We start from the raw sequence: 455490 nt of genomic DNA, 5'->3' as shown, positions 1-455490 counted from the left end.
TAGTCAAACTCGTCGCCGATGACTCTTTAGAGGGCTAGCGTGGGCGACCTTGATTTGACGCAATAAAAAAAGGGACATTGCTGTTAGTTTCCTCCGCGCGATGAACAAACATCCTGCATGGAGGAATCAATGGACGTCAGCCGCAGAAAGTTTTTTAAAATCTGCGCAGGCGGTATGGCCGGAACAACAGCTGCCGCACTGGGCTTCGCCCCGAAAATGGCGCTGGCTCAGGCACGCAATTTCAAATTGCTGCGCGCAAAAGAGATCCGCAACACCTGCACTTACTGCTCCGTGGGCTGCGGGCTATTAATGTATAGCCTGGGCGACGGCGCGAAAAACGCCAAAGAAGCGATTTATCATATCGAAGGGGATCCGGATCATCCGGTAAGCCGCGGCGCGCTGTGCCCGAAAGGCGCCGGTCTGCTGGACTACGTCCACAGTGAAAATCGCCTGCGGTATCCGCAATACCGCGCTCCGGGTTCGGATAAATGGCAGCGCATCTCCTGGGATGAAGCTTTTAACCGCATCGCCAAATTGATGAAAGCCGACCGCGATGCCAACTTTATTGAAAAGAACGAGCAGGGCGTGACGGTTAACCGCTGGCTTTCCACCGGGATGCTGTGCGCCTCGGCGGCGAGTAATGAGACCGGCATGCTGACGCAAAAATTTGTGCGCTCGCTCGGCATGCTGGCGGTAGACAACCAGGCGCGCGTCTGACACGGACCAACGGTAGCAAGTCTTGCTCCAACATTTGGTCGCGGTGCGATGACCAACCACTGGGTTGATATCAAAAACGCAAACGTCGTAATGGTGATGGGCGGCAACGCCGCGGAAGCGCATCCGGTGGGATTCCGCTGGGCGATGGAAGCGAAGAACAATAACGATGCTACGCTTATCGTCGTCGACCCACGCTTTACGCGTACCGCGTCGGTGGCCGATATCTATGCGCCAATTCGTTCCGGTACCGACATTACGTTCCTGTCGGGCGTGCTGTTGTACCTTATCGAAAATAATAAGATTAATGCCGAGTACGTAAAGCATTACACCAATGCCAGCCTGCTGGTACGGGATGATTTTACCTTCGAAGATGGCCTGTTCAGCGGCTACGATGCGGAAAAGCGCCAGTATGATAAATCGTCCTGGAACTACCAGTTCGATGAAAATGGCTACGCGAAACGCGATGAAACGCTCAGCCATCCGCGCTGCGTGTGGAATCTGCTCAAGCAGCACGTTTCCCGCTACACGCCGGAAGTGGTTGAAAACATCTGCGGTACGCCGAAAGAAGACTTCCTCAAAGTGTGCGAGGTGCTGGCTTCAACCAGCGTCGCGGATCGCACCACCACCTTCCTGTATGCTCTGGGCTGGACGCAGCACACCGTCGGCGCGCAGAACATACGCACCATGGCGATGATCCAACTGCTGCTCGGCAACATGGGCATGGCTGGCGGCGGCGTCAACGCGCTGCGCGGACACTCCAATATTCAGGGGCTGACCGATTTGGGTCTGTTGTCGACCAGTCTGCCGGGTTATTTGACGCTGCCGTCCGATAAACAGAGCGATCTGCAAAGTTATCTTAGCGCCAACACGCCGAAAGCGACGCTGGCCGACCAGGTGAACTACTGGAGCAACTACCCGAAATTCTTCGTCAGCCTGATGAAATCGTTCTACGGCGATGCGGCGCAGAAAGAGAATGACTGGGGCTTCAACTGGTTGCCGAAATGGGATCAGGCCTACGACGTCATCAAGTACTTCAATATGATGGATAACGGCAACGTCACCGGCTATATCTGCCAGGGCTTCAACCCGGTTGCGTCCTTCCCGGACAAAAACAAAGTGGTGCGTAGCCTCAGTAAGCTGAAATATATGGTGGTTATCGATCCGTTGGTGACCGAGACCTCGACTTTCTGGCAGAACCACGGCGAGTCTAATGATGTCGACCCGGCTACGATTCAGACCGAAGTCTTCCGTCTGCCATCGACCTGCTTTGCCGAAGAAGACGGTTCGATCGCCAACTCCGGTCGCTGGCTGCAGTGGCACTGGAAAGGCCAGGACGCGCCGGGCGAAGCACGCAACGATGGCGAAATTCTTGCCGGGATCTATCACCGTTTGCGTGAGCTGTACCGTCGCGAAGGCGGTAAGGGCGCGGAACCGCTGCTGAAAATGAGCTGGAGTTATAAGCAGCCAGATCATCCGGAATCGGAGGAGGTTGCAAAAGAGAACAACGGCTACGCGCTGGCGGATCTCTACGATGGCAATGGGGCGCTGCTGGCGAAAAAAGGACAGTTGCTGAATAGCTTCGCACTGTTGCGCGATGACGGCAGCACCGCGTCATCTTGCTGGATCTACACCGGCTGCTGGACCGAGCAGGGTAACCAGATGGCGAATCGCGATAACGCCGATCCTTCTGGGCTTGGCAATACGCTGGGCTGGGCCTGGGCCTGGCCGCTCAACCGCCGCGTGCTGTATAACCGCGCATCGGCCGATATTAACGGTAAACCTTGGGATGCGAAGCGAATGCTGATCCAGTGGAACGGCAGTAAGTGGGTCGGTAATGATATTCCGGACTTCAATACCGCGCCGCCGGGGAGCAACACCGGGCCGTTTATTATGCAGCAAGAGGGGCTTGGGCGCCTGTTTGCGCTCGATAAACTGGCGGAAGGGCCGTTCCCTGAACACTACGAGCCGATGGAAACGCCGCTTGGCACCAACCCGCTGCACCCGAATGTGGTCTCCAGCCCGGTAGTGCGTTTATACGAAGATGACGCTATTCGCTTAGGTAAGAAGGATAAGTTCCCGTATGTCGGTACTACCTATCGCCTGACCGAACACTTCCATACCTGGACCAAGCATGCGCTGCTTAATGCGATTGCGCAGCCGGAACAGTTTGTCGAAATCAGCGAAGGGCTGGCGAAAAGCAAAGGTATCGTCAACGGCGACTGGGTGAAAGTCAGCAGCAAGCGCGGCTTTATTCGCGCGGTTGCCGTGGTGACCCGCCGACTGCGCACGCTGAACGTCAACGGCCAGCAGGTAGAAACCGTCGGTATCCCGCTGCACTGGGGTTTTGAAGGCGTGGCCCGTAAAGGTTACATCGCCAACACCCTGACGCCTAACGTCGGCGATTCCAACTCGCAAACGCCGGAGTATAAGGCGTTTTTGGTCAACATCGAGAAAGCGTAAGGAGCGATTAAATGGCGATGGAAACACAAGACATTATTAAACGCTCCGCGACTAACCAGATGACTCCCGCGCCACGCGCGCGGGACTATAAGGCAGAAGTCGCCAAGCTTATCGATGTCTCCTCCTGCGTAGGCTGTAAAGCCTGCCAGGTGGCCTGTTCCGAGTGGAATGACATTCGCGATGAAGTGGGGCACTGCGTCGGCGTGTACGACAACCCGGCGGATCTCAGCGCTAAATCCTGGACGGTAATGCGTTTTAGCGAGACCGAACAGAACGGCAAGCTGGAGTGGCTTATCCGCAAAGATGGCTGTATGCACTGCGAAGAGCCGGGTTGCCTGAAAGCCTGCCCGTCCGCCGGGGCGATCATTCAGTATGCCAACGGCATCGTCGATTTCCAGCAGGAAAACTGCATCGGCTGCGGCTACTGCATTGCCGGGTGTCCGTTTAATATCCCGCGCCTCAATAAAGAGGATAACCGGGTCTATAAATGCACCCTGTGTGTGGATAGGGTCAGCGTTGGTCAGGAACCGGCATGCGTGAAAACCTGTCCTACCGGCGCTATCCACTTCGGCACGAAAAAAGAGATGCTGGAAGTGGCGCAGGAGCGGGTGGCTAAGCTTAAAAAACGCGGTTATGCCAACGCCGGGATCTACAACCCGCAGGGCGTAGGCGGCACCCACGTGATGTACGTGCTGCATCATGCCGACCAGCCGGAGTTGTATCACAAGCTGCCGAAAGCGCCGCAGATCGATACCAGTATCAATCTGTGGAAGGGGGCGCTGAAACCGCTGTCGGCGGCGGGCTTTATTGCCACCTTTGCCGGGCTGATTTACCACTACATCGGTATCGGGCCGAACAAGGAAGTTGATGACGATGAGGAGGAACATGATGAATAAATCGAAAATGATAGTGCGCACCAAATTTATCGACCGCGCCTGTCACTGGACGGTGGTTATCTGTTTCTTCCTGGTGGCGCTGTCGGGGATTTCGTTTTTCTTCCCGACGCTACAGTGGTTGACGGAAACCTTCGGCACCCCGCAGATGGGGCGTATCCTGCACCCGTTTTTCGGGGTGCTGATTTTTGTCGCGCTGATGTTTATGTTTGTGCGTTTTGTCCACCACAATATCCCTGATAAACAGGATATCCCCTGGCTGAAAGGCATTGTGGAGGTTCTGAAAGGCAATGAACATAAGGTCGCGAGCGTCGGTAAATATAACGCCGGGCAGAAGATGATGTTCTGGACCATTATGAGCATGATTTTTGTGCTGCTGGTGACCGGGGTGATTATCTGGCGCCCGTATTTTGCGGACTATTTCCCGATTCCGGTTATCCGTTACAGCCTGCTGATACACGCTACTTCGGCGATTATCCTGATCCACGCGATCCTCATTCATATGTATATGGCATTCTGGGTGAAAGGGTCGATTAAAGGCATGATTGAGGGTAAGGTCAGCCGCCGTTGGGCGAAGAAACATCACCCGCGCTGGTATCGCGATGTCGAACGCCTGGAAGCGCAAAAAGAGAGCCGTGAGGGAATGAAGTAAGCCTTTATGGGGTAAACCCGCCCCGGTGATATCGGGGCGGGTTTACGTATTTGTTATAAGCGCATCGATGGCGGAAATAACAGCCGTTCTTTCTTTATGTAAATTACAGACGAAATATTTATTATTCAGGCGCTGCTTTGCTACGCTGGTTATTCCCGGGGTGTTGAGGAATAGCTTTTGAAAGCCAATATTTACTAGTGGAGCTGCAGGGTGATAATGACTCGCCATATGTATATGATAACTCAGTGGCAAAACTAACCTTGATGATAAATCATCATAATAATCATGTTTAATCACCATAAGATAAGGTTGGAGTTCATTTGTCCTCGGTGATGGATTACGATAAACATCAAATTGCATGATAACTAAATCCCTTCGAAGAATGGGTCTTCCGACAGTAAACCGGCGCGCGCGGTAAATTCATTCATGGCATTTATGAATTCCTGGTGTTGCTGTAGTCTTTCCGCATCACTAATGGTTTGCCGATCGAAGGTCTGTTTAATCGCCGCATCAGACTCGTTTCGCTGTTTTTTATTCATCGCATTGCTATTCATTTTCTGCTCCCTGTGATTAACAGTCTGATTATCTCTGCATTAAACCGGAAAATAAATGTCGTTAACAACGCTTTTTTATATTTTGCGAGCCGGGTTCCAGAGCAACGCAACAGATGAAATATTAACGTTTATTGTAATAATCCTCTGCGCAGGGGGAATACTGCGCAAAGGTGATAAAGCTATTCCTTCAAAACTTCTCAGGAATAAACCGGAAAGGAAAATGGGTCGGTTTCACTTTGCCAATTTTACGTTTCGGTAAGGTAATGTGTTCCGTTGGTAAAGCCTCGTAGGGGATCTGCGAAAGCAGATGGGTAATAATATTCAGGCGTACGCGTTTTTTATCTTCCGAGCGGGCGACAAACCACGGCGCCCAGGCGGTATCGGTGGCGGCAAACATCGCATCACGCGCTACGGTGTAGTCATCCCAGCGGTTGAAGGATTTAATATCCATCGGCGATAGCTTCCAGATTTTGCGTCCGTCATCAATACGGTCGCGCAGGCGCCGTTCTTGCTCCTGCGGCGTTACCTCCAGCCAGTATTTCAGTAAAATAATGCCGGAATCGACCATCCCTCGCTCTACCATCGGCGCGCCGTCGAGGAATTTTTGCACCTCCTCCTCGGTACAAAATCCCATCACCCGCTCAACGCCGGCCCGGTTGTACCAGCTGCGATCGAAAATCACTATCTCGCCGGCGGCGGGCAGATGTTTGATATAACGCTGAAAATAGAGCTGGCTGCGTTCGCGCTCGGTTGGCGCGGGCAGGGCGACGACGCGGAAAACCCGGGGGCTGACGCGTTCGGTTATCGCTTTGATGGTGCCGCCTTTGCCAGCGCCATCGCGACCCTCGAAGACGATGCATACCTTAAGCCCTTTATGCACTACCCACCGCTGTAGCCTGACCAACTCGACGTGCAGTTTACGCAACGCCTGCTGATACTCTTTCTCGCTTAACGGCTCCGTTTTGGCGGGTATGACGGGCGCAACAGTGTTCTTTTTGTTTCCCATGGCTGTCCTCATGCGTGGTGGCCTGAAAGGCAGGTCGCTGTTTAAAGTGTAATCAGACCCAGGCAAAGCGGCGAAAAACTTCTCATTCAGCGGAGAGAGAAAGATAGCCATTAAGCGCATCATCTCACTGCTGATTAATCAGGAATCGGGTAGGATAGTCTCGTCAATTAGCTAAAATCATTCAGGGAGAGAGTATGTCGAAAAAACTTTTGCAGGTGCACTTTGCTTTTAGCGGCCCGTTTGGCGATGAAATGTCGGCGCAATTAGCCGAGCTCGCGCAATCTATTAACCATGAGCCCGGTTTTATCTGGAAGATCTGGACGGAGAATAGCGCCACGCAGGAAGCCGGCGGCATATATCTGTTCGAAGATGAACAGAGCGCGCAGGCTTATGCGAAAAAACACGCCGCACGCCTGCGGCAATTTGGCGTGCAGGAGATGTTCTACAAGATTTTCGACGTCAATTTACCACTCAGCCAGATTAACCACGGGCCGCTCAATTAAGGTTACATATAGCGCTCAAACTGCCATGCCGCCACGGCTTCGAGGATAAACAGCCCGGATACAACGAGACCCGCCACGCGATGGCGGGAATAAAATAGTATTCCCGCGACCACGGCTAACACCGGTAACGTAATGGGCCAGCAGGCGACGATAGTAATCCAGGCGATGATCAGATAATCCTTCATCATGGCGAATACTCCATGGTCAATGTTTACCGGCGCGCACGATGCGTCGGTAAAAATCAGAATTCGACGACGCCGCCTTGTTCAATACGGTCAATATCATTGGTAACGGGATTCACCTTTTCGTTGTAATAGGTGTAGGCATTAACGTCGGGCGACATCGTTAATTTTGGTTGTTCCGTTTTCGATTCAGGCGATTCTGCTGGTGGATTAACGGCAAGGTCTGCCGGCTCCGGCGGCGTATAATGTAACTGGTCGGCGAGATTACCCGCTGCGAAGGCGCAGGCGTTAATAGAAAGCGCGCTGATGGCGATAATAATTAATTTTTTTAAAGTCATGATTTTCATCCATGAGGCGAAACCCGCCACGGCGGCAGGTAAAAGAGCAAGGCTTAAGATAATACGTAAAAGAAGTTAATGTTTCAAAGCGTAAACGCCGTCTGGCAGCATAAAGTTGCTATTCATCGGCAATTCTTTATGGTGGCGACCTGTATTGCCGAGCATTCCCCATGCTCTCGTTATTAATTTCACATTAATGCAGCAAAATTTTCACTAGTTTTGATCATCACCGCACTTTTGCACCAGCCCGGTGCGCAAGGTTGCTAAAGTCGTTCTATGTTTAGCTCACTGTCGGTATGGACACCAGCGTTCCCGGCAGGCCACGTGACGGCAACAGACCTCCTGACCTGTAAAGACTGGCGCATTGCCGGGGTGGTACCGATTGCGGTCACGCTACGCGACTATTAGTAATCGATCTGGCGATACCTCTCTTCCTGGCGGGTTTTTTGCTTTATCTACCGAAGCCGCTACGGCTTATTCCAGCATTGGCACGTTACGCTGTAAGTGGTTTTTACTGCGCCAGTTTGTGGCGTCTGTTCGATATCGCTGAGGACTATCCGAATGTCTTTAAAACTTAAAAAGTTGACTCTGCATTTTGCAATAGCAGGTTGTTTGAGCGCGGCATTTTATGCACAGGCGGATGTGAAGATTGGCGTGGCCGGCCCATTTACCGGGCCGAATGCGACCTATGGCGCCCAATACTGGAAAGGGGCATCGCAGGCGGCGGCTGATATTAATGCCGCCGGGGGGATTAAAGGCGAAAAAATTGTGCTGGTGCAGGGCGATGATGCCTGTGAACCCAAGCAGGCGGTGGCAGTGGCTAACCGCCTGGTCGACGACTCCGGCGTCTCGGCGGTGGTGGGTCATTTCTGCTCTTCCTCGACGATGCCCGCCTCCGAGGTCTATGACGAAGCCGGCATCCTGACCATCACGCCGGGTTCCACCAATCCGCAAATCACCGAACGCGGAATGAAAGATATGTTCCGCATGTGCGGGCGCGATGACCAGCAAGGGGTGATTGCCGCCAACTACATGCTGGATGTGCTGAAGGCGAAGAAGATCGCCGTCATTCACGATAAAGATACCTACGGTCAGGGATTAGCCGATGCGACGCGCGCGGCGCTGGCTAAACGCGGGACGAAAGAAGTGTTGTATGAAGGCTTATCCCGCGGGGAAAAAGACTTTAATGCCCTGGTAACCAAAATCGGCGCCCTGAAACCGGATGTGGTTTATTTCGGCGGTTGCCACCCGGAAGCCGGCCCGCTGGTGCGCCAGATGCGCGAGCAGGGCGTCCAGGCTAAGTTCTTCTCCGGCGACTGCGTGGTGACCGAAGAGTTAGTTACCGCCGCGGGCGGGCCGCAGTTTACCAATGGCGTGTTAATGACCTTCGGTAAGGATCCGCGCACCATTCCTGAAGGTAAAGCGGTGATCGACAAATTCCGCGCCAGCGGTTTTGAACCGGAGGGCTATACCCTTTACGCCTATGCTTCGATTCAGGCTATCGCCGCCGCCTATAACGCCGCCGGTACCGATAATGCCAAAGCCAGCGAATGGTTAAAAAACCATAGCGTCGATACCGTGATGGGTAAAAAAGCCTGGGATGGCAAAGGTGACCTGAAAGTATCGGATTACGTGGTTTATCAATGGGATGATAAAGGCAAATATCATCAGCTGTAACCCGGGATTGTAGTGCGCATAACGTCCTCATCAGAGGGGCGTCGTACCACCATAAGCAGCAGACGTTAAGGCCTCTGCGTCTGCTGCATCTTGACTGGCAGGATGGTTCATATGGCGGCATTCTTTCTGCAACAACTGATCAATGGCTTAACGCTTGGCGCGGTATATGGGCTTATCGCCATTGGCTACACCATGGTTTATGGCATCATCGGTATGATTAACTTCGCCCACGGCGAGGTATATATGGTCTCAGCCTATCTGTGTGCTATCGGGCTGGCGCTGTTGGCCTACTTTGGTATTCACTCCTTCCCGCTGCTTATTTTCGGCACGCTGGTGTTTACGATTATCGTCACCGGGGTGTACGGCTGGGCCATCGAACGCATTGCTTATCGGCCGCTACGTAACTCAACGCGTCTGGCGCCGCTGATCTCGGCAATCGGTATGTCGCTGATTTTACAAAACTACGTGCAACTGAGTCAGGGCCCCAATCAACAGGGGATCCCGACGTTGATGCACGGCGTATTGCGGATTACGGTAGGTGATGGCGTGGTGCAAATCACCTGGACCAAAATCTTCATCCTGCTCGCCGCCTTCGTCGGCATGGTGGTACTGAGCTGGATAATCAACCACACGCAGTTAGGTCGGGTTTGCCGCGCGACCCAGCAGGATCGGCGGATGGCGGCCATTCTCGGCATTAACACCGATCGGGTGATCTCGCTGGTGTTTATGATTGGCGCCGCCATGGCGGGCCTCGCCGGGGTGCTGGTGACCATGAATTACGGCACGTTTGATTTTTATATCGGCTTCATTATCGGCATTAAGGCCTTCACCGCGGCGGTACTGGGCGGGATCGGTTCGCTACCGGGGGCGATGCTTGGCGGCCTGCTGCTGGGCGTCGCCGAGGCGCAGTTCGCCGGGTTAGTGAACTCGGATTATAAGGATGTCTTCTCGTTCGCATTGCTGGTGGCGATTCTGATTTTTCGTCCGCAGGGGCTTCTGGGCCGTCCTGTGGTGGCCAAGGTCTAAGGGGGACATATGACCGATATTTCCCGTTTAGACGGCATCGACGTCAAACGCAGCGTTATTGATAGCGTGCTGGCCGGTTTATGCGCGCTGATAGTCTTTGGCCCTATCGTCGGCATCGTGCTGAAGGGGTACAGCTTTACGCTTTCTCCACAGCGCGTCATCGTGCTGGTGGCGGTGGTGATGGTGGGGCGGCTGTTGCTCAGTCTGCTTTTGCAAACCCGCGGGGGGAAGCGGTTTGTCGGACGTTTTGAAGGCAACGACCAGGGGGTATTTGTCCGTGCCCCCGGCTATCGTAGTCGGCTGCGTTTTGTCCTGCCGCTGCTGGCGATCGTGGCTATCGTTTTCCCGTTAATGGCCAGCAAGTATCTGCTTACCGTGGCGATCCTCGGGCTTATCTACGTCCTGCTGGGGCTGGGATTAAACATCGTGGTGGGTCTCGCGGGGTTACTTGATTTGGGGTACGTCGCCTTCTACGCCATTGGCGCCTATGGCCTGGCGCTTGGCTATCAATACCTTGGCTTAGGTTTCTGGGCAATGCTGCCGCTGGGGGCGGTGATGGCAGCGCTGGCAGGAGCATTATTGGGTTTTCCGGTATTACGAATGCATGGCGACTACCTGGCTATTGTGACGCTGGGATTCGGCGAAATCATCCGCCTGGTGCTCAACAACTGGGTGAGCTTTACCGGCGGCCCCAACGGCGTTTCGGTGCCATCGCCAACGCTCTTCGGCCTCGAGTTTGCCCGGCGAGCCAAAGAGGGCGGCACTCCGATTCATGAATTTCTGCATATTGCCTACAGCCCCAACCTTAAATTTATCTTTATTTATGCCGTGTTGTTTATCGTGGTGTTAATGGTGTTGCTGATAAAACACCGCCTGACCCGGATGCCGATTGGCCGGGCCTGGGAGGCGCTGCGGGAAGATGAAATCGCCTGCCGGGCGATGGGGCTGAATCACGTGCTGGTTAAGCTGTCCGCGTTTATGCTTGGCGCGTCGACGGCCGGCATCGCCGGCGTCTTTTTCGCGACTTATCAGGGGTTCGTCAACCCGACGTCGTTCACCTTTTTCGAATCGGCGCTGATCCTCGCCATCGTGGTATTAGGCGGCATGGGCTCGACATTGGGAGTGGTGCTGGCGGCTTTCGTCCTGACGGTCACGCCGGAGCTGCTGCGCGGCTTTGACGAATACCGGGTTCTGCTCTTTGGCGTGCTGATGGTCCTGATGATGATCTGGCGCCCGCGCGGGCTGGTGCGCACCGGGCGTACCGGGGTGGAAATCCGCAAAGGAGTCGCGCCATGAGCGATGCAATATTGCAGGTCGAGCATCTGATGATGCATTTTGGCGGAATTAAAGCGCTGAATGATGTCAACCTTGAGGTTGAACGCGGATCGATTACCGCCCTGATTGGCCCGAACGGCGCGGGGAAGACCACGGTGTTTAATTGCCTGACCGGATTCTACCGCGCCAGCGGCGGCGCCATTCGTCTTAATGCCCGGCAACGAATGACCGACGTGATTCAGGTTCTCGGGCAGAAACTGCATGCCGATGATTTTTTCCATCCTGCGCGCCTGGGACGGCGGATGTACTACAAAATGTTCGGCGGCGCGCATCTGGTCAACCGCGCCGGGCTGGCGCGTACCTTCCAGAACATCCGCCTGTTTCGCGAAATGACGGTGATTGAAAATCTGATGGTGGCCCAGCATATGCAGGTCAACCGCCACTTGATCGCCGGGATCCTGAACACCCGCGGCTATCGGCAGGCGGAGAACCGCGCATTAGAGCGGGCCTTTTACTGGCTGGAAGTGGTGGAAATGGTTGACTGCGCCAATCGGCTGGCGGGAACGCTCTCTTATGGCCAGCAGCGGCGACTGGAGATCGCCCGCGCGATGTGTACCGGGCCGGAAATACTGTGTCTTGACGAACCCGCAGCCGGACTCAATCCGGCGGAAACGCGTGCCCTGAGCCGGATTATTCGTTTTCTGCGAGAACATCATGGCGTCACCATACTGCTGATCGAACATGATATGAGCCTGGTGATGGAAATCTCCGATCGCGTGATTGTGCTCGACCACGGCGATGTAATTGCTCATGGCACCCCGGCTGAGATCCAGGCCAACCTGAGCGTGATCGCCGCATACCTTGGTACCGATGAACAGGAGATTGCCTGATGAGCCAACCGTTGCTGGAATTTCGCGAGGTTAATGTTTTTTACGGGCAAATCCAGGCGCTGAAGTCGGTATCGCTAACGGTCAATGAAGGCGAAACGGTGGCGTTAATCGGCGCTAACGGCGCCGGAAAATCCACGCTGCTGATGTCCATTTTCGGCCAGCCGCGTATTTCCGCTGGCAGTATTATCTATCGCGGACATGATATTAGCCGCCAGTCGACGCACTATATCGCCACCAACGGTATTGCCCAGGCGCCGGAAGGACGACGTATTTTTGCCGACATGACGGTGGAAGAGAATCTGCTGATGGGCACTATTCCCATTGGTAATCGTTATCAGAATGAAGATAAAGCGCGGATGTATCAGCTGTTTCCACGGCTGGAAGAGCGTCGCGCGCAGCGGGCGATGACGCTCTCCGGCGGCGAGCAGCAAATGCTGGCGATCGCCCGCGCGCTGATGAGTCGGCCAAAGCTATTGCTATTAGATGAACCGAGCCTGGGTCTGGCGCCGCTGGTGGTGAAGCAGATTTTCAGCATCTTGCGCGAGTTGACCGCTCAGGGTATGACGCTGCTGCTGGTGGAGCAAAATGCGTACCACGCGCTAAAACTGGCTAACCGCGCGTATGTACTGGTCAACGGCGAAATACGTCTGAGCGGTAGCGGCGCAGAGTTGCTGGATAACCCGGAAGTCAGAAATGCTTATCTGGGGATGGGTTAAGTTTTCGTCGGTCGTAAGGGGAGAAAACAGGGTGTGAAATCGGTTACACTAGCGTCGTGAATGCACATTAAAGTGACCGACTAGATGAAGAAAACGATTTTTTCCTTAGCGCTGGGAACCTTTGGCCTCGGAATGGCGGAGTTTGGCATCATGGGGGTATTGCCTGAAATCGCCCATGATGTCGGCATTACCATCCCCGCGGCCGGCAACATGATCTCGTGGTACGCCTTTGGCGTGGTGTTTGGCGCGCCTGTCATGGCGTTGTTTTCCAGCCGTTTTTCGCTGAAATCGGTGATGCTGTTCCTGGTGGCGCTATGTGTGGCAGGCAACGCGTTATTTACCTTCTCCTCAAGTTATCCCATGCTGGCGCTCGGTCGCTTTATTTCAGGTTTTCCTCACGGTGCTTATTTTGGCGTCGGGGCGATTATCTTGTCGAAAATCGCCTCGCCGGGCAGGGTTACCGCGGCGGTCGCCGGGATGATCGCGGGTATGACGGTGGCGAACCTGCTTGGCGTACCGGCTGGCACCTGGCTTGGCCATCAGTTCAGCTGGCGTTATACCTTCACGGCCATCGCGCTATTTGATGTGCTGGTGCTATTGGCGATACTGCGCTGGGTGCCGACGCTATATGACAAATCCGCCTCCCGGCTCAGCGAACAATTCCATTTCCTTAAAACCCCGGCGCCGTGGTTTATTTTCGCCGCCACGATGTTCGGCAATGCCGGCGTTTTTGCCTGGTTTAGCTATATCAAGCCCTTCATGATGAATGTCTCCGGCTTTAGCGAGTCGGCGATGATGTTAATTATGATGCTGGTCGGATTGGGGATGGTTTTAGGCAATCTCTTTAGCGGCAGGATCTCTGGACGCTACAGTCCGCTGCGTATTGCGGCGATGACTAACGGCGTCATTGTCGCGGCGTTACTGCTCATCTTTGCCTTCGGCATACAGCCGCTGGCTTCGCTGGCGCTGGCGTTTATCTGCTGCGCCGGGCTCTTCGCACTCGCCGCGCCGCTGCAAATATTACTGCTACAAAATGCCAGAGGCGGAGAAATGCTCGGGGCGGCGGGCGGGCAAATAGCGTTTAACCTCGGCAGCGCGATAGGCGCCTACTGCGGCGGAATGATGATTACCTTTGGCGCAGGTTGGCGTTCGGTGGCGCTGCCGGCGGCAGCGCTGTCGTTCCTGGCGATGAGCTCGTTGCTGCTGTATGCGCGATATCAGCGGCGGGTAACGCGTCATCGCGTTACCCAGGCAGAGCAGGTCTGATTAATCCCGCCACGGTTCGCCAAGGGTTAGCATCAGGCGGTTAGCCCAGGCGAAGAATGCCGCCGATTGCAGCAGATCCAACTGTTCGACGATATCCAGACCCTGCTGCTCCAGCGCGCTGAGATGCGCTGAGGTTATCGCAGGCGGGGTAACGGAAAGCGCGGCGGCGGCGTCAATCTCCGCCTGCCAGCGCGGCCCTTGACCATCGCTGAGATTCTCCCCAGGCGTCACCGCCAGCAGGGTCTCCACCGCTCGCTCATCTTTTGCCAACTGCGCCGCCTTGCGCGCGTGTACCGACGCGCAGTAGATGCAGCCGTTGATTTTACTGGCCACCGTTGCCGCCAGTTCACGTTCGGCGCGCGGCAGGCCGCCCGGCGTATAGAAAATACCTTTATCGGTTAGCGTGCGCTGTTCAAGTACCGGTTGGTTGCGCGCCAGCAGGCGGAAGTAGGGGGAGTCACTGTGGCCGAACTGCGCCAGCAGCGCCTGCTCGGCGGGATTAAATTCAGCCAGCGGCTTATCGGCAATCCACGGTTCCCAGTGTAATTCATCGCGCGTAAAGGCCACCGGCGCAGGTTTACCGCTGGCAGTCCTGGGATGTGTGTGCCAGTAGCCGGCGACCACCGGGGTCTCGGCCGCAGAGATTGGTTTGTCATTTAACAAACGCAAGCCGCTCAGCAACCGGCTTTGAAAACTGACAAACGCAATAAGCTGCGCCAGCGTTACGATACCGCGCAGGCTCCAGCCCGCGTCGCTAAGCGTTTGTAACGCCGCGGGCGTCGCTTCCACCGGAGTAAAGGTCAGCAGGCGAGCAAACCCCAGCGCGGCGGCAAGCCGTGGGGTTGTCGGGTCGGCAATGCCGAAACCGGCGTAATGCGCCGCCAGCGCGTCTGCCTGATGAAGTCTGGCCACTTTTGCGGCGATGGCGAACCGTTCCTCGAGCGGAAAATCCTCATCCTGTTGACTAAATAGCACCTCGTAACTTCCCTGGGCGTGGCGGGTCGCAGCGTCGCGTAACGCGCGGGCCTTGCCCAGCGGTGAATCGGCGGCGATCTCCGCCAGTTCAGCCAAAATATCCTGACTTAAGCTCATAGCGACTCCTTATCTGAATTGCGGGGCAATGTGTTTAGCGATGAGTTCGATAGAACGCAGCGTGTCCTGATGCGATGGCTCCACCGAATGAACCTGAAACGAAATGTCAGTCACCCGGGCTAGCACGCTGTCATTAGCCAGCGATGCAAGCACATGCGGCGCATCGCCAATGTGGGCATCAAGCTGGCGAGCGTAATCCGTGACGGTGTCACCAATAATCTCGTGGCCGGCGGCGCGATGGGCTGCCGCCTGTTTACTTAAACCCGGCTCTGCGGCCTGTAGCGCATACCCCTGGCTGTCGGCAATAAACGCGGTACGGGAGGCCAGAATTCGCGGCGCCACGCCGGATGGCAGCGCGGCGAGGTAGGCGTCGATAATCGGGTTCTGAATCGCATCCAGCGGCAGCTCGCTTTGACCTGGCGGGCGCGGCTGTGTGCGCGATAGCATCAACCCGTGGCCGGATTTCGCGGCCCGAATAGCGCCTTCAATCGAAAAGGTGGCGATCCAAATCCGTTTTGCCAGCTGCGGCGCAGGCGGATAAAGATGATTGTCCGGATGAGCCAACGTATCGCCGCGCCAGGCGCTTTCAATCAAATGCAGATGATCGGCGAAGACCGCGCCGCGTTGTTCGCAGGCCAGGCCAAAAGGGAGAAAAGAGGTCGGCGTCCCGCCGGAACCAAAGCCCACTTCCAGGCGACCCTCAGCGAGTAAATCCAGCACTGCCGCATCTTCCGCGACGCGCAGCGGGTTTTCCATCGGCAGCGTAATGATGGCGGTACCGAGACGGATCCGTTGCGTATGGGCCGCCGCATGGGCAAGAAACACCAACGGCGACGGTAATCCGCCTTCATTTTCATGAAAATGGTGTTGCGCCACCCAGGCGCTATCAAAGCCCAGCCGTTCCGCGTGGCGGATCTGCTCCGTCGCCAGGCGATAGCGCTCTTGCGGCGCGGCGCGATCAAGTAGCCGGGTGAAAAATCCGAGACGTTTAGGCATCATGCAATCTCCATGCTGGGTGCGTGATAATGAGGAATGGCGGCGAGCAGCTCGCGGGTATAGTCGTGCTGCGGCGCGGCGAACAACTGCTTTACCTCGCCCTGTTCGATGACTTGCCCGGCGCGCAGCACCGTCACGCTATGGGCGATGCGACGCACCGTCGCCAGATCGTGGGTGATAAACAGATAACTCAACCCAAGCTGTTGCTGTAATTGCAGCAACAGGGCGAGAATTTGCGCCTGCACAGTGACATCCAGCGCTGAGGTGGCCTCATCGAGCACCAGAATCGTGGGCTCGAGGATCAGAGCCCTGGCGATAGCGACCCGCTGACGCTGGCCGCCGGATAGCTCGCGAGCGGTTCGGTTGAGTAGCTCCGGCGCCAGCGCGACGCGGGCGGCGGCGGACTCGACCCGCTGGCGTCGCGCATCTTTGGTCAGGCGCTGAAAATTCTTCAGCGGCTCTTCGATAATGTCGAACAAGGTCTGGCGAGGATCGAGTGAGGCGAAAGGGTTTTGATAAACAAACTGAATTTTGCGCCGCAGCTGGCGCTGGGCCTCGCGGCTCAATTGTCCGCTGGCAATACCGTCAATGGACACCTGTCCGCTATCGGCCTGCTCAAAACCCAGTAAGATACGGGCGAGGGTGGTTTTTCCTGAGCCCGATTCGCCGACCAGCGAATGGGTACTGCCACGCGGTAAAATAAAGCTTACGTTATTCAGCGCCTGCAGATGGCCGCCCCCTAACGCAAAGCGTTTGCTCACGCCTTCAACCCGTATTGCCGGCGTAACAAACGGGTGAATGGCGGTGGTTAAGTGCAGGTTTTGTCCCTGTAGATCGCACAGCAACTGGCGGGTATAGCCGTGCTGTGGGGTGCGGATAACATCACCCGTGTTGCCCTGTTCCTGAATTTCACCGTGACGAAAAACCACCAACCGGTCGGCACGCTGCGCCGCCAGCGCGAGGTCATGGGTGACAAATAGCACCGCGGTGCCGGATTCACGACGCAAATGATCGAGCAGATCGAGGATTCTTTTTTGTACCGTCACGTCGAGCGCGCTGGTCGGCTCATCGGCAATAATCAAATCCGGCTTCAGGGCGATGGCAATCGCGATCAGCACCCGCTGCTTCATACCGCCGGAGAGCTGGTGCGGATACTGCTCGAAACGCTGCTCTGGATGGCTTAAGCCGACTTTTTCCAGCAGGGCGATAACCTGCTGTCGACGCTCGGTTTTACTGCTTTTTTGATGCAGTCGGAGTATTTCGCCGACCTGCGCGCCGATGGTCTGCACCGGATTCAGCGAGTTGCCGGGATCCTGCGGCACCAGGCTGATTCTGGCCCCGCGCAGGCTATCCAGCCGCTTGCCAGACCAGCGGCTAATCTCTTCACCGTTGAGGCGAACCGCCCCGGCATCGAGGCGGGCGTTTTCCGCCAGCAGGCCGATAATCGCCTGAGCGGTTGTGGTTTTACCCGAACCGGATTCGCCGACGAACGCCAGCATCTCGCCGCGTTTAACCGTAAAACTCACCCGATGAACCACTTCGCGCCACTGCCCGCCCGAGCGGTAGCTGATGGTCAGATTTTCTACGTTAAGCACGTTCATCGGCGATCCCTATTGAGTTGTTGGCTGATACGATTGGCTGCCAGTACCACGGCAATGACCGCGATTCCGGGGAAGGTGGTGAGCCACCAGGCGGTGGAAAGATAGTTACGCCCCTCGGCGATAAGTAATCCCCATTCCGGCACCGGCGGCGGAGTGCCATAGCCGAGAAAACTCAGGGTTGAGAGGGCGAGAATAGCCTGGCCGAATTGTAGGGTGGCGAAAGCCAGCACCGGCGAAAGCGAGTTAGGCAGAATATGCCGCCAGAATACGGACAAAAAAGTGCCTCCGCTTCCGTAGGCTGCTTCGACATAGTCGCTGTGACGAATGCGCACGACTTCGGCGCGCGACAGTCGGGCGAAACTGGCGATAGCGGCAACGCCAACCGCCATGGCGGCGTTCAGGGTGCCAAAACCGAGCAGTATGATTACCGTTAGTGATAGCAGGAGCGAGGGAATAGCCAGCAGAATATCGACAATCCGCATGACGACCGCTTCGACCCGCCCGCCCAGCGCGCCGGCAACGGTGCCCAACGCCGTGCCGACAACCAGTCCCATAGCGACGGCGGCCAGGGCCGCGGACAGCGAATGCCCTGCGCCGTAGACGATTCGGCTCCACACATCGCGACCGAGCTGGTCGGTACCCAGCCAGTGTCCCGCCTGCGGCGCCAGACGCTGGGCGCCAGCGATGCCGTCGAGCGGATTAAACGCGGTAAACCATTGCGGCGCGAAAGCCATTAGTACCGCAACCGTCATCACCGACCATGCCAGCCACAGTCCAGGCTGGAAGGAAAAACGGCGCCAGTTCACCGGACGGCGTCGTGCCGCCGAGGCATAATCGACCAGACTCATAGCGCACCTCCGCGCAGGGGTTTTAAGCGCGGGTCGAGCATCGGCATCAGCAGATCGACCAGCAGATTGATCGCGACAAAGCCCAGCGCTGAAATCATCACCACGGCCTGAAGAATGGCAATGTCCTGATTATTCACCGCCTGCTGCGTCAGTTGGCCGAGCCCGCTGCGGCCAAAAACGGTTTCGGTAATTAAGGCCCCGGCGATCAGTTCTCCCAGCAGCAGGCCGGCAATGTTTAATGTCGGCAACAGAGCATTGCCGGTGACATGCCGCCATAACACCCACGTTTCGCTCATTCCCTTGGCGCGAGCAACGGCAACGAAGGGTTGTGCGGCGATGTGATCCATGGTGCGTAACAGAATTTGCGCCAGCGGCGCGGAAATCGGTATCGCCACCGCGATAACGGGTAGCACCAGGCCTTGCAGAGGTCCGGGATTGATAACCGGGACCCAGTGCAATTGGAATGAAAAGATCTGGATTAAGGCGATGCCGAGCCAAAAGGTCGGCAGTGAAATAAACAGCACCGGCAACGACTGTAGCAGATTGCTGATACCGCGTAGCCCCGGCAAACGCGAAGCGATAGCGATCGCAAAGGCCAGCAGAACCGCCAGCGCGAAGGCCGGCAACGCCAGCGACAGCGTGTCGGGTAAATTGCTGGCAATCAGGGAACTGACAGGCAGTCCCGCCTGGAGTGAATAGCCGAAATCCCCCTGCAGCATGGCCAGCAAGGTATGCAAATATTGCCGCCACAGCGGGCTGTCTGCACCATAGGCCACACGCATTTCAGCGATCTGTTGCGGGCTCAGCCCCAGATCGGGGTTCTGAAACTTAATCAAAATCGCGTCGCCGGGAAGTACCTGCAGCAGAAAAAAGGTCAGGGTGAAGGCCGCCCACAGCACCAGCACGCCTTGTCCCAACCGTCGCCAAAGATAGTGGCTCATGGCGCCCCCTTAGTGTTTATCCAGCCATACGCCGTAAAACGACGGACGGCCTACGGCTTCAAAACGTACGCCTTTTACCCATGACGCGCCGGCAAAGACCTGCGGTTCTTCAAAGATAGGAATGACGTAGGCGTTATCCAGCAGGTAACGCTGTGCATCGCCAGTTAGCTGCAGACGCTTTTGCCCATCCACTTCGGCAGAGATTGCGGTTAACAGGGCGTTGAGCTTATCGTCACGGAAGGATTTTACTTTGTCGCTCGAACCGCCCTGTTGCAGCAAGGCATCGCGATTAGCCGGGAAGAACATACTCTTCACCACGTCCGGGTCGGCGCGACCAACTTCAGAAACGGTTAATGGCGTTTTCAGCGGGTCGAGATTATCCAGTACCCGGCTGCCGGCGTCGCCGGCTTTCACGCTTAAGGCCACGCCAACCTGACGCCACTGCTGCGCGACCAGCTGTAGCACCTCTTTGTTCTGCGGCTGCGGCAGGGATTCATAGACGGTGAGCGCCAGCCGTTGCCCCGCTTTTTGTCGGATACCATCCGCGCCCGGGATCCAGCCCGCCTCATCCAGCAGCTGTTTGGCTTTCTGCTGATCGAAGGCCAGTTTGTCGCTTAAGTCGACGTATCCCGCGGCGGTGCGGGCGATGACGGAACTTGCCTGCGGATAGTTAGGTGAGAAAAGGGTTTCGACAACCTGTTTGGCGTTGGTCGCATGCAGTAGCGCCTGGCGTACCCGCTGGTCGGCAACCAGCGGATTATCAGGGCGGAAGCTCAGGCTATCGTTAACGCCGCGCGTCGGCGCGGCATAAATATTAAAGCCCTGGTCGGTCGCCTGTTTTTCATCATAGGCCTGCACCTGGCGAATAAACCCGGCCTGTCCCGCCAGCAGTGCGCCAATACGTACGCTATCTTCCGGCGTGACGATATAGGTAATACCGTCGAGGTTCGCCGGGCCTTGCTGAGCAAGATTTTTCGGCCCCCACTGATAATCTTTCCGCGCCACCAGGGTTAGTTCGCGTCCGGGTTTTTCATCTTTTACCGTAAAGGGGCCGGAACCAATGATATGGCGGGCATCGCCCAGCGCCTCAAAACTTCGCGCCAGGGTGCTGAGGGAAACCAGCCCGGAGCCAATCGTCGCGGTACCTTGCAGGAATCCCGGTGAGGGTTTTTTGAAGTAGAATTTGACGGTCAATGGATCGATGACTTCGCTACGATCGTAATTGTTGATCACTTCGGAAACCGGCAGACGTAGGGCTTTATTGCCCAAACCGTAAGTATCAAAATTCTTTGCGACCGCGTTGGCATCGAGCGGGGTGCCGTCAGAGAAGGTGACGCCAGGTCGCAGCTTAAAGGTATATTCGGTCTTATCGTCGTTGCTAGTCCAGCTTTCGGCGATCCACGGCTCGATAGCTAGCGTTTCCGGGTTTTGCCAGGTCAGCTTGTCGGTTATCTGATTGAGGATCCCGCCGTTAGGGTAAAAACCGCCGGCCGGCGGATAGAGATTGGTGTGCGGCTGTTGTTCCAGATAAATTAAGGTGCCGCCTTTGATCGGCGTTTGCGCGGCCGAAACTGAAAATGCGCCTGCGATAAAAAGGGCGGCAAGCGTAGGCAGGCGAAAACGATTTTGCATGGTGAATTCCTTTGTTATCTATTGTCTTGCCATCATCGGGCGCGACGGAATACAAAGGAACCAACGATTTGCGCTAAGCATTTGCGAATTCTGACTATTCCCAACATGCGGGAATAGTCAGTAGGTTAGACTTTTTCGTCTGGCAGAGTCAGACAGAATTAACGGCGGAAATCGATAACCATGCGGCCGCGGATTTGGCCCTGTTCCATCTCCTTAAAGATGGCGTTGATATCGCCAAGCGGGCGCAGAGTGACTTTCGGCACCACTTTGCCTTCGGCGGCAAACTGGAAGGCTTCAATCAGATCCTGACGGGTACCGACCAGCGAACCCACTACTTCAATACCGTCCAGCACCAGGCGAGGGATATCCAGGCTCATCGCTTCCGGCGGTAGGCCAACGGCGACGACGCGGCCGCCGGCGCGAACCGCATCTACGGCGGAGTTAAATGCCGCTTTAGCAACGGCGGTAACCACGGCCGCGTGGGCGCCGCCGGTTTTCTCCTGAATGATTTTGGCGGCGTCTTCGTTGCGGGAATTAACCGTCAGGTCGGCGCCCATCGAGGCGGCAAGCTCCAGCTGTCCGTCGTTGACGTCAACGGCGATCACTTTGGCATTAAAGACGTTTTTGGCATATTGCAGCGCCAGGTTACCCAGGCCGCCGAGGCCATAAATGGCAATCCACTGGCCGGGTTTGATGTGTGAGACCTTCACCGCTTTATAGGTGGTGACGCCGGCGCAGGTGATGCTGCTGGCGGCGGCCGAATCCAGTCCATCCGGCACTTTGACCGCGTAATCAGCGGTGACGATACACTCTTCGGCCATCCCGCCATCGACGGTATAGCCGGCATTTTTCACCGAGCGGCACAGGGTTTCGTTGCCGCTATTACAGTATTCGCAGTGGCCGCAGCCTTCGAAGAACCAGGCCACGCTCGCGCGATCGCCCGGCTTCAGCGACGTCACGCCAGGGCCGACTTTTTCCACGATGCCGATGCCCTCATGGCCAAGAATGACGCCGGTTTTATCGCCGAAATCGCCGTTTTTCACGTGCAGGTCAGTGTGGCAGACCCCGCAGCATTCCATTTTCAGCAGCGCTTCGCCATGCTCCAGCGGGCGTAACTTTTTGTCGGTTACATCAATCTGGTGGTCGTGGGTGACTACAGCAGCTTTCATGCGTTTCTCCTTGTTAATGATACGAAGGTGCTAACAGCGAAAATAATACTCATTAAGGATTAGATCTTATGTCGCTAATTACAAGCGGTATGGTTGGGAATGGGGGGATTTGCCGCATATTTGGCACAATATTCATCCGTTTATACTAATTTTAGGGGGCTTAATCGGCATTGCGCTACGTGCGTCAGGGTGATTGACAGGGTGAGCGAATGGTGGTTGTATGATGCAACTATCTTGATTCATGGATGTCACCATGTCTGACACTTTACTTATCGATCAAATTCGTTGCGCATCACGATTGATGGTGCGCGAGCTCGGCTTTATGAACAGCACGCTGGCGGCCACCGACTATTCACCTTCAGCGGTGCATGCGCTGCTGGAGATTTCTAATCATGGCGCGATGACCGCCGCGCAACTGGTGCAGGTATTGGGGCTGGATAAATCGAGCGTCAGCCGCATGCTATCGCGCCTGCAGACCGCTAACGAGATAGAGGAAAATGGTTGTGTTGATGACGGGCGTTTTAAACAACTCTCATTGACAACCAAAGGGCAGGCGACGGTCGCCCGCATTCATGAGTACGGCGCCATGCGGGTGATTGAGGCGCTGGCGCATTTGGATAGCGCACAGCAGCAGATCGTTGCCGAGGGGTTGACGGCCTATTCGTGGGCGCTTGAGCGCTGTCGTCAGCAGCCGGTCACGAGCAGACCAAACGACATCACGATAGTCACCGGCTATCAGCCGGGAATGATTGGCCGCATTGCGCAAATGCACGGTGAGTATTACGCCCGGCATTACGGCTTTGGCCATTTTTTTGAAGGTAAAGTCGCCAGCGGTCTGGCTGAATTTTCTGGCAGGCTGAACAATCAACGTAACCAGATTTGGCTGGCGGTCAAAAATGGCGTCGTCGTCGGCTCTGTCGCCATTGATGGCGAAGACCTCGGTAATAATGAAGCGCATCTGCGCTGGTTTATTCTCGGCGATGGCTGTCGTGGCAGCGGCGTGGGGCGGCGCTTGCTGACTGAAGCCATCAACTTTTGTGATAATCAGCGCTTCGATGCGGTTCAGCTATGGACATTTAGCGGCTTGCAGGCGGCGCGTAAATTATATGAATCCTTTGGGTTTACGCTGAGTAAAGAGTGGCGGGGCGATCAATGGGGGAAGACCATGCTTGAGCAACAGTTTACCCGCCGCTAAAGCCGTCATGCCACCGGGGCGCTAAAGCTCCGGTGGCATAAGCGTGTTAACTCAACTGTATATTAATTTCCTCAATCTCCTGACGCCACTGCGCCTGTAGCTGCGGTTTCTGATGCTTCGGCTTACGCTGCAGATCGTCCGCCAATAACTGCTCCAGCATCACCAGACGTTCCAGCAGATCCTCTTGCAGGTCGTCGACGGTCGTCGCCTGCGGCGGCGTTTGGGTCGCCGGGCTCTGAAGGCGCTCGTTGCCGCGCAGACGGGTGTACACCTCGTCGACGTCGTGCCACTCGCTTAACCCGTCTTCATCAATTAACCAGAAGCGGTTACAGCTCTGGCTGATGAGCTGTCGATCGTGGCTAACCAGCAGCAGGCCGCCGGGATATTCCCGCAACGTCGCCGCCAGCGCCTCTTTACCCTCCATATCCAGATGGTTGGTGGGTTCATCGAGCAGCAGAAGGCTATAGCTTGCCAGCGACAGGCCGACAAACAGCAGTCGCGAACGTTCGCCGCCGCTGAGGGTGCTGACCTTCTGCCCGTGTCGCGCCCAGCCGAAGCCGGCGGAAATCAGCGCCCGCTTGCGCGTTTCCGGTGAAGGCTCAAAGGGCTCCAGCGCCTCCAGCAGGCTGGCCTCATCCGCCAGTTGATGCAGGGTTTGATCGTAATAACCCGCATGGAGCCGCGGATGTAAACGCAGGCCGGCTTCGCTAGCCGGTTGCTGCATTTGCCGCCATAACAGGCGCAGCAGCGACGATTTCCCGCCGCCGTTGCGACCCATTATCGCTACCCGGTCGCCGCTTTGCAGCCGCGCCACACCGGTGGTGAACAGGGCGGGAAGACCCGGCGCCGGCGGAACGGGGAGATTTTCCATCTCCAGCAGGCGATCGGCGCGAACGGCGTCGCCATGCACCTCAAGACGCCACGGCGTGCCGGCGGTGAGTTCCGTCTGGCTATCCTTCAGGCGTGAAACCTGCCTTTCCATCTGCTTGGCTTTACGCGCCAGATCTTCGTTATCGTAAACCCGGCCCCAGATGGCCAGCCGTTTGGCGCTGGCAGCGACGCGGTCGATCTCTTTTTGTTCCGCTTTGTGGCGCAGAGCATCGCTTGCATCTTGCTCTTCCAGCGCCCGACGGGCGGCGCTGCAGGGGAGTGAGAAAGCGTGCAGCGTTTTATCGCGTAAAATCCAACTGGTATTAGTTACAGCATCCAGTAAGAGGTTATCGTGCGACACCACCACGAAGCTCCCCTGCCAGGTTTGTAAAAAGCTTTCCAGCCACAGCAGGGTCGGCAGATCGAGATGGTTGCCTGGCTCATCCAGCAACAGCAAATCGGGTTGTTGGATCAAGGCGCGGGCAAGCAACAGACGGGTATGCTGTCCGCCGCTCAGGGTGGCGGCTTGCTGTTGGGTCTGTTGAACGGTAAAACCCATTTCAGCGAGCAGCCGCTCCGCTTGCCAGCGCAGCGAATCCCGTTCGCCAGGCGCCAGTTTTTCCAGTACCACCTGTAATAACGGTTGGCTGAGTAGGGCATCAGGAAGATGTTGTTCTACTCGCGCCAGCAGGCAGTGATTAGCCCGCGATACGCTGCCAGAATTCGGCGTGAGAGTGCCGTCGAGCACCTGCAATAGCGTGCTTTTGCCGCAACCGTTATAGCCAATCAGGCCAATGCGATCGCCTTTTTTCAGGGTAAAGGAGAGGTCGTTGAAAAGTGGGCCAAAGGCCGTATCAACGTGGAGAGATTGTGCGCTTAAAAGTGTGCTCATTGTGAACTTACTCAAGAGTTACAGGCATGAGAATGCCTCGTCAAACATCGCTGACGATAACCCGGTAAGCCCGAGGAAGGGATTTAGTCGTTGGCTTCTTCGCTCAAGCTAAAGTTATCGCAGCACGATACCGATAACGCTTGAGCTGGCGCGATCGCCAAATGTATGTGAAACATTAAACAGTTCACAGTACAGCATAGGGGTCCTCCTTATTTTTTCAGTAGGTTGATGGATGCAGGGAGTGTAGTGCCTAAATTGTCTTTTGACCAGATACCAGCATTGAGGATCGCGCCGCCGGACTTATCGGCGGCGGGTACGACGATTAGGCCGGGGCCACGGTGAGAAGTAGGTTGGCAAAACGACGCTGTTCGCCGGAAGCAATGACCAGTTGGGTCAACGGCAGCCGGGACTTAGCGTAGAACGCCTGGCGTTCGACAAATTCAAGCGGGCAGTTTGTCGGTAGAAGCTCCCGATATTCACTGGCGATGGTGTTAGTGAATTCCGGGGGCGATGCCATCAGCGTCGCGTGTTCGACATTAACGCAGGTAAGCAGTTTTTCGACGATATAAGTTGCCGGTACCATGCCTGGCGCGAGGTTGAGATGAATCAACGTGGCATCGGCATTGGCATTAACGCGACAGGCATAATTGCTATCCGCGATGAGAATTTGTGATTTATGGCCGCAGCTCGCCAGAGCAGCCAGCAGTTGTGGATGGATAATTTCGAATTTGATCATCAGGAACTCCCTGGCGGGCGGCAATCTCTGGCCGCCCGGTTTGCATTACATGCGATAAATTCCGCCGTTAATATCGATAGTGGCGCCGGAGATAAATCCGTCATACTCGCCGGCAAGGAAAGCAATGGCGCGGGCGACGTCATCTGGCGTTCCCGCGCGCTTTAGCGGAATTTGTCGGATGGTTTCATCAGCCGATGCCTGTGTGGTGTGGCGGTTATGAAAACGGGTGCCGAGAATAAGCCCCGGCGCAACCGCATTGACGCGTACGCCATGCTCGCCCAGTTCAGCCGCCAGAGAGCGTGTCCAGGTCAGGATGGCCCCTTTTGTGGTTGAATAGGCAAGAGATCCGGCATGCCCGCCGGAGCGCCCAGCCAGCGAGGCGAGGTTAATGATGCTGGCGCCATCCGTTGCCGATTTGAGCCAGGGAAGCGCCGCCTGGGTGACGTTAAGCATGGTGGTCATATTGACGTCTAACACCGTTTGCCAGAACTGACGGTCAATTTCGCCAAGCCACTTACGCCCGACGATGCCGCCGACGTTATTCACCAGGATGTCAATGCCGCCGAGGAATTCCGCGGCGGCCTGCACGCAGGCGGTCGCGTCCTCAGTGTCAATCAAGTCCGCATAGCGCCAGGCCGCTTTTTGCCCTCGCGCGCTGGCGATAGCCGCCAGCGCTTGCGGGCCTTCTTCACCGCTGTGATAGTGTAAAAAGACATCGCATCCCGCCAGAATCAGTTTTTCCGCCGTAGCCCAGCCGATACCTTGTTCAGAGCCGGTGATAAATGCTTTTTTACCAATAAGAGTTCCCATGATGTTTCCTTAAATTTTCAGTATTGAATGACGCCTTCGCGCTGTCTGGCGCAGTAGAAAATGCAAATCAGGCCGGTGATTAGCAGGCACATGGCGAGGAATATCAGACCCGGCGTGCTGCTGTGGCTGAAGTCGTTAAGGAGGCCGACCACGTAGGGGGCGACGAAGCCGCCCAGGTTGCCGATACAGCTCACTACGGCGAGCCCCGCGGCCGTCGCCGCGCCCGCCGAGACGTTGGCAGGCATCGATAAGAAACACGGTACCGCGGTATAGATACCAATGGCGGCAATGGTCAGGAATGAGAGTGAAACCGCGACGTTGTACTTGAAGAACACCACCGCGCCGGCGAGTCCTAATGCGGCGACGACCATGCTGATACCGGCAAAAACGGCGATTTTTCGCGTTTTACTCGCCAGCATGCTCCATGGATAAACCAGTAGCGCCGCCAGGCCGTAGGGGATGAGGGCAATCATACTAACGCGCAGAATGTCATCGCCGGAAATGGCGGTAATAATCGACGGTAGCCACATTCCGAAGCCGTAAATCCCGCAAACCATCCCGAAGTTCAGCAGTGCATAAAGCAAATATTTGGGATTTTTAATACCGCTGGCGAACTCAGCCAGCGAGACTTTACTACCTGATTTTGAACGGTTCGTACTACTCATTAACCACGCTTTTTCTTCAGCGTTGAGATAGCCGACTTCCTGTGGTGAATTCTTGATAATAAAAGGGATGAACAGGCCAATAACGATCGGCGGAATACCTTCGAGGATAAATAACCACTGCCAGGATTCAAGGCCAAACCAGCCGTTATCGATATGCAGAATTAAACCTGAAATCGGTGAACCGACGGCGTTGGATAGCGGCTGAACAATAATGAACATGCCGAGAATTTTGGTCCGCCAGGCGGGCGGAAAAAAGATCGTGAAGTAGTACACCACCGAAGGAAAGAAACCGGCTTCGCACACGCCGAGCATAAAACGACAGATATAGAGTTCGGTCGGCGTTCTGACGAAGCCCATCAAGGTGGCAAATATTCCCCAGGTTATCAGAATACGCGCGAACCACAGCCGCGGACCGAACTTAATCGTGCCGGCGTTGCTGGGGATTTCAAACATAAAATAACCGATGAAAAATATTCCCGAAGCAAAGCCAAAGGCGGTGGCCGTCAGACCAAGGCTATCCTCTAACGCCATTGCGGCGTAGGCCATATTATTACGATCAAGAAAAGCCAGAAAATAAAGCAATATCATTAATGGAACAATGTGCCATGTCAATTTCTTAATGGCGCTCTTTTCTATATTTTGCGCAGATTGTAGGTTCATCATTATTTCCGGTTATACTCGTTAAAGTACAAAAGAATGGGATGGGAATCCCGACATTAATATGCGTATTGAGTCTAAAAGGGTGTAAGCCTCCCTGCTGATAATAAATATTATCTGCATCGTGTTATTTATTTATAAAACAACTATGGTTGCTTTATTCTTACCGACTGGCGCTGAATCACTTCCGGAGCGAAGATAAATTCGTCGGTTTGTAATCCCGGCTCAGCAATTCTCTGGACGAGCCGCTCTACCATCATCGACGCCATTGTCGAAAGCGGGGCCATTACCGAGGTAAGGCCGGGCGATGAGAGCGCTGAGAGGGCGATGTTATCGATGCCAATGACCGAAATATCTTCCGCAATTCTCAGGCCCTGCGCGCGGAGCCCAACCATCATGCCGATGGCTAACGCATCGTTAATCGCCACCACGCCATCCACTCGCGGCGTGCGGGCACTAATTTTTTGCGCCAGACTTACGCCCAGTTCGAACATCTCGGCGTCGCCGAATTCCCGATTGCCTCTGCCTTCTATCACCACGCCTCTTGCCGCTGTTCCGCTTTGGGCAAGCGCGGACTGAAAGCCGAGGATTTTATGGCTGCGCCCTAGCGTTAACCCGCTTTCGGTGGCAAAGACGATATTGCGGCAACCGTTGTCCAGCAGATGTTGCGCCGCCAGACGTCCCGCTTCAACGTTGTCCATTGAGACACTATCGAAGTAGCGCGCCCGAGGCGGGACGCTTTCGGCCAGCCGATTGTCATAGCTAATAATGGTCATGCCTTGTTCGGCTGCACGTACAAAGTGGGTTTTGCGTACGTCGCTGGCGGCGACGATCAATCCGCGTACGCCATGCAAAAACATATCCGCGATAAATGCCGACTCCTCGGCGGCATCGCGGAAGCAAATGCCTAATAAAAGGCGATGGCGAAAAGCGCGCGCGGCAGTATCCAGTTCATGTGCCAGCGCTGAAAAGCTCGGATTGACGATAGACGGTACCATCAGGCCGAGCATTTTGGTTGCTGAATCGGCGACCGGCGGGGCGCAACGCGGCGGGCGGTAATTTAACTCAGCCATCGTTTTGACTATCCGCTGTCGGGTCTCTTCGCGCATCTGCTGTGTGCGATTATTAAGTACGTTGGACACGCTACTAATTGACACCCCGGCCCGACGGGCGACATCACGAATATTCGCCATACCTAAACCTTCTGTTTTTGCTGCGCGCTTATTTCAGCACCGCGTTATCTGATTGCTAATTTATCGGCGACCGGGTAAGCGGGCAAGACCTTTACTCGCGGATGAGCGAGTTAATAAAGCATATGTGAAGCCACTCGTAAGGATGGACGGGTGTTTAGTAAACACGGCGATAAATATTGCAATAAAGTGGAGCAGACAGGTACGGGTTTATTGCCGATGACGGCAGTTTGAGATGTCGCACGGAACAAAGGGGCTTGCTGAGGCTGCAACCAGGGCAGGAGTGACCTGTTTGCACTCCTGCCAGCTGACTTAACGGGTGGTTGGCTATTAACTCGTCTGTGATAGTGAAGTCTCGTTTACCAGTAATAGTGGCATTCCGCGCCAGCCAGACATGTTTATGTCGGTTTTCGTCGTATTTTACTCATCGTTCTTTTTTTGCGACGCTGACGGGGGATTTTGAGTGGCAATCCGCTGGGCACTGTAGAGTGTTTCTTTAGAGAGTCCTTCAATATCCGTAATTTGTCTACAGTTCGCGGCCATTACCTGCGGATCATCGTCCGGGTACCAGCTTTCATAGAAGCCCAGAGTTGAAAAACTTGAATATTGTTCGACTTTGCAGCGCCAGGCGCTTTTAATATTATATTTGCTAAAATCCCAACTGGAGTCTTTAGTCTCGACAAATGTTTCGTATTTAATTGTGTTATTAAGATAAATACGGGTTATTCTTTCTCGCCAGAATATAGAAGTATGATAACTATTGTGGCGACTGTACTGAATGCTCAAGTCTTCGCCCGGTGTCACTTCTGGATGCAGAAAAACAAAGATGCCTGCGCAGAGAAACAAAATTGCAGGGATGATAGGGTGGTGCAGAAGGTGAAAGTTGATTTTTCGAACAAGCAAAAGCCATATTAGAGGGGCGATAAAAATATATAGCAACGCAAAAAAGAATTTACTGGGTGAATATATAATAAGACCAACGAGAGTACCGGTTGCGGTTTTTTCCGGGTCGGCATCGGGTATGATTCGCCACATATCGCCACTAAAGAGAGAGAGACCCGCGAAGATAGCAGTAAGACCTATCAGGATTAATACGACGCGGATCATTGTCTGTGTGTTTTTGTTTTCTTTGAAAGTCACATTTTCCACTTTGCATTCCTTTGTTTGATGTGGGGGTGGAAAATGTTGCATGGGTAAGGAAAAGTAGCAAGTGTTTTTATTTATATATTGGTGTAAGAAATATCAGAACGAAAAATATAAATAAGCGGCAGGCGAATTAGACAAAAAAACCGGGCCGATATTTGGCCCGGTTAGAGATTACGTATTAAATTGAGGTTCGGCGATAGTTGCGATATTCCGGCTGCCAGAAATTATCGCTAATGGCCTGCAGCAGCGCCTCGGCCGATGTTTTCACCGCCACGCCCTGTTCCTGAGCCACTTTACCGACAGCGAACGCAATAGCGCGCGACACGGCCTGAATATCTTTCAGTTCCGGCAGTACAGGACCTTCGCCGTTATTCACCAGCGGCGAGTGGTTGGCTAAGGTTTCGCTTGCCGCCATCAGCATCTCGTCGGTGACGCGCGATGCCCCCGCGGCGATAACGCCAAGGCCGATACCCGGGAAGATATAGGAGTTATTACACTGCGCGATGGCGTACTGCTTGCCTTTAACCGTCACCGGGGTGAACGGACTGCCGGTGGCCACCAGCGCTTCGCCGTCGGTCCAGGTCAGGATGTTCTGCGGTGTGGCTTCAACGCGGGAGGTCGGGTTCGACAGCGGCATGACGATCGGGCGCGGACAATGCTTGTGCATTTCACGAATAATTTCTTCCGTGAACAGCCCCGGCTGGCCGGAAACGCCGATCAGAATATTCGGCTTCACGTTACGCACCACGTCAAGCAGCGAGAGCGCTTCGTTGGTCGTATCCCAACCTTGCAGGTTTTCGCGCTTCTGCACCAGCTTGCTCTGGAACGACAGCAGATTCGGCATGCCGTCGGTCAACAGGCCAAAGCGGTCCACCATAAATACGCGCTGGCGGGCTTCCTCTTCGCTCAACCCTTCGCGCATGATTTGCGCGATGATCTGTTCAGCAATACCGCAACCGGCGGAGCCCGCGCCGAGGAAGACAATTTTTTGCTCGCTGAGCTGGCTGCCCGCGCCACGGCTAGCGGCGATCAATGTGCCGACGGTGACCGCCGCGGTGCCCTGAATATCATCGTTAAACGAGCAAATCTCGTTACGATAGCGGTTAAGCAGCGGCATGGCGTTTTTCTGCGCGAAATCTTCAAACTGCAGCAGCACGTCCGGCCAACGGTTTTTGATGGCCTGGATAACGTCATCAACGAATTGATAATACTCGTCGTCGGTCACGCGCGGATGACGCCAGCCCATATACAGCGGGTCGTCGAGCAGTTGTTGGTTGTTGGTGCCGACATCCAGCACGATAGGCAGGGTGTAGGCCGGGCTGATACCGCCGCAAGTGGTATAGAGCGACAGCTTACCGATAGGGATGCCCATCCCGCCGATACCCTGGTCGCCGAGACCGAGAATACGCTCGCCGTCGGTCACCACGATCACTTTGACGTTATGGTTCGGTACGTTTTGCAGGATATCGTCGAGGTTGTGGCGATTCTGATAAGAGATGAACACGCCGCGCGCGCGACGGTAGATTTCCGAGAAACGCTCACAGGCGGCGCCGACGGTGGGGGTATAGATAACCGGCATCATCTCATCGAGATGATTACCAATCAGGCGATAAAACAGGGTTTCGTTGGTGTCCTGGATGTTGCGCAGATAAATGTGCTTATCGATCTCGGTTTTAAATCCCTGATACTGGATCCACGCGCGTTCAGCTTGTTCTTCGATGGTTTCGACCACTTCCGGCAGCAGGCCCAGCAGGTTGAAGCTGCTACGCTCTTCCATGCTGAAGGCGCTTCCTTTGTTGAGTAACGGAAACTCAAGCAGAACCGGGCCAGCGTAGGGGATATAAAGAGAACGGTTTTTTTTATAGATGAATTGCATCGCACTAACTCCTTGATGTTCACTTCAGACCCGGGCGCGGCGATAAGCGATCGGGCTGGCAGGAAATGCAGCGGGCAGAGTATAGAGCAGATGGTAACAAAAGAAGGATGCGAAGCGTGGGATTGTCTTAAAAAAACACCATCCTGTTTAGCGGATGGTGTTTTTATCATCACTCAGCTGGAAAATTAACCACCGCGGCGTTTGCGGCCCGTAGCATGGATATGGTTAACGGTAGTTTCTTCGTCGCCTTCCAGCACCACTTTTTTCTGGCGGGAAAGCTTGTAGTTCAGACCGAGAAGATGACGTGCCTGATGGTTCGATTTCATTCTTACTCCTTAATCCTGTTCTGGTTTCAAGGACAAGCCCGACGCAAGCCGGACGAAACGTAACCCTAAGTACGCCGCGCTTTTTAACGCGACGGGATTATCGTGGTCCATTTTTTTGCGAATAGCAACCTTGCGTCGGCAGATTAAGAGCGTTCTCGATTCAGGCGCGGGCGATTACCACTTCATTTCGCCGGTGTTCACTTTCGCGCTCAACTCCAGCGAACTTTCTTCAGCGAGACCCGGATATTGCGCCTGCATGGCTTTGATGACGCTGGCGGAATCTTTATGCGCTTTCAGCGCCTGCTCGAATTTCTCCAGATAGTCGCGGGTAAAGACGATAGCCTTGTCGCCCGCCGGCGGCGTGCCGAGGTAGTGGCCCGGGATCACCTGTTGCGGATGCAGCGCGGCCATATCGTTAAGGGTCTGGCGCCACTGTTGACGGCTCGCCGCGCTTTGGGTATCGGCGGTCCAGACGTGCATGCCCCAGGCGACGCCGGTGCCGCCAAGAATCGCTTTATTCGCCGGGATCCAGACGAATGCGCCGTAGTTCTGCGGCTGACGAATTTCCACTTTCTCGCCGTCGATGGTGAAACTATCTGCGGCTAACACCTGTGGAACATAGACCTGCTTCGGCGCGCCGTCTTTCATCTGCGGGCCCCAGTAAGCCAGCTTCGCCGCTTTGGTCTCTTCAATATGCTTAACCACTTGAGGGGTCGCCACCACTTTGGCCTGCGGGAAGGCTTTCACCAGCGGCTCGAGGCCAAAATAGAAATCCGGATCGCCGGAGGTGATCACAATGTGCGTGAGCTTCTTACCGCTTTTGTTGATCATCTCAACCAGCTTTTCGCCATCCTTAACGCTGAACTGGGCGTCAAAAAGCACCGCCTCGTGCGGGCCGGAGGCCAGCGTGGAGTTCACCGCGAAGATCGCGTTCTCCTGCGGGTTGTAGGTTTGCAGGGTCAATGGCGCGGCAAAAGCGGTGGTGCTGAACAGGGCGGTGGCGATGGCCAGGGCAGATACTTTCATGTTGGTTTTCTCTCTTTCAGGTGAATAGGTTTATTTTACGTCATTCTTGATTTGCGAAAATTCCTGAAAAAAGAGATGCTGAGTTTCATAAAACGTGCAGATGGATACGGATATGGATCGAGTGATCGCCGCCCAGGTATATATGCGGATATGCGAGCTGGGCAGTTTGAGCGCGGCGGCCAGGGCGCTTGGTATGTCGCGGCCGATGGTGAGTCGCTATCTGGAGCAGATGGAGCACTGGGCCGGAACCCGGCTCATTCATCGTTCGACACGCAAACTGACCTTAACCAGCGCTGGCGAAAAGGTTTTGCAGAAAACGCGTAGCCTCACGCAATTGGCGGATGAGATAGCGGGGCAGACGGAACGCGCGGTGCCGAGCGGCACGCTGCGGGTCGCCTGCGCGCACTTTACCGCCATGCAGTTGCTCTCACCGCTGCTACCGGAGTTTTTGGCCCGCTACCCGCAACTGCGTCTCGAACTGGATATCAATAACCATCCGGTGAGTCTGATTGGCGAGCGTATCGATGTCGCCATCCGGATCACCGATAATCCGGAGCCTGGGGCGATAGCGCGGCGGCTCGGCATTTGCCGCTCGGTACTCTGCGCCTCGCCGAGGTGGCTACAGCAGCATGGCCAGATAAATTCGCCGGAGGACCTTAGTCAACATAACTGTCTGCACTATAGCCATTTCGCCACCCCGACATGGCAGTTTACCGATCCGCAGGGTGAACCCGTGTCGGTGGCCGTCTCCGGCAATCTGAGCGCCGGGATCTCCTCTCTGCTGATGGAAGCGGCGGTTGCCGGATGCGGCATCGCCATGCTGCCGGAACTGGAAGCCCGGCGCGCGCTAAACAGCGGCGCGCTAAAGCAGGTGCTGACTGGATATACGCCAAAATCCCTGGCCGTCTATGGCATCTATCTGTCACGGGATTATCAGCCCAGCGCGCTGCCGTTGTTTCTGGAGGCCATTCAGCAACAGTTGGCTCAGGTCAGCTAGAGCTGTCTATACTTACTCCTTTAACGTCAAAAAGGAGTGAAACGATGGCAATTCATAAGAAAGGTCAGGCGCATTGGGAAGGGGATCTGAAAAGCGGTAAAGGCACCGTCTCGACGGAAAGCGGCGCGCTGAACCAACAACCTTATGGTTTTAATACCCGCTTTGAAGGTGTTAAAGGGACTAACCCGGAAGAGCTTATCGGCGCGGCCCACGCCGCCTGCTTCTCAATGGCGCTGTCATTAATGCTCAGCGAAGAGGGCTATACGGCGACCTCTATTGATACCGTTGCGGTGGTTACGCTGGATAAGAGCGGCGGCGGTTTCGCCATCACCAAGATTGCGCTGCAGAGCAATATTGTCCTGCCGGGTATCGACAAAGCGGCCTTTGATCCGATTATCCAGAAAGCCAAAGCCGGCTGCCCGGTTTCGCAGGTCCTGAAAGCCGACATCTCCCTCGATTATCAGCTCAACGCTTGATCCGTGGCGTGCCCGCGGGGACGCGGGCGCGTTGGCGTTTAAAGTCACCGTCGGCAAATGCCTGCCGCCGCGAATGGTGTTATGTTGGTGGCGTTACGGATAGCGACGGGCAACGCAATGACCAGCATACGCGGCATGATTGAATCACAGGTCCTGGGTTTAACCGGGATGGCGTTAAAAGAGATTGATTTTGAAAACCCGAAGGGCGAGCCAGGCTTATTTGGCCCGCAGTCGGCTATCTGGCAGGTACACGGCGACTTTACCTCAATGCTCTGCGGCGGCATTAGCGCGCTATTATTGCAGATGCTACATCCGCTGGCGCTGGCCGGTGTGTGGGATCATTCGCGTTTTCGCGAGGATATCTTTGGCCGTCTGCGCCGCACCAGTCAATTTATCTCAGCTACCACGTTTGGCGCTACCGCAGATGCCGAAAGATTAATCGCCAAAGTGCAGGGGATCCATCAGCGCATCAGCGGCGTTGCGCCGGACGGCACACCCTATCGCGCCAGCGATCCGGCGCTCTTAACCTGGGTTCATGTGGCCGAGTGCAGCAGCTTTATGGCCTCTCATCTGCGTTATAAGCGCACCATCGTTACTGCCGCGCGTCAGGAGCAATACTATCGCGAAGCGGCGGAGGTCGCCCGGCGGCTTGGCGCCGAAGACATCCCCGAAACGCCACGTCAGGTGGCGGAGTATTTGCAGGATATGCGCCCACAGTTACGTTGTGATGAGCGAACGCAAGAAGTGGCGCAGGTGCTGCTCAACACCCGTCTGCCGGGCCGTCTAAGCCAGCCGGTAGGGCGCTGGATGATGGTCGCCGGAATCGATCTGCTCCCCGATTGGGCGCAGCAGATGCTGGCGATCCCCATCAATCCGCTGCAGCGGCGAACCGCGAGAGTGGCGGTCAATGGCGTAGCGCGGGTGCTCCGCGCCTCGGTGCGAAATGGGGCTTATCATTGCGCTATGCGTCGAATGGCAACGTCATAAAATAAAAAAATAGCCGCTCAATGTCGGCTATTTTTAAAGCGCAATCATTCGCATTTATATATTATAACTCAGGCTATTTATTTTAAATTTATTATCAACAAGCCATTAATATTGAATATCGCTGATTCATATCAGGCTATCATCCATACTTTATTCGGGAGGGATGATGGAAAATAAAAATCAACAGAATGATAATAAATATCATCAGCGTTCACAGGCCGCGCGAAAAAGCACCCTGGTCAGCGTCGTGGTTAATCTGTTTTTATCGACCGGGCAAATTATCGCTGGCCTTTTTTCAGGATCGCAAGGGCTTATTGCCGATGGCATTCACTCTCTTTCCGATTTAGTTGCTGATTTTGTGGTTCTGATTGCCAATAAGAAAAGCCGTAAACCTTCCGACAGCGATCATCATTATGGCCACTGGCGCTACGAAAATGGCGCGTCGCTGATATTGGGCGCGATTTTAATGGTTGTCGGCGTCGGTATGTTGTGGTCGGTGGTGGATAAACTACTCCATCCGGAAACCATTCAATCCGTGCATATTACGGCACTTTGGGTGGCCCTGACGGCGCTGATCGCAAAAGAGACGCTGTTCCGTTACATGCTGGCGGTAGCAAAGCGCATTCAATCGTCATTATTAATTGCGAACGCCTGGCATGCGCGCTCGGATGCGGCATCGTCGGTAGTGGTGGCGGTGGGGATCGTGGGTAACCTCGCCGGTATTGCCTGGTTGGATCCCGTGGCGGCATTGTTAGTAGGGGTATTGATTACACGAATGGGTTACACTTTTGCCGGCGATGCTTTGCATGATTTAATGGATCGCTCGGTCGACGCGCAAACCCAGAATGCGATACGCGACACCATCGCCGCAACCGGCGGCGTAGTGGGTTTACATGATCTAAAAACCCGTAAGGCGGGCGACCTGATCCTCGTCGATGTCCATATTGAAGTTCCGGGCGAGCTGTCGGTTCGTGCAGGCCATGCTATCGCGCTGGCGGTGCGGGAAAATGTGCTCGCGCGCCATGAGGTGCTACAGGTGATGATTCACATTGATCCATACGAAGCGCCCGGCGGCGAACTGGCTCACGCGTAAACAACTTTCGACTCCTGCCTGCAGGAGCCAACGCTACCTTGCCGTTAATTGGCAATAACAGAGGATGATATGAAAATTAACGAACCTCAGGCGATTACTTTACCGCTGCCGCGAACGGCGATATTCATCGTCGCGACCGTAGCGCGCAGCGCTGAGAGCCTGAGCCGCGTGCGCGACTGGTGCGATGATTTTGCCGCGGTGGTGCGTTCCGTTGGTACCCGCATGCCGGAGGCGGGGATTTCCTGCATCTGCGGATTTGGCGCTGAGATCTGGCCGCAGTTGTTTGGTCAGCCCACCCCGCAGCAGCTGCATCCTTTCCGCCGCGTGGGCAGCGGAGAGCGCGTGGCGGTCTCTACGCCGGGCGATCTGCTGCTGCATATCCGTTCCGATGATATGGGGCTTAGCTTCGAGCTGGCGACGCAGTTGATGGATAAACTGGGTGACGCGGTGACGGTTGTCGATGAAGTTCACGGCTTCCGCTATTTCGACCGTCGGGCGATGATTGGCTTCGTTGACGGCAGTGAAAACCCGCAGGGGCGCGCGGCGGCGGATTTCACCATTATCGGCGAAGAAGACCCAGATTTCGCCGGGGGTAGCTACGTGATCGTGCAGAAATATCTGCACGATATGGCGGGCTGGAATGCGCTAACCGTCGAACAGCAGGAGCGTATTATCGGGCGTAAAAAAATGACCAACATCGAACTGGATGCCGACGTCAAACCAAGCTGTTCGCACAGTTCGCTGACCACGCTTGAAGAGAACGGCGAGGAGATTAAAATCCTGCGCGACAACATGCCGTTTGGCAAACCCGGGATGGGCGAGTTTGGTACCTATTTTATCGGTTATGCGCGCAGCCCGGCGCCCATCGAACAGATGCTGGAAAACATGTTCGTCGGTCGCCCGGCCGGTAATTACGATCGACTGCTCGATTACAGCCGCCCGGTTACCGGTAGTCTGTTCTTTGTACCTTCCGCGACGCTACTTGAAGAATTATCCAGCCGTCAGGCTGAATAACCCTGCATAATATCGGCCATTACGCCGCTACAGATGGTTTATTTCTCCGGCCTGCTTTGCAGGCCGTATATTGCGTGGAAAATAAAAACAGCCCATAATTAAAACACCATTAATTCATCGCTAATTAATGGCGGTTATCAACGCGATGTCGTGTTTGTGTACAATAAAATTAACCAATGGCTTAATAGATAATATCTATACCCTAAATAATTCGAGTTGCAGGAAGGCGGCGACGCAGGGAATCCCCAGGAGCTTACTCCAGTAAGTGACTGGGGTGAGCGAGGACAAATTCGTCAGGAACGAATTTGAACGCAGTTCACTGCGCCCGTAAGGGCGAGGCCCAGGGATGGGCCGAGTTATTGCCAACGCACATGCAACTTGAAGTATGACGGGTATATACCCATCATTTTTCATTAGGGTATGTACTGAGCATCATTGGGTCTTCAGGAAGTAATACAATGATCATCCGGCCAGAACAACACTGGTTTTTTCGTCTGTTTGACTGGCACGGTTCCGTGCTGTCAAAAATTGTTTTCCGCCTGCTATTGAACGTCCTGATGTCGGTCATCGCCATCATCAGCTATCAATGGTATGAACAACTTGGCATTCATTTAACCGTTGCGCCATTTAGCCTGTTGGGGATCGCGATTGCGATTTTTCTCGGCTTTCGTAATAGCGCGAGCTACAGCCGCTTCGTTGAGGCGCGTAATTTATGGGGAACCGTGCTGATTGCCGAACGAACGCTGGTGCGACAGCTGAAAAATATCCTTCCAGCCGAGGATGAAACGCATAAAACATTAGTCAGTTACCTGGTGGCGTTCAGCTGGAGCCTTAAGCACCAGTTGCGTAAAACCGACCCGGCGGTCGACCTCTATCGCCTGTTGCCGAAAGAAAAAGTGGCGGAAATTCTCGCCAGCTCAATGCCGACTAACCGAATATTATTATTGATTGGTAATGAGCTAGGTAAGCTGCGCGAGCAGGGTAAGCTCAGCGATATTACCTACGGCTTGATGGATAATAAACTCGATGAGTTAGCCCATGTCCTGGGGGGCTGCGAACGTCTGGCGAGTACGCCGGTGCCGTTTGCCTACACCTTGATTTTACAGCGCACGGTGTATCTTTTTTGTACGTTGCTGCCGTTCGCGCTGGTGGGGGATTTGCATTACATGACGCCGTTTGTTTCGGTGTTTATCTCCTACACCTTCCTGTCATGGGATTCCCTGGCGGAAGAGCTGGAAGATCCGTTTGGCACCTCGGCCAACGACCTGCCGCTGAATGCAATGTGCAATACCATTGAACGTAATTTGATGGATATGACCGGGCAACATCCGTTACCGGAAAAAATGCAGCCTGATCGTTTTTACAACCTCACATAAAAAAACGCCGGGCGGGTCAGCCCGTCCGGCATTTAGTATTAGTGAGTGCGCATTCCTGCCGCCGTCATCAATAGCTTAAAGAAGGTGGCGACCACGCCGAGCGCCAGCACGCTGGCCCCCCAGATAATCACCAGCCACATCAGTTTGTGCCAGAACGGACGATGATGCGTCGTTAACGTTTTATCAGATTGAGTCGCCATCAATGATACCACTCATCGGGTTTGATTTTGCCGCGGAACACGTAGTAGCTCCAGCAGGTGTACATCAAAATAACCGGAATGATCAGCAGCCCGCCGACCAGCATAAAGCCCTGGCTCTGCGGCGGCGAAGCGGCCTGCCAGATAGAGATAGCCGGTGGAATAATATTTGGCCAGATGCTGATCCCAAGGCCGCTGAACCCGAGGAACACCAGCGCCAGGGTGAGTAAAAACGGCCCATAGCTGGCCTGACGATTATAGGCGCTCCGGACAATCCCCCAGCAGCAAACCAGCACCAGCAACGGCACCGGCATAAACCAGATGATATTGGGGAAGGTAAACCAGCGGTGAGCGATTTCCGGGTGAGTCAGCGGCGTCCAGATGCTGATAATAGCGACCACTGCTAACAACGCCAGCGTCAGCGGGATCGCCAGCTCGGACATTTTGCGATGCAGAGCGCCTTCAGTTTTCATTATCAGCCAGGTGCAGCCCAGTAATGCGTAGGCAATCACCAGTCCGACGCCGCAAAACAGCGGGAAGGGCGCCAGCCAGTCGAGGGTTGAGCCGCTAAATTCGCGACCCGTGACGCTGAGGCCGTTGAGCAGGGTGCCTACGGCGATCCCCTGACTAAACGTCGCCAATAGCGAACCGCCGATAAACGCCTTATCCCACAACGGACGATGTTCCGGCGTCGCCTTAAAGCGAAACTCAAACGCTACGCCGCGGAAAATCAGCCCCAGTAACATGGCGGTTAACGGGATGCTGAGCGCATCGATAATCACCGCGTAGGCCAGTGGAAACGCGCCATACAGCGCCGCGCCGCCCAGCACCATCCAGGTTTCGTTACCGTCCCACACCGGCGCCACGCTGTTCATCATCATATCGCGGTCGGTTTCATTTTTATTAAACGGGAACAGAATGCCGATCCCGAGATCGAAACCGTCCATCACGATATACATCAGAGTGGCAAAAACGATGATCGTGAACCAGATAATTGACAGGTCGATACCCATATTATTTTCTCCCCGAAGTATTCATAGGTTCGCGTACCGCTGACAGCGGGCGGGCAGGGGTTTGGTTCTGAGTCGGGTCCTCCGGCGTGTGCGCACTTTCCGGCCCCTTTTTTATCAGGCGAATCAGATACACGTAGCCGACGCCAAACACCGAGGCGTAAACCACGATAAAGGCCAGCAGGCTGAGGGACATATGCAGATCGCCATGGGCGGAGACCGCATCCCGGGTTCGCTGAACACCATAGACTACCCACGGCTGGCGGCCAATTTCAGTGGTAAACCAGCCTGCCAGTAGCGCGACCAGCCCGGAAGGACCCATCAACAGGGCAAAACGCAGGAACGGTTTTGACGTGTAAAGCCGGCCACGCCAACGCAGCCAGGCGCTGACCACGCCGAGCAGTACCATTAACATACCGAGCCCGGCCATCACCCTGAACGACCAGAAGATAATGGTGGAATTTGGGCGATCTTCTTTCGGGAAACTTTTTAAGGCCGGAACCTGTTTATCTAGGCTATGGGTCAGGATGATGCTGCCAAGATAGGGAACCTCAATTTTATATTTGGTGCGCTCCTCATCCATATCCGGCAGACCAAACAGCACTAATGGCGTGGCCTCACCCGGTTTATTCTCCCAGTGTCCTTCAATCGCGGCGATTTTTGCCGGTTGATGTTCGAGCGTATTCAGGCCGTGCGCATCGCCAATCATCGCCTGAATGGGGGCGACGATCAGCGCCATCCACAGCGCCATCGAGAACATCTTGCGGATTGCCGGCGTGTCATTGCCTTTCAGCAGATGCCAGGCCGCCGAAGCGCCGACGAAAAAGGCGCTGGCAAGGAAGGCGGCGGTGGACATGTGCAGCAGGCGATACGGGAATGAAGGGTTAAAAACGACCTTCAGCCAGTCTACCGGCACCACGATGCCATTCTCGATAATGTAGCCCTGCGGCGTATGCATCCAGCTATTGGACGCGAGGATCCAGAAAGTGGAAAACAGCGTGCCCAGCGCCACCATACAGGTCGCGAAGAAGTGCAGTCCGCGGCCGACGCGATGCCAGCCGAACAGCATGACGCCAAGAAAGCCGGCTTCGAGGAAGAAGGCGGTCAGGACTTCATAGGTCAATAGCGGCCCGGTAATACTACCGGCGAACTGCGAGAACCCGCTCCAGTTAGTGCCGAACTGATAGGCCATCACCAGTCCGGAAACGACGCCCATACCAAAATTAACGGCAAATATTTTTGACCAGAAATGGTAGAGCTGGCGGTAGGTATCCTCTTTTGTTTTTAACCACAGCCCTTCCAGTACCGCAAGGTAGCTGGCGAGACCAATGGTAATAGCGGGGAAAATGATGTGGAAAGATACAGTAAATGCAAACTGTATCCTGGCTAAATAAAAGGCATCTAATCCGAACATGGCTCACCCCTGTACGACATTACTTCATTGTATTTATGGAATATTTTCTGCATAGCGGATACGGCTTTACCTGCGCAAAGCCTCCTGTTGATGACAATTAAATTACGGCGTTGACGGGCATTGAAATATGTTAATGCCCTTGATAATAAAGTTTAAAAATAATTCTTTAATTATCAAATAGGTTAAATTTAACACCCGATAGATAACATCTATTATACAACACGAAATGAGATGTTATTATTTAGTTAACGATTAAAGTCGCTCATTTCATTTTAACCAGACATTTAGTTAAAGATTAAAAACAACGAGTTAACCCTGTCATTTGCTATTCATTGCAAAATGAAATGCGGTATTTCCCGCTTAATTAATGTGGTTATTTAACATCACCGCAAAAAAACGTGACCAATGTTGTTAATAACATCCGCTAGCTGAAGAGAGTATTCAGGAGTTCATATGAATAAGAAAAAACGCGCTGTCCCCGGTGTTCATCCCTATGATGGCCCAGCGGGTGGATGGGGGGCGTTAAAAGCGACCGCCATCGCCGTGCGTACGCAAATGGACGCGCTTGACGCCCCGGTCACGCTGCTGCGTACCAACCAGCCTGACGGTTTTGACTGCCCCGGCTGCGCATGGCCGGATAAAGAACATAAATCAACCTTCCAGTTTTGTGAGAACGGCGCGAAGGCGGTCACCTGGGAAGCCACCAGCAAACGCGTGACGCCAGAGTTCCTCGCTGCCAATACCGTGACCTCGCTGCTGGCGAAAAGCGACTTTGAACTGGAAGGGTACGGACGTATTACCCATCCCTTGTCTTACGATCGCGAAAGCGACACGCTGCGCCCGGTCTCCTGGGAAAGCGCGTTTGCCCGCATTGGCGAAGTATTACAGGGCATGCAGCCCGATGAAGTTGAGTTCTATACCTCCGGGCGCGCCTCTAACGAAGCGGCATATCTGTTCCAGCTTTACGCCCGCGAGTTCGGCACCAATAACTTCCCGGACTGCTCTAATATGTGCCACGAGGCGACCAGCGTCGGTCTGCCGCAATCGATCGGCATCGGCAAAGGCACGGTGTCTTTGGATGACTTTGATAAAACCGAACTGGTTATTTCCATCGGTCACAACCCCGGAACCAACCATCCGCGCATGATGGGGACGTTGCATGAACTGTCCCGCCGCGGTGTGCCGATTATCGTCTTTAACCCGCTGCGTGAAAGGGCGCTGGAGCGTTTTGCCGACCCGCAGAACGTTATTGAAATGGCGACCTACAGCTCAACTAATATCGCCTCAACCTATTTTCAGGTGAGAGCGGGCGGCGATGCCGCGGCGCTGAAAGGGATCGCTAAGGCATTACTGGAGATCGAAGCGGACCAGGGCCAGGTGCTGGACCAGGCGTTTATTAACGAGCACACCCTCGGCTTCGATGCTTTTGCCGAAGATTTACGTCAGACTAGTTGGCCGGAAATTGAGCGTGAGTCCGGATTAACCCGCGACGATCTGCAGCGCGTTGCCGTTGCCTACGCCAAATCCAACGCCACTATCGTGACCTATGGCATGGGGATCACCCAGCATAACAAAGGCACCTCTAACGTCCGGTTGATTGCCGACCTTCTGCTGATGCGCGGTAATATCGGCAAACCGGGGGCCGGGATCTGCCCGCTGCGCGGTCACTCTAACGTGCAGGGCAACCGTACCGTCGGCATTACCGAAAAACCGAGTGCGGAGTTTCTGAATAATCTTGAAAGCGTGTTTGGCTTTGCCGCTCCACGTGGACATGGTCACGATGCGGTGAAAGCGCTGCAGGCAATGGTTGCCGGCGAAGCGAAAGCGCTTATCTGTCTTGGCGGTAATTTCGCGGTGGCGATGCCGGATCATGAGCAGGCGTTCCCGGCAATGCGCGGGCTCGATCTTAGCGTGCACATTGGCACCAAACTGAACCGTTCGCATCTGCTGGTGGCGAAAGAGACCTTTATTCTGCCTTGTCTGGGCCGCACCGAACTTGATATGCAGGAGAGCGGACGTCAGTCGATTACCGTGGAAGACTCGATGTCGATGGTCCACGCTTCATCTGGCAAACTGAAACCGGCCTCTGACCGACTGCGCTCGGAACCGGCTATCGTCGCCGGGATGGCGACGGCGACGCTGCCGAACAGTAAGATCGACTGGTTATCGTTGGTGGCGGATTACGACCGCATCCGCGATCTCATCGAGCACACTATCCCCGGATTCGAGGATTATAACGAACGTATTCGTCATCCGGGCGGTTTCCGAATGCCGCTGCCGCCAACCGAGCGGATCTGGCCGACGCCGACCGGCAAAGCGATGTTCTCGGTGTTCAAAGGCGTCCATGAGAACAGCCGGGTTGACGGCGACGACGTGATGCGGCTGGTTACGCTGCGCAGCCACGATCAGTACAACACCACGATTTACGCGATGGACGATCGCTATCGCGGAGTGTTTGGCCGCCGCGATGTGCTGTTTATGAACGAGCAGGATATGGCCGAGCAGGGGCTGGAGCATGGCGACCGCGTCGATATTTTCACCGCGCTGCCGAACAGCGATCTGCGCCTCGAGGATATCACCGTGGTTGCATACAGCATCGCGCCGGGCACCGTTGGCGCCTATTACCCGGAAGCCAACGTGCTGGTGCCGCTGGATTACATCGATGAAGAGAGCGGAACGCCGTCGTACAAATCAGTTCCTATCCGCCTGACGCTGCGTTCGAAAGAGGTGCGCGCCGTTCCCGGTCTGCGTTAATTTGCTGAATATTGCCAGTGGCCTGCGATCGGGCCGCTGGCAAATGGCATCTTGAAATCAGCCCCCACCGCAAGTAACATTTAAATAACATATGTTATCGCAGCTGTGTTCTGCATCGCGTCCACCACTGACCAGCGGACGTCACTATTCTGGAAGTTAAGATGGACATTAAACAGCTGAAATATCTGATCGCGCTCGATCAGACGCGCCATTTCGGTCAGGCCGCGGCGGCCTGCCATATCACCCAACCGACGCTTTCGATGCGTATTCGCAACCTGGAAGACGAACTTAATCTTACGCTGATTCAGCGCGGCCAACGCTTCGAAGGTTTTACCCCGGAGGGGGAGCGCATTCTGGCCTGGGCGCGAGCGCTGCTGGCGGCGCACGACGGCCTGGCGGCAGAAGCGGCGATTTGTCGCGGCCAGATGGTGGGCCAGTTACGCGTAGGCATGGTGCCGTTAGCCAGCCTGAACCCTATGCAGCTTATCAAACCGCTGGCGGAAAAATACCCTGAACTGCAGTTCAGTCTGCTGTCGATGACCTCTGAGCAAATTATCGACGGCGTCAGCCGTAATCAGCTCGATCTTGGCATCTGCTATTTGCACCACGTCGATAGCGAATTATTTAACGTCACCTGGCTGCCGAAAACGCGAATGGGCCTGCTGCACGACAGTCGCCATTTCCAGTTTGATGCCGGTATCCCCGAGTGGGAGACATTAGCGGGACTGCCGCTGGGTTTCCTTACCAAGGGGATGTATTATCGTGAATCGATTGAAATGAGCTTCAAAGCCAAAGGGTTAACGCCGAAATATGTTTTTGAAAGCGATTCGACATTTCAGATAATCCAGGCGGTCCAGGCCGGGATCTGTTGTGCCATCATGCCGCTCAATAACGGCCTGGAGGCGTTGAGCGACAACCTGGCGATTATTCCCATTGCAGAAACCGAGGTTGACTCCACGCTTGCGCTCATCATGCGTAACCAGGAGCCGGTGTCGTCGCTGGCGGAGAAGTGCTTCGCCGATGCGCAGGCGATTTTCGGCGAAACGTCAGAAACTTAATCGGCGGCAAAATGCTGTTGCATGAAATCGAGCCAGACGCGAGAACGAGCGGGTAAAAAGTGGCGTTCGCGATACAGCGCCACGAGATGTAGCGGTGCCGCCGGTAGTTCCAGTTCAATCACCTTTAACTGACCTGAGGCGATAAACGGGCGGCAAGCTTGTTCAGCAAGGATGGCGAAACCCACGCCGGCGACGGCGGCATGAAGAGCGATCTCTCCGCTATTCACCCGAAAATGGGCCTGTACGTTCACTTTTTTAAACGCGTTCTGTGCGGTGATGAATTGCCAGGCTTGCCCCTTCAGCGCGCTGACGGTGGTGATGCAGGGAAGCGAGGCAAGCTGCTCGCAACGTACTGGCTGTCCGCATTTTTCCAGCAGCGAAGGCGCAGCGACAACACAACAGGGAAACGTCGCCAACGGCCTGGCGATATAGCTGGCATCCTCCATTTTTCCACGGACGATGGCGACGGCAATATCAATATCATCTTTAAGCGCATCGGCACCGGCAAGGCTGACCACGCAGCTTACTTCGATTTTGGGATAACGCGTGGCGAACTGCGCCAGCAGGGGGCCAAAAAGCGTCGGTCCAATTTCGTTAGGCAGACATAAGCGCAACAGCCCCTCAGGATCGGCCTGCTGTTGAGTCAAGGCCGCTTCGGTTGCCGCGAGCTCATCGAGCAGGGGACGCATGCTGTTAAAAAAAGCCTGTCCGGCATCGGTGAGATGCATGTGTCTGGTGCTGCGCTGGATAAGCCGCAATTGCAGTTTTTCTTCCAGTTGAGAAATCTGGCGACTGACATTTGACGAAGGCATACGTAGCGCCCGCGCCGCCCCGCTGAAGCTGCCGTTTTCCACGACATTCACAAACACGCGTAGTGCATTCAAATCCAGTTTACTCACCGCCGATTATCCCATTTTTGATAATTAACCCGCCCATTTTTACCGCCTTATGCGCTTTTTTACTAGCCGATAAACTGATGCTCCCCCTGATGAGAGGACGTGTAATGACCATAAATCTACGACGAATGGGTGCGATTATCGCTTTTATCCAATTTACCAACGCGCTGGAATATATGATTTTCAATCCGCTATTTGTCTACATGGCGCCAACTTTCCAGGTGCCGGTGAGCTGGGCAGGTTATGTCAGCGGTATATACACGCTCGCATCGGTCATTTCCGGCATTGGCGCGTGGCGCTGGGTGGGGAGGCTTAATCCGCGAACGTTTCTGCTGGTTAATATGGCGTTACTGGGAGCGTTAACGCTGATGGTGCTGGCCACCCAGCATTTCATATTACTGTTGGTGCTGCGCTTTTTTGCCGGGATCCTTGGCGGAATGACGATGGGGGTGGCCAGCAGTTTATTGATCAACGCGGCGGACCAGCAACAACGCGCACGCTTGTTGGCAACGGTCATTTCAGCCTTTTCGCTGGTCAGTATTATCGGCATGCCCGCCATGTTGTTTCTCTGCGCACGTTTCGGCTGGCAGACGGCGCCGGCATTGATTGGTGTTCTTTGCCTGCTGGCGCTTATCATGATCTATGTTGGCCTGCCGAAGACTTGCGGCTGTGCAGGCTCTGGTACAAAGATACGCATCACGCCAACGATGCTGTTATTCGCCAGCGGCAATGCGTTAACCCAGTTTAGCCCGATGCTATTACTGCCGATCCTGGTGCCTTTGCTGATGGGCAATATGCGGGCAAGCAGCGAAGCGCTACCGTGGTTGTTCTTTCTCGGCGGTATAGCGGGATTTGCGGCGACAAAGTTGAGCGGCGGTCTGTGTCAGCGCTTTGGCGGCTACCGGCTGAGCCTGGCGGCAACCGTAGTTTTTATCATCAGTTTGCTGATGGTGCTTTGGCTGGACGGCGCGAGTTGGCTGTTCATGATTGCCTTCCTGGGAGCATCTTATAGCCGACTGGTTGCCTCCTCGGCGGTGGCGATTCGGTTCCCGGACGATACCTGGCGAGCGGGATTTACCACTTTGCAAGGAGGTTTCATGTCCTTCAGTACGGCGATTGCTTTTGTGCTCTGTTCAGTGTGGCTGGCCGACGGCGAGATGAGTCAGCAGGCGTCTACTGGGTTGATTGTATTTAGCGGAGCTAGCGCCTTGCTGCTGCCATTTTTATTGCGCTATCAAGAAAAAATACTCGTACGCAACGCCGCCGAACGGGTAACCGGCGGCGTTGGTGAGCATTAAATATTTTCCAGGCGAATTCCCCGGGTTCTTGGCCCAAATATGCCGACCGACAGCATGACCATCAGCATACTGGCGACGATAAAACTAATCACCCCTGGCGTTCCGGCATATTGCAGGATCACACCAATCATAATACTGGTGACCGCGGTAGACAGACGGCTAAAGGAGTAACAAAAACCTACCGCCCGGGCGCGAATATGGGTCGGGAAAACTTCGGCCTGGTAGGCATGATAGCTGATGGTGAGCCAGGCATTAGACCAGGTGATCATAAAGCCGCAGATAACCAGCAGTATCGGGTTATTTTGTAAAGCGAACAGTGTGCCGAAGATGACCGTCATTAGCGCTGACAGGACAATTTGCCATTTGTTTTCAAAACGATGGACGAAACGAGTGCAGAACAGGCAGCCAAGCGGGTAGGCCAGGGTGATAAAGAAGGCGTACAGCAGGCTATGGGTAATACTGGCGCCCTGGCCGGAAAGCAGCGCGGGCAGCCAGTTACCGAAACCAAAGAAGCCGATGGCCTGGAAGAAGTTCATCACCATTAACATGAGGGTGCGTTGCCGGTACTGCGGCGCCCAAATTTCTTTAAAATTACCGCGTTGCGGCGCCGATACCGCCGGGCTGGCATGGCGCCGGGAAGGCGATAAACCGCAGCGCTGCTCCATTTCACCCATGACCCGGTGCGCGTCATCGTGGCGGCCTTTGCTTTCCAGCCAGCGGGCGGATTCCGGCAGCTTTTTGCGGATGACCCAAATGACCAATGAGCACAGTGCGCCAAGAATAATCACCCAGCGCCAGCCGCTCAGGCCGAGGATGGTCATTGGCACCAGTAGCCAGGACATCAGCGCCACTGTCGGTACCGAGAGAAACTGAATGAAGAAAGCATACGCGAAGGCTTTATTGCGTAAATGCGTCGGCATCCACTCGCTGAGATAAGTATCAATAGTCACCAGTTCAATTCCCAGGCCGATCCCGACCAGGAAACGAAAGAAAATGACCCCTTCAGCGCTATTTTGCAGCGCCATAATCAGCGAAAAGATGCCATACCACGCCAGCGCGAACATAAAGGTCAGACGGCGTCCGAGCCTGTCCGCCAGCGGCGCGAGCAGGCTGGCGCCGATAAACAAGCCCATAAAGGTCGAAGAGGCGAAGGCCGCCTGATCCGCGATACCGAATACCCCGTCTTTCCCGGTATGGAAAAAATTCTCGGCGAGCAGACCGGTGCTGATATAACCGGTCTGGAACAGGTCGTAGAGTTCGAAAAAGCCGCCTAATGCCAGCAGTGTGATAAATGACCATAGACCGGGCGAGGAGGGCAGTGCGTCGATACGCGCGGTTAAGCTGTCGGGATGTTGTCCTGGCGGGCTAAAGGAGGCGTCGCCGAGAACCTGGGTGGTAGACATATTATTATTTTCCTCAGGAGAAATGTTTGCCTGCTAATGTTAATTGGTTGTTAATGGTTTTAAATTTTTAATTGTTAGCGGCATCACGATTTAACAGTCAGAAATCATGCTTAATGCGTTTATAGATGGCAAATATGCTGGTTTTTTGCCTGGTGTGGCGACGGAATTGAAGTAAACGACCGGTGATGGAAATCAGAATAAGTGAAATGGTATCGTTGGCGAATATCACCTACATTTGCAGCGTGTACTCTGTGCATTTAAAGGAAAAGATCATGTTAAAGCGTCAGGTAGTAAAAGCAGCGTTGGCTATGGTGCTGTCGCTAACAATGGCCGCGGCACCGGCGCTTGCTAATCCCGGAAACGGTAATGGCAACGGTAATGGCAACGGTGGTCATGGTAATAGCGGCAACCATGGCAATAGTGGTAATAACGGCAACCATGGAGACAAAGGCAACAATGGCCATAGCGCCGGCCAAAGCGATAACGGCGCTGGCAAGGGACAGCGTAAGAACTACGGCAAACCGGATCACGTCAACAGTGATATCAGCTATACCACCGCTCGCGCGCTAGCGGTGAACTATGGCTTAACCGGCTATCAGGCGCTGCCTCCGGGGATTGCGAAAAATCTCGCGCGTGGAAAACCATTACCTCCGGGGATTGCCAAAAAAGCGGTGCCTGCCTCGATGCTCAACCAATTACCTTATTATCCCGGCTATGAGTGGCGAGTCGTCGGTGACGATCTGGTTCTGATTGCGCTCAGTACCGCTGTGGTCACCGCGATTATTAATAGCGTATTTGATTAAACTGAAGCCCCCGGCGCTGCCGGGGGACAGGAGTGCCGTTATTCCTGATACAGCGCCAATGCCTTGTTAAACTTGGCAGAGGCGATATTACTGAGTTGCGCATGAAAACCGTCATTGATTGTTGAGTGTAAATTACCGGCAAGGGTGTCTGCCGATTGCACATTCCAGCCGGTACCCAGCAGGCTCAACGATTCGTGCTTGTTCTTATAATATTCACTATCAATATTAAGTGCGGTGCCTTTAATTCCAAGGCAAGCGCCTACAAGATGGTGATGAAAACGGGTACTAATAATCTCACCATCAGCCTGAACCGGGATACCTCCATGCCAGACATGCGAGAAAGGATAAAACTGAATATCAGGGATGGCCTTCTGCAGTTCGACAAATGCCGTGTTGTCGGCGCCTGGAATAGCTTCTATATAACCTATTTTCTTGCCGCATTGATGCTGTTGCTGAAGGTAATCGGCAACCAGGGAAACAAGCTTTTGAAATATATCGTCTTCAGAAAGTTCATTCTGAATACAGCATAAAATATCCGGCAGATCGGGGCTATTGTTTTTGGATACCACATCCAGGTCATAACCCAGGAACACATCGTCCTGAGTATTTTCAACCGCAAATCGACTGGCCGTTGCGGGATCGCGAACGGAAAAATAATCAAATGAGGTTATCGCATCGTTAAAAATTTCAGCGGCAAGGAACTCTTCGTGCGGGTAAATGCTGATGCCGGTGGCAATCGTTTTAGCTTGCGAGACCTGTTTTAGCGCCTGGCAAGCGAACAGGATGGCATAGTTTTCTTTCCAGTTGGCATTGATATAGCCGCCGCCTAGAATATGTACAATATCAGCAGAGCGTAAAATATCGATATTCAGGTCAATATCAGGAGAACCATAATCCTTAATAAGACTGGCAGTTTTATTATTTATATCAGTTAGAATATCTACGGAACGCCAGCAAATTTTCCACAAGGTATTAATGGCTTTGAAGTTGGGATGATACTTCATAAACAACGATTGCACGTTACCTGGTTCAGGGGTATCTAACCAGACTTCATACTGTGGATAATTTTTATAAAGGAAAGATAGCCAGGTGGCGGTGATTAATTCATCGCCATAATTTGGTCTTCCGGAACATGAAACCAAATAAACTCTCTTGCTCATACCGTTTCCTTTACGTGGTTGTGTAAGTTTGCTTAAATTATGATGGTATTTTGTACAGATAAATAAATAATGCGAATATTTAAGATGTTAATATAAATAACGTTTATCGTATAGGTATGTTGTCTGATTTGGTGATGGGGGTGGCACAATGTTCACGATAAGAGCTGTATGATGGCGGTCTGACGCATGGGCAGCCGACACGATTGTGCGCTGTGACTCCGCTGATGAGAGACGTTAAACGAGAGCAAATCTAAACCAAACCTCACTGACGGGCTTACGGAGCTTTACTCCCGGCAAGTCACGTCTATACTAAGCACAACTTCACACAGGAGAGATATGTTGGACAGTCACCCTTATTTAAACATCAAGGCAAACTGACGCTATCTATTCTGCGCTGTTTGCCAACCGGCAGGCAGCAATCCTTTCCCAAACCCGATTGCCTCCTGATAACTGGAATTCGCTTTTTTGCGAGGTAATTCATCATGCTATTGTTTTTTTACGCACTGTTCCCTCCGCCTTTGCCGCGGTAATACACGCTCATATTAGCCATTAAGGCTCTCTCACTGCGGTTTGGCAAACCTCGCAGGGATATTTAATACGCGCAATTATGAGTGTGAAAAAATAACATCTAACTATGCATAATTTATTTATGCAGGGACTACCACATCTAAATTTGGGGATGAATCATGACTGACATGAAATTAGAAAACCGGAATACCAACCGGTCTGCGTCAGAAAATGATAAGCAGCATAAAAAGAGCTTTGCGATTGAAACGGAGGCCTTTAATAGCCCGGATCACACGCTGTCGCGTTTAAATAGCAGTCGGCAGGGGCTAACGACCGCCGATGCGCTGGAGCGGCTGGAAGATTATGGCCGCAACGAAGTGGCACGAGAAACCGCGCCGCCGTTTTTTATTCAATTACTGCAGGCATTTAATAACCCGTTTATTTACGTGCTGATGGCGCTGGCGGCAGTCAGTTTTATTACCGATTACTGGCTACCGCTGCGTAATGGTGAAGAGACCGACCTCACCGGCGTTATTATTATCCTGACGATGGTGAGCCTGAGTGGTCTATTACGCTTCTGGCAGGAGTTCAGGACCAATAAAGCCGCGCAGGCGCTAAAATCCATGGTCCGTACCACCGCAACGGTACTGCGCCGCGGGCCGGGAAATATTGGCCCCAGTCAGGAGGAAATACCCATTGAAGAGCTGGTGCCGGGCGATATTATTTTTCTTGCCGCGGGCGATCTGGTGCCGGCAGATGTTCGTCTGCTGGAATCACGGGACCTCTTCGTCAGTCAGTCCATTCTAAGCGGTGAATCGCTGCCGGTGGAAAAATATGACCTCATGGCCAGCGTTTCAGGTAAATGCAGCGATCGTTTACCGACGCCGGATAAAAATAAAAGCCTGTTAGAGATGGGCAATATCTGTCTGATGGGGACGAACGTCACCAGCGGCAGGGCGCAGGCGGTAGTGGTGGCGACCGGCGACCGGACCTGGTTTGGCTCACTGGCAAAATCGATTGTCGGCACCCGCACGCAGACCGCCTTCGATCGTGGGGTGAATAGCGTCAGCTGGCTGTTAATCCGCTTCATGTTGATTATGGTACCGATCGTGTTGTTGATTAACGGTTTCAGCAAGGGCGATTGGGTTGAAGCCTCGCTATTCGCCCTAGCGGTGGCGGTCGGTTTAACGCCTGAGATGTTACCCATGATCGTCAGTTCGAACCTGGCGAAGGGCGCGATTGCCATGTCGCGACGCAAGGTGATCGTTAAACGTCTTAATGCCATCCAAAACTTTGGCGCAATGGATGTGCTGTGTACGGATAAAACCGGCACCCTGACCCAGGACAATATCATTCTTGAGCATCATCTCGACGTCGGCGGCGCGGAAAGTAATCGGGTATTAATGCTGGCGTGGCTGAATAGCAGCAGCCAAAGCGGAGCGCGTAATCTGATGGACAGGGCCGTGCTCCGTTATGGGGAAGGCCGGCTGGCGCCGACGGAAAAAGAGCGCTTCGTTAAGCTTGATGAATTGCCATTCGATTTTGTACGTCGCCGCGTATCGGTCTCGGTGGAAGACAGCCGCTATGGCGATAAAAGCCTGATTTGCAAAGGGGCGGTTGAAGAGATGCTCGAAGCCGCGACCCATATCCGTGAGGGCGACAAGATCGTTGAACTGGATGCGCTGCGCCGGGAACTGCTGCTGACGAAAACCGAAGATTATAACGCTCAGGGCTTCCGGGTATTGCTGGTCGCTACCCGCAAGCTGGACGACACCGCGCTAAACGTGCCGCTCACCGCCGCCGATGAACAGGGGCTCACCGTTGAGGGCATGTTGACCTTTCTCGATCCGCCGAAGGAAAGCGCGGGCAAAGCCATTACCGCGCTGCGTGATAACGGTGTCGCGGTTAAGGTGCTTACCGGTGATAACCCGGTGGTAACGGCGCGGATTTGTCTTGAAGTGGGGATTGATTCGCACGACATTCTCACCGGCCAACAGGTTGAGTCAATGACTGACCGCCAGCTTCAGCAGGAGGTCGAGAAACGCGCGGTGTTTGCCAAACTGACGCCGCTGCAGAAGTCGCGCATTCTGCAGATGCTACAGAAAAATGGTCATACCGTTGGTTTTCTGGGCGATGGCATTAACGACGCGCCGGCGCTGCGCGATGCCGATGTCGGTATTTCTGTCGATAGCGCGGCGGATATCGCGAAGGAGTCCTCGGATATTATTCTGCTGGAAAAAGACCTGATGGTGCTGGAAGAGGGCGTTATTAAAGGACGCGAGACCTTTGGCAACATTATCAAATACCTGAACATGACCGCCAGCTCCAACTTCGGCAACGTGTTTTCGGTGCTGGTCGCCAGCGCCTTTATCCCGTTCCTGCCGATGCTGGCTATTCATCTGTTGATCCAGAATCTGATGTACGACATCTCACAGCTGTCGCTGCCGTGGGACAAAATGGATAAGGAGTTTTTGCGTAAACCGCGCAAGTGGGATGCGAAGAACATTGGCCGCTTTATGCTGTGGATTGGCCCCACGTCGTCGATATTCGATATCACCACCTTTGCTCTGATGTGGTACGTCTTCGCCGCCAATCATGTGGAGGCGCAGGCGTTGTTCCAGTCCGGCTGGTTTATTGAAGGGCTGCTGTCGCAGACGCTGGTGGTGCATATGTTGAGAACGCAGAAAATACCGTTCATCCAGAGCCGCGCGACGCTGCCGGTACTGCTCACCACCGCCGCCATTATGGCCATCGGCATTTATATCCCATTCTCGCCGCTTGGCGCCATGGTGGGGCTTGAGCCGCTGCCGCTGAGTTATTTCCCGTGGTTGGTTGCCACGCTGCTGAGCTACTGCCTGGTGGCGCAGGGTATGAAACGTTTCTATATCAAGCGCTTTGGCCAGTGGTTCTGATGACAAAAAGGAGGGATGACGATGAATCGTTCACCGGAAGATCTCATCGCCTGGATGTTTTTACTGGCCGGTTTGCTGGTACTGGCGCTGGCGATACGACAAATCTTTGAATAGCGGGGGGACTATGCGCAAAACATCATTAGACCCAATCTTTATCCAGGCTGTGTTGATGATGGTGGTGATAGTCTTACTCACCGTCTGGATTAGGTAGTTTAAGGCCCGGGGCATTATTGCTCCGGGCCTGAGGTAAAGTCCTGCGGTATTCCTGCAACATGGCAATTGGCGCTTTCCACCACGGGGAACGCGTCGATTAGCTCAATAATGGCAGAGCTTCGAGCATATTCTTCAGGTTTAGGGCATCCCACGGCAAGTGTTCGGCGACGGTGAGTCCCACCGGTTTGGCCTGAGCGGCAGCTTGATTGATAAAATTAACCACTTCGGCAATCGTCAGTTTCCCTTCGGCGACATCGCCGAAGTCGTGTACGCCGCGCCCCGGACGAGCAAACAGCACCGCTCGAAACAGGGCCGGGTCGAGGACATCAAGATCGAGGTGGATGGCCAGGTACTCAACACTTTCGCGCGCTATCCACTCGTCGATCGCCTGCGGATTCTGACGCAGCTCTGAAGGGCTTAAGGTGGCGATACCGCGTTCAGTAATAAACTGTTTTTCGACATCGAGGGGGCTATGGATCCCAGCAATAAGCGCTTTGCCAGGCGATAATGGCTTTCTGACCACCTGGGTTAGTTCCACGTCGCCATTGCCCATCAACGCCCCAAGAACGTGGGCATGGGCATGTGGGAACTGCTCTGGCGTCATAATGTCCGGGTGAGAATCAATCCATAACACCCCCAATTTATCGCCATATTTTTCCGCAAGCCAGGCAAAGGGGGCCAGAGAGACCAGACAATCGCCCCCTAAGGTGACGATGGACTCTGGCTGAGTTCTGGTGATTTTGTCTTGCGCATCAAGCAGCTGTTCAACTACCGCACGGCGGCCGACAATACCATCTTCATTAACCAGCGGCGCCTTGGTCGGGGCGGGGACGCTGACCTCCTCAACGGCGCCCTGGGCCGGCGGCGCCAGCCACGCCAGCAGCTGCGAACCGAAAAAGTAGGGCGGATTGTTACCGCCTTGCCACTGCGGGAAAAGTAAACGCAGTGTGTGGTAAGTATTTTGAGCCATATCATCCTCGCCTCAGGCATGTGCAATTAAATGAACGAACGTTCATTCATTTATAATGAAACGCGCGATGCACGATGGCAAGCAAAAAACGGCAGAAGCAGGTAGAATTGCCCATCGCCGGAGGTAGTTGAAATGTTAAATAATTCAGAAACGTACCATAAGCTGATTGTCGCCGCGGCGGCGTGCTTTGCCGAAAAAGGATTTAATGGAACCAGCGTGCGCGAAATTGCACTGCGCGCAGGTATTAGCCTCGGCGCGATGTACACCTACTTCAAGGGCAAAGATGAACTCATTGAGGCGATTATCCTTGAAGAGCAAAAATCGGCATTAGCTAAGCATCAGGAGCGCTTTGAAGGTTCCCATTTTGCGCAGATTTGCGCCTTAGCCGTTTCCTGTATTGAAGAAGTGGGGTATCCCTCATCTCACCAGCTGTGGGTGGAAATTATTGCTGAGTCGGCAAGAAAGCCGGCGCTGCGGCAGATTTTCGTCAATAGCGACAGGATCATGCGCGACGGAATGGCACAGATTATTACTCGCGGAATTGCCGCGGGTGAGCTCAGCCCACACGTTAATGTCGAAGAAGCAACGCTTACCATCTTTGCGTTAATCGATGGTTTGATTGGCCGTAAAGCGATGAATCCCGCATTTAGCGTGGCTAAGGATCTGCCGCACTTTGACCATGTCATGGCGACCATTCTCGATAAAAATAGCGTTAGTGAATCCCATGCAACAGTACGCTGATTTCTGTTTTAGCGCCGTGATGGCCCAACGGGCGGCAAAAGAAAATCTCACCCTTGATGCCGACCAGCTCGCGTTAGTCGCCGATTTGCAAACGCTGAGTCAGCAGTTATTCCGGCAGCAAACGGCAATACAAGGCTTGTACGTCTGGGGGCGAACCGGGCGCGGGAAAAGCTTTATTCTCGATAGTTTCTTTGCCAGTTTGCCGCTGCGTGAAAAGCGGCGGGTACATTTTCATCACTTTTTCCGCGAGCTCCATCAGCGGCTGAACGCCCCTTCGGCGCCGCGATTGCCGCAGGTCGTCGCGCAAATGACCGACAACTGTCGTCTGCTCTGTTTTGATGAGTTTCACCTTCATGACCCGGCTGACGCGATGTTGATGAAGGTGCTACTGGAACATTTATTCGCGCGAAATATCGTCTTATTAGCGACCTCCAATTATCCGCCCGACCGTTTGCTGGCGAATCCGCTTTATCACGAACGTTTTTTGCCTTCCATTAACCTCATTAAACGGCATATGACGGTAACGGCGCTCAACGGCGAACAGGATTATCGCGAGCGACATACCTCGCTGGAGAATGATTTCTGCCAGGGAAAATTGTTGGTGCAGCCAACTCTCAGCAGCCGCGCAGCGCTCGGTTTGCCGGCTATTGCCCCGCAGGCGCAGGCTCTGCAGGTAGGTTATCGAACCCTGCACACGGCATCGCCGCAAGGGACCTTTCTGCATTTCACTTTCGAGCAGCTCTGCCTTGCGCCCACTTCGGTCATGGATTACCTGACGCTATGTGAGCAGCACCAGAACTGGCTCGTCGAGAATGTTCCGCCGTTGGCGCGAGTTAGCCCGGCGGCACAGCAGCGCTTTATCAACGTGGTGGATATTTTGTATGAAAAACAGTGCCGCTTAATATTAATTACCGATTGCGGGCTGGAAACACTGGTGGCGGATGTGGAGCTGGATGATATTCAGCGCACCTACAGCCGGTTACAGCAGCTCGCGCGGGAAGCATAAAAAAAGCGCCTCTCGATAATGAGCGGCGCTTTAACAGAGTAACCTGCCGCCGATTATTCACCGGCGGGCAGGGGAATTACAGATCGAAGCGGTCCAGATTCATCACTTTCGTCCATGCGGCAACGAAATCAGTAACGAATTTCTGTTGCGCATCGGCGCAGGCATAGACTTCGGCCAGCGCGCGCAGGACTGAGTTAGAACCGAACACCAGATCAACGCGCGTGGCGGTATATTTCTCTTCGCCGCTCTTACGGTCGCGACCGGTAAACAGCTCAGCCTGTTCATCGGCGGCTTTCCATACGGTGCCCATATCCAGCAGGTTGACGAAGAAGTCAGTGCTGAGGACGCCGACGCGATCGGTGAAGACGCCATGTTGGCTGCCGTCGAAGTTAGCGCCCAGCACGCGCAGGCCGCCGACCAGCGCCGTCATTTCCGGCGCCGTCAGGGTTAGCTGCTGCGCTTTATCGATAAGCAGAGTCTCCGTCGACACGCCGCCTTCGATGCGACGGTAATTACGGAAACCGTCGGCCAGCGGCTGCAGCAGATCCATTGCTTCAACGTCGGTCTGATCCTGGCGCGCATCAACGCGACCCGGCGCAAACGGCACGTTTACGCGAACGCCGGCAGCGGCGGCAGCCTGCTCAACGCCCACGACCCCAGCCAGAACGATGATATCCGCCAGAGAAGCTTTACCCGACGCTTTCTGGATGGCCTGTAGCGTTGGCAGCACTTTGCTGGCGATGGCGTTTACCGGCCACTCTCTTTGCGGCAGCAGGGCCAGACGCGCGCCGTTAGCGCCGCCGCGTTTATCACCGCCACGGAAGGTTGAGGCGGAAGCCCAGGCAACGGAGACCAGTTCGCTAACCGACAGGCCTGAATCCGCAATGGCCGTTTTCAGCGTGGCGATGTCGGAGGCGGTTGGGTTATGCGTCGGCGCCGGTAACGGATCTTGCCAAATCAGATCTTCTTTTGGCACTTCCGGCCCGAGATAACGGGATTTTGGCCCCATATCGCGGTGAATCAGCTTAAACCAGGCGCGTGCGAAGGCTTCGTTGAAGGCCTGCGGATCGTTCAGGAAACGGCGCGAGATTTTGCCGAATTCCGGGTCGAAGCGCAGCGTCAGGTCCGTTACCAGCATCGTCGGCTTGCGTTTTTTATTTGGATCAAACGGATCGGGAATAATCTCTGGCGCATCTTTCGCTTCAAACTGAATAGCGCCCGCCGGGCTGCGCGTTTGTACCCATTCGTATTTGAACAGGTTCTCGAAGAAGTAGTTGCTCCATTGGGTCGGTGTTTGCGTCCATACCACTTCCAGACCCGAGGTAATGGCGTCCGCGCCTACACCGCTGCCGTAAGTACTGCTCCAGCCAAGACCCTGAGATTCCAGCGGAGCGGCTTCTGGTTCCGGACCCACATGGCTTGCCGGCGCGGCGCCGTGCGTTTTACCCAGCGTATGGCCGCCGGCAATCAGCGCGACGATTTCTTCATCGTCCATCGCCATATTGCCGAAGGTCGCGCGAATGGCTGCCGCGGCGGAAAGCGGATCGCCGCTGGCGTTAGGGCCTTCCGGGTTGACATAGATCAGACCCATTTCGGTGGCGCCCAGCGCTTGTTTTTCCAGGCTTTCCGGGTGGCGGTGTTTCAGCCACTCTTTCTCATCGCCCCAGTCCACGTCGAGGTCCGGTTCCCACACGTCTTCACGCCCTGCGCCGAAACCGAAGGTCCGGAAGCCGGCGTTTTCTAATGCCACGTTACCCGCCAGCATATACAGGTCGGCCCAGGAGATTTTCTGACCGTACTTTTGTTTCACCGGCCACAGCAGGCGACGGGCTTTATCAAGGCTGACGTTATCAGGCCAGGAGTTAAGCGGGGCGAAACGCTGCTGACCGCGACCCGCGCCGCCGCGGCCATCAACGGTACGGTAGGTCCCCGCGCCGTGCCACGCCATGCGAATAAACAGGCCAATATAGCTGCCCCAATCGGCGGGCCACCACTCCTGGGAGTCGGTCAGCACCGCGCGAAGGTCGGCTTTCAATGCGGAGTAGTCGAGCTTTTTGAACTCTTCCCGATAGTTGAAGTTTTCGCCCAGCGGGTTAGAACGGTTGGAGTGCTGATTCAGCAGGTCAACACGAAGTTGGTTGGGCCACCAGTCACGGTTGGCGGTACCGCTACCGGCGCTTTGCTTCGGCGTCTCGGCGTGGAAAGGGCATTTCCCAGCGGATGGGTTGTTAGTGGGATCATTTGACGTGCTCATATCAGGCTCCGTTTGCTTTTGTGAATGCCATTACGATATACACTGCTACCAATAAGCGATATTTGAATGAGTCTACGGATTTAATAGCTTTTACCGTTCAACAAACATAATTAAAACCAGTGTTTTAGTGTGATTACTCGGCGAAATTCAAAACCACACCTTTAAACATAGTCGTAACGCAGCGGTAAAGGAAACGTTATGATGCGTTAACCGCTACGGATCGCTAATTGTTTGAGATATGACAATTTTACTGCGATGAATGGATTAGCGTTGCCAGTAAAGCGGCGTGCCGAAAACGTCGGTAAAATAATCAATCACGGTGCGTACATTGAGCGACGGATGACGAGCATGCGGATAAATCGCGGCAATGTAAGAGGGCAAATGGTTGATGCCAACGCTGTAGTCATTCATCAGCGAAACTAATGTTCCCTGCGCCAGCGCGTCGCCCACCATCCAGTCTGGAAACAGAACAATACCCATTCCGCCAATCGCTGAAGTGAGAAGGGCATCGGCGTTGTTTGAGATTAGCCGCGGTGTTTGCGGGTAATGGGTCCACTCTTCTTCCCCCTGGCGAAAAAACCAACGGTTAGCTCCCTGTGAACCGCGATACACCAGCGTGTGATGTTGATTGAGCTCAGAAGGCGATTGCGGCGCGCCGAAACGGGAAAGGTAACCCGGCGCTGCGGCGAGGTAATAGCGCTGGGCGCCAAAAACCTTTGCGTGATAGCTGGCGTCAGGCAGGGCGCTGATGCGAAAAATGATATCAGTCGCCTGGCGATGAGGATCGACAAAGTCATCGGTCAGAATTAATTCGAACTCCAACGCGGGATAACGATCGGCCAGTCCGGCTAACCATGGCGCGATATGCCGTTGGCCGAAGTAGACCGGGGCGTTGATGCGCACAAGTCCGCCAGGTTGTTGGGTGCGATCTTGTAATTCGCGTTGCGCGTGAGCGATTTGCTCGGTCATCCCGCGGGCATAGTCAGCAAACAGGTTTCCGGCCTCCGTTGGAACGACCGCACGCGTATTGCGATAGAACAGCTGCTGGCCTAGCGCATCCTCGAGTTGCTGGATGACCCGTGAGATAAGAGAAGGGGATACGCCTTCACGGCGCGCGACAACGGAAAAACTATGGCTGTCATACACGGCGATAAACAGCTGGAGGGCGCGGAGATTGATGTTACCTACGTCGGCCATTGATGCAAATCCTGCAAAGGTGTTTGCAAAACTATACTATTTTTTGCATTAGCGCGCCGTTCTATTCTCTTCCGCTCTTAACAACTGAAGAGTATTCAACATGCAGCGTGTGCTGATTTTTTTAGTGATTGCCGGCGGAATGGGGCTGTCCGTAGAAGCAGGTTTGTTGGGGCCGCTGGCGGGTCAGGTCGGTGATTTATGGGCAACAATGAGTATTTTCTCTATTGGCGCGGCATTAACATTTTTACTGATGCTTTTTTTTAGCCCGCGACAGAGTCCCTCTTTTTTTTCGCTCCCCGGCTGGCAATTAACCGGTGGTCTGTTGGGGCCCGGTTATGTGGTGATATTAACGATTGTGACTCCGGCGATCGGTATCGCAATGACAATTACCGGCGTTCTCGCCGGTCAGGTATGTAAAAGCCTGTTAATCGATCATTTTGGCTGGTTTGGTAGTCCGCGGCGAAAAATAGATCGCCGCCGGGTTATTGCACTGTTGTTCATTGTGGCGGCATTAATGCTGATTGCCGTTGATTGAGGTGCTGATATGAATATGTTGATGATTATTTTGTCGCTGATTGGCGGCGCATTGCTAAGCGTACAGGCTGCGGTGAATGGCCGTCTTGGCGCACATGTCGGAATATTGCGTAGCGCATTTTTGACCTTTTCCATTGGCGCGTTGGTGACCGGTTTATTGATCGTTTTCTTTGCTCCGCAGCAGTCGATGACGCTGCTGGATGTGCCAAAGTGGCAACTGCTTGGGGCGTTCTGCGGGGTACCCTATATTGTCATCATGGTGCTAGCAGTACAGCGAATCGGCACGGCAACGGCGACGGTGGCGGTAATATTTGGTCAGCTCGCGATGAGCTTGCTGATTGACAATTTTGGGTGGTTGGGGAATAGCGCTATTGCCTTTTCGCCACAACGCCTGGCGGCGGTTCTGTGTTTGGCGCTAGCGCTGTACTTTATATACGCGTCTGGCGTATCAGGGGCAGTTGAGCCGACAAAACGGTCGGGAAAGGCGAAATGGTTGTCGACCGAACGGGAATAAGCTAATACTTAGACACCATGTGACTGGCGCTAAAGACAGAATACTGTTGGGGAGCATGGTCAAGTACGCCGCGCGCCTGGGCATTACCCCTATCTGGAGATAAGTTATGCCTGAATTAGCTTCATTATCGGCTTTTGCCGCGGTGGCGTTGGGTTTGGTATTAACTCCTGGCCCCAACATGATGTACCTCACTTCACGGTCGATTTGCCAGGGAAAACGCGCCGGCTTTATTTCTCTTGCTGGCGTTGCGCTGGGATTTTTCTGTTATATGCTGTGCGCGGCTTTTGGCATAACCGCGCTGGTTTTCGCCGTACCCTATGCCTACGACGCGTTGCGAATTTGCGGAGTGGCTTATTTACTCTATTTAGCGTGGCAGGCGATTAAACCCGGTGGGCGGCCGATTTTCGCAGTTCGCGACTTACCGGCGGATAGCGGGCGTAAGCTGTTTCTGATGGGCCTTCTTACCAGCCTGGCGAATCCAAAAGTGGCTATCATGTATTTGTCTTTGCTGCCACAGTTCATCACCCCCGGGCTCGGCAGCGTGCTGAGTCAGTCGCTAATATTAGGCTGCACCCAGGCGCTAATAAACGTGGCGGTAAACGGACTTATTATTATGCTGGCCGGGCAGGTGGCGCTGTTTCTTGGGCGGCGGCCGGGCTGGCAACAATTTCAACGTTGGCTGATGGCGACGGTACTTGCCGGAATGGCCGTAAAAATTGCCTTTGAGGCCAGAAAATAACCGTTACTGGCGAACCCCGCATGCTGATGCCTTTCTCCGGTTGAGAAAGGCATCTCACGTTCTAACATACTGATACATTTCTGCCAGTTCATTAGCAACCTTTCTGTAGGGCTAATGCGTCAATAAAGCTATTCTTCCCCGCCTTTATTTTTTGTGCTTTCAAGTGACTCAGGTAAATTGCCGCCAATGCCCCTATTGAGAGATGAGATCCGCGACCACTCGGCAGAAGAGATGCTATTTATCCGCCGCGCCGTCATTGCTTTCCTGTTGGTGGTGGTCTGCTTTGGCGTGTTGATTTTCAATCTCTACCATCTCCAGGTAGAGCAGCACGATTTTTATCAGACCCGTTCCAACCAGAACGACATTAAAATGCTGCCGATCGCGCCAAGCCGGGGGCTGATTTTCGACCGCAACGGTATTCCGCTGGTGCAAAATATCACCCTGTATCGCCTGCAGGTGATCCCCAGCAAAATTGCCGATATGTCGGCGCTGCTCCAGGCGTTAAGCCCGATTGTCGACCTGACGGCGGATGATATCGCCAGTTTCCGCGACGATATGCACCACAATAGCCGCTATAAAGAAGTGACGCTGAAATCCGATCTTACCGATGTGGAAGTGGCGCGCTTCGCGGTCAACGAATTCCGTTTTCCCGGCGTCACCGTCGAGAGCTACCAGCAGCGAAGTTATCCCTATGGCGCGGAACTGGCGCACGTTGTCGGTTACGTTTCCAAAATTAACGATAACGATTTACAACGGCTGGCGAAAAACGGCGAAGCAGAAAACTACGCGGCCGATCGCAATATCGGCAAACAGGGAATTGAAGGCTATTACGAGAAAGAATTACACGGCACCACCGGTTATCAGGAAGTCGAAGTAGATAACCACGGCCGCGTCGTTCGCCTACTGAAAGAAGTCCCGCCGGTCGCCGGCAAAAATATCTATCTGACGCTCGACCTGCATTTGCAGCAGTATATTGAGTCGGTCCTGAAGGGCCAGCGCGCCGCGGTCGTGGCCGTCGATCCGCGCGACGGCGGCGTACTGGCGATGGTGTCGAGCCCCAGCTATGACCCGAATCCCTTCGTTAAGGGGATTGGCTACCAGGCTTACAAATCGCTGCTCGATAACCAGGATCGCCCGCTGATTAACCGCGTCACTCAGGGCTTGTATCCCCCGGCTTCCACGGTCAAGCCGTATATGGCGCTCTCAGCCCTTTCCGCCGGGGTGATTACGCCAAATACCACCTTCTTCGGCGCGCCAACCTGGACGCTACCTGGTACTCAGCGCCGCTATCGCGACTGGTTAAAAACCGGACACGGTATGTTGAATGTGACCAAAGCGATTGAAGAGTCGGCGGATACGTTCTTCTACCAGGTCGCTTTTGAAATGGGCATTGACCGTATTCATCAGTGGCTGAGCAAGTTTGGTTATGGACAGCCGACAGGGATTGACCTGAACGAGGAGTATTCTGGCGTGTTGCCGAGCCGAGAGTGGAAACAGCGGGTCCATAAAAAACCGTGGTACCAGGGTGATACTATTTCCGTCGGTATCGGCCAGGGCTACTGGATCGCCACTCCTATTCAAATGGTGAAAGCGCTGACCACCCTAATCAACAACGGCAAAGTACAAAACCCGCATCTTTTGTACTCAATGAAGCAGGGGAATAAGGTCGAACGCTACCAGCAGCCGGCCAATTTACCGCAGGTTGGCGACCCGAAATCGCCATACTGGGGGATTGTCCGCAACGGTATGTATGGCATGGCGAACCTGCCGAACGGGACGGGATATAAGTTGTTCCATACCGCGCCGTATCAGATTGCGGCGAAGTCCGGGACCTCGCAGGTGTTCAGCCTGAAGGAGAACCAGACCTACAATGCCAAAATGATCCCGGTACGTCTGCGCGACCACATTTTTTATACCCTGTTTGCGCCGTATCAGCATCCGAAGGTGGCGATGGCGCTCATTCTCGAAAATGGCGGCGGCGATGGCGTTGTCGCCGGCCCGACGGCGCGCGCGATTCTCGACCATATCTTCGACCCGGCGAATGCGCCAGCTGCGGATAGCGCGCAAAGCAACGTTCCGCAGGTCGAAAGCGCCGATGCGCAGTAACGACCTTAAGTGGTGGACGTCGTCGGCGCGCTATATAAGATTTGCCAACTGCGGCGACGGCGAGTTATCTCACGCCATAGCGCGATGATCTCGTCCAGCTGCAGCTCGTTAACGTCCTGCGGCGTGGCTACCGGTAGATGATAGCGCTGGCGCAGGGCGGCGAGCGCGGTTGCGCTGGCGTCCCGCACCTGACCGTTCTGCTCAGCCAACTGGTGTTGTAACTGGCTGAACTCAGCTTGCTCACACAGCGTTAACTGGCGAAGAAAGGTTTTACAGCAGCGTAGTAGATTACCGGCGGAACGGTCGGGCGATTGCAGCGCCAGCAGCAGGCCATCGCGATCGGCGATCCGCTGATAACGGCAGCTCACCACGTAGCCAATCTGCTGTTCGACCCGCAGACGCTGGAAGAATTGCGGCTCGCAAAGTAGCGCCAGCAGTTGCAGCGCGGCCAGCGAGGCCCCCTCAGGCAATGGAATAAAAACCAGAAGCGCGCTATCAGAGCTGGCGTGAGGAAGACGCTTAATACCGCGGCGACCGCCTGCCGAAGAGCGAAGCTCGGCGTTGACCGGGGCGTTGAGCAAGCTCAACAGACGGGCAACCTGCTGCGCCAGATTGCTGCTGCCGCCTACCATCGCCGCCAGCCAACCCTCCTGCGGCGGAGCGATAGTCAATTGTTCAGGTAATTGTTGCAGTAGCTGGCGAATGGCGATGGTTTCAGGTGTGACCACCGTCCCCGGCGCGGGTTGAGATAATCGGCGCATGAGCGCGGTGACGACGCGCTCCGCTACGCCGCCGGATTCAGGTAGCTGTAGAGTAAGCTGCCAGTTGCCGTCCACCGTTTGCCACTCGCCGCTGCCGCCAGCATGGCGAAGTTGCGCGAGCAAGGGACGGATCTGCTGGCTTATCGCCATACCCTGCGCCTGGCTGAGCACGCTATAGAAAGGCTTGCGAACGATCAGCGTAGGCGTTTGATTATCTGCAATGACATGCAGCATTGGGCTGGTCGTTAGCGGCAGTTCAGGTGCCTCAGCGGTCGCCGCCTGCGGATAAAAGCTAAATGCCAGCAGATCCGTCACTATCGTCCGTGGCTGCCAGCGGCTGAGCGGCAAGGTAAAGCCCTGGGTTGCCACGCCATCGCCAGCCGCTATTTTGCGGCAAACCAGCGAAGAGGCCGGCGCCGACAGCAAGCTGGCGCAGAAGCCAGCAAAATCGACGGGCGGGGAATCGGGCGCAAAACCCAATGCCCGCTGGCGGAGCTGTTCGAGCGGGGTCAGTGCGTCAAAACGCCGCTGCGCCAGCTTGTAATAGTGCATCTGCTGTTCAGGCGAGGTGTGCCGCAATGCCTGCAGCCATCGCTCGACATGCTGCTTGATGGCGTCGGGATGGTCGCTGCTGAATACCAGCGCCAGCCAGCCGACGCGTTCATCCTGGTAAAGCCAGTTCAGCGCGACATCGTCCGCGAGCCCGCATTCACGCAGCCCGCCCAGCAGGCTGCCAGGCGCTTCATCCAGTAAGAATTCGCGGAAAGTAGTGACGTTGTCACCTTTTTCGATGAGCGGACAACGCCATACCGCCGGTTTGTCTTCAACGGCCAGTTGAAGATCCACATTGTTGCTAAAATGCGCAGAAGGCGGGCTTTCCGGCGGCAGGCCGCCAGGGAACCCCGCGGCAAAAAAATGGGCCAATTCGGCTAATTCATCAAGCGACTGCGGCCCCTGAAGCCATAGCTGCAGATGGCTGGCGACATAATAGCGCTGGTGAAACTCGCCGAGCGCACTCTGCAACGCAGGCAAGTTTCCGCCCAGCGAATCCATGCTGCCGACCTGAAAACGGCGAAAAGCCGCGGGCGCCGCCATCGCGTGACGGGCCGCGGCTTCACGGCGGGAGGGATCGTGCTGCTGGATAAGCCGGTTTTCCGCATCGATGACCGCCAGTTCCTGACGGATATCTTCAGGCGACAGCAGCGGCGCCCGGAGCGTATCCCGTAGACGGGTGATGCCCTCGGCCAGACTGTTGGCGGCGACCTCGAAGAAATAGGCGCTGTGGCGGGCAAGGGTGGTGGCGTTGACGCTGCCGCCCTGGCGTTGGATCCACGCCATCAATCGCTCATCATCGTGATAACGCTGGCTGCCGCGAAACAGTAAATGTTCCAGCAAATGGGCCAGCCCCGGCAGGGCATCGGTTTCGTGATGGCTTCCGGCGCCCACCTTAACCAACGCCGCCGCACGCGTCGCCTGCGGATGATGAACCAGCGTTGCGCGCATACCGCCTGCCAGTTCCACGATGCGGGTGGCGGTGGTCATCACAATTCCCGGGTTTTATAAATCAGCTGTGAACGGGTGCGGTTGCGGAACTGCAGCTGGCTGATTTTTATGTCGCTGCAGGCCGCTTCGCGCCGCGCTTCGAGGATTTTATGGTGGTGCGGCGATTTGCTGCACACCGGGTCAGCGTTATCGGCATTGCCGGTCAGCATAAAGGCCTGGCAGCGGCAGCCGCCGAAATCTTTCTCTTTTTCATCACAGGAACGACAGGGCTCCGGCATCCAGTCAAAGCCGCGGTAGCGGTTGAAGCCAAATGAGTCATACCAGATCGATTCCAGGCTTTGCTCCAGCACCGACGGGAACTCGACCGGCAGCTGGCGCGCGCTGTGACACGGCAGCGCGGTGCCTTCCGGGGTCACGCTGAGGAATATCGAGCCCCAGCCGCCCATACAGCCTTTGGGACGCTCTTCGTAGTAGTCCGGGGTGACAAAAAGCAGATTGGTCAGATTACCGTTAGCCGCCATTTTGTGTCGGTAATCAGCAACGACCTGTTCAGCACGGGCGATCTGTTCGCGGGTCGGCAGTAATCCCTGACGATTGAGGAACGCCCAGCCGTAAAACTGGCAGGTGGCGAGCTCAACATCATCCGCTTCCAGCTCGATACACAGCTCGATGATTTTATCGATCTGGTCGATGTTGTGGCGATGCAGGACAAAGTTCAGCACCATCGGGTAGTCGCGCGCTTTTACCGCTTTCGCCATCGCCAGCTTCTGCTGGAACGCTTTTTTGTTGCCCGCCAGCGCCGCGTTAAGCACTTCATCGCTGGCCTGGAAGCTAATCTGAATATGATCCAGCCCGGCCTCGCTGAAGGCGTCGAGTTTGCTCTCGGTGAGCCCAATGCCCGACGTAATCAGGTTGGTATAAAAACCGAGATCGCGCGCGGCGCGAATCAGCTCCGGCAGATCTTTGCGCGTCAGCGGTTCGCCGCCTGAGAAACCCATCTGCACGCTACCCATGGCCCGCGCCTGGCGAAAGACCTCAATCCACTGTTCGGTAGTGAGTTCTTTCTCCTGCTGAGCAAAGTCCAGCGGGTTAGAGCAGTAGGGGCACTGCAGCGGACAGCGATAGGTCAGTTCCGCCAGTAGCCACAGCGGCGGATTAACGGCGGGTTTATTCTGGCTCACGGAAGATAATCCACTTCTGTTGGTAAGCTATCTGCAGGAATTCGATGACGTCGTCATCGACGCCGCCCGCTTCCGGGAAACGGGCGTTGAGTTCGGCGATTATTTTTGCCGCGTCGCGTTGACCATCGACCAGCTCGAGGATCGCGGCGGCGGTTTCATTCAGTTTCGCCATTCCTTCCGGATAGAGGATCACGTGGCTATCCTGAGCGGCTTCCCACTGCAGGCGGTAGCCGCGACGAAAGGCGATGATTGCGCTCTTTTGCATAGTTATACCAGTCGGGTCGTGTGCCAGGCCGCCTTGTCGGTGACCGTATGATAGGGCGGGCGCTGCAGTGCGTAGGCCATGGTCATGGCATCCAGCATCGACCACAGAATGTCGAGCTTAAACTGCAGGATCTCCAGCATCCGGTTCTGTTTATCCGCGCTATCGCAGTAGATCTTCGCCAGTTCCAGTCCATGTTCGACGTCGCGATTGGCCTGGCTTAAGCGGCTGCGGAAGTAGAAATAGCCTTCTTCTTTAATCCATGGATAGTGCTGCGGCCAACTGTCGAGGCGCGACTGATGGATTTGCGGGGCAAACAGTTCGGTTAGCGAACTGCACGCCGCCTCCTGCCAGTTGGCCCGGCGGGCAAAATTGACGTAGGCGTCGACGGCAAAACGCACGCCGGGCAGCACGTGGCGCTCGCTGAGTAACTCATCGCGGCTTAGCCCCACGGCTTCACCCAACTGCAGCCAGGCTTCAATACCGCCTTCCTGGCCGTGACTGCCATCGTGGTCGAGGATCCGCTGTACCCACTTGCGTCGGGTGTGCGGATCGGGGCAGTTCGCCATAATGGCGGCGTCTTTTAGCGGGATATTGGTCTGGTAGTAAAAACGGTTCGCCACCCAGCCCTGGATTTGCTCGCGGCTGGCCTCGCCGTTGTGCATCGCAATATGGTATGGATGATGGATATGGTAGTAGGCGCCTTTTTCCCGTAGCGCTTGTTCAAACGCCTGTGGCGATAGGGTTTCGCGAATCTGCATAGTTAGTCCTGAAGCGTGATAGGCATTCCGTCCCAGCTCACTTCAATTCCCTGTTGCGTCAGGGCGTTACGCTGCGGCGACTGCTCGTTAAGGATTGGATTAGTATTGTTGATATGAATCAGAATTTTGCGCTTCGCCGGGAGTGAGGCCAGCAGCGCCATCATGCCGTGTTCATCGCCAAGCGCCAGATGGCCCATATCACGACCGGTATTGCGCCCGACGCCGGCAGCCTGCAGTTCATTATCCTGCCATACGGTGCCGTCAATCAGCAGACAGTCCGCTTTTTTCAGCCACGGCAAGAGCGCTTCGTCCGGTTCGCCAAGCCCCGGCGCATAGAATAGCGTCTGGCCGTTGCGTCGGTTTTCGATAAACAGCGCCACGTTATGGCCCGGCAGCGGCCTATCGCGAAACGGCGAGTAGGGCGGCGCATTGCTGGCGATGGGGACGGCGGTAAACTGCAGGTCGGGACAGGCGTCAACGGTAAAACTATTCAGCGGAGTGACAGGATGGTGAATCAGGCCGCCGTTCCAGTGCCGTAACATGGTAAAAATGGGAAAACCCGTGCTGAGATCCTCATGTACCTCCGGCGTGCACCATACCTGATGGGGGCAGCCTTCGCGCAGGCTCAGCAGCCCGGTCGTATGGTCAATCTGGCTATCGGTAAGAATAATGCCGCCAATATGCGTGCCGCGCAGAACGCCTTGTTTATTTAACTCTGGCGTATGGGCAATTTGCTGGCTGATATCGGGAGAGGCGTTACACAGCACCCACTCTTTACCGTTATCGCTCACGATAATGGAAGACTGAGTACGAGCAGTGGCCTGAATCGTGCCATTGCGCAGACCCTGACAGTTGGCGCAGTTACAATTCCACTGCGGAAAGCCTCCGCCAGCGGCGGAACCGAGGACTTTTATAAACATGAAGACGGACCAGATAAAAAAACAAAATGCCCGCACGGACCGCGGGCGGAGCGATTAGCGGTTGGAAATGTACAGCGTCACTTCCAGACCCAGACGTAAATCAATAAAAGCAGGTTTCTTCCACATCGTTTTTTCCTCTATAAAAATGCGACATCAACAACGTCGGTTGTGTCGGTTTTGTGATGGCAATCAAATATTGCCCCTCAGGGGGATAAAGGTCAACCGGCAACATGTAAGTATTTAACCTTGCGTTTACAATATAACCTATTGTTGCCAAACATTTTTTAATACCTTTTGCCAGTTGCCCCACAGCAGTTTATCCAGCACCAATTGTTCATAACCACTATGGCGCAATGCGTTGATTAGCCGTGGTAAACCGCTCACATCGCCCAATTCGTCCGGTAGCGTGATGCCGTCAAAATCGGACCCCAGCGCCACGTGATCGTCGCCCATGATGTTAATAAGATAGTCGATATGGTGAACGATGGTACGCAATGGGGTATCGCTATCGCGTTTGCCGTCGGCGCGCAGGAAAGCGTTGCCGAAATTGACGCCGACCACGCCGCCGCTGTCGCGAATTGCCCGCAGTTGTTCATCGGTGAGATTACGCGGCTGCGGGCATAGCGCATGGGCATTGGAGTGGGTGGCTACCAGCGGCGACGTCGAGTGATGGGCGGTATCCCAGAATGCTTTTTCATTCATATGAGACACATCAATCTGCATCTTCAGGGCATTGGCCTGCTTAATAAGATGGATACCTGCCGCTGTCAGTCCAGGCCCAGTATCCGGGCTACCGGGAAACGAACCATTAACGCCGCTGCCGAAGCGGTTAGCAATATTCCAGAACGGTCCAATGCTGCGTACCCCGGCGGCATAGAAGGCCTGCAGGTCGTGGCCCTCGCCATCAAAACCCCCGGCGCCCTCAATATGCGCCACCATTGCCAGTACCTTATCCTGGCGGCAGCGTTCGATATCCGCCGCGCTCAGACACAATCTCAAGCGTCCAGCGGACTGCGCGACAAGTTGCTTCAGGATGGCCAGCTGCTGCCAGAGGATAGCGATCGGCTCCCATCGCTGGCTGGCGTATTGCGGCGCCATACGGGCAATATACTCCTGCGGCGGCACGAATAGCGCGAATAGCCCGCCGGCAAATCCGCCTTGCTGCATGCGCGGATAGTCGAGATGGCCGTTCTCAATCCCGGCAAAGAAAGCGGTTGCAGGATCTTCGCGATGGTGAAGCCATAAATTGAGCAGCAGGTCATTGTGACCATCAAAAATCGCCATAGCGCGCTCCCTCTGCTGGTTTTACTGGAAATGCCTGACACGGTAACTGATTTGTTCGCTGCGGCAAGTGGAAATTCACAACTTAGCAACAATCGCCAAATCTGGCGTTTGTATCACACTGTATCAATCGACAATCCTCATACATGGCGATGCAAAAACACGATAAATCCCACACATGCGGGATACACAGGCCTGATTAACTGTTCACGTACTCGCTTAACGCTTCCAGATAAAAGGTGAAATGAGGATGAACAGATTATCCGCAATCCGTCATGTCAGCGCGGCGGCGCTGTGTCTCTCCGCGCTGTGGTCCGCCAGCGTGTGCGCTGCTGAAGACGCAGGCGCTTTCGACAAGGTGCAACAAATCAACGCCGGGGACTTGAATATCGGTTATGTCGATATGGGGCCACGCGATGGCCAGGCGGTAATTTTGCTGCACGGCTGGCCGTATGATATTCAAAGCTACGCGCAGGTGGCCCCGGCGTTGGCGCAGAAGGGGTACCGGGTCATCGTGCCGTATCTGCGCGGCTACGGCTCCACCCGTTTCCTGTCGGCTAAAACGCCGCGTAACGGTCAGCCATCGGCGATGGCGGCTGATATTGTGCATCTGATGGATGCGCTAAATATTAAGCAAGCGGATTTCGCCGGCTTTGACTGGGGTGCGCGTACAGCGGATATCGTCGCGGCGCTCTGGCCGCAGCGGGTTAAGTCGCTGGTATCGGTGAGCGGGTATCTGATTAGCAGCCAGCAAATTGGCGAGAAGCCGTTACCGCCGCAAGCGGAACTGTCGTGGTGGTATCAATTCTACTTTGCCACCCCGCGCGGCGAAGCAGGCTACCGGCAAAATACCCATGACTTTGCCAAATTTATCTGGCATCAGGCTTCGCCGCGGTGGACATTCACGGAGGCCACGTTCGCCAATAGCGCGAAAGCGCTGGATAACCCGGATCACGTTGCCGTCACCATCAGCAACTACCGCTGGCGCCTGGGGTTGGAGCAGGGCGAAGCGAAATATGCGGCTTACGAACAGCGACTCGCGAAACTGCCGGCGATTAGCGTACCCACAATTACCATCGAGGGGGAAAACAATGGCGCGCCGCATCCGGCGCCGGATACCTATCGGGCGAAATTCACCGGTAAATATGAGCATCGGGATTTCAAAGGAGCAGTGGGACATAACCCGCCGCAGGAGGCGCCAGCGGAATTTGTTCAGGCGGTTATTGACGCCGATCGTTTATAAGCCTCACCGCGGCGCAAACGCAGAGTTGCGCTTGCGGAGAAGCCGCATATGCTTTTCATGAGCTTATTTTTCCGCAGGAGACGCCTTTGGAACGTATTGACCACATCCTGGTTGTCGATGACGATCGCGATATCCGCGAACTGATCGTGGGTTATCTGGAGAAATCGGGCTATCGCGCCAGCGGCGCAGCTAATGGCAAAGCGATGTGGTCCGTACTTAAAAACCATCAAATCGATTTGATTGTCCTCGATATCATGCTGCCCGGCGATGATGGTTTAACCCTTTGTCGCCAGTTGCGCAATGATGGCCAACAGGATATCCCGGTGCTGATGTTGACCGCGCGTAGCGAAGATAGCGACCGTATACTTGGTCTCGAGATGGGGGCCGACGATTATCTGGTGAAACCCTTCGTGGCGCGGGAGCTACTGGCGCGGATTAAAGCCATTTTACGCCGCGCCCGCGCGCTTCCCCCCAATTTACAAATCAGCGAAGCCGGCAGGCTTATCGCCTTTGGCGACTGGCAGCTCGATACCTCAGCGCGGCATCTACTGGACAAGAGTGGCATAATTGTGGCGCTAAGCGGGGCGGAATATCGCCTGCTGCGGGTGTTTCTTGATCATCCTCAACGGGTGCTCAACCGCGATCAGTTGTTGAATCTTACACAGGGGCGTGATGCCGAACTGTTTGAACGGTCTATCGATCTGTTAGTGAGTCGCCTGCGTCAGCGCCTGCGGGAGGACGCGCGTGAACCCGCCTATATCAAAACCGTGCGCAGCGAGGGTTATGTGCTGTCAGTGCCGGTGTCGATCCGCGAGGCGCGATAATGAAAGTGTGGCCGGCGTCACTGCAGTCGCGCTTAATGTTGATGATTTTTCTCGCTCTGCTGCTTGCGAATGCCCTGACGCTATCGCTTCTGCTCTACGAACGCATGAGCAGCGCCCGTAGCGTCATGCTGGGCAACCTTGAATACGATGTCGCCACCAGCGTGGCTATCCTTGATCGTCTTCCGCCGCAAGAACGCCCGCATTGGTTGCCGCGTCTGGCGCGCGGTAACTACCGCTATCAGCTGTCTGCTGGACAAACTGGCGACTATCCCACCAGCTGGCGTACCCGCGATGCGGTACGCTCGTTACAGGAAGCTCTGAGCGGTCGCTATCCTGTGAGTATTGTCGCCGTCCCTGGACCGCGCGAACATATTCAGGCCCACGTGACCCTGCGCGACGGCGCGCCGCTGTGCATTGACCTGTGGCCAAAGCTGCCGGCCATCGCGCGTTGGCTGCCGCTGGTGCTGGTCGCGCAGTTTCTGTTACTGCTATTTTGCGCCTGGTACGCCGTCCGCCAGGTGGTTGCGCCGATGGCCCGTTTTACCCGCGCCATTGATACGCTGCAACCGGCTACTCCGGCGGCAGGGCCGCTGGCCGAGAAGGGGCCGCAGGAGGTGCAGCGCGCGGCGCGCGCCTTCAACGCGATGCAAAAGCGAATACAGGACCATTTGCAGGAGCGCGCGCGGATCCTGGCGGCGATCTCCCACGATTTACAGACGCCGATTACCCGTATGAAGCTAAGGGTTGAGATGGCTGACCAACCGGCACTCCGCGATAAGCTGTTACAGGATCTCGATAGCATGACCCGACTGGTTCGTGAAGGCATCGCGCTGGCACGATCGGCCGAACCGCTGGCAGAAGCGCCGCAGCGGATGAGTCTCAATGCATTACTGGATAGCATCGCCTGTGATTATGCCGACATCGGTAAAGCGGTCAGTTTTCATGCCGCTAAAGGGGCGGACGTCATGGCGCTTCAGCCGCAGGCGCTGCGGCGAATCATGAGTAATTTAATCGATAATGGGCTGAAATACGCCGAAAAGGTAGAAATCAGCCTGAGTTATTCGCCGAATGGCGATGTTATCATTCACGTTGCTGATGATGGCCCCGGCATCCCGGAAGAAGAACTCACCGCCGTACTGCAGCCGTTCTATCGCCTCGAGCAGTCACGTAATCGCGATACCGGCGGAACCGGTTTGGGGCTGGCAATCGCCGCCCAGCTCGCCGGACAGATGCAGGGAAGTTTGACCCTGCATAATCTTCAACAGGGCGGTCTTGAGGCGCGGGTACGTCTCAATACCGCCGCTTTGTATCCTTCTGTATCCACGTCAACTGTAGATAAATCCCTATACTAAACCGCCGTTTCACGGACATATCCGCCATACAATCGCCTGTTGTAATGCTGACGTTGCCACTTCGGCAACGTTGCGAAGGAGAATGATCATGGCTGTTGTGATTGCATTTTTGGCCGGTATGTTGACGCTGCTCAGCCCCTGTACCTTACCGGTGATCCCGCTGGTGTTTGCCAGCGTTAGCGGGCGTAGGGGACAACTGATCTTGTTGTTGTTCGGTATGGGGTTGATGTTTACCGCTGTGTCGCTGCTGGCCACGGCGGCAACAGGGTGGTTAGTCAATCTGACTATCGTTGGGCGTTGGCTGGCGCTGGGCTTTTTGGTCGTTGTGGCCATCAGTTTGCTGTCATCACGCGTTGCAGGTTGGCTCGGATCGCCAGCGGTGGCGCTGGGCAATCAACTTAACCAACAGAGCTATCGTTATGGCAGTGGGCTCGCTTCAGTGCTCGCCGGACTGGCGATTGGACTACTTTGGGCGCCGTGCGCGGGACCGGTGCTGGGGGCGATATTTAGCCTGGCGTTGTTGCAAGGAAATTCAGTGACGACCGGCATCTTGCTGCTTTCCTATGCCAGCGGATGCGCGCTGATGTTGCTGCTATTGGGGTGGTTCGGCGCGCGGCTGATTTCCTGTCTGCGCGGTGGTCAGCTGATAAGTGGGCGGTTGCGCCAACTGGCTGGCGTGGCGATGCTGGCCGTGGTGGCGTTAATCGCCAGCGGCAGCGATCGTTATCTGCAGGGCGCCAGCGGTTTAACCCATCGTCTGGAGCAGCGGCTCAGCGCGTTTATGCCGCAGGATCCGCAACGGGTTCGGCTGGAGCCGATCGTCGCGCCGCGGCCAACCAGCGCTATGCCGGATTTGCACGGCGGCACCGCATGGATTAATAGCCCACCGCTTACCAAGGCGGCGTTAAAGGGCAAGGTGGTGCTGATTGATTTTTGGACCCGCGATTGCATCAACTGTCAGCATACGCTGCCTTATGTACGGGCGTGGGCCAATAAGTATCGCGATGCGGGGCTGGTGGTGATTGGCGTACATACGCCGGAATATCCGTGGGAACGATCGTTGCCGCAGCTTCGTGAAGCGGTCAGCCAGCGGCAGCTAAACTATCCGGTTGTCGCGGATAACAACTACGCCATCTGGAATGCGTTTGGTAATCAGTACTGGCCGGCGCATTATTTCTTCGACGCGCGGGGACAACTGCGCTATACCGCCTTTGGCGAAGGCGGTTATGCCCGTCAGGAGCAGGTGATCCAACAACTGCTGCGCGAAGCGCGGACGTGAGAGGGAAATAAAAAAGCCGATAACAGCAGTTATCGGCTTTGCAGGACACTCGCTAATCGGCAGCGTCTTATTTCGCCAGCAGTTCCTGGGCAGTGCGTTCAACGAGGCTCAGCAGGACCTTCACATCCTCCAGCGTTACCACCGGGTTGAGCAGCGTCAGCTTCAGGCAGGTTACGCCGTTATGCTCGGTCACGCCGACGTTGGCGCGGCCGGACTCCAGCAGGGCGTCGCCCACGCGCTGGTTAAGCAGGGCGATCGCGGCGGTATCGCTACCAGCCATTTGCGCCGGACGTGAGCGGAACAGCACGCTTGCCAGCTGCGGCTGCATGACCAGCTCCAGCGTTGGCTGAGTCTGAATGAACTCCGCGACGTTTTTCGCCATCGTCACGCCATGATCGATGATTGAAGCGTACTGTTTCTTGCCCAGTGCCTCAAGCCCCATCCACAGCTTCAGCGCGTCGAAGCGGCGGGTGGTCTGCAGCGATTTGGAGACCAGGTTCGGAACGCCGTGTTCTTCATCAAACTCGGAGTTCAGATAGGCCGCCTGATAGCGCATCAGCTCGTAATGACGCGCCTCTTTCAGCAGGAAGGCGCCGCAGCTGATGGTCTGGAAGAACTGCTTGTGGAAGTCCAGGGTTACTGAATCCACTAACTCCAGGCCGTCGAGGTAATCGCGATACTGCTCGGACAGCAGCAGCGCGCCGCCCCATGCGGCATCAACGTGCAGCCAGATCTGGTGCTCCGCCGCGATACCGGCGATATCACGCAGCGGGTCAATCGCGCCCGCGTCGGTGGTACCGGCGGTGGCGACGATGGCCATGATCTGCTCGCCGTTGGCCTGCGCTTGCGCAATCTTGGCCTTCAGGTCGGTGACGTCCATACGGGCGAATTCATCGGTTTTCACCAACGTGACCGAGCGGTAGCCAAGCCCCATCAGCGCCATGTTCTTCTGCACCGAGAAGTGGGCGTTTTCCGAGCACAGCACTTTGTACTGCCGAATGTCGCCCGGAATACCATCCTGCTGGATGGAATGCCCCTGACGAGCGAAGAAGGCGTCGCGCGCCAGCATCAGGCCCATCAGATTGCTCTGGGTGCCGCCGCTGGTGAAGACGCCGGCATCGCCAGCCGGATAACCGACCTGCGCGCGCAACCACTCGATCAGCTTCATCTCGATGATGGTCGCCGACGGACTCTGATCCCAGGAGTCCATGCTCTGGTTGGTGGCGTTGATCAGCACTTCCGCCGCCTGGCTGATAACCAGGCTCGGGCAGTGCAGGTGCGCCACGCACTGCGGATGATGCACCGACAGGCTGTCTTTCAGGAAGTACTCGATCGCACGTTCAATCGCCGCCTGGTTGCCCAGACCCTGTTCGTTAAAATCAAGGGTGATGCGCTCACGGAGTTCATCAACGCTTTTCCCCTGATACATTTCAGGTTGTTGCAGCCACTGCGCAACCGCCTGGCTGGTCTGGGAAATGACCTGCTGGTAAGCGTCAATGCTTGCCGTGGACCCAGCCAGAATCGGATTCAATTTGGACATTGCGGTCACTTACTCCACTCAGACCGGTTTTACGCCGGCGGCCAGCAGGGCCTGTTCAAACTTATCGAGGAATACTTCCAGCTCCGCATCGCTAATCAGCAGAGATGGCAGCAGACGCAGTACGCAACCGTGACGGCCGCCGCGTTCCAGGATCAGGCCCGCTTCGAAGCATTTCTTCTGCAGCAGCGCGGAGAGTTCGCCGTCAGCCGGGTAGCAACCCATATGATCCTGCGCCTCGTTCGGCTTCACGATTTCGATACCGATCATCAGACCGAGACCGCGAACGTGACCGATAACCGGATAGCGTTTCTGCATTTCCGCCAGTTTGCCTTTCAGCCACTCGCCCTGGGCGGCGACTTTGTCGGCAATCTTGTTATCACGCAGGTGGCGCAGGGTGGTCAGGCCGGTGGCCATCGCCAGCTGGTTGCCGCGGAAGGTGCCAGTATGGTGGCCAGGTTCCCAGGCATCGAACTCTTTCTTAATGCCCAGAACCGCCATTGGCAGACCACCGCCGACGGCTTTTGACATCACGATGATGTCCGGCTCGATGCCGGCGTGTTCGAAGGCGAAGAATTTACCGGTACGGGCGAAACCTGCCTGAACTTCATCGATGATCAGCAGAATGCCGTGCTCTTTGGTGACTTTGCGGATGCGCTGCAGCCACTCAACCGGCGCCGGGTTCACGCCGCCTTCGCCCTGTACGGCTTCAAGGATGACCGCAGCAGGTTTGCGAACGCCGCTTTCCACGTCGTTGATCAGGTTTTCGAAGTAGTAGGTCAGCGCTTTCACGCCCGCTTCGCCGCCGATACCAAGAGGGCAACGATACTGGTGCGGATAAGGCATAAACTGGACTTCCGGCATCATGCCGTTGACCGCCGCTTTTGGCGACAGATTGCCGGTCACGGACAGCGCGCCGTGGGTCATCCCGTGATAACCGCCGGAGAAGCTGATCACCGCCGTACGGCCGGTGTATTTTTTCGCCAGCTTCAGCGCGGCTTCAACGGCGTCAGCGCCGGAAGGACCGGTGAACTGCAGGCAGTACTCTTTCCCTTCGCCCGGCAGGCAGGAGAGCAGGTATTCAGAGAAGCGATCTTTTAACGGTGTTGTCAGATCGAGGGTATGTAACGGCAAGCCGCTGGTAATGACACTTTGGATGCTCTGCAGTACTTCAGGATGGTTATGGCCCAGAGCGAGGGTCCCGGCGCCGGCGAGGCAGTCCAGGTACTGTTTGTTATCCGCATCGGTCAGCCAAACGCCTTCGGCTTTGGTGATGGCGAGCGGCAACTTGCGAGGGTAACTCCTGACATTCGATTCGAATTCAGCCTGACGGGCCAAAAAGGTTTCGTTGTTCGCGTCCAATAAATCTGCACTTAAAGTATCAATACGGACTTTATCCGTCATCATATCACTCCCACAACCAGCGTTACGTTTGAACTCTGGTTGAATAAAAAGGTTTAGAAAATTGAATCGGCATTCATAAAGCGCGCACAATATATGGCTTTTTAAATCCGCATTCAATCTTTAATTTATGGCGCTATTTTGACGTCATTATTAGATACAGGGGTGTCAATATAATTAGCTGATTTAAAAGATAAATTTCGATTGTTTTTAAAACCATGGAAAGTGTAATTATTAGTGAGAAAGTCTATATATTTTTATTACCGCTTCGCTGAATGACTGACGGAAATACTTCCGTCAGTTTTATGGTTACTTAACGCAGTTCAACCGCATAATTTGCTAAAGGTGTTACTTTTTTCACCAACTTGTTGTTATATAAAAATTGTTCATACGCGTCATAGCGGGGCTTATCTAATGCTGCCGGATCGGTGGCGAACAGCGGCACGCTCTGCAACCACGCCTGCTGGTTCAGTTCGGTATTGAGTTCCGGATGCTCTTTGGCAAACCGCTGCCAGGTTTGCTGCGGATGGGCGCGCAAATAGCTCACGCCCTGCTGTAATGCGTCGAGAAACTTTTTGATTTTAGGGGCGTTGACCTCGGCCTTGTTTGCCACGATCACCAGTTCGTCGTAAGCGGGCACGCCATAGTCTTCCACGTTCATGACCACCGGTTTTTTGCCCTGCAGTTTGAGTTCCAGCGCTTCGATATTGCGATAACCGCCGATAACGGCATCAACCTGGCCGGCCAGCAGAGCGCTGGTGAGCTGGAAATTAACGTTGATCAATTTGATGCTGTCAGGGTCGATGTGAGCATGCTGCGCCATGGTGGCCAGGGTCGCCTGTTCAATACCGCTCACCGAATATCCCACTTTTTTACCTTGTAGATCGGCCGGAGATTTGATGCGCGGATCCAGCGCAATCACCGTGTTCAGCGGCGAGTGGATCAGCGTCCCGACGCGAACCAACGGCAGTCCTTCATCGGCGAAGAAGTGAACCTGCGGTTGATAGGTTATCGCTAAATCCGCCTGGCGAGCGGCAACCAGGCGCGGAGGGAGCGCCGGGTCGGAAGGGGGGATGATGTTGACATCCAGCCCGGCATCCCGAAAGGCGCCAATCTGTTCCGCCACCATAATGGGCGCATGATCCGGGTTGATGTACCAGTCCAGTACCAGGGTCAGCTTTTCATTTGCCGATGCCTGACCGCAAACCAGCAGAGTGAGGCCGGCCAACAGAGGTATACGCATATCTCTTCCTTATTATCTGTTGATAAGTTATTCCGGCGACCAGTCGATCAGCCGGTGCAAAAAGGCGTCGACCGCCAACCACAGCGCGATGGTCAGCAGCACTAAAATGAACAAGGCGGCGAAGCAGATATCGGTTTGCAGGCGGGCATTGGCATTCAGCATTACGTAGCCAAGCCCCTCGGCGGAGCCGACCCATTCGCCGATAATCGCGCCGATGGGGGCGACGGAGGCGGCCATCCGCAGGCCGGAACCTAGCGCGGGTAGCGCCGCCATGAGTCGGACATGGCGCAATTGAGCGCCAAAGGAGGCGCCCATGGTGCGGGCCAGATCGAGATAGTCGCGATTGACCCGTTGCAGACCATCAAAGAAAGCCGAGGTAACGGGGAAGAAAATAACCAGCACCGCCATCATGACCTTGGCGCTCATACCAAAACCAAACCACAGCACCAGTAGCGGCGCGAGGGCGAAGACCGGAATGGCCTGGCTGGTCAGTACCAGCGGCATTACCCACCGCTGTAATCGCGGCGACATGGTCATACAAAGCGCCAGCACCATACCGAGCGCGACGCCGAGCGCCATTCCGCTGAGAATTTCGCTCAGGGTGACCAGGGTGTGGCTGGCCAGATAACTACGGTTATTCCACAGCGCTTCAGCGACCGCCGCCGGAGAAGGCAACAAAAAGGCGGGCATGCCGCTGTAGCTCGCCAACTGCCAGAGCAACAGTAGGCCACAAAATACGCTGCACCCGCGCAGTAACTTGCCCCTCATCCGTACGCCCTCATCAATTGCTGCAGCAGCTGCGCCTGACTTGCCAACAGCGCGCCATCATCCGGATCGCGGGGCGGAACGCCACTTAAATGATGGCTATCATCAATTTCACCATCAGGCGAGAGCACCAGCAGCTGATGGCTGAGGCGGCAGGCTTCCATCGGGTCGTGGGTAATGAGCACTACGGTTCGTCCGGTCAGTAAGCGCGCGGCCAGGCTCTGAATGCGTGTGCGGGTGAGGGTATCGAGGGCGGAAAACGGTTCATCCATCAGCACAATGGGGCGATCTTCATAGAGGGTGCGCGCCAACGCCGCGCGCTGGCGCATCCCGCCGGACAGCGCGGCAGGGCGATCATCAGCGCAGGAGGCCAGTCCTACCTGCTCAAGAAGCTCGTTGACGCGGGTGTTGTCGACCTTCTCACCGCGCAGCCTGGCGCCGAGGGCGACATTTTCCCGCACGTTAAGCCACGGATAGAGCAGATCTTTTTGACCCATCCACGCCAGTCGCGTAGTGACGGGAAGGCCATCGCTGGCGACAACGGTTCCGCGGGTTGGCGCCGCCAGCCCGGCGATAATACGCAACAGGCTGGTTTTGCCCGCGCCGCTGGCGCCAAGGAGCGACACCCATTGCCCGGCGGCAATATCAAAGGCGAGATCGCGAAAGATAGTCCGTGTGCCAAAGCGCAGGCATAAATCGCGAACGTGAATGCCTGGCGCCATCACGCCTGGACCTGCCCGGCGGCATTCAGACCCATCTGCCAGAAATTGCCTTCCAGCCGGGTAGCGGTAGTAAATATGTCGCTCAGTCCGGCGAACCGTGATTCCGCGCCGCGCTGTTGCCAGAGGGTTTCCAGAAGGCCGATCGCCGCGTTGACGCCCTGAAGATAGATCTCGTCCCCGTAGTTGCGGATCCATGAAGCATAGGGATTATCGTGCAAGTTGGTTTGTGGGTTGTGCAGCAGACCGAGCCCGATTTCCGCGTAACCCGCAACGCAGGGCAGCAGCGCCGCCAGCAGATCCAACGCGTCGCCGGCGTGGCCGATATCCAGAACGTAGCGCGTGTAGTTGACGGTTTCCATCGCTTCGCTTTGCAGGGCCATAGCGTCTTCATTCAGCCCCCATTGCTCGCAATAGCCCACATGTAGCGGTAGCTCAGCAAGGATGGCATTCATCGAGGCGGCGGCGGCGCGCATCTCCGGCAACGTGCGAAGTTTGCTGACCAGCAGGGCGTAGCTGCGAGCGAAGTGGATCAGGAACAGATAATCCTGGGTTAAATAATGACGAAAGGCTACCTGCGGCAGCGTGCCCGCGGCTAATTGCTGGAGGAAGGGGTGCGATACGTAGCGTTGCCACTCGCCACCGGCCTGCTCACGCAGTCGACCGTAAAGACCTTGGGTAAAAGCGGGAATCATCATGGGACCTCCTGAAAATAAGGGGAGATCCGGGCGTGCAGAAGTGTGAACAGGTAAAAACTGAAAACTGGCGAACATGCCGACCCGTCCCTTCGCTGGCATGACCCAGATCAGGTTCAAAGGGTTCGGTTTTTACGCCATCTCAGCCCTCACGGGACACCCCTCGGTTGCGACATGTTATACGTCATTCACTTTTTGATTACAACGGTGACAAGGTAAAAAGCGTCGATAGTAGTGACACTGTCACATTTGAGTGGTTATGCGCCAGATCGATAAATAACATTTATCAATTTGTGTGATTAACCACGCTTTTTTATCCAAAAATAAGCAAAGTAAGGCGAGGGTAAGTTGGCGAAGAACAAGGGCTTACGATATATTTTTAGCACATTCCCTTAATATCCCCTTATGAATGCGTCAGTGCTGGAGACCGCATGAAGCTGGCAGGCCTTACTCTTTTACTGATGCTTGCCCTCGCGCCTGACGTGTCTCGAGCCGCCCAATTGTTCGATCCTGAAGATGGCATGCTTGATATGAGCCAGTATCTGCAGGATAACCCGTACGGTTTTTTGCCGGTGCCGGTAATGATCACCGAGCCGGCTATCGGCTACGGCGGCGGTCTGTTTGGTTTATTTCTGCATGGTAAAGGCTCCCGCGAGGGCGATCGTTTTATTCCACCAGCGCTAACCGGGTTCGGCGGCGGCGGGACGCAAAATGGCACCTGGTTCATCGGCGCCGCGCATCGCCATACGTGGAATCACGACCGGATTCGTTACCTGGTTGGCGCGGGCTACGCCAATGTGAATCTCGATATCTATTCGGGCGATATTGCCGGTTTTAACAAAAATGTGGCGGTGCAAACCCATACCAAAGGTTTTGGCGGTCTACAAAAGCTGTTATTCCGCGTGGGGGACTCGCCGGTTTTTCTTGGCGCCTCGCAATTCTATGCACATACCGATGTGACCGCGGACAATCAGGTGATTAACAAGGTGTGGCAGCGGGTGCTGGGGGAGAAAAGCACCTCTTCGGCGTTGGGCGTGGTGGCGGAATATGACACCACCGATAATTTTTTCTACCCTAAGAAAGGGTTATCGCTACAGGGCGAGTACCGTTTTTACCGCGCTCTGCTTGGCGGCGACTATCATTACAATCAGTTGTCGCTGGATGGTAAATACTTTATCCCGCTGGCGCCGACCTTAACCCTGGCGCTGGCGGCGAATTATCAGTCGCTAACTCATCATGACAAGCACTTGACGCCAATGGCCCGGCCTTACATCGAACTGCGTGGCATCTCGCGTTTTCGCTATCAGGGCGATTATGTCGCTGTCGCCCAGACACAACTGGCCTGGCAATTTGCGCCGCGCTGGATCCTGCAGGGTTTTGTCGGCGTCGGTAGCGCCGCTGACGAAGCCGGGGCGTTGTGGCAGCAAAACGAAGTGGCGTGGGGCACCGGTTTTCGTTATCTGGTCGCCCGTCAGTATGGATTATTTACCGGCGTCGATGTCGCCTTCAGCGAACACGAACAGGCGGTCTATTTTAATGTGGGTTCCGGACTGTAAAGGTACATATAAAAAATGAGATGGAAAACAACCGTCATTACGCTGCTATTAACCTCTGGCGCCGTGTGGAATGCCTGTGCGGCGGAAAGTGACGACAGTGATAGCTACTTTCCCATATGGGGCGACGAAGCCCGCGCCCGCGGTTATTCCATTCCGCTGCCGTTTGGCGTCAATCTCAGCTATATGAATATGCGCCAGGATATTATGGTCGACAGCATCACCTTTTCCGGACTGAAGCTGGGTAACCATCCAATCCCCAGCGATATGTTCGCCATTGACGCCGGACACACGCGGGAGAAGAGCAAAACTGAGAACCTGCGTCTCGATATGTGGGTATTTCCATTCCTTAATGTCTACGGAATTTTGGGCCACACCCGCGGTTCGTCGGTGTCGAATGTGTCGGTCGATGCTGACCCGACGCAATACCGCGGTCTGGATCGCATCATCGCCGGCGCGGTGCATAACCTCAACCAAAGCGGCGAGTTGCAAAACATCGATTTTGTCCTTGATTTCAAAGGTACTACCTGGGGGAGCGGGTTCACGCTGGCTGGCGGCTATGAGAACTGGTTTGCCCTCGTCGATACTAACTACACCCGCACCGATTTTGATATTCTCGACGGCAGCATCTCTGCCGTGACAGTGTCACCTCGCGTGGGTTATCGATTTGATCTACAGGGGATTTCTGGCCCTTCGCATCTCAGCGTGTGGGTTGGCAGTATGTATCAGGACGTGCAACAGGAGTTCAAAGGCAACCTTGCTGATTTGCATATGCCGCCACAGCTGCAACCATTGATTGCCGCGGTCAATAAAGACGGCGACGGCAAGTTTGATGTCAAACAGAAACTCACTTCACCGTGGAATATGCTGATCGGCGCCCAGTACGAAATCACGCGTAACTTCAATGTGCTAACCGAATTTGGCTTTAACGAGCGCAATAGTTTCTTTGTCGCTGGCGAATACCGTTTTTGACTTAACGGCGCGTAGTCATCGGCGAGTATGATGCGCGCTGTTTTTGTGTGGTGGAGAACGCTTTTGATGCGTAAGAGTTTGTGGTGGTTATGGGCAGCCGCTTTTTCGGTATTTGCCCAGGACCCGGTATTACCGACGATTCCCGTTAATCATGTCAGCCCGGTAGTGGGTGAACTGTCACCGCCGGAATCGCTGCGCCCATGCTGCGCCTTCGGGTTCGATCTGCGGGTGCGCGCCATTGGCGTGCCGATCCCGGTTTATCAGATTGGCAATGTGCTGACGCTCGATACCTTAGGTGAGCATCATTACAACGATAGCGCGCTCGGCGCGGTTAAAAATCTGATTGGCTTAAGCGATGAGCACAATGGCCTTATCTATACCCGCCGCGGCGGCTTTATTGATATTGCCCATGTGCGCGATACCGCTGATTACACCTTCTATTTATTCAGCCGAATTTATCCCACGCTCGGCCAGCCAGGACGTATCTTTTACAGCGAGGAGCTGGGCGTCCGCCGCGTCCAGTTAAATGCCTTTACGCCGCCGGCTTCAATGCCGCAGCGATATACGATAGCCGCGTGGCTTGCCGGCCATCTGGCCTTTGAAATTGCGCAATGGCATGAGATCGCCCAATGGTATGGCTTCCAATCGGTTCCGGGCTTTTCGGAAGAGATTTCCGCCTTTTCGCCGGAGGATCTCTACTCCAATCTGCTGGGCGCACGTCTGGCGATCAACGTCATATTGCAAGGGCAAGCCGGTTCGGTCGATGCCTACAACCGGGCGATGGAAGCGGCGTTAAAACAGGCGTTGGTCAAACTGCTGGTCGCGCCGCAAAGTGAGACGGAACGGATGTTTCGCGAGATTGACGGCGACTGGTGGAACAGTAAGCGCAGGGTACCGGACAAATTTTTGGTACTGAAGCGGAATTACGATCTCAGCGAAAATCGCCTGCCAACGCCGGTTCCTTTTGAACGCACGCCGCCGTATCGTCTGACGATGCCAAAGGAAGTTGCCGGGTTTACGCTCGCTGAACTAGGTCAACTGCAAATCCATCCAGGGCAGGATATGCAGTCGCTACCAGCACCGCAAAATTTTTATTCTCCGCAGCAGTTCCAGCAGCTTGCTGATAAAGCGCAGCAGGCGGATGCCATTCAACTGCAGCGTATTGAAAAATAACTAACGATTGGTCACTGCTGGCTATACTCAATCAAACTAATCCCCCCGTTGAGGTAGCATCAGACCATGGTATTTGTCGTTCCGCGCGCGTCCTGGCTACTGCTGGCGGTGCTATTCGTCAGCCAGGCAGGCTATGCCCTCGACGGCAGTCGGCTAAAGCAGCGTGCGGACGCGGTGCTCACCTTAATGAGTTATACCGTGGTGCCTGATGTAACCGCCAGCGACCTGAATATTGGTTCCGGCGCCAATGAGAAAAACGAACTCACCATCACCCAATTCGGCGGCGGCGCAACGCTGAGCAACAGTTTTCCTCTCTATCTGGAAGGCACCATGGGTTATAGCCGCTACGACCCACAATTTGTAATCAGCGATGGCGACCAAAGTCGTACCATCCCGACCAAATGGAACAGTCTGACCGCCACCGGCGGCGTCGGCTGGGACTTTCCGTTGTATCAGGACCGCTGGGGCGGAAAACTGGTACTACGGCCTATCTTCAATATGATGCTGGGCACCATGGCCAGTGATGCGCGTCTTGGTCGCTGGGCGCTCGAACGTAAAACCGATGCCGATATTCGCTTCCTCGATGGTGGACGACTGAACGCCTATGGGTTGGGCGGGTCGCTAATGCTCGATTATGAACTGTTTTCCAAAACGCAGGATATTGATATAGAGGCGCGCTATTCCGCGATGAATTTACAAACCTTCGGTAGCACATCTGAAGCGGTACAGGGGCAGGCCAGTGCCGAAAATCTGGGTATCTACCTTCGCCGACGCGCGCCGATTGCCGACTGGACGCTGCTGAAAAGCCCGGTGCGCTATGTGCTGGAAGGCGCCCATACCATGTATCTCGGCGACCAGCGCGGTGAACTCGGCTTTGATAGCCTGAGTTCGCTTGGTATTGGTCTGGAACTTGACAGTAGCCAGTATCCGGTATTTATCACCCGCACCCGACTGGTGGCCCGCTACATGTTCGGTAATAACACCGAAGGTTATGGTCTCGGTTTAGCAATGAGTTTCTGAGTGCTATTGCCCGTTTTCGTGATTGCGTTATTTTTTCATTTTTATTGGCAATATTTTCTTCGCTGATTCGTCTACCTCGATACATACATTTTAATGAGGTAATTGACGATGAGAGATTTTGAACGACACGGGCATCATCACCAGGGTTTTGGTCGCCATAGACTGGCGCGACCGCTGATCATCGGCGTGGCGATTGTTGTGGTACTGAGTCTGGTCGTGATGTCGCTATGGAACGCCTTGCTGCCGGCTATCTTCGGGGTGAAAAGCATCGGTTTCTGGCAGGCTTTGGGGTTGCTGGCGCTGTGCCGTATCTTGTTTGGCGGTTTAGGTTTTCATCGCGGTATGTTTGGTATGGCGCAGGCGCGTCGACGCATGCATGAACGCTGGATGACCATGACCCCGGAGCAGCGAGAGGAGTTTGCTCAACGTTTTGGTCGCCACGGACATCACGGCCGCTGCGGCTGGCATGAACGTCGCGGCGGGCAACCGACTGACGATAACACCTCGGCGAAGACGCCGGATGCCGAGTGAACGAGGTAAACAACACGATGGCGGGGGAATCACGGCTGTTGTCTGCGCTTGCCGCCTGTCGTGCGCGTTTAAGGGCGTTTATTCGCGGTAGAACCGCCGTACGTGACGATGCCGATGACATCCTGCAGGAAGTTACCCTGCAACTGATGAAAGTCGAGCAACCGGTGGAGAACGTGGCGGCATGGTTATTCCGGGCGGCGCGTAATGAAATGACCGATCGGTCGCGCAAGAAGCGCGAGTTGCCATTAACATTCGACAGCGATGAGGATGGCGATGGCGGCTCTGCCGAGGATGAGCTGGCGGAAACGCTGTTTGGCGTCGCGCAGACGCCGGAGGAAGCATACCTTAAAGAACTGCTGTGGGAGGCATTAACTGAAGCGCTGGCGGAGTTGCCGCCGCTGCAGCGAGAAGCCTTCGAGAAAACCGAACTGCAGGGCTATAGCTACAGGGAGTTAGCGGCAGAGAGCGGCGCCAGCGAGCAGGCGTGGCTGTCGCGTAAACACAAAGCGGTACTCTTTCTTCGCAGCCGATTGCGAACGCTTTACGATGAACTTACCTCGCCTTAACTCATGCCCGGCGGCATATCGCGCCGGGCTTTATTGTATCCTTATTTCTATAACAGCGTCGCCAGCCACTCGGCGAAGACGCGCACCTTGCGTGATACATGACGATGGGGATAGATAAGCGATAATTTTCTGGAGGGAACCGGATTATTCGGCAGGACCTCAACCAACTCCCCGCTCTTCAACCAGGGTTGCAGGAAAAGATCCAGACCCTGCATAATGCCGAGCCCAGCCAAACCGGCGGCAATGTATGTCTCTGAATTATCCACCACCAGTTTGCCGGCCAGCGCAAGAGTCTGCGGTCCGGCGTCAGTCTGAAACACCCAGCGCATGGTCTGATGATTACTGTTATTCAGCCAGTTGATCGCCTGATGATGCTGCAGGTCGTCAAGGATTGTGGGAACGCCGTGTTTCGCCAGGTAGGCCGGGCTGGCGCAGGTTTTCATACCGACGGTACCGAGATGACGTGCGATATAGTCACCGTCTTCAAGTTCGCCGATGCGCAGAACGCAATCGAGGCCCTCACGAAGCATATCCCGCCGCCGGTCGGAGCTGCTCAGCACAATTTCAAGCTCCGGATGCTGATGATAAAAGGCGGGGAGATTCGGTACGACCACTAACTTCGCCAGGGCGATAGGCATATCGACGCGCAGTTGACCCTGCAGCGGACGCTGCGGGGCGAAAGATTCCATCAGCTCGTCGGCCTGCGCCAGCAGAGGTTTACTACGACGATAAAACGCCTCGCCATCAGGGGTGAGGTGGATCTGTCGGGTGGTACGCTGCAGCAGCCGAACGCCGCAGTGCTGCTCCAGCTGCTGTAGCGCTTTCGTGACCGCCGGGCGGTGGATCTGCAGGTTCTCGGCGGCGCGCGTAAAGCTGCCAGACTCGATGATCTCGATAAAAATCTTAATAGATTCAAAAAGATTTAAGTTCATTTGTGCCGATGCGCTCCGATGACAACATGGTATTTCTTTTTGATTATTACTTATTTAATAACAGTGAAGGATAACTTTTACTATTTTTCCAAACAATAAAGCGGCCTACAGTGTCCTCATCCCAGCGCTAAGCGCCAGAAAACACACTAAGGAAGTCGCATCATGCAAAACCGTTCTGTTAGCCATATTCTCGGTATTGAAAAACCTGTCATTCAGGGGCCGCTATCCTGGCTGACCGACGCCCGATTGGTCGCCGCCGTCAGTAATGCCGGAGGGCTTGGCGTATTAGGGCCGAACGCAGGTTTAACCGCGCAAACCGCCGTCTCGACGCCGCAGGAAACGGCAGAAAAGATGCGTGAAGAGATCCGTAAAACGAAATTACTCACCGAGAAACCTTTTGCCGTCAATCTCATTCCGACGGTTGAAAACGATATCTGGACGCCGCCGATTGTAGAAGTAGTAAAAGAAGAGGGGGTTAAAGCGGTGGTTTATACCGGCTATGGTCAAGGGGCTATCATTCCCTCGCTGTTTGCTTCTCTTAAGCAGGCCGGGATCAACATTATCTATCGTGATATTAACCCGACGCCGGAAAACAGCCGCGAGGCCGAGGAGATGGGCGCTGATGTTATTGTCGCCACCGGCTTCGACGAAGGTGGAACGCTTCCGGGGACGGCATTGGGAACGTTTTCTATCGTGCCATTGATTGTCGATGCGGTGAAGCGCGTGCCGGTGCTGGCGGCTGGGGGGATTACCGACCGGCGCACCGCCAGGGCCGCCCACGCGCTGGGCGCGCAGGGGGTATTTGCCGGTTCCGTGTTTATCAGCACCACCGAGAGCCGCGTGCCGCAATCGGTGAAAGAGATGATCGTGCAAGCTAACGGCCTGGATTTGCTGCTATTTCGCACATTGCCGGATTACTATCGTTCGCTGCCGGGCAAATTAGCCGCCAGACTGGTGGCGTTAGATAAATCCGGCGCCAGTAATGAAATCATAGCCGCGGAAATGGGCGGGTTGCGCGGCCTACGGATTGGCATGCTGGAGGGCAACACTGATGAAGGTTACATTTCACTGGGAACCGGCATCGGCAGTATTCAGCAGGTCAAGAGCGTCGCGGAAGTAGTGGATGAACTGACGGTTTAATCTCAACCGCTGCGCTCTCAGGCGGAAAACAGAAACTCCCCGTTCGCACAACGGGGAGGGTGATTAGCACAAATTAGCTCCCCCAGCGCTGCTGCAGATACTGAACCGCCTGCTGGGTTTGCGGCTGGTTAAGGTTGTTCTCGCGAAACAGAATCGTCCCCTGAATACCTGGTGTGGTTTCATTGAGGTCGATCTGCTTTTTCAGCTCCGGCACGCCGCCGCCGACCATCCAGTCTGGTTCATTTTTTGACGGTTCACCGACTTTATACAGCGCCACGCCGATATAGAGCCGGGTGTGAGTGGGTTTCACAACATCGGCCCACCACTTAGCCAGCACATCATAGCGCGCGGCATCGCGGGCGAACGGCCAGTACAGCTGCGGCGCGATATAATCCAACAGCCCTTGTTGAACCCAACTGCGGGTATCGGCATAGGACTCATCATAGGCCGCCGCGCCGCGGGTGTCAGAACCGGCCGGATCGTGGGAACGATTGCGCCATACCCCCGCCGGGCTGACGCCAAACTCAACCTGCGGATTCAGTTTCTTGATGGTCTGCGAGACCTGCGCTATCAACTGTTGGGTGTTATGACGCCGCCAGTCGGCTTTCGAGGCATAACCCTGACCATATCGCTGATAGGTTTGATTATCGTTCAGCATCGATCCCGGCGTTTCAGTATAGAAATAGTCATCAAACTGCACGCCATCGATAGGATAGTTTTGCACCACTTCCGCCACGATACTGGTGATCCAGTCACGGACTTCCGGGATCCCCGGATCGAGAACAAAGCGATCGCTGGCGGTACGTATCCAGTTGCGGTGCAGGACAAATACGCTGGCGGGGACCTGAGTCAGGGTGTGGTTAAGTTCGGCGATGGTGGCGGGTTTGGTATTGACCGAAACCCGATACGGGTTGAACCACGCGTGAACTTTCATCCCGCGTTTATGCGCTTCATCGAGCATAAACTGCAGCGGATCGTAACCGGGATTTTCGCCAATTTTGCCGGTCAACATGTCTGACCACGGCAAGATGTGGGACTCCCACAGCGCGGTGCCATCCGGTTTAACCTGGAAGAAGACGGTATTGATGCCCAGGCGTTGTAGATTGTCGAGTTTGGCGATCAGTGCCAGCTTTTGCTGGCTGATACGGCTTTCCGGGCTACTGGCGATAATTGAACCCACCGGCGGCCAGTCGAGACGGGAAACCGTGGTGATCCAGACGCCGCGCACCGGCTGCTGATTTTTTGCCGATTTTTGCGCAACGGGCGGTTTGCTGGCGGTCACCAGCGATTTTGGCGCTTTACTGGTGCAAGTCACGAGCAGCAGTACGGCGGCGGCAACCGCGCCAAGCCGGGTCATGCTGGTGACGGAGAGGAGGCGACGAGAAGCGATAATCATTACTCCCGTAGGCATGTAGACGCTTGAAAAATCACATTGTCTAATGATTCCCCCACCAGGGCAAGCCGCGCTCCGATGTAAAGAAAAATAAAATGCCTTTTGTCTGGTATCCGTACGCATAACGTGCAGAGCTAACGACAACCTTTCACAGCATTTAGCTGAAAAAGCAGAATTAACCTGGATAATTAGCTGGTCAGTTGTGTTACAACATATTACGAGACGCACAGCTAAGGAGAATCCGATGCGAAAAATATTATTGCTGGCCGCCGTTTTGCTGGCATCCGCACCGATCGTCACCCAGGCCGAAGAGATTACGCTTTTACCGGCTATTAAACTGCAGATAGGCGACCGTGATTCCTACGGTCATTACTGGGACGGTGGCCGTTGGCGTGATAAAGACTACTGGCATCGTCATTATGAATATCGTGACAAGCACTGGCGAAAGCTAGAGAAAAAACAGCGTAAAGCCTACGAGAAGGGCTATCACGACGGTCGTAAAGACGCGAAGAAGCGTGAGAAAGAATACTATAAACACCACAAGAATCATCATCACTAAAACGACAACGGGGCCATCGGGCTCCGTTTTAGTTACTGCATTTCATCCCTCTAAGATTCAACTCATTATTCGCTGCTGTAGACGTTATACGTAATCTGCCTTTAGAGGCCTCCCGTAATATTGTCAAATATCACCGTGATTTTTTACAGCGTCAGTATTGCCTGATAAAAATAAAAGTAGCCTACCAAGATTGGTGGGCGAATTTACCGCTAAATCTTTTTTAAGACTATTCCATATTCACAGCGAATGAAAAATCCGATTTGCAAAATAATTAAATATATATTTTAAATCATATAGTTAAATTACACTTTATTTTGTATGGTCTTTGGTATTACACTTTTTTGGCGATTGTTCGTTTTTCTGCGCTAAAAGCTTTGGTGAGATTAATCCTAAAAATTTAAATACGCTAACCACCCATAACTACGAGCCGAAATTGCGTGTTGAATTGACTCGATCGATCTGTAAAATTGTGTGGTGATAGTTAATGAAATGTAATATAGGGATCCACTGCGGTGAAGATTCGTGCGGTAGCTATGCCCATATCACATCGGGAACCCTTTTACGCACAGTGATTAAGGATATTCAGACTTGTTATTCAAGCAGAGATAACCCTTAAGAAAATAATAGCATTGCAATGGAAAAGCATATGAAAACGCGAGTGTTTTTAGCCGCTATGATTGCGGTTTCACTGGCAGGGTGCGAAGCGCCGCCGAAGCCGCAAATTACCGATGACACCATTGAAACCACGCAGGTTAACGGCGTCAATTTGACCCATCGCCATATTGTTGTTCCGCCAACGGAATTTACCCCAATTAACGCAGAATATCGCGCGCTGTATTCTGCCGCGGTAATGAGCCAGGCCGGATATGGCGGCAAAGTGATTGTGCAATTGGTTCCTGGTGCTAATTATATCGCCCTGGGCCAGGCGCAGGACGGTTGGATAGCGTTAGCCAATGAAGGTCAGGAAAATTTAATTGGCTATGCTCCGGCCAATGCCGTCGTCAAAAGTGAACTGTATGATAAAACGGTCCGCGAACAGTCGAAGCGCCCGAAGGCGCGTAAGAAAGCGACCTGCGTGAGCGTCGACGGAAATACCAAAGCCTGCAAAAACGGCAATAACGGTACCTGGATTCTGGATTAATCCCGCCTTTACGAGCGACACCGTATGAATAATAACTCTCTTTTACGCCAGGTCATGCTGGCGTTTTATTTGCTTCTTTTTACGTTGGTTAGTGGATGTGGTTCGTCTTCACACAGCGACCCTGCCCGATACAATCTTCAGTTCCAGGCCCACCCGCAAATTAACAGTTCTGCGCCATTAAAGGTCAGAGTGTTAGTGCTGAAATCCGATGCGGAATTCATGTCCGCCGATTTCTACTCCTTACAAAATAACGCGCAAAAAGTTCTCGCCGGCAACTTGCTGAACAGCGATGAATTTTTCCTTATGCCGGGTCAACTGGCAAAAAAACTCAGCGGGCAGAGCTCGCCGGAGGCGCGTTATATCGGAGTGATGGCGGAATACCAATCTCTGGATGGTAAAAAGTGGCGCATTTCTCTTCCTCTGCCAACGTCTGGCGAAACTCCTTTTTGGCAGTTCTGGAAACTGTCGGCAGATCAGCTGCAAGCCAATTTATATCTTGACGTTAACGGGATCCGCGTCGTGCAGCAATAGCGCGAGCCCTAACAGGAAATTTGTATGAATAAAGCAGAAAAGGTGGTCTGGACCGAAGGTATGTTCTTGCGTCCGCATCACTTTCAGCGGGCAGAAAGCTACCTGCAAACGCAAATTCGCGAATGGGGCGGATTACAGCGCTCCTGGCTGTGGGGTTTCCTTGAGATTGAACTTGATGAGGCGATGCTGCGTCAGGGCTGCATTGCTCTGAGCTATGCCAGCGGCCTGCTGCCGGATGGGACGTTCTTCCAGTTTCGCGATGCTCGTCAGGGCCCGACGCCGTTGCAGCTTCCGGATAACGTCGCCGGCGAAAAAGTCGTACTGGCCTTGCCGGTACGCCGCGGCGGCCGGGAAGAAGTTATCTTCAGCGAGGAAAAAGACTCGCTGGCGCGCTTTACCGCGTTTGAGCAGGATGTAGCGGATGACAATGCGCTGTCGGTTGGCGATGCCACCGTGCAGTTTGCCCGCCCGCGGCTCACCCTGATGCTGGAAAAGGATTTGTCTGCCGAGTGGACGGCCATCGGCGTGGCGTTCATTGCCGAAAAGCGCAACGATAATGCCGTAAAACTCGATAATGGCTATATCCCGCCGATGCTCAACGGCATCAATCATCCTTTGATTTACGCGATGATCAACGACTTGCATGGTCTGCTGGCGCAACGCAGCCAGCAGATCGGCAGCCGGCTGCGACAGCCGGGGCGTTTTAATACTTCCGAATTAATTGAGTTCACTCTACTTGCGCTGGTCAATCGCCATCTCGGCCATCTATCACATCTCAAAACGCTGCCGTTAGTTCACCCTGAGTCATTGTGGAATAGCTGGCTGCCGTTCGCCGCCGAGCTGACGACCTGGATGGCGCAGCGCGGTCCGGATGCCGCCCTGCCAATTTACGACCATGACGATCTCGCTAGCTGCTTCGGCAAACTGATGTTGTTGCTGCGTCAGGGGTTATCACAAGTAATGGAAGACAACGCCATCCAACTCCCGCTGATAGAACGATCGCATGGGCTAAACATCGCGACCGTACCCGAGAGCAGCATGGTGCGTGATTTCGGATTCGTATTGGCGGTTAAAGCTAGCGTACCGGGTGATGTACTGCAAACGCACTTCCCGGCACAGATGAAAGTCGCGCCGGTGAGCAAAATTCGCGATCTAGTGCAACTACAGCTACCGGGTTTGATCCTGCGCGCTATGCCCGCCGCGCCGCCGCAAATTCCGTGGCATGCCGGTTACAACTACTTTGCAGTCGAAAAGGGCGGCGAGCTGTGGAACGACATGGAGAAATCCGGCGCCTTCGCACTGCATCTGGCAGGCGAGTTCCCCGGCCTGGATATGGAATTTTGGGCTATCCGTAGCCCGTCGGAATAAGAAAGCGAGCGTTGATGATGCAGGAACAACAGGCCGCTGCCAGCCATGGCGTAAGCGGCAATAATCCCCTGGTGACGGCCGCCAACCCATTGCTAAATGCGATCCCACAGATCCGTCATTCGGTATCTCACGATGACCAGGCCGGTTTGCGCCAGCGTTTGATTGATGAAATCCGCCGTTTTGAAGTGCGCGCTCAGCAGGCGGGGTTACCCTACGAAGTGATAGTCGGCGCTCGTTACTGTCTGTGTACCGCGCTGGACGAGGCTGCGGCCTTGACGCCATGGGGGAGTAGCGGCGTCTGGTCGGGCAGCGGTCTTTTAGTGACCTTTCACAATGAAACCTGGGGCGGGGAGAAGTTCTTCCAGTTGCTTGCGCGCCTGTCGCAGAATCCGCGCGAACACATCAATCTGTTGGAACTGATCAACTACTGTTTATTGCTCGGTTTTGAAGGACGCTATCGGGTAATGGATAACGGCCGTACGCAATTGGAAACCATCAAGCAGCGCCTGTGGCAAATGATTTGCGGCGTACGCGGCGGCTACGCGCCGCCGTTATCGGTTCACGGCGAGGATCGCCCGGTGCTGCGTAAACTGTGGCATCCGGTGGTGCCGCTATGGGCCTGCGTCGCGCTGGCGGGGTTCGCCGCCTGCCTGTTCTATATCATTCTTAACTGGCGGCTTGGCGATGCCACCAACCCGGTGTTGGCGAAAATTTACCAGACCCCGCTGCCGGAAGCGTCGATTGCTCAGCCGGCGGAAAAATTGCCGGCGGTACTTAACCTGCGAGGTTTTCTGCGCCCGGAAATTGCCGAAGGGCTGGTTGCGGTACGTGACGAAGCGGACCGCAGCGTGGTGATCCTCAAAGGCGACGGGCTATTTGCTTCGGCCTCGACGGTGGTGCGCGATCGCTACGACCCGGTAATTGACCGCATTGCGCAAGCGATGAACAACGTCAGCGGCCGCATTCTGGTGGTCGGCTATAGCGATAATGTGCCTATCCGCAGCGCGCGCTTTGCCTCGAACTACGAACTGTCGCTGGAACGTGCGCGATCGGTACAAAAGCAACTGCAAAATCATCTGACGCAGCCCGAACGCGTAAAAGCCGAAGGGCGAGGGGAAATGAATCCCATCGCGCCGAATACTACTCCTGAGAACCGTGCCCGTAACCGCCGTGTGGAAATTACTCTGCTGGTGTCGCCCGATAATACCCGGGCTGAGCTGAACGGATTGCCCCAAGGAAATTAAGGATGCTGACACTTCTGCTTTCCATACTGACCAACCGGCTGCTGTGGGGTTTTCTCGGCGCTACGGCGGTGGCGGCCGTCATCTGGATGATTGGCCCGCTATTGTCGATTGTCGATACCCGGCCGCTGGAATCGGAACAAAACCGCGTTATATCTATTGCGCTGGTGTACCTCATCTGGGCGCAAAGCCACATTCTGCCGCGTCTGTACAACGCCTGGCTCAACCGCAAGCTGATGGATAACCTGAAGGAAGACACGCCGAAGGGTAACGATCCGCAGCAGCGCCTCAATAGTGAAGACCAGATCCTCGCCGATCGCTTTGATGAAGCCGCGCAAATGTTGAAAAAAGCGCACTTCAGCAAAACCGGCAATGGCCAGTGGACCCAGCGGTTTAGCACCCACTATCTGTATCAGCTGCCATGGTATGTGATTATTGGCGCATCCGGTTCCGGTAAAACCACCGCCTTAGCGAACTCCGGGCTGCAGTTTCCGCTGGCCGACCGCTTCGGAAAAACGGCGTTACGCGGCATCGGCGGCACACGCAACTGTGACTGGTGGTTTACCAACGAGGCCGTGCTGCTGGACACCGCCGGGCGCTATACCACCCAGGAGAGCGAGCAGGCGCAGGACGCCAGCGAGTGGCTGAAGTTCATGGGGTTATTGCGTAAATACCGCCGCCGCCAGCCGATTAACGGCGTTATTGTCACGGTAAGTATCTCCGACCTGTTAACGCAATCGACGGAGGCCTCGCGGCAGCAGGCGGTTAATCTGCGCCAGCGTCTCTCTGAACTACATGAACAATTGGGTATTCGTTTCCCGGTGTACGTACTGGTGACGAAGGCCGACCTGCTTAAAGGCTTCCGCGCCTGGTTTGCCGATTACGACAAGGCGCAGCGCGATCAAATCTGGGGCTTCACTTTCCCGTGGGAGCAGGCAAGTCTTGCCGACTTCGACCTGATGGGCCGCTTTACCCAGGAGTTTGCGCTACTGCAACAGCGGCTTGAAGCCGGGCTGCCGGATACAATGCTGCAAGAGCATGATGCCAAAACCCGCGCCGAAGCCTGGCTGTTCCCGCAAGAGTTTGCGGCGTTGCGGCCACTGTTAGCCGATTACCTGAGTACCGTCTTTGCCCGTTCTAACTTTGAAACCGAGTTTTCACCGCGCGGCATTTATTTCGCCAGCGGTACCCAGGAAGGGCTACCGTTCGACCGCGTGATGGGCGAACTCAATCGCGCGCTGTCTTTGCCACAGGGAAATGAAAACGACAACTGGGACTCAGTGAGTAAAGAAGCGCCGATCCCCGGCGCCAAAGGCCAGAGTTATTTCATTAAAAACCTGCTGCAAAACGTGATTTTCCAGGAAGCCGGCATCGCCGGGCAGAACCGCTGGTGGGAACTGCGTAACCGCGCAGCGATCTGGTCAGGCTATGCGGCGCTCGCGGCGCTGTTAATCATTTCATGCGTACTGTGGCTGACCAGCTACGGCAAAAACAAGGCCTACCTGGAAGAAGTCTCGGTGAAGGTGCCGCAGGTTGAGCAGCAGAGCAAAGCGTTGCAAAACCCCGAGCAGCGCGATCTGTTCGCCATGCTGCCGCTACTCAACGGCCTGCTGGAATTGCCGAAGAGTGCCGATTTTGACGTCAACGACCCGCCGGTCAGCCGCCGGATGGGACTCTACCGCGGAAATGATGTCAGCGACGCCTCGCAGACGCTGTATCAAAAAGCGCTGCAGCAAATGCTGTTACCGGATGTCGCCATGCGTATCACTACCTGGTTGCGCAACGACAATGGCAGTGACGCCGAATATAGCTATGAGGCGTTGAAAGCCTATCAGATGCTCTATCAGCCCAAGCAGTATGACGGCAAGTTTCTACTCTCCTGGGTGATGCTTAACCTGCAGCGTAACCTGCCGCAAAACGTGACGCAGACGCAGCTACGACAGCTGGAAGGGCATCTTGTCCAGCTACTGGAACCGCAAATCCAGTCCTCGCCGTATGCCAGGGATGATGCGCTGATCGCCCGTGAGCGAGCGTTGATTAACCAGCAGCCGCTCTCCTCAAGAGTGTACGGTCGTCTGAAACGTCTACTTGAGCATAATGACAATCTGAAAGCGGTATCGCTGGCGACGCTCGGCGGGCCGCAGAGCGAACTGGTGTTCTCGCGTAAAAGCGGTACGCCGATCGCTGAGGGCGTTCCCGGCCTGTACACGCCAGATGGCTACTGGCAGGTGTTCAATAAACAGATCGATAACGTGACCAGCGCGCTGCATGAAGATGATATCTGGGTGCTGGGCGCCGCCAGCGCGTCGGAAGATAAACAGCAAACCGATAACGCCGTCCGCCAGCTCTATATGCGTGATTTTATCGCCAACTGGGATCGCTTCCTTGCCGATATTCAGCTCAACAATAGCGCCGATCTGTCATCGCGGATCAACACCGCGCGCCTGCTTTCCGCCAGTAACTCGCCGCTGCGTCGTCTGGTTATCAACCTGAGTCAGGTGCTGAACCTGGCGCGCGCCGAGCCGGATACGGTTAAAAGCGAAAACTCAGCCGAGCAGGGCAACCGCGCTACCCGAACGCTGGAAGCGCTTTTCCGCCATGATGAGGGCGGCACAACCCAGGGCGCGGCGCTTAGCCAGACGCCGGAACAGCTGGTAACGGAACACTACGCGCCGCTGATCGAACTGGCGCAGCCGTTGGAAAAGGGCGGCAAAACGATTGTGTTCGACGATTTCCTCAAACAGATCGATGAACTTTATCGCTACTTGACCGCGGTACAGGATGCCGCCAACAGCGGTATGCAACCGCCGGGCGGCGACGCGATTAGCCGTCTACAGGCCAGCGCCGGGCGTTTACCTGGCGGCCTGCAAACTATGTTCAGCAAAATGGCGGTCGGCGCCAGCAGTGATACCCAGCGCCGCGATCTCGATAACGTACGTAAACGGATTAACGTTGAAGTCGGCGGATTCTGCCGCCAGGCTATCGCCGGGCGCTATCCGCTGGTTCGCAGCGCCAGTAGTGAAGTCACGCCGGACGATCTGGCGCGTATGTTCGCGCCGGGCACCGGCATGATGGATACCTTCTTCCGTGACAACCTGACCAATAAAGTCGATACCACGCAGTCCAGCTGGCGTTTTATGCCCGGTATCGATGGCAAAACATTGCCGGGTAGTGAAGGGTTATTAAGGCCTTTCCAGCAGGCGCAATCGATCCGCGACGCGTTCTTTGCCAATGGCGCGACCACGCCGTCATTTAAAGTGACGGTGCGCACCATCAGCATGGACAACCGGATCCTCAACCTGACGCTGGATGTTGATGGCCAGCAGTTGCGCTATAGCCACGGTCCGCAGGCGGTGCAAATGATGAGCTGGCCGGGGCCGGGCGGCACCAACCAGGTGCGTATGCAACTCGGTCTGGCCGATGGTACCACCTCGACGCTGGTGACTAGCGGCTCATGGGCGCTGAACCGCTTTTTTGATAAGGCGCGCACCGCGCCCGGCAGTAGCAGTTTGAGCCGTCAGGCAACGTTTAATGTCGATGGTTACCAGGTCACGCTGGAGTTTGCGCCGAACAGTATCCGCAATCCGTTCCAGCTTCCCCGTTTCTCATGTCCATAACCGCAAGGAAAGCCGAATGACTCACGCCCCTGCGATGAGCTGGTACGGGAAACTCCCCAGTACCGGCGATTTTTTGCAACGTCGATTTCCGGACATGCTGGTTCGCCAGTGGTCGCAATGGTTTCAGGTTGGGCTGATGGCCTGGCAACAGGAGCAACAGCGCAGCGGCGAACGCCAGTTCAGCAACGCGCCGGTATGGAACTTTATCGTTCCGCCGATGTTGAGCGGGCAGATGGTGCAGATGGGGTGTCTGATCCCAGGGCGCGACCGGGTAGGTCGCCAGTATCCTATCTGCGCGCAAATGGCCTTCAACCCGCTGGAGTGGTCGCCTTCGATCCTCACTCAGGCCGGAGAGTGGTATCAGCAGGTGGGCAGAACGCTGCTGCATGCGGTACGTAATGGTTTTTCCGCTGAACAACTTGACCAGGCGCTACTCGCTATTCCAGCGCCAAAGCTGGTAGAGGCGGAAAAGCGTTCGGAAATACTCGACGTGATTGGTTATCAGCAAGATGGGCAAAGCTCCCTGGGCTGGCAGCAGGCGGCGGACTGTTTTGATCCGCAGCGTCAGACCAGTTTTTGGTGGACCAACCGCGCCGATGGTTATCCGCTCTATACCCACGTCCATAGCGGTAATTTGACCGGCCAGCTGTTCACGCTGCTGTTTGATCCCGCCGGGGGCGCGAGGCCGGGCCGTCACGGTCTGTATCCGCCGATGTTTGAATAAGCAGGTAGGCCATGAATATTGATGAATTCCTTGCTCCGGTTAGCGCGGAGCAGCCCTGCGGTGAAAACCTCGAATATGACGCCGATTTCCAGGCAATGGAACAAGCGATGCAGGGTAAAGCCGAGCAGCAGTTCGGCGACACCATTATCCCGGCGGAACCCGCTGACTGGACGACGGTAGAAAAGCTGGCGGCTGGGCTACTTAGCCGCACCAAAGATTTGCGCGTCATGCTGGCGCTGACTCAGGCGTGGACAAAACGCCGCGGCCTGAGTGGTTACGCGGATGGCCTGCTGCTGGTGCAACAGGCGCTGTCGCTTTACTGGCAGCCTATCTATCCGCTGCTGGAAGAGTATGGCGAAACTGATCCGTTTTACCGTATCAATGCGCTCGCGGGGCTAAGTGACAAATCAGCGCTGACCAGCGCGTTACGCAATGCCGTGTTGTTACGCAGTAATGGCGATGAACTGCTATTGCGCGATGCGCAGGCGCTGCTCGATGGCAGTAAAACCGAATGCGCGGATTATCCCGGCGGCCGTTCGCGATTGATTGATGAACTGGCCCGCGGCGGACAGCCGGGGATTGACGCCATCCTCGCCATTCACCAGCGCTTGCAGACCATCCGCGAAATATTAAGCGATTGTCTGGGTGAAAGCGGCGTGCCGGAAATGGAACAACTTCAGAAGACCGTCGGTATCGTCGCCGGCGCCTGCCAGATAACCGATATTTCGTCCTTTCACGCGTCCCGCGAGGAGAGTGCCGTGAGTGAACATCAAGCGATTCCCAACGCGCCGCCGCCGTCTGCCGTTGACTGGCGCAGCGCGCAAATCAGCAGCCGCGCCGAGGCGCAGCAGATGCTGGAAAAAGTAAAACAGTACTTCGCCCAGCACGAACCGAGTCACCCCGCGCCGCTGATGATTGAACGGGTACAGCGGCTGATTGAGCTGGATTTTATGGACATCATCCGCGATTTAGCGCCGGACGGCGTTCATCAACTGGAAAACATTTTTGGACGTCGCGACTGACGCGTCCGGACATTATGGCGACAGGCATAAGGTCTGGCGCTCAACCTTTACCGCGCATCTTCGATGGAGAACATCATGGCAATAAGTAAAAGTGGGCAGAAATTTATCGCACGCAACCGTGCGCCCCGCGTACAGATCGAGTACGACGTAGAGATTTATGGTGCGGAACGCAAAATCCAGCTTCCGTTTGTAATGGGGGTGATGGCGGATCTGGTGGGTAAACCGGTCGACAATCAACCGGCGGTCGATGAACGTAAGTTCCTCGACATCGATATTGATAACTTCGACGAACGTATGAAAGCGCTGAAACCGCGCGTCGCTTTCCAGGTCGACAATACGCTGACCAACGAAGGCAAACTGAACGTCGATTTAACCTTCGACAGCATGGACGACTTCCTGCCGGATGCCGTGGCCCGCAAAGTGGAGCCGCTGAACAAACTGCTGGAAGCCCGTACCCAGCTTTCGAATCTGCTCACCTATATGGACGGTAAAAACGGCGCGGAAGAGCTAATTGCTAAAATTTTGCAGGATCCGACGCTGCTCAAATCGTTGAGCCAGATGCCGAAACAAGACGACAGTGCGAAAGGTAGCGAGGAGTAATCGATGAGCAACCCGACTCAACAACATGAGCAGCAGTCCAGCCAGGCCTTTAGCCAGGATGAATTCAGCGCGCTGCTGAACAAAGAGTTTCGCCCGAAAACCGACCAGGCGCGTTCCGCCGTTGAAAACGCGGTAAAAACCCTCGCGCAGCAGGCGCTGGAAAACACCGTCACGTTTTCCAACGACACCTATCGCACCATCCAGAACCTGATTGCCGGTATCGATGAGCAGCTGTCGCGGCAGGTGAACCAGATCCTGCATCATGACGAGTTCCAGAAACTGGAAAGCGCATGGCGCGGCCTGAGCTACCTGGTCAACAACAGCGAAACCGACGAAATGCTGAAAATCCGCTTTATGAGCATCTCCAAGCAGGAGCTGGGGCGCACTCTGAAGCGTTACAAAGGGGTGGGCTGGGACCAGAGCCCGATCTTTAAGAAAATTTATGAACAGGAGTACGGCCAGTTTGGCGGCGAGCCATTCGGCTGCATCGTCGGCGATTACTATTTCGACCATAGTCCGCAGGATGTGGAATTACTGGGCGAAATGGCGCGTATCGGATCGGCTGCGCACTGTCCGTTTATTACCGGTACCGCACCGGAAGTGATGCAGATGGAGTCCTGGCAGGAGCTGGCGAACCCGCGCGACCTCACAAAAATCTTCCAGAATACCGAATATGCCGCCTGGCGTTCGCTGCGCGAGTCGGAAGACGCGCGTTATCTGGGGCTGGTGATGCCGCGCTTCCTGTCGCGCCTGCCGTACGGGATTCGAACCAACCCGGTGGACAGTTTTGATTTTGAAGAGCAGACCGACGGCGCGGATCACAACAATTACGCGTGGGCCAACTCGGCGTATGCGATGGCGGCGAACATTAACCGCTCGTTCAAAGAGTTTGGCTGGTGCACCTCCATTCGCGGCGTGGAATCCGGCGGCGCGGTGGAAAATCTGCCTTGCCACACCTTCCCGAGCGACGATGGCGGCGTGGACATGAAATGCCCGACCGAGATTGCCATCAGCGATCGCCGCGAGGCGGAGCTGGCGAAAAATGGCTTTATGCCGCTGATCCATCGCAAAAACTCCGACTTTGCCGCCTTTATCGGCGCGCAGTCGTTGCAGAAACCGGCGGAATATCATGATGCCGACGCCACGGCGAATGCCCGTCTGGCCGCTCGTCTGCCGTACTTGTTCGCCTGCTGCCGTTTTGCTCACTACCTGAAGTGCATTGTGCGCGACAAAATCGGCTCCTTCCGCGAGCGCGATGACATGGAACGCTGGCTGAACGACTGGGTGATGAACTATGTCGATGGCGATCCGGCTAACTCGTCGCAGGAGACCAAAGCGCGCAAACCGCTGGCGGCCGCTGAAGTGCAGGTAGCGGAGATCGAAGACAACCCGGGTTACTACACCGCGAAGTTCTTCCTGCGTCCGCACTACCAGCTGGAAGGGCTTACCGTGTCGCTGCGTCTGGTTTCCAAGCTGCCGTCGCTGAAGACCAAGGAAGCGTAATATGATGCCGCCGGGAGGGAACTCCCGGCAGCTACCACGCCATGGAAGAAGGTAAAGAAATGAGATTATTACCACTCTGCACGCTGGGACTGCTCACAGTACTGATGCCATTTACTGTCGTCCAGGCGGCTGATGATTCCGCCAATTTACTGCGCGATCCCAATCAACTATCACGTAATGATGTGCGGTTGAGCGGTGAAAAGTTTCTCCAGGCCTGGCTGGCGCAGGACAATACCCAGCAGCAGTTAAAGGCCAATATGTATCTGCTTGGCGTGATGGATGCAACAGAAGGTAAAGCCTGGTGCGGTTATCAGCAGGCATTGCCGGGATCGCTTCGAGAAAGCGTCTACAGCTATTTCAAAAAGCTGCCCGACGAGCGAATAAAACAGCCTGCGGCGATGCTGATTACCGAAGCGTTGGCGAAGGAGTTGCCTTGCAAACAGGGAGCGACGTCATGAGGCTTCCCTGGCGACAACATGATGAATTTTGGGAATTGAGGTAGCAACCAAAGCCAACTTTTGGGAGTTGCCATGAACAGAATCATTATCAGTCTGCTGCTTGCTAGCAGTGCGTCGGCTTATGCCGGGGACGACCCGGTATTTTTTGTTAAACAGCTACCTTATAAGCAGGTTGTTAAAGACGTGGTTTTATCCCGCTGTCTGGCGCAGGTAGCCGATGATAAAAGTCAGTTTTCTGAGGATGCTGCGCGCAGTAGCAATACGTTGCTGGAGTGGGTACCTTTCGATATTGAAAACGGTAATGACAAAATTAACGCCATTATTGCTAAATACAAAAGTGCCGCCAATGGCTTTCATTCCGAGAGACAACCCGCAACTCAGGGCGTTACCTTAAATTGTTTGCGCCTTTATCATAGTACGGAACTGGATAAATTAACTTCGCAGATAATCATCGGTGATCCTAATAAAACCTGGAGTCAGGATAACTAGCATTAATTTCAACTTTGCATTCCTGCTATTCAATGGACAATTATGTTGAGATATATAATTAACGACAGGGAGATTCGAATTTGGGAATGAGTACGCCGAAACAAATCGCCGATGGTATGTTGAAAATTTTTGACTCTGGCAAAAAAAGCAGTATTGAGATTTTTGCTAACAGCACGATTAGTGGCTTCATGTCTATTCCAGAAGATCTTTGGATGTTGTCTAAAGATTTTCTAGACTCTGATCATCGCTGGCGCAATGAAACAGATAAAATCAGGCTTATCAGCCTCATTAAAAAAGGTGTAACTTCAGAAGAAGTACGCAGATTAGTGAATGTGGTGATAAAACGTTATTTATGTGGTCTTTCTGAAGAACAATCGAGAGAACTTCTGATAAAAGTTGGGGGTTCGCAAGTTGGTGGCATTGCTTTCAAAATGGCATTTGTGAACGAGTTGGTTTCGTTGTTTATTTCTAAAATAATTCCTCGTTTTTTAGTGTCCGTAGGTGTGACTGGAGTATTAAGTGTGGGGGCGTCTATTTCGAGGTCCATTTATACATCATATGAGCTACGCAATTTAAACAAAGAGATTTATAATCAATTGCGAGGAATTGGTGATTTAGATTTATTATATTTTCTGGTTGAGGGTAATATTAAGCCATTTATCATTGCAATCAACTACCAACAAGCTCATGGCGCTATAGATAAAGAAATATTCAACCATTTCCTATCAGGGGTTGGTCGTGTTAAATAAAATCATTAAATACTTATGTGTTTATATTCTTTTGATTTTTTCATTCATTCTATTTTTTACAACTCTAGGTTATTATATTTTTGTATGTGACTGGGGTGGTGATATTGTAGCGCTGGCGAAAAATGTGTTTCTTTTGATGTTGCTTATTATCGCATCTCTCGCCATATACTATTTCGCAGAGAGGGTAAAATCAAAGTTGTGATGCGCGACACAATTTGATTAAAATACGAACCCCCATAAAAACAAGGGCGGTGAAAATTATTTTTCCGACAAGCAGTCCAATATTTATTGTATTGAATGATTCAAGCGAAATAATATACCATAATGATTGAAAAATATTGACAAGAGAAAATATGCCAATAATTGAAAGTATAATTATCAATGCTACCGATAGCGCTTTTTTCATTCATCAATCCTTTTTTGCTGTAGTTGGTTGGATTTATTCTAGATTAACCAGGTATTAGTTGTCTAGCACCTGTCCGAAATACTGAGCGACAGAAGGGAACTTAGAGTAGTTGCTGTCATAATGCGGCTATTCTGAAGTGGTCTGTACGGTTTAACTCGTCAGGCTTGAGGCAATAGTAAAATATGGATGGTTTTATTCAGCCCCATGCTTTCCTGTTTGCCATATAAGTGCTTTTTCGAAAGCAATAATTTTCATTAACGAAGAGTAGATATTATGGCTATTGATATGTTTCTGAAGGTCGAGGGTGTAACCGGTGAATCAAAAGATTCTAATCACACCGGTTGGACTGATATTACCTCTTTTTCCTGGGGCGCATCCCAGCCGGGTAATATGAGCGTGGGCGGCGGTGGCGGTGCGGGTAAAGTTAATTTCAACGACCTGCACGTAAATGCGCTGATCGACAAATCCACCACCGCGATTCTGAAGCACTGCTCCAGCGGCAAGCACCTGACCAAAGTTGAACTTTCGGTCTGCAAAGCCGGTGGTCAGCAGGTTGAATATGCGCGAATCACCCTCGAAGATGTACTGGTGACTTCCGTGCAGTACACCGGCGCCGATAACGGCGACACCGTTGGCGTAACCTATGCCTTCCAGGCGGCGAAAGTGAAACAGCAGTACTGGGAGCAGACTTCCGCTGGCGGTAAAGGGGCAGAAAGCAGCGCCGGCTGGAATATCAAAGAAAATAAAGAAGCATAATTGCCTACGTGCCGGGGATTTTCCCCGGCCATTCTCAATCAAGGAGGAAGGATACATGGCAAATTTGCAGGAAGGGGGTTATCGTTCTCTTACTATCGGCGAGATAGCATTGGCACGTTTGGTTTTTGGCGGCGCAATAAAATATTCTGAAGTTAAAGTACATAATAAAAGTTACTTACCATTTAACATGCAATCAAATAATTTTGCAATGACACCTAATGGTGAAATGTATTTCCGAGAGCCGCATTATCGTGATGATTTTTCAACAGAGCCTCCTCGATATAAGCACTGGTTCATACACGAGATGGTTCATGTTTTGCAGCATCAGATTGGAATGAATGTTCGAACCAGAGGGGTATTCAGTTGGGCAGTGAGTTATAATTACTCTTTACCTCCAAACAAGAAATTGTCGAACTTTGGTATGGAACAGCAGGCCTCTATAATTTCAGATTATTATTATCTAATTAATTACGGCTTGGGCGATTTTGTAAACATCACAGGTTTTGAGGGGATTATTGGGCCAAATCTAAGAGATAAATATTTACAGGCGTTATCTTTGTTTATTAAAAACCCTAAAGATCGGCGGACATGGTTATGAGTAAATTTTTTATTATATTGGCGTTCACAATCATGATAAACGCCTGTGTACCTCACCCGGCACAATATCAGACGTTTTCAGTAACACTAAAAAACAATGAACCTTGTTTTGCTCTCCCCGTTAACTCAGGGCTGGAAGCGCCTATCACTAGTTCTTCGCCCACCATTATGAAAAAAACGGCCAATGAATGGAAACCAATATCACCGCCAGCGACGTTCAGCCCTACCGCGATGTTAAATAGCCAGCAGTGTCACCAATGGAGTGGTATTACATGGCAAGCTGGAGAATATGATGTTGCACTAAAGGTGTCTGGTAAAAACGATTCCGTTCGTTATGGTGCTCGATTCTCCTTAGTAGAAAGTGCTTCAGGGCAATTTAAGCTTACACAGACTGAATAAAATGTGCCCCCGCAAACGCCGCCGTTCTTATTTCGAGAGCGGCAGCGTTTGTGCGCCAATCATATCAGCAGGAATAGGCTATGCGATTCACGATTATTTCGACCAAAGCCGGTCATCAGCCCCCGCAGGGGAGCTGTGACTTTTACGCGCCGGGCGGTACCATTGGGCGCGGCACGGACAATAACCTGGTGCTGCCGGATGACGACCGCGCCATTTCTCGCCTGCAGGCCATCGTCCACGTGGCGGCAGACGGCGAGTGCAAAATTACCAATCGCGGCAACGTGACGCGGGTGGTACTCAACGAGATCCCGCTGGAGCGGGGGCGTCAGGTTGAACTCCAGGATGGCGATATCCTCGCCATTGACGACTATCGCATCGAAGTCAGCGATCTGCTGCAGGATAGCCAACCGATCAGCCGAATGGCGGCGAGCGGTCAGCCGCCTGTCACTGCGAAACCGACAACGCCAAACTCAGCCGCAGCGCCCGCCGTGGCGGAAGCCGCGCCAACCGCGGTGCCGTCAGAAATCTGGGATAGCCTGATGCAGGAATTCTCGATTGCCGACAGCATCTCCAGCAGCCGGGCCAAGCCGCAGGCCGATAACGCGCCGAATCCCTTTGCCGAGCCGAAGCCTGCCGAACGTAATCCGGAAGATCCGCTGGCGATGTTCGCTGATAGCGAACCGCTGTTTGAGCGCCCGCCGGTGGCGACGGACGACCTGTTTGCCGATGACACCCCATTTGACCGCGACAGTATCTTTGCCGACGTTACGCCAACGACGCTGTTGCCGCCAGTTGAAAAACCGGCTCAGCCTGTCGCCGATGAGCCGCAGGTAGAATTGGATCCGCTGGCGCTCTTCGGCGGCGACGCTAGCGCCAAAACCGCGCGTCATGACGATCCGCTGGGGCTAATGGGCGGCGCGCCGCTGACATCGGTAGATGCCTTCAGCACCGAAGAGCCTGCTAAAACGGTTGCCGACGAGCCTGATGCCGCTTTTGATTCGCCATTATTAATGACCCAGCCGCCGCAGGAGCCGCCCGCGGCAGCGCGCGAAGAAGCGCCGGAAATAACCTTACCGACGCCGCAGGCCGTGGCGCGGCAAGCCGCCCAGACGCCAAAAGGGCGCTTGCGTATCGATCCCGTACGTCATGAACATCAGGCGACCAGCACGCCGCAGCCGGGTAACGGCGAAGTGCTGCAGGGAGAGCTACTGGAAGCCTTACTGGAAGGCATGGGGCTCGGCGATATGCAGCCGGTGCCGCAGTTCGACAAAGAGAATATGCGTCAGCTTGGTCAAATGCTGAGCATGTTCTCGCAGGGCACCGTCGCGCTGCTCTCTTCGCGTTCGATCCTCAAACGCGGCGTCAAAGCCGATATGACCATGGTACTGGACGACGCCAACAACCCGTTCAAGCTGTTGCCTTCCGGGAAAACCGTGCTGATGCAGATGTTCGGCGCGCGGATGCCGGGCTTTATGCCGCCGAAAAAATCGGTACGCGACGCATTGATCGACCTGCAGGCCCATCAGTTAGGGATGATCTCGGGGATCCGCGCCATTATCGCCGCGATGCTGCAGTCCTTTAACCCCGAGCAACTGGAAGAAGAGGCTAAACGCGATGGCCACACTTCGCGCCTGGCGCTTCCGGCCAGCCGGAAAGCGGCGTTATGGGACTATTTTGTCCGTACCTACGGCGAAACCGCCGGGGAAATTGAAGACGATTTCCACACCCTGTTTGGCGAAGCGTTCCTCTATGCCTATGACATGGAAGTGAATCAGTACAAAGACTCACAGAGCGGATCGGAAGAATAATGGACATTACCACGGCTTCTCTTTCCCGCCAGGGAACGCGCGCCAGCAATCAGGATCAGACCGGCGAATGCGTCGGTGAGCGCTCCGCCTGCTTTGTGGTCTGCGACGGCATTGCCGGGTTGCCCGGCGGCGAGGTGGCGGCGGAACTGGCGCGCAACGCGATTCTGGATCGGTTTGACGGCGATAATCATCTGAACGCCCAGACCATTCGCCAGTACGTGCAGCAGGCCAACGGCGCCATTCTCCAACAACAGCAGGCGACGCCGGATTATCGGCGAATGGGCACCACGCTGGTGAGCCTGTTTATCGATCGCGATTATAAGCTGGCCTACTGGGCCCACGCCGGCGATAGCCGGTTATACCTGTTTCGCCGCGGCTGGCTGTACCACGTCACCACTGACCACAGTTTGGTCCAACAGATGAAAGATGCCGGACATCAGACCGACGATATTAACAGTAATCTGCTGTACCGGGCGTTAGGCATGGCCAGCGACGGCGCGGAAGCCAGCTATAGCGATGTGGTGCCGGTGGAAGACGGCGATGCCTTTTTGCTCTGTACCGATGGTTTCTGGCACGGCGTTGGCGAAGAGCAGATGAAATCCTCCCTGCAGATGGTCAATACCCCGCAGGAGTGGTTAACCCTGATGAATCAGTATCTTCAGAGAAACAATGACGGCGACCAGGCCTCGCAGGACAACTACAGCGCCGTCGCGGTATGGATGGGCAGTCCGGAAGAGGCGACGCTGCTGCACTCGCTGGCCGACGCCGCGCAATTTTTCCCACTGCGGGATTGAGACAGGCTAAGAAGGATTTTTATGAAACATTGGATATTGGGTGCGGCAATATTTGCCGCCACCGGCGTCGCGCAGGCGGAAAACTACCGTATCGTGCAATCGCCTTCGCAAAAACTGGATGTCTGGATCGATAACATCAAGGGCAACACCGCGCAGAACTGGTGCGCTGATGAAGTGGCGCTACGCATCGTCGCCAACGGCAATAAGAACGTCAAAATACTGGATAACTTCCTGCCGCGCGTCGGTGCCTTAATGCAGCATCAGTGTTCGCGTTTACAGCAGCTGAACTGGACGCTGGTTGACGCGAATAATGGGCATATCGCCCAGGGTAGCGCGGCGAAAAACAAAAAATGGGCGGTAAAAGTCGCGCCCGCTGAGACCGTCGCGGCGGCGGAAAAGCCCGTCGCGCCAGCCTGGCTGCCGCCGGAAGAGAAGGCGGAAAAACTGTCTCCCGCCGCCGACCGCACGCCGTGGCAGGAGTTTACGCTGCAGGGCGGCTGCCGACTGCGCACCTTCTGGCAGGAAAGCGCCGCCGCCTTATTCATTCCCGCCGTTGAATCCGGTAGTTGCGAAAAGGGCGGCTGGCTGAGCGGACGCACCGTCATCACTCAATCAGTGAACGGCGAAGAAAAGCAGAGCACCGTCACGTTCGTGCATGGCTTCCCGGTAGTGGGTCTCAATGCCGCCGCTGACCCCAACAAACTTCTGATCACCGCGGTCAATAACCAACGCATGGTAGTCAGCAATGAAAACGCCCAACAAAGCTGGATGATCCTGCCCTATGTCGCCGGACAAAACGGTTGGCAGATGACCGGCACGCTGGCTATCGAAATGTCCCGCGAACTGGCCAACGATCCGTCGCGTCTACAGGCGCGGATAGAGGCGGCGCGGAGCGTCTGGTCGCCGTGGCTGGCGCCGGATATCAAACTCAACGTTGTGCTGATCGACGGCCTGCACCCGCTGCTGCGTAATCCGGCGGCCAGCGCATGGCGCGCGGCAAACTAAGGAGCGACGATGAACACGCTATATCAACAGCTGGCTGGCGAAAGCGTCGACGCGGCGCTGCAGCGCCTGGAAAGCGACATCAAAAGCCGTCCCGCCGATGCCGACTTGCGCGCGGCGTTCGTCCAGTTTCTATGCCTGAGCGGTAACTGGGCGCGCGCGTTGGCGCAGCTAAAAAGCTGGCTGGCGCTGAAGCCGCAGGCCCGGCCAACGGTCACCCTGCTGGAACAGAGCATTCAGGGCGAGCAGCAGCGCGATGCGGTATTTGCCGGTAGCGCACGCCCGCAGATGCCGGACAGCCAGTGGCCGTGGTTGTCTGCGCTGGCCTCCGCGCTTTGTGTTGATTCAGAAACCGCCCAGCGACAGCGGCTGGCCGCCTTTGAACAGGCGCCCCTTAATCCTGGCAATCTCAATCAGGCGGATACCCCCGCGGTCGCTTTTCACTGGTTGATGGACGGCGACGCGCGTCTGGGTCCGGTTTGCGAACTTATCGTCAATGGCCGGTATTGCTGGCTGCCGTTCGCCGCTATCGCCGAAATTCGTTTTCAGGCCCCGGCGAGCGTCACCGATCTGGTGTGGCGCCATGCGCTGGTGCGCCTGACCGATGGAAGCGAGCAGGTGTGTCAGATCCCCGCGCGTTACCCTGTCACGCCCCAGACGGAGGCGCGCTTCCAGCTGGGCCGCGCCACCGAGTGGCAGCCGCTGGACGACGAAGGATCGCTGTATCAGGGCCACGGGCAGAAAGTGTGGCTTAACGATAACCATGAATTCCCGATTCTCTCTCTTGACGTGGTGAGTTTTGCATGAACAAAACGGTACGCGACGGTGACGCGCTGCGCAGCGGCTGGCAGGCGCGTAGCAAGCAAGAGACCATTGGCGCCCGCGATAAGATGCAGCCGTCGCTGCTCGACCGCCTGACCGATAATCAGCCGCAGAAAAAATCGGAGCCGCTTAACAGCAACCTGATCACCCACAGTACGCTGCGCCGTCACGTGCTGCGCGATCTGCAGTGGCTGTTCAATACCATCAATCATGACGATCCGCAGGCGTTGGCCGCGCTGGCGCACGTGCGCCGTTCGGTGGTTAATTTTGGCGTCGCGCCGCTGGCCGGGAAACGGATGTCGGACATTGAATGGCAGGATATTCAGCGCAAACTTACCGAGGCGATTATCAGCTTCGAACCGCGCATTCTGCCGCAGGGGCTTCAGGTCCGCTGTATTTCTGATACCCAGTCACTGGATTTACATAACGTCCTGTCGATTGAAATTAAAGGGCGTCTGTGGTGCGTACCGTATCCATTAGAGTTTTTGTTCCGTACCGATGTGGATCTCGAAAATGGCCACTTTGAATTGAAAGACGCGGGGTAACGATGGAAGGCAAACTGCTTGAATATTACAACCGCGAGCTGGCCTATCTGCGTGAGATGGGCGCTGAATTCGCCGAACGCTATCCGAAGGTTGCCGGCAGGTTGGGCATGCGCGGTATTGAGGTCGCCGATCCTTACGTTGAGCGGATGATGGAGGGTTTCGCCTTTCTGACTTCGCGCGTGCAGCTAAAAATGGACGCCGAATTCCCGCGTTTTTCACAGCGCCTGCTGGAGATGATCGCGCCCAATTATCTGGCGCCTACGCCGTCGATGGCGATAGCCGAACTGCAGCCGGACATCAATAAAGGCGATCTGAGTAAAGGTTTCGTGGTGCCGCGCGGTACGATGATGGACAGCCAGGTATTGAAGAAAAACGGCGTCACCTGTAGCTACACCACCGCGCACGATGTCACGCTGTTGCCGCTGCGTATTGAGAAAGCCGAACTTGGCGGGATCCCCGCCGATGTCCCGCTGGCCGCGCTTGGACTCAGCCAGCGCGGCGCCGTCAGCGCTTTGCGCCTGCGTATCAGCTGTGAAGGGGCTCAACATCTTGGCCATTTGACCTTTGACCGGCTGGCGTTTTTCTTAAGCGGACCGGATATAGAGGCGCTGCGCCTGCTGGAACTGATTCTTGCCCACCAGGTCGGCGTGGTGTGCCAGACCACCGGGCGCGATCCGCTGCGTTTTTCGCTGAGCGAAGAGGCTATCCAACAAGAGGGATTCGCCGCCAATCAGGCGCTGCTACCGGAAGATCTTCGCAATTTTGACGGCTACCGGTTGCTGCACGAATACTTTGCCTTCCCGGCGCGCTTCCGCTTTATCAGTATTAACGGCCTGAGCAAGCTAATTGGGCAGTGCAAGGAAGAAAAATCATTCGATATCATCATTCTGCTGGATAAAACCGACGACCGCCTGGAACAAGTGGTGGAAGCTAACCACTTCGCGTTGCACTGCACGCCGGTGATTAACCTGTTTCCGAAAATCGCCGCCCGCCAGTCGCTAAGCGATAGCCAGCATGAATACCATCTGGTGGTCGATAACATCCGCCCGCTGGACTACGAAATCTATTCGGTGAGTAAAATTCACGGTAGCGCCGATGGCCACCGCGACGATCGCGAGTTCCGTCCATTCTGGAGTTCGTGGAGCAAGGATGCCGGAGATTACGGCGCTTATTTTTCACTGCGCCGCGAACAGCGGGTGCTTTCCGAACACGCGCTGCGTTATGGCACGCGTACCGGCTATACCGGTTCTGAGACCTTTGTCTCACTGGTCGATGAGCAGCATGCGCCGTGGCAGGAAGATCTGCGTTATATCACCGCCGAGGTGCTGTGCACCAGCCGCGACCTGCCGTTGATGCTACAACAGGAGCTGGGGCAATTTGTGCTGGCGGATTCGCTACCGGTAAAAACATTGAAAATGCGTAGCGGCCCGACGCCGCCGCGCCCGGCGCTGGCGGAAGGGCTCAGCACCTGGCGGCTGATAAGCCAGCTGCAAATGAACTATCTCAGCCTGATGGACGGTGAAAATGGCGAAGGCGCCGCGGCGCTACGCCAGTTGCTTGGGCTGTATGCCGGGCTGGCGGAGACCGCCGTGGCCCGCCAAATCGAAGGGGTACGCCACTGCGTACTGGAACCGGTTCATCGCCGGGTGCCGGAGCCGGGACCCATCGTCTTCGCCCGCGGTATCGGCATTACCTTAACCGTAGATGAGCGCGCTTTTTCCGGCGCCAGCCCGTGGCTGTTTGGCAGCGTACTGGAACGGGTCTTTGCCCGGCTGGTGTCGCTCAACAGCTTTACCGAGTTCACCTTATGCAGCCAGCAGCGCGGCGAAATCGGTTACTGGACGCCGCGAATGGGTAAAAGGGCGCTGATATGAGTGAGACGATGGCTACCATTCATCGCCTGACACCGCTGGCGGACGTTTTCTGGCGCGAGGTTACCGCCGCACCCTGGCGCTACGATCTTTTTCATCTGCTGCGCCGCATTGACGCGCAAGGAGGCGAACGTTACCCGCTTGGACGCGCGCCGCTGCCGAAATTTGAATCGCTGCGCATCGGGCAAACGCCCTCAATGGGATTTGCCCCCGCGACGCTGGCCAGCGCGCAAAAACGGGAAAATAGCGCGGTGCATGAGATATCGATTCTCAGCTTCGGTCTGTTCGGCCCCAATGGCCCGCTGCCGGTTCATATGACCGAATACGCCCGCGAGCGTATTCATCATCATCAGGACGACAGCCTGAGCGCTTTTGCCGATCTCTTTCACCACCGCCTGACGCTGCTGTTCTACCGCGCCTGGGCCGACGCGCAGCCAACGGTATCGTTAGACCGTGCGGACAACCGCCGCTTTGAGCGCTATCTCGCCTCACTCATCGGCATGGGCCAGCCGGGGCAACTGGAGAAGGGCGACCTGAGCCCGCATGCGCGTTTCACCCACGCAGGTCATCTCAGCCGCCACGGCAAGGATCCGGAAGGGCTGGAGAAGATCCTGCGAAATTTCTTCAAAGTCCCGATCAACATTATCAGCAACGTGCCGCAATGGATGCCGCTGACCTCGCGAGAACAAGCGCAACTCGGGGCGGGAAGGCGTCTGCCTCGCCTGGGCGTCTCGGCGTTTCTCGGCGTTGCGGTACGCGATGTTCAGCATAAATTCCGCCTTGAAATCGGCCCGCTTAGCGCCGCCGAATACGCCCGTTTTTTGCCGGGCGAAAACGCGGTGAACGAATTACGCGATTGGGTCCGCCAGTATCTCGGGATCGAATATGCATGGGACGTCAGGGTACTTATCCGCGGCGATGAAGTACCCGGTACGGTCCTCAGCGGCGACGGCAAACTCGGCTACAGCACCTGGCTTGGCCGCCAGCCAGCCCCCGCGCCGCGTGGCGATTTAGTGTTTAGCGTGGAGCAGAGCGACGCCTGATGTCGTCTGCTCTCTGACACCTTTATTAATGTTATCAATGGAACCGAACATGTCAGAAATCAGCCGTGCCGTACTCTTCGGCAAACTGGATACGCTGTTGTTTACCTCGCTGGAAAGCGCAACCGCCTTTTGTAAACTGCGCGGCAACCCTTACGTTGAGCTGGTGCACTGGCTGCATCAGCTGATGCAGCAGCAGGACGGCGACCTGCAACACATTATCCGCCATTTCGCCCTTGATGAGCAGGCGCTGACCCGCGATATCATCGCGGCCCTGGATGCGCTGCCGCGCGGCGCCAGCTCTGTCTCCGACCTTTCTGAGCATATCGATAGCGCCGTCGAACGCGCGTGGGTTTATGGCTCGCTGAAATATGGCGTCAACCGCATCCGCGGCGGCCATTTGTTAATAGGGCTGCTGAAAACCTGGAATCTGGCTAATGTTCTGAAAGGTATTTCGCCGCAGTTTAGCAAAATCAATGTCGATGCGTTGAGCGAGAGCTTTGAGACGCTGCTGGCCGCCAGTAAAGAGAGCCAGCAGGCGGCGGTGGAGACGGCCAATACTGGCGCGATGCCGACGCCGACGGCGCAGGGCACGCTGGCCCAGTACGGACAGAATCTGACGCAGCGGGCGCAGGAGGGCAAAATCGATCCGGTGGTCGGCCGTGATGAAGAGATCCGCCAGATGGTGGATATCCTGATGCGCCGCAGGCAGAACAACCCGCTGCTGACCGGGGAAGCCGGCGTCGGTAAAACCGCGGTGGTGGAAGGGCTGGCGCGGCGGATCGCCGCAGGCGATGTCCCGCAGCCGTTGCGTAATATTGAGTTGTGGCTGCTGGACATCGGCATGCTGCAGGCCGGTGCGGGCATGAAAGGCGAATTTGAAGCCCGTCTTCAGGCGTTAATTAACGAAGTGCAATCCAGCCCGACGCCGATCGTGCTGTTTATCGACGAGATCCACACTCTAATTGGCGCAGGCGGCCAGCAGGGCACCGGCGATGCGGCGAACCTGCTGAAACCGGCGCTGGCGCGCGGACAGTTACGCACCATCGGCGCGACCACCTGGGCTGAGTACAAAAAATATATTGAAAAAGATCCGGCGCTGACCCGCCGTTTCCAGACGGTGCAAATCCACGAGCCGGATGAAGAGAAAGCGTTGCTGATGCTGCGCAGTACCGTATCGCCGCTGGAGAAACACCATCGGGTGCTGCTGCTTGATGAAGCGGTCAACGCGGCGGTGAAGCTGTCGCATCGTTATATTCCCGCGCGGCAGTTGCCGGATAAAGCGGTAGCGCTGCTGGATACCGCCTGCGCCCGCGTCGCCGTCAGCCAAAGCGCGCCGCCGCCGCAGTTGGAAGATTGCCTGCAGCGCATTGCCGCCCTGGATGTGGAACTGGAGATTGCCCAACGCGAGAACCGGGTGGCGATTGGCGATGCCCAGCGCATTGAGCAACTCAAGCAGGCGCGTCAGCAGCAGGAAACTGAACGCGATACCTTGAGTCGTCGCTGGGAGCAGGAACGCGCGTTGGTTGATGAAGTCATCGCGTTGCGCGCGCAATTGCAGGAGGCCGATGACGACGCCCAGCCGGCGCTGCGCCAGACGCTTAATGAAAAACAGCTGGCGCTAAAAACCCTGCAGGGTGAGATGCCGCTGCTGTTCGCGGCGGTAGATGAGAACGTGGTGGCGGCGGTGGTCGCTGACTGGACCGGCATTCCGTTGGGGCGGATGGTCAAAAATGAGATTGACGCCGTACTGAGCCTGGCCGACACGCTCAACCAGCGAGTGATTGGCCAACGCCACGGGCTGGATCTGATCGCCAAACGTGTGCGCACGTCACGCGCGCGGCTCGACGACCCCAATAAGCCGGTCGGCGTCTTTATGCTATGCGGTCCATCCGGCGTAGGTAAAACCGAAACCGCGCTGGCGCTGGCGGAAGCGCTGTACGGCGGCGAACAGAACGTTATCACCATCAACATGAGTGAGTTCCAGGAGGCGCATACCGTCTCGACCCTGAAGGGCGCGCCGCCGGGTTATGTGGGTTACGGCGAAGGCGGGGTGCTGACTGAAGCGGTACGACGCCGCCCGTATAGCGTGGTGCTGCTGGATGAAATCGAGAAGGCGCATCCGGACGTGCACGAAATCTTCTTCCAGGTGTTTGATAAAGGCTGGATGGAAGACGGTGAAGGCCGCCATATCGATTTCCGCAACACAATCATTATCTTAACGTCCAACGTCGGTACCGAGCTGATTAGCGCCATGTGTGCCGACCCGGATCTGATGCCCGAGCCGGAAGCGCTGAGCGGCGCGCTGCGTCAGCCGCTGTTACAGGTCTTCCCGCCAGCGCTGCTCGGCCGCCTGCTGGTGGTGCCGTACTATCCGCTGAGCGATGCGATGCTGGGGCAAATCGTGCGCCTGCAGCTGGCGCGTATTCAGCGCCGTCTGCATGACAATCACAACATTGTCTGCGAGATTGACGACAGCGTCGTCGAGCAGGTGGTTCAGCGTTGTACCGAAATGGAATCCGGCGGGCGTATGGTCGATGCGATTCTGACCAACACGCTGCTGCCGCAGATGAGCCAAATTCTGTTAACCGCCAACCGTAACGATGAGCAGTTTACGCAACTGCGCATCAGCTATGCGCAAGGCGAGTTTCATTGTCAGTTTGCCGCGTAACACCATCAGAAAGTGAGTCTTAAGATGACGGATCACGAAAACAATCGGACTGTCCTGAACGCGCTGCCGGTCGGGTATCGTTTTAACGAATTTGAAATAAAGGAAGTGATTGGCGGCGGCGGTTTCGGCATTGTGTATCGCGCCTGGGACCATCAGTTGGAACGTACCATCGCGATTAAAGAGTTTATGCCTTCGTCGCTGGCGGTACGTAACGAAGATATGACCCTGGTACTGCGTAGCGAGCGCTTTAGCAAAGCGTTCTCCGCTGGATTAAACAGCTTTATCCAGGAGGCGCGGCTGCTGGCGCGCTTTAATCATCCCAACTTGCTGCACGTGCTGCGCTTTTGGGTTCAGAACGACACCGCCTATATGGGCACGCTGTTTTATAGCGGCACCACTTTGAGCCGCCTGCGCGAACAGCAGCCAAACCTCATCGATGAGGCATGGATCCGCCGGATGCTGCCGATGCTATTCGGCGCCATTAAAACCATTCACGACGCCGGCTATTTGCATCGTGATATCTCACCGGAAAATATCCAGATCCAGGATAACGGCCTGCCGGTGCTACTTGATTTCGGTTCGGCGCGCCGGACCATCGGTAATCTGTCCGACGAAACCGAAACCATGCTGCGCCCGGGGTATGCGCCTATCGAGCAGTATACCGACGATAATGACAGCGAACAGGGCGCCTGGACCGATATTTATGCCGTCGGCGCGGTGCTGCATACGCTGATCGTGGGTTCACCGCCGCCGGTGAGCGTGGTGCGGAGTATTCAGGACAACTATCAGCCGCTGGCGGAACTGAAGCCGGCAGGTTACTCGCTGCCGCTGCTACAGGCGGTGGATAAAGCTCTGGCGCTGCGGGTGGAGGATCGTCCCCAGTCAATTGACGCGTTTGCCGAGCTGATTGAAATGCCGGTGTCCAGTATCGATGACGTCTTGTCGGTCAAAAAAACCGGCACCATGCTGGCGCTGGTCGAAGAGGAAGAACAGGCGCCGGCCGCGACAGACTGGCGGCGCTATAAGGTTCCGGGGATGGTCGCCGCAGGCGTACTGGTCGGCATTTTTGCCGGCGGTATGCTGTTCAGCGGCGGCAGCAGCGAGGCGCAACCAGCACAGAGCGCCAGCACCCAGCCGCCAGCGGCGGTTACGCCGCCGGTAACAACGCAGACCGCTAACGCGCAGCCCGCTCCGCCCGTTGCCGTTAAAGAGAGTAAACCTGCCGCCGCTGCGGCGCCTGTTGCTCAGGTTTACGTGCGCATGCGGGAAGGGGAAAAGCTCAAACTCAATGGCGAACCTCATAATACGCAACCGGCCACGAACGGCTTCGCCTCGCTGAAGCTGGCGCCGGGGCATTATGAAATTACCCTGCAGGGTAATGGACAAACCCGCGAGCAGACGCTGGAGATCGCCAAACCGGGAACCTGGCTTATTAATCCATCGAGTTAGATGGCGCAATTGAGAGCGAAATCCCTCCGCCGGCAATGAACGGCGGGGGGGCTAATCATTTAGCAAGATATCACTGGTCAACAAGGAGTGTTTAATGACGCCAGGCTGGATTATCAACGCAGTATTGACGCTGGTTATTATTTTCATCAGCTTTTACCTTGCCAACCGCATAGTAAAAAACTCGCAACGGCGAGAGCAGCGGATTATCGAAAACGGGAACGATATCCAGATTACGATACTCGCAATGCGGCAAACCGGATTATTTATCAACAACAATCCTGTCATTGATATGGATCTGCGGGTACAGGATTTAAATAATGGAAAAACGTGGCTTGTGGAAAAGCACCAGGAAACGGTTTTGCTAATTACCCTCGATGCCTGGCAGGTCGGAGTGAATTATGAGGCAAAACTAGATCCAAAAGATAACGCCATTGTGTTTGTAAGAGATATAAACGATAAGCCAAAACTGACGAGTGAAAGATGAATATTTTTACTAACGTAATCGTTCTGGCCGTGGTCCTACTGTTTATTTATATTTTTGCGTCATTGCTGATTCGCGATGCGAAAAATAAAAAACTCAAAGCGGCTATTCACAATGATGGCGTTGCGGTATCTGGCACCATCACAAATGTGAGAAGCCGCTCGGGCGGTAATTCCGGGTTTATTAATATTAGCGTCGATTTTAATTACGTTAACGAAAAAGGTGAATTGCTGACCGGTCAGCGGGATATCGTTATTGATATTACGCGTATCCAAAACTTTCAACCGGGAAAGCCGATTCCGTTACGCTACTTGCGCCTTGACTCGCAACAGGTGCTGGTCGATCTGCCGAACCCACTGTTAACGCGCAGCTAGCGCTGCACAAACTGTATCTCCCTGAATGGAATAATATTATGTCTAACAGGATCACCGTTCAGCTCCCCGTTGAGGGGCTGCTTTTCTGGAAACTCAGCGGACATGAAGCCATGTCGGAAATGTTCGAGCTCAGCTTAACGCTGCTTGGCAGCGATGCGCGTCTGGATCGCAGCAAGCTGCTTGGCCAGCCGGTGACCGTGACTATTCCGACGCAAAACGCGCTGAGTTCGCGTTATTTCAACGGTAAAATTACCCGCGTGGCGGTGAACGCCGTTGAACTGAGCGGTATCCGCTACGCCGCTTACCAACTGACCGTTGAACCCGACTTATGGCCGATGAAACGCGACCGCAACCTGCGTATATTCCAGGGACAGACGGTACCGCAGATCATCAATACGTTGCTGAGCGAATATCAGGTCAACGTTGAGGATAAGCTGAACGGTAGTTACCGCGTCTGGGATTACTGCGTCCAGTATCAGGAAAGTAGTTTCGCTTTTATCAGCCGCCTGATGGAGCTGGAGGGGATTGCCTACCATTTCCGCCACGAGGCGGGTAAACATACGATGGTTCTGACCGATTCAGCCACCCAGCATCAACCGGTAAGCGGCTATGAAACCATTCCCTACCACCAGACGGCATCGGGCGGTATTACCACTGAAGAGGGGATCGGTCAGTGGGCGCTGGAAGATAGCGTGACGCCGGGGATCTACAGCCTCGATGACTATGATTTCCGTAAACCTAACGCCTGGCTGTTCCAGGCGCGGCAGAACCCTGCTTCGCCCTCGCCGGGCAGTATCGACGTGTACGACTGGCCGGGGCGGTTTGTCGATCACGGACACGGTGAATTCTACGCCCGTATCCGCCAGGAGCGCTGGCAGGTGGAACATCAGCAAATTCAGGCAACCGCCACCGCGGTGGGCATCGCTCCCGGCGCAACGTTTACCCTAACCAATGCGCCATTCTTTAGCGATAACGGCGAATATTTGACGACCGCCGCAGATTACTTGTTTGAAGAGAACAGCTACGCCAGCGGCGGTAATAGCGACATCTCGCACCAAATCCATTTTAGAGTGATCCCCTCTTCGGTAGTCTATCGCCCGGCGCAGGTAACCGACTGGCCGCGCACCTATGGCCCGCAGACGGCGAAAGTTGTCGGGCCTGAAGGGGAAAGCATCTGGACCGACAGGTATGGCCGCATCAAAGTGAAGTTTCACTGGGACCGCCATGCCAAAGGCGATGACACCAGCTCCTGCTGGGTTCGCGTGTCGAGCGCCTGGGCAGGCCAGGGCTTTGGCGGCGTGCAAATTCCCCGCGTCGGCGATGAAGTGGTCATTGATTTTATCAACGGCGATCCTGACCGCCCGATCGTCACCGGACGTGTGTATAATGAAGCCAGCATGCCGCCATGGGATCTCCCCGGCGACGCCACCCGGATGGGCTTTATGACGCGGAGTAAGGATGGGAATATTGATAACAGCAGTTTCTTGTTCTTCGAAGATAATCCGGGCAATGAATCTGTCGAGATGCATTCAGAGAAAGATATGAAGATCTCGGTAGAGAATGATAAACATGTCAATATTGATGGTTGCCGTACTACCACAATAGGTAAAGAGCAAAGCGATACTGTCGTTGGTGATTCATCCTTTCATTATCAGAAGAAAAGAACAACTACAGTTGATGACGTTGAACAAATAAACCTCAATAAAACAGAAATTATAAATATTAAAGAAGGCCGAGAACTGACCATCTCTGCTGGTGGGGAAGTTAATAATATTACCGGTACCCAGAAAACTAAAATAGACAAAGGTGATCAATCCACTACGATCGTTACGGGTAAGCAGGAGCTTTTTATAAATGCCGGGGGCAGGAACGCGGAAATAAAAAATGGCGATCGCTTGATAGTCAGTTCAGGAGGACAACATACAGAAATTACAGGTGACGTTAATACAACGATTAACGGCAAATGGACACAAACCGTCACCGGCGGTGAAGTTTTAATCACCTCGCCAAATAAAATCACCATACACAGCGACACCGAAGTTAACCTTGATACACCATACTGGGTCACCAATGCACATGGTCACCAGGAAAGTTATGTAGGTATATCGTTGGGATTAACAGGTACAGGTATTGATATGAAAGGCCTCAGCATATCGCTGACCCCATTAAGTTTCGGATTGACAGGGGTGAAATTAGAAAATAACCCTGTTACTATACATTTTGATAACGGTATAAAAACCCGCGTGGCTGGTGTGGAATTTGATTCGCTTGCTATGAGTCTGCATGCGGCTGCAGTGTTTATGTTTATTTAGAGGGATATATGAGAATTGTCACAAACCTAATCGTATTAGCTGTTGTAATTCTTTTTATTTATATTTTTGCGTCTCTTCTCATTCGCGATTTCAAAAATAAGAAATTGAAAGAAGGCATTCAGACGGATGGTGTAAGTGTTCTGGGAACTATTACTGGTGTTCGTAGCCGCTCAGGTGGTAACTCAGGGTTTATTAACATTACAGTTAAGTTCAATTATGTCATCGAGAATGGTACAACATTAGAGGGAGAGGCTGATACCGTTATTGATGCAATGAAAATAAATGATTTTCAGCCCGGGGAAAAGATACCGTTGAGTTATTCGAAAAAAGAACCTCATAAATACATCCTGACTATCCCTAAACCCAATCTAAGACGTAAGTAATGTATTTCAGAATTCAATACAACATATAAGGTTATTGGTGGGCACTTAGAGTCGGTTCTCTAAGTGTCAGTGATTACTAAGATGTATAACACAGTAAATCACTGTGAAGCACAACCTATTCAGTTCGTTATGTGGCCTCAAAGGACAAGGAGGAGACCTCACTGAATTAAAGAACTGGTTAAGCCGTGAGCGCTGGCCCGGTGAGATCAAAAACGTATCTCTGGTAAGTTGGCGTCGAACTAACGCGACCAATAATTTCGATTATTATTTTGCATTTACCTTTTATACGAACATTGAGGGTACGACAAAACAGTATAATGCTGCCGCCGTAGTACGTGCTTCAGAAATCCCAAAATTAAAACCGGGGCTTCAATTAACTATAAAGCATGAGGGCGTTCCGCCAAAACGAATGGCTGTTATAGATGTGAATTATGAATAAATAGTCGGCTGGACTTACTATGTCTGTGGTCATTCATATGGCCACTTAAAAATACTCACAATATGTCTAATTGGAGATGTGGAGTAAGCTATCGATGATGGTTTTTGTTAATAGCACGGATGCAACCCTATGAATGTTATCACGGAACCATCTTTTATCTTTGGCATTGTGATGACAATCATAGCATTAGGTATATCATTTGCTGCATTCAAACCAAATAAAGCTGAAGTCTCAGCAATTAAAAACTGGTTATCGAGAGATAAGTGGCCCGGTCAAACAATCCAGGTTCCGCTAGAATCATGGCGTCAGACAGAAACAAAGTACGGCAATGATTATATTTATGATTTCTATTTTAGTGCAAATATAAACGGCTCTGTGGAAAAATACATTGCGAAAGGCATTGTGAGACCTAATGACATTCATAAATTAAAGAAAGGAATGTTATTATCAGTAAAGTACAGTAATGACACGCCTGTAAAGATAGCGGTTATTGCTGTCAATTATTAAATTGTAAGCCATGAGCAAATAAGGCTTGTCACGATGGATATACTCTTTTTTATCCTCATGGGGTTGATTGTCCTGGTGTTTGGTGTCTATCCCATGGCCCGCTTTCTTTATCAGGATGTTTATCCGTATTTAAAGGATAGTTTCACCCACAGTGAGGTCCTGCAATCCGGGATTGCGGTCAACGCGGATATCATTGCCGCACACCAGACCAGCGCCTGGAGCGGAAGTAAACCGGTCTATCGTCTCACCTTTAAATTTAAGACCCGCGAGCAGGTGGAAGTCCAGGCTAGCCTGAATCACACCCTGAATTTCAGCGACATTGAGCGTTTTAAACCGGGTAATGGCACCACGATTAAATACGATCCGGCTAACCCGCAGAGAATTGCGCTATACGACAGGCCGCTTTTTTTGTAATCCCGCTATTTTCCCATGCACGAGTCTCATTTCACTGATTACACAGCAACGTACAAAGACCTCCTATGAAAATCATTAAACCCTTACGCCTGAGCGTACTGAACCGGCCATTCCGCTGGCAGGGCAAAAATTATCTTGGCGTTTCGGTGCTGGCGTTGGCGGATATGGGGCCAAACCCGCAGCTGCGCCCCGAGATGGAACTGTGGCAGCTTGCCGCCGACGAACTGCAAACCAGCGGCGGCGTGGTGGATATGGCCATCCCTAAAGTCCGCGCCGAATTTCTTGCCACCGGTTTTGCCTATACCCATCATCAGCAGGAAAAAAGCGCCTGCGTGGCGCGCATCGATATCGACAAACTGAGTAAGTCGTTGGTGGTGTTCGGCGATCGCGAGTGGACGGGGCAACGTATGACCCGACCGCAGCCGTTCAGCGAAATGCGCCTCGACTGGAGCCGCGCCTTTGGCGGCGGTGATTATGCCGACAACCCGCACGGTCTTGGTGTCGCGCCGGTAAAACAGCAGGGGCGCGAGCATCATCCTCTGCCGAATATTGAACCACTGGAGGGAAGAGTAAGCTCGCCGCAGCAGAAACCGCAGCCGGCAAGTTTTGGCCCGTTGGATATTCAGTGGCCGCGGCGCTTTAGCCGAATGGGCAAAAAATATGATGCCAGTTGGCTACAACAGGAGTTTCCCGGTTTTGCCCGCGATATTGACTGGAAAGTCTTTAACGCCGCCAGTTCGGATCAATGGTGGGAGGATCGGGATACCTTGCCGCCAGGGGCGAAATGGCGGATCTGGAATATGCATCCTGAGAAATCAATGCAGGAGGGCCAGTTGCCGCCGTGGCAGGCTCGCTGTTTTATTCATCGCCAGCGCGCGGATGAAACGCTATTCGAAGAAATTGCCTTACGCGCCACCACGGTATGGTTCTTTCCCCATCGGGAACAGATGATGCTTATCTGGCAGGGGCACATTCGTATCAATGAAGACGATGCCGCCGACGTCCTGCAGCTGATCCCGGCGCTGGAAAAAGAGGGCGCCGCCCGTTCGCTTAATCACTATCGCAAGGTACTGGCCCAGCGAATGGATAAAGAGAAGGGCGCGCTCTTCTCCTTTCGCGAAAAGGATCTCATACCGGAAGAGACCATCGGCCCGTGGATCGACAATGAAATTGAACAGTCGCCGAGTCCGCAGCAGGAGAATATGAAAAACCGCGCTCGTCTGCTGCGTGAACAGCACCGCGCCGCCATTGAAGCCAGCGGCGGTGATATCGATAGCCTGTTGGCGGATATCGACGAGCCCACGTTGCCTAAGCTTGAAGACCTGCCGGAGTTTATCGCCGACATGGAGCGTCAGGCGCAGGAAATGGAGAATGATGCGCAACAGCGCAAACGTGAGATGGAGGCGCAATATCCGCAGTTGAATAACGATGAAAACCAACCGCGCGGCCCCGAATCCATGCACCGGATGCAGGAGATGCTGCATCAGCACCAGCAGGAACTGAGCGAGAAGAAGCGTGCGCAAACGCGCGAGGCGCTACATCAGATGTACCTGGCCGCGGTGCAGCATCAGCCGCCGGCGGTCCGGCTGAAGGGCGATCTGGCGATGATCCTGCGCCAACGCGCCGAGCGTACCATGGCGCAGGGCGGCAATTTTAGCGGGATGGATCTGAGCGGCGTTGATTTTTCCGGCATGGATTTTCGCGGCGCCAATTTTGAAAAGGCGTTACTGGAATGCGCGGACCTTAGCCACTGTCAGCTGGATAACGCCTCTTTTCAGGGGGCCGTGCTGGCCAGAACGGAGCTACAGCATTCGTCGCTGCGTAACTGTGATTTTAGCGGCGCCAGCCTGGTACTGGCGGAGTGCCATCAAAGCGACTTCACCGGCGCCCGCTTTGAAGATAGTCAGCTACAGAACGCGCTGTTTGCGCAATGCATTTTCGATAACGCGACGCTAAAAACGCTGATCCTTCGGGAAATCAGCCTGATTGACTGCCGTTTTCAGCGCGCCGAGCTGGATGGCTGCGTCTTTATGGAACTGACGCTGGCACAACCTGATTTCAGCCACGCGCGGCTGCACAAATGCTCGTTTTTACAATCTGAACTGGAGCATGCCATTTTCCATCAGGCGACGCTGGAAAGCTGTTCGCTGGTGCAGACCATCGCGGAGCGCGCTGATTTTAGCGCTGCAACATGGCTAGCCAGCGCTGCGGTGTCGGAAAGCTCACTTATCGGCGCCGACTTCAGCCACGCTACGCTGCAGCAGAGCAATTTGCGCCAGACGCCATTACAGGGCGCGCGCTTTGCGCTGGCAAAAATCGAAAACAGCGATCTGAGTGAGGCTGATTGTCGCGATGCCAGCTTTGTACGGGCGAATCTGGTCGGCAGTCTGTTTGTTCGCACCGATTTTCGCGAGGCTGATTTTACCGACGCCAACCTGATGGGCGCGCTGCTGCAAAAAAGCCAGCTTGCCGGGGCCAATTTCGAAGGCGCCAATCTGTTCCGCGCCGATCTTTCACAATCCTTTACCAGTAAAACCACGCGGCTGGACGGCGCATGGACCAAACGCATTAAAACCCTGCCGAAGCGCGATGGAGAAGTGATATGACGATACTGAGCCCGGAGGAGATCGTTCAGCGCATCAAAAACGGCGAGCCACTCAATGAAATATCGCTGGATGGTATCAACCTGCAGGGCTGCGATCTCTCCGGCGGACTGTTTCAGGAGGTGTCGCTACGCGGCGCTAATCTGCAAAATGCCAATCTGCATGAAGCCCTGTTTACCGAGTGCCAGCTGCAGAACCTGCAGCTGCAAGGCGCCCAACTTAAGCAGACGACCTTCAATCAGTGTGAAATGGCCCATCTTCAGGCCGCTGAAACCACGCTTGATAGTTGCGTGTTTAATCAGTGCGACCTGCAAGAGAGCGATTTCTCGGCGACGACGCTGCAAAGCAGCCAGTTTATGCGTTGCCAGATGAGCAGGAGCCGTTTTAGCAGTTCAACGCTGGAACGCAGCGTGTTTTATGAGGCTGACCTGACTCACGCCAGCTTTGCACAAAGCCGCGGTCTGTTGACCACCTTTTACCATATTGATTTGCGGGACACCGCACTGGACGGAATGCAGTGCGACCGGCTGGTGTTTTTCCAGTGCGATCAGCGCGGCAAAGACTATTCAAGGCAGGGCTTTACCGGCTGCCAGTTCACCGATTGTCCGCTGGACGGCGCGAAGTTTAACGGCGCCCAGCTAACCCAGTGCAATTTCAAAGGCGCGTCATTGCGTGAAGCAGAGCTCAATCAGGTGAACGCCAGCCAGGCGCTGCTTATGGAGGCCGATCTGCGCGGCGCCCAGTGTCGCGGCAGCCGGTTCGACCAGGCGATATTTGTCGGCGCGATCCTGGAGCAGGCCGACTTTAGCCAGAGCAGGTTGTTCCAGAGCGTTTTACAGCGGGTTCAGGCCGCTGGGGCGCGATTCGCGCTCTGCGATCTGACGTGGAGTGATTTTTCCGCCGCCGACCTGCGCCAGGCGGATCTGCGCGGCGCGACCTTTTCCCGCACCCGGCTGCATCGCGCCCGCCAGGACGAAGCGCTGTTTACCGGCCGCCAGGGGATCCTGGAATACGATGAAGAGTTATTAGCCGCTGAGGCGTGGAGCGCCCAGCGCCACAGCCGTTGTTAAGGAGACAACAGATGACAACTATTAATCACAAACTGGCCCAGGCGGTGATGCCGCCGGCGCAGGCTTCCGGCACGGTGACCCATTGCTTTGCCGACGGTAGCGTGACCGTCGAGAGCGAAGGGCGCGGCTGGCACTGTCGGCGAGCGGTCAGCTGTCTGATCGCGCCGCAGGCTGGCGATCGCGTACTCATCAGCAGCGTGGACAACCAGATCTGGCTGTTAGCGGTGCTGGAGCGTGATGAAAGCCGCCAGGCGGAGCTCAGCGTACCGGGTGACCTGCATATTCAAAGTCAGGGGGAACTCAGCCTCAGCGGTCAGCGCCTGTGCGTCAATGCCGCGCAGGGGGACTGCCATATCAGCGAGATGAACTACAGCGGCGATAAGCTCTCGGCATGGGTGACACTGTCACGTATTGTCGGCAAGCGCGCCGAATCGGTCTGGCAAACGGTGACGCAAATTAGCCACAATCTGCTGCGCACCACCCGGCAGACCGAGCAGGTGCGCGCCGGGCAGTTGGATATGAAAGCGGAAGATTATGCCCGCCTGCATGCGCACAATACGGTCATCACCTCAAAAGCGATCACCAAAGTCGATTCAGAACAGATTCATATGGGCTAAGGAGCTAATCATGTTTGCCAACTGCCAGCTTTTCGGTGTCGATTTAGCCTTCCCCGACGTCTGTCTGACGCCGATGCCGGCGCCTACACCGATTCCCTATCCGGATATCGCGCTGGGGCCGACGGCGATCCCTAACGCGCTCAATATTCTGTTTATGGGCATGCCCGCGCACAATATGGCGACGGTGACGCCGCTCACCAACGGCGATAACCCCGGCGTGGCTACCGGGGTAGCGTCAGGTACGGTGATGGGGCCATCGCGTCATCTGACCGGCGCATTTACCGTGCTGCTGAAAGGCACGCCGGCGACGCGTCTAACCAGCGTTAGCCTGCAAAACTCGACAAACGCGGTCGGTATGCGCATCGTCCCCAGCCAGTTCAAGGTATTGATGCTGGCGCCGTAAGCTGTCGGCTATGCGAGAAAACGATTACAATCGCTCAACTGAATCACTTTTTGTGCAGAGTTATAAGGGTCAAAATGAATCCGAGCGTCATTCAGTGGAATGAAGACAATTTCTCGCAAGTTGAACGCTATAACGGCGTGGCTGTTGTGCGTTTTCATGCGCAGTGGTGCGGCCCTTGTCAAAGCAGCGAAAGTCTTTTTCTCCAGGCGGCCGACCGGCTACCGTCTGATGTTTTAGTCGGTACAGTAAATGTTGTTCAGGCTCCGGTGCTGGCGGCGAAATATAGCGTCTGGGGATTACCCAATACGCTTGTTTTCCGCGATGGTCAGGTGGTGGAGCGTCTCAGCGGCCCACAAACATTCAGCACTATTTTGGCAGCGATAATTCGCGCCCAGGCCCTCATCTGATGTCGATAGTTTCTCCGATAGTGGGGCCCGTCTTCTACGATCTCCTGCAGCATGGTCGGGAGATAGACCGCGCTATTGCGCGCCGGGACGCCAGCTTGCTGAATCACTCCACGCCAGGACTTGAACGCTACTTTTCGCGTCCACCAGGCGAACTTCCCCGGCAAAACCCATTTCCGGTCGCCGCGCTATTCCCACTGTTCTTAGTGGCTTTTGCATTCAACTTGCTACCATTTTTGCAGACGCTCCCGCCATTCTCGGCACCGATACGGGTAGCGATTTTTTTTGTACCGGCGCTGGTGATAATATTTTTTCTGTTAACCAGCGGCGTGTTGCTGGCTCGCGGTTATACCCTCGGGCTGAAGGGATTCCTGGCGCTATTTCTTATCCTCTCAGCGTCAACGGTGGTGCAAGCATTGCGAGCGATGGTTAGCGCAGGTGAAAGTCTCTGGCCGCTGGCGTTCGCCGCGCTGGCATTACTGTGTTGCCGGCTAATATTTAACCGCCAGGGATTCGTGCTGTTCGCGATTTATTGTCGTAGCCAGCGGTTGGCTCTTCTCGCGGGCACACTACGGCGGCAGCGTAAATAGAGAGCGGCGAAGACGGTGAGCAACCCCTGACTATCAACGGATAGCCAGGGGTTTTGTTTATTGCGGGTAGTTAAACGCGTCAGGATGGTTTTCAAGGCTGCCGCTCAGCGCGGCAAACAGCACGGTTTTGCCATCAATCGACAGCGCATCGCTGACGTTAAGCCAGGTCAGTTTTTCTTGCGATGTTTTCTCATCAACCACTGAGAAGACGCCCGCCATCTGTTTGGATTTTTCCGACCAGATCACGGCGATACGTTCGCTTCCACAATCGTGTGGTTTACAGGCGCTTAATACCTGCCAGGATTCAGATCCCAGTTTCACGGTTTGTGCCGGGGATCCGGTACCGCCGCTGTTAACCCAGGCCGGGAGTTTATGACCTTTAACCATCTGGCTGAACGACGCTTTGGTCGCATTATCTTTGGCAAGTGAAGTCAGCGTGACATCACTTTGCGCCATGACGCTGGCGGATGCAGTGAGTGCGATGACGGCGGCAAGTGTTTTGAACATGTTTCCTCCTGGAGTTGATATGTCCTCATTTCGGGCCCCTTAATAGTGGGCGCAGTGCATCATTAATGCAAATGAACATATTTATACAATGAATGTGATCCCCTGCGCAAAGCGTGGACTTATGCGGCTTTGACATGTCATGATGCACATTGGTTAAATTTTTGTATTAATAGCTGATAGTGAATGGCTAATACAAAAGGGCATATTAATTCAGGCGATAACGCATGGCGTATTTGAATCATCTGTTGACGTTTATTGAAAGTAATCCGGCTCTGGCGATCGGCTTTAACCTTATTCTGCTGGTCGTCTCCGGCATCTTTGCCCATCTTTTGTGCAAGTTTTTGCTGATTAAAGTGATACGCAAGGTGTTCTTCGCCAGCCATAAACAGGACGTGCCGCTGGAAAAAGACCGCCGTATCGCCGAGAAACTGTCAAACTTCATTCCGGTTATTATCGTCTACTACGTTCTGCAGTTTATGCCCAATATGCCGGCATCGCTGGTAACGGCGATTAATACCATCTGCGGAATTTTGTTTTTTATTTTTCTGTCGATCTTCTTCAACGAAATGCTGGATATCGTCAATAGCTCTTATCTGCGTAAGACCAAACGTAAAAACCACTCCATCAAAGGCTATATCCAGATAGGTAAAATCTTAGTTCACATTCTGGCCGCGATTATGATCCTCGCCGTGATGTCGAATAAATCACCGGTGATTATCATTTCCAGCCTCGGCGCCGTCGCGGCGGTGCTGATGTTAGTGTTTCAACATACCTTGCTGTCGCTGGTGGCCAACGTCCAGCTATCGTCCAACGATGTCCTGCAACTGGGCGACTGGATCGAAATGCCCGACAAGAACCTGAGCGGGGAAGTGACGGATATCGCGCTGCATACCATTACTATCCGTAACTGGGACAACACCATTTCGCGTATTCCGACCAAGAATTTCCTCACAGAAACGTATACCAACTGGCAGGCGATGTTCTCGTCCGGCGCACGGCGGATCATGCGTAGCATTAATATCGATCAGCACTCGGTAACCTTCCTGAATCAGGAGATGTTAACCCCGATGCTGGCAATCCGCGGGGTGAGTGAGCCGCTCAGTAAATTACTGGATGGTCGGGATCCGGGCGGCGTCGCGGATCGCTGGTTTATTGATAACGGGTTGACTAACCTGACGCTGTTTCGCCATTACCTGATGAGCTATCTCGCCGAACGGCCAGATATCATTAAAGATATGTACATCGTGGCGCGGACGTTAAAACCATCGCCGTCCGGGCTGCCGCTGGAAATCTACTGCTTTACCTCATCGACGCTATGGATGGATTACGAGAACACGCAATCCGCTATTTTTGAATACATTACCGCCGTGGCCGGGCAGTTTTCACTGCGTCTTTACCAGTATCCCGCCGGGCATGATTTCTGGCGCTTATCGCAGGAAAACAGTTTACGGACGACGACACCGCCGTCGACGGAAGGGCCATAATTGGCGCGTATATCCATCTCGACAACAGGATGTTCAGAGGATGCTGAAGTTCATGAAAGACAGTTTGCTGCTCAGTGCGGTCGTCAGGGACAGAATAAAAACCAACGATCCGCAGCAACTGGAGAAGCTTAAAGACAGATTAAAAGACCGGATGGGTATTCCGGTCGGCTGGCATATGTCAGGAATACCGCTGATAGGGGCAATGATTCTGAGCATGCTCGCTTTTGCCCTGGCTCAACCTTATCTCTGCCTGGCGATGTTCGATCTATTTGGGCTGCCGCAGTATGCCGTGATGGCGGCGATTGTGCCTGTATCGCTAATTTATAGTCTGGTAATGGTTCTGGCGATGTACTTCGTTGCCAGAGGCAATTTTCTGGCGCTTAAATTATCACTGGCTTTGATGGTTTTCAGTGGTCTGGTTGCGAGTGTTTATTTTCTTTCTGTTTGCCTCGGGGCATTATTCGGCGCCGGACTAAAACCAGGATTTCTCATCAGCGCCGTGCTGGGACTATTATTTATGTTCGGCTGTATCCGATGCATAAATAGCCAGACTTTTTACCGTGCAAACGCCCTTTATTTACATAACAGGGTCTGGCGAAAACAGCTTAATATTCAGCGCCAAATGCCGCGCCGCGCTTCACGTTAGAAAAGGGTTCGCCTGGCCTTATTTTATAAATCAATGAGCAGATTCGTGCTGCGGCTGCGGGAACAGCACAGCGCGACATGCTGCACGATGGCGCATTTTTCTGCTGCTGACTGCACCGTATCACGATGGTCCACCTCTCCCTCAACCACCCTGGTCAGACAGGCGCCGCAAATCCCCATCTCACAAGAGAGCGGCACTGCCACACCATTTTCCTGCAATACCTGCGCGATGGTTTGATTGGCGGCAACGGGCCAGCATTGGCCAGAAGAGGCGAGCGTCACCGTAAACGTCTCTTCTGGCCGGGCGTCGTTCGCGGGCATTGACGCCTGAAACGCCTCCTCATGGATCTGCTCAGCCTGCCAGCCTTGTATCGCCGCCGCCTGGCGCGCGGCGGCCATAAATCCCGCCGGACCGCATACGTAAAGCCGATCCTCACGGTGAGGAACGCTCAATCTGCCAGCCAGATTTTCTCGCGGGCTCCCGCCTTCAGCTGAGCTATAAATCCTCACGTTTTCTGGCGCCAGCTTGCGGGCAATCGCGGCTAGCAGGGCGCCGTTTTCAAGGCGTTTGAGGTAATACTGTAAGGTAAACGGATTTCCCTGCGCCGCTAACGCCCGCGCCATGCTATACAGCGGCGTAATGCCAATCCCGGCGGCTAGCAGGGTGACGTGTCGCGCCGTCTGCAGGGCAAACTGATTTCTCGGCGGTGATATCATCATCCTCTGACCCGGTCGCAGCGTCTCATGGATGTAGCGCGAACCGCCGCGCGATTCTGCCGCTCTCGCCACGCAAATCAGATAACGTTCCAGCCTGATGTGGCTGCCGGTGAGTGAATACTGACGGGTTACGCCGCTCGCCAGATGCAGATCGATATGGGCGCCGGGCTGCCATGCGGGTAATGGGCCGCCGTCAGTCGTCACCAACGTGACCGCCAGATTATGTTCGCCTTCGCGCCAGAGACCATCGACAACCACCTCAATCAGAGTACTCATCATATAACTCCTTGCTCAGACCAGGAAAAATGCACCGAAACCCAGCCGTTTCAAGCCGCGACGGTAGGCAATTGAGCTACGGTCGGCAGGAATATGTGCTTCCAGGGTAAGATCCAGAGGTAGCGTCTCCGGATGCTGGCTCTCTACCATCAGCCGGTCTTCTTCAAACACGCGAAGGTTGAAGGCGTAGACTTCCTCCACCGGCACATGCAGGTCGAAATTGCGGGCGATAGGGGCAAACATTCGCGTGACCCGTGATGAGACGGGCGAGGCGGCATTCATTATTACCAGCCGGGCTTCGCCGGGGAAATGAATCGTCAGGGTGGCGGTAAAGGGCAAATGCATCTCAAAGCGACGCAGCCATTGAAAACCCTCCGGAGCGCGGTAGCCGGCGCTTGCCGGATAATTGCCGACCGTACTCCAGTAGTCGACGACAAACCCATTTTCCGTTTCCTCAGGCAGGTAGTCAGGAACCTGTTGATTATCCGCATCGGCGAAGGTGTCGGTATGGATCCACGCAAAATGCGCCACATCAAGAAACCCTTCAACCTGACGGCCTGCGAAGCCATTGACCTCAAAAGCCGGGCAGGTCAGTTGCTGAAATCCGTCGTCTGCCCAGTGCGGCATGGTCGGTAACTGCGGGGGATTGTCAGCATCATAATCGAGACAGACCCACACCAGACCATAGCGCTCTTCCGCCGCGTAGCTGGTCAGATTTAATTTCGCCGGTATCGGCTGATTTGGACTGGAGGGGATTCGGTTACAGCGGCCATCTTCCCCAAAGCGCAGGCCGTGATAAGGGCAAATGATACCTTCTTCGTCATGAAAACCTAACGTCAATGGTACCCCGCGGTGGGGGCAAGCGTCGCGGGCGACCACTATGCTTTCGTGCAGGCGATAGATTACCAGCTTTTCATCCAGCAGGGTGGCCTTCACCGGTTGCCGGCCGATATCCGCGCTACGCGCCACCGGATGCCAGCATTTTGCCAGCCGCAGCCAGTCCTGGGGTTCAAAGGTGCAATGCGCGGGGGGCGTGAGCGGTTGTCTGTTCATCGTTTTGCTTCCTGATGGCTAAAGTGATTGTTTAATTGTTGTGAGTTAATTGTTGCCATAGTAGGGTGTTGACATCCATCAGCATTAATTCAGCTATCCGTTGCAAAAATCAGTACAGGTAACCAATGAGTCCTTTCTCACGCTTTGCTCGCTATTTTATGGAAGTGGCCCGCAGCGGCAGCCTGCGCCGGGCGGCGGAAAAACTGCATATTTCGGCTTCGGCGATTAACCGCCAGATACTGCAGGCTGAAGCGTCCTTCGGCACGCCGCTATTTGAACGGCTGCCGGAAGGTTTGCGGATGACCACCGCAGGCGAGTTGCTGTATGACAATCTGCTGCGCTGGCAAAAAGAGTTTCGCGTAACCCAACAGAAATTTGATGAACTGCAGGGGCTAAAACGCGGAACGGTGAATGTCGGTATGGTGCAGGCGCTGGCCGAAGGGAGTTTTGCCGCGGCGCTGGCAGAGATTATCAACCAGTGCGAGTGGCTGGAACTGATGTTGCAGGTCGCCGATAGCCAGAGCATCAGCGACAGAGTGCGTCAGGCCGATGTCGATTTTGGTCTGATCCTCGATCCTGAAGGTCAGGCGGGTCTCAACGTACTGGCGTTTATTGAAATGGAAGTCGGGGTGGTACTGCATCCGCACCATCCTTTTGCCGCTGCGCCCGCGATCTCGCTGGGGGAACTTAGCGATGAACGGCATATTATTCCCGGCGCGCCGTTAATAGTGCATGACCGGGTGACAATGCTCTATCGCCATTATGATTTTTCGCCGCCCAACACCGTTAGCTGCAATGATATTCGTCTGATTAAATCGCTGGTGCTTAAAGGCGGCGGGGTGGCGGTCCTGAGCCTGCTCGACGTGCAGGACGAGGTAAACAACGGTTCGCTGGCGTTTGTGCCGCTACGTAATAAGCTGCTGCGGCCTTTGACCCTGGCGCTATGCACCGCGCCATCGCGCCAGCTATCTCGTCCGGCGCAAATGGCGATTCAAAAACTAACGCTGGTGATGGAGGAGATGCGTAGCGCTGCTCACTCTCAGCCTAATGGCCCGCCCTGAATGGTTTCGCACAAGCCATTGATAATACGCTCGCCGGTTTCCGTTTTCAGTTCCTGATACCAGGCTTTGGTTAACGCCATATCTTTACCGTGGGTGATATCACAGCGTTTACGCGCTTTGAGCACCAGGTCACGCACCCGTTCACAGCGCAATGCTTCGTACTGGCGCAGCGCGGTGACAATATCGCTGTTTTCGCGTAGTACATTCCCCAGCACGACCGCGTCCTCCATCGCCGCGCAGCCGCCCTGGCCAATATCCGGCGTGGTGCTGTGTCCGGCATCGCCCAGTAGCGCCACCTTGCCACGCACCAGCTTATCAAAAGGTTCAATATCGTGAATTTCTATCCGGTTGGTGGTCTGCGGGTCGAGGGCGGCGATAAGCTTTTGCACCGGCGGCGCCCATCCGGTGAAGTAGCGGGTTAAATCGTCGCGCAGGGTGAGGCGATCTTCCGCTAATCCGGCCGGCAACGGCACATCGAAGAAGAAGTAGAAGCGTCCGCCCGCCACCGGCATCAGCGACACGCGTTTCCCTTCGCCAACAAACGTCGTCCACTGATCGGCGGGAGCAATGGACTCATCAATATCGACCAGACCATTCCAGTTAACGTAACCGGCATAGCGGCGTTCCGGCGTATAGCCGAGCACATATGGCCGCAGCGCCGAATGACTGCCATCGGCGGCGATAACCACATCGCCGTGCGCCTCGCTACCATCGGTAAACCAGACGGTTACGCCGTCGGTATGCTCTTCCACGCGGGTAACCCGCTTGCCGAACCGCACCTGCTCACGCCCCCAGAAATCGAGCATCTCGCGCTGCAGTTCCGTTCGCGACACAGGCGAAGGGCGGCCCTGCGTACGTTCAACCAGCGGCGCGAGGCTGAAGCGGGTGAGCGTTTCTCCGCGTTGATACTCCTTATACGCCAGATAATGCATCGGGCCGCCGTAAGCGTCGATGATCTTGCCCATCCCCAGGCGGTTCATACACTTGACGCCGTTGGGCCAGATAGAAATCGCGGCGCCAACCGGCTTAATCTCTTTTACCGCTTCGAACACTTCGCTTGCGATGCCTGCGTTACGGAGCGCCACCGCGGCGCTCAAGCCGCCGATACCCGCGCCAATCACGATTGCTTTCATTGTCTTCCCCTTAGGTGTGTTGTTTAAGGGGTTCAGCAATTTGCGTACCAGGTAGCAGAACCTACGAAATCAGCGGAAAACGGAAGGGTGATGGGCGGAGTGCGCACCAAAGAAGGGCAAAGTTGCGATAATGTTGCCTTTTTATGAATCAAAGATTTCTTTAAATGGATTCAGGAATCAAAAGTTTCATCGCCTTGCGCCAACGATCGTTACGGAACACCCACTCTTTAATGAAGCTATTTCACTGAAAAATAATAGATAAAACGATTTTTAGGTGAGTAAAGATAGAGGGAGTCAGCAATGTGGCCTGCTTTGTGCACTACATCGTCAACGCTTATCCACGACGAGACGGTGACCCCATGTCTGATGAAAAGAACAGCAACCTGCTTTATGGCCTCGAGCAGCGCATCCCGCCGCTGCCGGCCTTTTTTAGCGCCTTACAGCACGTGCTGGCGGGGCTGGTCGGCATTATTACGCCGCCGCTGATTATTGGCGCCGCGCTGGGGCTTGGCGAATGGCTGCCATATTTAATTAGTATGTCGCTAATAGCTTCCGGGATTGGCACCTTTCTGCAGGCTAACCGCGTCTGGGGGATCGGTGCGGGCATGATCTGTATGCAGGGCACCAGCTTCGCTTTTCTCGGCGTAGCGATTGCCGGCGGCATGTGGGTCAAAGCGCAGGGAGGCGGCCCGCAGGACATTATGGCCATGCTGTTCGGCGTCAACGTTGTTGCCGCGCTGGTACCGGTCATCGTCAGCCGCTTTATCGAACCGCTGAAAAAACTCTTTACCCCGATTATTACCGGCAGCGTCATTGCGCTAATCGGCATCAGCCTGATAAAGGTCAGTATTATTAACTGGAGCGGCGGCGAGCACGCGAAGGATTTCGCCAGCCCTGGCAATATCGCATTGGGCGGCGTGACCTTAGGGATTATCGTGTTATTAAGCTGCGCGAAAAACCGCTGGCTGCGTTTATCGTCGGTGGTCGTCGGCATGGCGGTGGGCTGTATCGCCGCCGCGTTGAGCGGGAAATTTCATCTGGCGCCGATCGGCGAGAGCTGGTTTCGTCTGCCGGCGCTCTTTCCTTTCGGCTTTCAGTTTAATAGCGCCATCTTTTTACCGGTCGCGCTGGTGTCGCTGGTCTGCATTCTTGAAGCCGTCGGCGATTTAACCGCCAACTGCCTGATCTCAAAACAGTCCATCGATGATGGCGCGTTTCGCTCACGCCTGAAAGGCGGGATCCTCGCGGATGGTATTAGCTGCCTGATCGCCGCGGCGATCTGCGCGTTTCCCAATACCACCTTCGCGCAGAATAACGGCGTTATCCAAATGACCGGCGTCGCCAGCCGCTATGTCGGGCGTTATATTGGCGTATTGCTGATTCTGCTTGGTCTATTCCCGCCATTTGGCGAAATCCTGCGCCAGATCCCCACGCCGGTGTTAGGCGGCGCGACGATGGTCATGTTTGGCTGTGTCGTGGCGGCCGGGATCCGCATTATCACCCAGACCCCGCTAACCCGCCGCGATATGCTGATTGTGGGCCTGGCATTTGGTTTTGGCCTCGGCATTGAGGCGGTTCCCGCTTTCCTTGCCCATTTCCCGCCCATCATCGGCAATCTGTTTGGATCTGCCGCTACCAGCGGCGGGCTGGTGGCGATTGTATTGAATCTGATTATTCCGCAAGAGAAAGCCGCCATGACGGCAGCGGCAAGGAGCAATGATGATAACACTCAACCACTTTAATCAGCTGCCGCAGGCGCAAGCCCTGCGACTGCTCGAACCCTGCGTGGCGCTCCCCGTCTGGCGCGAAGCGCTGGCGCTGGGGCGACCCTATGCCACACTGACGGCCTTAACGGATCGCGCACAACAGCTGATGCAGCACTGGGGAGAGGCAGATCTGGCGCGGGCGCTCTGCGCCCACCCGCGGATCGGAGAGAAGCCGACAGGCGGGGAAGCGCATGCCGCGCTGTCTCGCCAGGAGCAGGCGGAGGTTAATGCCGACGATGCCGCTATCGCCCGGGCGCTGAAAGAAGGGAATGCCCGTTACGAAGCCCGCTTTGACCGCGTGTTTCTGATCCGCGCCAAAGGGCGCAGCGCCGCCGAGATCCTGCAGGCGCTGACCCAACGGCTGACGCATAATGACGCGCAGGAAATTGAAGCGGCACTGGAACAATTACGTGAAATCACCTTACTCAGACTGGCGGGAGTTATTAGCGCATGATCACCCTGAGCACCCATATTCTTGATATTTCCACCGGCAAGCCTGCACAAGGCGTGGCGGTCACCCTGTTATGCGAAGGGCGCAGCCTGGCATCAGGCGTGACGGACAGCAATGGCCGTCTGGGCGAGCTGGCGACGGGACAGCTGCGTCCCGGAAACTATCAGCTGGTGGCCGAACTGCAATCGTGGTTTGCGCGCGATGGCCGCCAGACCCTGTACCGACAGGCGCAGATCGATTTTATGATTACCATTGATGACAAAGACCATTTTCATCTGCCGTTTTTAATTGCCCCCGGCGGCTGGTCGACCTATCGCGGAAGTTAAATTGAGTCCGCTGCCCGGTCAGAATACAGTGCCGGGCAGCGGTTCATCCTTCGTTACACCATACCTGTTCGCCATTGACCCAGGTCTCACTAATGTTCCGTTCATCGCCTAAGGTCATTAACACGAACAGCTGTTCATACACATCCTGACAGCGGGCGCTGCGCAGTCTTTGTAGCGGCGTCACCGCCGGGTCGATAACCACCAAATCGGCCTCTTTTCCCGACTGGAAATTACCTATTTTGTCATCCAGGCGTAACGCGTGCGCGCCGCCCAACGTCGCATGATAAAACGCTTCGCTGGCGCGCAGGCGATAGCTCTGTAGCTGCGCCACTTTATAGGCCTCGCCGAGAGTACGCAGCAGGCTGAAGGAGGTCCCGGCGCCAACATCGCTGCCGATGCCGATCCGGACCTGATGTTGCCAGCTGGCGGGCAGGCGAAATAGCCCGCTACCCAGAAACAGGTTTGACGTCGGACAGAAAGCAATTGCCGAACCGGTCTCATGCAGACACCGCCACTCTTTCTCCGCCAGATGGATCCCGTGGGCGAAGACGCTGCGCTCACCGGTCAATTGATAGTGATGATAAACATCAAGATAGTGCTCATGCTCCGGCCATAACTGCTTTACCCACGCTATTTCATTTAGGTTTTCACTCAGATGGGTATGTAGCCAGGTATCGGGAAACTCCTCCCGCAGACGCTGAACAGCTTGCAGCAGCTCCGGCGTGGAGGTGGGGGCGAAACGCGGCGTAATGGCGTAGCCCAGACGACCGCGCCGGTGCCAGCGCTGGATCAGTTCGCGGGTCTGGCGATAGCTTTGTTCGGCGGTTTCGGTTAAATACTCCGGCGTATGGCGATCCATCATCACCTTACCGGCCAGCAGGCGCATGTTCAGGCGCAACGCCTCGGTAAACAGGGCCTCCACGGACGCCGGATGAAGCGTACAAAATACCAGCGCGGTGGTGGTGCCATGGCTGAGCAACTGGTTGACAAAAAAACGGGCGATATCTGCCGCGTACCGTTCATCGGCAAACTGGCTTTCCACCGGGAAGGTATAGGTGGTCAGCCATTCCAGCAGCTGTTCGCCAAAGGCGCCGATCATTTCGGTTTGAGGATAATGAATATGGGCGTCGACAAACCCCGGCAGCAGCAGTTTGCCGCGCAGATCACGATAGCCTTTCTGTGGATCGAGTAATGCTTCGCCTTCCTGCCATGGCAGTAGCGCCTGAATCTTTCCGGCGTAAATAAACAGCACGCCATCATCAATATATCGCGCGTAGCGGGCGATATCGTCAGCGCTGGCGGCGGGTTGGCTAATATCAAAAAACGCACCGCGTAGCGCGGTGTGGTATTCCAGCATGTTGCCGCCTTATTTGAGTGTGGAGATATCTATTACGCAAATGTTTTGCAAATTTAATGCCAGAAGGCCGCGACAGATGCCGCGGCCGGGCGGGATTATTCTTTCTGCGCCAGCGCGCCGGGGGTAAAGCGGGCGGAGGAAGCGGCCTGCCGCTCATCGCGGGCAATCCAGCGATACAGGCTGCCGCTTAGCAGCACGCCGATGAACCAGCTAAAATTGGCCACTTCATGCAGAGCGGGAATAAAGCTGATAATCAGGCCAACCGCTACCGAGGGCAGCAGCGCGGCGATGGCCTTCGGGTTAAAGCCGTTGCGGTACCAGTATTTGCCTTTCGGAGTGTCATCGAACAGATCGTTGACCGATACCTGCCCGCGTTTAATCAAATAGAAATCAACCAGCAGAATGCCGAACAACGGCCCGATAAACGCTCCCAATACATCCAGGGTGTAGTGGATAAGCTCAGGGGAGTTGAACAGGTTCCACGGGGTGAGCAGTATCGAGCCGACGGCGGCAATCATCCCGCCGGTGCGGAAACTGATTTTTTGTGGCGCGCAGTTGGAAAAATCAAATGCCGGCGAGACGAAGTTGGCGACAATATTAATGCCGATAGTGGCGGTGATCATGGTCAGCAAGCCGATGGCCACCGCCAGATCGTTACCCACATGGCTCACCGTTTCAATCGGGTCGGTGATCATCCGGCCAAATAAAGATTGCGTCCCGGAGACGATCACTACAGTCACCACCGAGAACAGCAGGAAGTTAAACGGCAGCCCCCAGCGGTTACCGCGGCGAATTTCGCCCATGCTTCTGGCATAACGGGAGAAATCGCCAAAATTGAGCAGCGGACCGGAGAAGTAAGAGACCACCAGCGCGGTGGCGGTGATCATCTGCCAGCTTTGCTCGCCGGCGGTCAGCGTCTTACTGGCGAGGGTAAAGGAGATACCGTCGAGGCCTGTCTTGTATACAATCCAGCCCGCCAGCGCCAGCATCACCACATATACCGCCGGGCCGGCGATGTCGATGAAACGCTTAATCGCGCTCATGCCGTGCCAGAACACCATCGCCTGCAACAGCCACATGGTAGCGAAACAGAGCCAGCCAAGCGATGAAAGACCCAGCAATGAGGTTTGCGTCATTGCCGCCAGCGAGGGCCAGAACTTCAGCAGCACCAGCATCAAGGCGTTCGCAGCCAGATAGGTTTGGATCCCGTACCAGGCGAAAGCAATCAGTCCGCGTATCACCGCTGGAATATTGGCGCCGAAGACGCCAAACGCCTGACGACAAATGACCGCATAGGGCACGCCGGCAATCTGGCTGGGTTTGGCCATCAGATTAGCGCAAAGCTGGACGATAACAATTCCGGCCAACAGGCAGATAAGCACCTGCCAGCTCGCCAGCCCCAGCGTAAAGAAACTCGCCGCCACTACATAGCCGCCCATGCTATGCACGTCCGACATCCAGAAAGAAAAAATGTTGTACCAGTTCCAGTTTTGCTCGCGCGTCGGCGCCAGATCCTCGTTGCAAAGACGCGGGCTGTAGCCTGATGCCGGGTCACCGGCGTTGAGCTGATGCGTGTTTTGTGTATTTGGCATGGATCCTGCTCCTCTGAAGACAAACGTTGTGCCGTTGATAGCGGAAGGCGTTGCAGGATTCAGGCCAGAATGGTTAATCTTGTATACAAAATATTTATTTTATGTATACGATTTGATATCAAAATGGAAAGTGGAGTAGACCAATGGGCAATGAAAATCCGCTGCAGGCCGCAGCCGGACTGCATGACAAGGATGAGTCTATCTACGAAGCCTTGCTGACCGCGATTGTCGAGCAACAGCTGCTCCCGGGCAGCAAATTGCCGGAAGAGGCGCTGGCGGAGGTGTTCGGCGTCAGCCGCACGGGGGTACGCAAAGCGCTGCAACGACTCGCCGCTGTGCAAATGGTGACATTAACGCCCAAACGTGGTGCACAGGTCGCCAGTCCGACGGTCGACGAGGCACGGGAAATATTCCGCACCCGCGCGCTACTGGAAGTGGCGAATCTGCCGGATGTACTGCAACGCTGCCAGCCTCCGCATCTGGCGGCGCTGGAAGCCATTATTCAGCAGGAGCAACTGGCGCATGAGGCCTACGATGGCCCGGCGGCTATCCGCCACTCCGCTAATTTTCATATTCAGTTACAGGCCATTTCCGGCAACCAGGTGCTAACGGAGATGGTCACCCGACTCAGTCAACGCTCATCGCTGGTGATTGCCGCCTGGGGCGCGCCGTGGCGGCAAGGGTGCCGCTGCGATGATCACGAGCGCCTTGTCGGCCTGCTGCGCGAAAAAGCGTTAACCGCGCTGACCGAGGCGCTCAACCATCACTTTGAACACATCGTCGCCAGTTTATGTTTTTCCCGCACGGGGGAGTCGGTTCCCGATTTCGCCCGGCTATTCGCCGGCTATAAGGAGCGGTAATGTCCACCATCTGTATACAAGTTATCAATCCTAATACCGATCCCGGTATGACGCAAACCATCGCCAAGGCGGCCCGCGCCGCGGCGTCGCCAGGAACCGATATTGTCGCGGCCTGTCCACCAGACGGCGTGCCGTCGATTGAAGGGCATTTTGACGAAGCCATCGCCGCCGTCGGTGTGCTGGAGCAGATTAAAGCCGGGCGGCGGCAGGGCGTTTCCGGGCATGTTATCGCCTGTTTTGGCGATCCGGGATTACTGGCCGCTCGTGAACTGGCCCAGGGACCGGTTATTGGTATTGCCGAGGCGGCGATGCATATGGCGACGCTGGTCGCTACCCGCTTCTCGGTGGTCACTACCTTGCCGCGCACGCTGATTATCGCTCGCCACCTGCTACATCAGTATGGATTCCATGACCATTGCGCCGGTCTGCATGCGATCGATCTACCGGTGCTGGCGCTGGAAGATGGCAGCGGCGTGGCGCAGGAAAAAGTACGCGCCCGCTGTATTCAGGCGCTAAACGAGGACGGCTGCGGCGCTATCGTGCTGGGCTGCGGCGGCATGGCGACCCTGGCGCAGCAACTGACCCGAGAACTTCAGGTACCCGTTATTGATGGCGTCAGCGCGGCGGTGAAGATGGTTGAATCTCTGGTGTCGCTCGGGCTGACAACCAGCAAGCACGGTGATTTAGCCTATCCGGAACGTAAAACGCTTAGCGGTAAATTTGCCGTGTTTAATGATTAAATGAGGGGGTGGGAGATGATACCAGCAGCAGAATCGTATCCGCGCGATTTGCGCGGCTATGCGGGAAAGCCGCCGCACGCGCAGTGGCCAAATCAGGCGCGTATCGCGGTACAGTTTGTGCTTAATTACGAAGAGGGCGCCGAGAATCACGTCCTGCACGGCGATGCGGGTTCCGAACAGTTTCTCTCCGATATCATCGGCGCTGCCAGCTACCCCGACCGCCATATGTCAATGGACTCATTGTATGAATATGGCAGCCGCGCGGGCTTCTGGCGTATCCATCATGCCTTTCAGGAGCGGGGGGTGCCGTTGACGGTGTTTGGCGTGGCAATGGCGCTGGCGCGTCATCCGGATATCGTCGCGGCGATCAAAGCGGCCAACTACGATGTGGTCAGCCACGGGTGGCGTTGGATCCACTATCAGCATATGGCGATTGAACAGGAGCGTGACCATCTGCATAAAGCGGTGCAGGTGTTGACCGACCTGTTTGGCAAACCGCCCACCGGCTGGTATACCGGTCGCGATAGCCCTAACACCCGGCAACTGGTGGTGGAACATGGCGGATTTGATTACGACAGCGACTATTATGGCGATGATTTGCCGTTCTGGACGGAAGTGCCTTGCGCCGACGGGCAGCGTAAACCGCATCTCATCGTGCCTTACACGCTCGATGCCAACGACATGCGCTTTGCCACCGCTCAGGGGTTTAATACCGCTGAACAGTTTTATACCTATCTGAAAGACAGCTTTGATGTGCTGTACGCGGAAGGCGAAACGTCGCCGAAAATGATGTCTATCGGCATGCACTGCCGGTTGCTGGGGCGCCCCGGACGTTTCCGCGCCCTCCAGCGTTTTCTTGATTACGTGCAGCAGCATGAGCGCGTGTGGATTTGTACCCGCCAGCAGATTGCCGACCACTGGCGGCAGGTGCATCCGTACCAGCCATAGCGGCAGGCCCATTGCGCCGTTGTTTTGTCGGGTGGCGGCTAACGCCTTACCCGACCTACGGTCCGTGCGGCCTGCCGTTAATTTATACTGCCGGTGTTGGTAGCCTCAAAATCCCCGGTGGCGCTGCCGCTTACCGGGGCTACAGCGCTTTGCGATTTGGTAGCCCAGAGAAGGCGCAACGCGCCGCGTCCGGGAAAACCCCTTAAAAAAGTAGCAAACCGATAACAGTATCTATGGTCCGTACCGTTGTGAGCTTAAGATCTCTATCTTGTAAATGGCTACTGAAACTGCGGTGTTGGTGGCCTCAAAATCGCTGAGACGTTCCCGGCAGGCCGGGGCAGCCCGCATGGATGCGGGCTGAGGGCCGTGATTTGCAGGGATGCTGCCTCGGCCCGACCCGAAGCCTGCCGGGATAAGTCGAAGGAACCACGAAGTGGCGATTTTGGCGGCCAGAGCCCGGGAGTACAGAGGGCGGCGGCGACTGGCCGCCCTCTGTGCGCTCCCAGCGCCACGGAAAACATATTGCGGAAAAAATTAACCGGGAGCGCAATGTGCTCAGAATTAACACAAAGCACATGTTTTTCCCAGACCAAAACCGTTGCAAATCGATAACAGTATCTACGCCGGCATGTGATCTGTAGGCCCACGTAAGTGTAGCGCCGCCGGGCAATAACCGCGGGTAAAGAACCACTTTCGCGCCGGATGGGGCTGCGCCTTATCCGGCCTACGATCCGTGCCATTGTGAGTTGGTAGCCCTGCTAAGCGCAGCGCAAGCAGGGGGCGACAACGGCATCAATGCCCCATCAAACTGACCTGCGCGGCAACGATACGCCAGCCGCAGGAAAACCGCACCCAGGTTTGCTGCTGACGGCCAATACGATCGCTGCCTTCACGGGTGAACTCGGTACTGCATACCGCATAATCCTCTCCATAGGTGGTGATCACCGTATGGCGTAACTCCCGCGCAAGTCCTGCGGCGGGGCGCGCGGCGCGGAAGGCGCGGATCTCATCAATACCATACAGATTCTCTCCGGCACCGAGGCGAACCGTGCGCGTATCGTGCCAGAACAACGCATCCAGCACTGCAATATCGTTACTCACCAGCGCCTGTTCATAGCGATAAAAGGCCGCCGTAACTTCAGCGACCACCTGCGGAAGATTGATGTCTTGCGATGCGATCATGCGGCTACCCCCACCGGACGAGAATCGGTTACTCCCATCGCCTCCAGTGCATAGGCGGCGCGCAGACAGGCCTGTTCATTAAACGGCGCGGCAATTAACTGCACCCCGACAGGCAGCCCCGTCGCGGTACGTAGCGGGACGGTTACCACCGGCAGACCGATAAAGGAGATTGGTTGAGTAAGCATGCCCATACTGGCGCGTATCGGTAAAGACTCGCCGTTGATCTCCATCGTCTGCTCGCCAATAAGCGTCGCGCTGCATGGCGTTGCCGGAGCGATGAGCACATCGGCATGGGTGAACAGCGAGGCGACTTGCTGCTGAGCGTGGCGACGGAAGCGCTGCGCCTGCAGGTACCAGGCGGAAGGGATCATCGCGCCCGCCAGCAGACGTTCGCGCGAGTGCGGTTCAAAGCGTTCCGGCTCGCGCCGTAAGGCTGGAAGGTACTGGTTTCCGCCTTCAGAAGCGCTAATGATAAACGCAGAAGCGCGCGTCAGCTCCGCTTCGGGGAAGAGATACTCTTCAGAGGCTTCGAGATAACGGGCGACGCGAGCCACCGCCGCGCGGGCATCGTCATCGCACCAGCGGCTGAAATAGCCGCCTAAAACCGCACAGCGCAGCCCCTGGAGGCCATATCGTAGATGCGGCGTGGCAGGGGCGACGCCGCGTTCGGCCTGAAACCCATCGTTGACGTCTCGCCCCTGCAGAACATCGTAAACTGTGGCTAAATCCTCTACCGTGCGGGCAAACGGACCAATATGATCGAGGCTGGGAACAAAAGGGTGGCTGCCGGCGCGCGACAGGCGGCCGAAGGTTGGCTTGAGACCAAAAATCCCGCTCAGGGATGCCGGAACGCGAATCGAACCATTGGTGTCGCTACCGAGCGAGAAATTAACCAATCCGGCGGCGACCGCCGCCGCTGAGCCGCCGGAGGATCCGCCGGCAATGCGGTTAAGATCGTGCGGGTTGCGCGTCGCGCCATAGTGGCTATTTTCCGTGGTAAAACCGTAAGCATAGGCGTCCATATTCAGCATCCCGCTGAGCAGGCCGCCTGCGCTATGGATCTGACTTACTGCCCAGCTATCGACGCGGGCAGGCGGGTTATCGCTGAACAATTGCGCGCCGGCGAGGGTGGTTTCCCCCGCGACATCAAACAGATTTTTGACCGCGTAGGGAACCCCTGCCAGCGCAGGCAGCGGCTGATTCGTTCGCCGTAGGGCATCAATAGCGTCCGCTTCGTCGAGCATCCGTTTCCCGGTGACTGTCGTCCAGGCGTTGAGCCGCGGGTTACTTTGCGCAATATCATCAAGCGTCAGGCGAGCCAGCTCTCTGGCGCTAAATTCACCGCGACTCAGCGACTGCTGAATGTCGGCAATGGTCATCTGATGTAGCTTCATGCTTTATACACTCCGGCGATTTCCAGACGCTGATCGAGCGGATAGGCCATCAGCGGTTCAGCCATATCGGCAATGCGGCGAAATTGCGCCAGCAGCTCAGCGCGGCGCGATTCATCCAGTTCAAGGGCGAGGATCTGTTCCATCTGTAGAAGCCAGTCGCGCCACTCTTTTTCGGTTTGTTTCATGCTTCTCCTCCTAATAGCCAGCGGCGGTGCCGTTACTGCGCGGGTCAGACGCGCCTTCAAACAGGCCGTCAGGATGGCGGACAATGGCCCCGGCATGTCCCATGGCCTCGCTGAAGTCGGCCAGTACCTCAACTTCATGCCCCAGTTCCCTGAGTCGGGCGAGGGTTTGCGGCGCAAAGCGACCTTCCACTTTTAGTGAGTCCGAGGTCTGTCCCCAGGTGCGCCCAAGGAGCCAGCGCGGACGAGAAATACTCTCCTGAAGCGGGACGTTCTGCAGGATATAACGGGTGAACAGCGCCGCCTGGGTTTGCGGCTGGCCGTCGCCGCCCATTGAGCCATAAACCATCACCCGCCCATCGTTCAGGCGTGCGGCGGCGGGATTAAGGGTATGGAAGGGTTGCTTGTCGGGCGCCAGCGCCAGCAAATGCGCCGGGTCGAGGCTGAACGACGCGCCGCGGTTTTGCCAGACAATACCGCTGTCCGGAAGCACCACGCCGCTGCCAAACTCATGGTAGAGACTCTGGATAAAGGAGACCGCCAGCCCGCTACTGTCCATCACGCCCATCCAGACGGTATCGCCGGGGCCTTTGCCTGCGCCCCATGGCGCGGCGCGCTGGTCGTCGATCTTCTCCGCCAGCGGTTGTAACGCCTGCGGGGACAGCAGGCTTTGAATATCCACGTCCAGATGCAGCGGGTCGGTAATATGTTTATCTCGCAGGCTAAAGGCCTGTTTTGTCGCTTCCACGATACGGTGGATAGTCTGCGCATCGTCGGCCTGTTCCATCGCCAGCCGGTCAGTGATGCCGAGAATGGCCAGCGACACCAGCCCCTGCGTCGGCGGCGCCAGGTTCCATAACTCACCGTGTTGATGCTGTAGCCGCAGTGGTTGCGGGCGGCGCGCGCGATGCTGGCGCAGATCGTCAAGCGTGATAGGCAGGCCGTAACGGGCCATGCCGGCCGCCAGTTGTTCCGCCAGCGAGCCGCGATAGAAACTATCGAGCCCTTCCGCAACCAGCCGTTTTAGCGTGGAAGCCAGCGCAGGCTGACAAAAGCGGCTGCCGCTTTCAGGAGGGCGGCCATTGACCAGAAAGGTCTCAGCGAAGCCCGGCTGGCGCTGAAGTTCATCTAACTTTCCAGCGGTGGCGCTGGCTTGTGACGCGGTCACCGGAATACCGTTATCGGCATAGCCAATCGCGTCCTGTAACAGGCGCGAAAGCGGTAGTGATTTACCGGTCAGGGATTGTGAAACTTTCAGCGCCTCATCCCAGCCGCTGACGGTGCCGGCGACGGTCAGAGCGGATTGCGGGCCACGATGCGGGATGTGCGTTAGCCCGGCATAGGCTTCCGGCGTCGCCAGTGAACCGGCGGCGCCGCTGGCGTCAATGGCGATCGGATCGCCCTGCGGCGGCACGATCAGCCAGAACCCATCGCCGCCTAAACCATTCATATGCGGATAGACCACCGCGATGGTTGCGGCGGCGGCGACCATCGCTTCTATTGCGCTTCCGCCTTCGCGCAGCACGGACAGCGCGCTTTGGCTAGCCAGATGATGGGGGGCGACCGCCATCCCCTGGGTCGAGAAATGACTCTGCATAAATTATCCTCGTAACGAATCGTGCAGCCACTGCTGCAAACGCTGTCCGTGCAAAAGCTGTTCCACTTTGAAAAGAAAGTTTCAATGATGCGGCGGCCGTTTGTCTTTTCTCATTGTGGCATGCATTGTGAAGGGGGTTAGCGGTATAGTTCAGTGAAACAAAAGTTACAGAGGCGCTATGGAACAACTCGATGAACGGCTGAAGGCGCAATATGCGTCGTTGTCACCCCAGGAGCAGCGGGTGGCGGATTTCATTGTCGACCACTTTGATGACCTGATTAGCTACAACAGCGCCGAGCTGGCCCAGCTGAGCGGGGTATCTAAAGCGACGGTAAGCCGCCTGTTTAAACGGCTGGGGTATGAAAAGTATCGCGATATGCGCGATGAACTGCGCACGTTACGCCAGAGCGGGATGCCGTTGACCGATCATCGCGAGGCGGTGCAGGGTAATACCTTGCTGGCGCGGCATTATAAGCAGGAGATGGCAAACCTGACGCAGTGGGTAAACGCGCTGGATGCCCGGCAGTTTGCCGAAGCCATTAACGCACTGGTGAATGCCAGGCGCGTCGTCATTATTGGGATGCGTAACTCCTGGCCGCTGGCGTTGCATCTACGTCAGCAGTTACTGCAGGCGCGCGGGCAAGTGGTGGTGCTGCCGCAACCGGGGCAAAGCCTAAGTGAAGAACTGGTCGATTTAAGCGCGGAAGATATGGTGGTGGTGATGGCGTTTCGCCGTCGGCCGCGAATTATTCGCCCATTGATGCAGCAACTGCAACAGCGGGTAGTTCCGCAGCTGCTAATCTGTGAGCCGCAGGCGCATAGCCTGTTTCCTCTGGCGCGCTGGCGGCTCTGCGCCCCGCTGGACAGCGTGTCGGCTTTCGACAGCTACGCGTCGGCCAATAGTCTTATCAACCTGCTGGCCAACGCCTTGCTACATGAAATTCTCGATAGCGGTCGCCCGCGCATTCATGACATCGCTACGTTATACCAGCAACTGGATGAGCTTGAACAACGATAATGGGGAGTCATGCTGGTGCTTTGCACCTTTTTGGTGCCAAAATGCGGTAAGAAGAAATCCAATTCTTCTTACCGCTATGGTTAATATTCCCGTCATTTCCCGCTAAAAGCCGATTGGCCGGCGCAAATTTGTTTTGTCCGTATCTGGCACATTAGTTGCAGAAGTTTATTTAAAGAATCTTTTGTTTCATACTAACGTAACGGGGAATGATGATGAAAAAACTGCTGATCGCGCTGACCGGGGCCGCTTGTCTGTTAACACAAATCACCGCCGCACGCGCGGACCAACTCCAGGATATTGAAAAACGCGGGGTGATCCGCGTCGCCGTTCCCCAGGATTTCCCGCCGTTTGGTTCCGTCGGCACCGATCTCCAGCCACAGGGGTATGACATCGATATGGCCCGCTATCTGGCAAAGCAGATGAAGCTAAAACTGCAACTGGTTCCGGTGAGCAGCGCCAACCGGGTGCCGTATCTGCAGACCGATAAAGTGGATCTGGTGATTTCAAGCCTGGGTAAGAACGCCGAGCGGGAAAAGGTCATTGATTTCAGCCAACCCTACGCGCCGTTTTTCCTTGGCGTCTTCGGCCCGCAGGGCAGTACCTTGAAAGACGCGGCCGAACTGAGCGGTAAGAGTATCGGCGTGACCCGCGGCGCGGTGGAAGATATGGTGCTGACCAGCATTGCGCCGAAAGCGACGCAGATTAAGCGTTACGAAGATAACAACACCACGCTGTCGGCCTGGCTTTCTGGTCAGGTGCAATACGTAGCGACGGGTAACCTGGTGGTGGCGGCTATCTCGCGGCAAAACCCGGCGAAAGCCCCGGTCGCCAGCTTTATGCTTAAGGATTCACCGTGCGTGATTGGCCTGAAAAAGAATGAACCGGCGCTGAAGGAAAAGGTGAATGCCTTAATCGCGCAGGGCATTAAGGACGGCACCCTCAATACGTTGTCACAGCAGTGGCTGAAAGCGCCGTTGCCCAGCGACTTTGCCGCTTAAGGTACGGCGATGACGGAGCAATTACATTTTTCCGCGCTCTGGCCTTATTGGCCGGAGCTCGTGGCGGGACTCTGGGTCACTATCCAACTCACTGTACTCGCCACACTCGGCGGCCTGGCCATCGGGATCGTCGGCGCGGCTCTGCGTAGCGGGCGGGCAAGCTGGCTGAGTCGGATATGGGGGGCTTACGTTGAGGTTATCCGCAATACGCCGTTCGTGGTTCAACTGTTCTTTATTGTCTTCGGCCTGCCGAATCTGGGGTTGAAGATGACGGCGGGCGAAGCGGCGCTACTGGCGATGATCGTCAACCTGGGCGCCTACAGTACGGAGATTGTCCGCGCCGGGATCCAGGTGACGCCAAAAGGGCAGTGGGAGGCCGGCCGGGTACTGGGGCTCAGCCGGAGTCAGACCTTTATTCAGGTGGTGTTGCCGCCGGCGTTGCAGCGTATTTATCCGGCGCTGGTGAGCCAGTGCATTATCGTGATGATCGGATCGTCGGTGGTATCGCAGGTCTCTTATGAAGAGCTGACCTTTGCCGCCAACTTAATTCAATCGCGAACGTTTTTGAGCTTCGAGGTGTATCTGGTGACAACGTGTCTCTATTTAGCGTTATCGATAGCGATGCGCCAACTGCTAATGGCGGCTGGACGTAAATGGCTGAGGGTGCAGGCATGATGACAACCTTTACCGACTGGGACATCGTACGCAATCTGCTGCTGGCCGGACGCTGGACCGTGCTGCTGTCATTGACGGCTTTTATTGGCGGCGCGCTGGTGACATTACCGCTGTTGCTGCTGCGCCTGCGGGGTAAATTGTGGGTGCAGCGCCTCATTCGCGGCTATATCGAGCTATTTCAGGGGACGCCATTGCTGATGCAGCTGTTTCTCGCCTTTTTCGGCGTGGCGTTATTCGGGATCGATGTGTCGCCGTGGACCGCCGCCGCGCTGGCGCTGACCCTCTATACCAGCGCCTTTTTGCTGGATATCTGGTACGGCAGTATCCGGGCCTTGCCGAAAGGACAGTGGGAGGCATCGCGTTGCCTGGGATTAAATTTCACCCAGACGTTATGTCGCGTAGTGGCGCCACAGGCGGTGCGGATTGCCATCGCTCCCACCGTGGGTTTCGCCGTGCAGGTGATAAAAGGCACCGCGCTGGCGTCGATTATCGGTTTCGTCGAGCTCACCAAGGCTGGCACCATGCTCACCAATGTGACGTATCAGCCGTTTAAGGTTTTCGCGCTGGTCGCGCTGAGCTACTTCATCTTGTGTTATCCGCTGTCCCGTTACAGCCGCTATCTGGAGAATAAATTCAATGCCGCTCATCACCATTAATCAGGTGCAGAAATTCTACGGCGATAATCACGTGCTGAAGGGGGTCGATCTCGATATCAATATGGGCGAAGTGATTTCCATCATCGGCCGAAGCGGCTCGGGGAAAAGCACCTTATTGCGCTGCATTAACGGGCTGGAGGGGTACCAGGAAGGCAGCATTAAGCTCGGCGGCATGACCATTACCGATCGTGACTCGCAGGCGCGGGAGATTAGCCGCTCCGTTGGCATGGTATTCCAGAACTTCAATTTATTTCCGCATATGACGGCGCTGGAAAATGTGATGCTGGCGCCGCGGCGGGTATTGAAAAAAAAGCCTGCCGAGTGCCGCGAACTGGCGCAGCAAATGCTGGGAAAAGTCGGGCTTGGCGATCGGCTGGATTTCTATCCCTCCAGCCTCTCCGGCGGGCAACAGCAGCGGGTAGCTATCGCCCGCGCGCTGGCGATGTCGCCAAAAGTTTTACTCTGTGACGAAATCACCTCCGCGCTGGATCCGGAACTGGTGGGAGAGGTGCTTAAAGTGCTGGAACAGCTGGCCGCGGAAGGAATGACGCTGATTCTGGTTACCCATGAAATGAATTTTGCCCGTGAAGTCGGCGACCGGGTGGTGTTTATGCACCAGGGGCGAGTCTGGGAGCAGGGCGACAGCAAAACGCTGTTTAGCCAGCCACAAACCAATGAACTCAAACAATTTATCTCCTCCGTGCGCGGACTGAATTAATAAAGGAATCTACGATGGATATCGCTCAATTTTCACAAATCAATCCTCCGCATCGTCTGCTGATGGGGCCGGGGCCGATCAACGCCGACCCGCGCGTCCTGCGCGCGATGTCCAGCCAGCTTATCGGCCAATACGATCCGGCTATGACGCACTATATGAACGAAGTCATGGCGTTATACCGCGGGGTATTCCGCACCAGCAACCGCTGGACCATGCTGGTGGATGGCACGTCACGGGCGGGGATTGAAGCCATTTTGATCTCCGCGATCCGCCCCGGCGACAAAGTGCTGGTGCCGGTATTTGGCCGCTTTGGCCATCTGTTATGTGAAATTGCCCGCCGCTGCCGGGCGGAAGTGCATACCATTGAGGTGCCGTGGGGTGAAGTGTTCTCTCCCGAGCAGATTGAAGATGCGATCAAACGGGTGCGTCCACGTATGCTGCTGACGGTACAGGGAGATACCTCGACCACCATGTTGCAGCCGCTGGCGGAGCTGGGCGAGATCTGCCGTCGTTATGATGTGCTGTTTTATACCGACGCCACCGCCTCATTGGGCGGCAATGCGCTGGAGACCGATGCCTGGGGACTGGATGCGGTATCGGCGGGGATGCAAAAGTGTCTCGGCGGCCCCTCCGGCACCTCGCCCATTACCCTGAGCCCGCGGATGGAAGAGGCTATCCGTCGACGTAAATGCGTTGAGCAGGGGATCCGTACGGCCGAACACCTTGATGGCGTCGATGAGATGGTTTACTCCAACTATTTCGATCTCGGAATGGTGATGGATTATTGGGGGCCAGAACGCCTTAACCACCATACGGAAGCGACATCCGCGCTGTTCGCCGCCCGCGAATGCGCACGTCTGATTCTTGAGGAAGGGCTCGATAACGGCATTGCCCGCCACAAACTGCACGGCGACGCGCTGGTGAAAGGTATTCAGGCGATGGGTCTGGAAATCTTTGGCGACCTGCAACACAAAATGAATAACGTATTGGGCGTGATCATCCCGCAGGGCATTAGTGGCGACCAGGTACGCCAACTGATGCTGCAAGATTTCGCCATTGAGATTGGCACCTCATTCGGCCCGCTGCACGGCAAAGTGTGGCGTATAGGCACAATGGGTTACAACGCGCGTAAAGATTGCGTCATGACTACCCTCAGCGCGCTGGAATCAGTACTCAATTACCTGAAATTCCCCACCACGCAAGGGGCAGCCATGCAGGCGGCGTGGGATCATTATCGCAGCGAGAAGCCGCTATGAACCTGGCCGCAGCGCGAGTGATGGCGCGGGCTGAGAGATTGGCGGCGATAAGCGAAACGCCGGAAGGCCTGACGCGGGTTTACCTTTCGCCACAGCATCTTGAAGCTAATCAGCAGGTTGGCCACTGGATGCGCCAGGCAGGTATGCTCGTCTGGCAGGACAGCGTCGGTAATATTTGCGGGCGCTATGAAGGCCGTGAAGAAGGGGCACCGGCGATTTTGCTTGGATCGCATCTCGATACGGTACGCAACGCCGGGCGATATGATGGCATGTTGGGGGTGTTAGCCGCCATCGAAGTGGTACAAAGCCTGCATAATCAGGAACGCCGACTGGCGCAGGCCATCGAAATCGTCGGTTTCTGCGATGAAGAAGGGACGCGCTTTGGTATCACGCTATTGGGCAGCAAGGGTCTGACGGGAAGCTGGCCACATGCCTGGCTGGACCAGCATGATGCCGATGGCATTAGCCTGGCGCAGGCGATGGTCAACGCCGGATTGGATCCATCACGCGTCCATTCAGCCTCGCGCCCGGCGGAAGATTTTTCCGCCTATCTGGAGCTGCATATCGAGCAGGGTCCGCGACTGGAACAGGCCGGTTCGGCACTCGGTGTGGTCGAGGCGATCAACGGCGCGCGGCGCCTCAATTGCTGTTTTACCGGCGAGGCGGGTCATGCCGGCACGGTGCCGATGGACCAGCGCCGCGACGCGCTTGCCGCCGCCGCGGAGTGGATGCTGTGTATTGAGAGCACTACGCGCCAGCAGGGAGGCAATCTGGTCGCTACCGTCGGGACATTGCGCTGCTCGCCGGCGGCGGTCAACGTCATTCCCGGCGAAGTCGCGTTGACTCTTGATATCCGCGGTCCGCAGGATCAACCGCTGGATGCATTACTGGATTCATTGCTGGCGTCTGCCGCAGAGATTGCCGGGCGTCGCGGCCTGCAGTTTGCCGCTGAGGAGTTCTATCGCATTGCGGCAACCACCTGCGATCCGCGATTACAGGGGGTGATTGCCGAAGCGGTATGCGAGGTACAGGGCGCGGCGTTGACGCTGCCAAGCGGCGCCGGACATGATGCGATTGCTGTCGCGGAGCGCTGGCCGGTGGGGATGCTGTTTGTGCGCTGTAAAGGGGGAATTAGTCACCATCCGGCGGAATCGGTCAGCGAAGCCGATGTCGAACTGGCGATTGATGCCTTCAGCCGGGCGGTGATAAAACTTGCCGGGTAAAGCAATAACGGGCGCATCCTCTTGTCGGGGATGCGCCGCCGACTTATCCCGCTCCCGCAGGAAAAGCTATTTTCCGCAGTCGGCTGGCGCTAACGGCCACCGACAACGCCGAGGCCGCGGCGGCGATCCACAGCGCAATATGAACGGCGCTTTCGTCTTTTGCCAACAGTACGCCCATCACGGCGGCGCCCAGACACTGCCCGAACGTGCGCATGATGGATAATACGCCCGAGGCATAGCTCGCCTGTCCGCGACTCACGTTTGACAGCATTTCACGGTTATTCGGGCTCTGGAAGCAGCCAAAGCCAATACCGCATACCAGGCTCCGCAGGCAGATATCCCAAGCGGTGGGCGTAGCGGGCAGCATCGCCAGCAGGATTAAACCCGCGACAAAAATCATCAATCCCAGCGTCGAGATGAGCGGAGCAGAGATTGAGTCCGCCCAGCGGCCGGCGTGCGGCGCGATCAGCACTATCCCTAATGGCCACGGAGTAAACAGCAGCGCCGAGAGCATCGGACTATAGCCATACCCGTTCTGGAACAGGAACGGCAGCGCAATAAAAGTGATCCCCTGGCTTACGAAGGCGATCAGCGACGTAAAGGCCGAAAGGGTAAAACGTTCATTCTTAAACATCGCAGGCGGCAGCAGCGGGTTGTCCGTACGCCGGATACGCCAGATAAAGGCGGTACCGCTTATCGCCGCGAGCAATGTCCAGTACAGACTATCGATATGCTGCGAAGCGCTCTGCAAGCTATTCGCCGCCATGATCGTTGAACCCAATAGCAGCGCCGACAATATCGCTCCGGGCGTATCAAAAGCGGCTTGCCCGCCAACTGCCGGCCGCGGTAGCGCTCTGACCGCCAGCAGTAAGGCGACGGTGCCGGGGATCACGTTTATTGCAAACAGCCATTGCCAGCTCAAGGTATGCAGGATCGTGCCGCCCAGCACCGGCCCGATGACGGAGCTTGAAGCGATGAGCAGGGCGTGTATCCCGAGAATACGCCCCAGCAGTCGTCCGGGAAAAACGGAGCGCAATATGGCGGGCGCGATACTAAGCGTTGCCGCGCCGCCGATCCCTTGCAGCACCCGCATGCTGATGAGCAGCTCAGGCGTCGTCGCCAGCGCGCAACCTGCTGATGCCAGAATAAATGTCGTCAGTCCGGCCAGAAACACCGGGCGGTAGCCGAAACGCGCCGCCAGCGCGGCGAATATCGCCAGCGTCATCGCCGCCGCCAGCAGATACCCGTTGGCGAACCAGACGGCGGTACTGGATGATGCCTGCAGTTCCTGCGCCATCGACGGCAGGGCAATGTTTACCATGGTGCCATCAAAGACACCCATTAACGTGGTGGTCATTACCGCGGCCATGACCCGCGCTCGCGCCGGGCCTGGCAGCCCGTCATCGCCAGGTTGGCTGGAAAAAAGTGTCATCGTGTTGTCTCCTGCAGAGGATATCTGGATGACGAAACTATAAAGATGGCTTTTACCGGGCGGAAGGCGCACCATTTACACTCTATAGTTGCATGAAACGCCTTATCTGAATGTTCCAGGAGTGATGGTCATGTCAGACCCCGATTTTAATTTATTGATTGCACTCGACGTATTACTTAACGAAGCCAGCGTGGCGGGCGCGGCACGTCGTTTGAATCTCAGTACGTCAGCCATGAGCCGCACGCTAAGCCGGTTACGCGACGTCACCGGCGATCCGATACTGGTTCGCGCCGGGCGTAACATGGTGCTGACGCCGTGGGCGGAGGCGACCCGCGATCGCGCCCGTCGCGCGGTCTTCGAGGCGAAAGCGGTGCTGCAGCCAGCGGCCAAATCGCTCAACGTGCAAAATCTGGAGCGTCTTTTTACCATCAGGGCAAACGATGGGTTTGTGGTGGCGTTTGGCCCTTCGCTGATTGCGGCGGTAGCCGAAGCCGCGCCCAATGTCTGTCTACGCTTTGCGCCTAAGCCTGAAAAAACGTCACGCTATCTACGGGAAGGACTGGTTGATCTGGAGATTGGCGTCCAGAGCAATATGGGGCCTGAAATCCGTCTGCAACGGCTATTTGAAGATCGGTTTGTGGGGGTGGTGCGTAAGGGGCATCCGCTGGCCGCCCTGACAGAGATAACCGTGGCGGATTATGTTGCCTGGGGTCATGTGGTGGCCTCACCAGAAGGTACGCTGCACGGGTCCGTCGATGATGTACTGGCCGAACTCGGCATGAAACGCAAAATCGCCAGCGTCGTACCCGGATTTCCGACCGCGCTTTCCGTGGCGCTGCAATCGGATCTTATCGCTATGATCCCCGCCCTCTATTTAGTCAATCAGCAGGTAGTTGAGCAGGTGCATCTTTTTGAACTGCCTTTTAAAAGCCGGCGGATTACCGTCTCGCAGATGTGGCATCCGAGAATGGAACGCGATCCCGCTCACCGCTGGCTTAGAGAGAAAATAGTGGCGATATGCCGCATGGACAAGTCGTTACACCAGAAGCTGTAGAAGATTATTCGCATTGAGTTTCTTCAGCGCATTACATTTATAGGTCGAGACCTGTTTTTCACTCATCTTCGTCATATGCGCGACATATCTTACCGACTGCCCCTTAACCAGTCTGTCGAGGACGTTAAATTCCATCTCGGTCAGGCAGCAGCGCAGGGTGCGGATCCGCCTTGGCTCTTTCGATAACAGCCTGGCGGCATCTGCAACGGAAATTCGGTCATCAATGATATGCAACGTTAACGTTTCAAAGCGCTTGCGCAGATAGGTGGCCAGCCCCCAGCTTTTTTCATTACACACCAGGTAGCCCGTTCCCTGCCAGCAATGGGCCTCAAGGGTAAGCAAAATATCAACCAGCGACTGATGTGTACCACTGATGGAGAAACGGCAGCGAATAACAAGGGTGGTGCTCTCTAACAGTAAGGGCTGCCACTGCACCGTGCCGCTATGCACTTCCGTCTTAACGTTACGACGGAGGAGGGCGTAGCGCAGCCCCTCCGCATAAAAGCGATTATTATCAAGAACAACGTAGCTCACAGTAGCCTCTTTATAACGTACTGGGGGTATAGATAACGCGTAACGTACCGGTATAGTCACCCGCGTTTTTGCTGCTGGCGGCAAAGGCGGGAGTTTTCAGGGTAATGGGCGCCGGGATGCATAACACGCTTTCGCGGCCGCCCGGCAGGACAACCTGGCGCAAATAGCGGCGATTGTTGGTACCCTCCCAGGTCAATGTTTTACCGTTAGCAGCAACTTCAGTTGCGCCGGTGGTCGGGTTGGTCACCAGCACCTGATAATCAAGACGATCTCTTGGATCTGTCTGGCTGCCCCCCCGTCGCCGGATGGAGAACGCCCCTTCGGCACGCCCGGTCGCGTCAAGTCCATCGTCTTCAAAGCGTAGAAACGCCCGCGAGCTGGAACTGTTGTTGCCATCATAGAGGCACATATCCAGCGAGTTTTCGCCCTTAATCTCACTGCCGCCGGGTCTGCCCGGGAAATTGGTGAGGTTGAGGTTCACCACCGGCGTGGAGTGCGGAAATGCCGGTAAGTAAATCTGCTGATTGCCCGGGTCGACCACCTCAATACGCAGGTTTGCCTGCCAGTTAGCTAGAGTGAGGTAGCCTGGGCAGCCAACATTGACGTCATTAAAGTTGCCGTTGCAGTCGGCGGTGCCCCATTCACGCAAATTCTGTTTCAGCGTTGCCGTCCAGATACCGGCCTGATCGAGTTTGTTTAATTCGCTACGAACGATGTAAAAATCAAAATAGGGCGCACTGTTCCAGGCTGGCAAATCTACTGTACCGCCCGTTACGTAGCTGGCGAAAACAAAGGTTCTGTTATTGATAAACATACGGTGTTCGCCATAGACTTTTACGTCCACCGTTTTGTTGGTTATTGCGTGGGTAAAACGCAGGTTTATCGGATAGGGCGCGGCCGGGTTTGCCGAAAACCATACCGGCGCGGTCATGCAGGCGCCATAGGTTGTATCGGTACGCGACTGGCAGGTCAGGGTATTTCGTCCCCATTTTTGCGGATCGCTGGAATCATAACCGCCGGACTCGTGCAGCCAGATATCCAACCGGGCAGGAGGAGACTGGCGATCGAAGGCGAACGCCACGCTGGTATTTCTGCCGGCGGGACTACCGGCCTGAGCCTCGGCAAAACAGATGCAGGCAAGCAGTAAAATCAAAAGACGCGTTATCACATCATTTTCCTGTAGAGAGAGTTGAGTTATTCATCGCCGTTGGGCTGACCGCAGGCGTACGGCCAGCCAGCAGTAATTGCGCCTGCTGCTGCACGGTTTCCGGTAACGCGGAATAAGTCAGTTCTTCACAGGTCACCGTGCCGACATAACGCACGACGTCACGCATGGTCTTCACCTTCAGCGCGCACTGGTAAAACTGCTGTTGTTTCACCAGATAGAGCGACTGGATCAGGCTGTCGCTTTCCGCGCTAAAGCCGCCATTACCTAAATCGCTCCAGCCGCTGACGTTGAGCGGCATGCCGCCGATAAACGGCGTATGTTGTTCATCGGTCAACTGGCCAAGCCAGGTGTAACGCGTGGTGGTTTGCACCTCTCTGTGCAGCATTTTTCCTGGCACCATAAATACCGTTCTGCTTCCCGACCCCTGCGTAATTTCACTGTTGGCGCCGTGGGAAATGTCCGTCGACTCATTAATAGTGAGCGTGGTTTGCTGATAGCCGGGCAGGGCGAACAGCGCGCGGGCGTTTGCCGGGATATCGGCGCTACCGCTGTTATCAAGCGAAACGGCAATGCGGGAATCAGGAGATGCTTCCGGCGTGGCGACGTTGACCGCAATGGCTGACGCCGGGCGTCCGTCACCCCAGCGGCCAAACCACAGACCAGAACGAGATAACGCCAGCGTAGAACTGTAGTTACCGCTGCTGCTGAACCGGTGGCGATGATCCTGGCGATCCCACGAATCGCTGACGGTCAAACTTCCGTTACCAAAACGGCCGCCCTGACGGGTATAGGCCGAAGTATTTAGCGAGTCGCTATTAATACCGGAAGCGTTGAGACCATATTCGTTTTCACCGCGCGCATCGGTGTACCAGTTGTGCGCGATGTTATAGTTGAGCTGATTCTTTTCATGCTTCTGCTGTTGCCACGTGGCCCCCACGGAGGTGTAGCTGGAGGCATCGCCCTGACGGTTATGAGCCAGCGACAGGCTTACGCTCAGGAAGCCGCCTTTATCCTTGCCATCACCAGAATGATCGTTACGCATAAACAGGTTTATGCTGCTGTTGATATTCAGCCCGCGGGTGCTGAACGAATTGCTCAGTCCGGCCTGCCATGCCTGCGAGCGTGTGCGGGTCATATACACCGATTCCCAGGGCAAACCGTTGTCGCGCCGATCGTCACTATTCGGTAATTCACGCCGCGAAACATAGCGACCTTCATTGCGGTTATCGGAATAACCGAGGTTGGCATACCACGAGCCGACAGGTACGGAGAACATTACCGAGAGGCTTCGGTAGCAACCATTCACCGCGTCAAATCCGGTACTGCTGGAGTCACAGTTATCAGCCGATAAGGCATTACGATAGAAGCTTAGTGAAAAGCCATCGTTGTAGCTGATTTGCTGGATATTGCCGCGTTGGCCCTGGCTGCCATAAAGGTAGCTAAAGCGTGTGCTGAGGACGCCATCAATGGGGCCGGTATTGAATCCGCGACTCCAGTCGACGGCACTTTCCACAAAACGCTGGTTCTTTTTCACCGTTGCGCCGCTGGTGACCGCCAGCGTAGAAGTTACAGGCAGGCGAATACCCGCTTGCACCACGGCGCTGCGTTCGTCGCTCATATCGTCGTTGTCGGTTTCACCGGCCTGCATAAACCACTCGACGCGGTCGAATGGCGTGATGCCGGTGCGGGTAAACGGAACCTGCTCGGTGCGGGTCAGGCGGTTGTTTTCATAAATCGCCAGCGTCACGGTATAGCTCCCGTCCGGAAACGAACGGGTATCCAGGGTTTGCGCCCCGGCATTAAGATAAAAACTGGCCAGCAGCTGATTCCCCCTACGGGCGTCTATACGCGCGTCATGGGAAAGCAGCACGGTAATAGGCGTTCCGCTGGACTGCTGCACGGGGTTGATCCACGCCCGCGTTGAGCCGGCACGCAAACCGCGAATTTTTCCAAGCGGCAGCTGGCTGAGGTTGATATTGCCGCCGGCCGCGCTGAAGAGATCGCGCGTATCCATTTCACCTAACTGAACGTAATATTCGTGCCACAGATCCTGACGGAACCAGGCGTTATTCACCGTAATCTCCTGCTGCTGTTGATGGCGAGAGCGCTGCCCAAGCCAGGTCCAGTCGAGGTTAAAATACCCATTCTCAGTCATGGCCAGCGCGCCGTTTCCCTGCACGGTCATCGACTGATAGTTTTCATCGGCCACGAAATTGATATTTTGCTGGTGGATCAGCGCGTTTTCAGTATTACGCGTAGGCTGATACCACTGATTTTCCGCCGTTTGTTTAGGTAGATACCGTCTGTCGAAAAACAGGTTTATGCGCGCGTTATTCTCGTCATAAATCAGGGCCACGCTTTTGGTGTCGATAAAATCGCAACCCGGCGCGGAACCATTGCTGCTGCAGGCGAGATTGCCGTTACGCGCAAGCGGAGAGGAAAGGGCGCCGGTCACCGAGGCGATCAAGGCAGGATCATCGTTGAACTGACGTTTAATTGCCGCGACAAGCGTTTCCGGCGCCACGAAGGTGACCGTTTCAAGCGTAATATCGGCCTCAAACAGCCCAAGCGACGCGCCATACAGACTCACTTCTGTCCACAGGCGCTGCGTTTTCGCCAGATCCTCAAAGCCCGCAGGTACGACGATAGTGGCGCTGGCTAATTGAACGGAAGCGGGTAACAAAACGACAAAAAGAAGAGCATTTCTGTGAAAAGCCATGAACGAGCCTCGACGTCATCCTGACATCAGAGGGCAGGCGCCCTCTGATGTACTTCCTTATACGTATTGTGGGGTTACGCACCGCCTTCCGCGGTGGTCGCCTGAGTCAGCATCAGACTCACCACGCCGCTGTACTGACCGGTTTTCAGAATGCCTTTTGTGGTCTGAGAGATGGTCAGCGGCAGGACCGCAGAACCGTTTTCAACGCTGCCCGGGAACAGTTCGCTACCGGTGAATTCAGCATCGGTGGTATTCAGGGTTTTATCGCCCAGTTTTACGGTCATCGGTACCGTTTCGGCGCCATCTTCATTGGTCAGATTCGCTGCGCTAACCAGACGCACTTTGACGTTGCTGGTGGCTGAGTTCGACCAGATCTTGGTATTCAGACGGTAGCTTTCCAGCCCACGGCCCGGCAGATATTGCATATCGATGCTGGCTGGTAATGGCGTATTATCGGCCTGGGTCATATCCAACTGGGAATCTACGTTGGCATTAACCGTAATATCCTTCTGAATAGCCATTGCGCTGAACGCAGTCGACATCGCAGCAACGATCATCAGAGGTTTAATATACTTCTTCATTGATATCTCCATATTTATAAACGAGCTCCATTAGCTCTTTAAACAAACCACACGTGGTTTTGACAGTGATGTCGTGTTATTGCACGACGGGTAAGTCGGCTTCTTCAGCTGTTTTATTAATCCAGTTGAAATAGCGGAATTTATATTTTTGGCCACGAACCTGAGTGAGCACTTTTAATTTTCGCTCGGTGTCCGGATAAATAGTCGCATCTTCTTTAAACCACCTGCATTTATCATTAACATCGCAAGCGCCAATTTCTTTCAGCGGTACCCGCAAAGAGCCGTCATTTTTTAAAGTTCCAGCTGCGGGATTTATTCGCAGAGAAACCACCGGCTTTTCCGGCGCCAAATGAACCAATGCTCCCCAGATAACGTTAACGCCGAGTTTGGCCGAAGCCGGCGTTCCCGCGGATGCTGCGGGCAGAATACTATCCGGCTGTTTTACCCCTTCAAAATAAACGCGCCAGGTACTCTCTTTTTCTGGCGGCGTCAGAGATACCAGCCTCACGATACGTAAAGCGCCTGCCGCTAAGGCGAATTTTTCAGGGGTAACGACAACGCCACCGTCTTTCCAGGCTGCCATCTCAACTTCTTTTTCCTGTGGCGTACCCGGATTAAGAATTTTCTTTTGCCTCACCCGAATGAACTGAATATCATCGCTTTTAGAGGCCACTCTGATTTGGGCCGTCCCGGAACTGTCGACGTTAAGTTCCATCGGGTAAACGCTCATATTAGCCTGTGTCATTTCTGCGAAAAATGACATCGACAGGGCAGCGAGATAAAGCGCAGTGGACTTGTTTACTCTGTTTTTTACTTTCACATTCATTCTGCCTGCTCTGAGTTCATGTACGGCGTTTTTACACCACGACACCGTCTGCTTTCGTATCGCTTCAGGACAGGGAAACTTTAACCGGAACAGCAGGTTGTGAAAATTTGTATTAGTTAACTTAAAAAATACAGTTCTTTATCCTGCAATCCAGGCTTTAAAGTTGTATAGTTAAAAGAAAATGCCGCAACCCAGGATGGGGAGAAAATTCCTACTGATGAAAAAATAAGCTAATTCAGAAGGGGATTTCTTGCCTGCAGTTACAGGGATAAAAAGCAAGCGGCAACAGCCGAGAATGAAATATGTTTTTTATATGCAACAATTCGTTGTTATTTGATCCTGAAGCTCACACATTAAGTATTGTTGGACAGCCTGAGTCCGTATTAACGCTTTCGGCACCCGCCGTGCGTCTGTTACAGGAATTTATTCGACATAAAGGAAGCGAACTTAGCCGTGAGGAGTTGATTACCCGCGTGTGGCAGGAATTCGGTTTCACGCCTTCGGGAAATAATCTCAACAAAGCGATAAGTGAGTTACGCAAAAGCTTCCAGGCGTTGGGAGAACATCATGAATTGATTGTGACCATACCACGCTATGGTTTCCGGTTTGAGGCGGATGTTATTTTTCAACCAGCGCAAAACGCTTACGCAAGCGAACCTCAACCCCAGCGACAAAACGCTGAAAAGAGGAAGCAACCACGACGTCTGAAATGGTGGCTGGTATTCACGGCATTATTAGCGTCGGTATTCGGTATTGGTATAATTATTCGCCAACAACAGAATATAACGACGCCGATAAAGCTAAAGCCGGTTGAGCAAAAAATCGCTAAATGTAGCATCTGGCTTATTAACGATCATGGGCGACCGTTGGTATTATCGAAACTGGCCGCGTTGCTGGATAAAAACAACGTAGCGTGCCAGCGCGAGGAGTACAACGTCTATTATTTCAGCGCTCGTTTTTCCCTGGTCGCTGCGGATGAAGTGTTTATCGGCGCATGCCAGATCAATAAAGCCAGTTTGTGTAAAACCATTCGCTATAAAAGTGGAGCAGAAAAATGAAAATTAAAGTTTTCTGTGGCCTCGGTATTTTTCTGCTCGGTGGCGGAATGGCGCTTTATTACTGTTCTACCGGAGTTGGTAAACGTGATGTACTGGCCTGCAGTACAGAATTTAATTTTACGCGCAATGAAGGGAAGGCCAGTGAAGTGCGGGTTAATACTGTTGCTCAGTTCTATTTTCACCGCGACGGTACTGGCCTGACTGCCTATAAAGGCGCTGCCTGGGCAAATGGCCAGAGTATGATCGTTGACAGAGATGTCGATTTTATCTGGTCGCGGCGGGATGATGATAAAGTGGTGGTATTGAGTTACACCAAAACCTGGCGCAGGCACAATGACAACACGCCGGATGCGCAATGGGGAAGCTTTGCCAATCCAACCGCCCGCTACTATCTTACCATCTCCGAGGTTGCGCCTTCGGTGTGGCTGATCCAGGATCGGCATTATCCCACTTATATATGTCGGGGTGATTAACCACCTATAAAACAAGGAGAGTACCTCAGGTATTCTCCTTGTTTTTTCAGATAGTTGTGGCAAAGCATTACGGCTTGTACCCCCATGCTTTGAGAAACCCCTCAATTGCGCAGTCGGCAAGTTGCTCCAGCCTTTTTGGATCTATTGCTTTTTGTGCAATGAGCGCCCCAGGCAGCGGGTAACCCATAATTGCGCCGAGAAACGCTGTTGCCTGCAGTTCCGGGTCGTTGATGGTCAACAGTCCCTCGTCTCGTTTTTGCGCAAGGATCTCGCTGAGTGCCTGCAGTACGCGACCGGAGGGCCGTTGCTCAAGCGTGACATATAGCTCGGGTTTCTGCACGAGAACCTGGATCAGTAAGCGCTGAAAATGGATGTTCTCAGGGGCATAGAAGTGCTGCTGCACAACGTTTGCAAATCCGTGCAGCAGCGCGGGAAAATCCTGCTGACGTTCCTGTAAAAGCTGGCGTAGGGGGGGCTGCATTGTGTCATTCAGAAACGCAAAAGTCTCCAGCAGCAGCGCATCTTTACCACCGGGAAAATGGCTGTACAGCGTCGGACGCGTGGTGCCCGCTTCGGCGGCGATGGTATCCAAAGACACGTCCAGTCCGTGCTGGAGAAACAGCTCACGCGCGGTTTGCAAAATGCGAGGGCGAGCTTTCATCGGCCGCCCGCGTTGATTGACCATCAATTGAGTCCTTACTGTTTGCGACTTTTCAGTCGCATGATTCCTTGCTGCACTAGCAGGAAAAATAGTGGAACGAAAAGCAACGTCAGTAGCGTCCCTGAAAGCATGCCACCAATCACCGCCGTCCCAATTTCTTGTTGGCTGGCAGCGCCGGCACCTGCAGAGAGTACCAGAGGGATCACGCCGACAACAAATGCGAGTGAGGTCATAATAATCGGACGCAAGCGCAGCCGTGCGCCTTCCAGTGCTGCTTCCGTCAGGCTTTTTCCTTGCTGAAACTGCGATAGCCCGAATTCGACGATCAGGATCGCATTTTTGGCCGAAAGGCCCATTGTTGTTAACATCCCCACTTGGAAATAAATATCATTTTCATAACCGGCGAGCAACGAAGCGCTGATCGCGCCAATGATGCCCAACGGGATAGTCAACATCACGGCAATGGGGATCGACCAGCTTTCATATAAGGCAGCGAGGCACAGAAACATAAAGGCTAGCGATGCCAGATAGACCCACAGCGTTTGCACCGAAGATGAGCGCTCCTGCCATGACAAACCGCTCCAATGCAGGTCAAATCCGTTCAGCGAGCTGACCATTTCGGACATTTCAGCCATTGCCATGCCGGAGCTGACGCCAGACGCAGCACCTCCTTGAAACTGCACGGCCGACAGCCCATTGAAACGCTGAAGCATCTGCGGTCCGCTGGTCCAGCGAAGCGTCGAGAAGCTGTCAAAGGACGCCATGTTGTCGCTGTTGCCACGGACAAACCAGGCGGATAAATGTTCCGGTGTTGAACGCCAGGGCGCGTCTCCCTGGATATACACGCGTTTAACCCGCCCTCGATCGACAAAGTCGTTAACATATATGCCCCCCCAGGCCGCTGAAAGCGTATTGTTGATATCGGCCTGATCCAGCCCCTGAACCTGCGCTTTTTGTCGGTCGACATCGACCTGCAGCTGCGCCTTTTCCTCCAGACTATTAATCCTTACCGCGTTAAGAGCAGGATTCTCTCTGGCGGCATTGAGCAGGGTGGTTTGTGCCTGCATAAGTGCCGCACTGCCATTTTCGGCGCTGTCCTGCAGCCATAATTCAAAACCGCTGGATTGTCCGAGACCGCGAATGGTCGGGGGTGACATCACGCTTATGTTGGCCTGCCTGGCATTTTTATTAAAATACTGGTTCGCGCGTAGAATAATGGCCTGAGCGCTGTTTTCTTTCCCGGGACGCTGGTCCCAGTGTTTTAACTCAGCGAATGCCATACCGACGTTCTGCCCGCTACCGGCATTATTTCTTCCTGTGACCATAAAAATAACGTCGAGGTTATCTCTCTCCTCAGTCATAAAATAGTGGGTAATATCCGCGCCAACGGCCTCGGTCATCGACATCGGCGAACCAGACGGCAGCGAGTACTGAACCATAACCGCGCCCTGATCCTCCTCGGGCAAAAATCCGCTTGCGAGCTTTTGATATTGCCAGAGCATCAAAAAAGTTAGTAACAGGGCCAGACAAACAAAACGGAGTGGATGGGCGGTCATTCGACGAAGTGTGGCCAGGTAGCTGTTCTGACTTATCGTTACTCCGCGATTGAAGAGGGTAAAAAAACGACCTTTATTTATGTGTCCAGGCTTGAGCAGGTGGGCGCACAGCGTTGGCGTCAGCGTCAGAGCGACCAATGCAGACAGCGCCATTGCTGAAACAATGGTCACGGTGAACTGACGATAGATAATCCCCACAGAGCCACCAAAGAACGCCATCGGGATAAAAACGGTGGAGAGAACCAGAGCAATACCTATCAGCGCCCCGGTTATCTCATTCATCGAGCGCAGCGTGGCCTCCTGTGGAGTGAGGTTTTCCTCTGCCATCAAACGTTCAACATTTTCCACCACCACGATAGCGTCATCTACCAGCAGCCCGATTGCCAGCACCATGGCAAAAAGGGTCAGTGTATTGATGCTGTAGCCAAGCAGGCTGAGAATGCCGAAAGTGCCCAATAGAACCACCGGTACCGTCAGGGTCGGGATAAGCGTTGCACGCCAGCTTTGAAGAAAAAGATACATAACGGCCACGACAAAGAGTATCGCTTCAATCAGCGTATGCACCACGCTTTCGATCGATACCGTCACAAACGGAGTGCTGTCGCGTGGATAGGCGGCGATTACGCCTTGTGGAAAGCGGGGAGAAAGGCGTTCGACTTCAGTCCTAACTTTCTCCGCCGTTTCCAGCGCGTTGGCTCCCGAGGCCAACTGAATTGAGATCCCAGCGGAAGGGTAACCATTGAGCGTCGTTTGGTTTTGATAGTTTTCCGCGCCGATTTCCACGCGGGCCACGTCGCGCAAGTACACTACTGAGCCATCGCGATGAGTGCGTAGAATAATATTCTCAAACTGCTCCGGATGACCAAGGCGGGACTGCGTCGTCACCGTGGCGTTCAAATATTGTCCCTCAATCGTCGGCAGAGAACCAATTTCACCGCTGGTCACTTGCGAATTCTGCGCCTCGATCGCGGCCTGTATGTCCGAGGGCATCAATCCATAGCTGGTCAGTTTGAGCGGATTGAGCCAGATGCGCATGGCATACTGCGCGCCAAAAACAGTGGTTTCACCCACGCCTTCGACGCGGCTCAACGGTTCTTGTAAAGAGCTGATGAGGAAATCGCTAATATCAAGACTGGTTAATTGCCTGCTTGGGTCATACAAGGCTACCACCATCAAGCTGTCCCCCTGAGATTTGGTAACGGTAATTCCTTGCTGCTGCACCTCTTGTGGTAATCGTGTAATTGCTTGATTTACCGCGTTTTGTACCTGTACCTGCGCCATATCAGGGTTAACGTCCTGATCGAAACTAAGGCTAATGCGGGCCTGGCCAGCTGAACTGCTGCTTGAGGAAAAGTAGATCAACCCATCGATACCTTTGATCTGCTGCTCCAGCACCTGAGTAACGCTATCCTCGACGGTTTCTGCTGAAGCGCCAGTATAGTTAGCCGTGACATTAACAGCAGGCGGGGCGATATCCGGATACTGTTCCACCGGCAAAGTCATCATGGCGAGAGCGCCGGTTGCCATGATGCAGATGGCGATGACCGCGGCAAAAACCGGGCGAAAGACAAAAAAACGGGCCAGCATTGTTATTCACCTTTAGTCAGTTAAGGGATTTTTGCATAGCAAACGCGTCAGTTGGTTCGTTTAGCTCGTCGTCAGCCGGAAGAGGAGAAAAAGGCAAGGGCGGTATCTGTTTTGCCACGCCGTAGGAGTTGATTGTGAACAATTTGCGGGTTGCAACACATGGTGATGCGCGCAAGTATTCACTGCTGAAGTTTGGCAAACCAGCATCAGCACTGGAGCTAAAAAGCCATAAGCCAATGAAATAAAGAAGCTTTCCCCAATTTCTTTCGTTGAGCATCAGTGTGATCTCATGAATTTATTTACTTTACAGTAAAGTAAATAAATTATTTAAACAAGCAATCTTCTATACGAATGAAAAAAGGGAAAGCAAGAGCGTGAGTCAAAGGTCTTAGAACATGCCGTTGCCGCTGGCGGTTTTTTGCGGAACGTTTTGGGTAACATCCCAATGTTCAACGATTTTGTGCTGTTCGTTGAGGCGGAAGATATCCACGATAGCCCGCGTAACGCCTGGCTCACGACCGGTTACTTCAACATGCAAAATCACGTTATCTCCGTCGACGAATGCCTGCTTGATTTCGCTGTGCGAGTCGGGATATTTACTCTTCAGAAAAGCGATAAACTGCTCGAAGCCTTCCACGCCATCTTTTGCCATCGGATTGTGCTGTACATAGCGATCCCCGAGATAGGGCCTGGCGGCAGAGAAGTCTTTGTCGTTTAAGGCCTTATTATAAAAATCAATGACATTCTTTTTATTCAACAGCTCGCTTTCGCTATTGCCCGCAAAAACGGCGGGCGTCAGAGCGAAAAACAATGAAAGGGCGACTATCGATTTTTTAAGCATGCTTCCTCCAGCGATGGTTTGATGTCAGGTTTCAGGCCTGTCAGGTTAATGAACCGGCCACCCAGCGACATTTCAGACAGTAACGGTCTGCTGAGTTTGCGGCTGATTGAGCTGACTCCATGAACAAATGGAGTCTTGAATCTGCGGCATCGACTCGTTTAGATCAAGCTGCTTTTACTTAAGAAGAAAAAAGGGCAGTTTGGTCTGCTTTGCGGGAGGTCGCTAATCACCACAAATTACCAGGTTCATAATCCCATGTGGAGATCGTCAGGTATGCTTAATGTGATTTAACTATTCTGGGTTTGAGGAATATACATAATTTACGACAGCACCAGAAACAGTATAACAAACTGTTTTAAATGGATATTAATCAAATGGCGATTCAAGCTCACAGTTATGAACTCAGTTTTGGTTCATAACTGTGTTAAACGCTGTCCATAAATCACTCGATGTCACGTCTGTTGGTTCATGAACTGATCGTTCTAATTTTGTGATGTGCGTCAGGTTTTAGTGTTCAGTAATGTTACCTTTTACTCGATGATCGATTGTTTAGCACCTCTCCCACAACCGGAGCAGCGGTAAATGCGTTTGGCCAGCCAGCATAGAAGGCGGCCTGGGTAACGATCTCACCAGCTTCCTCAACAGAAAGTCCATTATCCATTGCTCTATTGAGGTGATAGCCAATCTGCGCGCTCTGTCCGGATGCGATTAAGGCGCTGACCGTAATCAGGCTTCTGTCGCGGGGTTTCAGCGCGGGTCTTTGCCAGAGATCCAGGAACAGTGGATCAGCAGTGAATTTAACCAGGCCTGGAGATATTGGGCCAACATTTTTTTCCACTGTCTCTGAACGCTGCTTTTCTGCTTCCTGATTGAGAGGAAGCAGGTCCGGAGAAGCTTCAGGAAGTGCATCTGCCGTGACGCCACGAGTTTCAAATACTGCTTTGGTCACGCTGACGGCTGACATTGCATTTGGCCAACCTGAGTAGAACGCCAGATGGGTAATGATTTCTGACAATTCCGCTGGTGTAACGCCATTATCAAGGGCAATGTCTATATAGTGCTTAAGGTCGCCAGGCTGGTTTCTGGCAATTAGCATGGCGACGGTCACCATACTACGATCCCTGGGCGAGAGGGCATCGCGTGTCCACAGATCTTCAGTAATAGCTTCTCGACCAAAGCGCGCAAGAGCCGGTGAGACAGAACGAATATCAGCTTCAGAAATCGCTGAAGGTTCAATTTTCATCATAGTTTTACCTCTTGTTTCCTCAGCATTAGCAAAATCAGAAATAACAAGCGACATGGCCGCTGCTGCAATTACGCTTTTCATGTCAATCCTCACTGGTCAACGGTGCGGATCCTGTTTGATTCCGCCTTTGTTACGAAGAAATACCGGTTTTACCGGGATAGCGTCCTTACTGGTGCTCATATGCGCCGTTTGCCTGAGATAGTCACGGAAGTGTGGCGTTTGTCGGTGCAGTTGATACGCTTCCTCACTGGCGTAAATCTCATAGAAATACCAGCGGTTCGGAGTCTGTGAGTCTGTAGCGGAATACATGGCTAACACGCCTTTCTCTACTTTGAGTGACTCAGCCATTTCAGGCATGACGATGTTTTTAAATTCGGTCTGTAATTCAGGCTTTACCTCGACGATCACCAGATTATTAATGGTTCGCTCATTCGGTATGATGTGTTTGTCCCCCAGAAACTGGGGCTCCAGAGTGATTTTATTTTTCCGATCGATAATGTCAGGTGCCCGGGCAGCGAATGCCTTGTATGGTTCGGCATTCAGATGTTTGCGGTAAGCACTCTCGTTTTCATAGAGTTCGACCATGAATGCCTTACGTGGATTGTCGCTGCGGTGCAGGGCGTACATCGCCAGCGTACCTGCTTCATGATCAACCGAAGCGGAAATCGTCTGTCTGGCTACGTCTGCAAAATCTTTGTCCCGATCGTGCCTGACGCCGAGCTCAAAGATATTCATCACTACCTTATCCGGCGCGTCCAGTTTTGTTGCAAAGACAGGGCAGCTTATGAGCATACAAATTAAAAGCATAAGGGGCTTTTTCACGATGATCCTTTTACTGAAATTACTGTTTGCTACCGCGTCCAGACCTGCTTAACGTCTTTCATTTGCGGCGTGTTTTGCCCCATGATCCCCGTCAGAACATGCGGCTGGTAGGTTTCTTCCAGAAACCGGATTTCCTCCGGATTCAGTTGTAGATTTACGGCGTTTACCGCGTCATCGACGTGATCTTTTTTTGTGGCCCCGACGACAGGTGACGTGACTTTTGTCAGCAACCAGGCGAGAGATATTTCCGTCATAGACACCTGATGCCGTTCGGCAAGTTCGGCGACGCGCTCGATAATGCTCCGATCCTGTTCAGCCGTGCTGTCATATTTTCCGCGCGCATAATCATCCTCCGTGGCTCGCCGCGTGTGGCCTTCTTTCCGGGAGAGACGACCGCTGGCCAGCGCGCTATAGGGGGTCATTGCGATATCATCTTCAGCGCACAGACCGAAGAGCTCTCGTTCATCTTCACGCATAATCAGGTTGTAGTGGCTTTGCACGGAGACAAAGGGCGTCAGCCCTTCGCGTTCTGCAAGGGCGTTCGCCTTCGCCAGCTGCCAGGCATAGCAATTGGAAATACCAATAGCGCGCACTTTGCCCGCAGTAACGGCGGCATGAAGCGCTTCAAGCACCTCAATAACTGGCGTGTTGTAATCCCAGATGTGGTAGATGTAGAGGTCGATGTAGTCCATCCCCAGATTCTGCAGGCTCTGGTCGAGCGATTGGGCTATTGCCTCTTTTCCGCCGATCCCCGCAGCAATTTGCGCGGCGGTTCGTGGCAGAAACTTGGTGGCCAGCACCACGTCCTCGCGTTTTGCCATCTCCCGCAGCGCCCGGCCAACGTATCGCTCGCTGGAGCCGTTCTGATAGGCGATGGCGGTATCGTAAAAATTGATACCCTTTTCGAGACCGTAGCGGATGATGTCCCGGCTTGCTGTTTCGTCCAGCGTCCAGCGATGCTGGCCCGTTAACGGGTCGCCAAACCCCATACATCCCATACAGATGCGGGAGACCAGTAAGTCACTTTTACCGAGCCGGGTATACTGCATCGTTATTCTCTCTCTGGATTATTCACGACGGAATTGAGCAGATCGACAAGCCTTGAAGCGTGTTCCCGGGCAAGCGTTTTTTGCTGCGCGATTTTGTCGGCATCCCGGTCGGCATAGCTGATACCGCAGGTATAAACCGGCGCCAGCAGCTCAAGATTGCACAGTTTTGCCGTGGTCTCGAACGGAATAAGATACTCTTCAATGGCATGGCCAAAGAAACCGTCAGCGGTATAGAGCGCCTGTGGCGCCCCTGTAGTGAAGGAGAGGAGCAGCTTTTTACCGCCCAGTTTCGCCGTTGAGCCATGCGCGAAGCCGTGGACAAAGACCTCGTCCAGCCATTGTTTCATTAACCCGGGCAGCCCATACCAGGAAAAAGGAAACTGCCAGACAATCACATCGGCCCTGAGCAGGCTTTCCTGCTCCGCAGCGATATTGAATTTGCCGTCCGGATAGAGCCAGTCCAGACGACGAATTTCAGCATCGGGAAGGGCGGTCGCCACTTCATCAAGGATCGTGGCATTGGCGACGGAATGGGTAAGCTCAGGATGACCTGAAACAATAAGGATATTTTTCATTTCAATGAGTTAAATATATTTGGTGAATGTTTAACCCAGTATAGAGTGACACCATTATTTTTTTTAGAGCAGTAAAGACTCATTCACTTTTAGACAAAAACTAATAATGGTCAACTGTTCTCATTGTACCGGTCATCACGAACCCGTGAACTACGCCGTGATGCCCAGTAAACGTTCTGCATTGCGAAATGCGATGGCCTCTTTTTCAGCCTTGTTGACAGGCAGACTGTCGATAAAGGTTTTTACACCGTCCAGGGTCTGATAGGGATAATCGACGGAGAACAGGATCCTTTCTGCCCCCATTAACTCGTAGATAAACTTGAAGTGCGGCAGTGTCAGCATACCTGACGGGGTAACGTAAACGTGTTCCTGGAAGGTTCTCGTTAGCGTGCGTGACAGACCCGTTGCAGCCAGTGGTAGGCTGTCATCAAGACGCTGCAGCCAGAAGGGTAACATCTCCCCCCAGTGGCCACTGATTACCTGCAGGTTGGGATATTTATCAAATGCGCCCGATAACATCAGCCGCAACAAATGGATCCCCGCTTCGTGATGCCAGCCCCAGCCAAACATAGAAAGCCTGGCGTTGACCTCTGCGCTGAAGCCCGTGAAGTAGGCCTGCTGTACGCTTTTAAGCGGTAATCCGGGATGAAGATAGAGTGGCACATTCAGTTTATTAAAGCGGGAAAGCAGGGAGTCATAGTCAGGATGATCGAGAAAGCATGAAGAGGGTCTGCCATTCAGCAGTGCTCCTTTAAATCCTAGTTTTTCAACTGCGCGGACAAGCTCATTTTCAGCCTCTTCCGGCTGTGCCCAGGGAAGTGTGGCAAATGCCGCGAAGCGATCCGGGTGATTTCTTACCGCCCCGGCAACGCGATCGTTTGCCGCCATATTTAATGTTACCGCTTCATCCTCGGGTGCCAACTGGGGGAATCCGCCCACAGAGAGTATCTGCAGGGTAATTCCAGCTTCATCCATATCCCTGAGGCGGCGGCTTCCCAAATCAGCGCCTTTCGCGTTTATCAGCGCATTCTTTTCTATCTGCGGCCGGCTTCGGTCAGGATTATGACCATCAGCGACGGTTTTCCCCCAGTCGCCAAGGGAAGGCGCCTGCTCAAGCGCAACAGGCATACACGCTCGGCCTAACTCGCAGTCGAGATAATGTTCTTCAAGGCAAATGATTTTCATATTCTCACCCTTCATACAAAGCAGTAAAAGTGATACAGATTAGGATCGCCCGGAACTGTCCATACGTGAATGTGATTCATGACAGTCTGTTCCGGACGGGCTTTACACCATCGGTTTTTCCCAGGCGCCTCGTGTATCCACTCTGGTCTCTGCGGCGAGTTGTTCCAGCAGGATGATTTCCTCATCGCGTAACTGGATGTCTGAAGCGCAGGCGGCGTCCAGAACGTGATGGACTTTAGTCGCACCAACGAGGGGAAGGGTACCTTTCGCAATAGTCCATGCGATGGCTATCTGTGCCACGCTGGCATTCCTTTCGGCTCCCATTTTTTTCATGGCGGCGGTTAGTCTTTCTATCTGCGGCAGTACTGCGTTATAACTTTCGGCCCGGCCACTCCCGGCAGGCATGGGATGATTTGAATCATAACGACCACTGAGCGCGCCTTGCTCCAGGACCATGTAAGCAAAGAACGTGATGTTATTTTGTCGGCAATAATCAAGGATCCCGGCCTCTTCAGAAGCGCGATAGAGCAGGCTGTAGTGATTTTGTACTGCACTGAGGGAATAACCGGAAGCGTTAAGGATTTCATTGGCGCGTCTGATTTGTGCCAGATTGTGGTTGGAAACACCTACGCGTTTTACCTTACCGCTTTGTAAAAGTGGGATCAGTCCTGGCGTCCATTTTTCGACGTCGAGGGGATTATGGATCCAGTAGATATCAATCGCGTCCACGCCCAGGCGTCCGAGGCTGGCCTCAAGCATATCGCTGACAGGCTGTGCAGACTGCTCGTTCGCAATCTGCGGCGTGAATTTGGTGGATAAAATCATATCCTCGCGGGGGAACTGACGGACTAATGTTCCCAGCGCTGCCTCGGAACTCCCCATGCCATATACTGCTGCGGTATCCCAGAGGTTGAGACCCTTACTCATGGCCGTGGTGAACACGTCTGCCATCTGAGTATCAGAAAGATGATTGCCGAAGACGGTGTCGCCACCGGCGAAGCCGGTGCCCCAGGACCATGTGCCGAGCGCGACTGGAGGAAGAGTTTTCATATTCAGCTCCTGAAAAAAGGCCGGAACGTTGCTGACGTAAACCGGCCAAAGAGGGTGAGTAACGATGAAAGACAGATGAATGAATTAAGTTGGCTCGCGGAGGGCATTTAACAGCGCCACACCGACACCGTGCGCTGAAGCGGGATTCTGCCCCGTGATAAGGCGTCCGTCGGTAACCACGTTTTCAGACCAGTTCGGGGCTTCATGATGAAGCGCGCCATGCTCGCGGAGTGCAGTCTCAAGCAGGTAGGGAACCACATCTGTAGTGTGAACTTCTTCCTCTTCCTTGTTGGTAAAGGCCGCCACGTTTTTGCCTTTCACCAGGTATTCGCCGCTGCTGAGCTTTGCGTCAACCAGTGCCGCAGGCCCGTGGCAGACGGCTGAGACAATCCCATCACTTTCATACACTTCGCGGATAATACGCTGGGCATCATGGCTGTCGCGGAAATCCCACATGGTTCCATGCCCGCCCGCAAAGAAAACGGCGCTGTAATCGGAACCGTTCAGCTCAGATAACGCAGGCGTTGTGGCCAGGCGCTGCTGAAAATCGGTTTCGTTCCAGAACCAGGCGTTGACAGAGTCACTGAGGTCAAATCCATCCACCGGCGGCTGTCCCCCGCGAATGCTGGCTATCATCGTTTTTAGTCCGGCATCTTCCAGTACTTTCAGCGGATGCGTCAGCTCAGCCAGGAAAAAACCGGTTGGTACACCGGATGCGCCTTTAATCGGATGACTGGAAACGACACACAGCACGGGTTTATCTGCAGGTTTCATATCGGGCCTCACTATTTATTTTTAAATTCAGCGGCAAAGAGATTTTCCCAGTTAATAAAGGAGCCAAGCGGAATGCACTCAAAGCTTAATAAGCCAGCTTTTGCCAGCGGGAATTCGCCCATTACGTTCATCGCTTCATCGACAGAGTCACATTCAAGAAAAATAGCGACGCCAGGTCTGTCCTGACGGAAGTAGATGTCGCGGATGAAGCCGGATTTATACAATCCCCAGGCGTGCAGCGCTTCAGCGTTAAGGTGTGGAGCATATTTTTCCAGCGATGCTCCAGGTGCGGGGATATCCAGACATAAAATTCGCATCATAGTCTCCTGAACTCAGGTCGTTGTAGAAAGAGATAAAAGTATAAGAGGCGAATTTCACGAAGATTAGAGGAGCATTGACTTAAGCATCTTTAGACTGTACTTAATAATCAGGCGGAGATTGCTTTAGGAAAACATTATGAATAACGCCCTGTATAACCAGATACGGATCTTTCAGAGCATTGCACGTGAGGGCAATATTTCGGCAGCCGCAAGAAAACTGGAAATTACGCCTCCCTCCGTCAGCAATGCGCTTAAGCTGCTGGAAGATCATATTGGCCATCCGCTTTTTGTGCGTACGACCCGCCGTATTGAGCTGACGGAAACTGGGCAGCTGTTGCTGGAACAGACCGCTGCGGCGGTGGAGTCGCTGGAAAATTCGCTTGAAAGCATTCGCGACCAGAATCAGGAGCCCTCTGGTATCGTGCGAATCACGCTCTCGCGTTTTGCCTATCTGTTAATTCTTAAGCCTGCAATGGCGAAATTCTGTCAGCAATATCCGGGTATACAGCTTGAAATTTCGGTTTACGACGGTACCGTGAATGTTATCGAAGAGCGTTTTGATCTTGGGATCCGTTTTGGCGATATCCTCGAAGGTGGGGTGGTGGCGCGGCCGTTAATGAAACCATTTCGTGAAGGGTTATATGCATCCTCAGCTTATATCAGCGAGCATGGAATGCCCGAGGTGCCGGCTGACCTCAGTCAACACAAGCTGATTGGCTACCGTTTTATTACTAACAACCGCATCCTTCCGTTGATTCTGAACGATCGCGGAGAGCAGTTGACGGTTGAGATGCCCGGACAGTTAATCAGCAACGATATTGACGTTATGGCAGACGGGATCCGTAACGGCCAGGGAATCGGACGTTTGTTTGAACCCATCTGGCAGTTACAGCCGGACAGGGAGCGCTTTATACCCGTGATGGAGAGCTACTGGAAAACCTACCCGCCAGTGTATCTCTATTACCCCAAAAACGCGGGTAAAACGAAAAGAGTGAAGGCCCTGATTGATTTTCTGATATCCGCTACGGGACGATAACGCCTCGTTTAGTATGGAGGCGTTATTTCACAACCCCAGCGGCCGGGCTTCCTGTATGAACTCAATCAGAAGGCGAAGCCCGGTCGGTAGTTGCCGGCGGCTTGAATAATAGATATAAAAACCTTCCTCCAGCGGGGACCATTCCGTAAGCACCAGGCGGAGCAGTCCATCCTTCACATAGGGTGCAACAAGAGGCTCCGGAAAATACATCAGGCCGGCCCCGCCTAATACGGCCACAAGACCCGTTTCAGCCTGGTTGACCGTCATTGAGCCAGGCACAGTGATTTGGTACGTTTCGCCGTCTCGCTCAAGTTCCCAGCGATAAATCCGATCGTCGCCGAGACGATTGCTTATACAGCGATGGTGTAACAAATCATCCGGATGTTCAGGCGTTCCGTAACGTTCCAGGTAGTCGGGGGATGCTGCGATAACCCAGCGAATATCGGCAGATAAACGCCGGGCAACCATGTCTTCCGGGACGGTGCCACCATAGCGGATACCCGCATCGAAGCCCGCATCAGTGACGTCAACCATACGGTTGCTGGCCACAATATCAATTTCAATATCGGGATAGCGATCCATAAACGCGGGCATAACTGGCGCAAGCATAAGATTGGCCGCTTCAACGGCAGCATTGATTCGGATACGTCCGGTAGGGGTATTACGATACCGGTTAAGCGATTCAAGCGCGCCTTCTATCGTGTCGAAAGGTTGAAGTACAGACTGAACCAGTTCTTCACCTGCAGCCGTAGGTGTAACGCTCTTGGTCGTGCGATTAAGGAGGCGAACCCCGAGCCGGGTTTCCAGTCCCTTCAGGGCATGGCTAAGCGCTGATGCACTGACACCTAATTCAATCGCCGCACGGCTGAAACTGCGATGACGTGCAATAGCCATGAAATAAATGAGATCGGCGACATCAGCTCTGCTTATTTGCATACAGAATCGTTTTCCTTGTGCGTTAAGGCCCGAATGTATTGATACGGAAATGATATACACCATAGACCGATTAGCGCTAATCCGTTGCTGAATTTATTTCACAAGTCCATCCACTCATCGCCTCTCACTGAACACGTTGTGCTTCGTTATTCTTGAAAATTATGCGCTCTGGCCGTCGGTCAGGGCGGAACATTCACCTAACGGAGCCGTGTATGAACTATACGCATCTTGGCCGCACCGGCCTGAAAGTCAGCCGCCTTTGTCTCGGAACCATGAATTTTGGTGACGTCACCGACGAGAAAACCAGCGCCCGCATTCTGGATGAAGCGCTTGAGGCAGGTATAAATTTCATTGATACAGCAGACGTGTATGGCACTGAGCAATCACCCGATATCCAGCAAGGCTCGGGGCTGTCCGAAGAGATTATTGGTCGCTGGCTCCAGCAGGGTGGCCGGCGAGACAGTATCGTTCTGGCGACGAAAGTCTATCAGCCTATGGGACCGGGTCCGAACGATCGCCGTCTTTCTGCTTACCATATTCGCAAGGCCTGCGAGGACAGTTTGCGACGGCTTAAGACCGACCATATTGACGTCTATCAGATGCATCACATCGATCGCTATACGCCATGGGAAGAGATCTGGCAGGCCATGGAACTCCTTGTTCAGCAGGGAAAAGTGCTTTATATCGGTAGCAGTAATTTCGCGGGCTGGGACATTGCGACTGCGCAGTCAGTTGCTACGGCCCGTCATTCCCTTGGCCTGGTTGCTGAGCAAAGTCTCTACAATCTGACTGCCCGAACTGTTGAGCTGGAGGTCATTCCCGCATGCCGCCATTTTGGCCTGGGACTGATTCCCTGGAGCCCACTTGCCGGAGGGTTGCTTGGCGGCGTACTGAAAAAGATGGCAAGCGGGCGCCGTGCAAGACCCGCGTTTTCCCGTCTAATCGAACAGTATCGTCCACAGCTGGAAGCCTACGAAGAATTATGTGAGGACCTCGACGAAACCCCTTCCGATGTGGCGCTTGCCTGGCTCCTGCAGAATCCTGTCGTTACTGCTCCACTTATCGGGCCTCGTACGGTCGAACAACTCCAGCAGGCGCTTCACGCAACGACAATCACGCTATCAGACGACACCATGAGCTGTCTCGACGAAATCTGGCCCGGCCCCGGGGGAGAAGCGCCACAGGCTTATGCCTGGTAAGGACCAAATTAATGAATCCTTTCTTCGCTATAGGGAGTTCCAGTTTATGAGCAAGATGATGCATGACCAGCATTCTGCTTCCGTACCCGCTTCCCAGGATCGTCGCAATTTTCTGATCGCCGGAGCCGGTCTGGCATTGGCCACAACCACCCTTGGCAGGAGCGGTGCAGTGATGGCGAAACCGGCTGGTCAGGACACGTCGAACGCCCCATCGGATGCTGTTCCCGTCCAGAAGGAGACCTTAACCACGCGTAAACTCGGCTCGCTGGAGGTTTCCAGCATGGGACTCGGGTGTCTGCCTATGGTGGGGTATTACGGCGGTGGTCCGCGCGATCGTAAAGCCATGGTTTCGCTCATCCGGGCCGCCTTCGAACAAGGCATTACGTTCTTTGATACTGCCGAGGTGTATGGCCCTCATCTCAGTGAAGAATTTGTCGGGGAAGCACTGGCCCCCGTTCGCGATCGTGTGGTGATTGCCACTAAGTTCGGTTTCGGCGTGGAGGAGGGGAAGCCAACCTCCCTCAACAGCCATCCTGAACATATCCGCCGCGCCGTAGAGGGTTCGCTAAAGCGTCTGAAAACGGACCACATCGATCTGCTTTATCAACATCGCCCCGATCCGAATGTGCCGATTGAGGATGTGGCGGAAACCGTGAAGGCGTTGATCCAGGAGGGTAAAGTGAAACACTGGGGATTGTCGGAAGCCAGTGGCAGGACAATCCGCCGCGCACATGCGGTACTCCCTGTGGCTGCAGTGCAGAGTGAGTATGCCATGTGGTGGCGTGAACCGGAGACACTGATATTTCCAACACTCGAAGAGCTGGGTATCGGTTTCGTACCTTACTGCCCGACCGCCCGCAGTTTCCTTGCCGGGGCAGTCAATCCAAGCCAGCGGTTCGACAGCACAGATCGGCGGCATAACCTGCCACGCTTCCAGCCCGATGCCCTGGCCAAAAACATGGTACTGCTTGAATTCGCGCAGTCGTGGGCCCGTCGCAAAAACACCACTCCGGTTCAGTTCGCGCTGGCCTGGGTGATGGCGCAGCGGCCCTGGATTGTCCCTATCCCGGGTACGACGCAATATCCGCACCTAATAGAAAACAGCGGTGCACCGCAAGTCCGGTTGACGGACAGCGAATTAAGCGAAATCGATGCAGCGCTTGCCAGGATCCCATTGCAGGGCGGTCGCGCAGATCCGTTTACCGAAAGTCAGTTTGATAAAAGTTAAACGGTGATGGCCACCTTTATACTTACTGTCACAGGGAGACTGTAGATAATGTCTCCCTCTGTGTTATTGTCAGGGATAAACCACATGAATGGACTAAATCATAACGCGCTCAGGGCATTAACAGTCCTGTATTGCTGAAGGCGGCGTGAGTGAAGGTGGCGTATCCGGAAGTGGGGGGATGATCCCGTCGACGGGGTGCGGCAGATAGTGTGCCTCGAGTTCCATGCTTTCGTCATCGCTAAGTGAAAAGTCCAGCGCGCTGATAGCCGTGGAAAGATGTTCTGGTTTCGTCGCGCCGATGATCGGTGCTGTGATGACCGTTTTTGATAGCAACCAGGCAATTGCAACATGGGCTCTTGGCACATGGTGCTTTTCAGCAATGCTGGCAACAACATCAATAACGGGCTTATCCAGAAGGGCTGCGTTCTCATACATTTTTAACGCAAAGGCATCGTTTTGCGTTCGTCGGGACGTGACACTCCAGTCGCGCGTGAGCCTGCCGCGTGCCATCGGACTCCAGGGGATCACACCAACTCCCTGGTCTTCACACAGGGGCAACATCTCGCGCTCTTCTTCCCGGTAAAGCAGATTGTATTGCGGTTGCATCGTAATAAATCGGGTCCAGCCGTTACGCTCTGCCATATGCTGCATTTTTGCAAAGCGCCAGGCTTCCATAGATGATGCGCCGATGTAACGTACTTTTCCTGATTTAACGAGGTCATGCAGAGCCTCCATGGTCTCTTCAACAGGCGTGGAGTGGTCAAAGCGGTGAATCTGAAAGAGATCCACATAATCCATACCTAAGCGCATCAGGCTATCGTCAATAGACTGAAAAATGGCTTTGCGGGAAAGAAACCCGGTATTGGGTGAGTTGCGCCACGGAAAGAAGGCCTTTGTCGCCACAACGATCTCATCGCGCCTGGCCATTTCTCTCAGTGCTTTTCCAGTGATCTCTTCAGAACTTCCGCCCGAGTAGATATTCGCGGTATCAAAAAAATTAATGCCCGCTTCAAGCGCCTGGCGAATGAGCGGACGTGACGCCTTTTCATCCAGGGACCAGGGTTGAGGAAGACGTTCAGGTTCACCATAGCTCATACAACCGAGGCAAAGACGGGAGACTTTCAAACCGCTACGACCCAGATTCACATACTTCATTCTGTGTTCCTTCTTTTATTGCCAGCAATTCTGTGTGTGACAGGGTATTGCACTGACATGAAGGGAACCAGCATGCGTCATCGAATGGTGTTGTGAGTTTTTTTCACAGATGGGCGTAATCGTCATTGGATTTTACATACCAGGACAGCGCCTACACCCCTGACATCATTAATTATTGTTGGGTGAGGTTTTCGGGCACGCTTGACCAACAGGAATAACAATTTTTTCACGGTGTTCCCCGCGTTCATAAACGCAGATTGTACCTTCATCTGTATTGATCTGTTCCTTCAGCGGGAGCCCTGGTTCCTGCGCAAAAATGCGAAAGGATGCGACCAAAATCAATGCCAGAGAACACAAAAGCTGGGCTGCATTCATATCTTCACTCCTGAAAAATAGTTAACTCATTTCCAGCACCGACTGGCGAGGCGTAAGCTTACCAATTATCGGTGGCAGTTCCGTTTCGCGAAGCGGACGACCCTCAACGATGCTTTTAATGCGCTGTACACACTGGTGCAGGAGGGGTTCCATTGGCCAGGAAATACAGGTCAGTTGCGGGTATAACTGCGTGGCCAACGGAGAATCCTCAAGACTGAGGAGGGATACTTCCTGAGGCACGGCAATATTAAATTCGCGGAACAGGCGCATGGCCTCTGCAGCGTAAGCATCACGCTTAACTACGATGGAAGAGAACTTGCTCAGACTATTAATAAGCGTCAACAGCGCGCGTTCGACACTCTCATTGGCAGTTAATACCAACTGGCGATTAAACGGAAATGAGTAGTTCTGCAACACGTTGCGATAACCTTCAACCATTCGCTTGCTTGCGTCATCCGTCTCGTTATCGATAACCAGCGCGATGTTGCGATGGCCTTTACCTATCATGTAGCGGCAGGCGCTCTCCGTAGCAAATGCGAAATCGTAGCCCTGAATTTTCGCATCCACCACGGGCCGGTCGAAAGAAATCACGTTATCGCCACTGCCTGGTACAACTGGTCCGAACACCACAACGGCGGCGCATTGCCGTTGTAAATCATCTACCGAAGCTGCATGTTCGAAGTCATTATCCACATACTGGACGATCAGCGTTTTGTTCAGCACTTTCATTGCGCGCGCAAGCGCGGGAAGAATACGCGCGCCACTGCTTTCATCACGTGAGGAAAGTACCACACCGATATGGCTTGATGACTGACTCGCCAGGTTTTGCGCGGCGAAGCTTGGGCGGTAGTTGAGTTCTTCAACGGCCCGCAATACCGCCTCACGGCTCTCTTCGCGAACACCTCGGGTTCCCGTCAGCACGCGGGAAACCGTTGCTCTGGAAACATTGGCTAATCGAGATACATCATCAATCGTTGGCATAGCGTTTTCTGCGTGGTGAGTTTTCATCATCTTAACATAACCCTCCCGAAGAATCGTCCCGTCGCCGGTCATGACGCTTATGTTTCGTGCGCGTTCAGCCGGGGAAGCCAGGCTGCGCCGCGTACGCCGCTGGCATCGCCAAAGCGCGCCGGAACAATGCGCGTATGGCAGGTTTCAGAAAAGAGATAAGGAATAATAGCGACAGGCAGATCATCATAGATTCTGCTGACATTCGACAATCCTCCTCCTAACACAATGACCTGGGGATCCAGAATATTGATGACTGACGCCAGGCTACGGGCAAATACATCAATAAAATGGCGCCAGTGTTCGCACGCCTTCGGATCTCCCTGTTCTGCGGCGTTGATAATTTCCTGAGAGGTCAGATTTCCCGGGAAGCGACGGGCAAACCCGGTACCGGAAATAAAGGTTTCAATACAGTTGTCTTTCCCGCAATAGCAGGGCTGAGCGGGACCGTCACTCGCTGCCGCGTAACCCGGAAGCGGGTTGTGTCCCCATTCACCGGCAATGGCGTTTGGACCTTGTAACAAATGCTGGCGCACGGCAACACCACCGCCACAACCCGTACCGATAATCACACCAAATACGGTGTCTGCCTTTGCACCAGCACCATCTACCGCTTCAGAGAGGGTAAAACAATCGGCGTCGTTGGCAATCCACACTGGCTGATGGATGCGTGTGGCAAGATCGGCTTTCAGATCGTGGCCATTAAGAACCAGGCAATTGCAATTTTTGATGAGCCCCGTTTGCGGGTCAATTGCGCCTGGCAGACCGATCCCTACAGTGAAGGGTTCCGGGCTAGCCGCGCGGGCATCATCAATAAGGCTCACCAGATGCAGCATAAATTCAGCGTAACTTTCTTTCTGAGTCGGCTGGCGCTTACGCCAGAGATAATCGCCTTGAGCTGAAAGCAATACAGCTTCCATTTTTGTGCCACCAATATCCAGTCCAAGATAATGCATACAATCCTCTGTCATAAGAGAGGCCGCGGCCTCTCTGCTGTCGTTATGCCTGTTGCTGGCGTGTACGGTAAATGTGAATAAGTTCGGTCACCAGCTCCTTGGCCAGAATGGAGGTCATCAGGTGGTCCTGCGCATGCACCATCACCAGCGTCATTTTGGTTTTCCCTTCGCCTTCATCGGCTTCAATGAGCTGGGTTTGAACAAGGTGCGCTTCACGGGCGAAATGAGTCGCCTCTTTCATTAGTTGATCTGCGGCTTCGAAATCACCTTGCTTTGCGCAGCCGAGGGCTTCATAACACAGGCTGCGCGACTGACCCGCGTTAATAATGATGCCCATAACTTGTTCTTCTAATTCCATGTTTTTTTCCCTCTATTTTCTACTTTCAGGCGGATTGGGCCGCATCTTCTGCATGTTCAACCGCGTTTTCATGCTCTTGTTCCAGAAGCTGTTTTTCGTAGGCCTTCAGGAAGGGGAAGTACATGACAGCAGATGTCACCATGCATATCAGGCACAGGATCACAGGGCTGAAGCTCCAGTTGGCTGCCCATGACGCGCCAATGGGTGCAGGTGTTGTCCATGGCGTCATCGACACCACACGGCTGACTAAATCGAGATCCAGTGCAAACCATGCGAAGGTGGCATTGACCATCGGGACCAGCACAAACGGCAGGAAAAACAGAGGATTCATAATGATGGGCGCACCAAACAGAATGGGTTCGTTAATGTTAAACACCCCTGGTACCACGCCCATTCGCCCAATAGTCCGCAAATGGATGGCTTTGCTGCGCAGCAAAAGGAAGGCCAGCGGCAGCGTCGAGCCAACACCACCGATTAGCAGGTAATGGTCCCAGAAACCCTGAACGTAAATATGTGGGATAGCTTCACCCGCGGCGATTGCCGCCTGGTTTACGGACAGGTTTGCCATCCAGAAAGGGTTCATAATACCGGTGACGATCAGCGCACCATGGATACCGGCAAACCAGAGCACCTGGCACACCAGCACCGAGAGTAGCACTGCTGGGAGTGTATCGGACGCGGCAACCAGCGGTTTCACCAGCGACATAATTGCTTCGGGAATAATCATCCCCAGTTGCGCTTCAATAAGCAGGTTCAGCGGATGCAGCGTGATGACGATTGCCAGTACCGGGATGAGGATCTCAAACGAGCGTGCTACGCCGGCTGGGACCTCCGGCGGCAGGCGGATGGTAATATTGTGTCGCTTCAGGAAGGCGTAAAGTTCCGTGGAATAAATAGCCACCAGAATGGCGGTAAAGATCCCCTGACCGGAGAAGTAGGCCGTTGAAATCTGCCCGTCCTTCAATGGCGCAGCGACAAGCAAAAAGGCCATTAAAGAGAGCATCCCGGCGGTAAGTGCATCGAGATCGTGGTGTTTGGCCAGGCTTGCGGCAATCCCGACGGAAATAAAGATCGTCATAATTCCCATGCTGAAGTTAAAGGGCAGCATGAGTGCATCACGATGATCAAGCGAGAATTGCAGCCATGCCCTGGCGAAGGCCCAGGACGTGTCGGGCGAGAAGGGGGGGAAGATAAATACCAGCATAAAAGAACCCACAATCATGAACGGCAGAGCGGTAATGAAGCCGTCACGAATGGAGGTGACATATTTTTGCTGGCCGACGGCGCCCGCCATCGGAGTAATTTTCTTTTCGATAACCTGAATTAGTTTTGCGTACAGAGAGCTCATAGGGTTTCCCTTCGTTATTTGTTATCTATCAGGGAGAGGGCGAAATCGAGAACGGCGCCCCCTTTTTGCATGCCGTAATCCATCATGTTGATTGGCTCAACGCGGATCCCGTATTTATCGGCTTGTTTCTGTAGATCGCTTTGCATGTACTTCACCTGTGGTCCAAGCAATACCACCTGGTAGTGACCAACCTGCTCGGCAAATTCGGCAACGCCATACGCCTTGATTTCCGCTTCCAGGCCACGCTTGTGCGCTTCATCGACCATTTTTTTTACCAGCAGGCTGGTAGACATCCCGGCAGAACAACACAACATGATTTTTTTCATAACGTCTCCTTTGAATTTATGGCTGGAATATAGTCACCACGGAACAAAACGGAAAGCGCTTTCCGTTTACGGATAAGGTAATTGTGACCACGATCACTTGAGAGCACCTTTCACTTTGTATGAATGTGCGCGATCATCCCTGCTATTCAAGAACTACTAAGGTCGACTTATGAACATTCATTTGATGAATGTTGCTGTGGATTTGATAGAGCAACGCCTCACGCCGGTGGCGAACATAATCACTAAGAATCAACACATTACAGCAATGCGAGACGGCTTTTCTCTTGCAATGCCTTTTGTCATCGTGGGAAGTCTGATGGTGCCAATGCTGTTTCCACCGTTCGCCATTTCAAGCACCTCACGATTCGGATCTTTTTATCTGCTGCTGCGTCCGATGCTGTTACCAACCTTTGAGCTGACGCTCGGCCTGGTGGCGTTGATTGTTGCATTTGGTGCAAGTGCCAGCCTTGCCAAGCAATATCAATTACCGGAACGGTTATGCGGGCTCACCGGATGTCTCGCCTTTCTGCTGTTTATCGGTTTTCGGGATAATGGCGCGACGAATGTTTTTCTGGGAGGGATGGGACTTTTTACTGCCCTCATTTCAAGCGCATATTCGATTGAAATCATAAGGTTTTTTTATAATAAAGGGTGGTGCATTCGTTTGCCGGATGAGGTGCCGGTGATGACACGGAATGGTTTCCAGCTGCTGATGCCGCTGCTGGTGATTATGCTTTCCATCAGCGTGATGAATGCCGTGATGCTGCAGACGACCGGACAGATTTTGCCGCAACTGATTGGGGAAGCATTACGTCCACTTATCGTGGCGTCGGATACTCTTACGGCGGTGCTTATCTCCTTGTTTCTGTGTAATCTTTTATGGTTTGTTGGTATACACGGTGCCCTGATCATAACGGGTATCATGAACCCGTTCTGGCTCACCTATCTGTTTGAAAATCAGCGAGCCCTGGCTGCTGGGGAGGCTGTGCTACCCCATATTTATCTCCAGGGGTTCTGGGATTTTTATCTGTTGATTGGCGGTATCGGCTCAACGTTGCCACTGGTGTTTATGGCAATGCGAAGCCGCTCAAGGCAGTTGAAGAGTGTGGGAAAGATTGGTCTTTTGCCTTCTCTGTTCAATATTAATGAGCCAATATTGTTTGGCTTCCCCGTCATCATGAACCCGGTTTTTTTACTGCCCTTTGTTTTTGTTCCGTTGATAAATGCCTGTATAGCCTGGTATTTGACGCAAATGGGTATCCTCGACAGGGCCGTTGCAATGCTGCCATGGTCAATGCCCTCACCGCTGGGTGCAGCATGGTCGGCCAACGGTAGCTGGAAGAATATGTGTATGTGCCTGTTTGCCTTTTTCAACGCATGGATGCTTTATCGTCCATTCTTTAAGGTTCACGAACGCCAGCTGATGCAGCTGGAAAAATAACGCTCCTCTTTCTGTTTCTGCCCATTTCTCGTGGGCAGAAGCTTAATTCGTGACCTTAATCACGAAAACATTCTCAAAGATCTCAAATTTGTGATTCAATCCGGCAAAGACGGAAAGCGCTTTCCGTTAATGGATGTACATTTCCATTTTTGATCCTTACATTTCCCCTGCACGTTTAACCGTGAAAATAAAAATTCAAAGGGAACCTATGCAAACGTTAATTAAATCAATACCTCTGTCCTTGATTACCCTCACTGTCATCAGCGGCTATGCCAGCGCCGATGAGAAATATGATTTTGCACTCCACGGCTATTTGCGCTCAGGGATCCTCGCCAACAGTGACGGTAACCGGGTGGATTCAGTGGGACTGATGCCCGACGGGAAATGGCGTCTGGGGAACGAAGAAGATACCAAGATTGAGCTTATCCCGACGGTCACGCTGAAATCAGACACAGGCGCAGTCGCCCGTGTTCAGGCCAACCTGACGCATCAAACAAAATGTACCGCAGACTGGAACTGTACCGACGATGACGGTAAAGAAACCCAGTTCCGTGAAGGTTTTGCTGAGTTATCAAATCTCGATTTTGCGCCGGATATGACTTTCTGGGCGGGTAAACGTTACAGCAGCTCCAATCTTTCCAGCCACCAGTTCGACTGGGAGTATATTCAGTACAACGGAACGGGGGGCGGGTTTGATAACCTGGATTTAGGCTTTGCGCGCTTTGACGCCGGCGTTTATGCGTTTTCAACAACGGATGAAGCCAAAGCCTATCCCGTGGCTCTGGGGGATCAGGGATACCCTGACGATTACTCGCTTAACCTCTGGTTTAAAAAAATCGGCGGCACCGGGCTGGATGTTGAGCTTATTGGCCACCATATGAACCGCAACGAAAACCATCCCACTTCTGCTGAAAAAGGTTATGGCGTGACGGCGCTGTATAACGTCGACAGTTTTTATGGGCTGACAGGTGGCTATTCCCGCATTGTTTTCCAGTACGGCAAAGGGCTCGCTGCCGCTGACTCGCTGGGTAAAAACGGCTGGGGTTGGGCAAACTTAGATGACACCCAGTCCTGGCGCGTGATTTTGGATGGTATGGCCAGCCTGGGCGAAGTAGAAGTTTCGACCTTTGCGTTTTATCAGAAAGACAAAAACTACCGTTGGTGGACCAGCGATGATGACGGCTGGGGACGCTCCATGTGGGTCGCGGGTATCCGGCCGTATCATCAGATAACGAAGAATTTCGCCATGCAATATGAAGTGGGTTACGAATATCTGGATGATAAAAACTACATGGGGGTAAACGGCAAAGGGAAGGGTGGCCTGACCAAAGTGACCATTGCGCCGACGCTCACCTTTGATTCCGGATTCTGGAGTCGTCCACAGCTGCGCTTCTTTGCCACGTACGCAAAATGGGATAAAGGCGTCTCGGATGCGATGGACAGAAATTACGACTGGAGCACCGGTACCCTTAGCCCGGGGGGATACTCTCGCAGCGGGGATACCGATACGCTGAATTTTGGTGTACAGGCTGAAGTCTGGTTCTGAGGAGATAAGAGATGGCTTTCCCGATTCGAAAACTTCTGATCGTCTCCTTACTGTCCGCGCTGGGAAGCGCGGGAGCGCTGGCGGCGGAACAATCCCATTTTGAACATTTTATTACTCGTGATGGTGCTGCGTTAAAAGACGGCGATCGGCTCTTTCGCTTTGCCGGGATCCACGCTCCGGAGCTGCATCGTATAGAGGATGACGCGAGAGGGACCTGCAAAGCGGATCCGCGTGGGTGGGGGCAATATTTCAAATGGCCTACTGCTGAAGAGCAAGAAAACTGGATTAAAGCCCTGGTACAAACGGGTGCTAAAGCACAGCGCGTGTATGTGCTATCCGTTCAGCAGGAAAACGACGCGGCCTGCGGACGTGAAACGCATATCCTGTCACCGGAAACGCCTGACGGCATGCCGCGGTTGAATGAAGCGGCAATGAAAGTTTATGACAACATGATTGCTGAAGCGGATAAGCAGGGGCTTCGCCTGATTCTACCGTTTATCGATCACTGGTGGTGGTGGGGTGGGAGAGAACAACTTGCCGCATTTTATCATGAAAAACCTGAGGATTTTTATCGGACGGACAGTAAAACCTTCCAGGCTTATCTGGACGTGATTCGTCAGGTAATAACCCGGACTAACACCATTACGGGACGCCACTACTACGATGAAAAGGCGATTATGGCGTGGGAAACGGGTAATGAACTGGAGGACACTAACGCCGATTTTCTTCATCAGACATCAGCCTGGATCCGTAAATGGGCACCCCATCAGCTTATCGTCGATGGGACTTATAAAAAGGTGAATGATTTTGCGCTCAGCGATCCGAACGTCGACATCATCAGCAATCACTATTACACCAATGCCAATAACAATCATCCCGAGCAGGTGCGTAAAGATCTTGCGGCGATAGGCGGCAAAAAAGTGTATCTGGTCGGCGAATTCGGTCTGCTCGATCAAAAAGACCTGAACGCTATCATACAGTCCATTGTCCATTCCGAGGTCAATGGTGCTCAGGCTGCAGGTGGCTTTATCTGGGGTTTTCGCGGTCATCGGCATGATGGCGGTTTTTACTGGCACAAAGAGTATACCGGGCACTATAGCTACCATCTGCCTGGCTTCCCGGATGAGGGGAAAGCGAACCAGGAGATGGAGGTTGTCAATCTGGTACGAACCGCCGCGGCACAAATGGCTGGTCTGAGCAAGGCGCCAGCTCTGCCGGTACCGGAAGCACCGAGGTTGCGCGAGGGCGATTCCCCCTTTGCCATTAACTGGATGGGGTCACCTGTTGGGCGTTATTACGACGTAGAAAGAGCGGCACAGCCACAGGGGCCATGGACACGCGTAGGAAAGGACATCTCCGACGGCAAAAATGAATGGAACCCGTCAAAAATGAGTCTTTTCCGCGATGACTATCGCAGCCTGACGCTCGGCCAGACTTACTACTATCGGATAATCGCTAAGAATGAAAGTGGTCAGTCAGCACCTTCAAACGTAATTCGCCTGAAGCATATGCAGAAAAACCTTCCACCGGTTATCACTCTGCAGAACATGCTTTCCACCACTGTCGATAAAGGCGTTCAACTCAATGCGGCCTGGCAGGATGACAATCTGCCTGACACGAAAGTCAGCGTAGCGTGGAGTCATAACGGTAAGAATAACGTGCACTTCTGTGACAGCAGCAAAGAGGAAACCCGAGTCTGGTTCTCTGCGCCGGGTGACTATGCATTGACCTTTACTGCTGATGACGGGTTGCTGGAAAGCAGCAAAACGATAAATGTCAGCGTGAAGCCCGCTGTGAGGCCTGTACCGGCAGATTATTGCCGCTTTGGCAGCGGGACTCTTGATGTTAGCAAGGGAACACTTACCTCAACTAAAAGTGAAAAAGAGACCTTAGCCATCGGAGAAGACGGTTTTCTCGGTCCTTTCGCTCGTGACGGAGACAGCGTGAGCTGGCAGGTTAACGCTCCCTGGGACGGTAAATTCGCCCTACATGTGAAATTTAACGGCAAATGGGGAAGCAAGAAAAACTCGGTCATCGTGAACGATGGGATGCCAGTCAGCATTGAGTTTCCGCAAACGGATGAGAAGGGCCAGACCATAGTCGTTCCTGTTTCGCTCAGAGAGGGGGCAAATACCATCAGTTTTGGAAAGTTCGCCGGCGACTGGGGATATATGTTCATCCAATCAATTGAAGTTACTGCAGAGTAGTTATTTGGCTGCCCTTCTGGGGCAGCTTTTTATCATTCAGGAGGCATTATGAATCGGTATCAATTTCCGGAAGATTTTTTTTGGGGCGCAGCGGCGTCGGGTCCTCAGACGGAAGGCATAGCGCATAAGCCGCACCGTTCTATCTGGGATAGCTGGTATGCAGAACAGCCCAACCGCTTTTTCCAGCAGATTGGTCCGCAGAAAGTATGTGAAACCTACAGCAAATATAAAGAGGACGTTGCGCTAATGAAGCAAACGGGATTTAACTCGTTTCGTACATCCATTCAGTGGTCACGGTTGATTGATGATTTTGAAACTGGCGCCCCAAACGCGGAAGCCGTCCGGTTTTACAACAACTACTTAGATGAGATGATCGCCAGCGGCATTGAGCCAATGATTAATCTTTATCATTTCGATATGCCGGAGATTTTGCAAAAGCAGTATGGCGGTTTTGAATCACCCCATGTGACGGATCTTTTCGCACGGTTTGCACGCACGGCATTTGAGCTATTTGGTCATAAGGTCAAATACTGGATCACCTTTAATGAGCCGATAGTACCTGTCGAAGGCGGCTATCTTTATGATTTCCATTATCCTTGTAAAAAAGATGGCAAGCTGGCGGCGCAGGTTGCATTTAACATTATGCTGGCGCATGCAAAAGCGGTGCAACTGTACCGGAAACTTGAGCTACCGGGCGAAATAGGCGTGGTGCTTAATCTGACTCCCTCGTATACCCGAAACAATAGCGACGAGGATAAAAAAGCAGCGTGGTATGCCGACCTGTTCTTTAATCGCAGTTTCCTTGATCCGCTGGTTAAGCATGAATTCCCGAAGGAGTTATGTGAAGTCCTCGCAACCCATGATTGCTTGCCAGAAATAAAAAAAGCGGATGTCGATCTGATAACGAGTTCGCGGGTAGATTTCCTGGGGGTTAACTACTATGTTCCACGTCGGGTTAAAGCGCGCGAATGTCCCTATGAACTTGATTACTTCACGCCAGAGTATTACTTCGAGAACTACAGCGATCCCGAAGGGCGCTTCAATCCGTATCGCGATAATAACGAGATTTTTCCGCAGGCGATTTACGATATAGCCTGCAACATCCGCGATAATTACGACAATATGAAGTGGTATCTGGCTGAAATCGGTATCGCCATGGATATCCAGTCAGAAGGTCCTGTTCTGGCTGATGGGGTTATTGATGACACTTTCCGTATCGAATTAATGGAAGAACACCTCGAACAGCTCCATCGCGCCATCAGCGAGGGGGCGAACTGCTTTGGCGTACACCAGTGGACATTTATTGATAACTGGTCGTGGATAAATAGCTTTAAACGCCGTTACGGTTTCTGGCGACTGGATCTGGAAAGCGGGGAGCGACAGATAAAGCGCAACGCTCTTTGGTTTGCACAGTTGGCTGCCTCTAATGGATTTACGCCCGGAGCGTTTATAAAGGGCAACAAGTAATGGTCTCGTTCTATCGCATGATGTTTAGGGGAACGGACGGTGTAGACATTCATGTTTAACGGCGTGATTTTATATTAGAAGAGGAAAATAGTCCGCACGGCATAGACTGAGCGGGCTATTAGGGAGTCATCCAACTTGTGAATCACCCATAACTAAAATCGAGTAGTTGGGAAACTGTCGCGGCAGCGAGTAATATTCGCGCTGCCGGCGCTGGATATTGTCATTGTTATTTCGTGAAAGAGGATCATAACGGACATCGTCAGGACAGGACCATAGTAAGTAAGTTAACAATCGACTGCATTTAACATAATATACATTATGCGCACTTGCATGGAGCGTGGCGGATAACGGCGTTTAACGTTGTGCATTAGTGCTTGTTCCGTTCTCGTAGCTATCCAATCAAACTGGTCATCTATCGTTGCTCTGTCTGCGACGAGCGCCATTCAGCCTTCATGATATCCGCAATCAGACATGTCGCTTTCTTTCTCCAACAATCATCTCCGGCTGTCAGATTACATCGCGGACAACAACATCATTATGTCGTTGTCCGCGTCTACAATATCATTCTCAACATGGCGTTTTCACGGCTCATCGTTCGCCATCGCTCCCGGACGGCTTCGTCCTCGCCATGTCATCCCGATCAGAACACCTTAAATCGATATTCCATGATGACTTCCGAAGACAACGTGTTGGTACGTGTATAATGGCCATCCGTAAGGACTGGCGTTTTTCCTTGCGTCTTGTATGACCATCCCGGCCCGAACATTGCCCAAAAGGTGAAGTTTTTAAACATGGACTGCGTTGGAACCCAACGGCTAAAGGCATTGATTTCCCCGGTGCGCACGTGATTCCCCTTATAGTTAAATTGCCCGATGTTTCCCGCCAGGCCCACGGCTAATTCAGGCGTTAACCGATATTCGGTGATGTTCGCCAGCACCAGTTCCCCATCACGCATGTAATCGTCGCCAGCGTAGGCCATAGAAATAAATGTTCCCCGGGAATTTTTGCTCATGTGGCGTGGATAAAACCCGACTTCATCTGCTTTTTTAGCATTGGTGTAGCCAATGCCCATTTTGCTATTCCAGCGTTCACCTTTCCAGGTCGCGTCCAACGCAAAATGCCAGGCATTATTGTCAAAATCCCGTTTACTCGCGGGCATTGCACGGTAACTTTCCATGGCGTGGGTGCCGTATACCTGAGTGCCTATCGTTAGCTGCGTATCAGGTCGAAACTGCGTAAACAGCAGGTGCCGCTGCAGATAGCCTTTGCTCTCACCATAAGCATACTGTGCATCAAAAATTTTTCCCCGCCAGAGAATTTCTCCGCTTGCCAGGTGGCTAATATATTCACCGGTATTGGTCTGAAATCGCTTTTTATCTGGTGAGTTTCTGTCCATGGAATTTTCAAGCCATGCCCCTCTTATGGTAAATGGACCGTAGCTTAAAGCACTGCTTACGCCGGAATACGTTGTCGGCGAAAGCCTGTTAGATGTTGAAATAACGCCATAATTTTTCAGCATCTGCCATCCCCAGCGCGCGTTTAGCTGAGCACCAGAAAGCGTGTAGTTAAGCTTCACGTTACGCTGACCAAACTTTGAATACCCTTCTGCATTGCTTTTTTTGTTACCAGTCCCATTGTTATAAAGCACGCCGCGGGAGTTGAAATAGTCGCTGGCGCCCAACTTTATCGCGCTATAATACGATACGTCGAAGCCGATAATATCGGCTAAATAACCAGACTGGTATTCTGCTGAAAATCCCTGTCCCCAGGCGTTGTGTACATGTTTAGGGTTGGCATTTTCCTCCTTAAGATATTTCCAATAATTCTTTGCAGAGACAGTGAGCTGTGAGTCAGTAAAAAAAGGATCATCAAAAATAGCGTCTGTAGCGGCCCATACAGGCGTAACCAGCCCGCACGCTATTAACGCGGCAGTTATGTTGTTAAACATTTTTATTTCCTGAGAAAAGATCCGCCATAGCATATTTATGGCGGAAAACTAAACTGTCAGATTATTTATGGTTTAGTGAAACCTTGCCTGCTTCAACGTATTTCATCGTGCCAATTTCTGGTACACTGTATTTACCATCGTGATAAGTGATTTTCACCACCGCAGCATTCGACAATGGCAGATTTTTGGCCGGGTCGTCCGTCAGATCGGAAATCATTATCTGAATCGCGGTACCTGAAGAAATGGCCAGAATATTTTTATCACCCTCTTTTTGGGCATTTTCTACAATAGTTGCCAGCGCAGCTTGTGTCCGTTCTTTTACCTGCTCATAGTTTTCCGCTAGTTGTTTAGGATCGGATTTGGCCAGCGCGTTCTGGCTTTCGCTTACCGAAAGTGTGCCAGCTTTCATCGCCTTAAAAAGCGCTTTACTGTCCGACATCCCTAGTGCGTGTGCGCCTGCATTGGCCATATCGACATTATAACCGCCTTCAAAACCGCCAAAAAACGCCTCTCGCAGGCCTGTCATTTCGGTTAAATGATAATCCGTTACGCCAGCCTGTTTAAGAATCACTGCCATGGTTTCGCGCTGCCGTCCCGCATCACTGGAATAAAAACGATCAAATTTTATCCCTTTGAGTCCCTCACCTAAATATTGAGCAACCTGCACCCCATCCTTCGTCAACGGGGAATCAATCCAACCTTGCACGCGGTCAAACGAATTAAGCAGCGTTTTCCCATGACGCGCAAAATAAATATTGATGACCTCCTGGTCATTTTTATCGTTACTTTTCGCCATCAGCAGTGGACTGGTAACGGCGGTAACAGCCATTAAGGCCCCCAGAAATAAATTTTTCATTTTATAAGAATCCTTTTCTATAGCCAAAAAAAAACCTACGTACTCTTCAGCGCCCTGGCATGCAGGTGGAGAAGAAAACGTAGGTTTTGCCTGTTGATACAGTAACAATCCAGCTATTACGGACCCTATCACTAATGCTTTTGAATTGCACTTAATCTATAACGATGATTTATGTAAATGTGATCCTCCTCATATCAACCGTATTTCCGTCTGGACGTAAATATCTGCAGTACGTATTTTAAATTCACTTGGGATTGTTACTCTTTCAGGCAAAACCTAAGGCCGTTTCTGTACTCGTTGCAGGAGCGGCCTTAGGTTTTTTTTGCATTGTATCTACCCTAGGATTAACAGGGGTTTCGATGAACAAGTCATGTATTGCCGCAGCGCTGATCTCTGCATTCACTTTCACCGTAAGCGCCGCCCCGCTTAAAATTTTGATTGTAAACGACGATGGTTGCGAATCTCCGGGCAGTATTTCGCTTCAGGAAAAACTCACGCAAAAAGGTTTTGAGGTATGGATGGTCGCTCCTGCCACCAATCAGAGCGGCATCGGTTCGGCCATTACCTTCAAAACGGGTAAAATCTTTGATGTAAAGAAAGCTGCTGATAAACGCTACTGCTTCCCGGGAACGCCCGCTGATGCGGTTGATTTCGGCTTACGGGGACTACTCATTAATAATCAGCCGGACCTGGTTATCTCTGGCGTCAACGATGGCCCGAATACCGGGATGGCCCAGGTCAATTCAGGGACGGTAAGTGCGGCAGCCAGGGCTGTACGTTATGGTTTCCCGGCGATTGCGGCCAGCATTGGGTATATCTTTACCGAAGATGAAATGAAGAATAAATGGCCAAGCACACATAAATATTGGCCTGATGCGGTGGATTATGTGGTTGAGGTTGTTGAGACCCTGAATCGTAATCATGTTCCTGGTTCACCTTTAGTGCCTAAAGGATCGGGCTTAAGCATTAACTATCCGCCGCTGCCAAAATCAAAAATTAAAGGTGTGCACTATATCGAAAATGAGATGTTCCCTACCCCACAGATTGGTTATGATATTTTACCTGATGGACGCGCCAAACAAATCATCAACCCGGCATCGTTAAAGAACGTTGAGAACGATACCGATTCCGGCTGGCTTAATAAAGGTTATATCACCTACACCCTCTTTGATGGGGCAACGAACGCGCCGCAATTTCAGGCGCAATATGAAGAACTGCTGAATAAATAATTCACCAGTTTATTTCATAACTTTGTACCATCCACTTCGTTCCTGCCGGCGATACACTAAATCGCTGGCAGGCGATGTTTTCAATTTTTCATCACCGCCTAATTATATTGCTCAAGCCCTCATCCGTACTGTACGACGCGTACCCTTCCAATATCAGGTAAATACTTGATTGAGTTCAAAAGTTAGTCTGTTTCGGACTATTCCTGGTTGTTTATGGTTTTTTTAACATCTAACCTCATTTTTCTATAATTCCACAATTCACGTAGCGAGCAGCTCATGACCTTCCCTGCACATTCTTCAAATCTGCCCGACTATGGGTTTGCTCGTAGCCTGGGACTAGCCTCTGGTAGTGATTTTGATTTTACCGCGCTGGCCGCACAACTGGACTGCTCCCGTGATTTCTCTCAAGCCGGGATAATCTATTCCGACGGAATGAATCGCTGGCTTGTGCGCCCTTCACGTAGAATCGCCACACCAAACCAAAGTAGCGTTAGCCATGTTATCGTGACAAAAATTGCATCCTCGACGCCGCACAATGCCGCAAAAGCCACGATCAAAACGCTACAAGCACCGTCACTGGCTAATGAAATTACCTCCACGGCTATAGCCTGCGGCGCTGCCGTGGTCACTGTCTTTTTAGCGCTTGGAGCTGGCGCGGCCATCCCCCTCACCGCCGGAGCCTCAGGCGTGGTGGCAGCAATGATCACTGCAGGTGGTGTGGCGACAGGTTTACAGTGTTTTATCGGTAGCGGACGTCTGTTAGCTATCGGTATCGGCCATGAGGAGGATATTGCCTGGCTTGACAGCCAGGACTGGTATACCGCAACCTCAACAGCCTTGGATATCGTTTCTTTAGCTGGCGCTGGTGCGGGTTTAAAAAGTACCATTGCAACATATAAATTAATGAAAGCCAGTTCCTCCTCCGGGGCGATAAACTGGCTCAAAAGTCTGAGCCGGGCCGAGCGTAAGCGTATTACAGAAGAAATCATCCGCGCCCAAAATCCAGGAATTTCTAACGGTGGAATTAAGGCGGCCATGCAGGCGCAGCTTTACCCTAAGCGTTTCCCGTCTGAGGCAATACAGCGTTCTTTGCAGCGCGAATTAACGAATGCGGTTATTAATACCTCAGCCTTCGCGGGGAGCGCGCTCACCGGAACAATACGCCACCCGCAAAATATGACGCAATCCGGTAAGTACGTCATCGGCGTTATACAGTCGTTCTCATTTTAGATAGTTAAAGCACTCGGCATAATGAAATATATTAATGACAGTCTCAAACTGGGCACCATCGTTGAGCAAAGGATAAAGGAGCAGGATCCTAAGCAGTTAGAGTCCGCGAAAATGTACTTGATGGAGCGTATGGGAACGCCTGTCGGGTTGCATACGGCTGGCGTGCCTTTTATTTTAAGCGCGCTGTTAAGCGTAATAAGTTTTGCTATGCCGCAGCTAACGCTTTGGGGAGCCATCTTTCAGTGGTTTTCCTGGCCCGCGCATGCTGTTTTTGCTGGTATCATCCCCACAGGTTTACTCTATTGTCTGCTGATCTTCCCGTCGATGACGCTGTTCTCTCGAGGTTTTCTGGCGGCGCTTAAGTTCTATCTAGGTCTGATTTTCCTGACCGCCGCGCTCGCCGCGGGAAATCTCATTTACGCATTCATTTCGGTATTCATATTTGGCGGGCATGCCGGTTTGCTTATAAGCGCTTTGGTTGGTGTATTGTTTAGCGCTGGGAGCATCAAACTCATTAACAGCGCTATGTTTGTAAAAACCTCAGCATTTTATTTACATAATCGAGTTTGGCGCTGGCAATTAAAACATCATGCACAAAATGCGATATGATAAAAAACCTCTGCTGGCTCATGCTGACGTTGTTAAGCTCGACGGGGCTTGGCGCCTGGTTTCTTCAACAGCAATATGACGCGCGCTCCGCCGACTTCCGCATCCTGTATCGAGAAATCACGGTAAAGGTGTCGCAGCACGATGCCATCATCCCCCTGCTTCCGGCCGGTCAAAATGCTGCCGAAGTCCAGCAGATCCTGCCGCAAATCGTGCAATGGCGCCGCTACGATTCCCTTGAACCGCGACGCCCCATCGTCGCGCAAAGCCCCGCACGCTACTGGCTGAATCTTCCGGGCATCTCCCTGCTGATTGATTTGAACACCCTACTTAACAGTCTCAATGAGAAAAAGACATTCAAACATCTTGCCATTCTCTGGGACCATACCACGTTGTTTGAGGAAGGTACCGCCTCTGCCAACACCTGGTGGCGCTGGGAGAAAACCGTCGCCAGCCCGACGCAGCCGCTGCGGATTAGCGCAGGCGATAACCCGCAGTGGCATCAACTGCCGTGGTGGCTGATACTTTCACCGGCACTGTTCTGGGCGGTGATTATCTATCTCGTTAATCAGTATCGAACCAATAAACGCCGACGGGATATCGCCGATCTACGCTCTCGCTATGGTGAACTTACTCGTCTTAATACCATGGGCGAACTGGCCGCCGGCATCGTACATGAGCTTAATCAACCGTTGACCGCCATCATGAGCTATAACCAGGCGGCTGTGCGCCTGATTAAAAAAAATGATCCCGTGCGGATCCCCGAACTACTTGAGGCCTCAGTGTTGCAGATAAAACGCATTGACGCCCTGCTCAGCCAGTTTCGTCTCAAGCTCACTAGTAAGCGCGCCGAATATCAGCCGGTGGACCTTCCGTCGCTGTGGCTACGCGTTTGCGAATTACTGGATAACGAGATCCGCGCCGGTAAAGTTCGCGTCTCCAGCCATTTTCCGTCGGACCTCCCCGCGCTTCCTGCGCCGCCGCTATGGGTGGAGCAAATTCTGCATAATATCGCCAGCAATGCCATTCAGGCGCAAGGCGCAAATGCTTCTGGTAGCGCATGGATTCATTTACAAGCTGAGCGAGTGAATGACGGTATTACCTTAACTATTACTGATGGCGGACCAGGGTTATCGACTGAAGCGCTGGAGCAGGTATTTATGCCGTTTTATACCACCCGTAGCGACGGCGTTGGGTTGGGCATGGCCCTCACCGATACTCTCGTCCAGCGCCTTAATGGCACGATAGAAGCGAGCAATATCACCCGACAAGGCGCCTGCTTCCGGCTATGGTTTCCGCTACGCACGGAGGAGAAGTAATGGAACAGTATATCTGGTTAATAGATGACGATGCGGCAATCTGCGATTCATTGAGTCTGCTGCTCTCAACCGTTGGCTGGCAGGCGCAGGCTTTTGATAGCGCACACGCTTTTCAACATCAGGCAGGGAATCTTGCTGACTTAACCGGCTGTATGCTGCTGGATATCCGCATGCCGGGGAAAACCGGGCTGACGCTGCTCGATGAGTGGCGCCAGCTAGGTTTAACCTTACCGGTTATTATTATGACCGGGCACGGTAATATTGATTTATGCCGTCGCGCCTTCAAAAATGGCGCCTTTGAATTTTTAACCAAACCCATTGATGCCGACCTGTTATTCGAAGTAGTCGGCGAAGCGATGGCGCAGCAAAAAGCGCATCTCGAACGACAACAAATATTACTGCCGCTGCAGGAAAAACTCGCCACACTTACCGCCCGTGAACATGAAATGCTCCAGCAACTGATCCAGGGCTACTCCAGTAAAGAAATTGCCCGTATCTGTTCACTCTCGCCGCGTACCGTCGAAGCGCATCGCGCCAATATTTTTAGCAAGCTTGAAGTTAACTCGCTGCCCAAACTGTTAAAGATTTACGCTGATGTCGCCAGTGGTTCTAAGTAAAAATACCTGGTACGTTCGGTATTCGCGGCAATAGTCGCCATGCTCCCTGCGCCCTAGTATTGACCTATCGCCACTCAACACGACGGAGCATCACTATGAAACGTATTCTTCTTAGCGCCATTCTGCTCGGTAGCCTGGTCACTACCGCCAGCGCCGCCACGGGCGTACTCAGCCAGCAAAATTTGTCACTTGAGCTCGCGGATAAAATCGCGCAAAGCACGCTTCAGGCCTGCGTCAAAGATGGCTATAACGTCGCCGTCACTCTGGTCGACCGTTCCGGTACGCCACTATTGATGAAGAGAATGGATAATGCCGGCCCGCACACCGTCGAAGCCAGCCGTATGAAAGCATTCACCGCGCTAACCACTAAAAACGCCACCAGCGCTGTCATGAAAGGTTCTCAGTCCAACGCCGGAGCCGCGAATCTGCGCGATATACCCGGTTTTCTGCTATTAGCTGGCGGAGTGCCGGTTAAGATGGGCAACCAGGTCATTGGCGCGGTTGGCGTCGGCGGCGCGCCGGGGGGAAATTTTGACGAAGCCTGCGCAATTGCCGGGTTGAAATCTATCGAAGGCGAACTTAACCAGGGCTAATCCAAAGCGCGGGTAGACTATTACTACCCGCATTGCCATAGCGGGTTACCGACTCACATGCTGCATGGCGTTTTGCTCAACCGCCCCGCTTATCTTCTTCGCTCGACTTTCTTGACCAAAGAAGGTCAGTATCGCGATAATGATCGCTACCGTACCGGCAACAATTGCCATCGCCAGTCCATAGTTCTGACCATGATGTTCCGCGATCGTGGCCTGCAAAGTCGCATTAACCGAAGCAATAAGATTACCCAGTTGATACACAAAGCCCGGCAGCACCGCCCGGGTATTCGCTGGAACCAGTTCATTCAGATAGGTCGGGACCACGCCCCAGGCGCCCTGAACCATGAACTGCATCAGGAATGCGCCGATTCCCAACATCAGTGAACCGCTAGCGAATGCCCACAGCGGGATAACCGGTAGCGCCAGCAGCGAGGCGGTTATAATGGCCTTTTTACGACCAATCTTCTCGGAAAGCGAACCGAACAGCACCCCGCCGATGATCGACGCAATATTGTAAGTGACCGCAATAATACTGATCGTTTTCGGATCAAAGCCGTGCTGCACTTTCAAAAATACCGGATACAGGTCCTGGGTGCCGTGGGAGAAGAAGTTGAACGCCGCCATCAGTACCACCAGATAACAGCACAATTTCCAGTGCGTTTTCAGTACCGGCAGTAGCGCCGTGCTCTCCTTTTTCGCCCGTGACGCCAGCCATACCGGGGACTCCTGCACGCAGAACCAGATAAACGGCAACAGCAAAATAGGCGCAGCGCCGATAACAAACATCCCGCGCCAGCCGAGTAAATCAAATAGCAGCCCATAAGCGACGGCGGCAATCAGATAGCCAAACGGATAACCGGCCTGGAAAATTCCTGACATCAGCCCCCGGGAACGATCCGGAATGGTTTCCATTGACAGCGACGACGCCACGCCCCAAATACCGCCCATCGCCACGCCATACAGCACTCTTAAAACCAGAAAAATCGTTAATGACGGCGCCGCGGCGGACAACAGCTCGAATATCGAAAAGAAGATGATATTCAACATCAGGATCGGCTTACGGCCATATTTCTCGGCGAGCCGACCAAAAATGAGCGCGCCGATAGGCCGTACGGCAAGCGTCAGTAATATCGCCAGCGTGACCTTTTCCAGCCCAACGTGAAACGTCTGGGCAATGTCACTCAGTAAGAAGACGAGGAGGAAAAAATCGAAGGCATCAAGTGTCCAGCTTAAGAAGCTGGCAATGGCGGCATTGCGCTGTAGTGAAGTCCAGCCTAACATCGTGTTATCCCTATCCTGGCACAGCGGCCTGGAGATGTAGCAGCTAGCCGAAAGAACATGCAGGGCCAACTGCATATGTAAATGTAAAGTTTCTTAAGTTACCCATATGTTAAATACACCCAACAATCGTATGGCTGCAAGTTAATTAGCATGCTAATTTGTTTCAAATTAAGTATATGTCCCCTGATACCCCGCGCAGGCAGAATGTATAGCATTTGATATACAGCTGTTCTACAATGAGCTGTATACCAATTGCTATACGGGAAAAGAAGATGAAATCAGATATCCAACTCAACATCCGGGCGAAGGAGTCCCAGCGGGCGCTGATTGATGCGGCCGCTGAAATTCTGCATAAATCGCGGACCGACTTTATTCTTGAGATGGCCTGCCAGGCGGCAGAAAACGTCATTCTCGACCGTCGGGTGTTTAACTTAAGCGATGAACAATACGCCGAATTTATCGACATGCTGGATGCGCCGGTTGAAGCTAACCCCGCTCTCGATAAATTGCTGGCGAGAAAACCGCAATGGGAAAAGTAAGCGCGCCGACGCCGCTATCTTCACACCACCAGATTGCGGAATTTTGTTGTGGAGAAACGGTTCTCGATCAATGGCTAAAACAGCGAGGATTGAAAAACCAGGCTCAGGGCGCCGCGAGAACCTTTGTGGTCTGCAAGGAAGATAGCCACCAGGTGGTGGGGTTTTATTCGTTAGCAACCGGCAGCGTTAATCACACGGAAGCCACTGGCGGCCTGCGGCGCAATATGCCCGATCCTATCCCGGTCATCATTCTCGCCCGCCTGGCGATCGACTGCGCTTTTCACGGACAGGGGCTGGGGGCCGATCTACTCCATGATGCGCTCTTACGCAGTTATCGCGTTGCCGAAAATGTTGGCGTACGTGCCCTGATGGTCCATGCTCTGACCGATAGCGCGAAACGATTCTATCTACACCACGGATTCAAAGCCTCAACCACCCAGGAACGCACACTTTTCCTCGCTTTGCCTAAATAACTCCACCTTTCGTCATTTTCTCTACCACACTTATCTTTCAGTTCGGGAACCGCACCAAAGGAAGGATAACGATGAAGAAAGTGGCGATTGTCGGCGTCGGGCCGACCGGGATATATACCTTTCATTCCCTGGTTGAACGGGGTGAGCCGCTGGAGATAGTGCTCTACGAGCAGGGTGAAGAGGCTGGCGTCGGCATGCCTTATAACGATGAGCATAATTCAGCGCAAATGCTGGCGAATATCGCCAGTATCGAAATCCCCCCCATCTATATTATCTATCTGACGTGGCTACAAAATCAGAGCGAAGACTGGCTCACCCGGTATGGCATTGAGCGTGAGGCCTTACATGAGCGGCAGTTTTTACCGCGTGTGATCCTCGGCGACTATTATCGCGATCGGTTTCTCGCGCTGTTAGAGAAAGCAAGGTTAGCGGGGTTCAAAGTTAGCGTGCGCGAGTCCTGCGAGGTGACCGATATCCAGGCAGAACAGGATGGCGTCAAACTGTGGGTTAACCACGCGCCCACAGCGGAACGCGCGGATTTTGCCGTTATCGCCACCGGACATCTTTGGCCGCAGGATGATGATTCCCCCCGCGAATATTATCCCAGTCCCTGGAGCGGCTTGATGCAGGCGCAGATAGCCCCGTGCCGGGTCGGTATCATGGGGACGTCACTCAGCGGCATTGATGCCGCCGTCGCCGTCGTCATTCAGCATGGCCACTTTACGACTGACGAGGATGAGAGCGTCCATTTTCGGCTTAATGACGCCAGCCACAAACTCCACATTACTCTGATGTCGCGAAACGGCATTCTGCCCGAGGCCGATTTCTACTGCCCCATCCCCTATGAACCGCTGGAGATAGTCACCCATCAGGCGCTGGAAGCGGCCATTGCCGAGGGGAGCGAGGGATTGCTGGATCGTGTATTCCAACTTATCGTCAAAGAGCTGGAACTCGCCGCGCCGCACTGGTGCAAGCAGATAGGGTTACGCCAGCTCACCGCGGATACATTCAGCGACGCCTGGTTTGTCGACAGAAAACGCCACGATCCCTTCGCCTGGGCGCAAGCCAATTTGCAGGAAGTGGAACGCAACAAACAGCAACAGCATACCGTGCCGTGGCGGTATACCATTCTGCGATTGCATGAAGTGATTGAGATGATTGCGCCGCATCTTAACGAACGCGATCGTGAACGCTTTAAAACAGGGCTCGCCCGGGTATTTATCGATAATTACGCGGCCATTCCGTCGGAATCGATTCGCCGCCTGCTGGCGTTACGGGAGGCAGGGCTTATTAGTATTCTGCCGCTGGGGTCCGATTATCAACTGGAAGTTCAACCACAACGAACGGTCATCCACCATCACAATCAACGCAGCGAATTTGACGTCTTTATTGACGCCAGAGGCCAAAAGGCGCTGAAGAGTAAAGACATCCCTTTCCCGACGCTGCGCCAGCAGCTTCTCGCCTGTGGTGATGAAATCCCGGATATTGGTGACGATTACACCCTGCAGGCGCCGGCGTGCGCTCGCGGACGCATTGCCTTCGGCGCGCTGCCGTGGTTGATGCATGACCGCCCTTTCGTTCAGGGCCTCGTCGCCAGCGCGGAAATCGGCGCCGCGATGGCGAGAGCGGTTTCACAACAGGCCAGCGGTCGCCGGCGCAAGCTGTGGTTCAGCGATGAGTGGTGATCCATCAGCATGCGAATAACGACGAACAGCGTCTTAAGCGCAACAACGGAAAAGAGGCCGCCATTCAGGCATGCTACAACTAAAGGTCATCAGGCAGCACAACGCTTACGAGGTACTTATGAGTCAACTATTTAGCCCTGCGCGAATTGGCAAACTGGAGCTGGAAAACCGTATTGTCATCGCCCCGATGTGCCAGTACTCCGCGGATAATGGCAAAGCAACCGCCTGGCACCGCATTCATCTCGGTCAACTGGCTTTTTCCGGCGCCGGTTTATTAATTATCGAAGCCAGCGCCGTCGAGCCTGCGGGCCGCATCTCCCCGGCGGACGTCGGCTTGTGGGACGATGAAACCGAAGCCGCCCTGTACCGGGTACTGGAAGATGTTCGCGCCTATTCAGCAACCCGCATCGGTATCCAGCTGGGACATGCCGGGCGCAAAGCTTCCGCCGCTGCACCCTGGCTTGGCGGCGGTCAGTTAGCGCTGGATAACGGCGGATGGCAAACCGTCGCCCCATCCGCGCTGGCATTCCATGACGGCGACCGGGCGCCGAAAGCGCTGAGCCATGACGATCTGGCGCGGCTTAAGCAAGCCTTTGTTGATAGCGCGCGGCGCGCCGAACGCCTGGGAATTGAACTGATAGAGCTGCATGCCGCGCACGGCTATCTGCTGCATCAGTTCCTCTCCCCGTTGAGCAACCAGCGTACAGATGAATACGGCGGTTCGCTGGAGAACCGCTTACGTTTCCCGCTGGAGGTGTTCCAGGCAATACGGGAGGCGGTCAGCGAAAATATCGCCGTCGGCGTGCGACTTTCGGCGACGGACTGGGTGGACGGCGGTTGGGATACCGCGCAATCCATCGTCTTTAGTCAGCAGCTTGAAGCGCTGGGTTGCGACTATATTCACGTTTCCAGCGGCGGATTGTCGCCACAGCAGGCGATTCAGGTCGGTCCTGGCTATCAATTACCGTTCGCCCATGAAATCCGCCAGCAGATCAACGTTCCGGTCATTGGCGTAGGGTTAATCACAGAACCGCAGCAGGCTGAAGATGCCCTGGTAAACGGCGACGCCGATCTGATTGCCATCGCCCGCGCTGCGCTCTACAACCCACACTGGCCGTGGCAGGCTGCGGCTGCTCTGGGGGCACAGGTTAGCGTGCCGCCGCAATATCTGCGCTCGGAGCCGCATGGTCTAAAAGGTACGTTAAAAGCTAATTGCTGAGACTATACGAAGCGAATGATAGCGGCGCATCAGCGCCGCTAGATTACGGCAGGGTTAATCGCGGGTTTGCACCCAGAACGCGTGGATGAGACCAGGAATGTAGCCCAGCAAGGTCAGAATTATATTCAGAATGAATGCCCAGCCGAAACCTTTACCCAGCAGTACGCCCAGCGGCGGCAGGATGATAGTAAATACGATTCTCCAGAAACCCATACACTCTCCATACAAACAAAATTAACGACTTAAAAAAGAGACCTCGTCTCTAAGCATAGTAATTCTACCTGATGCCGCCACGTTAGCCGCCCTTTTTACCCGATTTTACGCATCTTGTAATGACTATTGCGTCAGCGAGTGCAATTCATCCGATGTATGGTTTTGTGAGTTCGATCATGTCCTCCACTACGCATTGTCGTTATCCTTAATTCAACTTGTATGGTAGTAGACTATAAACAACGCGGTAAGGAAAAGTTTTCATGCAAATGACGATGCGCTGGTTTGGGCCAGACGAAGATAAAGTCACTCTTGAACAGATCCGTCAGGTTCCGGGGGTGGAAGGTGTGGTCGGCGCGCTGTACGACGTTCCGGTTGGCGAAGTCTGGCCGCGGGAGAAAATTAAGGCGTTAGTCGAGCAGGCCCACGCTAACGGTCTGACGATGGAAGTTATCGAAAGCGTGAATATTCACGACGCGATTAAAATCGGGCTACCGGAGCGCGATCGCTATATCGCCAACTATCAGCAAACTATCCGTAACCTCGCCGCCTTTGGCGTTAAGGTCATCTGCTACAACTTTATGCCGGTTTTTGACTGGATGAAAACCGACATGAACTACCGGCTGGCGGACGGGTCGCTGACGATGGCTTTTGAAAAAGCCGGCATCGATAAAACGCTGGAACAGGTCGTCTCGGAAGTGCTCAGCAACGCCAACGGCTATGCCCTGCCGGGCTGGGAGCCAGAACGTTTAGCGCAGGTACAGACGCTATTCGACAGCTATAAAGCGGTCGATGATGACAAACTGCGAGAAAATCTGCTCTATTTCCTGGAGAAAATTATCCCGGTCTGCGAAGAGGTCGGCGTGAAAATGGCCATTCATCCTGACGATCCGCCGTATTCTATTTTTGGTCTGCCGCGCATTATTAAAAACCGCGACGACCTCGACTGGTTGTGTCGCGCGGTGGATTCACCGGCAAACGGAATTACCTTATGTACCGGCTCTATTGCCGAGGAGCCGCAAAATAATGTTTATCAAATCCTCGCGGAATTCAGCCAGCGCGGGCGCATTCATTTCGCTCATGTGAGAAATATTAAAATCATAAAAGATAAAGATTTCTACGAATCGGCGCACCCTACCCGCTACGGCTCGCTCGATATGTATCGGGTGATGCAGGCGCTGCACGACAACGGCTTCGACGGCTATATTCGTCCCGATCATGGCCGTTTTATCTGGGGTGAAACCGGCCGCCCGGGATACGGCCTGTACGATCGCGCGCTCGGCGCCACTTACCTGCTGGGATTATGGGAAGCGCTGGAAAACCAGCACGCCTGATCCGCTCTTCACTCAGGTGCCGGAGTTCTCCGGCACTGAAAATATAATAAAATCTCTGTTGGGAGGATGCCATGTCTCCAGCCCTGGCTCTGCTATGGGTGGTGGTCGGTATTGCGCTACTGGTCATCATGAATCTGAAATACAAAGTCCACAATATTTTCGCCTTGTTAATTGCCGGCCTGTTTGTCGCCATTATGGAGGGCGTGCCCCTCGATAAAATCGTCTCGATGGTTCAGCAAGGACTGGGCGGAATAATGGGACACCTGGCGCTGATCATTATATTCGGCGCTATCATCGGCAAATTCATGACTGAATCCGGCGCCAGCCAGCAGATTGCCGATACGGTCATCAGGCGTTGCGGCACCCGTTATCTGGCGGTCGGCTTGATGTTTATCGGCGTCATCTTCGGCATCGCCATGTTTTATGAAGTGGCGTTTTTGATTGCCATGCCGCTGGTTCTCAACATCGCCAGCAAAGCCAATATCCCATGGATGAAACTGGTTATACCGACGGTCGTCGGCGCCACTATGGGCCATAGTTTATTTCCGCCACAGCCGGGGCCGGTTGCATTAGTCAGCGCCTTCCAGGCAGATATTGTCCAGGTTTATCTGTACGGCATTATCGTTATCATCCCGGCGCTGTTCTGTGCGGGGATTTTATTACCCGCCTGGCTTCCGGGCATCCGCGAGATGAAGCTGAATGCCATGATTAAACCACAGGAGGAGAAACCCGCGGAGGCGCTGCCGTCGTTTGCGGTCAGTATTGCTATTCCGCTGATCCCCGCGATATTAATGATTGCGTCTTCGCTGATTCAGTCGCTGTTTGGCGCGACTTCTTCTGCGGCAAAATTCTTTCAGTTTCTCGGCAGCGCGGAAATTAGCATGCTGCTGGCGACCGGCGCCGCAATCTGGCTGCTCGGCTGCCGCCGCGGTATGAATGCCGTTCAGGTTAACCACTGCGTAACGGATTCGGTCGCCAGAATTGCCAACGTCCTGTTCGTCATCAGCGCCGGCGGCATTCTCAAACAGGTTATTATCGATTCCGGCGTCGGCGACCATATCGTCACGATGATGAGCCACGTCCCGCTGTCGCCGTTTATTATCGCCTGGTTGATTACGGCGATTATTCGTATTCTTACCGGCCAGGGCGCCGTGGCGGCAATTACTTCAGCCGGCATTGTTTCGCCGATGGTGACCGCGTTTCACCTTAATCCGGCGCTGATGTGTCTGGCGGTGGCCTGCGGTAGCAATACCATTACTCTGATGTATGACGGCGGGTTTCTGCTATTTAAGGAAACGTTTGGTATCTCGATGCGCGATACCTTTAAGACCTGGGGCTTACTGGAGCTTATCAACTCGGTGGTGGGTCTGTTGATGGTGTTATTACTGAGTCTGTTTATTTCCTGATAAAATACACCGCGGCGAGAATGGTATCGCCGCGGTAGCAGTCCAGTATCTTACTGCTGGCCGGCCGGCGCCTGCTGAGCTGGCGCTTGCTCCGGCGCGATACTCTCTTTTATCTCTTTAGTTTTATTGGCGGCATCGGCGGAAAGCTGGTTGGCTTCAACGATGGCGTTATCTTTAATTTTTCCCGCCTCTTTCATGATCGCATCGCTTTTTTGCTGCGCATCCTGTTTTACCGCATCCGCTTTATTTTTCGCATCCTGGGCAATCGCGTCGGCTTTCTTGTCGGCTTCAGATTTAATACTGCTGGCCTGGTTTTTCAGGCTATCCGCTTCATTATTGGCCTGCGTTTTGATGTCGTCGATCTGCTTATCCGCTTCTTGCTTAATGGCCCGCGCTTTATCGGCGGCCGCATCTTTAATTTGTTCCGCGTTATCTTTGGCCTGATCCAGTTTATTGTCGACTTTCGATGAGTCATCGCAGCCAAACAACGCCAGGCACAATGCAGAGGTAATCAGCGTTTTATTCCACAGTTTCATCAGTATTCCCTTATCGGTCCAGGTGGTAATCCAGTGACGGTCATAGCCTTGCCGTATCGGCATAGTCAATTTATTTATAATCGCTATGCCTGGAGAGTCAAGCTATCGATAATTTTCAGTAATGCTTTGCCGGAAAACGCATAGACAGGTTAAAGACAGCGGCTAATTTGCTTAAAAACAAGGCAAAAAACCGCTATTCCAGCAATCGATACGCCCGGGCGGATAACCTGCTTTCCTTCTGGATGGCTAAAAAGCATCTTATATTCCATTTTGCGCTAAACGGCAGATTTATGTTCTTTAAAATGCCGTTTTTACAGTTCTACCATTCAGCTATCTCGATACGAATGGGTAAATGGTTATGTCACTCTTTCACTCTGTAAGCGACCTGATTGGTCATACCCCGCTGTTACAGCTGCATAAACTGGATACCGGCCCGTGCAGCCTGTTCCTGAAACTGGAAAACCAAAACCCCGGCGGTTCGATAAAGGATCGCGTGGCGTTGTCGATGATTAATGAAGCCGAGCGCCAGGGAAAACTGCGCCCCGGCGGCACCATCATTGAAGCCACCGCCGGTAATACCGGGCTGGGGCTGGCGCTGATTGCCGCCCAGAAAGGCTACAAACTGATCCTGGTGGTACCGGACAAAATGAGCCGCGAGAAAATTTTCCATCTGCGCGCGCTGGGCGCCACCGTGCAGTTAACCCGCTCGGACGTCAACAAAGGCCATCCCGCCTATTATCAGGACTACGCCCGCCGTCTGGCGGAGGAAACGCCGGGCGCGTTTTATATTGACCAGTTCAACAATGAAGCCAACCCGTTGGCTCATGCCACCACTACCGCGCCGGAGCTGTTTGAGCAGCTCGATGGCGATATTGACGCCGTGGTGGTCGGTGTCGGCTCAGGCGGTACCCTGGGCGGTTTGCAGGCGTGGTTTGCGGAGCATTCGCCGAAAACCGAATTTATTCTTGCCGATCCTGCGGGGTCGATTCTGGCGGATCAGGTAGAGACCGGGCAATACGGTGAAACCGGCTCCTGGCTGGTGGAGGGGATCGGCGAAGATTTTATTCCCCCGCTCGCCCATCTGGAGAAAGTACGCAAAGCATGGCGGGTGACCGATCGTGAAGCGTTCGCCACCGCCCGGCAACTGCTGCAGGTGGAAGGTATCCTCGCCGGATCGTCAACGGGCACCCTGCTGACAGCAGCCCTGCGTTACTGCCAGGCGCAGTCCACCGCTAAACGGGTGGTGACCTTCGCCTGCGATAGCGGTAACAAGTACCTGTCGAAAATGTTCAACGATGACTGGATGCGCCAGCAAGGTCTGCTAAGCCGTCCGACGCGCGGCGATCTTAGCGATTTTATTGCCCTGCGTCATGACGAAGGCGCAACCGTCACCGCTGCGCCCGACGATACGCTGGCTGCCGTCCTTGCTCGTATGCGCCTGTACGATTTTTCCCAGCTGCCGGTGCTGGAAAACGGTCACGTGGTAGGCATCGTCGACGAATGGGATCTGATAAGCCACGTCCAGGGCGACAGCCAGCGTTTCGCGCTGCCGGTCAGAGAGGCGATGACCCGCCATGTCGAAACCCTGGATAAGCACGCCCCGGAAAGTGCGCTTAAAGATATCTTCGACCGTGGACACGTCGTGGTCGTCACCGATAACGATCGGTTTATCGGCCTGATCACCCGTAGCGACGTCCTGACCACCTGGCGTAACCGACTGGAACAATAAGGAACGAACATGAAAAACCTACAGACGCTCAGCGTCCATAGCGGCATTTTTAACGACCAGCATGGCGCGGTGATGCCGCCGATTTATGCCACCTCCACCTTTGCCCAGCCCGCGCCGGGTCAGCATACCGGCTATGAATATTCACGTAGTGGTAATCCAACCCGCCACGCGCTGGAGACGGCCATCGCTGAGCTGGAAAGCGGTAGCCGGGGTTTTGCTTTCGCTTCAGGCCTCGCAGCTATTTCCACGGTACTGGAACTGCTGGATAAGGACAGTCATCTGGTAGCGGTAGATGATGTCTATGGCGGCACATACCGACTGATTGAAAATGTTCGCCGTCGTAGTGCCGGGTTACAGGTCACCTGGGTCAAACCTGACGATCTGCCAGGCATCGAAGCCGCAATCCGCCCTGATACACGGATGATTTGGGTAGAAACGCCGACCAATCCGTTATTAAAGCTGGCGGACCTTACCGCCATCGCCGCGATTGCCCGTCGACATAACATTATCAGCGTCACCGATAATACCTTCGCCTCACCGATCATTCATCGCCCTATCGAACTGGGCTTTGATATCGTGGTGCATTCGGCGACCAAATATCTCAACGGCCACTCGGACGTGGTTGCCGGTCTGGCGGTGGTTGGCGACAACCCCGCGCTGGCCGAGAAGCTGGGCTATCTGCAAAACGCCGTCGGCGGCGTACTTGACCCATTCAGCAGCTTCCTGACCCTGCGCGGCATTCGCACCCTGGCTCTACGGGTGGAACGTCATAGCAGCAACGCTCTGCTGCTGGCGGAATGGCTGGAGCAGCAGCCGCAGGTCGAGAAAGTGTGGTTCCCCTGGCTCGCCAGCCATCCTCATCACGATCTGGCTCGCCGACAGATGGCCCTGCCAGGCGGTATGATTTCCGTTGTGGTCAAAGGAGATGATGACTACGCCGGGCGCATCATCAAAAAACTACGGTTATTTACGCTGGCGGAAAGCCTGGGGGGCGTGGAAAGCCTGGTGAGCCAGCCATTCAGCATGACGCACGCCTCCATTCCGCTGGAACAGCGGCTGGCGAATGGCATAACGCCGCGGTTGATCCGACTCTCGGTAGGTATTGAAGATCCGCAAGACCTGATTGCTGACTGGCGAAACGCGTTACGTGAGTAAACGCTAACCCCGCGCACCGCGCGGGGTATCATGAGCTTCAGCAGAAACATACCGCTTTGGCGTTTTCCGTCGGATGATAGGGATCGCTTTTGTGATCGTCGCTATCATCCCGTTTACGTGGGATCTCACCGTGTTTACCCGGCTCTTCGCGCGCCGGGTGTTTACCGCGTTTATCCAGTTCATGGTGATGCGCTCTGCTCATCGTCTGGCTCTCCGGTTAATTGGGCGCCTGTTTGCGCAGCTTATCAACCCGCACCAGCGGCGGCGTCATTTTGCTATCCAGGCTTCCGTTAATGCTCACCAGTTTGTCCGGCTTGATTTCCTGACCATCAAAAACGGCTGCCGGAATAATGGCCGCAATGGTGCCGGTTTTATCACGGAACAGATAGCGGTCGTCGCCTTCATGCTTAATCACATTGCCGCGCAGGGAAATAGTCGCACCGTCGTGCATGGTTTTCGCCTGCTCAATGGTCATAATCCGGCCATCCTCCATACCGCGATAGCCGTCGTCCAGCTGGTGCGGTGGCGGCGGCGCGGCATCGTTTTTAAAACCGCCCTTTTCTTCAGCCCAGACGCCAGCGGTGAGTAACAAACAGAGTGTCGCGATTAGCTTTTTCCTCATTATTTCACCTTTCATGTCAGCAGACTGTTATTAAAGTCTGGCCGCTGATAGCGATTTTAACAACGTCAATAATTCTGATATCAGCTAAAATAACAACGTCGCTATCGCTGCGTTAAATATAAACATCATGCTGGAGCCCAAATAATGGACAATAATCAACAGGATCCGCCAGAGATAAACGAGAATCTACAGGCTCTACGCTTCGAGTATAAGTTCCGGCGCTACGGGGTGGTTTTTCTCGCCATTATTATCATTGCTGCATTATGCGGTTTATTTTCATCTGGCATCCTGAGTTCCGCCCATCATGAGAATTCCGCTTCATCGTTAACGGTAGACTATGACCGTTTTGCCAGACTAATGAGCGAAACCGAAGTCAATATTCAGGTGAAAAACAGTAGCCTCGCTCATACCTCAGTGGATTTTTCACCCACGTTATTAAGCCATTACCAAATTGGCGATATTCGACCGCAGCCCGATAAAATGTACAGCGCTAACGGTCATCTGATCCTGGTTTACAATGAAAATAGCCGTGGCGCGCCGCTTTCAGTGTGGTTATCCATCACGCCAAAAACTTTCGGCAACCTTTCCACGACACTGCAGGCGAATCAGCAACCCGCCGTCACCTTTAACCAATTTGTCTTTCCGTAGGAGCCACAACGATGGAAATGGTGCTCAGAGCCGTCGCAATCTATCTTATCTTATTGATTATTTTTAAAGTTGCTGGCAGAAGAACGCTTATGCAACTCACCAGTTTTGATCTGATTTTACTGCTGATTATCAGTGAGGCCACCCAGCAGGCCATGCTCAGTACCGACTATTCTGTCACCGGTTCAATGCTGACGATTGTCACGCTGGTCAGCGTAGATATTTTATTTGGCTATATTAAGAAACGCTTTTCGCAGGCTGAGAATTATCTTGATGGTTCGCCGACGATCGTCGTAGAAAATGGTGTTGTCGCTGACGATAAAATGAAAATGGTCAATATCTCTGTGGATGACATATTGCTCGCCGCGCGACAGCACCATGGTATATATCAACTTGAGAAGATTAAATTTGCGATCCTCGAACGTAACGGCCAGATTTCAATTATTCCGACCGAAACGTGAGACGTTACTTATCACGTTCCGGTTGTTTATCGCCCGACTCAGGTGCCCGTGTCTGGTCGTCTTCTTCTTATTCAGTAACATAATTAATATACATACCACCTCCAACCTTGCGGCATTGAATTATAAAGGTAGCGTTACCACGAAATTTATCCATTGCCATAATAAATAATGTCGCTTGTTAGCCATAATAAGTACTCTCAGATATTTCCGACCACCAGCCAGCAATGAATCAATAATACTCAATTACTCATGACCAATACACCATGGCGAAATGCCATGTTCAGACCAATCGAGGCGACTATGGCGGTAATGGTTATCACCGGCGGTAGTGCGGGCGCCGGTAAAGCGACGGCGCTACGCTTTGCGAAAGCCGGCTATGACGTGGCGATTATTGCGCGCGATGAAAGTGGGTTACAGGAGGCCGAACACGCATGCCGCCAGTTCGGCGTGCGGACGCAGGTTATCAGCGCTGATGTCGCTGACGCCCGCTCGCTGCGACAGGCCGCGGCAGAAATCGAAACCCAGCTCGGCGCCATTGAGGTGTGGGTCAATAATGCCATGGCCACGGTGTTAGCGCCCTTCCATCTGATGAGTGATGAGGAATTTCGCCGCGTGACGGAGGTGACCTATCTGGGTTATGTCAACGGCACACGCGCCGCGCTGGAGGTCATGAGCCCCAGAAACCGCGGGATAATAATCCAGGTGGGCTCCGCGCTTGCTTGGCGTTCCATCCCTTTGCAATCGGCGTATTGCGGCGCGAAGGCGGCGATTCGCGGATTTACCGATGCAGTGCGAACCGAACTGATGCATCAACGCAGCCGGATCCAATTAACCATGGTGCAACTGCCCGGAATGAATACGACACAGTTTGGTTGGGCAAGGAATAAAATGGATAAAGAGATGCAGCCCGTTCCCCCGGTTTATCAGCCGGAGGTGGCGGCAGAGGCGATTTTCAGCGTCGTTCAGCGCCCCGTTCGCGAATTGTGGGTAGGTAAAAGCACCATTCAATCCATCGTTGGCCAGTTTTTCTTCCCTTCACTACTTGACCGCCTGATGGTTAACAAAGCCTGGGAAGGTCAGCTGACAGCGCAAGCAAAACGTAGCGAAAAGCCAGACGATCTCTATTCTGCCGTGCGGGGCGAGCACAGCTCTCGCGGGACATTTAGCGCCGGCGCTCGCCAGCGTTCATTTAACGTCAGCGCCGATTTGCCTGGTAAAGTCGCATCTGGCGTAGGGATCGCATTTGGACTGATGATATTACGCGGACTACTACGCCGCCCGCGCAAGCGCCGTTAATCGTGCTGGCGGCTAAACCAGCGATAACCGTAATCCCTACGCGTAGCCAAAAACGCACAATATTGTCAATTTCGTCTACCACCGGAGGGTGCACCAGATTGAGATCCGGCTCGTGGCGATAGAACATGTGGCGATAATACTGTCCCGCCTGTTGATCCCAGCGCCAGACGCTCTTTTCGACACCGGGAAACATTGGCGGATCGTCCTGTTTGGGCGGCGAATCGGCCCAGAGATAATATGGCCGGAAAGGAGAATGCCTGTTTTTACGCCCCTCTTGAAACCAGGGATGTTGCGAAGAGTTATGCTGGATAACCAACTCGATGATTACGCGTATCCCCAATTCGCGCGCGTCATCAATCAGTCGAATAACGTCGCTAATTTGCCCAAAACGCGGATCGGGCTGCAGATGATCCTGCACGTCATAACCGTCATTGAGAAATGGGGTCAGATAAAAGGGGGTTAACCACAATACCGTCACCCCAAGGCTACGTAAGTAATAGAGTTTTTGCCTTATCCCGGCCAGATCGCCACAGCCATCACCATTGGCATCATAAAACAGCGAGGTATCAACCTGATAAATTACAGCGTTTTGAAACCACGGTTGGCGAGGCATTATTCCCCCTCGTATCAGTAGAACATCACGAGCGCCAGAAACATACCCGAGGTATAAGCTATTATTTTCTCTGCGCAGGCTTCGGGCGTGTGGCAAGTTTATCTACCATCATTCGCTGCCTCGGGGTCAATGACGGACACTGACAGTGCTCGCTGAAATTTATCTCTAACGTAATCTGCTTTTCCGCCCTCGTTAGAGCCAGCGAGATTTGGTTAATTCGTGACAAGATGGCAAGGAGGCAAGGAGGCGTATCATTTATAAACCTTTTGCCGCTAACGCTTGGCATCAAAACCCGGCGTTTCGGAGCGAATAATATATTGCTCCGTAATATCGGGTATATGATGCAGCAACCATTCGGCCATGCCTCTTTCTTCCGCCAGAATACTTTCTAAATCAGCAATCGAATCATGATCGTTGACCTTTTGCGCGGCGGTTAATAAGGAGGTATAACAGGCGACCTCAAATTGCTCGAAAACGTAGCCGCTGATCAACCCTTTCACCACTTCATCTTGTGGAAACATTCCACCAATAGATTGTCCCATCGCGGCGATTTTACTCATTGAGTCTTTAAGAACAGAGCGGGAAATATTATTGCGCGCAATAATATCATCCAGCACGGTAATTTGCCGACGGGTTTCAAAAAGATGCTGCTCAAGGCGGGTACATAATTCCGGGTAGCTGTCGGTTCGTTTTACCATTGATTCAAGCATTGATTCAGCTTGTTTTTCCATAGCGTGCGCGTCACGCAACCAATCGTGATAATTTTCAATATCAGTCATAACAACCTCTTTATACAAGATGATTACTCTTCAGCCTTATCTTTATTTTCTTCTTCTGCGGCCTGGTCGGCTCGCGCTGCGCTATACCCGGATAAGTGGCCGACAATATTTGCATAAATACTAATAATGATGACCCACAGGACACTGTCTTTCCACCATATTACCGACGGTATAGCCAGTACAAACCACATTATCGCCGCGACGAGATGACACCTTTTTATTACAACCGGACTAAGACTCATTTTTTTGCCTGATGCCTTAGATAGGATTAAGCGGACTGTTGGGCATCCTGATTGACGTGTCCAACGGCGATGTACGTTAATTTCATATCAGCGTCTTTTTCTTCTTCCAGCGTTTCCGCCAGCAGTTTCACCGCGGCTTTATAGCCGAGCTGCTCTGCCAGCGTACACAGCGTACACAGCGTACCGTAGGCCGCAATTTCATAGTGTTCAACTTTCTGCGCGGCGGCTATCAGCGCAGCATCGCGGATCTCGTTCTTTTCCGTCGCTTCGATCACTTCGTTGGCCTCTTCGATAAGCCCTTCCATCGCCACGCACTTCATCCGTTTCAGGCGAATTTGATCATTTTGTTCGAGGAGTTTATCGATACGTTCTATATGGCCCTGCGTTTCCTCGAGGTGAGCGCTGAATGCGGTTTGTAGCTCTTCACATGCGCTGGCGCGGGATAGTTTAGCCAGCGCGCGGGTTAACTGTTTTTCCGCGCTATAGGTATCCGATAATAAATGGGTAAAAATATCTTCAATGGTTTTAATTTTCATAAATCACACCTTTTCAAAACTGCGGGTCGGATGACCCGCAGGGTATTTTTAACAGCAGTTTCCAGATCAAATCATTTATATTCACAAACTAACTATCACCGGATTTACGGCCGCCGCCATGGCTGTTTTTACCGCCTTTTTTACCGGCTTCGGATGCACGTTCCGGGTCATTTTTAAAATTCCCGCCGCTGTGCTGACCGCCTTTACGTCCGGCCTCAGATGCTTTATCCCGGTCTTCTGCGAAATTACCTGAACCGCCTCTATGTTCTGCCATAATGGTTACCTTTTAGCTCGGTTAGTTAATGATGATTTATCGGTCTAAATCATCGCCGTCGAAAACTAAGCATGGCGTAACCACTAAAAAAAGCAATTCACTAATAATTAAATAAAAGCCACCACAAAATTAATTAAACAATAAATAGCGAAGCCGCAAAATAACAACTTAGCGGCATAAGGTGATATTTTATGAGAGAAATAAACGCAACCGCAGGATAAATAAAAAACTATCCCGTCGAGATAAAAAGTGTAATGTAAAAAATGTTAAAGATTATAATTCGAAACATTTCATCATTGAATAATCCTAAAAACCACAGCAAAGAAATCAGTTTGCAAAACCTCTTATATCAAACAGTTGCCTCGTAAAAACCGGGAATATATCTATTTAGACTCCAGCTGTATTTTTAAAAACTTCCGCATGTCTTCTATCATTACTCTTTTCTGTGAAGGAGATTGCTATGGATAATGACAAACTGCGTACCAACCATTGGCCACAACCCCCTTTCCCCGATCAACCGCAAACGCCTCCCGGCCTGGCCGCTGAAATGGAACCCACACCGGATCATGGTGAAGTCAGCTATAGCGGTTCAGGACGGCTACAGGGTAAGAAAGCGCTGATTACCGGCGGAGATTCCGGGATTGGTCGCGCCGTGGCCATCGCCTTTGCCCGCGAGGGCGCGGATGTTGCCATTAACTATCTGCCGGAAGAACAGAGCGATGCGGACGCCGTCATCGCGCTTATCAAAGCGGAAGGCCGTACCGCGGTGGCGATACCGGGCGATATTCGCGTGGAATCCTTCTGTGAAACGCTGGTGGAAAAAGCGGTAAGCGGTCTTGGCGGTTTGGATATTGTTGTGAATAATGCAGGACGTCAGCAATACTGTGAAAAAATTGAGCAACTCACCACCGCCGATTTCGATGCTACTTTCAAAACCAACGTCTATGCGCCGTTCTGGATAACCAAAGCCGCGCTACCGCACCTCAAAGCCCAAAGCGTGATTATCAACACCTCTTCGGTCCAGGCTTTTAAACCGAGCCCAATTCTGCTGGATTACGCCCAGACCAAAGCCTGCCTGGTGGCATTCACCAAATCGCTGGCCAAGCAGTTAGGGCCGCGTGGGATCCGGGTCAATGCAGTCGCTCCCGGCCCGTACTGGACGGTGCTGCAGTCAAGCGGCGGACAGCCGGCAGAAAAAGTGCAAAACTTCGGCGGCGATACGCCGCTGGGGCGGCCAGGGCAACCCGTTGAGATCGCCCCGCTGTATGTCACCCTCGCCTCTGATGCCTGCTCGTATGCCTCCGGCCAGGTCTGGTGTTCTGACGGCGGTGACGGCGTACTTTAATGATGGAATGCCGGCAGCACCAGTTCGCCAATCTCCTGCATCGTCTCGGCCAGCGGACGCTGGTTACGGCGGAAATGCAGGCCGATATGGTTCACGCCGGCATCGCGCATCGCATTCAATTCCTGAATGAGACCATGGCGGCCGCTGCTGATGCCAAAACGATGGCGCTGAATAGCCGAATTGGGGGCATCTTGCAGATCCAGATGGATGAAGCTGATATAGGGTTTCTCGCCCGCTACCCGGCGCCACAGCCTGACGCGGCTAACGTGCTCGTCAGGCTGACCTGGATAGGCGAGCCAGCCATCCATGTTACTGCCTACCCATTGCGCCGTTTGTTGCGCCAAACCAGCAACCAGCAGCGGCGGAGTCGGTTTGGCTGGCAATAACTGCAGGCCCGGCTCCAGTTGACGATCGGTCTCCCCCTTCAGCACGCTCACGCCGTGACGGAAACGCTCGCCACGGCTGGCGTAGTCTTCACCAAATAGCGGGTATTCGACCGGCCTGTCGCCGCTGGCGATGCCCAATAGCAGCCGGTCGCCGCTGAGCGCCTGCACCGTGGCGGCGGCTTTACGTACTAGCCATGGCTGACGTAGCGGCAACACAACCGCCGCCGTGCCCAGTAAAATATTTTGCGTCAGGCTCGATAAATAGCCGAGGTAGGTAAAGGCTTCAAAGACGTTAGCCGCATCGCCAAACTGCGGATCGTACAGCGGAACATCGCGGATCCAGGCGGCGCGAAAACCGAGCGTATCCGCCAGTTTAATGCGCTCCGCGTGCTCGCTCATATCCGGCACGCCAAACGGTCGCCCGTCGCGCTGCCGTTTTAGCTGTCCGCTTGTTGACCAGTCATTGTCCAGCGGCAGTTCAACGCCAATCGTTAGCGGCTGCTGGGTTAATTTTTCGATGCTCATAGGTCACTCCGTCAACCGCCGGGCGGTATCACGTTGAAAATATGAGCAAAGTGTTTCATGGAATGCTATTGCAATAAACAGCACTAATCGCAATAGATAATTGCTATTTATGGAATTATCTTGAGTTCTGATTTTGTTTAAATGGATAGCTCACCAACACCAGAGGAAGAAACAATGATAAAAACCGACGCCTGGCTGTGGAAAAAGCACGCCTCCCCGCTTCTGCTCGAACGCCATGAGAAAACGTTAGTCACACCCGCTGACGATCAGGTGCTGATCGAGAACCGCGCCATTGGCCTTAATCCGGTCGACTGGAAGCTGATGGCCGGTCTCTCCGACGCCTGGCAGGAGGATCAGATCCCCGGCGTCGACGGCATGGGGGTGATTACCGCCGTTGGCCGCAACGCCCGCCACCTTCGTCCCGGCACGCGTGTGATGTATCACACTGACCTGCGTTTTGACGGTAGCTTTGCCCGCCATACGTTAGTCAGCGCCCAGGCGGTGATTGCGGTTCCCGACCACATCAGCGACCTCACCGCTGCGGCGCTACCCTGCCCTGGTCTGACGGCGTGGCAGGCAGCGCAAAAGATCCCCCTTCCGGCTGGCGAGAATGTACTGGTCAGCGGCGGCGGCGGCGCTGCCGGCAGTCTGTTAAGCCAGTTACTGATTGAGAGCGGCGCTAACGTCTACGTCACGGCCAGCGCCACACATCACGCGAAACTGCTGGCTCGCGGGGTGATTCAGGCCTTTGATTATCACCATACCTCGTGGCCGCAGGAGTTAAAACGCGCGCTGGCGGGTAAATCGCTGTATGCCGCTTTCGATACCGTAAACCAGCAAAATGCCCTTTCGCTTGCCGGGTTGCTCGGCTACTACGGCCATCTGGTCTGTATACAGGACCGGCTCGAGCACGCGCCGCTACCCGCGTTTACTACCAGTATCTCACTACATGAGGTCGCGCTGGCGGCAATCCATCCTTACGGTACCCAGAGACAGTGGAGTCGATTACGTCAGGCCGGGGAAAGCATGCTGCAGCAGATCGGCCGCGGCGAACTGGTGATGCCGCCGATAGAAAGCGTCAGCTTCGACGAGATCCCGCAGGCGCTGGAAAGGCTAAAACAGAACAATAACGGTATTAAGTACGTAGCGGTGCTGTAATATCCATCAGCACGATGAAAAACCTCAATCCCAAAAACCGGGTAATCGATGCCAAATCCAACGGGCCCTTTCCGCTGGATGAGGCATCCATCGCTTCGCGTCCTTAGATTGGTCTGGTGCAGGATGGTCACAATGAACTGATATTCAGCAGAGTGAATAGCAAAAATATACCAGCTAGATCGCCGACTAATAGTCACACACATCGATTAAAAACTCAGATTGAAAGAATCAAAAAAAGGAGTAACGTTAAAAAAACATTAACAAAGAGGTGCAAAATGTTACGCGATTATTTAAAACTGGATTCTGAAGACCAATTAGTTGAACAACAAAGCGGTCATCAACCTAGCCAGCAGTATACCGAAGTGACTGAGTGGGTGATCCTCAATAAAGAGGGTAAGAAAAAAGGCCGCGTCTCCCTGTTTGATAAATTTAATACTCGTCGCTCGTGGAACGTTAATTTTCGTATTACCCAGTTTGATAACAGCGGTAAAGTTATCGTTGACCAACTGACAGACGCTATTTAACAGAATAATTAATAACATAGCGCCCAATCTGTGATGGAAGCCACCTGACAAAACGCTGAGGCCAGCAACCGCATTCATGCGGGAAAGCATACATAGTTTTCAACTCATCAATTAGCCGCTCGTTTTATAATAATAAAATGAGTACTCGCTGCGCCTGAAGAAAAATAAACGCGCCAGTTGGCGCGTTTAATCATTAATTGTTACTGACCGGCGGCGTCACCCTGACGCCAATAAAGACAATCAGCATGGCGCTTAATAATAACAGCCCGCTGCCGGTAAATACGCCGCTGGCGCCGCTGATATCAAATATTGCCCCACCGCCGGCAGCCCCGGCGCTAATGGCCAACTGGATCGCCGCGACTAATAATCCCCCTGCGCTTTCCGCTTCATCCGGTACCGTGGTGGCAAGCCAGGTTGACCAGGCCACCGGCACCAGGCCGAATGCAAATCCCCACAGGGCGACCAACAGACCATCGAGTAGCGCAATATGACCATACAGCACCATCATCAGCGCCAGCACGCTCATCGCCAGTGGAACCAGCGCCAGCGTCATCCGCAAACTGCGCGCCAGCAGATGCCCGGCAAGCGAGGTGCCAATAAAGTTGGCCACGCCGAACCCCAGCAATATCAACGATACCCCTTCTACGCTTGCCAGCGCCACGGTTTCGAGAAATGGCCGCAGATAGGTAAAGAAAGCGAAGTGGCCGCCAAAAATCAAAATTGAAGCCAGCAGACCGCCAACCATTCCCGGCCGCCGCAGTACCTTAAAGAGCGTACTAAAGCTGCCAGCGCTCTCCGGGCGCATCGACGGCAGTACCCATAGCTGCCACAGTAGCGCGACCAGGCTCGGTACGGCGCAGATGATAAAGACGTTACGCCAGCCAATGAGCGCGCCCAGGTAGCTACCCAGCGGCGCCGCCACTACGGTGGCAATCGACACCGCCGAGAAGATAATCGCCAGCGCTTTCGGCACCATCGCCGCCGGTACCAGCCGCATCGCCGTCGCCGTCGACATCGCCCAGAAGCCGCCGATAGCGATGCCAAGCAGCAGGCGTCCCAGCAGCAGGAACTCCAGTGAACCGGCAAAGGCCACGATCAGACTGGAGATGATTTGCAATACGGAAAAGAACATCAGCACCCAACGCCGGTCGATATTGCGGGTTGCACAGGTAATCAACAACCCCGTCACCAGAGCGATTAACGCCGTGGCGGTCACCGCCTGTCCGGCCATCCCTTCACTCACGCCAAGGCTGCTGGCCATTGGCGTCAGTAAACTGGCTGGTAGAAATTCAGCGACGATCAGGCCGAAGACCCCCAGCGCCAGCGCATACACGGCGCGCCACGCCGGACGGGCGTTAACTGCGCTCTCTTCAGCGACAATGCAAGAACTCATATACATCTCTCCAGAATCATTAACATTCGCCAAGCTTAGTGGCTTCCGTTAAGACGATATATGATACATACTCTGCAATTATTGATTATTCGTCCGAAAAAAAGATGAGCCTGCAAACGTTAGATCTGACCAGCGAGCTGTTACAGGGCATGCGGCTGTCGGGAGTGAAATACCGACGGATTGAAACCTCTCGTCCTTTTGGCGTGGAGTTTAATTCGGTTCCTGGCAAAGCGCAGTTTCATTTTGTCAGCCGCGGCCCGCTGCTGCTACAAATGAGCAACGGCAAACAGTTCTCGCTTGAGAGCGGCGATGCGGTGTTTATTCCCAATAGCGATGCGCATGCTCTGCTCTCAGATAGCAAAGCCACGCGGGTTAATGTGATGGAGCTCGACAGCAAACCGGTCTGCGGGACGGTTTCCTGCGTCAAAAACGCGGGCTGCGTTAATACTGAAGAAAATGCGGTTGTCTTCAGCGCCTGTATGGATTTTGAATTAGGCGGAATGCAGCCGCTGGTTCGGGCCATGCCGGAGGTGATGCTGGTGAGTAGCCTGTTAAACGCCCGCCCGGAAATCCAGCCGCTGCTGGCGGCAATGGAGCGTGAATCCCTGACGCGTCAGGTGGGCTATGCCGGCATTCTGGCACGTCTCGCCGACGTCGTCGCGGCGCTGATCGTCCGCGCCTGGGTGGAATGCGGCTGCGGTAACGCCACCGGCTGGGTACAGGTACTGCGCGACCCGAAGCTATCGCGCGCGATATACGCTATGCATCAGCAGCCCGGCGTCAACTGGAAGGTAGAAGACTTAGCCCGCGAATCCGGCCTGTCGCGTTCGGTATTCGCCGAACGTTTTCTCACCGCCACCGGTACCACGCCGGCCCGCTACCTGACGGAATTACGCATGCGCCTGGCGGTGCAGTACATCAGCCACGAAGGCGAAGCGCTGGAAAAAGTCGCCTTCCGCCTCGGCTACAACTCGCTCGCCGCGTTTAGCCGCGCTTTTAAACGCATTACCGGCAAAGCGCCGGGAGCGCTGCGCAATGGGGTCAATGAACATGCGGTAACCTGATAAGCGTTACTTCTTCTGCCAGTTGGCCCACGGGCCAGCGTCGGCAGAGGCGGTAGATTTGTCGATAAGCCCTTCCAGCGAATCGAGATAAAAGTTTTCGACTTCTTTACGCGCCCACGGCGTGCGGCGCAGAAATTTCAGGCTCGACTTAATGCTCGGATCGCTTTTGAAACAGTTGATTTTGATATGTCGGGCCAGTTCATCCCAGCCATATCTGGCCACAAGGTCAGTGAGTAACGCTTCGAGCGTCACGCCGTGAAGCGGATCTTTTGACGTGTGCATTGTCTTTCCTGCATGAAAAATTTCGCTCACCATACGGACCGCGGCGGCATCATGCAACATCCCGCTACTTTTTTACATCACGCCCTCGCGGTTTCCTCTCTCCTTATCCGTTTTTCGCAAAAGCACTGAACCCACCGCGGTCATAAATTAGAAAAGAACGTTATTGGTCGAAAAAATTGCGCTAAGGCAAGCTGAGCTCATCTACCCGACAGAGGAAATCATCATGCGCCGTTGTTGTTGCCGAACCCAGAATCACTCAATAGCCAATGACCCGTACCCCGTTTTCGGAGAACACAATGAACGCCACGACTTTGCCGATTCTCGATCTGGCCCGCTATAGCAATCCTGCTGAAAAGGCCGGTTTTCTTGCCGACCTCCGCCAGGCCGCTCGCGATATTGGTTTCTTTTATCTTATTAATCACGGCGTGGACGCCGGATTGCAAACTGAAGTTCAACGCCAGGCGCGACGCTTTTTTGCCCTTGATGATAGCGAAAAGCAGCAGGTGGCGATGATTCACTCCCCCCATTTTCGCGGCTATAACCGCGCAGCTTCCGAGCTCACTCGCGGCCAGCCGGACTGGCGCGAACAGTTTGATATCGGCGCTGAACGCCCGGCTTTAACTCTCGCCGAAAACGCGCCACGTTGGCAGCGCCTGCAGGGACCGAATTTATGGCCCGCCGCGCTACCGTCGCTGAAACCCACTCTGCTGGGCTGGCAGCAGGCGATGACCGGCGTCGGGATGACCTTGCTGCGCGCGTTTGCCGAAGCGCTACAGTTGCCTGCCGACGCCTTTGACGCGCTGTATGGCGATAAACCGAATGAACATATCAAACTGATTCGTTACCCCGGACAGCGTGAAACGAAAAGCGCCCAAGGCGTCGGCGCGCATAAAGATTCCGGATTCTTAAGCTTCCTGTTACAGGACGAGCAAAAAGGACTGCAGGTGGAAGTCGCGCCGGACCGCTGGATCGATGCCACGCCGCTGGCGGGCAGCTTTGTGGTAAATATCGGCGAGCTGCTTGAGCTGGCGACTAACGGTTATCTGCGCGCCACCGTTCATCGCGTGGTCTCGCCGCCGGCAGAACAGGAACGTCTCTCTATCGCCTTCTTTCTTGGCGCGCAGCTCGATGCCGTGGTGCCGGTGTACCGCCTGCCCGCCCATCTGGCGCAGGAAGCGCTCGGCCCGGATAGCGATCCGCAAAATCCGCTGCTGCGGGATGTTGGCTGGAATTACCTCAAAGGGCGGCTGCGTTCCCACCCGGACGTCGCCGAACGTTATTACCAGGATGTTTTTCGCGAACGTACTGAGCAACTGATCGTTTAATTTAATAAGGATAACAACATGAAATATGCCGCATTCAAACTGGCAGGGGTCGCTTTATCTCTTTCTCTGGCATGGACATCCGCCCAGGCCGCCGCGCTGCGCGTTGCCGCTGACCCGGTGCCGCACGCTGAGATCCTCAATTACATCAAAAAAATCGATCCCAGCCTCGATATCAAAGTGGTCGAACTCACCAGCGGCGTCAACGCCAACGAACTGCTGGCGAATGGCGATGTTGATGCCAACTACTTCCAGCACGTTCCCTATTTGAAGGACCAGGAAAAAGCGCTGGGTAAGACTTTTGCCGTCGCTGCCACAGTGCATATTGAACCGCTGGGTATTTATTCCCGTAAGCACAAAGACTTTAATTCCGTTCCGGAAAACGGGACCGTCGCGGTGCCGAACAACACCACCAATCTCAGTCGCGCCTTGTTCCTGCTGCAAAGCCAGGGATTAATCAAACTCGGCGCTAAATTCACCAACCCGGCGACCACGTTAGCCACCCCGAAAGACATCGTGGAAAACCCCAAGCATCTGAAGATCCTCGAAATTGAATCACCGCAGATCCCGCGTTCATTAGACGATGTCGATTTAGCGGTCATTAACGGCAACTACGCGCTGGAGGCGGGACTGGTACCGGCGAAAGATGCGTTAGGACTGGAGAGCGCGAACAACAACCCCTACGCCAATATCCTGGTGACGACGCCGCAGTTGGCTAATGACCCACGCATTAAAGCGCTGGCCAAAGATCTCACCTCACCGCAGGTTGCCGAGTTTATTCGCAAAAACTATAACGGCTCGGTTATCCCGGTAGCGCCGCAATCATGATTGAGGTCGTCGGGCTGAGTAAAACCTATGCCGGAACAGGCCGACCGGCGTTGAACGACGTGTCGCTGCAGATCCCGAAAGGCGCGATTTATGGCATTCTCGGGCGCAGCGGCGCAGGCAAAAGCACGCTGATCCGCTGTCTCAATTTACTCGAACGGCCCTCTACGGGCCGGATTGTGGTGAACGGACAGGATATCACTCAGTTAGACAAAGCCGGTTTACGTCAGCACCGTCTGCGCACCGGAATGATCTTCCAGCACTTCAACCTGCTGCATGCCCGCAACGTGGCTGACAACGTCGCGGTACCGCTGGAAATCGCCGGTGTCGACAAACGTGCGCGCCGCGAACGCGTGCTCGAGTTGCTGGAGTTGGTTGGACTGGCGGATAAAGCAACCGCCTTTCCATCCCAGCTTTCCGGCGGTCAAAAGCAGCGCGTCGGCATCGCCCGCGCGCTGGCGGCCGGCCCGGATGTGCTGCTATGCGATGAAGCAACCAGCGCCCTCGATCCGGAAACCACCGCCTCGGTGCTGGCGTTACTGGCCGATATCAATCAGCGGCTCAATCTGACTATCGTGCTTATTACCCATGAGCTGGAAGTCGTCAAAACGCTGTGCGATCACGCGGCGCTGCTGGAGCATGGCGAAGTCATCGAGAGCGGGAAAATCGCCGATCTGCTGGTGGCGCCGTGGTCCAGATTACGTCAGTCGTTACTGCATAATCCGCAGGCGGAGCAAGATTTCCTTGCCCGCCACGGCTTTCACGGGAGGCCTTTATGCGTAGTCGCATGAGCTGGGAAGATTTATGGCCCTTATTATGGGAAGGCAGCCTTGAAACCCTCTATATGGTGGGGCTGGCGGCGCTGTTTACCATCTTAATCGGCCTGCCGGTCGGCGTGTTACTGTTTGTCTCCCGGCGCAACGGCCTGGCGCCGATGCCGAAACTGAATGCGCTGCTGGGGGCGATTATCAATTTTGGCCGATCGCTGCCGTTTATTGTACTGCTCATTGCGCTGATCCCCTTCACCCGTTTGATTATCGGCACCACCTTGGGCAGCACCGCGGCCGTCGTGCCGATTACTATCGGCGCTTTTCCGTTTTTCGCGCGGCTGACCGAAAACGCGCTGGATGAAGTGGATTACGGGCGCATTGAAGCCATTCTGTCGATGGGCGGTAATCTGTGGCACGTTATCTTTAAATCGCTGCTGCCGGAGGCGCTACCGACCCTGCTTGCCGGGATCACCCTGACTATCGTGATGCTGATTGGCTTTTCATCGATGGCGGGCGTCATTGGCGGCGGCGGGCTTGGAGACCTGGCGATTCGCTACGGTTATCAGCGTTTTAACGATCAGGTGATGGTCGGTACGGTACTGATTCTGGTGGTGATGGTTCAGGGCGTACAAATGATCGGCGACAGGCTGGTACGACAGCTTGCCCATCGCCGCTAAGTTCTCATTCGCAGGCGGCTACTGCAGGCCGCCTTCTACCACCAGAACCCTGACCAGGTCTGCCGCCGGCATTTCGCGGATCATCGCCACCCCTTGTCCCGCCCAGTGCGCGCCGAAACCATGATCGCCCTGCGCCTTTGCTGCCGTCGCCAGCGCTTTTCCGGCGTCATAAGCGAGCGGATAGGCGGGAATGTCCCGTTCATTGAATGAAGCCACCATTTCACTCCAGCTATTTTTAACGCAGCGTGCTGGCCGACCAGAAATAGCCGCCGTCAAAAAGGTGACAACGTCACTATTTTGCGTGAGCGCCTGTCGATATCCACTATCTATACCCGCTTCCGGGCACAATAAAAATGCGGTTCCCAGCTGAACGCCCGACGCGCCGAGCTGCATCAGGCTGGCTATCGCCGCCCCATGCATAATGCCGCCGGCGGCGACAATGGGTAAATCGACAGCCTGCTTTAGAGCCTGAAGCAGAGTGAAGGTGCTCATTTGACGATCGTCGCCGTGTGGGTCAAAAATCCCCCGATGGCCACCGGCCTCATACCCTTGCGCAATAACGACATCAATACCCGCTTGCGCAATTAATCGCGCTTCCGCGACGCAGGTGGCGGACGCCATCGTCACCGTTCCCTGTTGCTGGAAGCGGCGAATAACCTCCGAAGACGGCACGCCAAAATGAAAACTCACCACCGCCGGCTTCTCTTCAAGCAACATATCGAGCATGGATTGATGTTGATGGAAGCTCTGATAAATCTCGTTAAGCTGTTTCGGCGGCGTGCCATGATAACGGGCAAACGCCGGAGCCAACCGCGCCAGCCACTGCGCTTCCTGAACGGCATCGCGGCGCGACGGCGTATGACAGAAAAGGTTGACGTTAAAGGGACGTTCGGTGAGCTTCCGGGTTTGTTCAATAAGCGCCTGCGCCAGCGTAACCGTCGACGCGCCGAGTCCCAGCGAACCCAATCCCCCGGCATTGCTTACCGCCGCAGCCAGGGCCGGCGTCGACACGCCCGCCATCGGCGCCTGAATAATCGGGTAACGAATATTAAGCAATTGCATTAAATGTTGATTCATTGACGATCCTGCGCAATTTGCGATGTGAGACATTAACCATCTCTTTTTAAGATGATAAGATCAAATGCATTGTCATATTGAGAAGAAAAATATGAACCACACCACATTACTGATCTTTAAACTGGTGGCCGAAACGCAAAGCGTCACTCAGGCGGCGAAACAACTTGGTCGCGCGCAATCCAATATCACCACGCGCATTCAGCAGCTTGAAGAGGAGCTGGAAGTAGAGCTTTTCGTGCGCGGAAACAAGAAGATGCTGCTTTCACCCGCCGGACAAAACTTTCTCAGCTACGCGCGGCGAATTTTAAGCCTTGCCGAAGAGGCCAAACTGGCGCTGCACCCGGCACGGCCCGCGGGGACGTTAAAACTCGGCGCGATGGAAGCCTGCGCCGCCAGCCGCCTGCCGGCCATATTGCCTTTGTTTCAGCAACGCTGTCCGGACGCAGACCTGACATTGCGTACCATGCCCACCCGTCAGCTGACTGAACTGGTCGAAAACGCAACGCTGGACTGCGCGCTGGTTTCACTGCCGGCCGGTCCTGACGGCAGCCTTCAATGCCCACAAACGCTTGAATATCTACCGCTTTTCATCGAACAGCTGGTCCTGATCGCCCCTGTTGATGGGCGCGACTACCGCTTTGCCGCCTTCCCGGCAGGATGTTCCTACCGCCAGCGCGGCATCGAATATCTGCAGCAGACGGGAACGCACGTGGACATCGTCGATGTCAGCTCCTATCACGCGATGATGGCCAACGTCGCCACCGGTCGCTACGCCTGTTTGCTCCCGGAAAGCGTCCTGGCCCTGCTCACGCTGCCCGCAGGCTGCCAGACGCAATACGTGACCCAGGCCTCCACCCAGCTTATCTGGCGCCGCGGGTATGTGTCGCCTATTCTCGACGCCCTGCGCCAGTTATTGCTGACGCCGGCCACAGGCAACCAGCCCGGCGGCTCCCAGCAACACGCCGCTGGCCGTCAATAGTGAAGGATTAAACGATCCCGTCAGGCTGTATAACCCATCGGCGACCAGCGGCCCGATTATCTGCCCGACGCCGTAAGTCGCCGTGAGCGCAGCAATCATATTAAATTTTACCGCCTGATTTAGCCGCTTGCCCTCTGACAAGGCAATGGTTACCGTCCCAAGGAAGGTCGCCCCAACCAGCAGCGCGCTCAACAGACAAAAGGTGAATGAGTGGCTCCATGCCGGTAAGGCCACGCCGAAGGCCTGAATAACGAGATTGCTACAAAATGCCCGCTGATAGCCAATTTTTAGTACAAGTTGGTGCCAGATAAAACAGGAAGGTACCGCCGCGAGACCAAATACCGCCCACAGGTGCACCGGGTCGATACCCGATAGCGCGCTGTGCAAAAACAGCGGCAAATAGGTCGCGGTGATGATGTAGCCGAAACCCGCGAGGCCATAAATCAGCAGCAATTTTACCGCATCGCCCGTGCGCCCATTGTCGCTCGGCATCGCTGTTGCGGGCCCGCGGTGTAACGCCAGCAGCGAATCCGCCGGGCTTAATAATCCGCGCAAGGCGCATAAAAACAGCACCGTCGCCGTGATGGCGCACAGTAGCCAGATTTGCTGACTGCTAAACGCCAGCGCTTTACCGGCGGCAATAAACTCCGCCGACAAAAAGATCCCCATCCCGACACCGGCAAACAGTACCGGCGCGCCGTTATGATGTTTCATATGCTGCAGTAGCCATAACGAGGCGGAGATAAGCGTTACCGCACTGAGTACCCCGGCCAACCCGCGCAGGATAATGATAGCCAGCGGCGAACGCAGCCAGGCCAGTAGCGCCAGACAAATTAGCGTCAGAATGACCGAGACAATATTCATTCTGGTCGCCTGCTCCGGCTTTGCCTTCGCCAGCAACAATGCTCCCAGCAGGTATCCGGCATAATTAGCGGAGGCGGCCAGATTACCCTGACGCAGCGTCAGGATCTGATCGCTTAACATCACCGGCAGGATCCCGGTGAAGGCGAAGCGGCCGTAACCCATACCAATCATTAATACCGTCGCCCCTGCCAGCGCTAATAAGAAAGCGTTTATCTGCGGCCTCATTTGTCGCATCTCCGTTACCCCTTGCACAATTAATCTCGAAAAGAGAATATTATTTAATTTTAATTCTCTTTTTATTATGAAATAGCATAATGCGACGAGCAAGTCGTCGCGCTAAGGCAAAGAGTAAAAGCACCAACCGCAAGATACTTCGATTAGAGACGAAGGATGGTTGTCAGGAGCAAATGGTCGTTAAACGCCGTACTCGATAATGGGCCGCATTATCTTCAGCGCGGCGCTCAGTTTATCGAGACTCGGTGACGCCAGCGCCAGACGTAAAGCATGCGGCACATCACGGCCGACGCTGTACGGTTCGGCGGTGGAAATAGCGATATTCATGGTTAGCAGCTGTTTCACGACGCGATCGGCGCGGATCTCCTCGCCCAACGGCAGCCAAAGGAACCAGGCATTTTCATTGCCAATCATTGGTAAGCCAGCCAACGCCTGACGGGCGATGACCTGCCGCCGCCGCGCATCTGCGCGCATTATAGTTTCGAGCCGGGCCAGCGTCCCATCCTGGATCCAGCCGCAGACCAGCGCCGTCGTTAAGGCCGGCGTATTCCAGCTGGTAGCGCGGATCGTCCGCTCTATCGCCGGCATTAACGCCTCGCGGCATACCACCATGCCAACCCGTAAACCGGTGGCGATGTTTTTTGAAAAACCGCACACATAGACCGTACGCTCAGGCGCCAGAGACATCAGCGAAGGCGGCGCGTTTTCAATCAACCATGCATAGGCGGCATCCTCAATGATGAACAAATCGAACTGGCGGGCAATATCAACCAGTTGACTACGCTGCGCCAGATTCATTACCCAGCCGAGAGGGTTATGCAGCGTCGGCATGGTGTAAATCGCTTTTACCCGCCGTTTTTCACACAGGCTGCGAAGCATATCGAGATCCGGCCCTTGTGTTGTGTGCGGGATAGCAACCAGTTCAAGTTGATAGAGCCTGGCGAGGGCGCGAAATCCCGGATAGGTCAATGCATCTGCCGCAACCACATCGCCGGGACGCAGCAGGCCGCCGAGCGTGACCGCCAGCCCATGCTGAGCGCCGTTAACGATAGCGACCTGCCCGGCGCTGGCCGCAATACCCTGTCTGTTAAGATGCTGGGCCACTATTTCCCGTTCGCTCATGCGTCCGGCGTGCGGTTGATAGCGTAACAACGCCTCCAGATCGCCCGCGCCAGACAGCTTTTTTAATGCCTCGCGCAGGAGAACGGTTTGTTCCGGCAATGCCGGAGAGTTGAAATTAAGATCGATCATATCCGGGGCAATGGCGTGCTGATCGACACCCAGCCCCGGCGGCAAGCTCAGTTCACGCACAAAAGTGCCGCGTCCCGTTTCACCGCTGACCAGCCCCATTAACGCCAGTTCACTGTAGACCCGCGTCGCGGTAGCCAGAGAAATTCCGTGTTCAACGACCAATTGCCGATGGGTCGGCAGTTGGCTGCCAGCCGCCAGCGCACCGCTGCGGATTGCTGCCGCATAGCGATCAACCAGAGATTTATAGCGGTTTTTCATCGTCATTGTATCCATGACAATTATTTGATTGTCATGAATTGTGCGACCTACTATCGACCCGGTCAACCACCTTAACTATCACTACAAAGAGGTCTCACGTGCACAACCGTCGCGCTTCCACTTCCATATCCGGTTGGATAAACGGCTTTATCGGCGTCGCTATTTTTAGCGGCTCGCTACCCGCCACCCGCATCGCCGTGCAGGAATTCGATCCTTTTTTCCTGACTTTCTGTCGTGGTGCGATTGCCGGGGTGCTTGCGCTGGGCCTGATCTGGCTTTTACGCCTGCCACGCCCGCAAGCGGGACGATGGCGTTCACTGGCGCTGGTTGCCGGCGGCGTGGTCATCGGCTTTCCGCTGCTGACGGCGCTGGCGCTACAGCGGGTGACATCCGCACACTCAATTGTTTTTATTGGGTTATTGCCGCTGGCGACGGCGATTTTCGCGGTGATCCGCGGTGGTGAGAGACCGCGCCCTGCCTTTTGGGGATTCTCGCTGCTGGGCAGCGTGCTGGTGGCCAGTTTCGCGCTGGCCGGTAATGTCGGGATCTCCGTCGCGGGCGATCTGCTAATGCTGGCGGCGGTAGTGGTCTGCGGATTGGGTTATGCCGAGGGGGGGCGCCTCACCCGAGAGCTTGGCGGGCTGGCGGTCATCTGTTGGGCGCTGCTCCTCTCCCTGCCCCTGATGTTGATAGCCTGCGGCTTAACGCTTCCCATCAGCCTCAGGGGTATCAGTGCGTCTGCATGGACGGCGCTGGCCTATGTCTCGTTATTCAGCATGCTGGTAGGCTTTATCTTCTGGTATCGGGGACTGGCAATCGGCGGTATTGCGGCGGTCGGTCAACTCCAGCTATTGCAGCCCTTTTTCGGCCTGGCGCTGGCGGCGCTGCTCCTTCATGAAGCAGTGAGCCCGTTGATGGTAGTCGTCACGCTTGGCATCATTTTCTGCGTGATCGGTTCGAAGCGCTTTGCCCGTTAAAATAGTCGGCAGCCTGATTTGAGGCGCGCTCCTCTCTCAGGCTGTCTTATATCAATTAAACTGTGGCGCAACCGAATGGCCGCAGGCGCTGTTAGCATCAATGGTGTCGTTCATGCAGGTTTGCGAATCAAGGCCCTGACCCGGCGCCATCCCCGAGGATGATGAGGAACCTCCTGAACAGGCGGATGCTGCAAAAACAATGAGCAATATAAGTAATTTTTTCATCGCGATGACCTCCGGGAAGCAAATAGATTGCCGTGCTCCATCCTAAGACTGGCCACTCATCCATTTCCCTTTCAAACTCAGGTATCACTCTAAAAAATAATATGGGCGTTATTTATCATCTGTATAGCTATATTATCGGTCATTTTGCCAATAAATGAACCGAGCGTTGGCATAAAATGCTCGCCCGCTCGCCGGAGTCGCCGCGCTTGCGCTATGCTTATCCTCCCTTTCGTTTTAAACACTTAGCGTTATGACCACTTCTGTTAGCACCACTCAGCTTAACCTGCGTATTATTTCCATCGTGGTTTTCACCTGTATCTGCTATCTCTCCATCGGCCTGCCGCTGGCGGTGCTTCCCGGCTACATCCACTATCAGCTCGGGTACAGTACGCTAATCGCCGGAGTCGTTATCAGCCTGCAGTACATTTCAACGCTCGTAAGTCGACCTCACGCTGGCCGCTATACCGATATCTGGGGGCCGAAAAAGGTCGTTAGCCTCGGCATCATCTGCTGCATGTTAAGCGGACTCTTCACCCTCGCGGCGGTGATGTTGCAAGCTATACCGCTTCTCGCCGTCAGCGCCCTGTTGATTGGCCGGATTTTCCTCGGCGTGGGAGAAAGCTTTACCGCCACCGGGGCGACGTTATGGGGCATTAAAACCGTTGGCGCGATTCACACCTCGCGGGTGATTTCATGGAATGGCGTCGCGACCTACGTGGCAATGGCCGTCGGCGCGCCGCTGGGGGTGATGCTCAATAGCTATTTTGGCATCAGCGGGTTTGCCGTAGTGGTAGTGCTGGTTGCGCTAATTGGCCTGCTCTTTGCCCGCACGCGACAGGATGTCAGCGTAACCGCCGGAGTGAGAGCGCCATTCCATGTGGTAGTGCGCAGGATCTGGCCCTACGGGCTGGGGCTGGCGCTGGGTACCGTCGGCTTTGGCGTCATCGCCACCTTTATCACCCTCTATTTTTCGGCTCACCACTGGCAAGGCGCTGCATTCACGCTCTCTCTCTTTAGCATCGGTTTTATTTGTATACGCCTGATCCTTGGCAACACCATTACCCGCTACGGCGGCGTGCCGGTGTCGCTTGTCTGCTTCGTAGTGGAGTGTCTTGGATTATTGATTATCTGGCAGGCGCCGTCGGCGTGGGTCGCCGGTATTGGCGCATTCCTCACCGGTTCTGGTTTCTCGCTGGTCTTCCCGGCGCTGGGAGTCGAGGCGGTGAAACAGGTAGAAGAACAAAACCAGGGCACGGCGCTGGGCACCTATTCAGCCTTTCTCGATTTGGCGCTGGGTTTGACCGGCCCGGTTGCCGGTTGGGTGGCGGGTTATTATGCGCTCGATACGCTGTATCTGCTGGCTGCGGTGGTCGTCGCCATGGCGTTTATCCTGCTGCTTCGGGTTCGTCTGCAACAGACCAGGTCGAACGTATGATGTATGCCGATTAATCATGATACTGGTAACAATTTAATCAATAATTGACGACGCTTTAATATCCGTGCCACCATTCCGCGAGCATCCAGTCCTGGATGCCGGGCGGTACGGGTGCAGTGATAGAGGTCGTCAACAAAACGATCCCCCCGTGACCTGGCTCCATTCGACTCGTCGTCTGATGCGGCGAGCGGCTTACCCTGGCGGGAAATACCGACATGCATCAAAGTTTCAACCAGCGCGTCCATTTTTACTACTGCATTCTGGTCGCGCTGAAAATCCACGTAAAAACGAAGAAATCGGGCGGAGCGAGAAGGAAAAATAATTTTCTTCTCAAATGGTTACGCAAGGCGCAGGACAACAACATTTTTCATCCGGATATCACCAGCGAAATCGAATGGCTGCGTGGCAAAATCATCCAGGCGGGACACGATACTGACCTTGAGCCGATGCTGGAATTTGTCTATGCCACCGCCCGGCGCGCCGAAATGCTCAAAGATGCCGACTAACCCTTATTAAGCTAGTTGCAAAATATCGCCGGTGGCCGGTGCCTGTGCGCCGGCGAGCCACAGTTTTCCCCAAGCGCCGGTACAGTGACAGGCCATAATTTTCTCCACCTGCAGCTGCTGTAAGTAACTCCTGACCTGCCAGACCCTGGCGACAGATGCGGCGCGCAGGTGTAGCCCACCGATCAACGCGTGGACCCGCTCAATGCCGGTGATATTCTGACAATGCCGCACGATGTTCTCTACTCCGCGATGTCCGCAGCCGCAGATGATGACCAGACCGTGGTCGGAGAGATAAATAAGGACGCCTTCATCGACGATATAATCAGGCGTCAACGGCGTACTGGCTAAAACGCCAAAGGATTGCGGACGGTTTACCACGATTTCGCCGGACCACAACAGACGTTCGCTGATGGCAAACGGCTGCCGGTAGCATTCCATGCGAAAGCGGGAATAGTCGAGCTCAAGCGAAAGTTTTTTGATTTTGCGTACGTGCCGGCCAAGGCTGATAGCGGCATAGCGCGGTTGGGCAAGACGTGGATGACAGATAATTCGACTCTCATCCGGCAGCCAGGGGACGCCGCCGCAATGATCGTAGTGGCCGTGTGATAATACCGTCGCGGTCAAATTCCCCAGTTTAATCCCCATCCGCTGCGCATTCTCAAGAAAACTGCCATCCGGGCCGGTATCAAACAGCACTTTACTGGTTTCATCTTCAATGAGCAGGCTGAGCCCGGCTTTGGCTATCAACGCCGGGTCGGCGTGCGCCGCAAGGCGATTTTCCAGTAATACCCTGATGGTTAAGGCCATTATATCATTCATCCCTGTTATATATGCACGACCAGTGTAACGAAGAAACCCTGCAATCTGTGTGATGAGCGCCGCACCCTTCACCCCCAAAAAAGTGACACCGTCACTAAAAAACAGCTTCACAACCGCGCTACGTCCTCTATGCTGATGAACGCGGAACATTAATCTGAGGTCGACTATGGCAGACTGGAATCCCTCGCTGTATCTGAAATTTGCTGATGAGCGTACCCGACCGGCGGCTGAGCTCACGGCGCGTATTGCGCAACAGCCGGTAAAGCTGGCAGTCGATCTGGGCTGCGGCCCCGGTAACAGCACTGCCTTGCTGTGTGCAACCTGGCCTGAAGCACGAATTATCGGCGTTGATAATTCCGTCGCCATGCTGGAACAGGCGACGCAAGCGCTTCCCGATTGCGAATTCGTTACGGCGAATATCGAAAACTGGTATTCCGCAGAGCGGGTTGACCTGATTTATGCCAATGCCTCTTTGCAATGGCTCACAGACCATCAAACGCTGTTACCTCGGCTGGCCGGTCAGTTAAGCGATGGCGGCGTTCTGGCGGTTCAGATGCCGGATAACTGGCAAGAGCCCTCTCATACTCTGATGCGTCAGGTTGCTGAAGAACTGGGATTTCCGGAAAGCGGCCGACAGCCGCTCCCCAGCGTTCAGCAGTATTACGACATGCTGACCCACAGCGGCTGCGAGGTAGACATCTGGCGCACTACCTATTATCACCCTCTGGAATCGCACCAGGCGATCGTTGACTGGCTGCAGGCGACCGGTCTGCGCCCGTATCTGCAAAATCTTGATGAAGCAGAAAAGAAGGTGTTTTTAGAGCGTTATCTGACGCTGTTACAGCAACACTATCCGTTACAGTGTAACGGAAAGGTGCTGTTATTGTTCCCGCGGCTGTTTATTGTCGCGCGACGCCTGGTTAACGCCTCGTCGCCAGTTCGACCTCAACGTTAAGCGCATTCAGTTGATTTACCACGCTGCTGCTCAGCCCGTCATCGCTGATGATGACATCAAGTTCGCTCAGCGGCAGGATCAGGTAATTCGCCATTTTTCCGTATTTTGATGAATCGCTTAGCAGGATGCATTTTTCACTCACCTTCGCGACGGTCTGTTTCACGATGGCTTTATTTTCGTTAGGCGTCGACAGACCGCGTAAATTCCACGATGACGCTGAAATAAACGCGACATCGATAAACAGATTCTCTAACATTTTCGCCGTCAGGTGGCCAACGGCTGACTGATTTTCACGACATAGACGCCCGCCGGTATGAATCAATTCACACTGCCCGCGTTCAATCATCAAATTGGCAATGGCAAAATCATTGGTGACGATCAGCAAATCCTTGCGCTCAACCAGGTTTTCAGCCAACGCCAGCGTCGTGGTCCCGGCATCCAGATAGACGGTGCTATTCGCCGGAATATGCTTAAGCGCCGCCAGGCCAATAGCTTCCTTTTCCTGTGGGAACATCAGAGTCTTATCGCGATGCGAAGGTTCATTCAGCAAGCGGGTTCGTTGCGGCAGGGCCACGCCCCCTGATACGCTGGCCAGCACGTTAAGCTGCTCCAGGCGCTGAATATCGCGCCGGATCGTCATATGCGACACGCCCAGCGCCTCGACCAGTTCGACGACGCTGACCACCCCTTTGTCTTTAATGATTTCCACTATCTTCTCTTGTCTTTCCAACGGCAGCATCGATTTCTCCTGATGGTGTCTCGTCATCTCATATTTTCACATTTTATCACATTCAGATGGGCTGTACATCGGATTGACAGCGCCACACAATGTGAAAAATAGATAATAAATGTTATTTAATGTGATCACCGTCGCTGTATTCATCATGTGAATCATTGATATTAACATTTAACAACAGATAGTACCGTAAATTAACACTCGCTGTATGAAGAGGACTTGATATGAGAGCAGGCATAATTGCCGATGATTTTACCGGCGCGACGGATATCGCCAGTTTTCTGGCCAATAACGGAATAGCGACCAGCCTGTTTAGCGGCGTCCCAGGAGAAGATTACCTGGGTGATGCTCGCGCATTAGTCGTGAGTCTGAAATCACGTTCTGTTCCAGCCAAAGAATCTGTGACACTGTCACTGAATGCGCTGCACTGGTTGCAACAACAGGGGTGCGATCGTTTTTATTTTAAGTACTGCTCCACCTTCGATAGCACGATCGCGGGGAATATCGGTCCGGTCACCGATGCCTTAATGGATGCGCTGGGCGTCGCAACCACGGTGATCTCTCCGGCTTTGCCCATTAACGGTCGTACGGTGTATCAGGGACATTTATTCGTTGAAGATCGCCTGCTCCAGGAATCCGGTATGCGCAATCATCCGGTCAATCCCATGGATGACAGCGATCTGCGACGTTTAATGGAACGTCAGTCACGCGGAACATGCGCCCTTATCAATGCTCAGATGCTGGAGTCCGGCGAGGCGGCCGTGCGCGACGGCATCCAAACCCTATCCGCCGCGGGCTATCGCTATATCGCACTGGACGCATTAAACGATAAACATCTGCAAATTCAGGGACAAGCGCTGCACGATATGAAGCTGGTTACCGGGGGATCCGGCTTAGCCGCCGGTCTCGCGCGCTGCTGGGCCAACGCCACGGCGCCTTCCCTTCCCTTTAGCGTCACCACGCCAGCGGCCAGCACGGTAGTATTATCCGGCTCCTGTTCTATGAGAACTCAGGCGCAGGTGGAAAAATACCGCCAACTGGCGCCATCGCTGGCCGTAGACGTGGCAGGTTTGCTGGATAAACGTTGGACGCTTGATGAGTACTGCGTCCAGATCGTTGAATGGCTGAAAAAGCAGTCCAACGCGGACATGGCGCCTATGATTTATGCCACCACTTCGGTCGCCGAACTGCACAACATCCAGCAACGCTATGGCGCCGAGCCAAGCCGGTTGATTGTTGAGGCGCTGTTTTCTCTGTTGGCAAAACAACTTGTGCAGCAAGGCGTCAGCCGGTTCATCGTCGCTGGTGGAGAAACCTCCGGCGCGGTAACGCAAGCGCTGGAGCTTCGCCATTTCGCTATTGGCGCCGCGGTCTCACCCGGCGTGCCGTGGATTAAGGCAGATTCCCGACCGCTTTTCTTGCTGCTCAAATCGGGTAATTTTGGCGATGACAATTTCTTTGCTCGCGCGCAGTCCGCGGAGGTTTGCGCATGAACGAGTCATCCTTACGCCAACAGATGGTGGCTATCGCACGCTCTTTCTTTCAACGCGGCTACGCAACCGGTTCGGCGGGCAATCTTTCCGTCCAGCTTGCTGACGGCACGATTCTGGCCACCCCGACAGGCTCCTGTCTTGGCGAGCTTAACGCCGAAGAATTGTCGCACGTGACCCTGAGCGGTGAATTGCTCTCGGGGTTAAAACCCTCAAAAGAGGTGAGTTTTCATCTCGCGCTGTACCGCAACAATCCTCAGTGTCGCGCCGTCGTCCATCTGCATTGCCACTACCTGACGGCTTTATCCTGCCTGCAGGATCTGGATCCGGCTAATACCCTGCCGGCCTGCACGCCGTATGTGGTCATGCGGGTAGGTGAAATACCGCTTGTCCCCTATTTCCGCCCAGGCGATCCGCAGATTGGCCAATGGCTCGGCGAACGCGCCGCGCAGCATAAGGCTTTTTTGCTGGCTAATCATGGTCCGGTGGTGGTGGGTAAATCGCTTCGCGATGCCGCCGACAATCTGGAAGAGATGGAAGCGTCCGCCCGCCTGTTCTTCACGTTGAAAAACAGCCCGGTGAACTATCTCGATCATCAACAAATGACTGTGCTTCGAGGAATGCAATAATGTTGAAACTTGCTGCCAATTTATCGATGTTATTCGGCGAAAATCCGCTTCTGGAGCGCTTCTCCCTGGCGGCTAGTGCCGGTTTTAACGCCGTGGAGATGTGGTTCCCCTATGAATATCCCGTAGCGACCGTCGCCCACGAATTAGAGAAACATCACCTCAAGCTTATCGGCATCAATACTCCGGCAGGCGATACCGCACGCGGCGAATGGGGGTTATCGGCTTTACCCGGCCGTGAACAGGAAGCCCGCAAAGCCATTGATTTAGCTATTCATTATGCTGCAGCTCTGCAGTGCCCGGCGATACACGTTATGGCGGGCGTCACCGAAGGGTTCGACCGGCAGCAATGTGCTAACACGTTTATTGACAACGTACGCTACGCGGCGGATCGAGCCAAACCGCATAACATCACCATTCTGCTTGAAGGTTTATCGCCCGCCACCCGTCCGGGATATTTATTTTCCAGCCAATATCAGGCGATGGAATATATTCACCAGGCGGACCGCGATAATATTCGACTGCAACTTGATATTTTCCACGCCCAGCAGGTCGATGGCAATCTAACTTATTTATTGAAAAACTTTAAAGAGTATATCGGCCATATCCAGATCGCATCTGTACCGGCGCGCCAGGAACCGATTGACGGCGAAGTGGATTATCAATGGATATTCGCCGTACTCGAGCAGGAAAAATATGAGGGTTACGTCGCCGCAGAATATAGTCCACGCGCCGGGACACAAGCCGGACTGCGCTGGGCGCAACCTTGGTTAAATAACTAAAAATCACATAATATCAATGCCTCAGTGAGCGCCGATGCGCGCTCATTTTCTGGAGATAGAACTATGTCAAACCACTCTGCGTTGAGCCTGGAGGCGGTTGCGCCTGCCGTAAATGAAGAGTTAGTGTGGAAGAAAGTCGTCCGCCGCACGCTGCCCTTATTAATGATTTGCTATATTCTGGCTTATCTTGATCGAATCAACGTCAGTATCGCTAAATTGCAAATGTCGAGCGATCTGGCCTTTTCCGATACTGTTTACGGTATCGGCGCGGGAATATTTTTTATCGGCTTTTTCTTTTTTGAAATTCCCAGCAATATGATCCTTCATCGCTTCGGCGCCAGACGTTTACTTGGCGGTTTACTTATTTCCTGGGCGCTCATCGCGCCGCTGACGGCATTCGTGCGCACGCCGCTGGAGTTTTATACCGTGCGCTTCTTTTTAGGCGTGGCGGAATCAGGCTTTTATCCCGGCGTAATTCTGTATCTTTCGTTCTGGTTCCCCAGCTATCGCCGCGGACGGATGTTTGCCCTCTTTGCTACCGCCGTGCCGCTTTCGGGGATCCTCGGCGCTCCGCTTTCTGGCTGGATTATGGGCCATTTTCATGAGTATGGCGGTCTCGCTGGCTGGAAGTGGTTGTACATTATTGAAGGCGCGCCATCACTACTGATTGGCGTACTGGTGATATTTCTGCTTACCGACCGCATTGCTCAGGCGAAATGGCTTTCAGATGACGAAAAAGCGTTGCTCGAGGCGCGACTGCACAGCGATGGCAGCCATAAAACCGAGCAGCATGGTTCAATGCTGGCCGTACTGAAGAATCCGAAGGTCTGGTTACTGACTTTTATCTATTTCTGCCTGATTGCCGGGTTCTATACCGTTAGTTTCTGGATGCCAACGCTGATTCACAACGCCGGTGAAGGCGATGTGCTGAAAGTCGGATTGTTAACCGCTATTCCTTATGCCGCAGCGATAGTCACCATGATTGCCGCTTCGCGTAGCGCCGATAAACACAGAGAACGTCGCTGGCATCTCGCCGCCATCGCCGTCATGAGCGGCCTGGGCATGATTATTGCGGCGTTGTTCAGCCACGATTTGGTGATTGCGATGATCGGCTTAACAATTGGCGCAGCGGGCGGATTGAGCACCCTACCACTCTTCTGGAGCCTGCCGACCGCCTTCCTTGGCGGCGCTTCCGCCGCGGTCGGTATCGCGGTAATCAACTCCTTTGGCAATCTCGCCGGCTTTGTCGCGCCGTGGATCATGGGCCTGCTCACCGATATGACCCATTCGACGCTAACCGGCACCTTAATCATCTCCGCGACGCTGTTTATCGGCGCCGCTGCGATATTCCGCATTCCTGCTCGTATGGTTAACCATTAATAATATTGAGAACATCACCATGAATAATACATTAACGATTGCCGTCACCGGCGCCGCCGGATTTCTTGGCTCCCAACTGGTCAAGGCCCTGCTTCAACGTGGTTCGCTAAGCGGCCCGCAGGGCGAAACGCAAGAAATCGGTAGACTGATCGCTATCGACCGCGTGGCGTTACAGGGGATCGACGATAGCCGTTTACAAGTATTAACCGGCGACATCAGCGATAGCGAATGGTTACGTAGCGCGATTCCCGCTCAGGTCGATAGCGTCTTTCATTTAGCCGCCATCGTTTCAAGCCAGGCGGAACAAGACTTCGAGCTGGGGATGAAAATCAACGTTGATGCCTTCCGCCAACTGCTGGAGCACCTGCGTCAGCTGCCGCAGAGCGTCAAACTGGTGACCACCAGTTCGGTGGCGGTGTTCGGCGGCGACTTGCCGGAAAAAGTGAGCGATTCACAGGTATGGTTGCCGCAGAGTTCTTACGGTACGCAAAAAGCGATTTGCGATCTGTTACTGGCGGATTACAGCCGACGCGGTTGGCTTAATGGCAGAAGTCTACGCATGCCCACCATCGTCGTGCGCCCGGGAAGGCCCAATCAGGCGGCATCGAGTTTTGCCAGCGGTATTATCCGCGAGCCTCTTAATGGAGAACCCGCCGTTTGCCCGGTCCCGGCGGATACTCGTTTATGGCTGTTGTCGCCCCGTAACGCAATTAAAGCTTTAATTCACGGGCATGAACTGGCTGAAGCACAGTTGACGGACGGTCGGGTGATTAATCTCTGCGGGCTGTCGGTCAGCGTCGAACAGATGATCGCGGCGTTACGCCAGGTTGCCGGCAGTGAGGTCGCGCAGCGCATTACCTTCACCCCCGATGCCGCCATTGAACGCATTGTCAATTCATGGCCCGGCGATTTCGACACGCGTTACGCTCAGCGTCTTGGGTTTAGCGCCAACCACAGCTTCAGCGAAATGATCGAAGAGTATATGGCGGATTACCTCAAATAGGTTCGGTACCAGCGGCGCCCGACGGCGCCGCGGCATGTTACCAGGGGAAGTCGTGAACCAGCGAAAGATCCCAGGCGGTGGCCAGTAACGACAGAAACATAATCAGATTAACGGTAGTTTCGATTCGTTTTTCCATGTTGCTTCTCCTGTGTCGCACAGCTAGAGCTTCATCAGATACCGAACATAATCGTCCGCAGGGGTGAATTCATCATACAGTCGGCGTGCAGGATTATCGTGACGGGTGTGCCAGTACAGCCGCGACCATCCCTGAATTTTACCTTCAGCCTGCAGGGTTTGAATCAGCGTTCTCGCGACTCCCCGTCCGCGGGCTTTTGGCGCAACAAACAGGTCTTCCAGATAACAAATTGGCGTCGTCACCCAGGTGCCTTCGTGCAGTACGCAGATAGCAAACCCCAGCACCTCGCCATCAACCACGGCCACCCGGCCGATTACCGGTGAATGCGAATCCCGCAAACGCCGCCAGGTATGTTCGGTAACGCTATCCGGCTGCGGGCTATTATAGAACTGCGTGTACCCCTCCCATAACGCTCGCCAGGCGCTGTAATCCCGGTCGGCAGGTTCACGAATGTCGATATTCATTGATGGGATCTCCGCACGCTAAACGTCATCGTTAAGTCATTATTTTGCTTTCTGAAAATGACTTCAAGCGCCGAGTGCACATTTCATCTTTTTCCTCCCTACTAAGCGATGCAGGTATGGCGTTACTGCAACGGTTTATTGCTAATAACAATCAGAATGTTGTAACTAATGATAAAAATTAACCCGGCAGCATGCCGGGTCATTACAGTGGAGCGTTTAGCACAGCGGTTTTACGGCACTGCGCATGCCATCACGTAAAATAGCCTCCAGATCGGCCGTCACCTGCGCCGTCAGCCCCGGCACCTTCGTCAGATCCTGCTGCCAGTGCGTTTCTACCGACAACACCGACGTTACCAGATCCCGCGTTGCAAGCTGGCCGTCGCGATGCTGCGCCCACAACGACTGGAAGCGTTCGATCCACTCCGCGTCGTCCTGAACCGGGTAGACTTCACCGTTACGTTCGCCGCGGTAGAAGGCGATCAGCGCCGCCAGCGCGAAGGTCAGGCGCGCTGGGAGATTACCGCTCTGCTTCTGCCCTGCCAGCAGCTGCGGCAGGATACGAGTGCGGAATTTAGTCATGCCATTAAGGGCGATAGATAACAGTTGGTGCTTGATATAGGGATTGCGGAAGCGTCCTGTTACCGCGCTGGCGAATGATTCCAGCTCATCGCGCGGCAGATCGAGAACCGGGATAATCTCCTGGTATATCGCTTTTTCGACAAATGCGCAGACTTCCACGTCGTTCATCGCTTCACCAACGGTGTCCAGACCTGCCTGCCAGGCCACCGGCACCAGTGCGGTATGCGCGCCGTTGAGAATCGCGACCTTTCGTTCTTTATACGGTTTGATATCGTCAACAATCAGCACGTTGAGCGGTAATTTATCGAGGCGCAGTTCGGCGGCCAGCGATTTCGGCCCCTGGATCACGAACAGGTAAAAGTGTTCGGCGGTATCAAGAAAGGCGTCGTTATAGCCAAGCTGCGTTTCAATCTGCTCCGCTTCATCGCGCGGATAGCCGGTCACGATGCGGTCCACCAGCGTCGAACAGAAGGTGTTCGCCTCTGCAAGCCAGGCGGCGAAAGCTGCCGGCAGCGCCCATTCACGTGCATAGCGCAGCACCAGTTCACGCAGCGCCTCGCCGTTATAATCAATGAGCTCACAAGGGATGATAACCCAGCCTTTATCAGCAGCGCCGGCAAAATGGCTGAAGCGCTCATATAGCAGCCGCGTCAGTTTCGCCGGATAACTTACCGCGGGCGCATCGTCGAAACGGTCGCCCGCATGGTAACTAATACCGGCCTCCGTGGTGTTGGAGAAGACAAAACGAATGTCCGGATTGTGCGCCAGGCGCAGAAATTCATCGTAATCGTGGTAGGCGCTAATTTCGCGGTTTACCGAACGAATAAGACGCGCATCGCTGACCGCCTCGCCCTTTTCATTCAATCCGCGAATAATCGTGGTATAGAGGCCATCCTGAGTGCTCAGCGACGGCGGGAAATCGCTGGCGATGGGTCGGACGATGACCACGCCAGCATTCAGGTCAGTATGCTCGTTAAGCAGGTCAATCTGCCAGTCAACAAACGCGCGCAGGAAGTTACCTTCGCCAAACTGGATGATACGTTCAGGGTACTGCGCGCCGGGGAAATCACGACGGTTTAAGGTTTTCACAATGGGTTCCCTCTTAGAGTAGTCACACAACCTGAGTAATTGGTCCAATAAGTTATCAGGTTTTATGATTGGCAAAACCCCGTTTTGATCAAACCTCTTCGCTTTATTCTGTCGCCGGGAGGATCTTATAGAACAGCGTGGTGCTCGTCATTTCCCCGTCAGGCATTAAGGCAAACTGCGGAATTTCCCCCGCTTTTTGCCAGCCGCACTGCTGATAGAAGCGTTCCGCTCCGCTGCCGGTAGCGGTATCCAGCACCAGTACCGTTTTCCCGTGCGCCAGTGCAATAGCCTCAAGCTCGCTCATCAGTAACCCGGCGATCCCCTGTCGGCGCGCATTTTGGTGAACCAAAAGCTTGGCGATATCGGCACGGTGCGGCTGGTTTTCCGGTTGGTCGATAATCAACTGGACGGTCCCCACTATCTGCCGTTGTTGGTTTTCTGCCGCCAGCACAATCCGCTCACCGGCGGCGACGCTTTGCGCCATCCGCTGCCAGAATCGCTCGCCGGTATCCGGCGAAAACGGCTGCATAAAACTGACCGAAGCCCCGCCGTTAACGCAGCTGGCGAGGATTTCATTTAATTGCGGAAGATGCTCAAGAATGGATTCACGCGTCAGCGTGCGAAGTGAAATAGGTGTGGCCATGGGTTGCTCCCTGATAATGACCACATCACTATGTTTTTAACTAATATTTAACTCAAGCTAAAAGACCATTGGATTTTCTTATCACACGCCGTCAGGCAGCGCTTGCACGCAAACACGATTGCGCCCGGCCTGCTTGGCGTTGACTAACAGGTCATCCGCTTCCATTAGCAGCTGATTAAACAGCTCGGCGATCCGTCCTTCACCCACTTCACGGCACTGCAGGCCAAGACTCACCGTCAGGCGAATGCGCTGCTGCCCCCAGGTGAAGGTTTCCGACTCGATTCCCTGGCGAATTTTTTCCGCCAGCAGATGGGATTGTTGAGCATTATCGAGCAGCGCCGCGACGGCAAACTCTTCCCCGCCGATACGCGCCACCATCCCCTCTTCGCCTGCCAGTTCACGTACGCGCTGGGCAAACTGGGCCAGCACGCAGTCACCGCATTCATGACCCCAGGTATCATTCACCCGTTTAAAACCGTCGATATCCAGCACCATCACCGAGAGCTGTTTATTCGCCTGCGGCGCCTGACGTTTCAGCGCCTCGCCCAAACCGGAGCGCGAGTAAACGCGGGTCTGAAAATCAAAGTCAGCGCGGAGCGCCAGCTGTTTGACCAGGTTATTGATAGCCTCGACGCTGGTCGCCACGATCACCGGACTAATCAGCATCGCCGCCATACCAAGACGGGTTGAAAACAGCTGCCACGGCTGAGGACGCGCATCCGGCGACAGATGAATAAGCGAGTTCGCCACCAGCAGAATTTCCGTGATACCGGTCATAAATGTCAGCAGGCAGGTCAGCGGCAAGGGATAGCGAATCGCGCACCAGATCAAGGCCGGCAACGGGAAGGTCAGGCTTCCGGCGCCGCCTACCGCCACGCCGAGCGCTATCGATAACACCAGCGCGATAACCGGCAACAGTTGGCTAAAACGAAAGCGCCCAAGTACCGAGGGCAGCGTCAGGGTCAGAATAAACGGCAAGATGAGTACCGCGGTCGAGAACTGCTCGCTAAACCAGTCCGCCAGTTGCGGAATAAAAGTCGCCCGTTCAACATCAACCGAGCCCAAGGCGCCTACCGCGGCGCACACCAGCGCCGCCAGCAGGCAATAACAAAAGAGATTCAGAGCGTTAATTGGCCCCGGCATCGAATCGGCGCGCCGCTTATCCCACAGCACCAGTTGCGCCAGAATAACGATAAAGACGATATTGGAGAAGTTAATCAGCAGCGACGCAAAACCCATGCCCCAGCGGGAAGTCAGGCCGTCATAAACCAGCATCGCGGCAAAACAAATAGCGTAAAAATAGCTGCGATTTAGCCAGACGTAGCGTGCGAAAATACCTGCCATGACGGCATTGAGCGGCCAAAAGAACGAAAGCTCCTGCACCAGACGCAGCATGGCGCCCATAAAGTGCAGCAGGATCGTCAGCGTGAATAACACCAGCGCATCGCGCACCGGTTGATCCTCGCGAAATAGCGTGAATGACCGAATCGACAGTGAAGACATTCAGTAATTATCCGTCTAATTGTTTCAGGCAATTATTATGTAAATAATTAGTTAGCGGATTATCATAGCATGAGAATATTTGTTAGGCATACTGCCCATGCCTTCGCGTTACAGGTTAACGGCGGGTAATCGCATTCATTTCCATGACCAGCCAATGGTGAATCACCTGGACGACGTAACGCTGCTCCTCGCCGCTCAGTTCCCGTCCGCGCGGGATCGCATGCCATTTTTCCAGACAGCCGCGGCAGCAGGTGGCCGTGGCGTGCTGAGCGATAAACACCGGGTGCCCGCGCATCGGCGTCTGCTTACCATCATTAGCGATCTGCGCCGGAGCCAGCCGTTTGGCGATAAAATCCGCCGCGTGGCTGTCGATAACCTCCGGCCCTTTATCATAACAATACTGCCGCTCTTTCGCCCCAAGGTGGAAGCGTGAACGGAACGTTGAACGCCCAAGCCGGGCGAACAGAGTTTCCATTGCAGACATCAGAACACCGATCTTCCTAAACGTTGGGTGAGTTTTTCCAGTAAAGCGATCCCCGCCAGCGAGTTACCGGCCTCATCAAGTTCCGGACTCCACACCGCAATCGCCATCTCCTGCGGCACAATCGCCACAATGCCGCCGCCGACGCCGGATTTTGCCGGCAGCCCGACGCGCCAGGCGAACTCGCCGGCGTTCTGGTACATACCGCTGGTCATCATCAGCGCGTTTACCTGCCGCGACTGTATCGGCGCGATAACCGGATCCGCCAGATGCGGGGCAATCCCCCGATCGGCGAGGAACAGGAAGGTCCGCGCCAGCTCGACGCAGCTCATCTCCAGCGAGCAGTAGTGGAAATAGTTTTGGAGCACCGTGGCGACATCGTTATGGAAATTGCCGAAAGATTTCATCAGCCAGGCGATGGCGGCATTACGTGCAGAGTGTTCGAACTCGGATCGCGCGACCACCGAATCATAGGCAATATCGTCCACCCCGCTCAGCCGACGCACGATCTCCAGCATTCTCTGACGCGGCGCGCTCAGACGGCTTTGCAGCATGTCGCAAACCACCAACGCTCCGGCGTTGATAAAGGGGTTACGCGGTTTGCCCTGTTCTATCTCCAGCTGCAGTAAGGAGTTAAAGGGCTGTCCGGAGGGATCTTTACCGACGCGTTGCCAGATCTCCTCTTCCTGATAATGGTTCATCGCCACCACCAGACTGAGCACCTTCGAGATAGACTGAATTGAGAAGCGTTCGTGGGCATCGCCGGCGCTATAGTGCTGACCGTCGACCGTACAGATAGCGACGCCAAGTTTATTGCCGCTAACGCGCGCCAGGGCTGGAATGTAGTCCGCTACCTTGCCGCGCCCAATCAGCGGCCTGATTTCTGCCAGAACGGCATCCAGCATTGCATTATTAATAACCGTCGCCACACTCGGCTCCTTGCCCACCATCGAAATTCGGGTGGCGAGTATAGCAGAGCGCGACGACGGACGTCAGGCGCTAACGTCGATTAGCGACGGTCTTTCCATACGGTTTGAATATTGCAGAACTCATGCAAGCCAAAATGCGACAGTTCCCGACCAAAGCCGCTTTTCTTCACACCGCCGAAAGCCACGCGGGCATCGCTGGCGCTATAGCCATTGATAAATACCCCGCCACACTCCAGACCACGAGAAAAACGTTCCGCTTCCGCGCTGCTTGACGTAAATACGGTTGCGGAAAGGCCAAACTCGCTATCGTTAGCCAGTTCAAGCGCATGCGCCGCGTCGCGGGCTTCGCTGATGGTAGCCACCGGTCCGAAAAGCTCCTGACGAAAACCGGTCATCTCGGGGGTAACGTTGGCCAGCACCGTTGGCGCGTAATAGTTACCGGCGCCGGCGATTTTCTCGCCGCCAAGCAGCAGCGTTGCCCCTTCTTTCAGCGTGGCTTCCACCTGTTGATGCAGTTCATCGCGCAGATCGAAACGCGCCATCGGACCGATATAATTTTGCTCGTCGCGCGGGTCGCCCATTTTCAACGCCGCCACCGCGGCCACAAATTTTTTGCTAAAAGCGTCGGCAATACCCGCTTCCACAATAAAGCGTTTCGACGCCGCGCAGACCTGTCCGCTATTCTGATAACGGCCGATGACGGCGGCTTTTACCGCTTCGTCCAGATCGGCATCGTTGAGCACGATAAAGGGATCGGAACCACCAAGCTCCAGCACGCATTTTTTCAACGCTGCGCCGGCCTGAGCGCCGATTGCCCGCCCGGCGCGTACGCTACCGGTCACCGTGACCGCCGCGATACGGTCGTCATTGATAATTTGCGAGACGCCCTCGTTCGTGGCGTTGATCCAGCCAAAAACGCCAGCCGGCAGTCCCGCTTCGGCAAACAGTTCGCCCAGCAGCTGCGCGCTGCCCATCACATTTGGCGCATGCTTCAGCAGATAACTATTCCCTGCCAGCAAAATCGGTACCGCGCCGCGCAGAACCTGCCAGACCGGGAAATTCCACGGCATCACCGCCAGAATCGGCCCCAGCGGACGATATTCAATCACCGCCTTATTATCTTCTACCTGGGTGGCTTCGGTCGCCAGCATCGCCGGGCCATGCTCGGCATACCAGTCGCAGAGATTGGCCGATTTACTCACTTCGCCGCGCGCCTGGGCGATAGGCTTACCCATTTCAAGGCTGATCATTTGCGCCAGCTCTTCGCCACGGGCGCGCATTGCGCTGCCGACTTTACGCAGCGCGGCGGCGCGGTCGGCGACCGCTACGTGGCGCCACTGGCGAAAAGCCTGTTGCGCCTGGGCAATGGCTGAATCCACTTGTTGTTCGGTCGACCATGGCAGAGACGACACGACTTCACCAGTGGTCGGGTTAACGGAAACCGCATGGGTGGCAGATAAATTCATGGTTATTCTCTCTGTAGGGATTGCGAAGTATGGATAGTGTGGCCTACCCTTCCTTTCATTGAAAATGAATAATATTAAGCAACGTATTCACAAAAGAAGAACAGTATGGACTTAACCCAGCTTGAAATGTTTAACGCCGTCGCCAGCACCGGCAGTATTACCCAGGCCGCGCAGAAGGTGCACCGCGTCCCGTCGAATCTGACCACCCGCATTCGCCAACTGGAGGCCGACCTCGGCGTCGAGCTATTTATTCGCGAGAACCAGCGGCTGCGTCTGTCGCCCGCCGGGCACAGTTTTTTACGCTACAGCCAGCAAATCCTGGCGTTAGTCGATGAAGCGCGGATGGTGGTGGCCGGCGATGAACCGCAGGGGCTGTTTTCCCTCGGATCATTGGAAAGCACCGCCGCGGTACGTATCCCCACGACGCTGGCTCATTTCAACCAACGCTATCCGAAGATCCACCTGGCATTATCCACCGGCCCGTCCGGCACCATGATTGACGGCGTGCTGGAAGGCGCGCTGAGCGCGGCGTTCGTTGACGGTCCGCTGGTTCACCCCGGTCTGGAGGGGCTGCCGGTGTTCCCGGAAGAGATGATGATCGTCGCCCCCTTTGGCCATGCGCCGGTGACGCGCGCCAGCGAGGTTAACGGCGCGAACGTTTACGCATTTCGCGCCAACTGCTCTTACCGCCGCCATTTTGAGAGCTGGTTTCACGCCGACCGCGCGACGCCCGGAAGGATCCATGAGATGGAGTCCTACCACGGTATGTTAGCCTGCGTGATTGCCGGCGCCGGGCTGGCGCTGATCCCGCGCAGTATGCTGGAGAGTATGCCCGGCCATCAGCAGGTTTCCGCCTGGCCGCTCGCCGAAGAGTGGCGCTGGCTGACGACCTGGCTTGTATGGCGGCGCGGCGCGAAAACGCGCCAGCTGGAGGCATTTATTGAATTGCTGAACGAGGACCGGCAGGCTGCAAGCGCGACATGATGGCGGACGTTAATCGGCGATAATCAGCCGCGGCGATAGCTCCAGGAGCGCCTCGCGGGTTTCCGTCGGCAAATGCGCGTCGGTGATAATGTCCGTGAGCGAGTCGAGGTGCGCGATATTGAACAGTGACCAGGCGCCGTATTTCGAACTGTCGGCCAGCAGGATCCGCCGCCTGGCGTTGGCAATCAGATCGCGTTTCAGCGCCGCCTTCTCTTCCGTCGGCGCGGTAATGCCCTTTTGCAAATCCCAACCGTTACAGCTGACGAACGCCAGATCCGGCCACACATTCTGCAGCAGGCGTCGCCCATGTTCGCCAATACACGACTGGCTGCTGTCATCAATGCGCCCGCCGATAATCGTCACTTCAATCTGTTTGAATTCGGCCAGAAACAGCGCGATATGCAGATCGCTGGTGATGACCCGCAGCGGCAGATGCGTAATCTGTCGCGCCAGTTCAATCATGGTGGTACCGGCGTCCAGCACAATGGCATCGCCGGCCTTGATAAGCGACGCCGCCGCTTTCGCGATGGCGTACTTCTCCTGCGGACTACGCTGCGCTTTTTCCAGCGTCGTCGGCTGTGTGGGAATAAATCGGTTGAGCGTCACGCCGCCGTGGGTACGGCTAATTACCCCTTCCTGATCGAGTTTAATCAGATCGCGACGAATGGTCGCCGGCGAGGCGTTGGTTACCGCAACCAGTTGGTCGACCGTTACCAGATTATGGCTTTTCAGGAAGTCCATAATCTGCTCTAACCGATTATATCCCTTCATGTTATTCCTGTGCGATTTGCATGGCGAGCTCAATGGAGGTTGCCATGCTCTCAGACTTCGCTTTACCTGTCCAGGCAATATCAAAAGCGGTGCCGTGGTCCGCGGAGGTGCGGATAAACGGCAGCCCGGCGGTGATATTCACCCCATCATAGAACCCGAGCAGCTTGAGCGGAATATGCCCCTGATCGTGATACATCGCCACCACCATATCGTACATGCCTTCATGGCACTGCATAAAAACGGTGTCCGGCGGGCACGGTCCGAAGACATGAACGCCCTGTGCCTTCATCGCCGCGACGGCCGGGGCGACGATACGAATTTCCTCATCGCCAAACAGACCGTTTTCACCGGCATGGGGATTCACCCCAGCGACCGCGATACGCGGCTGCTGGTAACCCACGCGGCGTAAAAAATCATCGGCGACGCGGATAACCGTCTCTACCCGTGACTGGCTTAGGGTATCGAGGAAACGTCGCAGCGCGATATGGGTGGTGACGTGGATCACCTTAAGCTTATCGGTGTACAGCACCATGGCATAATCTTTAGTCTGGGTCAGGTGGGCCAGCAGTTCGGTGTGTCCCGGAAAATGGTGCCCGGCCAGATGTAGCGCTTCTTTATTTAACGGCGCGGTGGCGATAGCTTTAACTTCGCCCGCCAGCGCCAGCGCGGTGGCGCGCTTGATGCAGCGATACGCCAAATCCCCGGCCTGGGCCTGAACTTCACCGGGCCGCAGGGCCTGAGGGTCGCTTAACGGTTCATCAATCACGTTAATCGTCGCGGGTGAAAACTGCGCTTCTCTCGGGTGTTCAATAATCCGCAACTCCGCGCGCGGGGTAATGTTCAGCGCCAGGATTCGCCGCAGCGTCTGCGCGCAGCCCACCACCACCACCGGCGCGCCGCTCAGTTCGCCTTCGCTCAGCGATTTAATAATAATTTCCGGACCAATGCCCGCCGGGTCGCCCATCGTTACCGCAATCATGTTAGACACTCAGTTTCTCCTCAATAAAATTCACGACATCCCGCAGCGTGGTCTCCGTACCGAATCCCCCTGCTTTGGTCATCACCGGACGCGGCCAGCGACTTCCGAGAAAATGGCCGTACGGCACGCATTGCGCCACCCGGCCGGTTATATGAAACCCCTGCGCGCCGAGCGCCTGAGCGACGGCGATCGCGACATCGCCACCGGACAGATAGAGCGCCCCGGGCGCATGGAACTCAACGGCGAGTTGAGTGACCTGCGCGAGATAAGCGCAGATCCGTTCTCCCAGCGCAGCGCGGCTCAAGCCGCGTTCATGGCACAGCGCCTCAATGCCGTGCCGGACAGCGCTGTCCGCGCAGGTGGTGACCACGCAATGATGATTTGCCGCCAGCGCCGCGGCGATTCGCCGGGCATCGGCCAGGGCGTCGCCGTTAAAGGCGCGGGCGGCATCAATCCCGATCCGCGCGACTCGCGGATGGCCGGCCAAAGCGGCGACCTGAGCCTGCGCTATTTCGCTCATGGAACCGACCACCGCCAGCAACGGTCCGGTCGTGGCCCGGCGCAGGTAGCGCGCCAGCGCCTCGCAGATCCCCGCAGATCCCACCAGCAGCGTTTGCCGCGCGCGGCTGGCTACCGCGGCGATAACCTCATCCAGCTGCGCGTCTTCTTCAGCATCAATAATCAACACACGCGGTTGGTCGCTCTCTTCCGCGAGGGCGGCTGCCAGTTGCTGCACATCCAGCGAACGGCACGGCAGGCGGCTCTGCATGGCGAGCAATTGCCCAATATCGGCGCTACTGACCGGCGTTTTGGGATCGCTGGCGAATTCGGTTTTATCGAGCACCACGCCGTGGACATAACATCGTCCGCCGCGGGTTATGCGCCCTGCCGCCGGAAAGGCCGGCGCGACAACTGCGACAGAACAGCTCCGCGCACGCATCATTGCCTCCAGTTCCGCGCCGGGATTGCCGCGCAGGGTGGAGTCGATTTTCTTCACCTGCCAGACGGCGGCGAAATTTTCCGCATCACGGAGTATCGCGTTTACTTTCTCTGCTGCCTGCGCCGCGGAAAGCGCCCGACTATCGCTATTGAGAACCAACGCCCGGGTGGTCGGCTGATGACCGGCGTTAAACGCCACCTCAACCGCTAAACCCGCTTCCGCCAGACTGACACCGGCATCATTGGCCCCGGTAAAGTCATCTGCCAGCACCAGAACAGGATTATCGCCGCAGCTCATTCTCTTTCCTTCATCGCTTATCCGAATCGTTAATGATTATATTCAATCATATTTGATTAAATGTGAGCAAGCTCAAGTTATTAAACCTCCGTATAAATTATAACTTTTGCTCATCGAAATGAGTTAACACTAAGTTGATTGATTGAATTTAATCATTACAAAAGAGGAGTAAGACGTGGCGACGATTAACAGCACGATTATCAGCGGCGCGGGCGCCATCTCAGCCCTGAAGCCAGTGCTGGCAGGTAAAAAAAGCATTTTGCTGGTCACCGATGCGAACGTCGGTAAGCTCGAAGCGACCAAACGGATCCAACATCTGCTGGGCGGGAATACCGTTGATGTGAGGATCGTGGATTCCGTCCCGGCAGAGCCCAGCCAACATGATGTGGCGCAGATTGTTGCCCAACTCGCGGGAGCGCAGCCGGAGATGGTCGTCGGTATCGGCGGCGGCAGCGTTCTCGACGTGGCTAAGCTGCTCTCGGTACTACTTCATCCCGCATCCCCTGCGCTGAACGCGCTGATCGACGGCGAGAAACCGCGCCTGCGTCTGGCATCGCTGCTGATACCCGCCACCGCCGGCACCGGCTCGGAAGCGACGCCAAACGCCATCCTGGCTATTCCCGAACGTAATACCAAAGTGGGGATTATCTCCCCGGTACTGCTGCCGGATTTCGTGGCCCTGTTGCCGGAACTGACCACCAGCATGCCTGCGGCCATTGCCGCCTCCACCGGCATCGATGCGCTGTGTCATCTTCTGGAGTGCTTTACTTCAACCGTCGCGAACCCGGTAAGCGATAACGCCGCCTTAATCGGCCTGTATAAGCTGGTACGGAATATTGAGCGTTCCGTGACCGACCCGCAGGATCTCACGGCGAAACTGGAGATGCTGTGGGCCTCGTACTATGGCGGCGTGGCTATCAATCATGCCGGCACGCATCTGGTGCACGCGCTCTCCTACCCGCTTGGCGGCACCTGGCATCTGCCGCACGGCGTCGCGAACGCCATTCTGCTGGCCCCCTGTATGCAGGTCGTGCGCCCGTACGCGGTGGATAAATTCGCTCAGGTCTGGGATCTGATCCCGGACGCCGATCTGACCTTGAATAACGAACAGAAATCTCATGCGCTGGTCCGCTGGCTGGCACAGCTGGTGAAACGGCTGGCGCTGCCGGACAACCTCGCCGCGCTGGGCGTACCACCAGAGAGTATTGAAACGCTAAGCGCCGCGGCACTGGAAGTAAAACGATTAATGAACAATGCCCCATGCAGCGTAAGCCAGGCTCAAGTCCAGGCGATTTACCAGACGCTGTTTCCACAGTCATGTCATCAGGGAGAAGAGAGATAAATGCATCATTCCATTCGCGGCGTGTTAACCGCCATTGTTACCCCCTTTACCGCTAGCGGTGAACTGAACCTGACGGCGCTACGCCAGCAGGTAGAGCGACAGCTGGCCGCCGGTAACGGCATTTTTTGCGGCGGAACCAACGGCGAGTTTTTCGTCCTTAATGAGGCGGAAAAAATTGCGGTTGCCGAAACCTGCGTCGAGGCGGTTGCCGGACGCGCGCCGGTGGTGGCCCATATTGGCGAAGTGTCGACGCGGGAAACCATTCGTCTTGGCCAGCAGATAGCAAGATCAGGCGTCGACGCGGTGTCCGTCATCACCCCGTGGTTCGTGCCGCTTAAACAAGATGAGCTGGTAAGCCACTACATGGCGATCGCCGATGCGCTCAGCGTACCGGTATTTCTCTATAACATCCCGGCGCGTACCGGGAACACCATTGAACCGCAAACCGCTCGTCGGCTGGCTGCGCATGGCAACATTATTGGCATAAAAGATAGCGCAGGTAGCTATGACAGCCTGAAGGGCTTTCTTGATGCGGTGCGCGACATCGACGGTTTTAATGTCCTGAACGGGCCGGATTCGCTGATTCATCAGGGTTTCGTGGATGGTTGTTCAGCGTGCATTTCCGGGCTGGCTAACGTGGCGCCACGGGAGATTAACGCGATTTGGTCAACCTTCCAGGCTGGCGATATTGCGGCCTCAAGGCTGGCGCAGGAAAACGTCACCGGCCTGCGTACCGATCTCTATAAAGTCGCCTTTTCCCCTGCCGCGGTGAAAAAAGCCTTGCAGCTGATGGGCCATGAAGTCGGCGATAGCCGCTACGCGGTGCAGTTTAGCGCATCTCAACTGCAGCAAATACGCGGGATCATCGCGCAGTATCTTAATTAAGCGCTGCGCTTCTTCAACAAAATAGACCGGGTACCTGTGTACCCAGGATTCGTACGCCCAAAGAGAGGCTAAGATGAATCATTTTACCACTGAAGATACCTTTATTATTGTCGGCATTGTCATCGCCTATATCTTATTTACCACCTGGCTGACGTTCCGTATCAGAAGTAAAAATTCCGGGGATTTTATGGAGGGCTCGCGCACGATGCCTGCCTTTATCGTCGGTATCCTGCTGATGTCGGAATATATCGGCGCCAAGTCGACTATCGGTACCGCACAGGCCGCATTTGAGAGCGGGATTGCCGCCTCGTGGTCGGTGCTGGGCGCCGCCATTGGCTTTCCGTTGTTTGGCCTGATACTGGTTAAGCGGATTTATAATACCGGCAAAATTACTATTTCCGGGGCGATTGCCGAGCGATACGGCACCAGTACCAAGAATATTATTTCCATCATTATGATTTACGCCCTGTTGCTGGTGAACGTCGGTAACTACGTCAGCGGCGCGGCGGCAATTTCCACGGTATTAAAGATCAATTTACCCCTCGCGGCGTTTATTACCGCCATTGTTAGTACTTTCTATTTTGCCTTCGGCGGTATGAAAGGCGTAGCCTGGGTCACCATGCTGCACAGCGCATTAAAATATGCCGGTCTACTCATTATTATGGGCTTCGCGCTGGCAAAAACCGGCGGTTTCACGCCGATGATTGAGAAGATGTCGGATTACTACTGGACCTGGGATGGTGATTTTGGCGCCGGCACCATCTGCGCCTGGCTTATTGGCACTATCGGCTCCATCTTCTGTACCCAGTTTGTCATTCAGGCGATCAGTTCGACCAAAAACGTAAAATCGGCGAAACGCTCTACCTGGATTGCTTTTTTCTTCTGCCTGCCTATTGCCTTCGCGATCGCCATTATCGGCGTGGCGGCGAAGTTTCTGCACCCGGAAATCAACAGCCTGTACGCTCTACCGGTGTTCCTGCAGGATATGAACCCGTGGCTTGCCGGATTAGTGACAACGTCACTTGTGGCTTCTATTTTCGTTAGCGTCAGCACCGTTGCCCTGGCGATTGCCTCTCTGGTGGTAAAAGATTTTTACGTGCCGTGGCGCAATCCAACGCCGGAGCAGGAGTTTAAGGCCACCCGCTGGGCCTCGCTGATCATCGGTTTTCTGCCGCTTATTTTTGTGCTGCTGGTACCGGAAGTGCTGAAGCTCTCCTTCTTTACCCGCGCCATCAGACTCTCTATCACCGTGGTCGCGGTCATCGCCTTCTATGCGCCGTTCTTTAAGAGCGCCCGCGGCGCGAACGCTGGCCTCATCGGCGCCTGCGTGGTGACTTCGGCGTGGTATTTGCTCGGCGATCCGTTCGGCATCAATAACATGTACATCGCGCTGATCACCCCGGCCCTGATTATGGCGATCGACCGCCTAATCCCCAATAAAGCGCAACAATCATCCCCGGCCCCCATTGAACAACGTGGAGTGTAAAAATGACCACCACCCCAACTTTTGACGGCGTGATTCGCCAACACCAGCAGGATCCTCAGCTCGCCTCGGCAATGCTGCCCTCCGGCTGCCCGCAAAACCATGCCGCCAATCTTCTGCCGCTGCCCGATGGCACGCTGATGTGCGTGTGGTTCGGCGGTTCGCAGGAAGGGAAAGCGGATATTTCAGTCTGGGGATCGCGTTTAGCGCCGGGCGCCACAACGTGGAGCGACGCGATTAAGTTATCCGACGACCCGGAACGTTCAGAACAAAATCCGGTGCTGTTCCAGGCTCCTGATGGCGTACTGTGGCTGTTATGGACCGCGCAGCACGCCGGCAATCAGGACACCGCTATTGTGCGTTATCGCCAGTCGCACGATGGAGGAAAGCACTGGGGAGCGATTGCCACCCTACTCGATGAACCCGGCACCTTTATCCGGCAACCCATAACCGCAATGCCCAACGGCAACTGGTTGCTGCCGGTTTTCTATTGTCGTATCCGTCCAGGGGAAAAATGGGTCGGTAACGACGATATCAGCGCGGTAAAAATCTCAGCCGATGGCGGCAAAAGCTGGCGCGACGTGGCGGTACCGCAAAGCCTCGGCTGCGTGCATATGAATATCATCCCGCTGGCCGATGGCTCGCTGGCCGCCTTCTTCCGCAGCCGCTGGGCCGATCATATCTGGTACAGCCAGTCGACAGATTATGGCGAAAGCTGGTCAGCGCCGATCCCCACCACGCTGCCAAACAATAACTCGTCCATTCAGGCGACCACGTTGAGTAACGGCGATCTGGCGCTGGTCTTCAATGACATGAGCGCAGCAGGCGCCAGCGAGCGTCGGGCATCGCTATACGATGAGATAGATGACGACGACGGCCGGAAAGAGCCTGAATGCACCGGGAAAACCGCCTTCTGGGGCGCGCCGCGCGCACCAATGACCGTGGCTATCTCCGCCGATGGCGGCAAAAGCTGGCCGTGGATGCGCAACCTTGATGAGGGCGACGGCTACTGTATGACCAACAATTCAGAGCAAAAACTAAACCGTGAATTCTCCTATCCCAGTATTAAACAGGGTGAAGACGGTAATTTACACATTGCCTATACCTGGTACCGGCAGGCCATTAAGTATGTCCGCGTCTCGCCGCAATGGGTTAAAGGAGAAGGCGTATGATCATCGGTAATCTGAATGCCCTGCCTCAGGCGGGGTTGCCGCTGGCGTTGCAGCAGATACTCAGTCGCACTGAATGTTCTCTTGCCGCCCTGACAGCCCGCGAAGATGGCCGCTTCCAACCTGCAGATGGCGGATGGCACTGCACCATCGGCATCGCGCAAACCCAGGCGGCAGAACTGCGACATACCGAATATCACCACCAATGGGCCGATATTCAGGTCATTTTAGCCGGCGAGGAGACGCTGCATGCCGGTATGGTGTACACAGGCCAACCTGATGATGAAGAACGCAAGCCGGACCTCTTTATCAGCAAGCAGACGCCGCAAAGCGTCACGCTGCATCTGTGCGCCGGGGACTTCGCGGTCTTTCTCCCCGGCGAACCGCACCAGGCACTGTGCGCCGTTACGTCACCCGCCCCGGTGAGGAAAGCGGTGTTTAAAGTACCGCGCAGCATGCTGGAGGCGCCATGAAGCAGGCACTGGTGACGGGCGCGAGCTCGGGGATCGGCGCCGCGATTGTCGGTCAACTGCTGGCGGAGGACTGGCAGGTGCTCGGTCTGAGCCGCTCCGCGCCGACGTTCATCCATGAAGGCTTCACCCATCTGGCGGTCGATGTGAGCGACCGCCGCGCGCTGGTTGATGCTCTGTCGTCGGTACCACCGCCGCAGGCGATTATCCATGCCGCCGGTTTGATGGCGGCGGCGCCGCTAGGAGAACTTGACGCGCAGCGTGGCGAGACGTTGTGGCGTCTACATGTAGATGCGGCGCAGACCTTAGCCAACCGCTTTGCGCCCGTTATGGGGAGCGGCGGTCGGATTATCCTTTTAGGTAGCCGGACCTCGCGCGGAGCGGCAGGCCGTTCTCAGTATACGGCAACCAAAGCGGCGCTGGTGGCGCTGGCAAGAAGCTGGGCGGCGGAACTTGCCGCTGTGGGCATTACCGTTAACGTTATCGCCCCCGGCGCCACCGATACGCCAATGCTGCGCCAGCCGGGACGCGAGAGTTCGCCGCCGAAGGCGCCGCCGCTCGGTAGATTGATTAAGACACAGGAGGTGGCGTCGCTGGTGAGCTGGCTACTTAGCGAAGGAGCCGCGGCCATGACCGGACAAGAGCTGGTGATGTGTGGCGGCGCCTCGCTTGGTTAGGAGTAGCCGGCTAAACGTCGCGCCAGCCGGGGGAAACTATCATTAACCTTCGCGCAAATAGACCGTGCCGCGCAGATAGGTGGTCGCCTGGCCGCTAATCAGTACGCGGTCATCGCGCCATTGGCAGCGCAGCTCGCCGCTGCGCGCCGACACCTGGCGCGCCAGCAGGTCGGTTTTATTGAGCTTCGCTCCCCAGTAGGGGATCAGCATACTGTGGGTTGACCCGGTTACCGGATCTTCCGGTATCGATTCACCGGGGCAGAAAAAGCGGCTGACAAAATCGTACTCTTCGTCGGCCGCGCTAATGCAAATCATCTTATCCAGCCTCTCCAGCAGCGCCATATTCGGGCGCACCGCTTCAACCTGCGCCCGGTCGCGCAGAACCACCAGATAATCACGCCCTTCCCGCACCTCCAGTGCGTCATCGATGCCCAATCCGGCGAACAGCGCCGGCGGTACGTCATGCACCGGCGTGGTTTGCCAGGCGGGGAAATCCAGCGTCAGCCAGTCGCCGCTGCGCGTTACCCGTAGTTCACCGACAAAACGGGTGCTAAATACGATAGTTGCCGAGGGGTGGTCGAGATATTCAAAAATCACGTGCGATGCCGCGAGCGTGGCGTGGCCGCAGAGGTTAATCTCATCAAGCGTCGTGAACCAGCGCAGCTCATAGCCAGCGTCGGTGCGGACAAAAAACGCCGTTTCGGATTGATTATGCTGCTGCGCCATTTTTAAGAGCGTTTCATCAGGCAGCCATTCGCTGAGCGGGCATACTGCCGCCGCGTTGCCGCCAAAATTGCGATCGCTGAAGGCATCGACCAGGTAAAAACTGATTTCTTTCATCGTGCTCCCCTTTTTTATCGGCTATCAACATGACACATAAACCATTCCCGCACACTATTAGCCGAAAAATTAAGTTGTTAGCTGCCACAGGCGTCAGCAAAAAATGAGATACAGATCACAAAGTGATTGTATTTTCGGCAGCATTCGTTTTAAGATCGGTCATCTCTCCTTTTCATTACTACCAGCCCGGAATTTATGCTTACAAATACGGTCTCACGCAAAGTCGCGTGGCTGCGGGTCGTCACGCTGGCAATTGCCGCCTTTATCTTTAATACCACTGAATTTGCCCCGGTCGGCCTGCTGTCTGATATTGCCGACAGCTTCGGTATGGAAACGGCCCAGGTCGGGATCATGTTGACCATTTATGCTTGGGTAGTGGCATTGATGTCGCTGCCGTTCATGCTGCTGACCAGCAAGATGGAGCGCCGTCGCCTGCTCATTGGCCTGTTCGTGTTATTTATCGCCAGCCACGTATTGTCATTTTTCGCGTGGAACTTCACGGTGCTGGTGGTGAGCCGCATTGGCATCGCCTTCGCCCACGCGGTGTTCTGGTCGATCACCTCCGCGCTGGCTATCCGTATGGCCCCTCCCGGCAAGCGCGCCCAGGCGCTTAGCCTTATCGCCACCGGTACCGCGCTGGCCATGGTGTTCGGCATTCCTATTGGCCGTATCGTCGGACAATATTTTGGCTGGCGCACAACCTTCCTGGCCATTGGTCTTGGCGCTTTAGCGACGCTGGTCTGCCTGGCGAAACTATTGCCGGCGCTGCCAAGCGAACATTCCGGTTCGCTCAAGAGCCTGCCGGTGCTGTTCCGCCGTCCGGCGCTGCTCGGTATTTATCTGCTGACGGTTATCGTGGTGACCGCCCACTACACGGCATACAGCTATATTGAACCCTTCGTGCAGAACGTCGCAGGGTTGAGCGCTAATTTCGCCACTCTGCTGCTGTTGGTGCTCGGCGGCGCGGGTATTATTGGTAGTATTGTCTTCGGCAAGCTGGGAAACCAGCATGCTTCCGCGCTAATTACCACCGCTATCGGCCTGCTGCTGGTATGCCTGCTGTTGCTGCTACCTGCCTCAAGGAACGCCAACCAGCTCATGCTGCTCAGCGTGTTCTGGGGGATCGCGATTATGGTCATCGGCCTCGGCATGCAGGTGAAAGTGTTGGCGCTGGCTTCGGATGCTACCGATGTGGCGATGTCGCTGTTTTCGGGTATTTTCAATATTGGTATTGGCGCCGGCGCGCTGGTCGGCAGCCAGGTGAGTACGCAACTGTCGATGTCGGCGATAGGCTACGTTGGCGCCGTACCGGCGCTGGTGGCGCTGGTGTGGTCGGTGATGATTTTTCGCCGCTGGCCTTCGCCGGGCGATGAGCAGCAGCCGCACCACTCCCATTAGCGAGCAGCGAAGCCCGGCCGCTTACTGCCGGGCGCGTGAATCGTATTGGCCCTTAGGCGTGGTAGTTGGTGATAATTTCCAGCACGCCGTTAATAATGAACTGCACGCCCATACAGACCAGCAGGAAACCCATCAGGCGCGAAATCGCCTCGATACCGCCTTTCCCCACCAGCCGCATGATCGCCCCTGAGCTACGCAGGCAGCCCCACAGAATGATCCCCACCAGCGCAAAAATAATCGGCGGCGCGGCCAGCACGACCCATTCCGGGAAATCGACGCCGTGTTTTACCGTCGAGGCGGAGCTGATAATCATCGCGATGGTGCCCGGCCCGGCGGTGCTGGGCATCGCCAACGGCACGAAGGCGATATTCGCCGTGGGTTCATCCTGCAGTTCTTCCGATTTGATCTTCGCTTCCATCGAATCGTGGGCTTTCTGCTGCGGAAACAGCATCCGAAAACCAATAAAAGCCACAATCAGACCGCCGGCGATACGCAGACCGGGAATGGAAATACCAAAGGTATTCATCACCACCTGACCGGCGTACCACGCCACCATCAGGATCGCAAAGACATACACCGATGCCATCAGCGACTGTCGATTACGCTCAGCGTTGTTCATATTGCCCGCCAGACCAAGGAACAATGCCACGGTGGTGAGCGGGTTCGCCAACGGTAAAATCACCGCCAGACCGATCCCTATTGCTTTAAACAGTTCCAGCATAGTGAGTCAACATCCCGTTAAGTATTATTTTTTCAGTACAGTTTCACCCCGTGAGTATATCGACAGCAGCGACTCAGATGCCACATCCACGAAAAAAATCACGTCGATAAAAAATAACAAGCGTTAGTAAAATGAGAAAAAGTGACAGCCGTCAAATTATCAATCTTTAGCAAATCGTGGCATCGGCGAATTCATAATGTTGACTTATGATTGCCGCGGCAATAATATCCATCGCAACTAAATAATTGCCTGGGCAACTATCATGGAAAACACTAACAATCTGTTCAACGAGATGATCCCTCTTGGCCGATTGATCCAGATGGTTAACCAGAAAAAAGATCGACTGCTCAACGACTATCTTTCACCCATGGATATCACCGCCACCCAGTTCCGGGTGCTCTGTTCCATTCGCTGTGAAGTATGTACAACACCCGTTGAGCTGAAGACCGTCCTGTCGGTCGATCCAGGCGCAATGACGCGCATGCTCGACAGGCTAGTCTGCAAAGGCTGGATAGAACGGTTGCCCAACCCAAATGACAAGCGCGGCGTTCTGGTGCAACTGACACCAGAAGGCGCAGCCCTTTGTGAGCACTGTCATCAGGTTGTGGGTCAAAAATTGCACCAGGAACTAACAAAAAATCTAACGGCAGACGAAGTGGTCATGCTTGAGCAACTGCTCAAGAAAGTCCTGCCGTAATAAGAAGAGGTAAGATGATGTCCAGACGCAATAACGACGCCATCACTATCCATAGTATTTTGTCGTGGATCGAAGAGAACCTGGAATCTCCATTATCGCTGGAGAAAGTTTCGGAGCGCTCAGGTTACTCCAAATGGCACCTGCAAAGAATGTTTAAGAAAGAGACCGGCCACTCGCTGGGCCAGTACATCCGCAGCCGCAAGCTGACGGAAATCGCGCAAAAACTCAAGCAGAGCAATGAGCCGATTTTGTATCTGGCCGAGCGCTACGGTTTTGAATCGCAGCAGACGCTGACGCGGACGTTTAAAAACTATTTCGATGTGCCGCCGCATAAATATCGCATCACCAACGTTCCGGGTGAATCCCGCTACCTGATGCCGCTAAATAATTATTGTTGTTAATCGCCTGCATAAAGACGTATTGAGGAAATCATGAAATTATTCGCTACCGCCGCCATCGTGCTAATGGCGCTGGCTGCAAGCCAGAGTTATGCGGAGCAAACCACCACTCCGGTTCGCCACAATAACCGGGACGCGATGATTATCCCTTCCGAACATAACGACTCGCCGTTTGATTTTAATCACATGGCTGCCGGCAATGATAAATCGGATGAGCTGGGCGTACCGTATTACAACTAACGCCCGCCCATTCCGCAATGACTCAAGCCCCGCTGAAGCGGGGCTTTTTTATCCCGGCTTCGTCGGGACGGTCATTACCGCGCTGCGCCGCGGCGCGCAAGCCGCAGACCGAACACGTTAATATAGAGCCCGCCCATAATCAGCGCCGCCCCCAACAGCTGTAGGCCATTGAGCCGTTCGCCAAGCAGCAGAGCCGCGCTCGCCATCCCGACTACCGGCACCAACAGCGACAGCGGCGCCACCCGCCAGGTTTCATAACGCCCAAGCAGCGCCCCCCAGATACCGTAACCAACGATGGTGGCGACAAACGCCAGATACATCAGCGATAGCACGGTCGTGGCGTCGATATTAACCAGGCTTGCCGCCATCGCCTGTGGGCCATCAATAATGCCAGACGCCAGCATGAACGGTAACACCGGAATCAACGCGCTCCACACCACCAGCGACATAATCGGCGGCTTGTGTTGCTGAGACATAATCTTCTTATTGAAAATGTTGCCGCAGGCCCAGCTGAACGCCGCCGCCAGAGTCAGCATAAAGCCGACCAGCGGCACGTGCTGGCCGCCGAGGCTGGCCTCAACCAGTACCAATACGCCAAAAATCGCCAGCGCGATACCGGCGACCTGCTTTCCCTGTAACCGCTCGCCAAAGACAAAAGCGCCCAGCACGATAGTGAAAAAGGCCTGAGCCTGCAGTACCAGAGATGCCAAACCGGCTGGCATACCGAGGTTAATCGCGCAGAATAAAAAGGCGAACTGGCCGAAACTGATGGTCAGGCCGTAGCCCAGCAGCAGGCGCAGCGGTATTTTGGGCCGCGCAACGAACAGTAGCGCCGGAAACGCCACCAGTAAAAAACGTAACCCCGCCAGCATCAGCGGCGGCATATTGTGCAACCCGAGCTTAATCACCACAAAATTGAGCCCCCACACCACCACTACCAGCATTGCCAGCAGTCCATCTCTGCGCGTCATACGATGCCTCTGTCATTCTGGTCAACGATGACCAAGGTCAAAGTAACCAAATTCCCGCCGCTCGAACAGATCATTATTTTTAGCAGGTGCTGAAGGCACTTTCCGACATAGAGCCCGCTATACAAGGCTCAGTTAGCATGCTATTTGTGATCGGGCACAACAAAAATAAAACACAACATCGGGCAAGGAAAAAATGACAACCACCATCAGGCGCTCAACGGTAGCGCTACTGGCGTCGTCGTTGCTGTTAACCATCGGCCGCGGCGCAACGCTTCCTTTTATGACGATTTATCTCACCCGCCGTTTTCAGCTGGAAGTCGACGTCATCGGCTATGCGCTCTCCGTCGCGCTGGTCGTCGGCGTTATCTTCAGCATGGGCTTCGGTATTCTTGCCGATAAGTTCGACAAAAAACGCTATATGCTGATCGCCATCGTGGCGTTTATCGCTGGCTTTATCGCCATCCCCGCGGTCAATAGCGTGGCGCTGGTGGTCTTCTTTTTCTCATTGATCAACTGCGCTTATTCGGTTTTTTCTACCGTGCTGAAAGCCTGGTTTGCCGATGTGCTGACGCCGGAGAAAAAGGCGCGCATCTTTTCGCTCAACTATACCTTCCTCAATATCGGCTGGACCGTTGGGCCGCCAATTGGCACCCTGCTGGTGATGCAGAGCATTAACCTGCCTTTCTGGCTGGCCGCGCTGTGTGCCGCCTTCCCGCTGGTGTTTATCCAGATCTTCGTCGAACGTACCTCTGCCGTTAGCGTGGAAGGTACCGCGCCGCAGTGGACGCCGTCGGTGCTTTTGCGCGATCGTGCCTTGCTGTGGTTTACTTTTTCCGGCTTACTGGCATCGTTTGTCGGCGGCTCATTTGCCTCCTGTATTTCGCAGTATGTACTCGCCGCAGGCACCAGCGACTTCGCGGAAAAAGTGGTCGCGGTAGTGCTGCCGGTCAACGCCGCGGTGGTGGTCGCGTTGCAATACGCCGTCGGGCGACGGCTTTCGGCGCGAAACATCCGCCCGCTGATGACCTTCGGCACCCTGTGCTATGTGTTGGGTCTCGGCGGTTTTATCCTCTCCGGTAATAATCTGGTGATGTGGGGCATTTCCGCCGCTATCTTTACCCTTGGCGAAGTTATTTATGCGCCGGGCGAATATATGTTGATCGATCAGATTGCCCCACCCGGTATGAAAGCCAGCTATTTTTCCGCCCAGTCGTTAGGCTGGTTAGGCGCGGCGTTCAACCCGATGCTGACCGGGATAATCCTCACCCATCTGCCGCACTGGTCGCTATTCTTCATCTTAATGCTGGCGATCGTCGCCGCCTGGCTGATGATTTTCCGCGGCATGAATGTGCGTCCCTGGCAAACCGTACAGGCGTAAACCCAGGCGTCATGCGGCTGTCGGGTTGCTGTCGCCTCTCTGTCGGGTGCCCGTCGTGGCGCCCGGCAGGTTAAAAAATCACACTGGTCTCAGGTTCCCATCCGGAGATTAACACCATGAACAGCAGTACCCGAGTAAAGCAATTACGTCTGCAGCGCGCCTGGTCCCAGGAACAACTTGCCGAACTGGCTGGCGTCAGCGTTCGCACTATCCAGCGGATCGAAAACGGCGATCGCCCGGGGTTAGAAACCCTGAGCGCTCTGGCGGCGGTGTTTGAGATAAATGTGGCCGAGCTCAGCGACGATGCTCCCGTCGGTCACGAAGCATCGCTCGATTTACGTATCGAAGAAGCGAAAAGCCGCCTGCATCAGGAGAGCCGTTTTTTTCGCTCGCTGAGCGTGGCGGTCACGGTTTGCGTTTTGTTGCTGGTGATTAATCATTTCACCCAACCGGACGTCTACTGGTCAGTGTGGGTGGCAATCATCTGGGGCGCGTTATTGCTGCTGCGGGGATTACGTCTGTTTGTCTTTGCCGGGTGGATCCGCCAGTGGCGGCAGGCGCGACTGCAGCGCCTGCTGCGTAAATAGAAAAAGCCCGCTTAATGCGGGCTATCTCGTTACCAGACCTGGGCGGCGATCCCAGTGACCAGCCGCACTTTATCCCACTGCTGGGCTTCGCTTAGCGAATTGCCCTCTTCTGTGGAGGCAAAGCCGCACTGCGGGCTCAGGCAAATCTGCTCCAGCGGTACATACTGCGCCGCCTCCTGCAGTCGCGCCTTCACGCCTTCCGGATTTTCCAGTTCGCCGTTCTTGGTGGTGATCAGCCCAAGCACCACCTGCTGATGGCCTGGACGAATAAAGCGCAGCGGGGCAAAATCGCCGGAACGATCGTTGTCGTATTCAAGGAAAAACGCGTCAATGTTGACACCGCCGAAGAGAATTTCCGCCACGGGCTCGTAGCCGCCTTCTGAAATCCAGGTCGAGCGGAAGTTACCGCGACAGACGTGCAAGCCGACGGTGAGATCCTGCGGCTTCCCTTCAAGGGCTTTATTCAGTACCCGGGCATAGGTACGCGCCAGTTCGTCCGGATCGTCACCGCGCTCGCGTACCTGCTGGCGTTGTTCGTCTGAACATAAATAGGCCCAGACGGTATCATCAAGCTGCAGATAACGGCAGCCAGCGTCATAGAAAGCGCGGATCGCATCACGCCAGGTGGTTGCTAGATCGTCGAAGTATTCAGCCAGGTCCGGGTATACCGTGCTATCGATATCTTTACGCCCGCCGCGGAAGTGCAGCACGCTGGGGCTGGGGATGGTCATTTTCGGCTGCGCATTGCCGCTGACGCTTTTCAAAAAGCGGAAATCTTCCAGCATTGGATGGTTGCCGAAGCCCAGTTTACCGGTCACGCGCACGCCGTGCGCTTTGGTCTGTACGCCGTTGAACTGAATACCTTTCTCTGAATCGTAACGTTCAACGCCTTCCAGACCATCGAAGAAGTCGAAATGCCACCATGCGCGCCGAAATTCACCGTCAGTCACCACGTGCAGGCCGCAATCGCACTGCTGCTGAACCAATTGGCGGATGGCTTCATTCTCTATTTCACGCAGATGGCCGGCATCAATATTGCCCTCCGCTAACTGCAGGCGCGCCTGCTTAATGGCGTTAGGACGTAAAAAACTGCCGACGATATCTGCGCGAAACGGGGCCTGGTGACGTTGCATGTTCTCTCCTTAACGGCAGGCAGGTAGTTGCCTGCCGTGATAATTCATTATTTGAATTTTTAGACTTCTGGATGTCTATATGTCCAGATACTGTCATGCAGAAGGAGCATCGGCAAACGAGAAAAATTCATAGCTGTTGAATTTATTTCATGTTGCTGGCTTCGCTGACGCTAAATGCGAACCCCTCATCCGCCCAACCGGTCAGGCCACCGAGCATCATTTTTACCGGCCGGCCAAGCTGCGCCAGCTTTAAGGCGGCAATATCCGCGCCGTTGCAGTGCGGCCCAGCGCAATACACGACAAACAGCGTTTCCGCGGGCCACTGCGCCATTCGCGCGGCATTGATCTCGCGATGCGGAAGATGCAGCGCGCCAGGCAGGTGACGACGGGCGAAAACATCATGACTGCCTATCACATGCAGCAGCACAAAGTCCTGTTCACCGTGCTGCAAAGCGTGATGGACATCGGCGCAGTCGGTTTCGACACTCAGTTTATGGGCAAACCAGGCAGCGGCATCGGCCGGGGCGGCTGGCGTAAATTGGCTTACAACACTCATGGCGTATTCTCCTTGTCTGTGGTAACACTACTTTAACCACCACCCGACCCGGACCACCGCCCCCATTGATGACAGAAAACGCTGAAATCCTGACAACCAACAATGTGACACTGTCACCACCAAAAGTCGTCGTTCTGGCCTATGACGGCCTGTGTACCTTCGAGTTCGGCGTGGCGGTCGAGATTTTTGGTCTCCCGCGCCCGGAAATGGGCGATAGCTGGTATCGGTTCGCGGTCGCCGCCGTCGATGATGGCGAGCTTCGCGCCACCGGCGGTATTCGCATCGTCAGCGACGGCGGGCTGGCGCTGCTTAACGAAGCGGACACCATCGTCGTACCCGGCTGGCGAGGCATAGAAAGCGAGGTTCCTCAGGCGTTGTGCCAGGCGCTGGCGGCAGCGTATGCGCGCGGCTGCAGAATCGTCTCTATCTGTTCCGGGGTATTTGTGCTCGCCGCCGCCGGATTGCTTAACGGCCGGCAGGCCACCACCCATTGGCGTTACACAGCCCGGTTGCAGGAGCGTTTTCCGTTGATTGAAGTGGTGGAAGACGTGCTGTACGTCGGCGATGCGCGGCTGATGACCTCCGCCGGCAGCGCCGCGGGCATCGATCTTTGTCTGCATCTGGTGCGCGAAGATTTCGGTCACGAAGCGGCGAACATCGTCGCCCGGCGGCTGGTGGTGTCGCCGCACCGCGACGGCGGGCAGGCGCAGCAGGTGATCCGCCCGGTAGCAACAGCGCGTGAAAGCCAGCGCCTCGGCCAGCTGTTTGATTATCTACATCAGCATCTCGCTGAGAGCCATACCCTTGCCTCGCTGGCGCAGCGAATGGATATGAGCCCGCGCACTTTCTTGCGTCGTTTTCAGCAGGCGACCGGTAAATCGCCGGCCCGCTGGCTGCTTGATGAGCGGTTGCTTCGCGCCCGCCAGCAGCTCACCGATAGCCGTCTCAGCATCGACAGAATCGCCGAAATCTGCGGTTTCGCTAATGCCAGTACGCTACGTCACCACTTTCGCCAGCATTTCGCCGTGAGTCCGCTGCAATATCGAAAAAAGTTTTCCCCCGTCAGTAGTAATATTAAGATGGCCAGCGACAATAATTCACGTCGTTGAATTACACCTGCAAGGATTAAGCTGATGAAAAAAGAGTGTCGCGTCGTTATCTATAAAGAGGGGCTGCTGGGCAGTATGTTTTTTGGCGAAGCGAAAGCCGATCCCGATAAAATGAGCCGGTTCCTCACTGAGTACACGCAGCAGGGCTGGGAAGTCAAAACCATGGCGGTCGAACGCCGCCGCAGCGCCCTGTTCTGGTCGCGCGAAGCCTATTTATTTGTGCTCGAACGCGCCATCTGATGCGTTAATTTATTTCATAAACATAACGCTATTCTGGTTAATCTTTTGTTTAGATTGACCAGGATATTATCTATTCAACAACCGTAAACCCTGTTCAATGAGGACAACATTAGCGCATAAATAAGATGGAGGTAGATCATGCTGGGAAATATGCATGTTTTCATGGCCGTACTGGGAACCATCCTGTTCTTTGGTTTTCTGGCCGCGTATCTAAGCCACAAATGGGATGACTGATGAACGACGATAATCCCCACCCGTAAGCGCCCCCTGCTGCTGTTGCACCAGGGGGCGTTCTGTTTTTAAAGACCGTTATTGCCGTTGTTGCTGCCAAATAGTGATTTCGTCAAAAAGCCAGCCGATAAACAGCGCTGCCTCCTCCTTTTCCTCCGCCAACGGAGAGACCGCCAACCAGTAGTGCCAGGGATAAGGCGCAGTAATTGCCGTTATCTGCACCAACTCACCTCTATCCAGCGCCCCCTGAACCAGAGATCTACGCTCCAGAGCGATACCTTCGCCTAGCCGTACCGCATCAAGAACCAGATTTGAATCATTAATCCGTAGTCCGCCAGGCTCGATCTCTTTCTCCAGCCCAGCGTTCAGGCTCCAGCTTTTCCATGATTCCATCGAAAAAATAATGTTGCTCGCAGCCACCTCCTCCGGCGTCGCTGGCAGCTTGCCGCCGTTATAATTTGGCGCGGCGACTACCATTAATTCATCCGCAAAGAGAAAATGACTTTTAACCCCTTCCCATTCACCACGCCCCATACGGATAGCAATATCAATCCCTTCCTGTTCCAGAGCGCTCACCGTCAAGCTGGCCTGAAGCCGCAATAAGATGTGAGGATATTTCTCGCGGAATCGCATTAGCCGCGGCAATAGCCAGTGACAGCCAAATGAAGGTAGTGTTGACAACGTAAGTTCCAACGTCCGAGGTTTAATCTGTACCAGCTTTGTCGCCTCTGCGATGTGCTGCAGAGCCTCGCGAATTTGCAGCGCGTACAGCCGCCCTTCTTCATTGATTTGTACGCCACGCCCCTGGCGGATAAAGAGTTTTACCCCAACGAGCTCCTCGAGGATTTTGATTTGCTGGCTAATCGCCGAATGTGTCACATTCAGTTCCTTCGCCGCTAGCGTCACGCTGCCAAGACGGGCGACGGCCTCGAAACTGCGTAAACTTGCAATGGGTGGATAATTCGACATCTGTTGTTCTCTGCACCTTGCCGGCTAATGTCAGAAATACTTACGCTCTGTATAAGAAAACCATGATATTCGTCGCTATCGGTTTACGCTAATCTGCGATGGTCTGCTTATCGGCAGCGCCTGAACACATGATTTCCCGATAATAGAATGATGTTAATCTGGAATAAAAAATGACGATGAAACTTATTGGTATGATGGATTCGCCTTACGTTAGGCGTGTTGCAATCTCGCTGGAACTATACGGCATACAATTTGTGAGCGTTCCTTTATCAGTATTCAGCACCTTTGATGCGTTTTCACAAATTAACCCGGTTGTTAAAGCGCCAACGGCGGTACTGGATAACGGTTTGTTATTAATGGACTCGACACTGATTCTACAATATTTCGAAATGCAGGCCGAACCCAGGCGTAAACTGTTACCGAAAAATCCGCATCGGTTAGCGGAGGATCTGCAACTGTTGGGGTTTATTCTCGCTGCCAGCGAAAAGGCGGTACAAAATATTTATGAACATCGTCTCCGTCCGGCGGAAAAACAGCATCAGCCATGGATTGAGCGTGTAACACAGCAACTGCTGGCAGCTTGTCATGAATGGGATGCAAGATTGGCCGGCCGCACTACCGCCCAACCGCTGGATCAGGTCATGATAACCAGTACTGTCGTCTGGTCATTTATTCAGGCCATGATCCCAACGACGATCCCGCCCCACGATTTTAAACATATACATGGTTTAGCAGAAGCATGTGAGGCTTTAGCCGCTTTTAAAAAATATCCTCTGGCGGAATAATCGCGTTTATAAGGTTTTCCTACGCTTGCGCGAATACATCACTTCATCGCTTTGTTTGAGCATATCCCCGAGCGTCGGATAACGGCTGACATCGCTCTGTAGCTCGCCGTAAGAGTAATTAATGTTATAGGGTTTTCCTGACGTCTGGTTGTAATGATCGACACTCTCACGCAGCTTTTGCAAGAATGTGTCGGCACGCCCGTTGCGGGTAATGATGCCGGCGAACTCATCGCCGCCTAAACGGCCGACAACCTCGCCTGGCAGCAGATGTTGCGCCAGAAACGCCGCGAAGGTTTTTAGCACCTCGTCACCTTCCGCATGCCCCCACAGATCGTTAATGGGTTTGAATTTATCGAGATCAAAAAAGACCAGGCTAAACGGCGTTGCGTTGCTAGTAAGCGTACGGAAACGTTTATCGCCGATACGGTAAAAGCCGCGCCGGTTAGCGATGCCGGTCAGACTGTCGGTCATCGCCATGCCAATCACCTGGAACTCATCCTCGACGATATAAGCCAGATCCTTGAGGACGGCGATCTCTTCATCGTTAAACTCGCGCGGCGTGGTATGAATCAGGCATAGCGTGCCGGCCACGGCGCCATCGGGCAGATGGACAGGATAGCCCGCGTAGAAGCGGATATAGGGTTCGCCCGTCACCAACGGGTTATCATAAAAACGATCGTCATTGACCGCATCGTTAACGATGAATGCGCCGTCCTGCAAGATGGCGTGGGCGCAAAAAGAGATATCGCGCCGGGTCTGGCGAATCCCCAACCCCTGACAGGCGAGCAGCCACTGCCGTTCACGGTCGAGCAGGCTGATGAGTACCACCGGCACCTGAAAAATTCTTTTAGCCAGCCGGGTGAGGCGTTCGAAACGCTCATCATCACGGGTATCGAGCAGGTCCGCCAGATACAGCGATTTCAGTCTTTCTTCTTCATTTTCCGGTACGCCTGGGAATTTCATAAAGCCTCATTGCAATAAAGCGAAAAAATCAGATGGCGGGATTAATGAGCAGCCGATGAAAAGCGCGTCAGCGCCCCATACCAGTCATAGCTGCCCTGGGTACCAATTTCGCGTTCCCCCTCTTCCAGCTTCAGCAGAAAACGTCGTTTGTTGAGCTGATCGAGGTTATGAAAGTAATTCGCCAGCCGTCGGGCTAAATCTTCATACATGGCGAAAGCCACCGCGGTCCCTTGCGCCGCATCGGCGTATTTAGCAAATTCGTTCTTAATCGCCTGAAAATCATCGTTCATTGAAAGCACCACCTCCTGTCGCAATGTCATCAGTATGGTTAGCCCTGGCCGTTTTTTCCATCCCAATAGCTATCCGCATTTTATGCTGGCTTAAAAAATACGGCCCAGGGAAGCGCCGAGACCCACGCCATGAAAAACAATGCGTTTATGCTGTTATCAGCGCAAATTATCGGCAATTAGCAGAAGATAATAAAATCGCCAGCGACGAGCCAGGGGTGAATAGGCAAAAAAAAACCGCCATGTGACTGGCGGTGAATAAATGCTTGCATGGATAGATCGTAGATTGTATTTAGCGTTTTCGTAGAAAAGCGTCGGGACTTCCTACGTCTGACTCGCAGGCTAGCACGCCCTTGTTCAATAAATCTTAAACCGCAGACGTACTCAGAGCTTCTCCACCAGCGCTTTAAGTTCCGCGATCAGCGGCGCGGTATTATCCTGCGTCGCGAGCGGCCAGGTCGACTGACGTACCACCAGCCGCGCCGGCAGCAGCTCGCGCAGGCGGCCGGTCGGCGCCGCCATCTGCTGCATCAGTAATTCCACCGCCCGCCGGCCTAACAGATCAAAATCCTGGGCGACGGTGGTAAGCGGCGGCTGAAAGTAAAGGCTATCGGCCGTATCGTCATAGCCGGTCACCGAAATCGCCTGGCTGCCGCGTCGATTAAGCTGCGCCAGCGCGCTTAGCACCCCGAGTGCCATCTGATCGTTGGCGACCACGATCGCGCTTAATTTCGGGTTTTTATGCAGCAACTCGAAGGTTTTTTGCCAGCCGCTGGCGGCGCTCCAGTCGCCGAACACCGTGATCGATTGACTGACCCCAAGCCGGTGCAGCGTCTCGCGCCAGCTGCCGAGGCGCATCCGCGCCGACACCGAGCTTTCCGGCCCGGCCAACAGGCCAAACTCTCGGTGCCCTAATTCCCAAAGGTGGCGCACGCAGGCGCCGCAGCCATCGCGATGATCGAAACGCACGCAGGAGACATCTGTCTCCGGCGAGACATCGAGAAACAAACAGGCGATATCCGTATTTTCCGCCGCCAGCCGTTCGGCGACGCTGCTCTCCAGCGGCAGGCTGATAATGGTGCCTCGAATATGCTGGGCGCGAAACTCATCCAGCCGCGCCTGCAGCGCCGGGTAATCACTTTGCGCCGGCATGGCGATGGCGACCTCCAGCCCCTGCTCACCGGCATACCTTTTCACCGCCGCGGCAATTTGCGACGGCGCGTGTAAGGTCAACGACGCGGTGATAAGCCCTATCGATGCCGCCGCTTTGCCCGCCAATAGCTGTGCCGAACGGTTAGGTACATAGTGCAGCGTCTGCATCGCACGCAGCACCTTTTCACGGGTGCGCTGCGCCACAATCTGTGGGTTATTCACCACCCGCGACACCGTCTGCTGCGAAACGCCCGCCTCGCGGGCGACATCTTCTAAAGTGGCTGAACGGCGCTGCATCGCGTACTCCTGTCAGTGAAAACGGCGTAATGTCTTACGCTAACATTTTATGTCTTCCTTACGACAAAAATCTGCTATTTGCGCCGTGATTCGTGATCGTGAATGGGTTTCATTTTCGCCAACATTGCGGGTCTGTGGAAAATACCCGATAACCCGATGAGATTGTTTAGCGAATAACATTTATTACCATTATCCGTCAGGTATGCGTATGCAACGATATGATTCAGGCGCCGCTCGCGGCCCCGCTTTTCACGAAGTTCTGGCCCGCGAGGACTGGCAAAACCAGACTATCACTCACCTCAACCGCCTGCCCGCCCATCCCTCTTTTGCCAGCTGGCGCGATGCCGATGCGGCGCGCGACAACCGCCCTTCCGACCGCCGCCGTCAGCTGGACGGCGAATGGCAATTTTCCTATGCCCGTAGTCCGTTTCAGGTGGATGCCAACTGGCTGCAGCATGACCTGCCCGACAGCCGCCCGACGCCGGTGCCTTCAAACTGGCAAATGGAGGGCTATGACGCGCCGATTTACAGCAACGTCCGCTATCCGATTGATACCGTGCCGCCGCGGGTGCCCGAAGACAACCCTACCGGCTGCTATTCGCTACAGTTGACCGTCGATGAGGCGTGGCGGGTCGAAGGGCAAACGCAAATTATCTTTGACGGCGTTAACTCCGCGTTTCATCTGTGGTGCAACGGCGAGTGGGTCGGCTACTCCCAGGATAGCCGTCTTCCCGCCGCCTTTGATTTAAGCCCGTTTCTGCAGCAAGGCGCCAACCGCCTGTGCGTGATGGTGATGCGCTGGAGCGCGGGCAGCTGGCTTGAAGATCAGGATATGTGGCGCATGAGCGGTATCTTCCGTTCGGTGTGGCTGTTGCATAAACCGCAGGCCCGCCTCAGCGATGTGCAATTAACCCCGCAGCTCGATGCTCTATATCGCGACGCGCAATTACAGGTCAAGCTTAGCGTCGAGGCCGCGCCTGAAGCGCTGGCGGCGCTGGAAATTAACGTCGCGCTGTGGGATGGCAAAACGCGCCTTGCCAGCCAGCGCCAGCCGCTGGGTACGCCGATTATCGATGAACGCGGCAGCTACGGCGAGCGGGCAATTGTCAATCTCGATATTGAGCGCCCGCGGCTGTGGAGCGCCGAGCAGCCGCATTGTTACCGCGCGGTGGTATCGCTATGGCGCGGCGAGACGTTGCTTGAAGCGGAAGGCTGGGATATTGGTTTTCGCCAGGTAGAAATCCGCGACGGGCTACTGTTGCTCAACGGCAAGCCGCTATTGATTCGCGGCGTCAACCGCCACGAACATCATCATCAGCGCGGCCAGGTGGTCAACGAAGAGGATATGGTGCAGGACATTCTGCTGATGAAGCAGAACAATTTCAACGCCGTGCGCTGTTCGCACTACCCCAACGCCCCGCGCTGGTACGAGCTATGCAACCGCTACGGCCTGTACGTGGTGGACGAAGCCAATATCGAAACTCACGGCATGGTACCGATGAATCGGCTGTCTGACGATCCGGCCTGGCTTGCCGCTTACAGCGCGCGCGTCACCCGTATGGTGCAGAGCAACCGCAATCATCCCTCGATCATTATCTGGTCGCTGGGTAATGAGTCCGGCTGCGGCGACAACCATCAGGCCATGTACCAGTGGTTGAAGCATAACGACCCTTCGCGTCCGGTACAGTATGAAGGCGGCGGCGCCGACAGCAGCGCCACCGATATTATCTGCCCGATGTACGCCCGCGTCGAGCGCGACCAGCCCTTCCCGGCGGTACCCAAATGGTCGATCAAGAAGTGGATCGGGATGCCCGGCGAACAACGCCCGCTGATCCTCTGCGAATACGCCCACGCGATGGGCAATAGCCTGGGCAATTTCGCCGATTACTGGCAGGCTTTCCGCGACTATCCTCGCCTGCAGGGCGGTTTTATCTGGGATTGGGCCGACCAGGCAATCGAGAAAACGTTCCCGGATGGTAGCGTCGGCTGGGCCTATGGCGGCGATTTCGGCGATAAACCTAACGACCGGCAGTTCTGCATGAATGGCCTGGTATTCCCCGACCGGCGCGCCCATCCTTCGCTCATCGAGGCCAAACATGCGCAACAGTATTTCCAGTTCGCCTTGCTGGAGCAAAGTCCGCTGCGGATTGCTATCACCAGCGAATATCTGTTCCGCGTCACCGATAACGAAATGCTGCGCTGGCAGGTTCAGTGCGCGGGAGAAACGATAGCCAGCGGCGACTTAGCGCTGGCGCTGCAGCCGCAAGGACGGGCGGAATTGATTCTTAGCGACGGCCTGGCCCTGCCGCGCGGCGCCCGTGATGTCTGGCTGCAGCTCGAAGTGATCCAGCCGCAGGCGACGTCATGGTCTGAGCCCGGTCACCGCGTCGCCTGGCAGCAGCTAGCGCTTGCCGCGCCGCTGGCGCTATCTGAGACGTCCGCCGAAGGCCCGGCGCCGGTCCTGACGATCGAACCCACGTTCTATCAGGTCAGCGTCGGATCCCAGCGCTGGATTATCGACCGTCAGAGCGGACGTTTAAGCGAATGGTATGCCGCGGGCAAACAGCAGTTGCTGACCCCGCTGGCGGATCAGTTTATCCGTGCGCCGCTGGACAATGATATTGGCGTCAGCGAAGTCGAACGTATCGATCCGAACGCCTGGGTCGAGCGCTGGAAGAGCGCCGGTCTGTATTCGTTGACGACCCGCTGCGTGAAATGCGAGGCGCAGCAGCTGGTGCGGGAGGTGATCGTTGATAGCCACTGGCACTATCTGCGCGGCGAGGAGACGGTCATTGCCAGCCACTGGCGCATGACCTTCACGGCCGACGGCGGGCTCCAGATCACCGTTGATGGCGAACGTGCCGCAACGTTACCGCCGCTGGCGCGCGTCGGGCTGCGCTTCCAGGTCGCCGATCAACATGCCGAAGTCAGCTGGTTGGGATTAGGGCCGCACGAAAACTATCCGGATCGCAAAAGCAGCGCCTGTTTTTCGCGCTGGCAACAGCCGCTGCGCGAGATGAGCACGCCCTATATCTTCCCCAGCGAAAACGGTCTGCGCTGCGATTGCAAAGCGCTGGACTGGGGATGCTGGCACGTCGCAGGCCAGTTCCACTTCTCGGTGCAGCCGTACAGTACGGAACAGCTGATGACGACCGATCACTGGCATTGTATGACGCCGGAAAAAGGCGTCTGGATCACGCTCGACGGCCAGCATATGGGCGTTGGCGGCGATGATTCCTGGACACCAAGCGTTCTGTCACAGTGGCTGCTGCTCGAGGCCCAATGGCACTATCAGGTTACGCTTCATTGTCAATAATAACGGGGGCTTCGGCCCCCACCGCACAGGTATAATAAGATATGAAACTCTCTGAACTCACGCCCCGCGAACGGCATAATTTTATCTATTTCATGCTGTTCTTTTTCTTTTACTATTTCATTATGTCGGCTTACTTTCCCTTTTTTCCGGTGTGGCTGGCGGAAGTAAACCATTTAACGAAAACCGAAACGGGGATTGTTTTCTCCTCCATTTCGCTGTTCGCGATAATATTCCAACCGGTGTTTGGACTGATTTCCGATAAGCTCGGGCTGCGTAAACATCTGCTGTGGACCATTACCGTACTGCTTATTTTGTTCGCCCCGTTCTTTATTTTTGTCTTCTCGCCGCTGCTGCAAATGAACATTATCGCCGGCGCGCTGGTGGGAGGAATTTATTTAGGCGTGGTGTTTTCCAGCGGTTCCGGCGCGGTCGAGGCCTATATTGAACGCGTCAGCCGCGCCAACCGTTTCGAATACGGCAAAGTACGCGTCTCCGGCTGCGTCGGCTGGGCGCTGTGCGCGTCAATTACCGGCATCTTGTTCGGTATCGACCCTAACATTACCTTCTGGATAGCCTCCGGTTTTGCGCTGGTGCTTGGCGTGTTGTTATGGCTATCGCGCCCGGAGGCCAGCAGCAGCGCGCAGGTTATCGACGCCATCGGCGCCAACCGCCAGGCCTTTTCACTGCGTACGGCGGCCGAACTGCTGCGAATGCCGCGCTTCTGGGGATTTATTATTTATGTGGTAGGCGTCGCCAGCGTCTATGACGTTTTCGACCAGCAGTTCGCTAACTTTTTTAAAGGCTTTTTCGCCACGCCGCAGCGCGGGACCGAAGTCTTCGGCTTTGTCACCACCGGCGGTGAATTACTCAACGCGCTGATTATGTTCTGTGCCCCGGCAATTATTAACCGCATCGGCGCGAAAAACGCCCTGCTGACCGCCGGCATAATTATGTCGATGCGCATCCTCGGATCTTCTTTTGCGACTTCGGCGGTGGAAGTGGTCATTTTAAAAATGCTGCACATGTTTGAATTACCGTTCCTGCTGGTCGGCACTTTCAAATATATATCTTCCGCATTTAACCCTAAGCTTTCCGCCACCCTATTTTTAATCGGCTTTAACCTGTCGAAACAGCTTTCCGGGGTAGTGCTTTCGGCTTGGGTGGGACGGATGTACGACACCGTAGGTTTTCACCAGGCCTACCTGATCCTCGGCTCAATCACCCTGAGCTTTACCCTGATATCGCTATTTACCTTAAAAGGTAGTAAGACACTGCTGCCTACAGCAGAGTATAACAATGCGTCCTGAGATTATCCTTCCGTCACGGATGACGGAGACGCCGCTTTGATTTGCGTTTGCCCGCCGCTATTCTCCAGTTCGTAGAGGCGGCACTCCGCTCGCGCTGAGATCAATTGCGCCAGTTCTGCCGAGTGGCTGGTAAGCCAGATCTGGCTATAGCGTGACGCTTCGACAATCAGACGCGCCAGCGCCGGGAACATCTGGCGATGCAGGCTGTTTTCCGGCTCATTAATGGCGAGAAACGCCGGTGGCCGTGGGCTGAGCAACGCGACCGCCAGGCACAAAAAACGCAGGGTGCCGTCAGACATCTCCGCCGCCAGCAGCGGCCGATAAATCCCCTCCCGGCGCATCTTCATCACGAAACGCGAGTTGTCGTTCTCGCAGAAAAAGGTACAGTCGGGGAACGCTTCGCCGAGGATTTCGTGCAGCAACTCTTCAGCGCCGATTTCGACGATAGTCTGAAAGGCCGCCGCCAGATTGCCGCCATCGCTATCGAGCACCGGTGAACGGTAGCCGACCGTCGGCTGGCGGAGCGGTGAAAGCCTGCCGATGGCAAACTCATGGTAAAAACGCCAGCGGCGCATGGTCTCCCGCACGCGCGACACTTCCGGGAAACGATGCGGTTCGCCTAGCTGGCCGAAAATAGACTCGTTTTCGTAAATAGTATCGGTGAAGGTACTTTTTTCGCCATTGACATCAACCAGAAACGCCGCCTGGTTTTTCCGCTGCAGTACCCGTGACGATGGCCGGCGGTTAAAACCCGATAGCCAGATATTCTCTTCTTTAACGATCGGGTCAAGCATGAATTGCGTTGGGTACGGCAGTTTTTCCGGAAACCCGACCTGCAATTCGTATTCAAATTCGTCGGTCAGGCAGGCGATTTGCAGACGCCGTGGGTGGCGGTCGGTCGGCGCCTGTTTCCCCGACCACATGATATTCTCAAGCCCCCCCTCCTCGCTGACATAGCTGGAAAACTGGCCGCTGGCCGAGGCGGTTAACAGGTGAATCGCTTTGTAGATGTTCGATTTTCCGCAACCGTTGGGGCCAAACACGATATTCAGCGGCCCGAGTTCCAGTTCAATCGCCCTGACTGAACGGAAATTGTTAATACGAATGCGGTTAATCATACCTGTCCTCAGGCGCGCCGATGCTCAACTGAGCGATTTTTTCATCCCGCGCGTTAGCGCGACTCTGGCGAGTTTATCGGCATCCAGATGTGAATCACTAAAGACGCCGAAAAACAGGCGTTCATCATCAATAACCTGCGACACGACCCGGTAGTTCAACGGCTGTCCGGATGGCGCGCCGTACTGCGCAGGAGTGACGGAAACTTCCGTCGCGGTATCGGCGACGCTAACCAGCAGACCATCTGCTTTGCCGCCCACCAGCATGACCTTAATTAACGGGTGCACTGTGTTCCTCCCGAGTGGGGTCAAAAATGTCATTGAACAAGTCCCTGGCCACGCTGAAGCGCCGCAGGAAAAAAAATCGTCGTATGTACTTTTTTATAGTTCATAGCGGCCTGGAGTATAAAAAAAAACGAATTGCACTTTGTAAGCACGCATTATTAGTAGTAAAGGCCGACAAATGATGAAGGAAAAAAGTGGAATTGTGAATCTTAACAACTCTTATTTGTTGCTCAGGGCGTTGAGAATGGTCGCAAAATGTACATTGGTTACAGTGGGATGCTGAGCTATTTGGTAGCCGGACAAGACGCGATGCGCCGCCTCGGAGAAAAAACCGGGCGGCGACGAATAGCACAGTATCTACAAGCCGCGATTTTTCAACATCGGCTCGATCAGCGGATCGTGCCCGCGCCAGTCGCGATACAGCGCTTCGAGATCGCAGCTATTACCGCGCGACAAAATCGCCTCGCGGAAACGTTGACCGTTTTCCCGGGTTAATCCCCCCTGCTCGACAAACCACTGATAACCATCGTCGGCAAGCATTTGCGTCCACAAATAGGCATAGTAGCCCGCCGCATAACCGCCGCCGAAAATATGCGAGAAATAGCTGCTGCGATAGCGCGGCGGAACCGCCGCCAGATCCATCTGCTCCTCGCGCAGCGATTGCTGTTCAAAAGCATCGACATCCTGCGGCAGCGCCTGCGGGGTGACGCTGTGCCAGCGCATGTCAAGCAGCGCCGCCGCCAGTAGTTCGCTCATGTCATAACCCTTATTGAACGTTGAGGCGCGGAACATGCTGTCGCGCAGATCATCGGGCATGGCTTCGCCGGTCTGGTAGTGCTTCGCATAATGGGCGAAGACCTGCGGCTCGCTGGCCCAATGTTCATAAATCTGCGACGGGAATTCCACGAAATCACGCGGCGTATTGGTGCCTGAAAGACTCGCATAGCGCTGGTTAGCGAACAGGCCGTGCAGCGCATGGCCAAATTCGTGGAACAGCGTGATGACGTCATCCCACGATAGCAGCGCGCAGCCGCCGGCTTTTGGTTTCTGGTAGTTGCAAACGTTGTAAATCACCGGACGCTGGGCACGCAGCGTCGATTGCTCGACAAACACATCCATCCAGGCGCCACAGCTTTTGCTGTCACGCGAGAAGTAGTCGCCGTAAAACAGCGCCATTCCTTCGCCGTTGGCATCAAAGATTTCCCATACCCGTACATCGGGATGGTAAAGCGGAATATCAAAACGTTCGACAAAACGAATGCCAAACAGTTGGGAGGCGGTCCAGAACACGCCATCTTCCAGCACCCGATCCAGGGCGAAATAGGGTTTTAGCTGCGCTTCATCGATGGCGAATTTAGCGCGCCGCACCTGCTCGCCGTAATATAACCAGTCCCAGGCCGCAGCCTGAAAATCGCCACCCTCTTCATCAATAACCTGCTGGATATCGGCAAGCTCCTGTTCGGCGCGACGGCGGGCCGCCGGCGCGATGCGGCGCATAAAAGCCAAAGCCTCAGACGGCGTTTTCGCCATCTGGTCAGCCATCGACCAGCTCGCGTAATCGGCGACGCCGAGCAATGCGGCCTTACGCGCGCGGATTTCCGCCAGCCGCAAAACCAGTTCACGGATGTCGTTGGCATCGCCCTTCTGGTTACGCGTCCAGCCTGCAGTGAATAGATTGTGCCGGGTCTGGCGATCGGCAAGGGCCTGTAGCGCCGGTTGCTGGGTGGTATTGGTCAGCGCCAGCAGCCAACGGTCCTGCAGGCCTTTATCGCGCGCGGCATCGGCGGCGGCGGCAATCTCATCCGCGGCCAGCCCGTCGAGCTGGTGTTGATAATCGACAACCAGACCGCCGGACTTCACCGCCGCCAGCAGACGCTGCTGGAACTGACTTTGCAGCGACGCCTCCTCGGTATTCAATGCTTTTAGCGCGGTTTTCTGCTCTTGCGCCAGCGCGGCTCCCACCAGCTGGAAACGCTGCCAGCTCACCTCAAGCAGACGCCGCGACTCCGGATCCAGATTCAGGGCGTCGCGCTGCTGCCAGACCTGTTTGACTCGCTGGTACAGCGCATCGTTGAGCCAGATATCGTTGCCAAGCTCGGCGAGCTCGGCGGAGAATTGTTCATCCAGTTGCTGTATCAGCGGATTAGTATTCGCCCCGGCCATAGCGAAAAAGACCCGGGTCACCCGGCCCAGGAGCTTGCCGCTCTGCTCCAGCGCGACCAGGGTATTGTCAAAATCCGCCGGCGCCGGATTGTTGACGATTGCCGCAATCTCCTCGCGCTGGCGCCGAACGCCCTCATCAAAAGCCGGGCGATAATGGCTATCTGCAATCAAATCAAAATGCGGCGCCTGGTACGGCAGCAGGCTGACGTGTAAAAAGGGATTATTGTCCGTCATCATTCTCTCCTGAACGCGGGTATCCACTAAGATTAGGCAACTCATTGATTGGCCGCAATGATTTATCCAGCCAGCGCGCTATACCAACAGATGACGATACGATTTTCCTTTACCGCGCGGCGTTAACGCGTGCTATGTTATGACAACACAAAAAGCTTTGAGGAACAGTAAGATGATTATTCTGGTGACTGGTGCAACTGCTGGATTTGGCGAAAGTATTACTCGTCGTTTTATCGCTAACGGCCACAAAGTGATCGCCACCGGGCGTCGTGAAGAGCGCCTGAAGACGCTCAAAGAGGAGCTTGGCGATAACCTGTATACCGCGCAACTCGACGTGCGTAATCGCGCCGCCATCGAAGAGATGATTGCCGGGCTGCCCGCGGACTGGCAGTCTATCGATGTTCTGGTGAATAACGCCGGCCTGGCATTGGGTCTGGAACCCGCTCATCGCGCCAGCGTCGAAGACTGGGAAGACATGATCGATACCAATAATAAAGGCCTGGTGTACATGACCCGCGCGGTGTTGCCGGGGATGGTGGAGCGTAATCGCGGCCATATTATTAATATCGGTTCGACCGCCGGTAGCTGGCCCTACGCCGGCGGCAACGTCTACGGCGCGACCAAAGCTTTCGTACGCCAGTTCAGCCTGAATCTGCGCACTGATTTGCACGGCACCGCGGTTCGCGTCACCGATATCGAGCCGGGCCTGGTAGGCGGCACCGAGTTCTCCAACGTCCGTTTTAAAGGCGACGATGCGAAAGCCGGTAAAACTTACGAGAACACCCAGGCGCTGACGCCGGAAGATGTCACCGAAGCGGTGTGGTGGGTCGCGAATCTGCCGAAACATGTCAACATTAACACGCTGGAAATGATGCCGGTCAGCCAGAGCTTCGCCGGGCTCAGCGTCCATCGTCAGGGCTAACGCCCTCAGCGGCCTGGCCTGCGGGCCAGGTCTGGGCGGAACGGCAAAAAACGAGTAAAATAATGCTCATAACCCATTAAAAAGTAATCATCAATGGCCGCAGAAACGCAACTGAATCCGACCCAGCCCGTCAATCAGCAAATCTATCGCATCCTTCGTCGGGATATTGTCCATTGCCTGATCCCGCCGGGAACCCCGCTGTCAGAGAAAGAGGTGTCGGTGCGGTTTGATGTTTCGCGCCAGCCGGTACGGGAAGCCTTCATCAAATTAGCGGAAAACGGGTTGATTCAGATCCGTCCCCAGCGCGGCAGCTATGTGAATAAAATCTCAATGACCCAGGTGCGCAACGGCTGTTTCGTACGTCAGGCCATTGAGTGCGCGGTAGTGCGCCGCGCAGGAACGATGATCAACGATGAACAGCTCTATCAGCTGGAACAAAACCTCAACCAGCAGCGGGTGGCGGTTGAACGTCAGCAGCTCAATGATTTTTTCCAGCTCGATGATGAATTTCACCAGAAATTATCCCTTATCGCCGACTGCCAGCTGGCGTGGGACACCATTGAAAATATCAAGGCGACCATCGATCGGGTACGCTATATGAGCCTTGACCACGTGACTCCGCCCGATATGCTGCTGCGTCAGCATCTCGATATTTTTCAGGCACTGGAAAAACGCGATCTTGATGCCGTAGAAAAGGCGATGAATATTCACCTGCATGAAATTAGCGAGTCGGTTTTGTTGATTCGTCAGGAAAATAGCGAGTGGTTCAGCGAAGAATAATGGGTTAAGCGGCAGCCAACGTTGCGTCAGCTGCCGTAAAATAGATTACCGAACCACTAACACCGGAATTTTGGCATAGCGTAAAACGGATTCGGCGTTAGAACCGAGGAGATGAGTTGATATCCCCGGCTTGCGTGAACCAATAACGATAACGTCAAAATTCTCTTTTTCGCTCAGCGCTAATATTTCATCACGCACATTGCCAAAAACAATGCGGGTATGGATCCGCGACGCCGGGATTGAAAACAATCGCGACAGATCGCGCATTTTCTTTTCCGACTCCTCTTTCATGAAGGCTTCAAATTTACGAATATCCGCCGTAAAGCCGCGCAGCAAAGAACTGGTGCTGTTTGGCAGCACGTTCAGCAACGTGATTTCACCTTCTTCGGCAGATGCTAAAAAATCCGCGTGACGAACGGCCTTATCGCTTAAATCCATTTCAAACACATCGACCGGCAATAATATCTTTTTGTACATAGCCTGAGCTCCTTAGTCCTGAAGAAACCGTTGGGGGGATTTTATTCTGCCATATTTAAGCGTGCGGGAATACGATCAATCACCCAAATAAATACTTCAGAGATAAAAATAAACATCAACAATATATAATTAATTATGGAAAGTTAGAGTTATGTATAGACGGGAAATATCAGAGGCTATTCGTATTGCTAATACAAAAATAGCCCGACTCGCTATGCGATGCCGGGCTATGAATGGAATGATGTTTTTTTACTGGCCTTTAGCCCATTCGGCGACGGTCGCCTTGGCGCCGTGAATCTGTAAAGAGAGATACGCCGCCGTCACCGCATCGACAAAACGCGGTTCCTGCGGCAGACTTTCGCCGAAAATGGCCTTAATACCCAGCAGCGCCTGCACGCGTTCGCTACCCTCTTTACTACCCTGCACCGCCTGTTGAATGACCGGCAGTAGCGGATCGCTGATTTCAATCGCCTGCCCCTTGTCATCGACACCGCTCACGTAGCGCATCCAGCCGGCAATACCCAGCGCCAGCAGGCTGAAATCACTGTGATGCGCCAGGTGCCAGCGCACGGAGTCCAACATACGTTGCGGGAGCTTCTGGCTACCGTCCATCGCAATCTGCCAGGTGCGGTGCTTAAGCGCCGGATTGCTATAACGCTCAATGAGCAAACCCGCATAACGCGCCAGATCCACGCCCTGTACACTCAGCGTCGGCGCTTGCTCTTGCAACATTAACGCCTGCGCGGCGCGGCGGTAGTTATCATCCTGCATGCAATCATTGATATGCTGATAACCGGCGAGATAGCCCAGATAAGCGAGGAACGAATGGCTGCCGTTGAGCATTCGCAGCTTCATCTCCTCAAACGGCACGACGTCAGTGACCAGCTCCGCGCCGGCTTTCTCCCACTGCGGACGACCGGCGACGAAGTTATCTTCGATAACCCACTGGCGGAACGGTTCACAGGCCACACCGGCCGGATCGCGCACCCCGGTGAGTTGTTCAATTTTATCCAGCGTATCAGCGGTCACTGCCGGAACGATGCGGTCGACCATTGTGGAAGGGAACGTCACGTTCTGCTCAATCCACTGCGCCAGTTCGTCATCCACGGCGCGGGCATACGCACAAACTACGTTTCGCATTACGTGGCCGTTTTCCGGCATATTGTCGCAGGACATGACGCTGAAAGCCGGCAGACCGGCGGCGCGACGGCGCGCCAGCGCTTCTACCACCACGCCCGGCGCCGATTTCGGCTGGTGTGGAGTTTGCAGATCGGCGGCAATCAGCGGGTTATCAAGCTGCAGCTGACCGGTGGCCGGAGAGTGGCAGTAGCCTTTTTCGGTGATGGTCAGCGAGACAATCGCTACCTGAGGCTCGCACATTTTCGCCAACACGCTTTCCAGGCCATCGACCTGCGCATGCATCGCCTGCTTCACCACGCCGACGACGCGTGCGGTCCAGGCATCGGCGGACATTTCAGCCACCGTATAGAGCAGGTCCTGCTGTTGCAAATCGGCAATCTGCTGCTCACCGCCAATGAGGTTCACTTCGGTATAGCCCCAGTCGCTGCCGTGTTCGGCGGCAAGGATATCGGCATACACCGCCTGATGGGCGCGGTGAAAAGCCCCAAAACCGAGATGAACGATGCGAGAAACCAGCTTGCTGCGATCGTAAGAAGGAAGCGTTGCCCTGGCGTTTAAAAGCGTGTTTTCCATGGTGTCTCTCATTTTTATGATGACTGATAAATCATTCTCAAACAGAATGTTTTGGTGAGGTAAACCATCGCACGCAATTGGTATGACATCTTTGATTTTCATCAACTACCATACAAGAAGATCCGGCGCTGTCGCGTTTCGTGATCCTGCGCGCAATGGCGGGGATGAGCCGGGAGTATCCCGGCTAGATAACGTTAACGATGAGATTATGATTTCGCGTATTGGCCATTCGCGTTTAGCGCCTGACGCGTACCGGCGTCCGCCGCATCGTGGTCCAGACTCAGGTCACGGTCACACACTTCCGGCATCAGTAATGACGAGATGAGACCGATAGCTGAATAACAGATCAGCATCGCGACAATCGGCCACCACGAACCGGTTACGTTACAGAAGATACCGGCCAGCACCGGTCCGAATCCCACCGCCACCAGGCCGCCGGCCTCTTTTGAGATAGCCATTCTGGTAAAGCGATTACGCGAGCCGAACATTTCCGCCATGGTGATATTTTCCAGCGCAAACAGACCCAGTACCGCCACGTTATGAATAACAATCAGGGACAGCATAATGGTGCTGGCGCTATAGCTTTTATCGACAATAATAGCCAGCATCGGCCAGGCCAGAATAATGGCGGAAATATTGACGATAATATAAGGTAAACGGCGCCCAACTTTATCCGATAGCCAGCCTAACAGTGGGATAGTAATAAAGCCAATCACTGAGCTAATCATTAAGGCATCGGTCGGAATCGCTTTATCAAATAATAGACTTTGAACCAGATATCCCGCGAGAAATGTTTGCAATAAACCGGAATTACCGGCCTGTCCAAAGCGTAAACCGGTCGCCAGCCAGAATGATTTACTTTTTAACATCGCGCCGAAGGTATTTTGCGCGGCGGCGGCTTTAGCCTTAACTTCATCGGCTTCGTTGACCTGTTCAAATACCGGGCTCTCTTTCAGATTTAAACGCAGCCAAATGGCAAAGATCATTACCACGACGCTTGCAAGGAACGGAATACGCCAGCCCCAGGCGATGAGTTGTTCGCGATCGAGCAGGAAGAACATCACTGCCCAGATGGCCGTGGCGCTCAGCGTCCCGCAGTTGGTGCCCATCGCCACCAGAGAAGAGATGATGCCGCGTTTCCCTTTCGGCGCATATTCCGCCAGCATGGTACCGGCGCCGGAAATTTCGGCGCCCGCTCCCAGCCCCTGAATAATACGCAGGGTCACCAGTAACACCGGCGCAAAAATACCAATCTGCGCATAGGTGGGTAATACGCCGATTAACGTGGTGCAAATGCCCATCATGGTGATGGTAATAAACAGAACCTTTTTACGCCCGATGCGATCCCCCATTTTACCGAATATGAAAGCGCCGACGATCCGCGCAATATATCCTGCGCCATAGGTTCCCATCGCTAATATCAGCGCCATGGCCGCCGACTGCTCCGGGAAAAATATCTCATGAAAGACCAGCGCGGCGCCTAAAGAATAAAGCTGGAAATCCATAAATTCCAGTGCCGTGCCAAGCCAGCCGGATACCGCGGCGCGGATAAGATCCGTAGTGCTTCTCTCATTTTTAGCTGTCGTCATAATAATAATCTCTAAAGTAGGATACAGCGAGGTTATTTATATTTATGCGTTGAAGGTTAATAACACCTTACAACAATGCTTGCGGTCTTCTTCAAATAACGTCATGGCATCGACAACATGCTCAAAAGCAAACTGATGGGTGATTAGCCGATCCGGATTAATTAAGCCGTTTGCCAACCATTCGAGAACCAGCGGGAATTTATTGGCATTGAGCCTGGACGAATAAATAGTGAGCTCTTTGCCGGTGATCCCCTGCTGCGCCACCATTGACGGTTCGGTAGAAAAGCCCATCAGCACAATCCTGCCTGCCGGCGAAGCCAGTGCGATGGCCTCTGGGAAAATCGCCGGGTGGCAGGCGGCGTCGATAATCAGCGTCGGCCGGATACCCTGCGCTTCCAGCGCCTGCGCCAGCGGTTGCTCCTTATTATTAATGGTCCAGTCGGCGCCGTTTTGCTGCGCCATCTGCAAACGCTCAGGGATCTGGTCGGCGACGATCACCTGCCGCACGTTATAGACGCGCTTGAGCACCTGAATGGTGGTCAGCCCCATCGGCCCAGCGCCGTAGACCAGCGCGATATCCTGTTCGCGTGGTTTAGCCTGGCCGGTGACATTCGCCGCAATAGTAAAGGGCTCCACCATTACCGCATGATGGTCGCTCACGTTCTCCGGCACCGGCCAGGCATTTTTGGCCGGTACCACCGCGTATTCGCTAAACCCGCCATCGCGATGCACGCCCAGCACCACCAGCGACGCGCAGACGTTGGGCTTACCGACCGAACAGGGATAACAGTGGCCGCAGCTGATCACCGGATCAACCGTCACCCGCTGGCCCACGACTTTATCCGTCACGCCCTCGCCCACGGCATCAATCACGCCGAAAAACTCGTGGCCAATGACCCGCGGATATTTGGCGAACGGATTATGTCCACGATAGATGTGGCTATCTGAGCCGCAAATTCCCGCCAGTTTCACCTTTACCCGCACTTCCCCGTTCCCCGGCTGCGGCAATGGCCGTTCTTCAATCGCCAGCGCGTTCGGCTGTTGGATAACAATACTTTTCATTTTTCTCTCCTTACCAATTCCACAAAGTGCCATCTTCGAGGCGCGCCACCGGCAGACAGGCGGGTTCATAGGGGTATTTCGCCGCCAGCTTCTCGTCGAACTCAATGCCCAGCCCTGGTTTATCGCCCGGATGCATATAGCCATTGTCAAAACGCCAGCTATGCGGGAAGACCTCCAACATCTGTTCGGAATAGCCCATGTACTCCTGAACGCCGAAATTTGGCACCCACAGATCGAAATGCAGCGCCGCCGCCATGCATACCGGAGAGAGATCGGACGGCCCGTGAGAGCCGGTGCGAACCTGGTACAATGAAGCAAAATCGGCGATGCGCCGCATGCCGCTGATCCCGCCAGCGTGGGTAATAGTGGTGCGGATATAATCAATGAGCTGTTCTTCAATCAGCTGTTTGCAATCCCAGATGCTATTAAAGACTTCGCCGACGGCAATCGGCGTGACGGTATGCTGGCGAATTAAGCGGAAGCACGCCTGATTCTCTGCCGGTGTCGGATCTTCCATCCAGAACAGACGATACTCCTCAATGCTTTTACCAAATCGCGCCGCCTCGATCGGCGTCAGGCGATGGTGCATGTCGTGCAGTAAATGCTCGTTGAAACCAAATCGTTCGCGCACGGCGGCAAATAGCCGCGGGGTGAAATCCAGATATTTCTCCGTTGACCACAGCTGCTCTTCCGGCCACACGCCTTTGGTCGCCGGCTCGTATGCCTGACCTTTGCCCTTGGCCATGCCGTAGGTGGTTTTCATCCCCGGAATACCGCACTGCACGCGGATCGCCTTAAAACCCATTTCCTGATGGCGGGCGTAGTCGTCCAGCACTTCATCAATGGAATGACCGGTGGTGTGGCAGTAGACCATCACCCCTTCGCGCGAGGCGCCGCCCAGCAGTTGGTAAAGCGGCATTCCGGCGGCTTTGGCTTTGATATCCCACAGCGCCATATCAACGGCGGAAATAGCCGACATGGTCACCGGACCGCGGCGCCAGTAGGCGCCTTTGTAGAAGAACTGCCAGATATCTTCGATGCGGTGAGCATCACGGCCAATCAGCTGCGGACAAAGGTGATCTTTCAGGTATGAGGCGACCGACAATTCACGGCCGTTGAGCGTGGCATCACCGAGGCCGACAATCCCGTCATCGGTGGTGATTTTTAAGGTGACGAAGTTACGCCCTGGGCAGGTAACGAACACGTCGGCGGCAACGATCTTCATGGGTAATTCCTTACATCTGTGCGGTTAGTGATCAAAATTAAATCACCAGACCTACTACCATACAAGTATGATATTTAAAAAAGATGCGAAGGATCACAAACGGATGTGGTTGCGGGGGGCGCCAGGCGTCCCCCCGTTAGCGATTAATTAATGCGGTCTTTTACGATGAAGAAATAGCACAGCGCGCCGGTAAAGGTCACACAGGCGGCGATGACTAAGGCCAGGTTAAAGGAGTGCGTGGTGTCCACTACCCAACCGGTGACAACCGGCGCAAAAGAGGCGAAAACAAAGCTGCCGAAGTTCTGGATCGCCGCCACAGACGCGACTTTATTCTCGCTAACCATCACCTGAACCAGCCCCCAGGCCGAGGTCCCGGCAAAGTGGACGCAGAATAGCGCCATGGAGATAAACGCCACCGCCTGGGTCGGCGAACTCGATTGCACCACCAGCAGCGTGCCGAGCGCAGAAAGCGTCAGGCCAACCACAATGGCCGTTTTGCGCGTTTTCGCCAGATCGTACCCGCGGCGCGCCAGCGCATCGACCACCAGCCCATTGACCCACATGCCCACCGCCGCGGCCAGAAACGGGATTGCCGCCACCCAGCCGGTTTTCGCCAGGCTCAATCCCTGCTGCGCCTGCAGATAACCGGGCAGCCACGCGATATACAGCCAGCCGGTATAGTTAACCCCGGAGAAGCCTAAAATCATTCCCCAGGTGGTGCGCCGTTTGAACAGCGCCAGCCACTCGCTGAATACCAGCGTTGGGCGCGCTTTTTCCGGCGCCGCCAGATACTGGCGCTCCTCCTGTTGCAGATCGAACTGCGCGCGGTTGCGATACCACGCGTACCAGCACAGGCCCACAACGATCCCGGCAAGGCCGATAACCACGAACATGGTGCGCCAGCCCCAGGCTATCTGCATCAGCACCAGCGCCGGCGGCGCGATCGCCTGGCCAAGCACCGTTGAGGAGTTAAAGATGCCGACCGCGGTACCGCGTTCTTTTTGTACGTACCAGTCGGTAATGGATTTTACCCCCGCCGGCATAAACGGCGCTTCGCCAATCCCGAGGCCAATACGGAGCAAAATAAAGTGGCTAAAGGAGTTCACCACCCCGGTTAGCGCCTGCATCAGTGACCAGAAAATCAGCCCTGCCCCCAATACAATTCGCGGGCCGAAGCGATCGAGCAAAATACCCGAGGGCAGTTGAGCAAAGCCGTATGACAGAGAGAACGCCGACAGCAGCACGCCGAATTCCGTCGCGCTAAGCCCGAGATCGCCGCGAATAGCCTCACCGGCAACGCTTAATGACGAACGATCGAGGAAGTTGACGATACCGGCGATGAACAGCAGCGTCAGGGTGACTTTTTGCACCCGGCCAATGCGCACGGGTTTGGCGCCAGCTTCGCTGGCAAGGGTTTGTGTAGCCATAATTGCCTCTTACGATAAACAGCACGATGCGTTTAGGGTAAGTAAGGCAACTAGTCGGCTACCATACAAGAATTAAGGTTGAAATTAGCGTGGAAGATCACAAAGGGCGATTTTTTATCCTGCTACAAGACGCTATGCCCGCCCCCAGCCAGCAACGATGATCAGCATGCCGCATAGCGCAATCGCGGCCCCCGCCCAGTCAAAGTGACTTAGCTTCACACCATCGACGAAACGCAGCCACAGCAGCGCGGTGCAGACGTAGACGCCGCCATAAGCGGCATAGACTCTGCCGCTGGCCTCCGGGTGCAGGGTCAGTAGCCAGACGAACATCGCCAGCGCCATCGCGGTCGGGATCAACAGCAGCGGCGAACCGCCCCGCTTCAGCCATAGCCACGGCAGGTAACAGCCGATGATTTCGCACAGCGCGGTAGCAAAGAAAAGTAACGTGGTTTTCAGCATTAAAGTTTGGTAAATGAGACAATTTGTTGCACTAGTGTACGCGATAATGCGCAGGCACCCATGCCATTTTGTCCGGTAGGCGCGGGTAGCGAGTTGTAGTAAACTTGTCCAACTGGTTAACCCTTTTTATCACTCAAAGGAAATCGTGATGAAAATGACACGCAATAAACGCTGGTGCCTGACCGCCCTGCTGGCGGCAAGCGCAATGGTCTATACCGCTTCGTCCTTCGCGCAAACCGACAAACTGGTGATCGAGTCCGGCGACAGCGCGCAGAGCCGTCAGCAAGCCGCAATGGAAAAAGAGCAGTGGAACGATACCCGCTCGCTACGGCAGAAGGTAAATAAACGCGCGGAGAAAGAGTGGGACAAAACCGACGTCGCCTTCGATGCGCAGGATAACTGCCAGAAGAGCGCCAACGTCAACGCCTACTGGGAACCCAACACCCTGCGCTGTCTTGACCGCCGCACTGGTCGCGTTATTACGCCATAATTCCCCGGCGCCCGTGGGCGCCATCCTCTATTAATGCACACAGGATTTCCCATGTCTGACGCCCCTCACGTCAAACTCCGCCCGCTTGAGCGCGAAGACCTGCGCTTCGTCCACCAGCTTGATAATAACGCCAGCGTAATGCGTTACTGGTTTGAAGAACCTTACGAGGCCTTCGTCGAACTCTCTGACCTTTACGACAAACACATTCACGATCAAAGTGAACGCCGTTTCGTTATCGAATGCGATGGCGAAAAAGCCGGGCTGGTTGAACTGGTGGAGATAAACCACGTTCACCGTCGCGCCGAGTTCCAGATTATCATCTCCCCGGAATATCAGGGCAAAGGGCTGGCGACGCGCGCCGCTAAGCTGGCAATGGACTACGGCTTTACCGTTCTCAATTTGTATAAGCTGTATCTGATTGTTGATAAAGAAAACGAAAAAGCGATCCACATCTACCGCAAACTCGGTTTCATGGTCGAAGGAGAGCTGATTCACGAGTTCTTTATCAACGGCGAATACCGCAATACCATTCGCATGTGCCTGTTCCAGCATCAGTACCTTGAGAAACATCGTCCTCAAGGCCAGACGCTGCTCAAGCCCACCGCTCAGTAGTAGTCGATAGTGTTTTTGATGCTGTAGTGTCGCGTCACCGCCGGCTGGACGCTTTCATCGACAACCTGCATCTCACAGCGGATCGGGTTGTCGTGATCGTCATAGTCGCAGGTTTGCTTCACCTTACCTAACGCGCGGTCGTTAAATACGCTCACCGCGCTGTAATCGAGCTTTTTACGCGGATCGGTGGACGGCGTCGATACGACGCTGAAGCGCTCATCTTTCGCGGTGGTGGTTTTGCCCAGCGGATAACCTTCGCTGTCATAGCGATAGCTGGAAGTGCTTTCTTTCCCGCGAGCCGTCACCACAAACCCGTTGTCATCGGTCTCCCAGCTGACGCCCGCCGCCGGCATCTCGGCGAGCTGGCATTTCCCCTGCAGCCGCAGGCGTTTCTCCTGCGTTTGCGCATCCAGATAGTAATTCGCGTCAAGTACCAGCGTGGCGCCGGTTTTGTTTTCGAGGTCGGTAAAATCCAGCAGATCAAAACACCCTTCTGCCGACACCTGGGCACGCACCCGCTTCACCATTTCCCCCTGGTCGTCGAACAGGATCTGAGTAAACGTTTTCACCGGGCCGCGCAGCGGGTCGAACTCAAACTCATTGGAAAAACTGGCCATCTCCGGGGTAAACGCCGCCGGCGTTGACGGCTTATCGCAGGCGCTGAGCAGCAACGCTGCCGGGATCAGCAAAAACAGTTTATTCACAGCCGCTACCTTTTTGGGAATATTCCAATCATTTTAGCAAATACAATTATTTACACCAATTCTGCTATGCTTAAAAATGGATGACATCAATAAGGAGCTTATGATGAAACTATCCCCATGGTTGTGCGCGGTCCTGCTGCTGGGTTCGGCATCCGCACTGGCAGCGCCGGACTCCTGCGAGCGGGTAAAGGGCGAGATCCAGCAAAAGATCATCAACAACGGCGTTCCGGCTTCTGGTTTCAGCCTGGCCATTGTACCGAATGATCAGCCTGACCAGCCCGGCGCTCAGGTGGTTGGCCACTGCGCTAACGACACCTTCAAGATAATCTATACCCGCAACGGCGACGCGACGGCGACCGATTCAGACGGGCAATAACCGCCGCTTTCGAGTGAAGGATCTTATCTCTGGTTGACCGGAGATAAGATTCACCTACCCCTATTTAAGTATTATTCCTCACCCATGCGCCAGCAATCCTGCGGTTGCCAGCGGCATTTCGCATAATAAAAATCATGGAGTGAGCACAATGTCCAACCCTGAACATCCCGGCGGCGTCAGTCGTCGCGCCCTCATAAAATCCTCAGCAATCGGTTCCCTGGCCCTGGCCGCCGGCGGCCTGTCGTTGCCTTTCAGTCTACGCGCCGCGGCCGCCGCCGTGCAGCAAGCCACCGGAGCAGAAGAAAAAACCGTCTGGGGTGCCTGCTCGGTTAACTGCGGCAGCCGCTGCGCGCTGCGCCTGCACGTTCGCGACAACGAAGTGGTGTGGGTGGAGACCGATAATACCGGCCATGATATTTACGGCGATCATCAGGTTCGCGCCTGCCTGCGCGGGCGTTCTATCCGCCGACGTATCAATCACCCCGATCGTCTTAACTACCCAATGAAACGCGTAGGCAAACGCGGCGAAGGAAAATTCGAACGCATTAGTTGGACCGAAGCGCTGGATACCATCGCCGAAAGTCTGAAACGCGTGGTAAAAGAGTACGGCAACGAAGCGGTCTATATTAACTACTCTTCCGGGATTGTCGGCGGCAATATGACCCGCTCTTCCCCTTCCGCCTCGCCGGTGATGCGGCTGATGAACTGCTACGGCGGATCGCTCAACCAGTACGGCACCTACAGTACGGCGCAGATCGCCTGCGCCATGCCCTATACCTACGGTAGCAACGACGGCAACAGCACTTCGGATATTGAAAACAGTAAACTGGTGGTAATGTTCGGCAATAACCCGGCGGAAACCCGCATGAGCGGCGGCGGCATTACCTGGTACCTGGAGCAGGCCCGCGAGCGTTCCAACGCCCGCATGATCGTCATCGACCCACGCTATACCGATACCGCGGCCGGGCGTGAAGATGAGTGGATCCCCATTCGTCCCGGTACCGATGCGGCGCTGGTCGCCGGTATCGCCTGGGTATTGATTAATGAAAATCTGGTAGACCAGCCGTTCCTCGATAAATACTGCGTCGGCTACGATGAGAAAACCTTGCCGGCCGATGCTCCGGCCAACGGCCACTATAAAGCCTATATTCTCGGCCAGGGGGACGACGCTACCGCCAAGACGCCGCAGTGGGCCTCGCGTATTACCGGTATTCCCGCCGATCGCATCATTAAACTGGCGCGCGAAATCGGTATGACCAAACCCGCCTATATCTGCCAGGGCTGGGGGCCACAGCGCCAGGCGAACGGCGAACTCTCCGCGCGGGCTATCGCCATGCTGCCGATTTTAACCGGCAACGTCGGCATCAACGGCGGCAACAGCGGCGCCCGCGAATCGACCTATACCATCACCATTGAGCGTCTGCCGGTACTGGAAAATCCGGTAAAAACCGCCATCTCCTGCTTTAGCTGGACCGACGCTATCGCCCGCGGACCGGAGATGACCGCCACCCGTGACGGCGTGCGCGGCAAAGAGAAGCTGACGGTTCCCATCAAATTCCTGTGGAACTATGCTGGCAACACCATCATTAACCAGCATTCCGACATCAATAAAACCCACGATATTCTACAGGACGAGAGCAAATGCTCGACGATCGTGGTTATCGAAAACTTTATGACCTCGTCGGCAAAATATGCCGATATTCTGCTGCCGGACCTGATGACCGTAGAACAGGAAGATATCATTCCTAACGACTATGCCGGCAATATGGGCTATCTGATTTTCATCCAGCCCGCCACCACGGCGAAGTTCGAACGCAAACCTATCTACTGGATCTTAAGTGAAGTAGCAAAACGCCTTGGCGACGATGTGCATCAGCGCTTCACCGAAGGCCGGACTCAGGAGCAGTGGTTACAGTACCTGTACGCCAAAATGGTCGCTAAAGATCCGGCGCTGCCGGGCTATGACGAGCTCAAAAAAATGGGCATCTACAAGCGTAAAGACCCGAACGGCCATTTCGTCGCCTATCGGGATTTCCGTCGCGATCCTGAAGCGCATCCGCTAAAAACGCCTTCCGGCAAAATTGAGATTTACTCCAACCGCCTCGCCGAAATTGCCGCCCGCTGGGAGCTGGAAAAAGGCGACGTCATCAGTCCGCTGCCGGTCTATGCCTCCACCTTTGAAGGCTGGGACGATCCGTTACGCAGCCAGTTCCCGCTACAAATGTTTGGCTTCCATTATAAGGCGCGTACCCACTCCAGCTACGGCAACGTCGATGTCTTACAAGCGGCCTGCCGTCAGGAAGTGTGGCTTAACCCTCTCGATGCCGAAAAACGCGGGATTAACAACGGCGACATGGTGCGCGTCTTTAATCAGCGCGGCGAACTGCGTATTCCGGCAAAGGTCACGCCGCGTATTATGCCTGGGGTGACGGCGATGGGTCAGGGAGCATGGCACGATGCCAATATGGCTGGCGATCGCGTCGACCACGGCGCCTGCATGAATACCCTCACTACCCACCGGCCTTCACCGCTGGCGAAGGGAAATCCGCAGCATACCAACCTGGTCGAAATCGAGAAGGTTTAAGGAGTAAACCATGAGCGCTCAATATGGATTTTTTATCGATTCCGCCCGTTGCACCGGCTGCAAAACCTGCGAGCTGGCCTGTAAAGACTACAAGAACCTGACGCCGGACGTCAGCTTCCGTCGTATCTATGAGTATGCCGGCGGCGACTGGCAGGAGGACAACGGCGTCTGGAATCAGAACGTTTTCGCCTATTACCTCTCTATCGCCTGTAACCACTGTGAAGACCCGGCGTGCACCAAGGTCTGCCCGAGCGGGGCGATGCACAAGCGCGAAGACGGTTTTGTGGTGGTCAATGAAGAGGTGTGCATCGGCTGTCGCTACTGCCATATGGCCTGCCCGTATGGCGCGCCGCAGTACAACGCCGCCAAAGGGCATATGACCAAATGCGACGGCTGTCACGAGCGTGTCGCACAACGCAAGAAACCGATTTGCGTCGAGTCCTGCCCGCTGCGCGCGCTGGACTTCGGGCCGATTGCCGAACTGCGGGAAAAACACGGCCAGCTGGCCGCCGTGGCGCCGCTGCCTTCAGCGCACTTCACCAGGCCGAGCATTGTGATAAAACCTAACGCCAACAGCCGTCCGTGTGGCGATACCACCGGCTATCTGGCCAATCCGAAGGAGGTCTGAAATGGGAAATGGATGGCATGAATGGCCGTTGATTCTGTTTACGGTACTGGGGCAATGCGTCGCTGGCGCAGTCATCGTCAGCGGCCTGGGCTGGGTGTCGCTCTCCGGTCAGCGCGAAGCGCGAGAGCGGCTGGTGCGCAGCATGTTCTTTATCTGGCTATTGATGGGAATAGGTTTTCTCGCTTCCGTAATCCATCTCGGCTCGCCGCTACGCGCATTTAATTCACTGAACCGCGTTGGCGCTTCAGCGCTCAGTAATGAAATCGCCAGCGGCGCCCTCTTCTTCGCCGTTGGCGGATTCTGGTGGCTACTGGCGGTGCCAGGAAAAATGCCGGCGGCGCTCGGCAAAATCTGGTTGTTTCTCACCATGCTGCTGGGGCTGCTGTTTGTGATGGCGATGACCCGCGTCTACCAAATTGACACCGTGCCGACGTGGTATAATGGCTACACTACCAGCGCGTTCTTCCTGACGGTACTGCTCAGCGGGCCGCTGTTCGCCGCCCTGCTGCTGAAGCTGGCGAAAGTTGACTTCAACGGCTGGTTTTTTGCCGCGATTAGCGCTGCCGCCCTCATCATCAGCGTGGCCGTTGTTGTCTTGCAAAGCGCTGACCTCGGCACGATCCACAGTTCAGTACAACAGGCGAACGCCCTTCTCCCGGATTACGGCAGACTGCAGGTTCTACGGCTGATCCTGCTGGCGCTCGGTCTCGGCTGCTGGCTGTGTCCGCTTCTCCGCCGCCAGCCGCCGCGCGCCGCCGGGTTATTGATCGGGCTGATAATGGTTTTAGTCGCGGAGTGTATAGGCCGCGGCCTGTTTTATGGCCTGCATATGACCGTAGGTATGGCGGTTGCGGGTTAACGAGACGGCGCGCCTGTGCGCGCCGCAGTAAGGAATAGGGTAATGATGCAGATCCCAAATCGCGACGCCGTCGCACTAAGCGCCCGTACGCTGGGCGCGCTGTTCTCTTTTACGCCGGACAGCGAGCAAAACGCGCCGCTGGTCGCCGCTTTTCTCGATGGTAGCTGGCAGCCGCAGTGGCCGTTCCCGGTCTCGGATTCACTGGCAATGGAATTCGCCGCCAGCAGCGACGAGACGCTGCCGCAAGCCTGGCAGCGTCTGTTTATCGGCCCATGGGCGCTGCCCGCTCCGCCGTGGGGCTCGGTGTGGCTGGATAAAGAGTCGGTGTTATTCGGCGACTCGACGCTTGCGCTACGCGAATGGATGCGGGCCAGCGGTATCGCGCTGGATCTTGAGCGCAACGAACCCGAAGATCACTTCGGTACATTGCTGCTGCTGGCCGCGTGGCTGTGCGAAACAAATCAGGATGAGTTGTTTGCGCAACTGCTGGCCTGGCATCTGCTGCCGTGGTCCGGGCGCTTTTTAAGCGTGTTTATCGAGGATTCGGCGCATCCGTTCTATCGGGCGCTGGGCCAACTGGCGCAGATGACATTGGCTGAATGGCAGGTAAATCTGCCCATCGCGGTAGCGGAAAAGCAGCTGTATCGTTAACTCACCGGCCGCGTCGATCCCCGGCGCGGCACTTATAGCTTTTGCATCTAAGGTTATTCCCTATCACAATAACGTCATGACTCCCAATTTCACGCCCGCTAATGCACCGTCTTCATAACTATCCTGATGTGCAGGTGATGTTCCGTCGCCTGCTCATCGCCACGCTCGTCGGCATCTTTGCGGCGCTGGCCGTGGCGCTGTTTCGCCACTCGATGGTCGTGCTGGAAACATTATTCCTCGGTAACGATAGCGGTAGCCTGGTGAACGCCGCACAGTCGCTGCCGTGGTGGCGTCGGCTGCTGACGCCAGCGCTTGGCGGACTGGCCGCGGGGACATTGCTGTGGTTATGGCAACGGCGCAGCGTGTCGCGTCCGCACGCCCCGACCGATTACATGGAAGCGCTGGAAACCGGCGATGGTTGTTTCGATACGCCGGCAAGCCTCGTGAAATCGCTGGCGTCGCTGCTGGTGGTCGTGACCGGCAGCGCCATTGGCCGCGAAGGAGCCATGATCCTGCTGGCCGCGCTGGCCGCCTCGCTGTTCGCCCGCCGCTTTACCCCGCGTGCTGAATGGAAGCTGTGGGTCGCCTGCGGCGCCGCCGCCGGGATGGCCAGCGCCTATCATGCGCCGCTGGCGGGTAGCCTGTTTATCGCGGAAATCCTCTTTGGCACCCTGATGCTGGCCTCGCTCGGCCCGGTAGTCATTTCGGCGGTAATCGCCCTGTTACTAACGAATCTGCTCAACGGCGGCGCCGCGCCGCTGTACCACGTCGTCTTTCAGCAAAATCTGAACGCGCTGCATTACGTTTTAATGCTGGCGACCGGCCTGCTGGCCGGGCTGTGTGGGCCGCTATTTATCTGGCTGATGAACTACAGCCACCGTGGCTTCGTGAGGCTGAAACTGTCACCGCCGTGGCAGCTGGCGATGGGTGGACTGATCGTCGGCATGTTATCGCTCATTACCCCAGCGGTGTGGGGCAACGGTTATAGCGTGGTGCAAAGCTACCTGCTGTCGCCGCCGCTATTTAGCGTCATTATCATCGTCTTTGTCTGTAAGCTGTTGGCGGTGCTGGCCAGCAGCGGCTCCGGCGCCCCGGGTGGCGTCTTTACCCCGACGCTTTTCGTCGGGCTGGCGCTGGGCATGCTGTTCGCCAGTTTTAGCGGGCTATGGTTAGATAACGATCAGAACATGGCGATTATGATTGGGTTAACCGGGATGGCGGCGTTTCTCGCCGCGACAACGCATGCGCCGATTATGTCAACGCTGATGATTTGTGAGATGACCGGGCAGTATGTGCTGCTGCCCGGTTTATTGATCGCCTGCGTACTGGCCTCGGTACTGTCGCGAACGTTACGCCGGGATTCGATCTATCGCCATGACGCTGCCGAGAACGTCTAAGTCAACATACTGGCTGAGTTCACGTTGTTCGGCGCGCGGCAGATAAGGCAGCTCGCCAATAAGCGGCGCGGGTAGCTTTTTGCTCAGTACATCAATGATTTCAGCGTAGTGCGCAAGACCAGGATTAATGCGGTTGGCGACCCAGCCGATTAATGGCAAACCGTCGTTAGCCACCGCCTGAGCGGTCAACAGAGCATGGTTGATACACCCTTCCTGAATACCCACCACCAGCACTACCGGCAGTTGTTCCTGTACCACCCACTCGGAGAGCGGGCGTAAATCGTTCATCAGGCTGCGCCAGCCGCCGGTACCTTCCACTACGACATGATCGACCCTGCCGCTGAGCTGCTGCAGCCCGTCGCTGAGTAAACCGTAGTTGATCGGGCAGCTGTGCGCCACGCTGCTTTCTTCTTCGCTTAACGCGATGGGATTGACAGCATCATACGGCAGCGACAACGTCGACACGCTCTGTAATACCAGCGCGTCTTTATTACGCAGTCCGTCCGGCGTCTCTTTGCTGCCCTTCGCCACAGGCTTATACCCGGCGACGCTTTTACCGCTGGCAGCAAGTGCCTGCAGCAACGCGCGGGAAACTACCGTCTTCCCGACAGCAGTGTCAGTACCTGTTATAAAGAAACGCTTAAACATCACTAACCCCAAAGTTGTCTATACGAAAGATACATAAGAGAAATAATCAACAGTGGGAAAAGTCTACGCGAAGCCGTCGGGGCCCAGATTGAGATAGCGCAATTTTTGGTGCGACTATGAAAAAATGTTAACCCTGTAACAGTCGGATAAGGAGCGATCCGTTATAGAGGGCGTCTTTCACCAGAGCCGCGCCAGCCATCGTGCCGCGGTTTGAGAACTGGGTACTCTCAACCGCAATATGACGACTATATGCTGGCAGCGCCTGTTGCCGAATACAGTCAGAAATTGCCGGAAACAAAATATCGGATGCCTGGTTGAACGGCGAACCGATAAGGATTTTTTGTGGATTAAACAGGTTAACCATAATGGCCAGAATACGCCCCACGTGCGTACCAACGCCGGTAATGATATCCCGCGCCAGTAAATCACCCTGCTGCGCCGCCTGGCATAACCATTCAACGCTCAACTGCTGCTGATGCAACATCGAGCTCATCGATTTTGCCATGCGCATCTGCGCCAGTTCCAGCACGCTTTCGATGCTGGCGATGGTTTCCAGGCAGCCATGATTGCCGCAGTAGCAGCGTTTACCATAAGGGTCGACCTGGGTATGGCCGATCTCCACCAGGCTACTACTACCGGCATGCAGCAGGCGGCCATCGGTGATGACGCCAGCGCCGACGTTGTGGTCGATCACCACCTGGATGACGTCACGCGCCCCGCGTGACGCGCCAAACAACGATTCGGCCATGGTCCAGGCGCTGATATCGTGCTGAATATAGACCGACACCCCGGTGTGATTAGCCAGCGTTTCACCAAGCGGCATGTCTTTCACATCGTCGTAAAATGGCATCCGGTGAATGATGCCGTTTTCAGTATCGATGATCCCTGGCAAGGTGATGGCGATAGCGGTAAGGCGCTCGAGCTTGTGCTGATGGCGAATAAAAAACTGGTCGATATGCTCGATGATCCGCGTCAGCAGCGGTTGCGCATGCTGCAGCGACAGTTCCAGTTGTTCTTCCACCACCAGTTTGCTGCTGAGATCGCGCAGCGCCAGATGAATCTCCCCCCGGCTGATGCGCAACGACAAATAATGCCAGGCTTCCGTTTCAACCATCAGCCCGACCGCCGGGCGGCCGCGGCTCCCCGGCTCCTGGATTTCGGTCTCCTGCACCAGATGCGCTTCCAGCATCTCGCGAACAATTTTGGTAATGCTGGCCGGCGCCAGTTGCGCAAATCGGGAAAGGTCGATACGCGACACCGGGCCAAGCTGATCAATCAGGCGATACACGGCTCCTGCGTTGGTCTGCTTTATTTGATCGATATGGCCTGGTTGACTGTCCGCTACCACCGTTGACTCCCTTTATTTTCGCGCTTCGAAATAAACTTTCGGCTATGGTGAAGCACTTCGATGGTACACGTCAAATTTTTACTTAGCCTTGTGATTTACCGCACGTTTTTGGGTCTTTTTTGTCTCATTTTGCTAACGCGGCGGCGGCGAGGAGATAATCGCGAAAACGCTGCGCCGCCAGCCCCTGTTCGCGATGTTTGGCCCACACCAGCCACATTTCCGACACCGCATCGGATTCAGTAATCGGCAGCCAGCGCATTTCATTCAGCTGCACCCGCTTAAACGAGGCCGGTAGGATTGATACCCCAAGACCAGAAGCCACCAGGCCGATGATGGTCATGGCCTCGCCGACCTCCTGGGTGATAACCGGCGCGGTACCGTAGCGGCGCATCAGTCCGAGAATATCGTCGTACAGGCCGGTACCAACGTGCGGGTCGAAAAAGACAAACGGCTCGCGCGCCAGCTCAAGCAGACTGACCGCCTGCTGACGGGCCAGAGGATGATCGCTGGGCACCATCGCCAGTAGCGGTTCGCGCAGCACTTTTTCCCAGCACAGCGTATCCGGCAGCTGCGTGTTGCGCATCAGGCCAAGGTCAAGCGCCCCTTCAGTTAACGGCACTATCTGTTCGCGGGTGTTGGTTTCGCGAGTCTGGATATGGACATCGGGAAAGCGGCGGCGAAAAGTGGAAAGCGTATCGGAAACCGCTTTGATAAATGGCGCCGATGAAGTGAAACCAATGCGCAGTTCACCGGTTTCGCCGTGATGCAGGCGCCCGGCACGGGCGGCGGCATCTTCAACTTGCGTCAGAATTTGTCGGCTATCGGCGAGAAATTGCTTCCCCGCCGCCGTTAGGCTGACGCTGCGGTTAGTGCGGGCAAACAGTCGCGCGCCAATTTGCTGTTCGAGAATCTGAATCTGCTGGCTTAACGGCGGCTGAGAGATGTTGAGGCGCGCCGCCGCACGGCCAAAATGTAGCTCTTCCGCCACGGCGACGAAGTAACGCAAATGACGCAGCTCGATATTCATATTTAAAACATCTTATTTGAGATTATTAATATATTAGACGGAATATTTACAATTTTATACCCTAAAAATGTGAGCTGAATGGTCACATCAGTTTGTTTGTAATCCAGCTGTATATAAGCAAGGAATTCTCCGTGAGCAACACAACAACCGCCGGCACCGCGCCGGCGAGAAGCGCCGGTGATAAGGCGGTAAACCAGCCAAATCAATTTATTAAACGCGGTACCCCGGCGTTTATCCGCGTCACCCTGGCGCTGTTTTCCGCCGGACTGGCAACCTTCGCCCTGCTTTACTGCGTGCAGCCCATTCTGCCGGTGCTGTCGGGCGAGTTCGGCGTAAGCCCCGCCAGCAGCAGTATTTCGTTATCGATTTCCACCGCGATGCTCGCCGTCGGCCTGCTATTTACCGGCCCGCTGTCGGATGCCATTGGCCGTAAACCGGTGATGGTCACCGCGTTACTGCTGGCCGCGTGCTGCTCCCTCTTATCAACAATGATGACCAGTTGGCACGGGATTCTGATCATGCGCGCGCTGATTGGTCTTTCGTTAAGCGGCGTAGCCGCCGTTGGGATGACTTATCTCAGCGAGGAGATCCACCCAAGCGTGGTGGCGTTTTCAATGGGGCTTTATATCAGCGGTAACTCGATAGGCGGCATGAGCGGCCGCCTGCTCACCGGGGTCTTTACCGATTTCTTCGGCTGGCGCGTGGCGCTGGCGGTGATAAGCGCCTTCGCCCTCGCGGCGGCAATCATGTTCTGGCGTATTCTTCCCGAGTCGCGCCACTTCCGCCCTATTTCGTTGAAACCGAAAACGCTGCTGATTAACTTCCATCTGCACTGGCGCGATCGCGGCCTGCCGCTATTGTTCCTCGAAGGTTTCCTGCTGATGGGCGCATTTGTGACCCTGTTTAACTATATTGGCTACCGCTTGATGATGTCTCCGTGGTCGCTGAATCAGGCGGTGGTCGGTCTGCTGTCGGTCGCCTACCTGACCGGGACCTGGAGTTCGCCAAAAGCCGGCGCGTTGACGGTGCGCTATGGCCGCGGACCGGTGATGCTGTTCTTTATTGCGGTGATGCTGTTTGGCCTGCTGATGACGCTATTCTCGCCCCTGTGGCTAATTTTCATCGGCATGTTGCTGTTCTCCGCTGGCTTTTTTGCCGCGCACTCGGTCGCCAGCAGTTGGATCGGCCCACGGGCGCGTCGCGCGCGCGGCCAGGCTTCTTCGCTATATCTGTTCAGCTACTATCTGGGTTCAAGTATTGCGGGGACGCTGGGCGGGGTCTTCTGGCATCACTACGGCTGGAACGGCGTCGGCGGCTTTATCGCGCTCCTGTTAATGGCCGCGCTGCTGACCGGCGCCTGTTTGCACAACCGCCTGAAATAATCGTTAAACGACGTGACCTTACGGGTCACGTCCGCTCACCATAGCCCGAGCACCGACGGCAACCCCAACAGTTCTCTGAGAGCATCCATAGAGAGCAGTGCGAAAAACACCCACGTGAACGGATTCATACTCGCCTCCGCTGACAGCCAGCGCCTGTTATCAGTGTAGCCGCTGGCGTGGCGCGCCGTCCGTTATAGTCATCACATGCGCATTTTTCGCCGCACGCAAAATGTCGTGCCCACGACTCGACCAAATCCCCCCGACGCGCTAGTGTACCCACTGACAACAGATTTATTTCACTCGCCACAGGCCAGCAGAGACTATGACTGAAAACAACAACTATCAGCAGCTCACCCGCACTTTCCAACGGCTCTCCCGCTTCTCGCACCTTGCCGCCATCGCCGGCTGGGATATGTTCGCCATGATGCCGCCCGGCGGCAGCCGCGCGCGCGGCGAAGCGCTGGCGGAGCTCGGGGTACTGCAGCACCAAATTTTGACCGATAAGAAGCTTGGCGAATGGCTGCGGCACGCCCAGCAGGAAGATCTTAACGATCTGGAGCAAGCTAACCTGCGCGAAATGACCCGACAGTATCAGCAGGCGGCGCTACTGCCGGAGAGCCTGGTGGAGGCGAAATCACTGGCCGGCAGCCGCTGCGAACACGCGTGGCGCAGCCAGCGTCCGGCTAACGACTGGCAGGGATTTGCCGAAAACCTGTGCGAAGTCGTTAAGCTCAGTCGCGAAGAGGCGCAGATCCGAGCCGAAGCGAAAGGGTGTTCCCGCTACGACGCCCTACTGGATATTTTTGAACCCGACATGACCAGCGCGCGTCTTGACGTGCTATTCGCCGATCTGAAATCCTGGCTGCCGTCCCTGCTGGCAAACGTCGTCGATAAGCAAGCGCGGAAGACGCTGCTCGAGCCACAGGGGCCCTTCGCCATCGCCGATCAGCGTGAGCTGGGCCTGGAAGCGATGCGGGTTTTAGGCTTTGATTTTGACGGCGGGCGTCTGGATATTAGCGCACACCCCTTCTGCGGCGGCGTGCCAGAGGACGTCCGGATCACCACCCGCTATAACGAAAACGATCTGCTCAGCGCGCTATTTGGCGTGATCCACGAAACCGGCCACGCTCGCTATGAACAGAACCTCCCGCGTAACTGGGTCGATCAGCCGGTTGGGCTGGCTCGCTCAACGGCGATTCACGAATCTCAGAGTCTGTTCTTCGAAATGCAGCTTGGCCGCAGCGAAGCCTTCCTCAACCGCCTGCTGCCCGCCGTGCGTCAGCGCTTTGGCGACCAGCCGGCGTTCAGCGCGGAAAACTTTATCGCCTGGAACCAGCGCGTGAAGCCGGGCTTCATTCGCGTTGATGCCGACGAAGTCAGCTACCCGGCGCACGTCATTCTGCGCTATGAAATCGAGCGGGCGCTGATCGACGGCGATATCGAAGTAGACGATATTCCGGCCCTTTGGGATGAGAAAATGCAGAGCTGGCTGGGTATTTCGACCCTCGGCAACTATCGTGACGGCTGTATGCAGGATATTCACTGGACCGATGGCGGTTTCGGCTATTTCCCTTCCTATACGCTGGGGGCGATGTACGCCGCACAGCTGATGGCGGCCGCCAGACGCGCGCTACCGAATCTCGCACAGGATATCGCCGGCGGCGATTTTAACGCCCTGTTCGACTGGTTGCGGCAAAATATCTGGCAACACGGCAGCCGCTTTACCACTTCGCAGCTGATTAAGAATGCCACCGGTGAAGATCTCAACAGCGAGTATTTCCGCCAGCATCTTACCGCTCGTTATCTCTAAGCCTGCGCGCCGGGGCCTGCTCCGGCGCTTTACCCCCGCCTGGCTCGTATTGTACAAACGGTTACACGCCGATACCAAACACTCACGGAAAGCTCGAAAAGACAAGCATATAGTTACTTCAACGGCCCCGCAGTGGGGTTGAAATGAAGAAACCTTTTCGAGGATATCAGAATGAAAAAAGTATTAGCTCTGGTCGTTGCCGCTGCTATGGGTCTGTCTTCCGCTGCTTTCGCTGCTGATGCAGTAAGCACCACTCAGGCACCTGCTGCTGCAACTCACAGCACCACTGCCAAGACCACCCACCATAAAAAACATCACAAAGCTGCCGCCAAACCAGCTGCAGAACAGAAGGCTCAGGCTGCCAAGAAACACAAAAAAGCCGCGGCAAAACCTGCTGTAGAGCAAAAAGCTCAGGCAGCGAAAAAACACCACAAAACCACTAAACACACCGCAGCTAAACCTGCTGCTCAGCCGGCTGCATAATCTTTCCGGTTAGTCTGGTCTTGTATAAATCGGCGCTGTTTCAGCGCCGTTTTTTTCTGGAGAGCGCTATGCTGCGACGTTATCGTTTTGAGCTCATCCTGATACTGCTGATAATCTGCGCGCTGGTGGCAACCCGCTTTTTCCTCTATTAGGCGCCGCTAATCTTCCCCCTCAATGGGAAAACCGGCTTCACGAATAGCCTGACGGCAATCGCTGACTCCTGCAGCATATCCCGCTTCAATTTCACATACCGGGCTCGCGCTGGAGAAAGGCAAGCGAATCGGCGTCGCCAGTTGACGTTCCAGCTCGCTAATTTTTTGCCGCGCCGCCAGCAACTCCACCGCCAATTCAGCGGCCGACACTTCGGTTTTCGCTCCTGTAATCACCGCCCGTAATTGCGTCTCATCGATAGTCATCATGTCCGCCAGTTCTGCATTCACTGGCAGATATTATAGCCAACGCCACCTCAGCGGCGCTGGCGGCTCGTTACAGGGCATGTACCGCCTCAATCACGAGATAACCCATCGCTCCCCACATAAAAATTGAAACTAACGAAACATAAACTAACGCGCGAATACCTTGTTTAGACATACACCCTCCCACTGCGGGAAATGACCTTGTGCTTATGATGGCCGGGTCAACCTCACATTTCACTCAATGGGAACCGGCGAAAACAATGTTTACAGTGAGAAAATGTTTCGTAGTGAAAATAATTGAGAAGATGGTAAAAAAACGCCAATGACGATGAACTTTTGCGTACTTCAGGCAACTAAAACGCCCGCTAAAAATTGCGCTTTACGAATGTCCTGCAAGGCAAAGTGATTATTTTTCCCGCGCTTTACGTACGTTCCGATACACGAATTATGTTGCGTTGCCCGCCGCTTTCTGCGGAAATGACGACAGCAGAGATTATGCGTTAACCCTCTGAATTACCATGGTTCTCGCAGAGATGAAATGTCTTCAGGAGTCGTTTTATCTGCCGTTTGGCTTAATAAAAATTATTCTTAACTTTCATAAACTTAAATCTCCTGCTACTTTCAATAGACATAATTATCTCCCCAGAGAGTGATATGCGTAGAGACGTACTGTTATTACTGTGTTCGTTTTGTGTATTTCCCCTGTTTGCTCACGCCGATGATGACGGCATGAGCGCGAAAGATATCAAAACGCTTTTTTTCGGCCATGACGATCGTAAAGCGGTCAGCGATCCGGCCAGTTCCCCCTGGGATGCCATCGGTCAATTAGAAACCGCCAGCGGTAATCTGTGTACCGCAACGCTGATTTCTCCGCATCTGGCCCTCACCGCCGGTCACTGTTTGCTGCAGCCGCCGAAAGGCAAGCCGGACAAGGCCGTCGCGTTGCGTTTTATCTCGCGTAAAGGCAACTGGGTCTATGAAATTCACGGGATTGACGGCCGTACCGACCCATCGCTAGGCAAACGGCTTAAAGCTGACGGCGATGGCTGGATTGTCCCCTCTTCCGCAGCCCCCTGGGACTTTGGCCTGATCGTCCTGCGCTACGCGCCAGGCGGTATTACGCCTGTTCCTGTTTTTAGTGGTGATAAAGAAGCGCTGACCGCGGCGCTAAAAGCCACGGACCGCAAAGTGACGCAATCCGGCTACCCGGAAGATCATCTGGATAGCCTCTATAGCCACCAGGATTGTCTGGTGACGGGATGGGCGCAAACGTCGGTGTTATCGCATCAATGCGATACGCTACCGGGCGACAGCGGTTCTCCACTGCTGTTGAAAACGGATAACGGCTGGCAGGTCATTGCGGTGCAAAGCTCGGCGCCGGGGCCGAAAGATCGCTATCGCGCCGATAACCGGGCCATTGCCGTGACCGGTTTTCTCGACAAGCTGGAAGCGCTGGCCAAAGAGTAATTATCCCTGCTGCTGGCGCAGTTGAAGCAATGAGTCGATAGGCATCGGTTGGCTGAAATAAAATCCCTGCAGTCGATCGCATCCCGCCCGCCGCAGCAGCGCCAGCTGCTGCTGAGTTTCTACCCCTTCTGCAACCACGGTGATCCCCAGCGCATTAGCGATACGTACCGTGCCGCGCACCAGTTCTGCCGCCTGTGGGTCGACATCCACCACCCCGGCTAACGACTTATCAATCTTGAGGCTATCAAAACGACAGCTGCGTAGATAACCAATACTGGAATAGCCAATGCCGAAATCATCCAGCGCGACGGCGATACCCAACGCTTTCAGGTTCTCGATAGCCACGCGGGCGCGCTCCGGGTTTTCCAGTACATAGCTTTCGGTCACTTCAAGCTGCAGGCGGCGAGCAGGAAACTGACAGCGTCCCAGGGTTTGGACCACCCGCGTTTCGAATTCCGGGTCACGGAATTGCGCCGGTGAAATATTGACGGAAAGCAACAAATCCCCCATCGGTTGTAAGTCGTAACAGGCTTGCGATAAGGCAAATTGACCTAGCGCGTAGATCAAACCACTGCTTTCAGCGATAGAAATAAAAGCATCTGGCGCAAGTGGGCCTTCAGGCCGCCGCGGCCAGCGTAGTAACGCTTCAACTCCTTCCATCGCCAGCGTTTCGGCGTTGACGATCGGCTGATACCAGACGTCAAATTCGCCCCTTTCCAGCCCTTCCCGGATACCATTTTCAATGTGCAACTGGTGCTGACGCGTTTCGTTGAGGGTATCATCGTACCAGGCCGCTCTCCCCTTACCGCTCTTCTTCGCGTGATACATAGCCATGTCGGCGCGGCGGAATAACTCGGTACTGGAGCATAATGCCGGTACGCCGCTGGCAATACCGATACTGGCGCTGATGTATATTTTGCGCTCGCTGAGTTCAATAGGGGCTTTTAATAACTCAAGCACCGCCCAGGCAAACGCGGAAGCCTGATTAACCGCTTGTTCACCGCTGACGGTCATGGCGAATTCATCACCGCCCATCCGCGCCAGCATCGCCCCCGCCGGAACACGGTCGCGTAATTCACGGGCAATGCGTGCGATTAGCGCGTCGCCAACATCATGGCCATAGTTGTCATTAACGTCTTTGAAGCCATCGAGATCGATAAATACCACGCTCTGCATTTCATTCTTGCCGCATTCGCCCATCGCATTTAAGCGTTCAATCAGCGCCCGACGGTTCGGCAAACGGCTCAGCCAATCGATTAACGCATTTTTTCGCGCCTGCTGTTCGCCGCGCGCCAGTTTGTATAACCCCAGGCTACTGAGCAGAATAAATAGCAGAATCAAACTCGCCGCCAGAATGGCGATGAGCCTGATGCTGTTTGACGCGGCTCGCGCCGCCTCCGCGCCAGGAAGACGCGGTTGCCAGCTCAGATATGCCAGCGTTTCCCCACCTTCTGTGCGCAATGGTACGCTGTATTCGCCGGCGAGCTGCGTCGTATGCAGGCGATTAATCTGGAAAGTATTCCCCAGGTTTTCCAGCATGGTCGGATTAATGTAGCGGGTAATAACCAGATAGCGACGGGTCTTGTCATAAACCGGTAAGCGGCCGATCGTCGGGCGAATCAAGCCGATACCCACAAACGCGATACCCTCCCGGGTGCGGGTAATACCAGCAAAGGCATTTTCACCACGTCTCAGCGCGTTCGCGTGTTGCTCGATAAGGGCTTGCAGCCCGCTGCCAAAAAAACCAATATCGGGTTCGGTAAATGGCTCGCTGCGAAAAGCGCCCCACAGGATCCGATAGTTTTCATCCAGGATAAAGGTCCCGTCGTAGAGATTATTAATCTTAAAACCCGCCCCCCACGAATCATACAGCCAGTGTGGGTCAAGATGGGGCGTATAGGTTTGTTTAACCGCATCATCCCAAATCGAATTATCCAATACCAAAGACAACACCCGATTGACCGATGTCTGTACGGCCCCTTGCACCGAGAGCATCGAACGGTGCTTATCAATTTCATTGGTTTTTATACTGACCAGGTGTTGTGACAAATAGAAAAGAGAAATAACGGAGACCACCAGCCCCAGGCCGGCGAAAAAGACCAGTACAGAAAGAATTTTGGCAGAGGGAATATTCCGCCAGCCTGGCAAAGGGATCATGCGCTGTCCTCATAGCGGCCTACCGAAACCAGGCCGAATCTGCTTTTTAAGCGTAATACAGAGGACAGAATTTGCCGCCAGCTTACGCAGGCGGCATCATATCAAGCCAGTTTTATCAATACCATGCCGGCTACCAGCAGCACGACGCCAACCCAGCCTTTATGGTTAAGGCGTTGTCCAAAGAGGATCCAACCGGCGGCGATAGTCGCCGCGATCCCAAACCCTCCCCACAACGCATAAGCGACGGAAAGATCGATACCTTTTACCGCCTGCGAAAGAGCGCTAAAAGCCCCTAACACCGCCGCCAGCGACAGGATACCGTAGATTTTACGACGAAAACCGTCGGAAAATTTCAGAAATACGTTCGCGGTAATTTCCAGTACGATAGCCAGCGCCAGCCAGGCGCCGTGAATCCACTCAAACTGTTGCATGAGCTGTCTCCTCACGCTGTTTCACCGCTTTCTTTGTGCCGGACTTAATCAGCACAATACCCGCGACCAGCGTTGCCAGCCCGGCCAGTTTTACGATAGACAGGCTTTCATCGAACAGCAGCACGCTAAATACGGTAATCAACAGAATACCGATACCTTCCCATAGCGCATACGCCACACCGAGAGCAATCTTTTTAACGGCGAAGGCCAGGAAAATATATGAAAGCGCAATCATTGCCAGCATTAAAATATAGCCCGTATGACCGCCGCTGACGCTTGCCCATTTCATAGACAGCGTGCCGGTTATTTCAGCAACGATAGCTAAGGCTAATAAAATCCAATAAAACATAATCCCTTCTCCTGCTTGAGAATACAATCCATGACGGCTTACGAAGGTAAACCGAAAAAATTCTGACGTAGTTTTAGCCGTGCGCGGTGCGCCAGCTCAGGCAGAGAGAATGGGACTATAGCGCGGAGCGCCAGTGCTGTTCGCCAGCAAATCGGGAAAGGATGAAAGGTAATGCGTGATGAGTCGAAAAATAAAGGCTGAACTGATTGTTCATAAAATTACAATTATCCGCGGTGTTGCTTCTCGTCATTGCGGAAAAAAATTGTCCTCGGTAGTTAAACACAAGTAAATTTGTACCATAGTGTTAATATTAACTCAAAGTCTTTGCAATTCTTTACGTCTAAGGCGCGATTTCAATTAGTATTTTCTCAAACTGATCTCCATCATAAACGTGTATAGCAAAGTCGCTATGATCAAGGACGTTTTCATCTTTACCGTAAGGAACCCAATGGCCAAACCCATCATCACCCTTAATGGACTCAAGATCGTCATCATGCTGGGCATGTTGGTTATCATCCTTACGGGCATCCGTTTTGCCGCCGACATTATCGTCCCCTTTATCTTAGCGCTGTTCCTTGCGGTGGTGATCAATCCGCTGGTCCAGCTGATGGTGCGCTGTCGGGTGCCCCGGGTGCTGGCGATTTCGCTACTGGTGGGCGCTATCGTCCTGCTGGCGGTGGTACTGCTGGCGTCGCTTGGCACCTCGCTTAACGAACTGGCGCGCACTCTGCCGCAATACCGCACGTCGCTGGCCGAACCGCTAAAAACGGTCACGCCGTGGCTACAGCGCTTTGGTTTTACCGTCTCCGCCATTGAGCTGAATAAGTATATCGATCCCAACGCGGTGATGACGCTGGTTACCAGCCTGTTGACCCAGTTGTCGAATGCGATGTCGTCCATTTTTCTGTTGCTGCTCACCGTAGTATTTATGCTGTTGGAAGTGCCGCAACTGCCCGCCAAGCTCCAGCAGCTGATGTCGCGGCCGGTTGAGGGGATGGGCGCCATTCAGCGGGCGATTGATAGCGTGTCCCACTATCTGGTGCTGAAAACCGCGATAAGCCTGGTCACCGGACTGGTGGTCTGGGGTATGCTGGCGCTGTTGGACGTCCGTTTCGCCTTTATGTGGGGGCTGCTGGCTTTTGCGCTGAACTACATTCCCAATATCGGTTCGGTACTGGCAGCCATCCCGCCGATTCTGCAGGTAATGGTATTTGGCGGCCTGTATGAGGCGCTGATCGTCACTGCCGGTTACCTTATTATCAATCTGGTGTTCGGCAATATTCTCGAACCGCGCGTTATGGGCCGCGGGCTGGGGCTCTCCACGCTGGTGGTATTCCTGTCGTTAATATTCTGGGGTTGGTTGCTTGGCCCGGTCGGCATGCTGCTGTCGGTGCCGTTGACCATCATTGTGAAAATCGCCCTTGAGCAAACCAACGGCGGGCAGAGTATTGCTTTCTTACTCAGCGACTTAAGTAAAGAATAACCGGCAATCTGGCTGGCCTATCCGCCAGCCTTCCCCTCCTTTCATCTTTTCCGCTTAGACCGTTACTCCTTTTTTATTATTGATCCCCATCACAAATGGGCATATCCAATCATTACTCTAAAGCTAACGATTAGCCGGCGTGCTTAATTGATGCGCAGCGCCGCGCATCGCACACTAACTTCCACCAGGACAAACGAAACGATTTGTCGAATCAGGAGGTTAACAATGAATGCTGAACAAACGACGGGACGGGTCTGGAACCGTCGCCGGACGGAAAAACAGCGGCGGCTGGCCGAAACGAAGATTGCCGGCAAAGTCATCCCCACTGACCAACTGGTCAGCGTACTGGAAAATCTGCTCGCCCCTGGCGACCGGGTAGTACTGGAAGGTAACAACCAGAAACAGGCTGATTTCCTCTCCCGCATGCTCGCCGAGGTCAATCCGCAGAAAATCCACGACCTGCATATGATTATGCCAAGCGTCGGGCGCAGCGAGCATCTGGACCTGTTTGAAAAAGGCATTGCCCGTAAACTGGATTTCTCTTTCTCCGGCACGCAAAGCTTGCGCATCTCGCAGCTGCTGGAAGATGGTCTGCTCGAAATCGGCGCCATCCACACCTATATCGAACTCTACTCCCGCCTGTATGTCGATCTGTCGCCAAACGTCGCGCTGATCGCCGGCTATAAAGCTGACCGTAAAGGCAACCTGTATACCGGACCGAGTACCGAAGATACCCCGGCGCTGGTAGAAGCCGCCGCCTTCCACGACGGCATTGTGATAGCCCAGGTCAACGAACTGGTGGACGACGAATGCGATCTGCCGCGCGTCGATATTCCCGGCTCGTGGATCGATTACGTGGTGGTCGCCGACAAACCGTTCTTTATTGAACCGCTGTTCACCCGCGACCCGCGTCTGATTAAGCAAGAACACATTCTGATGGCGATGATGGCGATTAAAGGCATCTACGCGGAGCATCAGGTGCAGTCGCTTAACCACGGTATCGGTTTTAATACCGCCGCCATCGAGCTGCTGCTGCCCACCTACGGCGAACAGCTCGGCCTGAAAGGCAAAATCTGTAAACACTGGACGCTGAACCCGCACCCTACCTTAATCCCGGCCATCGAGAGCGGTTGGGTGGAGAGCGTGCACTGCTTCGGCGGCGAACTGGGGATGGAAGAGTACATCCGCGCCCGCCCGGATATCTTCTTTACCGGCCCGGACGGGTCGATGCGTTCTAACCGCGCCTTCTGCCAGCTGGCAGGTCAGTACGCGGTAGATATGTTTATCGGTTCGACCCTGCAGGTTGATGGTCTGGCCAACTCCTCCACCGTCACCCGCGGCCGCCTTTCCGGCTTCGGCGGCGCGCCGAACATGGGCCACGACCCGCACGGTCGCCGCCACGCCACCCCGGCCTGGCTCAATATGATCACTGAACCAGACCCGATGCAGCGCGGTAAAAAACTGGTGGTGCAGATGGTCGAAACCTTCCAGGCCGGCGTGAAACCGACCTTCGTTGAAACGCTCGATGCGGTCGAGGTCGCCAAAACTTCCGGCATGCCGCTGGCGCCGGTGATGATTTACGGCGATGACGTGACCCACGTGCTGACCGAAGAGGGTATCGCTTACCTGTACCGGGCGGAAAGCCTTGAAGAGCGCCGGGCGATGGTCGCCGCGGTGGCCGGGATCACCGATATTGGCCTCGGCGTGGACGCCAAACGCGTCGCCGCGCTGCGCCAGAGCGGCAAAGTGGTGTACCCGGAAGATATCGGCATTCGCCGCAGCGATGCCACCCGCTCACTACTGGCCGCCGGCAGCGTCGCCGACCTGGTGGAATGGTCCGACGGACTGTATAACCCACCGGCAAAATTCCGGAGCTGGTAATGAAAAAACTCTCCCCCCTACACGCAGAAAGCCGCGTCAGCTGGCTGGCGCATACCGCCAGCGCGTGTCTGATTGACGAAGCCCGTCTGAGCCCGAAACCGGGTCTGGTCGATAGTCGCGGCAACGGCGCGCATCAGGATCTCAATCTGGACCTGATGGAACGCTCCGCCCGTAGCCTACAGCCGACGTTTCACGCGCTGGCGCAGCAAAGCTGGCAGCGTCCGGCGGATATCGCCCTGCGCGAAACCGTCGGCCGCCTCGGTCGCGAAGGTGAAGCGCAGATGATGATGGCGACGGGTGGAGTTAACACCCACCGCGGCGCTATCTGGGCGCTGGGCCTGCTGGTCAGCGCGGTGGCGATGTTGGGTGGAGAGGGTCAATCACAGGCGATCGCCGCCGCCGCCGCCTCCCTCGCCCGCCTGCCTGACGGCTTCGCGCCGAAAAGCTTTAGTAAAGGGCTGCGCGCCAGCCGTCGCTGGCAGGTGCCGGGGGCACGCGAGGAAGCGCAGCGCGGATTTCCGCATGTTACCGCCCTGGCGCTGCCGCAACTGCAGCAAAGCCGGGCGCGAGGCGCCAGCGAGCCGCAGGCGCGCCTCGACGCGCTGATGGCCATCATGACCTCGCTGAGCGATACCTGCGTGCTGTCGCGTGCCGGCATGAACGGCCTGCACGCCATGCAGCAAGGCGCCCGTGAGGTTCTGGCGGCGGGCGGTTGCGCCAGCGTCGCCGGTCGCGCCGCGCTGGCGCGCCTCGATGCGCAGATGCTGGCGCAAAACGCCTCGCCGGGTGGTGCGGCCGATCTCCTTGCCGCCACCCTGTTTCTCGACCGGGTTTCCGGCTAACGCATTCAGAGGATGTTATGGAACAGATTACATTGTCATTTCCTGCCAACCGCGCCCTCAGCGGCAAAGCATTGGCAGGGGTCGTAGGTTCAGGCGATATGGAAGTGCTTTATACCGCCGCACAGGGCGCCACGCTCAACGTACAAATCACCACCTCAGTGGATAACAGCCAGGCGCGCTGGCAGGCGCTGTTCGACAGGTTGAACCTGATCAACGGTCTGCCCGCCGGGCACTTGATTATCCACGACTTCGGCGCCACGCCGGGCGTCGCCCGTATTCGTATTGAACAAGTATTTGAGGAGGCTGCTCATGCGTAACGATCGCAGCTTTATTGAACTGCGCGCTCGCGAACGCGCCCACGCCCTGCTGGACGACGGCAGCTACCGCGAACTGCTGGATCCGTTTGAAGGCATTATGTCGCCGTGGCTCGGCGCGCAGGGCATCGTCCCGCAGTCCGACGACGGTATGGTGGTCGCCAAAGGCACTATCAACGGCCAACCTGCGGTGGTAATTGCCATCGAAGGCACCTTCCAGGGCGGCAGCATGGGCGAAGTCTCCGGCGCCAAAATGGCCGCCGCACTGGAGCTGGCGGCGGAAGATAACCGCAACGGTATCCCGACGCAGGCGGTACTGTGCCTCGAAACCGGCGGCGTACGTCTGCAGGAGGCCAACCTCGGTCTGGCCGCCATCGCCGATATTCATGCCGCGATTGTCGACCTGCGCCGCTACACCCCGGTGGTCGGCATTATTACCGGTACCGTCGGCTGCTTCGGCGGCATGTCCATCGCCGCGGCGCTGTGCAGCTACCTTATAGTCACCCGTGAAGCCCGTCTCGGCCTCAACGGCCCGCAGGTTATCGAGCAGGAAGCCGGAATTGAAGAGTACGACTCCCGTAACCGTCCGTTTATCTGGAGCATGACCGGCGGCGAAATTCGCGCCGCCAGCGGCTTGGTCGACGCGCTGGTTAACGATGGCGTTAACGCGGTTAAAACCGCAATGAATGAGGCGATCGCCAAAGGTGTACCGGCACAACACCGCAGCGACAACTATGACGATTATCTGCGTCGCTTGAGCCAATTCGATACCCGCCAGCAGGCGGATACCGCGCAGATTAAACAGCTTTTTGCCCGGGAGGATAAATAATGAGTCAGTTCCCAAACCGCGCCGCGCTATGGCTGAACAAACTGGCGCCCAACGCGCCGCTGATGAGTGGTCTGTGCCCTTCAGTGCAGGTCGCAGATGGCCAGATTGATGGCGAAAACGTCCGCTTTATCGCCGTGGTGCCTGACGCTAACAACCACTACCCGCGCGCCGCCGGCGGCGAAGTCGGACTGCTGGAAGGCTGGACGCTGGCGAAAGTGGTCAACGAAACCATCGCCGCCGACGCCGATCGGCCTGTCAAACGGCCGATCGTCGCGGTAATTGATGTCCCGAGCCAGGCCTATGGCCGCCGCGAAGAAGCCTTTGGCATCCACCAGGCCCTGGCCGGGGCGGCAGGCGCCTACGCCAAAGCCCGTCTTGCCGGCCACCCGGTGATTGGCCTGATTGTCGGAAAAGCGATGTCCGGGGCGTTTCTGGCCCACGGCTATCAGGCCAACCGCCTGATCGCCTTTAACGATAGCGGCGTGCTGGTTCACGCGATGGGTAAAGAATCGGCAGCGCGTATTACGCTGCGTACCGTAGAAGCGCTGGAGAAACTGGCGGCGACGATCCCGCCGATGGCCTACGACGTCAGCAACTACGCTACGCTCGGCCTGCTCTCCGCCCTGCTCGATATCAACCATCCGGATGCGCCAGACGAAGGCGATCTGTCGCTGGTCAGCCGTACCCTGCGCGACGCCATCGCTGACGCGCGCACCGATACCTCACTGAAGTGCCGCCTGGGCGCGGAAAACCGCCGCAGCTCACAACTGGTTCGCGATCGCATGCGCGCCAGCTGGTAAGACGTTCGTACGTAAGTAGTAGAAGAAAACCTGCCGGAAGCAGTCTCCCGGAGCGCGGAATAAACGCTCCGGGAAGGGACGGCTTTTAGAAAAAATAACAATCGCGCCAGTACTCTATTTTATTTACAGGTGATTTATGACTTATGTGATTATTCATGCTCTCGCGCCCATTTTCGTCATTATGCTGCTGGGTTTCTGGGCCGGGAAGGCCGGGATGGTAGATAACAAAAACGTCTCGCTGCTTAATATTTTTGTAATGGATTTTGCCTTACCCGCCACGCTGTTTAGCGCGACGGTACAAACGCCGTGGGCCGGTATCGTCGCCCAGTCGCCGCTGGTGCTGGTGCTGACCGGCGCGATGTGGATCACCTATGCCGCAATCTACTTCCTCGCCACCAGCGTGTTCAAACGCACGCCGCAGGATGCCGCGGTGCTGACCCTCACCGTCGCCCTGCCAAACTATGCCGCGCTGGGTCTGCCGATCCTCGGCAGCGTGCTGGGTGAAGGCGCGTCAACCTCGCTGTCGGTGGCGGTTTCTATCGCCTGCGGCTCGGTGCTGATGACCCCGTTCTGCCTGCTGATTCTGGAGCGTGAAAAAGCCCGCGCCGCGGGTGAAAACAGCGGTTCTACGCTGGCGATGCTGCCGGTGCTGATGTGGCGTTCGGTGAAAAAACCGATCGTCTGGGGCCCGCTGCTTGGGGTGGTGCTTTCTGCTATCGGCATTAAAATGCCGGACCTGCTGCTGGCGTCGATCAAACCGCTGGGCCTGGCCGCCACCGCCGCCGCGCTGTTCCTCACCGGGGTGATCCTGTCGGCACGTAAACTGCAGCTCAATGCGCTGATCGCTACCTCAACCATCGTGAAACTGCTGGTGCAGCCGTTTATTGCCTGGGGTCTGGTGATGTTACTTGGTCTGCACGGCTCTATTGCCATTACCGCGATCCTGATGATTGCGCTGGCCGCCGGCTTCTTCGGCGTGGTCTTCGGCAACCGCTTCGGCGTGCAGTCTCCGGATGCTGAAGCCGTGCTGCTGTTAAGCTCGGTTCTGTGTATCCTGTCGCTACCGCTGTTTATCTCTTTGACTTCAGGACTGTAAACCATGTCATCAACGCCGCGTCCCCACGATTTAGTTTGGTTAAACCACGCCAGCGCCCTGGAAGCTATTGCCGAGCCGTGGGTGGCTCAGCAGTGGCGAGCCGCGCTGCCGGTGGTGGTGAGGCGCGACGTTGACGACCAGGCCCGCATCCCGGTTGGAGTGCGGGGCATGAAGCGCGAGCAGCGCGCCGCCGGCTGGGTACAGGCGCACAATATCGTGCGCAGCGTCACCCCGGAGATGCTTGTCGAGCGCGAAGCATTACTCTGCTCGCCGTTTGTCTCGCAGCCGCCGGTCCAGGCGGCTATCGCCCTCACCTTACACCGCTGGCCCTGGGGCTGGGGCGTCACCGGCAGTACCGGCTACGCGCTGGCAACCGAAATCCCGGTGCTGCATGCGGCAAGCGATCTGGATCTGCTGATCCGCGCGCCGCAGCCGCTGGACCGCGAGGCCTTGCTGGAATGGCAGGCCCGGGTGGCCCAACTACCGTGCCGCGCCGATACCCAGGTAGAAACACCCTACGGCGCCTTCGCTCTTAATGAGTGGCTGCGCGATGGCCGCGCGCTGCTGAAAACATCCCGCGGCGCGCGCTTAACCGCGACGCCGTGGCACAGGGAGGAATGATGAAGATTTTATTTACGTTTCCCGGTCAGGGCGGTCAGCGCCCCGCGATGCTGGCGGCAATTCCCGATCGCGAGGCTATCCTCTCCCAGGCGCGCGCCGTGCTGGGGGATGAAGTCGATACTCTCGATAGCGCCGATGCGCTAAAGCATACCCGTGCGGTCCAGCTTTGTCTGCTGATCGCCGGGGTGGCCTGGGCGCGCGAGCTTCAGCGTCAGGGCGTGGATCCGCAGATGGTCAGCGGGCTCTCTATCGGCGCGTTTCCGGCAGCGGTGATTGCTGGCGCGCTCGATTTCGCCAGCGCGCTGCGGCTGGTGGCGCTGCGCGGCGATTTAATGGAGCAGGCTTATCCCGAAGGTTACGGGCTGACGGCGATTATGGGGCTGACCCGCCCGCGGATTGAGGCGCTGATGCAGGGCCACGAGGTGTATCTCGCCAACCTGAACGCCGAAACGCAGATCGTGATCGCCGGGCGTGATGACGCCATGGCCGAGGTGGCGCAGCTGGCGCTGCAGGCTGGCGCCAGTAAAGCCCAACGGCTGGCGGTCAGCGTGCCGTCGCACTGCGCGCTGTTGGCTAAACCGGCCGTCGCCCTGGCAAAAGCCTTCGCCGAGGTCACCTTAACGCGCCCTCAGCGCGCCTATTTAAGCGGCTCGACGGCGCGCGTGCTGTGGGATCCGCAGCGGATCGCCGACGATCTGGCGATGAACATGGCGCGCACCGTACATTGGCAGGAGGCGATGATCGCCGCCGATGAACGCGACGCGAGACTGGCAATCGAGATGCCGCCCGGCGGCGTGCTCACCTGCCTGACCCGCCAGGCAGGCTGGCGCGGCGAGACCATTGCGCTGGAGCGCAGCGGCGTAGACGTCGCCCGCCATCTTGCAAAGCGGCTTAGCGATTAATGCTGCGGGCGTACATGCGCCCTTCCGCCGCCAGCGCCAGCAGGTCGGCATCGCGCTCGCGATGGTGTGAATAGACGATAGAGATCAGCTGGCGCATCTGATAGGGTTCCGCCAGCTTTAACAGCTGCACATCGTTTTCATAGACTTTCTTCATGCGACCCGGCAGCAGCGCGAAGCCCACGCCCGCCTGCACCAGGCTTATCATCGAAAAGATATCATTCACCCTGGTCACAATTTCCGGCTCAAAACCGGCTACCTGAAAAGCCTCCTGAAACCCGGCATAAGTCGCAAACCCTTCCGCCAGCGAGACAAACTTGCGATCGGCGTAATCGCGCAGGTCGGCGAGCTGCGAGGTATCCAGCTGTTCCGTCGCCGGCGCGGCGAGGAAGATATCATCTTCAAACAGCGGCACCACGTCGAAGGCCGAATTATTGTACTCGCCTTCATTGGTGGCGATTAAAATAGCGTCAAGGGCATCGTCTTCCAGCATATCCAGCAGCATCTGGTTGGAGCCCATCGTCAGATCCAGTTCAAGCTCCGGGCGACGCAGCTTCATCCCCATAATGATGCGCGGAACGGTTTCCAGCGTCAGCGAATAGAGAGTACCAATGCGCAACCGCCCCTGACCAACGCCGGCGACTTTGCGCGTCGCCTCAAGCCCGCGGCTCATCAGACTCATCACATCCTGGCAGTATTCGAGCAGCGTCCACGCCGCCTGCAGCGGCAGCAGGTTACGCCCTTTGTGGACAAACAGCGGGCAGCCGACCCCCTCTTCGAGCGTATGCAGTGCGCGGTGAACGCTAACGCTGCTGAGCTTCATGGCTTCGGCGGTTCTGGCGATATTGCCCTTCGCCATAAACATCATAAAGACCGACAGCTTGCGGAAGGTGATCTCCTGGTTGATATCGTCTTTCATAGCCCTTCCACACTCCTGGTTTAATTTTCTGTTTCAATTCAAACCAGTATATCTTTTATGAGGCCAAAGTTGCAGGCAGCGCGCGGCGTCAGCCGGTAAATAACGCAAAAAAGGGAAGACCATGGTCTTCCCTTTTATTCACTGCCTGGATGCGTCGTTACAGCGCCATATCGTGCTGCGGCGAGGCTTCGCGCGGCGTCTCTGCCGGTTTGGCGGTCGCGGTCGGCGCGGACTCTGGCATCTGAATGACCGGAGGCTTAGTCAACTGCAGCGTCGCGGCGGTGTCATCCCAAACCTGCTGGGTCAGCGCCACGTTACCGTTTAACTTCTCGCCGTAGCTCGGCACGATGGCGCGAATGCGGCTCTGCCATTCCGGCGAGTTAAACTGCTGCGGGAACATCTGCTTGAGAACGTTCAGGGTGATCGGCGCGGCGGTGGAAGCACCTGGCGATGCGCCGAGCAGCGCAGAAATCGTTTTCTGCTGATCGACCACCACTTCGGTACCGAGCTTCAGAACGCCGCCCTTCTCCGCGTCTTTTTTGATGATCTGCACGCGCTGACCGGCCTGAATCAGTTTCCAGTCTTCTTTGCGCGCGTTCGGGTAGTACTCTTTCAGCGCCGCAAAGCGGTCATCATCGCTGAGCATAACCTGGCTAATCAGGTACTTCACCAGATCGAAGTTGTCGAGGCCAACGTGGGTCATCGGCAGTACGTTGCTGGTGGTGGTGGTGCTCAGCAGATCGAAGAACGAACCGTTTTTCAGGAACTTGGTGGAGAAGGTGGCGAATGGTCCGAACAGCACCACGCGCTTACCATCGAGGTAACGAGCATCCAGGTGCGGTACCGACATCGGCGGCGCGCCAACCGAGGCCTGACCATAGACTTTCTGCTGGTGCAGTTTAGTCAGCTCCGGGTTTTCGGTCATCAGGAACGAGCCGCCTACCGGGAAGCCCGCATAATTGTCCGCTTCCGGAATGCCGGTTTTCTGCAGCAGCTTCAGCGCGCCGCCGCCGGCGCCGATGAAGACATATTTGGCGTCGACAGCCTGCTCTTCACCGCTCTTCACGTTCTTAATCGTCACGTGCCAGGAGTTGTCGGCATTGCGTTTGAAATCGGTGACTTCAGAAGAGGTCTGCAGCGAGAAATTGCTGCTCTTTTTCAGGCTGCCGATCAGCTGACGGGTGATTTCACCGTAGTTCACGTCGGTACCGACCGGCGTCCAGGTGGCGGCCACTTTTTGCTGCGGATCGCGTCCTTCCATGACCAACGGCGCCCACTGTTTAATTTGCGCGTGATCGGTGGAGAATTTCATTCCCTGGAATAAGGTAGTCTGCTGCAGCGCGTTATAACGCTTTTGCAGATAATCAACATTATCGCCCCACACGAAACTCATATGCGGCGTGGAATTAATAAACGAGTGCGGGTCGTGCAAAATACCGCGTTTGACCTGCGCCGACCAGAACTGGCGCGAAATCATAAACTGTTCATTGATATCTAGCGCTTTGCTGACATCAATAGAACCGTCTGCACGCTGCGGCGTGTAGTTCAGTTCCATATTTGCCGAGTGACCGGTACCGGCGTTATTCCAGCCGTTAGAGGACTCCAGCGCGACGCCGTCGAGTTTCTCCACCATCACCTGTTTCCACTCCGGCTGCAGTTCCTGCAGCCAGGTGCCCAGCGAAGCGCTCATGATGCCGCCGCCGATCAGCAGAAAATCAGTTTTTTTCGAGGTATCGCCATTCGCGTAGGTCGCCGTACTGACGAACATCGCTAATGCGGTCATAGATATAATCGTTTTTTTAATTGCAGGCATAATAGAAATATCGCGTAGCAAAAGTGTAATAAGAGCCGTCATATTAACGCACTTTTACTTTATTTTAAAATATCATTTACACTTCGATATTTTAATGCAAACAGTTTTTTAACTTAAAAAAGCAGTTTATTTATTTCACTGGCGGTTATTGTGAAAATTGCGGCAAAAAAAGCAGGATTATTCAGGCGATAAGAAATATAGCGCCGGTTTATTTAGTTATTTAACAAACCGGCGCGGCGAGGAAATTAATTGACGTTACATGGCGTTTTCTCTTGCGCTTCACCCAAAGCGATACGCAGATGGTTGTTGTTTTCGCTTAGCAGATCCCGCGCCTGCCAGGCATCAAGCCCCGTCATCAGCATCAGAATCGCCGTCCGACAATGCTGATTGCAACTGGCCAGCGCAGCTTTGGCTTGCGCGCGCGTACACTCTGTGGCGGCCATCACCATGGCGATTTGCCGCTCCTCCCAACGCGGGCTGGTTGCCTGGAGGTCTACGCGCAGGTTGCCGTACACCTTGCCGCTGCGTACCGCCAGGCCGGTAGTTAACAGGGTGAGGATCTGCCGCTGCGCCAGTTGCGCTTTCGGGTTGCCATAACCGGCTACCGCCTCCGGCCCGGTCTGCGGCGCAATAATAATATCCGCCAGCTGCGCAGCCTCGCTGTCGCTTAGCTGCGTCAGTAGCGCAATCGGCGCTCCCAGCGACCAGGCGTGACGCATGGCTCCCCACACCCACGGTGTTTTGCCGCTGACGGAAAGGGCCAACAGCATATCGTTGGCGCTGAAGGCATGTAGCTGCAAATCGCGCACGCCCGCGTCATAATCGTTAGCCGCCATCTCGGCCGCCTGCAGCGAGCTCTCTTCGCCGCCGGCGATAATCGCCACCAGTGAGTGATTGGCTTCAGGGGAATAGTCATTAACCGTTTGCAACGCCGCCTGCCCGGATGCCCCGGCGCCAATGATCACCAGCCGTCCTCCCCGGCTCAGGGTCGCCGCGGCGTTATCCACCAGCCGGGTAATCTGCGGCAGGCAGGCATCGATGGCGACGGCTATCTGTTTGTTATCCTGCTGCAGCAGGGTCAGCATATCGAGGGTGGCGAGCGTATCGATATGGCGCGTTTGCGGGTGGCGTCGTTCCAGCATTGATGCGGTTGGCTTACTGCTCATAAAACCTCCATTTAAAACCGAACTCACTGCGGCTACATCAATAGCAATGACATATCCATTCATTCATCACGGCTATTTGATTGATGCGGTCAGTGTAAAGCCTTCATCCACGGCTTTACCGCCACGGGGGTCACAGTTTGTTCACTCGACACCTAATCGCGGCGCGATTGCGCGTTATCCGAGCATGAGGGCTACGCATGTCAGGCAGCGGATATCCGGTAAGCCGGTTTTACTGTTATTACACGGCTTTATGAAAGCCGCCCTATCGGCGATAATGATCGTTCAACGAATTGACCGGGGTTGTCATGAAGGAAGCCGAGCTACAGCCGCCCGCACGTAAGCGCGCCCGCAGCCTGAAATTAAGTACCGCCGTCACGCTGATGATTGGCAGCGTTATCGGCGCGGTGCTGCTGCTGGTCTACGCGCTATGGTTTATGCAGATCAGCAACGCCACCCGCGACGGCTTAAAAGAGACGGCGCTGGCGGTGGCGCGCACCATGGCCGATATGCCGCAGGTGAAGCGCGGCCTCAGCGAGCCGCCGCAGAGCAATATTATTCAGCCGCTGGCGCAGGCCATTACCCGACGTAACGATCTGCTTTACGCGATTGTGACCGACATGCGCGGTATCCGCTATTCGCATCCGGATAGCGCCATCATCGGTAAACCGTTTATCGGCGAGGATATCCGCCCGACGCTCGCCGGGCGCGAAAACGTGGCGATTAACCACGGCGTACTGGCGCCGGCGCTGCGCGTGTTCACCCCGGTATTCAATGAACAGCATCAACAGATAGGCGTGGTGGTGGTGGGGATTTCGCTGAGTAAAGTCGACGAACAGATCGCCAATAGCCGCTGGGACGTCCTGCTGACCATTCTGTTCAGCGCGCTGGTCTGCGCAATCGGCACCTGGAGCCTGGTGCGCGGCTTGAAGCGTATTTTGCTGGGGCTGGAGCCGCAGGATATCTCTACCCAGTTCCAACAGCGTCAGGCGATGCTGCACTCGCTCAAAGAAGGCGTGATCGCTGTGGATAGCAGCGGCCAGGTCACGCTAATTAACCCGGCCGCCCGCGGCATGTTACTTAGCGGGCCGGATAAAAGCATCGATCGCACCCCGCTGCTGGCGGACCTGCAGGAAGTTCTGCGCAGCGGCGAGCCCATCTATGACCGCGCGCTCGGCTGTAATGGCTTGTTGCTGATTAGCAATACCGTCCCGGTGCGCAGCCAGAACGCCATCGTTGGCGCCATCAGCACCTTCCGCGATAAAACCGAGATGAGCCAACTGGTGCAACGGCTGGATGGCATGATGAGCTACGTCGATGCCCTGCGCACCACTTCGCACGAATTTATGAACAAGCTGCACGTGATCCTCGGCCTGCTGAATATGAAAAGCTATGACAAGCTGGAAGAATATGTGCTGCAAACCGCCCATGCCTATCAGGCCGACATCGGCGAAATTCAGCACCGGATAAAATCGCCGGTGGTCGCCGGCTTCCTGATTGGTAAAATCCAGCGCGCCAAAGAGCGAGGCTTCACCTTGAACCTCGCCGAAGAAAGCCTGGTGCCGGATTGCCCGAATGAAAAACAGGTCACCGTGCTGGTAACGGTATTAGGTAATCTCATTGAAAATGCGCTGGATGCGATGAGCGGCCAGGCGGAAGGTGAAGTGAGCCTGCTATTGCACTATCAGGATGGCTGGCTAAGCGGTGAAGTCAGCGACGACGGCCCGGGGATCCCGGCGGCCAATATCGACGCCATTTTTAATAAGGGCTTCTCCACCAAAGGCGAGAATCGCGGCGTCGGCCTGTTTCTCGCCAACCAGCAGCTCCACGAACTCGGCGGCACGCTAGCCGTTGAGTCCGAGCCTGGCGTATTTACCCAATTTTTTGTTCACCTGCCCTGGGATAGTAAAAGGAAAAAAGCGTGATAAATGTATTGATTGTTGACGACGATGCGATGGTTGCCGAGCTGAATCGCCTGTACGTGGCGCGCATCCCCGGTTTCAGCTGCTGCGGCACCGCGTCGACGCTCGGCAAAGCCCAGGAGATGATTAACGACCCGCAGATGGCGATCGATTTAGTACTGCTGGACGTTTATATGCAGCAGGATAGCGGCCTGGATCTGCTGCCGACCATTCGCGCCAGCGGCCGCGCCATCGACGTGATTATGATAACCTCCGCCGCCGATGCCGCCACCGTTCAAACCGCCATGCACTACGGCGTGGTGGATTATCTGATTAAACCTTTCCAGTTCCCGCGCTTTGAAGAGGCGCTGACCGCATGGCGCGAAAAGCGCAAACTGATGACCGGCCAGCCCTATTACGAGCAGGCGGATGTCGATCGTCTGTTGCACGGCGGCGCGCCGGAAGCGGCTGACGCGCGTAAGCTACCGAAAGGCTTAACGGCGCAAACCCTACGCACGCTGTGCCAGTGGATTGACAGCCACCCTGATGTGGAATTTTCTACCGATGAGCTGGCGGCGGCGGTGAATATCTCGCGCGTCTCCTGCCGCAAATATCTGATCTGGCTCGCGCAGATCAATATTCTCTATACGACCATCCATTACGGCGCGACCGGCCGACCGGTGTATCGCTACCGCCTGGTCGCCGAGCAGTACGGCCTGCTCAAGCAGTACAGTCAGTAATCTGGTAGCCGCTGTCGCGCAGCTGAAAGCGGATGCGCTGCGGTGACGATAGAATCACGTTGCGGTTTTTGGTGACAAAAATCGCTTCAATGTCGTCCCGCTGGCGCAGCGCCGCGCAGCCCTTCTCCACGCCAAGGCCATACAGCAGCGTGGTCCAGATATCGCCGTCCAGTGAATCCGCGGAAATGACCGTGACGCTGTCGAGTTCGTTATCCAATGGATAGCCGCTGCGCGGATCGAGGATATGGTGCCAGCGTTTGCCATCCTGCTCGAAATAGCGTTCATAGGTGCCTGAAGTGACAACCGACTGCCCGCTAACGGCAATCGAGCCGATAAGTTCCTGCGCCGCGGCAAAGGGTTTTTTCAGCCCAATCGCCCATTCCCCTAACGTATGTACATTGCCGCCGAGATTAATCAGCGCCTGTTCGATCCCCTGCTGGCCCAGGTAATCGCGTACCCGATCGGCGATATATCCTTTGGCGATTGCGCCAAGGTCAATTTCCATTCCAGCCTGCGCCAGCCACACGCTCTGCTTTTCGTCATCGAGAATGACATCCTGCGGGCGGGTTAACGGCAGCCGCGCCGCAATATCCGCCGCCGACGGCACGCTATGCCCCTGAAAGCCAATGCGCCACAGTTTAACCAGCGGGCCGATAGCCAGATTAAAGGCGCTGTCACGCACCATACTGGCGGCTTTAGCGCACTTAATCAGCTGGTACACCGGACGGCTAACGGTAACGGGATGACGCCCGGCGGCATGGTTGATATCCATCACCTGCGACTGCGCGCGGTTAACGGTGAGCAGATCTTCGTAGCGTTTAATTAACTGAAATACGCGGGAGGCCAGCGCCTCATCGTGGGAATAGAGTTTGAGCAGGATGGGCGAGCCCATCAACACGGCGGAGTAGCTATAGACGCGGTTATCGGACATCGGGCTCTCCTTAGAAGGGATAAGCCGGGCGGCTAAGCCAGCCCGGCATCAGCAATTACCTATTATCCTCTGGCACGTTTCGCCGCCTGATGGCCCGCGAGGGTACCGAAGATGATGATATCCGCGACCGCGTTACCGCCGATGCGGTTACCGCCATGGATACCGCCAACCACTTCACCCGCGGCGTAGGCGCCGCGAATTGGCTGCTGCGCCACATTCAGCACTTCGCCATCGGTATTAATGGTCACGCCGCCCATAGTATGGTGCACCCCTGGGGCAATACGAATGGCGTGGAACGGGCCTTCGTTAATCGGCGCGCGCAGCGCGGTTGTGCGGCCAAACGCTTCATCGTGCTGTTTTTCCACCGCGCCGTTGTAGCATTCCAGGGTAGCGAGGAACGCATGGTAATCCATCCCCAGCTTCTCCGCCAGTTCACGCGGCGAGCTGGCGCTGGTGACGAAGCCTTTGGCGATATACTCGTCGGCGGCTTTGTTTTTCGCCCGCACATGCTCGTCGAAGACGATGTAAGCATAGTGTTCCGGCAGCGCGATAATCGCCGCAGACACTTTATCGCGGGTCTCCATCTCGTTGAAGAAGCGGTTCCCCTGCTGGTTAACGAGAATAGCGCCGCCGCCGCGAATCGATTCGGAAATCAGGTACGAGGTCTGCTGCTCGACGGTCGGGTGAATTTGAATTTCGCCCATGTCCACGGTGCCGGCGCCAATACGTTCCAGCAGCGCGATACCGCTACCGGTCGCCCCTTTATGGTTGGTGGTCACGAAGCCTTCGAGGTCAGGACGATATTTCACCACCATCGCGCTGTTGGCGCTGAAGCCGCCGGTCGCCACGATAATACTTTTGGCCTGCACTTCGATGACCTCTTGTTCATCGTTGATAAGACGCACGCCGCTCACTTCGTCGTGGCGCATCAGGATCTCTTCTACCGAGGTATCCAGCAGCACATCGATACCGCGTTTGGTGATATTACGCACCAGACCGCTAATCAGGTAGCCGCCAACCGCCGATCCGTCGCGCGGACGGTGGGTACGGTCGATACTCATCCCGCCGGTGGTGGTGATATCGTTAAGCATAATCCCACGGTCCGCCAGCCATTCAATGGCTTGCGGCGCGTTTTCAACGAAACGGCGCAGCAGCTGCGGGTTGTTTTTGTTGTGGCCGCCCTTCAGGGTTTCCTGATAGAACAACTCTTTACTGTCCTGAATACCTTTGACGCGCTGGAAGCGGGTTTCCGCGGCGTTCATCCCGGCGGAAGCTTTGATGGTGTTGCCGCCAATAGTCGGCATTTTTTCGACGATCAGCACGCTGGCGCCTTCGTCGTGGGCCTGAATCGCCGCAGCCAGACCGGCGCCACCGCTCCCCACCACCACAACGTCATAGCTTTTCGGCGCGGTATCGTTGCCGCCCTCTTCCGCGGCCAGCGCTTTGCTGGATTTCAGCATCGCTTTGGACACCGCTTTTTTCACCGCTTCGCTCTGGCTGGTCGCGCCGGAGATAGCATCGACGTGCGGCGTGTTGGCGGTCAGAATACGTTCGCGGATCTCTTCGAAGCTGGTGGTAAATTCAACGCTCTGTACTGGGCTTGCGGCCAGCTCGATATCCGCAATGCGATCGTTTTCGAGGCTGACGTTAATGACCAGTTCGTTGGCATCGTCCTGAACGGTTTCGACAAACATCCCCGGTTTAAATTTCGCGTCGCCCATGCTCATGTCGCGGATCATCGCTTCGACCAGCGAGAAACGCCACAGCGGTTCCGGAATGTGCAGCGCCTCGCGCTGGGTGCTGTCGATAAAGAGTTCCAGCTCTTCGCCGGCGGCGATACGTGAAGCCCAGTCCGGATAGGCGATGCAGGCGCGGCCGACGGCCATCAGGTCATAACCGTGATCGAGGCCCTGTTCGGCGTCGGCTGCGTTAACCACTCCGCCGACACCCATCACCGGCACCTGCGCCAGCGTTTCAGAACGCATGGCGCAGTATTTTTCAATCAGCGGCGTCGGATCGCAGGTATCAACGATAGACGGGCGCAGCGTCGCGCCAACTGAGAAATGCAGATAATCGACGCCGCGGGCGGCCAGTTTCTCCAACAGATACATGGTGTCGTCGAAGCGGATCCCCGGGACTTCCATCTCTTCCGGCGAGAAGCGATAGCCGATAATAAAGGCATCGTCAGCGTACTGACGGGCCATTTTATGCGTGATGTCCAGCACCGCCAGCGGGAATCTGGCGCGGTTATCGCGGCTGCCGCCCCACTGGTCGTCACGCTGGTTAGAGTTCGGCGAATAGAACTGCTGGATAAGATAGGTGTTGGCGCCGTGGATTTCGACACCGTCGAAACCGGCAAGAATCGCGCGGCGTACGCCGTCGCCAAATTTGGCGATCATGCCTTCGACTTCTTCACCACTGAGGGCGCGCGGCATAGCGGCGCCGTCGCGCGGCGCGGCAATGGCGCTCGGCGCCACCGGCTGGCGACCGCCAATCAATTGCGGGTCAACCATGCGACCGCCGTGGTAAATCTGCAAAATCGCTTTTGAGCCTTCCGCTTTAATCGCTTCGGCGATTTTCGCCAGCCCGGCGATTTTTTCATCGTTATCGATGCCGATAGCGCCCGGGAAGGCCAGACCATAATCATCAATAAAGCAGCATTCAACGATGATAGTCCCGATGCTGCCGGCGCGGGCGCGATAGTATTCAACGAGCTCGCTGGTGACGGTACCATCGAAATAACCGGTGCAGGTGGTCATTGGCGCCATTAGCAAACGGTTTTTCAGTTCAGTCCCATTCGGTAAAGTAAATGGCTGCAGAATTCGTTCGTTACTGGTCATATTAATACTCCAGATTTTAAATATTGAAATTCAGAATTGGGTGACGGAAATTTTATTGATTGTTTATTTTCATTCCTGTTGTCATGCCAATAATATAGCGTGTTTTTTAGTTACTAAATTAATTACGTTAGTTAAAAAACTATTTAATACCTGCAATAACAGCAATACCTCTATTGTATTATTAAATTTATATATCGCATTTACATAATACAAATGAATGATAACATTTCGGTCACTTTTGTTAACGCTAGAAAAACGCGCAAAACAAAAATAAAACACGTAATTTCAATAACTTAAATAATTAATTGCTTTAGCCATTTATTATTTTTTAAGCGTTCCCTTAACAATTGACGTTTCTTGCGGATAATAACCACATCATCATATGTGGTTATTGCCAAACGAAAAAAAAGATCCAGATCACCTGTTTTTTTTGATCTCGATCAATTGCAATGCAACGTGAAAGCGCAATATATAAATACCCAATGAATTTAATTTAACGCCGCGAAAAACGCGTTAAATAACCGTTTAAGCAATAAGCAATCTCGACCATTAATAATTAAAGAAACTTTCGCAACTAAAAAAATCGAGCGTTGTAAGCGAAGACGGAACCGTATTTTCAACTACTAGCAGATACTCATTATGAAAGAGAAAAAGACAACCATACCGCCTGCCGGTGCCGCGTCTAACGCGGCGTATAAACGTCTGATCATGATGGCATTGCCCATTATCGTCGCCGTACTGCTGCTGTTCGTCCCGGTGCCTGACGGCTTACCGCCTTTCGCCTGGCACTATTTTGCTATCTTCGTTGGCGTCATCGTCGGCCTTATCTTCGAACCGCTGCCGGGCGCCGTTATCGGTATCACCGGGGTGGTGGTGATTGCTTTATGTAGCCAGTGGCTACTGTTCAGCCCGGAACAGATGGCGGCGCCAAGCTTTAAGCTGGCCGGCGCGTCATTTAAATGGGCGGTCAGCGGCTTTGGCAACTCTACCGTGTGGCTTATCTTCGGCGCGTTCATGTTCGCCGCCGGCTATGACAAAACCCAGTTCGGCCGCCGTCTGGCGCTGATTCTGGTAAAATATCTTGGCCGCCGCAGCCTGACGCTGGGCTACGCCATTACCTTCGCTGACCTGCTGCTGGCGCCGTTTACCCCGTCCAACACCGCACGTAGCGGCGGGACCATCTACCCGATTATCGCTAACCTGCCGCCGCTGTACGGTTCTAAACCTAACGATCCGAGCGCACGCCGTATTGGCTCTTATCTGATGTGGGTAGCCATTACCGCCGCCTGTATCACTAGTTCTATGTTCCTGTCGGCGCTGGCGCCGAACCTGCTGGCGCTGGCGCTGGTAAAAAGCATCGTTGGTATCAACATCTCCTGGGGGACCTGGTTTATCGCCTTCCTGCCGCTCGGTATCCTGTTGATTCTGGCCATGCCGCTGCTGGCGTACTGGTTCTATCCGCCAGAAGTAAAAATCAATAACGAAGTGCCGCTTTGGGCCGCTCGTGAACTGGAAAAACTGGGCAAACTGTCGCGCAATGAAATCCTGCTGCTGGTGTTTGTTTGCTTCGCGCTGATGATGTGGATCTTCGCCGCCGACTGGATTGAACCGGCGCTGGCTGCCCTGCTGGTTATCGTGCTGATGCTGTGGACCGGCGTGCTGTCCTGGAGCGATATAACCAACAACAAAGCGGCGTGGAATACCTTTGTCTGGTTCGCCACGCTGGTCGCGCTGGCTGACGGTCTCTCCTCCACTGGTTTCATCGCCTGGTTGGGTAAAGAAGGCGGCGCGCTGATGAGCGGTATTTCTCCGGGCGTTGCGACCATCGTCCTGCTGCTGGCGTTCTATCTGCTGCACTACCTGTTCGCCAGTACCACCGCGCACACTACCGCGCTGCTGCCGGCCATGCTGACCATCGCTTCGACTATCCCGGGAATGAATATGGAAGTCTTCGTCCTGCTGATGGTGACCTCGCTGGGCGTGATGGGCATCATCACCCCGTACGGTACCGGTCCGAGCCCGATTTACTACGGCAGCGGCTATCTGCCGACCAAAGACTACTGGCGCCTCGGCACCATCTTCGGCGCCATCTTCCTGGCCGCCCTGCTGCTGATTGGCTATCCGTGGATGTCCATGATGTTCTGATTCATAACCGCCGGGTCTTCCCCCGGCGGTTTTTATCTTTATGGAGTATGTGAATATGTCGACGAAACCCTTTGTTTATCAAGACCCGTTCCCGATGGCGCATGACGATACCGAATACTATTTGCTCAGCAAAGAGCACGTCTCCGTCGCCGAATTCGATGGTCAGGAAGTATTGAAAGTGGAACCACGGGCGTTAACCCTGCTGGCGCAACAGGCCTTCCACGATGCCGCTTTTATGCTGCGCGTCTCGCATCAGCAGCAGGTCGCGGCCATTCTGCTCGACCCGCAGGCCAGCGAAAACGACAAATACGTCGCGCTGCAGTTCCTGCGTAATTCCGAAATTGCCGCCAAAGGCGTGCTGCCAACCTGCCAGGATACCGGCACCGCCATCATCATGGGTAAAAAAGGCCAGTGCGTATGGACCGGCGGCGGCGATGAAGCCGCGCTGGCGCAGGGCGTCTATAACACCTATACCGAAGACAACCTGCGTTACTCGCAGAATGCGCCGCTGGATATGTATAAAGAGGTCAACACCGGCACCAACCTTCCGGCGCAGATCGATCTCTACAGCGTCGACGGCGATGAATATAAATTCCTGTGCATGGCGAAAGGCGGCGGTTCCGCCAACAAAACCTATCTGTACCAGGAAACCAAAGCGTTAATCACCCCGGCGAAGCTGAAAAACTATCTCGTCGAGAAGATGCGTACCCTCGGTACCGCGGCCTGCCCGCCCTACCACATCGCTTTTGTGATCGGCGGCACCTCGGCGGAAGCCACGCTGAAGACCGTTAAGCTGGCTTCCGCCCGCTACTATGACGACCTGCCGACCGCAGGCAACGAGCACGGTCAGGCCTTCCGCGATGTGCAGCTGGAGCAAGAGCTGCTGCAAGAAGCGCAAAATCTCGGTCTCGGCGCGCAGTTCGGCGGGAAATATTTCGCCCACGATATTCGCGTTATCCGTCTGCCGCGCCACGGCGCTTCGTGCCCGATCGGCATGGGCGTCTCCTGCTCCGCCGACCGCAATATCAAAGCTAAAATCAACCGCGACGGCATCTGGATTGAAAAACTGGAAAGCAACCCGGGGAAATACATTCCTGAACACCTGCGCCAGCAAGGCGAAGGCAATGTGGTTAGCATCAACCTGAACCAGCCGATGAGCGAAATCCTGGCACAGCTGTCGGCGCACCCGGTCTCCACGCGTCTGAGCCTTAACGGCACCATTATCGTAGCCCGCGACATTGCCCACGCGAAACTGAAAGAGCTTATCGATAACGGCGAAGCGCTGCCGCAGTACGTGAAAGATCACCCGATCTACTACGCCGGTCCGGCCAAAACGCCGGCTGGTTACGCCTCCGGCTCCCTGGGCCCGACCACCGCGGGACGTATGGATTCCTACGTCGATCTGCTGCAATCGCACGGCGCCAGCATGGTGATGCTGGCCAAAGGCAACCGCAGCCAGCAGGTGACCGACGCCTGCCATAAACACGGCGGCTTCTACCTCGGTAGCATTGGCGGCCCGGCGGCAGTCCTTGCCCAACAGAGCATTAAGAGCCTCGAGTGCGTGGCTTATCCGGAGCTGGGAATGGAAGCTATCTGGAAAATCGAAGTCGAAGATTTCCCGGCCTTTATTCTCGTTGATGATAAAGGTAACGATTTCTTCCAACAGATCCAAAATCAGCAGTGCGCCGGTTGTAAACAACACGGCTAATTCCCTCCACGCCCGGCGGCTCATCGTCGGGCGTATTCTCCCCCTTTACTCTTGAATTCACCCGACGCTGAACTATGCTCAATCCAGCAGCCGTTCAGAGTTTGACCAGCTGAAAAATAACAATAATTCCCCCTTTTCCGGTGTCGCATATGAACAGGATCCAGGCGTTATTAACGGCGTGTTTTCTGCTATGGCTGGCCTTCCCGCTTTCGGCGGCAGAACCGCGTCAGCAGCCCACCGCTCGCGAGCAGGCGCGAACCGTCGCTATTTTCCATCAACCGATCGTCATGCTGCAGGCCACCTTCGGCCAGACCACGCCGGAAGAGCGGGTTCTGCGCATCCGCAATACGCTACGCGCCTTTACCGAGGCCGATATCAGCCAGCCGCTACAGGTGGTGCCTGTCACCCGCTACAACCAGCCGGGGCGGCTGTTCCTGATGAATGGCAAACCCATCATGTTACTCAGCCAGGCGGACCTCGATGAAGGCGACGATCTGACCCTCGATCAGGCGGCGCAGCGCGTTCTTGCCCGTATGGAAGCGCAGCGGACGTCGCTGCGCGAACAGTACAATACCCGCTATCTGCTGCTGGCGGCGCTAAAATCCGCCGCCGGCGCGTTGCTCCTCGCCCTGGCCTGCTATCTCGCTTTCCGTTCGTGGCGGCGAGTGAGGCGCTTTTTCCATCTGCGGATCCTCGAAAAGCGCAGCCTGATCCCGCATAACTGGCGGCGTTTTCTCGGCAACATTGAAAGCCGATTATACGCGCTGCTGGTCATACTGCTTGGGGTACTGGCGGGTTATGTTTGGCTGAGTTGGGTATTCAGCCTGTTTCCTTGGACCCGGGTATGGGGAGAGTCGCTCGGTGAGTGGTCGGTAGGGGTGATTCGCGATATTTCGCTGTCCATCGTGTCGGCGCTGCCGGGATTGATGATCGTACTGCTTATCTTTCTGATTACGTGGTTTATCATCCGCCTGCTGAAGGTGGTGTTGGATCAGGTCGCCGCCGGACGTCTGCAGATCCCCGGTCTGCATCCGGAAACCGTCGGCGCCACGCGAAAGCTTATCGCCGTGGTTATCTGGCTTTTTGCGCTCTCCGCCGCCTATCCTTTCCTGCCTGGCGCAAATTCTCTGGCCTTCAAGGGGATTAGCGTGTTCTTCGGTCTGATGTTGACGCTGGGCTCAGCGGGGGTGATGAATCACGCCATGAGCGGCCTGGTGCTGATTTATACCCGCGCGCTGCATAAAGGCGACTGGATCCGCATCGCCGATAACGAAGGCCAGGTCAGCGAGATCGGCATGCTGGCGACCAAAATCCTGACCCGCGAAAACTATATTGTCACCCTGCCGAACGCGGTGGTGGTCAGCGGTAAAATCACCAATCTCAGCGCCAGCGACCCGCAACAGGGAATCAACCTCACCACCGGCGTGACCATTGGTTACGACACGCCGTGGCGGCAGGTACAGGCGATGCTGGAACTGGCGGCCCACCGCGCCCAGGGAGTGGATCATCAGGTGGCGCCGGTGGTTCGCAAACTGGGATTGCTCGACTGGTATACGTCGTATGAACTGCAGGTGCGGCTGTTACCGGAAACGACGCTGCCGGAGGGGCGCAACGCGCTGCACAGCAGCATTATCGATGTATTTAACGAATTTGGCGTGCAGATTATGTCGCCCAATTTTGTCATGCAACCGAAAAGCGCGGTGGTGGTCGCCAAAGAGGATTGGTATACCGCCCCGGCGGTCGCGCCGCAGGAGCGCGACAGGTAACGTCGTCCCACGCCGACGCAGCGTCATCAGGCAATGCCGGATGGCGCTGCGCTTATCCGGCCTACAACTCAAAATCCCCGGTAGCGCTACCGCTTACCGGGGCTACAGCGCTGTGCGATTTAGTAGCCCGTACAAGGCGCAATGCGCCGCCCCGCTACGCCTGCGCGGCGTCAATCTCGGCAAACACCTGCTGCGCGAGGTGCAACGTGGCGTTTGCCGCCGGTAAGCCGCAGTACAGCGCCGAATGCATAATCAGCTCTTTCAGCTCATCACGGGTCACACCGTTATTAAAGGCGGCGCGCAGATGCATCTTAAGTTCCGCCTCGCGGTTCAGCGCAATCAGCATCGCAATAGTGATCATGCTGCGGGTATGGTGATCGAGCCCTGGACGGGTCCAGGTTTCTCCCCAGGCGTAACGGGTAATGAAATCCTGAAACTCCTCGTTCAGCGGCGTCAGATTCTGCAGAGTACGGTCAACGTGAGCATCGCCTAATACCTTGCGGCGAACCTCCATTCCCTGCTGATAACGTTGTTTATCTTCCATTTTGCTCCCCCAGCAAAAAGCCGTTCAGCGCGGCGTTAAAGGCAGCAGGCGCTTCAATGTTCGACAGATGCGACGCCTTCAACACCACCACCTGTGAAGTGGCGATCTGCTGATGCAGGAAGTTAGCGTCGGCGACAGTCGTGACAGGGTCACTTTCTCCGGCAATAATCAGCACCGGAATCGCAATTTGCCCGACCTCCCCCCGCAGGTCTGCCGCCGCCAGGGCTTCGCAGCAGGCAGCGTAGCCTTCGGCGTCGCTATGAGTCAGTTGATGGCATAATGCCTCGACCACCTCCGGCGCGCGCTGGCGGAAAGCATCGCTGAACCAGCGATCCGCCGCCCCCGCGGCAACCACATCCATCCCTTCCTGACGTACCGCGCGGGCGCGAGAAAGCCAGCCCGACTGATCGCCGATCCGCGCCGCGGTATTGGCCACCGCCACCGCATAAAAACGTTCCGGCGCAAAGCGTGCCAGCCATAATCCCGTCAGCCCGCCCATCGAAATACCGCAAAACAGCGCTTTGTCGATATTTAGGTGATCGAGCAGCGCAATCACATCCTCACCCAATTGCGCCAGGGTCACCTTGCCGTTTTTCGTCGTTTTACCATGGCCGTGGGTGTCATAACGCAGTACGCGAAAATTCGCCGTCAGGGCCTCCATTTGCGGCTGCCACATTGCGCGCGTGGTACCAAGCGAGTTCGACAGCACGATAACCGGCGCGCCTTCCGGCCCGTCGAGTTGATAATCAAGATTCATGACGTTGCTCCTGATAACGCGCCAGTACCTGGCGCACAAAGCGTTCGGCGCTACCGGTGGCCGTTGCCGGATCCAGTAGCATGTTTAAACGTTCGCGGGAGAGATACTGACTGACCAGCGGGTCAGCCGCCAGCAGATCGACAAGTAAACCGTGACTGTCCAGAGCCTGGCGGCACAGCGCTTCTACACGGTGATGCGCCTCGGCTTTGCCGATAAACTCCGCCAGCGCCAGGGTCACCGCTTCCGCCATAATCAGCCCGTGGGTAATATCAAGGTCGGCACGCATCTTATGCACGAAAACCTGCATCTCGCGCACCAGCATGTCAGTTTGCGCCAGCGCCCCGCCCACCAGCATAATCAGCTCCGGTAGCGTTTCCCATTCCGCCTGCCAGCCGCCGAGCGCGCGCTCATGCTGTTGGATTTGACCGGCGTAAAGGGTGGCGACCAGCCCCGGCGTGCGCTGCGCCGCGGTTAAAATCGCCGCGCAGGAGACCGGATTACGTTTGTGCGGCATGGTCGAGGAGCCTCCGCGCCCTTCCGCCAGCGGCTCGCCGACTTCCGCAACCTCGGTTTGCATCAGCAGCGAAAAATCATTGGCGAATTTTCCCAGGGTGCCGCAAACGCCGGCGAACCAGGCGCCGACTTCGAGGAAACGGTCGCGCTGGCTATGCCATGGCGTATCCGGCAACTGCAGCTCGAGGGTTTGCGCTAACGCCTGCGCGACCTGCGGCGCCTGCTGTTTCAATGAATCAAGCGTGCCAGCCGCGCCGCCAAACTGCAGCGCCAGCACCCGTGGGCGCATCTCGATCAACCGCTGCTGCCAGCGCAGTAGCGCATCCAACGTCCCCGCCAGTTTGAGGCCAAAGGTGACCGGCAGCGCATGCTGCATCCAGGTGCGCCCCGGCATCACCGTATGCTGATAGCGCTGCGCCTGTTCGGCAAGCGCATCAATCAGGCTTTGTAGCAGGCTATCCGTCGCCGCCAGCGCGCCGCGCAGTTGCAAAACAAACCCGGTATCGATAGCGTCCTGGCTGGTGGCGCCCCAATGGACATAGCGCGCGGCGTCAGGATCCTGCGCTTTCACACGCGCGGTCAGTTGTTTGACCAGCGGAATTGCCAGATTACCGGCGCTGGCCGCAGCCTGTCCCAGCGCGTCGAAATCAATAAGCGCATGCCGGCAGGCGTTGACTATCGGCGAGACTGCCGCCTTCGGCACCAGACCGCAGTCGGCCTGCGCCTGCGCCAGCGCGGCTTCGAAATCCAGCATGCCCTGTACCCGCTGCGCATCGCTAAACCAGTCGGTTAGCGGACTGCTGCGCAACATGGGGGTCAACAAACTCATCGCTACTCCTTAAACGCGTTCAATAATCAGCGCAATCCCCTGGCCCACGCCGATACACATGGTGCACAGCGCATAGCGGCCGCCGGTTCGCTTCAACTGATAAGCGGCGGTCATCGCCAGACGCCCGCCGGAAGCGCCTAGCGGATGGCCCAGCGCGATGGCCCCGCCGTTGGGGTTAACGTGGGCGGAATCATCCGGCAGACCTAAATCACGGGTAACCGCCAGCGCCTGTGCGGCAAAAGCCTCATTCAATTCGATGACGTCCATCTGCGCCAGCGTCAGCCCGGTTTGCGCCAGCACCTTACGCACCGCCGGCGCCGGGCCGAAGCCCATAATTCGCGGCGCAACCCCTGCCGTCGCCACGCCGACAACCCGCGCCAGCGGCTGTAAATCATTCGCTGACATGGCCTGTTCACTGGCCAACAGCAGCGCGCAGGCGCCATCATTGACGCCGGAGGCGTTACCGGCGGTAACGCTGCCGTCGGCTCGGACCACGCCGCGCAATTTGGCCAGCGCCTCCAGCGAGGTGCTGCGCGGGTGTTCATCGCGGCTGAAACACAGCGGCTCACCTTTGCGTTGCGGTACCGATACGGCGATCAGTTCATCGGCGAAACGCCCCGCTTCTTGCGCCGCAGCGGTACGCAGCTGGCTACGAAGCGCAAAAGCATCCTGGTCGGCGCGAGAAATGGCAAACTCATCGGCGACGTTTTCCGCGGTTTCCGGCATCGAGTGCACGCCGTACAGCGCTTTCATCTGCGGGTTAATAAAACGCCAGCCAATGGTGGTATCTTCCATCTGCATCGAGCGGCTAAAGGCGCTCTCGGCTTTGCCCATCACAAACGGCGCGCGCGACATACTCTCCACCCCACCGGCGATCATCAGCTGGGTTTCGCCGCTTTTAATCGCCCGCGCCGCGACGCCGATCGCATCAAGGCTCGAGCCGCACAGGCGGTTAATCGTGCTGCCGGGAACGCTCTGCGGCAGGCCGGCCAGCAACAGCGCCATACGCGCCACGTTACGGTTATCTTCTCCGGCCTGGTTGGCGCAGCCGTAGATCACATCGTCAATTAGCGCCGGATCGAGACCCGGATTACGCTCCAGCAGCGCTTTCAGCGGCAGCGCCGCCAGATCGTCAGCGCGCAAACTCGATAATGCGCCGCCAAAACGGCCAAACGGCGTACGCACCGCATCACAGATAAATGCCTGATTCATCATAGGTTCCTCACGCGCTTTCCGCCAGTTGTTCAAAAGTCAGCGCCACCGGAGTGATGCGCTGTAGCTCTTCAAATGAGAGGCCGTTAAAGATTTCGCGTACCACCGGACCACGGTCGGTAATATCGATGACCGCCAGATCGGTATAGATACGGCTGACGCAGCCGACGCCGGTCAGCGGATAGCTGCACTGCTCGACCAGTTTGCATTCGCCATCGCGGGTCAGATGGTCCATCATTACAAACACCTGGCGGGCGCCGATAGCCAAATCCATCGCCCCTCCGACCGCCGGGATCGAATCCGGCGCGCCGGTGCTCCAGTTAGCGAGATCGCCGCTGGCGGAAACCTGATAGGCGCCCAGCACGCAGATATCGAGATGCCCGCCGCGCATCATGGCGAAGGAGTCGCCATGGTGGAAAAAACAGCCGCCCTGCAGCAGGGTGACATACTCTTTACCCGCGTTGATCAGCTCCGGGTCCTCTTCGCCGGGCTGCGGCTTCGGCCCCATTCCGAGTAGCCCGTTTTCACTGTGCAGGAACACCTCTTTATCGGCAGGTAGATAGTTGGCGATACGGGTCGGCAGGCCAATACCGAGGTTTACGTAAGCGCCTTCCGGAATATCGCGGGCGACGCGCTGGGCCATTTCGTCACGAGTCAGTTTTTGCATGTTCGGCTCCTCAGGCGCTTTGCGCGGCGGACAGATTTTCCAGCGAGAATACGCGCTGGACGAAAATCCCCGGGGTGATGATGTTTTCCGGGTCGAGTTCGCCAAGGGCGACCAGTTGCGAGACTTCAACAATGGTGGTTTTGGCGGCGGTCGCCATAATCGGGCCGAAGTTGCGCGCCGCTTTGCGGTAGACCAGGTTGCCCCAGCGGTCGCCCTGATGGGCTTTAATCAGCGCAAAATCGGCTTTAATTGGATATTCAAGCACGTAATGACGGCCGTCGATCTCCCGGGTTTCTTTGCCTTCCGCCAGCGGCGTGCCGTAGCCGGTAGGGGTAAAGACCGCGCCGAGACCTGCGCCAGCGGCCTGGATCCGCGCCGCCAGATTGCCCTGCGGCACCAGTTCCAGCTCAACTTTGCCGCGGCGATAGAGGTCATCGAAAATTTGTGAATCTACCTGGCGCGGGAACGAGCAGATCATTTTGCGCACCCGCCCGGCTTTGAGCAGCGCCGCCAGCCCCACCTCGCCATTACCCGCGTTGTTATTAATAATGGTTAGGTCGCGGGCGCCCTGGTCAATCAGGGCGTCAATCAGATATGTCGGCTGCCCGGCGGGGCCAAATCCGCCGATCATGATGGTCGCGCCGTCGTGGATCCCGGCAATGGCCTCACTCAGCGTCGACACGCTTTTATCAATCATCAGGTCGCTCCTTAACGTGCGGTAATCGCACTTATATGCGTTGTTCGCACAAAATGTGACCCGCTTAACGATGCTGGTCAAGGGCGATAATCGAAATATGGTGCGATAATCGAACATCGTATATCTTTAGCGAAAGAATGTGATCGATGGCAAATACGGAGAACAAAATGGACAAGCATCCAGATGATGTAGTGGCGGGCGACGGCGATCCGTTTAAGGGCGATCCGAACTTTATGGCATCGCTGGCGCGCGGGCTGGAAGTGATTCAGGCTTTTACCCCGCAGCGCCCGGTACTGTCGATTTCGCAGATCAGCCAAAAGACCGGCATCCCCCGAGCGGCGGTACGTCGCTGCCTGTACACCCTAAGCAAGCTGGGTTTCGTCTACGCCGAAGACGGCAAGAATTTCCAGCTGCGACCACGGATACTTGCCCTCGGCCACGCCTGGCTGGCCTCAACGCCGCTGGCGCGCTCGGCGCAGCCGGTGCTCAAGCATCTGAGCGAAATGCTCAATGAGTCCTGCTCAATCGCCACCCTGGATGGCGACGATATCTTGTATATCGCCCGCGCCTCCAGTTCGCGCATTATGACGATCGATCTTGATATTGGCAGTCGTCTGCCGGCGTGGGCGACCTCCATGGGGCGCGTGCTGTTAAGCCATCAGCCGGAAGAAAGGCTGAACGACATGCTGGGCCGGGTGACGATGATTCGCTACACCCCGCAAACGGTAGATTCGGTGAATAAGCTGCGCGCGGAGCTAAAACGCGTGCATCAGCAGGGATATGCGTTGAACGATCAGGAACTGGAAATGGGGCTGCGTTCGCTGGCGGTACCGCTATATAACCCGCAGGGACAGGTGGAAGCAGCGCTGAACGTCGGGGTTCACGCGGGCCAGATGTCGACCCGCGAAATGCTGGACCGGGTGCTGCCGGAATTACAAAAAGCCGCCCGCGAGCTAACGCTGCTGCTGCGCTAGCGGCTGCGTTTAGCGTGCAGCTCCCAGTTCTCCTGCTTAGCCTGTTCGGATTTACGCAGCGCCACGTAACAAGCGCCGCTGCCGCCGTGGTGCGGTAGCGCGGCGCAAAACGCCTGTACCTCGGGCAACTCTGGCAGCCAGCGCGCCAGGTAGCTGCGAATAATATTGGCGTGGGCCTGGTCATCACGGCCTTTGCCGTGGATGATAAGTAAATTACGCAGCCCCTCTTTTTGCGCCTGTATCACGAAGGCGAACAGCATTTGCCGGCACTGTTCGACCGGCTGGCGCAACAGCGACAGGCTTGCCTGCTGGCTGTATTTTCCACGCCGCAGCTTTTCCAGCACTCCGCTTTGCAGCCCTTCCCGTTTGAACTCCAGCGGCACGGCGAGCGGCACAATATCGAGGTAGCCGGTGGTCAGAAAATTATCGAGCTGTAGGGTATCGATACGCTGCGGCGCGCGCGCGGGTCGTTCACGATGCCAGTGTACGTCATTATTGCGTTTCAGAGGCTGGACATCCTCCATGGCGTCAAGAAACAGGGATTTGTCGTCAAGGTTCATGGTCACTCCTCCAGCGGCTATCGCCTGCTACTATAGCCGCCTCACGCCTACCCCTCAACGCGTTTAGCCGCAACTGCTGGCAAATAGACCAACGCGGGATATTTAAGGAAACAATTGACGGCTTTGACGACGAAACAGGGTGATTAACGAAGCCGTTAACGGCGTTGGTCGCGTGTCGCGCCGCTGGATCAGGTAGTAAGTTGCTCTGGGCAATACCTCACGTATGGGGATCATCACCAGTTTATCCGCCATCATCGGATCGTTTCCGAGCTCTACCGGCAGAATACTAAGGAAATCGCTCTTCACCACCAGACTGATGCACGAAGAGAAGGTTTCGCAAACGATATCGACCTTGGGCGCCAGCCCGGCCTGATTAAACATCTCCTGCAACTGTTTGAAGTAGCTACCGCGCGGCGTTGGCATCGTCCAGTGGTGATCGAGCAATTCAGTCAGGGAAGTGGCGCGCGCCGCCGGATGCCCTGCGCGGGCGAATACCGCGAACGGTTTCTCAAACAGTTTTTCAAAGCTGAATTCATGATCGTACGGGCCGGGATAGTAGGTGTTGATAGTGAAATCAAGCTCACCCTGGCGCAGTTCATTAATCATCGCCAGGAGTTGCCCTTCCATGATCCGAACCTTCACCAGCGGATGCTGCTGATGAAAGCGACAGATAACCGATGGCATCAGCGAACGGGCGACGCTGGCGCCGAGACCAATATTAATCTGCCCGGCCTGCTCCCCCTGACGCTGCAGGAGTTCATCCTGCGCCGCCCGAAGCTCTTCAAGGATCAGGCTCGCATGTTGATAAAAACTTTCGCCGTTTTCCGTCAGCGCCACCCCCTGGCTGCGGCGGACAAACAGTTGGGCGGAAAGCCCTTCTTCCAGCTCTTTAATCGCTTTGGTCAACGCGGGCTGCGAGATCGCCAGCGCCCGGCTGGCGCCGCGAATACTCCCCTCGCGAGCGACCTCAACGAAAGCGCGAATTTGATGAAATTTAATCTGAAATGACATGTTTTAGGTGATAACCATTGTTTATCAGACAGAAGAAAATGACATCTACTGTAATCCATCATGCTGTGGCAGGTTAAGGGTGAGATTGCCAGAAAGGCGTTCGTGATAATTAAAAGCTATCACACCGTGAACGCCGTCACACTTTTTAATTATGACAGGAAGGGTTATGCCGCAACTTCATGAATTGGTAAGCCAGCTGGCGCCGGAAATGACGCAATGGCGTCGTGATTTTCACCTGCACGCGGAGTCCGGCTGGCTGGAATTTCGCACCGCCAGCAAGGTTGCCGAGATCTTAGACGGCCTCGGTTATCAACTCGCGCTGGGTCGCGACGTTATCGATGCCGACAGCCGGATGGGGCTGCCCGACGATGCCACCCTGGAGCAGGCATTCCAGCGCGCCCGCGAACAGGGAGCGCCGGAACGTTGGCTGCCGGCTTTTGAAGGCGGATTCGCCGGCGTCGTCGCCACCCTGGACACCGGCCGCCCCGGCCCTACGCTTGCGTTTCGCGTCGATATGGACGCGCTCGATCTTAACGAACAACACGACGATCGCCATCGCCCGCATCGCGCGGGTTTCGCCTCCTGCAACGCCGGGATGATGCACGCCTGCGGCCATGACGGACATACCGCCATTGGGCTGGGTTTGGCGCACGTGCTAAAGCAGTATGCCGATCGGCTCAACGGGATCATCAAGCTGATTTTCCAGCCTGCCGAAGAAGGCACCCGCGGCGCGCGCGCGATGGTGGCGGCAGGCGTGCTCGATAACGTGGACTACTTCACCGCCATTCATATCGGTACCGGCGTTCCCAACGGTACCGTGGTCTGCGGCGGTGACAACTTTATGGCGACCACCAAATTCGACGTGCAATTCGAGGGCGTCGCCGCTCACGCCGGCGGCAAACCGGAAGATGGGCGCAACGCGCTACTGGCCGCCGCCCAGGCCGCCCTCGCATTACACGCCATCGCGCCGCACAGCGCAGGCGCCTCGCGGGTTAACGTCGGTGTCATACAGGCCGGCACCGGGCGTAACGTGGTCCCCTCATCGGCGCTAATTAAAGTGGAAACCCGCGGCGAGACGGAAGCTATCAACCAGTATGTGTTTGAGCGGGCGCAAAACGTGATTGCCGGCGCCGCAGCAATGTATGAAGCCCGCTATGAACTTCGGCTCATGGGCGCGGCAACCTCCAGCGCCCCCTCTCCGGCGTGGGTGCAATACCTGCGTGAGCAGGCAGTACAGGTGCCGGGGGTAGTAGAAGCAGTGGATCATATTGCCGCGCCGGCGGGATCCGAAGATGCCACTTTGATGATGGCGCGGGTACAGGATCGCGGCGGACTGGCTTCATATATGATTTTCGGTACTGAACTGAGCGCCGGACATCACAACGAGAAATTTGATTTCGACGAAGGCGTGATGGTCATCGCGGTCGAGACGCTGGCGCGCATCGCGCTCAATTTTCCCTGGCAGCGAGGTGTGTGATGGAAAAGATCTATCAATTTGTCGATGACATCATTACGTCACGGCGCGACGATTTTTGCGCTATTGCCGATGATATCTGGGATCATCCGGAAACCCGCTTCCAGGAATTCTGGTCTGCCGCGCGGTTGGCCGATGCGCTGGAAACGGAAGGTTTTAAGCTAACCCGTCACGCTGGCGGCATACCCAATGCGTTTATCGCCAGCTACGGCGAGGGTAAACCGGTCATCGCCCTGCTCGGCGAGTTTGATGCGCTGGCAGGACTCAGCCAACAGGCGCACAGTGCTGAACCAACATCCGCGACGCCGGGGGAAAACGGCCACGGCTGTGGGCATAATCTCCTCGGCACCGCGGCGTTCGCCGCCGCCGTCGCCGCGAAACAGTGGCTGCAGCAGCAAGGCGGAGCGGGCACCCTGCGCTTTTATGGCTGCCCGGGGGAAGAAGGCGGCTCGGGTAAAACCTTTATGGTGCGCGAGGGATTATTCGATGATATTGACGCCGCCCTCACGTGGCATCCGGAAGCCTGGGCCGGGATGTTCAGTACCAGCACGCTGGCCAATATTCAGGCGGCGTGGCGCTTTACCGGAACCGCTGCGCACGCGGCAAACTCACCGCATCTGGGGCGGAGCGCGTTGGACGCCGTCACGCTGATGACCACCGGCAGTAATTTCCTCAATGAGCATATTATCGAGAAAGCGCGTGTGCACTACGCCATTACCGATACCGGCGGCGTGTCGCCCAACGTGGTGCAGGCGCAAGCTGAAGTGCTGTATTTGATTCGCGCTCCGGAGATGGCCGATGTGCAGCAAATCTTCGCCCGTATTGAGAAAATCGCCCAGGGCGCCGCGCTGATGACCGAAACCAGCGTCAGTTGCCGTTTTGAAAAAGCCTGTTCCAGCTATCTCCCCAATCGCACGCTGGAAGCGGCAATGTATCAGGCCGTATGTCATTACGGTACGCCGCAGTGGAGTGACGAAGAGCGCGCTTTCGCGGCGGATATTCGCGCCACGCTCGGCGTGAACGATATAAATAACAGCCTGAAGAATATTGCCGGTACCAGCTGTGAAGAAGGAAAAGCGTTTGCCCGCCGTCATCACGACACGGTGTTGATCGATGAGGTCGCGCCGTGGGCGGCAACGGAAAACGTGCTGGCGGGATCTACCGACGTCGGCGACGTGAGCTGGAAAGCGCCGGTGGCCCAGTGTTTTAGCCCCTGTTTCGCCATCGGTACGCCGCTGCATAGCTGGCAACTGGTGAGCCAGGGAAGAACCTCCATCGCCCATAAAGGGATGCTGCTGGCGGGTAAAATTCTGGGAGCAACGGCGATTCGTTTGTTCAGCGACAGGCCGTTACTCGAAGCAAGCCAGCAGGAACTGGCTCAGGTACTGGCGGTAACTCCATACCAGAGCCCGATCCCACGTGACGTCGTACCATCAATTTTAAAATAAGAAAAATTAGCCTCTGGGATAGCGTACAGCGTGATGGCAATCGCCAATAAAAATAACAGCTGACAACCCCTGAGGCATGCCGCAAACAACACAACAACGACAACTGAGGAACGCCCATGAGTATGTCATCCATACCGTCGCATTCCCCCACCGGTAAGCTGTATGGCTGGGTTGAAAAAATAGGTAATAAGGTTCCGCATCCATTTTTGCTGTTTATCTATCTGATCGTCGCGCTGATGGCCACCACCGCCATTTTGTCGGCGCTAAACGTCAGCGTACAGAACCCCACCGACGGTTCGCGAGTGGTGGTAAAGAACCTGCTCAGCGTAGAAGGGCTGCACTGGTTTCTGCCAAACGTGATTAAAAACTTTAGCGGCTTCGCGCCGCTGGGGGCGATTCTGGCGCTGGTGCTCGGTGCCGGTTTCGCCGAACGTGTCGGCCTGCTGCCGTCGCTGATGGTCAAGATGTCATCGCACGTTAGCGCGCGTTACGCCAGTTACATGGTGTTATTTATCGCCTTCTTCAGCCACATCTCTTCCGACGCGGCGCTGGTCATTATGCCGCCGCTGGGGGCGTTAATGTTTCTCGCCGTCGGCCGCCATCCGGTAGCCGGGTTGTTGGCGGCAATCGCCGGCGTCGGCTGCGGATTCACGGCAAATTTACTTATTGTCACTACCGACGTGTTGCTCTCCGGTATTAGTACCGAAGCGGCGAAAACGCTTGATGCCTCGCTGCATGTTAGCGTTATCGACAACTGGTACTTCATGGCCACCTCAGTCATCGTTCTGACGCTGGTCGGCGGGTTGATTACCGATAAACTGGTCGAGCCGCGGCTAGGAAAGTGGCAAGGCCAGAGCGATGAAACGCTGCAGACGCTGACGGCGGAACAGCGCTTCGGGCTGCGCATTGCCGGTATTGCGGCGCTGTTGTTTGTGGCGGTTATCGCACTGATGGTGGTGCCGGAAAACGGCATCCTGCGCGATCCTATCAAACATACCGTGATGCCCTCGCCTTTTATTAAAGGCATCGTACCGCTGATTATCTTTTTCTTTTTCGTCGTATCTTTAGCTTACGGCATCGCCACCGGCAAAATTCGCCGTCAGGCTGACCTGCCGCAGTTAATGATCGAGCCGATGAAGGAGATGGCCGGCTTCATCGTGATGGTCTTCCCGCTGGCCCAGTTTGTCGCCATGTTCAACTGGAGCAATATGGGGAAATTCATGGCGGTAGGATTAACGGATATACTGGAAAGTGCGGGAATGAATGGCGTGCCGGCGTTTGTCGGTCTGGCGCTGCTGTCGGCGTTTCTGTGTATGTTTATCGCCAGCGGTTCGGCTATCTGGTCGATTCTGGCGCCCATTTTTGTACCGATGTTTATGCTGCTGGGCTTTCACCCGGCGTTTGCGCAGATCCTGTTTCGTATCGCCGATTCGTCCGTACTGCCGCTCGCGCCGGTATCGCCATTTGTACCGCTGTTTCTCGGCTTTTTACAGCGCTACCGGCCCGATGCCAGACTGGGTACCTACTATTCGCTGGTATTACCCTACCCGCTGATTTTCTTAGCCGTCTGGCTGCTGTTGCTGGTGGGCTGGTACCTGGTAGGGCTACCGATTGGCCCAGGTATTTATCCACGCTTGCCATAACGCGGCAACAGGCCAGGGATGGCCTGCGTAAGTTAACGCGATGTGGTGCGGTTCAGGAACGTTTTATACAGACTTTCGATGACCACCGACAGCAAATTGATAGCTAATCCGCTGATAATCAACACAACAACTCCCGTTAACATGTATTGCATATCGCCACCTTTCTTGTAGTTAAAAAAAACCAGCGCCAAAGCGCTGGAAAAAATAATTGACTCAAGGAATGCCTGTATATTTATCTGCGGCGCCGGGTGCCTCCCGGTGAATTAGCCAGTTCACACTAATCCGCGTGCGTATGACAAACTGCATAGAGATTTGAACTGAACGCTCCTCCGCACAGGGAAATTCGCCGCCAGACAAAGGTAGCAAAATGCCCATCACGCCGCGCCTGCTAGTTAATGCAAAAATAAACATTGCTCCACCCCTTCCTTTATTCCGACGATTAACCATCAGGCAACGGATGACTGAATTTAAATGACTGCGATTCGTATTTATAAATTAATAGTACAGGTTTCATTATTTGCTGACCTTTCGGAGGTATAGTTTGCAGGCCGCACGTCATGATATGGTGTGCCCTTGCCGAATTAACCTCGTAGAAGGACGCCCGATGCTGACGCTGCTGCAAGATAAAATCGACACCCCGCTGGGGCCGCTGTGGGTCATTTGCGATGAACAATTCAACCTGCGCGCCGTAGAGTGGGATCAGCACCGCGACCGCATGGAGCAACTGCTCGACATCCACTACCGTCACGAGGGTTATAAACGCGTTGATGCGCGCGATCCTGGCGGGCTGAGCGCGAAGCTGCAGCAATATTTCGACGGCGATCTCGCAATTATCGATACCCTGCCGACGGCAACCGCCGGTACCCCCTTTCAACGTCAGGTGTGGCAAGCGCTGCGCACGATTCCCTGCGGGCAGGTGATGCATTACGGTCAGTTAGCCGAGGTTCTTGGCCGTCCGGGCGCGGCCCGTGCGGTTGGCGCGGCAAACGGTTCCAATCCGGTCAGCATTGTGGTTCCCTGCCATCGGGTAATTGGCCGCAACGGCACCATGACCGGCTACGCCGGCGGCGTACAGCGTAAAGAGTGGTTATTGCGCCATGAGGGCTATTTGCTGCTTTAACAGATAATGCCTTTTTTGGAAATTACAGGTAACTTTACAATAATTAATCGCTTAATAATTTTCTTGTTATCAAAGAGATATGGCGATCGACATATTTACCCTTCTAATATTACGTCTTTCCGGGTTTCGAGACTTACTTGCTCCTCAAAAAGATGTTAAAATTGACCAATATCAATTAAAGCTTGAGCAGACATATGATCCCGGAAAAGCGAATTATACGACGCATTCAGTCTGGTGGTTGTGCAATCCATTGTCAGGATTGCAGCATTAGCCAGCTCTGCATCCCCTTTACTTTGAACGAACATGAGCTGGATCAGCTTGATAATATCATCGAGCGTAAAAAGCCTATTCAGAAAGGGCAAACCCTGTTCAAAGCGGGTGATGAGCTGAAGTCGCTGTACGCTATCCGTTCAGGGACCATCAAAAGCTACACCATCACCGAACAAGGCGATGAGCAGATTACTGGCTTCCATCTGGCTGGTGATTTGGTCGGCTTTGACGCCATTGGCACCGCCCTGCACCCAAGCTTCGCGCAGGCGCTGGAAACCTCGATGGTCTGCGAAATTCCGTTCGAAACGTTGGATGATCTTTCCGGTAAAATGCCGAACCTGCGTCAGCAGATGATGCGTCTGATGAGCGGCGAGATCAAAGGCGATCAGGACATGATCCTGCTGCTTTCCAAAAAGAACGCCGAAGAACGGCTGGCGGCCTTTATCTACAACCTGTCCCGCCGTTTCGCGCAGCGCGGTTTCTCACCGCGTGAGTTCCGTCTGACCATGACCCGTGGCGACATCGGCAATTATCTGGGCCTGACGGTTGAAACCATCAGCCGCCTGCTTGGTCGTTTCCAGAAAAGCGGTATGCTGGCGGTGAAAGGGAAATATATCACCATCGAAAACAGCGATCTGCTGGCGCAACTGGCAGGCCAGGCGCGCAACGTCGCCTGATTTATCTCCGCTATACTCTCTTCCACCTTGTGCCGGATCGACATTTTTTTCTAATTTGTTGATCTGGCCAGGGTCATCCCCTGTTTCAATTCATCCATATAGGTTATCTTTTTAAATACTGACTGTAGCTACAGCTGTAAGGAGACCCTGTATGGCGAAGTATCAGAACATGCTGGTAGTAATCGACCCTAACCAGGACGACCAGCCTGCATTACGGCGCGCGGTGTATCTGCACCAACGGATTGGTGGACGCATCAAAGCCTTTTTGCCGATTTATGATTTTTCCTACGAAATGACTACCCTGCTGTCGCCCGACGAGCGGACGGCGATGCGCCAGGGCGTGATTAGCCAACGCAGCGCCTGGATCCGTGAACAGGCCAAGTTTTACATTGAATCCGGGGTGCCAATCGATATCAAAGTGGTGTGGCACAACCGCCCCTTTGAAGCCATCATTCAGGAAATCATCAGCGATAAACACGACCTGCTGCTGAAAATGGCCCATCAGCACGACAAACTCGAAGCGGTCATCTTCACCCCGACCGACTGGCACCTGCTGCGCAAATGTCCATGCCCGGTATGGATGGTTAAAGATCAGCCGTGGCCGGAAGGCGGTAAAGCGCTGGTGGCGGTTAATCTGGCCAGTGAAGAGAACTATCACAACGCCCTTAATGAAAAACTGGTGCGGGAGACCATCGCCCTCGCCGATCAGGTTAACCATACCGAAGTACATCTGGTTGGCGCCTATCCGGTGACGCCTATTAACATCGCCATTGAATTACCTGATTTTGACCCGAGCATCTATAACGATGCGATTCGCGGCCAGCATCTGCTGGCAATGAAAGCGCTGCGTCAGAAATTCAGCATCGATGAAAGTCGCACCCACGTAGAAAAAGGGCTGCCTGAAGAGGTTATCCCTGATTTAGCTGAACACCTGCAGGCCGGGATTGTGGTGCTGGGCACCGTTGGCCGCACCGGCATCTCTGCCGCGTTTCTAGGCAATACCGCGGAACAGGTTATCGACCACCTGCGCTGCGACCTGCTGGTACTGAAACCGGAGGCCTATCAAACTCCAGTTGAACTGGACGATGAAGACGACGACTAACGGCGTCTCATCAGGCCTGAAGTTTTATCTAATCATCCCCCGCCCGTCGGGGGATTTTTTTGTCGGCCCGCTAAAAAAGAAAAAGGGCCATACGGCCCGGGATATCAACGCTAATTGAACATACTTACAGAATGCGTTAGTGGATACCTAAACGCCAGGCCAGGTCGATCTCTTCTTTCAGCTCCATTGATGAAAGCGACATCAGATCGGCAAACTCGAGCTCGAGGAGTTTGAGCTTCTTCAGGTACTGCGCGGGGGTCATAACGGAAGTGTCGCGGCGCAGGTACTCGATGGCCATCTGCGTGGGGGTTAACTCGGTATCCATAATATCCTCAGTGTGGTGAAAAAACAGGCATAGTATAACACCCATCGCCGTTCACTTTATGAGCAAAATCATGGTTTCACTGTCTATATAAAAAAGCCGTCTCAACAGAGACGGCTTAGAGCGTTGCGCTATTACAGCGCTTTCAGAATGGCATCCACGCTGGCTTTAGCGTCGCCAAACAGCATGTGGGTGTTCTCTTTGAAGAACAGCGGATTCTGCACGCCAGCATAGCCGGTGTTCATCGAACGTTTGAAGACCACCACGTTTTGCGCCTTCCACACTTCCAGCACCGGCATACCGGCGATCGGGCTCTTCGGATCGTCCTGCGCCGCCGGGTTGACGGTGTCGTTCGCGCCGATCACCAGTACGGTATCGGTATCGGCGAAATCATCGTTGATTTCGTCCATTTCCAGCACCACGTCGTAAGGTACTTTCGCTTCCGCCAGCAGCACGTTCATATGCCCCGGCAGTCGCCCGGCGACAGGGTGGATGCCGAAGCGCACCTTGATACCGCGTGCGCGCAGCTTCTCGGTGATTTCCGCGACCGGATACTGCGCCTGCGCCACCGCCATACCGTAGCCCGGCGTGATGATCACGGAATGCGAGTTTTTCAGCATTTCAGCCGTCTCTTCGGCGCTGATTTCACGATGCTCACCGACTTCTTCATCGCCGCTGGAACTGCCGCCATCGGTGCCGAAACCGCCGGCAATAACGCTGATAAACGAACGGTTCATCGCCTTACACATAATGTAGGAGAGGATGGCACCGGAAGAACCAACCAGCGCGCCGGTCACGATCAGCAGGTCGTTGCTGAGCATGAAGCCCGCCGCCGCCGCCGCCCAACCGGAGTAGGAGTTCAGCATCGATACCACGACCGGCATATCCGCGCCGCCGATAGACGCCACCAGGTGCCAGCCGAACGCCAGGGCGATAATGGTCATCACCAGCAGGCACAGTACCTGGGTTCCGGTGCTGTCGGTACGCACGAAGGCCACCAGCAGCAGGAAGGAAATGACCAGCGCCGCCAGGTTCAGCTTGTGGCGATTCGGCAACATCAGCGGTTTTGACGAAATTTTGCCGCGCAACTTACCAAAGGCAACGATCGAGCCCGTGAAGGTTACGGCGCCGATAAAGATACCGAGGAATACTTCGGTCAGGTGAATATTCGCCAGCACCTGATCGAGGCCCGGTCCGTGGTCGAGATAGCTGTTGAAGCCAACCAGCACCGCCGCCAGACCAACGAAGCTATGTAGCACCGCCACCAGCTCCGGCATCTCGGTCATTTCGACTTTCTTCGCCAGACGGATACCAATCGCCCCGCCGATAACCATCGCCACGATGATCCAGCCGACGTTACCGCTGTCCGGCCCAAAAATGGTGGCAATCAGCGCAATCGCCATCCCGGCGATGCCGTACAGGTTCCCCTGCTTCGACGTTTCGTGCTTTGACAGCCCCGCAAGGCTAAAGATAAACAGAATAGCGGCAACAATGTATGCAGCTGTAACTAATCCTCCAGACATGTGCTACCCCTTAGTTTTTGCGGAACATTTTCAGCATGCGCTGAGTGACGGTGAAACCACCAAAAATATTAATGCTGGCGATCAGCACCGCGATAAAGCTCAAGAAGCTGACCCAGCCGCCGTGCCCTATCTGCAGCAATGCCCCAACGACAATGATCCCTGAAATGGCGTTGGTTACCGACATGAGCGGCGTGTGCAGCGCGTGCGACACGTTCCACACCACGTAGTAGCCGACTACGCAGGAGAGCGCGAAGACGGTAAAGTGACCCAGAAACTCTTTAGGCGCGACGTTCGCCAGCCAGCCAAAGAGGATAATCGCCAGCGCCATCAGCGCGTATTTACGCCACGGCGAGCCTGGTTTGGCCTCTTCTTTTGGCGCTTCGACGGTTTTCGCCGTCGCCTGCGGCTGCGCGGATACCTGAATCGGCGGCGCCGGCCAGGTAATTTCGCCCTCGCGGACCACGGTAACGCCACGTACCACCACATCGTCGAAATCGATGGTGATATTGCCGTCTTTTTCCTTGCACAGCAGCTTCAGCAGGTTTACCAGGTTAGTGCCGTAGAGCTGAGAAGATTGCGTCGGCAGACGACCCGGCAGGTCGGTATAACCGATAATTTTCACGCCGTTGGCGGTGGTCACGACTTCGCCCGGCACGGTGTATTCGCAGTTGCCGCCGTTTTGCGACGCCAGGTCGACGACGACGCTGCCCGACTTCATGGAGTCAACCATTTCGCGGGTAATCAGCTTCGGCGCCGGTTTACCCGGGATCAGCGCGGTGGTAACAATGATATCGACATCTTTAGCCTGCGCGGCGAACAGCGCCATTTCGGCTTTGATAAAGGCTTCAGACATGACTTTGGCATAACCGTCACCGCTGCCCGCTTCTTCTTTGAAGTCCAGTTCAAGGAACTCGGCGCCCATACTCTGCACCTGTTCTTTCACTTCCGGACGGGTATCGAAGGCGCGGACGATGGCGCCGAGGCTGTTCGCCGCGCCGATCGCTGCGAGGCCGGCGACGCCCGCGCCGATGACCATCACCTTCGCAGGCGGCACTTTACCCGCCGCGGTGATCTGGCCGGTAAAGAAGCGGCCGAATTCGTGCGCCGCTTCGACAATCGCGCGATAACCGGCGATGTTAGCCATCGAACTCAGCGCATCTAACGACTGGGCGCGGGAAATACGCGGCACCGAGTCCATAGCCATGACGTTGATACCGCGAGCGGCCAGCTTTTCCATGAGATCCGGATTCTGCGCCGGCCAGATGAAACTCACCAGCGTGGTGCCCGGGTTGAGCTTCGCAATTTCCGCATCGTTCGGCGCGTTAACCTTGAGGATAACGTCGGAGTGCCAGACGTTATCCGCGCTGACGATTTCCGCGCCCGCCTGTTCGAAGGCTTCATCGTCGAAGCTCGCCAGTTTCCCGGCCCCGCTCTCGACCGCCACGCTAAACCCGAGCTTAAGCAGCTGCTCGACCGTCTTCGGCGTCGCAGCGGCCCGGGTTTCCTGAGCTAAGCTCTCTTTTGGTATCCCAATTCGCATAGTTTTCCCTTCCATCGGTTTTTGATGATGGTTTATTTTTTTCACAAATGCGCCAGCGGCGGCGCAAAAACGCCGCACAGGTATTCATCTGGAAAATGAAACAGTAACAAACTTTTTATAACCTACTGAAAATACCGATTGTGATCTACATCGTTAAAACAGAATTTTTGATTTTATTGAGAAAAATTAGTCCTGACTGCGTCAGGCAGCAATATTTGCCTTAATTTTATGCCAGAACCTGATAATTCGCTTACCTTTGCGGTTAATTCGCCATTTATTACCGCCAGTATCATTGCATTAACATTACGTTAACTTATAAAAGTGATATTGATTATCGATTTTGCTGTTCAAGGGGCTGTTTTTTCAACATATCAGTATTTGTTATATTTTTGTAACGAACGATTCGGGCGGGAAGTGAAAAATGACGCAGACAGTTACGTTGTTTAAATGCAATAATCACCTGTTTTCAGTCAACAACAATACCAGTACATGGTTTGCGCAAGGCAAAGGATTATTTTTATGAAGCTTAAGAACACACTCCTGGCGTCTGCTCTTCTGGCTACCACCGCGTTGTCTGCCCATGCAGCGACCGAGCTGACTCCGGAGCAAGCGGCAGCGCTGAAGCCCTATGACCGCGTCGTCGTCACTGGCCGTTTTAACGCGATTGGCGATGCCGTACAGGCGGTTTCCCGCAAGGCGGATAAAGATGGCGCAGCTTCCTTTTATGTTGTCGACACCTCAGATTTCGGCAACGGCGGCAACTGGCGCGTAACGGCGGATTTTTATAAAGAAAACGCCCCGCAGGCGGATACCCCGAAAAACCGTATCATTAACGGCGTGATGGAACTGCCGAAAGATCAGGCCGTCGCGCTGATGCCGTATGACACCGTAACCGTGCAGGGCTTCTACCGTAGCCAGCCGGAAGTCAACGACGCCATCGCCAAAGCGGCAAAAGCTAAAGGCGCGTATGCCTTCTTCATCGTCCGCCAGGTTGACGCCAACCAGGGCGGCAACCAGCGCATCACCGCTTATATTTATAAAAAGGATGCGCAGAAGCGCGTACTGCAGAGCCCGGATGCGATTCCTGCTGATTCCGAAGCCGGTCGCGCCGCTCTGGCTAAAGGCGGCGAAGCGGCTAAAAACGTCGAAATCCCAGGCGTGGCCTCCTCTGCCGCGGTCGGCGCCGGTACCGGCGTAGGTCTGTTCTACGAAACCCAATCGTCGAAAGGCGGACGTTACACTGTCACCTTGCCGGACGGCACGAAAGTCGAAGAGGTGAACAAAATCACCGCCGCGCAGATGGTGCCGTTTGATAGCATCAAATTCACCGGTAACTACGGCAACATGACGGAAATCTCCTATCAGACCGCGAAACGCGCGGCGAAGAAAGGAGCGAAATACTACCACATCACCCGCCAGTGGCAGGAACGTGGCGGTAACATCACCATTAGCGCCGACCTGTATAAGTAATCGGTTTCAGCTGCTCAAAAAGGCGACATGATGTCGCCTTTTTGCATTTTTTCGCCCGCCGCCATTGCATGCGTACAAGACACTCCGTAAAATCCCGCGCCTTAGCGTAATCCTCCATTTTTATGCGATTTCGCCAAATAAATATTCTTGATTCACTGTTGCCACCTCGGGAATACAATGGAAAAGAAACTGGGCCTTAGCGCCCTGACCGCACTGGTACTCAGCTCCATGCTGGGCGCGGGCGTTTTCAGTTTGCCGCAAAACATGGCTGCCGTCGCCAGCCCATCCGCTCTGCTTATCGGCTGGGCCATCACCGGCGTCGGGATTCTATTCCTCGCATTCGCCATGCTATTACTGACCCGTATCCGCCCGGAACTGGATGGCGGCATATTTACCTATGCCCGGGAAGGTTTTGGCGAACTGATCGGTTTCTGTTCCGCCTGGGGCTACTGGCTGTGCGCGGTGATTGCCAACGTCTCCTACCTGGTTATCGTCTTCTCCGCCCTGAGTTTCTTCACCGATACGCCGGAGATGCGTATTTTTGGTGACGGTAACACCTGGCAGGCGATCGTCGGCGCGTCCGTGCTGCTCTGGGTGGTGCATTTTCTGGTGCTGCGTGGGGTACAGACCGCTGCAGGCATTAACCTGGTGGCGACGCTGGCGAAGCTGTTGCCGCTCGGCGCGTTTGTGGCGCTGGCCGCTATCGCGTTCCGGCTCGATACTTTCCGTCTCGACTTCAGCGGTATCGCGCTCGGCGTACCGGTATGGGAACAGGTGAAAAACACCATGCTGATTACCCTGTGGGTATTTATCGGCGTGGAGGGCGCGGTAGTGGTCTCTGCCCGCGCCCGTCATAAGCGCGACGTTGGCCGCGCGACACTGCTGGCGGTAGTCTCGGCGCTGGCGGTTTATCTGCTGGTCACCCTGCTGTCGCTGGGCGTTGTCGCCCGCCCGGAACTGGCTGAAATGCGCAACCCGTCGATGGCTGGCCTGATGGTCAAGATGATGGGATCGTGGGGCGAGGTAGTGATCGCCGCGGGATTAATTATCTCCGTCTGCGGCGCCTATTTAAGCTGGACCATTATGGCCGCTGAAGTGCCGTATCTGGCGGCGACGCATAAAGCGTTCCCACGCCTGTTCGCCAAAACCAATAAGAATAACGCCCCCTCTTCCTCGCTGTGGTTGACCAACATCAGCGTGCAGATTTGTCTGGTGCTGATTTGGCTTACCGGATCCGATTACGGTACCCTGCTAACCATCGCCTCAGAAATGATTCTGGTGCCCTATTTCCTCGTCGGCGCTTTCCTGCTTAAGATTGCCGTACGTCCGTTACACAAAGCCGTGGGTGTCGGCGCGTGCGTTTATGGCTTATGGTTATTGTATGCGTCCGGTCCTGTGCATTTGCTATTGTCGGTGGTACTTTACGCTCCGGGTCTTCTGGTTTTCCTGTACGCCCGCCGTACTCACCAGCACGATCGCATGCTCAAACGCCGTGAAATGGCATTAATTGGTTTTTTGCTGGTTGCCGCCGTTCCGGCAACGTGGATGCTGGTGGGGTAAGCGGTTGCCCTACCGCTGAACTTGAAAGGAGATACCCATGGCTGAAGCACAGCCTCGTCCGGTCCTGATCACGGGAGCAGGCCGCCGTATCGGCCTCGCTCTGGCACACCATTTTTTAAACCAGCAGCAACCGGTGATCGTCAGCTATCGCCAGCATTATCCATCGATTGACACCCTGCGCGACGCCGGCGCGGTGTGTCTGCAGGCCGATTTCAGCAGCGACGACGGTATTCTTACCTTCGCGGAAGCGGTGAAAGCGCAGACCAGCGGCCTGCGCGCGATTATTCATAACGCCAGTGATTGGATGGCGGAGAAACCGGGGGTGCCGTTATCCACGGTGATATCGCGGATGATGCAAATTCACGTCCACGCGCCCTATCTGCTTAACCACGCGCTGGAGAGCCTACTGCGCGGTTTTGGTCACGCGGCCAGCGATATTATTCACATTACCGACTACGTGGTGGAACGCGGCAGCGATAAGCATATCGCCTATGCCGCCAGTAAAGCGGCGCTTGATAATATGACCCGCTCTTTCGCCCGTAAGCTGGCCCCGGAAGTAAAGGTCAACGCCATCGCGCCATCGCTGATTATGTTCAACGAGCATGATGACGCTGAATACCGTAAACAGGCGCTGGATAAATCGCTGATGAAAATCGCACCGGGTGAAAAAGAGATTATCGACCTTATCGATTATCTGTTCACCAGCTGCTACGTCACCGGCCGCTCTTTCGCGGTCGACGGCGGCCGACCGCTGCGCTAGTGGAAGCGACTCCAGCCTAGGATCAGCAGCCAGGCCGCCAGACTCCAGCAGATCACCGCGCCTGCCAGCGCGTAAGGCAGGCGCATTACGCCGGTGAAGTACCATAACGAAAGTAAGTAGATAAAATATGGGATGATTGACCACATGCCGAAGACGATAGTCGTGCGCAGCGCTTCAATGCCGCGCTCGCTGGCGACGATATAGTGGGCAATAAGCGCGAAGGTCGGAAATAACGGAATTAAACCGGCAATATAGTAATTTTTGGTTTTTGACAGTACGCCTATCAGTACCACCACCAGCGCTCCCAGCAGCGCTTTAATCAACAGCCCCATTTTATGCCTTAACATTTGAACAACAATTCCCCCAGCATAACGGAAGAACATTTGTTTATGAAAGATTAATGGCAGGCAATTTGCGGGCGGTGTATGTTAGCTTTTTAATTTATACGCGTAAGATATGAATAAGATCGTTTTTGTTGAGGATGAGCCCGAAGTTGGCGCGCTTATCGCCGCCTATCTGGGAAAGCATGATATGGACGTGGTCGTTGAACCGCGCGGCGACCGGGCCGAAGAGGTTATTGCTCGTGAACAACCCGATCTGGTACTGCTGGATATCATGCTGCCTGGCAAAGACGGAATGACGCTGTGCCGCGACCTGCGCAGCCAGTGGCAGGGTCCTATCGTGTTGCTGACCTCGCTCGATAGCGATATGAACCATATTCTGTCGCTGGAGATGGGCGCCAGTGATTATATCCTCAAGACCACCCCACCTGCGGTGCTGCTGGCCCGGTTACGTTTGCATCTGCGCCAGCATGTGGCTTCGCCGTCGATGCCTGCTCCCACAACCCTGACGCCGCATAAAGCCATTGTCTTTGGTTCGCTGTCGATCGACCCGGTTAACCGTCAGGTATTGCTCGGTGGCGACAACGTTGCTTTGTCCACCGCCGATTTCGACCTGCTGTGGGAGCTGGCGACCCATGCCGGGCAGATTATGGATCGCGATGCGCTGTTGAAAAATCTCCGTGGCGTCAGCTACGACGGCATGGATCGCAGCGTCGATGTCGCGATTTCACGCCTGCGTAAAAAGCTGCTCGACAACGCCAACGAGCCCTACCGCATCAAGACGGTGCGCAACAAAGGTTATCTGTTCGCTCCGCACGCCTGGGATAATTAATCGGTGTCAGGAATAGACCGATATCACGCCGTGTAGTCGGTCTTGAAATTCAGCGTATTTCTCTCTGAATGCCATTTCATCGTCTTCGCCATACCAGCGTACCACCTCACGGTTGGCGAGGAAATGATCCAGCAGTTCGCCGCTCGCCAGAATCCATTGCGGTAAACCATCGACCTGCAGGCTCCAGCCTCCGGGATGATAGTGGATGAAATCATTGCGCAGCTGGTGAAGCTTGCCCATGGCCGCCGTACAGTCTTCGCTGGGTGCGAATGCGCTGTTCTCCCTTGTCGCACGGTATAGCGTCATAAAGGACGGCAGTTGCAGCTTGTCGATGTTGGTGAAATCGTCGTTATAAATTTGCTCGTAGATCGCGCGAGTCGACGCTTTACCGTCGACCAGGTAGACCTGAAAGTCATTGCCCTGACATAACGCCAAAACCATCGCGTTCTGCAGGATGCTGTGCCAGCCGGTAATCACCCACTTCCACTGATAAGGGTCGGCGATCGCCTGCATATGGCTCAGAACCATATCGAAGGTTTTTAAAATCTCAGTATTATTATCAGTATGTAAATACACGGGCTTAGTCATCTGGCGCTCTCCATCATTTAAGGGGCGCTTAAATTAACAGAGAGGCTGGCGTCTGGCAGACCGGGGAAATGGCACAATACGGCCATCGGCCATTTGGCCTGGCGCCTCTGTGAGAACTTTGCCGAGCGGGATCCTTCTCCTGTAGAATCTTTTGACGCGAGATAACCCAGTTAATGACCGGTGATGATTAATGAAAAAACTGTTTGTGCAGTTTTACCTTTTGCTGTTCGTCTGCTTCCTGGTCATGACCATGCTGGTCGGCCTGGTGTATAAATTCACCGCCGAGCGCGCCGGTCGCCAGTCGCTGGACGATCTGATGAAAAGCTCGCTGTATCTGATGCGCAGCGAACTGCGTGAGATCCCGCCGCGCGACTGGAGCAACACGCTGAAAGAGCTGGACCTCAACCTCTCTTTCGATCTGCACATTGAACCGTTAAGCAAATTCAAGCTGTCGGAAAGCTCGATGCAGCACCTGCGCACGGGGGATATCGTGGCGCTGGACGATCAGTACACCTTCATTCAACGCATCCCGCGCAGCCATTACGTATTATCAGTCGGCCCGGTGCCCTATCTTTATTTTTTGCATGAGATGCGCCTGCTGGACGTCGCGCTGATGGCGTTTATCGCTATTTCACTGGCGTTCCCGGTGTTTATCTGGATGCGTCCACACTGGCAGGATATGTTGCGTATCGAAACCGCCGCACAGCGCTTCGGCGAAGGCCATTTTAGCGAGCGCATCCATTTCGATAGCATGTCGAGCTTCGAGCGACTCGGCGTGGCCTTTAACCAAATGGCGGATAATATCAACGCCCTGATAGCCAGTAAAAAACAGCTTATTGACGGTATCGCTCATGAACTACGCACGCCGCTGGTGCGCCTGCGCTATCGCCTGGAGATGAGCGAAAATCTGACCGAGGCCGAGTCGCAGGCTCTCAACCGCGATATCGGGCAACTGGAAGCGCTGATTGAAGAATTACTGACCTACGCTCGTCTCGATCGCCCGCAGAACGAACTCAACCTGACCACCCCGGATTTCCCGGCCTGGATCCGCGCGCACGTCGAGGACATTCAACTGGTCAATCCGCAGCGTGAAGTCGCGTTGCGCCAGCTAACGGCCGGCGACTACGGCGCGCTGGATATGCGTTTAATGGAGCGCGTGCTGGATAACCTGGTCAATAATGCCCTGCGCTACAGCCATCAACATATTCATATCAGCCTGTCGCTGGCCGGTTCACGGGCGACGCTGCGAGTGGAAGATGATGGCCCGGGTATCGCCCTTGAGGAACGCGAACGGGTATTCGAGCCGTTTGTCCGTCTCGATCCCAGCCGCGATCGCGCCACCGGCGGCTGCGGCCTGGGGCTGGCTATCGTACACAGTATTGCTCAGGCGATGGCCGGTGAAGTCCGCTGCGACGAAAGCTCGCTCGGCGGCGCGGCGTTCATTTTCAGCTGGCCTATTTACCACCAGCTTCCCGCTTTTACTTCTGCTTAGCCGAGCTTGCGCAGGCGTTACGGCCTGCGTATAGTTTATACTCAAACAGTATGTTGTAACTAAGGCGGTAATCATGGCAAGCTACGACCTCGTTGCGCGCTTAAATGACACCTTTCGTGAGCTTGAGCGCGAACTACAAACCTTCAAAGCGTCGCTGAGCCGCTGCCGTCTGCTGGCGGCGCGGGTTTTCGAATTACCCGCGGTGAGTAAAGAGGCGGAGCACGCGCCGCTGGATACCATTCAGGTCACCCAGCACGTCGGGCAAAGCGCGCTGGAGATGGCGCTCAGGCACTACAGCCATCTGTTTATACAGCAGCAGTCGGAAAACCGCAGCAGCAAGGCGGCGGTACGCCTCCCCGGGGCGATTTGCCTGGCGGTTGATACGCAACAGCAGGCAGACCTGCTGGAGAAAATCAGCGCCATTAACGCGCTGAAAGCGGCGTTTGAGAAAATAGTGACCGTCGATTCCGGATTGCCGGCCGCCGCGCGTTTCGAATGGGTTCACCGCCACCTGCCCGGCCTGATTACCCTTAGCGCCTATCGTACCCTGACGCCGCTGCTCGATCCCAGCACCATCCGCTTCGGCTGGGCCAATAAGCATGTGATTAAAAATCTGACCCGCGATGAAGTATTAATGCAGTTAGAGAAGAGCCTGCAATCGCCGCGTGCGGTGCCGCCCTGGACCCGCGAACAGTGGCAAAGCAAGCTGGAACGGGAATTTCAGGATATCGCTGCCCTGCCGCAACGGGCAAAATTGAAAATCAAACGCCCGGTCAAGGTACAGCCGATTGCCCGGGTGTGGTATGCCGGCGAGCAGAAGCAGGTGCAGTACGCCTGCCCCGGCCCGCTGATTGCGCTAATCTCCGGCACCCACGGGGTTAGCGTGCCGGATCTCGGCGAACTTTTGAATTACGATGCTGATAACGTGCAGTACCGCCACAAGCCGCAGGCACAGTCGTTACGATTACTGATCCCGCGTCTGCATTTATGGCTGGCTAGCGAGTAGCGAGGCTGCCAACCATATCCTGCGGGCGAACCCAGCTATCGAATTCGGCTTCCGTCAGGTAACCAAGCGACAGCGCCGCGGCTTTCAGCGTCAGCCCTTCATGGTGCGCTTTTTTGGCGATCTCCGCCGCTTTATCGTAGCCGATATGGGTATTGAGCGCGGTCACCAGCATCAGCGACTCATTCAGCAACTGGTTGATTCGCTCGCGGTTCGGCTCAATACCCACCGCGCAGTGCTCATTAAAGCTCTCCATGCCGTCCGCCAGCAGGCGTACCGACTGCAGGAAGTTGTGGATGACCATTGGCCGATAGACGTTAAGCTCAAAGTTCCCTGACGCGCCGCCGATATTCACCGCCACGTCGTTACCCATCACCTGGCAGCACAGCATCGTCAACGCTTCGCACTGCGTCGGGTTGACCTTGCCGGGCATAATGGAGGATCCCGGTTCGTTCTCCGGAATGGCGATTTCACCTATGCCGCAGCGCGGCCCGGAGGCCAGCCAGCGCACATCGTTGGCGATTTTCATCAGCGAAGCCGCCAGCCCCTTCAGCGCGCCGTGGGCGTGGACCAGCGCATCCACGGTGGCCAGCGCTTCAAATTTGTTGGGCGCGGTGACGAACGGCAGTCCGCTAAGCGACGCCAGTTCCGCCGCCACCCGCACCGCATATTCCGGGTGCGTATTCAAGCCGGTGCCAACCGCCGTACCGCCCAGCGCCAGCTCTGCGAGATGCGGCAGGCTGTGTTCAATATGGCGGAGATTATGTTCCAGCATCGCGACCCAACCGGAGATCTCCTGCCCTAACGTCAGCGGCGTAGCGTCCTGTAGGTGGGTGCGGCCAATTTTAACGATGTCACCGAAGGCCAGCGACTTTTCCTGTAGCGTGGCCCGCAGCGCCTGTAGCTGCGGGATCAGCTTTTCGCGCAGCGCGATTAGCGCCGCGACGTGCATCGCCGTTGGAAAAACATCATTCGAGCTCTGGCTTTTATTGACGTCATCATTGGGATGAATTTTGCGCCCCATGCCGCGCTCGCCGCCAAGCAACTCGCTCGCACGGTTAGCCAGCACTTCGTTCATATTCATGTTGCTTTGGGTACCGGAGCCGGTTTGCCAGATAGCCAACGGAAACTCCTGCGCATGCTTGCCGGCGAGGACTTCATCCGCGGCGGCGATGATGGCGCCCGCTTTATCCGCCGCCAGCAGCCCCAGATCCTGGTTAACCTTCGCCGCCGCGCGTTTGGTCAGCGCCAGCGCGTAGATCAGTTCACCAGGCATTTTCTCCGTTGAGATACGGAAATGCTCAAGCGAGCGCTGGGTCTGCGCGCCCCAAAGTTTATCGGCCGGGACGTCGATGGCGCCCATCGAGTCTTTTTCACTGCGATGCGTTGTCATTACTTTCTCCTTGGATTCAAAGTGCGTCATAGCGACAAAGCTCACCTGCTTAAAGGATTAAGTATTAACCAGATTTATTAGTTGTTTTGGTCGTTCGTGCCGCTAAGCGGCACAAACAAAAACCGCCCCGAAGGGCGGCATCGTTCACTTCACGCAGCGCGAACACTGCGACGTCTGGATCTGCTGGAAGAAGTCGTTACCTTTATCATCAACGAGGATAAAGGCCGGGAAATCTTCCACTTCGATTTTCCAGATAGCTTCCATTCCCAGCTCCGGATAAGCCACGCACTCGAGGCTGCGGATACTCTGCTGCGCGAGAACCGCCGCCGGGCCGCCGATACTACCGAGATAGAAACCGCCGTGTTTGTGGCAGGCATCGGTCACCTGCTGGCTGCGGTTACCCTTGGCCAGCATGATTTTACTCGCACCGTGCGATTGCAGCAGATCGACATATGAGTCCATGCGGCCAGCAGTCGTCGGACCCAGAGAACCGGAAGCGTAACCATCCGGCGTCTTCGCCGGGCCTGCGTAGTAGATCGGGTGATCTTTGACATACTGCGGCAGCGCTTCGCCATTATCGATAAGCTCTTTTAGCTTGGCATGGGCAATATCGCGGGCCACGATGATCGTGCCGCTCAGCGACAGACGCGTCGACACCGGATACTGCGACAGCAGCGCCAGAATCTCGCTCATCGGCTGATTGAGGTTCACCTTCACGGCTTCGCCTTCGCCGGCCTGGCGCAGGTGCTCAGGGATGTATTTCCCTGGGTTGCTCTCCAGTTTCTCCAGCCAAATGCCGTCGCGGTTGATTTTAGCTTTGATGTTACGGTCAGCGGAACAGGAGACTCCCATCCCCACCGGACAGGAGGCGCCGTGACGCGGCAGGCGGACCACGCGGATATCGTGGGCGAAGTACTTGCCGCCGAACTGCGCGCCGAGGCCGAGGTTCTGCGCTTCCAGCAGCAGCTCTTGCTCCAGCTGCACATCGCGGAACGCCTGGCCATGTTCGTTACCTTCGGTCGGCAGACCATCGTAGTATTTGGTCGAGGCCAGTTTCACCGTCTTCAGCGTGGCTTCCGCTGAGGTGCCGCCGATAACAAAGGCGATATGGTAAGGCGGACAGGCTGCGGTACCGAGGGTGCGCATCTTCTCGACGAGGTAGTTTTTCAGCTTCGCCGGGGTGATTAACGCTTTCGTTTCCTGGTACAGATAGGTTTTGTTCGCGGAGCCGCCGCCCTTGGCGATACAGAGGAACTTATACTCATCGCCATCGGTTGCATAAAGATCGATCTGCGCCGGCAGGTTGGTACCGGTGTTGACCTCTTTATACATGTCCAGCGGCGCGTTCTGCGAATAACGCAGGTTGTCCTGGATATAGGTGTTGTACACGCCCTGCGCCAGCGCGGCTTCATCGCCGCCGCCGGTCCAAACGCGCTGTCCCTTTTTCCCCATGATGATCGCGGTACCGGTGTCCTGACAGGTCGGCAGAATGCCTTTGGCGGCGATATCGGAGTTACGCAGGAATTGCAGCGCGACGTATTTGTCGTTTTCGCTGGCTTCCGGGTCGTTGAGGATATCCGCGACCTGCTGCTGGTGTGCCGGGCGGAGCATAAAGGAGGCGTCGTGGAACGCGTGTTGGGCCAGTAAGGTTAGCGCCTGAGGTTCAACCTTCAGAACTTCCTGGCCGGCGAATTCGGCGACGGAGACGTAATCACTGCTGAGGAGATAATACTCGGTGTCATCCTTTTTAAGCGGAAAAGGATCCTGATAAACAAACGGTTTGTTCGACATTGTACTCTCACTTACTGCTTGGCTGATTATGTTTCAGGCAGACACTCCATTTGCCTGTAGAAAAGCGAGTCGATCAATCTTACACAATTTTTTAACAAAAACTGAGACAAGGACGACTTTTTCTTTCAGCAGTTGCTTCTCGACGATTTGTTGGTTTAATAGAGCCAACATTTTTATGTGGAAACAGGGATTGAGAATGCAGAAGCTCATTAACTCAGTGCAAAACTATGCATGGGGAAGTCACACCGCGTTAACCGACCTTTACGGTATCGCCAATCCGGACAACCTGCCGATGGCGGAACTGTGGATGGGCGCACACCCGAAAAGCAGCTCGCGGATCCTTAACGCCGACGGCCAGCCGCAGTCGCTGCGCGAGGTCATTGAAGCCGATAAAAATGCCCTCCTCGGCGCTAACGTCGCCGAGCGTTTTGGCGAACTGCCGTTCTTGTTCAAAGTACTGTGCGCCGCCCAGCCGCTCTCCATCCAGGTTCACCCGAATAAACGCGCGTCGGAAATTGGCTTTGGCAAAGAGAACGCCGCGGGTATTCCGCTGGATGCCGCCGAGCGCAACTATAAAGATCCCAACCACAAGCCGGAGCTGGTCTTCGCCCTGACGCCGTTCCTCGCTATGAACGCGTTCCGCGAATTTAATGAAATTGTCGCGCTGCTGCAGCCGGTTGCCGAGGCGCATCCGGCAATTGGCGAATTCATTCAACAGCCGGATGCCGCGCATTTAAGCCAGCTATTCGCCAGCCTGCTGAATATGAAAGGTGAAGAAAAAGCGCATGCGCTCAGCGTGCTGCAAAACGCCCTCGACCGCCAGCAGGGCGAGCCGTGGCAGACCATTCGTCTGATCGCTGAATTCTACCCGGATGACAGCGGCCTCTTCTCCCCGCTACTACTCAACGTGGTGAAACTGAATCCTGGCGAAGCGATGTTCCTGTTCGCCGAGACCCCGCACGCCTACCTGCAGGGCGTGGCGCTGGAAGTGATGGCCAACTCAGATAACGTGCTGCGCGCCGGTCTGACGCCAAAATACATCGATATTCCGGAACTGGTGGCGAACGTGAAATTTGTCGCCAAACCTGCCGCTGAGCTGCTGACCCAGCCGGAACAACGCGGTAGCGAGCTGGATTTCCCAATCCCGGTCGATGATTTCGCCTTCTCGTTGCACGATCTGACCACTAATGAGGCCTCTCTGGCGCAAGAGAGCGCCGCGATTCTGTTCTGTGTGGAAGGCGAAGCAACGCTGCGTAAAGGCGAGCAGCGTCTGACCCTGCAGCCGGGTGAATCGGCGTTTATCGCCTGCAACGAATCGCCGGTACAGGTCAGCGGCAACGGTCGTCTGGCGCGCGTGTTCAATAAGCTTAAGTAAGTTACTGAACTTTTAATCCGCAGTTGCTAGACTTCCCCCATCATGACAACACAACCAGGCGGCATGTTCCGCCTGGTTTCATTTATGGACAAATGCTATGAAAAAAACGTTGGTCGCCGCGGGAGTTATCGTCGCGCTCGGAGTCGTCTGGACAGGCGGAGCCTGGTTTACCGGTAAGCAACTGGAAAACCGTATTGCCGAAATGGTGCAGCAGGCGAATGCCCAACTGCAGAGCAACGCGCCGGAAGCGGGCGTAGAGCTGAGCTATCAGGACTACCAGCGCGGGTTATTCAGCAGCCATCTGCAATTGGTGGTAAAGCCGCAGGCCGGTAAAGAACACAGCCTGTTGGCCGCCGGTCAAAGCCTGGTGTTTGACGAGAAGGTCGATCATGGTCCCTTCCCGCTTGCCTCGTTAAAATCTTTTAACCTCGTGCCGGCAATGGCCTCCGTCAACACCACCCTCGTGAATAACGACGCCAGCAAAGCGCTGTTCGATATTGCTAAAGGGCAAGCGCCGTTCAACATCGACACCCGTATTGCCTACAGCGGCGATACCCAGTCGGCCATCTTCCTTAACCCGCTGGATTACGCTAAAGACAATGAAAAAGTTATCTTTAGCGGCGGCCAGTTCCAGCTCAATGCCGATCGCGATGGCAAAACTATCAGCCTGAGCGGCGAAGCGGCCAGCGGGCAGATCAACGCGGTCAACGAATACAACCAGAAAGTTCAGCTCAATTTCAGCAACCTGAAGGCTGACGGCGCCACCGAAATGACCGCTTTTGAGGAGCGTATCGGCAAGCAGAAGATCTCGCTTGATAAACTGGCGATCGGCGTTGAAGGTAAAGAGCTGGCGCTGCTGGAAGGCATGAATATCGACGGCCGCTCTACGCTCTCCGATGACGGCAAGCGTATCAATAGCCAGCTTGATTACAACCTTAACAGCCTGAAACTGCAAAACCAGGATATGGGCCGCGGCAAACTCACCGTTAAGCTGGATAATCTCGACGGACAGGCGTGGCATCAATTCAGCCAGCAGTATAACGCCCAGGCACAGGCGCTGATGGCGAAGCCAGAGCTGGCGCAGAATCCGGAACTCTATCAGCAGGCGTTAAGCGAAATCTTCTTTAGCTCGCTGCCGATTCTGTTGAAAGGTAATCCGTCGCTGACGATTTCCCCGCTGAGCTGGCAAAATGCGAAAGGCGAAAGCACCCTGAATCTGTCGGTGCTGATGCAGGATCCGGCGCAAACGACCGCCGCGCCGCAGACCGTCGCCGATGAACTGGACCGCAGCATTAAATCGCTGGACGGCAAGCTGGTGATCCCGGTGGATATGGCCACCGCTCTGATGACGCAGATTGCCGGGCTGGAAGGCTATCAGCCGGAGGATGCGGCGAAACTTGCCGATCAGCAGGTTAAAGGGCTGGCGGCGATGGGCCAGATGTTCCGTCTGACCACGATGGAAGATAACGCGATTACCTCCAGCCTGCAGTACGCCGACGGCCAGGTCACGCTAAACGGGCAGAAAATGCCGCTGGCTGATTTCGCCGCCATGTTCGGCCTGACGCTCCCCACCGCCGAACCGCAGCAGTAAAAACACGTACCGGGCTGCAATCAGGTTACCCGGGCAAGGCGTAAGCCGCAGCCCGGGAACCACCTTAATCGATGGCGGCCCCTATTTTCTAATAACCAGCCGCGGCGGCATAATCTGATTACGCGCGCTGCCTTGCCCCTCCTCGAGGCGGCGTAAAATACACTCCGCCAGACTGTTCCCCATCTCACGCGCGGGGGTGATCACCCAGGTCAAGGGAACATCATCGAGCGCCGCTTCCGGCACTTCGGCAAAGGCCGCCAGCGCGATGCGTTGCTCAAAATAACTTTCCACGCTGCCCTCGCCGCTCTGCCGCCCGGCGCGCAGAAGACCGAACCACGCCCCGGTGGCGATGACGCTGTTATAGCAAAGCACCGCGCTGATGGTCGGGTTTTGCCGCAGCAGCGCGATCATGGCTTCCGCCGCCTGCTGCTGACTGGATCCACACTCGACAACCCATTCGCTATGAAACGGCAGCCCGTACTTCAATAAGGTGGCGCAATAGCCGCCCACCCGTTCGGCGCGGGTCAGGGACGCGCTTTGCCCGCCCAGCCAGGCGATGCGCTGATGACCGCGGCGAATCAGATGTTCAGTCACCATTTGCGCCGCCTGCATGTTATCCGGGCGGATCAGGTCGATATCGTCCAGGTAGCTGGCGCGGGAGGCAAAAACCAGCGGCATCCCCACTTCGGCGGCACGATCGCGCAGTTCGCCGCCCTTGTCGATAGCGCCGGCGATAATCACACCGTCCACCCCCTGCGAGACCAGCGTTTCAAAACGCTGGAGCATTTTCTCGCCGCGATGCCCGCCCTGGGTCAGAAATACCATTTTACCCTGTGATTCCAGCGCATCGGTCAACCCGGCGGTTAGTTCGGCATAAAACGGTTTCGACAGATCGCTAACGATAAGGCCAATCACCCCGCTTTGCCCGCCGCGGAGCGACGCCGCCTGGCGATTACGCACAAAACCGAGTTGCTCAATGGCCTGATTGACGCGCTCGCCGGTGGCCGAAGAGATACGCCCTTTACCGCTGAGCACCAGCGATACCGTACTAACCGAGACGCCAGCCGCCAGCGCCACATCATTGATGGTTGTCTTTTTTGCGATAGCCATAACGACTGGCTGACTCCCTTTGCCTTTCGATAAAACGTTTTATCAGTATGTTATCTTTATAAACCTTATTATCGCTTGATTATGTGATTTTTATCGCACTAAAAAATGGTAAAACGTTTTATCTTGCCGCTACGTTACATCCTATCGACCCTTTTCAGAACCAGGATTCGTGTATGACGGCGAAAACAGCACCAAAAATTACCTTATGGGAGTTTTTCCAGCAGTTAGGAAAAACCTTTATGTTGCCCGTGGCGTTGCTCTCGTTTTGCGGGATCATGCTGGGGATCGGCAGCTCGTTAAGCAGCCACGATGTGATTACGCTGCTGCCGTGGCTAAACGTGCCGCTGCTGCAGGCGATTTTTGTCTGGATGAGTAAAGTCGGCTCATTTGCTTTTAGCTTCCTGCCGGTCATGTTCTGTATCGCTATTCCGCTCGGCCTGGCGCGTGAAAACAAAGGCGTCGCCGCTTTCGCGGGCTTCGTCGGCTACGCGGTAATGAACCTCGCGGTTAACTTCTGGCTGACGGCGAAAGGCATTCTGCCAACGACCGACGCGGCGATCCTCAAGGCCAACAACATTCAGAATATTATCGGTATTCAGTCGATCGACACCGGGATCCTCGGAGCGGTTATCGCCGGGATTATCGTCTGGATGCTGCACGAACGCTTCCACAACATCCGTCTGCCGGACGCGCTGGCCTTCTTTGGCGGCACGCGCTTTGTGCCTATCATTACCACCGTGGTGTTAGGCCTGGTCGGCCTGGTTATTCCACTGGTGTGGCCGGTGTTCGCGATGGGTATCAACGGACTAGGACATGTTATCAATAGCGCCGGCGATTTTGGCCCGATGATCTTCGGCACCGGAGAACGCCTGCTGCTGCCGTTCGGCCTGCATCATATTCTGGTGGCGCTGATCCGCTTTACCGAAGCGGGGGGCACCATGGACGTTTGCGGCCACAGCGTCAGCGGCGCGCTGACCATCTTCCAGGCGCAGTTGAGTTGTCCGACGACGCACGGCTTCTCTGAAAGCGCGACCCGCTTCCTGTCACAGGGTAAAATGCCAGCCTTCCTCGGCGGCCTGCCCGGCGCGGCGCTGGCGATGTACCACTGCGCCCGCCCAGAAAACCGTCATAAAATTAAAGGGCTGCTCATTTCTGGCGTCATTGCCTGCGTAGTCGGCGGTACCACTGAACCGTTGGAATTCCTGTTCCTGTTCGTCGCGCCGGTACTGTACGTCATCCACGCCCTGCTGACCGGCCTTGGTTTCACTATCATGGCGGTACTTGGCGTCACCATCGGCAACACCGACGGCAACATTATCGACTTCGTGGTCTTTGGCATCCTGCACGGGCTGTCGACCAAGTGGTATATGGTGCCGGTTGTCGCCGCCATCTGGTTCGCGGTGTACTACGGTATCTTCCGTTTCGCCATCACCCGCTTCAATCTGAAAACGCCGGGCCGCGATATCGAAACGGCGACTAACATCGAAAAAGCGGTTGCCGGAACGATTGGCAAATCAGGTTATAACGTGCCGGCGATTCTGGCCGCGCTCGGCGGTGCCGACAATATTGTCACGCTCGATAACTGCATTACCCGCCTGCGCCTGTCGGTGAACGACATGAGCAAAGTCGATACCGCCGCGCTGAAAGCCAACCGCGCAATCGGCGTGGTCCAGCTTAACGATCACAACCTGCAAGTGGTCATCGGCCCACAGGTTCAGTCGGTAAAAGATGAAATGGCCACCCTGATGAATACCGTTCAGGCCTAAACATACGCCCCCTTCCACGCGTAGGGGGCATTTTCGAAGGACGTTCAGATGTTTGATTTTGCCACGCCAGTCGATCGCCACGGTACCTGGTGCACCCAATGGGATTACGTTGCCGACCGTTTCGGCGCCGCCGACCTCCTGCCGTTCACTATCTCTGATATGGATTTCGCTACCGCCCCTTGTATTATCGACGCCGTCAGCCAGCGCCTGGCGCACGGCGTTTTTGGCTATAGCCGCTGGAAAAACGACGAATTTCTCGGGGCCGTCAGCCACTGGTTCGCCAGCCGTTTTCATAGCCCCATCGACCACGACGCCATCGTTTACGGCCCGTCGGTTATCTACATGGTGGCCGAAATGATCCGGCAATGGTCGAATCCGGGGGACGGCATCGTGGTCCATACTCCGGCTTACGACGCGTTTTACAAAACTATCGACGGCAACCAGCGCCGCATTGCCCCGGTGGCGCTCAAGCTTGATGAGGGTGAGTGGCGTTGCGATATGAACGAACTGGAAGCCGCGCTCGCCCATCCCGACAACCGCATTTTGCTGCTGTGCAGCCCGCACAATCCGACGGGCAAAGTCTGGAGCCGCGATGAACTGACCACCATGGCGCAACTGTGCGCGAAGCATAACGTCCGGGTTATTAGCGATGAAATTCATATGGATATGACCTGGGGCGAACACCATCATACCCCCTGGTGCGCCGTTGCGCAGGGGTCCTGGGCGCTGTTCACGTCGGGCTCAAAAAGCTTCAATATCCCGGCATTTACCGGCGCCTATGGGCTCATCGCCGATACTGCTTCGCGCGATGGCTATCTGCAAGCGCTGAAAGGCCGCGATGGACTATCTTCTCCGTCGGTTCCGGCGCTGGTCGCGCATATCGCCGCCTATCGTCAGGGCGCGCCATGGCTGGATGCGCTACGCGATTATCTGCAGGAAAACATGCGCTATATCGCCGGGCAGCTGAATCAGGCCTTCCCGCAGCTAAACTGGCAGCCGCCACAGGCCACCTATCTGGCGTGGATCGATCTGCGTCCACTCGGTATCGACGATCGCGCGCTGCAAAAAGCGCTGATTGAAGAGCAAAAACTCGCGATCATGCCGGGTTATACCTATGGCGAAGAGGGTAACGGTTTCATCAGGCTAAATGCCGGATGCCCGCGGGTGAAGCTTGAGAAAGGGGTTCAAGGATTGATTGCCGCTCTGCGGTCATTGCGCCCTCAATTAAAATAATTTTGATATATCTCAAAAACTTTTTAACCACACAGGAGTATTAAAACAACGCTAAACAATCACGTCCGAATGACAATGCAGAGGAGGAAATGATGAAAACCTACGATCGTAACCGTAATGCTATTGATGCCGGCAGCCGGGTCATGGTGGCCGACAGCGGCGCGACGGGAGTGATTAAGGCTATTCATGGCGCCAATAAAAACAGCGAACAGCTGCGCCGCAGTGACTGCGTAGAATTAGACGGTAGCCATGAATTGTATTGCCCATTGAATCTTATTCGCCTGGGCTTTAATTAATTCCAGCGTTGTTGATTTAAGGCCGCCCTGACTGGCGGCCTTTTTCATGAGGCATTCTTCCCGCTTTTGATCTCGTCGAGTGATTCTGAAAGCTAAGCGGCGTATTATCGCGGCTCTTCAAGCCCTTTCGGGGCGAATTACCTTCTGAGTTCAGAGGCATTTCTATGACATGGCAACAATTCAAACAAGCCTGGCTAATTAAGTTTTGGGCGCCAGCGCCTGCGGTGATCGCCGCCGGTATTCTTTCTACTTACTATTTTGGCATTACCGGTACATTCTGGGCAGTCACCGGCGAATTTACCCGCTGGGGCGGCCAATTGCTGCAGATGATGGGCGTTCCGGCCGAAAACTGGGGTTACTACCAATTAATTCATCTCGAAGGTACGCCGTTAACGCGTATCGACGGCATGATGATCCTTGGCATGTTTGGCGGCTGCCTGGCCGCCGCGCTGTGGGCGAATAACGTCAAGCTGCGGATGCCGCGTAGCCGCATTCGCATTTTCCAGGCGCTGGCCGGCGGCATTATCGCTGGCTTCGGCGCCCGGCTGGCAATGGGTTGTAACCTGGCGGCTTTCTTCACCGGGATCCCGCAGTTTTCCCTGCACGCATGGTTCTTCGCCATCGCCACCGCTATCGGGACCTGGTTCGGCGCGCGCTTTACGCTGCTGCCTGTTTTCCGTATCCCGGTCAAAATTGAGAAAGTCTTCGCGGCCTCACCGTTAACTCAAAAACCCGCGCAGGCGCGTCGCCGCTTTCGTCTGGGAATGCTGGTATTTGTCGCTATGATCGGCTGGGGGCTACTGACCGCCGCCAATCAGCCTAAACTGGGCCTGGCCCTGCTGTTCGGCGTTGCTTTTGGCCTGCTCATCGAGCGAGCGCAAATCTGTTTCACCTCCGCCTTTCGCGATATGTGGGTGACCGGGCGCACCTATATGGCCAAAGCAATCATCTTCGGGATGGCAGCCAGCGCTATCGGTATCTTTAGCTATGTGCAGCTCGGCATGGAGCCCAAAATCATGTGGGCCGGGCCGAACGCGGTAATTGGCGGCCTGCTGTTCGGTTTTGGCATCGTACTGGCCGGTGGTTGCGAAACCGGTTGGATGTATCGCGCCGTTGAAGGCCAGGTACATTATTGGTGGGTCGGGTTAGGCAACGTTATCGGCTCCACCCTGCTGGCTTACTTCTGGGATGATTTATCGCCGACGCTTGCCACCAACTGGGATAAGATTAACCTGCTGACGACTTTTGGTCCGTTCGGCGGCCTGCTTATCACCTACCTGCTGCTGTTTATCGCGCTGATGTTGGTCATCGCCTGGGAAAAACACTTCTTTCGCCAGAAAAACACTTCGGCGACCCGTATTAAGGAAACCGCATGAAAGAGATCGTTCCTGATTACCGCCTCGATATGGTTGGCGAACCTTGCCCCTACCCAGCAGTGGCCACGCTTGAAGCGATGCCGGCACTAAAAAAAGGGGAAATACTGGAAGTGGTGAGCGACTGTCCGCAGTCAATCAACAACATCCCGCACGATGCTAAAAATCACGGCTATACCGTGCTGGATATTCAGCAGGACGGGCCGACAATCCGCTATCTGATTCAAAAGTGACGCGAGGGGCCGGTAGCACGCTACCGGCTGTCATTACTTGCCCGCCATCCAGCGCCGATAACGTTTAGCCTGCCGTTTCGCCGTCAGTTGCGCCGTCAGCAGCGCCCATAGCGGTGAGACCTGCGGCCGCGCCGCGCGGTGGCGGCTTAGCCGCTGCAGCTGATATTTCACCGCCGCCATATGCGCGGTGGCGGCAATGGCCTTGTTCTTCCAGTTACCCTGACGCAGCAGTGGCGCATCGAACTCCCCCTCACGCCAGTACTGCGGCAGACTGGGGACAATCGCCATCGCCGTGGCGATCCCCACCAACGCAACTCCGCTATTCACCACCCTTTCCGCCACTTCACGCCGCCGCACGCCGCCGGTGACCATTAAAGGAATCGTCGCCACTTCGGCGATCTGCTCGGCAAACTGCAGGAAGTAAGCTTCCCGCGCCAGCGTCCGCTCATCGCGCATGGCGCCCATCATCGCCGGCGCTTCGTAGCTGCCGCCGGAAAGTTCGACCAGATCGACGCCGCTTTCCGCCAGCATTTGCACCACCCTCTTCGCATCGTTAATCGAAAAGCCGCCGCGCTGGAAATCCGCTGAATTGAGTTTGACCGCAACGGTAAAATCCGCCGCCACCGTCTCGCGTACGCCGCGCACGATATCCAGCAGTAGACGGGCGCGATTTTCAATGCTCCCGCCATACCGATCGGTGCGCTGATTGCTGAGCGGCGAGAGGAACTGGCTCAGCAAATAACCGTGGGCGGCATGGATTTCGACGCCGTGAAATCCAGCGCGTTCCGCTAGCCGGGAGGTGGTGATGAACCGTCGCGTCACATCGGCGATATCCTTCTCATCCATGGCCCGCGGCAGGCGAAAGCGCGAAGATTGCGACCCAAGATCCAGCGCCAACGCCGAAGGGGCCAGCGTCGTCTGTCCCAGGCCTGCAGGCATCTGTCGCCCAGGATGATTGATCTGCATCCACACCTGCGCGCCATTCGCCCGCGCCGCCTGCGACCAGGCGCGGAACCTGTCGAGATGTCGTTCATCTTCCAGCACCACGCCCGCCGGGCCGGTCATCGCCCTGGCGTCCACCATCACATTGCCGGTAATAATCACCCCGGCGCCCCCCTGCGCCCAGGCCTTATAGAGAGTGAGTAATTCCGTTGACGGCGCATGATCGGCATCGGCCATATTTTCTTCCATCGCCGCTTTAGCGATGCGGTTGTTAATGACGACGCCAGAGGCCAGTCGCAGCGGAGTAAAGAGTGTCATGTCAGGGTTCCAGTCAGTGTACTGGACAAACCATAACCTTAAAGTTAAGTTTAAGGTCAAGCAGCTTATGAGGAATAAAAATGAACATCGGTACTCTGGCAAAACGCAGCGGCCTTACGCCTTCGCGGATCCGTTATTACGAGCGCGCCGGGATCCTCAAAACCGTGCAGCGTAAAGCCAATGGCTATCGCAGCTATCCGGAAGAGGCGCTGGTGTTGCTGGGATTGATTACTACCGCACAGGCGGCGGGATTTACTCTTGAAGAAATCGCCGCCCTGTTACCGTCCGATCTCAACCACTGGGACCGACAAACGCTTCTCACCACCCTGCAACAAAAAGTGGCGGATATTGAAAAACTGGAACAGAAACTCGCGCACAGCAAAGCGCAGCTGATAAGCGTTATTGATGAGATACAACAGAAGCCGGATGACATTGACTGCGCCGCTAATGCGCGGCGCGTGTTAACTCAGGTGCTGGATGCACAGAACCAGACCGCGAGGGAAGAATAGCTACCAGCCTTTCACCGCATCACCTTTATACAATTCGGCGGCGGCATTGGCGACTTCGTCGGTCTGATAGGCTTTCACCAGGTTCTTTACCTTTGCGCTGTCTTTATTATCTTCACGGCTGGCGAAGATATTGACGTACGGCGAATTTTTATCCTCAATGAACAGACCATTGCGCGTCGGCGACAGGCCAATCTGGCTGGAAAAGGTGGTATTAATGATAGCCGTGGTCACCTGTTTATCATCCAGCGCGCGGGTCAGCTGCGGCGCTTCAATCTCGACGATTTTCAGCTTCTTCGGGTTTTTCACGATATCCAGCGCGGTTGGCAGCAGGCCAACCCCCTCTTTCAGAGTGATGAGTCCCTGCTTCTCCAGCAATAACAGTGAGCGTCCAAGGTTGGTTGGGTCGTTAGGCACCGCCACCTGGGCGCCGTCCGGAAGCTGTGAAATGGCGGTGATTTTCTTTGAATAAGCGGCTATCGGATAGACAAATGTGGTACCGACATCTACCAGCTTATAGCCGCGCTCCTGAATCTGTTTATCCAGATAAGGTTTATGCTGGAAAGCATTGATATCGAGATCGCCATTGTTCAGCGCCTCGTTTGGCAGGACGAAGTCATTGAAAGTCACCACCTCGACATCGAGGTTATATTTTTGTTTGGCGACCTTTTGCACCACCGCCCAGACTTGCTGGTCTATCCCCGCGCTAATCCCCACTTTAATATGATTCGGATCCTGATCTTTTGGCCCACAGCCCGCCAGCAGCAATGCGCCAGCGAAAACCAATGAATGCGTCAAATTTTTCAGAGTAAATGCCATTTTCCCAGCGTCCTTTATAAAATAGCCTGCTAACGATGGCAGGAATAGTAGTCCGTGATACTATATAAAAGCGGAATATTAAGATTAAATACTGATTCTCTATGACTAATAGCGAAATGCTATTGATAAGTCGCCGCGCTGTTTTACTCCCTGCCAGTTCAACCGCGATATCTGACGCTGAAGCAATATTTTGTAACACTTGAAACACTGTTCCAACACCATTACACACATTAAAATTAAGCCTATATAATTAGCATTATAATAAATAGATATGTGAACGTTTTATATACACCAACCGTATATGAAGCCGTCTCACGCGCGCACACGACCCACAAGGAAAACCATGGAGCTTCTGGATTTGCTCAGAACCATTTTTGAGCGAGTACGTACTGATGCGGATTTTATTTCATTTACTGAAGTACTTATTGAAAATAATGTCTCTTATTACATTTATTTTGTCGCTACCGGGAATGTGAATTTTGTTATGTCATCAGATACTTTCGTTTCCCTGAAAAGCAACAGAAAGTTGCTGCGTGTTAACTCGCAGGCCTGCAGAACGCTTACCCGAGAAGCTGCGCGACGCCACTTTAGCGGTATCACCCCTTTTGATATCTATTGCGCTGAATTGGCAAATGCAGGGGTATTCAAGTGGGTGGTTGATCTTAATGAAAAAACGCGCCATTACTGGTCAAAAGATAATACGTTATTGCATATGGAAAATATGATTCTGCCATTTTAATCGCAGAAATTATTAAACGCTCATCCGGATATTCAGGCGGCCCGCAGTTAGTTTTGTGGCGGGCAGTCCATCAGCCGAATTGCGCAACAAAAAGAAAAAATGGCTCTTTATTTGCGCAAAAACAGACTTTGTTCAAGTCATCTCTCTGTATCAACAGGATTTTTTCCCTACTTTTAAACAGTTCCGCTGCTGATGTATAATATCGTGCACTTCAACTAAAAAACGAGTGCGTCCATGATTGATTCAACTTTGCCTTTAACTGACATTCACCGCCATCTTGACGGCAACATCCGTGCCCAAACCATTCTCGATCTTGGCCGCCAGTTCAATATTACTCTCCCGGCAGACACGCTTGAAACGCTGCGTCCGCATGTGCAGGTCACCAGCAATGAACCAGACCTGGTCAGCTTCCTGGCGAAACTCGATTGGGGCGTGAAGGTGCTGGCTTCTCTGGAAGCCTGCCGGCGTGTTGCCTGGGAAAACGTTGAAGACGCCGCGCGCAATGGCCTGCACTACGTTGAGCTGCGCTTTTCTCCGCGTTATATGGCGATGACCCATCAGCTGCCGGTCGCCGGCGTCGTCGAAGCGGTGATTGCCGGAGTACGTGAGGGCTGCCGTGATTTTGGCGTCGAAGCGCGTCTGATTGGCATCATGAGCCGCACCTTCGGCGAAGCGGCCTGTGAAGAAGAACTCGACGCCCTGCTGGCCCATCGCGATGGTATCACCGCGCTGGATCTGGCTGGCGATGAGCTGGGATTCCCTGGCGCGCTGTTTATGGATCATTTCCGCCGCGCACGTGACGCGGGTTGGCGTATTACCGTCCACGCAGGTGAAGCCGCCGGGCCGGAAAGTATCTGGCAGGCTATTCGTGAACTGGGCGCCGAACGTATCGGTCACGGGGTGAAAGCGGTGCAGGATCCGAAGCTGATGGACTTCCTCGCCGCTGAACGTATTGGCATTGAATCCTGCCTGACATCAAACATCCAGACCAGTACCGTCGCCTCACTGGCGCAGCACCCGCTGAAGACCTTCCTCGATCACGGCGTTCTGGCCTGCATTAACACCGATGATCCGGCGGTACAGGGTGTGGATATCATTCATGAGTACAATGTCGCCGCACCGGCGGCGGGCCTCAGCCGTGCGCAGATCCGCCAGGCGCAAATTAACGGTCTGGAGCTGGCGTTCCTGAGTCGTCAGGAAAAAGAGGCGCTAATGCAACGCGTCCTGCAGGCTAATTAAGTCAAAGCTCCGCCGCACAGGCGGAGTAAGCGGTTAAATCAGGCACAGCGCCGTCCGGTGCCGTGCCGATTCAATCCCCAGCTCAATCAGTTCCATAATCTGAATCGCCTGGCTTGCGGGTACCGGGTTTTCACCGCTGCCGTTGAGCGCATCGCGGATCGCCGCATAATAAGCGGGATAATTTCCCGGCAGCGTCAGCCAGGTTTCCTCGACGCGCTCTTCACCTTCAACGCGGGTCAATATGCCGTCGCGCATATCGTAGCCCCAATCCTCTTGCGGCAGCCGCTCGCCGCTTTTCAAACGCTCTTCCTGCGGATCGAGACCATATTTCACATAGCTTCCTCGTGAACCATGGACGATATAACGCGCCGTTTCCGCCGCCGCCAGCAGCGTACTGTGCAAAATCACGCGTCGTTGCGGATAAATTAACACCGCGTGGAAATAATCCGTCGCCTGAGCGCCGGGGCGCTGCTGCGCCAGATCGACGGCAATACTCACCGGCAGGCCAAACAGATTGACCGCCTGATCCAGCAGATGAGGGCCTAAGTCATACCAGATACCGCTGCCAGGGCCGCCTAGCTCACGCCAGCGATCGCGAATTTGCGGACGATAGCGATCGAAATGTGATTCAAAGTAACTGACCTCTCCCAATTCCCCAGCGGCAATTAAGGCCTTCAGTGTAAGAAAATCGCTATCCCAACGCCGGTTGTGAAATACTGATAACAGACGCCCACGGCTTCTGGCGATGGCATCCAACTCACGCGCTTGTGACAGTGTCACGGTAAAAGGCTTATCAACAATGACGTGTTTGCCCGCCTCCAGCGCCGCTCGCGCCAGCGGAAAATGAGTATCGTTGGGGGTCGGAATGACAATGAGATCGATATCGGGGTCAGCAAAGAGCGAATTCGCGGAAGCCACCACCTGGGTCGCCGGCCAGTCTGCCAGCACTTTCTGCGCGTCGCTACTGACCACAGCCGACAGCGCCATACCCGGCGTACCGGAAATCAGAGGCGCATGAAATGTCTTGCTTGCATAACCGTAGCCTATCAGCCCTACCCGTATAGCATCACTCATGGCGTCATCCTCACAGGCAACATGACTTTAACTATAAACCGCAATCTTCCACTTATCAGTGTACGGTGTTCATCTTTGCGCCATTTGCGCAATGCATGGGCGGTAGTACTTGCGTTGTTTCCGCGGTTTAGTAACATTTCAGTCCATTTTAACTTTCTGCTTTAGAATTATGACGACTGTTTTTACCCGCATTGTAGAACTTATTGGTTGGGTTGTTTTTGGCGTTTCGGCTGTGCTGTTGGTGGTTGCGCATCAAATCGATGATTATCAGTCCCCGCCTCCGGCCAGCACCGTTCAGGCGAAGTAACGGCAAAAAGTGATACTCGCCGCAAATCTGCAACCGGTTTCGGAAACCGGTTGCAGATTTGTCGCGCCATTCAATACACTCTCTTTATCACTTGATAAGGAGTTTTTTTGATGGGCGCATTTCCGCAAGATTTTCTCTGGGGGGCCGCAACGGCCGCCTACCAGGTTGAAGGCGGGCACGATGCCGATGGCAAAGGCCCTTCTATTTGGGATATCTACTCGCACCAGCCAGGAACCACCTTTCAGGGCACCAATGGCGATATCGCAGTAGATCACTACCATCGTTTTCGTGAAGATGTCGCCCTGATGGCGGAAATGGGGCTCCAAAGCTACCGCTTTTCTATCTCCTGGCCACGGTTATTGCCTCGTGGCCGCGGCGAAGTCAATGAACCCGGCGTACAGTTTTACAGCGATCTGATCGACGAACTGCTGGCGCACAATATCGAACCGATGATCACCCTTTATCACTGGGATTTGCCGCAGGCATTGCAGGACGAAGGCGGTTGGGAGGCCCGCAGCACCTCGGAAGCCTTCGCTGAATACGCACGTCTGTGCTATCAGCGCTTCGGTTCCAGGGTCAAACTGTGGGCCACCTTTAACGAAACTATCGTATTTATTGGCCACGGTTATATAAATGGCTGCCACCCACCGGCGGTACGCGACCCGGCGCGCGCCATCCAGGCCTGTCACCATGTCTTTATCGCCCACGCGTTGGCCGTTAAGAGCTTTCGTGAAATGAACATTGACGGTCAGATTGGTTTCGTTAATGTCCTGCAGCCCCATACGCCGTTGACGCCAAGCGCGGAGGATATTAAGGCCACTGCGTTGGCCGATGCTATTCATACCCACTGGTTCTACGATCCGGTACTGAAAGGCGTCTATCCAGACGATTTGCTTCGTCAGGCTCAGGCGCTGTGGAATGTACCGCGCTTCGCCCCGGGCGATGATGCGCTGCTTAAGGAAAACCGCTGTGATTTTATTGGCCTGAATTATTACCGTCGGGAGACGGTCTCCGCCACGCCGCAGGAGGGTCCAGGCGTCGGCGAGTCCGGCGTAGATGGATTATTTTATTTCGTCCGCAATCCGCAAAGTACTTATACTGAATGGGGTTGGGAAATTTGGCCGCAGGGATTAACCGACGGCATCATGATGATAAAAGAGCGCTATGGCGATATCCCAATCTATATCACCGAAAATGGTTTGGGGGCAAAAGATCCGATAATTGACGGTGAAATTGTCGACGATCCGCGAATTGACTATCTGAGTAGCCACATTAATGCGCTGGAAAAAGCAATAGCATTAGGTGCGGATGTCCGTGGTTTTTACCCGTGGTCCTTTATTGACCTGCTAAGCTGGCTCAACGGTTATCAGAAGCAGTACGGTTTTGTCTACGTCGATCACCAGCAGAACCGCGCTCGCAAACGAAAAAAGAGTTATTTCTGGTATCAAAACGTTATTGCCAGCCGAGGCGAACAGCGTTAATCTTCCCTCCCAGGCGCCGTCCGGCGCCTGATCTGGTTGTAGAATATTCTTAAATTTCTTTTTACGATGCCAGGACCCTAATCAGTTCTTGTTTTTAGTATTGGCAACCGAAATAATTCCGCCGGCCCATCAAGAAGGCGCTGTTAGTTGAAACACGGTTTACAGAAAATTGGTAATATTCGACTTAATTCCGATTATTAAATGGATACACAAATGACCGTACAGGATTATTTATTAAAATTCCGCAAAATTAGTTCGCTGGAAAGCCTGGAAAAACTTTTTGATCATCTTAACTATTCTCTCTCTGACACCAATGAAATCGTCAACATGTATCGCGCCGCCGATCACCGCCGCGCCGAGTTAGTCTCTGGCGGAAAACTGTTCGATGTAGGCCAGGTGCCGAAGTCGGTATGGCGTTACGTGCAATAAAGGCTGTTATCATTCACGCCAGTTGCTTATACTTCCCGCCCTGAAATTAACTAACTGGCGTTGAATCCGGGGGTTACGATGTCCTCTCAATCTGCAGAACGTATCGGCGGCTGGCTACTGGCGCCGCTGGCGTGGTTACTGCTCGCGCTGTTCAGCACCTCTCTATCATTAATACTGTACGCGAATGCGCTGATGGCGCCGCAGACCTGGGCATTGCTGAAAGCAATGAGCTTCGGCCACCTGGCGCTATGGCTGGCTTCCCTGCTGTTCGCCGTCGCGATGTGGTATTATACCCTGTGGCTGACAATCGCTTTTTTCAAACGCCGCGCGGTGGTACCTAAGCACTACATTATCTGGCTGCTTATTTCTCTGCTGCTGGCGATTAAGGCGTTCGCTTTTTCGCCGATTTCGGATCTTCTGGCCATGCGCCAGCTGTTGTTTCCGTTGCTTGCCGCAGCGTTGTTTGCGCCCTATTTTCGACGCTCTGCGCGGGTTAAGCGGACCTTCGTCAATCCGTAATAACCACACAGTTCACCTGTTGTCGCCGGTATCGATTTATTCGATAATAGGCGGCTTTTTTTCGTTTCAGGTCCAATAATGGCTGATTATTTACTGCTCTTTGTCGGTACTGTCCTTGTTAATAACTTCGTGCTGGTGAAGTTTCTTGGATTGTGCCCGTTTATGGGGGTTTCCAAAAAGCTGGAAACCGCTATGGGGATGGGACTGGCCACCACCTTCGTGATGACGCTGGCCTCGATTTGCGCCTGGTTGATTGATACCTGGATCCTTATCCCGCTGAACCTTGTTTATCTGCGCACCCTGGCCTTTATCCTGGTCATCGCAGTGGTGGTGCAATTTACCGAGATGGTGGTCCGTAAAACCAGTCCGGCGCTGTATCGTCTGCTGGGGATCTTCCTGCCGTTAATCACCACCAACTGCGCGGTGCTGGGCGTGGCATTGCTGAATATTAACCTCGGGCATAATTTCCTGCAGTCCGCGCTGTACGGTTTCGCCGCTGCCGTCGGTTTCTCGCTGGTGATGGTGTTATTCGCCGCCATTCGCGAACGCCTGGTGGTTGCCGATGTTCCCGCGCCGTTTCGCGGTAACGCGATTGCGCTGGTGACCGCTGGATTAATGTCACTGGCATTCATGGGCTTTAGTGGTTTGGTGAAGTTGTAATGAGCGCTGTCTGGATAGCCGTGATCGCCATCAGCCTGCTCGGGCTGATTTTCGGCTTAATACTGGGATACGCGTCGCGCCGTTTTGCGGTGGAAGACGACCCGGTGGTAGAAAAAATTGATGAACTGCTGCCGCAAAGCCAATGCGGTCAGTGCGGTTTTCCGGGCTGCCGTCCCTACGCGGAAGCCGTAGGCACCCAGGGTGAAAAAATCAACCGCTGCGCCCCCGGCGGCGAAGCAGTCATGTTAAAAATCGCCGCGTTATTGAATGTCGATCCGCAGCCTATTGACGGCGACGAGCAGCAGCAAGAGCCGGTTCGCATGTTGGCGGTGATTGATGAAGCCAACTGCATTGGCTGCACCAAATGTATTCAGGCCTGTCCGGTCGATGCCATCGTTGGCGCGACCCGCGCCATGCATACGGTAATGAGCGACCTGTGTACCGGCTGTAATCTCTGTGTGGCCCCCTGCCCGACTCAGTGTATTGACCTGCGTCCAGTCGCCCAGACCACCGAAACCTGGAAATGGGACCTGCAAACCATCCCAGTACGCAATATTCCTGTGGAACAACATGTTTAAGTTATTTTCCGCTTTCCGAAAAGACAAGATCTGGGATTTCAACGGCGGTATTCATCCGCCGGAAATGAAAACTCAGTCCAACGGCACGCCGCTGCGTCAGGTTCCTCTGCCGCAGCGTTTCGTCATTCCGCTGAAGCAGCATATCGGTGCTGAAGGCGAACTGTGCGTACAACCGGGCGATAAGGTTCTGCGCGGCCAACCGTTGACCCGCGGTTTTGGCAGAATGCTGCCGGTCCATGCCCCAACTTCCGGGACGGTGACGGCCATCGAGCCTCACTCGACCGCCCATCCTTCCGCGCTGGCGGAACTGAGCGTTATTATCGACGCCGATGGCGATGACTGCTGGATCGAGCGCGACGGCTGGAGCGACTACCACAACAAATCGCGTGAAGAACTGATCGAGCGTATCCACCAGTTTGGCGTTGCCGGGCTAGGCGGCGCCGGCTTCCCCACGGGAACAAAACTGCGCGGCGGCGGTGATAAAATCGACACCCTGATTATCAATGCCGCGGAATGCGAACCCTATATCACCGCCGACGATCGCCTGATGCAGGACTGCGCGGCGCAGGTCGTTGAAGGGATCCGCATCCTTGCGCATATTTTGCAGCCCAAACAGGTGCTGATTGGTATCGAAGATAATAAACCGCAGGCCATTTCCATGCTGCGCGCGGTATTATCCGACGCCCATGGCATAGCGCTGCGGGTAATCCCAACGAAATATCCCTCCGGCGGCGCGAAGCAGCTCACGCAAATTCTTACCGGTAAGCAGGTGCCGCACGGCGGCCGCTCCTCCGATATTGGCGTCCTGATGCAGAACGTTGGTACCGCTTATGCTGTTAAACGCGCGGTTATTGACGGCGAGCCGTTAACCGAGCGCGTCGTCACTTTAACCGGCGAAGCGATTAGCCGTCCGGGCAACGTTTGGGCGCGCCTGGGTACGCCGGTGCGTCATCTGCTGAGCGATGCCGGTTTCTGCGCCAGCGCGGAGCCGATGGTCATCATGGGCGGGCCGCTAATGGGCTTCACTTTGCCCTGGCTTGACGTTCCTGTCGTGAAAATCACTAACTGCCTGCTGGCGCCGTCGATAACTGAGATGGGCGAAACGCAGGAAGAACAAGGCTGTATCCGCTGCAGCGCCTGCGCGGATGCCTGCCCGGCAGATCTACTCCCCCAGCAGCTGTATTGGTTTAGTAAAGGCCAGCAGCACGATAAAGCCACCACGCATAACTTAGCGGACTGCATCGAATGCGGCGCCTGCGCCTGGGTTTGTCCCAGCAATATTCCACTGGTGCAATATTTCCGCCAGGAAAAAGCGGAAATAGCCGCCATTCGCCTGGAAGAACAGCGCGCCGCCGAGGCGAAAGCTCGTTTTGAAGCGCGACAGGCACGTCTTGAACGTGAAAAAGCCGCGCGTCAGGAGCGGCACAAAAAAGCGGCCGTACAACCGGCGGCGAAAGATCAGGATGCCATTAACGCCGCGCTGGCCCGCGTACGCGATAAGCAGCGTGACGCGGCGCAGCCGATTGTCATTCAGTCCGGCAGCAAACCGGACAACAGCGAAGCGATTGCCGCCCGCGAAGCGCGTAAAGCCGAGGCTCGGGCGCGCAAAGCCGAACAGCAAGCCGCTGTTGAATCAACAGCCGAAGCAAGCGATCCGCGCAAAGCGGCCGTTGAGGCCGCTATCGCCCGTGCCAAAGCGCGCAAAGCCGCGCAGCAGGCTGAGAACGTCGCACCTTCTGCCGAAAGTGAAACACCGGTTGAGGCTGTCCCCGCGGTCGACCCGCGTAAAGCCGCCGTTGAAGCCGCTATCGCCCGTGCCAAAGCGCGCAAAGCCGCGCAGCAGGCTGAGAACGTCGCACCTTCTGCCGAAAGTGAAACACCGGTTGAGGCTGCCCCCGCGGTCGACCCGCGTAAAGCCGCCGTTGAAGCCGCTATCGCCCGTGCAAAAGCGCGTAAGGCCGCACAGCAGGTTGAGAACGTCGCACCTTCTGCCGAAAGTGAAACACCGGTTGAGGCTGCCCCCGCGGTCGACCCGCGTAAAGCCGCCGTTGAGGCCGCTATCGCCCGTGCCAAAGCGCGAAAGGCAGCACAACAAGCAGAACAACAATCCACGCCGGATGCCGCCAATGACGATCCGCGTAAGGCGGCCGTCGCGGCAGCTATCGCTCGCGTTCAGGCGCGTAAAGCAACACAGCAGGCAGTTAACGAGGAATAAATGGTTTTCAGAATTGCAAGCTCCCCTTATACCCACAACCAGCGCCAGACCTCGCGAATTATGCTACTGGTGCTGCTGGCGGCGATCCCTGGTATTATCGTCCAGAGCTGGTTTTTCGGCTGGGGTACCCTGTTGCAGATTATCCTCGCGGCCTTCACCGCATGGGGAACCGAAGCGGCTATTCTCAAGTTGCGCAAACAAAATATAGCGGCAACCCTTGCGGATAACTCCGCCCTGCTGACCGGGCTGTTGCTGGCCGTCAGTATTCCGCCGCTGGCGCCGTGGTGGATGGTGGTGTTAGGCACCGCCTTTGCGGTGGTGATTGCCAAGCAACTGTACGGCGGATTAGGGCATAACCCCTTTAACCCGGCGATGATCGGCTATGTTGTTCTGCTGATCTCTTTCCCGGTGCAGATGACCTCCTGGTTACCACCGCATGAGATTTCCGCTCAGGTGCCTGGTTTTATGGATGCGCTGCAGGTTATTTTCAGCGGCCATACCGCCAGCGGCGGCGATATGAACAGCCTGCGTATGGGAATCGACGGTATCAGCCAGGCCACGCCGCTGGATACGTTTAAAACGTCCCTGCATGCCGGACACAGCGCAAAAGAGATCCTGCAGTATCCAATTTACGGCGGCCAACTAGCTGGTCTCGGCTGGCAGTGGGTTAACCTCGCCTGGCTGGCTGGCGGTCTGTTCCTGCTTTGGCAAAAAACCATTCGCTGGCATATTCCGGTAAGCTTCCTGTTAAGCCTTGCCGTTTGCGCCACTCTCGGCTGGATTTTCTCACCGGAAAGCCTGGCATCGCCGCAGATGCATCTGCTTTCCGGCGCCACCATGCTTGGAGCGTTCTTTATCCTTACCGATCCGGTGACGGCATCCACTACCAACCGCGGACGCCTGATTTTCGGCGCGCTGGCAGGTTTACTGGTGTGGCTAATCCGCAGCTTCGGCGGTTATCCGGACGGCGTCGCCTTCGCCGTGCTGCTGGCGAATATTACCGTCCCATTGATTGACTACTACACGCGTCCGCGCGTGTATGGCCACCGTTGAGGAGTCGCGATGTTAAATAGCATGCGTAAACACGGCATCACGCTGGCGCTCTTTGCCGCTGGCTCTACCGGACTGACGGCCGCCATCAATGAATTAACCAAGAACACCATTGAGCAGCAGGCCGCGCTACAGCAAAAGGCCCTGTTCGATCAGGTCCTGCCAGCGGAGAGTTATAATAACGATCTGCTGAAAAGCTGTTATCTGGTGACCGCGCCGCAGTTAGGCAAAGGTCAGCATAAAGTATGGATTGCAAAGAATAACGATGCGCCGGTCGGCGCGGTGATGGAAGCCACGGCGCCGGATGGTTATTCCGGGGCGATTCAACTTCTGGTCGCAGCTGACTTTAAAGGCACCGTTCTCGGCTCACGCGTCACCGAGCATCATGAGACCCCCGGGCTCGGTGATAAGATTGAACTGCGTATTTCTGACTGGATCACCCACTTCAGCGGCAAGGTTATCCATGGCCAAAATGATAGCCACTGGGCGGTGAAAAAAGACGGTGGTGATTTCGACCAATTCACCGGCGCGACCATTACCCCACGTGCGGTGGTAAACGCCGTTAAACGCGCGGGACTGTATGCGCAAACGCTGCCCGCGCAGATCCCTGAATTCACCGCCTGCGGAGACTAAGCCATGAGCGAAGTAAAAGACGTCATTGTTCAAGGGTTGTGGAAGAATAACTCGGCGCTGGTCCAGCTGCTGGGGATGTGTCCCCTGCTTGCGGTTACCTCGACGGCTACCAATGCCCTGGGCCTCGGTCTGGCGACCACGCTGGTGCTGACGCTCACCAACCTCACCATTTCCAGCCTGCGCCGCTGGACACCGGCGGAGATCCGTATTCCGATCTACGTGATGATTATCGCCTCGGTAGTCAGCGTGGTACAAATGCTTATCAATGCCTACGCTTTCGGCCTGTATCAATCGCTGGGTATCTTCATTCCGCTTATCGTGACCAACTGTATCGTGGTTGGGCGCGCCGAAGCGTTCGCCGCCAAAAAAGGACCGGCGCTGTCAGCGCTCGATGGTTTTTCCATTGGTATGGGCGCGACCTGTGCCATGTTTGTGCTGGGGTCGCTGCGCGAAATAATCGGTAATGGCACGCTGTTTGATGGTGCCGATAGCTTATTAGGCAGTTGGGCGAAAGTCCTGCGCATTGAAGTTTTCCATACCGATACGCCGTTCCTGCTGGCGATGCTACCGCCAGGCGCTTTCATTGGCCTCGGTATGATGCTGGCGGTAAAATACCTCATCGATGAGCGTACTAAGCAGCGTAAGGCGAAAGCGGCGCAGGCCGTCTCCGTCGCCCCAACTGATGTGACAGGGAAAGCGTAAGATGAATAAAGCCAAACGCCTGGAGATCCTGACCAGGCTGCGGGATAACGACCCGCACCCAACCACTGAACTCAATTTCACCTCACCGTTCGAGCTACTTATTGCGGTGCTGCTGTCAGCGCAGGCCACTGATGTTAGCGTCAACAAAGCTACTGCGAAGCTCTATCCGGTCGCCAATACGCCGGCGGCGATGCTGGAGCTTGGCGTTGACGGCGTGAAGTCCTATATCAAAACCATTGGCTTGTTTAATAGTAAAGCCGAAAACGTCATTAAGACCTGCCGCATCTTACTGGAGAAACATAACGGTGAGGTGCCGGAAGACCGGGCGGCGCTGGAAGCGCTACCAGGAGTCGGTCGTAAGACCGCCAATGTCGTGCTGAATACCGCTTTTGGCTGGCCGACTATTGCCGTCGACACCCATATCTTCCGCGTTTGCAATCGGACACAATTTGCTCCCGGTAAGAACGTTGAACAAGTCGAAGAAAAGTTGTTAAAGGTGGTTCCGGCGGAGTTTAAAGTTGACTGTCACCACTGGCTTATTCTTCACGGCCGTTACACTTGCGTCGCGCGAAAACCGCGCTGCGGTTCCTGCCTGATAGAAGATTTGTGCGAGTATAAAGAGAAGGTTGAGTCCTGATTTTTGCATATCTGCTGAATATTACCGTCCTCGTCAGTCACCGCTATTTTCACCAACGATCGCCCGGATCCATAACCTAACCTGTGGTTATGGTTCTATTTTTCATCAATCACACCGACAATGACTCCATACTTTTGCCATTTAGATGGATAATTATGCGGTTATATAACCAGCAATCAGCGCAATCGTTTTTTACCGCTGAAAATTTTCTATGTATTTGTGATCAAGATCATCCACGCAACTCGTCGTTAAATTACTGTTGCAAAAATGCTGCAAAAAGCCAGCAATTTCAATATCAGAGCCTCAGTCACCAGGAGAATAGCCTGCTTATTTTTAGGAATATAGGCCATCCCACTGCCTTCAAGGTCAAAAAGCAGAATATATCGCCTTTATCCCCACGATGGCCGCCCGGCGTAGATTAAAATATCAGGTTTAACGAAAAGGTGAAATTTAACTCTGTATAACATTTGTATGACTGGCTAATTATAGTAGCTTGGTTATGTGTAACAGAGTATTACAAAGCTATTGCCTGATGGGGCAGGATAGTGAACATTACTTGCCGTTTTCCCTCCAAGAATAACTATAAAGGCGGCGGTCCTCCGGGATTGCGCCCCAAACAGCCCCCGTTAATATGGGATGTAAAAAAAGAGGTATATGTGTCAACTGCAAACAATAAACCAGCAGAAAGCGTGAGTTTGAACGCTTTCAAACAACCAAGAGCGTTTTATCTCATCTTCTCCATTGAGTTATGGGAGCGTTTTGGTTATTACGGCCTGCAAGGGATCATGGCCGTTTACCTGGTAAAACAGCTGGGTATGTCGGAAGCGGATTCTATCACCCTGTTCTCTTCCTTTAGTGCACTGGTTTATGGCCTGGTCGCTATCGGCGGATGGCTCGGCGACAAGGTGCTTGGCACCAAACGCGTCATCATGCTTGGCGCGATTGTTCTGGCTATCGGCTATGCGCTGGTTGCCTGGTCCGGTCACGATGCCGCCATCGTCTATATGGGTATGGCGACTATCGCCGTCGGTAACGGCTTGTTCAAAGCTAACCCGTCTTCCCTGCTCTCCACCTGCTATGACAAGAACGACCCGCGTCTGGACGGTGCATTTACCATGTACTATATGTCCGTCAATATCGGCTCCTTCTTCTCTATGCTCGCCACGCCGTGGCTGGCAGCGAAGTTCGGCTGGAGCGTGGCGTTCGCGCTGAGCGTCGTGGGCATGTTGATCACCGTGGTTAACTTCGCCTTCTGCCAGAAGTGGGTTAAACAGTACGGTTCCAAACCTGACTTCGCTCCGGTGCATGTCGGCAAACTGCTGGCGACCATCGTCGGCGTGGTAGTGCTGGTCGCTATTGCCACCTGGCTGCTGCACAATCAGGGCATCGCACGTATGGCGCTGGGCGTCATTGCACTGGGCATCGTTATCATCTTCGCTAAAGAAGCCATGGCGCTGCAGGGCGCGGCGCGTCGTAAAATGATCGTTGCTTTCCTGCTGATGGTTGAAGCGATTGTATTCTTCGTACTGTACAGCCAGATGCCAACCTCGCTGAACTTCTTCGCGATCCGTAACGTTGAGCACTCGATTCTGGGTATCGCGTTCGAACCTGAGCAGTATCAGGCACTGAACCCGTTCTGGATTATGATTGGTAGCCCGATTCTGGCCGCGATTTATAACAAGATGGGTGACCGCCTGCCGATGCCGCATAAGTTCGCCATCGGTATGGTGCTGTGCTCCGGCGCTTTCCTGGTGCTGCCGCTGGGTACCAAATTCGCCAGCGATGCCGGTATCGTCTCCGTCAACTGGTTGATCCTCAGCTACGCGCTGCAGAGTATCGGTGAACTGATGATTTCCGGCCTCGGCCTGGCGATGGTTGCTCAACTGGTACCGCAACGTCTGATGGGCTTCATCATGGGTAGCTGGTTCCTGACCACCGCAGGCGCCGCCATCATTGCAGGTAAAATCGCTAACCTGATGGCAGTACCGGAAAACGTGACCGACCCGCTGGTTTCTCTGGATGTTTACGGCCACGTGTTCCTGCAAATTGGTATCGCGACCGCAGTCATCGCCTTCCTGATGCTGCTGACCGCGCCGAAGCTAAACCGTATGACGCTGGATGACGACGCTGTCGCCAAAGCGCGCGAAACCGCAACCGCTTAAATGCTCCGGGAAAACCAATAAATTTAGGCCGCTAACGTTTGTTAGCGGCTTTTTTTTTGCCCCACGGGGGACTAACATACAGGAAACTGCAGCCACGAGGAGTTACTGATGAAACTGTTCTACAAGCCCGGCGCCTGTTCCCTTGCCTCTCATATCGCCCTGCGCGAAAGCGGCCTCGACTTTACCATCGATAGCGTCGACCTGGCGAAGAAACGCCTCGAAAACGGCGATGACTACCTGCTGATTAATCCTAAGGGTCAGGTTCCCGCGCTGCTGCTTGACGATGAAGTGCTGCTGACCGAGGGTGTGGCCATCATGCAGTATATTGCCGACCGCGTGCCCGACCGCCAGCTGCTGGCGCCAGTGGGCACCATTGCCCGCTATCAGACGCTGGAATGGCTGAATTACGTCGCCACCGAACTACATAAAGGCTTTACTCCGCTGTTCCGTCCGGACACCCCGGAAGACTACAAGCCAACGGTGCGCGCCCTGCTGGAGAAAAAGCTGCAGTATGTCGATGAGGCGCTACAGGATAAACAGTGGTTGAATGGGCATCGCTTCACCATCGCCGATGGCTACCTGTTTACGGTCCTGCGCTGGGGCTATGCGGTGAAACTGAATATGGAAGCTTACGCTAATATTGGCGCCTGGATGGCGCATGTCGCGGCGCGTCCGTCCGTTGCGGCGGCGCTGTCGGCGGAAGGTCTGAAGTAAATCATCGGCATGCCCGCAAGCGGGCATGCCATCGCGCTTACAGTTGCGTTGCGCTGAAGTAATGTTCCGGTTTGGCGATGCGGTCCTGCGCCGCCACCACCTGCAGTTCATACTCCTGCATATTTTTGGTTGCCAGCATGATTTCATACACTGCCGCAGTGACGTGCTCAAGGGCGTCGCGCAGGCTGGCGCCCTGCAGTAGCTTAACCAGCAGCAGGCCGCTGGTCACATCGCCCACGCCGACCGGCTGACGGCTGCCAAAATCGACCAGCGGGCGGCTGATATGCCAGGCTTCATCCGCCGTCACCAGCAACATCTCAAAGCGATCCATACTCATACCCGCCCGCGCCAGATGCTTCACCAGCACTACCTGAGGCCCTTGCGCTATAAGCTCACGGGCCGCGCTAACGGCTTCATCAACGTTGGCCACCGGATGGCCGCACAGGATCTCCAGCTCGACAAGATTCGGCGCGATGATATCACTGGCCGGCAGCGCATAGCGTACGTGGAATTCAGCCACTCCAGGAGCGACGATGCAGCCTTTTTCCGGATGCCCCATAACCGGATCGCAAAAGTATTTTGCCGCCGGATTCGCCGCTTTCACCTGACGCACGATGCCGAGAATATGTTCGCCCTGCTCGGCGGAACCAAGATAGCCGCTCAGTACCGCATCGCAGCTCTGCAGCTTATCGATATCGGCAATCCCCTGCACGATTTCGGTCAAATGCGAAGGCGGCATGACGCAGCCGGTCCATTTGCCGTATTGCGTATGGTTGGAGAACTGTACGGTATTGAGGGGCCAGACGTTGGCGCCGAGACGGCGCATCGGAAATTCAGCGGCGCTGTTGCCCGCATGGCCAAACACGACGTGAGACTGAATGGCGAGGATGTTCTTCATTTTCTTACCACAACCCTAAAAAGAAAAAAGGGCGTGGTTTCCCACGCCCTGGTTTTATTTTTTATTTCCAGCAGACCAGGCAGTAATTCTTCTTACCGCGACGTAGTAAGGTGTAGCGGCCGAACAGGCGGTCGCTATCGCTGAATACATATTCCGGATCGGACTGTTTTTCGCCGTTAATGGTCACCGCGTTGGAGGCTACGGTTTTACGCGCCTGACCGCGAGACGGCTGCAGCTCGGAATCCACCAGCGCCTGCAGAAGATCGGCGCCCTTTTCCATTTCGATCATTGGCACGCCGTCTTGCGCCAGCTGTTCGAAATCCGCTTCGCTCAGGTCGCTCAGATTGCCGTTGAACAGGCTTTCGGTAATGCGCTTAGCCGCTTCCAGGCCTTCTTCGCCGTGGACCAGACGCGTCACCTGCTCTGCCAGTACGTACTGCGCGCGCGGCGCTTTACCGCTGTTCTTATCTTCTTCTTCCAGCGCATTGATCTCGGCAATGTCCATGAAGGTGAAGAACTTCAGGAAGCGATAAACGTCTGCGTCCGCGGTGTTGATCCAGAACTGGTAGAATTTGTACGGACTGGTTTTCTTCGGATCCAACCATACCGCGCCGCCCTCGGTTTTACCGAACTTGGTGCCGTCGGCCTTGGTGATCAGCGGAACGGTCAAACCGAAGACCTGATTCTGGTGCAAACGACGAGTCAGATCGATACCTGAAGTGATGTTGCCCCACTGATCGGAACCACCGATTTGCAGCGCCACGCCGTGCAGTTTATTCAGGCAAGCAAAGTCATAACCCTGCAGCAGGTTATAGGAAAATTCGGTGAAAGAGATCCCCTGATCGTCACGGTTCAGACGCTGCTTCACCGCTTCTTTGTTGATCATCTGGTTCACAGAGAAGTGCTTGCCGATATCACGCAGGAAGGTCAGCACGTTCATGCCGCCGAACCAGTCGTAGTTATTCGCGGCAATCGCCGAGTTGTCGCCGCAGTTGAAATCGAGGAATGGCGCAACCTGTTTACGGATTTTATCCACCCACTGCTGCACGGTATCTTCGGTATTGAGTTTACGCTCAGCGGCTTTAAAGCTCGGGTCGCCAATCAGACCGGTCGCGCCGCCGACCAGCGCCACAGGCTTATGGCCTGCCTGCTGGAAGCGTTTCAGGCATAACAATGGAACAAGATGCCCCAAGTGCAAGCTGTCAGCGGTAGGATCGAAGCCGCAATAGAGCGCGATCGGGCCTTGCGCCAGTCGCTCTGCTAACGCTTCTTCGTCCGTCACCTGGGCTACCAGCCCCCGCTCTTGCAATTGTTTAATCAAGTTACTGCTTGCCATCAAATTCTCCATGTATAAACGACTGCACCTTTGCCGGTACACGACTTTTCGCCAGACGCGAAAGGTACATAGAATAAAGCGCCGGAGCACGTAGCACCAGCGCTTAAAACAACATTTTGCGTCCTTTATGGCGCCAGACGGTCGATTTGCCAGCCATCATTTTGTCGCTGGTATAAAAAGCGGTCGTGCAGACGATGTTCACCGCCCTGCCAGAACTCCATTTGTTCGATGCTAACGCGGAAACCGCCCCAGAAACTTGGCAACGGCACTTCGCCTTGCTGGAATTTCTGTTTCAACTCGAGGAATTTACTTTCCAGGATCCCACGAGCGGAGATACGGCTGGACTGTTGGGAGACCCACGCGCCAATCTGGCTATCGCGCGGTCGGCTGTGGAAATACTTCACCACTTCCAGCGTCGACAGACGTTCTGCCTGACCTATTACCATGACCTGGCGTTCCAGCATATGCCAGGGAAACAGCAGGCTGATACGGGGATTTTTTTCGATTTGATGTGCTTTGCGACTACCCAGGTTGGTATAGAACACCAGCCCTTTTTCGTCATAGTGCTTTAACAATACGATGCGTTGATAGGGCTGGCCGTTTTCATCAACGGTCGCGACTACCATCGCCGTCGGGTCTGCGAGCTTAGCGTCGCAGGCCTGACGCAGCCAACGTTCAAATAACGTCAGGGGTTCAGCGGGAAGATCGTGGCGACGAAGGCCGCCACGGGTATATTCACGGCGCAGATGCGCGATTTGCTGCAATTCGTCGTTATCAGACATAACCATTGAGATCGTTGTCATAGGGTGGCGTTATTGTGCGCCCCCGCTACGGAAATCTCAACGTTTCGCGGTCTGTAACTGGCAGTTATCCAACACCGCGCGGTCGCGTTTATAAACGGTGGCGCTGTCGCCTTTCGACCAGAACACATAAACGCCATCAGTATAACGAGCCCCGGAAGCCGAGAGCCCCTGGGTCAGGTTTAATTGCTGATTATCATAGATAAAGCTCACCTGCTGACGAGCGTTGTTCAAATGGACGGTCAACGGTTTTTGATCGCACTGATATTCAAGGGTGTCGGTCTGCATCCGTTCAACGAATTGGTTGTAATAGCTACACCCAGCGAGCATAAAAGGAACTACCGCAATAAGAATTTTTTTCATGTGTATGCCTTCGACTTTCCCGGTCAGGAGAGCAAACCGCCCTCCCGGAATTTCGTCCAGTTTACCGGTAAATAAAAAATAGCGACTTCAGTTAACTCTGATTCTGCGCTCGATTCGCGGGATAGATGGCGCCAAGAATTGTCGCTTCGCTGGCGCCGGTGACGGAGGGAAGATTCCCCGGCAGACCGGCAAGCGCACGCCACGCCAGCCACGCAAAGGCCAACGCTTCCATATCGTCACCGCTGATACCGGCGTCATCGGTGGTCGTGACTTCAGTCCCTGGCAGCAATGCCGCCAGACGCGCCATCAACAGCGGATTCCGCGCCCCGCCGCCGCAAACTAACAAACGCTCGCAGCCGCCGCTTAACAAAACCTGCTCACTGATGGACACCGCGGTCAGTTCTGTCAGCGTGGCCTGAACATCCTGCCCCCGCAGATGGGTATAGCGCGCCAGATGCTTTTCCAGCCAACCATAGTTGAAATACTCACGACCGGTGCTCTTCGGCGCGGGTAACGCGAACCAGGGGTCGCTTAACATATCCTGCAGAAGTGGTAGTAAGACTTTGCCTTCACTGGCCCATTGCGCGTCTTTATCATAGGGTTTACCGCACTGGCGCCAGATCCAGGCGTCCATCAGCATATTCCCCGGCCCGGTGTCATAACCGCGTACCGGCTGCCCCGGAACCAGCAACGAGAGGTTGGCAATGCCGCCGATGTTAAGCACCATGCGCCTTTCAACCGGGTGCGCCAACAGAGCCTCATGGAAGGCCGGGACAAGCGGCGCGCCCTGACCGCCAAGCGCCATATCGCGGCGGCGGAAATCCCCCACAACGGTCACGCCGGTATGCGCAGCGATCTGGTTGTTATCGCCTATTTGCATGGTGTGCGGGGCATCGCCGGTCGGTTCATGCCACACAGTCTGACCATGGCAACCGATGGCGACAACATCTTCAGGCTGAAGGTTCTGCTGGCGCATCAGCGCTAATACTGCATCCGAAAAAAGCCGCCCCAAACGGGTATCCAGACGTCCCAGTTGCGACAAGGTCAGCTGCTGCCCCTGGCAAATCGCTAATATTTCTTCTTTCAGTTTGACCGGGATGGGGTACGAGAGGCTCGCCTGCTGCGCCACCATATTTTCATTTATCGCCGCCAGAACGACATCTACGCCATCAAGGCTGGTGCCAGACATTACGCCAATAAAACGACCTGATTTCATACGCCTACCCTCATTCCATGACTTTTGCAGAACCATCAGTGCATCATAAAGCAGGGTTCAATGCTATGGCGCACTAATACTTTTTAACAATAGTTCTGCCGCGACAATTTGTTAGGTAAAGTACTTACGTTTATTCGTCGTTAAAGCGAACCTTATTATTTTTAAACAGTCCATAAGGAAGCTATGCCAGCGAACGCTTAAATGCCATATAATTGACCACATGGAAGTTCACTGGAACATTTTTGGTACACAGGAGATTCATAAATGATTTTACGTGTTTTGGCTGTCTCGATGATTGGCTTAACCCTGGCGGGTTGCGTCAGCAGCAGCGGTCTATCTGGCGATGTTTACACAGCATCAGAAGCCAAGCAGGTGCAAAGCGTGACCTACGGTACCATCGTACATACCCGTGCGGTCCAGATCCAAAGCGGCGATGACAGCAATGCTATCGGCGCGATTGGCGGCGCGGTACTCGGTGGCTTCCTTGGTAATACCATTGGCGGCGGCACCGGTCGTTCTCTTGCAACCGCTGCAGGCGCGGTTGCCGGCGGCGTAGCCGGTCAGGGCGTACAGGGCGCGATGAACAAAACGCAAGGCGTTGAGCTGGAAATCCGCAAAGATGACGGCAATACCATCATGGTGGTTCAGAAACAGGGCAGCACCCCGTTCTCCGTTGGTCAGCGCGTAGCCATTGCCGGCAGCGGCAGTCAAGTGACGGTTTCCCCGCGTTAAGCCTCTCTAATGCGGCCTTAATTGGCCGCATTAATTCTCCAGATTCATTATTTACCACCAAAACATTCATCATACATATATCAATATTATTGATATTTCTGCACGGCAACTTGCGTTTGCGCAATATTCCCCGTTAATTAATTCGTTAGCCTGAAGTGGATTTTCTCATTTAGCGACCTGCGCGTCGTTTTTACCCCCCCATTTTTATCGCGGGAGTTTGCCTGTGCCTCTGAATTTAAATCGATTATCGCACCGTTTATTTGCTTATATCATCGCCTGCAGCCTGGCAATTATTACTATTGATATACTATCTGATTCAATCGTTAATCGTATCCCTACGACTTCATCACCACTTTTTCCTTTGCTGACAATTATATTAATGATTTTTCACATTACTATTTCTTGCTTCATGAGCATGAAGTATTGGTGTGATAAAAGCCGTCTCTATCTGATGCCTATCGCCTTCGCCTTTGCCAGCTCCGCCTTACTGATGCTGGGCACCCTGAGCAGCTATCCCGGCTGGCTACTGTGCAACAGCGAATATATTGTTAAACAAAATGACGCGCTGATTTTTTACTCATTCCGTAATATTTTGATGGTCGTGTTGTTCATCACTGCCATTATTATATACCGCTATCGTCAGTATCTTAATCAAGCGGCCGGCGTGCATACTTTAATATTGACGGGATGTTTTATTTTTAGCGCTACTATTCTTATTTTATCGTGGTTACACTCCAGTAACAGCCCATTATTAAGCATCGATTTTATCGACGACATCACCAACACTTTTACTCCGTTATGGCATAACTGGATGGGCTGGCTGCTATTTTTCTCCTGGGTATTTACGTTGATATTATTGGTTATACTAACCAAGCTACGTAATATCTTCTGGTATAGCGGCGCATTTTTCTGTGCTGCCTATATATTTACGCTAAACGTATTACTCACAGCGACAGGTAGTCAGCATATTATCGCCTGGAATCAGGCGCGCCTGTTCGAAACTTTGAGTACGTTATTTATGCTGTTCGTACTGTTAAGTGACGTTTTTATTCTCTATCGCGACTCTAACAACAAATACATCAATTCGTATCAGAACTCTATCCGCGATCCGCTGACCAGACTGTACAACCGCAGCTACTTTTACGACACGCTCAGCGGTTTGCTACCGCAGACTTCAGCAACACGACCGCTATCGGTCATCGTCAGCGATCTCGATCATTTTAAGCGCATCAATGACAACTACGGCCATGTTCAGGGCGACAAGGTAATTCAGTTTGCCGCCAGCGTACTACAAACTCATGTGCGCCGTGAGGATATTGCCGCCCGTATCGGCGGCGAGGAGTTTGCCCTGTTGCTGGTAAATACTGATGCTGATGATGCGCTGGCGATAGCCGAGCGAATTCGCCAGATGGTCAGCGCCGGGCAGGCATCACTGCCGGAACGGATGACGATTAGTATGGGGGTCTACACCGTTTCGAGCTCCAACATTGGGGCTGAAGAGTGCGTCAAACGCGCGGATGCGGCTATGTACGCGGCGAAAAACGGTGGCCGCAATCGCGTGGTGGTCTGGCAGGAATAAGAGAAAGGGCTTTGCGAACGCAAAGCCCTTTTCCCGGCTAGTCTTTTGCCTGAAGATCGAGGATATTGTTTTCAAGTTTACGGATTAAGTTGAGCAGCGTTTCGACTTCCTGCTTAGATACACCCGCAAGGATTTCATCACGCGTTTTGCCGATCACGTCTTCCATTTGGTTGATCAGCGGTTCCGCCTTTTCCGTGAGCTTGATACGTTTCGCCCGGCGATCGTTTGCACAAGTCTGGCGAGAAATAAGCCCTTTCTCCTCCAGTTGATCCAGCGTGCGCACCAAAGAGGGCTGTTCAATACCAATAGCCTTGGCCAGCTGGATTTGCGACTGCTCAGGAGGTAGCTGATGAATGTTATGCAGCGTGACCCAGTGCGTCTGCGTTAACTCCAGAGGTTTTAGGCGATGGTCGATCAGCGCGCGCCAAACGCGTACCAAACGTGCCAGATCAGAACCAAGTGGCGATTCCAATTTCATCTCCTTATAATTAGCTTGCTAAGTTATTATACTGCTTTTAGAATAGTGTGCAGCATTTAAATTACCAAAACAAATGAATTACTTGATTCACTAAATTCAAGACAATGATTTACAATGTGAACTAATTCATCACCAAGAACATTATCCCTGCAACGGCAAAGGATTTTTGCTTGTGAAACTGAGTCTTAACACTCCCGGATTGTCGCTACAGGACCTGGTGTTCGGCGCTTCTATCTATTTTCCCCCGTTATTTAAAGCCGTCGTGCTTGGTTTCTTTATCTGGTTAATCGTTCATCGTCAGCTACGCGACTGGATGTACGCCGGCGAAATCTGGCATCCCCTGCTGATGGACCTTTCCCTGTTTGCGCTGGCCGTTTGCCTGGCGCTGGTTCTCCTGACTCTCTTGTGATGCTCATTTCATGAAGAAACTAAAATATCTCTCAACCTTAATTATTGCCGCTATTGCGATTATCGCCGCCTGGCTGGTATGGAATTACTACACTCAGTCACCATGGACGCGGGATGGCAAAATTCGCGCCGAACAGGTCGGCATTACGCCTCAGGTTTCCGGCAGTATTTTGCAGTTGAATGTTAAAGACAACCAGTTGGTCAAAGCCGGCGACGTTTTGTTCCGCATTGACGATACCCCCTATCGCATTGCGGTTTTAAACGCTCAGGCGCAGTTGGCAAAAGCCAAAGCGGAACTGGCAAAAGCCAAAGCCGAGCAAACCAAGGCCGCCAGCGACGTTACTCGCCGCCGCAGTCTTTCGCAAAACTTCATCTCCGCTGAAGATATGGAAACCGTTAATACCGCTTTGAATACCGCCAATACCACTTATGAGGCGGCTAAAGCGGTGGTTGGCGTGGCGCAAGCCGCGCTGGAACATGCGCAGTGGCAGCTGACGCAAACCGAGGTCAAAGCGCCGGTTGATGGCTGGATCACTAATTTGTCAACGCGGGTCGGAGATTACGCCTCCGTCGGCCACCCGGTATTTGCGTTGGTTGATAGTCATTCTTTTTATGTCCTGGGTTATTTTGAAGAGACCAAACTGCGTCACATCCGCGAAGGCGCTAGCGCTCAGGTCGTTCTCTATAGCAGCAAACAAACGTTACAGGGTCACGTTTCCAGCATCGGCCGCGCCATCGTTGATCAGAGCGTCGAAGGCGGTTCGGCGCTGGTCGCTAATATTAAACCCAACATTCCATGGGTACGCCTCGCGCAACGCGTACCGGTACGTATTGAGTTCGATAAGCTGCCTGCGGACGTCACGCTGGTTTCAGGTACCACTTGCACCGTATCGATTGGCGGACAGTAATGAAGCTGCAGGCTCTGCGCTGGCAATCACTGCCGTGGTTTAAAGCCAGCCGTCCGCAATGGCGCTACGCGTTACGCAACGGCATTGCGATGTGTCTGGCGCTTAGCATCGCCTATGCGCTGGATCTTGATGAGCCCTACTGGGCAATGACCTCCGCCGCGGTCGTCAGCTTCCCAACAGTTGGCGGCGTTATCAGCAAGAGCTTTGGCCGTATCGCCGGCAGCCTGCTCGGCGCCTGCGCCGCCCTGCTGCTGGCCGGCCATACCCTTAACGACCCGTGGCTATTCTTGTTCAGTATCTCAGCCTGGATTGCGCTCTGTACCTGGGCCTGCGCGATGTTCACCAATAACGTCGCCTACGCTTTTCAACTGGCAGGCTATACCTGCGCAATTATCGCCTTCCCGGTTATTAATGTTGCCGACGCGAATGAACTGTGGACTATCGCTCAGTCGCGAGTTTGTGAAGTGATTGTGGGGATATTGTCCGGCGGGTTCATGATGATGATCCTGCCCAGTACCTCAGATGGCGTCACGCTGCTGACGGCACTGAAGAATATGCATTCCCGGCTATTAGAGCATGCCAGCCTGTTGTGGGTGCCGGAAACCACCGATGCGATTCGTAGCGCCCATGAAAGCGTCATCGGCCAGATCCTGACCATGAATTTGCTGCGTATCCAGGCCTTCTGGAGCCACTACCGTTTCAGACGGCAGAATCCCTTGCTGAATTATCTGCTTCATCAGCAGTTGCGAATGACCAGCGTCATCTCCAGCCTGCGAAGAATGTTATTGAACTGGCCGGATGCGCCTGGCAATACGCGAGCGGTGCTCGAAACGCTACTCAGCGAGCTCGCCAATCCGCACGCAAATGTTTATAGCGTGGCGCGGATTCTGGTACCGCTGGCCCCCGGCCCTAACGCCAACTATCGCCATCTGGCGTTCTGGAAACGGCTGCGTTATTTCTGTCGTATCTATCTCGAAAGCAGCCGCTGGATCCGCCGCATCGAGAACGCCAGCGCTATCACCGAGTTTAACGTCCCTTCGGCGCCGGCGCTGTCGCGTCATACCGATCAGGCTGAAGCGTTATGGAACGGCTTACGTACCTTCTGCGCGCTGGTGGCCGTGGGCGCCTGGGGTATCAGCACCCAATGGCAGGCCTGCGCCGCCGCGCTCACCCTCGCCGCCATTAGCTGCGTACTCTACTCAATATCGCCGTCGCCATTTAAATCGCTCACCTTATTGATGCGTACCCTGGTGCTGTTGTCGCTGTTCAGTTTTGTGGTGAAGTTTGGCTTAATGGTGCAGATAACCGACCTGTGGCAGTTTTTACTGTTTCTGTTCCCGCTGCTCACCACCATGCAGTTATTGAAACTCCAGATGCCGAAGTTCGCTGGGCTATGGGGGCAGTTAATCGTCTTTATGGGATCGTTTATTTCGGTCACCAACCCTCCGGTTTATGACTTTGCCTCGTTTCTTAATGATAATCTCGGCAAAATTATCGGTGTTGGTCTGGCGTGGCTTGCCTTTGCGGTTATCAGTCCCGGCTCAGATGCGCGGAAAAGTCGCCGCCATATCCGTGCGTTACGGCGTCACTTTGTCGATCAGTTGAGCCGCCGCCCGCAGCATAGCGAGCACGAATTTGAGTCTCTGGTGTATCACCACATTAGCCAGTTGAGCAGCAGCCAGGACGCGCTGGCGCGACGTTGGCTGCTGCGCTGGGGCGTAGTGCTGCTCAACTGCTCGCATGTCGTGTGGCAACTACGTGATTGGGAGACACGTTCAGACCCCCTCTCACAAGTACGCGACTTGTGTATCAGCCTGCTTCGCGACGTCATGAGCGAACGCGGCGTCCAGCAACGTCCACTTGCCTCGACGTTGCTGGAGTTGCAGCGGATCTGCGATACCCTTAACCATCATCATCAGCCGGCGGCTAAAGAGCTGGCGGCGATAATCTGGCGGTTATACTGCTCGCTATCGCAGCTGGAACAGGCGCCAATTGCCGGCACCATTACCGAACGGACTACTTAATCACCCCGCAGGCAAAACGCTCGCCGCCGCCGCCCAGCGGCTGCGGGCTATCGGCCATATTATCGCCGCCGACATGAACCATCAGCGCTTTGCCCTTCACTTCCGCGAGCGTTTTCAGGCGCGGGGCAATAACCGGTTGGTTAGCCACCCCATCGTCGTTGACCACCAGCAGTGGAAGATCGCCAAGATGCCCTGCGCCCAGCGGCCCTTCATGCTTACCGGTATGTTGCGGATCGAAATGACCGCCCGCCGCGCCGGCGGCGACCGCTTTACCGTCTTTTATCGCCGGCTGGCAGCTTCCCTCAGCGTGGATATGAAAACCGTGTTTGCCCGGCGGAAGCGCGCGTAAATCAGGAGTAAATTCAAGGCCTCTGTCGGTTTCAGTAATTTTAACGCTACCGACGGCCTGGCCAACGCTCTGGCTGGTGACAAGATTAAGGGAGACATCTTCACTGGCGGCCTGCGCGCCAGCGCAAAATGCGAGAGTGAAAATAGCGAGTAAACATCGTTGCATAACACCTCCGGATTGGCTGTATCCCTGATAAGTGTAAACCAGGTAGCGGCATCCGGAGGCGTAAGATGGTTTAAGGAACGTCGTAACCCAGCGCCGCTTTACGAATGCGGAACCACTGCTGGCGCGTCATAGGCAGTTTTTCCGCCACAATCGCCGAGCGCACGCGCTCGATTTTGCCCGAGCCGATAATCGGCAGCGGTTTCGACGGCAGGCGCAGCACCCACGCATAGACGACTTGCTCAATGCTATCTGCATTGAGCTCCTGGGCAATTTGCGCCAGCTCGTCGCGCAGCGGTTGGAAGCTCTCGTCATTGAACAGGCGTCCGCCGCCGAGACACGACCAGGCCATCGGTCGAATGCGCAACTGCTGGAGCTGATCGAGGGTACCGTCAAGCAATAGAGGCTGATGTACCGGTGAGATCTCGACCTGGTTAGTAGCCAGGGTGAAAGGCAGACGCGATTGTAATAGCGTAAACTGCGCCGGCGTAAAGTTAGATACGCCAAAGTGGCGCACTTTCCCACTATGATGTAGCGCGAGGAAAGCCTCTGCGACTTCGTCGGCATCCATCAGCGGATCCGGGCGATGAATCAGCAGTAAATCGAGATGATCGGTCGCCAGATTGCGCAGCGATTGTTCGGCGCTAAGAATGATGTGGTCGCGATCGGTGATATAGTGACCAATGGTATTTTCCGCACGCGCTTTAGTCGCAATCCCACACTTGCTAACGATTTCCATACGGCTACGCAGGTGCGGCGCTCGCTTCATCGCTTCGCCAAAAGCGGCTTCACACTGGTAATCGCCGTAGATATCGGCGTGGTCGACGGTAGTAATTCCTAGATCCAGGTGCTGCTCAATGAAACCAACCAACGCGTCTGTGGACATTTTCCAGTCCATTAGCCGCCAGTAACCCATAACAAAACGTGAAAATTCCGGCCCCTGCGGAGCCATAGCAATACGCTGAACCATAAACGCTTCCTCGACAAAAAAGTGTTCTGAGTATACGCATATTTGTCTTCAAAACAGTGAGGGTTGCTGCGGTTCTTCCGCGGGCGCCTGCTTAGCCGCGCGAATTTTACGCAGTAAACGCTGGCGGCACAGACGCAGGACCTCTTGTTTTTGCGCATCGCTCAGCTTTTGCCAATTGAAGCGCTCATCACGGCTACGAAAACAGCCGCGACAATAACCGCGTTCATCGGACTGACATATTCCCCGGCACGGACTCTGTACCGGGAAAAACTCAAGCTGCTCTGCCACCACCGCTCTCCCGTTTATTCTCTCTGTCTCTCATTGAAGACGCTCTGCCGCTCGCGCGCAACTTTTGTTGGTTTGTTATCCTCGCAGAATGATCATTTTGCTTGCATTAGACCAATCGGTCTACTACAGTGTGCCCCATGAACAGACACAGCGAATGCGATACCCGAGAACACATCCTCGTCACCGGCGAACAACTATGCATGCATCGTGGTTTTACCGGAATGGGCTTAAGTGAACTTCTGAAAACCGCGGAAGTGCCGAAAGGCTCTTTCTATCACTACTTTCGCTCAAAAGAAGCCTTCGGCGTCGCGTTGCTTGAACATCACTACACCGGCTATCTGCAGCGCCTGGTTGACCATTTTGACCATGGCGAAGGCAACTACCGCGACCGACTGCTGGCCTACTATCAGCACACGCTGAATCAGTTTTGCCAACAGGGCATTATCAGCGGTTGCTTAACCGTGAAGCTGTCGGCAGAGGTGTGCGACTTGTCGGAAGATATGCGTACCGCCATGGATAAAGGCGCCAGCCAGATTATCGCCCTGTTGGGCGAAGCGCTGGAAAAAGGCCGCCTGGAGGGTAGCCTGCTGTTTGAGGGGGAAGCAATTACCCTTTCACAGGTGCTGTACTCGTTGTGGTTGGGAGCCAATTTACAGGCCAAAATTACGCGTAGCGCAACGCCGCTGGAAAGCGCCCTTGCTCACGCCAAACAGATCATTGCAGCGCCTGCGGTTTAACAGGCGTTTTATTTAACCAGTTACAAGACGACCGGTCTACTCAGGAGTCATTATGTCAGAATCTAAATTGTTCAGCCCGTTAAAAGTCGGTGCGGTGACCGTACCTAACCGCGTATTTATGGCTCCGCTGACCCGTCTGCGCAGCATCGAACCTGGCGATATCCCTACTCCGCTGATGGCTGAGTACTATCGTCAGCGCGCCAGCTCCGGCCTGATTATCACCGAAGCGACGCAAATTTCCGCCCAGGCGAAAGGCTATGCCGGCGCGCCGGGCCTGCATAGCCCAGAGCAAATGGCCGCATGGCAAAAAATCACCGCTGGCGTTCATGCTGAAAATGGTCATATCGCCGTGCAACTGTGGCACACCGGGCGTATTTCTCATAACAGTCTGCAGCCAGGCGGCGCCGCGCCGGTTGCGCCATCGGCGCTGAGCGCAGGCACGCGTACTTCGCTGCGTGATGAAAACGGTCATGCCATTCGCGTCGATACATCGATGCCGCGCGCGCTGGAAACGGACGAAATCCCAGGCATCGTTGATGACTTCCGTCAGGCGGTAGGCAATGCCCGCGATGTGGGTTTCGATCTGGTAGAGCTGCACTCCGCGCACGGTTATCTGCTGCACCAGTTCCTGTCGCCTTCTTCTAACCAGCGTACCGACCAGTACGGCGGTAGCGTTGAAAACCGCGCTCGTCTGGTGCTGGAAGTGGTCGATGCCGTCAGCAAAGAGTGGAGCGCCGACCGTATCGGCATTCGCGTGTCGCCAATCGGTAGTTTCCAGAACGTCGATAACGGCCCGAACGAAGAAGCCGATGCGCTCTATCTTATTGAGCAACTGGCGAAACGCGGTATCGCTTATCTGCATATGTCCGAACCAGACTGGGCCGGCGGTCAACCGTATAGCGACGAATTCCGCCAGAAAGTTCGCGATCGTTTCCCGGGCGCGATTATCGGTGCTGGCGCCTACACGGTGGAGAAAGCCAACGACCTTATCAATAAAGGACTGATCGATGCCGTGGCCTTTGGCCGCGATTACATCGCCAACCCGGATCTGGTGGCGCGTCTGCAGAAGAAAGCGGCGCTGAACCCGCAGCGCCCGGAAAGCTTCTACGGCGGCGGCGCGGAAGGTTATACCGATTATCCAACCCTGTAATCCCTCCATTGATAGCGGCGTACCATCGCCGCTATACTCAAGACTCTGATGTATCAAAACAAACTGCATAGGGGAAATTATGCGCTTACTTCACACCATGCTGCGCGTTGGCGACCTGCAACGTTCTATTGAGTTTTATACCAACGTGCTGGGCATGAAGCTGCTGCGTACCAGCGAAAACCCTGAGTACAAATACTCGCTGGCTTTCGTCGGCTACGGCGAAGAGAGCGATACCGCGGTTATCGAACTGACCTATAACTGGGGCGTTGATAGCTACGAGCTCGGTACCGCCTATGGCCACATTGCGCTGAGCGTCGATAACGCGGCGGAAGCCTGCGAACGTATTCGTCAGAACGGCGGCAATGTCACTCGCGAGGCAGGTCCGGTGAAAGGCGGCAGCACGGTTATCGCTTTTGTTGAAGATCCGGACGGCTACAAAATTGAGCTGATCGAAGAGAAAGATGCCGGAAAAGGTCTCGGCAACTAAGTTAATTCGGGCGCATTCGCGCCCGTCAGGCTGCTGACAAAGAAGGAAACAGCGTGGTTTTTCCTTCTTTGTGGTTATCAGCCGAAAATCAATAAATTGATTTTCCTTGTTATTTGTCTAATGCAATCTGAAATCCCACTGATTGCATGACGTTTATCATCAATTTCATCGGGCGCGTTCGCGCCCGATGTTTTCTCCCTTCCTGCTGCAAGCCGCGGCAAAATTTGCCATAATGCGCGCTACTTTTTTCCAGCTAAGAGAATCTGATGTCCGAGAACGCTCAACTTAATGGTCTGTGCGGCCGTTTTCGCGGTTTTTACCCAGTGGTGATTGATGTTGAGACCGCCGGGTTTAATGCCAAAACCGACGCCCTGCTGGAGATCGCCGCTATTACGTTGAAGATGGATGAGCAGGGCTGGCTAATGCCGGACGAAACGCTGCATTTTCACGTGGCTCCCTTCGAAGGGGCCAACCTGCAGCCAGAAGCGCTGGCTTTCAATGGAATTAACCCAAACGATCCTGAACGCGGCGCGATAAGCGAATACGATGCGCTGCACGCTATTTTTAAGATGGTCCGCAAAGGGATGAAAGAGAGCGATTGCAGCCGGGCGATAATGGTGGCGCATAACGCGACTTTCGATCACAGCTTCACGATGGCCGCCGCCGAGCGCGCCGGGTTGAAACGCAATCCGTTCCACCCTTTCGTGACCTTCGATACCGCCGCGCTGAGCGGGCTGGCCTTAGGGCAAACCGTATTATCTAAAGCCTGCATCGCCGCAGGAATGGAGTTTGACGGCAGCAAGGCCCATTCCGCGTTGTACGATACCGAGCAAACCGCCCAGCTATTCTGCGAAATCGTCAACCGCTGGAAGCGCCTTGGCGGCTGGCCGCTAGCGCCGATCGAAGCATAAGCCATAAAAAAAGCGACTTCCGGGGAGTCGCTTTTTCTTTGCAGCGAAGAATTACTCTGCTTTCGGCTCGTCAGCGCTGTGCTTGGCAGCCGTTTCTTTAATCAGCTGCTGCAGTTCGCCGCGCTGATACATTTCGATGATGATGTCGCAACCGCCAACCAGTTCGCCGTCAACCCACAGCTGCGGGAAGGTCGGCCAGTTAGCGTATTTCGGCAGTTCAGCGCGAATATCCGGGTTCTGCAGAATGTCTACGTAGGCAAAACGTTCGCCGCAAGCGGAAAGCGCCTGCACTGCCTGAGCGGAGAAACCGCAGCTCGGCAGTTTCGGAGAGCCTTTCATGTACAGCAGAATTGGGTTTTCAGCGATTTGACGTTGGATCGTTTCTAAAGTGGTGCTCATTGTCGTGCTTCCTTAAACATCTTTACGGCAGTAATTTGTCATTGTAGCGTCCTGGACGCAGGACCGATAATAACATTTTTTTCACTCACCACATTTTATCTTCTGTCGTCTGAAGTTGCCTTAAAAATATCACTTTGTAACGCCGCCGCGAGGCGAATTGCGCACTTTCTGTACGGGTCGGCGATTCTCTGACTTATTTTTTTGCAATCGTTAACCAAACGACATTTTAGATACAAAAGAGTATTAACTTTCTGGCTTTTTATGCTTTAGAATCATTCCGGTTTGTCATTCACCGTCAGGCATTGGTATATGTCTGTAATTTAATCAGGGGATTGCTCAGTGGCGCGGCTCAATAAAATCGCGATATCGCTCTGTGCATTACTGTTTACATCTATCTCGCTTACGCCATTGGCGCATGCTTCAGGGCATACGCACGCTTCGGCTACGCCGAAGGCGCATCCGGCGAAAGGCTCCACCGCCGAGCGTAAGAAGAAAGCGGCACAGAATAAATCTAAATCCACCGCTAAAACTACCCGTAAAAAAACCTCAAGCGCAAAGCACCCTACCCGTACTACCGCAGCAAGCCAAACCGCACTTAATCGTCAAGCCGCCGGCGCCAGCAAAAAATGCGTGTTGCGCAAAGGTTATAAAAAGCAGTGTGCGAAAACGGTAACCTCCAGCGAAGCAACGACGCTGGCGTTAAACAGCGTAAAAAGCAAATGCGTGGTGCGTAAAGGCTACAAAAAGCGCTGTAAACCTGTTGCCGATGAACCGAATCTGACGATTGCCGATGCGCACAAAGCCCGGGTGCAAAAAGCGCAAAGCACCGCGATGAATAAACTCATGGATCAGCTAGGCAAGCCTTACCGCTGGGGAGGCTCCTCTCCGCGCACCGGTTTTGACTGTAGCGGGCTGGTTTATTACGCCTATAAAGATCTGGTTAAAATTCATATTCCGCGCACCGCTAACGAAATGTATCACCTGCGCGATGCCCGCCCGGTTGACCGCGATGAACTGCAAAGCGGCGACCTGGTCTTCTTCCGCACCCGCGGACGCGGCACCGCCGACCACGTTGGCGTTTACGTTGGAAACGGAAAGTTTATCCAGTCGCCGCGTACCGGCCGTGACATCCAGATAACCTCTTTAAGCGAAGATTACTGGGTTCGCCACTACGTCGGCGCGCGCCGCGTGATGACGCCAAAAACCATTCGTTAAGAAACGCCGATCCCGGTTTGCCGCTGCGGCGGCATACCGTTCTGCTGTACATTCCCCTCCTCTTGCAGATTCAGCGGATACTGCATACGTTCCTCCAGTAGCGCGGGGTGACGGCGATAACTGGTCGGCGACATACCAAAATGACGACGGAAAGTACGGCAGAATGTCGCCTGGCCTTCAAACCCGAGCAGCAATGAGATACTCAGCGCCGAATCCTTCGTCTGTTTGAGAATGCCGGCGGCAATGGTCATTTTGCGTCGACTCACATACGTTCCCAGCGTATAACCGGTAATCAGCGCGAACTGACGCTGAAAGTACCAGTGCGAATAACCCGATTTTCGCGAGATCGCGGTAACGGGGAGCGCGGTAAAAATGTTGTCTTCGATCCATTCGATAATATCTATGACGATCGGAATGATATGTTCACTGACCATTTCATGTTTGTGCGCCATCTCTTTTCATCCATCAATTATGAGCTTTATGCTTGTTCAATAACGATTTCTTACTCCGAGGTCCGTTGCCTGCAGAGACAATTATATTTGTCATACAATTAAAATTAATCCTAATGATTATTGGGCATGAAAGTCATTCCCATTACGCATAATGCTCGCAAGCTAATGTTTTATAGCGATCTAAAAAGATAACAGGCGGTGAAGATACGAAGCGTTTTAGTCGTAGGCAGGCGCGTCGATGGGGAATTTGCGAATCATATCGCTCGCCATGCGCCAGACTGGCGAAGGCTTAATCAGTCGCGTTAGCAATGAATAACCTTTATTGTTGTAAGTCTTTTAACTGACTTCAGCAAATGTTAACATTCTCAACACAATAACATGTAACACTCGCGACAGCGTTACACAGTAAATACTGTATTCAGGTGAATCTTCACCTAATTAATGTGAGAAAAAACAAAAAGTTATAAGGAGAGTAGCAATGTCGTTCGAATTACCTGCATTACCATATGCAAAAGACGCCCTGGCGCCGCACATTTCCGCTGAAACCCTGGAATACCATTACGGTAAGCATCACCAGGCCTACGTGACCAACCTCAACAACCTGATCAAAGGCACCGCTTTTGAAGGCAAATCTCTGGAAGAGATCGTTCGCTCTTCTGAAGGCGGCGTCTTCAATAACGCAGCGCAGGTCTGGAACCACACTTTCTACTGGAACTGCCTGGCGCCGAACGCCGGCGGTGAGCCGGAAGGCGAACTGGCCGCAGCGATTAACAAATCTTTCGGTAGCTTCGCTGATTTTAAAGCGAAATTCACCGATGCCGCGGCAAAAAACTTCGGCGCAGGCTGGACCTGGCTTGTTAAAAACGCAGACGGCAGCCTGGCTATCGTCTCCACCAGCAACGCCGGCACTCCGCTGACTACCGATGCGACGCCGCTGCTGACCGTTGATGTCTGGGAACACGCCTACTACATCGACTACCGCAATGCCCGTCCTAATTATCTGGAACACTTCTGGGCGCTGGTAAACTGGAAATTTGTTGCCGCTAACCTGGCAGCATAAAAACAAAACCGCAGCAGGGTTACCCCGCTGCGGTTTTTTCTTAGTGCGACTTAGTTATTCGCTAATGCTTCTTCTGGTTGAGAACGCCCGCCAAACAGCACCACCGCCAACGCCAGCCCGGCAATAATCGCCCCCATCACCGGCACAAAAGCATACCCGAGACCGCCGGATATCACCGCGCCGCCCGCCGCCGCGCCCAACGCGTTACCGAGGTTGAAAGCGCCAATATTCACCGATGATGACAGACCCGGCGCTTCGTGCGCTACGCGCATTACCCGCATCTGCAGCGGCGGAACCACCGCGAAGGTTGCCGCGCCCCACACGACCATGCTGACGGCAGCACCCAGTTGCGATTGCGCCAGCAGCGGAATAGCCAACATGATGGCAATCAACAACAACAGGAATCCTTTCAAAGTGCCGGAGACTGAACGGTCGGCAAACTTACCGCCCAGATAGTTGCCAAGCGAGAAACCGACGCCGATTAATACCAACATGGCGGTAACAAACAGCGGTGAAGCGTTGGTGATGGTATGCAGTACCGGAGAAATGTAGGTATACAGCGTGAACATTGCCCCGGCGCCCAGCACGGTGGTCAACAGCGCAGAGAGTACCTGAGGCCGCATTAATACCGACAGCTCGCGCTTCACGTTCGGACGCTCGCCGGCGCTACCTTTCGGCAGGGAGAACCACAGGCTTACCATCGCAATTAACCCCAGACCCGCCGTGGCCAGGAACGACATTCGCCAGCCGATGGTTTCACCAAGCCAGGTGGCAGCCGGTACGCCGCCGATATTGGCAATGGTCAGCCCCATAAACATGGTCGCGACCGCGCTGGCCTGTTTGTGTTTTGGCACCACGCTTGCGGCAACGACCGAGCCAAGGCCAAAGAACGCGCCATGATTGAGGCTGGTGATAATGCGCGACAGCAGTAGCGTCGTGTAATCCGGCGCAATAGAAGAGAGCACGTTGCCGAGGGTGAAGATCCCCATCAGGAAGATCAATGCATTGCGGCGAGCGCGATGCGACAGCAGTAACGTCATTAACGGCGCGCCAACCATCACGCCAATGGCATAGGCGCTAATCAGCATCCCCGCGGCCGGAATAGAAACATCTACGCCTTTGGCGATAACCGGCAGTAATCCCATCGGGGAAAACTCGGTGGTACCGATACCAAAGGCACCGATCGCCAACGCGAGTAAGGGAAAGTTGATTTTCATTCAGAGACTCCATCAGGCCGATTCAGGACACGGCATTACATCAGAAGCCAAAAGCATGACATCAATCACAGAAAAACAGAAGTAAACGAAATGACAAAAGATTTTTGCAGATCTGCTAATAATGGCGGGATGGGAGGGGAAGCCCCCTCCCTGCTGGAATCAGTGCAGTACCGCGGTCAACGCGGCGGCGACGATCAGACCCAGAACAATAACCGTCGTTGTCAGCGAAAACTTTAAATTTGTGTCCATCAATTTTCTCCCCTGATTATCCCCACATAGAAAGTGAGCTTGCTCATTTTTGCACAAAAATATGCAAAAATCTTCCCGGATTTAGAGTGATGCACATTTTTGCTCTTCCCCTTTGCCGCGAGATAGGACAAAATCCCACGCTAATTTGAAAGCGTATCGGCCATTGACCCCTTCCTGTCGTTCTGTGTCGTTTTCCCAGGTGTTGCAATGTTGATCATTGTATACAGGGTGTGTATAGGCAAACGTTTACGTATCGATAATCAGACGATCAGGTCAAGGTCTGGAGTGAGAAGTAATGGCAACTATTAAAGATGTAGCGAAACGCGCAAACGTTTCCACTACAACTGTGTCACATGTGATTAACAAAACCCGTTTCGTTGCGGAAGAGACGCGCAATGCGGTGTGGGCGGCAATTAAAGAACTCCACTATTCGCCAAGCGCCGTGGCTCGCAGCCTGAAAGTCAATCACACTAAATCGATCGGTCTGCTGGCCACCAGTAGCGAAGCGGCCTATTTCGCTGAAATTATCGAATCCGTAGAAAAAAGCTGCTTCCAGAAAGGCTATACCCTGATTCTGGGCAACGCCTGGAACGATCCGGAAAAACAGCGCGCCTACTTGTCTATGATGGCGCAAAAGCGCGTTGACGGCCTGCTGGTGATGTGTTCCGAGTACCCGGAGTCCGTACTCAGTATGCTTGAAGAGTATCGTCATATCCCGATGGTGGTGATGGACTGGGGCGAAGCCAAAGCGGACTTTACCGACTCGGTTATCGATAATGCCTTTGAAGGCGGCTATATCGCCGGCCGTTACCTGATTGAACGCGGCCACCGCGAAATTGGCGTTATTCCGGGCCCGCTTGAGCGTAACACCGGTGCCGGACGCCTGGCAGGCTTCATGCAGGCGATGAAAGAAGCGCATATCAATGTGCCGGAAAACTGGATTGTTCAGGGCGACTTTGAACCGGAATCCGGCTACCGCGCCATGCAGCAGATCCTCAATCAGCAGCACCGCCCAACCGCCGTGTTCTGCGGCGGCGACATCATGGCGATGGGCGCTATCTGCGCCGCCGACGAAATGGGCCTGCGCGTACCGCAGGACATTTCGCTGATCGGCTATGATAACGTGCGTAACGCCCGCTACTTCAGCCCGGCGCTGACCACTATACATCAGCCAAAGGACTCGCTCGGGGAAGCGGCATTCAATATGCTGCTCGATCGCATTGTTAATAAACGTGAAGAGTCGCAGTCCATCGAGGTACATCCGCGTCTTATCGAGCGCCGCTCGGTTGCCGACGGCCCGTTCGTCGATTATCGCCGCTAACGCCCTCCCCCCGGCGCCGGTTATTCCGGCGCCCGCAACCACTCCCGATTCAACGTTTCGCTGTCGCCAAGATAGTCAAGTAGCCAGCTCAAAGCGGGTGAGGTATCGCTTTGTTGCCAGGTCAGGCAGCAGGCGGCATCCGGGAATGGGTTTTCCAGCGTCAAAGCCGTCCACTCCCCGCTATCGATATGCGGGCGGGCAAAGTGGCCAGGCACCATCCCGACGCACAATCCTGCCGAAAGACAGGTGGCTGAAGATTCCCAATCCGGCACCACCACCCGCTTCTGGTTATCCAGCAGCCAGGTTGTGCGCTTCGGCAGCGAACGTGAGGTATCTTCGCGCACCAGGGACGGCCAGTTGCGCAACACGTCATCGCTGAGCGGCCCTTCCATCTGCGCCAGCGGATGGCTGCTGGCGACGACACAGTGCCAGTTCAGCATCCCCATATCGCGGAAAGCGTAGCGCCCGCCCACCGGAATCGAACGCGTCGCGCCAATAGCTAATTCTACCCGCCCATCGGCTAACGCATCCCAGACGCCGTTGAAAACTTCCTGAAAAACGATCAGTTCGACATCGCTAAAATGGCGATAAAAATCAACGATCATCTGGCGCATCCGCGCCGGTTTAACGATATCGTCCACCGCAATCGACAGCTGGCCACGCCAGCCGTTAGCAATCTGCTGGCACTGCTGGCGGGTGATCTGCATTTTTTTGATAACAGAACGTCCTTCCTGCAAAAACCAGTGCCCGGCGGGGGTCAATTCAACATCACGATGGCGACGTTCAAAAAGCGGAACCGCAAGCCACTCCTCCAGTTGTCGCACCGTGTAGCTCACCGCCGAAGGTACACGGTGCAACTCCTGCGCCGCGGCGCTGAAACTCCCGTTACGCGCCACAGCATCAACCACTTCTAAGGAATATTCAGACCACATATTCTGCCTGCAAAATTTTTGAATGCATGTGACAAATAATAGCGTTTCACAAGGCGGATTACACTCCCTACACTCTGCGGCATCGTACCTGCATCAGTAGAAAGAGAACGTTATGCAACAACCTGGGAAAGGATTTTTAGTGTGGCTGGGCGGCCTGAGCGTGCTTGGCTTTCTGGCCACCGACATGTATCTACCGGCCTTTGCCGCCATTCAGCAAGACCTCAACACCTCTGCCGCATCGGTTAGCGCCAGCCTGAGCTTATTCCTCGCGGGCTTCGCGATCGGCCAGCTGTTCTGGGGGCCGCTGTCGGACCGCTATGGTCGGAAACCGATTCTGCTCGCCGGGCTGGCTATCTTCGCTCTTGGCTGCCTTGGGATGCTGTGGGTACGCGATGCGACGCTGATGCTGGTACTGCGTTTTGTCCAGGCGATTGGCGTATGCGCCGCCGCGGTGACCTGGCAGGCGATGGTGACCGACTACTATCCGGCCCAGCGCACCAACCGCATTTTCGCGACGATCATGCCGCTGGTCGGGCTCTCTCCGGCGCTGGCGCCGTTACTCGGCAGTTGGCTGTTAGTCCATCTGGAATGGCAGGCTATCTTCGCCACCCTGTTCGCTATCACCATACTGTTGATGCTACCGGCTTTTCGTCTGAAGGCGGTCGTCAAACCTGCTGGCGAAACCCAGCAGAAACTTACCTTTATGTCCCTGCTGCGTTCACGTGAATATAGCGGTAACGTGCTCATTTATGCGGCGTGTTCCGCCAGCTTCTTCGCCTGGCTCACCGGTTCGCCATTTATCCTCCATGAAATGGGCTATGGTCCGACGGTGATTGGTCTTAGCTACGTGCCGCAAACTATCGCCTTCCTGATCGGCGGTTACGGCTGCCGCGCGGCGCTGCAAAAATGGCAGGGTCATCAGATGCTGCCCTGGCTGCTGGTTGTTTTTTCGCTGAGCGTAGCCGCGACCTGGCTTGCCGGAATACAGGATCATCCGTCGCTGGTTGCGTTAATGGTTCCGTTTTGCATTATGGCGATTGTGAATGGCGGCATTTACCCTATCGTTGTCGCCCAGGCGCTGAAACCTTTTCCACAGGCGACCGGCCGCGCCGCCGCCCTGCAGAATACGCTGCAGCTTGGCCTGTGCTTCCTGGCAAGCCTGCTGGTCTCAAGCCTTATCGCCACTCCGCTTCTGACCACCACCAGCGTGATGCTGATTTCCATCGTCCTGGCAGGCATCGGTTTCTGGATGCAGCAACGACGCGTACAGTTAGTGAGCGAATCATCTCACGCTTGATGAATTTTTAAAGGATATCCCGGACCAGTCATTAGCCTGCTAATATATTTTTATTGAAAGGCGGTTTTTAGCGGCCTATACTGGATCCGGCATCACATAAATAGAAAGTTTTTTAGATATTAACGGGGGCAGGACGCAGCCCGTTTAACCATGGAAGGCCTTTCGGCAAGGGTTATCTCCCTTCCTCTGTTCTACGTCGGATAGCACCCTCACGATTTTTTCGTGAGATTTCTCACAAAGCCAAAAAAGCGTCTACGCTGTTTTAAGGTTCTGATCACTTGGGCGTGATGGAGAAGCTATGAGTTCATCGTGTATAGAAGAAGTAAGTGTACCAAACGATGATTGGTACCGGATTGCAGCTGAATTATTGGGCCGTGCCGGAATTGAAATCAATGGTTCCGCACCCTCCGATATCCGGGTAAAAAACCCGCTCTTTTTTAAACGCGTGTTACAGGAAGGGTCTCTCGGATTAGGCGAAAGCTATATGGACGGCTGGTGGGAATGCGAACGCCTGGATATATTCTTTCACAAGGTATTGCGCGCCGGGCTGGATAAGCAACTCCCCCGCCACTTCAAAGATACGCTACGTATCGCTGGCGCTCGTCTGTTCAATCTGCAAAGCAAAAAACGCGCCTGGATTGTTGGTAAAGAACACTACGATTTAGGCAACGACCTTTTCCACCGCATGCTCGATCCCTATATGCAATATTCCTGCGGATACTGGAAAGAGGCCGAAAATCTGGAGCAGGCGCAGCAGGATAAATTAGATCTTATTTGTCGCAAACTGCAGCTTGAGCCTGGAATGAAAGTGCTGGATATCGGTTGCGGTTGGGGTGGGTTGGCCTATTACATGGCCAAAAACTATAACGTCAGCGTGACGGGCGTGACCATTTCGGCTGAACAACAAAAAATGGCGCAAGAGCGTTGCGCGGGATTAGATGTCAATATTCTGCTGCAGGACTATCGCGATCTCCACGAAAGTTTTGACCGCATCGTCTCCGTCGGGATGTTCGAGCACGTAGGGCCTAAAAATTACGCCACTTATTTTGAAGTTGTCGATCGTAATTTAAAACCAAACGGTCGTTTTCTGCTGCACACCATTGGCTCAAAAATTACCGATCACAACGTCGACCCGTGGATTAATAAATATATATTCCCTAACGGTTGCCTGCCGTCGGTACGCCATATCGCCGATGCCAGCGAGAAGCATTTTGTGATGGAAGATTGGCATAACTTTGGCGCCGATTATGACACCACCTTGATGGCCTGGTACGAGCGTTTCCTTGCCAGTTGGCCGGATATTGCCGATAACTATTCGGACCGTTTCAAACGCATGTTTACCTATTATCTGAATGCCTGCGCCGGTGCCTTCCGCGCCCGCGATATTCAGCTCTGGCAGGTCGTCTTCTCGCGTGGTGTTGAACACGGCCTGCGCGTAGCCCGCTAGACTCGCTAAAAAAAGCCCCCGCAGAAATACGCTTCTACGGGGGCTTTTTTAATTATTCTTCCGCGCTTTTTTGCGCCGCTTCTTTTGCCGCCAGCACGCGTTCCACGGTATCCACCACCGCCTGAGTCTGCGGATCGATTTCGATATTCACTTTATCGCCGAGTTTTTTCACCCCAAGCGTCGTACGCTGCAGCGTTTCGGGGATCAGATGCACGCAGAAACGAGTCGGGGTCACCTCGCCAACCGTCAGGCTAATACCGTCCACGCCAATGAACCCTTTATACAGGATATATTTCATCAGCGCCGGGTCCTGTACCTTAAACCAAATCTGGCGATTGTTTTCCGAGGTGAGGATTTTAACGACTTCGGCGGTGGTCATAATATGGCCGGACATCAAATGGCCGCCGATTTCATCATTGAATTTCGCCGCTCGCTCAACGTTGACCATATCGCCTTCATGGATAGCGCCAAGATTGGTGATACGCAGCGTCTCTTTCATCAAATCAAAGCTGATTCGCGGGCCGTCAATTTCGGTAACGGTCAGGCAACAGCCATTGTGCGCCACCGAAGCACCGGTCTCCAGGCCGTCGAGCATATGCGCCGGCAGCTCCACCACGTGGGTGCGGAAATTCGGTTTCTCATCGATGGACACCACTTTCGCAGTCCCCTGTACAATACCAGTAAACATACTTTGCTCCTGTTGAGAATCGTGACGGTATCATTACCGTTATATATACGCGGAACAATAACAGTTGACCAAACAGGTTGCCAGCGCGCATCGTGCCCCCACCATTTTTTCACTGGCTTAATGGCTAATCCTCGCTACAATAGACTGGAAATTCCTCCTGTTTTTTCTTCTTGCTGCCATTTAAGGCGGCTTTTTTAGTCTCAAAATAACAACAATATAAAGGTGTTCACGTGCAGAAGTACTTTATAGAAGCGCGTCAGTTATTAGCATTGGCTATCCCGGTCATTCTGGCGCAGGTCGCCCAGACGGCGATGGGTTTTGTCGATACGGTGATGGCCGGCGGCTATAGCGCAACCGATATGGCCGCCGTGGCTATCGGCACCTCGATCTGGCTACCTGCCATCCTGTTCGGCCACGGTCTGCTGCTGGCGCTAACGCCGGTTATCGCTCAACTCAATGGATCCGGCCGCCGCGATCGTATCGCCCAGCAGGTACGCCAGGGCTTTTGGCTGGCGGGCTTTGTCTCCGTACTGGTGATGGTGGTGCTGTGGAACGCAGGCTATATCATTAGCTCGATGCACAACATCGACCCGCAGCTTGCCGACAAAGCGGTGGGTTATCTGCGTGCGCTGCTGTGGGGAGCGCCGGGATATCTGTTTTTCCAGGTCGCGCGTAACCAGTGCGAAGGGCTGGCAAAAACCAAACCCGGAATGGTGATGGGTTTTATCGGCCTGCTGGTCAACATTCCTGTGAACTACATTTTTATCTATGGTCATTTCGGCATGCCGGAGCTTGGCGGTATCGGCTGCGGGGTCGCGACCGCCTCGGTCTACTGGGTGATGTTTGCCAGCATGCTGACCTGGGTACGCCGCGCGCGCTCAATGCGCGATATCCGCTGCGCTGAGCGTTTCAGTAAACCTGATTTTTCGGTATTAAAACGGCTGGTACAGCTGGGGTTGCCAATCGCGCTGGCGCTGTTTTTTGAAGTCACGCTGTTCGCAGTTGTGGCGCTGCTGGTTTCGCCATTGGGAATTATCGATGTCGCAGGGCATCAAATCGCGCTCAACTTCAGTTCGCTGATGTTCGTTCTTCCGCTCTCGCTGGCGGCGGCGGTGACCATTCGCGTTGGCTTTCGTCTCGGCCAGGGCTCGACGCTGGATGCCCAGACCTCCGCGCGTACCGGCGTCGGCGTGGGCGTCTGCATGGCAATGATCACCGCGATTTTCACGATCCTGATGCGTAAGCAGATTGCCCTGCTGTACAACGATAACCCTGAGGTGGTGCTACTGGCCTCACAGCTGATGCTGCTGGCGGCGATTTATCAGATTTCCGACTCCATTCAGGTGATCGGCAGCGGTATTCTGCGCGGTTATAAAGATACGCGGTCGATCTTCTTTATTACCTTCACCGCTTACTGGGTACTGGGGCTGCCAAGCGGTTATCTGCTGGCGCTGACCGATATTGTGGTGCCGCGGATGGGGCCTGCGGGCTTCTGGTGCGGCTTTATCATCGGCCTGACCTCCGCTGCCATCATGATGATGCTGCGCATGCGCTTCCTGCAGCGTCAGCCGTCCAGCATTATCCTGCAGCGCGCAGCGCGCTAACCAAAAATGCTAAATAAAAGGGCAAGCCGTTGACGCGGTTTGCCCTTTTTTTGGCGTTAAATAATAAATCGACTTAAAAATAGCGCTACTTCGCAAGCCATTTGCGCTGCGGCGGCTCATAGCGGTGGAATGCGGTCAAAATCTCCTGCACATCATCGCTAAAAGTCAGCATCTCAGCATAGCGGCGGTGCATAAACCCTTCGGCGGCCATTTTTTCCGCCATCGCCTGCAGCGGATTGTAATAGCCGTTCACATTCAGAAAAGCACAGGGTTTTTCATGAATACCGAGCTGCGCCCAGGTCCACTGTTCAAAAATTTCTTCCAGCGTTCCGGCTCCGCCCGGCATGGCAATGAAGCCGTCCGCCAGCAGCGACATTTTGTTTTTACGCTCATGCATATTCTCAACGACATGCAGCTCGCTTAATCCGCTATGCGCAATTTCGCGCTCCACCAGCCCGCGCGGCATCACGCCAATGACCCGCCCGCCGTGTTCTAATGCCGCGTCCGCTACGGCGCCCATGAGTCCCACTTTGCCGCCGCCATACACGAGCTCCACCCCGGCTTGCGCCAGCGCCTTGCCAACCTGTTGCGCGTAAACCTGATAAATCGGGTTTTCCCCGGTAGAAGAACCACAAAAAATGCCAATTGCTTTCATTACTGCGCTCCGTCGTTTATTTGCCGCACACTCTAGCATAAAGTCGGTGAGCGTCTCCCCTGCCAATCCGGGCAGAAAAACGCAACGAAGCGGGATATTGCTGAAGAAATATCCTTTATCATCAGTAAAATATGGGCGACATGGATAAAAGTTCTGCAAACGCGTCTATTCTGCAAGAAAAGTGACGTTTGCCTCTTGCCACATGGCCTCCCTGCCGTTAATATGCGTCCCCGTTGTCACCACAACATTGCGTTCATAGCTCAGTTGGTTAGAGCACCACCTTGACATGGTGGGGGTCGTTGGTTCGAGTCCAATTGAACGCACCATTTGCGTTTATAGCTCAGTTGGTTAGAGCACCACCTTGACATGGTGGGGGTCGTTGGTTCGAGTCCAATTAAACGCACCATTTGCGTCCGTAGCTCAGTTGGTTAGAGCACCACCTTGACATGGTGGGGGTCGGTGGTTCGAGTCCACTCGGACGCACCATTTCAATCATTATTGATTTGGTGCGCACTTCTCTTTTTTCCTCTTGCTTTTATCTACAACGCCATCAATCGCTGTACCTGAATACTCTCCAGTTTACCGTCCAGTATCGCCAGAAAATCATCATGATAGGGCATCGCAACGTGCTGTTTCAGATCGTCTTCCGAACGCCAACGCTCAATAAACACAAATGAGATCTTTCCTTGTTGGGAAAGCTGCCTGACATCAGGGATCTCCCGGCTTTCGTGCAGGTCGTATTGCAGGCACCCTGCTTCTCTGTGCGTCGGCGGCACCATGGCTAATGCCGCATTTCTGATGGTATCGATATATTCAGGATAAGGGGTCAGCGTGGCAACAATTTTGACTTCACTCATAAGGCTTCCTCTGGCTCACCGCGTTCCCCTGGATACTATCTCTATCCAGGGAGTGAATTATTGAGCGTAGTGGTGAAGCCAGAATTACGCCAGAGTCCGCGTCAGCGCCCTTTCTCATACACCGTCATGGTAAAGACGACGGGCAACTGGCTAACATTACAATATTCATGCGGCGCATCAGTACGCGCTACCGCAGAACATCCCTCTGCCACCTGATATTGGTCATTATTCACCGTCAGGGTGAGCTGCCCCTCGGTCACGTATAGCAGTTCGTAGGTGTCGGCCGGGTGCCCCGGCGAACGGAACGATTCGCCAGGCAGCATCCGCCACTGCCAGAGCTCAAGCATATCCGGTCCGCTGGTGCCGGCCAGCAGTCTGGCGCTGCCGCCCTGCTCGCCGCGCCATAATATCGGAATTGCGTCACGGTCGATAAGATGGACCATCGGTTCACTGGCGACGTTGACAAACTCCGCCACCGACACCCCCATCGCCGCAGCGATTTTGCACAACATCGCGATACTGGGATTCGCCCGACACCCTTCGATATCCACCAGCATCCCTTTACTGACGCCTGCGCGACGGGAAAGCTCGTCGAGAGAGATCTTCTTTTCGCGTCGAAACTGCTTAATACGCCGCGATACCGCCTCATTAATGCGGCTTAGATCGTTGTTATTATCGGTCGTTATATTGACTTTGTCGTTCATCGGTCGATATTATGCTCTAAATCAGTCGTTACAGGATTATGCAATGTCTCACCCATTACCGTCAATTAGCCCACAGTTAGCCGCGATCGCCCCGGGGTTTCGGGCGCTGAGTATTACCGTCAACGCTGCGCCGCTACGTGATGCTTCTATCGGTGAAGCCGCGCTGGCCACAGCCTGTCAGGCGGTATTAGCCGGACAGCCCGCCTGGGCGGAAGATCATCTCGCGGCCTGGTCTACGGTATTCAAAACGTTTGGCGCTAAGCCAAAACGCACGCCCTGCTCCGCGGAGGCGTTGCGTAAACGCGTACTGCGCGAGGGCGCCATGCCGGCAATTGACCCGGTCGTTGACCTCTACAATGCCGTCAGCCTGCGGTATGCCGTTCCGGTCGGGGGGGAGAACATCGCCGCCTATTGCGGCGCGCCGCGTCTGGTTATCGCCGACGGTTCTGAGCTTTTTGATACGATGAAGGAAGGCTTAGCCGCCGTTGAATCAGCGGAGCCGGGAGAAGTCATTTGGCGTGACGATCGCGGCGTTACCTGCCGCCGCTGGAACTGGCGACAAGGAGTTCGCACCCGTCTGAGCGCTCGCGACCCGCAGATGTGGTTTATTCTGGAAAGCCTGCCGGAAATGCCGCTCGAAGCGCTGCATGAGGCCGGGCGGATGCTTACCGAGGGACTGGAGCAGATGATGCCCGGCCTGAGTCACCAGTCCACGTTAATCAGTCTGTAAAGGCAGGCGCAGGAGCAGGCGATGTCACTATTTTTAACCAGTTTTATCTTCGAGAAGAAAGAGTACGACGACGACTTTTATCAACTGGACGGCGTAATCGAACGCTACACCCGGTCGCTAGAAGGGTTTATCGGGATGGAGAGCTATCATGATGCCGCCAGCGGCAGAATCATCAATAATTACTACTGGCGTGACCGACAGTCTATGGAAATGATGATGAACCATCTGCAACACCAGCAGGCTAAAGCGCAGGGGCAACGCTGGATTGCCGGTTATCAAACCATCGTTGCCGAGATTGAGGGCAGCCATAATATGAACCTGCCCCATCCACTTGCGGAGTATCCACTACGCTATCAACCGCAACACCAGGAATAGACCGGCAAATACCGTTTCGGTTTATTCGGCCTGTTTCTGGCGAGTGACATAACGCCTCTTCCAGGCTTTCTTGCTACGACAGCAGGCGGTGGCTTTTGCCCAAGGCCGCAGCAATTGGGTATCTTGTAGTTCCTGCACCGCCGGGCTTTCACTCCAACGCGTCACTACTAAGGGGGATAGCGTGGTCATTACCATAGCGTTCTCCTTCAGGCGTTAACCATTCCGTAGTAAATTCAACAACTTCAGATAGAGAGTAGCACGCTTTACGGCAAGTTCCTTCAACATTTGTGTGGCTTTGTAAAGCCGCCACCCTATCAGCCCGCCCTATCATCCCCGCCTCCGTTTCAGATAAACATTCGCCGCCAATATTGATCATAAATTTTGAATGAGATACGCAAATTGTTTCGATTTTAAACAACCGGCATTGGTTCTATTCTTATCACATCGGAGCAACAGTGCTCCTCCCCAAACAAAAAATTTAAGGAATATGACCATGAAATCCATCAAAACTTTTGCTGCTGTTACCGTTCTGTCCCTGATGTCATTCGGTGCTTTCGCGCAGAGCGTGACGGCAACCGCTTCGACCCTCGACCGTGCGGAAGCGAAAATTGCCGCGCAGGCTGCAGAGCAAGGCGCGTCTTATAAAATCACCAGCGCCCAGTTCAATAACCGCGTCTATATGACTGCCGAACTGAGCAAATAATAGTGCGAGCATGGCGCGTCAGACATTCTCTCTGGCGCGCCGCGCTGCTTTTTAGCGAAGACAATGTTGTTGTCCCCTCCGTCGTTCACCTCTTCCAACCATTAATGAGATGTACTCTCCGCCAATGATTCAACCGGCTGGAAGAGACCGCAGCCATTAAACGCCTTTTCCATCCTGCTGCTGCTCAATAACCACTTGTTCCAGCACCACCGAGGCCTTATCCGCTATCCCAGCGCTGACTTTTGTCGCCAACACGTTAATAAATCCGCGCAGCTGCTGCGCCGTCAGGCCGTTGTGCAGGCTAATCGCGTAATGGCTCTTCAGCTGGCTTTCCACGCCGGATAGCGCTGCCAGCATTGAGATCGTCGCCAGCTCGCGCGTCGACCAATCCAGAACGTCACGCTGGAAAATATCGCCAAACAGATGTGCCTTCAGATAGCAGTCAATGGCCGGCGCAAAATCAAATAGCGGTCCGCTGACCGTTTGCCCTACCAGTTGTGTCTGATTACGGCTACCGGCCTGCAGGCTATCCCAGTTCTCCGGTAACGGGGTCGCTGTCGCCCCCTCGTTATCAATAACGCCTCGCGCCTGGCGCTCGGTTATCACCCTCATCAGGCAGGAGAGCGCATTCAGGCTCCGCGGAAAGCCGCAGTAGGCATACAACTGCACCAGCGTCTCTTTTAATTCATTTATTGTCAGGCCGATATCAAGCGCGGTCTCCAGCGCCGGGGCCAATGCCGCGATATTGCCTTCAGCGGCCAGGGCGCCAACCGGGATCAGCGCCTGTTGGCGCGCGTTCAATGGGTTTTGCATCGTTTGTTCTCCAAGCGGAAAGTATCGACAGGAGAAGAGGATTATAGAAACTTGGCAGGGCGTTGATTAGCCAGGTGTTAACGAACAGACCTATGAGATGGGCTCATGAATTATCTATTACGATGCTCAGGGCTTCCTTGCCCTGGGGGATATTATTCGAAGTAGACTTCCGGGTTTTCCGACAATGAAACGAAGGTTTTGGTGTCTTTATCCAGCGCGCGAATATCGCCGCTTTCGATATCATAGAACCAGCCGTGCAGACGCAGGGTTTTGTCACGCAGGCCAACCGCGACCGATGGATGCGTTTTAATGTTGTTCAACTGGGCAATGACGTTTTCCTGCACCATACCGTTCACTTTATCGGTTTCACTGGCCCAGGTTTTCTTCTCAACCACCGCTTTCGCCGCGTCGGAGTAGCGCAACCAGTGGGAAACGGCAGGCATTGGTTCCAGACATTGGCAGGTGGCGATGGCTTTCATCGCGCCGCAGTTGGAGTGACCGCAGATAACAATATCCGTCACGCCAAGGGCGACAACGGCATATTCAATGGTGGCAGACACGCCGCCCGGCTCCGGTCCAAATGAGGGCACAATATTACCGGCATTACGAATAACGAACAGCTGCCCAGGTTCCTGCTGGGTAACCAGTTCCGGAACCAGGCGGCTATCGGAACAAGAGATGAACAACGCTTTAGGATTCTGGCTCGACGCCAGGCTGCGGAAGAGCTCTTTGCGTTGCGGGAAAATCTCTTTCTGGAAGTTGAGGAAGCCCTCAATGATATGTTGCATAGCAGTGTCTCTTTTCTCTGTAGTAATTACGATATGACAAAGATCACATTTAGTTAGTGTATCACCGAAGCGCAGAATGGGAATCGTTATTGGTAATAGCTGCACAATAAGCACCCAACCTCTCCTTTGGGTGCTTACCTCTGTGGGTCTACATAAAGAACTTCACCGCTTGTTGCAAGGTGGTCCCCATCCCCCACAGCAAGGGTATGCCGACCGCCAGCCAGCTTAGCGTCAGCAGCAGCGGCGCGGGCGTCGGTTCCCAGCTCAGCTGCGCGTCTTTATTGATAGTATACAGGCCCCTCGCCTGCTGCTGTTGCTCCGCGGTCATGGCATATTTCTGCGAAATCGGCCGAACCAGCTGATTACAAATAAAGCCGATGATAAGCAACCCGGTCAACGCCAGCAGCGTGATGTCATATATTCTCGCGGGTTCCACGCCTTGCGCCAGCTGGTATTCACGCAAATAGTTGACCAGCACCGGGCCGCTGATCCCGGCCGCCGACCATGCAGTCAGCAGACGGCCATGGATCGCGCCAACCATTTGTGAGCCAAATACATCGGCGAGATACGCCGGGATGGTCGCGAACCCGCCGCCGTACATAGAGATAATCACGCAGAGCGCACAGACAAAAAACGCCACGTAGCCGCCGTGGTTAATGAGCGGCAGCGTGCCGTAAAGTAGGGTTCCCAGAAAGAAGATCAGCGCGAAGGTGACCTTCCTGCCGCACATATCGGAAACAGAAGCCCAGAAAAAGCGCCCCAGAATATTAAACAGGCTGAGTAGGCCGGTAAATCCCGCCGCCATCGTCGCGATACGTTTCAGCTGTTCTGTATTAAGTTCCTGCCAGCCCAGATCCAGCGATAGTAACTTACCGGCAAAAATCTCCTGCAGCATCGGCGAGGCCATGCCGAGAATGCCGATCCCGGCGGTAACGTTGAGCCACAGCACCAGCCACAGCAGCCAGAATTGCGGGGTGCGCCACGCGACGCTGACGTGAACCTGAATGGTTGGCTGTTTGCCGATGACTTGCTGCGCTTTCGCGCCGCGCGGATGCCAGCCCATCGGCGGCAGGCGATAGCCGAATGTCCCACAGAGCATAAACAGCGCATAAATCACCGCCAGCGCCAGAATGCTCTGCCATACCCCAGTTTCCTGACCATCGGCGAAAAAATTAATCAGCCAATTCGCCAGCGGCGCACCCACCAGCGCCCCGCCGCCGAAGCCCATGATCGCCATTCCCGCGGCCATCCCCCGCTTATCGGGAAACCAGCGCAACAGCGTTGAGACCGGCGAAATATAGCCAAGCCCCAGGCCAATGCCGCCAATCACACCGGCGCCCAACCACAGTAGCCACAACTGATGAAAATAGATTGCCGCGCTCGCCAGCAGCAGGCCGCCACACCAGCAAAGGGTTGCAACGAAACTCACCAGACGCGGGCCAACCTTCTCCAGCCAGCTCCCCCAGAGCGCCGCGGAGCAGCCGAGAAAAACGAAGAACAGCGTATAGGTCCAGCCAAGCAGGGAAATTTTCCAGTCGCACTGGCGGGTAACCAGTTGCTGCCAGAATGACATATCGACCGGACACTGCAGCGGCGCGCTGCCGCCGATCAGCTGCGACATTGGCAGCCAGTAGACTGAAAAGCCGTAGGCCATACCAATGCACAAATGCACCGCCAGCGCCGCCGGTGGGACCAACCAGCGGTTAAATCCAGGTTTAGCAATAATGCGGGGCTTAGCAAAAAAACGACTCAACGATGAAACGGGCGGAGTCGCGAGATTCTCATTTATCTGCACCATGTTCCTGTCCTTATCATGTTTGTTTGCCGGCTATCGCAGCAGCCGATGGCAAACGGTAAAGGCAAGAACAATGCCACCTGCTGAAAAAACGAACAGAAAATGGTGACTGAAGCGAGCAAGCAGAACAGTTAAGCCAGGAGGGAGGAGTTGAAAGCTGTAAAAAAAGAGAAAATCAGCGGTAGTGATTTTCTCTTTTCCGGGTATTCGGCGCGTGATGCATGCCAGATCAATAACGATCGGCGATTTTGATAAACATTGCTCTCAGAGTGATACGGGTTATCAAACCCCGACCAGTTCATATTTTTTGATTTTACGATATAGCGTCGCAATGCCGATCCCGAGTTCATCGGCGGCCTGCTTTTTATTGCTATAACGCGTCAAAGCATCGCGGATCATCTGCTTTTCCATCTCCTCCAGCGCCGTTCCCCCCTCTTCTTCTTTCGCAACGCTGGCTGGCGCCGCCCCGGTGCTTTCACGCTCGTTGACTTTGCCGCTGCTGATAAGATTTGGCGGCAACAGCGACAGATCGATCACCTCACCGGAGGGAACCACGTTAACCAGGTACTCCATCAGGTTACTCAGCTCGCGAATATTGCCCGGCCAACGGTAGTTCTTCAGTAAGGCGATAACTTCCGGGGACACGCCGGGATAAACCAGCTCCAGCCGCCGGGTGTGCAGGTGCAGGAAATAGTGAATCAGCAATTCGATATCATCCTGACGCTCGCGCAACGGCGGCAGGCGCAGTGGGATGACATTAAGCCGATAGAACAAATCCTCGCGGAATTTGCCTTCGGCAATGAACTGCTCAAGATTCTGGTTAGTGGCCGAAATAATGCGGATATCGACCGGCACCGGATGACTCGCCCCCACCGGCTGAATTTCGCGCGATTCAATCGCCCGCAGCAGCTTAGCCTGCAGGGTTAACGGCATGTCGCCGATTTCATCGAGAAACAGCGTGCCGTGATTAGCTGCCTGAATCAACCCGGTCTTGCCGTTTGCCGACGCCCCGGTAAATGCGCCTTTGACGTAACCAAAGAGCTCGCTCTCCAGTAGCTGCTCGGGGATGGCCGCGCAGTTGATGGCGATGAAAGGCTTTGCCTGTCTGTCGCTGAGCTTATGCACCGCGCGAGCGACCACCTCTTTGCCGGTTCCACTTTCGCCGACGATCATTACGCTCGACGGGCTTGGCGCCACACGGGTAATCAGTTTTTTCAGCTGACGCATTGGCCGACATTCGCCAACCATCTGTTCAATCTGCGGGCCATCCTGCGGCGGCGCCAGATCGGCCGACGAATGCGACTGATGGAAGGCCATTAAGAACAGCCATTGATCCTGAATAGCGTGCAGCTGGCCGATAATCAGCTCTTTCTTATCATCAAAAGAAATGACGTGCTGAACGTGGCCGCGAATAAAATTTTGCGCAAAAGTCAGCGGACGAAAATGAATAGTTTTACCAATCATACTACCGTGATTCGCGCCAAGGATTTTCATTGCCGCCTGATTGGCAAATTTAACTTTTTGATCCTGGCTAACCACCAGCACGCCCTGATCCATGTTTTCAATCATGGTGGAAAACATTTTTAGCATATTGTCTCCCCCACCCTGGTCTTCTAACAGGCGGGAGACAAATATTGAAGAAACGTGTCGTACATAATCTGAGAACTCGTGGAGGTTGTCATTAATTCGCTCCTGCTGCTCGCGAGTTAGGGCGACCAGGCTAATAACCCCGACACACTGTTCCTGATAAATGACCGGGGTGCCCAGAAATGCCTTCTCTTTACAGTTCTCTTTATTGGTACACCCCTTACACAAGGGGTCAAAACGCGAATGAGTCACGACCTTTTCTTTTTTTGTTTCTATTATGTAACGTAAAAGTCGCGAATCTGTATTTAATTTTCGCCCCAGGAATTTACCGTAGGCGCCGGTACCGGCGACGCGGCACAGCGTATTATCGACAATCTCGACCTCGAGTTGTAACACGCTGGAGAGCATGCGGGCAAAACGTTGAATCGTTGGCTGAATCTGCATTAAAACGGATAGAGAATTGGAGGGAATCATAATTGACCTTTTAATATCAGTAGCCGAAAGAGAATGCTGAAGATCGACTCTTTTTATTCTGCGTTTATCATACTACCGCTGCGCAACTTGAAAAAAGGTACCAACCCTGCGCTTTTTTACGGCTTAAAGAAAATATGGAAGAGGTATCACATTTTCCTCTCAATATGATAATCCACAGGCCAAAATTATCATTTTGGTGTCGAAATCACCGTCGCAGAACGATATCCACGCTCGTCTGATGGATCAAATTAAATTTATCGTGACAACTGGCGAATGAATTTCATTTCTATCAATTGACCGTTATAAGCCATTTTTCGTGACCTGCCTCGCATAATTCCCGACTTTTTCGCTCGCGCACCGCGACTGAATTACAACTGGCACGCTTATTGTTAGTGGTAATACAGCGCTGGCCGTCGCCACTTACATCAATGTCATTTCGACTGCACAGCAATCAATAAGCCGTCATTCACTACCAGGATCGAAATATGAAAACTGTTAACGAACTGATCAAGGATATCAATAAGCTCAACTCCAACCTGCATGAAAAAGACTTCCTGCTGACGTGGGAGCAATCGCCGGACGAGCTGAAGCAGGTGCTGGATGTCGCCGCGGCGTTGAAAACGCTGCGGGCGGAAAACATCGCTACCAAAGTTTTTAACAGCGGGCTGGGTATTTCGGTCTTTCGCGATAACTCGACCCGCACCCGCTTCTCTTATGCCTCGGCGTTAAACCTGCTCGGCCTGGCGCAGCAGGACCTCGACGAAGGCAAGTCGCAGATCGCCCACGGTGAAACGGTACGTGAAACCGCCAATATGATCTCCTTCTGCGCTGACGCCATCGGTATCCGCGACGATATGTATCTCGGCGCCGGCAACGCTTATATGCGTGAAGTCGGCGAAGCGCTGGATGACGGCCACAAACAGGGCGTGCTGCCGCAGCGCCCGGCATTAATAAACCTGCAGTGTGACATCGACCATCCGACGCAGGCGATGGCCGATCTGGCCTGGCTGCGTGAACACTTCGGCTCGCTGGAAAATCTGAAAGGTAAAAAAATTGCCATGACCTGGGCCTACTCGCCCAGCTACGGCAAACCGCTTTCCGTTCCACAGGGGATCATCGGTCTGATGACCCGCTTCGGTATGGACGTCACCCTCGCCCATCCGGAAGGCTACGATCTGATCCCGGATGTTATCGAAGTGGCGAAGAAAAACGCCGCGGCATCCGGCGGCAGCTTCCGTCAGGTCACCGATATGGCGGAAGCCTTTAAAGACGCCGATATCGTTTACCCGAAATCCTGGGCGCCATACAAAGTGATGGAACAGCGCACCGAGCTACTGCGCGCCAACGACCATGACGGGCTGAAAGCACTGGAAAAAGCCTGTCTCGCCCAGAACGCCAATCACAAAGACTGGCACTGTACCGAAGAGATGATGAAGCACACCAAAGACGGTGACGCGCTGTATATGCACTGCCTGCCGGCGGATATTACCGGCGTCTCCTGCGAGGAAGGCGAAGTCACCGAAGCGGTGTTCGAAAAATACCGTATCGCCACCTATAAAGAGGCCAGCTGGAAGCCGTACATCATCGCCGCCATGATCCTCTGTCGCAAATATGCCAAACCCGGTCAGTTGCTGGAGCAACTGCTGCAGGACGCGCAAAAACGCATCAAATAACCTCGCAAGCCGGTCTGCGGGCCGGCTTTCCCGACTCCAAAGAAGGATAAGGACAGAATATGTCTGCTTTTTCGCTGAAAATGGATATTGCCGACAACCGCTTCTTTACCGGTGAAACCTCGCCGCTGTTTTCCCGTCAGCAGGCGCAACAGGCGCGTCATTTTCATCAAAAAATCGCCGGTTACCAACCGACGCCGCTTTATGCCCTGAAGGAACTGGCGGCGCTGTTCGGCGTAAAGAACATCTTGGTAAAAGATGAATCCCAGCGCTTTGGCCTCAACGCCTTCAAAATGCTCGGCGGCGCCTACGCCATCGCCCAGCTGTTGTGTGAAAAATACCGTCTCGATATTAACGCCTTCTCGTTTGATACCCTGAAATCCACCATCAAAGAGAAGATGACTTTCGCCACTACCACCGACGGCAACCACGGGCGCGGCGTCGCCTGGGCCGCCCAGCAGCTAGGGCAAAACGCGGTGGTATACATGCCGAAAGGTTCAGCGCAGGAACGCGTGGATGCCATTTTGCGCCTCGGCGCGGAATGTATCGTTACCGATATGAACTACGACGATACCGTGCGCTTTACCATGCAAACCGCGCAGAAAAACGGCTGGGAAGTGGTACAGGACACCGCATGGGAAGGTTACACCAAAATCCCAACCTGGATTATGCAAGGTTACGCCACCCTCGCCGATGAAGCGGTAGAACAGATGGCGGCGATGGGCATTGCTCGCCCTACCCACGTCTTCCTGCAGGCCGGTGTCGGCGCGATGGCAGGCGGCGTGCTCGGCTATCTGGTCGACGTCTTCGGCGCCCGCGATTTGCACTCGGTGATCGTCGAACCTGAACTGGCGGACTGCATCTATCGCTCCGGGGTAAAAGGCGACATCGTCAACGTCGGCGGCGACATGGCCACCATCATGGCCGGACTGGCCTGCGGCGAACCTAACCCGCTGGGCTGGGAAATCCTGCGCAACTGCGCCACCCAATTTATCTCCTGCCAGGATGCCGTTGCCGCCCTCGGTATGCGCGTACTCGGTAATCCCGTCGGCAATGATCACCGGGTTATCTCCGGGGAATCCGGCGCCGTCGGGCTCGGGACGCTGGCCGCCGTCCACTTCCATCCGCAGCGCCAGGCGCTGATGAACAAACTGGGGCTTGATAACCACTCCGTGGTGCTGGTCATCAGCACCGAAGGCGACACCGACGTGCAGCATTACCGCGAGGTCGTCTGGGAAGGCAAGCTGCCGGCAGCACAATAAACGTTCAACTTATTCAACATATTCATCCCGCGAAGCGGGAAATCAGGACCGGAGAGTTAATTCATGGCTAAGCACATTCCATTCAAACTGATTGTCGAAAAAGCAAACCACTACCAGCAGGATATGACCCGCTTCCTGCGCGATATGATCGCCCTCCCCAGCGAAAGCTGTGACGAAAAACGCGTCGTGCATCGTATTAAAGAAGAGATGGAAAAAGTCGGCTTCGATAAAGTCGAGATCGACCCGATGGGCAACGTGCTGGGCTATATCGGCCACGGCCCGCGACTGGTCGCCATGGACGCGCATATCGATACCGTCGGCATCGGTAACATCAAGAACTGGACCTTCGACCCCTACCAGGGGATGGAAACCGATGAGCTGATCGGCGGACGCGGCGCGTCCGACCAGGAAGGCGGGATGGCGTCGATGGTCTACGCTGGAAAAATCATCAAGGACCTCGGTCTGGAAGATGAATATACCCTGCTGGTGACCGGTACCGTTCAGGAGGAAGATTGCGACGGTCTGTGCTGGCAGTACATCATCGAACAGTCCGGCATTCGCCCGGAATTCGTGGTCAGTACCGAGCCGACGGATTGCCAAATCTATCGCGGCCAGCGCGGGCGTATGGAGATTCGCGTCGATGTTCAGGGGGTAAGCTGCCACGGCTCGGCGCCGGAGCGCGGCGATAATGCCATCTTCAAAATGGGGCCGATTCTTAACGAGCTGCAAGAGCTGTCCCATAACCTGGGCAACGATGAATTCCTGGGTAAAGGCACCCTCACCGTTTCAGAAATTTTCTTCACCTCACCAAGCCGCTGCGCGGTTGCCGACAGCTGCGCGGTTTCTATCGACCGCCGTCTGACCTGGGGCGAAACCTGGGAAGGCGCGTTGGATGAGATCCGCGCTCTGCCTGCCGTGCAGAAGGCTGGCGCCGTGGTCTCAATGTACAACTATGAACGCCCGTCATGGACCGGACTGGTTTATCCAACGGAATGCTACTTCCCGACCTGGAAAGTTGAAGAGGATCATTTCACCGTACGCGCGCTCAGCAACGCCTATGAAGGGCTGTTCGGTAAAGCGCCGGTGGTCGACAAGTGGACTTTCTCCACCAACGGCGTTTCCATCATGGGCCGTCACGGCATCCCGGTTATCGGTTTCGGTCCGGGTAAAGAGCCGGAAGCCCATGCGCCAAATGAAAAGACCTGGAAACAGCATCTGGTGACCTGCGCCGCGATGTACGCCGCAATCCCGCTGAGCTGGCTGGCAACGGAGTAAGTTCGTACGGTTATTCCTCCCGCCGCGCGTCGGCGGGAGTCTGGAGTTTTTATGCGCGTACTGATTAAAAACGGCATCGTGGTCAACGCCGACGGCCAGGCAAAACAGGATCTGCTGATTGAAAACGGCCTGGTCAGCCAGCTCGCCGAACGGATAACCCCGACCGAACCTTGCCAGACTATCGATGCCGCAGGTTGCTACGTCATGCCCGGCGGCATTGACGTTCATACTCACTTTAATATCGATACCGGGCACGCCCGCAGCTGCGATGATTTCTTCACCGGCACCCGCGCCGCCGCCTGCGGCGGTACCACCACTATCGTCGACCATATGGGCTTCGGCCCCGCCGGTTGCCGGCTTCGTCACCAGCTAGAGGCCTATCACGGATATGCCGCCTACAAAGCGGTGATCGACTACAGTTTTCACGGCGTTATCCAGCATATCAACCATGCCATCCTCGATGAAATCCCGATGATGGTGGAAGCCGGAATTAGCAGCTTCAAGCTCTACCTGACCTACCAGTATAAGTTGAACGATGACGAAGTGCTTCAGGCGATGCGCCATCTCCATCGCGCCGGCGCGCTAACCACCGTTCATCCGGAAAACGACGCCGCTATCGCCCGTAAACGGGCCGAATTTCTGGCGGCCGGCAAAACCGCGCCGCGCTACCACGCCCTTAGCCGCCCGCTGGAGTGTGAAGCGGAGGCTATCGCGCGGATGATCAACCTCGCCCAGCTCGCCGACAATGCGCCGCTGTATATCGTTCATCTCTCCAACGGCCTGGGGCTGGATTATCTGCGTCTCGCCCAGCGGCGGCATCAGCCGGTGTGGATTGAAACCTGCCCGCAATATCTGCTGCTTGACGACCGGTGCTATGAACGCGAAGACGCGTTGGGCTATTTGTTAAGCCCGCCGCTGCGCAACGCCAGCAACAATGATGCGCTGTGGTGCGGTATCGCCGATGGCTCGATCGACGTGGTGGCGACCGATCACTGCGCTTTCTCGATGGCCCAACGCCAGCAGCTCTCCGGCGGCGATTTCAGCCGCTGTCCGAACGGCCTACCTGGGGTGGAAAACCGCCTGTTGCTCATGTTTTCCCACGGCGTCATGACCGGGCGGATCTCACCGCAGCGTTTCGTCGCGCTCACCAGCGCCACCCCCGCGAAGCTATTTGGCCTGTGGCCGAAAAAAGGACTATTGGCACCCGGCGCAGACGGCGATGTCGTCATAATCGATCCGCAGCGCACCACCACGATCCGCCATGAGATGTTGCATGACAACGCCGACTATTCGCCCTGGGAGGGCTTTATTTGCCAGGGCGCGATTCGCCAGACCTTATCGCATGGCCGGGTTATTTTCGATAACGGCACCTTCACCGGCAGCGCTGGCCAGGGGCGTTTTTTACGCCGCGATCCCTTTACTACCGCTCACCTTCCGGTCAGCGAAACCACATCTTAAGTGAGGCATTCATGAGTAAGAAAATTGTACTCGCCCTCGGCGGTAACGCGCTTGGCGAGGATCTGGCCGGGCAAATGCAGGCCGTCAAGCAAACCGCGCAGGCTATTGTCGACCTGATAGCCCATGGCCACCAGGTGGTCGTGACCCACGGCAACGGCCCGCAGGTTGGGATGATTAACCTTGCTTTCGAAGCCGCAGCCAAAACCGAGGCCCATACCCCGATGTTGCCCATGTCGGTCTGCGTGGCACTAAGCCAGGGCTATATCGGCTATGACCTGCAAAATGCCCTGCGCGAGGAGCTGCTGTCGCGATCGATGCATATCCCGGTGGCGACAATCATCACCCAGGTGGAAGTCGACGCCAACGATCCGGCGTTTAAAAATCCGACCAAGCCTATCGGCTCTTTTTTCACCGAGCAGGAAGCGGAACAGCTCACGCGTCAGGGCTACGTCATGAAAGAAGATGCCGGGCGCGGCTATCGCCGGGTTGTCGCCTCGCCGCAGCCGGTCGATATTATTGAGAAAGAGACGGTAAAAGCGCTAATGGATGCCTGTCACGTGGTGATCACCGCGGGCGGCGGCGGGATCCCGGTAATCCGCGAAGGCAATCATCTGCGCGGCGCCAGCGCGGTAATTGATAAAGACTGGGCCAGCGCTAAACTGGCGGCGATGATCGACGCCGACATGCTGATCATCTTGACCGCGGTCGAGAAAGTGGCGATCAACTTTGGCAAACCCAACGAGCAGTGGCTGGATAAGCTGTCGCTCAGCGATGCCGAACAGTTCATTCGTGAGGGTCACTTCGCTAAGGGTTCGATGCTGCCGAAAGTTGAGGCCGCCGCGTCATTCGCCCGTTCACGTCCGGGGCGCAAAGCGCTCATCACCGTATTAAATAAAGCCAAAGAAGGAATTGAAGGAAAAACCGGTACGGTTATTGAAGGGTAAAAAGGCACGAAATGTAGATACTGTTTTCCCGGAGGCGGCGCGTTGCGCCTTATCCGGGCTACCAGACCGCACAGTACTGTAGCCCCGGTAAGCGTTAGCGCCACCGGGGATTTTGAGGCCACCAACACCGGCTTCATCCAGCGTAGTGAATAAATTAAAGGCCGGTCGCACGAATGGTAGGCCGGGTAAGGCGTAGCCGCCACCCGGCAAAAAAGCGGCTTCGTGCCGCTATCTACGCCACCGACAACAATACGCTTTTCTCTTTTACCCGCTGATTCATCAGCGTCATCAGCGCCTCAAGCACCCCGCCGCCGATGGCGCGCGCCTTATCGGAGACGCTGGTAAAATCGGCGCTGGCGCCGCGCGGGTCGATATCGCCAATTTTAAAGCCGCTATCGACCACTAACCCATCGCTGAGCAAACCTCGCACCATACCGCTTAGTGGCGCAATAATCTCGACCTCGCCGATAGTGGCGATGATATCGCCTTCATTAACGATATCCCCCAGCGCCACCTTCGCATGCATCACCCCGGCACCCGGGGCGCGGATCACCCGTCGTGAAGTATGCCCAAGAATATTACCAGGAATCCCGGTGTTCTCCTGGGCTTTGCCATCGTAAATCACCTGCCCTAGCCAATGGCCGCGATTGGTTTCAATCACCGCATGACAATCCACGCCGGCGCAAAAACCCGGGCCCAGCGCAATTACCGCCGGCGCCATTTCTCGTTGCGTACCAAAATTCTCTTTCGCCAGAATGGCATCCACGACGCAGACAGGGCGCAGTTCAGTCAGCGATTCGCACAGCGGATCCACCAATACCGGAATCACGCCATTCTCAATCACCTGGATGGCCTCCTGAGCGGATGACACCCGCTTCGCCATCACCCCTTCTACCGTCATTTCACCGTCGAAGACTGCCTGGGCAAAAGCGACGCTGCGGCGGATAACCGTCGGCTTCGCCACTTCCAGCATCACCACTTTGAACCCCGCATGCCAAAGGCGCAGAGCCACGCCGCTGGCGATATCGCCGGCGCCGCGAATAGCGACCAACTGCTGCTGCGCAGGCGTGGCAGCCGCCATCAGCAGGCCGCCGGGCGCGCGATTTTTTACCTGCAGGATTTCCGCCAGAATGCTAATCGCTATCTCATGCGGCGTTTCGGCGCCAATGTTATAGCCAGCCGGTGCGTGCAGGCGGGCAATATGTTCTGCGGCAACGCCGTTCTCCCGCAGCTGGCGTAAAAATACCTGGACTTTACGGCGGCTGGCCAGCAGCCCAAGCCAGGCGACCGGTCGTTCAATCAGTTTATCCAGCGCTTCACGGTCCTGGTTATTGGTGGCGATTAACACAAAGTCATCACCGCGGATCGCCAGGGAATCCACTGCCTCGCTGAAGGTTTCAGCATGCAGCAACTGCGTTGTCGGCGGAAAATAGTCGGGGTTCAGGCTTTCAGAATAGATATCGGCCACCGCCACCTCAAAACCCAGCAGCGCCGCGCTTTGCGCCACCGCGCGGTTAACGTGCCCGGCGCCGATCAGCACCAGCCGCGGGCGCAGGCCATGTACGCTAATATAGACCGACATCGCCCCACCGCAATCGGAGCCGACCGCATCGCTGCCGCTGCGCGCCATCCGCCCATGAAACATGCGCGACGCTTTTTCGCTGAGCGCTTCCAGCGCCTGTTCAATCACTTTACGCTCAACCATGCCGCCGCCGATGGTGCCGACTATCGAACCATCTTCACGGATTAACATCTGCGCCGAATGGCGCGGCGTTGAGCCGCGGCTATCGACAATCTGCGCCAGGGCAAACGGGCGATTCTGTGCTTCGAGTTTTGCCGCTTCAGAGAAAATATTCATAACAACCTCAATGGATATCCGCCATGCGCCCAAGCCGGGGCGTCACTCTGTTGTTCGTCGCCGCGTTATCGCGGGTTGCTCTTGTACTGCTCCCGCCCACAGTGCGTTAATCCCCCACTGCTGCAACAGCGCCTCCTCCGGTAAATTCTCATTTTGAGAAAGCTGATTCAGCAGCAGGATCCGGCGACTGGCGGGCGGAACGCCTTTAAACGCTCCCTGCGGATGCGCGATCAAGCGATGCAGCATCGGCCAACTCAGCGCTGTATCCGGCGCCGCGCCGGTTATCCGGGAAAAAAGGGGCCAGCGATGAACGGTCGCTGGCCCAACGTTTTGCCCGAGCCTCCAGGCCCCCATGACGGCAATAACGCAGCAACAGGATTGAGGTATGCAAGGTTCGTGCTCAGCTGGCGCTTTTAAGGCGAAACCGTGAGCCCCGTCAGTTTCTACCAGCACCACGTCCACGCAACCTGCGGCAACCAGCGCATCAAGCTGTTGCGGGCTAAACCCACGAACTTTACCCGCAGGGGCGAGCCATGAGGCGTAGCAGGCCTGTAGCGGCCGCTGCCAAACCTCGTCAGGCAGCGCCAGCGGATCGCGGCAAATCAGCACAGGTAGGGTTGCCGGAAGATACATGTGGGTGGTCGTGGTGAGCAGAACTCGCCGGCCAGCCTCACGAAAACGCTGCGCCAGCCACATTAAGGTACTGGTTTTACCTCCCGCGCCGACGGCGGAAATCAGCAGCGGACCATCATTTACGCCTAAATCACAAAACAGCGATTGCAGATGCGGTATATTTTCCATGCGCTGGACAGGATTCCATTATTCAGGGAGGAGTATGAAACAGGTCGATTGTATTATTACCGCCGCCGGATTGTCCTCCCGGATGGGACAGTGGAAAATGATGTTACCCTGGCGCGGAACGACAATACTTGATGCAAGTATAAAAAACGCCCTGCAATTCTGCTCGCGTATTATTCTGGTGAGCGGTTTTCGCGCAGAGGAGTTACATCAACGCTATTCGGCGCATCCGAAAATAACCCTGGTTTATAATCCCAACTATCAGCAGGGTCTGTTTACTTCTGTTTGCGCCGGCGCAAGCCAGGTGCGAAACAACTACTGTTTTATCACCCTCGGCGATTTACCCTGCCTGCCGACTGCGCTTTTCCAGCGGCTGTGGCAACAACGGGGCGACAGCGCGCTTCTTCCGCAATATCAAGGCGTACCGGGTCATCCAATCCTTATTGCCGGCACGCAGTTGCGCCAACTTATCACTCACGATGGACCCGGCTCAATGCGCAAACGGTTATTACAAAGCCGCCATCGCTGTCTGGAGTTAGATTTTCCGCAAATGGTCTGGGATATCGATACCCCTGCTGATTTTATTCGCCTGCAAAACCAGGATTAATAATGCCTTTGTCGGGAAATTATCATTGTGATATTTCGCCGTTTATTTTGAGAAATCCCGGCGGATAAAAATATAGAGTGATTTTAATTCTCATTACCATAGCGTGAGCCTATTCACAAAGCCAGGTGTTCTTTAGATCTCTCTCACATTTTTAATTATTCAAACCTTCTGCCTTTAATAACTGGTTCGATTGTTGCTCTTCCTTAACTATCCGTCGGAATAAGCACCACTAACCGGCAAATTTGATTGCACAGATAAAGGAGAGGGTTATGGGGGATATCATGCGTCCCGTCCCGTTTGAGGAATTATTGACGCGCATTTTCGATGAGTATCAACAACACCATTCCATTTTTGGTATTCCTGAGCAGCAGTTCTATTCGCCCACCAACCAACGCCGGGTAAGCGTCTTCGGCGAAAGCTGCGCCACCCCAATCGGCCCGGCCGCCGGCCCGCATACCCAACTGGCGCAGAATATCATCACCGCCTGGCTCACCGGCGGGCGGTTTATCGAGTTGAAAACCGTACAGATCCTCGACCGGCTTGAGCTGGAAAAACCCTGCATCGACGCTGAAGACGAATGTTTCAATACCGAATGGTCTACGGAATTCACGCTGCAAAAAGCGTGGGATGAATACCTTAAAGCATGGTTTATTCTGCATCTGCTGGAAGAGATTTTCCCGTTCACGCCGGCGCAAAACGGCAAGTCATTTATTTTCAATATGAGCGTCGGCTATAACCTGGAAGGCATCAAACAACCGCCGATGCAGCAGTTTATCGATAATATGATGAACGCCGCCGGGCAGCCGAAATTTACCCAGTACCGCGACACGCTGAACCGCTGGCTGCATGATGACGCCTTCCTTGCCCGCCTGTCGCTGGATGATATCCGCCCGCGGCTGGCGACGCTCGCGGAACGCATTCCGGCAAAACTGGTACAAGGGGTTACTCTCTCTACCATGCATGGTTGCCCGCCGGATGAAATCGAAGCCATTTGCCGCTATATGCTGGAAGAGAAGCAGCTCAACACCTTCGTGAAGCTTAATCCGACGCTGTTGGGCTACCCGCGCGTACGCGAAATTCTCGACACCTGCGGCTTTGACTATATCGGTCTGAATGAAGAATCTTTTGAACACGATCTTAAAATCGGCCAGGCGCTGGAAATGTTGACGCGTCTGATGGCGTTGGCGAAAAGTAAACAACTCGGCTTCGGCGTGAAGCTAACCAACACCCTCGGCACGGTCAACAATAAAGGCGCGCTGCCCGGCGATGAGATGTATATGTCCGGCCGCGCCCTGTTCCCCCTCTCCATCAACGTTGCGGCGCTGCTATCGCGTGAATTCGACGGCAAACTCCCGATCTCCTACTCCGGCGGCGCCAGCCAGCTCAATATCCGCGATATCTTTGAAACCGGGATCCGCCCCATTACCATGGCGACCGATCTGCTAAAACCCGGTGGTTACCTGCGTCTTAGCCAGTGCATGCGCGAGCTGGAACCGGCCGATGGCTGGGAAATGAATCAGGTCGACGTCAAGCGCCTGAACGCGCTGGCGGAAAAAGCGGTGAGCATGGAGTACACGCAAAAACACTGGAAGCCGGACGATCGCATCGACGTTGGCGAGCCGCTGCCGTTAACCGACTGCTACGTCGCCCCTTGCGTCAGCGCCTGCGCCATCAAACAGGATATTCCGGAATACATTCGCCTGATGGGCGAGCAGCGCTATGCCGATGCGCTGGAGCTTATCTATCAACGTAACGCGTTGCCGGCGATCACCGGCCATATCTGCGATCACCAGTGCCAGTACAACTGTACGCGTCTTGATTATGACAGCGCGTTAAATATCCGCGAGCTGAAAAAAATCGCCCTTGAGAAAGGCTGGCCAGAATACCAACGCCGCTGGCATAAACCGGCTGGTTCCGGTAGCCGTAACCCGGTGGCGGTGATTGGCGCAGGCCCGGCGGGGCTGGCGGCGGGTTACTTCCTCGCCCGCGCCGGCCACCCGGTCACGCTATTTGAGCGCGAAGCTAACGCTGGCGGAGTGGTAAAAAACATCATTCCGCATTTCCGCATTCCCGCGGAACTTATCCAGCAGGATATCGAGTTCGTTGTTAATCACGGCGTCAATATTGTCTACGGCTGCGACCCGCATCTCACCGTCGAAAAACTCCGTCAGGAGGGTTATCGCTATGTACTGGTCGGCACTGGTACCGACAAAAACAGCGGCGTGAAGCTTGGCGGCGACAACACGAATATTCATAAATCGCTCAACTTCCTGCGCGCGTTCAACCGCGGCGATCGCCTGAACGTGGGTAAACACGTGGCCATTGTCGGCGCGGGCAATACTGCAATGGACTGCGCCCGCGCGGCGCTGCACATCCCCGGCGTTGAGAAAGCAACTGTGATTTATCGCCGCTCGCAGCAGGAGATGCCAGCATGGCGCGAGGAGTACGAAGAAGCCCTTCAGGATGGCGTTACATTCCGCTTCCTCAGTAACCCGGAGCACTTCGCCGCTGACGGCACGCTGACCGTTCGCACCATGGCCCTCGGCGAACCTGATGAACAGGGTCGACGTCGCCCATTGCCCACCGATGAAACCTGGACGCTGCAGGTCGATACGCTGATTACCGCTATCGGCGAACAGCAGGATGGCGAAGCGCTGGCGGCGATGGGGATCCCGCTCAACGACCACGGCTGGCCTGAGGTCAATGCTGATGGCGAAAGCCGTCTGGCTAACGTCTTCCTGATTGGCGATGTACAGCATGGCCCTTCTTCGATCGTCTCGGCGATAGGCAACGCCCGTCGCGCCAGCGATGCGATCCTGAAGCGCGAGAATATCCGCAGCCACTTCGGCGATAAACAGTGGAATAACGTCGATCCCGCGGATATTTACCGCCGCAAAGGAACCATTGCTATCGCTCAGGTTGATAAAGACGACCGCGATGCCTTTGTCGCGCAGGAGGCGGAGCGTTGCCTCGAATGTAATTACGTCTGCAGCAAGTGCGTGGATGTTTGCCCGAACCGCGCCAACGTCTCAATCGCGGTGCCGGGGTTCGACAACCGCTTCCAGACGCTGCACCTCGACGCGTACTGCAACGAATGCGGCAACTGCGCGCAGTTCTGCCCATGGCAAGGCAAACCTTATAAGGACAAAGTCACCGTTTTTAGCCTCGAACAGGATTTCAACAACAGCAGCAATCCTGGTTTCCTCGTGGAACAGCAGCGGGTTCATGTCCGTCAGGATGGCCTGATCTGGCAGCTGGAAATCGATACTAAGGGTCAGTTCGCTGAAGTTCCGCCGCAGCTGGATGCCATGTGCCGCATCATCAGCCACGTCCATCAACATCATCACTATTTGCTGGGAGCCGTCGAAGTATGAGTATCTTAGTGCTTAAAAATGCCACCCTTGCCCAGCTTCATCCGGCAAAAGTGGAAGAAGGTGTCGATATCGTCATCGAAAATGACAGAATTATCGAAACAGGCGCGAACCTGAGCCAGCGTTATCCGCAGGCGCGTATTAAAGAAATGCGCGGCCGGCTGGTGATGCCGGGAATGGTCTGCTCGCATAACCATTTTTATTCCGGACTGTCGCGCGGAATTCAGGCCAATATTGCGCCGAGTCCCGATTTTATCTCCACGCTGAAAAACCTGTGGTGGCGCCTGGACCGCGCGCTGGATGAGGAGTCCTTATACTACAGCGGGCTTATCTGTTCGCTGGAGGCCATTCGCAGCGGCTGTACCGCCGTCATTGACCACAGCGCGTCGCCGAACTATATCGCTGGATCATTAAGTCAGTTACGTAACGCTTTCATCAAGGTCGGCCTGCGCGGCATGACCTGTTTTGAAACCACCGACCGTAACGGCGGCCTGCAGGAACTTCAGGCAAGCGTGGAGGAAAATATCCGTTTTGCCCACGAAATCGATCGGGCGCGGGAAAACGGCGACGAACCCTATCTGGTAGAAGCGCATATCGGCGCCCATGCGCCGTTTACGGTTCCCAACGAGGGGCTTTTGATGCTTCGCGAAGCATTAAAAGCAACCGGGCGCGGCCTGCATATTCATATGGCGGAAGACCGTTACGACGTTTCCCACAGCCACCATCACTACGGTAAAGATCTGCTGGTACGCCTGGCAGAGTTCGATCTCATCGATAGTAAAACGCTGGTGGCTCACGGGCTGTATCTGTCGGACGCGGATATTGAACTACTGAACGCGCACGATGGTTTTCTTGTCCATAACGCCCGCTCTAACATGAACAACCATGTTGGCTATAACCAGCAGCTGACGGCATTTCGCAACCTGGCGGTGGGCACCGACGGTATCGGCTCCGATATGTTTGAAGAGCTCAAGTTCGCCTTCTTTAAACACCGTGATGCCGGCGGACCGCTGTGGCCGGATAGCTTTGCGCGGGCATTAAGCAACGGCAACACGCTGCTTAGCCGCAACTTTAACGACCGTTTCGGCCGTATTGAGGCGGGCTATAAGGCGGATTTAACCATCAGCGATTATATTCCGCCGACGCCGCTGCTGGCGGCTAACCTCGCCGGGCACATCGCCTTCGGTATGGGGGCCAGCCACGTACATAGCGTGATGGTGAATGGTGTCATGGTCTATGAGGATCGGCAGTTCGCTATTGATTGCGATACGATTTTCGCCGAAGCGCGGAAGGTGGCGAAGAAGATGTGGCAGCGGATGGATGCATTGCCGTAATCCCATCACGGCAAAACAAAACCCGGTCACTGTACCGGGTTTATTTTTGCCCGATGACGGGAATAGATTTACGGTCGAGAAATTCTGCGACATCAATCGGTTAGATACTGTTATCGGTTGGCAACTTTTTGGCTTGAGAAAAAGCGTTTATCTCGTTTCGCTCCATAGTATATTGCGCTCCCGGTTAATTTTTCTGCAATATGTTTTCTGTGGTGCTGAGAGCGCACAGGGGGCGGCCAACCACCGCCGCCCCCTGTACCCCCGGGCTCTGGCCGCCAAAATCGCCGCTACGCGGTCCCCTCGACTTATCCCTACAGGCTTCGGGTCGGGCCGAGGCAGCGTCCGTGCAAAACACGGCCCTCAGCCCGCATCCATGCGGGCTGCCCCGGCCTTCCGGGAACGTCTCAGCGATTTTGAGGCCACCAACGGCGGCTGTTTCAGTCGCTATTGGCACAGAAGTAGCCCGGATAAGACGCGGCGCGTCGCCATCCGGGACTTTCCTACAAACTCAACAAGCTGGCGCTGGCGATCGTTCTCTGTTTCTGCAGCGCCGCCAGCGCGTCATCGGTCATCAGCGATATTGCCGCCGTTGGGCACACCGATACGCAGGCCGGGCCGCCGTCTCGCTGCTCGCAGAGATCGCACTTCACGATAACCGGCGGATGCGCCGCCGATGTCTCGATAGTAATCGCGCCAAATGGGCAGGCAACGACACAGCTCTGGCAGCCTATGCAGCGCCCGGCATCGGCCTCGACCCGTTCGGCGCCCATCGCCAATGCGCCGGTCGGACAGACCCCAACGCATGGCGCGTTCTCACACTGATGGCACATCACCGGCACGCTCAACGTGTCGAGTCGCATCACCTTCAATCGCGGATGAAATTCCGCCCCTTCCGCCACATGCTCCAGTGCGCAGGCGACTTCGCAGGTACGACAACCGATACAGGCCTGTGAACTGGCAAGAATAAAATGGGTCATCACCGCTCCTTATGGTCAAATCGCGCCAGCATTTCGCTTGCGGCCTGGCGCCCGGCAACCATTGCCGTCACCACCAGATCGGCGCCATGCACCGCATCGCCGCCGGCATAGATTTTGTCATGGCTGGTCTGCGTGGTGCCGCGACCTTTGCCGCCCGTCACAATCTGCCCCCAGCGGTCAAGTTTGATGCCGTGCCCCCGCAGCCACGGCATGTCATGGGCCTGGAAACCAAACGCCAGCACCAGCACATCGGCCGGGAGTTCGAATTCTGAACCGGCAATTGGCCGCGGGCGGCGGCGGCCATCCGGCCCTGGTTCACCCATTTCGGTACGGATCATCCCGACGGCGCTGACCTGGCCTTTACGGTTACGCAGGATATATTGCGGCTGAACGTTAAACTGAAACGCCACGCCCTCCTCCCGCGCGTTCACCACCTCTTTTTTCGAGCCCGGCATGCTTAATTCATCGCGACGATAGGCGCAGGTCACGCTCTCGGCTCCGCGACGCACCGCGGTGCGCAGACAGTCCATCGCCGTATCGCCACCGCCCAGCACCACCACCCGCTTACCCTTAATGTCGGTTAACGGATATTCGGCGCTCTCTTCAAGCCCCATCACCTCACGGGTATTGGCAATCAGGAACGGCAGCGCCTGAATAACACCCGGCGCATCTTCGCCATCAAGACCAGCGCCCATCAGCCCATAGGTGCCGACGCCTAAAAAGACCGCGTCATAGTTAGCAACCAGGTCGCTGAAGGCCACGTCGCGCCCCACTTCCTGATTGAGATGGAAACGAATCCCCATATCGCTGAAGATCTCACGCCGCAACGCCATTACCGTTTTTTCCAGCTTGAAAGACGGAATGCCGAAAGTCAGCAGCCCGCCAATTTCAGGATGTTTATCAAAAACATCAACCTGTACCCCGGCGCGCGCGAGAATATCCGCGCAGCCCAGTCCCGCCGGTCCGGCGCCGATAATAGCCACGCGTTCCCGACGCGGCGCAACCTCGCCTGTGGTTGGCCGCCAGCCCATCGCCAGCGCGGTATCGGTGATATAGCGTTCCAGATTGCCAACCGCCACCGCGCCGCCTTCGTTTTTCAGCGTACAGGCACCCTCACATAGCCTGTCCTGTGGGCAGACCCTGCCGCAAATTTCCGGAAGCGAACTACTTTGATGACAGAGTTCTGCGGCCTCAATAATTTTGCCTTCACGCACCAGTCGGATGAAATCGGGAATATGGTTGTGTAATGGGCAGGTCCAGTTGCACCAGGCTTTTTGTGCGCAGTACAGGCAACGCTCGCTTTCATATTCGGCATCACATTCGCTAAGGCGCTGGTAGATCTCGGCAAAATGCGCTTTTCGCTCCTCCGCGGCAAGCTTCTTCGCCCCCACCCGCGGCGCTTTATCCAGGATTGCTTCGCGCCTTGCGCCACGACGCTCGGCCAGCGGCTGCCCTTGGGCGGAGCGGATTTGTCTTTCCCGCTGTAACCGCTGGAGCGCGCTCTCGTCCATTACGCGCAGCGCCTGTGTCGGGCAACTGGCCACGCAGGCCTGTTCTGCGGAGGGGCGCTCGCGACAAAGATCGCATTTTTGCGCCAGCTGCGGGCCATCTTCCCCGCTGGCGACCATCTCGATTGCGCCAAATGGGCAAGCGACGACGCAGTTTTTGCAACCGATACACTCGGACTGGGTCAACTGGATGCTGTCGTTGGCGACATACAGCGCCTGAGTCGAGCAGGAGGTGACGCAAGGCGCGTCGTTGCAATGGTGGCAAGTGGTCGCAGTACTGGCATTCCGGTGGAAGACAACATGGATGCGCGGAACAAAGGCGCTGCGCTGTGCCGGCCAGGCATCCTGATGATGCGCCGTGACGCAGGCTACTTCGCAGGCATGACATCCAATACAGTTCGCAACATCGGCCACAATAAATCGATTCATTTGCTTCCCTTTTATTCTTCTGGAATAGTCTCAGGGATGGATTGCAATATTCGGGCGATATTGGGCGCTCACCTTCTGCTGCCATTCATTTTTGCGAGTCAGCTCAAATTATTACTCTCCTGTCACTCTCGAATAAATACAAGCTCATCAAATCACCGGGATGGCATCTCAAGCCCGTCCTGCCTTTTTATCATTTTTACCTTCTTAGCGCTTATTTCGCCTACCAAAATGAGACGGCATATATCTCAAACTGATATTCGCCATTTTTATTTCTGATGCCCGCTCGCAGCGTTAAACGGGCCTGCAAGAAATAAACATGCCAACCCGTGATTGATTTCACAAATATATTCTTCCACTACCGCTTCGCTCATTTTTGGCACAGCTTACGCATAACCCTCCTAACGCATAAGCAACTCCGTGCGCGTTATACGCTGGTGAACATCATCAGCAGAGGGAGGCAATGGCCTTCGAATCGTAACTTCTGCCCTTTCAGTTCGGCACGGGAAGAAGTCGTAAAGGAGACAACTACTTCATGAAAGATTTTGCCATTCCGGCCTCACGCAATACGGCGACTGTCGCGCCGGTCGATGAGGTCCTGCCAATTACGCAAATGATTCTCTATGGATTGCAGCACGTGCTGGTGATGTACGCCGGGGCGGTGGCGGTACCGCTGGTGGTGGGTAACGCGGTCGGTTTGCCTGCGGAGCATATTATTTTATTAATCAGCGCCGATTTGTTTATTTGCGGCGCCGCAACCATCGTGCAATCGATGGGCATCAAGCAGTGGTTGGGCTGCCGCTTACCGCTGATCCAGGGCTGTACTTTCGCCGCGCTGATCCCGATGGTGCTTATCGGCAAAGAGTACGGTATCGGGGCGATCTCCGGCTCGGTTATCGTCTCCGGCATTTTTATCCTCTGCTGCGCGCCGTGGATTAGCCGTCTCATTCGCTTCTTTCCGAAGGTGGTGATGGGTGGCATTGTGACGCTGATCGGCCTCTCTATTATGCCGGTCGCGGGAGGATGGATTGGCGGCGGCAGCAGCGAGATGGCCGGTTTCGGCGATCTCTTCTCGCTGCTGATGGCGGCCATCACGCTGGTCATTATTCTTAACCTTTATACCTTCGCCACCGGCGTGGTCAAGAACACCTCGGTGCTGATCGGGCTGGTGATCGGCACTATTTTATGGAGCTTCTTCAAGCCGCTGGATTTTAACCTCGTCAACGCTACGCCTTGGCTGCATCTGCCACAGGTGATGCAGTTCGCCCGGCCTGAGTTTCATATCGTGCCGGTCGCCCTGCTGTCGATGGTCATGGTGGTGGTGATGGTCGAAACCATGTCGTCCATCATGGCGACCGGCGATATCGTCGGTAAACAGGTCACGGCCAGCATGCTGCGTAACGGCCTGAATACCTGCGGACTGGCGACGACGATCTGCGGCTTCTTCAACCTGTTTCCCTACGCGGCCTTTGCGCAAAACGTCGGCCTGATTGGCCTGACCGGCGTACGCAGCCGCTTCGTGGTGTCGGTCTCGGGCGTCATCCTGATGCTAATGGGCATTTTCGCCAAAATGGCGGCGCTGGTGGTTCTGATTCCGAAACCGATCCTCGGCGGCGCCGGTATCGTTATGTTCGGCATGGTTGCCGTTTCCGGTATTCGTACTCTCGGCCAGGTCAACTATCGCAACAATAACAATGGGATGGTCGTCGCGCTCACCCTTGGTCTCGGCATGATGCCGGTACTGGTGCCGAATCTGTTTACCCAGTTCCCGCCGATGATGCAGTTGTTTCTGCATAGCGGCATCACTATCGGCACCCTGACGGCGATTGTCGCCAACCTGACGCTGAACGGCAGCGTGCCGTTCCGTATTTCTCACGATGTCCCGGAACCGGACCCGGCGCCGCCGAGCGCGGCTGCCCGCAACATGGCCGTGCGTACAGTGCGCATGTGGCTACTGCTGCGCAAGGTACAGAAAGGTCAAACCGCCGCTGACGGCCAGGAGTGATTATGTCTATGTCGCAACGTCTGCTTTTTGCACTGTTGATGATGGCCCTGATGGCGGTTCCCGCCATCCAGGACGTCATTACCCTCGGAATTAACAGCCGTTTTATCTATCTGTTGCCGTACTATTTTTAAGGAGTCACACGATGGAAAAAGTAACCACCGTCTGTCCCTACTGCGCCGCTGGCTGTAAGCTGCGGCTGGTGGTGGACGACGGCATGGTCGTCGGCGCCGAAGCGGCCATGGGGAAAAACAATCAGGGCACCCTGTGTCTGAAAGGTTATTATGGCTGGGACTTCATTAACGATACCCAGATCCTGACCCCGCGTCTCAAAACCCCCATGATCCGTCGTAAGCGCAGCGGCAAACTGGAAGCCGTCTCCTGGGACGAGGCGCTCGATTACGTCGCCACCCGCCTTGGCGCCATTAAAGAAAAATATGGCCCGGACGCGATCCAGACCACCGGCTCCTCCCGCGGGACCGGTAATGAAACCAACTACGTGATGCAAAAATTCGCGCGCGCCGTTATTGGTACCAATAACGTCGACTGCTGCGCTCGCGTCTGACACGGCCCTTCGGTTGCAGGTCTGCACCAGTCGGTCGGTAACGGCGCCATGAGTAATGCCATCACGGAGATTGATAACACCGATCTGGTGTTTATCTTCGGTTACAACCCGGCGGATTCCCACCCTATCGTGGCGAATCACGTCATTAACGCCAAACGCAACGGGGCGAAAATCATCGTCTGCGACCCGCGCAAGATTGAAACCGCGCG

The 455490-nt window shown here is 55.0% G+C and carries 443 protein-coding genes, 3 tRNA genes, 3 pseudogenes and 2 riboswitches; of the genes and pseudogenes, 256 read left to right on the top strand and 193 right to left on the bottom strand.

What is annotated here, in order from left to right; all coding sequences use genetic code 11:
• Positions 1-129: 129 nt before the first annotated feature.
• From fdnG to fdnI, 3 genes are read left to right on the top strand one after another with little or no spacing between them, the layout of a single operon-like run.
• The gene (fdnG, locus tag PGR09_RS06760) at positions 130-3177 is read left to right on the top strand and encodes a formate dehydrogenase-N subunit alpha (RefSeq protein WP_088389858.1); all 3048 of its coding nucleotides are present in this window, start codon (positions 130-132) and stop codon (positions 3175-3177) included.
• Positions 3178-3188: 11 nt separating this feature from the next.
• Positions 3189-4073, top strand: a complete 885-nt coding sequence (gene fdxH / locus PGR09_RS06755; RefSeq protein WP_045394130.1) for a formate dehydrogenase subunit beta — start codon at positions 3189-3191, stop codon at positions 4071-4073.
• Entirely contained in the window at positions 4066-4722 is a 657-nt protein-coding gene (fdnI, locus tag PGR09_RS06750; RefSeq protein ID WP_047048649.1) for a formate dehydrogenase-N subunit gamma, read from the top strand. Before fdxH ends, fdnI begins: the two co-directional genes overlap by 8 nt.
• A gap of 42 nt (positions 4723-4764) precedes the next feature.
• Here the strand turns inward: fdnI and PGR09_RS06745 are convergent, their stop codons facing one another.
• The 3 genes from PGR09_RS06745 to ppk2 form a co-directional block, all read right to left on the bottom strand.
• On the bottom strand, positions 4765-5082 hold the full coding sequence (locus PGR09_RS06745) for a CcdB family protein (protein WP_072251387.1): 318 nt from the start codon (positions 5080-5082) through the stop codon (positions 4765-4767).
• 5 nt (positions 5083-5087) lie between these two features.
• Positions 5088-5276 carry a hypothetical protein gene (locus tag PGR09_RS06740; RefSeq protein ID WP_047048646.1) on the bottom strand — a complete coding sequence of 63 codons (189 nt, stop codon included), beginning with the start codon at positions 5274-5276 and terminating at the stop codon, positions 5088-5090.
• Between the two features lie 187 nt (positions 5277-5463).
• The gene (gene ppk2, locus PGR09_RS06735) at positions 5464-6282 is read right to left on the bottom strand and encodes a polyphosphate kinase 2 (RefSeq protein WP_430915959.1); all 819 of its coding nucleotides are present in this window, start codon (positions 6280-6282) and stop codon (positions 5464-5466) included.
• A 194-nt stretch (positions 6283-6476) separates the two neighbouring features.
• Between ppk2 and PGR09_RS06730 the strand changes: the two genes are divergently transcribed.
• A complete protein-coding gene (locus PGR09_RS06730; protein WP_430915958.1) occupies positions 6477-6785 on the top strand; it encodes a monooxygenase in 309 nt (102 codons plus the stop codon).
• Between the two features lie 2 nt (positions 6786-6787).
• Here the strand turns inward: PGR09_RS06730 and PGR09_RS06725 are convergent, their stop codons facing one another.
• Together PGR09_RS06725 and PGR09_RS06720 are read right to left on the bottom strand one after the other, a co-directional pair.
• Entirely contained in the window at positions 6788-6973 is a 186-nt protein-coding gene (locus tag PGR09_RS06725; RefSeq protein ID WP_045394141.1) for a hypothetical protein, read from the bottom strand.
• 53 nt (positions 6974-7026) lie between these two features.
• Positions 7027-7305, bottom strand: coding sequence for a hypothetical protein (locus tag PGR09_RS06720; protein WP_430915957.1), 279 nt, complete (start codon positions 7303-7305; stop codon positions 7027-7029).
• 276 nt (positions 7306-7581) lie between these two features.
• Here PGR09_RS06720 and PGR09_RS06715 point away from each other — a divergent pair, with 276 nt between their 5' ends.
• The 7 genes from PGR09_RS06715 to araJ all read left to right on the top strand — a co-directional run bounded on the left by PGR09_RS06715 (position 7582) and on the right by araJ (position 14155).
• Positions 7582-7713 carry a hypothetical protein gene (locus tag PGR09_RS06715; protein WP_015366472.1) on the top strand — a complete coding sequence of 44 codons (132 nt, stop codon included), beginning with the start codon at positions 7582-7584 and terminating at the stop codon, positions 7711-7713.
• A 153-nt stretch (positions 7714-7866) separates the two neighbouring features.
• Positions 7867-8982, top strand: a complete 1116-nt coding sequence (locus PGR09_RS06710; protein WP_015366474.1) for a branched-chain amino acid ABC transporter substrate-binding protein — start codon at positions 7867-7869, stop codon at positions 8980-8982.
• 111 nt (positions 8983-9093) lie between these two features.
• Positions 9094-10008, top strand: a complete 915-nt coding sequence (locus tag PGR09_RS06705) for an ABC transporter permease subunit (RefSeq protein WP_032711708.1) — start codon at positions 9094-9096, stop codon at positions 10006-10008.
• Positions 10009-10017: 9 nt separating this feature from the next.
• Positions 10018-11304: a high-affinity branched-chain amino acid ABC transporter permease LivM gene (gene livM, locus PGR09_RS06700; RefSeq protein ID WP_430915956.1), complete on the top strand. Its 1287-nt coding sequence runs from the start codon at positions 10018-10020 to the stop codon at positions 11302-11304.
• Positions 11301-12173, top strand: a complete 873-nt coding sequence (locus tag PGR09_RS06695; protein ID WP_047048628.1) for an ABC transporter ATP-binding protein — start codon at positions 11301-11303, stop codon at positions 12171-12173. The genes livM and PGR09_RS06695 overlap by 4 nt, the downstream gene beginning before the upstream one ends.
• Positions 12173-12889: an ABC transporter ATP-binding protein gene (locus PGR09_RS06690; RefSeq protein WP_047048625.1), complete on the top strand. Its 717-nt coding sequence runs from the start codon at positions 12173-12175 to the stop codon at positions 12887-12889. The genes PGR09_RS06695 and PGR09_RS06690 overlap by 1 nt, the downstream gene beginning before the upstream one ends.
• 84 nt (positions 12890-12973) lie before the next feature.
• Positions 12974-14155, top strand: coding sequence for an MFS transporter AraJ (gene araJ, locus PGR09_RS06685; protein WP_047048623.1), 1182 nt, complete (start codon positions 12974-12976; stop codon positions 14153-14155).
• Here araJ and PGR09_RS06680 read toward each other — a convergent pair whose 3' ends face one another.
• The 7 genes from PGR09_RS06680 to adhP form a co-directional block, all read right to left on the bottom strand.
• Positions 14156-15247, bottom strand: a complete 1092-nt coding sequence (locus PGR09_RS06680; RefSeq protein WP_320886520.1) for an alkylhydroperoxidase domain protein — start codon at positions 15245-15247, stop codon at positions 14156-14158.
• A gap of 9 nt (positions 15248-15256) precedes the next feature.
• Positions 15257-16243, bottom strand: a complete 987-nt coding sequence (locus tag PGR09_RS06675; RefSeq protein ID WP_430916010.1) for a putative FMN-dependent luciferase-like monooxygenase — start codon at positions 16241-16243, stop codon at positions 15257-15259.
• A complete protein-coding gene (locus PGR09_RS06670) occupies positions 16243-17844 on the bottom strand; it encodes a dipeptide ABC transporter ATP-binding protein (RefSeq protein WP_430915955.1) in 1602 nt (533 codons plus the stop codon). Before PGR09_RS06670 ends, PGR09_RS06675 begins: the two co-directional genes overlap by 1 nt.
• Positions 17841-18692 (bottom strand): ABC transporter permease, encoded by an 852-nt coding sequence (locus PGR09_RS06665; RefSeq protein ID WP_430915953.1) that lies wholly within the window; start codon positions 18690-18692, stop codon positions 17841-17843. The genes PGR09_RS06670 and PGR09_RS06665 overlap by 4 nt, the downstream gene beginning before the upstream one ends.
• Positions 18689-19633, bottom strand: a complete 945-nt coding sequence (locus tag PGR09_RS06660) for an ABC transporter permease (RefSeq protein WP_430915952.1) — start codon at positions 19631-19633, stop codon at positions 18689-18691. The genes PGR09_RS06665 and PGR09_RS06660 overlap by 4 nt, the downstream gene beginning before the upstream one ends.
• Positions 19634-19642: 9 nt before the next feature.
• A complete protein-coding gene (locus PGR09_RS06655; RefSeq protein WP_430915951.1) occupies positions 19643-21265 on the bottom strand; it encodes a TIGR04028 family ABC transporter substrate-binding protein in 1623 nt (540 codons plus the stop codon).
• 158 nt (positions 21266-21423) lie between these two features.
• On the bottom strand, positions 21424-22434 hold the full coding sequence (adhP, locus tag PGR09_RS06650; RefSeq protein WP_015366486.1) for an alcohol dehydrogenase AdhP: 1011 nt from the start codon (positions 22432-22434) through the stop codon (positions 21424-21426).
• A 253-nt stretch (positions 22435-22687) separates the two neighbouring features.
• Between adhP and PGR09_RS06645 the strand changes: the two genes are divergently transcribed.
• Positions 22688-23629 carry a bifunctional helix-turn-helix transcriptional regulator/GNAT family N-acetyltransferase gene (locus PGR09_RS06645; RefSeq protein ID WP_047048599.1) on the top strand — a complete coding sequence of 314 codons (942 nt, stop codon included), beginning with the start codon at positions 22688-22690 and terminating at the stop codon, positions 23627-23629.
• Positions 23630-23675: 46 nt separating this feature from the next.
• Here the strand turns inward: PGR09_RS06645 and PGR09_RS06640 are convergent, their stop codons facing one another.
• The 9 genes from PGR09_RS06640 to PGR09_RS06600 form a co-directional block, all read right to left on the bottom strand.
• Entirely contained in the window at positions 23676-25391 is a 1716-nt protein-coding gene (locus PGR09_RS06640; protein WP_047048594.1) for an ABC-F family ATP-binding cassette domain-containing protein, read from the bottom strand.
• Positions 25392-25713: 322 nt separating this feature from the next.
• Entirely contained in the window at positions 25714-26127 is a 414-nt protein-coding gene (locus tag PGR09_RS06635; RefSeq protein WP_047048592.1) for an RbsD/FucU domain-containing protein, read from the bottom strand.
• A 45-nt stretch (positions 26128-26172) separates the two neighbouring features.
• Positions 26173-26937, bottom strand: coding sequence for an SDR family NAD(P)-dependent oxidoreductase (locus PGR09_RS06630; protein ID WP_047048589.1), 765 nt, complete (start codon positions 26935-26937; stop codon positions 26173-26175).
• 17 nt (positions 26938-26954) lie between these two features.
• A complete protein-coding gene (locus PGR09_RS06625) occupies positions 26955-28262 on the bottom strand; it encodes an MFS transporter (protein ID WP_430915950.1) in 1308 nt (435 codons plus the stop codon).
• Positions 28263-28405: 143 nt separating this feature from the next.
• Positions 28406-29452 (bottom strand): LacI family DNA-binding transcriptional regulator, encoded by a 1047-nt coding sequence (locus PGR09_RS06620; RefSeq protein ID WP_316422333.1) that lies wholly within the window; start codon positions 29450-29452, stop codon positions 28406-28408.
• 417 nt (positions 29453-29869) lie between these two features.
• Entirely contained in the window at positions 29870-30556 is a 687-nt protein-coding gene (locus tag PGR09_RS06615) for a glycosyl transferase (protein ID WP_316422431.1), read from the bottom strand.
• A 217-nt stretch (positions 30557-30773) separates the two neighbouring features.
• Entirely contained in the window at positions 30774-32471 is a 1698-nt protein-coding gene (locus PGR09_RS06610) for an NAD-dependent malic enzyme (protein WP_015366493.1), read from the bottom strand.
• Between the two features lie 185 nt (positions 32472-32656).
• A complete protein-coding gene (gene sra, locus PGR09_RS06605; protein WP_015366494.1) occupies positions 32657-32797 on the bottom strand; it encodes a stationary-phase-induced ribosome-associated protein in 141 nt (46 codons plus the stop codon).
• 174 nt (positions 32798-32971) lie between these two features.
• On the bottom strand, positions 32972-33823 hold the full coding sequence (locus PGR09_RS06600; RefSeq protein ID WP_047079128.1) for a Vmh family MBL fold metallo-hydrolase: 852 nt from the start codon (positions 33821-33823) through the stop codon (positions 32972-32974).
• 112 nt (positions 33824-33935) lie between these two features.
• Between PGR09_RS06600 and PGR09_RS06595 the strand changes: the two genes are divergently transcribed.
• From PGR09_RS06595 to PGR09_RS06570, 6 genes are all read left to right on the top strand, one after another.
• The gene (locus PGR09_RS06595) at positions 33936-34820 is read left to right on the top strand and encodes a LysR family transcriptional regulator (protein ID WP_430915949.1); all 885 of its coding nucleotides are present in this window, start codon (positions 33936-33938) and stop codon (positions 34818-34820) included.
• A 44-nt stretch (positions 34821-34864) separates the two neighbouring features.
• A complete protein-coding gene (locus PGR09_RS06590; RefSeq protein ID WP_015366497.1) occupies positions 34865-35296 on the top strand; it encodes an OsmC family protein in 432 nt (143 codons plus the stop codon).
• 117 nt (positions 35297-35413) lie between these two features.
• The gene (locus PGR09_RS06585; protein ID WP_063415540.1) at positions 35414-36283 is read left to right on the top strand and encodes an oxygenase MpaB family protein; all 870 of its coding nucleotides are present in this window, start codon (positions 35414-35416) and stop codon (positions 36281-36283) included.
• Between the two features lie 166 nt (positions 36284-36449).
• Positions 36450-37376, top strand: coding sequence for a cation diffusion facilitator family transporter (locus tag PGR09_RS06580; protein WP_430915948.1), 927 nt, complete (start codon positions 36450-36452; stop codon positions 37374-37376).
• 69 nt (positions 37377-37445) lie between these two features.
• Positions 37446-38390 carry a Dyp-type peroxidase gene (locus PGR09_RS06575; protein WP_045394192.1) on the top strand — a complete coding sequence of 315 codons (945 nt, stop codon included), beginning with the start codon at positions 37446-37448 and terminating at the stop codon, positions 38388-38390.
• 458 nt (positions 38391-38848) lie between these two features.
• Complete coding sequence (locus tag PGR09_RS06570) at positions 38849-39766, top strand: bestrophin family protein (RefSeq protein WP_430915947.1); 918 nt, start codon at positions 38849-38851, stop codon at positions 39764-39766.
• A 38-nt stretch (positions 39767-39804) separates the two neighbouring features.
• Here PGR09_RS06570 and PGR09_RS06565 read toward each other — a convergent pair whose 3' ends face one another.
• The 3 genes from PGR09_RS06565 to PGR09_RS06555 are packed head-to-tail and all read right to left on the bottom strand — an operon-like array spanning position 39805 to position 42387.
• Positions 39805-39966 carry a DUF2474 domain-containing protein gene (locus PGR09_RS06565; protein ID WP_064568862.1) on the bottom strand — a complete coding sequence of 54 codons (162 nt, stop codon included), beginning with the start codon at positions 39964-39966 and terminating at the stop codon, positions 39805-39807.
• Positions 39966-40976 carry a cytochrome d ubiquinol oxidase subunit II gene (cydB, locus tag PGR09_RS06560; protein ID WP_430915946.1) on the bottom strand — a complete coding sequence of 337 codons (1011 nt, stop codon included), beginning with the start codon at positions 40974-40976 and terminating at the stop codon, positions 39966-39968. The genes PGR09_RS06565 and cydB overlap by 1 nt, the downstream gene beginning before the upstream one ends.
• Before the next feature lies 1 nt (position 40977).
• Positions 40978-42387: a cytochrome ubiquinol oxidase subunit I gene (locus PGR09_RS06555; protein ID WP_015366505.1), complete on the bottom strand. Its 1410-nt coding sequence runs from the start codon at positions 42385-42387 to the stop codon at positions 40978-40980.
• Positions 42388-42840: 453 nt separating this feature from the next.
• Here PGR09_RS06555 and PGR09_RS06550 point away from each other — a divergent pair, with 453 nt between their 5' ends.
• Complete coding sequence (locus tag PGR09_RS06550) at positions 42841-45141, top strand: FdhF/YdeP family oxidoreductase (RefSeq protein ID WP_315710563.1); 2301 nt, start codon at positions 42841-42843, stop codon at positions 45139-45141.
• Between the two features lie 161 nt (positions 45142-45302).
• Positions 45303-46199: a LysR family transcriptional regulator gene (locus PGR09_RS06545; RefSeq protein ID WP_045394200.1), complete on the top strand. Its 897-nt coding sequence runs from the start codon at positions 45303-45305 to the stop codon at positions 46197-46199.
• Here the strand turns inward: PGR09_RS06545 and PGR09_RS06540 are convergent.
• On the bottom strand, positions 46196-47098 hold the full coding sequence (locus PGR09_RS06540; RefSeq protein ID WP_049059748.1) for a LysR family transcriptional regulator: 903 nt from the start codon (positions 47096-47098) through the stop codon (positions 46196-46198). The two genes, PGR09_RS06545 and PGR09_RS06540, sit on opposite strands and share 4 nt — an antisense overlap.
• A 104-nt stretch (positions 47099-47202) precedes the next feature.
• Here PGR09_RS06540 and PGR09_RS06535 point away from each other — a divergent pair, with 104 nt between their 5' ends.
• Positions 47203-48393, top strand: a complete 1191-nt coding sequence (locus PGR09_RS06535) for an MFS transporter (protein WP_430915945.1) — start codon at positions 47203-47205, stop codon at positions 48391-48393.
• Here the strand turns inward: PGR09_RS06535 and PGR09_RS06530 are convergent.
• A complete protein-coding gene (locus PGR09_RS06530; protein WP_430915944.1) occupies positions 48390-49796 on the bottom strand; it encodes an MFS transporter in 1407 nt (468 codons plus the stop codon). The two genes, PGR09_RS06535 and PGR09_RS06530, sit on opposite strands and share 4 nt — an antisense overlap.
• A 272-nt stretch (positions 49797-50068) precedes the next feature.
• On the opposite strand from PGR09_RS06530, the gene PGR09_RS06525 reads away from it, so the two are divergent.
• The gene (locus PGR09_RS06525; protein ID WP_320482407.1) at positions 50069-50599 is read left to right on the top strand and encodes an anti-virulence regulator CigR family protein; all 531 of its coding nucleotides are present in this window, start codon (positions 50069-50071) and stop codon (positions 50597-50599) included.
• A 38-nt stretch (positions 50600-50637) separates the two neighbouring features.
• Here PGR09_RS06525 and PGR09_RS06520 read toward each other — a convergent pair whose 3' ends face one another.
• A complete protein-coding gene (locus PGR09_RS06520; RefSeq protein WP_430915943.1) occupies positions 50638-51759 on the bottom strand; it encodes a polysaccharide pyruvyl transferase family protein in 1122 nt (373 codons plus the stop codon).
• A gap of 686 nt (positions 51760-52445) precedes the next feature.
• Here PGR09_RS06520 and mgtA point away from each other — a divergent pair.
• From mgtA to mgtU, 3 genes are read left to right on the top strand one after another with little or no spacing between them, the layout of a single operon-like run.
• Entirely contained in the window at positions 52446-55178 is a 2733-nt protein-coding gene (gene mgtA, locus PGR09_RS06515) for a magnesium-translocating P-type ATPase (RefSeq protein WP_047048549.1), read from the top strand.
• A 21-nt stretch (positions 55179-55199) separates the two neighbouring features.
• Positions 55200-55292: a protein MgtR gene (gene mgtR / locus PGR09_RS06510; RefSeq protein WP_020078726.1), complete on the top strand. Its 93-nt coding sequence runs from the start codon at positions 55200-55202 to the stop codon at positions 55290-55292.
• Positions 55293-55302: 10 nt separating this feature from the next.
• Complete coding sequence (mgtU, locus tag PGR09_RS06505; RefSeq protein WP_257880777.1) at positions 55303-55389, top strand: magnesium transporter protection protein MgtU; 87 nt, start codon at positions 55303-55305, stop codon at positions 55387-55389.
• A gap of 99 nt (positions 55390-55488) precedes the next feature.
• Here mgtU and PGR09_RS06500 read toward each other — a convergent pair whose 3' ends face one another.
• Positions 55489-56361, bottom strand: coding sequence for an arginase family protein (locus PGR09_RS06500; RefSeq protein WP_315710556.1), 873 nt, complete (start codon positions 56359-56361; stop codon positions 55489-55491).
• 132 nt (positions 56362-56493) lie between these two features.
• On the opposite strand from PGR09_RS06500, the gene PGR09_RS06495 reads away from it, so the two are divergent.
• Together PGR09_RS06495 and zapE are read left to right on the top strand one after the other, a co-directional pair.
• Complete coding sequence (locus PGR09_RS06495) at positions 56494-57102, top strand: TetR/AcrR family transcriptional regulator (protein WP_045394217.1); 609 nt, start codon at positions 56494-56496, stop codon at positions 57100-57102.
• Positions 57086-58108 (top strand): cell division protein ZapE, encoded by a 1023-nt coding sequence (gene zapE, locus PGR09_RS06490; protein ID WP_063415558.1) that lies wholly within the window; start codon positions 57086-57088, stop codon positions 58106-58108. The genes PGR09_RS06495 and zapE overlap by 17 nt, the downstream gene beginning before the upstream one ends.
• A 76-nt stretch (positions 58109-58184) precedes the next feature.
• Here the strand turns inward: zapE and katG are convergent, their stop codons facing one another.
• Together katG and PGR09_RS06480 are read right to left on the bottom strand one after the other, a co-directional pair.
• Complete coding sequence (katG, locus tag PGR09_RS06485; RefSeq protein WP_047048540.1) at positions 58185-60362, bottom strand: catalase/peroxidase HPI; 2178 nt, start codon at positions 60360-60362, stop codon at positions 58185-58187.
• Between the two features lie 264 nt (positions 60363-60626).
• Positions 60627-61559 carry a LysR substrate-binding domain-containing protein gene (locus PGR09_RS06480; protein ID WP_430915942.1) on the bottom strand — a complete coding sequence of 311 codons (933 nt, stop codon included), beginning with the start codon at positions 61557-61559 and terminating at the stop codon, positions 60627-60629.
• A gap of 100 nt (positions 61560-61659) precedes the next feature.
• Here PGR09_RS06480 and PGR09_RS06475 point away from each other — a divergent pair, with 100 nt between their 5' ends.
• The 4 genes from PGR09_RS06475 to mrdA all read left to right on the top strand — a co-directional run bounded on the left by PGR09_RS06475 (position 61660) and on the right by mrdA (position 65452).
• Positions 61660-62094, top strand: coding sequence for a DMT family transporter (locus PGR09_RS06475; protein ID WP_047048535.1), 435 nt, complete (start codon positions 61660-61662; stop codon positions 62092-62094).
• A 9-nt stretch (positions 62095-62103) separates the two neighbouring features.
• Positions 62104-62607 carry a DMT family transporter gene (locus PGR09_RS06470; RefSeq protein ID WP_063415564.1) on the top strand — a complete coding sequence of 168 codons (504 nt, stop codon included), beginning with the start codon at positions 62104-62106 and terminating at the stop codon, positions 62605-62607.
• Positions 62608-62616: 9 nt separating this feature from the next.
• Positions 62617-62696, top strand: a riboswitch (ZMP/ZTP riboswitch).
• Positions 62697-62713: 17 nt separating this feature from the next.
• Positions 62714-63346 (top strand): LysE family translocator, encoded by a 633-nt coding sequence (locus PGR09_RS06465; protein WP_430915941.1) that lies wholly within the window; start codon positions 62714-62716, stop codon positions 63344-63346.
• Positions 63347-63532: 186 nt separating this feature from the next.
• Positions 63533-65452: a penicillin-binding protein 2 gene (gene mrdA, locus PGR09_RS06460; protein ID WP_045394227.1), complete on the top strand. Its 1920-nt coding sequence runs from the start codon at positions 63533-63535 to the stop codon at positions 65450-65452.
• 5 nt (positions 65453-65457) lie between these two features.
• Here the strand turns inward: mrdA and pqqF are convergent, their stop codons facing one another.
• The 7 genes from pqqF to PGR09_RS06425 all read right to left on the bottom strand — a co-directional run bounded on the left by pqqF (position 65458) and on the right by PGR09_RS06425 (position 72124).
• Positions 65458-67755 (bottom strand): pyrroloquinoline quinone biosynthesis protein PqqF, encoded by a 2298-nt coding sequence (gene pqqF / locus PGR09_RS06455; RefSeq protein WP_430915940.1) that lies wholly within the window; start codon positions 67753-67755, stop codon positions 65458-65460.
• Positions 67755-68897, bottom strand: coding sequence for a pyrroloquinoline quinone biosynthesis protein PqqE (gene pqqE, locus PGR09_RS06450; RefSeq protein WP_020078732.1), 1143 nt, complete (start codon positions 68895-68897; stop codon positions 67755-67757). Before pqqE ends, pqqF begins: the two co-directional genes overlap by 1 nt.
• Positions 68884-69162 (bottom strand): pyrroloquinoline quinone biosynthesis peptide chaperone PqqD, encoded by a 279-nt coding sequence (pqqD, locus tag PGR09_RS06445; protein ID WP_015366526.1) that lies wholly within the window; start codon positions 69160-69162, stop codon positions 68884-68886. Before pqqD ends, pqqE begins: the two co-directional genes overlap by 14 nt.
• Positions 69163-69164: 2 nt before the next feature.
• Positions 69165-69920, bottom strand: a complete 756-nt coding sequence (pqqC, locus tag PGR09_RS06440) for a pyrroloquinoline-quinone synthase PqqC (protein ID WP_430915939.1) — start codon at positions 69918-69920, stop codon at positions 69165-69167.
• Positions 69921-69922: 2 nt separating this feature from the next.
• Positions 69923-70840, bottom strand: coding sequence for a pyrroloquinoline quinone biosynthesis protein PqqB (pqqB, locus tag PGR09_RS06435; protein ID WP_020078734.1), 918 nt, complete (start codon positions 70838-70840; stop codon positions 69923-69925).
• A 54-nt stretch (positions 70841-70894) separates the two neighbouring features.
• A complete protein-coding gene (pqqA, locus tag PGR09_RS06430; RefSeq protein ID WP_002905689.1) occupies positions 70895-70966 on the bottom strand; it encodes a pyrroloquinoline quinone precursor peptide PqqA in 72 nt (23 codons plus the stop codon).
• Positions 70967-71104: 138 nt separating this feature from the next.
• Positions 71105-72124, bottom strand: coding sequence for a dipeptidase (locus PGR09_RS06425; protein ID WP_047048524.1), 1020 nt, complete (start codon positions 72122-72124; stop codon positions 71105-71107).
• 247 nt (positions 72125-72371) lie between these two features.
• Here PGR09_RS06425 and PGR09_RS06420 point away from each other — a divergent pair, with 247 nt between their 5' ends.
• The 4 genes from PGR09_RS06420 to PGR09_RS06405 all read left to right on the top strand — a co-directional run bounded on the left by PGR09_RS06420 (position 72372) and on the right by PGR09_RS06405 (position 76819).
• The gene (locus tag PGR09_RS06420; protein ID WP_047067602.1) at positions 72372-73364 is read left to right on the top strand and encodes an alpha/beta fold hydrolase; all 993 of its coding nucleotides are present in this window, start codon (positions 72372-72374) and stop codon (positions 73362-73364) included.
• Between the two features lie 86 nt (positions 73365-73450).
• Positions 73451-74188 (top strand): response regulator, encoded by a 738-nt coding sequence (locus PGR09_RS06415; RefSeq protein WP_045394241.1) that lies wholly within the window; start codon positions 73451-73453, stop codon positions 74186-74188.
• Entirely contained in the window at positions 74188-75540 is a 1353-nt protein-coding gene (locus tag PGR09_RS06410; RefSeq protein ID WP_430915937.1) for an ATP-binding protein, read from the top strand. Before PGR09_RS06415 ends, PGR09_RS06410 begins: the two co-directional genes overlap by 1 nt.
• Positions 75541-75628: 88 nt before the next feature.
• Positions 75629-76819 (top strand): cytochrome c biogenesis protein/redoxin, encoded by a 1191-nt coding sequence (locus tag PGR09_RS06405; protein WP_430915936.1) that lies wholly within the window; start codon positions 75629-75631, stop codon positions 76817-76819.
• 67 nt (positions 76820-76886) lie between these two features.
• Here PGR09_RS06405 and PGR09_RS06400 read toward each other — a convergent pair whose 3' ends face one another.
• The 6 genes from PGR09_RS06400 to tenA form a co-directional block, all read right to left on the bottom strand.
• Entirely contained in the window at positions 76887-78368 is a 1482-nt protein-coding gene (locus tag PGR09_RS06400; RefSeq protein WP_196796519.1) for a pyridoxal phosphate-dependent decarboxylase family protein, read from the bottom strand.
• Positions 78369-78377: 9 nt separating this feature from the next.
• A complete protein-coding gene (locus PGR09_RS06395; RefSeq protein WP_047048511.1) occupies positions 78378-79763 on the bottom strand; it encodes a diaminobutyrate--2-oxoglutarate transaminase in 1386 nt (461 codons plus the stop codon).
• Positions 79764-80070: 307 nt separating this feature from the next.
• The gene (locus PGR09_RS06390; protein WP_320482414.1) at positions 80071-81000 is read right to left on the bottom strand and encodes an ABC transporter substrate-binding protein; all 930 of its coding nucleotides are present in this window, start codon (positions 80998-81000) and stop codon (positions 80071-80073) included.
• A gap of 27 nt (positions 81001-81027) precedes the next feature.
• Positions 81028-81768, bottom strand: coding sequence for an ABC transporter permease (locus PGR09_RS06385; protein WP_430915935.1), 741 nt, complete (start codon positions 81766-81768; stop codon positions 81028-81030).
• A complete protein-coding gene (locus PGR09_RS06380) occupies positions 81765-82490 on the bottom strand; it encodes an ABC transporter ATP-binding protein (protein WP_430915934.1) in 726 nt (241 codons plus the stop codon). Before PGR09_RS06380 ends, PGR09_RS06385 begins: the two co-directional genes overlap by 4 nt.
• The gene (gene tenA, locus PGR09_RS06375; RefSeq protein ID WP_430915933.1) at positions 82487-83182 is read right to left on the bottom strand and encodes a thiaminase II; all 696 of its coding nucleotides are present in this window, start codon (positions 83180-83182) and stop codon (positions 82487-82489) included. The genes PGR09_RS06380 and tenA overlap by 4 nt, the downstream gene beginning before the upstream one ends.
• Positions 83183-83249: 67 nt before the next feature.
• Positions 83250-83353, bottom strand: a riboswitch (TPP riboswitch).
• 257 nt (positions 83354-83610) lie between these two features.
• Here tenA and PGR09_RS06370 point away from each other — a divergent pair.
• From PGR09_RS06370 to PGR09_RS06345, 6 genes are all read left to right on the top strand, one after another.
• Positions 83611-84735 (top strand): BamA/TamA family outer membrane protein, encoded by a 1125-nt coding sequence (locus PGR09_RS06370; RefSeq protein WP_047079146.1) that lies wholly within the window; start codon positions 83611-83613, stop codon positions 84733-84735.
• Between the two features lie 15 nt (positions 84736-84750).
• Positions 84751-85704: a hypothetical protein gene (locus tag PGR09_RS06365; protein ID WP_430915932.1), complete on the top strand. Its 954-nt coding sequence runs from the start codon at positions 84751-84753 to the stop codon at positions 85702-85704.
• 66 nt (positions 85705-85770) lie between these two features.
• On the top strand, positions 85771-86877 hold the full coding sequence (locus PGR09_RS06360) for a DUF4056 domain-containing protein (RefSeq protein ID WP_047079147.1): 1107 nt from the start codon (positions 85771-85773) through the stop codon (positions 86875-86877).
• Between the two features lie 66 nt (positions 86878-86943).
• Positions 86944-87897 carry a hypothetical protein gene (locus PGR09_RS06355; protein WP_047079148.1) on the top strand — a complete coding sequence of 318 codons (954 nt, stop codon included), beginning with the start codon at positions 86944-86946 and terminating at the stop codon, positions 87895-87897.
• A 108-nt stretch (positions 87898-88005) separates the two neighbouring features.
• Positions 88006-88428: a hypothetical protein gene (locus PGR09_RS06350; RefSeq protein ID WP_032714542.1), complete on the top strand. Its 423-nt coding sequence runs from the start codon at positions 88006-88008 to the stop codon at positions 88426-88428.
• A gap of 17 nt (positions 88429-88445) precedes the next feature.
• Complete coding sequence (locus tag PGR09_RS06345; RefSeq protein WP_045414211.1) at positions 88446-88994, top strand: RNA polymerase sigma factor; 549 nt, start codon at positions 88446-88448, stop codon at positions 88992-88994.
• A gap of 47 nt (positions 88995-89041) precedes the next feature.
• Here the strand turns inward: PGR09_RS06345 and PGR09_RS06340 are convergent, their stop codons facing one another.
• Positions 89042-89926, bottom strand: a complete 885-nt coding sequence (locus tag PGR09_RS06340; RefSeq protein WP_045394277.1) for a LysR family transcriptional regulator — start codon at positions 89924-89926, stop codon at positions 89042-89044.
• Between the two features lie 162 nt (positions 89927-90088).
• On the opposite strand from PGR09_RS06340, the gene PGR09_RS06335 reads away from it, so the two are divergent.
• A complete protein-coding gene (locus tag PGR09_RS06335) occupies positions 90089-91066 on the top strand; it encodes an NAD(P)H-dependent flavin oxidoreductase (protein WP_315710524.1) in 978 nt (325 codons plus the stop codon).
• 73 nt (positions 91067-91139) lie between these two features.
• On the opposite strand, the gene PGR09_RS06330 is transcribed toward PGR09_RS06335, so the two are convergent.
• A complete protein-coding gene (locus tag PGR09_RS06330; protein WP_213797310.1) occupies positions 91140-92423 on the bottom strand; it encodes a glycoside hydrolase family 10 protein in 1284 nt (427 codons plus the stop codon).
• 280 nt (positions 92424-92703) lie between these two features.
• On the opposite strand from PGR09_RS06330, the gene PGR09_RS06325 reads away from it, so the two are divergent.
• From PGR09_RS06325 to PGR09_RS06265, 13 genes are all read left to right on the top strand, one after another.
• A complete protein-coding gene (locus tag PGR09_RS06325) occupies positions 92704-93018 on the top strand; it encodes a DUF2502 domain-containing protein (RefSeq protein WP_015705463.1) in 315 nt (104 codons plus the stop codon).
• A 646-nt stretch (positions 93019-93664) separates the two neighbouring features.
• A complete protein-coding gene (locus tag PGR09_RS06320) occupies positions 93665-94159 on the top strand; it encodes a hypothetical protein (protein ID WP_015366552.1) in 495 nt (164 codons plus the stop codon).
• A gap of 24 nt (positions 94160-94183) precedes the next feature.
• Entirely contained in the window at positions 94184-94690 is a 507-nt protein-coding gene (gene tssJ, locus PGR09_RS06315) for a type VI secretion system lipoprotein TssJ (RefSeq protein WP_315710522.1), read from the top strand.
• Positions 94691-94714: 24 nt separating this feature from the next.
• Positions 94715-96058: a type VI secretion system baseplate subunit TssK gene (tssK, locus tag PGR09_RS06310; protein ID WP_047067581.1), complete on the top strand. Its 1344-nt coding sequence runs from the start codon at positions 94715-94717 to the stop codon at positions 96056-96058.
• Between the two features lie 14 nt (positions 96059-96072).
• Positions 96073-97302: a DotU family type VI secretion system protein gene (locus PGR09_RS06305; RefSeq protein WP_047079152.1), complete on the top strand. Its 1230-nt coding sequence runs from the start codon at positions 96073-96075 to the stop codon at positions 97300-97302.
• 2 nt (positions 97303-97304) lie between these two features.
• Positions 97305-100916 carry a type VI secretion system membrane subunit TssM gene (gene tssM / locus PGR09_RS06300; protein WP_430915930.1) on the top strand — a complete coding sequence of 1204 codons (3612 nt, stop codon included), beginning with the start codon at positions 97305-97307 and terminating at the stop codon, positions 100914-100916.
• Positions 100917-100932: 16 nt separating this feature from the next.
• Complete coding sequence (gene tagF, locus PGR09_RS06295; RefSeq protein WP_047048474.1) at positions 100933-101640, top strand: type VI secretion system-associated protein TagF; 708 nt, start codon at positions 100933-100935, stop codon at positions 101638-101640.
• Positions 101641-101651: 11 nt separating this feature from the next.
• A complete protein-coding gene (tssA, locus tag PGR09_RS06290) occupies positions 101652-102662 on the top strand; it encodes a type VI secretion system protein TssA (RefSeq protein ID WP_047048471.1) in 1011 nt (336 codons plus the stop codon).
• Positions 102663-102737: 75 nt separating this feature from the next.
• A complete protein-coding gene (tssB, locus tag PGR09_RS06285; protein ID WP_015366559.1) occupies positions 102738-103262 on the top strand; it encodes a type VI secretion system contractile sheath small subunit in 525 nt (174 codons plus the stop codon).
• A gap of 3 nt (positions 103263-103265) precedes the next feature.
• Positions 103266-104765: a type VI secretion system contractile sheath large subunit gene (gene tssC / locus PGR09_RS06280; RefSeq protein WP_045382220.1), complete on the top strand. Its 1500-nt coding sequence runs from the start codon at positions 103266-103268 to the stop codon at positions 104763-104765.
• 59 nt (positions 104766-104824) lie between these two features.
• Positions 104825-105223, top strand: coding sequence for a Rap1a/Tai family immunity protein (locus PGR09_RS06275; RefSeq protein ID WP_315710517.1), 399 nt, complete (start codon positions 104825-104827; stop codon positions 105221-105223).
• A gap of 72 nt (positions 105224-105295) precedes the next feature.
• Positions 105296-105712 (top strand): T6SS amidase immunity protein Tai4 family protein, encoded by a 417-nt coding sequence (locus PGR09_RS06270; RefSeq protein ID WP_315710515.1) that lies wholly within the window; start codon positions 105296-105298, stop codon positions 105710-105712.
• Positions 105713-105798: 86 nt separating this feature from the next.
• Positions 105799-106461 (top strand): hypothetical protein, encoded by a 663-nt coding sequence (locus PGR09_RS06265; RefSeq protein WP_315710513.1) that lies wholly within the window; start codon positions 105799-105801, stop codon positions 106459-106461.
• Positions 106462-106651: 190 nt separating this feature from the next.
• On the opposite strand, the gene PGR09_RS06260 is transcribed toward PGR09_RS06265, so the two are convergent.
• On the bottom strand, positions 106652-106867 hold the full coding sequence (locus PGR09_RS06260) for a hypothetical protein (RefSeq protein ID WP_047079156.1): 216 nt from the start codon (positions 106865-106867) through the stop codon (positions 106652-106654).
• Between the two features lie 273 nt (positions 106868-107140).
• On the opposite strand from PGR09_RS06260, the gene PGR09_RS06255 reads away from it, so the two are divergent.
• From PGR09_RS06255 to PGR09_RS06135, 25 genes are all read left to right on the top strand, one after another.
• Entirely contained in the window at positions 107141-107623 is a 483-nt protein-coding gene (locus tag PGR09_RS06255; protein ID WP_015366565.1) for an Hcp family type VI secretion system effector, read from the top strand.
• A 55-nt stretch (positions 107624-107678) separates the two neighbouring features.
• The gene (locus PGR09_RS06250; protein ID WP_430915929.1) at positions 107679-108221 is read left to right on the top strand and encodes a hypothetical protein; all 543 of its coding nucleotides are present in this window, start codon (positions 107679-107681) and stop codon (positions 108219-108221) included.
• Positions 108212-108619: a putative T6SS immunity periplasmic lipoprotein gene (locus PGR09_RS06245; protein ID WP_213316095.1), complete on the top strand. Its 408-nt coding sequence runs from the start codon at positions 108212-108214 to the stop codon at positions 108617-108619. Before PGR09_RS06250 ends, PGR09_RS06245 begins: the two co-directional genes overlap by 10 nt.
• An 80-nt stretch (positions 108620-108699) precedes the next feature.
• The gene (gene tagH / locus PGR09_RS06240) at positions 108700-110427 is read left to right on the top strand and encodes a type VI secretion system-associated FHA domain protein TagH (protein ID WP_430915928.1); all 1728 of its coding nucleotides are present in this window, start codon (positions 108700-108702) and stop codon (positions 110425-110427) included.
• Positions 110427-111221, top strand: a complete 795-nt coding sequence (locus tag PGR09_RS06235; RefSeq protein ID WP_015705455.1) for a PP2C family protein-serine/threonine phosphatase — start codon at positions 110427-110429, stop codon at positions 111219-111221. The genes tagH and PGR09_RS06235 overlap by 1 nt, the downstream gene beginning before the upstream one ends.
• A gap of 21 nt (positions 111222-111242) precedes the next feature.
• Entirely contained in the window at positions 111243-112226 is a 984-nt protein-coding gene (locus PGR09_RS06230; protein ID WP_063447110.1) for a hypothetical protein, read from the top strand.
• Between the two features lie 9 nt (positions 112227-112235).
• Complete coding sequence (locus PGR09_RS06225) at positions 112236-113030, top strand: type VI secretion system accessory protein TagJ (RefSeq protein ID WP_315710506.1); 795 nt, start codon at positions 112236-112238, stop codon at positions 113028-113030.
• Positions 113027-113590: a type VI secretion system baseplate subunit TssE gene (tssE, locus tag PGR09_RS06220; protein WP_213292541.1), complete on the top strand. Its 564-nt coding sequence runs from the start codon at positions 113027-113029 to the stop codon at positions 113588-113590. The genes PGR09_RS06225 and tssE overlap by 4 nt, the downstream gene beginning before the upstream one ends.
• A gap of 2 nt (positions 113591-113592) precedes the next feature.
• The gene (gene tssF, locus PGR09_RS06215; protein WP_430915927.1) at positions 113593-115464 is read left to right on the top strand and encodes a type VI secretion system baseplate subunit TssF; all 1872 of its coding nucleotides are present in this window, start codon (positions 113593-113595) and stop codon (positions 115462-115464) included.
• Complete coding sequence (tssG, locus tag PGR09_RS06210; RefSeq protein WP_430915926.1) at positions 115461-116504, top strand: type VI secretion system baseplate subunit TssG; 1044 nt, start codon at positions 115461-115463, stop codon at positions 116502-116504. Before tssF ends, tssG begins: the two co-directional genes overlap by 4 nt.
• Positions 116505-116553: 49 nt before the next feature.
• Positions 116554-119172, top strand: a complete 2619-nt coding sequence (tssH, locus tag PGR09_RS06205) for a type VI secretion system ATPase TssH (RefSeq protein ID WP_430915925.1) — start codon at positions 116554-116556, stop codon at positions 119170-119172.
• 24 nt (positions 119173-119196) lie between these two features.
• Entirely contained in the window at positions 119197-120621 is a 1425-nt protein-coding gene (locus PGR09_RS06200) for a serine/threonine protein kinase (protein ID WP_315710502.1), read from the top strand.
• 94 nt (positions 120622-120715) lie between these two features.
• Complete coding sequence (locus PGR09_RS06195) at positions 120716-121105, top strand: hypothetical protein (protein ID WP_315710500.1); 390 nt, start codon at positions 120716-120718, stop codon at positions 121103-121105.
• Positions 121102-121476: a hypothetical protein gene (locus PGR09_RS06190; RefSeq protein ID WP_430915924.1), complete on the top strand. Its 375-nt coding sequence runs from the start codon at positions 121102-121104 to the stop codon at positions 121474-121476. The genes PGR09_RS06195 and PGR09_RS06190 overlap by 4 nt, the downstream gene beginning before the upstream one ends.
• A gap of 38 nt (positions 121477-121514) precedes the next feature.
• Positions 121515-123788 (top strand): type VI secretion system Vgr family protein, encoded by a 2274-nt coding sequence (locus PGR09_RS06185; RefSeq protein ID WP_316422299.1) that lies wholly within the window; start codon positions 121515-121517, stop codon positions 123786-123788.
• An 8-nt stretch (positions 123789-123796) separates the two neighbouring features.
• Positions 123797-124171: a DUF3592 domain-containing protein gene (locus PGR09_RS06180; RefSeq protein WP_045382186.1), complete on the top strand. Its 375-nt coding sequence runs from the start codon at positions 123797-123799 to the stop codon at positions 124169-124171.
• A 103-nt stretch (positions 124172-124274) separates the two neighbouring features.
• Positions 124275-124610 (top strand): hypothetical protein, encoded by a 336-nt coding sequence (locus PGR09_RS06175; protein ID WP_316422298.1) that lies wholly within the window; start codon positions 124275-124277, stop codon positions 124608-124610.
• A gap of 129 nt (positions 124611-124739) precedes the next feature.
• Positions 124740-125117, top strand: a complete 378-nt coding sequence (locus tag PGR09_RS06170; RefSeq protein ID WP_316422297.1) for a hypothetical protein — start codon at positions 124740-124742, stop codon at positions 125115-125117.
• 33 nt (positions 125118-125150) lie between these two features.
• The gene (locus PGR09_RS06165) at positions 125151-125531 is read left to right on the top strand and encodes a DUF3592 domain-containing protein (protein WP_316422294.1); all 381 of its coding nucleotides are present in this window, start codon (positions 125151-125153) and stop codon (positions 125529-125531) included.
• A 65-nt stretch (positions 125532-125596) separates the two neighbouring features.
• Complete coding sequence (locus tag PGR09_RS06160) at positions 125597-128137, top strand: DUF2169 family type VI secretion system accessory protein (RefSeq protein ID WP_316422293.1); 2541 nt, start codon at positions 125597-125599, stop codon at positions 128135-128137.
• The gene (locus PGR09_RS06155) at positions 128134-129204 is read left to right on the top strand and encodes a pentapeptide repeat-containing protein (protein ID WP_430915923.1); all 1071 of its coding nucleotides are present in this window, start codon (positions 128134-128136) and stop codon (positions 129202-129204) included. The genes PGR09_RS06160 and PGR09_RS06155 overlap by 4 nt, the downstream gene beginning before the upstream one ends.
• 11 nt (positions 129205-129215) lie before the next feature.
• A complete protein-coding gene (locus tag PGR09_RS06150; protein WP_015366583.1) occupies positions 129216-129821 on the top strand; it encodes a DUF3540 domain-containing protein in 606 nt (201 codons plus the stop codon).
• Positions 129822-129831: 10 nt separating this feature from the next.
• Positions 129832-130224: a DUF4150 domain-containing protein gene (locus PGR09_RS06145; RefSeq protein ID WP_015366584.1), complete on the top strand. Its 393-nt coding sequence runs from the start codon at positions 129832-129834 to the stop codon at positions 130222-130224.
• Positions 130225-130298: 74 nt separating this feature from the next.
• Complete coding sequence (locus PGR09_RS06140) at positions 130299-130631, top strand: thioredoxin family protein (protein ID WP_430915922.1); 333 nt, start codon at positions 130299-130301, stop codon at positions 130629-130631.
• Positions 130631-131218, top strand: a complete 588-nt coding sequence (locus tag PGR09_RS06135; RefSeq protein ID WP_430915921.1) for a hypothetical protein — start codon at positions 130631-130633, stop codon at positions 131216-131218. The genes PGR09_RS06140 and PGR09_RS06135 overlap by 1 nt, the downstream gene beginning before the upstream one ends.
• A 57-nt stretch (positions 131219-131275) precedes the next feature.
• Here PGR09_RS06135 and ivy read toward each other — a convergent pair whose 3' ends face one another.
• Positions 131276-131725, bottom strand: a complete 450-nt coding sequence (gene ivy / locus PGR09_RS06130; protein ID WP_430915920.1) for an Ivy family C-type lysozyme inhibitor — start codon at positions 131723-131725, stop codon at positions 131276-131278.
• A 224-nt stretch (positions 131726-131949) separates the two neighbouring features.
• Here ivy and PGR09_RS06125 point away from each other — a divergent pair, with 224 nt between their 5' ends.
• The gene (locus PGR09_RS06125) at positions 131950-133209 is read left to right on the top strand and encodes a mechanosensitive ion channel family protein (protein ID WP_045394337.1); all 1260 of its coding nucleotides are present in this window, start codon (positions 131950-131952) and stop codon (positions 133207-133209) included.
• Positions 133210-133249: 40 nt separating this feature from the next.
• Complete coding sequence (locus PGR09_RS06120; protein WP_348876639.1) at positions 133250-133855, top strand: hypothetical protein; 606 nt, start codon at positions 133250-133252, stop codon at positions 133853-133855.
• Positions 133856-133878: 23 nt separating this feature from the next.
• Here PGR09_RS06120 and PGR09_RS06115 read toward each other — a convergent pair whose 3' ends face one another.
• Together PGR09_RS06115 and hpxD are read right to left on the bottom strand one after the other, a co-directional pair.
• A complete protein-coding gene (locus PGR09_RS06115; protein WP_430915918.1) occupies positions 133879-134847 on the bottom strand; it encodes a PDR/VanB family oxidoreductase in 969 nt (322 codons plus the stop codon).
• A 15-nt stretch (positions 134848-134862) separates the two neighbouring features.
• A complete protein-coding gene (gene hpxD, locus PGR09_RS06110; protein ID WP_430915917.1) occupies positions 134863-135900 on the bottom strand; it encodes a molybdenum cofactor-independent xanthine hydroxylase subunit HpxD in 1038 nt (345 codons plus the stop codon).
• 125 nt (positions 135901-136025) lie between these two features.
• Between hpxD and hpxR the strand changes: the two genes are divergently transcribed.
• Positions 136026-136961: a LysR family hpxDE operon transcriptional regulator HpxR gene (hpxR, locus tag PGR09_RS06105; RefSeq protein WP_047048397.1), complete on the top strand. Its 936-nt coding sequence runs from the start codon at positions 136026-136028 to the stop codon at positions 136959-136961.
• Here the strand turns inward: hpxR and hpxO are convergent.
• Positions 136940-138094 (bottom strand): FAD-dependent urate hydroxylase HpxO, encoded by a 1155-nt coding sequence (gene hpxO, locus PGR09_RS06100; protein ID WP_430915916.1) that lies wholly within the window; start codon positions 138092-138094, stop codon positions 136940-136942. The genes hpxR and hpxO overlap by 22 nt on opposite strands.
• A gap of 359 nt (positions 138095-138453) precedes the next feature.
• Between hpxO and PGR09_RS06095 the strand changes: the two genes are divergently transcribed.
• The 3 genes from PGR09_RS06095 to uraH are packed head-to-tail and all read left to right on the top strand — an operon-like array spanning position 138454 to position 140637.
• A complete protein-coding gene (locus PGR09_RS06095; protein ID WP_430915915.1) occupies positions 138454-139836 on the top strand; it encodes a nucleobase:cation symporter-2 family protein in 1383 nt (460 codons plus the stop codon).
• Positions 139814-140314 carry a 2-oxo-4-hydroxy-4-carboxy-5-ureidoimidazoline decarboxylase gene (uraD, locus tag PGR09_RS06090; protein ID WP_289577732.1) on the top strand — a complete coding sequence of 167 codons (501 nt, stop codon included), beginning with the start codon at positions 139814-139816 and terminating at the stop codon, positions 140312-140314. Before PGR09_RS06095 ends, uraD begins: the two co-directional genes overlap by 23 nt.
• Positions 140311-140637 carry a hydroxyisourate hydrolase gene (gene uraH / locus PGR09_RS06085; RefSeq protein ID WP_047048387.1) on the top strand — a complete coding sequence of 109 codons (327 nt, stop codon included), beginning with the start codon at positions 140311-140313 and terminating at the stop codon, positions 140635-140637. Before uraD ends, uraH begins: the two co-directional genes overlap by 4 nt.
• Before the next feature lie 43 nt (positions 140638-140680).
• Here uraH and guaD read toward each other — a convergent pair whose 3' ends face one another.
• Positions 140681-141994, bottom strand: coding sequence for a guanine deaminase (gene guaD / locus PGR09_RS06080; protein WP_430915914.1), 1314 nt, complete (start codon positions 141992-141994; stop codon positions 140681-140683).
• A 95-nt stretch (positions 141995-142089) separates the two neighbouring features.
• Positions 142090-143586 (bottom strand): NCS1 family nucleobase:cation symporter-1, encoded by a 1497-nt coding sequence (locus PGR09_RS06075; RefSeq protein WP_430915913.1) that lies wholly within the window; start codon positions 143584-143586, stop codon positions 142090-142092.
• A gap of 143 nt (positions 143587-143729) precedes the next feature.
• Between PGR09_RS06075 and PGR09_RS06070 the strand changes: the two genes are divergently transcribed.
• The 3 genes from PGR09_RS06070 to puuE are packed head-to-tail and all read left to right on the top strand — an operon-like array spanning position 143730 to position 146134.
• Entirely contained in the window at positions 143730-144446 is a 717-nt protein-coding gene (locus tag PGR09_RS06070; RefSeq protein ID WP_015705421.1) for a GntR family transcriptional regulator, read from the top strand.
• Complete coding sequence (gene hpxA, locus PGR09_RS06065; RefSeq protein WP_430915912.1) at positions 144446-145186, top strand: allantoin racemase; 741 nt, start codon at positions 144446-144448, stop codon at positions 145184-145186. The genes PGR09_RS06070 and hpxA overlap by 1 nt, the downstream gene beginning before the upstream one ends.
• 15 nt (positions 145187-145201) lie before the next feature.
• Positions 145202-146134, top strand: coding sequence for an allantoinase PuuE (gene puuE / locus PGR09_RS06060; RefSeq protein ID WP_396279690.1), 933 nt, complete (start codon positions 145202-145204; stop codon positions 146132-146134).
• 792 nt (positions 146135-146926) lie between these two features.
• Here the strand turns inward: puuE and hpxZ are convergent.
• From hpxZ to hpxW, 4 genes are read right to left on the bottom strand one after another with little or no spacing between them, the layout of a single operon-like run.
• Positions 146927-147316 carry an oxalurate catabolism protein HpxZ gene (gene hpxZ, locus PGR09_RS06055; RefSeq protein WP_045394369.1) on the bottom strand — a complete coding sequence of 130 codons (390 nt, stop codon included), beginning with the start codon at positions 147314-147316 and terminating at the stop codon, positions 146927-146929.
• The gene (locus tag PGR09_RS06050) at positions 147313-148710 is read right to left on the bottom strand and encodes an AtzE family amidohydrolase (RefSeq protein ID WP_430915911.1); all 1398 of its coding nucleotides are present in this window, start codon (positions 148708-148710) and stop codon (positions 147313-147315) included. Before PGR09_RS06050 ends, hpxZ begins: the two co-directional genes overlap by 4 nt.
• Positions 148707-148895 carry an oxalurate catabolism protein HpxX gene (gene hpxX, locus PGR09_RS06045; RefSeq protein WP_015366605.1) on the bottom strand — a complete coding sequence of 63 codons (189 nt, stop codon included), beginning with the start codon at positions 148893-148895 and terminating at the stop codon, positions 148707-148709. The genes PGR09_RS06050 and hpxX overlap by 4 nt, the downstream gene beginning before the upstream one ends.
• 10 nt (positions 148896-148905) lie before the next feature.
• Positions 148906-150489 (bottom strand): oxamate amidohydrolase, encoded by a 1584-nt coding sequence (hpxW, locus tag PGR09_RS06040; RefSeq protein ID WP_430915910.1) that lies wholly within the window; start codon positions 150487-150489, stop codon positions 148906-148908.
• 178 nt (positions 150490-150667) lie between these two features.
• Here hpxW and hpxU point away from each other — a divergent pair, with 178 nt between their 5' ends.
• From hpxU to hpxK, 7 genes are all read left to right on the top strand, one after another.
• The gene (hpxU, locus tag PGR09_RS06035) at positions 150668-151507 is read left to right on the top strand and encodes a MurR/RpiR family transcriptional regulator HpxU (protein WP_430915909.1); all 840 of its coding nucleotides are present in this window, start codon (positions 150668-150670) and stop codon (positions 151505-151507) included.
• Positions 151508-151719: 212 nt separating this feature from the next.
• Positions 151720-152505 (top strand): transporter substrate-binding domain-containing protein, encoded by a 786-nt coding sequence (locus PGR09_RS06030; protein WP_430915908.1) that lies wholly within the window; start codon positions 151720-151722, stop codon positions 152503-152505.
• A gap of 9 nt (positions 152506-152514) precedes the next feature.
• Positions 152515-153180, top strand: coding sequence for an amino acid ABC transporter permease (locus PGR09_RS06025; RefSeq protein WP_430915907.1), 666 nt, complete (start codon positions 152515-152517; stop codon positions 153178-153180).
• Positions 153180-153836, top strand: coding sequence for an amino acid ABC transporter permease (locus PGR09_RS06020; RefSeq protein ID WP_430916009.1), 657 nt, complete (start codon positions 153180-153182; stop codon positions 153834-153836). Before PGR09_RS06025 ends, PGR09_RS06020 begins: the two co-directional genes overlap by 1 nt.
• Positions 153817-154554 (top strand): amino acid ABC transporter ATP-binding protein, encoded by a 738-nt coding sequence (locus PGR09_RS06015; protein ID WP_045394384.1) that lies wholly within the window; start codon positions 153817-153819, stop codon positions 154552-154554. Before PGR09_RS06020 ends, PGR09_RS06015 begins: the two co-directional genes overlap by 20 nt.
• A 14-nt stretch (positions 154555-154568) precedes the next feature.
• Positions 154569-155810: a pyridoxal-phosphate-dependent aminotransferase family protein gene (locus tag PGR09_RS06010; RefSeq protein ID WP_047079183.1), complete on the top strand. Its 1242-nt coding sequence runs from the start codon at positions 154569-154571 to the stop codon at positions 155808-155810.
• Positions 155807-157033 carry an allantoate amidohydrolase gene (gene hpxK, locus PGR09_RS06005; protein WP_213797232.1) on the top strand — a complete coding sequence of 409 codons (1227 nt, stop codon included), beginning with the start codon at positions 155807-155809 and terminating at the stop codon, positions 157031-157033. The genes PGR09_RS06010 and hpxK overlap by 4 nt, the downstream gene beginning before the upstream one ends.
• 43 nt (positions 157034-157076) lie before the next feature.
• Here hpxK and PGR09_RS06000 read toward each other — a convergent pair whose 3' ends face one another.
• The gene (locus PGR09_RS06000; protein WP_430915906.1) at positions 157077-158465 is read right to left on the bottom strand and encodes an MFS transporter; all 1389 of its coding nucleotides are present in this window, start codon (positions 158463-158465) and stop codon (positions 157077-157079) included.
• A 130-nt stretch (positions 158466-158595) separates the two neighbouring features.
• Here PGR09_RS06000 and PGR09_RS05995 point away from each other — a divergent pair, with 130 nt between their 5' ends.
• Positions 158596-159519, top strand: a complete 924-nt coding sequence (locus PGR09_RS05995; RefSeq protein WP_430915905.1) for a LysR family transcriptional regulator — start codon at positions 158596-158598, stop codon at positions 159517-159519.
• Here PGR09_RS05995 and PGR09_RS05990 read toward each other — a convergent pair.
• The 5 genes from PGR09_RS05990 to PGR09_RS05970 all read right to left on the bottom strand — a co-directional run bounded on the left by PGR09_RS05990 (position 159502) and on the right by PGR09_RS05970 (position 165347).
• Entirely contained in the window at positions 159502-160053 is a 552-nt protein-coding gene (locus tag PGR09_RS05990) for a LuxR C-terminal-related transcriptional regulator (protein WP_430915903.1), read from the bottom strand. The genes PGR09_RS05995 and PGR09_RS05990 overlap by 18 nt on opposite strands.
• A gap of 10 nt (positions 160054-160063) precedes the next feature.
• On the bottom strand, positions 160064-161221 hold the full coding sequence (locus tag PGR09_RS05985; protein ID WP_047048351.1) for a CfaE/CblD family pilus tip adhesin: 1158 nt from the start codon (positions 161219-161221) through the stop codon (positions 160064-160066).
• A gap of 1 nt (position 161222) precedes the next feature.
• Positions 161223-163940 (bottom strand): TcfC E-set like domain-containing protein, encoded by a 2718-nt coding sequence (locus tag PGR09_RS05980; RefSeq protein ID WP_430915902.1) that lies wholly within the window; start codon positions 163938-163940, stop codon positions 161223-161225.
• Between the two features lie 74 nt (positions 163941-164014).
• Positions 164015-164521: a CS1 type fimbrial major subunit gene (locus PGR09_RS05975; protein WP_015366620.1), complete on the bottom strand. Its 507-nt coding sequence runs from the start codon at positions 164519-164521 to the stop codon at positions 164015-164017.
• Between the two features lie 76 nt (positions 164522-164597).
• Positions 164598-165347 (bottom strand): fimbrial protein, encoded by a 750-nt coding sequence (locus PGR09_RS05970; RefSeq protein ID WP_045394403.1) that lies wholly within the window; start codon positions 165345-165347, stop codon positions 164598-164600.
• 302 nt (positions 165348-165649) lie between these two features.
• On the opposite strand from PGR09_RS05970, the gene PGR09_RS05965 reads away from it, so the two are divergent.
• Entirely contained in the window at positions 165650-166405 is a 756-nt protein-coding gene (locus PGR09_RS05965; protein ID WP_430915901.1) for a winged helix-turn-helix domain-containing protein, read from the top strand.
• On the top strand, positions 166402-166878 hold the full coding sequence (locus PGR09_RS05960; RefSeq protein ID WP_047048342.1) for a hypothetical protein: 477 nt from the start codon (positions 166402-166404) through the stop codon (positions 166876-166878). The genes PGR09_RS05965 and PGR09_RS05960 overlap by 4 nt, the downstream gene beginning before the upstream one ends.
• A 67-nt stretch (positions 166879-166945) precedes the next feature.
• Here PGR09_RS05960 and PGR09_RS05955 read toward each other — a convergent pair whose 3' ends face one another.
• The 13 genes and pseudogenes from PGR09_RS05955 to PGR09_RS05895 form a co-directional block, all read right to left on the bottom strand.
• On the bottom strand, positions 166946-167563 hold the full coding sequence (locus PGR09_RS05955; protein WP_020078793.1) for a TetR/AcrR family transcriptional regulator: 618 nt from the start codon (positions 167561-167563) through the stop codon (positions 166946-166948).
• An 11-nt stretch (positions 167564-167574) separates the two neighbouring features.
• Entirely contained in the window at positions 167575-170682 is a 3108-nt protein-coding gene (locus PGR09_RS05950; protein ID WP_430915900.1) for a multidrug efflux RND transporter permease subunit, read from the bottom strand.
• A 16-nt stretch (positions 170683-170698) separates the two neighbouring features.
• A complete protein-coding gene (locus PGR09_RS05945) occupies positions 170699-170959 on the bottom strand; it encodes a hypothetical protein (protein ID WP_047048336.1) in 261 nt (86 codons plus the stop codon).
• A 111-nt stretch (positions 170960-171070) separates the two neighbouring features.
• A complete protein-coding gene (locus PGR09_RS05940; RefSeq protein ID WP_047048333.1) occupies positions 171071-171523 on the bottom strand; it encodes a nuclear transport factor 2 family protein in 453 nt (150 codons plus the stop codon).
• 40 nt (positions 171524-171563) lie between these two features.
• A pseudogene (locus tag PGR09_RS05935) lies at positions 171564-171697 on the bottom strand (hypothetical protein); the annotation flags it as partial.
• 349 nt (positions 171698-172046) lie between these two features.
• The gene (locus PGR09_RS05930) at positions 172047-172850 is read right to left on the bottom strand and encodes a carboxymuconolactone decarboxylase family protein (RefSeq protein ID WP_032705781.1); all 804 of its coding nucleotides are present in this window, start codon (positions 172848-172850) and stop codon (positions 172047-172049) included.
• A 15-nt stretch (positions 172851-172865) separates the two neighbouring features.
• Entirely contained in the window at positions 172866-173561 is a 696-nt protein-coding gene (locus PGR09_RS05925) for a putative quinol monooxygenase (protein WP_213797314.1), read from the bottom strand.
• A 59-nt stretch (positions 173562-173620) separates the two neighbouring features.
• Positions 173621-174640, bottom strand: coding sequence for an aldo/keto reductase (locus tag PGR09_RS05920; protein ID WP_396279697.1), 1020 nt, complete (start codon positions 174638-174640; stop codon positions 173621-173623).
• Between the two features lie 2 nt (positions 174641-174642).
• Positions 174643-175215 carry an NAD(P)H-dependent oxidoreductase gene (locus PGR09_RS05915; protein WP_047048324.1) on the bottom strand — a complete coding sequence of 191 codons (573 nt, stop codon included), beginning with the start codon at positions 175213-175215 and terminating at the stop codon, positions 174643-174645.
• 150 nt (positions 175216-175365) lie between these two features.
• Entirely contained in the window at positions 175366-176400 is a 1035-nt protein-coding gene (locus tag PGR09_RS05910; protein WP_430915899.1) for an amidohydrolase family protein, read from the bottom strand.
• Positions 176401-176502: 102 nt separating this feature from the next.
• On the bottom strand, positions 176503-177450 hold the full coding sequence (locus PGR09_RS05905; RefSeq protein WP_315710427.1) for an aldo/keto reductase: 948 nt from the start codon (positions 177448-177450) through the stop codon (positions 176503-176505).
• A gap of 84 nt (positions 177451-177534) precedes the next feature.
• The gene (locus tag PGR09_RS05900; protein ID WP_063447078.1) at positions 177535-178224 is read right to left on the bottom strand and encodes a type 1 glutamine amidotransferase domain-containing protein; all 690 of its coding nucleotides are present in this window, start codon (positions 178222-178224) and stop codon (positions 177535-177537) included.
• An 11-nt stretch (positions 178225-178235) separates the two neighbouring features.
• The gene (locus tag PGR09_RS05895; protein ID WP_315712787.1) at positions 178236-178541 is read right to left on the bottom strand and encodes a superoxide dismutase; all 306 of its coding nucleotides are present in this window, start codon (positions 178539-178541) and stop codon (positions 178236-178238) included.
• A gap of 139 nt (positions 178542-178680) precedes the next feature.
• Between PGR09_RS05895 and PGR09_RS05890 the strand changes: the two genes are divergently transcribed.
• Positions 178681-179580 carry a LysR family transcriptional regulator gene (locus PGR09_RS05890; RefSeq protein ID WP_430915898.1) on the top strand — a complete coding sequence of 300 codons (900 nt, stop codon included), beginning with the start codon at positions 178681-178683 and terminating at the stop codon, positions 179578-179580.
• A 27-nt stretch (positions 179581-179607) separates the two neighbouring features.
• On the opposite strand, the gene PGR09_RS05885 is transcribed toward PGR09_RS05890, so the two are convergent.
• Positions 179608-180516, bottom strand: a complete 909-nt coding sequence (locus tag PGR09_RS05885) for a LysR family transcriptional regulator (RefSeq protein WP_315710423.1) — start codon at positions 180514-180516, stop codon at positions 179608-179610.
• 212 nt (positions 180517-180728) lie between these two features.
• Here PGR09_RS05885 and PGR09_RS05880 point away from each other — a divergent pair, with 212 nt between their 5' ends.
• Together PGR09_RS05880 and PGR09_RS05875 are read left to right on the top strand one after the other, a co-directional pair.
• Complete coding sequence (locus tag PGR09_RS05880; protein WP_047048305.1) at positions 180729-181715, top strand: aldo/keto reductase; 987 nt, start codon at positions 180729-180731, stop codon at positions 181713-181715.
• 46 nt (positions 181716-181761) lie between these two features.
• Positions 181762-182943, top strand: coding sequence for an aldo/keto reductase (locus tag PGR09_RS05875; RefSeq protein ID WP_430915897.1), 1182 nt, complete (start codon positions 181762-181764; stop codon positions 182941-182943).
• Between the two features lie 117 nt (positions 182944-183060).
• On the opposite strand, the gene PGR09_RS05870 is transcribed toward PGR09_RS05875, so the two are convergent.
• From PGR09_RS05870 to PGR09_RS05840, 7 genes are all read right to left on the bottom strand, one after another.
• Positions 183061-184098: an aldo/keto reductase gene (locus PGR09_RS05870; RefSeq protein ID WP_047048302.1), complete on the bottom strand. Its 1038-nt coding sequence runs from the start codon at positions 184096-184098 to the stop codon at positions 183061-183063.
• A gap of 168 nt (positions 184099-184266) precedes the next feature.
• Complete coding sequence (locus PGR09_RS05865) at positions 184267-184473, bottom strand: hypothetical protein (protein ID WP_047048299.1); 207 nt, start codon at positions 184471-184473, stop codon at positions 184267-184269.
• Positions 184474-184494: 21 nt separating this feature from the next.
• Positions 184495-185454 carry a LacI family DNA-binding transcriptional regulator gene (locus PGR09_RS05860; RefSeq protein ID WP_047048296.1) on the bottom strand — a complete coding sequence of 320 codons (960 nt, stop codon included), beginning with the start codon at positions 185452-185454 and terminating at the stop codon, positions 184495-184497.
• A 77-nt stretch (positions 185455-185531) separates the two neighbouring features.
• Complete coding sequence (locus PGR09_RS05855; protein WP_047048294.1) at positions 185532-186437, bottom strand: ROK family protein; 906 nt, start codon at positions 186435-186437, stop codon at positions 185532-185534.
• Between the two features lie 43 nt (positions 186438-186480).
• Entirely contained in the window at positions 186481-186795 is a 315-nt protein-coding gene (locus tag PGR09_RS05850; protein WP_047048292.1) for a PTS lactose/cellobiose transporter subunit IIA, read from the bottom strand.
• A 25-nt stretch (positions 186796-186820) separates the two neighbouring features.
• The gene (locus tag PGR09_RS05845; RefSeq protein ID WP_047048289.1) at positions 186821-188143 is read right to left on the bottom strand and encodes a PTS sugar transporter subunit IIC; all 1323 of its coding nucleotides are present in this window, start codon (positions 188141-188143) and stop codon (positions 186821-186823) included.
• Between the two features lie 14 nt (positions 188144-188157).
• The gene (locus PGR09_RS05840; RefSeq protein WP_015366647.1) at positions 188158-188469 is read right to left on the bottom strand and encodes a PTS sugar transporter subunit IIB; all 312 of its coding nucleotides are present in this window, start codon (positions 188467-188469) and stop codon (positions 188158-188160) included.
• A 169-nt stretch (positions 188470-188638) separates the two neighbouring features.
• Between PGR09_RS05840 and PGR09_RS05835 the strand changes: the two genes are divergently transcribed.
• The 4 genes from PGR09_RS05835 to PGR09_RS05820 all read left to right on the top strand — a co-directional run bounded on the left by PGR09_RS05835 (position 188639) and on the right by PGR09_RS05820 (position 195130).
• Positions 188639-189910: a PTS sugar transporter subunit IIC gene (locus PGR09_RS05835; RefSeq protein ID WP_047048286.1), complete on the top strand. Its 1272-nt coding sequence runs from the start codon at positions 188639-188641 to the stop codon at positions 189908-189910.
• Positions 189911-190118: 208 nt separating this feature from the next.
• A complete protein-coding gene (locus tag PGR09_RS05830; protein WP_024908494.1) occupies positions 190119-191456 on the top strand; it encodes a maltoporin in 1338 nt (445 codons plus the stop codon).
• A gap of 11 nt (positions 191457-191467) precedes the next feature.
• Positions 191468-193663, top strand: coding sequence for a CBM35 domain-containing protein (locus tag PGR09_RS05825; RefSeq protein ID WP_430915896.1), 2196 nt, complete (start codon positions 191468-191470; stop codon positions 193661-193663).
• Between the two features lie 48 nt (positions 193664-193711).
• Entirely contained in the window at positions 193712-195130 is a 1419-nt protein-coding gene (locus PGR09_RS05820) for a glycoside hydrolase family 1 protein (RefSeq protein ID WP_047048277.1), read from the top strand.
• Positions 195131-195770: 640 nt separating this feature from the next.
• On the opposite strand, the gene PGR09_RS05815 is transcribed toward PGR09_RS05820, so the two are convergent.
• Positions 195771-197078, bottom strand: coding sequence for an OprD family outer membrane porin (locus PGR09_RS05815; RefSeq protein ID WP_430915895.1), 1308 nt, complete (start codon positions 197076-197078; stop codon positions 195771-195773).
• Positions 197079-197139: 61 nt separating this feature from the next.
• The gene (locus PGR09_RS05810) at positions 197140-197874 is read right to left on the bottom strand and encodes a histidine phosphatase family protein (RefSeq protein ID WP_047048984.1); all 735 of its coding nucleotides are present in this window, start codon (positions 197872-197874) and stop codon (positions 197140-197142) included.
• Positions 197875-198293: 419 nt separating this feature from the next.
• On the opposite strand from PGR09_RS05810, the gene surE reads away from it, so the two are divergent.
• The 6 genes from surE to PGR09_RS05780 all read left to right on the top strand — a co-directional run bounded on the left by surE (position 198294) and on the right by PGR09_RS05780 (position 203528).
• Complete coding sequence (surE, locus tag PGR09_RS05805) at positions 198294-199163, top strand: 5'/3'-nucleotidase SurE (protein WP_047067481.1); 870 nt, start codon at positions 198294-198296, stop codon at positions 199161-199163.
• A 276-nt stretch (positions 199164-199439) separates the two neighbouring features.
• Positions 199440-200393, top strand: coding sequence for a hypothetical protein (locus PGR09_RS05800; RefSeq protein WP_047048276.1), 954 nt, complete (start codon positions 199440-199442; stop codon positions 200391-200393).
• 21 nt (positions 200394-200414) lie between these two features.
• Positions 200415-201002, top strand: a complete 588-nt coding sequence (locus tag PGR09_RS05795; RefSeq protein WP_045394417.1) for a hypothetical protein — start codon at positions 200415-200417, stop codon at positions 201000-201002.
• Positions 200999-202318, top strand: a complete 1320-nt coding sequence (locus tag PGR09_RS05790; RefSeq protein WP_430915894.1) for a sensor histidine kinase — start codon at positions 200999-201001, stop codon at positions 202316-202318. Before PGR09_RS05795 ends, PGR09_RS05790 begins: the two co-directional genes overlap by 4 nt.
• On the top strand, positions 202318-202935 hold the full coding sequence (locus tag PGR09_RS05785; RefSeq protein ID WP_430915893.1) for a response regulator transcription factor: 618 nt from the start codon (positions 202318-202320) through the stop codon (positions 202933-202935). Before PGR09_RS05790 ends, PGR09_RS05785 begins: the two co-directional genes overlap by 1 nt.
• A gap of 95 nt (positions 202936-203030) precedes the next feature.
• Positions 203031-203528, top strand: a complete 498-nt coding sequence (locus tag PGR09_RS05780) for a GlcG/HbpS family heme-binding protein (protein WP_045394424.1) — start codon at positions 203031-203033, stop codon at positions 203526-203528.
• A gap of 45 nt (positions 203529-203573) precedes the next feature.
• On the opposite strand, the gene PGR09_RS05775 is transcribed toward PGR09_RS05780, so the two are convergent.
• The gene (locus PGR09_RS05775; protein ID WP_047067471.1) at positions 203574-204809 is read right to left on the bottom strand and encodes an MFS transporter; all 1236 of its coding nucleotides are present in this window, start codon (positions 204807-204809) and stop codon (positions 203574-203576) included.
• Positions 204810-205081: 272 nt separating this feature from the next.
• Between PGR09_RS05775 and PGR09_RS05770 the strand changes: the two genes are divergently transcribed.
• From PGR09_RS05770 to PGR09_RS05755, 4 genes are all read left to right on the top strand, one after another.
• Positions 205082-205348, top strand: a complete 267-nt coding sequence (locus PGR09_RS05770; protein WP_015705366.1) for a DUF1778 domain-containing protein — start codon at positions 205082-205084, stop codon at positions 205346-205348.
• Positions 205336-205821 (top strand): GNAT family N-acetyltransferase, encoded by a 486-nt coding sequence (locus PGR09_RS05765; RefSeq protein ID WP_047048257.1) that lies wholly within the window; start codon positions 205336-205338, stop codon positions 205819-205821. Before PGR09_RS05770 ends, PGR09_RS05765 begins: the two co-directional genes overlap by 13 nt.
• A 71-nt stretch (positions 205822-205892) precedes the next feature.
• On the top strand, positions 205893-207506 hold the full coding sequence (locus tag PGR09_RS05760; RefSeq protein WP_430915892.1) for an FAD-NAD(P)-binding protein: 1614 nt from the start codon (positions 205893-205895) through the stop codon (positions 207504-207506).
• Positions 207507-207624: 118 nt separating this feature from the next.
• Complete coding sequence (locus PGR09_RS05755; RefSeq protein WP_315710398.1) at positions 207625-208725, top strand: NADH:flavin oxidoreductase/NADH oxidase; 1101 nt, start codon at positions 207625-207627, stop codon at positions 208723-208725.
• A gap of 54 nt (positions 208726-208779) precedes the next feature.
• Here the strand turns inward: PGR09_RS05755 and PGR09_RS05750 are convergent, their stop codons facing one another.
• Positions 208780-208938: a YqaE/Pmp3 family membrane protein gene (locus PGR09_RS05750; protein WP_002903230.1), complete on the bottom strand. Its 159-nt coding sequence runs from the start codon at positions 208936-208938 to the stop codon at positions 208780-208782.
• Positions 208939-209198: 260 nt separating this feature from the next.
• Here PGR09_RS05750 and uxuA point away from each other — a divergent pair, with 260 nt between their 5' ends.
• Both uxuA and PGR09_RS05740 read left to right on the top strand, forming a co-directional pair.
• Positions 209199-210269 (top strand): mannonate dehydratase, encoded by a 1071-nt coding sequence (gene uxuA, locus PGR09_RS05745; protein WP_045394436.1) that lies wholly within the window; start codon positions 209199-209201, stop codon positions 210267-210269.
• 71 nt (positions 210270-210340) lie between these two features.
• A complete protein-coding gene (locus tag PGR09_RS05740) occupies positions 210341-211675 on the top strand; it encodes a gluconate:H+ symporter (RefSeq protein WP_045394438.1) in 1335 nt (444 codons plus the stop codon).
• Between the two features lie 50 nt (positions 211676-211725).
• Here PGR09_RS05740 and PGR09_RS05735 read toward each other — a convergent pair whose 3' ends face one another.
• Positions 211726-212211, bottom strand: coding sequence for a hypothetical protein (locus PGR09_RS05735; RefSeq protein ID WP_045366309.1), 486 nt, complete (start codon positions 212209-212211; stop codon positions 211726-211728).
• Positions 212212-212563: 352 nt separating this feature from the next.
• Here PGR09_RS05735 and PGR09_RS05730 point away from each other — a divergent pair, with 352 nt between their 5' ends.
• On the top strand, positions 212564-213940 hold the full coding sequence (locus PGR09_RS05730) for a pyridoxal-phosphate dependent enzyme (protein ID WP_165430647.1): 1377 nt from the start codon (positions 212564-212566) through the stop codon (positions 213938-213940).
• A 9-nt stretch (positions 213941-213949) separates the two neighbouring features.
• Positions 213950-215095, top strand: a complete 1146-nt coding sequence (locus tag PGR09_RS05725; protein WP_430915891.1) for a trans-sulfuration enzyme family protein — start codon at positions 213950-213952, stop codon at positions 215093-215095.
• A 37-nt stretch (positions 215096-215132) separates the two neighbouring features.
• Here the strand turns inward: PGR09_RS05725 and PGR09_RS05720 are convergent, their stop codons facing one another.
• Both PGR09_RS05720 and PGR09_RS05715 read right to left on the bottom strand, forming a co-directional pair.
• Positions 215133-215297 (bottom strand): hypothetical protein, encoded by a 165-nt coding sequence (locus PGR09_RS05720; protein ID WP_074165369.1) that lies wholly within the window; start codon positions 215295-215297, stop codon positions 215133-215135.
• 15 nt (positions 215298-215312) lie between these two features.
• Positions 215313-215717, bottom strand: coding sequence for a YdeI family stress tolerance OB fold protein (locus PGR09_RS05715; protein ID WP_087860740.1), 405 nt, complete (start codon positions 215715-215717; stop codon positions 215313-215315).
• A 144-nt stretch (positions 215718-215861) separates the two neighbouring features.
• Between PGR09_RS05715 and PGR09_RS05710 the strand changes: the two genes are divergently transcribed.
• From PGR09_RS05710 to PGR09_RS05700, 3 genes are all read left to right on the top strand, one after another.
• Complete coding sequence (locus PGR09_RS05710) at positions 215862-216365, top strand: hypothetical protein (protein ID WP_430915890.1); 504 nt, start codon at positions 215862-215864, stop codon at positions 216363-216365.
• 11 nt (positions 216366-216376) lie between these two features.
• Entirely contained in the window at positions 216377-216823 is a 447-nt protein-coding gene (locus PGR09_RS05705; protein ID WP_045394445.1) for a DUF421 domain-containing protein, read from the top strand.
• Between the two features lie 249 nt (positions 216824-217072).
• Entirely contained in the window at positions 217073-218119 is a 1047-nt protein-coding gene (locus tag PGR09_RS05700) for an SDR family oxidoreductase (RefSeq protein WP_430915889.1), read from the top strand.
• A 28-nt stretch (positions 218120-218147) separates the two neighbouring features.
• Here the strand turns inward: PGR09_RS05700 and PGR09_RS05695 are convergent.
• The 5 genes and pseudogenes from PGR09_RS05695 to PGR09_RS05675 all read right to left on the bottom strand — a co-directional run.
• Positions 218148-218732: pseudogene (locus PGR09_RS05695) on the bottom strand (alpha-amylase family glycosyl hydrolase); the annotation flags it as partial.
• A 272-nt stretch (positions 218733-219004) separates the two neighbouring features.
• A complete protein-coding gene (locus PGR09_RS05690) occupies positions 219005-219511 on the bottom strand; it encodes a ferritin-like domain-containing protein (protein ID WP_430915888.1) in 507 nt (168 codons plus the stop codon).
• 23 nt (positions 219512-219534) lie between these two features.
• A complete protein-coding gene (locus PGR09_RS05685; protein ID WP_047079206.1) occupies positions 219535-219753 on the bottom strand; it encodes a hypothetical protein in 219 nt (72 codons plus the stop codon).
• A 26-nt stretch (positions 219754-219779) separates the two neighbouring features.
• A complete protein-coding gene (locus PGR09_RS05680; RefSeq protein WP_430915887.1) occupies positions 219780-220289 on the bottom strand; it encodes a ferritin-like domain-containing protein in 510 nt (169 codons plus the stop codon).
• A gap of 88 nt (positions 220290-220377) precedes the next feature.
• Positions 220378-220563, bottom strand: a complete 186-nt coding sequence (locus PGR09_RS05675) for a general stress protein (protein ID WP_045394453.1) — start codon at positions 220561-220563, stop codon at positions 220378-220380.
• A 460-nt stretch (positions 220564-221023) separates the two neighbouring features.
• Here PGR09_RS05675 and PGR09_RS05670 point away from each other — a divergent pair, with 460 nt between their 5' ends.
• Positions 221024-221908, top strand: coding sequence for an SDR family oxidoreductase (locus tag PGR09_RS05670; RefSeq protein ID WP_015366683.1), 885 nt, complete (start codon positions 221024-221026; stop codon positions 221906-221908).
• On the opposite strand, the gene PGR09_RS05665 is transcribed toward PGR09_RS05670, so the two are convergent.
• Positions 221905-222819, bottom strand: a complete 915-nt coding sequence (locus PGR09_RS05665) for a TIGR03571 family LLM class oxidoreductase (protein ID WP_047079208.1) — start codon at positions 222817-222819, stop codon at positions 221905-221907. The two genes, PGR09_RS05670 and PGR09_RS05665, sit on opposite strands and share 4 nt — an antisense overlap.
• Before the next feature lie 174 nt (positions 222820-222993).
• Between PGR09_RS05665 and PGR09_RS05660 the strand changes: the two genes are divergently transcribed.
• Positions 222994-223977 (top strand): alcohol dehydrogenase catalytic domain-containing protein, encoded by a 984-nt coding sequence (locus PGR09_RS05660; RefSeq protein ID WP_063415253.1) that lies wholly within the window; start codon positions 222994-222996, stop codon positions 223975-223977.
• A gap of 275 nt (positions 223978-224252) precedes the next feature.
• Positions 224253-224501: a hypothetical protein gene (locus PGR09_RS05655; protein ID WP_015366686.1), complete on the top strand. Its 249-nt coding sequence runs from the start codon at positions 224253-224255 to the stop codon at positions 224499-224501.
• Positions 224502-224694: 193 nt separating this feature from the next.
• Here PGR09_RS05655 and PGR09_RS05650 read toward each other — a convergent pair whose 3' ends face one another.
• On the bottom strand, positions 224695-225894 hold the full coding sequence (locus PGR09_RS05650) for an MFS transporter (protein WP_430915886.1): 1200 nt from the start codon (positions 225892-225894) through the stop codon (positions 224695-224697).
• Positions 225895-225998: 104 nt separating this feature from the next.
• Between PGR09_RS05650 and PGR09_RS05645 the strand changes: the two genes are divergently transcribed.
• On the top strand, positions 225999-226958 hold the full coding sequence (locus PGR09_RS05645) for an AraC family transcriptional regulator (RefSeq protein ID WP_430915885.1): 960 nt from the start codon (positions 225999-226001) through the stop codon (positions 226956-226958).
• 6 nt (positions 226959-226964) lie between these two features.
• Here PGR09_RS05645 and PGR09_RS05640 read toward each other — a convergent pair whose 3' ends face one another.
• A complete protein-coding gene (locus PGR09_RS05640) occupies positions 226965-227240 on the bottom strand; it encodes a VF530 family DNA-binding protein (protein WP_047048980.1) in 276 nt (91 codons plus the stop codon).
• Positions 227241-227536: 296 nt separating this feature from the next.
• Between PGR09_RS05640 and PGR09_RS05635 the strand changes: the two genes are divergently transcribed.
• The 4 genes from PGR09_RS05635 to PGR09_RS05620 are packed head-to-tail and all read left to right on the top strand — an operon-like array spanning position 227537 to position 230834.
• Entirely contained in the window at positions 227537-228565 is a 1029-nt protein-coding gene (locus tag PGR09_RS05635; RefSeq protein WP_289576312.1) for an isopenicillin N synthase family dioxygenase, read from the top strand.
• 18 nt (positions 228566-228583) lie between these two features.
• A complete protein-coding gene (locus PGR09_RS05630) occupies positions 228584-229390 on the top strand; it encodes a MetQ/NlpA family ABC transporter substrate-binding protein (RefSeq protein WP_015366692.1) in 807 nt (268 codons plus the stop codon).
• The gene (locus PGR09_RS05625; protein WP_213292570.1) at positions 229387-230178 is read left to right on the top strand and encodes a methionine ABC transporter ATP-binding protein; all 792 of its coding nucleotides are present in this window, start codon (positions 229387-229389) and stop codon (positions 230176-230178) included. Before PGR09_RS05630 ends, PGR09_RS05625 begins: the two co-directional genes overlap by 4 nt.
• A complete protein-coding gene (locus tag PGR09_RS05620) occupies positions 230175-230834 on the top strand; it encodes a methionine ABC transporter permease (RefSeq protein ID WP_161798788.1) in 660 nt (219 codons plus the stop codon). Before PGR09_RS05625 ends, PGR09_RS05620 begins: the two co-directional genes overlap by 4 nt.
• Before the next feature lie 18 nt (positions 230835-230852).
• Here the strand turns inward: PGR09_RS05620 and PGR09_RS05615 are convergent, their stop codons facing one another.
• On the bottom strand, positions 230853-231911 hold the full coding sequence (locus PGR09_RS05615) for an NAD(P)H-dependent flavin oxidoreductase (RefSeq protein ID WP_430915884.1): 1059 nt from the start codon (positions 231909-231911) through the stop codon (positions 230853-230855).
• Positions 231912-232002: 91 nt separating this feature from the next.
• Here PGR09_RS05615 and PGR09_RS05610 point away from each other — a divergent pair, with 91 nt between their 5' ends.
• The gene (locus tag PGR09_RS05610) at positions 232003-232890 is read left to right on the top strand and encodes a LysR family transcriptional regulator (protein ID WP_430915882.1); all 888 of its coding nucleotides are present in this window, start codon (positions 232003-232005) and stop codon (positions 232888-232890) included.
• Here PGR09_RS05610 and PGR09_RS05605 read toward each other — a convergent pair.
• Positions 232822-233988 (bottom strand): YbfB/YjiJ family MFS transporter, encoded by a 1167-nt coding sequence (locus PGR09_RS05605; RefSeq protein WP_430915881.1) that lies wholly within the window; start codon positions 233986-233988, stop codon positions 232822-232824. The genes PGR09_RS05610 and PGR09_RS05605 overlap by 69 nt on opposite strands.
• A gap of 180 nt (positions 233989-234168) precedes the next feature.
• Entirely contained in the window at positions 234169-235497 is a 1329-nt protein-coding gene (locus PGR09_RS05600) for a PLP-dependent aminotransferase family protein (RefSeq protein WP_430915880.1), read from the bottom strand.
• Positions 235498-235595: 98 nt separating this feature from the next.
• Here PGR09_RS05600 and PGR09_RS05595 point away from each other — a divergent pair, with 98 nt between their 5' ends.
• The 3 genes from PGR09_RS05595 to PGR09_RS05585 all read left to right on the top strand — a co-directional run bounded on the left by PGR09_RS05595 (position 235596) and on the right by PGR09_RS05585 (position 238640).
• Positions 235596-236474 carry a DMT family transporter gene (locus PGR09_RS05595; RefSeq protein WP_430915879.1) on the top strand — a complete coding sequence of 293 codons (879 nt, stop codon included), beginning with the start codon at positions 235596-235598 and terminating at the stop codon, positions 236472-236474.
• Between the two features lie 475 nt (positions 236475-236949).
• A complete protein-coding gene (locus PGR09_RS05590; RefSeq protein WP_430915878.1) occupies positions 236950-238134 on the top strand; it encodes an MFS transporter in 1185 nt (394 codons plus the stop codon).
• Positions 238135-238349: 215 nt separating this feature from the next.
• The gene (locus PGR09_RS05585) at positions 238350-238640 is read left to right on the top strand and encodes a hypothetical protein (RefSeq protein WP_430915877.1); all 291 of its coding nucleotides are present in this window, start codon (positions 238350-238352) and stop codon (positions 238638-238640) included.
• Positions 238641-238646: 6 nt separating this feature from the next.
• Here PGR09_RS05585 and PGR09_RS05580 read toward each other — a convergent pair whose 3' ends face one another.
• The gene (locus PGR09_RS05580; RefSeq protein WP_315710362.1) at positions 238647-239447 is read right to left on the bottom strand and encodes an MBL fold metallo-hydrolase; all 801 of its coding nucleotides are present in this window, start codon (positions 239445-239447) and stop codon (positions 238647-238649) included.
• 178 nt (positions 239448-239625) lie between these two features.
• Between PGR09_RS05580 and tam the strand changes: the two genes are divergently transcribed.
• Positions 239626-240414: a trans-aconitate 2-methyltransferase gene (gene tam, locus PGR09_RS05575; protein WP_316422249.1), complete on the top strand. Its 789-nt coding sequence runs from the start codon at positions 239626-239628 to the stop codon at positions 240412-240414.
• Here the strand turns inward: tam and PGR09_RS05570 are convergent.
• Positions 240380-241153, bottom strand: a complete 774-nt coding sequence (locus PGR09_RS05570) for a DeoR family transcriptional regulator (RefSeq protein WP_430916008.1) — start codon at positions 241151-241153, stop codon at positions 240380-240382. The genes tam and PGR09_RS05570 overlap by 35 nt on opposite strands.
• Positions 241154-241374: 221 nt before the next feature.
• Here PGR09_RS05570 and otnK point away from each other — a divergent pair, with 221 nt between their 5' ends.
• The 5 genes from otnK to denD all read left to right on the top strand — a co-directional run bounded on the left by otnK (position 241375) and on the right by denD (position 246431).
• Positions 241375-242643 carry a 3-oxo-tetronate kinase gene (gene otnK / locus PGR09_RS05565; protein WP_213797256.1) on the top strand — a complete coding sequence of 423 codons (1269 nt, stop codon included), beginning with the start codon at positions 241375-241377 and terminating at the stop codon, positions 242641-242643.
• Positions 242640-243269 (top strand): aldolase, encoded by a 630-nt coding sequence (locus PGR09_RS05560; protein WP_045394494.1) that lies wholly within the window; start codon positions 242640-242642, stop codon positions 243267-243269. The genes otnK and PGR09_RS05560 overlap by 4 nt, the downstream gene beginning before the upstream one ends.
• Positions 243269-244048 (top strand): 2-oxo-tetronate isomerase, encoded by a 780-nt coding sequence (gene otnI / locus PGR09_RS05555; protein ID WP_047048168.1) that lies wholly within the window; start codon positions 243269-243271, stop codon positions 244046-244048. The genes PGR09_RS05560 and otnI overlap by 1 nt, the downstream gene beginning before the upstream one ends.
• Before the next feature lie 63 nt (positions 244049-244111).
• A complete protein-coding gene (locus tag PGR09_RS05550) occupies positions 244112-245428 on the top strand; it encodes an MFS transporter (protein ID WP_213292576.1) in 1317 nt (438 codons plus the stop codon).
• 19 nt (positions 245429-245447) lie between these two features.
• Positions 245448-246431 (top strand): D-erythronate dehydrogenase, encoded by a 984-nt coding sequence (gene denD, locus PGR09_RS05545; RefSeq protein WP_047079223.1) that lies wholly within the window; start codon positions 245448-245450, stop codon positions 246429-246431.
• A 159-nt stretch (positions 246432-246590) separates the two neighbouring features.
• Here denD and PGR09_RS05540 read toward each other — a convergent pair whose 3' ends face one another.
• The 7 genes from PGR09_RS05540 to sad all read right to left on the bottom strand — a co-directional run bounded on the left by PGR09_RS05540 (position 246591) and on the right by sad (position 253721).
• Positions 246591-247031 carry a GNAT family N-acetyltransferase gene (locus PGR09_RS05540; RefSeq protein ID WP_430915876.1) on the bottom strand — a complete coding sequence of 147 codons (441 nt, stop codon included), beginning with the start codon at positions 247029-247031 and terminating at the stop codon, positions 246591-246593.
• 216 nt (positions 247032-247247) lie between these two features.
• Positions 247248-248699, bottom strand: coding sequence for a tagaturonate reductase (locus PGR09_RS05535; RefSeq protein WP_430915875.1), 1452 nt, complete (start codon positions 248697-248699; stop codon positions 247248-247250).
• 103 nt (positions 248700-248802) lie between these two features.
• On the bottom strand, positions 248803-249342 hold the full coding sequence (locus PGR09_RS05530; RefSeq protein WP_047048155.1) for a GNAT family N-acetyltransferase: 540 nt from the start codon (positions 249340-249342) through the stop codon (positions 248803-248805).
• Between the two features lie 81 nt (positions 249343-249423).
• Positions 249424-250845: a GGDEF domain-containing protein gene (locus PGR09_RS05525; protein WP_045394513.1), complete on the bottom strand. Its 1422-nt coding sequence runs from the start codon at positions 250843-250845 to the stop codon at positions 249424-249426.
• A 115-nt stretch (positions 250846-250960) separates the two neighbouring features.
• Positions 250961-251329, bottom strand: a complete 369-nt coding sequence (locus tag PGR09_RS05520; protein ID WP_047050917.1) for a DUF4186 domain-containing protein — start codon at positions 251327-251329, stop codon at positions 250961-250963.
• Positions 251329-252255 (bottom strand): glutaminase B, encoded by a 927-nt coding sequence (gene glsB / locus PGR09_RS05515; RefSeq protein ID WP_015366717.1) that lies wholly within the window; start codon positions 252253-252255, stop codon positions 251329-251331. Before glsB ends, PGR09_RS05520 begins: the two co-directional genes overlap by 1 nt.
• A gap of 80 nt (positions 252256-252335) precedes the next feature.
• The gene (sad, locus tag PGR09_RS05510) at positions 252336-253721 is read right to left on the bottom strand and encodes a succinate-semialdehyde dehydrogenase (protein ID WP_047079227.1); all 1386 of its coding nucleotides are present in this window, start codon (positions 253719-253721) and stop codon (positions 252336-252338) included.
• Between the two features lie 105 nt (positions 253722-253826).
• Here sad and ptrR point away from each other — a divergent pair, with 105 nt between their 5' ends.
• Positions 253827-254705 (top strand): putrescine utilization regulator PtrR, encoded by an 879-nt coding sequence (gene ptrR / locus PGR09_RS05505; RefSeq protein WP_047079228.1) that lies wholly within the window; start codon positions 253827-253829, stop codon positions 254703-254705.
• A gap of 9 nt (positions 254706-254714) precedes the next feature.
• On the opposite strand, the gene PGR09_RS05500 is transcribed toward ptrR, so the two are convergent.
• Genes PGR09_RS05500 through dtnK form a run of 3 tightly spaced genes read right to left on the bottom strand, consistent with a single transcriptional unit; the run spans position 254715 to position 257692 of the window.
• Positions 254715-255476, bottom strand: a complete 762-nt coding sequence (locus PGR09_RS05500; RefSeq protein ID WP_047050919.1) for a DeoR/GlpR family DNA-binding transcription regulator — start codon at positions 255474-255476, stop codon at positions 254715-254717.
• A gap of 1 nt (position 255477) precedes the next feature.
• Positions 255478-256464: a D-threonate 4-phosphate dehydrogenase gene (locus PGR09_RS05495; protein WP_047067417.1), complete on the bottom strand. Its 987-nt coding sequence runs from the start codon at positions 256462-256464 to the stop codon at positions 255478-255480.
• Entirely contained in the window at positions 256457-257692 is a 1236-nt protein-coding gene (gene dtnK / locus PGR09_RS05490) for a D-threonate kinase (RefSeq protein WP_430915874.1), read from the bottom strand. Before dtnK ends, PGR09_RS05495 begins: the two co-directional genes overlap by 8 nt.
• 175 nt (positions 257693-257867) lie before the next feature.
• On the opposite strand from dtnK, the gene PGR09_RS05485 reads away from it, so the two are divergent.
• The 6 genes from PGR09_RS05485 to PGR09_RS05460 all read left to right on the top strand — a co-directional run bounded on the left by PGR09_RS05485 (position 257868) and on the right by PGR09_RS05460 (position 263718).
• Entirely contained in the window at positions 257868-259034 is a 1167-nt protein-coding gene (locus PGR09_RS05485; RefSeq protein WP_380376767.1) for an iron-containing alcohol dehydrogenase, read from the top strand.
• Positions 259035-259919, top strand: coding sequence for a dihydrodipicolinate synthase family protein (locus PGR09_RS05480; RefSeq protein ID WP_396279722.1), 885 nt, complete (start codon positions 259035-259037; stop codon positions 259917-259919).
• A 73-nt stretch (positions 259920-259992) separates the two neighbouring features.
• A complete protein-coding gene (locus PGR09_RS05475) occupies positions 259993-261405 on the top strand; it encodes a sodium:solute symporter family protein (RefSeq protein ID WP_430915873.1) in 1413 nt (470 codons plus the stop codon).
• 2 nt (positions 261406-261407) lie between these two features.
• Positions 261408-262574, top strand: a complete 1167-nt coding sequence (locus tag PGR09_RS05470; RefSeq protein WP_430915872.1) for a sialidase family protein — start codon at positions 261408-261410, stop codon at positions 262572-262574.
• The gene (locus PGR09_RS05465) at positions 262571-263044 is read left to right on the top strand and encodes a YhcH/YjgK/YiaL family protein (RefSeq protein WP_063415224.1); all 474 of its coding nucleotides are present in this window, start codon (positions 262571-262573) and stop codon (positions 263042-263044) included. Before PGR09_RS05470 ends, PGR09_RS05465 begins: the two co-directional genes overlap by 4 nt.
• Positions 263041-263718, top strand: coding sequence for an SDR family NAD(P)-dependent oxidoreductase (locus tag PGR09_RS05460; protein WP_430915871.1), 678 nt, complete (start codon positions 263041-263043; stop codon positions 263716-263718). Before PGR09_RS05465 ends, PGR09_RS05460 begins: the two co-directional genes overlap by 4 nt.
• A gap of 42 nt (positions 263719-263760) precedes the next feature.
• Here the strand turns inward: PGR09_RS05460 and PGR09_RS05455 are convergent, their stop codons facing one another.
• Positions 263761-264558, bottom strand: a complete 798-nt coding sequence (locus tag PGR09_RS05455; RefSeq protein WP_430915870.1) for a PhzF family phenazine biosynthesis protein — start codon at positions 264556-264558, stop codon at positions 263761-263763.
• Positions 264559-264753: 195 nt separating this feature from the next.
• Between PGR09_RS05455 and PGR09_RS05450 the strand changes: the two genes are divergently transcribed.
• Positions 264754-265956, top strand: coding sequence for a sugar transporter (locus PGR09_RS05450; protein WP_213292585.1), 1203 nt, complete (start codon positions 264754-264756; stop codon positions 265954-265956).
• A gap of 52 nt (positions 265957-266008) precedes the next feature.
• Here the strand turns inward: PGR09_RS05450 and PGR09_RS05445 are convergent, their stop codons facing one another.
• Positions 266009-266677 carry a MarC family NAAT transporter gene (locus PGR09_RS05445; RefSeq protein ID WP_047048110.1) on the bottom strand — a complete coding sequence of 223 codons (669 nt, stop codon included), beginning with the start codon at positions 266675-266677 and terminating at the stop codon, positions 266009-266011.
• A 262-nt stretch (positions 266678-266939) separates the two neighbouring features.
• Here PGR09_RS05445 and marR point away from each other — a divergent pair, with 262 nt between their 5' ends.
• From marR to marB, 3 genes are read left to right on the top strand one after another with little or no spacing between them, the layout of a single operon-like run.
• Positions 266940-267374, top strand: a complete 435-nt coding sequence (gene marR / locus PGR09_RS05440; protein WP_045394564.1) for a multiple antibiotic resistance transcriptional regulator MarR — start codon at positions 266940-266942, stop codon at positions 267372-267374.
• Between the two features lie 17 nt (positions 267375-267391).
• Complete coding sequence (gene marA, locus PGR09_RS05435; RefSeq protein ID WP_015366733.1) at positions 267392-267775, top strand: MDR efflux pump AcrAB transcriptional activator MarA; 384 nt, start codon at positions 267392-267394, stop codon at positions 267773-267775.
• A gap of 30 nt (positions 267776-267805) precedes the next feature.
• A complete protein-coding gene (gene marB, locus PGR09_RS05430; RefSeq protein WP_020078926.1) occupies positions 267806-268012 on the top strand; it encodes a multiple antibiotic resistance protein MarB in 207 nt (68 codons plus the stop codon).
• Between the two features lie 74 nt (positions 268013-268086).
• Here marB and eamA read toward each other — a convergent pair whose 3' ends face one another.
• Entirely contained in the window at positions 268087-268983 is an 897-nt protein-coding gene (gene eamA / locus PGR09_RS05425; protein ID WP_045394567.1) for an O-acetylserine/cysteine exporter, read from the bottom strand.
• A 193-nt stretch (positions 268984-269176) separates the two neighbouring features.
• On the opposite strand from eamA, the gene ydeE reads away from it, so the two are divergent.
• Together ydeE and PGR09_RS05415 are read left to right on the top strand one after the other, a co-directional pair.
• Positions 269177-270361 (top strand): efflux MFS transporter YdeE, encoded by a 1185-nt coding sequence (ydeE, locus tag PGR09_RS05420; RefSeq protein ID WP_047048104.1) that lies wholly within the window; start codon positions 269177-269179, stop codon positions 270359-270361.
• Between the two features lie 116 nt (positions 270362-270477).
• On the top strand, positions 270478-270948 hold the full coding sequence (locus tag PGR09_RS05415; protein WP_047048101.1) for a helix-turn-helix domain-containing protein: 471 nt from the start codon (positions 270478-270480) through the stop codon (positions 270946-270948).
• A 29-nt stretch (positions 270949-270977) separates the two neighbouring features.
• On the opposite strand, the gene PGR09_RS05410 is transcribed toward PGR09_RS05415, so the two are convergent.
• Together PGR09_RS05410 and PGR09_RS05405 are read right to left on the bottom strand one after the other, a co-directional pair.
• A complete protein-coding gene (locus PGR09_RS05410) occupies positions 270978-272081 on the bottom strand; it encodes a cobalamin-independent methionine synthase II family protein (RefSeq protein WP_015366738.1) in 1104 nt (367 codons plus the stop codon).
• 142 nt (positions 272082-272223) lie between these two features.
• Complete coding sequence (locus PGR09_RS05405; RefSeq protein WP_047048097.1) at positions 272224-272637, bottom strand: rhodanese-like domain-containing protein; 414 nt, start codon at positions 272635-272637, stop codon at positions 272224-272226.
• A gap of 68 nt (positions 272638-272705) precedes the next feature.
• Between PGR09_RS05405 and ftrA the strand changes: the two genes are divergently transcribed.
• The 3 genes from ftrA (at position 272706) to mgtS (ending at position 274220) form a co-directional block, all read left to right on the top strand.
• Positions 272706-273746, top strand: coding sequence for a transcriptional regulator FtrA (gene ftrA / locus PGR09_RS05400; protein ID WP_047079239.1), 1041 nt, complete (start codon positions 272706-272708; stop codon positions 273744-273746).
• A gap of 24 nt (positions 273747-273770) precedes the next feature.
• The gene (locus tag PGR09_RS05395) at positions 273771-273986 is read left to right on the top strand and encodes a DUF4177 domain-containing protein (RefSeq protein WP_015366741.1); all 216 of its coding nucleotides are present in this window, start codon (positions 273771-273773) and stop codon (positions 273984-273986) included.
• 138 nt (positions 273987-274124) lie between these two features.
• The gene (gene mgtS, locus PGR09_RS05390; protein WP_004102377.1) at positions 274125-274220 is read left to right on the top strand and encodes a protein MgtS; all 96 of its coding nucleotides are present in this window, start codon (positions 274125-274127) and stop codon (positions 274218-274220) included.
• 75 nt (positions 274221-274295) lie between these two features.
• Here mgtS and PGR09_RS05385 read toward each other — a convergent pair whose 3' ends face one another.
• Positions 274296-275186 (bottom strand): LysR substrate-binding domain-containing protein, encoded by an 891-nt coding sequence (locus tag PGR09_RS05385; protein ID WP_316422237.1) that lies wholly within the window; start codon positions 275184-275186, stop codon positions 274296-274298.
• A 176-nt stretch (positions 275187-275362) separates the two neighbouring features.
• On the opposite strand from PGR09_RS05385, the gene PGR09_RS05380 reads away from it, so the two are divergent.
• Entirely contained in the window at positions 275363-275971 is a 609-nt protein-coding gene (locus PGR09_RS05380; protein ID WP_316422427.1) for a glutathione S-transferase family protein, read from the top strand.
• A gap of 6 nt (positions 275972-275977) precedes the next feature.
• On the opposite strand, the gene PGR09_RS05375 is transcribed toward PGR09_RS05380, so the two are convergent.
• The 3 genes from PGR09_RS05375 to PGR09_RS05365 all read right to left on the bottom strand — a co-directional run bounded on the left by PGR09_RS05375 (position 275978) and on the right by PGR09_RS05365 (position 278670).
• Positions 275978-276934: a sensor domain-containing diguanylate cyclase gene (locus PGR09_RS05375; RefSeq protein ID WP_430915869.1), complete on the bottom strand. Its 957-nt coding sequence runs from the start codon at positions 276932-276934 to the stop codon at positions 275978-275980.
• Positions 276935-276975: 41 nt separating this feature from the next.
• Complete coding sequence (locus PGR09_RS05370; protein WP_045394583.1) at positions 276976-277224, bottom strand: hypothetical protein; 249 nt, start codon at positions 277222-277224, stop codon at positions 276976-276978.
• A gap of 381 nt (positions 277225-277605) precedes the next feature.
• The gene (locus PGR09_RS05365) at positions 277606-278670 is read right to left on the bottom strand and encodes a LacI family DNA-binding transcriptional regulator (RefSeq protein ID WP_047048093.1); all 1065 of its coding nucleotides are present in this window, start codon (positions 278668-278670) and stop codon (positions 277606-277608) included.
• A gap of 208 nt (positions 278671-278878) precedes the next feature.
• On the opposite strand from PGR09_RS05365, the gene PGR09_RS05360 reads away from it, so the two are divergent.
• Entirely contained in the window at positions 278879-281986 is a 3108-nt protein-coding gene (locus tag PGR09_RS05360) for a beta-galactosidase (RefSeq protein ID WP_430915868.1), read from the top strand.
• A gap of 41 nt (positions 281987-282027) precedes the next feature.
• Positions 282028-283293 carry an MFS transporter gene (locus tag PGR09_RS05355; RefSeq protein ID WP_045394589.1) on the top strand — a complete coding sequence of 422 codons (1266 nt, stop codon included), beginning with the start codon at positions 282028-282030 and terminating at the stop codon, positions 283291-283293.
• A gap of 2 nt (positions 283294-283295) precedes the next feature.
• On the opposite strand, the gene PGR09_RS05350 is transcribed toward PGR09_RS05355, so the two are convergent.
• From PGR09_RS05350 to dcp, 3 genes are all read right to left on the bottom strand, one after another.
• A complete protein-coding gene (locus tag PGR09_RS05350; protein WP_045394592.1) occupies positions 283296-284411 on the bottom strand; it encodes an AAA family ATPase in 1116 nt (371 codons plus the stop codon).
• 24 nt (positions 284412-284435) lie between these two features.
• The gene (locus tag PGR09_RS05345; RefSeq protein ID WP_045394594.1) at positions 284436-284696 is read right to left on the bottom strand and encodes a hypothetical protein; all 261 of its coding nucleotides are present in this window, start codon (positions 284694-284696) and stop codon (positions 284436-284438) included.
• 354 nt (positions 284697-285050) lie between these two features.
• The gene (gene dcp / locus PGR09_RS05340) at positions 285051-287090 is read right to left on the bottom strand and encodes a peptidyl-dipeptidase Dcp (RefSeq protein WP_430915867.1); all 2040 of its coding nucleotides are present in this window, start codon (positions 287088-287090) and stop codon (positions 285051-285053) included.
• A gap of 172 nt (positions 287091-287262) precedes the next feature.
• Between dcp and ydfG the strand changes: the two genes are divergently transcribed.
• On the top strand, positions 287263-288012 hold the full coding sequence (gene ydfG, locus PGR09_RS05335) for a bifunctional NADP-dependent 3-hydroxy acid dehydrogenase/3-hydroxypropionate dehydrogenase YdfG (protein ID WP_045394599.1): 750 nt from the start codon (positions 287263-287265) through the stop codon (positions 288010-288012).
• A gap of 93 nt (positions 288013-288105) precedes the next feature.
• Entirely contained in the window at positions 288106-288792 is a 687-nt protein-coding gene (locus tag PGR09_RS05330) for a GntR family transcriptional regulator (protein WP_045394600.1), read from the top strand.
• Positions 288793-288837: 45 nt separating this feature from the next.
• On the opposite strand, the gene PGR09_RS05325 is transcribed toward PGR09_RS05330, so the two are convergent.
• The 7 genes and pseudogenes from PGR09_RS05325 to PGR09_RS05295 form a co-directional block, all read right to left on the bottom strand.
• Entirely contained in the window at positions 288838-289269 is a 432-nt protein-coding gene (locus PGR09_RS05325; protein ID WP_047048088.1) for a universal stress protein, read from the bottom strand.
• Positions 289270-289518: 249 nt separating this feature from the next.
• On the bottom strand, positions 289519-290982 hold the full coding sequence (locus PGR09_RS05320; protein ID WP_047048084.1) for a mannitol dehydrogenase family protein: 1464 nt from the start codon (positions 290980-290982) through the stop codon (positions 289519-289521).
• 206 nt (positions 290983-291188) lie between these two features.
• Positions 291189-292571: an MFS transporter gene (locus PGR09_RS05315; protein WP_047048083.1), complete on the bottom strand. Its 1383-nt coding sequence runs from the start codon at positions 292569-292571 to the stop codon at positions 291189-291191.
• A 42-nt stretch (positions 292572-292613) separates the two neighbouring features.
• Positions 292614-293633, bottom strand: coding sequence for a Zn-dependent oxidoreductase (locus PGR09_RS05310; RefSeq protein WP_047048082.1), 1020 nt, complete (start codon positions 293631-293633; stop codon positions 292614-292616).
• A gap of 10 nt (positions 293634-293643) precedes the next feature.
• Positions 293644-294858 carry a starvation-sensing protein RspA gene (rspA, locus tag PGR09_RS05305; protein ID WP_047067372.1) on the bottom strand — a complete coding sequence of 405 codons (1215 nt, stop codon included), beginning with the start codon at positions 294856-294858 and terminating at the stop codon, positions 293644-293646.
• Between the two features lie 143 nt (positions 294859-295001).
• Positions 295002-296285, bottom strand: a complete 1284-nt coding sequence (locus tag PGR09_RS05300; RefSeq protein WP_047048077.1) for an MFS transporter — start codon at positions 296283-296285, stop codon at positions 295002-295004.
• Between the two features lie 132 nt (positions 296286-296417).
• A pseudogene (locus PGR09_RS05295) lies at positions 296418-296806 on the bottom strand (YnfA family protein).
• A gap of 86 nt (positions 296807-296892) precedes the next feature.
• Here PGR09_RS05295 and PGR09_RS05290 point away from each other — a divergent pair.
• Positions 296893-297234 (top strand): DUF1283 family protein, encoded by a 342-nt coding sequence (locus PGR09_RS05290; protein ID WP_015366763.1) that lies wholly within the window; start codon positions 296893-296895, stop codon positions 297232-297234.
• A 51-nt stretch (positions 297235-297285) separates the two neighbouring features.
• Positions 297286-297846, top strand: coding sequence for a spermidine N1-acetyltransferase (gene speG / locus PGR09_RS05285; RefSeq protein ID WP_015366764.1), 561 nt, complete (start codon positions 297286-297288; stop codon positions 297844-297846).
• On the opposite strand, the gene PGR09_RS05280 is transcribed toward speG, so the two are convergent.
• A complete protein-coding gene (locus tag PGR09_RS05280) occupies positions 297840-298550 on the bottom strand; it encodes a YnfC family lipoprotein (protein ID WP_045394624.1) in 711 nt (236 codons plus the stop codon). The two genes, speG and PGR09_RS05280, sit on opposite strands and share 7 nt — an antisense overlap.
• Before the next feature lie 103 nt (positions 298551-298653).
• On the opposite strand from PGR09_RS05280, the gene PGR09_RS05275 reads away from it, so the two are divergent.
• The 6 genes from PGR09_RS05275 to clcB all read left to right on the top strand — a co-directional run bounded on the left by PGR09_RS05275 (position 298654) and on the right by clcB (position 305045).
• On the top strand, positions 298654-298926 hold the full coding sequence (locus tag PGR09_RS05275) for a DUF1161 domain-containing protein (RefSeq protein ID WP_047048073.1): 273 nt from the start codon (positions 298654-298656) through the stop codon (positions 298924-298926).
• Positions 298927-299074: 148 nt separating this feature from the next.
• The gene (ynfE, locus tag PGR09_RS05270) at positions 299075-301510 is read left to right on the top strand and encodes a selenate/tellurate reductase subunit YnfE (protein WP_430915866.1); all 2436 of its coding nucleotides are present in this window, start codon (positions 299075-299077) and stop codon (positions 301508-301510) included.
• A gap of 10 nt (positions 301511-301520) precedes the next feature.
• A complete protein-coding gene (locus PGR09_RS05265) occupies positions 301521-302138 on the top strand; it encodes a DMSO/selenate family reductase complex B subunit (protein ID WP_430915865.1) in 618 nt (205 codons plus the stop codon).
• Position 302139: 1 nt separating this feature from the next.
• Positions 302140-302997, top strand: a complete 858-nt coding sequence (locus tag PGR09_RS05260; RefSeq protein ID WP_430915864.1) for a DmsC/YnfH family molybdoenzyme membrane anchor subunit — start codon at positions 302140-302142, stop codon at positions 302995-302997.
• A gap of 42 nt (positions 302998-303039) precedes the next feature.
• The gene (gene dmsD, locus PGR09_RS05255) at positions 303040-303648 is read left to right on the top strand and encodes a Tat proofreading chaperone DmsD (protein ID WP_047064883.1); all 609 of its coding nucleotides are present in this window, start codon (positions 303040-303042) and stop codon (positions 303646-303648) included.
• Between the two features lie 101 nt (positions 303649-303749).
• Positions 303750-305045, top strand: a complete 1296-nt coding sequence (gene clcB / locus PGR09_RS05250; RefSeq protein WP_047042925.1) for a voltage-gated ClC-type chloride channel ClcB — start codon at positions 303750-303752, stop codon at positions 305043-305045.
• Here clcB and bioD read toward each other — a convergent pair.
• The 3 genes from bioD to PGR09_RS05235 all read right to left on the bottom strand — a co-directional run bounded on the left by bioD (position 304998) and on the right by PGR09_RS05235 (position 308068).
• Positions 304998-305693, bottom strand: a complete 696-nt coding sequence (bioD, locus tag PGR09_RS05245) for a dethiobiotin synthase (RefSeq protein WP_045392306.1) — start codon at positions 305691-305693, stop codon at positions 304998-305000. The genes clcB and bioD overlap by 48 nt on opposite strands.
• Before the next feature lie 127 nt (positions 305694-305820).
• The gene (gene mlc / locus PGR09_RS05240) at positions 305821-307041 is read right to left on the bottom strand and encodes a sugar metabolism global transcriptional regulator Mlc (protein WP_430915862.1); all 1221 of its coding nucleotides are present in this window, start codon (positions 307039-307041) and stop codon (positions 305821-305823) included.
• A 124-nt stretch (positions 307042-307165) separates the two neighbouring features.
• Complete coding sequence (locus PGR09_RS05235; RefSeq protein ID WP_430915861.1) at positions 307166-308068, bottom strand: LysR family transcriptional regulator; 903 nt, start codon at positions 308066-308068, stop codon at positions 307166-307168.
• 113 nt (positions 308069-308181) lie between these two features.
• Here PGR09_RS05235 and PGR09_RS05230 point away from each other — a divergent pair, with 113 nt between their 5' ends.
• The gene (locus PGR09_RS05230) at positions 308182-309450 is read left to right on the top strand and encodes an MFS transporter (protein WP_430916007.1); all 1269 of its coding nucleotides are present in this window, start codon (positions 308182-308184) and stop codon (positions 309448-309450) included.
• 35 nt (positions 309451-309485) lie between these two features.
• Here PGR09_RS05230 and PGR09_RS05225 read toward each other — a convergent pair whose 3' ends face one another.
• On the bottom strand, positions 309486-309578 hold the full coding sequence (locus PGR09_RS05225) for a KPN_01571 family protein (RefSeq protein ID WP_020078946.1): 93 nt from the start codon (positions 309576-309578) through the stop codon (positions 309486-309488).
• A 194-nt stretch (positions 309579-309772) separates the two neighbouring features.
• On the opposite strand from PGR09_RS05225, the gene PGR09_RS05220 reads away from it, so the two are divergent.
• Positions 309773-311260 carry a carboxypeptidase M32 gene (locus tag PGR09_RS05220; protein ID WP_430915860.1) on the top strand — a complete coding sequence of 496 codons (1488 nt, stop codon included), beginning with the start codon at positions 309773-309775 and terminating at the stop codon, positions 311258-311260.
• Positions 311261-311431: 171 nt separating this feature from the next.
• A complete protein-coding gene (gene asr, locus PGR09_RS05215) occupies positions 311432-311743 on the top strand; it encodes an acid resistance repetitive basic protein Asr (protein ID WP_221694361.1) in 312 nt (103 codons plus the stop codon).
• 158 nt (positions 311744-311901) lie between these two features.
• On the opposite strand, the gene PGR09_RS05210 is transcribed toward asr, so the two are convergent.
• Positions 311902-312159 (bottom strand): hypothetical protein, encoded by a 258-nt coding sequence (locus PGR09_RS05210; protein WP_052667954.1) that lies wholly within the window; start codon positions 312157-312159, stop codon positions 311902-311904.
• 654 nt (positions 312160-312813) lie between these two features.
• Between PGR09_RS05210 and PGR09_RS05205 the strand changes: the two genes are divergently transcribed.
• Entirely contained in the window at positions 312814-313626 is an 813-nt protein-coding gene (locus PGR09_RS05205) for a trypsin-like serine peptidase (protein ID WP_047042911.1), read from the top strand.
• Here the strand turns inward: PGR09_RS05205 and PGR09_RS05200 are convergent, their stop codons facing one another.
• The 3 genes from PGR09_RS05200 to mdtJ form a co-directional block, all read right to left on the bottom strand.
• On the bottom strand, positions 313627-315783 hold the full coding sequence (locus PGR09_RS05200; RefSeq protein WP_430915859.1) for a putative bifunctional diguanylate cyclase/phosphodiesterase: 2157 nt from the start codon (positions 315781-315783) through the stop codon (positions 313627-313629).
• A 101-nt stretch (positions 315784-315884) separates the two neighbouring features.
• Positions 315885-316214, bottom strand: coding sequence for a multidrug/spermidine efflux SMR transporter subunit MdtI (mdtI, locus tag PGR09_RS05195; RefSeq protein WP_045392324.1), 330 nt, complete (start codon positions 316212-316214; stop codon positions 315885-315887).
• Positions 316201-316563, bottom strand: coding sequence for a multidrug/spermidine efflux SMR transporter subunit MdtJ (gene mdtJ, locus PGR09_RS05190; protein ID WP_021463805.1), 363 nt, complete (start codon positions 316561-316563; stop codon positions 316201-316203). Before mdtJ ends, mdtI begins: the two co-directional genes overlap by 14 nt.
• Before the next feature lie 448 nt (positions 316564-317011).
• Here mdtJ and PGR09_RS05185 point away from each other — a divergent pair, with 448 nt between their 5' ends.
• The 9 genes from PGR09_RS05185 to mdcH all read left to right on the top strand — a co-directional run bounded on the left by PGR09_RS05185 (position 317012) and on the right by mdcH (position 325331).
• A complete protein-coding gene (locus PGR09_RS05185) occupies positions 317012-318046 on the top strand; it encodes an AI-2E family transporter (protein ID WP_047042905.1) in 1035 nt (344 codons plus the stop codon).
• Between the two features lie 225 nt (positions 318047-318271).
• Complete coding sequence (gene mdcA / locus PGR09_RS05180; protein WP_047064890.1) at positions 318272-319927, top strand: malonate decarboxylase subunit alpha; 1656 nt, start codon at positions 318272-318274, stop codon at positions 319925-319927.
• Complete coding sequence (locus PGR09_RS05175) at positions 319927-320769, top strand: triphosphoribosyl-dephospho-CoA synthase (RefSeq protein WP_047042900.1); 843 nt, start codon at positions 319927-319929, stop codon at positions 320767-320769. Before mdcA ends, PGR09_RS05175 begins: the two co-directional genes overlap by 1 nt.
• Positions 320770-320786: 17 nt before the next feature.
• Positions 320787-321086, top strand: a complete 300-nt coding sequence (mdcC, locus tag PGR09_RS05170; protein ID WP_430915858.1) for a malonate decarboxylase acyl carrier protein — start codon at positions 320787-320789, stop codon at positions 321084-321086.
• Positions 321079-321912 (top strand): biotin-independent malonate decarboxylase subunit beta, encoded by an 834-nt coding sequence (locus PGR09_RS05165; RefSeq protein WP_012541866.1) that lies wholly within the window; start codon positions 321079-321081, stop codon positions 321910-321912. The genes mdcC and PGR09_RS05165 overlap by 8 nt, the downstream gene beginning before the upstream one ends.
• Positions 321912-322712 (top strand): biotin-independent malonate decarboxylase subunit gamma, encoded by an 801-nt coding sequence (gene mdcE, locus PGR09_RS05160; protein ID WP_213797280.1) that lies wholly within the window; start codon positions 321912-321914, stop codon positions 322710-322712. The genes PGR09_RS05165 and mdcE overlap by 1 nt, the downstream gene beginning before the upstream one ends.
• Before the next feature lie 136 nt (positions 322713-322848).
• Positions 322849-323808, top strand: a complete 960-nt coding sequence (locus tag PGR09_RS05155) for an AEC family transporter (protein ID WP_004148291.1) — start codon at positions 322849-322851, stop codon at positions 323806-323808.
• Between the two features lie 3 nt (positions 323809-323811).
• Entirely contained in the window at positions 323812-324429 is a 618-nt protein-coding gene (locus tag PGR09_RS05150) for a malonate decarboxylase holo-ACP synthase (protein WP_063415016.1), read from the top strand.
• On the top strand, positions 324429-325331 hold the full coding sequence (gene mdcH / locus PGR09_RS05145) for a malonate decarboxylase subunit epsilon (RefSeq protein WP_042892381.1): 903 nt from the start codon (positions 324429-324431) through the stop codon (positions 325329-325331). Before PGR09_RS05150 ends, mdcH begins: the two co-directional genes overlap by 1 nt.
• Here the strand turns inward: mdcH and PGR09_RS05140 are convergent.
• The 3 genes from PGR09_RS05140 to PGR09_RS05130 form a co-directional block, all read right to left on the bottom strand.
• The gene (locus PGR09_RS05140; RefSeq protein WP_045392340.1) at positions 325321-326247 is read right to left on the bottom strand and encodes a LysR family transcriptional regulator; all 927 of its coding nucleotides are present in this window, start codon (positions 326245-326247) and stop codon (positions 325321-325323) included. The genes mdcH and PGR09_RS05140 overlap by 11 nt on opposite strands.
• Before the next feature lie 157 nt (positions 326248-326404).
• Positions 326405-328060 (bottom strand): malate dehydrogenase (quinone), encoded by a 1656-nt coding sequence (gene mqo / locus PGR09_RS05135; RefSeq protein WP_320482853.1) that lies wholly within the window; start codon positions 328058-328060, stop codon positions 326405-326407.
• A 245-nt stretch (positions 328061-328305) separates the two neighbouring features.
• The gene (locus PGR09_RS05130; protein ID WP_045392343.1) at positions 328306-329226 is read right to left on the bottom strand and encodes an N-acetylmuramic acid 6-phosphate etherase; all 921 of its coding nucleotides are present in this window, start codon (positions 329224-329226) and stop codon (positions 328306-328308) included.
• Positions 329227-329531: 305 nt separating this feature from the next.
• Here PGR09_RS05130 and PGR09_RS05125 point away from each other — a divergent pair, with 305 nt between their 5' ends.
• A complete protein-coding gene (locus PGR09_RS05125) occupies positions 329532-331148 on the top strand; it encodes a sensor histidine kinase (RefSeq protein WP_045392345.1) in 1617 nt (538 codons plus the stop codon).
• A complete protein-coding gene (gene dcuR / locus PGR09_RS05120; protein ID WP_047042881.1) occupies positions 331145-331864 on the top strand; it encodes a two-component system response regulator DcuR in 720 nt (239 codons plus the stop codon). The genes PGR09_RS05125 and dcuR overlap by 4 nt, the downstream gene beginning before the upstream one ends.
• Here the strand turns inward: dcuR and PGR09_RS05115 are convergent.
• Together PGR09_RS05115 and PGR09_RS05110 are read right to left on the bottom strand one after the other, a co-directional pair.
• On the bottom strand, positions 331845-332795 hold the full coding sequence (locus PGR09_RS05115) for an FAD:protein FMN transferase (RefSeq protein ID WP_045392351.1): 951 nt from the start codon (positions 332793-332795) through the stop codon (positions 331845-331847). The genes dcuR and PGR09_RS05115 overlap by 20 nt on opposite strands.
• Positions 332796-332857: 62 nt before the next feature.
• Positions 332858-335635, bottom strand: a complete 2778-nt coding sequence (locus tag PGR09_RS05110) for a flavocytochrome c (RefSeq protein ID WP_047042876.1) — start codon at positions 335633-335635, stop codon at positions 332858-332860.
• 639 nt (positions 335636-336274) lie between these two features.
• Between PGR09_RS05110 and PGR09_RS05105 the strand changes: the two genes are divergently transcribed.
• The 3 genes from PGR09_RS05105 to PGR09_RS05095 all read left to right on the top strand — a co-directional run bounded on the left by PGR09_RS05105 (position 336275) and on the right by PGR09_RS05095 (position 341254).
• Positions 336275-337780 carry an anion permease gene (locus tag PGR09_RS05105; RefSeq protein ID WP_032707943.1) on the top strand — a complete coding sequence of 502 codons (1506 nt, stop codon included), beginning with the start codon at positions 336275-336277 and terminating at the stop codon, positions 337778-337780.
• 55 nt (positions 337781-337835) lie between these two features.
• On the top strand, positions 337836-339488 hold the full coding sequence (gene fumA / locus PGR09_RS05100) for a class I fumarate hydratase FumA (protein WP_088389924.1): 1653 nt from the start codon (positions 337836-337838) through the stop codon (positions 339486-339488).
• 149 nt (positions 339489-339637) lie between these two features.
• Entirely contained in the window at positions 339638-341254 is a 1617-nt protein-coding gene (locus PGR09_RS05095) for a mechanosensitive ion channel family protein (RefSeq protein WP_315710271.1), read from the top strand.
• Between the two features lie 154 nt (positions 341255-341408).
• Here PGR09_RS05095 and pcaC read toward each other — a convergent pair whose 3' ends face one another.
• The 6 genes from pcaC to PGR09_RS05065 are packed head-to-tail and all read right to left on the bottom strand — an operon-like array spanning position 341409 to position 346473.
• Positions 341409-341798, bottom strand: a complete 390-nt coding sequence (gene pcaC / locus PGR09_RS05090; RefSeq protein ID WP_015705266.1) for a 4-carboxymuconolactone decarboxylase — start codon at positions 341796-341798, stop codon at positions 341409-341411.
• Complete coding sequence (pcaD, locus tag PGR09_RS05085; protein ID WP_045392362.1) at positions 341788-342555, bottom strand: 3-oxoadipate enol-lactonase; 768 nt, start codon at positions 342553-342555, stop codon at positions 341788-341790. Before pcaD ends, pcaC begins: the two co-directional genes overlap by 11 nt.
• The gene (locus PGR09_RS05080; RefSeq protein WP_045392365.1) at positions 342545-343897 is read right to left on the bottom strand and encodes a 3-carboxy-cis,cis-muconate cycloisomerase; all 1353 of its coding nucleotides are present in this window, start codon (positions 343895-343897) and stop codon (positions 342545-342547) included. The genes pcaD and PGR09_RS05080 overlap by 11 nt, the downstream gene beginning before the upstream one ends.
• A gap of 9 nt (positions 343898-343906) precedes the next feature.
• The gene (pcaF, locus tag PGR09_RS05075; RefSeq protein ID WP_213797318.1) at positions 343907-345109 is read right to left on the bottom strand and encodes a 3-oxoadipyl-CoA thiolase; all 1203 of its coding nucleotides are present in this window, start codon (positions 345107-345109) and stop codon (positions 343907-343909) included.
• Between the two features lie 10 nt (positions 345110-345119).
• The gene (locus PGR09_RS05070) at positions 345120-345776 is read right to left on the bottom strand and encodes a 3-oxoacid CoA-transferase subunit B (RefSeq protein ID WP_015705262.1); all 657 of its coding nucleotides are present in this window, start codon (positions 345774-345776) and stop codon (positions 345120-345122) included.
• 10 nt (positions 345777-345786) lie between these two features.
• Entirely contained in the window at positions 345787-346473 is a 687-nt protein-coding gene (locus PGR09_RS05065; protein ID WP_045392371.1) for a 3-oxoacid CoA-transferase subunit A, read from the bottom strand.
• Positions 346474-346640: 167 nt separating this feature from the next.
• Between PGR09_RS05065 and PGR09_RS05060 the strand changes: the two genes are divergently transcribed.
• Entirely contained in the window at positions 346641-347447 is an 807-nt protein-coding gene (locus PGR09_RS05060; RefSeq protein ID WP_015366809.1) for an IclR family transcriptional regulator domain-containing protein, read from the top strand.
• Here the strand turns inward: PGR09_RS05060 and smrA are convergent.
• Together smrA and PGR09_RS05050 are read right to left on the bottom strand one after the other, a co-directional pair.
• A complete protein-coding gene (gene smrA, locus PGR09_RS05055) occupies positions 347444-348007 on the bottom strand; it encodes a DNA endonuclease SmrA (RefSeq protein ID WP_047077719.1) in 564 nt (187 codons plus the stop codon). The two genes, PGR09_RS05060 and smrA, sit on opposite strands and share 4 nt — an antisense overlap.
• 102 nt (positions 348008-348109) lie before the next feature.
• Positions 348110-349018 (bottom strand): LysR family transcriptional regulator, encoded by a 909-nt coding sequence (locus PGR09_RS05050; protein ID WP_045392375.1) that lies wholly within the window; start codon positions 349016-349018, stop codon positions 348110-348112.
• A 166-nt stretch (positions 349019-349184) separates the two neighbouring features.
• Here PGR09_RS05050 and PGR09_RS05045 point away from each other — a divergent pair, with 166 nt between their 5' ends.
• From PGR09_RS05045 to abgT, 3 genes are all read left to right on the top strand, one after another.
• Positions 349185-350495 (top strand): M20 family metallo-hydrolase, encoded by a 1311-nt coding sequence (locus PGR09_RS05045; RefSeq protein ID WP_430915857.1) that lies wholly within the window; start codon positions 349185-349187, stop codon positions 350493-350495.
• The gene (locus PGR09_RS05040) at positions 350495-351940 is read left to right on the top strand and encodes a M20 family metallopeptidase (RefSeq protein WP_430915855.1); all 1446 of its coding nucleotides are present in this window, start codon (positions 350495-350497) and stop codon (positions 351938-351940) included. Before PGR09_RS05045 ends, PGR09_RS05040 begins: the two co-directional genes overlap by 1 nt.
• Positions 351941-352056: 116 nt before the next feature.
• A complete protein-coding gene (abgT, locus tag PGR09_RS05035) occupies positions 352057-353583 on the top strand; it encodes a p-aminobenzoyl-glutamate transporter (protein WP_316422208.1) in 1527 nt (508 codons plus the stop codon).
• Positions 353584-353615: 32 nt separating this feature from the next.
• On the opposite strand, the gene PGR09_RS05030 is transcribed toward abgT, so the two are convergent.
• Entirely contained in the window at positions 353616-353735 is a 120-nt protein-coding gene (locus PGR09_RS05030; protein ID WP_045392558.1) for a hypothetical protein, read from the bottom strand.
• A 452-nt stretch (positions 353736-354187) separates the two neighbouring features.
• On the opposite strand from PGR09_RS05030, the gene ogt reads away from it, so the two are divergent.
• The 3 genes from ogt (at position 354188) to uspE (ending at position 356752) form a co-directional block, all read left to right on the top strand.
• On the top strand, positions 354188-354703 hold the full coding sequence (ogt, locus tag PGR09_RS05025) for a methylated-DNA--[protein]-cysteine S-methyltransferase (RefSeq protein WP_045392390.1): 516 nt from the start codon (positions 354188-354190) through the stop codon (positions 354701-354703).
• 194 nt (positions 354704-354897) lie between these two features.
• Positions 354898-355650, top strand: coding sequence for a fumarate/nitrate reduction transcriptional regulator Fnr (fnr, locus tag PGR09_RS05020; RefSeq protein WP_004862555.1), 753 nt, complete (start codon positions 354898-354900; stop codon positions 355648-355650).
• Positions 355651-355801: 151 nt separating this feature from the next.
• Positions 355802-356752, top strand: a complete 951-nt coding sequence (gene uspE / locus PGR09_RS05015) for a universal stress protein UspE (protein WP_045392393.1) — start codon at positions 355802-355804, stop codon at positions 356750-356752.
• A 136-nt stretch (positions 356753-356888) separates the two neighbouring features.
• Here uspE and PGR09_RS05010 read toward each other — a convergent pair whose 3' ends face one another.
• The 3 genes from PGR09_RS05010 to pntA all read right to left on the bottom strand — a co-directional run bounded on the left by PGR09_RS05010 (position 356889) and on the right by pntA (position 360137).
• Positions 356889-357077 carry a YdiH family protein gene (locus PGR09_RS05010; protein ID WP_045392396.1) on the bottom strand — a complete coding sequence of 63 codons (189 nt, stop codon included), beginning with the start codon at positions 357075-357077 and terminating at the stop codon, positions 356889-356891.
• A 131-nt stretch (positions 357078-357208) separates the two neighbouring features.
• Positions 357209-358597, bottom strand: a complete 1389-nt coding sequence (pntB, locus tag PGR09_RS05005) for a Re/Si-specific NAD(P)(+) transhydrogenase subunit beta (RefSeq protein WP_020078971.1) — start codon at positions 358595-358597, stop codon at positions 357209-357211.
• A gap of 10 nt (positions 358598-358607) precedes the next feature.
• Positions 358608-360137 (bottom strand): Re/Si-specific NAD(P)(+) transhydrogenase subunit alpha, encoded by a 1530-nt coding sequence (gene pntA / locus PGR09_RS05000; protein ID WP_289576436.1) that lies wholly within the window; start codon positions 360135-360137, stop codon positions 358608-358610.
• 519 nt (positions 360138-360656) lie between these two features.
• Between pntA and ydgH the strand changes: the two genes are divergently transcribed.
• The 3 genes from ydgH to folM all read left to right on the top strand — a co-directional run bounded on the left by ydgH (position 360657) and on the right by folM (position 363927).
• Entirely contained in the window at positions 360657-361607 is a 951-nt protein-coding gene (gene ydgH / locus PGR09_RS04995) for a DUF1471 family protein YdgH (RefSeq protein ID WP_032711543.1), read from the top strand.
• A 177-nt stretch (positions 361608-361784) separates the two neighbouring features.
• Positions 361785-363167 carry an amino acid permease gene (locus PGR09_RS04990; RefSeq protein ID WP_015366823.1) on the top strand — a complete coding sequence of 461 codons (1383 nt, stop codon included), beginning with the start codon at positions 361785-361787 and terminating at the stop codon, positions 363165-363167.
• Positions 363168-363204: 37 nt separating this feature from the next.
• Positions 363205-363927, top strand: coding sequence for a dihydromonapterin reductase (gene folM, locus PGR09_RS04985; RefSeq protein ID WP_045392402.1), 723 nt, complete (start codon positions 363205-363207; stop codon positions 363925-363927).
• Here folM and PGR09_RS04980 read toward each other — a convergent pair.
• Complete coding sequence (locus tag PGR09_RS04980; protein WP_015366825.1) at positions 363924-364259, bottom strand: GlpM family protein; 336 nt, start codon at positions 364257-364259, stop codon at positions 363924-363926. The genes folM and PGR09_RS04980 overlap by 4 nt on opposite strands.
• Before the next feature lie 124 nt (positions 364260-364383).
• On the opposite strand from PGR09_RS04980, the gene rstA reads away from it, so the two are divergent.
• Positions 364384-365100 (top strand): two-component system response regulator RstA, encoded by a 717-nt coding sequence (rstA, locus tag PGR09_RS04975; RefSeq protein ID WP_348874972.1) that lies wholly within the window; start codon positions 364384-364386, stop codon positions 365098-365100.
• 6 nt (positions 365101-365106) lie between these two features.
• Here the strand turns inward: rstA and PGR09_RS04970 are convergent, their stop codons facing one another.
• On the bottom strand, positions 365107-365688 hold the full coding sequence (locus tag PGR09_RS04970) for a hypothetical protein (RefSeq protein ID WP_430915854.1): 582 nt from the start codon (positions 365686-365688) through the stop codon (positions 365107-365109).
• Positions 365689-365878: 190 nt separating this feature from the next.
• Between PGR09_RS04970 and rstB the strand changes: the two genes are divergently transcribed.
• Entirely contained in the window at positions 365879-367180 is a 1302-nt protein-coding gene (rstB, locus tag PGR09_RS04965; protein WP_329502842.1) for a two-component system sensor histidine kinase RstB, read from the top strand.
• A gap of 73 nt (positions 367181-367253) precedes the next feature.
• Entirely contained in the window at positions 367254-368186 is a 933-nt protein-coding gene (gene tus, locus PGR09_RS04960) for a DNA replication terminus site-binding protein (RefSeq protein ID WP_047077715.1), read from the top strand.
• On the opposite strand, the gene fumC is transcribed toward tus, so the two are convergent.
• Positions 368176-369576: a class II fumarate hydratase gene (gene fumC / locus PGR09_RS04955; protein WP_213797294.1), complete on the bottom strand. Its 1401-nt coding sequence runs from the start codon at positions 369574-369576 to the stop codon at positions 368176-368178. The genes tus and fumC overlap by 11 nt on opposite strands.
• Before the next feature lie 144 nt (positions 369577-369720).
• Positions 369721-371367 carry a class I fumarate hydratase FumA gene (fumA, locus tag PGR09_RS04950; protein WP_032714392.1) on the bottom strand — a complete coding sequence of 549 codons (1647 nt, stop codon included), beginning with the start codon at positions 371365-371367 and terminating at the stop codon, positions 369721-369723.
• 196 nt (positions 371368-371563) lie between these two features.
• On the opposite strand from fumA (PGR09_RS04950), the gene manA reads away from it, so the two are divergent.
• Together manA and PGR09_RS04940 are read left to right on the top strand one after the other, a co-directional pair.
• Positions 371564-372742, top strand: a complete 1179-nt coding sequence (manA, locus tag PGR09_RS04945) for a mannose-6-phosphate isomerase (RefSeq protein WP_430915853.1) — start codon at positions 371564-371566, stop codon at positions 372740-372742.
• Positions 372743-372839: 97 nt separating this feature from the next.
• A complete protein-coding gene (locus PGR09_RS04940; RefSeq protein ID WP_045392417.1) occupies positions 372840-374333 on the top strand; it encodes a YdgA family protein in 1494 nt (497 codons plus the stop codon).
• 81 nt (positions 374334-374414) lie between these two features.
• On the opposite strand, the gene PGR09_RS04935 is transcribed toward PGR09_RS04940, so the two are convergent.
• Positions 374415-375443 (bottom strand): Mal regulon transcriptional regulator MalI, encoded by a 1029-nt coding sequence (locus tag PGR09_RS04935; RefSeq protein ID WP_047064914.1) that lies wholly within the window; start codon positions 375441-375443, stop codon positions 374415-374417.
• Between the two features lie 173 nt (positions 375444-375616).
• Between PGR09_RS04935 and malX the strand changes: the two genes are divergently transcribed.
• From malX to yedF, 5 genes are all read left to right on the top strand, one after another.
• Positions 375617-377209: a maltose/glucose-specific PTS transporter subunit IIBC gene (gene malX, locus PGR09_RS04930; RefSeq protein WP_045392419.1), complete on the top strand. Its 1593-nt coding sequence runs from the start codon at positions 375617-375619 to the stop codon at positions 377207-377209.
• 48 nt (positions 377210-377257) lie between these two features.
• Positions 377258-378442 carry a MalY/PatB family protein gene (locus PGR09_RS04925; RefSeq protein ID WP_396279733.1) on the top strand — a complete coding sequence of 395 codons (1185 nt, stop codon included), beginning with the start codon at positions 377258-377260 and terminating at the stop codon, positions 378440-378442.
• A 92-nt stretch (positions 378443-378534) separates the two neighbouring features.
• On the top strand, positions 378535-378738 hold the full coding sequence (ydfZ, locus tag PGR09_RS04920) for a putative selenium delivery protein YdfZ (protein ID WP_015705242.1): 204 nt from the start codon (positions 378535-378537) through the stop codon (positions 378736-378738).
• A gap of 164 nt (positions 378739-378902) precedes the next feature.
• Positions 378903-380114: a selenium metabolism membrane protein YedE/FdhT gene (gene yedE / locus PGR09_RS04915; RefSeq protein WP_047064916.1), complete on the top strand. Its 1212-nt coding sequence runs from the start codon at positions 378903-378905 to the stop codon at positions 380112-380114.
• On the top strand, positions 380111-380344 hold the full coding sequence (gene yedF / locus PGR09_RS04910; protein WP_015366840.1) for a sulfurtransferase-like selenium metabolism protein YedF: 234 nt from the start codon (positions 380111-380113) through the stop codon (positions 380342-380344). Before yedE ends, yedF begins: the two co-directional genes overlap by 4 nt.
• A 33-nt stretch (positions 380345-380377) precedes the next feature.
• On the opposite strand, the gene PGR09_RS04905 is transcribed toward yedF, so the two are convergent.
• Positions 380378-381604, bottom strand: a complete 1227-nt coding sequence (locus PGR09_RS04905) for an NADH:flavin oxidoreductase/NADH oxidase family protein (RefSeq protein ID WP_213797296.1) — start codon at positions 381602-381604, stop codon at positions 380378-380380.
• Between the two features lie 80 nt (positions 381605-381684).
• Between PGR09_RS04905 and PGR09_RS04900 the strand changes: the two genes are divergently transcribed.
• Positions 381685-382113 carry a MerR family transcriptional regulator gene (locus PGR09_RS04900; protein ID WP_047042814.1) on the top strand — a complete coding sequence of 143 codons (429 nt, stop codon included), beginning with the start codon at positions 381685-381687 and terminating at the stop codon, positions 382111-382113.
• Here PGR09_RS04900 and metQ read toward each other — a convergent pair whose 3' ends face one another.
• The gene (metQ, locus tag PGR09_RS04895) at positions 382114-382929 is read right to left on the bottom strand and encodes a methionine ABC transporter substrate-binding lipoprotein MetQ (protein ID WP_430915852.1); all 816 of its coding nucleotides are present in this window, start codon (positions 382927-382929) and stop codon (positions 382114-382116) included.
• A gap of 343 nt (positions 382930-383272) precedes the next feature.
• On the opposite strand from metQ, the gene PGR09_RS04890 reads away from it, so the two are divergent.
• Both PGR09_RS04890 and add read left to right on the top strand, forming a co-directional pair.
• Positions 383273-383668, top strand: a complete 396-nt coding sequence (locus PGR09_RS04890; protein WP_045392431.1) for a DUF1398 domain-containing protein — start codon at positions 383273-383275, stop codon at positions 383666-383668.
• Positions 383669-383902: 234 nt separating this feature from the next.
• Entirely contained in the window at positions 383903-384907 is a 1005-nt protein-coding gene (add, locus tag PGR09_RS04885) for an adenosine deaminase (RefSeq protein WP_047064920.1), read from the top strand.
• A 33-nt stretch (positions 384908-384940) separates the two neighbouring features.
• On the opposite strand, the gene PGR09_RS04880 is transcribed toward add, so the two are convergent.
• Positions 384941-385981, bottom strand: coding sequence for an oxidoreductase (locus PGR09_RS04880; protein WP_045392435.1), 1041 nt, complete (start codon positions 385979-385981; stop codon positions 384941-384943).
• A 169-nt stretch (positions 385982-386150) separates the two neighbouring features.
• Between PGR09_RS04880 and blr the strand changes: the two genes are divergently transcribed.
• The 13 genes from blr (at position 386151) to gstA (ending at position 398068) form a co-directional block, all read left to right on the top strand.
• Complete coding sequence (blr, locus tag PGR09_RS04875; protein WP_015366847.1) at positions 386151-386288, top strand: division septum protein Blr; 138 nt, start codon at positions 386151-386153, stop codon at positions 386286-386288.
• Positions 386289-386398: 110 nt separating this feature from the next.
• Entirely contained in the window at positions 386399-387769 is a 1371-nt protein-coding gene (locus PGR09_RS04870; RefSeq protein ID WP_047077708.1) for a GH1 family beta-glucosidase, read from the top strand.
• Positions 387770-387982: 213 nt separating this feature from the next.
• The gene (ydgT, locus tag PGR09_RS04865; RefSeq protein ID WP_015366849.1) at positions 387983-388198 is read left to right on the top strand and encodes a transcription modulator YdgT; all 216 of its coding nucleotides are present in this window, start codon (positions 387983-387985) and stop codon (positions 388196-388198) included.
• Between the two features lie 78 nt (positions 388199-388276).
• Positions 388277-388717: a DUF2569 domain-containing protein gene (locus tag PGR09_RS04860; RefSeq protein ID WP_047042807.1), complete on the top strand. Its 441-nt coding sequence runs from the start codon at positions 388277-388279 to the stop codon at positions 388715-388717.
• A gap of 78 nt (positions 388718-388795) precedes the next feature.
• Positions 388796-389377 carry an electron transport complex subunit RsxA gene (rsxA, locus tag PGR09_RS04855; protein WP_015366851.1) on the top strand — a complete coding sequence of 194 codons (582 nt, stop codon included), beginning with the start codon at positions 388796-388798 and terminating at the stop codon, positions 389375-389377.
• Complete coding sequence (gene rsxB / locus PGR09_RS04850) at positions 389377-389955, top strand: electron transport complex subunit RsxB (protein WP_045392444.1); 579 nt, start codon at positions 389377-389379, stop codon at positions 389953-389955. Before rsxA ends, rsxB begins: the two co-directional genes overlap by 1 nt.
• Positions 389948-392170: an electron transport complex subunit RsxC gene (rsxC, locus tag PGR09_RS04845; protein ID WP_315710243.1), complete on the top strand. Its 2223-nt coding sequence runs from the start codon at positions 389948-389950 to the stop codon at positions 392168-392170. Before rsxB ends, rsxC begins: the two co-directional genes overlap by 8 nt.
• Positions 392171-393223 (top strand): electron transport complex subunit RsxD, encoded by a 1053-nt coding sequence (rsxD, locus tag PGR09_RS04840; protein WP_047042802.1) that lies wholly within the window; start codon positions 392171-392173, stop codon positions 393221-393223.
• 9 nt (positions 393224-393232) lie between these two features.
• On the top strand, positions 393233-393853 hold the full coding sequence (gene rsxG, locus PGR09_RS04835) for an electron transport complex subunit RsxG (RefSeq protein ID WP_047064925.1): 621 nt from the start codon (positions 393233-393235) through the stop codon (positions 393851-393853).
• A gap of 3 nt (positions 393854-393856) precedes the next feature.
• Entirely contained in the window at positions 393857-394555 is a 699-nt protein-coding gene (locus PGR09_RS04830) for an electron transport complex subunit E (RefSeq protein WP_015366856.1), read from the top strand.
• A gap of 1 nt (position 394556) precedes the next feature.
• Entirely contained in the window at positions 394557-395192 is a 636-nt protein-coding gene (nth, locus tag PGR09_RS04825; RefSeq protein WP_045392454.1) for an endonuclease III, read from the top strand.
• A gap of 656 nt (positions 395193-395848) precedes the next feature.
• The gene (gene dtpA, locus PGR09_RS04820) at positions 395849-397354 is read left to right on the top strand and encodes a dipeptide/tripeptide permease DtpA (RefSeq protein WP_015366858.1); all 1506 of its coding nucleotides are present in this window, start codon (positions 395849-395851) and stop codon (positions 397352-397354) included.
• 108 nt (positions 397355-397462) lie between these two features.
• Entirely contained in the window at positions 397463-398068 is a 606-nt protein-coding gene (gene gstA / locus PGR09_RS04815; protein WP_045392456.1) for a glutathione transferase GstA, read from the top strand.
• Positions 398069-398105: 37 nt separating this feature from the next.
• Here gstA and pdxY read toward each other — a convergent pair whose 3' ends face one another.
• The 5 genes from pdxY to anmK all read right to left on the bottom strand — a co-directional run bounded on the left by pdxY (position 398106) and on the right by anmK (position 402681).
• Positions 398106-398966 (bottom strand): pyridoxal kinase PdxY, encoded by an 861-nt coding sequence (gene pdxY / locus PGR09_RS04810; protein ID WP_015366860.1) that lies wholly within the window; start codon positions 398964-398966, stop codon positions 398106-398108.
• Between the two features lie 61 nt (positions 398967-399027).
• Positions 399028-400302: a tyrosine--tRNA ligase gene (gene tyrS, locus PGR09_RS04805; protein ID WP_045392458.1), complete on the bottom strand. Its 1275-nt coding sequence runs from the start codon at positions 400300-400302 to the stop codon at positions 399028-399030.
• 125 nt (positions 400303-400427) lie between these two features.
• Positions 400428-401084 carry a pyridoxamine 5'-phosphate oxidase gene (pdxH, locus tag PGR09_RS04800; protein ID WP_045392565.1) on the bottom strand — a complete coding sequence of 219 codons (657 nt, stop codon included), beginning with the start codon at positions 401082-401084 and terminating at the stop codon, positions 400428-400430.
• 57 nt (positions 401085-401141) lie between these two features.
• The gene (gene mliC, locus PGR09_RS04795; RefSeq protein WP_161801899.1) at positions 401142-401471 is read right to left on the bottom strand and encodes a C-type lysozyme inhibitor; all 330 of its coding nucleotides are present in this window, start codon (positions 401469-401471) and stop codon (positions 401142-401144) included.
• Positions 401472-401556: 85 nt separating this feature from the next.
• Entirely contained in the window at positions 401557-402681 is a 1125-nt protein-coding gene (gene anmK, locus PGR09_RS04790) for an anhydro-N-acetylmuramic acid kinase (RefSeq protein WP_047077704.1), read from the bottom strand.
• 264 nt (positions 402682-402945) lie between these two features.
• Here anmK and slyB point away from each other — a divergent pair, with 264 nt between their 5' ends.
• Together slyB and PGR09_RS04780 are read left to right on the top strand one after the other, a co-directional pair.
• Complete coding sequence (gene slyB / locus PGR09_RS04785) at positions 402946-403413, top strand: outer membrane lipoprotein SlyB (protein ID WP_045392464.1); 468 nt, start codon at positions 402946-402948, stop codon at positions 403411-403413.
• 223 nt (positions 403414-403636) lie between these two features.
• A complete protein-coding gene (locus PGR09_RS04780; protein WP_430915851.1) occupies positions 403637-404992 on the top strand; it encodes an MASE4 domain-containing protein in 1356 nt (451 codons plus the stop codon).
• A gap of 37 nt (positions 404993-405029) precedes the next feature.
• On the opposite strand, the gene slyA is transcribed toward PGR09_RS04780, so the two are convergent.
• A complete protein-coding gene (gene slyA, locus PGR09_RS04775) occupies positions 405030-405470 on the bottom strand; it encodes a transcriptional regulator SlyA (RefSeq protein WP_020078997.1) in 441 nt (146 codons plus the stop codon).
• Positions 405471-405642: 172 nt separating this feature from the next.
• Here slyA and PGR09_RS04770 point away from each other — a divergent pair, with 172 nt between their 5' ends.
• Genes PGR09_RS04770 through PGR09_RS04760 form a run of 3 tightly spaced genes read left to right on the top strand, consistent with a single transcriptional unit; the run spans position 405643 to position 408810 of the window.
• Entirely contained in the window at positions 405643-405879 is a 237-nt protein-coding gene (locus PGR09_RS04770) for a DUF1656 domain-containing protein (protein WP_015366868.1), read from the top strand.
• Positions 405880-405889: 10 nt separating this feature from the next.
• Positions 405890-406786: an efflux RND transporter periplasmic adaptor subunit gene (locus PGR09_RS04765; RefSeq protein WP_045392466.1), complete on the top strand. Its 897-nt coding sequence runs from the start codon at positions 405890-405892 to the stop codon at positions 406784-406786.
• On the top strand, positions 406786-408810 hold the full coding sequence (locus PGR09_RS04760; protein WP_316422193.1) for an FUSC family protein: 2025 nt from the start codon (positions 406786-406788) through the stop codon (positions 408808-408810). Before PGR09_RS04765 ends, PGR09_RS04760 begins: the two co-directional genes overlap by 1 nt.
• On the opposite strand, the gene sodC is transcribed toward PGR09_RS04760, so the two are convergent.
• The 3 genes from sodC to PGR09_RS04745 form a co-directional block, all read right to left on the bottom strand.
• Positions 408803-409324 (bottom strand): superoxide dismutase [Cu-Zn] SodC, encoded by a 522-nt coding sequence (gene sodC, locus PGR09_RS04755; protein WP_015366871.1) that lies wholly within the window; start codon positions 409322-409324, stop codon positions 408803-408805. The two genes, PGR09_RS04760 and sodC, sit on opposite strands and share 8 nt — an antisense overlap.
• A gap of 70 nt (positions 409325-409394) precedes the next feature.
• Positions 409395-410291, bottom strand: a complete 897-nt coding sequence (locus PGR09_RS04750) for an aldo/keto reductase (RefSeq protein WP_045392474.1) — start codon at positions 410289-410291, stop codon at positions 409395-409397.
• Between the two features lie 48 nt (positions 410292-410339).
• On the bottom strand, positions 410340-410582 hold the full coding sequence (locus PGR09_RS04745; protein WP_161801910.1) for a DUF1289 domain-containing protein: 243 nt from the start codon (positions 410580-410582) through the stop codon (positions 410340-410342).
• Positions 410583-410716: 134 nt separating this feature from the next.
• Here PGR09_RS04745 and PGR09_RS04740 point away from each other — a divergent pair, with 134 nt between their 5' ends.
• The 4 genes from PGR09_RS04740 (at position 410717) to rnt (ending at position 413864) form a co-directional block, all read left to right on the top strand.
• Positions 410717-411316 carry a TetR/AcrR family transcriptional regulator gene (locus PGR09_RS04740; RefSeq protein ID WP_045392477.1) on the top strand — a complete coding sequence of 200 codons (600 nt, stop codon included), beginning with the start codon at positions 410717-410719 and terminating at the stop codon, positions 411314-411316.
• Between the two features lie 52 nt (positions 411317-411368).
• Complete coding sequence (locus tag PGR09_RS04735; protein WP_045392480.1) at positions 411369-412466, top strand: alkene reductase; 1098 nt, start codon at positions 411369-411371, stop codon at positions 412464-412466.
• 79 nt (positions 412467-412545) lie between these two features.
• Positions 412546-412953: a lactoylglutathione lyase gene (gene gloA / locus PGR09_RS04730; protein ID WP_045373539.1), complete on the top strand. Its 408-nt coding sequence runs from the start codon at positions 412546-412548 to the stop codon at positions 412951-412953.
• Positions 412954-413219: 266 nt separating this feature from the next.
• On the top strand, positions 413220-413864 hold the full coding sequence (gene rnt / locus PGR09_RS04725) for a ribonuclease T (protein ID WP_045392483.1): 645 nt from the start codon (positions 413220-413222) through the stop codon (positions 413862-413864).
• A 51-nt stretch (positions 413865-413915) separates the two neighbouring features.
• Here the strand turns inward: rnt and PGR09_RS04720 are convergent, their stop codons facing one another.
• Positions 413916-414263, bottom strand: a complete 348-nt coding sequence (locus tag PGR09_RS04720) for a Grx4 family monothiol glutaredoxin (RefSeq protein WP_045392486.1) — start codon at positions 414261-414263, stop codon at positions 413916-413918.
• 339 nt (positions 414264-414602) lie between these two features.
• On the opposite strand from PGR09_RS04720, the gene PGR09_RS04715 reads away from it, so the two are divergent.
• On the top strand, positions 414603-415478 hold the full coding sequence (locus PGR09_RS04715; RefSeq protein WP_047077701.1) for a C40 family peptidase: 876 nt from the start codon (positions 414603-414605) through the stop codon (positions 415476-415478).
• Here PGR09_RS04715 and PGR09_RS04710 read toward each other — a convergent pair.
• Entirely contained in the window at positions 415475-415930 is a 456-nt protein-coding gene (locus tag PGR09_RS04710) for a helix-turn-helix domain-containing protein (protein WP_047077700.1), read from the bottom strand. The genes PGR09_RS04715 and PGR09_RS04710 overlap by 4 nt on opposite strands.
• A 478-nt stretch (positions 415931-416408) precedes the next feature.
• On the opposite strand from PGR09_RS04710, the gene sodB reads away from it, so the two are divergent.
• Positions 416409-416990, top strand: a complete 582-nt coding sequence (gene sodB / locus PGR09_RS04705) for a superoxide dismutase [Fe] (protein WP_015366881.1) — start codon at positions 416409-416411, stop codon at positions 416988-416990.
• A 50-nt stretch (positions 416991-417040) separates the two neighbouring features.
• On the opposite strand, the gene PGR09_RS04700 is transcribed toward sodB, so the two are convergent.
• Positions 417041-418207: an MFS transporter gene (locus PGR09_RS04700; RefSeq protein WP_015366882.1), complete on the bottom strand. Its 1167-nt coding sequence runs from the start codon at positions 418205-418207 to the stop codon at positions 417041-417043.
• Between the two features lie 159 nt (positions 418208-418366).
• Entirely contained in the window at positions 418367-418456 is a 90-nt protein-coding gene (locus PGR09_RS04695; RefSeq protein ID WP_032705726.1) for a YnhF family membrane protein, read from the bottom strand.
• A 295-nt stretch (positions 418457-418751) separates the two neighbouring features.
• Here PGR09_RS04695 and purR point away from each other — a divergent pair, with 295 nt between their 5' ends.
• Complete coding sequence (gene purR / locus PGR09_RS04690) at positions 418752-419777, top strand: HTH-type transcriptional repressor PurR (RefSeq protein ID WP_015366884.1); 1026 nt, start codon at positions 418752-418754, stop codon at positions 419775-419777.
• Between the two features lie 20 nt (positions 419778-419797).
• Here purR and punR read toward each other — a convergent pair whose 3' ends face one another.
• Complete coding sequence (gene punR, locus PGR09_RS04685) at positions 419798-420709, bottom strand: DNA-binding transcriptional activator PunR (protein WP_047077699.1); 912 nt, start codon at positions 420707-420709, stop codon at positions 419798-419800.
• Between the two features lie 112 nt (positions 420710-420821).
• Between punR and punC the strand changes: the two genes are divergently transcribed.
• Positions 420822-422006, top strand: a complete 1185-nt coding sequence (gene punC / locus PGR09_RS04680; RefSeq protein WP_047042780.1) for a purine nucleoside transporter PunC — start codon at positions 420822-420824, stop codon at positions 422004-422006.
• Between the two features lie 298 nt (positions 422007-422304).
• Complete coding sequence (gene cfa / locus PGR09_RS04675; RefSeq protein ID WP_045392498.1) at positions 422305-423453, top strand: cyclopropane fatty acyl phospholipid synthase; 1149 nt, start codon at positions 422305-422307, stop codon at positions 423451-423453.
• 52 nt (positions 423454-423505) lie between these two features.
• Here cfa and PGR09_RS04670 read toward each other — a convergent pair whose 3' ends face one another.
• Positions 423506-424141, bottom strand: coding sequence for a riboflavin synthase subunit alpha (locus PGR09_RS04670; protein WP_315710227.1), 636 nt, complete (start codon positions 424139-424141; stop codon positions 423506-423508).
• 230 nt (positions 424142-424371) lie between these two features.
• Here PGR09_RS04670 and mdtK point away from each other — a divergent pair, with 230 nt between their 5' ends.
• Entirely contained in the window at positions 424372-425745 is a 1374-nt protein-coding gene (mdtK, locus tag PGR09_RS04665; protein ID WP_047064934.1) for an MdtK family multidrug efflux MATE transporter, read from the top strand.
• Positions 425746-425830: 85 nt separating this feature from the next.
• Here the strand turns inward: mdtK and PGR09_RS04660 are convergent, their stop codons facing one another.
• Positions 425831-426400, bottom strand: coding sequence for a TIGR00730 family Rossman fold protein (locus tag PGR09_RS04660; protein ID WP_045392504.1), 570 nt, complete (start codon positions 426398-426400; stop codon positions 425831-425833).
• A 249-nt stretch (positions 426401-426649) separates the two neighbouring features.
• Here PGR09_RS04660 and PGR09_RS04655 point away from each other — a divergent pair.
• From PGR09_RS04655 to PGR09_RS04645, 3 genes are all read left to right on the top strand, one after another.
• A tRNA-Val gene (locus PGR09_RS04655) sits at positions 426650-426726 on the top strand.
• A 3-nt stretch (positions 426727-426729) separates the two neighbouring features.
• A tRNA-Val gene (locus tag PGR09_RS04650) sits at positions 426730-426806 on the top strand.
• A gap of 3 nt (positions 426807-426809) precedes the next feature.
• Positions 426810-426886, top strand: a tRNA-Val gene (locus tag PGR09_RS04645).
• A 53-nt stretch (positions 426887-426939) separates the two neighbouring features.
• Here PGR09_RS04645 and PGR09_RS04640 read toward each other — a convergent pair.
• Positions 426940-427257: a putative quinol monooxygenase gene (locus PGR09_RS04640; RefSeq protein ID WP_045392507.1), complete on the bottom strand. Its 318-nt coding sequence runs from the start codon at positions 427255-427257 to the stop codon at positions 426940-426942.
• 101 nt (positions 427258-427358) lie between these two features.
• Complete coding sequence (locus PGR09_RS04635; protein WP_047042770.1) at positions 427359-427961, bottom strand: cupin domain-containing protein; 603 nt, start codon at positions 427959-427961, stop codon at positions 427359-427361.
• A gap of 43 nt (positions 427962-428004) precedes the next feature.
• On the opposite strand from PGR09_RS04635, the gene PGR09_RS04630 reads away from it, so the two are divergent.
• Both PGR09_RS04630 and PGR09_RS04625 read left to right on the top strand, forming a co-directional pair.
• Positions 428005-428691 carry a B3/B4 domain-containing protein gene (locus PGR09_RS04630; protein WP_047077698.1) on the top strand — a complete coding sequence of 229 codons (687 nt, stop codon included), beginning with the start codon at positions 428005-428007 and terminating at the stop codon, positions 428689-428691.
• 21 nt (positions 428692-428712) lie between these two features.
• Complete coding sequence (locus PGR09_RS04625; RefSeq protein ID WP_047042767.1) at positions 428713-429066, top strand: antibiotic biosynthesis monooxygenase family protein; 354 nt, start codon at positions 428713-428715, stop codon at positions 429064-429066.
• A gap of 21 nt (positions 429067-429087) precedes the next feature.
• On the opposite strand, the gene PGR09_RS04620 is transcribed toward PGR09_RS04625, so the two are convergent.
• Entirely contained in the window at positions 429088-429261 is a 174-nt protein-coding gene (locus PGR09_RS04620) for a hypothetical protein (RefSeq protein ID WP_165430646.1), read from the bottom strand.
• Between the two features lie 298 nt (positions 429262-429559).
• On the opposite strand from PGR09_RS04620, the gene PGR09_RS04615 reads away from it, so the two are divergent.
• The gene (locus PGR09_RS04615; protein ID WP_015366896.1) at positions 429560-429769 is read left to right on the top strand and encodes a YdgH/BhsA/McbA-like domain containing protein; all 210 of its coding nucleotides are present in this window, start codon (positions 429560-429562) and stop codon (positions 429767-429769) included.
• A gap of 156 nt (positions 429770-429925) precedes the next feature.
• Here PGR09_RS04615 and PGR09_RS04610 read toward each other — a convergent pair whose 3' ends face one another.
• From PGR09_RS04610 to PGR09_RS04595, 4 genes are all read right to left on the bottom strand, one after another.
• Positions 429926-430624 (bottom strand): carboxymuconolactone decarboxylase family protein, encoded by a 699-nt coding sequence (locus tag PGR09_RS04610; RefSeq protein WP_316422423.1) that lies wholly within the window; start codon positions 430622-430624, stop codon positions 429926-429928.
• A gap of 110 nt (positions 430625-430734) precedes the next feature.
• Positions 430735-431370, bottom strand: coding sequence for a carbonic anhydrase (locus PGR09_RS04605; protein ID WP_015366898.1), 636 nt, complete (start codon positions 431368-431370; stop codon positions 430735-430737).
• A 148-nt stretch (positions 431371-431518) separates the two neighbouring features.
• The gene (locus PGR09_RS04600) at positions 431519-433168 is read right to left on the bottom strand and encodes an OFA family MFS transporter (protein ID WP_047042761.1); all 1650 of its coding nucleotides are present in this window, start codon (positions 433166-433168) and stop codon (positions 431519-431521) included.
• A 279-nt stretch (positions 433169-433447) separates the two neighbouring features.
• Positions 433448-435226, bottom strand: a complete 1779-nt coding sequence (locus PGR09_RS04595) for a sigma-54 interaction domain-containing protein (RefSeq protein WP_047042759.1) — start codon at positions 435224-435226, stop codon at positions 433448-433450.
• A gap of 485 nt (positions 435227-435711) precedes the next feature.
• On the opposite strand from PGR09_RS04595, the gene ygeW reads away from it, so the two are divergent.
• The 5 genes from ygeW to arcC all read left to right on the top strand — a co-directional run bounded on the left by ygeW (position 435712) and on the right by arcC (position 441835).
• The gene (gene ygeW, locus PGR09_RS04590) at positions 435712-436899 is read left to right on the top strand and encodes a knotted carbamoyltransferase YgeW (RefSeq protein ID WP_015366901.1); all 1188 of its coding nucleotides are present in this window, start codon (positions 435712-435714) and stop codon (positions 436897-436899) included.
• 59 nt (positions 436900-436958) lie between these two features.
• The gene (dpaL, locus tag PGR09_RS04585; RefSeq protein WP_045392528.1) at positions 436959-438158 is read left to right on the top strand and encodes a diaminopropionate ammonia-lyase; all 1200 of its coding nucleotides are present in this window, start codon (positions 436959-436961) and stop codon (positions 438156-438158) included.
• Positions 438159-438221: 63 nt separating this feature from the next.
• Positions 438222-439433: a YgeY family selenium metabolism-linked hydrolase gene (locus PGR09_RS04580; protein WP_430915850.1), complete on the top strand. Its 1212-nt coding sequence runs from the start codon at positions 438222-438224 to the stop codon at positions 439431-439433.
• A 51-nt stretch (positions 439434-439484) separates the two neighbouring features.
• Positions 439485-440891 (top strand): dihydropyrimidinase, encoded by a 1407-nt coding sequence (gene hydA / locus PGR09_RS04575; protein WP_289576496.1) that lies wholly within the window; start codon positions 439485-439487, stop codon positions 440889-440891.
• 11 nt (positions 440892-440902) lie between these two features.
• Positions 440903-441835 carry a carbamate kinase gene (gene arcC, locus PGR09_RS04570; protein ID WP_047042754.1) on the top strand — a complete coding sequence of 311 codons (933 nt, stop codon included), beginning with the start codon at positions 440903-440905 and terminating at the stop codon, positions 441833-441835.
• A 232-nt stretch (positions 441836-442067) separates the two neighbouring features.
• Here the strand turns inward: arcC and yqeB are convergent, their stop codons facing one another.
• Both yqeB and yqeC read right to left on the bottom strand, forming a co-directional pair.
• Positions 442068-443693, bottom strand: coding sequence for a selenium-dependent molybdenum cofactor biosynthesis protein YqeB (gene yqeB / locus PGR09_RS04565; RefSeq protein ID WP_430915848.1), 1626 nt, complete (start codon positions 443691-443693; stop codon positions 442068-442070).
• Positions 443694-443735: 42 nt separating this feature from the next.
• A complete protein-coding gene (gene yqeC, locus PGR09_RS04560; RefSeq protein ID WP_430915847.1) occupies positions 443736-444494 on the bottom strand; it encodes a selenium cofactor biosynthesis protein YqeC in 759 nt (252 codons plus the stop codon).
• 34 nt (positions 444495-444528) lie between these two features.
• On the opposite strand from yqeC, the gene PGR09_RS04555 reads away from it, so the two are divergent.
• From PGR09_RS04555 to ssnA, 3 genes are all read left to right on the top strand, one after another.
• Positions 444529-445098, top strand: coding sequence for an NTP transferase domain-containing protein (locus tag PGR09_RS04555; protein ID WP_047042744.1), 570 nt, complete (start codon positions 444529-444531; stop codon positions 445096-445098).
• A 269-nt stretch (positions 445099-445367) separates the two neighbouring features.
• A complete protein-coding gene (gene ygfK / locus PGR09_RS04550; protein WP_430915846.1) occupies positions 445368-448472 on the top strand; it encodes a putative selenate reductase subunit YgfK in 3105 nt (1034 codons plus the stop codon).
• On the top strand, positions 448469-449803 hold the full coding sequence (gene ssnA / locus PGR09_RS04545; RefSeq protein WP_430915844.1) for a putative aminohydrolase SsnA: 1335 nt from the start codon (positions 448469-448471) through the stop codon (positions 449801-449803). Before ygfK ends, ssnA begins: the two co-directional genes overlap by 4 nt.
• 500 nt (positions 449804-450303) lie before the next feature.
• Here ssnA and PGR09_RS04540 read toward each other — a convergent pair whose 3' ends face one another.
• Both PGR09_RS04540 and ygfT read right to left on the bottom strand, forming a co-directional pair.
• On the bottom strand, positions 450304-450780 hold the full coding sequence (locus tag PGR09_RS04540; RefSeq protein ID WP_430915843.1) for a 4Fe-4S dicluster domain-containing protein: 477 nt from the start codon (positions 450778-450780) through the stop codon (positions 450304-450306).
• On the bottom strand, positions 450780-452717 hold the full coding sequence (gene ygfT, locus PGR09_RS04535) for a formate-dependent uric acid utilization protein YgfT (protein WP_430915842.1): 1938 nt from the start codon (positions 452715-452717) through the stop codon (positions 450780-450782). Before ygfT ends, PGR09_RS04540 begins: the two co-directional genes overlap by 1 nt.
• 532 nt (positions 452718-453249) lie before the next feature.
• Here ygfT and PGR09_RS04530 point away from each other — a divergent pair.
• The 3 genes from PGR09_RS04530 to PGR09_RS04520 form a co-directional block, all read left to right on the top strand.
• Complete coding sequence (locus PGR09_RS04530) at positions 453250-454719, top strand: nucleobase:cation symporter-2 family protein (protein ID WP_015366914.1); 1470 nt, start codon at positions 453250-453252, stop codon at positions 454717-454719.
• Positions 454720-454721: 2 nt separating this feature from the next.
• Positions 454722-454850, top strand: coding sequence for a hypothetical protein (locus PGR09_RS04525; protein WP_380379550.1), 129 nt, complete (start codon positions 454722-454724; stop codon positions 454848-454850).
• An 11-nt stretch (positions 454851-454861) separates the two neighbouring features.
• On the top strand, positions 454862-455490 hold a 629-nt coding region (locus tag PGR09_RS04520), incomplete at its 3' end, for a molybdopterin-dependent oxidoreductase (RefSeq protein WP_430915841.1).

Source organism: Klebsiella sp. 141251 (assembly GCF_050600725.1).
In the GTDB taxonomy this organism is placed as follows: Bacteria; Pseudomonadota; Gammaproteobacteria; order Enterobacterales; family Enterobacteriaceae; genus Klebsiella; species Klebsiella aerogenes.
Note: the sequence above shows the minus strand (reverse complement) of the source record. Positions and strands in the feature narration are given on the sequence as shown.

What these genes read in the sequence shown, in the direction of transcription:
- fdxH (WP_045394130.1), top strand. Translation starts at nt 3,189, where the DNA reads ATGGCGATGGAAACACAAGACATTATTAAACGCTCCGCGACTAACCAG.
- fdnI (WP_047048649.1), top strand. Translation starts at nt 4,066, where the DNA reads ATGAATAAATCGAAAATGATAGTGCGCACCAAATTTATCGACCGCGCC.
- PGR09_RS06745 (WP_072251387.1), bottom strand. Translation starts at nt 5,082, where the DNA reads ATGCAATTTGATGTTTATCGTAATCCATCACCGAGGACAAATGAACTC.
- PGR09_RS06740 (WP_047048646.1), bottom strand. Translation starts at nt 5,276, where the DNA reads ATGAATAGCAATGCGATGAATAAAAAACAGCGAAACGAGTCTGATGCG.
- ppk2 (WP_430915959.1), bottom strand. Translation starts at nt 6,282, where the DNA reads ATGGGAAACAAAAAGAACACTGTTGCGCCCGTCATACCCGCCAAAACG.
- PGR09_RS06730 (WP_430915958.1), top strand. Translation starts at nt 6,477, where the DNA reads ATGTCGAAAAAACTTTTGCAGGTGCACTTTGCTTTTAGCGGCCCGTTT.
- PGR09_RS06725 (WP_045394141.1), bottom strand. Translation starts at nt 6,973, where the DNA reads ATGATGAAGGATTATCTGATCATCGCCTGGATTACTATCGTCGCCTGC.
- PGR09_RS06720 (WP_430915957.1), bottom strand. Translation starts at nt 7,305, where the DNA reads ATGACTTTAAAAAAATTAATTATTATCGCCATCAGCGCGCTTTCTATT.
- PGR09_RS06715 (WP_015366472.1), top strand. Translation starts at nt 7,582, where the DNA reads ATGTTTAGCTCACTGTCGGTATGGACACCAGCGTTCCCGGCAGGCCAC.
- PGR09_RS06710 (WP_015366474.1), top strand. Translation starts at nt 7,867, where the DNA reads ATGTCTTTAAAACTTAAAAAGTTGACTCTGCATTTTGCAATAGCAGGT.
- PGR09_RS06705 (WP_032711708.1), top strand. Translation starts at nt 9,094, where the DNA reads ATGGCGGCATTCTTTCTGCAACAACTGATCAATGGCTTAACGCTTGGC.
- livM (WP_430915956.1), top strand. Translation starts at nt 10,018, where the DNA reads ATGACCGATATTTCCCGTTTAGACGGCATCGACGTCAAACGCAGCGTT.
- PGR09_RS06695 (WP_047048628.1), top strand. Translation starts at nt 11,301, where the DNA reads ATGAGCGATGCAATATTGCAGGTCGAGCATCTGATGATGCATTTTGGC.
- PGR09_RS06690 (WP_047048625.1), top strand. Translation starts at nt 12,173, where the DNA reads ATGAGCCAACCGTTGCTGGAATTTCGCGAGGTTAATGTTTTTTACGGG.
- araJ (WP_047048623.1), top strand. Translation starts at nt 12,974, where the DNA reads ATGAAGAAAACGATTTTTTCCTTAGCGCTGGGAACCTTTGGCCTCGGA.
- PGR09_RS06680 (WP_320886520.1), bottom strand. Translation starts at nt 15,247, where the DNA reads ATGAGCTTAAGTCAGGATATTTTGGCTGAACTGGCGGAGATCGCCGCC.
- PGR09_RS06675 (WP_430916010.1), bottom strand. Translation starts at nt 16,243, where the DNA reads ATGCCTAAACGTCTCGGATTTTTCACCCGGCTACTTGATCGCGCCGCG.
- PGR09_RS06670 (WP_430915955.1), bottom strand. Translation starts at nt 17,844, where the DNA reads ATGAACGTGCTTAACGTAGAAAATCTGACCATCAGCTACCGCTCGGGC.
- PGR09_RS06665 (WP_430915953.1), bottom strand. Translation starts at nt 18,692, where the DNA reads ATGAGTCTGGTCGATTATGCCTCGGCGGCACGACGCCGTCCGGTGAAC.
- PGR09_RS06660 (WP_430915952.1), bottom strand. Translation starts at nt 19,633, where the DNA reads ATGAGCCACTATCTTTGGCGACGGTTGGGACAAGGCGTGCTGGTGCTG.
- PGR09_RS06655 (WP_430915951.1), bottom strand. Translation starts at nt 21,265, where the DNA reads ATGCAAAATCGTTTTCGCCTGCCTACGCTTGCCGCCCTTTTTATCGCA.
- adhP (WP_015366486.1), bottom strand. Translation starts at nt 22,434, where the DNA reads ATGAAAGCTGCTGTAGTCACCCACGACCACCAGATTGATGTAACCGAC.
- PGR09_RS06645 (WP_047048599.1), top strand. Translation starts at nt 22,688, where the DNA reads ATGTCTGACACTTTACTTATCGATCAAATTCGTTGCGCATCACGATTG.
- PGR09_RS06640 (WP_047048594.1), bottom strand. Translation starts at nt 25,391, where the DNA reads ATGAGCACACTTTTAAGCGCACAATCTCTCCACGTTGATACGGCCTTT.
- PGR09_RS06635 (WP_047048592.1), bottom strand. Translation starts at nt 26,127, where the DNA reads ATGATCAAATTCGAAATTATCCATCCACAACTGCTGGCTGCTCTGGCG.
- PGR09_RS06630 (WP_047048589.1), bottom strand. Translation starts at nt 26,937, where the DNA reads ATGGGAACTCTTATTGGTAAAAAAGCATTTATCACCGGCTCTGAACAA.
- PGR09_RS06625 (WP_430915950.1), bottom strand. Translation starts at nt 28,262, where the DNA reads ATGAACCTACAATCTGCGCAAAATATAGAAAAGAGCGCCATTAAGAAA.
- PGR09_RS06620 (WP_316422333.1), bottom strand. Translation starts at nt 29,452, where the DNA reads ATGGCGAATATTCGTGATGTCGCCCGTCGGGCCGGGGTGTCAATTAGT.
- PGR09_RS06615 (WP_316422431.1), bottom strand. Translation starts at nt 30,556, where the DNA reads ATGATCCGCGTCGTATTAATCCTGATAGGTCTTACTGCTATCTTCGCG.
- PGR09_RS06610 (WP_015366493.1), bottom strand. Translation starts at nt 32,471, where the DNA reads ATGCAATTCATCTATAAAAAAAACCGTTCTCTTTATATCCCCTACGCT.
- sra (WP_015366494.1), bottom strand. Translation starts at nt 32,797, where the DNA reads ATGAAATCGAACCATCAGGCACGTCATCTTCTCGGTCTGAACTACAAG.
- PGR09_RS06600 (WP_047079128.1), bottom strand. Translation starts at nt 33,823, where the DNA reads ATGAAAGTATCTGCCCTGGCCATCGCCACCGCCCTGTTCAGCACCACC.
- PGR09_RS06595 (WP_430915949.1), top strand. Translation starts at nt 33,936, where the DNA reads ATGGATCGAGTGATCGCCGCCCAGGTATATATGCGGATATGCGAGCTG.
- PGR09_RS06590 (WP_015366497.1), top strand. Translation starts at nt 34,865, where the DNA reads ATGGCAATTCATAAGAAAGGTCAGGCGCATTGGGAAGGGGATCTGAAA.
- PGR09_RS06585 (WP_063415540.1), top strand. Translation starts at nt 35,414, where the DNA reads ATGACCAGCATACGCGGCATGATTGAATCACAGGTCCTGGGTTTAACC.
- PGR09_RS06580 (WP_430915948.1), top strand. Translation starts at nt 36,450, where the DNA reads ATGGAAAATAAAAATCAACAGAATGATAATAAATATCATCAGCGTTCA.
- PGR09_RS06575 (WP_045394192.1), top strand. Translation starts at nt 37,446, where the DNA reads ATGAAAATTAACGAACCTCAGGCGATTACTTTACCGCTGCCGCGAACG.
- PGR09_RS06570 (WP_430915947.1), top strand. Translation starts at nt 38,849, where the DNA reads ATGATCATCCGGCCAGAACAACACTGGTTTTTTCGTCTGTTTGACTGG.
- PGR09_RS06565 (WP_064568862.1), bottom strand. Translation starts at nt 39,966, where the DNA reads ATGGCGACTCAATCTGATAAAACGTTAACGACGCATCATCGTCCGTTC.
- cydB (WP_430915946.1), bottom strand. Translation starts at nt 40,976, where the DNA reads ATGGGTATCGACCTGTCAATTATCTGGTTCACGATCATCGTTTTTGCC.
- PGR09_RS06555 (WP_015366505.1), bottom strand. Translation starts at nt 42,387, where the DNA reads ATGTTCGGATTAGATGCCTTTTATTTAGCCAGGATACAGTTTGCATTT.
- PGR09_RS06550 (WP_315710563.1), top strand. Translation starts at nt 42,841, where the DNA reads ATGAATAAGAAAAAACGCGCTGTCCCCGGTGTTCATCCCTATGATGGC.
- PGR09_RS06545 (WP_045394200.1), top strand. Translation starts at nt 45,303, where the DNA reads ATGGACATTAAACAGCTGAAATATCTGATCGCGCTCGATCAGACGCGC.
- PGR09_RS06535 (WP_430915945.1), top strand. Translation starts at nt 47,203, where the DNA reads ATGACCATAAATCTACGACGAATGGGTGCGATTATCGCTTTTATCCAA.
- PGR09_RS06530 (WP_430915944.1), bottom strand. Translation starts at nt 49,796, where the DNA reads ATGTCTACCACCCAGGTTCTCGGCGACGCCTCCTTTAGCCCGCCAGGA.
- PGR09_RS06525 (WP_320482407.1), top strand. Translation starts at nt 50,069, where the DNA reads ATGTTAAAGCGTCAGGTAGTAAAAGCAGCGTTGGCTATGGTGCTGTCG.
- PGR09_RS06520 (WP_430915943.1), bottom strand. Translation starts at nt 51,759, where the DNA reads ATGAGCAAGAGAGTTTATTTGGTTTCATGTTCCGGAAGACCAAATTAT.
- mgtA (WP_047048549.1), top strand. Translation starts at nt 52,446, where the DNA reads ATGACTGACATGAAATTAGAAAACCGGAATACCAACCGGTCTGCGTCA.
- mgtR (WP_020078726.1), top strand. Translation starts at nt 55,200, where the DNA reads ATGAATCGTTCACCGGAAGATCTCATCGCCTGGATGTTTTTACTGGCC.
- mgtU (WP_257880777.1), top strand. Translation starts at nt 55,303, where the DNA reads ATGCGCAAAACATCATTAGACCCAATCTTTATCCAGGCTGTGTTGATG.
- PGR09_RS06500 (WP_315710556.1), bottom strand. Translation starts at nt 56,361, where the DNA reads ATGGCTCAAAATACTTACCACACACTGCGTTTACTTTTCCCGCAGTGG.
- PGR09_RS06495 (WP_045394217.1), top strand. Translation starts at nt 56,494, where the DNA reads ATGTTAAATAATTCAGAAACGTACCATAAGCTGATTGTCGCCGCGGCG.
- zapE (WP_063415558.1), top strand. Translation starts at nt 57,086, where the DNA reads ATGCAACAGTACGCTGATTTCTGTTTTAGCGCCGTGATGGCCCAACGG.
- katG (WP_047048540.1), bottom strand. Translation starts at nt 60,362, where the DNA reads ATGAGCACGTCAAATGATCCCACTAACAACCCATCCGCTGGGAAATGC.
- PGR09_RS06480 (WP_430915942.1), bottom strand. Translation starts at nt 61,559, where the DNA reads ATGGCCGACGTAGGTAACATCAATCTCCGCGCCCTCCAGCTGTTTATC.
- PGR09_RS06475 (WP_047048535.1), top strand. Translation starts at nt 61,660, where the DNA reads ATGCAGCGTGTGCTGATTTTTTTAGTGATTGCCGGCGGAATGGGGCTG.
- PGR09_RS06470 (WP_063415564.1), top strand. Translation starts at nt 62,104, where the DNA reads ATGAATATGTTGATGATTATTTTGTCGCTGATTGGCGGCGCATTGCTA.
- PGR09_RS06465 (WP_430915941.1), top strand. Translation starts at nt 62,714, where the DNA reads ATGCCTGAATTAGCTTCATTATCGGCTTTTGCCGCGGTGGCGTTGGGT.
- mrdA (WP_045394227.1), top strand. Translation starts at nt 63,533, where the DNA reads ATGCCCCTATTGAGAGATGAGATCCGCGACCACTCGGCAGAAGAGATG.
- pqqF (WP_430915940.1), bottom strand. Translation starts at nt 67,755, where the DNA reads ATGACCACCGCCACCCGCATCGTGGAACTGGCAGGCGGTATGCGCGCA.
- pqqD (WP_015366526.1), bottom strand. Translation starts at nt 69,162, where the DNA reads ATGCAAAAGAGCGCAATCATCGCCTTTCGTCGCGGCTACCGCCTGCAG.
- pqqC (WP_430915939.1), bottom strand. Translation starts at nt 69,920, where the DNA reads ATGCAGATTCGCGAAACCCTATCGCCACAGGCGTTTGAACAAGCGCTA.
- pqqB (WP_020078734.1), bottom strand. Translation starts at nt 70,840, where the DNA reads ATGTTTATAAAAGTCCTCGGTTCCGCCGCTGGCGGAGGCTTTCCGCAG.
- PGR09_RS06425 (WP_047048524.1), bottom strand. Translation starts at nt 72,124, where the DNA reads ATGGCGATTTTTGATGGTCACAATGACCTGCTGCTCAATTTATGGCTT.
- PGR09_RS06420 (WP_047067602.1), top strand. Translation starts at nt 72,372, where the DNA reads ATGAACAGATTATCCGCAATCCGTCATGTCAGCGCGGCGGCGCTGTGT.
- PGR09_RS06410 (WP_430915937.1), top strand. Translation starts at nt 74,188, where the DNA reads ATGAAAGTGTGGCCGGCGTCACTGCAGTCGCGCTTAATGTTGATGATT.
- PGR09_RS06405 (WP_430915936.1), top strand. Translation starts at nt 75,629, where the DNA reads ATGGCTGTTGTGATTGCATTTTTGGCCGGTATGTTGACGCTGCTCAGC.
- PGR09_RS06395 (WP_047048511.1), bottom strand. Translation starts at nt 79,763, where the DNA reads ATGATGACGGATAAAGTCCGTATTGATACTTTAAGTGCAGATTTATTG.
- PGR09_RS06390 (WP_320482414.1), bottom strand. Translation starts at nt 81,000, where the DNA reads ATGCGTATACCTCTGTTGGCCGGCCTCACTCTGCTGGTTTGCGGTCAG.
- PGR09_RS06385 (WP_430915935.1), bottom strand. Translation starts at nt 81,768, where the DNA reads ATGAGGGGCAAGTTACTGCGCGGGTGCAGCGTATTTTGTGGCCTACTG.
- tenA (WP_430915933.1), bottom strand. Translation starts at nt 83,182, where the DNA reads ATGATGATTCCCGCTTTTACCCAAGGTCTTTACGGTCGACTGCGTGAG.
- PGR09_RS06370 (WP_047079146.1), top strand. Translation starts at nt 83,611, where the DNA reads ATGAAGCTGGCAGGCCTTACTCTTTTACTGATGCTTGCCCTCGCGCCT.
- PGR09_RS06365 (WP_430915932.1), top strand. Translation starts at nt 84,751, where the DNA reads ATGAGATGGAAAACAACCGTCATTACGCTGCTATTAACCTCTGGCGCC.
- PGR09_RS06360 (WP_047079147.1), top strand. Translation starts at nt 85,771, where the DNA reads ATGCGTAAGAGTTTGTGGTGGTTATGGGCAGCCGCTTTTTCGGTATTT.
- PGR09_RS06355 (WP_047079148.1), top strand. Translation starts at nt 86,944, where the DNA reads ATGGTATTTGTCGTTCCGCGCGCGTCCTGGCTACTGCTGGCGGTGCTA.
- PGR09_RS06350 (WP_032714542.1), top strand. Translation starts at nt 88,006, where the DNA reads ATGAGAGATTTTGAACGACACGGGCATCATCACCAGGGTTTTGGTCGC.
- PGR09_RS06345 (WP_045414211.1), top strand. Translation starts at nt 88,446, where the DNA reads ATGGCGGGGGAATCACGGCTGTTGTCTGCGCTTGCCGCCTGTCGTGCG.
- PGR09_RS06340 (WP_045394277.1), bottom strand. Translation starts at nt 89,926, where the DNA reads ATGAACTTAAATCTTTTTGAATCTATTAAGATTTTTATCGAGATCATC.
- PGR09_RS06335 (WP_315710524.1), top strand. Translation starts at nt 90,089, where the DNA reads ATGCAAAACCGTTCTGTTAGCCATATTCTCGGTATTGAAAAACCTGTC.
- PGR09_RS06330 (WP_213797310.1), bottom strand. Translation starts at nt 92,423, where the DNA reads ATGACCCGGCTTGGCGCGGTTGCCGCCGCCGTACTGCTGCTCGTGACT.
- PGR09_RS06325 (WP_015705463.1), top strand. Translation starts at nt 92,704, where the DNA reads ATGCGAAAAATATTATTGCTGGCCGCCGTTTTGCTGGCATCCGCACCG.
- PGR09_RS06320 (WP_015366552.1), top strand. Translation starts at nt 93,665, where the DNA reads ATGAAAACGCGAGTGTTTTTAGCCGCTATGATTGCGGTTTCACTGGCA.
- tssJ (WP_315710522.1), top strand. Translation starts at nt 94,184, where the DNA reads ATGAATAATAACTCTCTTTTACGCCAGGTCATGCTGGCGTTTTATTTG.
- tssK (WP_047067581.1), top strand. Translation starts at nt 94,715, where the DNA reads ATGAATAAAGCAGAAAAGGTGGTCTGGACCGAAGGTATGTTCTTGCGT.
- PGR09_RS06305 (WP_047079152.1), top strand. Translation starts at nt 96,073, where the DNA reads ATGATGCAGGAACAACAGGCCGCTGCCAGCCATGGCGTAAGCGGCAAT.
- tssM (WP_430915930.1), top strand. Translation starts at nt 97,305, where the DNA reads ATGCTGACACTTCTGCTTTCCATACTGACCAACCGGCTGCTGTGGGGT.
- tagF (WP_047048474.1), top strand. Translation starts at nt 100,933, where the DNA reads ATGACTCACGCCCCTGCGATGAGCTGGTACGGGAAACTCCCCAGTACC.
- tssA (WP_047048471.1), top strand. Translation starts at nt 101,652, where the DNA reads ATGAATATTGATGAATTCCTTGCTCCGGTTAGCGCGGAGCAGCCCTGC.
- tssB (WP_015366559.1), top strand. Translation starts at nt 102,738, where the DNA reads ATGGCAATAAGTAAAAGTGGGCAGAAATTTATCGCACGCAACCGTGCG.
- tssC (WP_045382220.1), top strand. Translation starts at nt 103,266, where the DNA reads ATGAGCAACCCGACTCAACAACATGAGCAGCAGTCCAGCCAGGCCTTT.
- PGR09_RS06275 (WP_315710517.1), top strand. Translation starts at nt 104,825, where the DNA reads ATGAGATTATTACCACTCTGCACGCTGGGACTGCTCACAGTACTGATG.
- PGR09_RS06270 (WP_315710515.1), top strand. Translation starts at nt 105,296, where the DNA reads ATGAACAGAATCATTATCAGTCTGCTGCTTGCTAGCAGTGCGTCGGCT.
- PGR09_RS06265 (WP_315710513.1), top strand. Translation starts at nt 105,799, where the DNA reads ATGAGTACGCCGAAACAAATCGCCGATGGTATGTTGAAAATTTTTGAC.
- PGR09_RS06260 (WP_047079156.1), bottom strand. Translation starts at nt 106,867, where the DNA reads ATGAAAAAAGCGCTATCGGTAGCATTGATAATTATACTTTCAATTATT.
- PGR09_RS06255 (WP_015366565.1), top strand. Translation starts at nt 107,141, where the DNA reads ATGGCTATTGATATGTTTCTGAAGGTCGAGGGTGTAACCGGTGAATCA.
- PGR09_RS06250 (WP_430915929.1), top strand. Translation starts at nt 107,679, where the DNA reads ATGGCAAATTTGCAGGAAGGGGGTTATCGTTCTCTTACTATCGGCGAG.
- PGR09_RS06245 (WP_213316095.1), top strand. Translation starts at nt 108,212, where the DNA reads ATGGTTATGAGTAAATTTTTTATTATATTGGCGTTCACAATCATGATA.
- tagH (WP_430915928.1), top strand. Translation starts at nt 108,700, where the DNA reads ATGCGATTCACGATTATTTCGACCAAAGCCGGTCATCAGCCCCCGCAG.
- PGR09_RS06235 (WP_015705455.1), top strand. Translation starts at nt 110,427, where the DNA reads ATGGACATTACCACGGCTTCTCTTTCCCGCCAGGGAACGCGCGCCAGC.
- PGR09_RS06230 (WP_063447110.1), top strand. Translation starts at nt 111,243, where the DNA reads ATGAAACATTGGATATTGGGTGCGGCAATATTTGCCGCCACCGGCGTC.
- PGR09_RS06225 (WP_315710506.1), top strand. Translation starts at nt 112,236, where the DNA reads ATGAACACGCTATATCAACAGCTGGCTGGCGAAAGCGTCGACGCGGCG.
- tssE (WP_213292541.1), top strand. Translation starts at nt 113,027, where the DNA reads ATGAACAAAACGGTACGCGACGGTGACGCGCTGCGCAGCGGCTGGCAG.
- tssF (WP_430915927.1), top strand. Translation starts at nt 113,593, where the DNA reads ATGGAAGGCAAACTGCTTGAATATTACAACCGCGAGCTGGCCTATCTG.
- tssG (WP_430915926.1), top strand. Translation starts at nt 115,461, where the DNA reads ATGAGTGAGACGATGGCTACCATTCATCGCCTGACACCGCTGGCGGAC.
- tssH (WP_430915925.1), top strand. Translation starts at nt 116,554, where the DNA reads ATGTCAGAAATCAGCCGTGCCGTACTCTTCGGCAAACTGGATACGCTG.
- PGR09_RS06200 (WP_315710502.1), top strand. Translation starts at nt 119,197, where the DNA reads ATGACGGATCACGAAAACAATCGGACTGTCCTGAACGCGCTGCCGGTC.
- PGR09_RS06195 (WP_315710500.1), top strand. Translation starts at nt 120,716, where the DNA reads ATGACGCCAGGCTGGATTATCAACGCAGTATTGACGCTGGTTATTATT.
- PGR09_RS06190 (WP_430915924.1), top strand. Translation starts at nt 121,102, where the DNA reads ATGAATATTTTTACTAACGTAATCGTTCTGGCCGTGGTCCTACTGTTT.
- PGR09_RS06185 (WP_316422299.1), top strand. Translation starts at nt 121,515, where the DNA reads ATGTCTAACAGGATCACCGTTCAGCTCCCCGTTGAGGGGCTGCTTTTC.
- PGR09_RS06180 (WP_045382186.1), top strand. Translation starts at nt 123,797, where the DNA reads ATGAGAATTGTCACAAACCTAATCGTATTAGCTGTTGTAATTCTTTTT.
- PGR09_RS06170 (WP_316422297.1), top strand. Translation starts at nt 124,740, where the DNA reads ATGAATGTTATCACGGAACCATCTTTTATCTTTGGCATTGTGATGACA.
- PGR09_RS06165 (WP_316422294.1), top strand. Translation starts at nt 125,151, where the DNA reads ATGGATATACTCTTTTTTATCCTCATGGGGTTGATTGTCCTGGTGTTT.
- PGR09_RS06160 (WP_316422293.1), top strand. Translation starts at nt 125,597, where the DNA reads ATGAAAATCATTAAACCCTTACGCCTGAGCGTACTGAACCGGCCATTC.
- PGR09_RS06155 (WP_430915923.1), top strand. Translation starts at nt 128,134, where the DNA reads ATGACGATACTGAGCCCGGAGGAGATCGTTCAGCGCATCAAAAACGGC.
- PGR09_RS06150 (WP_015366583.1), top strand. Translation starts at nt 129,216, where the DNA reads ATGACAACTATTAATCACAAACTGGCCCAGGCGGTGATGCCGCCGGCG.
- PGR09_RS06145 (WP_015366584.1), top strand. Translation starts at nt 129,832, where the DNA reads ATGTTTGCCAACTGCCAGCTTTTCGGTGTCGATTTAGCCTTCCCCGAC.
- PGR09_RS06140 (WP_430915922.1), top strand. Translation starts at nt 130,299, where the DNA reads ATGAATCCGAGCGTCATTCAGTGGAATGAAGACAATTTCTCGCAAGTT.
- PGR09_RS06135 (WP_430915921.1), top strand. Translation starts at nt 130,631, where the DNA reads ATGTCGATAGTTTCTCCGATAGTGGGGCCCGTCTTCTACGATCTCCTG.
- ivy (WP_430915920.1), bottom strand. Translation starts at nt 131,725, where the DNA reads ATGTTCAAAACACTTGCCGCCGTCATCGCACTCACTGCATCCGCCAGC.
- PGR09_RS06125 (WP_045394337.1), top strand. Translation starts at nt 131,950, where the DNA reads ATGGCGTATTTGAATCATCTGTTGACGTTTATTGAAAGTAATCCGGCT.
- PGR09_RS06120 (WP_348876639.1), top strand. Translation starts at nt 133,250, where the DNA reads ATGCTGAAGTTCATGAAAGACAGTTTGCTGCTCAGTGCGGTCGTCAGG.
- PGR09_RS06115 (WP_430915918.1), bottom strand. Translation starts at nt 134,847, where the DNA reads ATGAGTACTCTGATTGAGGTGGTTGTCGATGGTCTCTGGCGCGAAGGC.
- hpxD (WP_430915917.1), bottom strand. Translation starts at nt 135,900, where the DNA reads ATGAACAGACAACCGCTCACGCCCCCCGCGCATTGCACCTTTGAACCC.
- hpxR (WP_047048397.1), top strand. Translation starts at nt 136,026, where the DNA reads ATGAGTCCTTTCTCACGCTTTGCTCGCTATTTTATGGAAGTGGCCCGC.
- hpxO (WP_430915916.1), bottom strand. Translation starts at nt 138,094, where the DNA reads ATGAAAGCAATCGTGATTGGCGCGGGTATCGGCGGCTTGAGCGCCGCG.
- PGR09_RS06095 (WP_430915915.1), top strand. Translation starts at nt 138,454, where the DNA reads ATGTCTGATGAAAAGAACAGCAACCTGCTTTATGGCCTCGAGCAGCGC.
- uraD (WP_289577732.1), top strand. Translation starts at nt 139,814, where the DNA reads ATGATAACACTCAACCACTTTAATCAGCTGCCGCAGGCGCAAGCCCTG.
- uraH (WP_047048387.1), top strand. Translation starts at nt 140,311, where the DNA reads ATGATCACCCTGAGCACCCATATTCTTGATATTTCCACCGGCAAGCCT.
- guaD (WP_430915914.1), bottom strand. Translation starts at nt 141,994, where the DNA reads ATGCTGGAATACCACACCGCGCTACGCGGTGCGTTTTTTGATATTAGC.
- PGR09_RS06075 (WP_430915913.1), bottom strand. Translation starts at nt 143,586, where the DNA reads ATGCCAAATACACAAAACACGCATCAGCTCAACGCCGGTGACCCGGCA.
- PGR09_RS06070 (WP_015705421.1), top strand. Translation starts at nt 143,730, where the DNA reads ATGGGCAATGAAAATCCGCTGCAGGCCGCAGCCGGACTGCATGACAAG.
- hpxA (WP_430915912.1), top strand. Translation starts at nt 144,446, where the DNA reads ATGTCCACCATCTGTATACAAGTTATCAATCCTAATACCGATCCCGGT.
- puuE (WP_396279690.1), top strand. Translation starts at nt 145,202, where the DNA reads ATGATACCAGCAGCAGAATCGTATCCGCGCGATTTGCGCGGCTATGCG.
- hpxZ (WP_045394369.1), bottom strand. Translation starts at nt 147,316, where the DNA reads ATGATCGCATCGCAAGACATCAATCTTCCGCAGGTGGTCGCTGAAGTT.
- PGR09_RS06050 (WP_430915911.1), bottom strand. Translation starts at nt 148,710, where the DNA reads ATGAAGCTACATCAGATGACCATTGCCGACATTCAGCAGTCGCTGAGT.
- hpxX (WP_015366605.1), bottom strand. Translation starts at nt 148,895, where the DNA reads ATGAAACAAACCGAAAAAGAGTGGCGCGACTGGCTTCTACAGATGGAA.
- hpxW (WP_430915910.1), bottom strand. Translation starts at nt 150,489, where the DNA reads ATGCAGAGTCATTTCTCGACCCAGGGGATGGCGGTCGCCCCCCATCAT.
- hpxU (WP_430915909.1), top strand. Translation starts at nt 150,668, where the DNA reads ATGGAACAACTCGATGAACGGCTGAAGGCGCAATATGCGTCGTTGTCA.
- PGR09_RS06030 (WP_430915908.1), top strand. Translation starts at nt 151,720, where the DNA reads ATGAAAAAACTGCTGATCGCGCTGACCGGGGCCGCTTGTCTGTTAACA.
- PGR09_RS06025 (WP_430915907.1), top strand. Translation starts at nt 152,515, where the DNA reads ATGACGGAGCAATTACATTTTTCCGCGCTCTGGCCTTATTGGCCGGAG.
- PGR09_RS06020 (WP_430916009.1), top strand. Translation starts at nt 153,180, where the DNA reads ATGACAACCTTTACCGACTGGGACATCGTACGCAATCTGCTGCTGGCC.
- PGR09_RS06015 (WP_045394384.1), top strand. Translation starts at nt 153,817, where the DNA reads ATGCCGCTCATCACCATTAATCAGGTGCAGAAATTCTACGGCGATAAT.
- PGR09_RS06010 (WP_047079183.1), top strand. Translation starts at nt 154,569, where the DNA reads ATGGATATCGCTCAATTTTCACAAATCAATCCTCCGCATCGTCTGCTG.
- hpxK (WP_213797232.1), top strand. Translation starts at nt 155,807, where the DNA reads ATGAACCTGGCCGCAGCGCGAGTGATGGCGCGGGCTGAGAGATTGGCG.
- PGR09_RS06000 (WP_430915906.1), bottom strand. Translation starts at nt 158,465, where the DNA reads ATGACACTTTTTTCCAGCCAACCTGGCGATGACGGGCTGCCAGGCCCG.
- PGR09_RS05995 (WP_430915905.1), top strand. Translation starts at nt 158,596, where the DNA reads ATGTCAGACCCCGATTTTAATTTATTGATTGCACTCGACGTATTACTT.
- PGR09_RS05980 (WP_430915902.1), bottom strand. Translation starts at nt 163,940, where the DNA reads ATGGCTTTTCACAGAAATGCTCTTCTTTTTGTCGTTTTGTTACCCGCT.
- PGR09_RS05975 (WP_015366620.1), bottom strand. Translation starts at nt 164,521, where the DNA reads ATGAAGAAGTATATTAAACCTCTGATGATCGTTGCTGCGATGTCGACT.
- PGR09_RS05970 (WP_045394403.1), bottom strand. Translation starts at nt 165,347, where the DNA reads ATGAATGTGAAAGTAAAAAACAGAGTAAACAAGTCCACTGCGCTTTAT.
- PGR09_RS05965 (WP_430915901.1), top strand. Translation starts at nt 165,650, where the DNA reads ATGTTTTTTATATGCAACAATTCGTTGTTATTTGATCCTGAAGCTCAC.
- PGR09_RS05960 (WP_047048342.1), top strand. Translation starts at nt 166,402, where the DNA reads ATGAAAATTAAAGTTTTCTGTGGCCTCGGTATTTTTCTGCTCGGTGGC.
- PGR09_RS05955 (WP_020078793.1), bottom strand. Translation starts at nt 167,563, where the DNA reads ATGGTCAATCAACGCGGGCGGCCGATGAAAGCTCGCCCTCGCATTTTG.
- PGR09_RS05950 (WP_430915900.1), bottom strand. Translation starts at nt 170,682, where the DNA reads ATGCTGGCCCGTTTTTTTGTCTTTCGCCCGGTTTTTGCCGCGGTCATC.
- PGR09_RS05945 (WP_047048336.1), bottom strand. Translation starts at nt 170,959, where the DNA reads ATGCTCAACGAAAGAAATTGGGGAAAGCTTCTTTATTTCATTGGCTTA.
- PGR09_RS05940 (WP_047048333.1), bottom strand. Translation starts at nt 171,523, where the DNA reads ATGCTTAAAAAATCGATAGTCGCCCTTTCATTGTTTTTCGCTCTGACG.
- PGR09_RS05930 (WP_032705781.1), bottom strand. Translation starts at nt 172,850, where the DNA reads ATGAAAAGCGTAATTGCAGCAGCGGCCATGTCGCTTGTTATTTCTGAT.
- PGR09_RS05925 (WP_213797314.1), bottom strand. Translation starts at nt 173,561, where the DNA reads ATGCTCATAAGCTGCCCTGTCTTTGCAACAAAACTGGACGCGCCGGAT.
- PGR09_RS05920 (WP_396279697.1), bottom strand. Translation starts at nt 174,640, where the DNA reads ATGCAGTATACCCGGCTCGGTAAAAGTGACTTACTGGTCTCCCGCATC.
- PGR09_RS05915 (WP_047048324.1), bottom strand. Translation starts at nt 175,215, where the DNA reads ATGAAAAATATCCTTATTGTTTCAGGTCATCCTGAGCTTACCCATTCC.
- PGR09_RS05910 (WP_430915899.1), bottom strand. Translation starts at nt 176,400, where the DNA reads ATGAAAATCATTTGCCTTGAAGAACATTATCTCGACTGCGAGTTAGGC.
- PGR09_RS05905 (WP_315710427.1), bottom strand. Translation starts at nt 177,450, where the DNA reads ATGAAAACTCTTCCTCCAGTCGCGCTCGGCACATGGTCCTGGGGCACC.
- PGR09_RS05900 (WP_063447078.1), bottom strand. Translation starts at nt 178,224, where the DNA reads ATGAAACCTGCAGATAAACCCGTGCTGTGTGTCGTTTCCAGTCATCCG.
- PGR09_RS05895 (WP_315712787.1), bottom strand. Translation starts at nt 178,541, where the DNA reads ATGCGAATTTTATGTCTGGATATCCCCGCACCTGGAGCATCGCTGGAA.
- PGR09_RS05890 (WP_430915898.1), top strand. Translation starts at nt 178,681, where the DNA reads ATGAATAACGCCCTGTATAACCAGATACGGATCTTTCAGAGCATTGCA.
- PGR09_RS05885 (WP_315710423.1), bottom strand. Translation starts at nt 180,516, where the DNA reads ATGCAAATAAGCAGAGCTGATGTCGCCGATCTCATTTATTTCATGGCT.
- PGR09_RS05880 (WP_047048305.1), top strand. Translation starts at nt 180,729, where the DNA reads ATGAACTATACGCATCTTGGCCGCACCGGCCTGAAAGTCAGCCGCCTT.
- PGR09_RS05875 (WP_430915897.1), top strand. Translation starts at nt 181,762, where the DNA reads ATGAGCAAGATGATGCATGACCAGCATTCTGCTTCCGTACCCGCTTCC.
- PGR09_RS05870 (WP_047048302.1), bottom strand. Translation starts at nt 184,098, where the DNA reads ATGAAGTATGTGAATCTGGGTCGTAGCGGTTTGAAAGTCTCCCGTCTT.
- PGR09_RS05865 (WP_047048299.1), bottom strand. Translation starts at nt 184,473, where the DNA reads ATGAATGCAGCCCAGCTTTTGTGTTCTCTGGCATTGATTTTGGTCGCA.
- PGR09_RS05860 (WP_047048296.1), bottom strand. Translation starts at nt 185,454, where the DNA reads ATGCCAACGATTGATGATGTATCTCGATTAGCCAATGTTTCCAGAGCA.
- PGR09_RS05855 (WP_047048294.1), bottom strand. Translation starts at nt 186,437, where the DNA reads ATGCATTATCTTGGACTGGATATTGGTGGCACAAAAATGGAAGCTGTA.
- PGR09_RS05850 (WP_047048292.1), bottom strand. Translation starts at nt 186,795, where the DNA reads ATGGAATTAGAAGAACAAGTTATGGGCATCATTATTAACGCGGGTCAG.
- PGR09_RS05845 (WP_047048289.1), bottom strand. Translation starts at nt 188,143, where the DNA reads ATGAGCTCTCTGTACGCAAAACTAATTCAGGTTATCGAAAAGAAAATT.
- PGR09_RS05840 (WP_015366647.1), bottom strand. Translation starts at nt 188,469, where the DNA reads ATGAAAAAAATCATGTTGTGTTGTTCTGCCGGGATGTCTACCAGCCTG.
- PGR09_RS05835 (WP_047048286.1), top strand. Translation starts at nt 188,639, where the DNA reads ATGAACATTCATTTGATGAATGTTGCTGTGGATTTGATAGAGCAACGC.
- PGR09_RS05830 (WP_024908494.1), top strand. Translation starts at nt 190,119, where the DNA reads ATGCAAACGTTAATTAAATCAATACCTCTGTCCTTGATTACCCTCACT.
- PGR09_RS05825 (WP_430915896.1), top strand. Translation starts at nt 191,468, where the DNA reads ATGGCTTTCCCGATTCGAAAACTTCTGATCGTCTCCTTACTGTCCGCG.
- PGR09_RS05820 (WP_047048277.1), top strand. Translation starts at nt 193,712, where the DNA reads ATGAATCGGTATCAATTTCCGGAAGATTTTTTTTGGGGCGCAGCGGCG.
- PGR09_RS05815 (WP_430915895.1), bottom strand. Translation starts at nt 197,078, where the DNA reads ATGTTTAACAACATAACTGCCGCGTTAATAGCGTGCGGGCTGGTTACG.
- PGR09_RS05810 (WP_047048984.1), bottom strand. Translation starts at nt 197,874, where the DNA reads ATGGCGAAAAGTAACGATAAAAATGACCAGGAGGTCATCAATATTTAT.
- surE (WP_047067481.1), top strand. Translation starts at nt 198,294, where the DNA reads ATGAACAAGTCATGTATTGCCGCAGCGCTGATCTCTGCATTCACTTTC.
- PGR09_RS05800 (WP_047048276.1), top strand. Translation starts at nt 199,440, where the DNA reads ATGACCTTCCCTGCACATTCTTCAAATCTGCCCGACTATGGGTTTGCT.
- PGR09_RS05795 (WP_045394417.1), top strand. Translation starts at nt 200,415, where the DNA reads ATGAAATATATTAATGACAGTCTCAAACTGGGCACCATCGTTGAGCAA.
- PGR09_RS05790 (WP_430915894.1), top strand. Translation starts at nt 200,999, where the DNA reads ATGATAAAAAACCTCTGCTGGCTCATGCTGACGTTGTTAAGCTCGACG.
- PGR09_RS05785 (WP_430915893.1), top strand. Translation starts at nt 202,318, where the DNA reads ATGGAACAGTATATCTGGTTAATAGATGACGATGCGGCAATCTGCGAT.
- PGR09_RS05780 (WP_045394424.1), top strand. Translation starts at nt 203,031, where the DNA reads ATGAAACGTATTCTTCTTAGCGCCATTCTGCTCGGTAGCCTGGTCACT.
- PGR09_RS05775 (WP_047067471.1), bottom strand. Translation starts at nt 204,809, where the DNA reads ATGTTAGGCTGGACTTCACTACAGCGCAATGCCGCCATTGCCAGCTTC.
- PGR09_RS05770 (WP_015705366.1), top strand. Translation starts at nt 205,082, where the DNA reads ATGAAATCAGATATCCAACTCAACATCCGGGCGAAGGAGTCCCAGCGG.
- PGR09_RS05765 (WP_047048257.1), top strand. Translation starts at nt 205,336, where the DNA reads ATGGGAAAAGTAAGCGCGCCGACGCCGCTATCTTCACACCACCAGATT.
- PGR09_RS05760 (WP_430915892.1), top strand. Translation starts at nt 205,893, where the DNA reads ATGAAGAAAGTGGCGATTGTCGGCGTCGGGCCGACCGGGATATATACC.
- PGR09_RS05755 (WP_315710398.1), top strand. Translation starts at nt 207,625, where the DNA reads ATGAGTCAACTATTTAGCCCTGCGCGAATTGGCAAACTGGAGCTGGAA.
- PGR09_RS05750 (WP_002903230.1), bottom strand. Translation starts at nt 208,938, where the DNA reads ATGGGTTTCTGGAGAATCGTATTTACTATCATCCTGCCGCCGCTGGGC.
- uxuA (WP_045394436.1), top strand. Translation starts at nt 209,199, where the DNA reads ATGCAAATGACGATGCGCTGGTTTGGGCCAGACGAAGATAAAGTCACT.
- PGR09_RS05740 (WP_045394438.1), top strand. Translation starts at nt 210,341, where the DNA reads ATGTCTCCAGCCCTGGCTCTGCTATGGGTGGTGGTCGGTATTGCGCTA.
- PGR09_RS05735 (WP_045366309.1), bottom strand. Translation starts at nt 212,211, where the DNA reads ATGAAACTGTGGAATAAAACGCTGATTACCTCTGCATTGTGCCTGGCG.
- PGR09_RS05730 (WP_165430647.1), top strand. Translation starts at nt 212,564, where the DNA reads ATGGTTATGTCACTCTTTCACTCTGTAAGCGACCTGATTGGTCATACC.
- PGR09_RS05725 (WP_430915891.1), top strand. Translation starts at nt 213,950, where the DNA reads ATGAAAAACCTACAGACGCTCAGCGTCCATAGCGGCATTTTTAACGAC.
- PGR09_RS05720 (WP_074165369.1), bottom strand. Translation starts at nt 215,297, where the DNA reads ATGAGCAGAGCGCATCACCATGAACTGGATAAACGCGGTAAACACCCG.
- PGR09_RS05715 (WP_087860740.1), bottom strand. Translation starts at nt 215,717, where the DNA reads ATGAGGAAAAAGCTAATCGCGACACTCTGTTTGTTACTCACCGCTGGC.
- PGR09_RS05710 (WP_430915890.1), top strand. Translation starts at nt 215,862, where the DNA reads ATGGACAATAATCAACAGGATCCGCCAGAGATAAACGAGAATCTACAG.
- PGR09_RS05705 (WP_045394445.1), top strand. Translation starts at nt 216,377, where the DNA reads ATGGAAATGGTGCTCAGAGCCGTCGCAATCTATCTTATCTTATTGATT.
- PGR09_RS05700 (WP_430915889.1), top strand. Translation starts at nt 217,073, where the DNA reads ATGACCAATACACCATGGCGAAATGCCATGTTCAGACCAATCGAGGCG.
- PGR09_RS05690 (WP_430915888.1), bottom strand. Translation starts at nt 219,511, where the DNA reads ATGACTGATATTGAAAATTATCACGATTGGTTGCGTGACGCGCACGCT.
- PGR09_RS05685 (WP_047079206.1), bottom strand. Translation starts at nt 219,753, where the DNA reads ATGAGTCTTAGTCCGGTTGTAATAAAAAGGTGTCATCTCGTCGCGGCG.
- PGR09_RS05680 (WP_430915887.1), bottom strand. Translation starts at nt 220,289, where the DNA reads ATGAAAATTAAAACCATTGAAGATATTTTTACCCATTTATTATCGGAT.
- PGR09_RS05675 (WP_045394453.1), bottom strand. Translation starts at nt 220,563, where the DNA reads ATGGCAGAACATAGAGGCGGTTCAGGTAATTTCGCAGAAGACCGGGAT.
- PGR09_RS05670 (WP_015366683.1), top strand. Translation starts at nt 221,024, where the DNA reads ATGGATAATGACAAACTGCGTACCAACCATTGGCCACAACCCCCTTTC.
- PGR09_RS05665 (WP_047079208.1), bottom strand. Translation starts at nt 222,819, where the DNA reads ATGAGCATCGAAAAATTAACCCAGCAGCCGCTAACGATTGGCGTTGAA.
- PGR09_RS05660 (WP_063415253.1), top strand. Translation starts at nt 222,994, where the DNA reads ATGATAAAAACCGACGCCTGGCTGTGGAAAAAGCACGCCTCCCCGCTT.
- PGR09_RS05655 (WP_015366686.1), top strand. Translation starts at nt 224,253, where the DNA reads ATGTTACGCGATTATTTAAAACTGGATTCTGAAGACCAATTAGTTGAA.
- PGR09_RS05650 (WP_430915886.1), bottom strand. Translation starts at nt 225,894, where the DNA reads ATGAGTTCTTGCATTGTCGCTGAAGAGAGCGCAGTTAACGCCCGTCCG.
- PGR09_RS05645 (WP_430915885.1), top strand. Translation starts at nt 225,999, where the DNA reads ATGAGCCTGCAAACGTTAGATCTGACCAGCGAGCTGTTACAGGGCATG.
- PGR09_RS05640 (WP_047048980.1), bottom strand. Translation starts at nt 227,240, where the DNA reads ATGCACACGTCAAAAGATCCGCTTCACGGCGTGACGCTCGAAGCGTTA.
- PGR09_RS05635 (WP_289576312.1), top strand. Translation starts at nt 227,537, where the DNA reads ATGAACGCCACGACTTTGCCGATTCTCGATCTGGCCCGCTATAGCAAT.
- PGR09_RS05630 (WP_015366692.1), top strand. Translation starts at nt 228,584, where the DNA reads ATGAAATATGCCGCATTCAAACTGGCAGGGGTCGCTTTATCTCTTTCT.
- PGR09_RS05625 (WP_213292570.1), top strand. Translation starts at nt 229,387, where the DNA reads ATGATTGAGGTCGTCGGGCTGAGTAAAACCTATGCCGGAACAGGCCGA.
- PGR09_RS05620 (WP_161798788.1), top strand. Translation starts at nt 230,175, where the DNA reads ATGAGCTGGGAAGATTTATGGCCCTTATTATGGGAAGGCAGCCTTGAA.
- PGR09_RS05615 (WP_430915884.1), bottom strand. Translation starts at nt 231,911, where the DNA reads ATGAATCAACATTTAATGCAATTGCTTAATATTCGTTACCCGATTATT.
- PGR09_RS05610 (WP_430915882.1), top strand. Translation starts at nt 232,003, where the DNA reads ATGAACCACACCACATTACTGATCTTTAAACTGGTGGCCGAAACGCAA.
- PGR09_RS05605 (WP_430915881.1), bottom strand. Translation starts at nt 233,988, where the DNA reads ATGCGACAAATGAGGCCGCAGATAAACGCTTTCTTATTAGCGCTGGCA.
- PGR09_RS05600 (WP_430915880.1), bottom strand. Translation starts at nt 235,497, where the DNA reads ATGAAAAACCGCTATAAATCTCTGGTTGATCGCTATGCGGCAGCAATC.
- PGR09_RS05590 (WP_430915878.1), top strand. Translation starts at nt 236,950, where the DNA reads ATGACCACTTCTGTTAGCACCACTCAGCTTAACCTGCGTATTATTTCC.
- PGR09_RS05585 (WP_430915877.1), top strand. Translation starts at nt 238,350, where the DNA reads ATGCATCAAAGTTTCAACCAGCGCGTCCATTTTTACTACTGCATTCTG.
- PGR09_RS05580 (WP_315710362.1), bottom strand. Translation starts at nt 239,447, where the DNA reads ATGGCCTTAACCATCAGGGTATTACTGGAAAATCGCCTTGCGGCGCAC.
- tam (WP_316422249.1), top strand. Translation starts at nt 239,626, where the DNA reads ATGGCAGACTGGAATCCCTCGCTGTATCTGAAATTTGCTGATGAGCGT.
- PGR09_RS05570 (WP_430916008.1), bottom strand. Translation starts at nt 241,153, where the DNA reads ATGCTGCCGTTGGAAAGACAAGAGAAGATAGTGGAAATCATTAAAGAC.
- otnK (WP_213797256.1), top strand. Translation starts at nt 241,375, where the DNA reads ATGAGAGCAGGCATAATTGCCGATGATTTTACCGGCGCGACGGATATC.
- PGR09_RS05560 (WP_045394494.1), top strand. Translation starts at nt 242,640, where the DNA reads ATGAACGAGTCATCCTTACGCCAACAGATGGTGGCTATCGCACGCTCT.
- otnI (WP_047048168.1), top strand. Translation starts at nt 243,269, where the DNA reads ATGTTGAAACTTGCTGCCAATTTATCGATGTTATTCGGCGAAAATCCG.
- PGR09_RS05550 (WP_213292576.1), top strand. Translation starts at nt 244,112, where the DNA reads ATGTCAAACCACTCTGCGTTGAGCCTGGAGGCGGTTGCGCCTGCCGTA.
- denD (WP_047079223.1), top strand. Translation starts at nt 245,448, where the DNA reads ATGAATAATACATTAACGATTGCCGTCACCGGCGCCGCCGGATTTCTT.
- PGR09_RS05540 (WP_430915876.1), bottom strand. Translation starts at nt 247,031, where the DNA reads ATGAATATCGACATTCGTGAACCTGCCGACCGGGATTACAGCGCCTGG.
- PGR09_RS05530 (WP_047048155.1), bottom strand. Translation starts at nt 249,342, where the DNA reads ATGGCCACACCTATTTCACTTCGCACGCTGACGCGTGAATCCATTCTT.
- PGR09_RS05525 (WP_045394513.1), bottom strand. Translation starts at nt 250,845, where the DNA reads ATGTCTTCACTGTCGATTCGGTCATTCACGCTATTTCGCGAGGATCAA.
- PGR09_RS05520 (WP_047050917.1), bottom strand. Translation starts at nt 251,329, where the DNA reads ATGTCTGCAATGGAAACTCTGTTCGCCCGGCTTGGGCGTTCAACGTTC.
- sad (WP_047079227.1), bottom strand. Translation starts at nt 253,721, where the DNA reads ATGAATTTATCTGCCACCCATGCGGTTTCCGTTAACCCGACCACTGGT.
- ptrR (WP_047079228.1), top strand. Translation starts at nt 253,827, where the DNA reads ATGGACTTAACCCAGCTTGAAATGTTTAACGCCGTCGCCAGCACCGGC.
- PGR09_RS05500 (WP_047050919.1), bottom strand. Translation starts at nt 255,476, where the DNA reads ATGAAGGGATATAATCGGTTAGAGCAGATTATGGACTTCCTGAAAAGC.
- dtnK (WP_430915874.1), bottom strand. Translation starts at nt 257,692, where the DNA reads ATGAGCTGCGGCGATAATCCTGTTCTGGTGCTGGCAGATGACTTTACC.
- PGR09_RS05480 (WP_396279722.1), top strand. Translation starts at nt 259,035, where the DNA reads ATGCATCATTCCATTCGCGGCGTGTTAACCGCCATTGTTACCCCCTTT.
- PGR09_RS05475 (WP_430915873.1), top strand. Translation starts at nt 259,993, where the DNA reads ATGAATCATTTTACCACTGAAGATACCTTTATTATTGTCGGCATTGTC.
- PGR09_RS05470 (WP_430915872.1), top strand. Translation starts at nt 261,408, where the DNA reads ATGACCACCACCCCAACTTTTGACGGCGTGATTCGCCAACACCAGCAG.
- PGR09_RS05465 (WP_063415224.1), top strand. Translation starts at nt 262,571, where the DNA reads ATGATCATCGGTAATCTGAATGCCCTGCCTCAGGCGGGGTTGCCGCTG.
- PGR09_RS05460 (WP_430915871.1), top strand. Translation starts at nt 263,041, where the DNA reads ATGAAGCAGGCACTGGTGACGGGCGCGAGCTCGGGGATCGGCGCCGCG.
- PGR09_RS05455 (WP_430915870.1), bottom strand. Translation starts at nt 264,558, where the DNA reads ATGAAAGAAATCAGTTTTTACCTGGTCGATGCCTTCAGCGATCGCAAT.
- PGR09_RS05450 (WP_213292585.1), top strand. Translation starts at nt 264,754, where the DNA reads ATGCTTACAAATACGGTCTCACGCAAAGTCGCGTGGCTGCGGGTCGTC.
- PGR09_RS05445 (WP_047048110.1), bottom strand. Translation starts at nt 266,677, where the DNA reads ATGCTGGAACTGTTTAAAGCAATAGGGATCGGTCTGGCGGTGATTTTA.
- marR (WP_045394564.1), top strand. Translation starts at nt 266,940, where the DNA reads ATGGAAAACACTAACAATCTGTTCAACGAGATGATCCCTCTTGGCCGA.
- marA (WP_015366733.1), top strand. Translation starts at nt 267,392, where the DNA reads ATGTCCAGACGCAATAACGACGCCATCACTATCCATAGTATTTTGTCG.
- marB (WP_020078926.1), top strand. Translation starts at nt 267,806, where the DNA reads ATGAAATTATTCGCTACCGCCGCCATCGTGCTAATGGCGCTGGCTGCA.
- eamA (WP_045394567.1), bottom strand. Translation starts at nt 268,983, where the DNA reads ATGACGCGCAGAGATGGACTGCTGGCAATGCTGGTAGTGGTGGTGTGG.
- ydeE (WP_047048104.1), top strand. Translation starts at nt 269,177, where the DNA reads ATGACAACCACCATCAGGCGCTCAACGGTAGCGCTACTGGCGTCGTCG.
- PGR09_RS05415 (WP_047048101.1), top strand. Translation starts at nt 270,478, where the DNA reads ATGAACAGCAGTACCCGAGTAAAGCAATTACGTCTGCAGCGCGCCTGG.
- PGR09_RS05410 (WP_015366738.1), bottom strand. Translation starts at nt 272,081, where the DNA reads ATGCAACGTCACCAGGCCCCGTTTCGCGCAGATATCGTCGGCAGTTTT.
- PGR09_RS05405 (WP_047048097.1), bottom strand. Translation starts at nt 272,637, where the DNA reads ATGAGTGTTGTAAGCCAATTTACGCCAGCCGCCCCGGCCGATGCCGCT.
- ftrA (WP_047079239.1), top strand. Translation starts at nt 272,706, where the DNA reads ATGACAGAAAACGCTGAAATCCTGACAACCAACAATGTGACACTGTCA.
- PGR09_RS05395 (WP_015366741.1), top strand. Translation starts at nt 273,771, where the DNA reads ATGAAAAAAGAGTGTCGCGTCGTTATCTATAAAGAGGGGCTGCTGGGC.
- mgtS (WP_004102377.1), top strand. Translation starts at nt 274,125, where the DNA reads ATGCTGGGAAATATGCATGTTTTCATGGCCGTACTGGGAACCATCCTG.
- PGR09_RS05385 (WP_316422237.1), bottom strand. Translation starts at nt 275,186, where the DNA reads ATGTCGAATTATCCACCCATTGCAAGTTTACGCAGTTTCGAGGCCGTC.
- PGR09_RS05380 (WP_316422427.1), top strand. Translation starts at nt 275,363, where the DNA reads ATGAAACTTATTGGTATGATGGATTCGCCTTACGTTAGGCGTGTTGCA.
- PGR09_RS05375 (WP_430915869.1), bottom strand. Translation starts at nt 276,934, where the DNA reads ATGAAATTCCCAGGCGTACCGGAAAATGAAGAAGAAAGACTGAAATCG.
- PGR09_RS05370 (WP_045394583.1), bottom strand. Translation starts at nt 277,224, where the DNA reads ATGAACGATGATTTTCAGGCGATTAAGAACGAATTTGCTAAATACGCC.
- PGR09_RS05365 (WP_047048093.1), bottom strand. Translation starts at nt 278,670, where the DNA reads ATGCAGCGCCGTTCAGCCACTTTAGAAGATGTCGCCCGCGAGGCGGGC.
- PGR09_RS05360 (WP_430915868.1), top strand. Translation starts at nt 278,879, where the DNA reads ATGCAACGATATGATTCAGGCGCCGCTCGCGGCCCCGCTTTTCACGAA.
- PGR09_RS05355 (WP_045394589.1), top strand. Translation starts at nt 282,028, where the DNA reads ATGAAACTCTCTGAACTCACGCCCCGCGAACGGCATAATTTTATCTAT.
- PGR09_RS05350 (WP_045394592.1), bottom strand. Translation starts at nt 284,411, where the DNA reads ATGATTAACCGCATTCGTATTAACAATTTCCGTTCAGTCAGGGCGATT.
- dcp (WP_430915867.1), bottom strand. Translation starts at nt 287,090, where the DNA reads ATGACGGACAATAATCCCTTTTTACACGTCAGCCTGCTGCCGTACCAG.
- ydfG (WP_045394599.1), top strand. Translation starts at nt 287,263, where the DNA reads ATGATTATTCTGGTGACTGGTGCAACTGCTGGATTTGGCGAAAGTATT.
- PGR09_RS05330 (WP_045394600.1), top strand. Translation starts at nt 288,106, where the DNA reads ATGGCCGCAGAAACGCAACTGAATCCGACCCAGCCCGTCAATCAGCAA.
- PGR09_RS05325 (WP_047048088.1), bottom strand. Translation starts at nt 289,269, where the DNA reads ATGTACAAAAAGATATTATTGCCGGTCGATGTGTTTGAAATGGATTTA.
- PGR09_RS05320 (WP_047048084.1), bottom strand. Translation starts at nt 290,982, where the DNA reads ATGGAAAACACGCTTTTAAACGCCAGGGCAACGCTTCCTTCTTACGAT.
- PGR09_RS05315 (WP_047048083.1), bottom strand. Translation starts at nt 292,571, where the DNA reads ATGACGACAGCTAAAAATGAGAGAAGCACTACGGATCTTATCCGCGCC.
- PGR09_RS05310 (WP_047048082.1), bottom strand. Translation starts at nt 293,633, where the DNA reads ATGAAAAGTATTGTTATCCAACAGCCGAACGCGCTGGCGATTGAAGAA.
- rspA (WP_047067372.1), bottom strand. Translation starts at nt 294,858, where the DNA reads ATGAAGATCGTTGCCGCCGACGTGTTCGTTACCTGCCCAGGGCGTAAC.
- PGR09_RS05300 (WP_047048077.1), bottom strand. Translation starts at nt 296,285, where the DNA reads ATGGCTACACAAACCCTTGCCAGCGAAGCTGGCGCCAAACCCGTGCGC.
- PGR09_RS05290 (WP_015366763.1), top strand. Translation starts at nt 296,893, where the DNA reads ATGAAAATGACACGCAATAAACGCTGGTGCCTGACCGCCCTGCTGGCG.
- speG (WP_015366764.1), top strand. Translation starts at nt 297,286, where the DNA reads ATGTCTGACGCCCCTCACGTCAAACTCCGCCCGCTTGAGCGCGAAGAC.
- PGR09_RS05275 (WP_047048073.1), top strand. Translation starts at nt 298,654, where the DNA reads ATGAAACTATCCCCATGGTTGTGCGCGGTCCTGCTGCTGGGTTCGGCA.
- ynfE (WP_430915866.1), top strand. Translation starts at nt 299,075, where the DNA reads ATGTCCAACCCTGAACATCCCGGCGGCGTCAGTCGTCGCGCCCTCATA.
- PGR09_RS05265 (WP_430915865.1), top strand. Translation starts at nt 301,521, where the DNA reads ATGAGCGCTCAATATGGATTTTTTATCGATTCCGCCCGTTGCACCGGC.
- PGR09_RS05260 (WP_430915864.1), top strand. Translation starts at nt 302,140, where the DNA reads ATGGGAAATGGATGGCATGAATGGCCGTTGATTCTGTTTACGGTACTG.
- dmsD (WP_047064883.1), top strand. Translation starts at nt 303,040, where the DNA reads ATGATGCAGATCCCAAATCGCGACGCCGTCGCACTAAGCGCCCGTACG.
- clcB (WP_047042925.1), top strand. Translation starts at nt 303,750, where the DNA reads ATGCACCGTCTTCATAACTATCCTGATGTGCAGGTGATGTTCCGTCGC.
- bioD (WP_045392306.1), bottom strand. Translation starts at nt 305,693, where the DNA reads ATGTTTAAGCGTTTCTTTATAACAGGTACTGACACTGCTGTCGGGAAG.
- PGR09_RS05235 (WP_430915861.1), bottom strand. Translation starts at nt 308,068, where the DNA reads ATGAATATCGAGCTGCGTCATTTGCGTTACTTCGTCGCCGTGGCGGAA.
- PGR09_RS05225 (WP_020078946.1), bottom strand. Translation starts at nt 309,578, where the DNA reads ATGAATCCGTTCACGTGGGTGTTTTTCGCACTGCTCTCTATGGATGCT.
- PGR09_RS05220 (WP_430915860.1), top strand. Translation starts at nt 309,773, where the DNA reads ATGACTGAAAACAACAACTATCAGCAGCTCACCCGCACTTTCCAACGG.
- asr (WP_221694361.1), top strand. Translation starts at nt 311,432, where the DNA reads ATGAAAAAAGTATTAGCTCTGGTCGTTGCCGCTGCTATGGGTCTGTCT.
- PGR09_RS05210 (WP_052667954.1), bottom strand. Translation starts at nt 312,159, where the DNA reads ATGACTATCGATGAGACGCAATTACGGGCGGTGATTACAGGAGCGAAA.
- PGR09_RS05205 (WP_047042911.1), top strand. Translation starts at nt 312,814, where the DNA reads ATGCGTAGAGACGTACTGTTATTACTGTGTTCGTTTTGTGTATTTCCC.
- PGR09_RS05200 (WP_430915859.1), bottom strand. Translation starts at nt 315,783, where the DNA reads ATGATCCCTTTGCCAGGCTGGCGGAATATTCCCTCTGCCAAAATTCTT.
- mdtI (WP_045392324.1), bottom strand. Translation starts at nt 316,214, where the DNA reads ATGCAACAGTTTGAGTGGATTCACGGCGCCTGGCTGGCGCTGGCTATC.
- mdtJ (WP_021463805.1), bottom strand. Translation starts at nt 316,563, where the DNA reads ATGTTTTATTGGATTTTATTAGCCTTAGCTATCGTTGCTGAAATAACC.
- PGR09_RS05185 (WP_047042905.1), top strand. Translation starts at nt 317,012, where the DNA reads ATGGCCAAACCCATCATCACCCTTAATGGACTCAAGATCGTCATCATG.
- mdcA (WP_047064890.1), top strand. Translation starts at nt 318,272, where the DNA reads ATGAATGCTGAACAAACGACGGGACGGGTCTGGAACCGTCGCCGGACG.
- PGR09_RS05175 (WP_047042900.1), top strand. Translation starts at nt 319,927, where the DNA reads ATGAAAAAACTCTCCCCCCTACACGCAGAAAGCCGCGTCAGCTGGCTG.
- mdcC (WP_430915858.1), top strand. Translation starts at nt 320,787, where the DNA reads ATGGAACAGATTACATTGTCATTTCCTGCCAACCGCGCCCTCAGCGGC.
- PGR09_RS05165 (WP_012541866.1), top strand. Translation starts at nt 321,079, where the DNA reads ATGCGTAACGATCGCAGCTTTATTGAACTGCGCGCTCGCGAACGCGCC.
- mdcE (WP_213797280.1), top strand. Translation starts at nt 321,912, where the DNA reads ATGAGTCAGTTCCCAAACCGCGCCGCGCTATGGCTGAACAAACTGGCG.
- PGR09_RS05155 (WP_004148291.1), top strand. Translation starts at nt 322,849, where the DNA reads ATGACTTATGTGATTATTCATGCTCTCGCGCCCATTTTCGTCATTATG.
- PGR09_RS05150 (WP_063415016.1), top strand. Translation starts at nt 323,812, where the DNA reads ATGTCATCAACGCCGCGTCCCCACGATTTAGTTTGGTTAAACCACGCC.
- mdcH (WP_042892381.1), top strand. Translation starts at nt 324,429, where the DNA reads ATGAAGATTTTATTTACGTTTCCCGGTCAGGGCGGTCAGCGCCCCGCG.
- PGR09_RS05140 (WP_045392340.1), bottom strand. Translation starts at nt 326,247, where the DNA reads ATGAAAGACGATATCAACCAGGAGATCACCTTCCGCAAGCTGTCGGTC.
- mqo (WP_320482853.1), bottom strand. Translation starts at nt 328,060, where the DNA reads ATGCCTGCAATTAAAAAAACGATTATATCTATGACCGCATTAGCGATG.
- PGR09_RS05130 (WP_045392343.1), bottom strand. Translation starts at nt 329,226, where the DNA reads ATGAGCAGTAAGCCAACCGCATCAATGCTGGAACGACGCCACCCGCAA.
- PGR09_RS05125 (WP_045392345.1), top strand. Translation starts at nt 329,532, where the DNA reads ATGAAGGAAGCCGAGCTACAGCCGCCCGCACGTAAGCGCGCCCGCAGC.
- PGR09_RS05115 (WP_045392351.1), bottom strand. Translation starts at nt 332,795, where the DNA reads ATGTCCGATAACCGCGTCTATAGCTACTCCGCCGTGTTGATGGGCTCG.
- PGR09_RS05110 (WP_047042876.1), bottom strand. Translation starts at nt 335,635, where the DNA reads ATGACCAGTAACGAACGAATTCTGCAGCCATTTACTTTACCGAATGGG.
- PGR09_RS05105 (WP_032707943.1), top strand. Translation starts at nt 336,275, where the DNA reads ATGAAAGAGAAAAAGACAACCATACCGCCTGCCGGTGCCGCGTCTAAC.
- fumA (WP_088389924.1), top strand. Translation starts at nt 337,836, where the DNA reads ATGTCGACGAAACCCTTTGTTTATCAAGACCCGTTCCCGATGGCGCAT.
- PGR09_RS05095 (WP_315710271.1), top strand. Translation starts at nt 339,638, where the DNA reads ATGAACAGGATCCAGGCGTTATTAACGGCGTGTTTTCTGCTATGGCTG.
- pcaC (WP_015705266.1), bottom strand. Translation starts at nt 341,798, where the DNA reads ATGGAAGATAAACAACGTTATCAGCAGGGAATGGAGGTTCGCCGCAAG.
- pcaD (WP_045392362.1), bottom strand. Translation starts at nt 342,555, where the DNA reads ATGAATCTTGATTATCAACTCGACGGGCCGGAAGGCGCGCCGGTTATC.
- PGR09_RS05080 (WP_045392365.1), bottom strand. Translation starts at nt 343,897, where the DNA reads ATGAGTTTGTTGACCCCCATGTTGCGCAGCAGTCCGCTAACCGACTGG.
- pcaF (WP_213797318.1), bottom strand. Translation starts at nt 345,109, where the DNA reads ATGAATCAGGCATTTATCTGTGATGCGGTGCGTACGCCGTTTGGCCGT.
- PGR09_RS05070 (WP_015705262.1), bottom strand. Translation starts at nt 345,776, where the DNA reads ATGCAAAAACTGACTCGTGACGAAATGGCCCAGCGCGTCGCCCGCGAT.
- PGR09_RS05065 (WP_045392371.1), bottom strand. Translation starts at nt 346,473, where the DNA reads ATGATTGATAAAAGCGTGTCGACGCTGAGTGAGGCCATTGCCGGGATC.
- PGR09_RS05060 (WP_015366809.1), top strand. Translation starts at nt 346,641, where the DNA reads ATGGACAAGCATCCAGATGATGTAGTGGCGGGCGACGGCGATCCGTTT.
- smrA (WP_047077719.1), bottom strand. Translation starts at nt 348,007, where the DNA reads ATGAACCTTGACGACAAATCCCTGTTTCTTGACGCCATGGAGGATGTC.
- PGR09_RS05050 (WP_045392375.1), bottom strand. Translation starts at nt 349,018, where the DNA reads ATGTCATTTCAGATTAAATTTCATCAAATTCGCGCTTTCGTTGAGGTC.
- PGR09_RS05045 (WP_430915857.1), top strand. Translation starts at nt 349,185, where the DNA reads ATGCCGCAACTTCATGAATTGGTAAGCCAGCTGGCGCCGGAAATGACG.
- PGR09_RS05040 (WP_430915855.1), top strand. Translation starts at nt 350,495, where the DNA reads ATGGAAAAGATCTATCAATTTGTCGATGACATCATTACGTCACGGCGC.
- abgT (WP_316422208.1), top strand. Translation starts at nt 352,057, where the DNA reads ATGAGTATGTCATCCATACCGTCGCATTCCCCCACCGGTAAGCTGTAT.
- PGR09_RS05030 (WP_045392558.1), bottom strand. Translation starts at nt 353,735, where the DNA reads ATGCAATACATGTTAACGGGAGTTGTTGTGTTGATTATCAGCGGATTA.
- ogt (WP_045392390.1), top strand. Translation starts at nt 354,188, where the DNA reads ATGCTGACGCTGCTGCAAGATAAAATCGACACCCCGCTGGGGCCGCTG.
- fnr (WP_004862555.1), top strand. Translation starts at nt 354,898, where the DNA reads ATGATCCCGGAAAAGCGAATTATACGACGCATTCAGTCTGGTGGTTGT.
- uspE (WP_045392393.1), top strand. Translation starts at nt 355,802, where the DNA reads ATGGCGAAGTATCAGAACATGCTGGTAGTAATCGACCCTAACCAGGAC.
- PGR09_RS05010 (WP_045392396.1), bottom strand. Translation starts at nt 357,077, where the DNA reads ATGGATACCGAGTTAACCCCCACGCAGATGGCCATCGAGTACCTGCGC.
- pntB (WP_020078971.1), bottom strand. Translation starts at nt 358,597, where the DNA reads ATGTCTGGAGGATTAGTTACAGCTGCATACATTGTTGCCGCTATTCTG.
- pntA (WP_289576436.1), bottom strand. Translation starts at nt 360,137, where the DNA reads ATGCGAATTGGGATACCAAAAGAGAGCTTAGCTCAGGAAACCCGGGCC.
- ydgH (WP_032711543.1), top strand. Translation starts at nt 360,657, where the DNA reads ATGAAGCTTAAGAACACACTCCTGGCGTCTGCTCTTCTGGCTACCACC.
- PGR09_RS04990 (WP_015366823.1), top strand. Translation starts at nt 361,785, where the DNA reads ATGGAAAAGAAACTGGGCCTTAGCGCCCTGACCGCACTGGTACTCAGC.
- folM (WP_045392402.1), top strand. Translation starts at nt 363,205, where the DNA reads ATGGCTGAAGCACAGCCTCGTCCGGTCCTGATCACGGGAGCAGGCCGC.
- PGR09_RS04980 (WP_015366825.1), bottom strand. Translation starts at nt 364,259, where the DNA reads ATGGGGCTGTTGATTAAAGCGCTGCTGGGAGCGCTGGTGGTGGTACTG.
- rstA (WP_348874972.1), top strand. Translation starts at nt 364,384, where the DNA reads ATGAATAAGATCGTTTTTGTTGAGGATGAGCCCGAAGTTGGCGCGCTT.
- PGR09_RS04970 (WP_430915854.1), bottom strand. Translation starts at nt 365,688, where the DNA reads ATGACTAAGCCCGTGTATTTACATACTGATAATAATACTGAGATTTTA.
- rstB (WP_329502842.1), top strand. Translation starts at nt 365,879, where the DNA reads ATGAAAAAACTGTTTGTGCAGTTTTACCTTTTGCTGTTCGTCTGCTTC.
- tus (WP_047077715.1), top strand. Translation starts at nt 367,254, where the DNA reads ATGGCAAGCTACGACCTCGTTGCGCGCTTAAATGACACCTTTCGTGAG.
- fumC (WP_213797294.1), bottom strand. Translation starts at nt 369,576, where the DNA reads ATGACAACGCATCGCAGTGAAAAAGACTCGATGGGCGCCATCGACGTC.
- fumA (WP_032714392.1), bottom strand. Translation starts at nt 371,367, where the DNA reads ATGTCGAACAAACCGTTTGTTTATCAGGATCCTTTTCCGCTTAAAAAG.
- manA (WP_430915853.1), top strand. Translation starts at nt 371,564, where the DNA reads ATGCAGAAGCTCATTAACTCAGTGCAAAACTATGCATGGGGAAGTCAC.
- PGR09_RS04940 (WP_045392417.1), top strand. Translation starts at nt 372,840, where the DNA reads ATGAAAAAAACGTTGGTCGCCGCGGGAGTTATCGTCGCGCTCGGAGTC.
- PGR09_RS04935 (WP_047064914.1), bottom strand. Translation starts at nt 375,443, where the DNA reads ATGGCTATCGCAAAAAAGACAACCATCAATGATGTGGCGCTGGCGGCT.
- malX (WP_045392419.1), top strand. Translation starts at nt 375,617, where the DNA reads ATGACGGCGAAAACAGCACCAAAAATTACCTTATGGGAGTTTTTCCAG.
- PGR09_RS04925 (WP_396279733.1), top strand. Translation starts at nt 377,258, where the DNA reads ATGTTTGATTTTGCCACGCCAGTCGATCGCCACGGTACCTGGTGCACC.
- ydfZ (WP_015705242.1), top strand. Translation starts at nt 378,535, where the DNA reads ATGAAAACCTACGATCGTAACCGTAATGCTATTGATGCCGGCAGCCGG.
- yedE (WP_047064916.1), top strand. Translation starts at nt 378,903, where the DNA reads ATGACATGGCAACAATTCAAACAAGCCTGGCTAATTAAGTTTTGGGCG.
- yedF (WP_015366840.1), top strand. Translation starts at nt 380,111, where the DNA reads ATGAAAGAGATCGTTCCTGATTACCGCCTCGATATGGTTGGCGAACCT.
- PGR09_RS04905 (WP_213797296.1), bottom strand. Translation starts at nt 381,604, where the DNA reads ATGACACTCTTTACTCCGCTGCGACTGGCCTCTGGCGTCGTCATTAAC.
- PGR09_RS04900 (WP_047042814.1), top strand. Translation starts at nt 381,685, where the DNA reads ATGAACATCGGTACTCTGGCAAAACGCAGCGGCCTTACGCCTTCGCGG.
- metQ (WP_430915852.1), bottom strand. Translation starts at nt 382,929, where the DNA reads ATGGCATTTACTCTGAAAAATTTGACGCATTCATTGGTTTTCGCTGGC.
- PGR09_RS04890 (WP_045392431.1), top strand. Translation starts at nt 383,273, where the DNA reads ATGGAGCTTCTGGATTTGCTCAGAACCATTTTTGAGCGAGTACGTACT.
- add (WP_047064920.1), top strand. Translation starts at nt 383,903, where the DNA reads ATGATTGATTCAACTTTGCCTTTAACTGACATTCACCGCCATCTTGAC.
- PGR09_RS04880 (WP_045392435.1), bottom strand. Translation starts at nt 385,981, where the DNA reads ATGAGTGATGCTATACGGGTAGGGCTGATAGGCTACGGTTATGCAAGC.
- blr (WP_015366847.1), top strand. Translation starts at nt 386,151, where the DNA reads ATGACGACTGTTTTTACCCGCATTGTAGAACTTATTGGTTGGGTTGTT.
- PGR09_RS04870 (WP_047077708.1), top strand. Translation starts at nt 386,399, where the DNA reads ATGGGCGCATTTCCGCAAGATTTTCTCTGGGGGGCCGCAACGGCCGCC.
- ydgT (WP_015366849.1), top strand. Translation starts at nt 387,983, where the DNA reads ATGACCGTACAGGATTATTTATTAAAATTCCGCAAAATTAGTTCGCTG.
- PGR09_RS04860 (WP_047042807.1), top strand. Translation starts at nt 388,277, where the DNA reads ATGTCCTCTCAATCTGCAGAACGTATCGGCGGCTGGCTACTGGCGCCG.
- rsxA (WP_015366851.1), top strand. Translation starts at nt 388,796, where the DNA reads ATGGCTGATTATTTACTGCTCTTTGTCGGTACTGTCCTTGTTAATAAC.
- rsxB (WP_045392444.1), top strand. Translation starts at nt 389,377, where the DNA reads ATGAGCGCTGTCTGGATAGCCGTGATCGCCATCAGCCTGCTCGGGCTG.
- rsxC (WP_315710243.1), top strand. Translation starts at nt 389,948, where the DNA reads ATGTTTAAGTTATTTTCCGCTTTCCGAAAAGACAAGATCTGGGATTTC.
- rsxD (WP_047042802.1), top strand. Translation starts at nt 392,171, where the DNA reads ATGGTTTTCAGAATTGCAAGCTCCCCTTATACCCACAACCAGCGCCAG.
- rsxG (WP_047064925.1), top strand. Translation starts at nt 393,233, where the DNA reads ATGTTAAATAGCATGCGTAAACACGGCATCACGCTGGCGCTCTTTGCC.
- PGR09_RS04830 (WP_015366856.1), top strand. Translation starts at nt 393,857, where the DNA reads ATGAGCGAAGTAAAAGACGTCATTGTTCAAGGGTTGTGGAAGAATAAC.
- nth (WP_045392454.1), top strand. Translation starts at nt 394,557, where the DNA reads ATGAATAAAGCCAAACGCCTGGAGATCCTGACCAGGCTGCGGGATAAC.
- gstA (WP_045392456.1), top strand. Translation starts at nt 397,463, where the DNA reads ATGAAACTGTTCTACAAGCCCGGCGCCTGTTCCCTTGCCTCTCATATC.
- pdxY (WP_015366860.1), bottom strand. Translation starts at nt 398,966, where the DNA reads ATGAAGAACATCCTCGCCATTCAGTCTCACGTCGTGTTTGGCCATGCG.
- tyrS (WP_045392458.1), bottom strand. Translation starts at nt 400,302, where the DNA reads ATGGCAAGCAGTAACTTGATTAAACAATTGCAAGAGCGGGGGCTGGTA.
- pdxH (WP_045392565.1), bottom strand. Translation starts at nt 401,084, where the DNA reads ATGTCTGATAACGACGAATTGCAGCAAATCGCGCATCTGCGCCGTGAA.
- anmK (WP_047077704.1), bottom strand. Translation starts at nt 402,681, where the DNA reads ATGAAATCAGGTCGTTTTATTGGCGTAATGTCTGGCACCAGCCTTGAT.
- slyB (WP_045392464.1), top strand. Translation starts at nt 402,946, where the DNA reads ATGATTTTACGTGTTTTGGCTGTCTCGATGATTGGCTTAACCCTGGCG.
- slyA (WP_020078997.1), bottom strand. Translation starts at nt 405,470, where the DNA reads ATGAAATTGGAATCGCCACTTGGTTCTGATCTGGCACGTTTGGTACGC.
- PGR09_RS04765 (WP_045392466.1), top strand. Translation starts at nt 405,890, where the DNA reads ATGAAGAAACTAAAATATCTCTCAACCTTAATTATTGCCGCTATTGCG.
- PGR09_RS04760 (WP_316422193.1), top strand. Translation starts at nt 406,786, where the DNA reads ATGAAGCTGCAGGCTCTGCGCTGGCAATCACTGCCGTGGTTTAAAGCC.
- sodC (WP_015366871.1), bottom strand. Translation starts at nt 409,324, where the DNA reads ATGCAACGATGTTTACTCGCTATTTTCACTCTCGCATTTTGCGCTGGC.
- PGR09_RS04750 (WP_045392474.1), bottom strand. Translation starts at nt 410,291, where the DNA reads ATGGTTCAGCGTATTGCTATGGCTCCGCAGGGGCCGGAATTTTCACGT.
- PGR09_RS04740 (WP_045392477.1), top strand. Translation starts at nt 410,717, where the DNA reads ATGAACAGACACAGCGAATGCGATACCCGAGAACACATCCTCGTCACC.
- PGR09_RS04735 (WP_045392480.1), top strand. Translation starts at nt 411,369, where the DNA reads ATGTCAGAATCTAAATTGTTCAGCCCGTTAAAAGTCGGTGCGGTGACC.
- gloA (WP_045373539.1), top strand. Translation starts at nt 412,546, where the DNA reads ATGCGCTTACTTCACACCATGCTGCGCGTTGGCGACCTGCAACGTTCT.
- rnt (WP_045392483.1), top strand. Translation starts at nt 413,220, where the DNA reads ATGTCCGAGAACGCTCAACTTAATGGTCTGTGCGGCCGTTTTCGCGGT.
- PGR09_RS04720 (WP_045392486.1), bottom strand. Translation starts at nt 414,263, where the DNA reads ATGAGCACCACTTTAGAAACGATCCAACGTCAAATCGCTGAAAACCCA.
- PGR09_RS04710 (WP_047077700.1), bottom strand. Translation starts at nt 415,930, where the DNA reads ATGGCGCACAAACATGAAATGGTCAGTGAACATATCATTCCGATCGTC.
- sodB (WP_015366881.1), top strand. Translation starts at nt 416,409, where the DNA reads ATGTCGTTCGAATTACCTGCATTACCATATGCAAAAGACGCCCTGGCG.
- PGR09_RS04700 (WP_015366882.1), bottom strand. Translation starts at nt 418,207, where the DNA reads ATGAAAATCAACTTTCCCTTACTCGCGTTGGCGATCGGTGCCTTTGGT.
- PGR09_RS04695 (WP_032705726.1), bottom strand. Translation starts at nt 418,456, where the DNA reads ATGGACACAAATTTAAAGTTTTCGCTGACAACGACGGTTATTGTTCTG.
- purR (WP_015366884.1), top strand. Translation starts at nt 418,752, where the DNA reads ATGGCAACTATTAAAGATGTAGCGAAACGCGCAAACGTTTCCACTACA.
- punR (WP_047077699.1), bottom strand. Translation starts at nt 420,709, where the DNA reads ATGTGGTCTGAATATTCCTTAGAAGTGGTTGATGCTGTGGCGCGTAAC.
- punC (WP_047042780.1), top strand. Translation starts at nt 420,822, where the DNA reads ATGCAACAACCTGGGAAAGGATTTTTAGTGTGGCTGGGCGGCCTGAGC.
- cfa (WP_045392498.1), top strand. Translation starts at nt 422,305, where the DNA reads ATGAGTTCATCGTGTATAGAAGAAGTAAGTGTACCAAACGATGATTGG.
- PGR09_RS04670 (WP_315710227.1), bottom strand. Translation starts at nt 424,141, where the DNA reads ATGTTTACTGGTATTGTACAGGGGACTGCGAAAGTGGTGTCCATCGAT.
- PGR09_RS04660 (WP_045392504.1), bottom strand. Translation starts at nt 426,400, where the DNA reads ATGAAAGCAATTGGCATTTTTTGTGGTTCTTCTACCGGGGAAAACCCG.
- PGR09_RS04640 (WP_045392507.1), bottom strand. Translation starts at nt 427,257, where the DNA reads ATGAGTGAAGTCAAAATTGTTGCCACGCTGACCCCTTATCCTGAATAT.
- PGR09_RS04635 (WP_047042770.1), bottom strand. Translation starts at nt 427,961, where the DNA reads ATGAACGACAAAGTCAATATAACGACCGATAATAACAACGATCTAAGC.
- PGR09_RS04630 (WP_047077698.1), top strand. Translation starts at nt 428,005, where the DNA reads ATGTCTCACCCATTACCGTCAATTAGCCCACAGTTAGCCGCGATCGCC.
- PGR09_RS04625 (WP_047042767.1), top strand. Translation starts at nt 428,713, where the DNA reads ATGTCACTATTTTTAACCAGTTTTATCTTCGAGAAGAAAGAGTACGAC.
- PGR09_RS04620 (WP_165430646.1), bottom strand. Translation starts at nt 429,261, where the DNA reads ATGGTAATGACCACGCTATCCCCCTTAGTAGTGACGCGTTGGAGTGAA.
- PGR09_RS04615 (WP_015366896.1), top strand. Translation starts at nt 429,560, where the DNA reads ATGAAATCCATCAAAACTTTTGCTGCTGTTACCGTTCTGTCCCTGATG.
- PGR09_RS04605 (WP_015366898.1), bottom strand. Translation starts at nt 431,370, where the DNA reads ATGCAACATATCATTGAGGGCTTCCTCAACTTCCAGAAAGAGATTTTC.
- PGR09_RS04600 (WP_047042761.1), bottom strand. Translation starts at nt 433,168, where the DNA reads ATGGTGCAGATAAATGAGAATCTCGCGACTCCGCCCGTTTCATCGTTG.
- PGR09_RS04595 (WP_047042759.1), bottom strand. Translation starts at nt 435,226, where the DNA reads ATGATTCCCTCCAATTCTCTATCCGTTTTAATGCAGATTCAGCCAACG.
- ygeW (WP_015366901.1), top strand. Translation starts at nt 435,712, where the DNA reads ATGAAAACTGTTAACGAACTGATCAAGGATATCAATAAGCTCAACTCC.
- dpaL (WP_045392528.1), top strand. Translation starts at nt 436,959, where the DNA reads ATGTCTGCTTTTTCGCTGAAAATGGATATTGCCGACAACCGCTTCTTT.
- PGR09_RS04580 (WP_430915850.1), top strand. Translation starts at nt 438,222, where the DNA reads ATGGCTAAGCACATTCCATTCAAACTGATTGTCGAAAAAGCAAACCAC.
- hydA (WP_289576496.1), top strand. Translation starts at nt 439,485, where the DNA reads ATGCGCGTACTGATTAAAAACGGCATCGTGGTCAACGCCGACGGCCAG.
- arcC (WP_047042754.1), top strand. Translation starts at nt 440,903, where the DNA reads ATGAGTAAGAAAATTGTACTCGCCCTCGGCGGTAACGCGCTTGGCGAG.
- yqeB (WP_430915848.1), bottom strand. Translation starts at nt 443,693, where the DNA reads ATGAATATTTTCTCTGAAGCGGCAAAACTCGAAGCACAGAATCGCCCG.
- yqeC (WP_430915847.1), bottom strand. Translation starts at nt 444,494, where the DNA reads ATGGAAAATATACCGCATCTGCAATCGCTGTTTTGTGATTTAGGCGTA.
- PGR09_RS04555 (WP_047042744.1), top strand. Translation starts at nt 444,529, where the DNA reads ATGAAACAGGTCGATTGTATTATTACCGCCGCCGGATTGTCCTCCCGG.
- ygfK (WP_430915846.1), top strand. Translation starts at nt 445,368, where the DNA reads ATGGGGGATATCATGCGTCCCGTCCCGTTTGAGGAATTATTGACGCGC.
- ssnA (WP_430915844.1), top strand. Translation starts at nt 448,469, where the DNA reads ATGAGTATCTTAGTGCTTAAAAATGCCACCCTTGCCCAGCTTCATCCG.
- PGR09_RS04540 (WP_430915843.1), bottom strand. Translation starts at nt 450,780, where the DNA reads ATGACCCATTTTATTCTTGCCAGTTCACAGGCCTGTATCGGTTGTCGT.
- ygfT (WP_430915842.1), bottom strand. Translation starts at nt 452,717, where the DNA reads ATGAATCGATTTATTGTGGCCGATGTTGCGAACTGTATTGGATGTCAT.
- PGR09_RS04530 (WP_015366914.1), top strand. Translation starts at nt 453,250, where the DNA reads ATGAAAGATTTTGCCATTCCGGCCTCACGCAATACGGCGACTGTCGCG.
- PGR09_RS04525 (WP_380379550.1), top strand. Translation starts at nt 454,722, where the DNA reads ATGTCTATGTCGCAACGTCTGCTTTTTGCACTGTTGATGATGGCCCTG.